A 461,373-nucleotide genomic window follows, 5' to 3' on the forward strand; every position below is an offset into this window, starting at 1 on the left:
AAAACCGCGCGATCATCGCTGAAAGCGCAATGGCCGGTGGTTTACTGGAATTGGTTTTCGCGGAACCCGCTATTTAAACCGGTTTTCCGTTGGCCGTCAATAGTTTAGCCCGCTTCTGACGCAGCCGACGTTTCCCGGGCGATGTGATCGGTCCCTGTGGATAACTCACTTTCGGCTCCGTTTTGGCGTTAGAATCTCGCCTTACTTCCCAAAAATGTTGCACGTCGCTCCGGCACGCTTGTCCCGCAGACCCTTGTGGCACAAGCGCCTGGGGCCGTTACGCCTGGCTGCTCAGGGCCTTGTTGCGCGCGCGCGACAGGGGCAGCGGCGACCGCCGTGCACACCATAACGATAGCAACTTGATGAACGAATTCTGGCAACACTGTTCCGCATTGCTGGAGCGTGAGCTTACGCCCCAGCAGTACGTGACGTGGATCAAACCCTTGGCCCCGGTCGCCTTCGACGCCGATGCGAACACGTTGAGCATTGCCGCGCCGAACCGCTTCAAGCTCGACTGGGTCAAGAGCCAGTTCTCCGGCCGCATCGCGGATATGGCCCGCGATTTCTGGCACGCGCCGGTGGACGTGCAATTCGTACTGGACCCGAAGGCCGGTATGCGCGGCCCGGCGGCCGCAGCGCCGGCTCCGTCGTCGGCGCGCCCGGCTTCGACCGCGCCGCAAGGCGGTAATGCCGGCGGCGTCGCAGCCGTGGATGCCGCTGTCGGCGCCGTGCAGGCCGCGCATGCCGCGCGCGCGAATCCTGCGGCCGCGGCAGCGGCGCTCGCCGCGCAAAGCGCGAATCCGCGCAGCGCCGCCGAAGACGCCGCCGACCTCGATCTGCCGAGCCTCGACGCAAACGAAGCTGCCGCTGGGCGCCGCACGTGGCGGCCCGGCCAGGGCGCGGGCGCGGCGGCAACCAGCGAAAGCGACTCGATGTACGAGCGCTCGAAGCTGAACCCCGTCCTGACCTTCGACAACTTCGTGACCGGTAAGGCGAATCAGCTCGCACGTGCCGCGGCGATCCAGGTCGCCGACAACCCCGGCATCTCGTATAACCCGCTGTTCCTGTACGGTGGCGTCGGCCTCGGCAAGACCCACCTGATCCACGCGATCGGCAACCAGTTGCTGATGGACAAACCCGGCGCGCGGATTCGCTACATTCACGCTGAACAGTACGTGTCCGATGTCGTGAAGGCGTACCAGCGCAAGGCGTTCGACGACTTCAAGCGCTACTACCACTCGCTCGACCTGCTGCTGATCGACGATATTCAGTTCTTTTCGGGCAAGTCGCGCACGCAAGAGGAATTCTTCTACGCGTTCGAGGCGCTGGTCGCAAACAAGGCGCAGGTGATCATCACGAGCGATACATATCCGAAGGAAATTTCGGGTATCGACGATCGCCTGATCTCGCGCTTCGACTCCGGCCTGACGGTGGCGATCGAGCCGCCCGAACTCGAAATGCGCGTCGCGATTCTGATGCGCAAGGCGCAATCGGAGTTCGTGAGCCTGAACGAGGACGTGGCGTTCTTCGTCGCGAAGCATCTGCGCTCGAACGTGCGCGAGCTCGAGGGCGCGCTTCGCAAGATCCTCGCGTATTCGAAGTTCCACGGCCGCGAAATTACGATCGAACTGACCAAGGAAGCGCTGAAAGATCTGCTGACGGTGCAGAACCGGCAGATTTCGGTGGAAAACATCCAGAAGACGGTCGCCGACTTTTACAGCATCAAGGTCGCGGACATGTATTCGAAGAAGCGTCCGGCGAACATCGCGCGGCCGCGGCAGATCGCGATGTACCTGGCGAAGGAACTGACGCAGAAGAGCCTGCCGGAAATCGGTGAGCTGTTCGGCGGGCGCGACCACACGACGGTACTGCACGCGGTGCGCAAGATCGCCGACGAGCGCAGCAAGGACGCGCAGTTGAACCACGAACTGCACGTGCTGGAACAGACGCTGAAGGGCTAAACGAGCTGGCCACACGCGACCGTGAAACGGACGTGGGCGGCAGGAATCGGTGCGAAGTAGAGAAACGGGCAGGGGACCAACAACCCGGCGGCGCAGCCGGGTCCTGGCGGGGAATGAAAAGGAACGCGACGGTAAACGAGCCACAGCGACGCAAAGGCGGCGAACCCGTGACGAATCTGCGACGCAACGGGCCCGAAGTGGCGGAAAAACGCGCCCGCGAACCGGTAGCACCGGGCAGCGGCGTGAGAGACCATCGGCAACCCGGACCACGCCCCGCAAAATCGACCTGTTTATTCCCGAACTCGCCCCCATTTTAGTGAGGCGGTCCCGTTTTCAGGCACAATACAGGTTTAACCGCCCGGCGGCGACGGGCGGATTTCACGCCGTGTCGGGCGCTTTTCATGGCGCCGGCGGGGAGCCGTGGCTGCACGCTGAAATGCTTGTCCCGTAAGGCGTGCAGGCCGTTATATCAACGAAGGAACCCTATGCAACTGGTCAAGACCGAACGCGACAACCTCCTCAGGCCGCTGCAAACCGTGAGCGGCATCGTCGAACGCCGCCATACGTTGCCGATCCTCGCCAATTTGCTGATCACCAAGAACGGTCCTGACGTATCGTTCCTGTCGACCGACCTCGAGTTGCAGATCACCACGCGCGCCGATTTCGGCGTCGGCGGCGATTCGGTCGCGACCACGGTGGCGGCGCGCAAGCTCCTCGACATTCTGCGCGCGATGCCCGACGGCCAGGTCACGCTGACGCTGAATGACAAGCGCCTGACCGTGCAATCCGGCAAGAGCCGCTTTGCGCTGCAAACGCTCGCGGCGGACGAATTCCCGACCGTTGCTCAGGCTAAAGACTACGGCGCGAGCCTCGTGGTTCCGCAAAAGACCTTCCGCCAGCTGCTCGGCATGGTCCATTTCTCGATGGCCCAGCAGGACATCCGCTACTACCTGAACGGCATGTTGCTGGTGGTGGACGGCGACCAGCTGATGGCGGTCGCAACGGACGGCCACCGTCTCGCGTTCTCGTCGATGAAGATCGAGGGCTCGTTCGCGCGCCAGGAAGTGATCATTCCGCGCAAGACGATTCTCGAGCTGCAGCGCCTGCTCGAAGACATCGACGACACGCTGAACATCGACATCGCGCAGACGCAGGTCAAGTTCACGTTCGGCCAGGTCGAACTCGTGTCGAAGCTCGTGGAAGGCAAGTTCCCCGACTTCCAGCGCGTGATTCCGAAGTCGCACAAGAACAAATTCCAGATCGGCCGTGAAGAACTGCAACGCTCGCTGCAACGCGCGGCGATTCTGACGTCGGATAAGTTCAAGGGCGTGCGCTGCATCGTCGAGCCGGGCCAGTTGAAGATCATGTCGACCAACGCCGATCAGGAAGAGGCACAGGAAGAACTGGAAATCGCATACGACGGCGACAGCGTCGATATCGGGTTCAACGTCACGTATCTGCTCGACGTGCTTGCGAACCTGAAGGTCGACATGTTGCAGGTGAGCCTGGGTGATGCCAGCTCCAGCGCGTTGATCACGATTCCCGAGAACGACGAATTCAAGTACGTGGTGATGCCGATGCGCATCTGACGCGTCCAACATCAAGAAGAACACCAAGGGGCGCAGCGCCCCTTTGGCGTTTTTATGGCGTTTTGAAAAGTCCAGAGCAGCAATCTCGCAGTAACGCAGAACCGGAAAAAATCCATGACTGACATGAACAATACGCAGCCCGATAACAGCTACGGCGCCTCGTCCATCCAGATCCTCGAAGGTCTGGAAGCCGTGCGCAAGCGGCCTGGAATGTACATCGGGGATACATCGGATGGCACCGGTCTGCATCACCTCGTGTTCGAAGTGCTCGACAACTCGATCGACGAAGCGCTCGCCGGGCATTGCAACGACATTCAGGTGATCATCCACGCGGACAACTCCGTGTCGATCACCGACAACGGCCGCGGCGTGCCGACCGGCCTGAAGATGGACGACAAGCACGATCCGAAGCGCAGCGCCGCCGAAATCGTGATGACCGAGCTGCACGCCGGCGGCAAGTTCGACCAGAACAGCTATAAGGTGTCGGGCGGCCTGCACGGCGTGGGCGTGTCGTGCGTGAACGCGCTGTCGGCGTGGCTGCGCCTGACGGTGCGCCGCGACGGCAAGAAGCACTTCATGGAATTCCATCGTGGCGTGCCGCAGAACCGCGTGCTCGAGGAAATCGACGGCGTGGTCACGTCGCCGATGCCGGTGATCGGCGACACCGAAAACCGCGGCACCGAAGTGCATTTCATGGCCGATGAGACGATCTTCGGCAACGTCGAATATCACTACGACATTCTCGCCAAGCGGATTCGCGAACTGTCGTTCCTCAATAACGGCGTGCGGATTCGATTGCTGGATCAGCGCTCGGGCAAAGAGGAAGATTTCGCGTTCGTCGGCGGCGTGAAGGGTTTTGTCGAGTACATCAACAAGAACAAGTCCGTACTGCACCCGAACATCTTCCACATCATGGGTGAAAAGGATGGTGTGGGCGTCGAAGTGGCGATGCAGTGGAACGACAGCTACAACGAAAACGTGCTGTGCTTCACGAACAACATTCCACAGCGCGACGGCGGCACGCACCTTACGGGGCTGCGTGCGGCGATGACGCGCGTGCTGAACAAGTACATCGCCGATCATGAGGTCGCGAAGAAGGCGAAGGTCGAAACCTCGGGCGACGACATGCGTGAAGGGCTGTCGTGCGTGTTGTCGGTGAAGGTGCCGGAGCCGAAGTTCAGCTCGCAGACGAAGGACAAGCTGGTGTCGTCGGAAGTGCGCGCGCCGGTGGAAGAAGTGGTCGCGAAGGCGCTCGAGGAATTCCTGCTCGAAACGCCGGGCGACGCGAAGATCATCTGCGGCAAGATCGTCGATGCGGCGCGTGCGCGCGACGCGGCGCGCAAGGCACGTGAGATGACGCGTCGTAAGGGCGTGCTCGATGGCGTTGGTTTGCCTGGGAAGCTCGCGGATTGCCAGGAGAAGGATCCGGCGAAGTCGGAGATTTATATCGTCGAGGGTGACTCGGCGGGTGGATCGGCGAAGCAGGGCCGGGATCGGAAGTTTCAGGCCATCTTGCCGCTGCGCGGTAAGGTGCTGAACGTCGAGAAGGCGCGTTATGACAAGCTGCTGTCTTCCGAGCAGATCGTTACGCTGATTACGGCGCTCGGGTGCGGGATCGGCAAGGAAGACTACAACCTCGACAAGCTGCGTTATCACCGCATTATCATCATGACCGATGCTGACGTGGACGGTGCGCACATTCGGACGCTGTTGCTGACGTTCTTCTATCGGCAGATGCCGGAGATGATCGAGCGCGGGTATATCTATATTGCGCAGCCGCCGCTGTACAAGATCAAGGCGGGGAAGGACGAGCGGTATCTGAAGGATGAGTCGGAAGTTAATGCTCATATTCTTCGGCTCGCGTTGCAAGGGTCGGAGCTGGTGGCCTCCGAAGGTGCGACACCGATTACTGGGGATGCACTCGGTGAGTTGGCTCGGTCTTATCTGTTGGCACAGGCGGTGGTCGATCGTTTGAGCCGGCTGTATGACGCTGGGGCACTCGAGGCGGTGATGGATGGCGTCGCTGTCGATCTCTCCAGCGAGCAGGCGGCCGAGGCTTCGGCTCGCGCGCTCGAAGCCAAGCTGCGAGATGATGCGCTGAAGCCTGATGTGACCGTGAGCACGATGTATGACCCTGTGCGGGAACTGCGGTCTCTGCGCGTCGCGCGGACGCATCATGGGAATCAGAAGATTTCCGTGATCGACGAAGAGTTTCAGTTGACTGCGGATTATCAGCAGCTTGTTAATACCGCTAATACGTTCAAAGGCTTGATCGGTGCGGGTGCTGTGATCAAGCGTGGGGAGCGGAGTATGGCTGTCACCGACTTCAAGAGTGCAATGAAGTGGTTGCTGGCTGATGCTGAGCGGAATATGTCCAAGCAGCGCTATAAGGGCCTCGGTGAGATGAATCCTGAGCAGCTTTGGGAGACGACCATGGATCCGCAAGTGCGGCGTCTTCTTCGGGTGCAGATTGAGGATGCGATTGCTGCTGATGGCATCTTTACTACTCTCATGGGTGATGATGTGGAGCCGCGTAGGGCTTTCATTGAGTCTAATGCGTTGAGGGCGGGGAATATTGATGTTTGAGGGTTGGTGTAGATAGCCACATAGCCCGTTTTCGTAAATAGATCGTCTCCGTATGAAGCGGAACTGACCTATACAACTGCCTCATGGCGACGGAGCCCGTTGCAGACGCAAAGGTCACAATTGCAACAACTTATTTTCCAGTAAGCATTGTGACCCCGACAATCGAGCGCAACTTATCCACACCCGGCTCTGGAAAACCTTTGTAAAAGCAGCCGAACACGCTGTGGGCGAAATCTTGATAAATGCGCAACGTTTACACGCCGACAAAAAATTGTCCCTCGCTCCGTTAACCTGTCCGCCCGCGCTCCCGAGGGTTATCAATTCCGCAGCGCGTTGATCCGTAAACGAACTTCCAAGTTATCCACAGCCGAATGCGCCGCTTGTTAACTATTACTACATATACATATACGAAGACTATAAAACCGGAGAAGCAAGCCAGAGCCCGCGCAACGTATACGCGCACAACAACAGCAACATCCCCACAAGCAGGAGCAGAGAACCCCCCATTCGCAAGAAATCCGCTCCGCGATGCAACCGTAAATGCCGCACGGTCGTCGTGACCGTCTCGCCACACATAGCCTGATAAATCCGGTGCCAGTGATACGGTGGCAAACGGACAATCTCTGCAAGCCATCCGATATCCAGCGGTTCGTCGAGGTGATCGTAGATATGGTCGAGCACGCGTGCGAACCGCGTTTCGTATCGAGCCCGATGATCTGATTCGCACATGACAGGCTAGACCGCAGAAAATTGGCGCGAGAGGATGCGAACAAAGTATCACGTCGGGGCGTGTCGGCCGTTTACCAAAACCTGTGGACTTAACGCGGTCCGCGACACGCGGATTAAGCGCCTGTTGACCGCGAAATGCGCACGCGCGTGAGCGCGAGTGCCAAACGCGCAGCACCGGTAAACACCGCAAACCCCGCAACGTGACGCTGCCCCAATTTGGCGCTATCGTGTAATACACACCACCAGCAGCAAGCAGCAAGCAACCCGCAGCATCTAACCGCCGTTCCAATTCCTCTTCACGTCCGCGCGAAGCAATGGAGCCGCAACCATGAGCTACACCGAGTCCATCGGCAGTCGCACATACCGCTTCGCCGATTTGAAGACCCTGCTCGCCAAATCGAGCCCACAACGCTCGGGCGACCAACTCGCAGGCATTGCAGCAGCGAGCGAAGAAGAGCGAGTCGCCGCCAAAATGGCGCTAGCCCAAGTGCCGCTACGTACGTTCCTGAACGACCCGCTGATCCCCTACGAATCCGACGAAGTCACCCGCCTGATCATCGACGACCACTCGCCCCAAGCCTTCGCCGAAATCTCCCATCTGACCGTAGGCGACTTCCGCAACTGGCTGCTCAGCACCGCAACCGACACCGACGCACTCACCCGCATCACCCAAGGCCTCACAGCAGAAATGGTCGCCGCGGTGTCGAAGCTGATGCGCAACCAGGACCTGATCGCCGCCTCCCGTAAACGCCCGGTCATCACCCGCTTTCGCAACACGGTCGGTTTACCGGGCCGCATGTCCGTACGCCTGCAACCGAACCACCCAACCGACGACGTCAAAGGCATCGCCGCCTCGATGCTCGACGGCCTGATGTACGGCTGCGGCGACGCCCTAATCGGCATCAATCCCGCCAGCGACAACCTCGCCGCGATCACAAAACTGCTGCTGATGATCGACGACTTCCGTCAGCGCTATCAGGTCCCGACGCAATCATGCGTGCTCACGCACGTAACGAGCACGATCGCCGCGATCGAAAAGGGTGCGCCTGTCGATCTGGTGTTCCAGTCGATCGCCGGCACCGAGAAAGCGAACGCGAGCTTCGGCATCTCGCTCGCTGTACTGCAGGAAGCGTACGACGCGGGGTTGTCGCTCAAACGCGGCACCGTCGGCAGCAATCTCATGTACTTCGAAACGGGGCAGGGCAGTGCGCTGTCGGCCGATGCGCATTTCGGCGTCGACCAGCAGACCTGCGAGGCGCGCGCCTACGCGGTCGCGCGCAAGTTCAAGCCGTTTCTGGTGAACACGGTGGTCGGATTCATCGGCCCCGAGTACCTGTATGACGGCAAGCAGATCACACGCGCGGGTCTCGAGGATCATTTCTGCGGCAAGCTGCTCGGCGTGCCGATGGGCTGCGACATCTGCTACACGAACCATGCCGAAGCGGATCAGGACGACATGGACAATCTGCTGACGCTGCTCGGCGTCGCGGGCATCAATTTCATCATGGGCGTGCCGGGTGCGGACGACGTGATGCTCAACTATCAGAGTACGTCCTTTCACGATGCGCTGTACGTGCGCGACGTGCTCGGTTTACGGCGCGCGCCTGAATTCGAGGAATGGCTGGAGTCCATGCAGATCATCGACGAACGCGGCGCGTTGATCGGCGCATCGGCGCGGCAACCGCTGCTCGAAGGCGCGCGCGACTGGATGGGGATCGCATGAGCGAGAACGACGCACTCGACAAGGACCCGTGGAACGCGCTGCGTCGGTTTACGCAGGCGCGCATCGCGTTGGGCCGCGCGGGCAACAGCCTGCCGACCGCGCCATTGCTCGCGTTCAATCTGGCGCACGCGCAGGCACGCGACGCTGTGCATCATCCGCTCGATGCGGACGCGCTGCACGCACAATTACAAGAACAAGGTTTCAACACACTCGACGTGCATAGCGCCGCGCCGGATCGCGAGCATTATTTGAGGCGGCCTGATTTGGGGCGGCGTCTGTCGGATGAGAGCCGTGCGACGCTTGCGCAACTGCCCACGCAATCGAGCGATGTGCTTTTCGTGATCGGTGATGGCCTATCGGCGTTCGCCGCATCGAAGCACGCTGTACCGTTGCTGCAGGCTATACATCCAAAGCTCGCGGATTGGACCATCGGTCCCGCAGTGATCGCGCGTCAGGCGCGCGTTGCACTCGGCGACGAGATCGGCGAATTGCTCGACGCGAAAATCGTCGTGATGCTGATCGGCGAGCGGCCGGGCTTGAGTTCGCCCGATAGCCTCGGCATCTACATGACCTACGCGCCGAAAGTGGGTTGCAGCGACGCGCAGCGCAACTGCATTTCGAACGTGCGCCCCGAAGGGCTCGGCTATCCGCAGGCCGCGCACAAGCTGCACTACCTGCTTACGCAGGCGAAAAAACTGACACTCACAGGAGTGGGTTTGAAAGACGACAGCGAGGAGCAACTGGCGAGCGTGCCGGCGCACCCAGCAGTGAGCGACGGTTCAACGTAGGACGCAGCGAGCGTCAACCTCGCACGCCCGCTCACTTTCGCAACAACCTCAACCCATTTCCCACCACCAGCAAGCTCGCACCGACATCGGCAAACACCGCCATCCACATGGTGCCGAAGCCCATCAACGTCAGCACGAGAAACACGCTCTTGATGCCCAGCGCGAGCGAGATGTTCTGCACCAGCACCGCATACGTCGCTTTCGACAGCCGGATGAACGCCGGAATCTTGCGGAGATCGTCGTCCATCAGCGCGACGTCGGCGGTTTCGATCGCGGTGTCGGTGCCCATCGCACCCATCGCGAAGCCTATGTCGGCGCGTGCGAGCGCGGGCGCATCGTTGATGCCGTCGCCGACCATGCCGACCGTCGCGCCATCACTGGACCATTGCGCGACCGCATCGAGCTTGTCCTCGGGTAACTGATCGCCGCGCGCTTCATCGACGCCGACCTGCCGCGCGATCGCCTCGGCGGTGTGACGGTTGTCGCCGGTCAGCATCGCGGTGCCGACGCCGAGCCGCCGCAATTCGGCGACGGCGGCGCGGCTCGTGTCCTTCACCGTGTCAGCCACCGCAAACAGCGCAAGCACGCGCTGCGCGTCGGCGAGAATCACGACGGTTTTGCCCTGCAGTTCGAGCGCATCGAGACGGGCTTCGAGTTGCGGCGAGCAGCGGCCCAGTTCTTCGATCAGGCGATGATTGCCGAGCCAGTACCCGATACCGTCGATGTCACCGCGCACGCCACGTCCAGCGATCGCTTCGAACGCATCGACGTGCAGGTGTTCGACGCGGTCGTCATTTGCGGCAGCAGCAATCGCCATCGAAACAGGATGATCGGAGCGGCCGGCGAGGCTGGCCGCGAGCATGCGATAGCGGAGCGCGTCGGCCTCATCGCCAACCACCGCAAATTCCGTCTGCACCGGCTTGCCATGCGTAATGGTCCCGGTTTTATCGAGGGCGAGCCGGGTCAGCTTGCGCCCCTGTTCGAGATAAACGCCGCCCTTGATCAAAATCCCCTTGCGCGCCGCTGCCGCGAGTCCGCTGACGATCGTCACCGGCGTCGAAATCACGAGCGCGCACGGACACGCGATCACGAGCAGCACCAGCGCCTTGTACACCCACGCGTGCCACGCCCCACCGAACACCAGCGGCGGGACCAGAGCGACGGCGAGCGCAATCGCGAACACGATCGGCGTATAAACGCGCGCGAATTCATCGACGAAGCGCTGCGTCGGCGCCTTCGTGCCCTGCGCCTCCTCGACTGCGTGGATGATGCGTGCGAGCGTCGTATTGCCGGCAGCCGCCGTCACGCGATACTCGAACGAGCCCGCCTGGTTGATCGTGCCGGCGAACACGGCGTCGCCAGTCGCTTTGTCGACAGGAAGGCTCTCGCCGGTGATCGGCGCCTGATCGACGCTCGAGCGGCCCGCGACGATTTCGCCATCGAGCGCGATCCGCTCGCCCGGTTTCACGCGCACGAGCGTCCCTGGCACGATCGCGTCGACGCGGACGAGCTGCCACGCGCCATCGGGTTGCTGCGCGCTGGCTTCTTCGGGTGCGAGCCGCATCAGTCCTTCGATCGCGTTGCGCGCGCGGTCGAGCGAGCGCGCCTCGATCAGCTCGGCAATCGTAAACAGCACCATCACCATCGCCGCTTCGGGCCACTGACCGAGCAGCGCCGCGCCGGTCACGGCGATGCTCATCAGCGCGTTGATGTTCATATTGCCGTTGCGCAGCGCGAGCCAGCCCTTGCGATACGTCGTGAGGCCGCACGAGACGATGGCGACGATCGCCATAGCCGCCACGACCCAGGTGGGCGCGCCGAGCCAGCCAGCGGCTTCTGCGGCCCCCGCGACGATGCCAGCGACGATCAGGGGCCACCATGGCTTGCGCGTGGCGTCCGTAATCGGTTGGGGTGCCGCGTTGGCGTTGGCACCGCTGCCGGCGTCGCTTGCCAGTTCGGGCGTGAAGTCGAGCGAACGCAGCGCGGCGAGAACCGATTCGAGCGCCTCCGGCGCATGGACTACGGTCAGCACGCGCTGCATCAGGTTGAAGTGCATGCTACGCACAGCGGGCATACGGCCGAGCTTCTTGCGGATCAGCGCTTCCTCGGTCGGGCAGTCCATCTGCAGGATGCGCATTGCGGTGCGCAGATCGCCGCCGACAGCTTCGGAAGGCGGCAGCCGCACCGACGCCGGCGCGAACCCGGTGGAGGAGCCGCAGCAAGCGCCAGCAGCGTGATCATGGGCATGGCCGTGCACATGATCATGACCGTCATGATGATCATGCCCTTCATGCCGATGACCGCCGACCGCGTCGCCGCCACAAGCATGTTCACCGCCATGCGCATGTCCACACCCGTCACCCGTGCCCCTGCCATCAGCATGGTCGTGCCGCGCCTCGACGTCGCCGCAACCCCCGTGCGTACAGGCTTCGTCGAGTTCCGAACGATCGGTGGCAATACGGTCGGTGTCAGGCATTGGTGGCTTCCTCGTGAGTTTTGTGGTCTAGTAAACACCTTGAAGCCACTACAAGGTCAAGGCCGCGTGGAGGAAGGGTTCATGAAAATCGGCGAACTGGCGAAAATCGCCCATTGCACGACGGAAACCATCCGTTTCTACGAGAAAGAGCGCCTGCTGCCCGAGGCGGAGCGCACCGAGGCCAATTACCGCAGTTACACGGCAAAGCATGTCGAGCGCCTGCGTTTCATCCGCAATTGCCGCGCGCTCGACATGACCCACGACGAAATCCGCGCCTTGCTGCGTCTGACCGACGCGCCGGCGAACGGCTGCGGCGGCATGCATGCGCTGATAGACGAGCACGTCGCGCACGTCGACACGCGTATCGAAGAACTGCAGCAGCTGAAGGCGCAACTGACAACGCTGCGTGACCAATGCCACGGCGAGCATCCGGTCGAAGACTGCGGCATCGTGCACGGCCTGACCGACATGGATGTGGCCGTGCCGCGTCCGCGGCATACGCATCTCGGCTGACGCCGTGCCGGCCTTCGAACGACGCTAGCGCGACAAGACGCAGCGCCGGCGCAACAACCTCATACACGGCAAGGCCGCGCGTGCGACCTTGCCGTTCGATCATCGAATCCAGTTGGAGAATCAACGTGTTCACCTGTAGAAACCAGTCCTGCAGCGCTCAGTGGGAGCAATCCGACGTCGTCATCAAGAACGAAGGTCAGGGGCTCCTGTTCCGCTGTCCGCTGTGCGGCGCGCGCAATTACGTCGAGCGTTTCGACGGCGATGACGGCGAGGTGCTGTACGAGCAGCTGCCGGGCCGCCCGGATCAAGGCCCGATGGCCGAGTAATCGCGATTCCTACAGACGACACTATGAACAGTCCCACCCACGCCGGCGCCGCATTCAGCGAACTGCCGCTACCGCCCGCGATGCTCGCGAATCTGACGCAGCTCGGCTACGTCGAAATGACGCCGATCCAGGCCGCCAGTCTGCCGATCGCGCTCGGCGGCCATGATCTGATCGCCCAGGCGAAGACCGGCAGCGGCAAGACCGCGGCGTTTTCGCTGGCGCTGCTCGCGCGTCTCGACGCGCGCAAATTCGACACGCAGGCAATGGTGCTGTGTCCGACGCGCGAACTTGCCGATCAGGTCACGCAGGAAATCCGCCGTCTCGCGCGCGCGGAAGAAAACATCAAGGTGCTGACCTTGTGCGGCGGAACGCCGATGCGTCCGCAGACGGCAAGCCTCGAACACGGCGCGCACGTCGTGGTCGGCACGCCGGGCCGCATCATGGATCACCTCGAACGCGGCACGCTCGTGCTGCAAGCGCTGAACACGCTGGTCCTCGACGAAGCCGACCGCATGCTCGACATGGGCTTCTTCGACGACATCGCGAAGGTCGCGCGGCAATGCCCGAAGGAGCGGCAAACGCTGCTGTTTTCGGCGACGTACCCGGAGGGCATCGCGAAGCTGAGCCAGCAATTCCTGCGCAACCCGAAGGAAGTCAAACTCGCTGAGCGGCACGACGACAGCAAGATCCGTCAGCGCTTCTACGAAGTGACCGAAGACGAGCGTCTGCACGCGGTCGGCCTGCTGTTGAATCACTATCGTCCGGTCAGCACGATCGCGTTCTGCAACACGAAGCAGCAGTGTCGCGATCTGCTCGACGTGCTGCGCGCGCAGGGCTTTCATGCGCTCGCGCTGCACGGCGAACTCGATCAGCGCGAGCGCGATCAGGTGCTGATCCAGTTCGCGAACCGCAGCTGCTCGGTGCTCGTCGCGACCGACGTCGCCGCGCGCGGCCTCGACATCGCGCAACTCGAAGCGGTGATCAATGTCGACGTGACGCCGGACCCGGAAGTGCACACGCACCGCATCGGCCGCACGGGCCGCGCCGACCAGGAAGGCTGGGCGCTCAGTCTCGCGAGCATGGACGAGATGGGGCGTGTCGGCGGGATCGAGCAGGTGCACAAGCGCGACGTGGAATGGCACAAGCTGGCCGAGCTGAAGGCGGCCAGCAACGACCCGCTGCTGCCGCCGATGGAAACGCTGCAGATCCTCGGCGGCCGCAAGGACAAGATCCGTCCCGGCGATGTGCTCGGCGCGCTGACCGGCGACGCCGGTTTCGCGGGCTCGCAGATCGGCAAGATCAACGTGACCGACATGTCGACCTATGTTGCGGTGGAGCGCAGCATCGCGCGCGAGGCGGTGCGCCGGCTCAGCGCGGGCAAGCTGAAGGGGCGCAAGGTCAAGGTTCGTTTGATGGACGAAGCCTGATTCACCCGAAGCGCCGGCTTTCCTTGAAAGTCCGATAACTCGAAAAAGAGCGGCCGCGTTAGCGGCCGTTTTCGCAACCGGGCCGCATAGCATCACATTCCTTCATACCTACGCAGTTACCCGCAGCCCCCGAAGTCTCCCCCGCGTTCCCGCAAACCGTGATCCCGCCTGCTTTGGCCCGCGTCGGGCGGCTTCGCGCGAGCCATGACGAAAATGCATGCCACGCATGACAAAGTTTCGATTGTGAGCATTCTTTGGCTGATGCCTAATCACCCCACTGGAAGGAACGCCCCGCCGCCGCCGTTTCGTGCGGCCGCCCGCGGCTGAAGAAAGGGAGAAAGTCTTATGCAGAGCGCCATGCAAGCCCGCTCGAAATTGCCGGACGTCGGCACCACCATCTTTACCGTGATCGGCCAACTGGCCGCGAAACACGATGCGTTGAACCTGTCGCAGGGCGCGCCGAACTTCGCGCCGGACCCGCAGCTCGTCGACGGCGTCGCGCAAGCGATGCGCGCCGGCCACAATCAGTACGCGCCGATGGCCGGCATCGGCGCGCTGCGCGAAGCGCTCGCCGACAAGGTCGAAACGCTGTACGGCGTGCGCTACGACCCGGCCAGCGAAGTGACCGTACTCGCGAGCGCGAGCGAAGGGCTCTATTCGACGATCAGCGCGCTCGTGCATCCGGGCGACGAAGTGATCTACTTCGAGCCGTCGTTCGACAGCTACGCCCCGATCGTGCGCCTGCAGGGCGCGAAGCCGGTCGCGATCAAGCTGTCGCTCGATCACTTCCGCGTGAACTGGGACGAAGTCGCCGCCGCGATCACGCCGAAGACGCGCATGATCATCGTCAACACGCCGCACAATCCGACCGCGACGATTTTTGGCGACGCCGATATCGAGCGGCTGAAGGCGCTCACGCGCAGCACCGACATCGTGATTCTGTCCGACGAGGTCTACGAGCACGTCGTGTTCGACGGCGCGAAGCATCAGAGCATGGCGCGCCATCGCGAACTCGCGGAGCGCAGCGTGATCGTGTCGTCGTTCGGCAAGTCGTATCACGTGACCGGCTGGCGCGTCGGCTATTGCCTCGCGCCCGCCGCGCTGATGGAGGAAATCCGCAAGGTCCATCAGTTCATGGTGTTCTCCGCCGATACGCCGATGCAACACGCGTTCGTCGACGCGCTCGCCAATCGCGACAGCTACCTCGGCCTGTCCGACTTCTATCAGAAGAAACGCGATCTGCTCACTCGCGCGCTGCGCGAATCGCGCTTCGAGCTGTTGCCGAGCGAAGGCAGTTTCTTTATGCTCGCCCGGTTCCGCGGCTTCTCCGATGAGAGCGACAGCGATTTCGTGCTGCGGCTGATCCGCGACGCGCGCGTCGCGACGATTCCGTTGTCGGCGTTCTACACCGATGGCACGGATTCGGGGCTGATTCGCCTGAGTTTCTCGAAGGACGACGCGACGCTGCTCGAAGGCGCGCGGCGCCTGTGTGAAATCTGAGCGCGCAAGAGCACACTCCAGGTATCGAAGTGATCAAGGTATTCGAAGCAAGAAGGGAGACATTATGAAATTACTCAAGTGCTTGTTGGCGCTGGCCTGTGCCGGCGCGTCGCTCGCCACATGGTCGGCCGCCAGTGCCGCCGATACCGCGACGCTGCGTTTCGGCCTCGAAGCGCAGTACCCGCCGTTCGAATCGAAAGGACCGAACGGCGAACTGCAAGGACTCGATATCGACGTGGGCAACGCGGTCTGCGCGGCCGCGCATATGACGTGCAAGTGGGTCGAGACCTCGTTCGACGGCCTGATTCCCGCGCTGCAGGGCCGCAAGTTCGACGCGATCAATTCGGCGATGAACGCGACCGAACAGCGCCGCCAGGCGATCGATTTCACGACCGTCGTCTATCGCGTGCCGTCGCAGCTGATCGCGCGCAGCGACAGCGGCCTGCAGCCGACGCCTGAGTCGCTGAAAGGCAAGCGCATCGGCGTGCTGCAAGGCTCGATTCAGGAGACCTTCGCGAAGGTGCATTGGGAACCGGCCGGCGTGACCGTGCTGCCGTATCAGGATCAGAACCAGGTCTATACCGATCTCACCGCGGGCCGTCTCGACGGCACGCTGGTGCTCGCGCCGGCCGGTCAAACGGGTTTTCTGTCGAAGCCCGAAGGTAAGGGTTACGGGTTCGTCGGTCACCCGGTGCGTGACGACAAGATTCTCGGCAGCGGCATCGCATACGGCATTCGCAAGGGCGATACCGCGCTGCGCGATCAGTTGAACGCCGCGATCGCGAAGGTGCAAGCCGATGGCACGGTGAAGACGCTCGCCGCGAAATACCTCGGCAATATCGACGTCAGCGCGAAGTAATCGCGTCGTGGTCGGCTGGCGGCGCCGTTCGTGAGCGGCGCCGCGCGCTCGCTTGTTGGCCATGCGTTTGACGGCTAGGATACGTAGGCGTCGCGAAGTCGCAGACAACGGCGAAGGCGGCGGATCAACCGGAGAGCGCGCATGAGCGAGAAGATCGAAGCGGCAGGCGCTGCGAACACCGCGCGCGCGAAAGGCGCAGAGACTCCACGCTTCTGGCGCAGCGACGCGCTACCGTTCATCGAAGCGCGCTCCATCGACGATGGCCGCAAGGTCTGCTACGCCAAACATTCGCACGAAACGTTTTCGATCGGCGCGGTGACGGGTGGCCGCAGCGTGTATCTGAACCGCCACGCGCGAGAATGGATCGGCGCGGGCGCCGTCGTGATGATGAACCCCGATGATGTGCACGCGTGCAATCCGGTTGCCGGCGAGCGCTGGTCGTATCGGATGCTGCACGTCGACGTTGCGTGGTTCACCAAACTGCAGCACGAGCTGGGCTTCAACGAGAACCATGCGTTCCGGGCGTTTTCGCAAATCATGACGCTCGACGCCGCGTTGTTCGACGGCCTGAACCGGCTGTGCGCGATTCTCACCAGCAACGACGACGACATCGACACGCTGCGCAAGGAAAGCGCAGCCATCACTTTCTTCTCCAACGTGCAGCAAACGCTCAATCCGGCGGGACTGCCCGAGCGCGCCGCGAGCGGCCAGCTCGCGCGCGCCGCGGAGTACATCGCCGAAAACTGCACGAGCGCGCTGAAACTCGACGACGTGTGCTCAGCCGCCGGGCTGTCCGCTTCACATCTGATCCGCGCGTTCAAGCTGCGCTATGGTATGACGCCGCACGCATATCTGATCAACCGACGCATTCAGTACAGTCGCGCGCAACTGCGGCGCGGGGCGCTGATCGCCGAGGTCGCGCTCGATGCCGGCTTCGCCGATCAGGCGCACTTGCAGCGCACCTTCAAGCGGCTGGTGGCGGCGACGCCGGGCCAATATCGCAGCTGAGCGTTTCGCGGCGCGGTGAAGCCGCATCGGCGAGCAGGCGCGACTCGGGTCATTCCACGAGCAGATACATCGCACTGAGCGCGAGCAGCGCCGCCATCACGCGATTGAACACGCGGACCCGCTTCGCCTCACGCAGATGTCTGCGCAAGAACGTGCCGGCATAGGCCCAGCTCGCTATCGATAGATAGCAAATCACGAAGTACAGCGCCGCGAATTGCCAGACGAGCCCGCCGTCGCCGCCTGCCGCATACGCGCCCATGCCGGCCAGCGACGCGAGCCACGCCTTCGGATTGAGCCATTGCATCGCCGCCCCGTGCGCGAACGACGGCCCGCGCGCCGGCTTGTCCGCGCCGAGCTGGCCGTTATCGATGGTGAGCTTGTAGGCCAAGTAAAGCAGAAAGCCCACGCCCGCCCATTTGACGATCGCGACCAGATCGGGAAAGCGCGCGAGCAATTCGTGCAGTCCGAGGCCGATCAACAGAAGCAGCAACGTGAAGCCGACCGTCGCGCCAGTGACGTGCCGCAGACTCGCGGCGAGTCCGTGCTGCGCGCCGGCGCTCAGCGCGACGACGTTGACCGGGCCGGGAGAAATAGAACTGGCGAGCGCGAACGCGGCCATCGAGAGTAATGCGGTCATTGGATGCCTCGAAACGTGAGTGTGCGAATGGATTGCGACGCTCAACGGTAACGAGAGGGCAAGGGCATGTATTGAAGGAAATTACCCAATCCGAAACCAAAACATAATGCGGCGACGCGGTGACTCGATAACAAACACGCGTTTGATTTTAGAAATAATTACGCGCAAACGTTACCGAAAAAATTAATTTTTGAATGATCCGGCAAATTGTACCTATCGATAGTTATGATATGTCCCTATGCGGCGCGCAAGTATTCGGCCCGATAAACAGGCCGAGATCTCGAAAAACCAGCGATACAGGGCTTAACGACTTACGCGCAAGAAGTTAATGCATCGAGCGCGTGGTGAATGCTTTGCATCAGTATCAATAGGCCGGTCCGTTTCTAATGGAACGACCAGTCGAATGGATAAAGGGAGTGCATGTGGGTCCCCATGTGAGCAGGCAGAAAATTGCGGACGAATTGAACGAGCTGTGTCTCGCGTTATTCGACGGCTGGTGCGAGCGCAGATGCGTGATTCCGCTCGCGTATCTGCTGCACGTCTGGCCGATCGTCGATGCGACGCAGCGCTCGTTCAAGCGACTGCGCGACAACCTGCGTGATCTCGAATGCTGGCATTTGAACGATCTGTCCGACGAAGATAGCGGGAGGATTCGCTATCTGCTGGGTGTTTTGTCCCAACAAACCGGAAGCGTAGTGAGCACCTCGACAAACTGACTCCCGCCGTCGGAAACGCAGAGCACATGATCCACAGAAGGAAGGGCCGGTTTCGCGTGCTGATCGCACGGGCGCACAGATGGCAGGTGCCGCGCGATGGCGTCATTGTCGCGGGATGCGGCGTGGTGCTGGCAATGCTCGCGCTGTGCGGCTACACGCTGTATCAGAGCCGCGAGGATGCGATTGAGCGTGCATTAGATTCGACGCGCGATGTCGCGACGATCATCCAGCGCGACATCGCGCGCAATTTCGAGTTGTACTCGCTGTCGCTGCAGGCCGTCGCCGACGGCCTCGGGCGTCCGGGCGTGCTCGATTCGCCACGGTTGTGGCGCGAGATCCTGTTCGATCGCGCGGCGACCGGGCAATACGTCGGCGCGATGGTGGTGCTCGACGGACTAGGCAATGTCGTGATCGATTCGGAAAACGACGTGCCCCGTAGGGGAAACCTGTCGGACCGCCAGTACTTCAGGATTCATCGCGAAGATCCGAATTTCGGACTCTATGTCAGCGCGCCGTATAACTCGAGACTCAGACCGGGTTCGCGCAGCATAGCGCTGAGCCGGCGACTGTCGCGGCCGGATGGATCGTTTGCGGGAATCGTCGCGCTCGGTATCGATCAGGAGTATTTCGCGAGCCTGTTCGCGGACCTGCGGATCGGGCAGCACGGCTCGGTGTCGATCATCAGAACGGACGGCACGATCATCGTGCGACGGCCCGACGATCGAAACCTGACGGGCAGCGATATCAGCAAGACGGAGTTCTTCCAGCGCCTGCTCGCGAAAGACGAGCGCAGTTTTATCGCGTCTTCGCCGCTCGATGGCGTCGAGCGCGTCTACTCGTTCAGACGGATTCCACAATTGCCGCTGATCGTCCTGGTCGCCAATTCGACTGCCGATATCTACGCCGGCTGGTGGAAGCGCGCGCTGACGATTGGTTCGCTGATGCTGATCCTGGGGGGCGGCGTGATCGTGTTGGCGGCGTGGCTCGGCGCCGAGTTGCGGCGTCGACAGCGGGTGGAGCACGAACTCGAACGGCTTGCCGGCACGGACGGCCTCACCGGCCTGCCCAATCGCCGCGCGCTGTGCGAAACGCTCGACCGCGAATGGCTGCGCGCGCGCCGTACGGGCAGCGTGTTGTCGCTGCTGTTCGTCGATATCGATCACTTCAAAGCCTACAACGATACGTATGGCCACCAGGCAGGCGACGTCGCGCTGACCGCGGTCGCGCGCTGCATCCGTAGGGTGAGCCAGCGGCCGGGTGATTGCGTCGGCCGATACGGCGGCGAGGAGTTCGTCGTGGTGCTGCCGGATACCGACGTGACCGGTGCCGAAGTGGTCGCCGAGAAAATCCGCGCGGCGATCGACGAGTTGGACATCGCGCACGTGGGCTGCGAGTTCGGTCGGGTGACGGTCAGCATCGGCGCGACCATGTCGCGGCCGGATCGGGCGATGGATGTCGGCGCCGTCGTTCGGGCTGCCGATGAGGCGTTGTATTCGGCAAAGGCCGGTGGCCGGAATATGGTCGCGCAGATGCGAGTTGGGTGACCGGGTGCTCGTGATTGAGCACCCAGAACGCAAAAAGCCCGGTCGCGGTGACCGGGCTTTTTGCTTGAATCTGGTGGTGGGGCGTGAGTGACTCGAACACTCGACCTACGGATTAAGAGTCCGCTGCTCTACCAACTGAGCTAACGCCCCAACAGAAACGAGATTATGCAGCATCTTTTCGAGATTGCCAAGCCCTATTCGCAGCTTTATTAAAAAGATCGCATCGCCCGAACTTTGAGCGTTCCCTCGACAAAGCCGCCATTCAGAAAACATCGTCGCGTCCAACGCGGCCGGTATCATGTCGCGGACACTTCGCCGCACGCAGCATCGCGGTATTCGACCGGGGATGCCCATGGATAACACAGAGATTACCCAGTTGCTCGACCGAGTTCTCGCGCCATGGGTCCGAGCGCTGACGCTGACGCCGATCAAGGTCGACGAGGAAAGCGCCACGCTGCGTCTGCCGTTCTCTGGCGAGTGGCGTCACTCGGGCGGCATGATCAGCGGCCAGGTGTTCATGGCGGCCGCGGATACGGCGATGGTCGTCGCCATCACCGCCGCCCTCGGCGGCTTCAAGCCGATGAGTACAGTGTCGCTGAACATCAGCTTCATGCGTGCGGTCCGCAAGGGCGATGTGCTGATCAAGGCGCGCGTGCTTCGCATGGGCCGCAATCTCGTGTTCGGCGAAGTCGAACTGTTCGACGAAGGCGGCAACATGGCCGTTCATGCCACCACGACTTACGCGTTGCTCGAGTGAATGCCGGCGGACCGGAGTCGGCCGGCAACACAATCCGCCCGTAGCAAAAGCAAAGGAAAGCAAGGAAAAGCAGCATGTTCGATCAGGTCGTTTTCGCCGGCGGCGGCAACCGCTGCTGGTGGCAGGCGGGTTTCTGGGACGTCGTGCAGCCGCGGCTCGACATCCGTCCGCGCGTGATCACCGGCATTTCGGCAGGCGCCGCAACCGCGTGCATGATTTACACGCGCGGCGATTCCGACTGGGTCATGCGCTATTACGAGGACGCGCTGCGCCATAACACGCGCAACGCCTACTGGGGCAACCTGCTGCGCGGCGAGTCGGTGTTCCCGCATTACCGGATCTACCGGCAGGCGCTGCTAGATATCTACGGCGACAAGTTTTCCAGGCTCGCGCAGGCGCCGGAAATCCGCATCGGCGTGTCGCATCTGCCGCGCTGGCTTGGCGCTCGCAGCGCGGTCGCGGCGGGGCTCGTCGCATACAACATCGAAAAATATGTACGCAAGACGCTGCATCCGACGCTCGGTCGGACGCTCGGCTTTCATCCTGAATTCGTGCGCGCGCAGGATTGTGTGAGCGTCGACGAGTTGGCGGACCTTATTCTGCAATCGTCGAGCACACCGCCGTTCACGCCGGTTCTGCGGCGCAACGGCCGGCCGGTGCTGGACGGCGGCATGGTCGATAACGTACCGGTCGGCGCGCTAGATGCCGATACTCCCGGCAACGTGCTCGTGATGGTCACGCGTCTTTATCCGCGGCCGCAGATGTTCGTCGTGCCGCACGGCGTGCAGCAACGGCTTTACGTGCAGCCGTCGCGCAAGGTGCCGATTTCGAGTTGGGATTACACGAGTCCGTCGCAAATGGTGCACGCCTATAACCTTGGCCGTGCCGATGGCGAGGTCTTTCTTGAACGCATCCCTGCGTTGATGGAGGCGGGAGCGCACGAAGCGCGGTGAGCGATGCGGCCGGGCGGGGTGGGGACACTCCCGACCCGCCGGCCGCATCACCCACGAATCACCGCCGACGCCCGCCCTGCAACGCCTCCGGATTCGCGACACTGGCGGTATCGCCGGCGTCGAACGCGAGAATGTTTTTGAACGCCGCCGAAAAATACAGCTCGTAGCTCTCGCGCTCCACATAGCCGATGTGCGGCGTGCAGATCACGTTTTCCATGCGCAGCAGGCTGTAGCCCTGCAGAATCGGCTCGCTTTCGTAGACGTCGATCGCGACCATCCCCGGACGATTGTGCGACAGCGCGTTCACCAGCGCATTCTCTTCGAGCAGCTCGGCGCGGCTCGTGTTCACGAGCAGCGCGGTCGGCTTCATGCGCATCAGATCGTCCTGCTTGACGATGCCACGCGTGTCGTCGTGCAGACGCAGATGCAGCGACAGCACATCGCTGGTCTCGAATAGTTCCTCACGGCTCGCCGCGACGCCGTAGCCGTCGGCGCTAGCGGCTTCGCGCGAATGCTCGCGGCCCCAGATCAGCACGTTCATACCGAACGCCTTGCCGTAGCCAGCGAGCAGCCGGCCGATCTTGCCGTAGCCCCAGATTCCCAGCGTCTGGCCGCGCAACACTTGCCCTAAACCGAAGTTCGGCGGCAGCGCCGACGTCTTCAGCCCCGACTGCTGCCAGGCACCCTGCTTAAGGTTTGCCACGTATTGCGGAATACGACGTTGGGCGGCCATGATGAGTGCCCACGTCAGTTCGGCCGGCGCGACCGGCGAACCGGTACCCTCGAGCACGGCAATGCCGCGCTCGGTACAGGCCGCCAGATCGATGTGGCTCGCCACTTTGCCGGTCTGACTGATCATGCGCAAACGCGGCAGCTTATCGAGCAGTTGCGACGTGATCCGGGTACGTTCGCGGATCAGGACGAGGGCGTCGACTTCCGCAAGACGGCTCGCAAGTTGTCCGAGACCGCGCACGGTATTGTTGAATACTTTGACTTCCTGGTCGGCCAGCAATTGAAAGCAGTCGAGCTTGCGAACGGCGTCCTGGTAATCGTCGAGGATGGCAATCTTCATGGTATGTAATTTGCGCCGCACCTCTGTGGTGCGAACCGAATGTTATGCTGACTGTCCCAGCATGTGACTTAGCTCACACGTTGGTCTGGCTAGATGCCCTACCGTAGAAGCTGCCGCACGAAAAAGAACGGCAGCGCTACGTGAAGGCGAATTGAGAACGTTTTTAGCAGTTTGTTGCGTGTTGAGGCAAGCCGCTTTACACAAGGTTGCAGAAGCCTTGTAGAAAGCGGGTCTCCGCCTGACAAGCTGTGTGGCCCAAGACGATCTGCGCAATCATGCGCTGACAGTCGGAAACTGACACGTCGGCGTGATGAATTCAATGCCTCTCGCATGCAGCGTCCCAGGGCTTGTACCGTTTTTCTTTGCTTCAAACGGAGACAAGTCGATGAATCTTCCCTCGTTCGAAGGGCCGCCCGCTATCGAGGCGCCCACATGGGTCAAACACCGCAAGCTGATCGACTGGGTCCAGCGCATCGCAGCGCTAACCAAGCCCGAAAAAGTGGTCTGGTGCGACGGCTCGCAGGAAGAATATGACCGCCTGTGCGAGCAGATGGTCGAAGCCGGAACACTGAAGAAGCTCAACCCCGCCAAGCGTCCCAATTCCTATCTCGCCTGGTCCGATCCGTCCGACGTCGCGCGCGTCGAAGATCGCACCTTCATCTGTTCGCAGCGCGCCGAGGACGCCGGCCCCACCAACAACTGGATCGCTCCGGCCGAAATGCGCTCGACGCTCGACGGCCTGTTCGACGGCGCGATGCGCGGCCGCACGATGTACGTGGTGCCGTTCTCGATGGGCCCGCTCGGCTCGCCGATCGCCCACATCGGCGTCGAGTTGAGCGACAGCCCGTACGTGGTGACCAATATGCGCATCATGACGCGCATGGGCCGCAAGGTGTACGACGTGCTCGGCGAGGACGGCCAGTTCGTGCCGTGCGTGCATTCGGTCGGCGCACCGCTCGCGGCTGGCGAGCAGGACGTGTCGTGGCCTTGCAACAAGACCAAGTACATCGTGCATTTCCCCGAATCGCGCGAAATCTGGAGCTTTGGCTCGGGCTATGGCGGCAACGCGCTGCTCGGCAAGAAGTGCTTCGCGCTTCGCATCGCATCGACGATGGGGCGCGACGAGGGCTGGCTTGCCGAACACATGCTGATTCTCGGCGTCACGTCGCCGGAAGGGCGCAAGCATCACGTGGCAGCGGCGTTCCCGTCGGCGTGCGGCAAAACCAACTTTGCGATGCTGATCCCGCCGGCCGGCCTGAACGGCTGGAAGATCTCGACGATCGGCGACGATATCGCCTGGATCAAGCCGGGCAAGGACGGCCGGCTGTACGCGATCAATCCGGAAGCCGGCTACTTCGGCGTGGCGCCGGGCACGAGCGAAAAGACCAACTTCAACGCGCTTGCCACGTTGAAGGAAAACGTGATCTTCACGAACGTTGCGCTGACCGATGACGGCGACGTCTGGTGGGAAGGTATGACCGACGAGCCGCCGGCACACCTGATCGACTGGCAGGGCAAGGACTGGACGCCGGCCGATGCAAAGGAAACCGGCCGCAAGGCGGCCCATCCGAACGCACGCTTCACGGCGCCGGCTTCGCAGTGCCCGTCGATCGATGCGGACTGGGAAAACCCGGCCGGTGTCGCAATCGACGCGTTCATCTTCGGCGGCCGTCGCTCGACCACCGTGCCGCTCGTCACCGAAGCGCGCAACTGGGTCGAGGGCGTCTACATGGCGGCGACAATGGGCTCCGAAACCACTGCCGCGGCGGCTGGCCAGCAGGGCGTGGTGCGCCGGGATCCGTTCGCGATGCTGCCGTTCTGCGGCTACAACATGAGCGACTATTTCAGCCATTGGCTGAAAACCGGCGAGCGTCTGCAGCAACTGGGCGCAAAGCTGCCGAAGATTTTCTGCGTGAACTGGTTCCGCAAGGGTCCGGACGGCAAGTTCGTGTGGCCCGGCTTCGGCGAGAACATGCGCGTGCTGAGCTGGATGGTCGGCCGCATCGAAGGCACCGCGCAGGGCGAAGAGCATGCGTTCGGCATTTCGCCGCACTATGAGGACATCGACTGGAGCGGCCTGAACTTCACTCGCGAGCAGTTCGACCAGGTAATTTCCGTCGACGCCGCCGCATGGCGCGACGAGCTCGTGTTGCATACGAAGTTGTTTGACACACTGCAACACGGTCTGCCACCGGCGCTAACGGAAGCGAAGCGTGGGCTTGAGGAAAAGCTCACAGCTTGACCATGTAAGCGCCCACTCACCCATGAAAGGCCGCCCTTGGGCGGCTTTTTCTTTTGACGGCGGGTCTATTTCTATCTTTTCGATTTCCGCAACGCCAGAGCGACCGTTGCGTCTGTTCGAACAAAAAAGACAGTGCAAGCTGCAGCGCAGCAGATTGTTTTCGATTTGGGAATAATCGCTGGTCAGGCCCCGGTTTTATCGACACAGTCGTACCAAAATTGACAATATTTCCTGTTTTGCGGGCAACTTCTGCACGATATTGCGAGTCGTAGGAGAATTCCAAGTTCGCTTCACTGGTTTTCACCAATTGTCAGGAAGCAGTAACAAGGCAGGGAGTTGTCCTATGGATCATTTGCAGTCGATGCGAGTTTTCGTCAAGGTGGCGGATCTCGGCAGTTTTGCCCGCGCCGCGAGCGCGATGGATATTTCCAACGCGGTTGCCACCCGTCACGTTGCCGACCTCGAAGGCCGTCTTGGTACGCGGCTGCTCAATCGCACGACCCGCAGCTTGTCGCTGACCGAATCCGGTCAGGTCTATCTCGAGCGCGCCCGTCAGATTCTCGACGAACTGGAAGACGTCGAACAGATGGTGGTCGCTCGCAATCACGAACCCGTCGGCACGCTGCGCATCGTCGCGCCCGTCGTGTTCGGGCTGCATAACCTCGCGCCCGTGCTGCAAACGTACGCGGAGCGCTATCCCAAAGTCATTCCCGACGTCACGCTGGTCGATCGTCAGGTCGATCTCGTCGAGGAAGGCTTCGACGTCGGCGTCGTGATCGCGCGGCAAATGCGCAGCGCGAGCATCGTCACACGGCGTCTGACCACGGGCTGCATGACCGTCTGTGCGACGCCGGCTTATCTGGAAAAGCATGGCATGCCGACGCGTCCCGAGCATCTGCTTGAGCACCCGTGCCTGAGCTTGCCGTCCGAATACTGGGGCGATGAACGCGTGTTCACGGGGCCGGAAGGTGAAGTGCGCGTGCGGCCGTCGAACGTGATCGTTGCGAATAACACTGAAATGCTGCGGCAGTTTGCGCTGCTGGGCATGGGCATCGCAATTCTGCCGAGCTATCTGATCGGTCGCGACATGACGCGTGGCCGGCTCGTGCGTCTGCTCGGCGATTACCGTTTGCCGCAGGTCGAGATCAACATTGCATACCCGAGCCGCCGTCACCTGCCGGCCAAGGTGCGCACGTTCATCGACCATCTGGTCGAGCACTTCAGCCAGACGCCGAACAGCGTGCTCGGCGAACAGTGGATCAAGGACGGTCTGGAGCGCCCGGCGACGTCGGCCGCGTTCGAGACTGCCGAGTCCCGCGCGCCGGAAGCCTTCGATGGCGCGGAGCCGCTGTCGCGGCTGCTCGATAGCGAGCTGTCGCCCGCGGTGCCGAAGCCGATGACGAAGTCGTCTAACCGCAGCCGCCCGACGGCGTTGTCGCCGCTGTAAATCGCTGAATGTCTAAGTCCGCAGCGATGCGGGCCGACAATAAAAAGGCGCAGTCACCTGAAGTGACTGCGCCTTTTCATATGGGCAGTTGCGGATGCGGAGCAAACCGCGGGCTATGCAAGGATCGCCGACCGCGGCGGCGGAATGTAGCTATTCCCCGCTACCCTCGCGAGCCGCCGAACCGAACTCGCCTTATTAGCCGATCTTTCGCGCCGCGGTTTTCTTCGCCGGTGCCTTCTTGGCCGCCGTGGTCTTGGCCGCGGGCGCCTTCTTCGCCGCCACCTTCTTTTCCGCCGGCTCGGCCTTCACGGCCACCGCGGTATCGCCTTCGTCCGCTTCCGGCATCGCCTTCGCCGCCGAACGAGCCCCCGAAGTCTTCGCCGCCGCGGTCTTCGCCGCCGCCGGTTCCTTTTTCTCGAATTCGAAGCCGATCTTGCCGTCGTTCTGCTTGACAAGGAACGCCTTGAAGTTTCGGCCGGTACGCGACGACTTGAAGTTCGTCAGCAGATCGGTGCGCCCCTCCTCGAGCAGCTTGGCCATCTGCTCGCGGGCGATTTCCTGCTGCAGGATCACCTTGCCGGAACGGAAGTCGCACGACTTCGGATTCGCCACCGAGTTTTCGCAGACGTAGCTCATGCCGTGCTCGAACACGCGGCCCTGACACTTCGGACACGCGCCGACCGGCTGCTGATCGGAGAAGTCGGGCGGTTCGCCGTCTTCGCCGGCCGCGTCCTGACCGAAGTCGAACTCGAGCTTGTAATTCTTGATCTCGTCGTCGAGTGACAGTTTCAGGATCGCCGAGAACGGCCGACCCATCTTGCTGCGGAAGCCAGACAGCGGTCCGATGGTCTTGTTCTGCAGCAGTTCTTCGACTTCGGCGATTTCGAACTGACGGCCGCCCGGAATCTTCGAGATCGAGAACTCGCACTTCGAGCACGCGAAACGCCGGTAATTTTCCTTCACCTGGCCACCGCAATTCGGGCAAGGTGTCTGCAACGTCGCGTAATCGCCCGGGATCGTGTCGGAATCGTATTCCTTCGCGCGTTTGACGATGGTTTGCGTCATGCGCGCGATTTCCTGCATGAACGCGTCGCGCGGCAGGTTGCCACGCTCCATCTGCGACAGCTTGTATTCCCATTCACCGGTCAGCTCCGGCGCCGTCAGTTCCTTCACGCCGAGGCCGCGCAGCAGCGTCATCAGCTGGAAGGCCTTGGCGGCCGGAATCAGATCGCGGCCTTCGCGGATCAGGTACTTTTCGGTCAGCAGACCCTCGATGATTGCCGCTCGCGTCGCTGGCGTGCCGAGACCCTTGGCCGCCATCGCCTCGCGCAATTCGTCGTCTTCGACCAGCTTGCCCGCGCCTTCCATCGCCGACAGCAGCGTTGCTTCGTTGTAGCGCGCCGGCGGCTTCGTGACCAGTTGCTGCGCGGCGATCTTGTCGGTCTTGACCTTTTCGTCCTTCTGCACCGGCACGAGGTTCGCATCGTCGCCGCTGGTTTCGCGGCCGTAGATCTGCAGCCAGCCGGGCTCGACCAGCACCTTGCCTTCAGTCTTGAAGTGATGGCCGACCACCTCGGTGATACGCGTCGTCACACGGTATTCGGCGGCCGGGAAGAACACCGAGAGGAAGCGCTTCACGACGAGGTCGTAGAGCTTCTGTTCCGGCTCGGACAGATTCTTCGGGGCCTGCAGCGTCGGGATGATGGCGAAGTGGTCGCTGATCTTCGAATTGTCGAAGATGCGCTTGTTCGGCTTCACCCAGCCCTTGTCGAGCACCTGTTTCGCGAACGGCAGGTAGTTGTTGCTCTCCTTGAGCATGCCGAGCGTCTGCTTGACCGTGTCCAGATAGTCTTCCGGCAGCGCGCGCGCGTCGGTTCGCGGATAGGTCAGCACCTTGTGCTTTTCGTACAGCGCCTGAGCGAGGCCCAGCGTATTCTTCGCCGAAAAGCCGAAGCGGCCGTTGGCTTCACGCTGCAGACTGGTCAGGTCGAAGAGGGCGGGCGACAGCTGGGTCGACGGTTTCGACTCCTCGGTCACCACGCCCATCTGGCCACGGCAGGCCGCGACGATCGTCTCTGCCGCAGGCAGCGACCAGAGGCGCGAATCGCGCTTTTCCGGGTCGAACTCGTCGCGCTTGAATTTCGGATCGAACCAGCGGCCTTCGTAGAAGCCGGCCGCGCAGACGAACTCCGCCTTCACTTCCCAGTAATCGCGCGGCACGAAGCGTCGAATCTTCTCTTCGCGTTCGACGACGATCGACAGCGTCGGCGTCTGCACGCGCCCGACAGTGGTCAGGAAAAAGCCGCCGCCCTTGCTGTTGAACGCGGTCATCGCGCGCGTGCCGTTGATGCCGACGAGCCAATCCGCCTCCGAGCGGCAGCGCGCCGCATCGGCGAGCGGCTGCATCTCTTCGTCGCTGCGCAGACGCGCGAAACCCTCGCGGATCGAGCCGGCCGTCATCGACTGCAGCCACAGCCGTTGCACCGGCTGCTTGGCTTTCGCGTGCTGCGCGATCAGGCGGAAAATCAGCTCGCCCTCGCGCCCCGCGTCACATGCGTTGATCAGGCGGTCGATATCCTTACGCTTCATCAGCTTGGTCAGCACCTTCAGGCGCGACTCGCTCTTCGCGATCGGATTCAGATCGAAATGCGGAGGAATGACGGGTAGATTGGCAAAGCTCCACTTGCCGCGTTTGACTTCGTATTCGTCGGGCGCGGCGATTTCCAGCAGGTGGCCCACTGCCGACGAGAGGACGTAGTCGTCGCTTTCGTAGTACTCGTCATGCTTGGTAAAGCCGCCCAAAGCGCGCGCGATATCGTTCGCGACAGAAGGCTTTTCGGCGATGATCAGTGCTTTGGACATGACTCGATGTGAGGTTGGTAGATCCGGGTTGGTGGCCTTGAGCGCCAACATGGCGCGTGACGCTCGCTTGAGACCTCTTTCGACCCAATAACGACCGCTTTATAGCACAAGGCGCGAACCCAACGGGTCAAGTGCCATAAAAGCGCGCCATCATAATTGCGCGTCCGGCGGTTGATCAACTGCGGCAAACGCCGCATGCGAACAGCGATGCCAGCGGCGATGCTGTCCCAGAAATGGCCGGCGACGGTCCGTGCCGCAACCCGCGCTTCGCGAAGCTTTCCGTTTGGCCGGGCGGCGCGCGAAGCCGCCTTCAGGCGACCGCCAGCGCCGGCCGCAGCTTCGGCGCACCTGTCACGCCGGGCAGTGCGGTCAGATCCGACAGCATCCGCTCGACGATCGACACCTGTGGCAAAACCGTACCGAAAAACCGTGTCGTCACCGAGTCTTCGATCAGGACGGTCGGGAAATTCTCGACGTCCAGATCGTCGAACCGATCCGCATGAGTTTCGATGTCGATCCATGCGAAACAGACTTCTGGGTGCCGCTCGGCCAACTGGTTGAAGGCGTCCCGGTACTCGCGACACGTTCCGCACCACTCCGCGCACAGGCATGCAACGAACAGTGTGTCGGGTTCGTTGACGCGCTCGGCGATCCGGTCCTGGTCGGTGTCGAGGTTCAGCGCGGGCATGAAATGATTTCCTTGTGTGCTTTGTCGGGTGCTTTGGCGCGAATGTAGCATGGCCGGTCGCGAAAAGTTGCCGATCTGCGTTGATGCCGGTCAGTCTCGGCTCAGTCATGATGGGCTCGCATGAAGCGGCCGCCCGGCAGCAGCGTGATCTTGCCAGCGAGTTCGAGCCGCAGCAGGGCGGCGTGCAGGGCCGCGTCCTCCATCTCGGTGCGGGCGGCGAGAATTTCAAGCGTGGTCGGTGAATGGCCGAGCGCGGCGAGCAGACGTTGGGCGTCGGGCGCAAGCGCTGGCTGTGGGGCCGAGCCGGACGGCGGTGCATCGGCGAAGGCGGCGGTTGCCGCTTGCAACGCGGTCCCACCCGACGAACCGTGCAAACCGGCCCGGTCCAGCGGACCGACCTGCTTCGCCGCGCGCCCCGTGTTGCTCGCCGGTCGCCGGACAAAACCCAGCTCTTCCAGCACCTCGTCGGGCGTTTCCACGAGCCGCGCCCCCTGCTTGATCATCCGATGACAGCCGCGCGATAACGGCGCGTAAATCGATCCAGGCAACGCGAACACGTCGCGCCCCATTTCGTTGGCGAGTCGCGCGGTAATCAGCGAACCGGAGCGCATAGCCGCCTCGACGATTACGACTCCGCTGACCAGCCCAGCGATCAGCCGGTTGCGCTGTGGAAAGTTGGCGGCGCGCGCCGGCGTGCCGAGCGGCCACTCCGACAGAATCGCGCCCTGCACCGCGATCTGCCGCGCGAGTGCCTGATGCGCGGCCGGATAGATGAGGTCCGCGCCAGTGCCGACCACCGCGACCGTTCCGCCGACACCTTCCAGCCCGCCCCGATGCGCGGCGCCGTCGATGCCGAGCGCGAGCCCCGAGACGACCGTCACGCCCGCCGCCGACAGCTCGCGCGCGAACCGTCGCGCATCCTCGATGCCCTGCGGCGTCGCGCTGCGGCTACCCACCAGCGCGACCGCGCGCGTATGCAGCAGATCGAGCCGGCCCTTTATATATAGAAGCGGCGGCGGATCGGGCATCGTCAGCAACGCGGGCGGATAGGCGGGATCGTCGAGCGTGACGATCTGGTTACCCGCCTGCTCGCGCCATGCGAGCACCGCATCGAGCTGGCCGTCGAACGCTGGCCCCGGCGGCGCCAGCACGGCGCGCGCCGCGGCATCACCGGCGACCTCGGCGAGCGCTTCCGGCGACTGCGCAAACAGCGCCTGCGGCAGCCCGAATGCGGCTAGCAACAGGCGCAACGCCGCGGGTTTGAGGCCCGGTGCAAGCGACAACCGCAGCCAGGCGGCCAGCTCGATACGGGTTGCGGGCAAAGTGTGCATGCGGGTCGCTCCTCTGGCGGGGCCTGCGGGCAGGCGGGCGCCATGCTAAAATTTTCATGATCCGAAATAAAACCGTGCAATTAAAACGGCAATGAGCCGCGAATAACCGCGGCGCCGCGCGTGAGAGCGCGGGTTCGTCGTCGGGCGCACGAGGCGCGTTGAATCGAACCGGTTCGACACCATCTATCCTCTGCGTATTACGACGGGCTCACAACCTGGCCAAATGGCCAACGCGAGCCTCCAATGGTGAGCGGCGTCTGAAATCACACTCGAAATCATGGCTTTACTGAACATCCTCAATTACCCCGACAAACGGCTGCACAAGGTGGCGAAGCCAGTCGAGGAGGTCAACGACCGTATCCGCCGTCTCGTCGCGGATATGGCCGAAACGATGTACGCGGCGCCCGGCGTCGGCCTCGCCGCCACCCAGGTGGACGTGCACGAACGCGTGATCGTGATCGACGTGTCGGAAACACACGACGAACTGCTCGCGTTCATCAATCCGGAAATCGTCTGGTCGAGCGATCAGAGGAAGTTGTCGGAAGAGGGCTGCCTGTCGGTGCCCGGGATCTACGACAACGTCGAGCGTGCCGAGAAAGTGCGCGTGCGTGCGCTCAACCAGAAGGGCGAAACGTTCGAGCTCGATTGCGAGGGGCTCCTCGCCGTGTGCATCCAGCACGAGATGGATCATCTGATGGGCCGCGTGTTCGTCGAATATCTGTCGCCGCTGAAGCAAACGCGCATCAAGAGCAAGATGAAGAAGCTCGCCCACGCGATGTAACGCGCTTTCAACTTGCCCGCCGCCCATTCATGACTCATTCGTTGCGCGTCATCTTTGCCGGTACGCCGGAATTTGCCGCGGCCGCGCTGGCCGCGATTCATCGCGCCGGGTTTGCCGTGCCGCTCGTCTTGACGCAGCCGGACCGGCCCGCGGGACGCGGCATGAAGCTGCAGGCGAGTCCGGTCAAGCGCTACGCACAGGAGCATGGGCTCGCGGTCGCGCAGCCCACGTCGCTGCGCCGCGCGGGCAAGTATCCCGAGGAAGCCGCCGCCGGCATCGAGCAACTCCGCGCGACGCCGCACGACGTGATGGTGGTCGCCGCCTACGGGCTGATCCTGCCGCAGGAAGTGCTCGACATTCCGCGCTTTGGCTGCATCAATATTCACGCGTCGCTGCTGCCGCGCTGGCGCGGCGCAGCGCCGATTCATCGTGCGATCGAGGCGGGCGACGCGCAAACCGGCATCACGCTGATGCAGATGGACGCCGGCCTCGACACCGGCGCGATGATTTCCGAAGTGCGCACGCCGATCTCCGCCGACGACACCACCGCCACGCTGCACGACCGCCTCGCCGAGGCAGGCGCACAACTGATCGTCCACGCGCTGATCGAGCTCGAGCGCAGCGGCAAGCTGGCCTCGACCCCGCAACCGGCCGACGGCGTGACCTACGCCGAGAAAATCGCCAAGCACGAAGCGGCGCTCGACTGGCGCCGCCCGGCCGAGGCGCTTGCGCGTCAGGTGCGCGCGTTCGACCCGTTCCCCGGCGGCGCCGGCACGCTAGACGACGGCAACACCGTCAAGATCTGGGCCGCCACCGCCGTGGCCTCGCCGGCGTCGGGCAGCAGCAAGACGCCAGGCACCATCACCGAGGTTTCTCCCGACGGCGTGCTAGTCGCGTGTGACGAAGGCGCACTGCGTCTGACGCAATTGCAAAAGCCCGGCGGCAAGCGCCTGCCGGTGCGGGAATTCCTTGCTGGTTCGCCGCTCGTCGCAGGCCAGCGCTTTCAGCTTCCCGAGGCGCAATAAGCGCGGCGCCACACGCCAGAGCATCGGCGATTCCGCCGGCGTTCCCGGCGCCCGCCGCGAGTGCGCCGCGCGTTAGAATCCTCCATGCAGCAGACCGGGTTTTCGAGGGTTCATCACATGTTCGGCATCGTCCATTTCGAGTTTTTCATCGTCGCGGTTTTTCTCCTGAACATCACGCCGGGGCCGGACACCGCTTATATCGTCGGGCGCAGCGTCGCCCAGGGCCGCGGCGCGGGGCTAATGTCGGCGCTCGGCATTTCGGCGGGCTGCTGCATACACTCGCTGGCCTGCGCGTTCGGGCTGACCGCGCTGCTGGCCGCGTCGGCCACGGCGTTTACCATCGTCAAGTTCGTCGGCGCGATTTATCTGATTTATCTGGGTGTGCGCCTGATCTTCGCGAAGCCGGCCGCGGATGCGCCAGCCGGCGACGCGCGCGCACCGTCCACGCCGAAGTCGCTGCGGCAGTTGTTCCTGCAAGGCTTCTGGACCAATGTGCTGAACCCGAAGGTCGTGCTGTTTTTCGTGTCGTTCTTCCCGCAATTCGTCGCGACGGGCAGCGAACACAAGACCTTTGCGTTTCTGACGCTCGGCGCGGTCTTCGTGCTGATGAGCATGGTATGGAACAGCTTCGTCGCGTGGATCGCGGGCAGCGTCACGCAGCGTTTCTCGGGCAAGCCGACGGTCAAGCGTTGGCTCGATCGCGGCGTCGGCAGTGCGTTCGTCGGCCTCGGCATCAAACTGGCGACCGCCTCGCGATGATTGAATTTTCCCGCATCGCCCATATCTAACATTTCGCTTACAATCTGGCGCCGCAATCGCGCGGCACGGAGATGAAGGCCACGCTCGGGCAAGGAGTTGCAGACATGTTCAATTGGGTGAAAACCGCGATGTTGATGGCCGCGATTACGGCCCTTTTCATCGTGATCGGCGGGATGATCGGCGGGTCGCGCGGCATGATGCTCGCGCTCGTGATCGCCCTTGGAATGAATTTCTTTTCGTACTGGTTCTCCGACAAGATGGTCCTGCGCATGTACAACGCGCAGGAAGTCGACGAAAACAGTGCGCCGCAGTTCTATCGGATGGTGCGCGATCTCGCCACGCGCGCGAACCTGCCGATGCCGCGCGTCTACCTGATCAACGAAGACGCGCCGAACGCATTCGCCACCGGCCGCAATCCGGAGCACGCGGCGGTCGCGGCGACCACCGGCATTCTGCGCGTGCTGTCCGAGCGCGAAATGCGCGGCGTGATGGCGCACGAGCTTTCGCACGTGAAGCACCGCGACATTCTGATCTCGACGATTTCGGCGACGATGGCCGGCGCGATTTCCGCGTTGGCGAACTTTGCGATGTTCTTCGGCGGCCGCGACGAAAACGGCCGTCCTGCGAACCCGATCGCGAGCATCGCGGTTGCGCTGCTCGCGCCGATCGCGGGCGCGTTGATCCAGATGGCGATTTCGCGTGCGCGCGAATTCGAAGCCGACCGTGGCGGCGCGCAGATTTCGGGCGACCCGCAGGCACTGGCGTCGGCGCTCGACAAGATCCATCGCTATGCAAGCGGCATTCCGTTCCCGACGGCCGAGGCGCATCCGGCCACCGCGCAGATGATGATCATGAATCCGCTGTCGGGCGGCGGTATCGCGAACCTGTTTTCGACGCACCCTGCGACCGAAGAACGCATCGCGCGTCTGATGGAAATGGCGCGCACCGGGCGTTTCGACTGAAAGCGCGCGTCGTCCGGTGTGTCGACCCTGAAGTACTGAAGAGCGGGCCCGCGAGGCCCGCTTTTTTTCGCACCCCTCGTCCCCACTGCGCAACAGCATTTGCCGCCGCCACCCCCGCACGGCGGCGCGCCACCGGCGCCACGCTACAATGTGCGCTGATTGCGCCGCGCGCACCGTGCGGCTTGCCATTGCTCCCTTCATGACTTCAAAGCCTTCTTCGCGTTCTGCTTCCTCGTCGGCGCGCTCGCGCGAATCCCGTTTGTCGGCGCTGCATCTGTCGCCCGAATCGCTCGGGTTCGCGCTCGACTGCGCCGCCCAGGCCGTCGGCGCCGTGCGTCTCGGCGCGGCCTTGCCCGCGGCGCTGCAAAGCGTCTTCGCGGCAATGCCCGAGGGCAACGCCGCAGCGGCGCGCGGCGCGGTGCAGGACCTCGCCTATCGCACGATGCGCCGTCTCGCGAGCGCCGAGTGGCTGATCGCGAAACTCGTGAAGAAAGCGCCGCCGCCGCACGTCGCGCATGTGCTCGCGTGCGCGCTCGCGCTGCTCGTCGACGACGAAACGAGCGCCGCCTACACGCCGTTTACGGTCGTCGACCAGGCGGTCAGCGCGATCGGGGCACGCCGCGAGTTCGCGTTCGCAAAGGGGCTCGTCAACGCGGTGCTGCGTAACTTCTTGCGCGAGCGCGACACGTTGCTCGCCGCCGTGCAAGCCGACGAAGTCGCGCACTGGAACTATCCGGCCTGGTGGATCGACGCGGTGAAGCGCACGTGGCCCGAGGCGTGGCAATCGGTGCTGGCCGCCGGCAATACGCAAGGTCCGCTGACGTTGCGCGTGAACGCGCGCCATTCGACGGTCGACGCCTATCTGCAAGAGCTGCAACGCCAGCAGATCACCGCACGCAAGGCTGGCGAACACGCGGTTACGCTCGCAACGCCGATGCCGGTCGAGCGCATTCCCGGCTTCAACGAAGGTGTCGTGTCCGTACAGGACGCAGGCGCGCAACTCGCCGCGCAATTGCTCGGCGTGCGCGACGGCATGCGCGTGCTCGACGCATGCGCGGCCCCTGGCGGCAAGACCGGCCATCTGCTCGAACTCGCCAACATTCAACTCGTTGCGCTCGAAAGCGATGCGTCGCGCGCGCGCCGCATCGGCGAAAACCTGCGGCGTCTGAAGCTCGAAGCGGAAGTGCGCATTGGCGACGCTGGCAACCCCGCGCAATGGCACGACGACCTTGACCAACCGTTCGACCGCATCCTCGCCGACGTGCCGTGCTCTGCGTCTGGCATCGTGCGGCGTCATCCGGACATCCGCTGGCTGCGTCGCCAGTCGGATATCGCCGCGCTCGTCTCCGAACAGCGCCGCATTCTCGACGCGCTGTGGCCGCTCGTGAAACCCGGCGGCGAATTGCTTTACGTTACCTGTTCGATCTTCCCCGAAGAGGGCGAGTTGCAAGCTCAGTGGTTTGGAAACCAGCATCAGGATGCGGTACGATTGGACGCGCCGGGGCAGCTTTTACCCTCAGTTGCCCGCGCGCCCGCCGACTCATCGGCCGGTTCTCATGCTGGACGACCCGCTGAATTCAGCACCGGCACGAACTCAGACCACGACGGATTTTTCTACGCGCGCTTTCAGAAACGGTGACCATAAAACGCTTCTTCCCGCTTCGGCTCGCTGCCGTGCTCTGGATCGCGCTGGCCGTCTGGCTTGCAGCGCCGGGCGCGGCGCATGCTGACTCGATCGCGGTGCAGCGGGCGTCGCTGCAGGCCGACAACGGCGGCTGGAGTCTCGATGCGCATTTCGAATTCGAGCTGAACAGCAATCTCGAAGACGCGGTCAACAAAGGCATTCCGCTTTATTTCACGACCGATTTCGAATTGAGCCGGCCGCGCTGGTACTGGTTCGACGAGCAGCCGGTCAGCGTGTCGCAAAGCTTGCGGCTGTCGTTCCAGCCGCTCACGCGCGAATATCGCGTGTCGAGCGTGCAGTCGGGCGGTTTGCAACTCGGCTTTTCCACACTGAAGGATGCGCTCGCGGTGATCAAGCACGTGACGTCGTGGCATGTGATCGACCGCAATCAGGTGCGTGTCGGCGAAACCTATAACGCGTCGGTGCGCATGCAACTCGATATCGGGCTGATGCCCAAGCCGTTCCAGATCGACGCGGTGAACAACCGCGACTGGAACCTCGCCTCCGATTGGAAGCGCTTCACTTTCACGGCGGCCGATCGTGCTAAATAAAGTGCGCTCATCTTCGACCAGTGTCAGCAGCATCGTCGTGCGCGTGCTGGTGTCGACGGTCGCGGTCACGGCCGTGCTGCTGCTCGTATTGCTGGCCGCTGCGAGTGCGAACACCGAATTCTTCGACCGCTATTACCAGTGGCTGTACGCGGCCAACGTCGCGGTCGCGATGATCTTTCTGCTGGTGGTGGCGACGCTGGTCGTCATCATCGTGGTGCGATTACGCACGGGCAAATTCGGCACACGGCTGCTCGCGAAGCTCGCGTTCTTCATGGCGCTGGTCGGCGTGGTGCCGGGCGGCATCATCTACATCGTGTCGTACCAGTTCGTGTCGCGCAGCATCGAGTCGTGGTTCGACGTGAACGTCGAAACGGCGCTCGCGTCCGGCCTCAATCTCGGGCGCGGCATGCTCGACGCGTCGCTGTCCGATCTGCAGACGAAGGCGCGTCTGATGTCCGAGCAGATCGCGAGCGCGGATGCGGCCGGCACCACGCTGACGCTCTTGCGTCTGCGCGACCAGTTCGGCGTGCAGGATGCCACGATCATCGAGCCGACCCGCAGCATGTCAGGCGCGACGCCGGACATGCACGTGGTCGCGCAGGCGTCCAGCAATTACGCGATGCTGCTGCCGAACGATCTGCCGACACCGCTGATGATCGAGCAGGCGCGCGGCCACGGCTATGCGGCGATCGAAGGCGAGGTGGACGGCGACGCGCATGCGCAGGGCGGCAAGGGCGCGCTGCGTCTGCGCGTGGTCCAGCGTATTCCCGATGCGAACGCATCGCTCTTGCAGCCCGCCGAACGCTTCCTGCAACTGACGCAGCCAGTTTCGACGACACTCGCGCGCAATGCCGACGCGGTGCAGCGCGCGTATCGCGAGTATCAGGAGAAGGCGCTCGGCCGCACGGGCCTGCGCAAGATGTACATCGGCACGCTGACGCTATCGCTGTTTCTCGCGACCTTCATCGCGATGATGCTCGCGCTCGCGCTCGGCAATCAGCTCGCGCGGCCGCTATTTCTGCTCGCGCAGGGCACGAAGGAAATCACCGAGGGCGACTACACGCCGAAGCGCGAGATCAAATCGCGCGACGAACTCGGCTTCCTCACTCAGTCGTTCAACGCGATGACGCGGCAGTTGGCGGAAGCGCGCGGGGCAGTCGAGAAAAATCGTATCGCGCTCGAGCATTCGAAGGCGTATCTGGAGAGCATCCTCGCGAACCTCACGGCGGGCGTGTTCGTGTTCGACCGGCAGTTCCGGCTGACCACCGCAAATCGCGGCGCCGAGCGGATTTTCCGTCAGCCGTTCCAGACGGTGCTCGGTTCGTCGCTCGATCAGATCGGCGTGCTCGGCGAATTCGGCGCGATGGTGCGCAAGGCATTCGCCGATCGCGAAGCGGCCAGCGAAGACGGCCATGACGACAACGGCCACTGGCAGCAGCAGTTCTCGGTGCCGGTGCCCGGCGAAACCGAGCCGCTCACGTTGCTCGTGCGCGGCGCGCGCCTCGTCGCGGCGAACGAGCGCGATGCCGAAGACATCCAGACCTCGGGCTACGTGGTCGTGTTCGACGACATCTCCGACGTGATCTCCGCACAGCGGTCGATTGCATGGGGCGAAGTCGCGCGGCGCCTCGCGCACGAGATCAAGAATCCGCTCACGCCGATTCAACTGTCGGCCGAGCGTTTGCAGATGAAGCTCGCCGACAAGCTCGCGCCGTCGGATGCGGACGTGCTGAAGCGCGGTGCGACGACAATCGTCAATCAGGTCGCCGCGATGAAGCAGATGGTCGACGATTTCCGCGACTACGCGCGCACACCGCCCGCGGTGCTCGCGCATCTGCAATTGAATGATCTGGTCAGCGAGGTGCTCACGCTGTACGGTATCGAGGAAGGCAAGGGCGCGATCCAGGTCGAGCTCGCGGCCTTGCCCGCGATACGCGGCGACGCGACTCAGTTGCGTCAGGTGATCCACAACCTGCTGCAGAACGCGCAAGACGCGGTCGCCGAAGTCGCGCATCCGCGTGTTTTGCTCGAGACGAGGACAGTAGAATACGGAGACCCCGACGCGCAAGGCAAGGCACGCGTCGCGGTACGTCTGACCGTGTCGGATAACGGACCAGGCTTTCCCGCGCGTATCCTCACGCGCGCGTTCGAGCCGTACGTGACGACCAAGGCCAAAGGTACGGGCCTAGGACTTGCGATGGTCAAGAAGATCGTCGACGAACATGGCGCGCGCATCGACATTCGCAATCGCATGAAGGCTGGCGACGTGATCGAAGGCGCGCAGATTTCGATTCTCTTCCTTCAATTGGCGGACGACCCCGCGCAGCCGGGTACACCTGGTTCGGGTGCGCATCCGGCGCACGGCGGCGCGTCGCAGGGAACGACAAAAGCAACAGTGCAGACAAGGGCAGCGTAAATGGCAACCATCCTGGTGGTAGATGATGAAATGGGCATCCGGGAACTGCTCTCGGAGATCCTCAGCGACGAGGGACACGTCGTGGAGGCCGCTGAAAACGCGCAGGAGGCGCGCGAGTTCCGGCTGCGTCAGGCGCCGGACCTCGTGCTGCTCGACATCTGGATGCCGGACACCGACGGCGTGACGCTGCTCAAGGAATGGGCCGCGCAAGGTCAATTGACGATGCCCGTCATCATGATGTCCGGTCACGCGACGATCGACACCGCGGTCGAGGCCACCAAGATCGGCGCGCTGAACTTCCTCGAAAAGCCGATCGCGTTGCAGAAGCTGTTGAAGGCGGTCGAGCAGGGACTCGCGCGCGGCAACTCGACGGCCGTGCCTGGCGGTGTGGCCGCGAAGCCGGCGTTGCCGGTCAGCGCATCGTCGGTCGCGTCGGCGGCCGCGTTGCCGATGCTGTCGGCAGATGGCGTCGGCGGCGGCGCGCTCGCCGCGCAAACGGCGTCGATCTCGTTCGACATTCCGCTGCGCGATGCGCGCGACGCGTTCGAGCGCGCGTACTTCGAATATCACCTCGCGCGCGAGAACGGCAGCATGACGCGCGTCGCGGAGAAGACGGGTCTCGAGCGCACGCATCTTTATCGCAAGCTGAAGCAACTCGGCGTCGATCTCGGCAAGAACAAGGGCGAGTGAGTGCCACGTGTTGCATGCGAACGCGGCCCGGCAATATTTTTTATGAAAGGGCTTGCTGAACTGCAGATCGCTTGATATAGTTTCGTTCTTCGTTGGCCCGGTAGCTCAGTTGGTAGAGCAGCGGATTGAAAATCCGCGTGTCGGTGGTTCGATTCCGCCCCAGGCCACCAGGATTCAGCCCCAGGAAATCGCAAGATTCCTGGGGCTTTTCCGTTTGGCGGACAAGTCGTCACATTGGCTCGCCATGCAGTTTGGGCCGCGCGCATTGGGCTGCAGGCGTCGGTGACATTCGGTATCGCGTGATAAAATCGCGCCAGTTCAAGAACTTGTATGCAGGCGTCGCACGCGGTCGTATACCGCGCGAATGCGGTGCCGAGCGTATCGCACCGAAGCACCCAATCCTTCGCCCGACGATCGGCGGTATAAGCGCCCAGCCACGTTCACGCGCAACGCGCGACCTATACTGCTTTGGGCCGGCACAATGCCGGCACACGTCGCGCCGTTGCTCGCATGGCGCACCTGGCGCAGCGCGACGTGGCACCCTCATTCACGGAGTATCACGGTGATCCGCAAAGACGCTAAGCGTAGCGCGCTCGTGCTGTTTTCCGGCGGCCAGGATTCCGCCACGTGTCTCGCGTGGGCGCTCGACCGTTACGACACGGTCGAAACGATCGGCTTCGATTATGGTCAGCGTCATCGCGTCGAACTCGAATGCCGCGAGGGGTTTCGCCAGGCCGTTGTGCGCGCGTTTCCGGCGTGGGCCGATCGTCTCGGCGACGATCACACGATCGACCTGTCGCTCCTCGGCGCGATCAGCGACACCGCGATGACGCGCGAGATCGAAATCGAGGCCACCGCCAATGGGTTGCCGAACACGTTCGTGCCGGGCCGCAATCTGATGTTCATGACGATTGCCGCGGCCATCGCATATCGGCGCGGCTTGCAGGTGCTGGTCGGCGGGATGTGCGAGACGGACTTCTCGGGCTACCCAGATTGCCGCGACGACACGATGAAGGCGCTGCAAGTCGCGCTGAATCTCGGCATGGACACGCGCTTCGCGCTGGAGACACCGCTGATGTGGCTCGACAAGGCCGACACGTGGCGTCTCGCGCACGAACTCGGCGGCGACGCACTGGTTGAACTGGTGCGGGTCGAGACCCACACTTGCTACCTCGGCGAACGCGCCGAACTGCATTCATGGGGCTTCGGCTGCGGCGAGTGCCCGGCATGCCGGTTGCGCAAACGTGGCTATGAGGCCTACCTCGCCGGTGAGAAAGTCACCGAGCCCGTGTGACGGTTCACGCAAGAGCGCGCATCATTGATTCAGGAACACAGGACAGAAAGCAGCATGACGTACGCGGTCAAGGAAATCTTCTACACGTTGCAGGGCGAGGGCGCGAATGCCGGCCGGCCGGCCGTGTTCTGCCGTTTTGCGGGCTGTAATCTATGGTCGGGCCGCGAAGAGGATCGCGCGGAAGCCGTCTGCCGGTTCTGCGACACCGATTTCGTCGGCACCGACGGCGAGAACGGCGGCAAGTACCGCACACCTGACGAACTCGTCGCGATGATCGCGTCGCAATGGCCGCAAGGCGAGGGCGAACGCTTCGTCGTTTGCACCGGCGGCGAGCCGATGCTGCAGATCGATCAGCCGCTCGTCGACGCGCTGCACGCGGCCGGCTTCGAGATCGCGATCGAGACCAACGGCTCGCTGCCGGTGCTCGACACGATCGACTGGATCTGCGTGAGCCCGAAGGCCGACGCGCCGCTCGTCGTGACCAAGGGTAACGAACTGAAGGTCGTGATTCCGCAGGATAACCAGCGCCTCGCCGACTACGCGAAGCTCGACTTCGAGTATTTCCTCGTGCAGCCGATGGACGGTCCGTCTCGCGACATCAACACGAAGCTCGCGATCGACTGGTGCAAGCGTCATCCGCAGTGGCGCCTGTCGATGCAGACTCACAAGTATCTGAACATTCCCTGATTTGCCGTGCTGACGATTACCCGAAAACTCGAATTCGACGCGGGCCACCGCATCCCCGATCACCGCAGCCAGTGCCGTAATCTGCACGGCCATCGCTATGTGCTCGAAATCACGCTGCAAGGCGATCTGGTCGACACCGAAGGCGCGCCTGACCGCGGCATGGTGATGGACTTCGCCGACGTGAAGTCGCTCGCAAGCGAGCACCTGGTCGACAAGTGGGACCACGCGTTTCTCGTCTACGAAGGCGACACGCAGGTGCGTGGCTTTCTCGACACCATGGCGGATCACAAGACGGTCGTGATCGATCGGATTCCGACGGTCGAAAACCTCGCCGCGATTGCGTTCGATATTCTCGCGAACGTCTACGACGCGCACTACGGCGTGAACCTGCGTCTGCATAGAGTGCGTTTGTACGAGACGCCGAACTGCTGGGCCGACGTGGTCCGCGACTAGCTTCCCGCCTGAATCCACATCCCGCCGCGCGAGCGAACTCTCGCGTTATTGTCACGGTATGATCGTTCCGACCAACACACGGAGCGAGACATGCCGGTCACCGCATCGCGTCGCAGCAGGCATCGAGGCCGTCAGCGCCCCGGTGCCTGCCTGATTCGCTATCTGGCCCCGCTTCGCATTGCAAACCTGCGCGAGGCCAGCCGATGAGCACCTTCACCAACTCCCTCAAACAACGTCTGAAGGACAACGCGCCGCTATTCGGGCTGTGGTTGTCGCTCGGCAGCGAAGCCGGCGCGGAAGCGCTCGCGCACGCCGGCTTCGACTGGCTGCTGATCGACATGGAGCACGCGCCGAACGATAGCGGCGGCGTCGAGTCGCAATTGCGCGCGATCGCCGCCGCCCATCTGCCGAGCGAGCCGGTGGTGCGCGTGCCCGCGAGCGAGCCGTGGCTCGTCAAGCGCGTGCTCGACGCCGGCGCGCGCACGCTAATGTTCCCGAACATCGAATCGGCGGAAGATGCGGCACGCGCCGTGCGGCTCACCCAATATCCGACCGCCGAGGCGCTCGACGGCCTGCGCGGCGTCGCGGGCGTCGTGCGCGCGGCCGGCTACGGCATGCGGCGCGACTACCTGCAGACGGCCAACGCACAGATCGCGACGATTGTGCAGATCGAATCGGCGCGCGGCTTGCGGGAGGTCGAGCAGATCGCGGCGACGCCGGGCGTCGACTGCGTGTTCGTCGGGCCGGCCGATCTGGCCGCGAGTCTTGGTCATCTCGGCGACGCGAAGCATGCGGACGTGCAGGCAGCGATGGCCCGCATCGTCAGCGCAGCGGACAAGGCCGGCATTGCCGCCGGCATCTTCGCGATGGACGTGGCCGGCGCGCGGCAGCATCGCGACGCGGGTTTTCGCTTCGTGGCGCTGGCCGCGGACGTGATCTGGATGTTGCGCGCGACGCGCCAGGCATTACAGGAGGTGAGGTCATGAACGGCAGAGTGCAGGGGGGCGCCGGGCCGAGGATTGCGCGTGTGACAGCGCAAGTGACCATTACAGCGGCGCTGCTCGCGAGTGCCGCGTGGAGCGCCGCGTACGCACAGGATCACGTCGCCAGGTCGAACGATCCGCAGACGCAATCCGCGGTGGCCGATTACAACGCCGGCAACCTCGCCGCTGCGCTGACCGAATTCCGCGAAGCCGCCGAGCGCGGCAGCCGGCTCGCCCAGTTCAACTACGCGATGATGCTGCTCAACGGCGAAGGAACGCCGGTCAACGTCGACGAAGGCAAGAAGTGGCTGCGCAAGGCAGCCGACGCAAACATGTCGCACGCGCAATACGTGTACGGCAAGATGTACGACGATGGCGAGTTCGTCGAGCGCGACCCGGCGGAGGCGCATCGCTGGTTCATGAAGGCGGCTGCGCAGGGTCATGTGCAGGCGGAACTCGCGCTCGCGAATCAGTTTCTCGACGGACGCGGCACTGAGCGCGACAACAAGCAGGCTTTCGTCTGGTACAAGAAGGCGGCGCAGGGCGGCGATATGACCGCGCAGTATGTGACTGGCTCGTTCTACGAGCGCGGCGGCGATGGTGTCGACCGGAATCTGAACGTGGCGCGCGCGTATTACGCGGCCGCGGCGGCGCAGGGCGATCCGGCTGCGCGCCTGAAGTATCAGCAGTTGAGCGCGCAGCTGCGTGATCAGAAGGAAGTGAAGCCGCAATAGCGAAGCCGGCATGACGCAAAAGGGCGCTCACAACGAGCGCCCTTTTTTTCATTTTCGCTTGCTGCGTGCCGCTGGCTACGCTTAGCTCTGCATCAACCGCTTCTGTCGCGCGACACTCATGATCAGCCCGGTCGCGACGCCCAATGTAGTCAGCGCGGTGCCACCGTAACTCATGAACGGCAACGGCACGCCGACCACCGGCAGAATCCCGCTCACCATGCCGATATTGACGAACGCGTACGTGAAGAACGCCATCGTCAGCGAACCGGCCAATAATCGCCCGAACAAGGTCGCGCCGTTGGCCGCGATGTAGAGCCCACGCGCAATCAATAGCATGTACAGCGTGAGCAGCACTATCCCGCCCGCCAAACCGAACTCTTCCGAAAACACCGCGAAGATGAAGTCGGTGTGCTTCTCGGGGATGAACTCCAGATGGGCTTGCGTGCCCTTCAGCCAGCCCTTGCCGAGCGGGCCGCCCGAACCGATCGCGATCACCGCCTGAATTGTGTGGAAGCCTTTGCCCAGCGGGTCCGAGGTCGGATCGAGCAGCGTGCAGATACGGTGCTTCTGATAGTCGTGCATCAGCGGCCACTGCACTTCCGGCTGACAGATCTTGTCCTGGAACGCCGCGATCGACACAACCGCAATCACCGCCGCGATCAGCACTGGCACGATCAGCTTGAAGCTCAGCCCCGCGAAGTAAATCACGAACAGGCCGGCGGCGAACACGAGCACGGCCGTACCAAGGTCGGGCTGTTTCGCGATCAGGCCGACCGGCACGATCAGGATCACGAAGCCGACCAGGTAGTCGTACCAACGCATCACGCCTTCGCGGCGCTGGAAGTACCAGGCGAGCATCAACGGTGTTGCGATCTTCAGGATTTCCGATGGCTGGATCACCACGCCGACGTTGATCCAGCGCTTCGCGCCCTTGCGCGTGAGGCCGAACATCGCGACCGCGACCAGTAACGCGATCCCGAACGTGTAAAGCGGGACCGCGAAGCGCATCAGCGTATTGGGCGGCACATTGGCGAGCCCCCACATCAGCACGAAGGTGAGCAGGATGTTGCGCAACTGGTCTTCGACGCGGCCCGGCATGTCGAGACTCGCGCTGTACAGCGTGACGATGCCGACGCACAGCAGCAGAAACACGATCAGTGCGAGCGGACGGTCGAAGCCCGCGAACATCCGCTTGATGCGGTCGAGCCAGGCGCGCTTGTCGAATTGCATGCCTTTTCCCTTATTCGTCGATACCGCCGGTGGCGGGCTGGCGCGGTGACGCGCCCTGGACGCTGTCATCGCGCGATGGGGCCGTGACGCTCGGCGCCGGCTCGCTCGCCGGACGGGGTTTGTGCGGGGCGCCGGACGTACGCGACGCGGATTTCTTTGCCGCGGCCGAAGCCGATGCCGGCTTGGCCGCCGACGCCGCCCGCGCCGCGCCGGCCGAAGCCGCTGCCGGTGCGCTGGCCGGCACCGTTGCCGTTGCGCCAGCCGATGCCGCCACCGGCGCGGACGCGCCATTCGCGCCCGAAGCCGCAACAGCCGCCGACGCACCCGAGGCCGCCGCGGCAGCCGCCGCTCCCGGCACCGGCAGTGCCTTGAAGCCCGCCGCAATCCTGAGCGGTTGAGCGCCCTCATGGTGCGCCGGCGTCTCACCGACCTGTGGCGCGGACGCTTCGGCCGTGTTCGATGCCGCAGCCGCGACGGCTGCTTCCACGACCCCGGGCTTGTTCTTGCCGACCAGGTAATAGTCGAGCACCCTGCGCGCGATGGGACCGGCCGACTCGGCGCCCCAGCCGCCGTTTTCGACGATTAGCGCGAGCGCGATCTTCGGTTGTTCGACCGGCGCGAACGCGATGAACAGCGCGTGATCGCGCAAATTCTCGGCGATCGCGTGACCCTTGTAGTTCGCGCCCTGCAGCGAGTACACCTGCGCGGTACCGGTCTTGCCTGCCGCCTGGTACGCCGCGCCCGCGAACACCTTGGCCGCCGTGCCGTTCGTGACCACGCCTTCCATCGCGTGTTTGATGAAGTCGATGTCCTGCTGCTTGACCGCGATCTTGTCGCTCGGGTCGCGCACCACCGGCCGCGTGTCCTTCGTGATCGGATTCTCGATGTCGCGCACGAGGTGCGGTTTCATCACGACGCCGTTGTTCGCGAGCGTTGCGGTGGCATGCGCGAGCTGCAGGATCGTGAACGAGTTGTAGCCCTGTCCGATGCCGAGGCTGACCGTCTCGCCTTCGTACCACTTTTGCTGCTCGGGTTTGCGGTACGCGTGGCGCTTCCAGTCGGTCGACGGCAGGATGCCCTTCGCTTCGCCGGCGATGTCGATGCCGGTGATCTGCCCGAAACCCCACGGCTTCATGAAGTTCGCGATGTTGTTGACGCCGAGATCGTGCGCGAGCATGTAGAAATACGTGTCGTTCGACACGACGATCGCGCGGTTCATGTCGACCCAACCCTGGCCCGAGCGCACGTCGTTGCGGAACGTGTGGCCGCCGAACGTGTAGTAGCCGGGGTCCTGGAAGCCCCAGCTCGGCGTGCGCTTGTGCAGCGACAGCGCGGCGAGCGCCATGAACGGCTTGTAGGTCGAGCCCGGCGGATAGGTGCCGTGCAGCGGCCGGTTCAGCAGCGGATGGTCGGGTGAATTGTTCAGCTCATCCCAGGTCTGCTGGTCGATGCCGTCGACGAACGAATTCGGATCGAAGCTCGGCGCCGACACGAACGCGAGCACGTCGCCGGTGGCCGGCTCGATCGCGACGAGCGCGCCGCGGCGTCCGGCGAACGCCTGCTCGGCGACCTGCTGAAGCCCGATGTCGAGCGATAGCACGAGGTTGTTGCCCGGCGTCGCCTGGGTGCGCGACAGCGTGCGCACCGGGCGGCCGCCCGCCGTCACCTCGACTTCCTCGAAGCCGGTCTGGCCGTGCAGCTCGGTTTCGTAGCTCTGCTCGACGCCGATCTTGCCGATGTAATCGGTGCCCTTGTAGTTGTTCGCGTCCAGACGCGGATCGTAGTGGTCCGGATCGCTGTCGTTCTGGTCGCTGGCGTCGTCGATGCGGTCCTGGTCGCGCTGCGAAATCCGTCCGATGTAGCCGATTACGTGCGCGGCGGTCGGCCCGAGCGGGTACTGGCGGAACAGCCGCGCGCGCACTTCGACGCCGGGGAAGCGGAAGCGCTGCGCGGTGAAGCGCGCGACTTCGTCGTCGGTCAGGCGCGTGCGGATCGGCAGACTCTCGAAGTTCTTCGAGTCTTCCTGCAGCTTCTTGAAGCGGCGGCGGTCGCGCGCGTCGATCGAGACTACCGTGGCGAGGTTGTCGACCACGTTTTCGAGCGTGTCGTTCAGCTTCGACGGTGTGATTTCGAGCGTGTAGGCCGAGTAGTTCTTCGCGAGCACGACGCCGTTGCGGTCGGTGATGATGCCGCGGTTCGGCACGATCGGCGCGACGGAGATGCGATTTTCATCGGCTTGCAGCGAGTACTTGCTGTAGTGCCAGACCTGCAGGAACAGGAAGCGGAAGCCGATCAGCCCGAAGCAGACGAACACGAACAGGCCCGCCGCCGCGACGCGCAGGCGGAATTTCGTGAGCTGCTGTTGAGTGTCCTTGAATTCGGTCATGCGATTCTGCAAAAGGCCGGCATGCGGCCATCAAGAGTGTGCGCCCAAACTGGCCGCGATCGATGGGCCCGATGCGGGATCAAATAGGGCGCGTATCGTCCGGGTCGGCTGGGCGGCGCTGCGGCATCAGCAGCAAGATGCTCGTGAGCGGCCACAGCGCGGCTTCGACGAAACCGTCGATCAGATAACTCCAGCCCGGAAACGCCGCACCGGTCAACAGACGGATCACGAACGGCACCAGTTGCGCGACGACGAGCAGCGGCATCACCGCGAACGTTTGCACGCCGAGCGACATCCACAGCACGCGGCGATGAATCGTGATCGCGCCGTACGACAGCAGCGTGTAGGCGAGCGCGTGTTCGCCGAGCAGGCTCGCGTTGTGCACGTCCATCAGCAGGCCGAGCAGAAACGCGATGCCCATGCCGACCTTGCGCGGTTGATGCACGTTCCAGAACAGCAACACGAGCGCGACGAAATCGGGCACGCCGGCGAGACGCCCCCACGGCATCAGGTTTAGCAGGAACGCGGAGGCGAGGCTGAACGCGATGAAGTACGGGTTGACCGGCTGCAGAATGTATTGCGGGCGATTCATGGCTGAGCCCCCGGCTCGGCTTGCGGCTTGGCGTTCTTCGCGGCGGCGGGCTTTTCGGCTTTCCTGTCGGCTGCGGGCTTATCGGACTTTTTGTCGACGGGGGCTTTGGCCGGCGCCTTTTCCGTGGATTTGGCTGCGGGTTTTTCGGCGGGGGCTTTGTCGGCGGCGTTCTTGTCGGCTGACCTGGCGGCGGATTTGTCCGCCGCGCCCTTGCCATCCGCGGCTTTGGCGCCCTTCTTCGCTTTCGCTTCTTTCGCTACGGTCGCCGCGTCGGGTTCGTCAGCCGGGCGCGGCGGCGCGGTGTTCTGGACGTGCAGCACGAGCACCTGACGCGCACCGCGCACCGCCGCGACCGGCAGACTGACCACGCGCGCAAACGCCGTGTCGGCCTGCTTGTCGACGCGCACGACTTTCGCGACCGGCAGCCCCGGCGGGTACACGCCGTCGAGACCGCTGGTGACGAGTTCGTCGCCGGTCTGCACGTCGGCGCTGATCGGCACGAAGCGCAGATCGAGCGTGTCGCCCTTCGGCGTGCCGTAGATCACGCTGCGCAAGCCGGTACGCAGAATTTCGACCGGCACGGCCTGGTCCTTGTCCGTCAGCAGCGTGACTTCGGCCTGCAGCGGGAACACCCGTGTGACCTGGCCAATCACGCCATCCTCGTCGACGACCGGCGAGCCGTTCTGGATGCCTTGCTGCGCGCCGCGTCCGATCACGACCTTCTGCGTGAACGGATCGCGCGTGTCGTACTGGATCTCGGCGGGAAGCGATTGCGTGGTCAGCTGCTGCGACAGTTGCATCAGCGCGCGCAGATGACTATTTTCAGCAGCGAGCGACGCGGCCGTGTTGGCCTGCTGCGACAGTTGCAGATCCTTCTCGCGTAGCTTCGCGTTTTCGTTGCGCAGCGTGGCGCTCGTCACGGCGAGGTCGGCGGCGCCCATGAAGATGTCGCGCGGCACGAGCGCCGCGCGCTGCAACGGATAAAGACCCGCGCCGAGCACGCCGCGGACGATTTCGAGCGTCTGGAAGCGGGCGTCGGAGATCAGCAGGGCGAGCGCCAGCACGACGAAGAACACCAGTCGCGCGAGAGCGGAGGGGCCTTGCTTGAACAGGGGCGGCGGACTGTATTCCATGGTCGGCGCCGGGGGCGTGAGCGGTTGGGTGAGACGGCGGCGCGCTAGGCAAGCGCGGTCAGCGCGCGGAGGCTGGTCGGACCAGCCAAAGACAAAGCGGCCCGCAAGGGGCCGTGTGCCAGATCCGCGCTACTGACATGGGAGGAAGGCTCGCTTACTCGTACGAGAAGATGCTGCCGAGCTTGTCCATGCGCTCGAGCGCCATGCCCGAGCCGCGCACGACGCAGGTCAGCGGATCTTCGGCGACGAGCACCGGCAGGCCGGTTTCTTCGGCGAGCAGGCGATCGAGATCGCGCAGTAGCGCGCCACCGCCGGTCAGCATCATGCCGCGCTCGGCGATGTCCGCGCCGAGTTCCGGCGGCGTTTGTTCCAGTGCGATCTTCACCGACGACACGATCTGGTTCAGCGGATCGGTCAGCGCCTCGAGGATTTCGTTGCTGGAAATCGTGAAGCTGCGCGGAATGCCTTCCGACAGATTGCGGCCCTTCACTTCCATTTCCTTGACTTCGGAGCCCGGGAACGCGGAGCCGATTTCCTTCTTGATGGCTTCGGCGGTTTGCTCGCCGATCAGCATGCCGTAGTTGCGGCGGATGTAATTGACGATCGCTTCGTCGAATTTGTCACCGCCGACGCGCACCGAGCCCTTGTACACGATGCCGCCGAGCGAGATCACGCCGACTTCGGTCGTGCCGCCGCCGATGTCGACGACCATCGAACCCGTTGCTTCCGACACCGGCAGGCCCGCGCCGATCGCGGCGGCCATCGGCTCTTCGATCAGGTACACCTGCGAGGCGCCCGCGCCATGCGCGGCTTCCTTGATCGCGCGACGCTCGACCTGGGTCGAACCGCACGGCACGCAGATGATGATGCGTGGCGACGGCGAGAACATGCGCGACTCGTGAGCAGTCTTGATGAACTGCTTGATCATCTGCTCGGTGACGGTGAAGTCGGCGATCACGCCGTCTTTCATCGGGCGGATCGCCTCGATGTTGCCCGGCACCTTGCCTAGCATCTGCTTGGCTTCCTTGCCGACTGCCTGAATGGTCTTCTTGCCGTTCGGGCCGCCTTCCTGGCGGATCGACACGACCGACGGTTCGTCGAGAACGATGCCCTTGCCGCGCATGTAGATAAGCGTGTTGGCGGTGCCGAGGTCAATCGCAAGATCGTTGGAGAAGTAGCTGCGCAAAAAACCGAACATTCAAAATCCTGTCTCGCTGGGGGCCGGGCCTCGCACCGTATGCGTAGGGCGGCAGCGGAATAAATAACAGCTTCAACCGGGCGGTAGCGACGCCACATGAACTTGAAGCCGCGGGGGAGTCTACCGGAGGCCGTTGCAAAGCCAGGGCGGAAAACGCCGGACGCTCTTTGAATTGTCCGTAAGGCCTTGGTAAGTCGGTCCGGGTTTGGGTCGAACGCGTAATGATACCTTATAATTTTGGATGTTTTGAAGGAAACGGAGCGTACATTTTGCCGTTGCCGCTCCTTTTTTTAGATTCTCCTATCTTGTCGTAACCCGCTGTTACAGCGCGACTTTTTTAACTGTTGTGACATTCCACCCTTTCCGGTGACTGCATGGCTCTGACCCTGACCGATGTAAAACGCATCGCGCATCTCGCGCGGCTCGAACTGGCCGATTCCGACGCCGAGCACACGCGTGCCCAGCTCAATGATTTTTTCGGCCTCGTCGAGCAGATGCAGGCGGTCGATACCACCGGCATCGCGCCGCTTGCTCACCCGATCGAGCAGATCGAAGACGTCGCGCTGCGTCTGCGTGACGACGCCGTCACCGAGACGGTCGAGCGCGAGGCTTTTCAGCGCCCCGCGCCGGCCGTTCAGGACGGCTTGTACCTCGTGCCGAAGGTGATCGAATAAGACCCGCCGGGCAGACTCCCGGGCTGGCGTCGGCGCGAGCCTTTCGTGCCGCAGTCGCGCGGCGTCGCCGCGAACCTTACCGGCCGGTCTGCCGACGGGCAACCGAACGCCTCCACGGCAGCGTGACCACGCTGCCGCGCTTTCCAGGATAAAACGCAATGCATGAAAAAAGTTTGACCGAACTGCGCGCCGCGCTCGCGGCCAAGGAATGCTCCGCAGTCGAACTGGCGCAGCTTTACCTGAAGCGGATCGACGCGGCCAACAGCCTGAACGCGTTCATTCAGGTCGATCCCGAACTGACGCTCGCGCAGGCGAAAGCCGCCGACGCGCTGCTGCACACCGGCCACGCCGGCCCGCTCGTCGGCCTGCCGATCGCGCACAAGGACGTGTTCGTCACGAAGGGCTGGCGCTCCACCGCCGGCTCGAAGATGCTCGCGAACTACGAAAGCCCGTTCGACGCGACCGTGGTCGCGCGTCTGCAGAATGCCGGCATGGTGTGCGTGGGCAAGACCAACATGGACGAGTTCGCGATGGGCTCGTCCAACGAGAATTCGTACTTTGGCGCCGTGCAGAATCCGTGGGACCGCAAGGCCGTGCCGGGCGGTTCGTCGGGCGGCTCGGCGGCCGCCGTGGCCGCGCGCCTCGCGCCCGCCGCGACCGGTACCGACACCGGCGGCTCGATCCGTCAGCCGGCGTCGTTCTCGGGCATCACCGGCATCAAGCCGACGTACGGCCGCGTGTCGCGCTACGGCATGATCGCGTTCGCATCCTCGCTCGATCAGGGCGGCCCAATGGCGCAAAGCGCCGCGGACTGCGCGACGCTGCTCAATGCGATGGCCGGCTTCGACGAGCGTGACTCGACGAGCCTCTCGCACGAGCCCGAGGACTACACGCGCTACCTCGGCAAGTCGTGGCGTGACGGCGGCGCAGAGAAACCGCTCGCCGGCCTGCGCATCGGCCTGCCGAAGGAGTACTTCGGCGCCGGTCTCGCCGACGAAGTGCGTGCGTCGATCGACGCCGCGTTGAAGCAGTACGAAGCGCTCGGCGCGACGCTCGTCGAGGTGTCGCTGCCGAAAACCGAACTGTCGATCCCGGTCTACTACGTGATCGCGCCGGCCGAAGCCTCGTCGAACCTGTCGCGTTTCGACGGCGTGCGCTTCGGCCACCGCGCGGCCGAGTACCGCGATCTGCTCGACATGTACAAGAAGTCGCGCGCCGAAGGTTTCGGCCCGGAAGTGAAGCGCCGCATTCTGGTCGGCACCTACGTGTTGTCGCACGGCTACTACGACGCGTACTACCTGCAGGCGCAGAAGATCCGCCGCATCATCGCGCAGGACTTCCAGGAAGCGTTCAAGCAGTGCGACGTGATCATGGGACCGGTCGCGCCGTCGGTGGCGTGGGACATCGGCGCCAAGGGCGACGATCCGGTGCAGATGTATCTGGCCGACATCTACACGCTGTCGGTGAGTCTTGCCGGCCTGCCGGGCATGAGCGTACCGTGCGGTTTCGGCGCGGGCGCGAATGCGCAGCGTCCGGTCGGTCTGCAGATCATCGGCAACTATTTCAATGAAGCCCGGATGCTGCAGGTGGCCGACGCCTTCCAGCGCGCGACCGACTGGCACCGTCAGGCACCGGCAGGAGTGTGAGCACCATGACCAAACAATGGGAAGTCGTGATCGGTCTGGAGACCCACACGCAGTTGTCGACGCATTCGAAAATCTTCTCGGGCACCGCGACGCAATTCGGCGCCGCACCGAACACGCAGGCAAGCCCCGTCGATCTGGCCTTGCCCGGCACGCTGCCGGTGATGAACCGCGGCGCGGTCGAACGCGCCATTCAATTCGGCCTCGCGATCGGTGCAACGGTTGCGCCGCGCAGCATCTTCGCGCGCAAGAATTACTTCTACCCCGATCTGCCGAAGGGCTATCAGATCAGCCAGTACGAAATCCCGGTCGTGCAGGGCGGTCAGGTGACGATCCAGGTGCCGGCCAATGAAAAGGCGGGCAAGGAAGCGTACGAGAAAACCATCAATCTGACGCGCGCTCACCTCGAGGAAGACGCCGGCAAGTCGCTGCACGAAGACTTCGCTGGCATGACCGGCATCGACCTGAATCGTGCCGGCACGCCGCTGCTCGAAATCGTCACCGAGCCGGAAATGCGCAGCGCGGCCGAGGCCGTTGCCTACGCGAAGTCGCTGCACACGCTCGTCGTGTGGCTCGGGATTTGCGACGGCAATATGCAGGAGGGCTCGTTCCGCTGCGATGCGAACGTGTCGGTGCGTCCGCTCGGCCAGAAAGAATTCGGCACGCGCGCCGAGATCAAGAACCTGAACTCGTTCCGCTTCCTCGAAGAAGCGATCCAGTACGAAGTGCGTCGTCAGATCGAGCTGATCGAAGACGGTGGCACGGTGGTGCAGGAAACGCGTCTGTACGATCCGGACAAGCGCGAAACGCGCTCGATGCGCAGCAAGGAAGACGCGCACGACTACCGCTATTTCCCCGACCCCGACCTGATGCCGCTCATGATCGACGCCGCGTGGGTCGAGCGCGTGAGGAGCGAGATGCCGGAGCTGCCGGAAGCGATCCAGCGGCGCTTCGTGTCGCAGTACGGCCTCACGCCGTACGACGCGAACGTGCTGACCTCGAGCAAGGCGACGGCCGCTTACTACGAAGCGGTGGTCGCGAAGGCCGGTGAGGCTAACGCGAAGGTCGCGGCGAACTGGGTGATGGGCGAAGTGTCGTCGCAGCTCAATCGCGAAGGCCTCGACATCGCCGCGTGCCCGGTCTCGGCCGCGCAGCTCGCACTGGTGCTGCAGCGCATTGCCGACGGCACGATCTCGAACAAGATCGCGAAGGAAATCTTCCTCGCGATCTGGGAAGAGAAGGCCACCGACGAAGCCGCCGCCGATCGGATCATCGAGGCGAAGGGCCTGAAGCAAATTTCGGACACCGGCGCGCTCGAAGCGATCATCGACGAAGTGCTCGCCGCGAACCAGAAGTCGGTCGACGAATATCGTGCCGGCAAGGAAAAGGCGTTCAACGCGCTGATCGGCCAGGCGATGAAGGCAACCAAGGGTAAGGCCAACCCTGCTCAGGTCAATGAATTGCTGAAGAAGAAGTTGTCCTGAGTTGAAGTGCCGCGGCCGGGCGTGATCACGCCCGTGTCACACGGGCCGTTGCCGGATCGAAGCAGGGCAACGGCCCGTTTTATTTTGCGGACTCCCACGGAGTGTGTGCATGACAAAGCATCCCGATCTCGACGATTTCCGCGTGCCGTACTTCGACGACGGCAAGAAAAGAAACCACTTCTCGCTCGACCATTTCGATCCGAAGGCGAAGCCGTTTTCGAGCGGTTCGAAAGACGCGGACCGCGCACGTTTGTCGGAAGTGGGCCTGCTGCTCGACAACCTGCAGGAGCGGCTGCACGCGCAGCGCAAGCGCCGCGTTCTGCTGGTGCTGCAAGGCATGGACACGAGCGGCAAGGACGGCACGATCCGCGCGGTGTTTCACGAAGTCGACCCGCTCGGTTTGCGCATCGTGCCGTTCAAGGCGCCGACGCCCGTCGAACTCGCGCACGACTTCCTGTGGCGCGTGCATTCGCAGGCACCCGCGGCCGGCGAGCTGACGATCTTCAATCGCAGTCACTACGAAGACCTGCTCGTGCCGACCGTGCAGGGCGAACTCGACGCCGACGCGTTCCAGCAGCGCTGCTGCCACATCCGTCAGTTCGAGCAGTTGCTCGCCTACAGCGGCGCGACGATCCTCAAGTGCATGCTGCACATTTCGAAGGACGAGCAGCGTGTGCGTTTGCAGGAGCGCATCGACGACCCGCTGAAGCACTGGAAATTCGAGGTGTCGGATCTGGAAGCGCGCAAGCAGTGGGACGCGTACCAGAACGCGTATCGCGACGCGCTGGCTGCGACGTCGACCGAATACGCGCCGTGGTACGTGATTCCGGCCGACTCGAAGACGCATCGCAACGTGATGGTCGCCGAACTGCTGCTGCGCACGCTCAATGAGCTGAAGCTCGAATATCCGCCAGCCAAGGAATCGCTGAAGGGCGTCAAGGTCGAGTGAACGCGGCCTCGCCCTTTGGCTTTAGAAACGAATCGAACAAAAGAGGAACGACATGTTGCGTGTGATTACCGCCAACCTCAATGGCATCCGCTCGGCGGCGAAGAAGGGCTTTTTCGAATGGTTCGGCGAACAGGGAGCCGACGTGCTGTGCGTGCAGGAAATCAAATGCTCGCAAGACGACATGACGCCGGAGTTCATGGCGCCGCACGATTTCACCGGCTATTTTCAGCATGCGGTGAAGAAGGGTTATAGCGGCGCGGGCGTCTATACGCGTCATGAGCCGGACGAAGTGGTGATCGGCTTCGGCAGCGAGGAGTTCGATCCGGAAGGGCGTTATGTCGAGCTGCGTTTCGGTAAGTTGTCGGTGGTTTCGGTGTACGTGCCGTCGGGGTCGAGCGGCGACGAGCGCCAGCAGGCCAAGTTCCGCTTCATGGACGAGTTCATGCCGCATCTCGCCGAGCTGGCGAAGGAACGCGAGGTGATCGTGTGCGGCGACGTGAACATCGTGCACAAGGAGATCGACATCAAGAACTGGAAGAGCAACCAGAAGAATTCGGGCTGCCTGCCCGAAGAGCGCGCGTGGCTCGACAAACTGTTCGACGAAGTCGGCTATGTGGATGTGTTCCGCACGCTCGACCAGCGGCCCGAGCAGTACACGTGGTGGAGCAATCGCGGTCAGGCGTATGCGAAGAACGTCGGGTGGCGGATCGATTACCAGATCGCGACGCCGGGCATCGCAAGCAAGGCGAAGCGCACCGACGTGTTCCGCGACATCAAGTTCAGCGACCATGCGCCGCTGACCGTCGACTACGACCACAAGGTCAAAAAGTAAGCCTACCGGCCGCGGCGCGTTGCAACGCCGTGGCCCGCTAGCGGTCGATAGAGGCGGGGCGTCAGTCGCGCGCCGTCTTGCGGGTCGGCCGGCCGATGCCCGCGTAATCGGGCAATTCGTCGACGCTCCTGCCGATTGCCTTCGCGTACAGCGACAGCATGTCCGGCAGCCGCTTGATGATGTCGTCGCGGCGCGCCGCTGTGAACGGGTGCACGTAGATGAAGCCCTGCTCGCGATTGCCGCGCGTCGCCTGCGCGAGCTTGTCCCACAGCGTGACCGCCGAGCGCGGATCGAAGCCGGCGCGCGACGCGATATCGCTGCCGATCACGTCGGCTTCGGTTTCGTCGGTGCTCTCATACTTCATTTCCAGCAGACGCGAACCGATGCCGAGCGGCGCCATGCCCAGATCGGCGAGGCCGAACAGTTGCGGGATCGTGCCGGACGAATCGAGCTGGCTCGCCTGCAACTGACCGAGCCGCATGCGCGCGTGCTCGCGCAACGCGTGCGCGATCTCGTGGCCAATCAGCATAGCGACCTCGTTGTCGTTCAGGCGCACGCGATCGAGTATGCCGCTGTAGACGACGATCTTGCCGCCCGGCAGGCAGTACATGCGGATGTCGTTCGAGCGCACCACCGCGACTTCCCACTTCCAGCCCTTGGCTCGCTCGTTCCATTTCAGCGAGTACGGAATCATCCGGTCGATGATCGAGCGCACGCGCGTCACGCGCGCGTCCGTGTCGCCGTACAGACGGTTCGCGTGGCTGGCACCGTAGACGATCTGGCTGAACTCCTCGGCGGCCTGCGCCTCGAGCATCGACGACGGGATCAGGTTGCGAAACACCATGTAGCCGCCGTAGCGCAGTTGCGGGCTCACGTAGTAGGGCGGCGGGACGGCCGCGGGGGCCGACGCGCCGGCGGGCGCTTTGGCGGCGGCGGGCGGCTGCGCGGACTGCGGCGTGGAGCCGGAGGCAGCGGCGCTCGGCGCGCTGCCGCTAGCGCTGGGCGAACTCAGAGCGTTGGCGCCGATGCTGTTATTCGCGCCGGGGTTGCCGCCGCCGGTGCCGCTGTTGCCGGCCGCGGCCGAAGTCGCGTTTTCCGCGCTGGCGCCGCTTGTCGCGGTCTTGGCCGCAGGCGTCGGGGCCGGGTTGGCTGTCGCACCGCTGGTGGTCGCGGCGGCGGCGGCCGGCGCGGGCGCTTGCGCGCCGCTCACCGGGCTCGCGCCGGTCGCCGGCGTGCCGGCCGCATGGGCGCCCATCGGCATCGCCAGCGCGACGCTCGCGCAGCCGAGCACGCCTACGGCGCTGAGTGCGGTGCGGCGCGCGCGGGTCGGAAACGGTACTTTCACGACCGGTCCCTCCACGGCGCGATACGCACCAGCAGCAGCATGCCTGGCACCGCGAGCGCGGTACAGAGGATGAAGTAGTCGAACCAGCCGATCCGCGCGACCACAAAGCCGCTCGCCGCCGACGCGAGCGTGCGCGGCACCGACGCGAGGCTCGTGAACAGCGCGAACTGCGTCGCGGTGTAGCGCGGATCGGTGGTGCTCGCGATATATGCGGTGAATGCGGCCATCGTCAGACCAGTGGCGAAGGTCTCGAAGCCGTACACGAGCGCGAGCGCGACCGAGCGCGGATCGAGCTGCACGCTCCAGTCGATGCCGACCAACGACAGCAGCTTCGTCGTCCCTTGGCTCAGGGCGACGGCGATGTTGTAAATCGCGGCGAGTCCGGGCGAATCCGGGCCGAGATGCGCGAGCCACGCGAAGCCGAGCGTCGACACCATCTGCAGCAAACCGAAGATCCACAAGCCGCGGCCGATGCCGATTCTCATCAGCCAGATGCCGCCGATGATGCCGCCCGCGAGACTCGCGCCGAATGCCGTGGTCTTCGCGATCACGCCGATCTGCGTGCGCGAAAAACCAATGTCGAGGAAGAACGACGTGGACAGCGTGGTCGCCATCGTATCGCCGAGCTTGTAGAGAAAGATGAAGCCGAGCACGAAGAGGGCACCGCGCCAGCCGTCGCGCTGAATGAATTCCCTGAACGGCTCGACGATCGCCTCGCGCAGATTCTTCGGCGGCTGGCCGTGCACCTCGGGTTCGCGCACGACCAGCGTCATCAGAACGCCCGGCAGCATGAACGCGGCCGTCACGATGAACACCGTGCTCCACGGCAGATGATCGGACAAAATCAGCGCGAGCGAACCGGGCACGAGCGCCGCGATCTTGTACGCGTTCACGTGCACCGCGTTGCCGAGGCCCTGCTGCGTGTCGCTGAGCAATTCACGCCGGTACGCGTCGATGACGATGTCGGAGCTCGCGCCGAAGAATGCGACCAGAGCGGTCAGCGCGGCGACACTCCAGATCGATTCGCGCGGTGACACGAAGCCGAGCGTCGCCATCGCGCCGGCCACGAGCAATTGCGTGACCAGCATCCAGCCGCGCCGTCGACCGGGCCGCCAACCGGGCACGCGCGGCACGTAGCGGTCCATCAGCGGTGCCCAGACGAATTTCCAGGTGTACGGAAACTGGATCAGCGCGAACAGGCCGATTTCCTTCAGATTGACGCCTTCCGAGCGCAGCCACGCCTGCACGAGGTAGACGAGCGTAAACAGCGGCAATCCCGACGTGAAGCCGAGAAAGACGCAAATCAGCATGCGCGTATTCAAAAACGCGCGCCAGCCGGGATGTTCTTCGTGAGCGGTAAGTGCGGGCGCCTCGTGCGGCGGGTTCGACATGTGGATAACTGAGGTTAGCTTTTCTTGACGCGATAGACCGCAAGACTACCACGCCAGTTCACGCCCCACCGCACCACCTGTCCGTCGTGCAGCACGACACGATCGAGAATTTCGATGCCGACTTCGGGCGCGAGCGCTTCGAAGTCCTTGATCGTCAGCACGCGCACGTTCGGCGTGTTGTGCCATTGATAAGGCAGCGACTTCGACACCGGCATGCGCCCCTGCAGCACCGACAGCCGATGCGCCCAGTAGCCGAAATTCGGAAACGACACGATGCATTGCTTGCCGACGCGCACCGTCTCGCGCAGGATCGCCGCGGTCTGATGAATGGTCTGCAGCGTCTGCGACAGCACCGCGAAATCGAAGCTGCCGTCTTCGAACAGGCGCAGGCCGTCTTCGAGATTCTGCTGGATCACGTTGACGCCGTTCTGCGTCGCGGCGAGCACGCCGGCGTCGTTGATCTCGATGCCGTAGCCCTGCACCTCCAGTTCCTCGTTCAGCAGCGACAGCAGCGAGCCGTCGCCGCAGCCGAGATCCAGCACGGTCGCGCGCGGTTCGACCCAGCGGGCGATCGCGCGGAAGTCCGGGCGCGATGCCAGGTAATCAAGTGCTCGCTGGTTCATGCGTTGACCTCGTTTGCAATGCGTTCGTAGTAGGCGCGCAGCAGGTTGTGATAGCGCGCGTCGTCGAGCAGGAAGGCGTCGTGGCCGTGCGGTGCGTCGATCTCCGCGTAGGTGACCGTGCGCTTGTGGTCGAGCAGCGCCTTCACCAGTTCGCGCGAGCGAGCCGGCGCGAAACGCCAGTCGGTCGAGAAGCTCGCGATCAGATACTTCGCGGTGGTGTGCTCGAGCGCGGCGGTCAGGTCGCCGTCGAAGGCCTTGGCCGGATCGAAGTAGTCGAGCGCGCGCGTGATCAGCAGGTAGGTGTTCGCGTCGAAGTAGTCGGCGAACTTGTCGCCCTGATAGCGCAGATACGATTCCACTTCGAATTCGACGTCGAAGCTGAAGTTGTAGTCATCGAGCGCGCCTTCCGCGCGACGCAGCGAGCGGCCGAATTTCTCGGCCATGTCGTCGTCCGACAGATACGTGATGTGGCCGATCATCCGCGCGACGCGCAGGCCGCGCTTCGGCTTCACGCCGTGCGCGTAGTAGTTGCCGCCGTGGAAGTCGGGGTCCGACAGGATCGCGGAGCGCGCGACCTCGTTGAACGCGATGTTCTGCGCGGACAGCTTCGGCGTCGATGCGATCACGATGCAATGCGCGATTCGCTCCGGATACATCATGCTCCATGCGAGCGCCTGCATGCCGCCGAGGCTGCCGCCCATCACCGCGGCGAAGCGCGTGATGCCGAACGCGTCGGCGACGCGCGCTTGCGCGTTGACCCAGTCTTCGACGGTGACGACCGGAAACGTCGCGCCATACGGCTTACCGGTGGCCGGGTCGATGCTCATCGGCCCGGTCGAGCCGAAGCAGGAGCCGAGGTTGTTCACGCCGATCACGAAAAATTTGTCGGTATCGAGCGGCTTGCCCGGGCCCACCATGTTGTCCCACCAGCCGATGTCCTTCGGATTGTCGGCATACACGCCCGCCACGTGATGCGATGCGTTCAGCGCGTGGCATACGAGCACCGCATTGCTGTGCGCGGCATTGAGCGTGCCGTAGGTCTCGACCATCAGGTCGTAGCCTGCGAGCGAGCTGCCGTTGCGCAATCGCAGCGGCTCGGTGAAATGCATTTTTTGGGGAGCGACGATGCCGATGGAGTCCATTCATTCCGCCATTGAGTCAACAGGGCGGCTAAACGGCGTCGGCGAAGCACGAGGAGAAGGGCGGTGTGCGCAGCTGACGACCTCTTTAGCCGCATTTATAGTGAACCGCGGGCCTAAGGCCCAAGGTTCGCGCGCCCGCAATCGAGTCAGCAAATCGGCGCGTGAAAGGGTGTGAAACCGGGGGCAACGTGTTCCGGATGCCTTGGCGCGGTCTGTTATGCATCGTAGGACCGCGGCGGTATCAGGCGCAAAGTATAGCGGAAAATCCCACGCGGCAGCGGCGCGGACGGTGCCGCGGGAAGCGTGCGAGTCCGCGGGGACTACTGAAGAATCAGCAGCAGTTGCTCGTCCGCGTGTTCGGCGGGCGACCGCGCGAAACCGCTGCGCACATAGCGATGCCAGCGGCCGATCACGTAGCTCACCAGCAGGCTCGCCCGAATCGCGGGATCGTAGCCGGCGGGCAGTGTGGTGGTTTGCGGCGCGGTCTGCGAATCGGGTGTGTCCGTAGGGTGGTTGTCTGCACGGGCAAGCGCTTCTGTCTGCGCGAGCCGCAAGCATTGCTTCAGCGATGCCTCGACCCGTTCGAGCATCTGGTTCACGCGCTCCGTCAGCCGTTCGTGCTCGCCGACCAGCGCCTCGCAGGTCAGCACGCGCGTCATGCCGGGATTTTTCGCGGGGAAGTTGAGCAGCATCAGCGCGATCGAGCGGGCTTGCAGCACGCCGTTGTTTTCGTGACCGGTAATCTGGTTGATGAGCCCGAACAGCGTCTGCTCGATGAACTCGATCAGCCCTTCGAACATCTGCGCCTTGCTGGCGAAATGGCGGTATAGCGCGGCTTCCGACACACCGAGCCGGGCGGCGAGCGCGGCCGTCGTGACCTTTTCGCTCTTCGGCGCCTCGAGCATGCTGGCGAGCGCCTGCAGGATGTGCACGCGACGCTCGCCCGGCTTCGGACGCGTTGCGCGTGTCGCGGCGGGTGCCGCGGGGGAGGCTGCGGCTGAGGCTTCGTCAGGCTTGTCGATCGGCTGCATGGCTGTCGTCCCCCGGCTGGTGTCGTTGGCGGCTTTCGTCCTTACGGTCCCGGCTTGCGTCCCTTCCATCGAACCGAGCGCGTGCCCAGTCGTAGCGATTTTAGCGAACGAATGCTGCGGTCGACATAATGCGGCCGGCCGGTGCCCGGCAGGCGCGTCGGCACGCCGTCCGCGTGCGGCTTGCGCGGCAGGTGCCCGGTGATCCACACGGTGCGGATGCCGAGCCGCCGATAGTTCTTCAGGTGCGAGCGCGTGTCCTCGACGAGGATCGCGTCTTTCAGCGACACCTGCGCGTCGCGCATCGCGCGGCGCAGCATTGCGTGATCGGGCTTCGCGCGCCATTGGCGGCGATCGCGCATGTGCTCGATCGCGATCACGCGCTCGAACAGCCGCTCGATACGCAACTCGGCGAGCACCGCGCGCGCGTAGGTTTCGGGCGCATTGGTCAGCACGATCTTGCGGCCCGGGAGCGCCGCGACCAGCCGCGCGACGCCGCGCTCGTGGCGGATCATCGAGCCGAGGTCGGGGAACGTGTGCACGACCTTCAGGAAGTCGTGCGCGTCGAGCGGATGATGGCGCGTGAGACCGAGCAGGGCTGCGCCGTAGCGCAGCGTGTAGCCGGTGCGCAGACGGTTGGCTTCGTCGGTGTCGACTTGCAGCGCGTCGATGATGTACTGGGTCATGCCGCGATTGATCGCGGGAAAAATGGCGTGCGACGCGTGATGCAGCGTGTTGTCGAGATCGAACAGCCAGACTGGCTTGCCGCTCGCGATGTCGGGACGGCGGCGCCGCGAAGTGGGGGTGCGCATGGTGGAGATCTTCAGCCGCTGACGGGCGTTTCATGCTGCGGATGCGGATGCGCAGAGTGTGCCGCATCGACGCTCGGCGGCGCGCATTGACTGCCGGCCGCGAGGTGCGGCACAGGCGTAGCGCCGTAGTGGCGCAACCCCTGTGCCGGGAATGCCGCAACGCTCAATGCGAGCGGATCATTGTGCCGAACGGCTGTTCGGTCAGAATTTCGAGCAGCACCGAATGCTCGATGCGACCGTCGATGATGTGCACCGAGCGCACGCCGCTCTTCGCCGCATCGAGCGCGGACGAGATTTTCGGCAGCATGCCGCCGGAGATCGTGCCGTCTTCGAACAGGCCGTCGATTTCGCGCGCCGACAGGTCGGTCAGCAGATTGCCTTCCTTGTCCATCACGCCGGGGATGTTGGTCATCATTACGAGCTTTTCGGCGTTCAGCACGACCGCCAGCTTGCCCGCGACGAGGTCTGCGTTGATGTTGTACGACAGGCCGTCTTCGCCGAAGCCGATCGGCGAGATCACCGGAATGAACGCGTCGTCCTGCAGTGCCTTCACGACCGCCGGGTTGATCGCTTCGACTTCGCCGACCTGGCCGATGTCGACGTACTGGCCCGGCTTTTCGCGATCCGGCATCAGCATCTTGCGCGCGTGGATCAGGCCGCCGTCCTTGCCGGTCAGGCCGACCGCGTGGCCGCCGAAGTGGTTGATCAGCATCACGATGTCCTGCTGCACCTCGCCGCCGAGCACCCATTCGACGACTTCCATCGTCTCTTCGTCGGTGACGCGCATGCCCTGGATGAACGTGCCCTGTTTGCCGATTTTCTTAAGCGCCTGGTCGATTTGCGGACCACCGCCGTGCACGATGACCGGGTTGATGCCGACCAGCTTCAGCAGAATCACGTCGCGCGCGAAGCCCTGCTTCAGACGCTCTTCGGTCATGGCGTTGCCGCCGTATTTGATGACCACGGTCTTGCCGTGATACTGGCGGATGTAGGGCAGCGCCTCGGCCAGAATTTCGGCTTTCAGGGTGGGCGCAATCTGCGAGAGGTCGGGAAGCTCGGACATGGCGGCAGGCTCGGGCACGGAACAGTTAAAACAGCGCGAATTGTACAGGACTGGCGCGCTGCAACAGGGTTTTCGGCAGCTGCGCAACGACGGGCGGTGCAGGCTTGGCGTACTGCACCATGACGGGTCACGGGGGCGGGACAAACAGCAAGCGTAACGCACTTGCGTAACGGCCGTGCATTGGCAGAACGGACGACTGCACCTAAGCGTGTCAGTCATGGCATCATGATCTGACCGATGTCCCCGGCCCTTCCCGCCCATCCGCAATGAAATCGTCTTCTACCCGTTCCGGGCGCAGCGCGCGCTGTCCGCGCTGCGGCAATGCCTTCGACTGCGGCATGCAGGGCGAGACATCATCTCCGTGCTGGTGCCGTGCCCTGCCGCCGCTGCCGGCGGAGCGGCTGAAGCCGGGCGGCCGGTGCTTGTGCCCGGAATGTCTCGCCGCGGAGATTGCCCAGGCGACACGCGAGGCGAGTGGCGTTGAACGGCCGTAATCGCTGCGTTTGCCAACGGCAGATCTGAACCCGCCTAGGCGCCGCGATGCTGCGCCGCCAGCACCCGCAGATCGCGCGCCACTGCTCCCAGCGCCGGCTCCCATTCGCCGAACCGCGGCTGCCGATACAACGTGGCGCTCGGATACCACGGGCTGTCGCCGCGCTCCAGCAACCAGACCCAATGCGGATTGACGTCGAGCAGCACCCACGTGCGCTGACCGAGCGCGCCGCTAAGATGTGCGACCGATGTGCATACGGTGATCACGAGGTCGAGCGCGCTGACAAAGGCGGCGGTGTCGTCGAAGGTTGCGAGGCTCGCAGTGTGATCGATCATCTGCAGGCCAGCCGCGTGGGCGGCGGCGACCTCGGCGGCCGCACCCGGCTGCAGCGAGTAGAACGTGACGTTGTCGATACCGGCGAAATGCGCGGCATAGCGCTGCCAGCCGACGCTGCGAAACGGGTTGCGCTGATGCCCGCGGCTACCTGTCCACGCGAGGCCCACCTTCAGGCGGCCTCCGCTAGCAAGACGCTTGCGCCACACTTCGCGCGCGGTCACATCGGCGAACAGGTAGGGCGCGGCTGGGATGGTCTCTTCGCGGGTCTCGAAGATCAGCGGCAAGCTCTGCAGCGGAATTTCATAGTCCATCGGCGGTAGCGATTCGACGCCGCCGCCGGACGAGAAACCGTCGACATGAGCGCCGAGGCTGCGCGCGAGCAGCGCGCCCATCTGCGGAAACGAATTCCACACGACGCGGCCGCCCTCGCGATGCACACGCTCTGCCAGCATCGGGATGTAGCGGCTGAACTGCCACGTCGCCCATTCCCTGTTCGCCCCATACGAGCAGCGTCTTGCCGGCAAGCGGCTCGCCGCGCCAGATCGGCGCCGGCATCACGGGACGGCTGCCGCCCAGTTCCTTCGAGCCGTCCCAGCGCGCCTCGTGCGACGCCCACCCTTCGGCGTATCGACCGCGCAAGAGTTGCAGCATGCCGAGGTTCGAGCGCATCGCCGGGTTCTGCGGAGCGAGCTCGCAGGCCGTCGTGGCGGCCTGTTCGGCGTCGTCCCAGCGTTGCGCTTCACGTAACGTCAGCGCATAGTTGTTGTAAGCGAGCGGACTGCCAGGCGCGCGCTGCAGGGCCTGCGCGCCGGCTTCGAGCGCGTGGGGCAGGTCCAGACTCTGGCGATACGCGTTGGCGAGGTTGATCCACGCGTTGCCGTCGTCGGGGGCATCGCGAATCGCGGCTTCGAGCAGCGCGAGCTGTTCGCTCAGATCGCCGTCGGTAAGCGTCAGCGCGCTCGCGAGATTGTTGCGTAGCTGCGGCAGCGCCGGATCGAGCGCCAGCGCGCGACGATACGGAGCGATCGCGTCGGCATGCCGGCCGGCCATTTGCAGCGCGTAGCCGGCGCGGAAGTGCGCGACGGCGCTCCCCGCATCGAGTTGGGCAATAATGGCGGCGAGTTCGATCGCCTCCGCTTGGCGCTGTTGCGCGAGCCATGCGGCCATCAGCGCGTCGAGCGAGGCGCCGTCGAGCGGATGCAGTTTGGCCGCAGCGTGGAGGTAACGGGCTTCGTCCGCCGTGGCGCCGCTGGCTCGGGCGGCGGCGGCATCGCGCAGTAAAGTCAGGTATGCGGACGAAGCGTCGGCTTCGCGAATCGCGGTGGGCGGCATGAAGGGATGGCGTGGAACTGTCGTCGATGCAGCCTGGCGGCGTGCGATGCTATTTCGAACACAGTCATGTTACCGGCACTCGGCCGCCTGGTCAGCCAGGCGGGTCCGAACGGATAGACCAGGGTCATGCAACGTATAACCAACACCGGCCGCGTCAATCTCGGTCACCTGTTCTGGCTGCGCAGCCTCGCGATCATCGGTCAGCTGTTGACGATCGCGTTCGTGCAGATCTTCATCGGCGCCAATCTGCCGTTGCCCGCGATGCTGCTCGTGATCGGGCTCGAAGTGCTGTTCAATGCGCTCACATGGTTTCGCGTGTCGCAGCAGCGTCCCGAGTCCAACATCGAGCTGTTCGGGCAGATCTGGGTCGATCTCGGCGCGTTGTCGGCGCTGCTGTTCCTGTCCGGCGGCACCACCAACCCGTTCGTGTCGCTTTACCTGCCATCGCTCGCGATCGCGGCGGCCGTGCTGCCGTGGTATCTGATGGCCTGGCTCGCGGCGTTCGCGGTCGCCTGCTACGCGATGCTCAGTTTCGATTCGGTGCCGCTCAATCTCGAGAATCCCGCCAACCTGTTCGACTACTATCGCTCGGGCATGTGGGTCAACTTCATGGTCAGCGTGGGGCTGATCGCGTGGTTCGTCGCGCGCATGTCGCGGGCACTGCGGCTACGTGACGCAGCGCTTGGAGAAGCGCAGCAGCGCTTGCTCCAGGACGAACGGGCGGTCGCGCTCGGTGTTCAGGCGGCCACCGTGGCACACGAAATCGGCACCCCTCTGTCTACAATCGCGATGTTGTCAGAGGAATTGCGCGACGCGGCGCGCACCGACGCGGGACTCGCGCCCTACCGCGCCGATCTCGAACTGCTCGAGCAGCAGATGACGCTGTGCACGTCGGCGCTCGCGCGCTTGCGCAGCCGCGCGACGACCACGACGAACCGTCAGCCGGTCGACGAATGGCTCGAATCGTTTGCCGAGCAATGGCGTCTGCGCCATCCGCACGTAAAGTTCGAGCGGCTCGGCACGCCGCCCGCCGATGTCAGTCTCAACGACACGGTGGCCGTCAGCCAGATACTGACGATCCTGCTCGACAACGCCGCGCGCGCGAGCCGCGATCACGTGACGCTGTCCTGCACGCTCGCACCACGCGGCGACCAGATAGAGTTCGAAGTATGCGACCACGGTCCCGGCATTCCGGTCGCGCTGCGCGGCTCGCTCGGCACGATGCCCGTGGAGAGCACGCAGGGCGGTCACGGCGTCGGCCTGTATCTGGCGTTTTCGGCGGCGGCGCGTCTGAAGGGATCGATCGAGCTGACCGACGCCAACGGCGGCCGGCCGCGGGGCACGCGTGCGGTGCTGCGACTGCCGCTCGGCGCGCGCAAGATTTCCGGAGCGAGCCCGCAAGGCGCCGCGCCATCCAACACGGAGAAACAGGCATGAGCGAAAAGAATTTTCTGGTGATCGACGACGACGAAGTGTTCTCCGGCATCCTGGCGCGCGGCTTGACGCGGCGCGGCTACACGGTGAGCGAAGCGCACAACGCGGACGAGGCGATCCGGCTCGCGAATCAGCAGAAGTTCAGCGAGATCACCGTGGACCTGCATCTGGGCAACGACTCTGGCCTGACGCTCGTCGCACCGTTACGCGATCTGCAGCCCGATGCGCGCATGCTGGTGCTGACCGGCTACGCGAGCATCGCCACCGCGGTGCAGGCGGTCAAAGACGGCGCCGACAACTATCTCGCGAAGCCCGCCAACGTCGAGACGATCCTGTCGGCGCTGCAAAGCGAGGCGAGCGCGTTGCAGGCCGAGGAGGCGATCGAACATCCGCAGCCGCTGTCGGTGGCGCGGCTCGAATGGGAGCATATCCAGCGTGTGCTGGCCGAACACAACGGCAATATCTCTGCGACCGCGCGCGCGTTGAACATGCATCGGCGCACGTTGCAGCGCAAGCTGGCGAAGCGGCCGGTGAGGCAGTAGCCCGCGATCGGGCGGCACGAAACAAAACGGGCTGCCTATGCGAAGGCAGCCCGTTTTTATGCATCAGCGCTTGGCGCCGTGACAGCGCATATCACAGCACGTAGCGTGACAAATCCTCGTCTTCCGCCACTTCGTTCAACGCGCGATCGACGTACGCCGCGTCGATCTGCACTGTACGGCCCGAATGATTGCCGGCCGAGAACGATACTTCCTCGAGCAGCTTTTCGATGACCGTATAAAGACGCCGCGCGCCGATATTCTCGGTCTTCTCGTTGACCGAGTACGCGATCTCGGCAAGACGGCGGATACCGTCGTCGGCGAATTCGAGGTGCACGTCTTCGGTTGCGAGCAGGGCCTGGTATTGCTTGACGAGGCTCGCATCCGTCGACACGAGGATCGATTCGAAGTCGTTGACCGACAGCGAATCGAGTTCGACGCGAATCGGGAAGCGCCCCTGCAGCTCGGGAATCAGATCGCTCGGCTTCGCGAGATGGAACGCGCCGCTCGCGATGAACAGGATGTGATCGGTCTTTACCATGCCGTACTTGGTGTTGATCGTCGTGCCCTCGACGAGCGGCAGCAGATCGCGCTGCACGCCCTGACGGGACACTTCGCCGCCGCCCGCTTCGTTGCGCGACGCGATCTTGTCGATTTCGTCGAGGAACACGATGCCGTTCTGCTCGACGTTCTGCACCGCCTTGGACTTCACCTCTTCGTCGTTCAGCATCTTGCCGGCTTCTTCGTCGGTGAGCACCTTGAGCGCTTCCTTGACCTTCATCTTGCGGCGCGTCTTCTTGCCGCCGCCGATGTTGGCGAACATCGAGCGGATCTGCTCGGTCATGTCTTCCATGCCCGGCGGCCCCATGATGTCCATGCCGACCTGCGGCTGCTCGACGTCGAGCTCGATTTCCTTGTCGTCGAGCTGACCTTCGCGCAGGCGCTTGCGGAACGTCTGACGCGTCGTGCTGCCTTCGTCGGCGGTATCGGTCGAGCTCGTGCTCGAACCGAAGCCGACCGGCCGTGCGGTCGGCAGCAGAATGTCGAGGATTCGGTCTTCGGCCAGATCGCCGGCCTTGGTCCGCACTTTGCGCATTTCGGTTTCGCGGGTCTGCTTGACCGAAATTTCGATCAGGTCGCGCACGATGCTGTCCACGTCGCGGCCCACGTAGCCGACTTCGGTGAACTTGGTCGCTTCGATCTTGATGAACGGCGCGTCCGCGAGCTTCGCGAGACGCCGCGCGATTTCGGTCTTGCCGACGCCGGTCGGTCCTATCATCAGGATGTTCTTCGGGGTGATTTCCTGGCGCAGCGGTTCGTCGACCTGCTGACGGCGCCAGCGGTTGCGCAGCGCGACGGCCACGGCTTTCTTCGCGCGGCCTTGGCCGATGATGTGCTTGTCGAGCTCGGAGACGATCTCGGCGGGGGTCATGGTGCTCATCGATGGTCCTTACTCGATCGTCTCAATGACGCGGTTATGGTTCGTGTAGATGCACATGTCGCCGGCGATTTCCAGCGATTTCTCCACGATGTCGCGCGGCGACAGCTCGGTGTTGTCGGCAAGCGCCTTCGCGGCCGCCTGCGCGTACGCACCGCCCGAGCCGATCGCGCAAATGCCGCCTTCGGGATCGAGCACGTCACCGTTGCCGGTGATGACGAGCGTGGTGGTCGCGTCCGCGGTGATCAGCATCGCTTCGAGACGACGCAGCATGCGGTCGGTGCGCCAGTCTTTCGCGAGCTCCACGGCCGCGCGCGTCAGATTGCCCTGATGCTTTTCGAGCTTCGCCTCGAAGCGGTCGAGCAGCGAGAAGGCATCCGCCGTGCCGCCGGCGAAGCCGACCAGCACCTTGCCGTTATAGATGCGCCGGACCTTCTTCGCGCCGCCTTTCATGACGATGTTGCCGAGCGTTACCTGGCCGTCGCCGCCGAGCGCCACCTTGTTGCCGCGGCGCACGGAAACGATGGTCGTGCCGTGAAATTGCTCCATATGCGTTCCTCTTTGCAAAACGGGTAGGACGCGGCAGCGCTGCGTGCTGCCGCATGAATCCAGTCAGCGGACGGCGCGCCGGCTGGCGCGCTCGTGAGCGCATGTCCGATCTATTTTAGGGCGGGCGCGGTCATATCAAGATCCGCTGGAAGGCATAGGGCGAAAAACGGGAAATCCGCTCAGGAAGCCTGAGAAACGAGGCGGGAAGGGGTGGCGGGACGCGAGGGATGGCGGAGCTTGCGCGGATGTCGCGCAAAAAGAAAAGGCGCACGGTTCACCGTGCGCCTCTCGACGAAGCAGCGTTTTCAGGGCGCCAAGCCGAAGCCGCGCCTCAGCTAATCAGTCGCCGAACAGCTTCTGGCGCAGTTCGCGGCGCTCTTGTGCTTCGAGCGACAGCGTAGCCGTGGGCCGTGCGAGCAGACGCGGAATGCCGATCGGCTCGCCGGTTTCTTCGCACCAGCCGTAGTCGCCCGCCTCGATGCGCGCGATCGATTGCTGCACTTTCTTCAGCAGCTTGCGTTCGCGGTCGCGCGTGCGCAGTTCGAGCGCATGCTCTTCCTCGATCGTGGCGCGATCGGCCGGGTCCGGCACGATGACCGTTTCACGCAGGTTCTCGGTCGTCTGGCCGGCATTGCGGAGAATGTCCGCCTGCAACTGTTCGAGCCTGTTCTTGAAGAAGGCGAGCTGATCCTCATTCATGTAATCCTTGTCGCTCATCTTCAGGATTTCGGCTTCGGTCAAGAGTCGTTTCGTCGTCATCTGGCTTACTTCTTCAATGTGAGGCAAAACTCATAGTGCCCGCACTTTCGTATTGCCCGCAAACGCGTCGCGCGGACGCGCGGCGCAGTGGGCCACGAACGTTGCACTGTCGTGACGCCGAAGCGCCTGGCGCCCACACACACCGGGCGTTGCTAGCTACGCCGCTGCGGGGCCGAACTCCTCTGGAAACCGATTCACACATGCTCCTGAGGCATCGCTCGCCGACAAGCGCGTGCCCTTTCAGGCCATGCCCGCCGACGTTTTCGGCGTGTCCCCGGACAAGATTTTCCGGCGCCGTTTCAGGCCCGTCGCGGGATACGCGCGACCGGGCAATTCGTTGTCATTCTCCAGTGGGCACGTATTGTAACTGAATCACAATCCGGCACCGCAACTGCTGAAAATCTGCCCGCGGCGCAGCGATATCTCGAAAATATAACGCGCACACAGCCAAAAAGCGATGGTCGTGCACGCTTTAATACAGCAGGGTTTTCACGCGTTTTTCATATGGCCGGCATTCGCACGATCTCGGCGCCGCGGCGTCGCAGTTTCTGCAGAGGATTCACACCCGCGCAGTCGGCCTCGGGCGTCTCGGCGCAACAGAAGTAGCACGACGCATGCCGCGCTGCGCGGCATGTCGTGGGCCTTCGAGGGGGTTTGGTTGTGTGATGGCGCTGCGCCCGCTCAGGCGAGGCAGGCGTCGAGACCGTCGGTGATCAGGTCGCGCGGCAGTTCGATGCCGATGAACACCATCTTGTTGGTCTTCTTCTCGGCCGGTTGCCATTTCGCGGCGAGGTCGCTGCCCATCATTTGATGCACGCCCTGGAACACGACCTTGCGATCGACACCCTTCATGTACAGCACGCCCTTATAGCGCAGCAGGTGCTCGCCGTAGATCTGCAGGATGCCGCCGAGGAAGTCCTCAAGCTTGTTCGGATCGAACGGACGATCGCTGCGGTACACGAACGACTTGATCTTGTCGTCGTGATGCGCATGGTGGTGATGTCCATGATCGTGGCCTTCGTGATCGCAATGGCCATGGTCGTGATCGCAGTTCGCGTGATCGTGATCATGGTCGCCGTGCGCGTGGCCGTGTTCGTCGTGCGCATGCGCGTGGCTGTGCGCGTGTTCGTCTTCGGCGAGGAAGTCAGGGTCGATTTCGAGCTTCGAGTTCAGGTTGAAGCCGCGCAGATCGAAAATTTCCTTGATGTCCGCTTCGCCGAAATTGACGACCCTGATCGCCGCCTTCGGGTTCATGTGCAGCAGACGGTGGCGCAGATCGCCCACGTGCCGCTCGTCGACGAGATCGGCCTTCGTGATGAACAGGCGGTCGGCGAAACCGACCTGGCGCTGCACCACTTCGTGCTCGTCGAGCTGACGGTCCGCATGCTTCGCGTCGACCAGCGTGATGATCGCGTCGAGCAGGAAGTCGCTGGCGATCTGATCGTCCATGAAGAAAGTTTGCGCGACCGGGCCCGGATTCGCGAGGCCGGTGGTTTCGATGACGACACGGTCGAAGTCCACTTCGCCCGCCTGCTTCTTCGCGGCCAGATCGTTGAGCACGCGCGACAGGTCGCCGCGAATCGTGCAGCAGATGCAGCCGTTGCTCATCTGGATGATCTGCTCGGTCGTGTCCTGCACGAGGATCTCGTTGTCGATGTTCTCTTCGCCGAACTCGTTCTCGATGACGGCGATCTTCATGCCGTGCTTTTCGTTCAGGATGCGCTTGAGCAGGGTGGTTTTACCGCTGCCGAGAAAGCCGGTCAGGATGGTGACTGGAATCATGTGGGTCGCCTGTAAGTCGTGAAACGGTGCGTGATCGAACGCTAGCGCAAGGCTAGCCAGAAGCGTGAGGCCGGCCGCCGCAGCCAGATGGCGCGGCCCTATCCAGCCGGTTATTGAAACATATTTGCCTGGCGAGCGCAGGGGCGGCCGCCTTGCGGCCTGCTGATGGCCGGCTGCGCGGAGGCTGGCCGGTGCCGCCGCCGGCACGCGCAATGACCTCCAAAATATGGGTGGTCAGGCGATTTGCAACAGCAGGCCCTTCAGATACTCCCCTTCGGGGAACGCCGTGAGCAGCGGATGATCGACGCCCGCGCCCAGCCGCTTCAGGATGCGTGCGTCGACGCGTGCGTCGGCGGCAGCGCCGGACACGATCTTCTGGAACAGCTCGGGATCGATCGCGCCGGAGCACGAGTACGTGAACAGCAAACCGCCCGGACGCAGCAGCTTCAGGCCCGTCAGATTGATGTCCTTGTACGCGCGCGACGCACGGTCCACATGCTCGCGCGATGGCGCGAATTTCGGCGGATCGAGCACGATCAGGTCGAAGCGCTCGCCTTCGTCGTAGAGGCGCCGCAGAGTCTTGAACGCGTCGGCGTCGAGCCAGCTCGCGCGATCGACATCGAAGCCGTTGGCCGCGACGTTCTGCTGCGCGAGCGCGAGCGCCTCACCCGACGAATCGACCGACACCACGCGTTTCGCACCACCCTTGAGCGCCGCGAGCGAAAAGCCGCCGGTGTAGCAGAAGCAGTTCAGCACGTCGCGATCTTTCGCGAACTGCTGCACGAGCAGGCGATTATCGCGCTGGTCGACATAGAAGCCGGTCTTATGGCCGTTGCGTACGTCGACGTGATAGCGCACGCCGTTTTCGCTCGCGATCAGCTTCTCCGAAGGCGGCTCGCCCGCGAGCACGCCGGTTACCTGTTCGAGCCCTTCCTTCTGACGGATCGACACGTCCGAGCGCTCGTAGACGTTCGGGCAGCCGGTCGCGCCGACCAGCGCCGCGACGATCGCGTCCTTCCACGCCTCGACGCCGGCCGCCATGAACTGACAGACGATCTGGCTGCGCTGCCCCGCGTCCTCGGCGACGTAGTAATCGACGATCAGGCCCGGCAGACCGTCCGCCTCGCCGAAGATCAGCCGCACGGCGCCGGTGTCGCGCACCATCGCCTGACGATGCGCGAACGCGCGCTGCACGCGGCGCTTGAAGAACGCGTGATCGATCGGCTCGGCTTCGTCGAAGCTCCACACGCGTGCGCGGATCTGTGAGTGCGGGCTGTAGGCGGCGCGCGCGAGAAAGCGGCCGTCGTGCGCGCGCACGAGCACGGTCGCGCCGGGCGCGGGGCGGCCGTCGACATGTTCGATCGCATTGGCGTAGACCCACGGATGGCGGCGCAGCAGCGATTTTTCTTTCGACGGTTTGAGCGTAACGGTATTCATCAGGTGTCGGTCAGGTACTAGCGAAGGCGGCGCGTCGTGGCGCGCGGCGGCAGTCGCGTGATCAATTGCGTTTCTTTGCGCGAGGATGCGCGCTGTCGTAGACGTGGGCGAGGTGCTGGAAATCGAGGCCCGTATACACCTGAGTCGCGGTGATGCTCGCATGGCCGAGCAGCTCCTGCACGGCGCGCAGATCGCCGCTCGACTGCAACACGTGCGTCGCGAACGAATGGCGCAGCACGTGCGGATGCACGTTGGCAGGAATGCCGGCAGCGAGCGCCGCGCGCTTCACCCGCTCGCGCACGACGTTCGGTGATAGCCGGTTGCCGCGGGCCGACAGGAAGAGCGGATGCGGATCGTGGCGGACCATCCGTTCGCGCACCGCGAGCCATGCGTTCAGCGCCGCGACCGCCTTGCTGCCCACCGGCACGACGCGGCGCCGGTTGCCTTTGCCGAGCACTTCGACTTCGCCGGAATCGAGCTTCAGCCAGCCGGCCGAGCGATAGCCGTCGACGTCGGCGAAACGCACGTCGAGGCCGACCAGTTCGGCGAGGCGCAGGCCCGATGAGTAGAACAGTTCGAGCATCGCGTGGTCGCGCAGGCCTTCGGGGGAGTCGGCGGGCGGGCTGTCCATCAGGCGCGCGGTGTCGTCGACGGAAAGCGCCTTCGGCAGCGTTTTCGCCTGCTTCGGCGCTCGTACTGCGGCGACCGGATTGGCCGGCAGCTCGACGTGGCCCGCGAGCCAGCGATAAAACGCGCGCCACGCCGACAGCCGATGGCCGATCGACCGCGCGGTGAGACCGCCCGCATGCGCGCGCGCGACGGCGCCACGAATGTCGACGGCAGTCAGACTTTCGAGCGGTCGGCCTTTGGCGAGCAGCTTCAGTTCCGCGAGCTCATGCGTATAGCCGCGCAGCGTATGCTCCGACAGCCGCCGCTCGTGCTCGAGATGCGACAGGTAGGCGGCGATCGGGTCGGCGGCGGTCACGGTGCGCGGTGATGTTGCGTGGCTCAGCGCGGCAGCAGCCGGCTCAGCGCGGCGCTCGCGAGCGCGCCAATCTGCGTGAGGAAATCGGTGGCCATGCCTTCGTGGAAGCGGCGCGGGTCGGATGAGCCCATCACGAGCAGGCCGAACGTCGGCGCGTCTTCGGCGCCTTCGGGGTCGCGCAGCGCGAGCAGCGCGATCGATTCCGTGGTCTGCGCCGTTTCGCTCGATGCGGCGCTGGGGTCGTCGGTCGCGCTCGTTGCCGGATTTGTCGCCGGGTTGCCCGCGCCGTTGGACGCGCCCGCCATTTGCGCGAGCCACTGTGCGGCCTCGAAGCCGGTGTTCGCGCCGCAATACGGCGTGCTCAGGCTGCCCGCGAAAATCCGCACCTCCTCGCTGACGTGGCGCGCGAAGTCGGCTTGCGCGTACGGCTCGGCGACGTCCCACACGCGCAGCGCCGCTTGCGGCACGTCGAAGACATCGCGCAGACCGCCGGCGATCGTGCGCGGCAGCGCGTACGGATCGCGCTCGGCCATCACTCGGATGGTCCAGCGGTTGAATTTCGACGCAATGCTGTCGTTCTCGTGACCGTAGCGCAGCAGTTCGGCAAGGCGCCGCTCGAGATGCTTGTTCTTGTCGCGCAGCATCTCCATCTGCCGCTCCTGCAGCGACACCGCGGCTTTGCCGTGCGGGTTCGCGAGTCGGATGGTCGCGAGCGTTTCCGCGTGTTCGACGAAGAATTCGGGATTGGCGAGCAGGTATTCGGCGACTTCGCGATCGTTCATGGTTTCGGCTAGAGGACTACGAGATGGCCGCCTCGCGGCGGCGCGTAGGTCAATGAGTTAGACGGAGGGCGCCACGGGGGCCGCGCGGGACGAATGGTGCTGCGACGAGTCCGGCGATGCGCCCGACGCCTCTTCAGCCAACTCGATCTCCCCTTCGAAGACGGTGGCTGCGGGGCCGGCCATCAGCAGCGGCGCGCCTGGTTGCGCGATGTCCCACGTGATCGTCAGGTCGCCGCCGTGCGTGTGCACGAGCACCGGCGAATCCAGCAGCCCGCGCCGGATGCCGGCCCCGACCGCCGCGCACGCGCCGGTGCCGCACGCGAGCGTTTCGCCCGCGCCGCGTTCGTAGACGCGCAGCCTGATCTCGTTGCGGTTGACGATCTGCATGAAGCCCGCGTTGACCCGCTGCGGGAAGCGCGTGTGCCGCTCGATGGCCGGACCTTCGACGAGCACCGGGAACGCCTCGGCATCGTCGACGACCTGCACCGCGTGCGGGTTGCCCATCGACACCACCGACATCCAGCGCGTCGTGCCGTTCACGTCGAGCGGCCAGAGCGTATCCGCGCCTTCGCGGCGGCCTTGCAGACCTTTGGTCGCGAACGGCACGAGTTCGGGATCGAACACGGGCGTGCCCATGTCGACGATCACTTCGCCGTTGTCCTGCATCGTTAGCGTGATCGTGCCTTTCTGGACTTGCACGCGCACGCTGCGCTGGTCGGTGAGGCCGCGCTCGCGCACGAACTTGACGAAGCAGCGCGCGCCGTTGCCGCAATGTTCGACCTCGCCGCCGTCGCAATTGAAGATGCGATATCTGAAATCGACACCTTCGACGGTCGGCTTTTCGACCAGCAGCAACTGGTCGGCACCGACGCCGAAATGGCGGTTCGCGAGCGCGCGCACCTGCGCCGTGGTCAGATCAAGCGGTTGGGTATAGCCGTCGAGCACGACGAAGTCGTTGCCCGCGCCGTGCATTTTGGTGAATTTGAGCTTCACGTTTTCCGTGTATCCGTTGCTGCGTAGGGCTTCGCGCGTGCGGGCGGAGCCGAAAATCGGGGCCTCGGCGGCTGTTGGGTGAATCACCCATTCGAGCCGTGCTGGGCCAATAGCAGATGATACACGTTGGCCCATCGGAAACGGTATGGCGGACAAGCGGCCGGGATGCCGCTTCATGTCCGCTAATCGACGGACTGGGTTTGCCGGGAGCCAGATCCCGGCGCCGTCTTCAATATACCCCCGGCACTCCCGGAGGCCGCGTCTTGAACCGCTTGTGCACCCAGTAATACTGCTCGGGCATCAGCGGAATCTGCTCTTCGAGAAATTCGTTCATGCGTCGCGCATCGGCGTCATCATCGCCGGTCGGATAGTTGGCCCAAGGCTTGAAGACTTTGAGCCGGTAGCCCTTGTAGTTCGGCAGCACTTCGCCGATGAACGGGACGACCTGCGCGTGACCGACCTTCGCGAGTCGGCCGACCGCGGTCAGCGTGCAGGTCGGCACGCCGAAGAACGGCACGAAGGTCGAATTGCGCGCGCCGTAGTCCATATCCGCGCCGAGCATCACCGGTTTGCGTTCGCGCAGCCAGCGCAGCACGACGCGCGCGCTGTCCGCGCGGCTTGCCATGTCGGCGCCGAAACGCGCGCGCGCCGCTTTCGCGATTTCCTCGAGTTCCTGATTCGACATCGGCTGATACAGCGAGCCGCATTGGCGCTTCAGTGAGTAATTCAGAAAAATCGAACCGGCCTCGATGCCGACGAAATGAAATCCGAGAAAGAGTGTCGGCGGCAGATTCGGATCGGTCAGGTCGATTGCGCTGTCGAGCTGGATCAGCTTCTCCAGCTTCTTCGCTGAGCCGAACCACTGCACGCTGCGCTCGAGATAGCTGCGGATCGCGTGACGGAAGTGCTTCTGCGCGACGTCCTCGCGGCGCTCGGCACTCCAGTCGGGGAAGCACAGCTTCAGATTCGTATGAACGATGCGCTTGCGACGGCTCGGGATTTGATAGAGCAGCCAGCCGAGCCCGTCGCCGAGACGGGCCACGAATCCATACGGCAATAAGGCAAAGAGTTTGAGCAGCCCGATCGCGAGCTTCGCGCCGTAACGGCTCAGCATGCAGCCTCCGGGCGCGCGGCGCTGCTGGGGGCGGGATTTGAGGGGGCGGAAAAATTGGCGTGATACCGCACTCGTGGACACTCTGTGACATTCAAGGGAAGTCGCTATAATAAGGGCTTCGCCGAGTTAATAGACAACTTGCGGGGCGAAGCCGGCGGGTGCGGTCCATGGGTTCCATGGGTTGCGTCCATCGGTAAGGTAATCCGCTAAAGCGTCGCCGCTTCAGACTCCCGAAGTCGGCTACGTGGAACGCAACCGTAACCACTAACAGGAGTCTGCAACGTGGCAAACGACTATCTCTTTACTTCCGAATCCGTTTCCGAAGGCCATCCCGACAAAGTCGCGGACCAGATCTCGGACGCGATCCTCGACGCCATCCTCGCTCAAGACAAGTACTCGCGTGTCGCGGCCGAAACGCTGTGCAACACGGGTCTCGTCGTGCTGGCCGGTGAAATCACCACCACCGCGAACGTCGACTACATCCAGATCGCGCGCAACACGATCAAGCGCATCGGCTACGACAACACCGACTACGGCATCGACTACCGCGGCTGCGCGGTGCTCGTCGCCTACGACAAGCAGTCGCCGGACATCGCTCAGGGCGTGGACCGCGCGCACGACAACAACCTCGATCAAGGCGCAGGCGACCAGGGCCTGATGTTCGGTTACGCGTGCGAAGAAACGCCGGAACTGATGCCGCTGCCGATCCACCTGTCTCACCGTCTCGTCGAGCGTCAGGCGAATCTGCGCCGCGACGGCCGTCTGCCCTGGCTGCGTCCGGACGCGAAGTCGCAGGTCACCGTGCGCTACGTCGACGGCAAGCCGCATTCGATCGACACGGTCGTGCTGTCCACGCAGCATGCGCCGGACATCTCGCTTGAAGCGCTGCGCGAAGCGGTGATCGAAGAAGTGATCAAGCCGACGCTTCCGGCCGAGCTGATCAAGGGTGACGTCAAGTACCTCGTGAACCCGACCGGTCGCTTCGTGATCGGCGGTCCGCAGGGCGATTGCGGTCTGACGGGCCGCAAGATCATCGTCGATACGTACGGCGGCGCTGCACCGCACGGCGGCGGCGCGTTCTCGGGCAAGGACCCGTCGAAGGTCGACCGCTCGGCAGCTTACGCCGGCCGTTACGTCGCGAAGAACATCGTGGCCGCGGGCCTCGCGTCGCGCTGCCTGATCCAGGTGTCGTACGCGATCGGCGTAGCTCAGCCGACCTCGGTGATGGTCAACACGTTCGGCACCGGCCGCGTGTCGGATGCGACGATCACGGAACTCGTGCGTCAGCATTTCGACCTGCGTCCGAAGGGCATCATCCAGATGCTCGACCTGCTGCGCCCGGTGTACGAGAAGAGCGCGGCGTATGGCCACTTCGGCCGCGAAGAGCCGGAATTCACGTGGGAAGCCACCGACAAGGCGCTCGCACTCGCCGAAGCGGCAGGCACCGAACCGGTTGCGGCAATCGCGTAACTAGCGCGTAACAAGCGCAAGTCGCTTGTTACCCGCTAGCAAAAGAAAAACCCCGCCGGCGTGAGCCGGGCGGGGTTTTTCTTCGTCCGTCGATCACGGAGCGATGCCGTCGCGCTCGAAGTCCTGCGCTGCTCGAAGACAGCGCAGCGGCGAACGCGCAGCCGGTCAGCAGATCAGCGGTCTAGCCACTCAACGCGCAACTGCAACTCACCGGCTCGCAAAAGCAAACGCAAACCACCCGCTGCTGCTCGTCGACAGCCGACGCGGTCGGCGGCTCGCAGGCGTGTGCGCCGCCGGCGCGCGTTTCGCGACCGCGAGGCGCAGCGGTGTCGGTTTGCGCAGCAGCGTACGCAGCGACAGACGGCGTGTGCCGCTCTGTTGGCGTAGCGCCGAGAAGAACGTGTGGAACCAGGTGCGAAAGCCGTCGACGGCTTTCGCGTCACGCCATTGCTCGCCGAGCGCGCGGGTGCGCGCGGCATGGTGACGCAGCGCCCGCATCATATGACGGCGCGCGGGACGCGCCGCTTTCAGCGCGGCGCGGGTAAGACGGGTGCTCAAAAGAGTATGCATGGCTTCACATTTAGGCAATGAACCGCACGTCGGCGCGTGCATCGGATGTGCACGGACAAACAGCACCATATGTGCCAATGACGGGGTTGCGATGAACGGCCTGAAAGCCGGAAATTCGGTGCGGGTCGTGTCGCGGGAAATCACGACGCGAAACACGGCGCGCAGCGCAGCGAAGGTACAACGCGGAGAAACCGACGGCACGAGCCTTGACGGCCTGCGCACAATTGAGAACTGCGTAAGCGGCGATCGACATGCGAGAAGGCTACACGGGAATCGTGACGTCAGAAAGTCGGGTTAGTACCCTGCGAGATCGAATTCCCTCTGGATTGAATCGTCGCCGACACCAATCTGATCTCACTTTTGACGGGCGATTTACGTGCATATTTGCCCAGCAAATGTGCGATGCGGGTGCGTCGCGCGCCTGAAACCGGTGCATTGGCGCGCCGCGAAACAACGCACCCCGATCGCGCCCGTTTTACAATCGAACATCAGTTAGTCGACAGTAACGGAACGCCATGTCACTCCATTCGAAGAAAGAGCAGATTCAAACGTTGCGGGAGCAGGGTTTTGTAGTCGTGCCAGGACTCGTGTCGCCCGAGCGTTGCGACGAGCTGAAGCGGATCGCACAGCGGCAGCTGCAGGAAGCGGCAGCGCCGATCGAATTCGAAGCGGATCTGAAGTATCCGGGCGCGCCGTCATCGAAGGATGCGCCGGGCGGACATACGGTGCGGCGCTTGCTCGATGCATACGGTCGTCACCCCGCATTCGCGCAATGGGCGACCGCGCCCGAAATCCGTGGCTGGATGGAACTGTATTTTGGCGAGGAGCCGCGACTGTCGCGCGCGCATCACAACTGCATGATGACGAAGCACCCCGCGTACGGCAGCCTGACCGGCTGGCATCGCGACGTTCGTTACTGGTCGTTCGAGCGCGACGATCTGGTGTCGGTGTGGCTCGCGGTCGGACCGGAGACCATCGATAACGGCGCGCTGTGGTTCGTGCCGCAATCGCATGGCGCGGCCTTCACGTCCGACCGTTTCGACGAAGCGAAATTTTTCCGCACGGATCTCGCCGAGAACGAGGCCGCGATCCGCACGGCGGTGTCGCCGGAGCTGAAGACCGGCGACGTGGTGTTCTTCCACTGCAACACGCTGCACTCGGCGGGCAAGAATCTCAGCGATCAGGTGAAGTTCTCGCTGGTGTTCACCTATCACGGCGTAAGCAACGTGCCGCTGCCCGGCACGCGCTCGGCTGCGAAGCCCGAGATCGCGTTCTAGTTATTCGGGCGGGCGGGCCTCGCGCGGACGCTCAGCGCTTGCGCCCCGACATCGCGATTCCCGTCAGCCCGGCGAGCGTCGCCACCACGCCCGCGACGATCAGCACGATCGCCTTGTTGCTCGGCGAACCGGTAAAGAAGCGCGACACGTCACTGCTCACCGAATTGAACGCCTGCCCGCCGAAATACAGCAGCACGATACTGCCGACAATCAGCGCGATCGAAATCGCTTTCGTCATCTGCACCTCCCATCAACTTGAACCGGCCAGAGTGTAGGTGAGCCGCGCGTGCTCGTCCATCCCGCATACTGGGTGCCTGCAAGCGCCGCGTCGATTGGCTAACATAGCGGTCTAGCCGCATCACGGCGACACGACAACAACAAATCCCCCGAGCAGCACGCCTCCCGCAACGCGCGAATCCTCACGCCCGCGATTCTCGGGCGATCTCATCGACAAGGACACTAGCAATGGCTTACGAAGCAGCTTCAGAACGCTATTCGGACATGCAATACCGCGTCTGCGGCAAGTCGGGTCTCAAATTGCCGGCGCTGTCGCTCGGCCTGTGGCACAACTTCGGCGACACCACGCCGATCTCGACGCAGCGTGACATCCTGCGCACGGCCTTCGACCTCGGCATCACGCACTTCGACCTGGCGAACAACTACGGCCCGCCGTACGGCAGCGCGGAAACCAATTTCGGGCGTCTGTTCAAGGACGATTTCAAACCGTATCGCGACGAGTTGCTGATTTCGTCGAAGGCCGGTTGGGATATGTGGCCGGGTCCGTACGGCCAGGGCGGCGGCTCGCGCAAGTACGTGCTCGCGAGTCTCGATCAGAGCCTGAAGCGCATGGGCCTCGAATACGTCGACATCTTCTATTCGCATCGCTTCGACGCGCACACGCCGCTCGAAGAAACCGCAGGCGCATTGGCGAGCGCGGTGCAGCAGGGCAAGGCGCTCTACATCGGCATCTCGTCGTACTCGTCGGCGAAGACGCGCGAAATGACGAAGCTGCTCGCCGAATACAAGGTGCCGCTGCTGATCCATCAGCCGTCGTACAACATGCTGAACCGCTGGATCGAACAGGACCTGCTCGATACGCTCGACGAAGTCGGCGCGGGCGCGATCGCGTTCACGCCGCTCGCGCAAGGGCTGTTGACCGGCAAGTACCTGAACGGTGTGCCGGCCGATGCGCGCGTCAACAAGCCGGGCGGCGGTTCGCTGAAAGACGAGCATCTGAGCCCGCAGAACATCGAGCACGTGAGGAAGCTCAACGATATCGCGCAGCGCCGTGGTCAGAGCCTCGCGCAGATGGCGCTCGCGTGGGCGTTGCGCGATCAGCGCGTGACCTCGGTGCTGATCGGCGCGAGCCGCGCGGAGCAGGTGCGCGAGAACGTCGGCGCGCTGAAGAACCTCGCGTTCTCAGCCGACGAGCTCGCCGAAATCGATCGCTATGCGACCGAAGGTGGGATCAATCTGTGGGAAAAGCCGTCGACGGATCAGGCGATCTGATCGCGTGACAAGCCGTCCGCGCAACAGGCGGACGGAACGAAGGGCAAAACGAAGCCGCACGCTCAGCATGCGGCTTTTTCGTTGGTACTTCGCCGCGGCGCTATACGAGCGCCGGCAGACCCTCGACCAGCGCCACCGCGCACATCACACCGATCAGCGCGCCCAGCACGCGCAGCGCGTTGTGACGCAACTCGGTTTTGCAGGGCAGCGCGCCGACGAATAGCGCACCCGCCAACGCCATCGGAATGACCAGGATGAAATCGCCGATCGTAAAGTACGTCATCTTCGTCTCCTCCCATGCGGGATGGTCGCTATGTCGTTCCGGCAGAGGCTGCGGCTTTGAAATCATGCAGTACCAGTGCACTAATCGAGTATAGGAGACTGATGGAGCGGCGCGACGGCGCAAGCGTGCGCGTCGGCGCTTATTCGCAAGCTGCTGAACCCCGGCGCAGCGGGCGTGCCACGATTGGCGCGGCGCAACAAAACCCGCCGGAAAGTACCAAGCGTTCGCTTACGCAAGCCTTTCGTTTTTCCGCCGATCCACGCGGAATGGGTGACTGCGTGCGGCTATTCGCGTCCGCGCAAGTGCCTCGCCGCGATCAAGCCGATAGCGAGCAGCGCACCGACCAGCCCGACGACCCCGTTCCAGCCGTGACTGGCCCACACGTGACCGCCATACGAGCCGACCAGGCTTGAGCCGATGTAGTACGCGAGCAGATATAGCGCCGCGGCCTGGCCTTTTGCATCTTTCGCCAGACGCCCGACCCAGCCGCTCGCGACCGAATGCCCGGCAAAGAACCCGAACGTCGCGCATGCGATGCCGGTTGCGATCGCCGGGAGCGGATGCAGCATCGTCAGCGCGAGGCCGAACACCATCAGCAGCAGGCTCCCGATCAGCACGCGCGCGCGGCCGAACGTATCGGCCATGCGCCCGGACCACGGCGACGCGACCACCCCGACTAGATAGACGATAAAGATCGCGCCGATCTCCGTCTGATTCAGCCGATATGGCGGCGCGAGCAGCCGGTAGCCGATGTAGTTGTACAGCGTGACGAAACTGCCCATCAGCACGAAGCCGAGCAGGAACAGCAGCGGCAGGCCTGGTCGCGTGAACTGCCGCAACAGCAAGGTGCGGTGATGCGCGAAGCCGAGGCCGCGGCGCGGCACGAAATGGCGCGACGGCGGCAGCAATGCGCGGAACGCGAGCATCGACAGCAGGCCGAGCACGCCGATCGTGCCGATTGCGACGCGCCATGAAAACAGATCCGCAACCACGCCGGTGATCACCCGTCCGGCCATGCCGCCGATCGCCGTGCCGCCGACGTACAAACCCATCGCGAGACCGAGGCCATCCGGATGCACTTCCTCCGCCAGATAAGCCATCGCGACGGCCGGCACGCCGCCGAGCGCGAGCCCTTCGAGCGTGCGCAGAATGAGCAACTGATGCCACTGCGGCGCGACCGATACGCCAATCGTCAGCACCGACGACACCGTCAGCGACAGCGTCATCAGCTTGTGCCGGCTCCAACCCTCGGAGACGAAACCGGCGACGAAAATCGCCAGTGCGAGCGCCGCGGTGGATAGCGACAGCGACAGACTGCTTTGCGCCGGTGTCACGTTGAACGCTTCGGAGAACGACGGCAGCAGCGGCTGCACGCAGTAAAGCAGCGAGAACGTCGCATAGCCGGCGAACAGCAGCGCGAGGCTGGCTCGCCAGTACGCGCGCGAACCGCGTTCCAGATAGGGGATGTCCGACACGCTGGTGGTGCGGGTGGAAGCTGCTGAAGCTGCTAGGGGGGAGGGAACGGCAGATGCAGTCCGCTGGGATTGCGGCGGCAGGGTCACAACTGAACTCCTTGGGTCACACGGAAACGCGCAAAAGATGTTAAGGATACGCTGAAAACGCGTTTCGAGCCGGTGGCGTGGGCAACGCGGCGCGCCGCGTCACCCGCAGCATGTCGCGCGCCCGTCTGCCGTCGCTAGCTGTGCGCCCCGGCGTCGCTGGCCGGCGCCGGCGCCTGCGTCGCCCCTGAAGTCGCTGTCGACGGATGTACAAGCGCATCGTCGCCCGGCAGTACCGACGTATCCCAGCCCCCGCCGAGCGCCTTCACGAGCGCGACGCTCGCGGCCATCCGGCGGCGTGCGATCGACACCGCGTTGCGCTCGTTGGTGAGCGTGGTCGTCTGCGCGACGACCACGTCGAGATAGGTAATCGCGCCGTTCCGGTAGCGGTCCGACACGACCGCGAGCGCGCGCTGCGCGGCCGCGACCGCGTCGTCCTGTGCGGCCGCTTCCTGTTCCAGCACGCGCAGCGCGGCCAGATTGTCCTCGACCTGGCCGAACGCGTTCAGCACCGTTTGCCGATATTGCGCGACGCTTTCGTCGTAATGCGCGCGCGCCTGCTCCTTGACGGCCGCGCGTCCGCCGAAGTCGAGCAGCGTGCCGGCGAGCGTCGGCCCGAGCGACCACAGCCGGCTCGGCGCGAGCAGCCACTGGCTGTAGTTGGTCGCTTCGAGTCCGCCCGTCACGGCGAGCACGAGGTTCGGGAAAAACGCCGCGGTGGCCACGCCGATCTGCGCGTTCATCGCGGCGACGTGCCGCTCGGCCGCAGCGATATCGGGACGCCGTTCGAGCAATCCGGACGGCACGCCGGCCGCGGCGATCACCGGCACCGCGACCAGTGGCGCGACCGGCAGCGTGAAGGTCGACGGCGGCTGGCCGATCAGGATCCCGACCGCATGTTCGAGCTGCGCGCGCTGAACGCCGAGGTCGAGCGCCTGCGCCTGGGTCGTCTTCAGCTGGGTTTGCGCCTGCGCGACATCGGCATCGGTCGCGATGCCGCCGGCGTAGCGATGCTGCGTCAGTTCGAGCGCCTCCTGGTAGGCCTTGATCGTGTCGTCGAGTAGTCGGCGCTCCTGATCGAGTCCGCGCAGCTCGAAGTAATCGGTGGCGAGCTCGGCCTGCATCGACAGCAGCGCGGCGTCGAGGTCGGCGGCGCTCGCTTGCGCGCCAGCTTTCGCGCCTTCGACGCTGCGCGACACACGGCCCCACAGGTCGGGTTCCCACGACGCGTCGACCTGCACCAGATAGTCGTTCAGCGCGAGACCGGCGGTCGATTTATGCAGCACATTCTCCGAGGACCGCGTGCGCGAATACTGGACGCCCGCGGTGACTACCGGGAAGAATTGCGAGCGATATTGCGCGACGCTCGCGCGCGCCGCGCGAAAGCGCGCCTCGGCGGCCTGCACGTCCTGGTTCGCGCTCGCGACCTGCGGTTCGAGTGCATCGAGCGATGCGTCGCCGTAGATGCGCCACCACGCGCCTCGCGTGAGCGTGTCGGCCGGTTGCGCGGGCTTCCAGCCGGTGCCTTCGAGTTCGCGCCAGGTCGCGGGTGTGACGGCGGCGGGCTTCACGTAGTCGGGGCCGACGGTGCAGGCGCCGAGCGCGCCGGCGAGAGTCAGCGCGACCGCCGAGGCGCGAATGGAATTGCTCGCCGACCCGCGCGCAAATTCAGCCGATGACGCCAGCGCGCGCCGCATAACCGACATCTTCATGATCACGTTCACGTCCTCGCGCCCGGCCGCGCGCCGCCTTGCGCCGCTGTCGCGCTGGCCGCCGCGCCGGTCGCACCGGCCGCTCCAGCCGCACCTTCCGAAGCCGCACCGTCTTCCGCCTTGCGCGGCACGATCCGCACCGGCGCGCCATCGACGATCGAATCCTGCGGATTCAGGATCACCTGCTCATTGCCCTGCAGACCCGCCACGATCGCGACGCGCGTGCCGAAGTCCGTGCCGAGTGACACCGGCAGCAGCTTCACCTTGTGCTGCGGATCGACGGTCGCGACCTTGACGCCGTCGGGGCGGAACAGCAGCGCGTTGCCCGGCAGCGTGAACGAGGCCGTGCCCGCGCCGAGCGCGAAATGCACCTGTGCGTACGCGCCCGGCAACAGCTCGCCGCTGCGATTGTCGACGTCGACTTCGACGAGCATCGTGCGCTGCTGCGGATCGACCGCGCCCGCGGTGCGCGCGACCGTACCCGGGTAGTGCCGCGACGGCGTCTCGGTCAGCGTCAGAAACGCGCTTTGCTGCGCGCGCACCTGCTGCGCGTACGCTTGCGGCACGTTCACATAGACGCGCAGCCGGTCCGCCTGCGCGACATGAAACAGTTCCTTCGCGGGGCCGCCCGAGCTGCCCGCGTCGATCAGCGCGCCGACGTCGACGTTGCGCGCGGTCACGGTACCGTCGAACGGCGCATAGACCTTCTGGAACGACTGGGTCTTTTCGAGCCGGGCGACGTTGAAACGCGCGGCGTCGAGCGTGGCCTTTTTCGCGAGCATGTCGCCGACTTTTTCGTCGGTCTCCTGCTTCGACACCGACTTGCTCCTGAACATGTCCGTCCAGCGGTCCGCGGTGCTCTTCGCCAGCGCGTAATTCGCTTCGGCGTTCGCGAGATCGGCGCGGGCGGCGCGCAACTGGTCGTCGATTTCGGGCGTGTCGATTTCCGCGAGCAACTGGCCGCTCTTCACGCGCGCGCCGATGTCGGCATACCACTTCTTCAGATAGCCGTTGGTGCGCGCGTAGATCGGCGTGTCGAGGAAGGCCTGCACGTTGCCGGGCAACGTCAGATCGAACCCGGTCGACGACTTTTGCGGCTGCACGACTTCGACGCTCATCTGGCTCGTGTGCTCGGCATCGCGTTCGAGCGCCGCATGCGCATCGTGGCGCGACCAGATGCCTTGCGCGGCGAGCGCGAGCACCGCGACGGCGGCGGCAATCATGATCAGGCGCGTGCGTCGCGCTTTCGCCTGATCATGCGCGGCGTGGCCGCCATCGCCAGAGCCTGAACCCGAGCCGCCGGGACCTTGTGCTTCCATCAAACTTCCCCTTCGAAATTGCATGGGCGGTCGATGCTGCCTCTTGTGTCGTGGCATCGCATGATGCGCGTGCCGGCTGGTACGGTCATCGCGTTCCGGATGTTCATGGCTTTTGCACCACATGTTCCGCGGCGCGCTGATGCCGCGCCGCGAGCCGTCGATAGATCATCGAGAACACGACCGGCACTAAGATCAGCGTGGCCAGCGTGCCGACCGCGAGCCCGCCGATCACCGCGCGCCCGAGCGGCGCATTCTGCTCGCCGCCTTCGCCGAGACCGATCGCCATCGGCACCATGCCGATCACCATCGCGAGCGCGGTCATCAGCACCGGGCGGAAACGCGTGAAGCCTGCTTCGATCGCCGCGCGGGTCGCGTCGCCGTGCAGCAGCAGTTGTTCGCGCGCGAAGCTGATCACCAGAATCGAGTTCGCGGTCGCGATGCCGATACACATGATCGCGCCGGTGAGGGCGGGGATCGACAGCGTGGTGTGGGTGAGGAACAGCATCCACACGATGCCCGCGAGCGCGCCCGGCAGCGCGGTGATGATGATGAACGGATCGAGCCACGACTGGAAATTGACGACGATCAGCAAATACACGAGCAGCACCGCGAACAGCAGACCAGCGAGCAGACCCGAGAACGACTCGTTCATCGTTTGCACCTGGCCGCGCAGTTCGATCGTCGAGCTCTTCGGCAGCTCGGCTTTCGATTCGTCGATGATCTTGCGGATGTCGTCGGACACGCCGCCGAGATCGCGGCCGTCGGCGGTGCCGTAGATGTCGATCGTGGTTTGCGCGTTGTAGTGCGTGAGCACCGCGTTGCTGGCTTCGCGGCGCATCGTCGCGAGCGAGCCGAGAATGTTGTTGTGCCCGTTGGCGTTCAACGGAATGTTCGCGAGCGATTGCAGCGAATCGATCGTGTATTGCGGCGCCTCCGTGATCACGTTGTAGCTGACGCCATTGCGCGGATTGAGCCAGAACGTCGGCGTGGTCTGCTGGCTGCCCGACAGCGTGATCAGCAGATTGCTCGCGATATCGCGCTGCGAAAAGCCCGCTTGCTGCGCGCGCGTGCGATCGACGTCGATGAAGATCCGCGGCAGATCGGCGGGCTGCTGGATGCGCGCATCGACGAGGCCCGGCACCGTGCGCAGACGGTTCAGCAGCTTCGCGGCGAACGCACGATTGGCGGCCACCTCACGGCCGACGATCTGGATATCGATCGCCGACGGCATGCCGAAGTTCAGCGTCTGACTGACTATGTCGGCGGGCAGAAACGCGAACTGCACGCCGGGGAATTCGTCGGTGAGCGTGCGCCGCAATGTGCGCACATAGCCGGCGCTCGGATGATGTTCGGGGTTCAGCGTGATCAGGATGTCCGAGTCAGAGGTGCCGATCGTGCCCGTGTTGCTGTACGACAGGTTGATACCCGACACCGGCAGGCCGATGTTGTCGATGATCGAATGCAGTTCACCGGCCGGAATCAGCTGACGGATGCGCGCATCGACGCGATCGGTCAGCACCGCCGTTTCCTCGACCCGCATGCCGGTTTTCGCGCGCATGTGCAGCGCGATCGTGCCGGCATCGACGGCAGGGAAAAAGTCGCGGCCGATAAACGGCAGCAACAGCAACGACGCGCCACAGCACATGAGAAACAGCGTGACGAACAGGCCCGGCCGCGCGACACGCGCTTCGAGAAACACGCGATAGCGCTCGCGCAAACGCGAGAAACCGCGCTCGAACGCATAGTGCACGCGCATGAACGGATTGCGTGTTTGCGCCGGCGCGTGATGCAGATCAGCGGGCTTGTGGTGATAGCGCAGCAGATATTTCGCGAGCGTCGGCACGAGCGTACGCGAGAAGAAATACGACGCGAGCATCGCGAACACCACCGCTTCGGCGAGCGGAATGAACAGATAGTGCGCGACACCGGTGAGCAGAAACATCGGCACGAACACGATACAGATCGACAACGTCGACACGAGCGTCGGAATCGCGATCTGATGCGCGCCGTCGAGAATCGCCTGTTCGAGCGTCTTGCCCTGTTCGAGCTGATGGCTGATGTTCTCGATCGCGACGGTCGCATCGTCGACGAGAATGCCGACCGCGAGCGCGAGCCCGCCGAGCGTCATGATGTTGATCGTCTGACCGAGCGCGGACAGCGCGATGATCGACGTGATCATCGACAACGGAATCGATACCGCGATGATCAGCGTCGCGCGCCAGTTGCCGAGGAACAGCAGAATCATCAGGCCCGTCAGGCACGCGGCGATCAGCGCCTCACGCAGCACGCCCTCCACCGATGCGCGCACGAACAGCGACTGGTCGGCGACAGGGTCGATATTCAGCGACGGCGGCACCAGATTGCGCAGCGTCGGCATCATCGTCTTGATGCGATCGACGATATCGAGCGTGGACGTATTGCCGCTTTTGTTGATCGTCAGCAGCGCGGCACGCTGGCCGTTCACGCGCACGATGTTGGTCTGCGGCTGGTAGCCGTCGCGCACGTGCGCGACGTCGCGGATATAGATGGTGCCGTTTGCGGTGGTGCGGATCGGAATGTTGTTCAGCCCGGCGAGCGAATCGGGGCTGCCGTTCATTACCACCGAGTATTCGGTCGAGCCGATTTTCGCGGTGCCCGAAGGCAGAATCAGGTTCTGCGCGGAAACCGCGCTGACCACGTCCATCGGCGACAGATTGCGCTCTTGCAGCTTGCGCGAATCGATATCGATCATGATCTGCCGTTGCTTGCCGCCATACGGCAGCGGCGCGGATGCACCCGGCACTGTGGCGAGCTGCGTCTTCAGGAAGTTATTGCCGAAGTCGAACAGTTCCTGCTCGGTCAGCGACGCGGACGACAACGCGAGCCGCAAAATCGGCACCGTCGACGCGTTGTAGCGCAGGATGAACGGCGGCGTGATGCCGGGCGGCAGCGAACGCACTTGCGACTGCGACAGCGCGGTGACCTGCGCGAGCGCTTCGTCGATATTCGCTCCCGGCTGGAAAAAGATCTTGATGACCGTGATGCCGTTCAGCGACGTCGATTCCGTGTGTTCGATGTCGTTGACCGCCACCGACAAGCCGCGCTCGTAGTTCAGCGCGATGCGCCGCTCCATTTCGTCGGCGGGCAGGCCGTTGTACGACCAGATCACCGACAGCACCGGAATATCGATGTTCGGAAAGATGTCGGTGGGCGTGCGCAGAATCGTCAACGGTCCGACGATCAGCAACAACAACGCCAGCACGACGAACGTATAGGGGCGCCGTAGCGCGAGACGAACGATCCACATGACTAGCGCAGACTAATGAAATCAGCGGCGGCCGCGCCGCGCGGATCGGAAACGGAGGCGCGCCCGTCGGCGCGAAGGCAGGTGCGAAGCTGCGCGTTACCCGCATCTTGCAGATCGTTCTGGCAATGCACGTTTTTGATGTCTCCCCCCGCAGGGTTTATGATGGTCTTCATTACGACGTCTGAAGACGAGATCATCGGCCGTGCGCAGCGTAATGGGAATAGGGCGAAACGACTGGTAAAAGCCTTCTATTCGCCTTCCCAAAGCCCCGCAAAGCGGGAACAATGACTCGAACCTCTCACGCGCCACGCGCGCGACAGATTAAGTGCGCACGCAACGTCCAATGCGAAGCGGCGTTTTTATCATCACCTCGACCGGCGTGAAATCATAAAGCCGGCTAAGGGAAGCGGGGAATTATCATGCAAGTCGGTTCCATTGTCCGATCGGTACATATCGCCGTGCCGCAAGGCGCGCGCGGAATCGTCATGCGCATTCTTGGCGACATGGCGATGGTGGCGTGGTACGCCGGCGAACCCGGCGCATCGCGGCAGCTCAATACCGAACCCTTTTTCCTCGAAGATCTGATCGATACCGGCGACCTGATACGTCCGGCCGGCGCGCAGACGCATTGAACGAGAGGCTTACCTGTTGCTCATTGCCGCTGTGTGACACGCAGGAACGGGTTGTAGTGATGTTGTAAGGTGAGATCGGCTCGCCAGCATCGCTGCGGGTCGATGCGCGCGTCGATCCACGGCGCGCCGCAATCAGCCCATATTTCTAGCGTTGTTACGCACGCATGGCGACTCGTCGCTCTCGTCTTTACCCGCGGCGCGGCGCACAATGCGGGGCATGAACGACACCATTCCCGATAATTCCCATCCCCAGGCCGGCGCCGATGGCGCCGTGCCGTTCGCGCGGCTCACGCCGGAAACCGTGCTGGACGCGATCGACGGCGTGCTCGCAACGTCCGGCGTGCGGACCGACGGCCGTCTGCTGCCGCTCAACAGCTATGAAAATCGCGTGTATCAGGTCGGCGTCGAAGACGGCCCGCCCGTGGTCGCGAAGTTCTATCGTCCCGAGCGTTGGAGCGACGCGGCGATTCTCGAAGAGCACGCGTTCGTCGCCGAACTCGCCGCGCGCGAGATTCCGGCCGTGCCTGCGCGCATGCTCGATGGCCACACACTGCATAGCTTCGACGGTTTCCGCTTCTCGGTCTTCGAGCGACGCGGAGGTCGCGCGCCGGATCTCGACCGGCGCGACACGCTCGAATGGCTCGGACGTTTCATCGGACGCATTCATGCGATCGGGCAGACCCAGGACTACGCGGAACGTCCCGCGCTGAACATCGACACGTTCGGCTATGAGCCGCGCGACTTCCTGCTCGCGCATCGTTTCGTGCCCGACGACCTGCGCACCGCGTGGGAAACCGTCGTGAATCTCGCGCTCGAAGGCGTCGCGCGTGCGTTCGAACGGGCTGGCGAGATTCGCACCTTGCGTCTGCACGGCGACTGTCACCCGAGCAACGTGCTGTGGACCGATGCGGGCCCGCATTTCGTCGATTTCGACGACAGCCGCATGGGTCCCGCGATTCAGGACCTGTGGCTGCTGTTGCCGGGTGAACGCGCGGAGGCGTCGCGCGCGCTCTCCGATCTGCTCGCCGGCTACGAGGATTTCTGCGAGTTCGAGCCGCGCGAACTGTATCTGATCGAAGCGCTGCGCACGTTGCGGCTGATTCACTATCAGGCGTGGCTCGCGCGCCGCTGGAACGATCCGGCGTTTCCGGCCGCGTTTCCGTGGTTCAACACACAGCGCTACTGGGAAGATCGCATCCTCGAGATGCGCGAGCAGATCGGCGCGATGCAGGAAGGCCCGTTGTGGCCTGTTTGACGCGTTGACGTGTTGACAGTCACGGCGCCTGCGACGCCACATTCGACGACTCCACCAACGTCGATCTGACGATCACCTGCGCGCGCACGTCCCGCCCGATCGCTTCGATCGCGGGACGCATGCGCGTGAAATCATCGGGCGTGCAGACGTCGCTGTCGAAATGGGTGGCGCCGTCGCGCGTCATCGTGACCACGTTGCTGAGCGGATCGAATGCGTACTCCGACGTGTAATCGACGAAGCGGTCCTGCGTGCGTTGCGCCTCCGGCATGTCGAGCACGCGAAAGTTGGCCGGCAGTTCGATGCGCGCGCGCTCGTGGATCGCGAGGTTGTGGCATACGAACGGCTGCGTGCGCTTGCGTTCGCCGAGCCAGTAGCGCGTATCGGCTTCGACGCCGCCACCGAGGCTCGTCAAGGCCGGGATCGATGCGGTCATGCCGGTTACCACGAGACTTTCGAGCGTGCCTTTCATCGTCAGCGTGAGCGGGCCGTCGGCCGCGCTGAGGTCGCTCGTCGTCAGCGTCGCGGTGCCGCGCAGATTCACATTGCGCAACTCGGCCTGAATCGATTCCTCGCGTTGCGCGGGCGACTGCGTGCGCAGCCGCGCGCGGGCCTGCTCGGCGTACGGTCCGGCATCCTGCAGCCGATACGTGAAGCTCGCCGAGCCATCCGGCTCGATCTTGATCGCGAGATCGGTGCTGCGCGACATCTGCGCGGTGGCCGGTGTTTGCGCGAGCACGCCGTCGTCGATCAATACGGTAGGACGGTCCATGTCGGATGAAGGCAGAAAACCGAATTCGACGTTCGACGCAGTCGAGTCTGCGTACATCTGCAAGTCGGGCAGCCACGTGATCGCGTGATTGATGACGCCATAGCCCGGCACGCTCGGCAGCGTGTAGATCGTGCCGCTGCTGATCAGCGCCGGCTCGTTGCGCACGCTGACCGCGTCGAGCAGCGCGCCGTAGAGCGCGACGTGGTCCTTGCAATCGCCATAGCGGTTCGCGAGGATCGCGCTCGCGCTGTGCGGCACGACGGAGCCGCGCCCGACGTAGATCGCGACATAGCGGATATTGCGGCGAACCCAGTCGTACAGCGTTTTGGCTTTGTCGTGCGCGGTGTGGTCGTGCGCGGTCAGTTGCTGCGCGAGCTGGGTGATCGCGCCGTCGTGCGTGCCCGGGTCGGCTGCGGAGCCGCGATAGGACGCGGCGAACGCGGCATAGCTCGGAAAGGTCGACACCATCAGCCGATCCCCGTACGACACGTACGCGACCGAGCCGCGTTCCAGCCGGTCGAAATGTGCCTTGTCGTAGCGGAATTCGTAGCGCGTGCGGCCGTCGCGCGTGATGGGCGTCACCGCGCTGAAGCCGCGCGCGTCCGCGTACAGCGGCTTGTCGGCGGGCAGGTCGTAGATCAGGCGGAAGTTGCGGGTCGGTGCGAGATCGGGCGGCGTGAAGTCGCTGAATTCCCCAGGCACGATCGGCTGACGCTGCGTCTTGCGGTACGTCAGGTGCACGCGCGCGCCGGGTTCGACCGCGGGGAACACGATCACCTTTTCCTGAATGTCCTGGAACATCGGCGCGTCGAACGAGCGGACTTCCTGCACGTCGCGGATCTGCTCGGGCGCTACGTCGTGACGCTTACCGTCGGTGGTGACCGTGTAGGCCTCGAGAATCTGCACGTCGGCCATGTTGCGGTTGAACCAGACGTATTGCTGCGCGACCCGCTCGACGCCGGCTTCGTTGTTCACGTGCAGCGTCATCGAATCGAGCTTCGCATACGAGCCGTCAGCGTTGATGGTGAAGGTCTGCGTCTCGCCTTCGTTGGTGTAGGGGTCGTCCAGTTTGACCGGCACGCTCGCGCTCGCGGCATGAATGCCGGCCAGCCAGCCGGCGGAGGCAAGGACCACGAGGCAGAGTCGCATGACGGCAGGTATCCGGACGACGACGTTGACGGCATCGCCAGCTAGCGTCGTTTCGCGCCGCGCGGATGTCAAGCGGCTGGCGCGCATCTGGAAGCGATTCGAAGATTGCCCGGCGGGTATGCGCCGCGCGCCCACAGCGTCCCGACATTGAGCAAAACACTTAACTGTGTAATGATAACGTTTCTCAATTGAAAGACATCGCAAGCTTTTCGTCACACTTCTCCTCCTCTGTGACTGCCAGCCTTTCACGCGGATCGCCCTGATCACAAGCTGGCCGATCCGCCTCTTCTCACTCGAATTCTTCCTACCGCTCTAGCCTGGAGTCCGTTTTGAACGCGCCTGAATCGATCGATTTGAAACCTACCGTCGCCGCGCCGGGCGTCGCTACGCCGGGCGCCGTCGCGCAACAGGCGCCGCGGCGGCAGCGTTCGCGCCGTGCGACCTTCATCAGGTGGCTGCGCAACGTGCATGGCTGGATCGGTTTGTGGGGCGCGGTGCTCGGGTTGATGTTCGGCGTGACCGGCTTCCTGCTCAATCATCGCGCCGGCCCGCTGAAAATTTCGACGGGCGCGCCGCAGGTCGAGGAAATGCAGATCGCGGTGCCTGAGAAACCGCTGCACTCGCCGGGCGAGATGGCGAAGTGGCTGCAACGCGAACTGAAGATCGACGGCAAGCCGGGACGCGCGAAGCGCGATCCCGCCCATCCGGTCGCGTGGGGCGATCACAGCACGATTCAGCCTGAGCAATGGCAGGTCGGCATCATGGGCCCGGGGCAGAGCGTGCAGGCCGAGTACTGGGTCGGCAATGGCTTCGTGACGGTGAAGCACACGCGCAACTCGTTCTTCGCGACGCTGAGCAATCTGCACAAGGGCGTGGGTCTCAGCGTCGGGTGGGTGCTGCTGATCGATACGATCGCGGGCAGCCTGATTCTGCTGTCGCTGACGGGCGTGCTGCTGTGGACCGAATTGAATAAACGCCGCGTGGTGGGCGTGGTGCTGGTGAGCGGCTCGGTGATCGCGGCGGTGGTTTGCGGCTTGATGTAAGCGTGGAAGGCACGCCGGGTGCCCTCCACCTCGTTGGTTGAACGCGGCAGGCTACACGCTGCAGGCGGCGCCGCCCGACGCCGCAATCTCCCGCGCAGCCTTCGCGCCTTCGACCTGCAATAGCGTCGGCAGCGACACGCCGTTCTTGGCCGCCGTCACCTCCGCCAGAATCGACACCGCGATCTCAGGCGGCGTCCTGCTGCCGATATAAATGCCGACGGGCCCATGCAAACGGGCCAGTTCGGCTTCGTTCAGATCGAACTCCTTCAAACGCTCGCGCCGCGCGTGATTGTTCCGGCGCGAGCCGAGCGCGCCGACGTAAAACGCCGGCGTCTTCAATGCTTCCATCAGCGCGAGATCGTCGAGCTTCGGATCGTGCGTGAGCGCGATTACCGCGCAGCGCTCGTCGAGCTTCATGTCTGTCACGGTATCGTCCGGCATCGTGCGGACGATCTTCGTGCCCGGCACGTCCCATTCCTCCGTGTATTCCTCGCGCGGATCGCAGACCGTCACCTGATAATCGAGACCCACCGCGATGTGGCACAGGTAGCGCGACAACTGCCCGGCGCCGATCACGAGCATCCGGTAGCGCGGGCCGTGGATCGTCAGCAGACGCTTATCGTCGAAATGCACACCGTCGGTCGCCTGCGCGTTGTCGAGCCGCACCACGCCCGTCGCCATGTCGAGTTCGCGCGCGACGAGCCGGCCATTTTCGACCGCGTGACACAGCTCGGCGATGCCGCTTTGCCGTGTTAACGGTTCGAGCACGAGCTGGATCGTGCCGCCGCACGGCAGCCCGAAGCGATGCGCTTCCTCGGCCGTGATGCCGTACTTCACCGCTTCCGGATTCGTCTGCTCGATTCCCCGTTGCCGCACGCGGTCGATCAGATCGTCCTCGATGCAGCCACCCGACACCGAGCCGACCACGAGGCCGTCGTCGCGCACCGCGAGCATCGCGCCCTCGGGACGCGGCGATGAGCCCCACGTCTTCACGACCGTCACGAGGAGCGCGCGATGTCCGTCCTCGAGCCAGCGCACGCTGGTCTTCAGAACTTCGAGATCCACGCTGTCCATGATTTCTTCCCTTTCTTTGCTTCGCCGCCGGACTCGCCGTCCGCGGCCTCGTTCGATTCCGTTTGCTCAGATGCAGACGCTGACACTGACCCGGCTTCGGCTTCGGCTTCGGTATCCACCGAGGCGTTGCCGTCCGCTGCTTCCTCAGCGCTATTCTCACCCGAGAGCTGCGCACTCAAGCGCTTGAAAAACTCCCCGGCAATCTTGCGCGCCGCACCGTCGACGAGCCGCGAGCCGATCTGCGCGAGTTTGCCGCCGACCTGCGCGTTGGCGGTGTAGGAGAGCTTCGTCGCGGCATCGCCGTCGGCTTCGAGCGTGACCTGCGTATTGCCCTTGGCAAAACCCGCGGCGCCGCCCTGGCCTTCGAACACGATCGTGTAGGCGTTCGGTGCGTCGATATCGGTCAGTTGCATACGCCCCTTGAAGCGCGCCTTGACCGGGCCGACCGCCGCGCTCAGCGTGACCAGGTACGCGTTTTCGCCGTCCGGGTCGATGCTTTCGCAACCGGGGATGCAAGCGCGCAGAATTTCGGTGTCGTTCAGCGCGTCCCACGTTTGCTGCTGCGCGACCGGCAGCGTATGAGTTTCGCTCAATTCCATGACGTTGCTCCTGCGAGTGTCGTCGCGGCGACGGCGTGGCGAGGCGCGCGCGTCAATTGCGCGAGATCGCGGCCGAACGCTGCGAGACTGTCTAGATTATGAACCGGACGATGCGCGTCGACATACGGCAGGATCGCCTGCACGCCGCGCGCCTTCGGAGTGAAGCCGCTGAACCGCAGCAGCGGATTGAGCCACACGATGCGATGCGCGAAACGTGCGAGGCGTGCCATTTCGGTATCGAGCACGTCGATCGCTTCGTGATCGAGACCGTCGGTGACGAGCAGCACCGTCGCACGACCTGTGAGCACGCGGCGCGCCCAGCGTCGGTTGAATTCGGCGAGCGCCGCGCCGATGCGCGTGCCGCCCGACCAGTCGACCACCTGATCGCTGAGCGTCGCGATCGCGACGTCGGGATCTCGTTCGCGCAATGCGCGCGTCGCGTTGGTGAGCCGCGTGCCGAACAGAAACACCTGCAGACGTTCGCGCGACTGCAACAACGCGTGGCAGAAGTACAGCACCGCGCGCGAGTAGTTGCTCATCGAGCCGGAAATATCGAGCAGCAGCACGAGCGGCGGCTTGCGCTCGACCCTCGCGCGATACTTCCACACGGTCCAGTCGCCACCGGCGCGCACCGCGTGCCGCGCGCTCGCGCGCAGGTCCGCATGCGTGCCGTGCGATGCCGCCTTCAGGCGCCGGGTCGGTTCGGTGGCGAGCGGCAGCCGCTGGCCGCGGATCAGATGACGCAGCGTGCGCCATTCGTCGGCGCTCAGCGTGTCGAAATCGCGATGACGCAGCCGCTCTTCCGCGCTGAACGTCAGCTGCGCATGCAGTTCGTGGTGCTCGGTTTCCTGCGGCGCATTCGGATGCGGCGACGGCGGCATGCGTACCGCGAGCGCATCGGCGAGACGGTTGTTGCGCTTCGGCGGCGGCAGCCCGTCGCGTACTTTCGGCAACAGCAGCGCGCGCAGCTTGCCTTCCCAATCGGGGTCGCGCCAGAACAGATCGAATGCGGCATTGAAGAGCTCGCGTTCGTCGGGCGCGGTGACGAGCAGCGCGGCAAGTGCGGCGCGCACGTCGTCGCGGCGGCCGAGGTCGATCCACTGCAACGCGGCGAGCGCATCGACGGCGTGTGCGGGCGACATCGGCAAACCGGCGCCGCGCAGCACGCGCACGAAATGAACCACGTTGCGCGCGAGCATGGGCGCGGACTGCTGGTTCGCGCCGTCGCGTCTGCCTATGCCGATGTCATTCGTCATGCCGGCGACCCTCACCCGGCCAGACACTGCGCGATCTGCTCGGCATCCACGCGCGCGAGATCGTCCTGATACTTGAGCAGCACGCCGAGCGTGTTCTGCACCGATTGCGGATCGAGTTCCGTCACCGACAGCGCTTCGAGCGCGCGGCACCAGTCGATCGTTTCGGCGATGCCCGGTGCCTTGAACAGATCCATGCCGCGCAGCCGATGCACGAAGTCGACCGCGCGCCGCTGCAGTTGCGCCGACGTTTGCGGCGCGCGCGCGGCGACGATCTCGAGCTCGCGCTCGCGATCCGGATAGCCTATCCATTGATACAGACAGCGGCGCTTCAACGCGTCGTGCACTTCGCGCGTGCGGTTCGACGTCATGATGACGAGCGGCGGCTGTGACGCGCGTACGGTGCCGTACTCGGGAATCGATACCTGGAAATCCGAAAGCAGTTCGAGCAGGAACGCTTCGAACGGTTCGTCGGCGCGGTCGATTTCGTCGATTAGCAGCACGCGTCGCGCGCCGGGATGGTTTTCGTCCGGCATCAGTGCCTGCAGAAGCGGACGCTTCAGCAGGAATTCGCCGCGATACAGCGTGTCGTTGTCGGGGCGCTCGCCGCTCGCTTCGGCGAGCCGCAACGCCATGATCTGACGCGGGTAGTCCCACTCATAAAGCGCGCTCGCGGTGTCGAGTCCTTCATAGCATTGCAAGCGCAGCAGCGTGGTGCCGAGCATGCCGGCCGCCGCTTTCGCGAGTTCGGTCTTGCCGACACCCGGCTCGCCTTCGACGAACAGCGGCCGCTCCATGCGCAGCGCGAGATACAGCGCGGTCGCGAGTTCGCGGCTCGCGAAATAGCATTGGGCGGCGAGTTGGGCGAGGGTGTCGTCGATCGAAGCCGGCTGCATGGTGATCCTGAATCTGCGCGACTGGCCATGACGAGGCGTGGCGCGAGTGAAGAACGCAATGGGCGCGAGCTAGGCGTCGAACTCTCGCGCCCGCTCGCGAAGTGAACGAAGCTGGCTTGCGCGCGCCGTGATGCGCACGCGCGGCAAGCCGGGCAGCCTGGCGAGTATCGCTAGGCAGTTGCCTTCGTGACCGCGCGCGCGGCGAGCAGCGGAATCAGATGCGCGCGATATGCGGCGCTCGCGTGCATGTCTTCGTTCAACTCGTCGGGCGACACGCTGACCGCGCGTGCCGCCTCGGGCGTGAAGTTCGCCGACAGCGCGCTTTCGAGCTCGGGCACGCGAAATACCGACGACGCCGCACCCGTCACCGCGACCCGCACGCCGCCTGCGGACTTCGCGACGAACACGCCGACTAGCGCGAAGTGCGAGGCCGGATTGCGGAATTTCTCGTACGCAGCCCGCTCGGGCACCGGAAACTCGACGGCGACGATCAGTTCGTCGGGGGCAAGGGCGGTCTCATACATGCCGACGAAGAAATCGCCCGAGGCGATGCGCCGCCGGTCCGTGACGATCGTCGCGTCGAGCCCCATCGCGGCGGCCGGGTAGCACGCGGCCGGATCGTTGTTCGCGAGCGAGCCGCCGATCGTGCCGAGCGCGCGCACCTGGCGATCACCGATGTTCGCGGCCAGCTCCGCGAGCGCGGGTAACACGCGCCGCACGTCCGCGTGTTCGGCTACGTCGGCATGGCAGACGGCCGCGCCGATCGTCACCTTGTTGGCGTCGACGCTGATCGTCTTGAGCGCGGGAATCCGCGTGACGTCGATCAGTTGCGACGGCTGCGCGAGACGCAGGCGCATCGTCGGCAGAAGGCTCTGGCCGCCGGCGAGGAACTTCGCGTCGCTGTCGGCGGTGAGGGCTGCGGCGGCCGCTTGCGGATCCGTCGCGCGTTGATACTCGAATGAATACATGTCGAATGCTCCGCTCAGGATCGTTGGGTCAGGCTTGCTTCGCCGCTTGAATCGCGGACCATACGCGATGCGGCGTGGCCGGCATCTGCAGATTGGTCACGCCAAGCGGCGCGAGCGCGTCGATGATCGCGTTGATCACGGCCGGCGGTGAGCCGATCGCGCCCGCTTCGCCGCAGCCTTTGACGCCAAGCGGGTTGTGCGTGCACGGCGTGCCCTTCGAGGTCTCGACCGTGAAGTCGGGCAGGTCTGACGCATGCGGCATCGCGTAGTCCATATACGAGCCGGACAGCAGCTGGCCGCTGTCGTTGTCGTACACGCAGCGCTCGAGCATCGCCTGGCCGATGCCTTGCCCGAGCCCGCCATGCACCTGGCCTTCGACGATCATCGGATTGATCACGTTGCCGAAATCGTCGACCGCGGTGAACTTCTGGATGCGGCTCTCGCCGGTGTCCGGATCGACTTCGATCTCGCAGATGTACGCGCCCGATGGATACGTGAAGTTGGTCGGATCGTAGAACGCGCTTTCTTCGAGGCCCGGTTCGAGCACGTCGAGCGGATAGTTGTGCGGCACGTAGGCGGCGAGCGAAATTTCCGCGAACGCCTTGGTGCGGTCGGTGCCGGCGACGCGGAACACGCCGTTCTTGAACTCGATGTCTTCCGCCGACGCTTCGAGCAGATGCGCGGCGATCTTCTTCGCCTTCGCTTCGATCTTGTCGAGCGCCTTCGAAATCGCCGAGCCGCCGACCGCGATCGAACGCGAGCCATACGTGCCCATGCCGAACGCGATGCGGCCGGTGTCGCCATGCACGATCTCGACGCTTTCGAGCGGGATGCCGAGGCGATCCGCGACCACCTGCGCGAAGGTCGTCTCATGGCCCTGGCCGTGACTGTGCGAGCCCGTGAACACCGTGACCGAACCGGTCGGGTGCACGCGAATCTGGCCGACTTCGAACAGGCCCGCGCGCGCGCCGAGCGCGCCCGCGATGTTCGACGGCGCGAGGCCGCATGCCTCGATGTAGCACGAGTAGCCGAGGCCGCGGCGCTTGCCGTTCTGTTCCGATTCCTGCCGGCGCGCTGCGAAGCCTTCGACGTCCGCGAGCGTCAGCGCGCGCGACAGAATCGCGTTGTAGTCGCCGGTGTCGTAGGTGAGGCCGACCGGGGTCGCGTACGGGAACTGCGTGATGAAGTTGCGGCGGCGGATTTCGGCCGGGTCGAGCTTCATCTCGCGCGCCGCGGCTTCGACCAGACGCTCGACGACGAACGTCGCTTCAGGCCGGCCCGCGCCGCGATACGCATCGACGGGAACGGTGTTGGTGAAGACCGCCTTCACTTCGGCGTAGATCGCGGGCGTAGCGTATTGGCCGGCGAGCAGCGTCGCGTAAAGGATCGTCGGCACGCTCGACGCGAACGTCGACAGATACGCGCCCATGTTGGCGATCGTATGCACGCGCATCGCGAGGAACTTGCCGTCCGCGTCCATTGCCAGCTCGGCCTTGGTGACGTGATCGCGGCCGTGTGCGTCGGAAACGAATGCCTCCGAGCGCTCGGCGGTCCATTTGACCGGCCGGCCGATCTTCTTCGATGCCCACGTGAGCGCGACGTCTTCCGCGTACAGGAAGATCTTCGAGCCGAAGCCGCCGCCGACGTCCGGCGCGATCACGCGCAGCTTCGATTCCGGCAACGACAGCACGAACGCGGCCATTAGCAGCCGCTCGACGTGCGGATTCTGATTCGCGACGTACAGCGTGTAGCTGTCGTCCTGCGCCGAATAGCTCGCGTTGACCGCGCGCGGTTCGATCGCGTTCGGCACGAGCCGGTTGTTGACGATGTCGAGCGTGGTTACGTGCGCGGCCTTGGCGAACGCTGCATCGGTCGCGGCCTTGTCGCCGTGGCCCCAGTTGTAGCAGACGTTGTCGGGCACTTCGTCGTGCACCGCCGCCTGACCCGGGTCGGCCGCATGCGCGGTATCGACGACGGCCGGCAGTTCTTCGTAATCGACGTCGATCAGTTCGGCCGCATCTTTGGCGGCCTTGATCGATTCGGCGATCACGAGCGCGATCTGGTCGCCCACGTGCCGCGCCTTCGTATGCGCGATCACCGGATGCGGCGGCTCGTTCATCGGCTTGCCGTCGGTGCTGTGGATCAGCCAGCCGCACGGCAGTCCGCCGACCTTCTCCGCCGCGAGGTCCGCGCCGGTGAAGATCGCGACGACGCCCGGCGACTGTTTGGCCGCGCTCGTGTCGATGCTGTTGATCTTGGCGTGCGCGTGCGGCGAGCGCAGGAACACCGCGTAGCTTTGCTGCGGCAGCACGATGTCGTCGGTGTACTGGCCTTTGCCGGTCAGGAAGCGATAGTCTTCCTTGCGTTCGACGGCGGCGCCGATCAGGCTCTGTGTATCGGGTGCGTTCATCGTCGGCTCCTCAGGCGGCGGTTGCGCCGGCGGCATTCGCGCCGGCAGTTGCGCTCGATGCTGCGGACGCCTTCATACCCGCAGCGCCTTCGAGCACGGCCTTGACGATGTTGTGATAGCCGGTACAGCGGCACAGATTGCCGTCGAGCTGCTCGCGCACTTCGTCGCCGGTCAGATCGGGTTGACGCTGGACCAGCGATACCGCGCTCATCACCATGCCCGGCGTGCAGAAGCCGCATTGCAGGCCGTGGCAGTGCTTGAACGCCGCCTGCATCGGATGCAGTGCGCCGTTGTGCGCGAGCCCTTCGATGGTCGTGACTTCGGCGCCATCGGCTTGCGCGGCGAGGATGTTGCAGGACTTGATCGCGCGGCCGTTCAGATGCACGGTGCAGGCGCCGCATTGCGCGGTATCGCAGCCGACGTGGGTGCCGGTCAGACGGAGTTGATCGCGCAGGAACTGGACAAGCAGGGTACCAGGGTCGACTGAGGCGCTCACGGGTGCGCCATTGACCGTCAGACTGATGCTGATCGCCATGAAGCTGTCTCCTTTATTGATCGGAGCGAGCGCTTCGGCGTATCGATCCCCGCCTCCACGCTGACCACGATCCCATGCAAGATAGTTGCTGTGGGTGAGACCGGACCTGTGATTGTTGTTGCCCCTGCTTTTGCTTCGACTGCGAGTGACTGCGGTTCGCGAGGTCCGATGAGGGTGCTGCGGGTTTTACAAGTCTGCCGAAAAGTAAAGCACAAATCGCGCGGACGCGCTATGAGGGGAAGTGTGTCGGCGCGCGCGAGCGCACGTAGAGAAGATGGGGGCCACGCAACGGGACGCCGCAAAGACAAGCGCCCCGTCTGCAGGGCATGACGGGGCGCTTCGATAGATCAGCGGAAAACGATGCCGCGCTCGCGAGCATTTAGCTCATTGGCGCGGCCTCGTCGAAAACGGCGCTTTACTTTGCCAGTTTCGAATGACGGCGCGAGTAGCCGAAATAGACGACCATGCCGATCGCAAGCCAGATCAAGAACGCGCCCCACGTGATGCCTTGCAGATTCAGCATCAGGAACAGGCACGATGCGACCGCGAGCACCGGCACGACCGGCACGCCCGGGCAACGGAACGCGCGCGGCAGCTCGGGGTGCGTCTTGCGCAGCACCAGCACCGCGATCGACACCATCGAGAATGCCGCGAGCGTGCCGATATTGATCAGTTCAGCCAGCACATTGAGCGGCACCAGCGCGCCGATCAGGCCGAAGAAGATGCCGACGAGCCACGTCGTGAAGAACGGCGTCGCGAAGCGCGGATGCACTTTCGACAGCTTCGCGGGCAGCAGGCCGTCGCGCGACATCGCGAAGATCACCCGCGTCTGACCGTAGGCCATCACGAGAATCACGGTCAGCATTCCGAGCACGGCGCCGAGATCGATGAAACCTGCGACCCAGTTCTGCCCGGCGAGCTGCAGCGCGTACGACACCGGGTGGGAAATGCCCATGAACTTCCCGGACGGCACGATGCCGGTGACGACGGCGGCCACGGCCACGTACAGCACCGCGCACACGCCGAGCGACGCGATGATCCCGATCGGCAGATCGCGCTTCGGATTCTTCACCTCTTCCGCCGCCGACGACACCGAGTCGAAGCCGATGAACGCGAAGAACATCACCGCGGCCGCGCCGAACACGCCGCTCCAGCCGTGCGGCATGAACGGGTGCCAGTTGGCCGGCGTGACGTGAAACACGCCGACGCCGATCACGAGCAGCACGACCACGACCTTGATCGCCACCATGATGTTGTTGATCCGCGCGGATTCGCGCACACCGACCGACAGCAGCGTGGTGATCGCCATCATCACGAGGAAGGCGGGCAGGTTGAACAGCGTTTCGTGTCCGGGGACGGCGCCGGGGGCCGCGGTCAGCGCCATCGGCAGCGACACGCCGAAGCCCGACAGCAGCGACTGCAGATAGCCGGACCAGCCGACCGACACCGCCGAGGTCGCGAGCCCGTATTCGAGCATCAGGTCCCAGCCGATGATCCACGCGGCCAGCTCGCCGAGCGTCGCGTACGAGTACGTGTAGATCGAACCGGCGACCGGAATCGTCGATGCGAATTCGGCATAGGCGAGCGCGGCGAAGCCGCAGGCGATCGCCGCGATCACGAATGAGATCATCAGCGCGGGCCCGGCCTGCAAGGCGCCCGTGCCGGTCAGCACGAAGATGCCGGTGCCGATGATCGCGCCGACGCCGAGGAAGGTCAGGTCGAGCGCGCCGAGCGCCTTTTTCAGGCCGGCGGTCTGAGCGCTTGCCGCAAGCATGTGCTCGACGCTCTTTTTTCGAAACAGGGACATTGGCGTGGGTCTCCAGTGGTGCACGCGTGTTGCGCGCCGAATGTCGGGGAAAACCCGCAATTCTAGCGGATGCGTGCCATCGGGCCGGTTCAAGGCGGCGCTTGGTGGGTCGGGCCGATGGGTGGAAGCTCCCGCCAGGAGGGACGACGGTGGTCTTGCGTTGCCGCACGCAGCGCGGCGGTCGAGCTTTTACCAAGTAGGCGATTGATGGGGACGGAATTTCTCCGTCTGCACCGGCGCACCGCTGGGTGGCTGCGGCACAACGCCGCAGGCACGGGGAGCGGCGCCTGCTGGCCTAGCCGGCCATCGCGGGATTCAGATCGACGAGGCGGTTGCTCATCACATAGAACGTCAGCTCGGCGTTGTTGCGCAGCTTCATCTTGTCGAGCAGCCGCGTGCGGTACACGCTGACCGTCTTCACCGACAGCGACAGCGTGGCCGCGATATCGGTGAGCCGTTTGCCCGACGCGAGCATGCACAGCGTCTGGTACTCGCGATCGGACAGCTTTTCGTGCGGCAACTGCTCGCCGTCGAACGACACATAGTCGGCGAGCGCCTCGGCCATCTCGGGGCTCACGTATTTGCGGCCCGCGGCGACCTGCTGGATCGCGCCGATCATCTGCGCGGCGTCGACCGTCTTCGACAGATAGCCGGACGCGCCGGCTTTGAGCGCGCGCACCGCGTACTGGTCCTCGCGGTACATCGAGAACATCAGCACCGCGACGCGCGGCGCTTTGCGCTTCAGGCGCTTGAGCACCTCGACGCCATTCATGTCGGGCAGCGAGATGTCGAGCAGCACGACGTCGAAGCCGTGATGGACGACCGAGTCGAGCGCTTCGGAGCCGCTTTGCGCCTCGGCGACCTCGCGCGCGACGCCGCGATCGAGCAGCAACTGGCGGACGCCCTGGCGGACCACCGCGTGATCTTCGACGATCAGGATGCGCAGGCTCATGGTCGCGGGCTCACGATTGCAGCGCGCGGCGGGCGGCGCGCGGGGCGGGGCTGGTTGCCAGCAGCGCGTGCCACGCGAAGCGGGCCTGGATCAAGGTGCCGCGCGAGGCGATGGCGCCGTTATTGCCCGTGCCGCCGTCCTCGCCGCGACCGACGCTCGCGCGCCTCGTGCCGACTCGCAGCGCGCCGTCGAATGCTGCGCAGCGCGCCTGCATGCCCGCGAGGCCGAAATGACCTCCGGGTTCTTTCTGGCCACCGCGTTCGCGCGCGCCGCGCCGCAAACCAATGCCGTCGTCGCTGATGAGGAGTTTCAGATGACGCGCACCGGTTTCGATGCGCACGTCGGCGCAGCTCGCCCGTGCGTGCTTCGCGACGTTGTTCAGCGCTTCCTGCGCGACGCGGAACACGGCGAGCGCGGCATCGGCCGGCAGGCGCGCGAGCCGCGCGTCGTCGGGGCAGGTGAAGGTGGCGCGCAAGCCGGTCCGCGTGGAGAAGTCGCGCACCCAGCACATCAGCGCGCCGGCGACGCCCGTTTCGAACGACGGTGCGTGCAGTTGCGCGATGGCCTCGCGGCTCGCTGCGTGCACGGCGTCGAGCGAACGGTTCGCGACCGCGAGCGCGGCCGCGCATTGCGGCGGAGCGTCGGTGGGCAGCCAGGTTTCGATGCCGGCGAGCGCGAAGCGCGTCGCGGTCAGCTCGGCGCCGACGCCGTCGTGCAGCTCGCGCGCGACGTGGCGGCGCACACTTTCCTGCGCCTCGACCAGTTCGGCCGACAGCTCGCGCACCCGCGCGCGCAGCCGCTCGATCTCGCGCGCGGCGTGCGATGGCATGTCGAAGCCATCACGCTGCGCGGCCGAGGCCAGCGCAGCGTTGAACGGGACGGCAGTCGACGTATCCATGAATTTCCCTCTCAGGAAGCGGAGTGGACAGCGAAGCGGGCGCGCGCAGACGGAATCAACGCCTGCGAATCACGAGGTTTCGCGTCGGACGAAACACGATGGCCCAACGTAACGAAATTTACATTCAGTAACAACTCGGGTTGACGATGTTCAATGCATGAATTCGTCTGATCTCGCGGCGCGATGATATCCCAAAAAGATTAAAAAAGCAGTCGCACCAAGGGTTAGCGCAAGGTTTACAGAAATTACTTGATGTTCCTCATACGCGCGCGTTGTCGGAGGAATTCTGACAGCGAAGGTGATGTAACGGCCGCCAATTTGTAACGAAGCAACAAAAAAGGAGCCCGCAGGCTCCTTTTTTGGAATTCGCGGCGCGGGGGCCGCCACAGGGAATGCCGGCTTAGCCGACGAAGGCCTTTTCGACCACGTAATGACCCGGCTCGTTGTTGCTGCCTTCCTTGAATCCCGCATCTTCGAGCAGCTTGCGCGTGTCGCGCAGCATGTGCGGGCTGCCGCACAGCATGACGCGGTCGTTTTCGAGCGAGAAACCCGGCACGCCGAGGTCGGCGAACAGTTTTTCGGTTTCGATCAGCTCGGTGATGCGGCCGCGGTTCTGAAACGCTTCGCGCGTGACGGTCGGGTAGTACAGCAGCTTTTCCTGCACGAGCTCGCCGAGGTGTTCATGCGCCGGCAGGTGCTCGGTGATGTATTCCTTGTACGCGAGTTCGTCGACGAAACGGCAGGTGTGCGTGAGGACCACGCGCTCGTAGCGGTCGTAAATCTCCGGATCCTTGATGATCGACATGAACGGCGCGAGGCCCGTGCCGGTGGACAGCAGCCACAGCGTCTTGCCCGGCAGCAGGTTATCGGCCACCAGCGTGCCGACCGGCTTCTTGCCGATCAGCACTTCGTCGCCGACCTTCAGATGCTGCAGACGCGACGTGAGCGGACCGTCCTGCACCTTGATGCTGAGGAATTCGAGGTGTTCTTCGTAGTTCGCACTCGCGAGGCTGTAAGCGCGCAGCAGCGGCTTGCCGTCGACCTGCAGGCCGACCATCGTGAACTGGCCGTTTTCGAAGCGGAACGACGGATCGCGCGTGCAGGTGAAGCTGAAAAGCGTATCGGTCCAGTGATGGACGCTCAGGACGGTTTGTGAATTCAGGTTGCTCATGGCTTCTTGGATAGTGCGAAAACAAAGGCGGCCAGTCGTCTGAGCCGGCCGGCACGGCAAGGGCGATGCTGCGCTGATCCGTGGTCGGGACTCCCGCGCAATCCAGCATTTTACCGTGCCCGCCGGGGCGGGGCCGCAGCGCGGCGCTCGAGCGTGGTAAAGCGGGTTGCCAAACCGGGAAGCGGCGGCGCCGGCTTGCTGGCGCCGCGAAGTACGTTGGCGTGAATGCGGCCGTGCTTCAGCGGGGTACGGCGATTCGGCGAACGCCGCGCAGGGCGGCTGCCATTGGCTGTCCGGCAGGCGCGAAAGCAACGCGCCGCGTGGGCAACAATTTCAAGATGATACCGAAACGCGGCGTGCGCTGCAGCATTGACCCTGCAGATATAACTGGCAAAAGGGGCGGAACTGTCCCGGCGCGATCGGGATCGCCTCGCGTTCGACTATCGGTTGCACGGCGCGATTTTTTGGGGGATACGCCTGACGTCACCTCGTTTACGCAGCACGCGAGTCGCGCGAAGCAGGGCAGTGCGGTGGCTGCGCGGCTCGTTCTGGCGGCTGCGACCGCCACTGCGAGTAGTAGGTGTCACGGATGGCAAGAACGTCGTCCCTCCAGGCTCGTTGCTCGTCATCAATCCGCAAGGCGGGCTCGTCACGGAACTGAAAGATCAGAGGCTGCTGGATGGCCATTGGGACCTCACCGTGATCGACGGGGGACGATTCGCCCGGGTCTTCGTCTCGGATGTGCTGAACGGAAAGGTCGCGCGGATCGATCTTTCGATCGGGGCGAACGGCGTTCAGATGCTGCCTGGCTCGACCATCATCGCGTCAGGCTATCTACACCGCACCGATCCGGCGGCACTGGTGGTCGGCCCGACCGGACTGGCATACGACCCAACGCATGACGTGCTGTACGTCGCCTCGACCGGTGACAACGCGGTGTTCGCCATCTACGGCGCCGCGAGCGCGAATCACGATGGCGGCGTCGGCCGGATGATTTACCACGACAACAAACATCTGCACGGTCCGCTTGTGCTGGCGCTCGCACCCAACGGGCATCTCGTTACCGCGAACGGCGACGCGGTCAACCCCGACCCGAATCAGCCCAGCGAAATCGTCGAGTTCACCGTCGACGGACAATTCGTCGCCCAATTGCAGGTCGATCCTGCGCCGCGCTCCGCGTTCGGCCTGGCCTTCGACCTCGATAGCAACCGCCACTTGCAGTTCACAGCGGTGGACGACGCCATCAACACCGCGACGGTCTGGACGTTGCGCACGAACAATCGATAAGGAAACCGAGGACGACGATCGGGGACGTCCTGACGTGTCGGGGACACGTCACGGTCACACGGTTTCACGGCGAGTCTATCGGTACACAGATATGGGTCGGGGGCGGCGATTGTAGCGGCAAGCCTCAGTCAAATAGGGAAAATCTGTCCGATGGTATTGATGACGCCAACTCGCGGGTGCCGCTTGCTCACGCCGCCGCCGCCCGCTTTTTTCCGCGCTGTTTCAACACCCGCGCCTGCAGCACGATCACGAGCAGCAGGAAGACAGCCCCATCAGCCGCGCGGCCTCTTCACTGCCGCCGATCGCGAGCGCGTGCCGCCCGAAGCGCGTGCTGCGCAGCGGGAGCCAGCCTGCGACCGCGGCGACGAGCGCGCCGAGTCCCGGGATCGGCAGTCCGAACAGGTCGCCCTGACCGAAGTTGCCGAAGTTCGAACCGGCCGCGATCGACCCACACGAATACGCCAACTAGCGCGAGCATCAGCAGCACCTGGAACGGCACGCCCGCGACCTGGCCGAGCGCAATCCACTGAAAGGCTGGGGTGTTGAACGCTTGCAGGCTGCCGTCGGTGACGACCTGCGCGATGCCGCGTCCGGCGATGAACAGCACGAGCGTCGCGACGATCGGCTGCACCGATAATCGTGTGACGAGCAGGCCGTTGAACACACCGCACAGGGCGGCCGCCAACACCGGCAGCACGAACGCGAGCGCGACGCCGAGCGGTCCCGCGACGTTGAGGAACAGCATCGGCGCGAGCGCGCCCGCAATTGCCATCGACGTGCCCACCGACAGATCGATGCCGCCCGTCGCCACGACCAGCGTCATGCCGATGCCGACGATCACGATCGTCACGACCTGCGTCATGTTCACGTTGAAGGTCTGCAACGACCAGAAGTGCGGGTGAAGATCAGGTTGAACAGAACCATCGCGAGCAGCACGATCACTTCGCCCTGCATCGCGAGATGGCGCCACTTGTGCACGGTGCTCGCGGAGCGTGCGGGGGGCGTATCGGTCGATTGCATCATGGTGGTGTCGCCGCCCGACGCAGCAGCGCCCGGCGCCTCGCCGCGCAGCGGATTGGAATGCAGCTTAAGCGCCATGACGATCGCCCTCCAGCGCGTCTTCGATGTGTGCCGGTCGCGCGGCTTGCGCGAGCGTCGATTGGCCCTCGCTGCGGTACGCGATCGCATCCATGATCGCGGTCTCGCTCATGTCGGCTCCGTTCAGTTCGGCGACCGTGCTGCCGACGCAGCTCGGCCCGCATCCGGCCGTCGACGCGTTGCGCGCGGGCATGTCGCCCGACGCGTTCGATCCGGACAACAGCTTTTCGAACTGGTCGCGCGTGGCGACGATCGCGTGGCCCGACGAGCGGCGCAATCTGACGATGCGTGCCGACGCGCCGTTTGATCACCTGGTCGTGTTCGCGCCGGCCGACGATCCGCAGCTATGCGTGGAGCCGGTCACGAATACGACCGACTGCTTTAACGGGGTTGGTACACAAAAGCATGTCCGCGGCTGCATGTTGCAGCCGGGCGAAGAGATCGAAGCGGCGTTGAGCTGTACGCCGCATCGCGAGCGAGGAGTTAGGCGCTTTCCGTTGACGAAAGCGCAACGAACAGAAGCGTTTACTCCAGCCGCAACTTCGCCATATACGGCAAATGGTCCGAAAGCCACGCAGTCTCCTGCGTCGGCTGGATCCATTCGACCGGCTGCATGCCGCGCACGAACATCTTGTCGAGCGACAGCGCCGGCGAGAACGCCGGGAACGTGCGCGCCGGTTCGCCGAGCAGCGTCGCGACTTCCTGCAAGCCGTGCTCGCGAAAGAGCGGTACCGAGTCGTTGCGCCAATCGTTGAAGTCGCCGGCCAGCACGAGCGGACCGTCCGGGGCTTCCTTCGCGATCCAGTGCGCAATCCAGTTCATCTGCCGCAAGCGCGCGGGTCGCGTCAGCGCGAGATGCGCGCACAATAGCGTGACGAGCCGGCCGCCGAACGTCGCACGCGCGACCAGCAGCCCGCGCTTTTCGAAGCGGTGCGCCGAAATGTCCCAGCGGCCGCCGAGATCCAGCGGATGCGGCGACAGGATCGCATTGCCGTGCCGCCACGACGGCTTGAACACGTTCGGGCCGAGCGCGACTTCGAGTTCGAGCGCGCGCGCGATTTCGGTTGCCTGACAGTGCCAGACGTCGGACAGCGGATCGCCCATCGGTGCGCCGAAACTGCTCGCCAATACCGGCGACGGCATGCGCCGCGCCATCGCTTCCTGCAGGAAGTACGCGTCCGCGTGAGTCGATTGAACCCAGCGCTGCATCGCCTGCCAGGCCTGAAAACCGAGCGGGGTGCGGCCCTTGTGCAGGTTCCAGCTCACAGCGACGAAATCGTTCGGCGCGAGGCTCTCGCGGATCAATTCTTCTGGGTTTCGCATGCCGCGTTATCCACGTGTTCTGTTTGAGCGCGCCGGTCAGGCGCGCGGTTCCTGTCAGTTTGGATTGTTGCCGCCAGTCGCGGCGCCATTGCCACTCATGCCGCCATTCGTAACGGTGCCGTTCGCCCCGTTGCTCACGACGCTCGCATGCACGCGGTACACGAGGTTCGGATTGCGATCGACGATCGTCCAGCTCGCCCATTGGTCCGGCGGCACCACCAGACCCGGGTGGCTCGCGCTCACCTGGCGCGGCTGCGGCGGCAGCTTGCAGCCGATGTCGGTGCGCCCCGCGTTGGTGTCCTCGAGCGTTTCCTGCGTGTCGATCGAAAACATCACGCCCTCGGGATCGACGCGCAGCGGCGACACCGTGATAGTGCGCGACAGATCGATGCTGCCGGCCGGCTGGTCCTTGCAGCCGACATTGTGTTGCACGACCTGATGATGCGTATCCGTGCGCGCCTGGCCGACGGTGGTGGTGCCGTCGAACGAATCGATCTGCTGGCCGTCTTTCACCACCTGCAACTGCCATTGCACGACCTGCTGCGCTGGCCGTTGTTGCGCGTGAGCGAGCAACGAAGCGCCAAGCAGCATGGCCACGATACCGGTTTTCCACATAAAAAGATCTCCGCTCACGCGTCGGTTGCGGGGTTGCCTTGCCTCTCGCCAGCAGGTTAGAGAGCAATCTTACCCCTGATGGCCGCAACGATTTCTGACACGGTCGACGAGGGCCGGTTCAGCAACAATCCATTCCAGATAAGGATCTGAACGCCAGCGATCGTTAGCAGCAGAGCCGCGCGACTGCTGGCTTGCACGCGATTGTGTCCTCGTTACACTGGACTGGAATCGGCGCTCACAAGGCGCCGCCGCTGCAGGATCAGCCAGACGGGGTGAGCGATGACAACAGCAATGGTCAAACAGGAAATCGCCGTGGCCTCGTTCAGCCGGGTGTATGACCTCGACGAGGTCGAAAGCGCGCTGAACGGTCTCGGCGAGGGCGCGAACGAGGCGCTGCGCGCAACCTACGAAAAGATGCTGAAGACGGGCAATCTGCGCTTCTGCGTGAAGCCGAACCGGATGCCGTCGATCGACGATCTGATCGACGCGCTGCCCAATTTTTCCGCGCCGCTCGACGACATCCGCAAGCAGGTCGCGCTGTGCCTCGAAACCGAGGACCGGCTCGAACTGATGCCGATCCTGCTGCTCGGCGAACCCGGCATCGGCAAGACGCATTTCGCGAAGCAGCTGGCGCGCCTGCTCGGCACCGCGTACCAATATGTCGCGATGAGTTCGCTGACGGCGGGCTGGATTCTGTCGGGCGCGTCGTCGCAATGGAAGAACGCGAAACCGGGCAAGGTGTTCGATGCGCTCGTGAACGGCAGCTACGCGAACCCGGTGATCGCCGTCGACGAGATCGACAAGGCGACCGGCGATTCGCAATACGACCCGCTCGGCGCGCTGTACGCGCTACTCGAACACGACACCGCCCAGAGCTTTGTCGACGAGTTCGCCGAGATAGCGATCAACGCGGGCAACGTGATCTGGATCGCGACCGCCAACGACGAACGCGCGATCCCCGAGCCGATCCTGAACCGCATGAATGTCTACGAGATCCCGCCGCCGGACCACGCGGGCGCGCGACGCATCGCGCAGTCGATCTACGACGAGATCCGCGGCGCGCACAACTGGGGCATGCGCTTTCCGGAGACGCTCGGCGACGCGACGCTCGATGCGCTCAAGCGCGCATCGCCGCGCGAAATGCGCCGCGCGATCCTGAACGGCTTCGGCGCGGCGCGCATCGCGGGACGCGACCAGGTCGAACCCGCCGATATCCGGCTCGATTACGGAAACCGGCGAAAACCGATCGGTTTTTAACGTTTTCCGCCGGTTTTTCGCACCAAATCTGCGCTTTTTTGCGATTTTGGTGGCTGTCGCGGCAATTCGTACGGTGTGTGTGGTGAATGCAACGGCAATTATTGCTGTTTTCGATGTGGATCGCGGGCCAAGCCGGTTTGCGCCGCCATCACAGGTCGATGCGCACGAGCGTTTGTCGCTTCTGTCTGTACCGAGTCGTACAATTTTCCGTGGGGGTGATAAAAAGACATAAGCAGACCCAGCGGACAGATACGTTCGACAATGAACGGAACGCGGCGGCGAGGTGCCGTTCCTGTCTTCCTTCCATCGGCTGAACGAGGCAGCGCGCGGCGCGATGCGCCGCGTCAACGGATATGGATCAAATCGAATGTGTAGTGATCGGTGCCGGCGTGATCGGCCTCGCGACGGCGCGCGCTCTCGCGGCGCGCGGGCGCGAAGTGATCGTGCTGGAGGCCGCCGACGCGATCGGCGTGGGCACGAGTTCACGCAACAGCGAAGTGATTCACGCGGGCATCTACTATTCGCGCGGATCGCTGAAGGCCACGCTGTGCGTGCGCGGCCGTGAAATGCTGTATGACTACTGCGCCGAGCGCAACGTGCCTCATTCGCGCTGCGGCAAGCTGCTCGTCGCGACGTCGCGCAACCAGATTCCGCAGCTCGAAAGCATCATGGCCAAAGGGCGCGACAACGGTGTGCTCGACCTGATGCGCATCACCGGCGATCAGGCGCAGGCGCTCGAACCGGCGCTCGAATGCGTGGAGGCGGTGTTTTCGCCGCAGACTGGCATCGTCGATAGTCATCAGTACATGCTCGCGCTGCAAGGCGATGCCGAGCGCGACGGCGCCATGTGCGCGTTCCATGCGCCGGTCGAGGCGATCGAGGCTCACAACGGCCGCTTCACGATCGCGGTCGGCGGTGCGGCGCCCACCACGATCAGCGCCGCCTGCGTGATCAACAGCGCGGGTCTGCATGCGAACGCGCTCGCGCGCAAGATTCGCGGTCTCGACCCGCGCCACGTGCCGCCGCTTTACTTCGCGCGCGGCAATTACTTCAGCATCTCGGGGCGCGCGCCGTTCAGCCGCCTGATCTATCCGATGCCGAACGAGGCCGGCCTCGGCGTGCATCTGACGCTCGATCTCGGCGGCCAGGCGCGTTTCGGTCCCGACGTCGAATGGGTCGATGCGATCAATTACGACGTCGATCCGCATCGCGCGGAGTCGTTTTATGCGGCGATTCGCGCCTACTGGCCGGCCTTGCCCGATGACGCGTTGCAGCCGGCTTACGCGGGCATTCGTCCGAAGCTTTCGGGTCCTGGCGAACCCGCCGCCGATTTCGTGATTCAGGGGCCGGCCGCGCATGGCGTGCGCGGCCTCGTCAATCTGTTCGGCATCGAGTCGCCGGGTCTGACTGCATCACTGGCGATCGCGCAGCGGGTGTGCGAGCTGGCGGGGCGCGCGTAAGGCCGCGGTTACACCGTACCGATCCGCTTATCTCCAGCATTTGGAATGTCACGGGAGACGGCTTCGTTGCTATGCTTTGCGAACGCTGTCATCAGAACGGCGTTGATTCCAATAGAAATGGAGTGAGTCCCCATGAGATCTTCCCGTCGTACGTTTTTGATCACCAGCATCGGTGTGGCATCGACACTCGCACTGTCGCGCCAGGCGTTCGCCGACGCGCCGAAGGTTTCCGAAACCGATCCGACCGCGCAGGCGCTCGGCTACAAGGCGGACGCGAGCAAGGTCGACAAGGCGAAATTCGCCAAATTCGAGCCTGGCCAGCAATGCAGCAACTGCAGCTTCTTCCAGGGCAAGGCGGGCGATGCCTACGGCGGCTGCCCGATGTTCGCGGGCAAACAGGTGGCGGCCACGGGATGGTGCAGCGCCTATAACAAGAAGGCCTGATCGAGCCTGCCTTTGATGTGTTAGCAGGCTTTGCGCGGGATGCGTGGCGACATCGCGGCGCATCCCGTGACTACACCCATCGTGGGTTTTGCGCCGACTGCGGCGCAAGCTGTGCAGCGCACAAGCCGGGCGGCATTTTCAAAGCTTCATTGAACCCGTCGCTGGATTTTTTCAGCGCCGCGCTTTCATCAATGGCGGGCGCCTGTCGAACCACGGCCGCGCCGCCTCGAGTTGCGCGGCGAGTCTGAACAGCGTCGCCTCACCGCCGACACGCGCGGCGAACTGCACGCCGATCGGCAGCCCGCGCGCGTTCCAGTACAAGGGCACCGACATCGCCGGCTGTCCGCTCAGGTTGAACAGTTCGGTGCAGCCGGCCCACGCGAATGCCTTGTTCGACGCTTCGAACAGCAGTTTCTTCATCAATCGTTCCAGCGGCATCGTGGTGACCGCGCGCATCTGCATACGCTCGACGGAGCTCGGCCGCATCTCGCCGATCTTGATCGGCGCGGACGCGAGCGTCGCGCATAGCAGCACGTCGTAGCGGTTCAGCAGATCGGTCAGGCGCGCGGTGATGCGGCGCTGTTCGTCGAGCGCGGCCGGCAAGCCCTGCTCGCCGATCTTGCGGCCGACATGCGCCATCGCCCACGTCGAAATTTCGAACTCGCCGCGCGTTGGCTTGTGGCCGGTGATGCGCTCCGCGTTCAGCACGAGGTCTTCGGCGGTCACCGACCACAGCGTCAGGAACGCATGACGGACCGCCGCGAAATCGACGCCGAGCGACACCGGCTCCAGACGATGGCCGAGTGAGCTCGCGAGTTGCGCGGCGTCGTCGAGCGCGGCGCGGGCATCGGCCGATAACGACGGTGCGAGCATCGGTTCGGTCACGTAGGCGATCGTCAGCGGCTTGCATGGCTCGCGCGTCGCGCCGAGAAAGGTGCCGGGCGCGCCGGCCGGCCGCTCGGCGTTGCCCGCCAGCAGGTCGAGCAGCAATGCGCTGTCGCGCACGCTGCGCGAGACGGCGTGATCGATGCCGAGTTCGCCGGCACTGACCTGCGCCGCGCGCGGCACGCGACCGCGCGACGGTTTCAGGCCGAACAGTCCGCAGCATGACGCCGGAATCCGGATCGAGCCGCCGCCGTCCGACGCATGCGCGAGCGGCACGACGCCGGCGGCGACCGCCGCCGCCGCGCCGCCGCTCGAACCGCCCGGCGTGTGATCGAGGTTCCACGGATTGCGGCACGCGCCAAATAGTTCGGGCTCCGTATAAGGCATCTGGCCGAGCTCGGAGGTGCTGGTCTTCGCGAAGATATTCAGACCCGCCGCTTTCGCGAGCGCGACGACCGGCGCGTCCTGCGTCGGAATGAAGTGGCGGTAGTGGCGGCTGCCCATGGCCATGCGCAGTCCCGCCACGGGCGCGCCGAGATCCTTGATCAGGAACGGCACGCCGGCGAGCGCGGCGTGGGCGGTCGAGTCGTCGATTCCGTTCACGCCTTCGACGCTATTCGCGCGATTCGCGTCGTCGCGCGACGCACGCTGGCGGGCCGCATCGTAGTCTTTCAGAACGACCGCGTTGATCGCGGGATTGACGGCCTCGGTGCGCGAAATCGCGACGTCGATCAGTTCGCGCGCGCTAACCTGGCGCGTGCGCACGAGTTCGGCGAGGCCGATGGCGTCATGAGCGAGATAGTCTGATAGCACGTCGGTTGAGCCCTCGCGGTCGGTTGGCATGCTGCGTCGAATTCGCGGCCGGCCATGCAAGCGCGACAGCGTCGTTTCGCTCGATTTCGCGTTGCTCCGCTCGGGCGTCGCGCATGTGAAAAGACGGCGTGTCGGCCGACACGCCGTCTTGCACAGAGTACCTGAGTTGAGCGCCGACGTGACTGATGTGAATTCGAATGCTCACTTCAAATGCGTGAGCTCCGCGAATTACATCCGCTCGCCGAGGAACGTCAGCGTGCGGCCATGCGCTAATGCCGACGCGTGCTGGTTGTACGACGCACGATCCGAGCAGTTGAAGCCGTGATCCGCGTTCGGGTAGATGTTGAATTGCACGTCGGCGCGACCCGCGAAGCGCTCCTGAATCTGGCCGATGTCCGACGGCAAAATATGCGCGTCGAGCTCGCCGTAGTGGAACTGCATCGGCACCTTGACGTTCGCGGCCTTGTCGAGATGGTTGTGGATGCCGCCGCCGTAGTAGGCGACGGCGGCGTCGACCGAACCGGCCGCCGCGGCCAGGTAGGCGAGACGGCCGCCGAAGCAGTAGCCGATCGCCGCGACCTTGCCGGTCACTTCCGGCAGCGCGCGCAAGGCAGCTGCGGCGGCGCCGATGTCGGCGACCGCGTCGTCGACCTTGGTCTTCTGCATCAGCTCGATGCCCTTTTCCCGATCCTTGCCCTCATACGTCAACTCGACGCGCGGCTGCACGCGCCAGAACACGTCCGGGGCGAGCGCGACATAGCCGTCTTGCGCGTACTGATCGGCGACCGAACGGATATGGCTGTTCACGCCGAAGATTTCCTGGATGATGATGACCGCCGGGCCCTTGCCGCCCTTCGGCAGCGCGAGGTAGCCGCCGAAAGTGTCGTTGCCGGCCGGGATGTCAATCCATCGGGAAGTCGTGCTCATGCTGTTCTCCATTGACTCGCGCGAACGCCGCGCGAGGTCGGTGTGTACGAAACGCTCAAGGCCACGCGGCCCTGCAACGGGCGGTTAGTTTGCCATCAAAAGAACCGGCTTGCAGCGAGGCGGGACGGGGCCTCGCGGCCGATGCGGCGCGCTTCGATTCTCGTAAGGCGATTGAAACGATCTCGATAATTCATTTCTCCGCGATGGCGCGTGTGGGTACAGTCAACGCGTAATGACTCGCGCGTGTCAGCGCATCTCGCGACAGGTTGGCGAGCGCATCGATCAGCACATCGACGGCTTTGCGTCGGAAAAGAAGCGACCATGAATGAAGGCGGTTTTGTGACGCCGTTTGCCGAGCGTTTCCGGATGCGAGTACCTGTCGTGCAGGCGCCGATGGCCGGCGGCGCGACGACGCCGGCGCTCGTCGCGGCGGTATCGAATGCCGGCGGACTTGGTTTTCTCGCGGGCGCGGCGCTCGCACCCGAGAAGATCGCGAGCGAAGTCGCGGCGATTCGCGCGCTGACCGATCGCCCGTTCGGCGTGAATTTGTTCGTGCTCGATCCCGCCTCACCCGATGAAGCGACCGTGCGCCGCGCGCTCGACGCGATCGATCCGTTGCGCGCCGAGCTCGGTTTGCCGCCGGGCCAACCGCTCGCACGCTATGCGCCGGACTTTCGCGCGCAACTGGAGGCGCTGATCGAATTGCGAGTGCCGGTCGCCGGCTTTACGTTCGGACTGCTCCCGGCGGCCGACGTTGAGCGTTTGCACGCGAGCGGCAGTTATGTAGTTGGGACTGCGACGCATGTTGCCGAGGGCATCGCGTGGCGCGATGCGGGCGCCGATGCGGTCGCCGCGCAAGGCGCGGAGGCGGGCGCGCATCGCGGCACGTTCATCGGCGCATTCGAAGATGCGCTGGTCGGCACGATAGCGCTCGTGCCGCAACTGATCGACGCGACCGGGCTGCCGGTGCTGGCGGCCGGCGGCATCATGGACGGTCGCGGCATCGTCGCGGCACTCGCGCTCGGCGCCCAAGCCGCGGTGATGGGCACCGCTTTCCTGACCACGCGCGAGAGCGCGATCCCCGAGGTATGGAAAACCCGCGTGCGCGGTGTGTCCGATACGTCGACCACGGTGACGCGCGCGATCACGGGCCGTCATGCGCGCGGCATCCGCAATCCGTTGATGCAACGTTTGCGCGAATCGGCGCAAAGCATTGCGCCGTATCCGGTGCAAAACGCGTTGACGCAGGAGTTGCGGCAAAACGCGGCGCGTGCGCAGAACGGCGACTATCTGTCGTTGTGGGCGGGGCAGGGTGCGCCGCTCGGGCGCACGCGCGCCGAAGGAATCGGCGCGGCCGAACCGATGGCGCAGCTCGAGCAGGAATGGCGGGCGACCTCCGTGCGAAACGCCGAGTTCATGCGTTGATTGCGTGGTCGATTTAAGGCTGATTTAAGTTTTTTACCGCAGTCACATTCCTGTGCGGCACGCCACATTTTTGAGTTGAAAAAACCTTCGAATCTTATGTGACGGAAGCCGGAAAAACGCTAAATCCACGCCCGCGGAGAAACTTCCCAATTATCGGAAACCCGCATGGGATGGGGCTTTGCGGCTCGCTCACCCAAGCCGCGAGCGGCTCGAGTAGGAACTGCGCTATTAGTGTTGTTCCCACTTTCTCAAAAAATTCCCCCAAATTAATTTGTTGGCCTACACTTGCGCGCAAGTACGGTTTGCCAACTGCCACAAACAGTCCGGTAAACGTACTGGCCAAGTGCATGAACGATGCAACCGGCGTGGTCGTCCACGGGACTGAGCGACACGTGTAGGGGAAGCGGGGCACAGGGCGATTACGTTGTTTTGACCGAAACTGGAGACTTACATGAGCATCAAAATTCAAAAGCTGTTGCCGATCAGCGCTGCCGCTCTGCTGTTCGCGACGTTGGCAACATCGGCCGCGGCCGACACGGTCGTCAAGATCGGTCACGTTGCGCCGTTGACTGGCGGTATCGCTCACCTGGGTAAGGACAACGAAAACGGCGCGCGTCTCGCCGTCGAGGAAATCAACGCGAAGGGTCTGACGATCGGCGGCCAGAAGGTCACGCTGCAACTGGACGCACAGGACGACGCGGCCGACCCCCGCACGGCTACGCAGGTTGCGCAGAAGCTCGTCGACGACAAGGTCGTCGCCGTGGTCGGCCACCTGAATTCGGGCACCTCGATCCCGGCATCGAAGATCTATAGCGATGCGGGCATCGTGCAGATCTCGCCGTCGGCGACCAACCCGGCCTACACGCAGCAAGGCTTCAAGACGACCTACCGCGTCGTCGCGACCGACGCTCAGCAAGGCCCGGCACTCGCGAACTACGCGGCGAAGGGCATGAAGGTGAAGAGCGTCGCGATCGTCGACGACTCGACTGCTTACGGCCAGGGTCTCGCGAACGAGTTCGAGAAGACGGCGAAGGCGCTCGGTTTGAACGTGGTGTCGCACGACGCGACGAACGACAAGGCCGTCGATTTCCGCGCGATTTTGACGAAGATCAAGGGTGAAAATCCCGACGCGATCATGTACGGCGGCATGGACGCAACCGGCGGCCCGTTCGCCAAGCAGGCGAAGCAGCTGGGCCTGCGCGCGAAGGTGCTGGCAGGTGACGGCGTGTGTACCGACAAGCTGTCGGACCTGGCCGGCGACGCAACCGACAACATCGTCTGCTCGGAAGCCGGCATGGCGCTCGAAAAGATGGCGGGCGGCAAGGCGTTCGAAACGAAGTACGAGAAGCGCTTCGGCCAGCCGATCCAGATTTACGCGCCGTTCACGTATGACGCGGTGTACATCATCGTCGACGCGATGAAGCGCGCTAACTCGACCGAACCGGCGAAGATCCTGGCAGCGATGCCGGCGACCGACTACAAGGGCGTGATCGGCGAAACGACATTCGACTCGAAGGGCGACCTGCAGCACGGCGTGATCTCGCTGTACAACTACAAGCAAGGCAAGAAGACGCTGCTCGACGTCGTGAAGATGTAAATTCGGTGTGATCGAAGGCGGCGTCGCGCCGCCATTCGATTCGCTGCTTCAGAGGCACGTGAGCCGTGAGGCTTGCGTGCCTTTTCTTTTGTTCACCGCTCCCGTCAGATCTTCAGACGCCGCAGCACCTTCGGCCCGGCGAAGGCGATCATTGCGGCGCAAACGGCGACGACCGACAGTCCGATCGTCAGATTGGTCACCTGCGCGACCGCGCCGATAATCACCGGTCCGAGCAGCAAGCCGAAATAAGCCAGCCCCGCGACGTGCGCGAGCCCCTCGGCCGCGTGGATGCCCTTCACGCTCGCCGCCGCCGCGAACAGCACCGGCATCATGTTCGCGAGGCCCAGGCCGATCAGCGCAAAGCCGGCGAGCGCGGCGACCGGATTCGGCAGCAGCAGCGCGTCGACCATTCCGGCGCAGGCGAGAGTCGCGCTGATCATCACGAGTTGCGGTGCGCCGAAGCGGGCGCGCACCGCGTCGCCGGCAAAACGCGCGGCCGCCATCCCGCCGGAAAACGCCGCGTAGGCGGCGCTCGCGAGCGCGGGCGTCGAGAGCACGACATCGCGCATATAGACTGTGGCCCAGTCGTACATCGCGCCTTCGGCGATCAGCGCGACCAGCGCCATCGTGCCGAGCGCCCACAGCGCCGGCGAGCGCCAGCGGCTTGCGCGCGGCGCAGCGGCATCGGGATGCTCGGCGTGCGGCACGTGCGGCAGCACCGACGGGCACGCCAGCACCAGCACGAGCGCGCTGACCGTCGCCGCGAGCGCGAGATGCAGGGCCGGCGCCATGCCGCGCGACAGCAGCGCACCGCCGACCGCCGCGCCGAACATCCCGCCAAGGCTGAACATGCCGTGCAGCGACGACATGATCGGCTTGCCGAGCGCTTTTTCGACAGCGCTCGCTTCGGCGTTCATCGCGACGTCGAGCGTGGCCATGCCGGCGCCGAAGACGGCCAGCACGACCAGCAGAATCCAGTACGCCGGCACGACCAGAACCAGCGCCGCGCAGGCGGCCATCGCGAGGCCGCCGGCCAGGCAGGCGCGGCGCGTGCCGACCCGCGCGATCCACGACGCATTGGTCACCATTGCGCCGATCGATCCGCCCGCCACCGCGAACAAGGCGAACGACAGCATCGCCGGATTCAGATGGAAGCGGTCGCGCACCGTCGGCACGTGCACGCCCCACGACGCGTACATCATGCCGGCGATGAAAAACAGCGCCATCGTGGCGATGCGTGCGCGTTGCCGTGCGGTGACGGACAGGTTGCGATGGGCGGCCGGCAGGACGGCGAATTCGGAGGCGTGGTGATCGGGCACGGAGGTCTCGAGGCGGAGGGCGCGAGAAAGCGCATTAAAAGCGGATCTCCGATTTTATCGAAGCGTGGTGGCTAACGCTTGGAGCCGTGGGATCGGGCGCATACGATTGATAGGCTGGGGATGCAACGAAGCGGGATTGCCGGATGTCATGCTTTGCCGCGCCGCAGTTGGCTGTTGCATCGCCACGCCCGGCGGCTTTTGTGCCGCTCACCGCTCTTCGTTCATTCCAAATTCACCCGAGGAACGCTCAGTTGAATATTCCCGCTCACGCCCCGCTGCATCTGCTGCACACGGCCTCGGTCGGCACGCTCGCCACGCACGCTCGTCAGCCCGAGGGCTTTCCGTATCCGTCGGTGCTGCCGTTCGCGCCGGACGCGCGGCATCGTCCGACGATCCTCGTGAGCCGGCTCGCGGAGCACACGCACAATTTGCACGCCGATCCGCGCGCGGGTTTTCTGGCCATCGACGCAGCCGACGGCGACGTGCTGAGCGGCCAGCGCGTCACCCTGCTCGGCCGCTTCGAGCCGGTCGACTCCAGCCCGGAACTGGTGCGGCGCTACCTGCGCTATCAGCCGGACGCGGAGCGCTATCTGGCGTTGGGCGATTTCACGTTCTGGATCATGGAGATCGAGCGGCTGCGCTACATCGGCGGCTTCGGCGCGATGGGCTGGCTAGACGGCGCCGAACTCGATCCGCTGCCGCCGCTCGCCGCCGGCGAGGAGGACGCGCTGATCACGGAATTCGGTCGCCGGCTGAGTGGCGCGGGCGACGTCGAATTGCTGGGCATCGATCGTTATGGCGCCGATCTGAAACGCAACGGCGTGCGCCGTCGTTTCGCATTCGATGACGCGCGGTCCGATTCCGGGACATTGCACGCGGCGCTCGAAGTCTGCATCGAGCGGCATGCGGATTAAGCATTTATCGTTTATCGGGAAACTTAGGGTGCAGCAGTCTCGGCGAAGGGGCACCCGTATAAATAGCGCGCTTATCCGAGCCAAAGCTTTCATGCGGTGAAATGTTTGATGTGCAATAGACGCCTCAAGTCTCATTTTCTGATAGATAAATCGGATCAATATGCAGATCGGCGGGATTTTTTCAGCGGGGTGCGAAATCAGCTATTTGAAAGGCCTAGTCCGACCGAGAAGCAGCGCAGGAAACTTTTTGAAACGAATTTAAATTAATTTTTTCCGGGCGCTTATCCAGTCTTTCTATTTTGTGTTAATCTCGCCATCAAATTCCGAGGCATGAAACCTTCAAAGGCGAGTCGGCGAAAGACCGGCGTCATTTATCCATACCACAAGGGAACCTATGTCTTCCTACAAGGAACTACTCGCGCAGCGCGAGAAGCTCGAAAAGCAGATTGAAGAAGCGAAGTCGCGCGAATACGCGGAAGTCTTGAATGAAATCAAGCAGAAAATGGCGGACTACGGCATTTCGCTGAGCGAACTCGGCGGCGGCCGCGCACCGAAGGGCGCTAAAGCGAGCCGGCCGCGCGCAGGCGTCGCGCCTAAATATCGCGATCCCGAAAGCGGCAGCACGTGGTCCGGTCGCGGCAAGCCGCCGCGCTGGATCGCGGGTCTTGATCGCGAGAAGTTTCTGATCCAGAAGTAATCGCGATCCGGCGGGCGGTGAAGGTTGCCTGCACGTAATGCGAATACCGGCAATCCATCGCGTTTATAGCCTGCTGCAGAATCTCAAAAAGCCGCGCACCGTTCAGGGCGCGGTTTTGTCGTTTGGGGCGCCCGATTGTTGTCGCATGTGCTTCAGGTAACTGGAACGCGAATGCTTTTCGTTTAGATAAGCGACTGATTTTAAAAAGGTTTTTCCGCGGCTCCCCTGCGCGAGCGATTCGAGGCGGGTACAATAACAACAATTGACCTTCCGCCTTTTCAGCATGCCGTCCGCCGCGATCCCCCAAACCGCCGAGAAACAACGCGTTGCGCGCAAAAGTACCTTTGCGAGTATTGCGGTCAATACCGTGTTGATGACGCTGCAAATCATCATCGGCACGATCGCGCACTCGCAGGCGCTAGTTGCCGACGGTGTCCATTCGCTCGCCGATCTCATTTCCGATTTTGTCGTGCTGATTGCCAATCGGCATAGCGGGGCAAAACCCGACGCGGATCACAATTACGGACATAGCCGTTATGAGACTGTGGCGTCGTTATTTCTCGGCGCACTGCTGATCTCGGTCGGTGTCGGCATGTTGTGGCGCGCCGGGACGCGGCTCGCCGATCTACAAAATATCCCCGCCGTGCATATGAGCGCGCTCGCAGTCGCGGTGCTCGTACTTGTCTGCAAGGAAGCGCTATTTCGCTACATGCTGCGCGAGGCGAAGCGCGTGCGTTCCGCGATGCTGATCGCGAACGCATGGCACGCGCGCTCGGACGCGGCGTCGTCGCTGGTGGTGGGGATAGGCGTGATCGGCAGTCTCGTTGGCTTGCGGTTGCTCGACCCGATTGCGGCGGCCATCGTCGGCTTCATGGTCGCGCGCATGGGGTGGACCTTCGGTTGGGACGCGCTGCAGGATTTGTCGGACCGTGCGCTCGACGAAACTGCCACCGCCGACATGCGCGCGTTGCTGATGTCCACCCCGGGTGTGCGTGACGTGCACGAAATGCGCACGCGCAAGATGGGCGATTTCGCGCTCGTCGACGCGCACATCCTCGTCGATCCGATGATTTCGGTGTCGGAAGGCCATTACATCGCGGAGTCGGCGCGTCTGCGTGTGCTGACCGACAAGCGCGTGCTCGACGCGCTGATCCACGTTGACCCGGAAAACGATGCGCTCGCGCATCCACCGGTCGATCTGCCTCCGCGCGAGCGCGTGACCGCCGAAGTCGACGCGGCGCTGGCTGCCGGTGGCTTGCGGGCCGCTGCGGTGAATCTGCACTACCTGAGCACCGGGCTCGACGTGGAGGTGGTGTTGCCTGCGGCGCTGTCCGGTGAAGGGCGTGCCGCAGAGAGCGCCGAGGCCGCTCGTCTGCTTGAAAGCGAGGCGCAGTCGCTCGGCCGCGTCGATCTGGCGGCGCTCAAGCGTCGCCTCGGTGCGCGCAAGCTCGACGTGCTGCTGCAACGGGATATCTCGGCCGCGCACGGCGGTTCGGCGGCCGATCTCAAGGCCGGCGTCGCTCCCGCCGGTCGGTCAAGCGCCACGGAGCCTCACAACGCCGCCTGAGTTTGGTGAGTTTCGGACGCTCGAAACCGCGAACTCCCATCTCGCCGGCGGCGGCATCCGTTACAACGGCAACTGCGTATCGAACTTGATTTCGCGCAGCACCACGCTCGTGCGCACCTGCGCGACGGCCGGAATCTTGAAAATGCGTTCGTGCAGGAAGCTGTCGTACGCCTTGATGTCCGGCGCGACGATCTTCAGGATGTAATCGGATTCACCGGTCGTGCTGTAACACTCGGTCACTTCGGGGCAGGTAGCGATTTCCCGTTCGAACTGCTCGACGCCGCCTTCGGTGTGACGCGTCAGATGGATATGCGCGAGCGCGCATACGTGTAGGCCGAGCTTTTCGCGATCGAGCAGCGCCGTGTAACGCTGGATCACGCCCGACTGTTCCATATCCTTGATGCGCCGCCAGCACGGCGTGCTCGACAACCCGACCTGGTCGGAGATTTCCTGCACGGAACGGCGTGCGTCGAGCTGCAGCAGGCGCAGGATCTTCTGTGAGAACGTATCGAGTGTCAACTGCGCCTCCGTTAGCGTCGCCGTATCAACGAATGGTAGAGGGCGCGAAAACGAAACGCAATGTAAAACGGCTCTCGCGAGCGAGATTGCCTAATTTACCGGGTCCGGAGCGGCGTTTTGCCCTGAGCCGTCCCCATCATCCTTGCCGTCTCCCGGCAGCTCGGGCTGACGCGCGCGCAAGTCCTTCAGCATGTTGCAAAAGAGGGCACCCTGCTCGATTGCGTCGTCGAGCGCGACGTGCGTGTGCGGGTGCTCGTCGAACCAGTGCTTCGGAAAGCGCGGCTTGATGTTCTTGCGGTACGGCAGGCCGGTCATCGCGAACGCGAGCGTCTTGATGTCGAGCGCCGACCACGAGAACGGGCAGCGGCCGACGAAGCGCATCATGTACCAGAACATATAGGTGAAGTCGAAGCCAGCCGGCATGGCGACGAACACCGGCTTGCCCGGCAGCGCCTCGACCCAATCGACATAGGCGCTCAGGGCGGCCTCGGGCTTCTGCAAGTCCTGGCGGCAGGCCGCCCATGCTTCCGGCTGGGTCTTCCACCACGCTTCCTGCACCGGATGCGGCGCCGCGCCTTCGAGTAGTTCGAGATTCGCCGAGAACGTCGCGATCAGCTGCTTGTCCTCGGTGTACGCGGCGGATGCAAAGCTCAGCATCGAGTGCGGACCGGGGATCGGACCATCCGCTTCGACGTCGGTACTGACATAGATTTCGCTGCTCATGCGCCCACTCCGTCTGCGACGTAGGGATTGGTGCGGCGCTCGGCGCCGAACGTCGAGGTCGGGCCGTGCCCCGGCACGAATGTGACGTCGTCGCCGAGCGGCCAGAGTTTGTCGCGGATCGAACGGATCAGGTCCGCGTGGTTGCCGCGCGGGAAATCCGTGCGGCCGATCGAGCCGGCGAACAGCACGTCGCCGACCAGCGCAAGCCGATGCGCGCGGCTGAAGAAGACGACGTGGCCCGGCGTGTGCCCGGGGCAGTGGTAGACCTCGAAGTTTTCGCCGCCGAATTGCACGGTGTCGCCGTCTTGTAGCCAGCGGTCCGGCTCGAAGGAGTCGGCGGCCGGGAAGCCGAAGCGGGTGCTTTGATCCGGCAGCTTGTCGAGCCAGAAGCGTTCGTCGGGATGTGGACCTTCGATCGGCACGCCGTAGTGGGTAGCGAGTGTCTTCGCGCCGGCGCAGTGATCAATGTGGCCATGGGTCAGCAAGACCTTCTCGACGGCCACGTTCTGCCGCGCGATCTCACGTTGGATCAGGTCGAGGTCGCCGCCCGGATCGACGACGGCCGCGCGCCCGGTGGTCTCGCAAACGAGCAGCGAGCAGTTCTGCTGGAACGGCGTGACGGGGATCAGGGTGACTTTCATGGCTGGACGACGCGCTGGAAAAACGTTGATTGTACCGGCCTCGCGACAGTCTCCGCCGCCGACGCGACGGGGCTTCCGCATGGCCTTGTCGCGCCTTTCGCATGCCCATTTTTGCGATAAATGTGAAGATTGATCAAGGATTCGGGGCGCTCGCCATCCCAAAATTTTTTTTTGGGTATAATGGACTCCATGCACAGGTGTTGTGCTGCCACAAGGCGATGCTTCCCCACAAAACGGGGATGCCGCTCGCTATTCAAGTAAGGGCTGTCGGAATGCCGACGGCCATCAAGTATCGATGCGTTCGATGCACACGTCTTGCCCAGCCAGGCGCCGCGCGCCTGCTACGGAATTAACCTCCGTGACGCTGGGTGGGGCCTACGCCGCCGTTCCTGCGCGCTGAGTTGCGCGCGCAAGAACGTGTCTTTGCCACGTTCGATTGGCGGCATGTGGGGTCTGGTCAGGCTGCCGGGGACAGGTTGCGCCAGACGTGAAAATTAACCGTGCGGTAGCGGCTCAGTGAGCCGTATCCGGGCTTTGACGTACTGCGCTTTTTCGCGCGGCGCGTTGTCGTCCCTACCGCCGGAGCCGCAAGCAACATGCCCAGCAGTTTCGCGGGTGACGCGGCTCGACAATGTGTTTGCACGTCTTATGAAAACTCGGCTATCCCGTGGTCTAGGGACTCTTTTTGCCTTTTTTGTACTGGCCGGCTGCGCCACGCCTCCGGGCGCGAGCGACACGTCCGCGGACGACATGCCGCAACGTACGAAGAACATGCACCTGAGTTCTTTCGGACCGCAATCGTTCGGTAGCGCGCCGGCCTCGAGCCCGAGCACGTCGAACGCGCCTGCGCCGTCGCTGGCTGACGCGAAGCCGCTCACCGACGACGGCGTCGACGTTCCGGACTTCCATCAGATCGGACGCGCGTCGTGGTACGGACGCTTCTTCCACGGCCGCCGCACGGCCAATGGCGAGCGTTACGACATGCACGCCATGACGGCCGCGCATCGTACGCTGCCGCTTGGCTCGTACGTGCGGGTGACCAATCCGGCCAATTCGCGCTCGGTGATCGTACGGATCAACGATCGCGGTCCGTACGCGCGTGGCCGCGTGATCGACCTGTCGATGGCGGCCGCTGGCATGCTCGACATGCGCCACAGCGGCACCGCGCGGGTCAAGATCGAGGGGCTCACGCAGCAGGAAGCGCGCGCCGAGCTGAACGAGACGCTCGCGTCGAACTCGGATTCGAACAAGTGATGTGACGTGACGCAGCGGTGATGCCGCGTCCACTGAACGAACCGTCTGTAGACACGCGAAGGGCCGCGACATGAACTGCACCCCAAAAGTTGGACACCCGTTCAACGATTTGGGGTGTTTTTTTATGAGCAGGCATACCGCGCGGTTCAAGCGCTCTGTTGTCAGGGATTATCTGTCAGGCAAAGGTGGCAGTAATCGGGAGGTTGCGCATCGGCATGGTATAGACCATGGCACGGTACGCAAATGGGCTGCCGCGTGGCAGGTACACGGCGAAGCGGCGTTCAGGAAGAAGTACGGGCGTTTCGATGCGCGCTTCCGGCTAAAGGTGCTGCAATTCATGCAGACGAAGGACTTGTCGTTGCGGGAAACGGCCGCAGTTTTCGATATCCGCAATCCGACTACGATCGGCATCTGGAAACGCCAGTATGATTCGGGAGGTATCCAGGCCCTGCAGCCTGGCCCCCGAGGACGACCCGTGAAGCAACCCAAGTCATCTGTGCCGTCCGATTCAACGAAGTCCGACGAGTCCCGCACGAAAGAAGAGCTCCTTGAAGAGCTGAACTATCTGCGCATGGAGAACGCGTACCTAAAAAAACTCGATGCCTTGATCCGCTCGGAAAGCCCCAAAGCGCCGCGCAAAAAGCGCAAATAGTGGCCGGGTTAAGGCATCAGTTTCCAGTAGACGGCCTGCTGAAGGTGGCGGGCCTGGCGCGCAGCACTTTCTACTATCAGTGCAAGGCATCGCTGGTGGCGGACAAACACGCGCAACTCAAGGCGCGTATCCGCTCGTTATTCGAGCAGCACAAGGGACGGTATGGCTATCGGCGCATCACCAGCGCGATCCGGCGCCTGGGTATCGTTGTCAATCACAAGACTGTCCAGCGACTGATGCAGCTCATGAAGCTGAAGTGCCTGGTGCGTCCGAAGAAGTACCGCGCCTTCCGGGGGACGGTGGGACGGATTGCGCCGAACGTGCTGCAAAGAGAGTTTGACGCCGATGCGCCAAACCGGAAGTGGGTCACCGATATCACCGAGTTCCGGGTGGGCGAGCACAAGCTCTATCTGTCGCCCGTTCTGGATCTGTATAACGGCGAGATTGTGGCTTACGAGACGGCCACACGTCCGGCGTTTGCAATGGTCGCAGGCATGATCAGGAAGGCCATGAGGAAGCTGAAGCCTGACGATCGGCCCGTGGTCCACTCCGATCAGGGCTGGCACTATCAGATGAGTGCTTACCAGACGTTGCTCGCCCGGCGCGGCCTGACACAGAGCATGTCGCGCAAGGGAAACTGCCACGATAACGCCACGATGGAGAGCTTCTTCGGCACGCTGAAGTCAGAGTTCTTCCACCTGAATCGCTTCGAGAGCATTGAAGCACTTCAGGCCGGCATCAAAGACTACATTCACTACTACAATCACCAACGCATCAAGCTGAAACTAAAAGGGCTGAGTCCTGTGATGTACAGAACCCAGCCCTCACGGCCCTAGCCGAAAACCGTCCAACTTTGCGGGGTCAGTTCAACATGCGGCCCTTTTCTTTTTCCTTCCACCTTTTACTCGCCCGGCTTCGCTCTCAGACGTCGGGCTTGTCTTCCTTCAGCGCGAGCGCGCGCGTGTACAGCGCGTTGCGCGATGCGCCCGTGAGCGACGCCGCGACCTTCGCCGCGCTGCTCACCGTCAATTCTTCCAGCAGGATGCCGAGCAGCGCGTCGTGATCGTGCTCGCCGGCCGCTTCGGGCGACGCGCCCTCGACCACCAGCACGAATTCGCCCCGCTGCCGGTTCGCATCGGCGGCGAGCCATGCTGGCCCTTCGGCCAGGGTGCCCTGGTGCAACGCTTCGTGTAACTTCGTCAGTTCCCGCGCGATCAGCAGACGGCGCGTGCCGCCGAACGCATCGGCGAGTGCCTGCACCGTCTCGACGATCCTGTGCGGCGCTTCGTAGAACACCATCGCGTGAGGATGTTGCGCGAGCGCCTGCAAGGCGGCGGCGCGCGCCTTCGGCTTCGGCGGCAGGAAGCCGAGGAACGAGAAGGTCGCGACCCAGTCGCCGGTGGCGCTGAGCGCGGTGGCGAGCGCACTCGCGCCGGGCAGCGGGACCACCGGGAAGCCAGCCTCGCGCACGGCATCGACGAGCTTGGCGCCCGGGTCCGAGATGCCCGGCGTGCCCGCGTCGGACACGTAGGCCACGCGCTCGCCGGCCTGCAGGTATTCGATCACGCGCTGCGCGGCTGCCCGCTCGTTGTGCTGATGCACGGCGACGAGCGGCTTCGAGATGCCGTAGCGCGCGAGCAGCTGACCGGTGTTGCGGGTGTCTTCGGCGGCGATGCGATCCGCGAGTCCGAGCACGTGCAGCGCGCGCAGCGTGATGTCGGCGATGTTGCCGATCGGCGTGGCCACCACATACAGCGCGGCGGCGGGGTACTGCTGCCCTTGCGCGAGTTCGGAGAGAGGAGTCATGACACGGAAGACACAAACAGACGGAACGAGGCCGACATTGTGCCATGTGGGCTTGCGCGAGCAGGTCGCGTCGAAGACTGCGCAAGAGACGCCCGTCAACACCGGTCCGAAAACCGTCCACAACTTTTCCTGCACGCACCAGTCCAAATCCGTCGGCGCCGCTTTCGAAGCACGCGCACGAGAATTTTTGCAGCGCCAGCGTCTGCGTTTCGTCGCGAGCAACGTGACGTGCCGGGGCGGCGAGATCGATCTCGTGATGAGTGATCGCGACGGCGCGCTGGTGTTCGTCGAAGTTCGCGCGCGTGCGCAGCGGCATTACGGCGGTGCTGCCGCGAGCATCGGTTGGCAGAAACGGCAGCGCATCGTGCGGGCAGCACGGCACTATCTCGCGACTCGCGCCGCGACGAACCGCGCCCCGCGCGATGAACCCGCGTGCCGTTTCGACGTCGTCGCATTCGAGAGCGGCAGACTCGTCTGGTTGCGCGATGCGTTTCGCGCCGACGAACTCTGACGGCCCGCGCGGACAACGCGCGTGAGTGCGATAAACTTGCGCTCGCGTGCCGCGCGAGCTCATCGGCGGCCACAGCCTGGCAGTATGACTTCACAACAGGGCCGCACAGTGCGGTCCATTCGCGGTAGAAGATAGAGACTCGATGTCAGTCGAACGCATCCAACAACACTTCCGCGACAGCGCGGCAGTCAAACTCGAAGCCCTCGAAACCCTGTCGATGCCGATCGCCGCCGCGATCGACACGATGTTCGCCGCGCTCGCCAATGGCAATCGCATCCTCGCGTGCGGCAACGGTGGTTCGGCCGCCGATGCGCAGCATTTCGCCGCCGAGCTGATCGGTCGCTTCGAGCGCGAGCGGCCAGGCCTGCCGGCCATTGCGCTCAGTACCGATACCTCCGTGCTCACCGCGATCGCTAACGACTATTCGTTCGAACAGATTTACGCGAAACAGGTGTGGGCGCTTGGTCAGCCCGGCGACGTGTTGCTCGCAATCTCCACATCCGGTAACTCCGCAAACGTGCTCGCCGCGATCGAGGCCGCGCATGAGCGCGAAATGATCGTCGTTGCGCTGACCGGCAAGGGCGGCGGACGCGCGCACGAAGTGCTGAGCGACACCGACATCCACGTATGCGTGCCGTCCGATCGCACCGCGCGCATCCAGGAAGTGCACCTGCTGACCATCCATTGCCTGTGCGACGGCATCGATGCCATGTTGCTCGGCGAAGACTGAGACTGATTTCGAAGGAGAGCTAGTTGATGAGCGTATTCCGCATCAAGAAGACACTGGTGAGAACCGTGCTTGTGGTCGGGTTCGCAGCGGGGCTGTCGGCCACGCTGCAAGGCTGCTTTCTCGCCGTCGGGGCCGCGGCGGGCGGTGGCGCGCTGATGGCGACCGACCGCCGCACGCTCGGCGCGCAGACCGAGGATCGCGAGATTCAGGTGAAGGCGCTGTCGCAGATCAGCCAGAATCTGCCGGACTCCGCGCACGTGAACGTCACGGTGTTCAACCGCCGCGTGCTGCTGACCGGCGAGGTCGCGGGCGAGGTGTCGAAGCAGCGCGCCGAGAGCATCGTGCGGAACATGAGCAATGTGAATACGATCGTCAATGAACTGGCGATCATGCCGGCGAGCTCGTTCTCGTCGCGCACCAACGACACCTACCTCGAAACGCGCGTGAAGACCGCGCTGATTGCCGAGAAGAACATTTCGGCGAACAACTTCAAGGTCGTGGCCGAGCGCGGCAACGTTTACCTGATGGGCCTCGTCACGATGGACGAAGGCAAAATCGGCGCCGACGTCACGAGCCGCGTGCCGGGTGTCGTGCAGGTCGTCAAAGTGTTCCAGTACATCCAGCCGCAGGAAGCGGAGGCTGCTGCGGCCGCTACGTCGACGGCGCCGGCGGCCGCCTCGCAGCCCGAGGTTAGCGAGCCTACCGTCGGCGCGATTCCCGATTCGGGGGTGAGCGCGCGGCCGCTCGATCAGCAGGCGCCTGCGCCGGTTAATTCGTCGACGGCGGTGCGGCCGGGCAATCCGAAGGCGGTGCCCTGATGCGCGGTATGACGTTTAGGGTTGTCGTGTTCGCATTGGTGGTCGGCGCGCTGGCGGGCACGATGACGTCGGGTGCTCGTGCGGCCGGGGGGCTGCACGGGCAGCAGGTCGCCGCCGTGAATGCCTGCATGGGGTGTCACGCGGTGGATCGCAAGCTGGTCGGTCCGTCGTTTCAGCAGATCGCCGCGAAGTACAAAGGCGACGCGCAGGCGCCGGCCAAACTCGCGCGCAAGGTGAGGGACGGTGGCTCCGGTGTATGGGGCATGATTCCGATGCCGGCCCATCAATCGATGAGCGATGCAGATATCCGCACGGTGGTCGACTGGGTGCTCGCGGGCGCGCCGTCCAGATGAGGTTTTTCCGAGGCTGGAGGCTTGGCAAAAGGGAAAATGGCTGTGCTAGAATTATTTTCGTTGGGGGGGTAGCTCAGCTGGGAGAGCGTCGCGTTCGCAATGCGAAGGTCGGGAGTTCGATCCTCCTCCTCTCCACCAACAGATTCCTATCCCGTTGATCGGGCAGTGAAAACCTGCCCGCATATCGCCGGTCATGGCTTGGGTGTCCCGAACAGGTGTCCCAACCGAGCCCCGGCCCATGTCCTTCCGACTCCCTGCCTATCTGCACCGTAACCGCTACGGCATGCTGTATTTCCGGCTGACCGTGCCGCCGGACCTGCGCCCTATTGTGGGACAGGCTGAAATCTATCGCAGTCTGGGGAGTTCCAGCGTGAGACAGGCCGCCGACCAGGCGCAGAGCCTGAGAATCACGCTTCAGCGGCTGTTTGAGGACTTGAGACGGGGCGGTGGGCACGCCATGAGCGGGCATGCATATACGGCGCTGCGGGCGCTGCTTGATCAAAGAAAGATCACGGCGCACCAGACGGAGAAGCGCGAGGAGCTGGAACAGCAGATTTCAGCGATGAAATCCGAACAGTTCAGGCTGTCGGCCGAGCATCAACGCACGGCGGTGGCCGTGGAGGCCGCCCAGGCTGCGGTCGTCGCCCAGATGGTGAAGATGGACGACGCGTCCGCGCCCGCTGCCGGTCGCAGCGTGAGTCAAGAGACCGCGGGTGTGCCCTTTTCGCAGCTGTTCGACGCCTTCTGCCGCTACAAGGAAGGCTCGGGCGAGTGGCGGGATCCCGAATCCGATCGTCTCTACCGTTACGGTCCCATCGTCAAGGAATTCATCGCCTGCTTAGGCGACGTCACGAACGTATCGCTGGATGCCGCCGCAGTCCGGCAGTTCAAGCAGGCCGTGATCGGGCGCGACGATTTCAGTCAGGCGAAGAAGACGAAGTATTTCGAGCATATCGGCGCGATCCTGCGGTGGGCGCGCATCGAACAATATGTCCGGGATGATCTCGCGGGTATTCTCAGGATGCCGGCGAAAAAGGCCACGGGCGGCTATGAACCGTTCTCGGAAGATGACCTCCGGCGCCTGTTTGAATCCGATGACTATCGGGATGGAACGTTCGCCAAGGCGTCGCAGTTCTGGATTCCGCTGATCGGCCTTTACACAGGTGCCCGGATTACAGAGATTGCGCAGCTGCACCTGAGCGACATCCGGGAGCAGGATGGCGTCTGGCTGATTGACATCAACGATGACGATCTGAAAAAGCATCTGAAGTCCGAAAGCGCGACACGCACGGTGCCGATCCATCCGGTGCTGATCGGAATCGGACTGCTGCGTTACCACGCGGAGGTGAAGGCAGAGGGATACGACCGGCTGTTTCCCGACCTTACGCGCACGAACAAGGCCAAAGACAGCTTCGGCGCCGACCCGTCAGAGTTCTTTACCGGCTACCGGCGCAGGCTGGGCGTGACCTCGATATCCGAGACGTTTGACGCGGGCAAGAACAGGTGGATGGGCCGGGGCACCAAGGTGTTTCATTCGCTGCGTGACACCGCTAACAGCAAGCTACGGCATGCCGGCGTGACACAGGAGCGGCGGGAACGACTGGTCGGTCATGCGTCGCGCGATGTCAATAACCGGCACTACCGGCCGGCCGACATCAACCAGATGTTCCCGCTGGCAACTCTGCTGGAAGATATCAGGAAGCTGGACTATGGCCTGACGCATGCGTCCTACGCAGGCACGTCGCGCCATCGACAGGAGCGAGTCAAGGGCGCCCAGCGGCAGGCGAGGATTGACGCTGAAGCCATGCCATGAGGTGTTATGGTTGCCTGACGCTTTTCCCCGACGACGCTCCCGGCGACTCCAACCGGTTTTAGGCTCCGGTCTGTCGCGATGAGCGTCTGGCGGCAGCGCTGGCGTTCTTCGAGGTTTCACCTGAGCTCGGTGGATCCAGGAGAGTGAAGATTCTCCCTGCAGCCCCGAGTTGTTCTCATGCCTCCAATCTCCCAAACCGGTCGCGCTGCCCGCGCTGATTCCGTCGCTCTAACCGGCTGAACTGAAACGGCTTTTTTTAACCCACTGGCGTCTGGCAAAATACGCCGCCGCGTTATGCGATAAGTGCGTGGGTTTTGACTGAGAAATGGGATTACCATGCCGCTTCCGGCACTGATGCATTCGTTGCAAACGGGGTAATGCGCCGAATAAGTGCGTAGTCGTTTGCAGGGTGGGATCGCAGTGCCATCGCTATCGCATCTCCGGGCCACGCCTGCCCCTTATTTTTGGGATAACAAATGAAACTTGAGTCCGTTACCAAAGGCGCCCTGATTGTCGGCATAGAACCGGGAAAGGTCGTGCGGATCGTCAGCGCGGATCCGCTTGGGGAGAACTCGGTCTCGATTGTCTATCGAACGGACGACGGGCGACTGGGAGAACGACAGCTCTTCCGCGCGGATGAAGCCAGCATTGCGATCGCCACTGCCGGCCGTCCGTGGAGCTTTGACGCTGACGGCGAAGGCTTCAAGCTCGCAGCCGAGGCGATCCGCATCAACCTGGCCCATCTATTCGACCCGATGATGGCGGTGCACACCTCCAACGTCGAGCCGCTCCCGCACCAGATCACCGCGGTCTACGAGTCGATGCTGCCCAAGCAGCCGCTGAGATTCGTCCTAGCTGATGATCCCGGCGCCGGCAAGACCATCATGGCCGGGCTCCTGATCCGTGAACTGTTGATGCGCGCGGACGCCGCCCGTATCCTCATCGTCGCCCCCGGCAGCCTCGTCGAACAATGGCAAGATGAGTTGCTCGAGAAGTTTGGCCTGCGCTTCACGCTCTTCTCGCGCGAGCTCGTCGACCATAGCGTCACGGGCAACCCGTTCGAGGACCACGACCTGCTCGTCGCCCGGCTCGACCAGCTCTCGCGCAGCGAGGAGCTGCAAGAGAAGTTGAAGCTCAGCCGCTTCGACCTGGTTGTGGTGGACGAGGCCCACAAGCTTTCCGCCACCTGGTTCGGAAGCAAGATCAACGAGACGAAGCGTTTCAAGCTCGGGCAGCTCCTGGGCTCGGTAGCGCGCCACTTCCTGCTGATGACGGCCACGCCGCACAACGGGAAGGAGGAGGACTTCCAGCTATTCCTGTCGCTGCTGGACTCCGATCGCTTCTACGGCAAGTTCCGTGACGGCGCCCACAAGGTTGACGTCTCCGACCTCATGCGCCGGATGGTCAAGGAAGACCTTTTGAAGTTCGACGGCACGCGGCTCTTCCCTGAGCGCGTGGCCTATACCGCCAACTACAAGCTCTCCGATGCTGAGGCCGAGCTCTACAACCTCGTGACGGCCTACGTGAAGGAGGAGATGAATCGGGCTGACGCCCTAGACGGCAAGCGGAAGGGCACGGTGGGATTCGCACTGACTGCCTTGCAGCGGCGCTTGGCGTCGAGCCCCGAGGCCATCTACCAGTCCTTGAAGCGGCGTCGCGACAAGCTCAAGCGCCGCATTGAAGAGGAGAAGATCAAGCAGCGTGGCGGCAAGATCGCCGCCTCCGAAATCTTTGCCGACCAGGCCCCGGAAAACATCTGGGACTCCGAGGACGACATGGCCCCGGAGGACTACGAGAACTTCGAGGAAGAGGTCGTCGACCAGGCGACCGCCGCCCAGACCATCGCCGAGCTCGAAGCTGAGGTCGTCACGCTTGAGCACTTGGAGAAGAAGGCCAAGGCTCTGCGCGACGGCGGCCAAGACCGCAAGTGGGAAGAGCTGCGCGAGATCCTGCAAAACACGCCCGAGATGCGCGGGCCCGATGGCCTGCAGCGCAAGCTCATCATCTTCACTGAGCACCGCGACACCCTCAACTACCTCGCCGACCGGATTCGCGGCCTGCTTGGCAAGCACGAGGCGGTGACGATGATCCACGGTGGCACGCACCGCGATGATCGCCGCAAAGTTCAGGAGCTCTTCCGCAACGACAAGGACACCCGGGTGCTGCTGGCCACCGACGCGGCCGGCGAAGGCGTGAACCTGCAAAACGCCAACCTGATGGTCAACTACGACCTGCCGTGGAACCCCAACCGCCTGGAGCAGCGCTTCGGCCGGATCCACCGCATCGGCCAGACCCAGGTTTGCCACCTTTGGAACATGGTGGCGGCCGAGACCCGGGAGGGCGACGTCTTCCAAAAGCTCCTCGAGAAGCTCGAGGTCGAACGTAAGGCACTCGGCGGCCGAGTCTTCGACATCTTGGGCGAAGTGTTCGACGGGGTGAGCCTGCGCGACCTGCTGATCGAGGCGATCCGCTTTGGAGAGGATCCCGCCCGCAAGAAGCACCTGCAGGAGGTCGTCCAGGACGCGCTCGACACCGAGAAGCTCCGCGAGATCATCAGCCGCAATGCCCTGGCCGAGGAGGTCATGGACGAACGCAGGCTCTTCGCCTTGAAGGAGGAGATGGAGAAGGCCGAAGCCCGCAAGCTCCAGCCCTACTTCATCCGTGCCTTCTTCTCCCAGGCGTTCGACCGCCTCGGCGGCGACTTGAAGCCGCGCGGCGCCGGGCGGTTCGAGATTACCCACGTCCCGGCCTTGATCCGGGAGCGTGACCGTCAGCTCCAAGGGCGCGACCGCCGGAACATGAGTCCGGTGGTGCCCAAATACGAGCGTGTGTGCTTCGAGAAGAGCCGGATCCGCGTCGAGGACAAACCGACCGAGGCCGCGGCGAGCCTTCTGCATCCGGCCCACCCGCTGATGCAGGCGGTGGTGGACCTCACCATCGAGCAGCACCGCAATAAGTTGAAGCAGGGCGCCGTCCTGCTCGATCCGAATGACGAGGGCATCGAGCCCAAGCTGATGCTCATGCTCGACCACTCCGTGAAGGAGGGCGGCGAGTCTGGGCTCGTGGTCTCCCGCAGGCTCCAGTTCGTCACGATCGACAAGTCCGGCCGCATTGAGAACGCCGGCTGGGCCCCGCACCTCGACCTGACGCCGCTCGACGACGTCCAGTCGAAGATGGTCGCCGACCAGCTCGACGCCCCTTGGATTAAGAAGGACTTGGAGCAAGTCGCCCTGGCCCACGCCTCGGAGCGGCTTGTGCCCGAGCACTTCGAGGAGATCCGCGCGCGTCGCGAGCGGCAGGTCGACAAGAACCTTGCAGCCATTCGCGAGCGGCTGGTCAAGGAGATCGACTACTGGTCGGATCGCCATGAGAAGTTGAAGACCGACTTGCAGGTCGGCAAGGATGTCCGCCTTCCCTTGGAGAACGTCCGTCGCACGATCGACGAGTTGACCGTCCGCTTGGAGACTCGCAGCAAGGAGCTTGAGGCCATGCGGCACGTCGTCTCGGCGATGCCGGTGGTGGTGGGCGGAGCTCTTGTGATCCCCGTGGGCCTCTTGGCTCAGCGCAATGGCGAGCCGCAAGGCCAAACCTGGACAGCCGACGCCGATGCTCGAGCCCGGGTGGAGCGTGTGGCGATGGAAGCGGTGCGCAAGGCCGAGGAAGCCATGGGCCACCGGGTGATCGACGTCTCCGCCGAGAAGTGCGGCTGGGACTTGACTGCGGTGGTGCCGGCGGTCGAGGGAAAGCTACCCCAAGCCCGCCACATCGAAGTCAAGGGACGAGCCAAGGGCCAGTCGACCATCACAGTCACCCGCAACGAGATCCTCTACGGGCTCAACCAGGCCGACAAATTCATCCTAGCCGTCGTGATCGTCGATGGCGACACCCATGAAGGCCCGCACTACATCCGTAATCCGTTCACGCAAGAGCCTGATTGGGCCGTAACCAGTATTAACTTGGACCTCGCGTCCTTGCTCGAGAGAGCGCAGAAATCATGATTATCAAAAGTCCAAAGAAGCTAATCGAGGTGGCTCTCCCCCTTGACGACATCAATGAAGCTTGTGCCTATGAAAAGATGCCGGGAATCGGTGCACACCCTCGCGGCATTCACCTCTGGTGGGCGAGACGACCTCTCGCTGCTGCACGGGCCGTCATTTTTGCTCAGATGGTCAACGATCCAGGTTATGAGCGAAATCTCGGTCGAGGGGTAAATAAAGAACGAGCGAAAGCGGAACGCGACCGTTTGTTTGAAATGATCCGCAAACTTGTTCGATGGGAGAACACAAACAACGAACAACTTCTTAGCGAGGCGCGCGAAGAAATCCGCAAGAGCTGGCGTGAGACGTGCGAGTTGAATAAGGGATCTGAGGGCTATGATCCGGACGTTCTTCCGGCGTTTCACGATCCGTTCTCTGGGGGCGGCGCTTTGCCTCTTGAAGCGCAACGTTTGGGCATTGAAAGCCACGCTTCCGATTTAAATCCTGTCGCGGTCCTCATCAACAAAGCGATGGTCGATATCCCACCACGATTCTCTGGCCGCAGTCCTGTCGGGCCACTGCAGAGATTCAGCACGGCGAGTCATATCGAAAATTACGGCGGGACGCTCGGCCTTGCGGAAGACGTGCGCAGATACGGTGCGCTACTGCACGCTGAAGTCTCTAGGAAGGTAGGGCATCTATATCCGCAGGTGAATTTGCCCGATTCGCACGGGGGCGGAAAGGCCAATGTCATCGCGTGGATTTGGGTCAGAACAGTCAGGAGTCCCAACCCCGCATTTTCCCATGTCCATGTTCCACTGGCCTCCAGCTTTGTCCTGTCGAACAAGGAAGGAAAGGAGGCGTATGTATGCCCGTCAGTCAACGGGGATAGTTACTCATTTGAGGTTAAGACAGAAAAACCGCCCGCTTCCGCAAAAAATGGAACCAAACTCTCAAAGGGTGCGAACTTTCGCTGCCTCGTCTCAGACACGCCCATCGAGCCTAAATACATTTATGCAGAGGCTAACGCCGGACGCCTAGGCGTTAGGTTAATGGCAGTGGTAGCGGAAGGAACTCGCAGGCGCATCTATTTGCCACCAACCCAAGAGACTGAAGACGCCGCGCAGGCCGTCAAGTCTGAATGGCGGCCAGAAATCGCAATGCCGGAGAACCCAAGATGGTTCTCGCCGCCACTGTATGGACTGAAGAACTACGCAGATATCTTTACAGATAGACAGTTGGTTGCTCTAACTGCATTTTCTGACTGCGTCGAGAACATCCGGGAGAAGGTAAAGGCAGACGCGATTGCTGCAGGTGTCGCCGACGACGGACGTCGTCTTGAATCTGGCGGTAGCGGCGCAACGGCATATGCTGATGCTATTGCGGTTTATCTTGCTTTCGCCATTGATCGATGCGCTGATTTTTCCAATACTTGCACTCGATGGGTTCCTGGAAATCAAAAGGTGATGAACCTGTTTGGTAAGCAAGCCGTGGGGATGACCTGGGACTTTCCCGAAGCAAATATGATGATTGAGACGGTCGGCGGTTTCATACCGGCGCTTAACTACATCGCTGATTGCCTGGAAAAACTGCCGGTCAGCCCTGCGGCGGGTTTTGCGTCACAGTCGAACGCCTCCGACAGTAATCTTTCTGAGGGTAAGGTGGTCTCTACCGATCCGCCTTACTACGACAATATTGGCTACGCGGATCTGTCCGATTTTTTCTATATCTGGCTTCGCCGAACGTTAAAGTCGGTATTCCCCTCATTGTTTCAGACAGTAACAGTGCCTAAAGCTGAAGAGCTTGTCGCCACGCCCTATCGGCACAGTGGCAAGGACGCGGCGGAACGTTTTTTCCTCGAAGGCATGACGCAAGCGATGCAACGTCTGGCAGAACATTCGCATCCAGCGTTTCCGACTACCATCTACTACGCATTCAAACAATCGGAAACTACAGACATTGGAACCGGGAATACTGGATGGGAAACATTTCTTGAGGCAGTAATTAGCGCTGGATTTGCGATTACTGGAACCTGGCCGATGCGCAGTGAACAGGAGTTCCGCATGGTTGGGATTGGCACGAATGCACTCGCATCAAGTATCGTGCTTGTCTGCCGAAAGCGAGATCTTGCCGCGCAATCCATATCCAGACGCGAGTTCCTTCGCGAGCTTAGAGAGGAACTTGCGGAAGCTGTTGACGTTATGATCGGTGGCGCAGATGGCATTTCACCGGTCGCACCAGTTGACCTTGCCCAAGCTGTAATCGGGCCCGGAATGGCGATCTTCTCAAAGTATGCGTCGGTTCTTGAAGCCGATGGTTCGCCGATGTCAGTCCACACCGCGCTGACTCTGATCAATCGAATGTTGACAGAAGGTGATGGGGAATTTGACGCCGACACACAGTTTTGCCTTGGATGGTTTGACGAGCAAGGATGGGCTAATGGTGAGTTCGGAAAAGCTGATGTCCTGGCACGAGCGAAAGGCACAAGTGTGCAACATGTGAGGGACGCAGGAGTTGTCGATTCTGGATCAGGAAGAGTTCGTCTCCTCAGGCCACTCGAATATCCGGCCGACTGGTCGCCCGAACGGGACAACAATACGCCTGTGTGGGAAGCACTGCATCAGATGATCCGGGCGCTCCGCGATCAAGGTGAGACCGCAGCAGGTGCGTTGCTCGCAGGCATGCCGCAGCGAGCAGAGCCAATTCGAAGTTTGGCTTACCGCCTCTATACCCTTTGCGAACGGAAGGGTTGGGCTGAGGACGCCCGAGCCTATAACGAATTGATTTCATCCTGGACCGGCATCGAAGCGGCCTCACATGAGAAGGGCCACTTTGGTTCTCAGGCGAGATTGGACATTTGAAGGAAAAGAACATGGCGCTCAAATCTTGGCGAGAAATCGCGATACCGCACGAAGATGTGCTTAAGGGCACGTTTCAGCAAGCGGAATTTGCCGCTGACATCTCTCGGGTGCATCAGGGCACAGCTACGCCTGAATACCAAGATGCCTCCCTATTCTTCCAGCGGACCTTTATCACCGAGGGCATGCGTCTGTTACTTGACTCGGTGGTAAAGCGCTTGGCCGGCCGCGGGGGGGATCCGGTTATTCAGCTTCAAACCGCTTTTGGTGGTGGCAAGACACACACCCTGCTTGCGGTCTACCATTTGGCCGAGGGAAAGACGCCTGTCAGCAAGCTCCAAGGTCTTCCTCCCATACTCGATCAAGCAGGCATCGCCGAATTGCCCAAAGCTAAGATAGCTGTGCTTGATGGCGTCGAACTCCTGGGACTGGCGTCCAAGCCAAGGACTCGTGGCAAGACAACCGTCAGAACCCTCTGGGGCGAGCTTGCCTATCAGCTGGGGGGAGCCGAGGCCTATGCCCAGGTGAAGGACGCCGACGAGAGCGGCACCGCTCCGGGCAAGGGCGAGCTCACTAATCTCCTCGCCTCCCATGCGCCGTGCATCGTGTTGATGGATGAGTTGGTGCGTTATGTCTCGCAGTTCGAGGAGGGGAAGACGCTTTCGGGGGGCACCTACGATACGCAGCTCTCCTTTATTCAGGCGCTTACAGAAGCTTTGAAAGCCGTGCCAACGGCAATTCTGCTGGCGTCCCTGCCCTTCTCCGATCGCGAAGCCGGGAGCCAGCAAGGTGTCAAAGCGCTCCGGGCCTTGGAGCACTATTTTGGCCGTGTGCAGGCGCTGTGGAAGCCAGTGGCGACCGAGGAAGCCTTTGAGATCGTGCGACGGCGCCTCTTTGCTAACGTCACTGATCGATTGGCTGCGGAGGAGGTCTGCAAGGCCTACGCAGATCTCTACGCCGACAACTCTGGCGATTTCCCTCCAGAGACTCAAGAAGCCAGGTATCTCGATCGGATGAAGCACGCCTACCCGATTCACCCGGAAGTGTTCGATCGGCTCTATGAAGACTGGTCGTCGCTGGACAACTTCCAACGGACGCGGGGCGTCTTGAAGCTCATGGCCAAAGTGATCCACAGGTTGTGGACTTCCGGCAACAACGATTTTCTCATTCAGCCGGGGTCGCTGCCACTCTTTGACGCCGATACTCGCAACGAGGCGATCTACTACCTGCCACAAGGTTGGGATCCGGTTCTGGAGCGCGACATCGATGGCGAGCGCGCAATGACGACCGAGCTCGACAATGCTAAGCCATTGTTTGGGTCCATTCACGCGTGCAGGCGCATTGCCCGAACCGTCTTTCTAGGATCTGCACCGGACGCCGGTGCTGTTGGCGGTGCCAAACATCACCGAGGCCTCGAACTGGAACGCCTGCTCCTCGGTTGTGCACAGCCTGGGCAGGTATTAGGCCACTATAAGGACGGCGTGCGAGCTCTTGTCGATCGGCTCCAATACATTAATAGCGCAAATAGTCGGTATTGGTTCGACACCCGTCCGAACCTTCGCCGCGAGATGGAGGATCGCAAACGCCGCTTCGATCTACGGCAGGATGTCTATCCATTTATCAAAGATAAGCTTCGCTTCGCGAGCGGCGTTTTCGGTGGAGTTCATGTCTTTACGCCTTCGGGTGATGTGCCCGACGATTGGTCCCTCCGACTCGTAGTGTTGCCTCCCGAGGCCACTTTCAGTCGATCTGCCCAAGCGCCGGCAACCGACGCCGCTCTGGCGACTTTGAAGAGCCGCGGCGAACACCCCCGTCAGAAGCAAAATCGGCTGATCTTTTTGGCCCCTGATGCCGACAGCGTCTCCCGACTGAAGGATCAGGTGACATCCGTGCTCGCATGGGCGTCAATCGTGGCTGATGTCAAGGACGGCCGACTCAACCTCGATCAACTTCAAAGCAAACAGGCATCTCACAGCCTCGATCAAGCAAACGAAGCTATGGGTCGAATGGTGCGCGAGACCTATAAGTGGCTGCTGGTCCCACTGCAAGAGCCCAAGCCTGGCAAGGGGATCGGAGAAATACAATGGGATCACTTTCAGATCAACCCCGCTGCAGTCAATCGCACTGACGAAATTGAGAAAGTGCTGAAAGAGCACGAGCTACTCATTACTCATTGGGCTCCGACACATCTGAACAAGATGCTGCAAGCTTGGTTTTGGAAGGAGAACGTTACGACTGTTTCCGCACTCGACATCTGGCAAAAGACCTGTTGCTATCTGTATCTGCCAAGGCTCCATGACGCGGACACGATGCGCGAGACGATCAGCGCAGGCGTGTCGTCCAGGGACTTCTTTGGAGTGGCCTATGGGCATGATGACGGACGCTTCCAGGGCTTTCATTTCGGCGAAAACACAACAGTCATTTTTGACGATTCCCTCCTCCTCATCGAGCCAAGGATCGCCAGCGAATTTGCAGCAAGGCTTGCTCAAGAGGCAGCAGAACGTGAAGCCGCAGCAATAAGCAGCACCTCAGGCAGCTCGGAGAGTGGCGCGATCAGCACAAGCAACGCTGGTTCGGAGGTTGGAGGTGGGACTTCCACTGGAGACCGAGGTGGTGCGTCTGCTCCCTTGAACGCGGTTGGCGCGGGAACTGGAGGAACGACTTCAACGTTAACCACTGCCACCAAAAAGACAACGTTTTTTGCCTCAGTCGAACTTGATCCAATCAAGGCAAAGCTTCAATTTTCAGATGTCGCCGAGGAGGTGCTAATGCTCTTTACACAGAAGCCCGGAGTAAAAGTGCGAGTTTCCCTAGAAATCGAGGCCGAAGCTCCGTCTGGCTTCGATGATGGAATTCAGCGTTCTGTGCGTGAGAACTGTAATCAGTTGAAGTTCAAGAATCACTCGTTTGAGGAGTAGGCGGCAAGGCGCTGCTAGAAGCCGCAAGCGGTTCTGGTGACCTCTGTCGTCGACCAATATAGAACTAGATTGTCGGTTTGGCCCACTCGTAGATCTCGCCCGCTAGGTCTTCGGCTGACGCCATACTGACTACACGGAATCCATCGCGCTCAAGCTTCCATTCGTGTTCCTCTATGGTTTCCTCGATTCGCTTGAAGTCCTTTGCATCGACTATGGATGGGTCCGGCAACAAGAGAAACAACCCAATGTTGTCCATCGCTCGGATTCGCGAATAGGTTGTGAGATCTCGACTCGACTTCAGGAGGTTGATTTCAACGCTCTGCGGCGATTTGTAGACGGCGGAAGTCACACTTCCACACGCACGACGAGTTAGCAGATTGAGATCGAGAAAGTGCTTAGCCCCTTTGTCATCGAGGAGGATCCCTTGATTGTCCGCGGTGACAATCCGCTCGTAGTCCATCTGAGCGATCTTCTTTAGCTCAGCGTTGACTAACCGCCGCGCGTGCGGCGTGTCGATCGACTGAAATTCATTGACCTTGCGCTTGGTCGACGGGGCCATAACAACCACTTCGTCAAAAAGTCGCTCGACGGTGGATTCCCGATTCTCGCCGGATGTGAATTGGGATGGCGCCAAAGCCAAGCAATGTGTATCAAAGACGACGTCGGCGATGGCCGTGCGCGACTGAACAGCCTGTCGCAGCGATTGCTCGGCATAGGCCAATAGTTCGCGCGCCGACTTTTGCGGAAATTGATCCTGGTAAAGGCACTCGAACTTCTTGAAGTCATCGATCAACTTGAAATGCAATCGATCACCAGGGGACTGAACGACAACGCCGACGGTGAAGCGTTGCGGAACAAAAATGTCGGGCTGAAGTTCGACAGTCGTCCAAGATCCGGAAAACGCCGGTTTGGGCGTCACCGATGCAAAACGGCTCAGATGCTCCGCGTCGCCAATCGCAAGTGTAAAGTCGGCGTGAATCATGCTATCACTCCCAGCTGATTAGCCAGCCAGCCGGACTGGGCACGCTGCGCCAGCGCCTGGAGGATGGCTTGAGTCGCTGCGGTCGCGTTGCCCGTGACAAGCTTGGCGACAATATCAACGATATCTGACTGAGCATTTTGAAGGGCATTTGCATGCCCCTTGGCTGAGTCAGCCATGTCAACTTGAAAACGCTGGAAACCAACGCCTGAAAGAGCTTTGCGAGCCTCCACCAAGAGACTACGTTCCTCATATTTCCTGCCAGCTGGAATCCAAAGCAGGTCGTGCAGGAGCGTTTCGTGGTCGATCGCGACATACCTTCCTTTCGTGGACTGTATGACATTGCCAAAATTTCGATCGCGTAGGTCGCTCCATAGATCGAAAGCTGCGATTTTGCGGGCGTCGTTGCTGCGTAGGCAACTATGACGAGCCAAGAAGAAGGCCCATTTGTGAAGTTGACGAACCGCTTTCCCCGCAACGACTTCGCTGCACCATGCTGGACAGAGTTTCACACCGTCGAAGCTCGACGGCAGGGGTTGGCACTTCCGCAGTTCTTCCACCGGCACCAGCACGATGGCACCGAACGCAGGGCAAGCGACATCACTTTCCCTGGCTATTAGCCATCCAATCGCCTCGCAAAGCAGAGCAGGTCCGTCGGGTAGCAACTTAACAAAGCAATCATGCAACTTGCCGGAAACATCCGCAACCTTCGCCAAGTGCGTTGTTTCGTTGATTCCCGAACTACCTGGCTTGCCGCGATATTCACGCCAAGCCGATGCGTCGAGGATGGGCACCTTCATTCTTTGGCTCCTAGCTGTCCTTGCGCAGTGCAAGCTTCATATTCTGCGACGAAGCAACAATATGTCCGCCGAGAATCCCGCATTAGAAATTCGGCTTTATATTTTTCGTCAGCCAAGTTTTGCTGGACGAATACATTTTCAATACTGCTGGATCCGACTCTATCGCAAGGCGGGAATCGATGAAATTCAGCGTCCTTTGTTTGTCTGTCGAAAATTGATAGGCAAGCCACATCGCCTGGGTCGCCTGATCCAACCGATTTTCTTTGGCAAGTGTGACTGCCAACGGTGCCCAGACATTCGTTCGCCGCGGATTGAGCGACAGCGCGGCAACAGCAGTGTCCTCGGACTTAGCCAGCTGACCGTTCATAGCGTATGCATATGAGAGGTTGCTTGCAATTTCCTCATCGCCGGGGTCGGCTTGATTTGCTTGCTCGAGCAGCTTCACCGCATCGTCTGGCCTCGACGCGTTCAGCGCGGAAAGTCCGTCTTGATTGAGCTTTCGAGCTGTTGCGCGATCGCCACGTTGTGGTTTCGGTAGCAAATCGATTGTCTTTGCGGCCTGCATCGCGCCCGCAAGATTTTCGGAGCCTGCAAACACCAACATTGCCTTTGCGCACGCGACAGTGGTTGTGCAATTTCCCGCAGGAGTTGCCGCTGATTGCGACGGGGCTGGTTCGCCGGGCTGTGCCGACCCACGCGGATTACTCACGATGCCCGTTAGCCACTGCCGCTGGGTTGCATACCACTGAGTGAGGCAATCGCGGTCGTGACAGTTACGCTCCCGGTAGTTCCATTGCACTCGGGCGTGCTCCTTGAAGGCATCCTGGTCGGTAGCTGTCGACTTTGCACTGGCAAAGAGACTTGCGAGTTCGATGTCGGCCGCGGCAAGTTCAGTGTCGTTGCAGATGAGACGCTCCGCATCCGAGCGCGCCTTTGCACAATCGAAGCTGGTTTTGATAGCCGGCGTATTTTGGACGGGCACCGATGCATTTGCGCTAGCGGCCATGGACAGCCCCTGCTGGGTCAGAGCCGCGCGATTCAACTCCACCTCCGCTCGGACGCTCTCAAGATCGCCGGTGCGGTAGCGGTAGCTTGAGCAGCGGGCGTTGTAGAAGTTCACCGACGCGTTGAACGCATCCACCAAGGTCTGCGGATTTGCATTCAGCTGTCCCTGCCACGCTTCCAGCCGGATTCTCTGCGACATGCAATAACGAATCTGGGACCGGTCCAACGTCAGCCCGGAGCCTATGGGTGGCACCAGTTCCTCGTCTGAGGCCGAAGCGGACTCCGTCGTCGGAGCCGGCGAATAGTCTTGAGACGGCGCCCGGAATGCGTTCTGAACGGCAGCGGGCGCGCTATTGCCGGGCTGGTTCGCGGCTGAAGGCGCATGCGACGCCAAGGTTGGCGCATTGTCTGTCCCCGAAGCGGGGGTCTCGTAGGTGGCCGCTGACTGCGAATTCGACGAGCTTCCAGACGTTGAGATAAAAGTTATCAGCACCAGAAAGATGGCGAAAACAGGGATGGCGATGACCCATCCCGCAGCGGCAGACCCAGACTTAGAAGGAGCTTGTGACGTCACCTCATGTGCTTCGGCTGGCTCGGACGCGACTGCAGTAGTAGCAGAAGTTGCTTCCCCCTGATCGCGTGCAACCGAAGGTTCGAGCGCGGGACCAACCTCGGAAACCATCGCGTCAAGCCCTGAGAAGCCCGTATTCTTTTTATCGTTCGCCATGGTCTGTCAGTCCTTCAGGTAGTCGCTCAGTTTCCGGATGCCCTTCTTGAAACCGCCGCGGACGAGGTGCTCGAGAACGTGCGTGTTCCACCCATTGATGTAGGAAGCTGACCCGTAGACCTTCTTGTCATCCTTTTTGCCGATTACAAAGTTCCCGTCGTGCGTCCAGACACGGACGTCATTCCAACCGAGACGGACTTGCTCGTTTGCCGCGAAGGTCCTATGTCGAGTAAGCGTTACCGCGTCGTCCTGGATCGTGATATCCCCAAAGGAGAAGGATTGTCCTTTCTCCAGAGCGGCAACCATCTCGAATAGCAACCGAATACACACGGCGCGCCATAGTGCTCCCGTGAAGCCCGTATAGATGGCCTCCTTGCGCAATCCTATGCTCTGCTGGGATCTGTTGTCGCCGAAGGCGATGGTGTAATCGGTTCCTGTCGGAACGCCGTTGATTGATCTACGCACGCCGCCCCACCGGACCCGCGTAATCGAGTCCAAGGGAACTGTTTGCCCCCTCCAACGGACGCCTTGCGGCGAAATCGCAAGCTCTTCCTTGAATACAAGTCCCACCTCGGCGCGGAAGGTAATCTCGCGCTCCCACTTCTCGTTATTACGAGCTCGCTCATCGGCTTGGCTCCGCAGGCCCTGAAGCGCATGTGCATCCTCACCAAGCTTTTCCGCCACGTCGGGGAGTTCCGCAAACAGCTCGCGCAGCAAACGGTTCAACCGATCGGCAAGATCGATCATCCCGTGATCGTTGTTCAGGGCAAGCGATAAGCCCCGGAGCTCATAAGCGGTGTCCCGACTCTGGCGGTTGGTAGTGCCGCGCGACTTGGCGCTTATGAGGATCGGTAGCGCGACCCTGTGCCAGTTGCGGGCCACCTTTTCGAGTCGGTCGAGGATTGGGTCGACCGTCTGGTCGCCTCTTGGTGCGGCCTCTCGGGCTTGTCCGATCAGTGTGGAGATGTTCTCCGCTTCCTTCTGCAGGAAGCCTTGGGTCTCTACCTCATAGCTGTCAACCAGGTCGTCGAGCAAGATGGGGGCATGTTTCTTCCCGTCGTCAGTGGCTTGCCGCACGACCTGAGCCATAGTCTCGATCAACCTTGCCGGCTCCATGGTGTCCAGCAGGTCTTTCAGAGCTGTCCGATATGACTTGCGCCGCTCAGACAGCACCTCTTCGATCACTTCCGTTCCCTGAACTTGCGGAAATCCAGAAACTCCGCGGTCTTCGTTTACATCCCGCAAGACATCCTCTGGATCTATAGACTCGACAATCTCAGCGAAGTCTTGAATGAACCCAGCTACAGACGAGACAGGCTCGCTGTCCGCGACCAGTTCGCAGGCCGCCGCCATGACGTTCGCTCGCGCCAAGGCGGGAAGCCCCTGCGCGGAGCGAGCAACGCGTGAATTTGCCGACAGGGTCCTAACCACGTTTTCGGCGATCTTTGGCGCGACTCCTGGCATCCAGGCCATTTCCGCTGCAAGCCTGGCTTTGGGGTTGGTCAGGTCGGAGCGAGCCTTCTGGCAAATGTCACTATCCAGCTGCAAGCTGCGTTCCTCGGCCATCTCGACGATCTTGCGTCGGTCATCACGCGTGGTGACACCGAGGACGCAGAACGGGCTAGAGTGCAGGGGCGTCTCGTATGTGTTCGTGCTCATCTTGGATTTGCTTTGTCGCCCCTTGGGACATATTGGTCTTCGTCGCAGCGCCCGACGCGCTTGATAGTTGTCGTTGCTGTCGTCTAATTAGTCATCGTCCATTCAAGCTCGGAGCCGAGCCCTTCGATCGCAGTCAGTCGGCGCGGTCACGTCGAACCGAGTGACATACTCCAGTGCGCTCTAACCGTAGCCTCTCCTTCTTCAAACGAATCCGACGCGCCGCTCCGAGCATCCTCCAGAACGGGAAGGAGCAGCTGCGAGTGCTGCGAGAAGAAACTCCTGGCCGAGCATGTCGCTGCCAGCGCGCGCAGACAGCCGGGCGCCTTCGCGAACCACGAACGCGACGTCCGAGAGCGGCCGACCGGCGAGCGCCTTTGCCAAAGGTGCTGGGTCCACTGTTTGGTCTTGTGGCAGGGCCGCCAGTAATTTTGCGAGCAAGGCCGCGACTTCTGCCTCGTCTGGATAGCCAACTGCAACAACGTGATCGAACCGGCCGCGACGCATGATCGCCGGGTCGATCATTTCCACCCGATTGGTCATCGCGACAATCAAGACCTCGTTTTTGGCAGCCTCGGGTATGCGCCGCAAGAATTCGGCGACTTCCTCCACTCGATGGTGGCTCGCCCCCCCGCCTGCTTCCCGATCGGCCAGAAACGCCTCCATCTCGTCAATCACCAGAACCGACGGCGCGTTCTGCATCGCCTTTTCGAACATCTCAGAAACCTTTCGGCTCGTCTCGTGGATGAAAGGGCTCGCGATGGTAGACGCGTCCAGTTGGTAACAGGGCCACCCCAGATAGCCGACGAGCTGCTCAACAGCGAACGTCTTGCCGCACCCAGGTGGGCCGTGCAAAACAGTCGCGGCGGGGAATTCGATGCCGAGCGCGCTGTAGCGTTCCTTGTTACGAACGATGTCGACAATGTGCTCGTTGAAGAACGCCTCGAGTTCCGAACGTCCACTTAGCTCGAATGTCTTCCCCAACTCCACACCGGCCATACGCTTTGCGTTTTGTTCGGAAGACTCAGGATTCTCTGGCGAACTCGTTTTTTGGTGCGCGGAAGGCGGGAGGTGGGCGACTTTGTTGGCCCCCACGGGGGCGCCTTCATCCACTAGTTCGATTCCTGCCGTTTTGATGACCTCCCGAAGTGCCGCAGATCCAATCCACGTTAGCATCTGACGCAAGGGCTGGAACGACTCGGCGGAGATCTGGGCTCCGCCGGTCAGCCAGTGGCCAAGCACGATGCCGTCGTCTGCAGGAGCGGCGGTCTCATAAGTGGGCAGAATCCGGCTGAGTTTTTCGACATAAACGGCGCCCTGCAGCGAGCTCTCAGAGTCGATCGCACGGGTATCGCGTAGGGCTGTAGCGAAGGCCATGGCCTCGCTCTTACTGTTGGGCGAACGGCAATCGGACAGATAGACAAGCAATTGGCTTGGACTGCAGGAAACCTCGTGATACGTTTCGGCCCCGAACTTGAAGCGGTGGACGTCGCCGAGCTCGACCAGTCCCGAGGCGGACCACCTCGCGAATAAGCTTTCCGTGGCGATCAATGCATTTCCACCACCGCGCGTCTCGACGATCTGCCAATTGCTGCCTGCGTGGAGTGGCCGCCCGCAGCGCGCGCCGTCGGGCAGTTCGTATCCGATTGGAAACCAGCTCTCGAGCGCCACAATTAGCCCACGAGGATGTTGGATCCAGCGAGCATATCGTCCTCGCTCGATGTAATGACCCGGATCCCATCGAGTTGACCGACGATCTGGCGCAAGGTGTCCATGTCGTTCGATTCCGCAGCTTGACGTCCCAACCTGCAAAGCTTCTCATGCTCGGCCGCGTCGGGAAACTCGAACGGACGATCTGACAGCCATTTGAGCCTGTCCATGACGAACCAGTCCTGACGCCACAGGATTAGGAAATTCCTCCTGCGCATCTCATCAAGGAGCGACTCGAAATCGCCGCTGTTGTGGTCGATCGCGCGTTGAGCCGTCTTCGCGAGGTTGTCAAACGCTCCGGCCTCTGCGGGACGTGCAAATTGCCGAATGGCCGAGTCGAAGAATTCGACAGCTTTGTTTAGCTCTATCCGACGGATGACCGGAAGGTGCTGCTTGCGCGCTTGCGCAAGAAGCTTCTTCGCCTCCTGAACATCGTCCATTGCTTGCTTAGCCGATTCTGCATCGCTTTCGCTACCCAAGCGAGACGCGCGATCCACCCTCTTGCGTGCCTGGTCGAGGCGAGAGTCGTCGACGTGCTGAGCGACCTCCTGGAGCCGCGCTCCGACTCGCTCAGATTCATCCTGTATGCGCTTGGCTGCCTTGGTATAGTCGATCTGCCCTTCCAGGCGCGAATAGAAGTTTCGGCCGCTGTGAAATAGGCCACCAATGGAAGGCACGCTCACCTCGAGAACGATGTTGCCCGAGTCGCGCACCTCATACTTGCATAGGAGGTCAGCACCCTTTGCGATCACGCCATCGGAAAAGTCAGAGCCCTTGATCTCGAACATGCCGACGAAACGGTTGTCCGAAACCGGATCCTCGATCGCGCCTTCCCATAGCTTGAACTTTATGGATCCGGCTGCGCCGGCGCGCAGGGACTCCTCGGCCTTGAAGGTCTTATTGCCACCCTTAGGAAGTTGGTCGCCTTCACGGACCAAGTAATCCAAAACGACGCGCCCTCCGATTTTCTCCCGGGCTTCCACGCCGATGGAATGGGAGGCCGGAATCGCGTCAATCTGCGCAGCGGTCCGCGAGATCGCGATCTTGTCTTCCGCCAGCCTCACCGACCCGCCGGCTGCGTCGAACACGAATACCTTGAACAAATTCTCCCCAGGTTTGGCGAGCGGAACTTCAATCGTCGCGCCATCCTTGAGCGCGACGCGGCCAGAGGACCATCCCGTATCGAGACTGTCTATCTGGAAGGCGGTGCCCTGTGCGGCACTGCCACCCAGCTTGGCAACCATTTTGGCCTTGAGGTCCGGCGTGCGCGCCTGATAGCTGAAGGACAGTTCAAGCCCCCCTCCAGCAGCCAGCGAGCCACGGCCACTTTTGCGGCCCCGGTTCTGGCTCGCCCAGTCGATGGATTCAGCGAATACAGCAGCGCCTTCGGCCACGGCTGTCATGAAGTTGACGTCCGTGGATGCCGCGATTCCTAGCTCGAAGGCCACTTTGTCGCGAAGCGGCTTGTATTGGGTCGGCCCTCCTACGAAGACCATGCGTCCAATGTCATGTGAACTCAGTCCGGCCTTGTCCATCGCCTCTCGCGCGGCGACGATGGATTCCTCGACCTTCTCGGAGATCAACTCGTCCAAGCGCTCACGGGTTAAGGCGATGTCAAGATAGATGTCCGTTCCGGATGCGTCGCGCACGCGCAATTCGCTGTCGTCCAGTGTGATTACCGCCTCATCGCTAGACGACAGCTCGATCTTTGCTTTCTCGGCTGCCCAAGTAGCTAGGTGGCGCAGCATCGCATAACGCTTGTCAGTGGAGAAGTCTTCCGGCAAGTCGAAGTTTGCGAGAAGCCATGGTTTAACAACATTGTCGAGCAAGAGGCGGTCGAAATCCCGTCCGCCACACATCGCAATGCCGCCGTGCGATAACAGACTGACTCGCCCGTTGATGCTCTGGGCGATGGCGATGTCAAGGGTTCCGCCACCGAGATCGTAGACCAAGAATGTTCCGTCGCTTTTGCGGTGGCGCATTACGCTCATGACGGCGGCAACGGGCTCCTGCATGAGGGCTACGTTTCCTAGCCCAGCCATTTCAGCAGCAGCCATCGTCGCGTCCTTCTGCATCTGATTGAAGGCCGCAGGGACGGTAATTACTGTCCCGGTATCCGGAGCATTGCGGATTTCCTCGGGAAGGTATCCGAATAGCACGCGCAGAATTTCGGAGGAGCATTCTTCGGGGGTCAGCGTCAGATCAATCCCTGGCAGGCGGACTGGCGTGCTAGTGCCCATTAGTCGCTTGAACAGGGTGGCGGCGTTTTCTGGGCTGCGAGCCGCGTTGTCGTATGCACGCTTGCCGACATACTTGTTGCTGCGCTTGTCGATGAATATTGCCGACGGGGTGACGTCGTTCTGGTCAGGGCTCTTGAATAACCGCAGGTTTTCACCGTCATAGGCGCAGATAGCGCTGTTTGTCGTTCCCAGGTCGATGCCGATGTAGTTCTTCATTCGCGCTCTGCCTTGGCAAGCATGACTGTGCCGCCGCGCACCAATCCCTCTGGGCCCATCACGACGGGTTGAATCATTTGGTCGACGACCAAAACGTCTTCGGGTCCGAAGTCCGCAATGTTCAAGGCAGAGACGGCCATACCTGGATCGTAAGGCTGGCCCTCAAGCGTGACGATGCGCATGCCGAACGCGCTGAGCCCGTCGTCGATTCGCTTATGGAAATAACGAGCTTGATTGGCATAGCGGGTCGCCTCACCCGCGTCGAGCTTTTCGAGCAACCGACCAAAGACCCTAGTGAAGCGCCAACCCTCTATCGAAATGTCGATTAAAGCCTTTCTCGCGGCATCTTCGTCCCCTTCGCAGCGCACCACATCCATGCTTTCCTCGGCACCGTTGTGTTGATTTTCAAAATTGTGGGGCTCCGCTTCGCCTCTTCTGCCAATGAGCGCATCTAGCGCCCCACTCGGTCCATTCCAACTATATGACAAAGTATTTCGGACGTCGACGGCAAATTCTCGCGCCAAACGTTTGCTCCTTGTCCTGTAAAACCTAGGAGGAACGACGCCCGGAAAATTGATAGCATCGGTCGTCGCATAGTCATCGACGGTTAAAAATAAGACTTCAACTCTGGGGGCGCATGATGCCTTGCACAAAATGCGAGATGGATACTTCACCTGGCAGCGCCGTATGCTACCGCTGCACACGCGAGAAGAAATTTGGCAGAGTCGCTTGCACAGTCGGACTTTTCGTTCCAGTGTCGACTTCAGGGATCGCGTATCTTCTCGACGCGTCTGCAGGAGCCATTGTCGGGGCAATCATCGGCGCCATCCTGAGCGGAATCATAGTTTCGTGGATCAACAGGCAGCAGCTGGCGCCTGGACAATCCGATTGGGAAGTTACGTCAAGCGCAAGTAGAGTTCGGACAATGCCAGAAGACCTATCCATACGCCTCCGGAAGCTTACGCAGCTTCGTAATGATGGCGCGATCGAAGACGCGCAGTATCAAAAAGAGCTCGAGATCATCTGCAATGAGCTTAGCAAATTGCCGTAATCGGCTGGGAGGTCTGCATCGATGCTGGTGATCCTCTAAACTGGAGCCGTTGCCGACAAAGGTTAAAATGATTAAAGAGAGTGCGAACTGTATGCAGGGATTTTTGCCCCCCATTTGCATGCTTCATCGCGTCTTCTGAAGCATGACCGACTCACTATCATTCGAAGCAGCCGCTATCTCACGAGGAAGTTGACCTTCGCGCGCGATAATAGTGAATTCAAGAATAGCAATCGATTCTGAAAGCATACGATCCACGCGAAGATCCTCACCAAGCAACGCGGAATGCGCGCGCCGCATGTCGCTGAGCCACTCATGCAACGATTTCTCATGATAGAGACGCCGATAGACGCCGCGCATGAAGCGCCAAGTTGACGGGTCGACGTGGGGCAGCGGATTTTCCATAGCGATATCCCATTCGTAAGCCTGCTGTTCGGCCACGGCGGCATCGATACCCAGCACTGCCGCATCCTCCTCGAGGAGACGATCGACCACGCGTCATTCGCGCTCCCGAAGCTGGACTCTTTCAGTTGCCCATGCTACGCGGTGAAAGAAGCTTGCTTGGTGCGTTATCTCGCCGACGGTTGGACGTGCGTGTCATGCGCCTGCTCGAGGTATCCGCCCATTCAAACTCGCCGTCAACGTCCATTGCCTTCTCCAAAACGGGAGCCGTCGCCGACACCTGTAATAAATTTTGTTGTCGGGACAAAGAGTCCTAGATGGTGGCGGAGGTTGCATGGCCCTGCATATTTTGACCCAGACATTCGCAACCCTTTCCTTATAGATCCGGGCTGGCTCGAATATCTTGTCCTTATAGCTCGGTTCTCTACGTCGGAGTATCCCGGGAACGCAACGAGAGGGATATGCATAGCTTGCACTTCGGCTGGAATACGGTCATGCCGTAGCAAAACTTCCCGATGGTGTGGCTCGACCGGCGAATCGGCCAGCGACATCAGTCTTGAGTCCGGGCTACAGCGGTGATACGCAAACACGGGTAGCTTCCCTGTCGACCTCACTGCTGGACCTAGCACACGTTCGGATTATCGCGACGTATCGTAGATAAACGGCTTATCTTTCTTGTCGAATCCGATGGAAATGGTGTCGCGCGGCTCGAAATCATGGCTGCACGTCGCGAGAAGGTCGAACAGGGTTATGCCGTTCGCCAGGCTGATTCGATTCGATGAACCTATTGATCCGCCGGATCCTGTGATGGTTCAGTTCGCACGGCCTGAGTGGGCAACGCAAGACCCCGCGCGGGTCACGGCTCCCGCTCCACCTGCCTCGCGGCTTGCACCGTGCGGAGTCTGGGCAAGACTTCCTGCTCCAGCTCGCGCCTCTTGATGCAAGCCCTATAAGGATCCTCCAAGAAGTCTCGACCATACGGCGTCAGCAGCAACGCCCTAGTTTTCAACAGTTCCTCAAAGATCATGAGCTTCGTGACTTTGGTCATTCTGCCTCCATTCCTATTTGCGACGCACAATCACGCACGTCGGCGGCATCGGCGGGACTTCCATGGGAACGCCTTGTCTCTCGGTTGCGACCAGTCCGATGAAAATCTCTATTCCGAAGACCATTCGCAACTGTAAGAGGATTCGAGCAAGGCATGCTCTCCGGCGTCTAAAAGGGAAGAATACCCCATCCAGCTTCAGCCGCAACTGAGCGTTTCCGATGGCACTCGTTTCGCTCGGGCACGACCTCCTTCGGTGTAAAAGCCCCAAGGGCGCTGGCGCACCGTATCGGCCTAACTGCCCCTCACGCACGAAGCACGTCGCCGGGCCATTGATCGCGCCGATTAGCTTATCGACGAACGAATGCCAGAACCGGGGCTTCTTCAGGTGGCGTCTGAACGACGCGCCGCCCGCATCCGCCGTGATGTCCACCACCAGATACGAGCCGTCGATTGCGCACTGCTGGTCAAAAGGCGGAACCGGAATCGGAAAGCAGACGACGAGTGATTGGAGGCTATACAATCTCTCGTCGCACGCGACGGCGGATGGCGGCGGACAATCCGACAGCCGACAAGACTATGATCTATATGCACGCTGTCATGTCCGAGTGGGAACGCGATCAGATCAGCAAGCGGACGAAAGACGCGCTGGCCGCCGCGAAGGCTCGCGGCGTGAAGCTCGGCACGACCGGCCCCGCGAATCTCAAACGGAACATCGTGCAGCGCCAAAAAGCCGCCGATGCCTTCGCGGCGAAGCTGGCCGGAATGATTGCCGGGTTCCGCGCTCGCGGCCTTTCACAGCGAGCGATGGTGAATGAGTTGAGCACGATAGGAATCCGCACGCCCAAAGGCGGCGAGTGGCGCCTGGGGCAGCTCTGCCGTCTGCTCAAACGGATAGCAGCACCAATGACGCGTGCCCCCGCCGGGACCGCCGCCCCTCCGCCTCGCGTGGCAAACCCAGGTGCAGCTCCGGGAAAGCGATCCCTACAGACGCGGCTTCCTGCTCCGTTGATCATCAAGTAGTTGCAGATACCTCTGCACGTAACGATCATCCTCCAGGGAGAGGTCGGTGTTGCCGACCTTGAGCGTCGCCTGACCCGAATCACATAAGGCCGGATTCGTTGCGTTTGCGCACCATTGCAAGGGATAGGAATTGACCGTCGGTGTGCCGTATTTCTGAATAGCTGCGGCCTTGAGCTGCTCAGCGTTCTCACGCGAGAAGGGCAACTTGTAGTTGATCTGATAAGCAGGCACTGGGTCGGCGGGATTAATGCTGACTGTCTCAAAAAGGACCTGTAAGCTTTCTCCGTTGGCCTCGTAGTTGATTGCCGTAATCGCGGGTTTGCCACCCAGCAATAATTGCGGCTGCGAATACGTGTGGACCTTGTTCTTGCTTATGCCGAAATGCTGAGCGATCTTCGTCTGCACTTCTGCCGGCGTCATGCCCAGCTTGATGCCCGCAACATCGAAGGATGAAGCGTCGGTTCCCGCGATCGCTGAACTTGCGCAAATTGTGCAGATAGCCGCGCATGCCGCAGCGTTGGAAAGGAGCTGGTAGATCTTCAAAACCAATCTCGTGCGTTGAAGTCGTTGTTAGGCGCGTTCCACGCCCCTCTCGGGGCGGAACGATAGACCGACGGCTCACTTCCGAACTGAAATGAACGATCTGATGCTGTCTTTAAGATCAAGTCCAGACCTTTATACTTACAGGTGCTTCGACACGAGCAACTGGAAGAAGAGAACTGGGTATCGGATCGGCCACAACAGCATCATGCCGAGCTTCGCCCTCGAAACATTGCCCAAGGTGTTATAGACAGGGTGCCACTCGATCAGCCCGCGCAGCACGATGCGGTTCAGCGCGAAACCCATAGCGAGATAGGCGAAAAAAACCAGGGCAGGCGACATCAACTTCCCGTGCGCGGAGACGTGGATGAGCACAACGAGGCAGACAATACACAGCGCATAGATACCCACGCCCTTGCCCGTGGTCATGCCGGGTTGACCAGCTTGGCTCTCGACATCTGACATCCTGATTCTCCTTTGTTTTGATATGTGGCAACAGTGCCCATCGATAGATATCGGCATCACTGCCTTTTTCTTTAGACAAATGCGACCGATATCGGGGGCGTCTCTGGTCGTTTGTCCCCGAGGCGCACGATATAGACTCTCTGATACAATCCGTTGCGAAGCGGTTTGTTACAAAGGGCGGGCTTGCCCGCTCATTGGTTTAGTTAAATCGAGCGCTTGCGGTTGGTCCGTTGCGAGCGTTTGTATCCCATCGCCCGCTCCTATCTACAGTGCAGGCCGGCTTCTAGCGGCTTCTGCCCTCATCTCGCCATATCTTCCCCTAGTCATGTAATCCTTGGACAGTCACTGGGGAGAGGGCATGGACGTCTTCATTAGCTGGTCGAGCAGCGTCACCAGGAAAATTGCAGGCGCGTTCTCTGAATTTCTCGAACTCGTTATCCATCGCTCAAAACCCTGGTATTCGGACGAGACTCCGGCGGGAGCACAGTGGTCGCCCCTCATTTCCGAGAGGCTTGGCAAGTCGAAGGTCGGCGTCACGTTCGTCACGCAGGCGAATAAAGAAAGCCCCTGGCTTATGTTCGAGGCGGGGGCGGTTGCGAAGGGAGTGCCTGACAATCGCGTTTGTGTGGTTCTTGTCGATCTCAAGAACGAGGACATCCAGCCGCCGCTCTCGCAGTTTCTGACCACTCCGCTGGACGAGGAGGGTATCTTCCGCGTGTTGCAGACGATCAACGAAGCCCTGGACGAGGACAAGTTCAATGACGAGATGCTCAGGCGCGTGATGAAGGCGCATTGGGCCGAATTCGACGCCAAGGTGAAGCAGATATGCGCGGACGAGCCGAGCACGCCCGATGAGCCACGGGCCGAGCGTGACATGATCGTCGAGATCCTGCAGACGGTGCGAGTGCTTGATCAGCAGATGAGGGCAGCGACAGAAGCGGTTACACCGCTGAGCGCTCTCGCCAAGCCTCTTCCTCCTGGAATTTTGGCGCAGGTTTTAAGTAGAAAGGGGCAATTCGCGTTGAGCGATGGGCTAGGGACATTATCGGGAAACTATATTTCGAACGACAGTATTGTTGGCTCGGCCGGCATCGACACAACCACGGTAGAATAGCGGGAGCCGCGTCTGTTGGCGCCCAGCCGCGCTGGGCCGGGGCCGTTCGTGAGGGTGGTCAGCTACTCAGGCTTTCCAGACAGGCCCTCCCGACGCTACGTGTCGCCAATCCGTTGCGGTAGCCGATGACCATGAACATCGCTGTGAACTCGTGGCCGCAGTTCTCGCGGATGTATTCCTGGAGCGGCGGATATGATGCCGATCGCGCGAGCGGTCGTCATCAGACTGCGCTTCTAACCAAATTCGGCATATGTGCCCTACCGCACCGGTGCACCGATGTGCGCCAGAGAAGCCTTGTCCGGATATTCATCCATCCAGCATGCCCGTCGACGTCCATTGCCTTCTCCAAAACGGGAGCCGTCGCCGCCACGTGTTAAGAAATTTGTTCATGTCGGTTGAACTACCAAGGGGACTGCCAAGCACATTGGTGATTACGTTAGCTAACGCGGACTAGGATCGTCAGCAACGCGAGATGCGGAACCCTAGAACCTCCCGGTATCGCTGAAGGCCCTACCTTCCTCGCCGGCACCCTCCCAAACCCTCTCCTTATAGAGCTAGGCCGGCCCCGGTCGTGGTTCCTTATACTTCGTAGCCGTCCTTCCTATACTTGGCAACATCGCACCCTCTTGGGAGAGTCGACATGGCTTTGTTCCGACGCAAGCATGGTCAGGTAATGATGCCTCGACGCAGGAGTGAGCGACCAGCCGAACCGAAGAAGGAGCCTCGCCGATTCAACTTTCATCTCGTCGTGGACAACGACACTGCTCGCTTCGATTGCCACCGTAGTCGCGCTGTTTTACCTGATTCACGATCGCCGCGATCAGGCCGACATAGCCGCTTGGACACTGCTGCAGGGCTACCTGCAACAGGAGCATCGCGCGCCCTATAACGTAGGACAGGACTTCGCGTTTGAAACATTGGCCCAGCATGGGGTGAGCATCAACAACCTTGATGCGCATGACGCTTACATTTCTTGGGCCAACTTGCACGATTTGGTTGGGCCCTTAGCAATCTTCACGCGCGCGCGGCTGGTGCAAATCGATCTGTCGAATGCCGATCTCAGGTCGGCTAATTTTGAAGGCGCCTGGGTGCTTGAATCTAAGTGCCGAGGTGCCGATTTTTCTTGGGCAAATTTCAGGGGCGCGAGGCTATGGTGTGACTTTCAAGACGCCAATTTTCATCGGGCAAATCTTAGGCGCGCATATCTGGATGGTGACATTCGAGGCGCCAATTTTTACCAGGCGGATATATCTGAACTTTCAATTCTGCCGCGACTTTCGAACGGAGACGTGTTCAAAGACTCCTGCTACCGGCCAGGACACCCGCCCTACATTCAACATGCGAAGATCGACCCGCCAGTCGATCCCCAAGGGAAGGACTGCATACGGCAGTGGGGCAAAGAGTGGGCGGCCTTAGAAGCGCAGTGAGTGATGCTTGTGCCGCACTTCACCACGCCAACCTGGGTCACTGGGTTCCGGGTAGATGGGTAGATGGTGTGGCGTTCCTTACACTTCCCCACATGGCCGCGCGATGGCTGTCTATAATCGCGACCAACAAGAACTGGAGGCATGAGGGGAAGGGCGTGAAGACCCGATATATCGCCGCGGCGCTCGCCGCGCTCGCTCTGACCGGCTTCGTGACTGCCCAGCAGGAAGCCGACAACGTCGCAGCTTACGAGCGCGCCGAGATCATGCTTAAACGCGGTCAGGAAGCCGCCACCCTCACGTGCGAGGGGAAAGACGCATGTGACCGCGCGTGGCAGCTCACGCAGGTCTCTGTGCAGCAGGAGAGTGGGATGACGGTGCGGCTTGCGACCGACACCACGATTGACATCTAACTGCAGTCGGATGTTGCGTTCCAGCGAAGAGCTTTACGTGACGCATTTCGGATTGTCCCAATGACGCCCGATCTCACCGTCGGGCCACGGACCGAATTTCTCACCTGACTCGACGCGGGTAAGATCCTGCCGGCATGTCGATGTGTATTTGGTGTTCTCTGAGTCGTCATAGGTCGCGCCGAGGCCGGTAGTGTTGACATGCCCCAGCCATTGCAAGACTAAGCTTCCGTCCTTCGCTAACGGCGGAACGCGAATAGGATTGACCCACTTAGCAGTCTTGAGCCGCTGCGCAACGATCACGTTCATTGCGGGACCATTGCCGATATTTCGAAGTATCCAGCCCTCCCGACCATCATACTCAAAGACAAGCACAGGCTTCCGGCTGAGCATCGCGGCATGAAGACTGCTGCGGAAGTTGAACCACAACGAGAACACCGAGAAAGCCAACGCCAATGCGGATAGCACCAATGCGGCGGGGTCCTTGGGAGCGATATCCATGTTCACCTCTTACGTATCGGGCCGCCGCAGATTTCGTTGGCTCGTCTCTCTAGCTACCATCGTAAGCCGGCTATCAAGCTGAGCGCGTCCGTCTCGCTTAGGTATCGCTAAAGGATAGACCGTGCCGGAGCATTTTCAACTTTCCAAGAAGCTTGCAGCCCCCAAAACTGTGACCGCATCAAGCAGCTGTCGCGCAACGTTGATAGTCCTCTCCGCTACAACCAATGGATGATTGCGACCCGACGCCCTAGGGCGCGTCAGAACGCACGCAATCGGTTGCGCTCCGTCAGCCTGCCTGAGCTGCCTGACATGCGCGGGACCGGCTCTATGAGGCTCATGCGACGTTGCTTGGGCATTGCCAACGAGATCTGTCACAGCAAAGACTAAGGAAGGCGCCCTTTGTTCATAGTGACCGCCACTCCTCCTTTGGGCGTTTGCAATTGCAACGCCGGGCTGAAAGCGGCAGCCGGCGTGTCCTACCACTCCAGTTCATCCGCAATGTTGCTGAGCGACGATCAACCCGACTTGCGGAAATTTGGGAGACGGGATTCCCCGCGAGCGTTGATCCTGCGAGCAACAGGCACCGGACTCTAATAACTATATATAAATGGCTTAACTACACACATGATCTCCTACACACCATCACCTCCATGGCAGTCACCATCCTGTGGTTTGTGGAGCAGCCCCACGTATCTGAGGACACAAGGACTCTCTTAAAATAAGGGATAGTCTTGTGCCTAACAGTAAGCCTAGTCATTACGTGGAACCCATCGAAATTCTGAGTGAGCCGGAGCGCCGTCGGCGGCGCACGGCGCAGGAAAAAATCGCCATCGTCCAGGAGACGCTGATATCTGGCGCATCGGTATCAGCCGTTGCCCGGCGGCATGGCGTGAACCCGAACCAAGTGTTCGGCTGGCGCAAGCAATACCAGGAAGGCAGTCTGGCGGCAGTGAAAGCGGGCGAGACCGTCGTGCCGGCATCAGAGCTCGCCGCAGCCATCAAGGAAATCAAGGAACTGCAACGACTACTCGGGAAGAAGACGATGGAAGTCGAAATCCTGAAGGAAGCCGTGGAATGGGGCCGCTCAAAAAACCTGATTGCGCGCTCGCCCTTGCTGCCGGGGGACGACCATTGAAAACGGTCTGTGAAGTTCTCGGCGTGGCGCGCTCTGGCGTAGCAGCGAAACTGGCTCGCTCGTCTGACTGGCAAGATGGTCGTAGCGCCAGACGGACCGACGACACGAAGCTGGTGGAGGAAATTCAGGCCCATGTCGCGCACCTACCGACCTACGGCTACCGACGCATCTGGGCACTGCTGCGCCGCAGTCGGGAACAGACCGGCGCGCAGTGCGTCAACCACAAGCGCGTGTATCGGGTTATGCGCGAGCACCAGTTGCTGCTGCGTCGTCCCGGCGTGCGGCGAGACAAGCGGCGGCATGACGGTCGCGTCGCCGTGGACCGCAGCGATACCCGCTGGTGCTCCGATGGCTTTGAGTTCCGGTGCGACGATGGCACGCCGCTGCGCGTAACGTTCGCGCTGGATTGCTGCGACCGGGAGGCGATTAGCTGGGCTGCGACCACTGGAGGCCATAGCGGCGACGTGGTGCGCGACGTGATGCTCGCTGCCGTCGAACAGCGCTTCGGCACTACGCAGGCCGCGCAGCCCATCGAATGGCTGACGGACAACGGCTCGGCCTACATCGACCATCGCACGCGCAGCTTTGCGCGCGAGCTGGGCCTGCAGCCGCTGACCACGCCCGTGCGCTCGCCGCAAAGCAATGGTATGGCTGAGTCGTTCGTGAAGACCATGAAGCACAATTACGTCGCCTATATGGATAAGCCTGACGCGCCAACGGCCCTCTCGCGTCTGGCCGTTGCCTTTGAACACTACAATGAGCGCCACCCGCACAAAGCATTGAAATATCGCTCGCCTCGCGAGTTCAGGCGTGCAGCGGAGTCATCAATCTAACGGTGTCCGCGTGTCCTCAGTTACAGGGGCAACTCCAGTTTGACTGGTCGCTATCATATGAGCGCGCGGCCCGCATGTATTCCCAGCCATTGATGCGCCGTCACAAACGATCGGCGTCGCGATGCAACGAACTTCCATCCGTGCAGCAGCTATGCTGACCTCATCACGGCGATCGGCTTGGCATCTAAAGTGGTCGCCGTCCGTTCCCCGCTCCACTCCGGGACTGGTCTTACAGGCAGCCCTCTCTTACCGCGACGATGGTTGCCCCGCGTGCCGATGCCACGCCGGTGCGTTGCCGGCCCCTGCCAAGGTTTAGTTACGACGTCGATCTCCTCGGTGCCCGAATGCGAACCGGCAATTTGGAGGTGAGTTGAGCGCGGCGCTCCTTGAATATCCTCGATCACCAGCTGCGGCTGCTGAAGGTCTAGTTGACGATGGCCGTGGCAATACGTATCGGGGCACTCCTGTCGTGGTCAGCACCGGTCAAGTCTCTTGGCTGCTATCGCTCGCCGGCACGATCCGCGACATCATCTTGTCGGACTTGACTTCAGATTACCTCGAACCTTTTCAGGGCCGATTTTGCTTTCGTGTTGATTGCCTACGCTGGCCGGCCGCCAGGATATCCGCAGACTGCTTGGCAGTCACAGGTCAGTATTGACTAGATAATGACTTGCATGCATACTAATGCTTTCAACCAAGTCGTTACAGAATGAGCGACCTCTATAACACCCAAGCGGCTGCAGAATTCCTGTCCCGTGCCCTCCCAGACGATGGCGATAGCGCCTACTGGTCCGGGTTTCTGATCAACAACCGTCGCACCGATCGAAGCCCTATCCATCGAATCCCGTTCTCTCGGGTGGGAAAAGCGGCGCTCTATTCTCCGGAAGACCTCGCACGGTATGTTGAATTCGAGAAGGCCCGCCGTCTTGGGACAGTCAAGCTCACTGGGCGCGCGGCAGAGGCGCTCCAGGCGTTCGGCATTGGCGAGAGTGGCGGTAGTTCCACCGGGCGTCGACTGGAAATCGCAGACGTCTCCCTACAGATCGACGAGGCAACGCGCGAACCCTTCGTTAGGCTCGTCATATCCGAACCGATGCTTGTCTATCGGCTCGAGCTCTCACAGGCGCAGTCGCTGTCAGAACGACTGCTCGAAGCCGCAAAGATAGGCAAGAGGCTGGCTAAATGACGGCTGATAGAGATTTCAGCTCTGACACGGAGACGGCATCGCCGATAGTTGAACAAGCCCCTCGGAAGAGCGCCGGAATATCGACTAACGCTTCTCGCCCTCACGATACAGTCAGTTTTGACTACGGTCGTGAAAATCCGCCTCAGGCATCCGCTACCAATCCAACCGAGTCGACCTGCGCGATCAACTATAACCATCTCCGATTTCGAGCCGAAGTTGACTGGATCGAAATCGAGATCAAAACCATCTCACGGACGAACTTTCCAACGGTCCAGCGCGCGCTAAATTCAGCGTTGCAATTGCCGGACAGCAGGAATGTCTTTGTCAAAGCTCTTGATGAGGGACCCGGCAAGGCCGCATCTGTCTTTCGTTTCCGGTTGCAAGACCCGAATTCGTGGAGCTTTGTCGCGTCTATGCTAAAGCAGTTGGAGCGAAGATTCCCATTTGCGAGCGAACCGAAAATAACGGCTATCGAGATTGCGTTCGACGCATACAGTCGGACGGAAAGCAAAATGGAACTGGCCGACCAAGCCGCACGCTTCTTCAAGTTCTGCACGCTGATAGTGAGCAAAAACTGTCGCATATATCGGGACTTTGGAGGCAGCCCCGATAGCATTCCGTTCCAGCGTGCCTCGCTGGTTCGCCACCTGTGGGACGGGTGGCAGATAGGTATTGGCAACAAGCATGACGACCGGCTTCAGCACATCTATGTAAAAACCACCGACGGAAACGGGGCACCGCTGCCGTCAGCAAAGCATCGTGCACGCATCGAAATTACCTTGCGCGGTGCGGCGCTTCCCTACCAAGGCATTTCCGAATGGGCCGGCGCGGACTTTGAGAAGGATCTCCGCATGTCGGCCAAGTTTCGCATGTTAAAACCGAAGTTGAATCGGTTTACGCGAGCGGCAATTGAGAAGACGACTTTCCAGGTCGGCGAGCGAAAAAGACGGTGGCGAGTCACCAAGGACCGCACCGCAGTGAGCGGTGAGCGCCTGCACAGTGCCACCACCATAGCCGACCGTCATTTGAACGAGAAAGCTCGTGATGCGTTCCGAGAGCTGTCGAGGCGCTGGCGTTGAACGAAATTCGGAGACCAGCCGCGTCGCCACAACTAAGCGCGACGGCAATCTGTAACGCCCACAAAACAAGGTTCTGGCAATCCTTGGGGAATCCCATCGTTGACGGCGTCGCGAATGGCGGCGCATCCGGAAATTCGCTGACAAGCCCGTGCAGTTGGTCGCGCCTAGCCCCGCCGAAGCCGCTCGCAGTCTCGACTAATGAATCTGAACGACTCAATTAACTTTTTCTCAGCACGGCTAAGTAATGTGCACCCGCTCAGACCTTCAATCTGAGCAAGCAAACCTGGGAAATATTCCTCGAGCGCGAGCTGCATCACGTAGGCTACGTCAAGACCCGCGATAACAGCAAATGTTGAAACTAAGTTGATCGGGACTTTTATTCTTCCGTCTCTGATCATCCTAACTGCGGAACTGCTGAGATCTGCTTTGCGTGCGATCTCATCATCGAAGATGCCTGCATCGGCAAATGCACGATTTAGTGTTTCAAGCAGAGAAGATTTGCACGTTTTTTCACTGGTCATTGCTGCTCTCTCATCGAAGATTGCGACGTCTTCAGTGTAGTAAACCATCAGCACTTTCTTTCAGGCGGCCGCGTTGAAGACCCGACCGTCTCAATGCAACGATTTCATAACCGGACGCCTAGCAGGCTGTTGAATTTGGGTCCCATGTAAACGGGGTTTGAGGGACGGACGTTATGGATATCGTGTTCATGATCTTTGGCGGCGGATGCGATGCGCGGAATGGATGAGATGCAGGAACCCCTGTTCACGACGGTCAAGCTCGAGGACTTCGTCCCGGCAGATCACCCGTTGCGACCGGTCCGGTTGCTGGTGAATGATGCGTTGAAACGGCTCAACGGGCTGTTCAGCGTCATCTACGCGGACACCGGCCGTGCCTCGATTGCGCCCGAGAAGCTGATGCGGGCGCTGCTGTTGCAGGTGTTCTACTCGGTGCGCAGCGAGCGCATGCTGATGGAGCAGATGCGCTACAACCTGCTGTTCCGCTGGTTTGTCGGGCTGGCGATTGAGGACGCCGTGTGGGACCACTCGGTGTTCTCGAAGAACCGCGACCGGCTTCTGGAGCATGAAGTCGTGGAAGCGTTCTTCACCGAAGTCATGAGCCTGGCGGAGAAGCGGGGCTTGCTGTCGAGAGAGCATTTCTCGGTGGACGGCACGCTGATTCAGGCGTGGGCCAGTCATAAGAGCTTCCGCCGCAAGGACGGCCCGGACGATGGTCCGCCAGCCGGCGGTGGCCGCAACGCCGAGACTGACTGGCAAGGCGAGCGACGTAGCAATGCCACGCACGAGTCGACTACTGATCCGGAGGCGCGATTGTTCAAGAAGCGCCACAAGAGCCCGGCCATCCTGTGCTACCACGGGCACATCCTGATGGAGAATCGCTCGGGGCTGGTGGTCGGCGCCGTGGTCAGTCACGCAGATGGTTTCGCCGAGCGGGCCAGCGCATTGCAATTGCTCGATTGCGTGCCAGGCGCTCATGCGAAAACAGTTGGTGCCGACAAGGCGTATGACACCCGCGACTTCGTGAACGATTGCCGCGCTCGCAGCGTGACACCGCATGTCGCGCGCAACGATGAGCGTTGCGGCGGCAGCGCAATCGACGGTCGCACTTCGCGGCACGTGGGCTACCGGATCAGCCAGATCATCCGCAAACGAATCGAAGAGCATTTCGGCTGGGGTAAAACGGTCGGTCGGATCCGGCAGACGGTCTATCGCGGTATCAGGCGCGTCGACCAGCACTTCAAGCTGACGATGGTTGCGAGGAATCTGACCCGCATGGCCCGAATGCCAGGGCTGGTGCCGCAAGGAGCGGCGCGATGAGCCGTCACGGCGTGAAGACTGCGCGCCAGCAGGGCTGCATGCGTGCGCATGCCCCGCGCGGATCGCGCGGCAAACCGGTAATTCAGCGGGAAATTGCACGCGCAAGTCTCCTGAACGTAGCTTCGGTCGTCATGACGGGGCGCTTTTCAACAGCCTGCTAGGTTCTGTCGCGCAATTCGATGGGCATGCGTTCGTTGGCGGCCTCAAAAATCGACGCTTCCTTATACTTTTGTAACGAATCGCGCAACGATTTCATGTGCGGCCAAGCCCCCCAGCATGCGCTGCTCGCGGTTTCGATTTGGAAGACTACCAAGATCTTTGATGCGAAGACGCGCCCGCTGCAGCAAGCGGAGCCGCGACTATATGACATGGGCAATCGAAGAACGACCGTTGAAATTCGAAGCATCAGCCGCTTCCGTTTCCGGAGCAGTGCGGTCAGTGAACGAACCGCAGGACAAGAACGCCGCCGACCAGCACCCGCAACATCGACAGGACCACATGACGCTTAAGCCTCGTAAGCGCGGCATCAAGATCGGCCTTGGTGGCGTGACGATCGCTCATGGCTCATCCCTGCCGACGTTCTTCTCGACTTCGCGCAGGCAGAACTCGATGTTGCCGATCATTCTGTGGAGATGCTCGCGCAGCGCTTCCACATCCTTGCGCATGGCGACGAGCTCAGCCTGCGAGCTTTTCAGGGTCTCGATCATCGTTTCCGCCGAGGTCGTCATGATCACCTCTCATGGTAGGCCCTCGACCCGCCCTCTTCCCTGCGGACCGGTCGCGGGTTAGAGAAACCGCCTTTTGCGTAGAACTGTCAGCGGGCGACGCCTGTGCGGCCCATCGCACCTCCCAGACCTTTTGATCTTAGCCTAGCCGTCGGTCAGCTGCTCAAGGAAGGCAGCTTACGGCGCTTGCCTGTTCTGGCCAGCGGAAAAAATCATCGCGTATAGGATGTGCGAAGTGATCGCAGCTACAACGACGGCCTCAGCTACGCACGCCCGGTGGAGTTGAACTGGCGACACGATCGGCAAGTGATAAGCGGAAAGCAGCGGACATGCGACATGCCTTTAGCAGCTGGCGGCGCCGTCCGGGAATTGCGCAACTAATCCCGATCTATATCCTAATTCAACGCTCGCGGACAGTTGCGCAAGTAGCACCAAGGTTCCGCAAGGAATGGGGAGCTCGTGGTCCTAACGGTGGCTGTGAAAGGGCTGTGGCGCTCCCTACCCGTTATCGTCGATGCCTATCCGGGAACAACGTCGCAATCAGCTCAATCTCACACATCCAATGACCCACGTGTTTGCGAGCCTGTGAGCAAGAGCCGAGCACCGACAGCCAGTGCTACCACGTCCATGCTCGAAATGATCCGTGTTCGCTTGCCAGACCCGAGCTCGCTCACTTCCTACTGTCGGTCCCGCCGTTTGGCAGATCCGGAAGCACAGGTAGCGGGCGCCTCCGGCCTCCACCGGTCGCCTTTCTCAGCAGAGGGGCCGGCGTCGGAATGTTATTCGCCCGAGCCTTCTCGAAACCCTTTTCAATGGCTTCATTATTCTGTCGCTCGACCATCTGGTGTCGCACCTGCACGCGCAGATACTCGACCACATCATCCTCAAGAAACACCCACGCCCGGCCAATGCGGGCCCCAGGAAGCTCGCCCTGCTGGGCGAGTTTGAGGGCGGTTTTGCGCTCGACCTTCAGAAAGTCGGCGCATTCGTCGATGTCAAAGGTGCGAGCCATGATTGAACCAAAAGTGAAAATTGGATTGCCTCGATCTTAGCTCACACTTCCCTACCGCGCCCGCACACTGCGGATGAGGATGCAACTGCATAACGGATACGCTCGGCGACACCCAAAGACCGTAGCGCCAATGAGCGGCGCAAAGCCTTGACAGCCTGAGGGTCTAGGCGCCCGGCGGCGTATCGCCGTTCAGAGTGCACGACAAGCACGGCGCAATCGAACATGTCGAAGGTAGCAAAGCGTTCGTCCGAGATCGTTCATCAGAAACACGTGGAAGGACGCAGAAGCGGCTCGACTTTTACCCGCCGAGCCCTGAGATGCGTGACGAACGCATGTGGACCGATTCATCAGGGCATAACTCGCCGACGCAAAAGAGCTACAGTGGTAACCTTGGCATCATCGATACGCGGTCGACACGCCTGTCAGATGCATCGTGCGACAGTGTATGAACGTCTGAAGGCCTATCCAGGCGGCTCTCAGCAGTCAGGTCCACGTAGTCGGCATTCGTTGATATCGCGCCCTTGCTCTTGGGCGGAATCGGGAAAACAGAAAATGGCTATTCAAACCCTCAAGCGTCGCGGAAACAGCCTAGAAGTCCGTATTCCGGCGAGTGTTGCGACAAAAGTGGGATTCACGGAAGGTCAGGAAGTCGACGTTCAGGTGCTCGACGGGCAGGTGGTGATTCGCCCACATGCAAGCATCGGGCGTTTCTCGCGCGAGCGCCTGATCCAGCAATACCGGGAAGGCAAGCTCCAGCCTCACGAGGAAATCGACTTTGGCGAACCGCAGGGCACGGAACTCGGCGGCCCGGATGACCCGACGCAATTCGACAAGAGGTAAGGCATCGTGCTGATCGGGATACCGGCGGCTGGCGACATTATCTGGCTCCGCAGTTGGCCGGGCATGGGAAACGAACAGGACGCACATTGTGCGGTTTTGGTGTTCACAGCCGTTGATACCAACAAACTGACTGGCTGCGTGACGGCCTACCCGCCACCTCCGCCGTGCGAGCGTGGGAGACCGAAATCCCGCTCTCCCCTCTCGCAAGGCCAAACGTTGCGCTCCTCGACCAGACCAGAACTCCTTCGTTCAAGGCAAACAAATAAGATGCCGCGGCGAGCAGGCCCCCGACGAGGAAATGAAAACGGCCAGATATGCGCCGAAATGTTCCTCCTGCGAGCCGAAGCGTGCTGAAACGCGCCGTTTCATTAAGTGTATAAATCAGGACGTCATCTGTCAGACACCGTCAGATGCAGCGAAGGCGGCTCAACTATGCAGGTGGCGAAAGGCGGCACCCGGCCCCGCAAGGGACATTCGCGCAAACCGAAAGCAGGCCGTCAGCAGACGGCGGGAACTTACCGTCCAAGGCTCATTAGAAATTCATCAACCTGTTCGAATAGAAATGTGTTTGGGTCGGAGCCTTGATCCTTGCCGATAAGAAGAGAACACAGTTCGCTGACTGTTAGAGACAAGATGAGTTTCCCATGTTCCCTCATAGCACCTTGACTCACCTTCAATGCTGAGGGCGCCGACCCTTGAGGTGAGATGATGATAGCGACGGTTCGAAGAGCTGCGGGATATAGGTATCGCTCGGTCGTAACGACCTCTTTCTGCGTAATTGGTTTGGTGTAGTTCTTAAATTCAAAAATCACATATCGGCTTTTCAAGTCATTAAGCATCAACGCCCAGACTTCCGAAGTCTCCCTAATCCGGCATACCAGATCCCGACGATGCAGTCCGTCTTCGGTTTCGAGTTGTTCGTGCCAACCAACAAGATCTGTATCGAAAATGTATTTTAGAGCCTCGATACATCTCTCTTCAAAAATGCTCGCCTGCTCCTTGCCGGGAACAACAGCTTGCAATGCCTTCGCTAACGCTTCCCCCTTGGGTTGGTTTGACTCTGGACCTTCCCCTTCGCCCAACGCCTCGGGGCCCGCCAAAAACTGCATTATGTTCGAGACAGGGACTTCCAGCAGGCTTTCTAGTCGCTTGCGGAGATCAGGGAAGGGCGAGGCTTTTTCGAGGAGTTGATCTGCGTCCCAGATCACCAGATTAGGGTTAGCAAATCGATCGGCGACATCTCTTAGTCGGGGAATTAGGGGGCATGACATTACGAGCATGGAGACCTTCGCCCCAGTTTCATGCTCTATGAGTGAGATCTGATGCAGAGCGCGCAGGAAAACGTCAGACGGTGGTGGCGATGCATATCGGTATTTTTTTACCTCAACCACCGCGAGTTCGCTTTTTTTTCGAAACGTGATGTCGACCTCAGCTCTTCTGGCTGGGTGCGCGATGTTGCGCTCAACTTTCTCGAATCCCAGCTTGACGAGTAGTTCAGCTACGATACTTTCGAACTGTTGCGCGCTACCTTCTGGCCTCATCTGAATTTTTCTTCCGTATGTAAAATTAGTATCTGCTTATGTGCCTTCGTTTCATCCGCTATATCGGCAAGGTTTGCTCAAACTTAAGGATCTTTTAAGATGCACGGGTTATCAACGATTCAGACATGCAATGTGGCCGAAGTGAGACCGACGACTGACACCGCCCTTCAAATCAAGTCTCGACGTCTACACATTAAGCAAGCCGCCACAAGGCTTAAGACTAACCGGCGCGCGACAGTCGCAAGCATGACATGGACCGCTCGTCCGAGCGGTCTACGGCTGTCTGTCTTTCCGCCCAATATCAAATGAAGCTAACCCGCTCGATGGGCGGAATGAGCTCGCGAACAGAAGCATCTAGCGCAAACATCTCGACTATGGGTTTCCGCTTCCTAGCGTCTTTCTTATTCCAGTAGACCTGACCGGTGACCAGTTTCGCCTCGTGGCCGACGATTGGCGCGATCTGATGCTCCGAGATTCCCCGCTCATCATCCAGCAAACAAGTGATGAAGCCGTGCCGGAACGAATGGAATACTGTCTCCTGCTTTGCCGTCACACCGGCGTGGCGACGAAACCTTCCGAACCACTTTGACGCTTCGTGACTCGACGTCGGCGTCAACGTCAGCTCGGGAAACAGGCGGACTTCGCCGCGCACTTTCAGGCAATCGACATAGCGAAGCAAGCCAAGGACGATGAGCTCGCTGTGAATTGGAACAAGGCGCCTCGCGTTGTCATTTTTGAGACTCTGCTCCGGTTGTTCGTCATTGATCGCGATGCAGTGAACGCCTTCGATCTCGACAAAATCGGCCAGACTGATCTGGCAGAGTTCGCCCAAGCGAGCGCCCGTGTAAATGGCGAGAGGCATGAGCCAGTATTCGTATGGGAACCGGAACCGACGCGCCGCAAACTCCGCCGAAGAGAACAGCAGCGCCAGTTCGTCGTTTGTGAATGGTCGACGCTCGTAGGTCGCTTGCTTCTTCCCGGCAGCGAACTCTTCTGCAGGGTTGAACGTAATCGGGAACTGTTCAACCTTGCAGCACCATCGGAACAGGCTACTGATGCGGGACATATGCTCGCCGGCCGTGCGTGGAGCCATCGGCGGAAGGTCAAGATCTGCTACTTCCTCGAGAGTCTTACCCTCCTTCACACGCAACTTGCTCAAGTTTGCCGGCAACTGCTTCAACAGATTGACGAACCGGACCATGTCGTCGCTACTGAATCGATCGATTGGACGATCGCCGAAGTGTTGCAATGTGAGCCTGAATGTGGCCCGGTTTGCCCGTTCCGTGTTCGGCGTCCAGGCGTCTTTAGCCTTCTTGGCGCGGATATATGCCTCGATTGCCTCGGACAGGCGCGGCGCGTCAGTTGGCGGGCTCTTGAAAGGCGGTCTGAAGCGCACGGATTGCTGAACACGGCTTCGAGATCCGATCGGCGAGCTTGCAAGCGTGAGGTCGGCGGGGGCAGCGATTTGCGACTCCGCCATGCCCACGCCCAGGCTCGCGTCCGGCCATCGTTGATTGCATCCGGAATCCGCGGTGCGACGCCCCGGTCACTACGGTCCTACACTTGATTGTTCGACGGGAATCTTGGGGAGCGCGTTATGAGTGGACGAAAACCGAGCCAGACAGAGCGCGAAGCTGCGCCTGCCGTAGCTCAGCGATACCGCAAGGAGTCCGTTGACGACAGGAGGGTGCAGGAACTGTTGTCTCCGGCAGCCATCAGCCACTGGCCCATGGCAGCGAGACAGTTGCGCGACGCGGGAGTGTTGAATGCCGTTGACGCTATTTCGCTGGCGGCCTATTGCGAGGCGTTTGCGCGGTGGTGCGCAGCGGGGGAGCAGGTCGCGAGAATGCTGATCGATTTTGGTGTCAGGTCGGGCCGGAAGGCGCAAGTGCAGACCGGCGCCTTAGAAAAGCCTATGCGATCGGCTTCGATCGAGGCAGGAGTGACGGAGCCGGTTCGACGAGCGCGAAACGCGATTATGCGTCGTGATGAGGTGGAGAGGGAAACGGGCCTGTCTCACTCGACCATCTATAAGCGCATCAAGGATGGCACCTTCCCCGCGCCATTAAAGATCGGCCCGGGTTCGACCGGATGGCGCGTCACCGACATCGAGGCCTTTTTGGCTTCCCCTGCGGACTACCGGGTGGAGTCCTGTGCTTCCCAGGGCCAAGAGGGCCTACCATGACCGCCGGCGCTTGCGGCCCTGGGGACGTCCAGGCGACGACGGTGCTGATATGCGCGCCGAGTGGTCCGTCCGAGGCTATGGTCCGCCAAAGGATTCAAGATGGCTCGGCGGGCGGGCCGAAGCGAAGTCCGATACCACGCACTCCACGCCGGATTGTTGATAGCATCAGGAGTGAATGGACGGTCGGCTGTCACGTTGAAGTGTCCCGTTTCGTTCGTTGAAGCAAGGTCCCTTGCCGGATCGTCGATCAAACGCACCGGGTAGCTCAGCTGGGAGAGCGTCGCGTTCGCAATGCGAAGGTCGGGAGTTCGATCCTCCTCCTCCCAAGAAAATCAAAGGATTACAGGTGATTTGCCTGTAACCCTTTTCTTTTTCCGCGGGTCGTGTAACCGGCATGTAACTGGATTTGGTCAACTTCGATCCATTTCGTTTCATGCGGTGAGTCGACACGTACCCCTGCTTTGCTCGCCTAGCCAAACTTCCTGCCGCAGCAGTTTAATGACGCATCAAGCGAGTCAGTTGGTCGTCAGCTCCACGCGGTGGGACGATTGGGCGCCGTCGAAACCGCTGCACTAGAGATTCACGATCTTGTAGCACGGTGGGCAATGCCGCGGCTAGTTCGAGCCAGTCCGTACAATCGCCAGGCCCTGGCATATCTCGCCTCGCAAGTGCGCTAGGATGCACCGCTTCAGGCGGGGCAGAGCAACCCAAAACGGCGACGGAACTATAGCGGACAACCAATTACCAGACGGCCAACCACCACGAGAACGCATTGCCGCCGCAAGGTGGCTGGTGCTCACGTGATAGCCATCGAGACCGTTTTCGTTTTGCAGCTTCCAGTTGCCGTCGAAGGTATAGGTCGACTTGCCGGGCAGCACTTCGAGTTCGCCGGTCGGCGACTGTGCGACCATCATGTCGAAGAAAATGCGCGCGTCGCCGAGATAGTCTTCGAGCGTGTCCGTGCCGTCGACGTCGAGGCTCACGAATACGAAGCCCTTGTAGCTCGCGATGCGCGCTTTCTTCAGGCCGCGCACCGACTTGTCCAAGTCGTCGCAGTATTCGCCCGGCGCCTTCACCTTCACGAGGCGGCCGTCGTTCTTGTAGCACCATGCGTGGAACGGGCACGTGAACGTGGACTGGTTGCCCTTGCTCATCCGCGTGAGCGTCGCGCCGCGGTGCTGGCACGCGTTGATCATCGCGTTCAGGTTGCCGGCGCCGTCGCGCGAGATGATCAGCGGCTGGCGGCCCGCGCGCATCGTCAGGAAATCGTTGTTGTTGGAGATCTCGCTTTCGTGACACGCATAGACCCACGTCTTCTCGAAGATGTGCTCCATCTCGAGCGAGAACAGTTCGGGCTCGGTGAACATTTCGCGGGCAATCCTGTAGACGCCTTCCGCCGGGCGGAAGTCCAGACAGCCGCTAACGAATTCGCGCCATTCGCCGGCGCTGCGCTTCTCGCTCATGTGTCTCTCTCCTTGGGTCCAATCGTTTGAACGTGACAGGCTCGATTGAATACCCGAGTGGAGAGGCCAACTATCCAGCCAATATGCATTCACTATCCGAATAATTGGACGACTCCTGGATCATCTGGCGATGGGGCGCAAACCCCCACCGGACGGGGCTTCCGGCGCGCCGTTCTGGCGCATAAGGGCAAGAATCCAGCTATGCAAACGTTTGCCGATGCGCCATGTCTGCTACGCTTACGTTTTCGTAGGCCGCGTAATTGGCCGTTATTGCCGGGACGTGGCCGCTTTTTCACGCGCGACCTTCAGCGCAAGTCAAAATCAAAAACGCATGGTGACGCGCCGACCGAACAACGTGATTGCGATCAGTGTCTTGCTAGCCGGCGCGATCCTCGCGATCGCCGTGTCGCTGCTCGCACAGATGCGCGAAGATGCGTTGCGGCGCGCGCAGGACTCCATCGCCAACATATCTCTGCTGGTCCAGCGCGACGTGTCGCGCAATCTCGAGATCTACGACCTGTCGCTGCGCGCGGTGATCGACGGACTCAGGCAGCCGGGCGTGCTCGATCTGCCGCCGGCGATCCGACAGATGGTGCTGTTCGACGGCTCGATCAGCGCTCAGGACATGGGCTCGGTGTTCGTGCTCGACGAGAACGGCAACGTGCGTTTCGATTCACGGGCGTGGCCGCCGCGCGCACACAGCCATGCCGACCGCGATTACTTCAAGGTACAGCGCGCTTCGCCCGACGTTGGCCTGTACATCAGCCATCCGTTCAGCCGGAGCGGCACCGACGAGGACCTGCGCATCGCGCTGAGCCGGCGCATCTCGAGGCCGGACGGCAGCTTCGGCGGCGTGGTGGTCGGCACGCTGCGCCTCACGTATTTTCATCGGCTGTTCGACGGCATGAAGCTCGGGCCGAGCGGCTCGATGGCATTGATGCTCAGCGACGGCACGATGTTGATGCGTCGTCCGTACGATCCGAAAACGATCGGCATCAACCTGACCGGCACGGCCAACTTCTCGCGCTTCGTCAAGCAGCCGAGCGGCGACTTCTTCGGCACCGCGGCGATCGACCGCGTCGAGCGCTGGTACGCGTTCCGCCATATCGACGGCTTTCCGCTGATCCTCGACGTCGCGCTGTCCACGCGCGACATCTACGTGCAATGGCGGCGGCGCGCATGGATCATCGGCACGCTGATCGTCGCGCTCGACGTGACGATCATCGCGCTGGCGATCCTGTTCTCACGCCAGTTGCGTCTGCGCCGCGCGGCCGAGGAAGAATTGCGTGAACTGGCGCGCACGGACGGGCTGACCGGCCTGAACAACCGTCGCACGTTTGAGGAACACGTGAACGACGAATGGCGACGCGCGCAGCGCAACGGCAGGCCGTTGTCGCTGCTGCTGATCGATGTCGACAACTTCAAGGGCTTCAACGACCTGTACGGTCATTCGGCCGGCGACGAAGCGCTGATCGGCGTCGCGCGTTGCATCGCGCAGAACGTGCGGCGTCCGGGCGACACGGCCGCGCGCTTCGGTGGCGAGGAGTTCGCGGTGCTGCTGCCGGACACGGATGCGACGGGCGCGCAGCGGATCGCCGAGCAGATCCGCGCGGCGGTGCAGGCGCTGCAATGCCGCCATGTGGCCAGCACGCATCACGTGCTGACGGTGAGCGCGGGAGCTGCAACGGCGCAGGACGCGGCATTCGCGACCAGCCGCGCGCTCGTCGACGCCGCCGATCAAGCGCTGTATCGCGCGAAGGATGGAGGCCGTAATCGGGTGATGGTGTTCGACACGCCGACCGACAACTCCTCGCGGGACGGCGCCGCGGTGACGCCAGACACCGACGCGCGCGGCGCGAATTGACGCGCTCCCGGGCCGAGCTTTTCTGCCCGCTTCATGGTCTGCTTGCCAGCCCTTGTTGCTCTCCGTAAACTCGCGCGTAACTTCGCCGGACCCACGCCGCAGCGCGTGATCGGCACACACCACGCCGACCCAGAGGAGAATCCCCGCGATGGCCGCATCCTATTTCCCCCGCTGGCGCCGCCAGCCTGCCGTCGCCGAGGGCGGCATCGTCGGCATCGACGAACGGCTCGACTGGCCGCAGATGTTCGCGATGGGCGTCCAGCACGTCGTCGCGATGTTCGGCTCGACCGTGCTCGCGCCGCTGCTGATGGGCTTCGATCCGAATCTGGCCATCTTCATGTCGGGCATCGGCACGCTGCTGTTCTTCGTGCTCGTCGGCGGGCGCGTGCCTAGCTATCTCGGTTCGAGCTTCGCGTTCATCGGCCTCGTGATCGCGGTGACCGGCTACGGCGGACACGGCGTGAACCCGAATATTCCGGTCGCGTTGGGCGGCATCATCGCGTGCGGCGTCGCGTACGGGGTGATCGGCCTGATCGTGGCGGCGGTCGGCACCGGCTGGATCGAAACGCTGATGCCGCCGGTCGTGACCGGCGCGATCGTCTGCGTGATCGGTCTGAACCTCGCGCCGATCGCCGTGCATGGCGTGAGCGGCAGCAATTTCGAGTCGTGGATGGCGCTCGTCACGGTGCTGTGCGTCGGCGCGGTCGCGGTATTCACGCGCGGCATGCTGCAGCGTCTCTTGATCCTGGTCGGCCTGCTGCTCGCCTACGTCATCTACGCGATCGTCACGAACGGCCTCGGCATGGGAAAGCCGATCGATTTCTCGATCGTCGCGAACGCCGCGTGGTTCGGCATGCCGCACTTCATGTCGCCGGTGTTCGACCCGCACGCGATGACGCTGCTCGCGCCGATCGCGGTGATCCTTGTCGCAGAAAACCTCGGCCACATCAAGGCCGTCAGCGCGATGACGGGCCAGAACCTCGACCGCTACATCGGCCGCGCGTTTCTCGGCGACGCGCTCGCGACGATCGTGTCGGGTTTCGCGGGCGGTACCGGTGTGACCACGTACGCGGAGAACATCGGCGTGATGGCGGTCACGAAGATCTATTCGACGCTGGTGTTCGTGATCGCCGCGTTGATCGCGCTCGTGCTCGGCTTCTCGCCGAAGTTCGGCGCGGTGATCCAGACGATTCCGGGACCGGTGCTTGGCGGCGTGTCGATCGTCGTGTTCGGGCTGATCGCGGTGACGGGCGCACGCATCTGGGTCGTCAACAAGGTCGACTTCTCCGATAACCGCAATCTGATCGTCGCGGCCGTCACGCTCGTGCTCGGCGCCGGCGACTTCTCGCTGAAGCTCGGCAGCTTCGGGCTCGGCGGCATCGGCACCGCGACGTTCGGCGCGATCATCCTGTACGCGCTGTTGAGAAGGAAGCCGACTCAAGGGCCGGTGGCCTGAGCGTCTTTATTCGGCACCGGCATTTCAAGCGCCGGTACCGACGTTGATCCAGCAGAGAACTCCTACCTTTTGCGCGCGGTTAGCGCCGTCTCCGATAAATCCACCTCACGCATCAGCTTGTTCATCGTCTCGTCGTTGATGCGCTCGGTGTCACGCAAATCGAGCAGCGTCTTGCGCTCGGCACGCATCGCCGCGAGCTTCATGCGGAATTCGAGCGCATCGGCACGGCGCGCGAGTTCGCGTGGCGCCTGTTCGTCGTCGAGTGATGCGAGGCGGCGGCGGTACAGGTCCATCACGCGCGCGGTCACATCGGTCGCATAGGCCTGAGCCGATTCATCGAGGTCCGCGCACTCGGTGTCGTGCAGATGATCGATCGCGCGAATCGCCGATTGCGCGGCGAGCGTGCGCGCGAGCGCTTCCTCGGCCGCGTGCGGGTCCTTGCCGCGCCGCCAGCCGCGCAGCAGCAGCGGCAACGCGGCCACCGCCACCAGCAACGACAGCAGGATCACCCCCGACGCGATGAAGATCGCCAGATCGCGTCCCGGCAGCGGCGTGCCGTTGGGCAGCACCTCCGGCAGCGACAGCACGCCCGCGAGCGTTACCGCGCCGCGCACGCCGGCCACCGTCGTCACCGACACCATGCGCAACCCCGGCACCGCGTTCGCGACACCATGTTTCGTCGCGCCGCGGCTAGAGAACCAGCGCAGCAGCCACACCCACGCGAAGCGCATCGCGTACAGCGCGAACGCCACCGCAACGATGTAGCCGATCAGCAGCGCGACCTGCGCGTCGTTGGTTTCGTGCGCGTCGAGCAGAGCGCGGCCGAGGATGTGCGGAAACTGCAGGCCGAGCATGATGAACACCATGCCGTTGAACACGAACTCGATCATCGTCCACGTGCTCGTGGCCCGCACGCGCGAGGCGACCTGCCACTTTTCCATGATGCTCGCGTAATTCATCATCATGCCGGCCGACACTGCGGCGAGAATGCCCGACAGTTCGAAGCGCTCGGCGGTCAGATAGGCGGCGAACGGAATCAGCAGCGTCATCACGACGCCCGGCGCGGGATCGCCTTCCTCGGTGAGATTGAGGAAGCGCGCGGACACGAAGCTGAACACCGCGCTCACCGCCGCGCCGACCGCGAGGCCGCCCACCGCGATGATCACGAAGCTCACCGACGCCGCACGCAGCGAGAACGCCCCGGTCAGCGCGGCGGCGATCGCGAACTTCAGCGCGACGAGGCCGGACGCGTCGTTCATCAGCGCCTCGCCTTCGAGGATATGCATCAGCTGCCCGGGAATCCTGCCCTTGCCGGCGATGCCGGACAGCGCGACAGCGTCGGTCGGCGATAGCACCGCGGCAAGCGCGAACGCGACCGGCAGCGAGATCTGCGGCACCAGCACGTGCACGAAGTGACCGACGACCAGCACCGTCATGAACACGAGCCCGAGCGCGAGCATCAGGATCGCTCGGCGCGCCATGAAGAACTCGCGCTTCGGAATGCGCCAGCCATCCGCGAACAGCAGCGGCGGAATGAACAGCAGCATGAAGATTTCCGGATCGAACGCGACGTGCAAATCGAGGCGCGGCCACGCGAGCATCGCGCCGATCGCGATCTGCACGAGCGGCAACGGCAGCTTGAACGGCAGCGCGCGGGCCAGCACGCCGGACGCGGCGACGGCAAGTAGCAGGATCAGAACGGTGAAGACTATTTCCATCGTGTATTCCGGGCGGATGAAGGGGCAATCTGCGCACCGCAACGGTGCGCGACACGCCCACGGGCGGCGCACGAACGCTGTCGCCGGTGCAATCTTTCGAGCGAATTACAGCACAGTGTGCGCCAGCGTGCGCATGGACCTTGCTTAACCGGTAACGATGACGCACATTTGAGAGACAGTGTCGGTCTCGTTGCCGTTCGCGTTCTGACCGGCGGCTTCTCGCGTGAGAGGATTGCATGACGATTGCGCAACAGGACAGGGCGGCGAGCGTGCCGCACGGCTTCGAGGTCGAGGTGACCTCGGGCCTTCGACGCTATTCGGTGCAGCACGGCGAACTGACGCTGACTAGCGTGTTCCAGCCGATTTTCAGTCTGTCGCACCTGCGCGCGGTCGGCTATGAGGGCTTGCTGCGCGCGCACGACGCGCTCGATCGTGCGGTGTCGCCGCTCGACGTATTCGGCGAGGCCGTGCGCCTGGGCGACGCGCTGCAGATCGACCGGCTCGCGCAGACGCTGCATCTGGAAAACTTCAAGGTGCTCGGCGCCGAGCGCGAATGGTTGTTCCTGAACGTGCATCCGGGCGTACTGACCGACCCGTATCTCGCGGCCGCTTTGCTCGCGAATCTGCGGCGGCTCGATCTGTCGCCGCGGCGCGTCGTGCTCGAAGTGCTCGAGCAGCGCGCCGAAGATCTCGATCGACTCGCCGACGCGGTGCGCGAGTTCCGCGAGCGCGGCTTCCTGATCGCGCTCGATGATTTCGGCGCGGGTCATTCGAACATCGAGCGGATCTGGCAACTGAATCCCGACATCGTGAAGCTCGACCGCATCATGCTGTCGCACGCCGCGCATCGTGCCGACATGGCGACCATCCTGCCGGGGCTCGTGTCGCTGCTGCATGAAGCGGGCAAGCTCGTGCTGATCGAGGGCGTCGAAACCGAGCACGAAGCGCAAATGGCGCTCGCCTGCAATGCGGACTTCGTGCAGGGGTTTTTCTTCGGCCGGCCGAGTCCGGGTATTGCCGATGCGATCCACACGGCGATTTGCATCGGTGAAGTCACCGAACGTTATCGCGAGCAGGCCGAGGCACGCGAGCGGCGCAGCGCGCGCCGGCTCGCGCCGTATCTGCGCGCGTTCGAGCGCGCCGCGGAGCGTCTGGCCGCCGGTGAGCCGCTCGACGAGGTGTGCTGGAATTTCCTCGCGCTCGATCACGCGGCGCGCTGTTTTCTGCTCGATGCGAAGGGCCGCCAGGCGGGCCGCAACGTCGTGCTGCGCGCCGACCGCGCGGCGCAGGAAACGCGCTTCCTGCCGCTCGCCGACGCGCAGGGCGCGAACTGGCTGCGTCGCCCGTACTTCAGTGTCGCGATCAATGCGCCGGAGCGCGTGCACGTGACGCGGCCGTATCTGTCGATCAACGAGGCGTTGCCGTGCGTGACGCTGTCGGTGGCAACGCGCGTCGGCGGCGAAACCTGCGTGCTGTGCGGCGATATCGACTGGGTCGAAGACGAACGCGACGCGCGCTTCTGACATGATGTCGTTTTCAACGACACCAGGTTGCGCTCATGTCCGTGCTGCTCGAAGTGATTGCCACGACCGTCGCCGATGCGCGCGCTGCCGCGCAAGCCGGTGCCGATCGTCTCGAACTCGTGACCGCGATGGGCGAGGGAGGTCTGACGCCGAGTATGGGTTTGATCGAGGCGGTGGTAGCCGCGGTCGCCATACCCGTGAACGTGATCGTGCGGCCGCATAGCCGGTCGTTCGTCTACGACGCCGACGACTACGCGGTGATCCTGCGCGACATCCGTGCGGTGAAGGCGGCCGGCGCGAACGGCATCGTGATCGGCATGCTCGATGCCGATCGGGCGATCGACCGTGAAGGTCTCGCGCGCGCGTGCGGAGCCGCCGATGGACTCGCGATCACGTTTCATCGTGCGTTCGACGAGGCGCGCGATCTGCGCGAAGCGCTCGAGGTATTGCTGGGTTTCGAGGCGGTGACCAATGTGCTGACGTCGGGCGGAAAGCCGTCGGTACTGCAGGCGCAAGCCGTGCTCAGCGAACTGGTGCGGCAAGCCACGGGCTCGCATTGCACGGTGCTCGCCGGTGCCGGCTTGACCGTCGATGCAGTCGCGGACTTCGTCAGCAAAACGCACGTCGAGGCCGTGCATTTCGGCTCCGGCGTGCGCGTGAACGGCAACGGACTCGCACCCGTCGATCCGGCGAAGGTGATGCAGGTGAGGGCGCTGCTCGACGCGACTTGAAACCGGGCAGCGCAACGAACACGTTACTTCGCGATCACCACCGGAATGCCGCGCAACTGCCCGGCGCCCTTCATTTCATCGAGCGACTTCTTCACCGCGATACCCGTCGCCGCCTCGATGCCGACGCGCGCGGCGAGGTCACGCTCGCCACGCTTGACGCCCGCCAGATTCGCCAGCTTCACGTGCCCATAACCGCGCACGCGCGCATGCAGTTCAGCGAGTTTCGCTACGTCGTCGAGATGACTCGCGTCGAGTTTCGCTAGCGCACGTTGCAGCGTGGTTTCGTAATCGCTCGCGAGCTCGCGCTCCATCTTGCGCTCGAGCGTGCGGCCGAACGGGTCGAGCGCCGTGCCGCGCAGAGCGCGCCATTTCGCGAGCAGGCCGAGCACGGGCCACATCCACTGACCATAGGTTTTCTTTGTGGGCACCGCACCGGGCTGCACGCGCGTCAGCGTCGGCGGCGCGAGGTTGAAGCGGATCGTGAAGTCCTTGCCGGCGGCGCCCTCGAACTGTGCTTCGAGCGCTTCGCGGAACGCGCCATCCGTATGCAGACGCGCGACTTCGTACTCGTCCTTCACCGCGAGCAGTCGATAGAACGTCGTCGCGACCGCGCGCGTCACGCGCTCGCTCGCCGCATCGACGGCGGTTTCCGCGCGCCGTGCCACATCGACTAGCGCGCGATAGCGCGTCACATAAGCCGCGCCGCCATACGCGAGCAGACGTGCCTCGCGATGCGCGATCAGCTCGTCGAGCGTATCGACGCGCACGCTCGGCTTCGGCGCATGGCGCGACTGCCACAGCGATTCGAGCGCGGCGGGATCGGCCGCAGCCATGCGCCCGATCGAGAACGCGAGTTGATTCATCTGGACAGCGACGTTGTTCAGTTCGATCGCGCGCATCATCGCGGCGAACGACACCGGCACCAGACCGAGCTGCCACGCGAAGCCGAGCATCAGAATGTTCGCGCCGATCGTATCGCCGAGAAAACGCGTCGCGAGCGCTTGCGCGTCGCAGGTGGACATACGCTCGGCGCCGGCCGCGTGACGCATCTTGTCGATCAGCGCGTCGGCATGCAGCGTCGCGTCCGGGTTCTGCACGAAGCTCGCGTTCGGAATCGCATGGGTGTTGACGACGATGCGCGTGCGGCCATGCCGCACCGTTTGCAGCGCATCGGCGCTCGCGCCGACCACCATGTCGCAGGCGAGCAGCACGTCGGCCTGCTGCGTGTCGATGCGGACCTGGTTCAGCCATTCGTCGCGCGCGGCAAAGCGCACGAACGACAGCACCGAGCCGCCCTTCTGCGCGAAGCCCATGAAGTCGAGCACCGACGCGCTCTTGCCTTCGAGGTGCGCGGCCATGCTGATCAATGCGCCGACCGTCACGACGCCAGTGCCGCCCACTCCGGTCACGAGGATGTCGTACGGCGCGGCATCGAGCGGCGTCGCGGGGATCGGCAACGCGTTGACGTGAGCAGTGAGCGCCTGCGGATCGAATGCGACGCCCGCGGCTTTTTTCAGCGTGCCGCCTTCGACGGTGACGAAGCTCGGGCAAAAGCCGTTCACGCACGAGTAGTCCTTGTTGCACGACGACTGATCGATGCGGCGCTTGCGGCCGAGCGCGGTTTCCACCGGTTCCACCGACAAACAGTTCGACTGCACGCCGCAATCGCCGCAGCCTTCGCAGACTTCTTCGTTGATGAAGAGCCGTTTGTTCGGATCGGGGAATTCGCCTTTCTTGCGACGGCGGCGTTTTTCGGCCGCGCAGGTCTGGTCGTAGATCAGTACGGTCACGCCGTCGGTATCGCGCAACTCGCGCTGCACCGCGTCCATCTCGCTGCGGTGGTGAAACGTCGTGCCCTGCGGAAACTGGCCGTGATGGCCGTCGTATTTCTCGGGCTCGTCGCTGACCACGACGAAGCGCGATACGCCCTCGGCTTCGACCTGTCGCGCGATCTGCGGCACCGAGATGCTGCCGTCGACGGGCTGGCCGCCCGTCATCGCGACCGCGTCGTTATAGAGGATCTTGTAGGTGATCGTCGCTTTCGCCGCGACCGCCTGGCGAATCGCGAGAATGCCCGAGTGAAAGTAGGTGCCGTCGCCGAGATTCTGGAACACGTGGCGGGTCTTCGTGAACATCGAATGCGCGGCCCAGTCGACGCCTTCGCCGCCCATCTGAATCAGCCCGGTCGTATCGCGCTCCATCCACGACGCCATGAAATGGCAGCCGATGCCGGCTTGCGCGATGGAGCCATCCGGCACTTTCGTCGACGTGTTGTGCGGACAGCCAGAGCAGAAATACGGCGTGCGCTTCACGCTGTCCGCCGCGTTCGACAGGATCTGCGGCGCGACCAGATCGACGACGCGTTCGCGGCGATCGAGCGCCGGCTTGTGCTTCGCGAGCCAGTTCGCGAAGACCGGCAGAATTCGCGACGGCCGCAATTCGCCGAGCGACGACAGCAGCATCGTGCCATCTTCGGCGTGCTTGCCGATCACCACCGGCCGCGTGCCTTGCGTGCGGTTGTACAGATAGTCCTTGATCTGTTGCTCGATGACGGGGCCCTTCTCTTCGATCACGAGCACTTCGGACAGGTCCGACACGAATGCGTCGATGCGCGTCATCTCCAGCGGAAACGACAGCCCGACCTTGTAGATGCGCACGCCGGCCGCGTCGAGATCGGCGAGCGTCAGATCGAGCCGGCGCAGCGCTTCCATCAGATCGAGATGTGCCTTGCCACACGTGACGATGCCGACGTTCGCATGCGGGCTCGGCGCGATCCATTTGTCGATGCTGTTGATGCGCGCAAACTGGCGCACCGCGTCGAGCTTCGCGTGCAGACGCGCTTCGATCGTCAGGCTCGGCAGATCGGGCCAGCGGTTGTGCAGACCGCCGGTTGGTGCTGCGAATTCCTGCGGAGGTGTCCATTCGGTTTGGAGCGCGTCGAGATCGACGGTAGAGCCCGATTCGACGGTTTCCGAAATGGCCTTGTAGCCAACCCACGCGCCCGAGAAGCGCGACAACGCCCAGCCGTACAGGCCGAACTCGAGCATGTCCGCGATGTTCGACGGATTTACGACCGGCATATGCCACGCCATCATCGCGAAGTCGCTCTGATGCGGCATCGACGACGACACGCAGCCGTGATCGTCACCCGCGACCACCAGCACGCCGCCGTGCGGCGACGAGCCGTAGGCATTGCCGTGCTTCAGCGCATCGCCGGCGCGGTCGACGCCCGGGCCTTTGCCGTACCACATCGCGAATACGCCATCGACGGTGCGCTCCGGATCGGCTTCGACGCGCTGCGTGCCGAGCACGGCAGTGCCGCCGAGTTCTTCGTTGATCGCGGGCAGAAAGCGGACGTCGCTCGCGGCGAGCAGTTTTTTCGCCTTCCACAACTGCTGATCGACCATGCCGAGCGGCGAGCCGCGATAGCCGCTGATGAAACCGGCGGTGTTCAGGCCGCGAGTTTTGTCGAGCGCGCGCTGCATCAGAGGGAGGCGCACGAGCGCCTGGGTGCCGGTCAGAAAGATCCGGCCGCGCGTCGCGGTGAGATTGTCGGAAAGCTTGTAGTCGGCGAGAGCGGGCGTGCCGTCGATGGGCAGGCGAGCGGTCATGGGGGAGTCTCCAATGTTCTGGCTCAGCGCGCGGGTGGCGGGTTACCGATGCCGCGCAGCGAAAGAGACTCTATTTTTTAGCGCTCGGGAGAGTGAATTATTTCTTCTTTAATCGGGCGTGCGCGAATGGGCGCGATGACTCGCGCGTTTCGGCCCGCTTTTGAGCCGGATTTGCCAGGCGGCGGCACGCTTCGGGTATGCCCTGGGTATCGTGGGGCGTCGAATGGGACTGTGGCGATTGCTACTGCGCGGTGTTCGCCGCGATGTCCGGTTGGAGCGGCGCCGCATCGAGCGGCACGATTTCGTCGAAGTGCGCGTAGTCTATGTGGCTCACGCCGTCTTGCTCGCTCATGATGTCGACGAACCGGTGCTGCCAGACGATCTGGTCGCAGGTCCACATGTGGCGCGCCTGCATGGTTTGCGACGTCGATTCGTCGATGCCTTCGAGCGTCAGCAGCAGCGACACGTCGCGGCCCTTCAACGATTTGGCGTTTTCGCCGAACAGCGGACTCGCTTCGTCGATGATGTGCATCAGCGTCCAGCCGAGCTTGAACACCGGGTGCTGGTCGCGCACCAGCGCGAGGTCGTAGAGCTTGCGCAGCGTAAAGCCTTCGATCGACGTCTCCAGGCGCATGATGCGCAGCCGCGCGCGTGCTTCGGCGATCACGTTTTGACGCGCGTTGGCCGAGCGCACCATCAACGTCATGCGGCCGTCGATGGGCCGGATCACCGCATAGCGCGCGAACATGATCTTCGCGTGCGGCCGTGAAAAGCGAGCGAAGATCAGCCCGGTCGCCAACGCGATGCTGGACATGCCGATGAAGATTTCGAGCGTGGCGATCCAGTGCGCGTAGACGGTTTGCGGATGCATGTCGCCGTAGCCGACCGTCGCGAGCGTTTCGACGCTAAAGAAGAACGCGCCGCCGAAGCCCTTTGGAAACAGATTCGCGATCGGAGCGTCGCCGAGCATATAGAGCACGGCGAACACGGTGTTGAGCAGCAGGAACAGCAGCGCGAGCGACACGAAGAACACCGGCCAACGCACGCCGAGCGCGCGGTGATACAGGTCTTGCCACAACGGCGTCGGCATGCCGTGCGCGATCACCACCCGATCGTCGAGACGCATTTCGCGGCTGCCGCGCGCGTGGCGCCTCGGCGCGCTCGTGTCGGTGTCGGAGTCGCCGAGCGTGGAAAAACGGTCTGACGGTTCGCTTGCCATCACGTGCTCGTGGGGATAAATACAGGCACAGCGTAGCACGGCGCGAGATGGGGTACAGAGAGAGGCGAAGCGGCGCTGTTACCTTGCAAATCTGCGAATGAAACTCAGCGTTCCGACGTTTTATGACAAGGCTCATGCAATTGACTGGAGCGTGCCGATCAGCTGATATACCTCGTCACTAGCATGGTAGTGACGAGGGTTATATTTTTATTCGAAAAAGCTATCTGTATTTAAATTGTTTTCGAGATAATCAAATATCTCGCTTTATCTTTTGATCTGCCGTGCCATTTCGACATAAAAATATTATCGAGACAATATAATATGTCATGGAGTAAGAACGCTGCTGTTAACTATCTGCAATTGAATGCAAGACCAGTGAGCCGTGGAGAATGCGCCCGGTCGAGACCCGCGTAAGAGATTTCTACGCATGGTTCATTCCGCGCCTGGCCGCAGACCGAGACTATCCGATCATGGACCAGGAGATATACAGGCACGTTGCAAAACCAACCGTCGATTTATTGCGAAAGCAATATCAGGCCAACAAATTGTCCGAAGATGCGGAGTACTTCACGAAAGTGCAAGACTTCGACGAGAAAGACTGGGCCAGGCATATAGCGGTGCATCCAGTCTTCATGCTCGACAGCGTGGTGCTCGTGGCTGTTACGTTCGGCTCCAAAGACAAACAGACCAATATCGTATTTTTGCGCCAGGAAAATGGCACCTGGAAGATCACTAAGGTCGTAGATACGCTCGACTATCGGTGACAGTTCGCGCGTTACCTTGCGTGGCGACGCGCCGCTCAAGGTCGCCACGGCGAATCTCGACGCGGCCTCAAAAAGCGCGTCGACAACCGCTTACGGAAACACCCGCGGCTTCGGAATTCCCGCGCCATGCTCGATATCGTCGACGGCCTGCCGATGCGCGCTTTCCACCGCTTCGGCTTGCTCGGCAAATCCCGCGTCGCCGCCGACCGTGGTCCACGGCTTGACGGCCTTCTCGCGATGACGGATTTCGTATTCCGCGTCCCAGCGCGCGCCGCTCAGTTCGAGCGGACGAACGTGAATCGAATACACGCCGTATTGGAACAGCTGTTCAGCCATGATCGCCTCCAGCCGGTCGACCCCGCAGCGGCACGCCGATGCGCGAGCACACTGCGCCTTGGTTCGGCCTACAGTTCGATTTCCCCGAGGATACGATGTGCGAGCGCTTTGGCTTCTTCGAGCGCTTCTCCCGGCGTCGGCGACGTCGAGTCGACTTCGTAGAGCGTGGTTTCCTGATCGTCGCTGGGTTCGCCTTCGTCGCGCGCGAGGGTGACGATACCTTGGAAGGCGTCCTGTGCGACTTCTCTTATCGACGCAGTGGCCGTGTAGATTCCTTTGGTGTAGGTGACGTCCTCCATGGCCTCGCTCCTTTTCGCAAAGGTTTCGATATTTCATCCTAGCACGGCATGGCGGGATCGGTTCCCGCCCGGGCGGCTTCGCGCCGCGTCACGTGCTCGACATCCGTCATGCTACGCGCGCCCGAAGGCAGCAGAATTACAGCGCCGCGGTTTACAGCAGCGCGACCACCTCGTCGAGCGTCGGCGCGTGCGCTCCGGCGTGGCCGCAAGCCGCCGCGCCGGCCGCGAGCGCGAACGCCAGATGCTCGGGCCACCCGCGTTGCGGCGCGCTCATCAGGCTGAACAGCAGACCGCCGATCGACGCATCGCCCGCGCCTACCGTGTCGACCACTTCGACGCGCGGCGGCTTCGCGTCGATCACGGCGGCGCCGTCGAGCAGCATCGCCGCGTCGGGCCCGCGCGTGACGAGCACGGTGGCGGCCGGATTCATCGCGCGCAATTGCGCGAGCGCGGCGGCTTCGTCGCTGGTCTTGAAGAACATGCGCAGATCTTCGTCCGATACCTTGATCAGATCCGCGAGCGCGGCCATCTGGCGCAATCTCGGCGCGTAGCCATGCTCCATCAGATTGCGATAGTTCGGATCGAAGCTGATCTTCACACCGTGCGAGCGCAACTCGGCGGCGAGCGCCGCGAGCGTATCGCCGAGCGGCTGACGCACGAGGCTGATGCCGCCGAAGTGCGCCCACTTCACCGCGTTCATCCAGCCGGCCGGTAGCCGGGCCGGATCGAACGCGAGATCGGCGCTGTTCTCGCCCATGAAGAAGTACGAGGGAGGATGCGTCTGATGCACGATCGCGAGCAGCGGCGGGTGCTCGACGCGCTGCAGGAAGCGCATGTCGAGACCGGCGGCGACACTCGCGTCCCACAGCTCGTCGGAGAAGTTATCAACGCCTAGCGAGCCCGCGCACGCGGTCGGCAGGCCGAGCCGCGCGACGCAGCGCGCGACGTTCCAGCCCGCGCCGCCCGGACGCGACAGCCAGTGCGATGCGCCGGTGCGCACGAGATCGGTGAGGATGTCACCGGCGGATACGAAAACGGGGAGTTCGGTCGTCGCGCTCATTGTGCTTTCTCCGCTGAAACCGCTGCGGCGGGGGCGGTCGATCCAGCCGACGCGTCTTCGCCGAGCGCATGGGCGAGCACTTCGTAGCACGCGCCCATCGTGTGATAGTCGGTCTTGCCGGCCGGGCTCTTTTCGTCGCTGTACTTGCGGTTGTCGCAAGTCAGGATGCGATACCACGCGCCGTACTTGTGGTCGACGAAGTGCGTCCAGCTATAGCGCCAGATCTCGTCGTACCAGTCCCAGAAGCGCTCGTTGCCGGTGCGCTTGCCGAGCAGCGCGGCGGCCGCGAACGTTTCGGCCTGCACCCAGAAATACTTGTCGTGATCGCACACGGTGCCGTCGGGGCCGAAGCCGTAGTAGAGGCCGCCGTGGTCTTCGTCCCATGCGTGCATCATCGCGGCGTCGAACAGTTCGATCGCGCGCGGCAGCAGCCACGGCAGCGGACGGAAGCGTTCGAGAATCAGCAGCAGCTTCGCCCATTCGGTCTGATGACCGGGCTGGAAGCCCCATGGGCGGAAGATGTTCGAGCTGTCTTCCTCGTTGTAATGCCAGTCGACCGACCAGTCCGCGTGAAAGTGCTCCCACACGAGCCCTTGCGACAGCTTCGCCTGGCGCAGCGTGATATTCGACGCCACGCGCTCGGCGCGATCGAGATACACCAGATGACCGGTCGCCTCGTGCGCGGCGAGCAGCGCCTCGGTGGTATGCATGTTCGCGTTCTGCCCGCGATACGTGCTGACGCGCCAGTCGGCCGACGCGTCGTCGGCATAGAGGCCGGCGGCGGCGTCCCAGAAGCGGTGCTCCATCAGCTCGAAGGTCGCGCCGATCATCGGCTTCGCTTCCTCGATGCCGGCCATCGCCGCGTGCGAGTACGCGAGCAGCACGAACGCGAGGCCGTAGCAGTGGCGCGTCGCGTCGAGCGTGCGCTTTCTGCCGTCGCGCCATTCGATTTCCCAGTCGTAGCCCTCGTGCTGCGAATCCCAGTGAGCATCGCGCAGAAAGCGCAGACCGTGGCGCGCGTATTCGAGGTGCTTCGGGTCGCCGAACTGCCGGTACGCCATCGCGTAGTTGAACACGTAGCGGCAACTGCTGACCAAATGGCGCGTGGTGCGGTTGTAGATCGAACCGTCGTCGCGGAAGAAGTGGTAGAAGCCGCCGCTCGGGTCGAGCACGTTCGGCGCGTAGAAGCGCAGCGTGTCCTCGATGTGCGCGAGTAGAAACTCGCGCTTGCGGAAGCTGGCGACCGGCGGCGCCTTCGCGGCGTCGGTGGAAGGGTGGTGCGGATCGGTTTTCGTCATGGCGTTTTCACCAAAGTACTGGCACGGGCAACGAGTTGAACGGGCAAGCGGACTTCGAGTTCGGCGGGCGAGTCTTCGAGCAGCAGTTCGACGCCGCGTCGGCCGAGCGCTTCCTTGTCGACGGCGATCGTCGATAGCGGCGGGGTCGCGTGGGCGGCGGCGGGAATGTCGTCGAAACCGATGATCGCGATGTCGTCGGGCACGCTGAGGCCGCGCGCGAGGCACACGCGCAGCGCGGCGAGCGCGGCGGCATCGTTGAAGGCGAATACGGCGTCGGGGCGCGGGCCCGGCGCGTCGAGCAGGCGCTGCATCGCGCGCGCGGCGCCGGTGTCGGGATCGAGCCCGGCGTCGATGGTCACTTCGAGCGACGGGTCGAACAGCAGCCCCGCTTCGAAGAACGCGCGCCGGTAGCCGAGCGCGCGCTCGGCGATGCTGAAGTGCGCGAGCGAGCCGCCGATGAACGCGACGCGCTTGCGCTGCTGCTCGAACAGATGGCGCATCGCGAGGGTGGCGCCGCCGGCGTTGTCGAGGTTGACCGAGCGCAGTCCCGGCGACCATAGATCGATCAGCACCAGCGGGCGTTGCATCGCGACCAGCGTGGCGAGCGTTTCGGGCTCGACGAAGCCGGCGATCGCGACGGCGTCGGGCGCGTGCAGGCGCATCTGGTGAATCACGTCCTCGGTCGGCCCGGCGGTCAGCACCGACGGCACGATGCCGCGCTCGCGGCACGCGTCTTCGACGCCGTGCAGCACGTGCGAGAAGAACGGGCTCGCGGCGAAGTTGTTGTGCTGACGATGCAGCAGGAAAGTCAGGCGGCGGATGCGCGGACGCAGTTGCGCCGAATCGTAGCCGAGTTGGCGCGCCGCTTCGACGACGCGCTCGCGCGTGGCCTCGGAAAGGCCCGGCTGATTCTTGAGCGCGCGCGACACGGTGCCGATCGAAACGCTGGCCGCGCGGGCGACGTCGCGGATGGTTGTGGCCATCGAATGAAGCTGCCGCGCGAGGCGAGGCAGCACGGGTTCAGGTCGGGCGATTGTATAGTAAAACGTTGCTAAAACAGCCCTAAAAACGCCCGCGCAACACCGGTAAATACCCGTATTTTATGGAGTTGTCAGAAGTTAAACTGTTTAGTAAAAAACACTAAACAATAGGCGAGTCGCCGTTTTCGACGCACATCCAGAATCGTCCTATGCCATCCGGCCGAGGCGACAGCGAGAGCGTTTGCGCGTGAAATAACGACAACGGCCAATCAAGAGCCAAAAGAAAAAGCCGCCCGAGGGCGGCTTGCTTCATACGATCGAAACGACGCTCAGGGAGGGCGCTTATGAATGTCCTGTTCGCATCGCAGGTGTTTTCAACGGCGCGCGACGGCGGCGGCGGGTCGCCGTGCCGCGGCCTCGCCCTCGCCGCTGAGGTCGCGGGCGCCCCAGCGCTGCGCGAGCGCGGCGCAGACCATCAGCTGGATCTGGTGGAACAGCATCAGCGGCAGCACCACGGCGCCGACCGCGTGCGACGCGAAGATCACCTTGGCCATCGGTACGCCCGCTGCGAGGCTCTTCTTCGAGCCACAGAAGATGATCGTGATCTGGTCCGCGCGGTTGAAGCCGAGCCGCTTGCTCGCGAAGATCGTCATGCCCAGCGCGAGCGCAAGCAGCACGCAGCTCACCACGACGAGGCCGCCGAGCGCCGAAAGCGGAATCGTGTGCCACAGGCCTTCGGTGACGGCCTCGCTGAACGCGCCGTACACGACGAGCAGGATCGAGCCCTGGTCGACGAACTTCAGCACGCCGCGGTTCTTCTCGATCCACTTGCCGATCAGCGGGCGCAGCAGCTGGCCGGCCACGAACGGCACGAGCAGTTGCAGCACGATGTTGCCGATCGTATGCCACGGCGACGCGCCGCCGCTCGCAGCCTGATTCGTCACGATGAGGCTGACGAGTGCTGGAGTGACGAAGATGCCGAGCAGGCTCGAGGCGGACGCGCTGCATACCGCGGCCGGCACGTTGCCCTTGGCAATGGACGTGAACGCAATCGACGACTGGACCGTCGATGGCAGCGTGCAGAGGAAGAGGACACCGGCGTAGAGCGACGGCGTGACCAGCGGCGAAAGGACCGGTTTAAGCGCGAGGCCGAGCAGCGGAAACAGCGCGAACGTGCTCAGCAGCACCACCAGGTGAAGGCGCCAGTGCGTCGCGCCGGCAATGATCGCCTCGCGTGACAGCTTCGCGCCGTGCAGGAAGAACAGCAGGCCGACCGCGATGTTCGTCACCCAGTTGAACCCCACGGCGGCCTGCCCATGCACGGGCAGAAAGCTGGCGAGGATCACGGTGCCGACGAGGCACAGGGTGAAGTTATCGGGCAGGAATTTCGGGCGGGCCATGTCGCAATCTCAACTCAATGATGCGGTGTCAGCACGGGACGGGCCTGTGAGGGCGCGGTCCGTATCAATGGAAAGCGGCTATTGTTGTCGAAATTCGATTGAAAACGCAAATTCATTTGCCGAATCGATTAATGAAGTTGTGCATTGACTAATGACACGCCCAATATTCAGTATTGGCGACGTACTCCCTCGCGACAAACCGTTTACCCATTGACGTGGCAGGCGGCGTTTATTTGCAACAAGGGCGTTGGGGCGGGGTAGGCGAAAACGCCCCCGGCAAGCCGCAAAGGCTCACCCGCACAACGGCTCCGCCGCGGAAAAACGCCGCAGTAACAGGGTGTTACATCCACCGACGAGACCTAACACTTTTTGGCTCGACACCCTCTCCCCACGCCCATAAATTACTCAGTCAAAGGCCGCAGGGATGCCCTGCGCCGCGGCAGCCACGCGGCGCTTTTCTCCTCCCGCAACAGGTCCATCGCAGCTCGAACGGTGGATTTCAGGCAAGTCTTCGGGCGTGAGAGTCACAAAGGTGGACGGGTTGTCGAGAACGAGGCACTGGGCGTGGGGCGCGGTCATCGCCGTGCTGTGCTCGTTCGCGTATGCGAAGGGGCCGGGTGCGCCGCATGGCGGCGGTGCTGATTCGCATCACGCTGGCGGGCACCCGCCGCGCATGGAGGTGCGCGGCGACGGCCATTACGCCGACGCGAATGGTGCGCATGGTCCGCGCGGCTTGCGCGATCCGATGGTTGCTCGTGACTCACGCGCGCAGCGCGGCAATCCGAATATCGCGGACGCCAACTTCGGCTATGGCTTCGGCAGCTACAAGTCCGGCATTCGCCGTGTTGGCGATCCGTCCAGCTACGCCGGCGCGATCACGCCGGTCAGCGCGGAGTCGCGTCCGGTGCCGCATCCCCCGTCGAATATGCCGATGCGCAACGGCTCGATCCGCGCCGACGTCGCCCGCTATAACGAAGAGCGCGGCGCCCCGCGTCCGATGCAACGCCCAGCCGACGATCCGCGGCAGCCGGGCGGTTCACCCTATCGCAATTAGCTGAGCGCGGTTTACCTGATCGTCCTGCGCCATGTGGGCCACGTTCGCCGCTACCTGAACGGGTGAGCTGTCGGCTTTACACGGGACGCGACCCATATCGCCTGTCGCAAAAACCTTCCTCCAGATCCCTTCCCGCGATCCCTCGCGCGCCTTCCTCTGCGCCCGACCGCCGAATCTGACGTTTCGACGCCACACTTTTTTGAAAACGCTCGGCATCGAAGTATTGGTCAGCGTCAAATCTTGGCATTCTGCCGCGTCGCGACATCGGCCCGTCCTTTAAGGCGTTCTCACACGCTGTGGCGCGCCGTTCGCCGCATGCCGCATTGCGTTCGCCGCGCGCGCCACCGTCCGCTCAAAGTGTCGTATCAAGCCGATAACCGACCAAACTAATCAGACCGATATACCCGCAATAAGCAGCGATATTTTTGTTTATAAAAATGGTCCGCAAAGATGGACGCGCCCAGATTGACTCGACGATCGAACGGATAACAACAACGTTTCGCGCGAGCGCCCCTTTCGCACAGCCACACCTTTTTGACAAAGATTGGAGAACCCATGAACACAAGCCTCAGCACCGTGCTGAAGACTACTCTGAAGGCCACCGCATGCGTCGCCGCGCTGGCGAGCGCATCGTCGGCGTTTGCGCAATCGAGCGTGCAGCTTTACGGCCAGGTCGACGAATGGGTCGGTGCGCAGAAGTTTCCGGGCGGCAAGACCGCGGTAGTCGTGTCGGGCGGTGGCATGTCGACGTCTTACTGGGGCTTCAAGGGGACCGAGGATCTGGGCAACGGCTACAAGGCGATCTTCACGATCGAAGGCTTCTTCCGCGCGCAAACCGGCGAGTACGGCCGCTTCACCGGCGACACGACGTTCTCGCGTAACGCGTACGTCGGTATCGAAGCGCCGTGGGGCACCGTGACCGCCGGCCGGCTGACGACGCCGCTGTTCGTATCGACGATCCTGTTCAATCCGTTCGTCGATTCGTACGTGTTCTCGCCGATGGTCACCCACGTGTACCTCGGCCTCGGCACGTTCCCGACCTACACGACCGACCAGGGCGTGACCGGCGACTCGGGCTGGAACAACGCAGTGTCGTATGCGACGCCGAATTTCAACGGCCTGTCGGCGACGGCGATGTACGCGCTCGGCAACACGACCCAGAACGGCGCGAAGAAGTGGAGCGGCCAGGTGCTGTACTTCCACGGCCCGTTCGCGGCAACCGCGGTGTATCAGTACGTGAATTTCAACAACGTGCCGGGTGACCTCGGCAGCTTCGAAACCTCGGGCGTGCCGGGTCTGCGCAGCCAGAGCGTCGCGCAGGCGGGCGTGTCGTACGACCTGAAGTTCGTCAAGCTGTACGGCCAGTACATGTACACGTACAACGACCAGCAGGTCACGAGCTGGCATGTGAACACGGGGCAGGGTGGCGTCACGGTGCCGTTCGGGCCGGGCTCGGTGATGGCGTCGTATGCGTATTCGCGTAACGGCGGCGGTTCGAACCAGACGCGCCAGACGGCGGCGGTCGGCTACGACTATCCGCTGTCCAAGCGCACCGACGTCTACGCCGCGTACATGTATGACCACATCACCGGCCAGTCGAGCGGCAACACCTACGGCGCGGGGTTGCGCGCGAAGTTCTGAGCTCGATTTTCCAGTCTCACCGCAAAAGCCCGCGTTCCGCCCGGAACGCGGGCTTTGTCGTTTTCGGCGCGGTCGAATACGAGCGTTTGCTGCCGTCCCTTTGATAAACCCGGCAAAATGGCGTCGATTGATTCCTGAAGCGAGTGACTCAGATGGACACCCTCGTCAGCATGAAAGTGTTTCGCCACGTGGTCGAAGCCGGTAGCTTCGTCGGCGCGGCAGAGAAGATGGAGATGTCCGCGGCGATGGCGAGCAAGCACGTGATGCATCTGGAGCAACAGCTCGGCGCGCGGCTCCTGAACCGCACCACGCGCCGCGTCGCGCCGACCGAGGCGGGGCGCGAGTACTACGAGCGGCTGAGCCAGGCGCTCACCGAGCTCGACGAGGCCGGCCAGGCGGTCGGCGCGGCGAGCGTCGTGCCGCACGGGCGGCTGCGGGTGTCGTCGTTATCGGCGTTCGGCCTGAATCACGTGATGGCTGCGGTCGCGGACTACGCGGAGCAGTATCCGCAGGTCACCGTCGACATGACGCTGTCCGACCGCGTCGTCGAGCTGATCGACGAGGGTTTCGACGTCGCGATCCGCGCCTCGCCGGGCGGGCTTAAGTCGTCGTCGCTGATCGCGCGGCAGATCGCGACTGCGCATCTGGTGCTGTGCGCGTCGCCCGCCTATCTGCGCAAGCATGGCACGCCGAAGAGCGTCGCCGATCTCGCGCGCCACAACTATCTGCAGTACGCGGGCGTGTCGGCGCTCGAAGTCGCGACCGGCGACGCGAGCTCGCGCGTGCGCCTGTCGGGCAACCTGATCGTCAACCAGCTCGAGGCGCAGCGCGTGGTCGTGCTGCTCGGCGCGGGCATCGCGATGCTGGGCACCGAGGTGATCGGCAGCGATCTCGCGGAAGGACGGCTCGTGCCGCTGCTCGTCGACGAAGTGCCGCCGCGCGAGTTGCCGATCCACGTCGTCTACACGAGCCGGCGGCATCTGTCGGCCAAGGTGCGCTCGTTCGTCGATTTTCTGGCGGCGCGGTTCGCGAACGAATCGCTGTGGCCGTCGCTTGACGAGATCAAGGCGTTGGCTGTGCGGTAGCGTTTCACGAAGCACCTCACGGACGCCGCCAATCGGCCGCCCGGCGCCCCGGCGCCGTCTTACCCCGTTTCTATATACTGACTGTCAACACCCATCAGTTAAATGAATTGGGGGAGACATGACCGATCTGTCCACGCCGCAGCGTGCCGGCAGCCACGAACTGCCCGCGGGCCGGCGCCTGCGCTTCGTCACCGCCGCCGCACTGTTCGACGGCCACGACGCGTCGATCAACATCATGCGGCGCATCCTGCAGGCGAGCGGCGTCGAGGTGATCCACCTGGGCCACAGCCGCTCCGTCGCCGAAGTCGCGACCGCCGCGCTCAACGAGGACGCCGACGGCGTCGCCGTGTCGAGCTACCAGGGCGGCCACAACGAATACTTCCGCTATCTCGTCGAGTTGCTGCGTGCGCGCGGCGGCGAGCGCATCAAGGTGTTCGGCGGCGGCGGAGGCGTGATCGTCCCCGAGGAGATCGCCGCGCTCGAACGCGACGGCGTCGAAAAGATCTACTCGCCGCACGACGGCCAGCGGCTCGGCCTGCAAGGCATGATCGACGACATGATCGCGCGCTGCGTCGAAGGCGCGCGCGCGGCCGATGCGGCGCGGCCGACGCCGGTGCGCGAATGGCTCGCCGAGCTGGCCGCGCGGCCGTTGCCGCTCTGCTTCGAGACCAATGCTCCGAACGGCGGCACTCCCCCAGGCTTGCACACCGCCGATCCCGCCGCGCCGATCTTCCGCCGCCTCGCGCAACTGATCAGTGCGTTCGAAACGAACAGCGTCGACGCCGCCGCACGCGACCAGCTTTCGACACTGGCACAAACCACGCGGGTTCCCGTGCTCGGCATCACCGGCACCGGCGGCGCGGGCAAGTCGTCGCTGACCGACGAGCTGATCCGCCGCTTCCGGCTCGACTACGACGACACGCTGAACATCGCCGTGCTCGCGATCGATCCGTCGCGCCGCAAATCCGGCGGCGCGCTGCTCGGCGACCGCATCCGCATGAACGCGATCGGCGATTGGGGCGGCGGCGACCGTCGCGGCGCCCGCGTCTACATGCGTTCGATGGCGACGCGCGAGGCATCGACCGAACTCTCCGATTCACTGCCCGCCGCGCTGATGCTGTGCAAGGTCGCGGGTTTCGATCTGATCGTCGTCGAGACCTCGGGGATCGGTCAGGGCGATGCGGCGATCGTGCCGTTCGTCGACGAATCGCTGTACGTGATGACGCCGGAGTTCGGCGCCGCGAGCCAGCTCGAGAAGATCGACATGCTCGACTTCGCGAGCTTCGTCGCGATCAACAAGTTCGATCGCAAAGGCGCGCAGGATGCGCTGCGCGACGTCGCAAAGCAGGTGCAGCGCAATCGCGCGGACTTCGCGACATCGCCCGACGCGATGCCGGTATTCGGCACGATCGCGTCGCGCTTCAACGACGACGGCGTGACCGCGCTGTACCTGCGCATCGCCGCTGCGCTGCGCACACACGGCCTGCGCGACGGCGGCGCACGGCTGGGCGCGCCGGAAGGCCTGCGCTTTTCGAGCAACCTGCACGCGATCGTGCCGCCCGCGCGCGTGCGCTATCTGGCCGACATCGCGCAGACGGTGCGCGGCTATCGCGAGCGGGCCGACGCGCAGGCGCAGATCGCGCGCGAGCGTTGGCAGCTCGTCGAGACGCGCCGCATGCTCGGCGAGGCGGGCAACGACGCCGCGTCGCTCGACGCGCTGATCAAGCAACGCGACGCCGCGCTCGGCGAGCGCGAACGCAAGCTGCTCGATGCGTGGCCGCAAACAGTGGCCGCCTATGCCGGCGACGAACACGTGGTGCGCATCCGCGATCGCGAAATCCACACCGCGCTGACGGTCACGACGCTGTCCGGCTCCGAAATCCGCAAAGTGTCGCTGCCGAAATTCGTGGATCACGGCGAGATCCTGCGCTGGCTGATGCTCGACAATCTGCCCGGCTATTTCCCGTTCACCGCCGGGGTATTTCCGTTTCGCCGCGAGAACGAGGACCCCACGCGCATGTTCGCGGGCGAGGGCGATCCGCAGCGCACCAATCGGCGCTTCAAGCTGCTGTCGGAAGGCATGCCGGCCAAACGGCTCTCCACCGCGTTCGACTCGGTGACGCTGTACGGCGAGGAGCCGCACGAGCGCCCGGACATCTATGGCAAGGTCGGCAATTCGGGCGTGTCGGTCGCGACGCTCGACGACATGAAGACGCTGTACGACGGCTTCGACTTGTGCTCGCCGGAAACCTCGGTGTCGATGACGATCAACGGCCCCGCGCCGACGATCCTCGCGATGTTCTTCAACGTCGCGATCGATCAGCAGATCGCTTTGAAAGAGCAACAGCAAGGCCGCCCGCTGAGCGAAGCCGAACTCGCCGCAGCGCGCCGCGCTGCGCTCGAAAACGTGCGTGGCACCGTGCAAGCCGACATCCTGAAGGAAGACCAGGGGCAGAACACCTGCATCTTCTCGACCGAATTCAGCCTGAAGGTGATGGGCGACATCCAGGCGTATTTCGTCGAACACGGCGTGCGCAATTTCTACTCGGTGTCGATTTCGGGCTATCACATCGCCGAGGCCGGCGCGAACCCGATCTCGCAGCTCGCCTACACGCTCGCCAACGGCTTCACATACGTCGAGGCCTATCTCGCGCGCGGCATGTCGATCGACGACTTCGCGCCGAATCTGTCGTACTTCTTCTCGAACGGCATGGACCCGGAGTACACGGTGCTCGGCCGCGTCGCTCGACGCATCTGGGCGATCGCGATGCGGGAGCGCTACGGCGCGAACGAGCGCAGCCAGAAGCTCAAATATCACGTGCAGACGTCAGGACGCAGCCTGCACGCGCAGGAAATCGATTTCAACGACATCCGCACGACGCTGCAGGCGCTGATCGCGATCTACGACAACTGCAACTCGCTGCACACCAATGCGTTCGACGAAGCGATCACGACGCCGACCGAGGAATCGGTGCGCCGCGCGGTCGCGATCCAGCTGATCATCAATCGCGAATGGGGGCTGGCGAAGAACCAGAATCCGAATCAGGGCAGCTTCGTGATCGATGAGCTGACCGATCTGGTCGAGGAAGCGGTGCTCGCCGAGTTCGAGCGGCTTACCGAGCGCGGCGGCGTGCTCGGCGCGATGGAAACCGGCTATCAACGCGGACGGATTCAGGACGAGTCGATGCTGTACGAGCATCGCAAGCACGACGGCTCGTATCCGATCGTCGGCGTGAACACGTTCCTGAGCGCGCATCCGCATGAAGCGCCGCGGCCTCTGGTGCTGGCGCGCTCCACCGACGCGGAAAAACAGAGTCAGCTGCGGCGGTTACGCGATTTCCAGACGCGCCATCGCGACGCCGCGCCTGAAGCGCTCGAATGCCTGAAGCGCGCGGTGATCGATGACGGCAACGTGTTCGCGGTGTTGATGGACGTGGTGCGCGTATGTTCGCTCGGGCAGATCACCCACGCGCTGTTCGAGGTGGGCGGGCAGTATCGGCGGAATATGTAGGCCGCGAGGGGCGGCCCGGCCCGCTCCCGTTGGACACGTCAGCGCGCGATGCCGAGCCGCGCCTTCGCGTCGTCGTATTCTTTCTTCAGACGCCGCACGAGTTCGGCGACGTCGGGCACGTCGTCCATCAGGCCGACGCCCTGGCCCGCGCCCCAGATGTCCTTCCACGCCTTGGCCTTTTCGCTGCCGAAGTTCATCTTGGTCTTGTCCGATTCGGGCAGCGCGTCGGGGTCGAGCCCCGCGTTCAGAATGCTCTCGCGGATGTAGTTGCCATGCACGCCGGTGAACAGGTTCGTGTAGATGATGTCCGACGCCTTCGCGTTGATGATCGCCTGCTTGTAGCTGTCGACCGCGTGCGCTTCTTTGGTCGCGATAAAGCGGGTGCCCATGTACGCGAGGTCCGCGCCCATCGCCTGCGCGGCGAGAATCGAGCCGCCGTTCGCAATCGAGCCCGACAGCACGATCGGGCCGTCGAAAATGCGCCGCACCTCGCCGACCAGCGCGAACGGCGAAGTGGTGCCCGCGTGGCCACCCGCGCCCGATGCAACCAGAATCAGCCCGTCGACGCCGGCGTCCAGCGCCTTCTGCGCATGACGCAGATTGATCACGTCGTGCAGCACGATGCCGCCATAGCTATGCACTGCATCGACGATCTCGCGCGCCGGCGCGCGCAGGCTGGTGATGAAGATCGGCACCTTGTGCTCGACGCAGATGCGCACGTCGTGTTCGAGCCGCGCATTCGACTGATGGACGATCTGATTGACCGCGATCGGGCCGATCACCGCATCCGGGTTCGCGGCCTCGTGCTCGGCGAGTTGCGCCTGGATCTGCGTGAGCCACTCGTCGAGCAGCTCGGCCGGGCGCGCGTTGAGGGCAGGGAACGAGCCTACGATACCGGCCTTGCACTGTGCCAGCACGAGTTCGGGATAGCTGACGATGAACATCGGTGAAGCGACGACGGGCAGCGCGAGGTTTTGCAGAACGGCGGGCAATGCCATGGTGCGAGTCTCCAGATTGGGCAAACCGGTGCGACGGGGCGTCCGGGGGCATGGATGAGTTTAGCGGCACAAGGCTTGCGGGATGTCGACCGGCGACTGCGTGTGGCAATCGCACCAAACCGGCATACCGAAATCGTGGTAATCATTTAAGAACGATCGTTCGATTATAGGCGAAGCGGACGCCCCCCGCTCGGCAGGCCGATTGAAACGGTTCGAAGGAGTATTCAGGTTCCATGTCTGCGTGGGTTATCCCACCTCGCACGGACCTGTCGGCCTTCTACAATGCACGGACCTCAAACGATCAACGAGACGTCATGGCCTTCGAAAATTTCACGCCTTTTCGTGTCGCCGTCGGCGATGTCGATATTTTCGGAGTGAAGGGCGGCGCCGGGCCGCCTCTGCTGCTGCTGCACGGCCATCCGCAATCGCATCTGATCTGGGAACGCTGCGCCGAGCCGCTCGCGCAGCACTTCACGGTGATCGCAACCGATCTGCGCGGCTATGGCGCATCGGGTAAACCGTCGAGCGATGCCGGGCACACGCCGTATTCGAAGCGCGCGATGGCCGCCGACCAGGTCGCGGTGATGCGCCACTTCGGTTTCGAGCGCTTCCTCGTCTGCGCGCACGATCGCGGCGCGCGCGTGGCGCACCGGATGGCGCTCGATCACGCCGATGCGGTCGAGCGTTTGATGCTGCTCGATATCGCGCCGACGCTCGCGATGTACGAAGCCACTGACCGCACGTTCGCGACGCATTACTTCCACTGGTTCTTCCTGATTCAGCCCGAGCCGCTGCCCGAAACGTTGATCGGCGCGAATCCGGCCGCCTATGTGGACGCGGTGATGGGCGGACGTCACGCGGGTCTCGCGCCGTTCGATCCCGCCGCGCTCGACGCCTATCGCGCAGCGCTCGCGCAACCGGGCGCGGTGCACGCGATGTGCGAGGACTATCGCGCGTCGGCGAGCATCGACCTTGAACATGATCGCGCGGATATCGAGCGCGGCAACAAGATCGGCTGTCCGCTGCGCGTGCTGTGGGGCGACAAGGGCGTGATCGAAAAATGCTTCGATGCGCTCGACGAATGGCGGCGTGTCGCGCGCGACGTGAGCGGTCGCGCGCTAGCGTGCGGGCACTATCTGCCCGAGGAAGCGCCGGACGAACTTGTCGCCGAGATGCTGTCGTTCTTCGAGGCGGTTGAACAATAAGCAACGGGCCGCTTCGATCGGCCCTCGTTCGACCTTTGTCAGCCGAGCGGCGGCAGCCGCCGCGTGACCGGCGTCGACTTGACGATCGCGGTGCTGGTCTCCGCGCGCTCGGTCACTTTCGACAGGATCTCATCGAGCTGCTCGATCGAATGCAGGTACAGGCGGCAGATGAAACAGTCGTCGCCGGTCACCTTGTCGCATTCGACGAACTCCGGAATGCGCCGGATCACTTCCTCCACCAGATGCAGCTCGCCAGGCAGCGGCTTCACGCGCACGATCGCCTGCAGCGTGAACCCGAGCGCGCGCGGATCGATCTGCACGGTGAAGCGCTCGATCACGCCCTGCGCTTCGAGCCGCCGCACGCGCTCGGCCGTGCTCGGCGGCGATAAGCCGACGACGCGCGCGAGTTCGCTGACCGGCTGGCGCGCGTCCTGCGCGAGCGCGGCGAGCAGTGCGCGGTCGGTGTCGTCGAGTGCTATCGGTGCGATCGAAGCAAGGCGTTTGCTCATGATGGCCTTCGTTTACGAGGTAGAAATGCAGTAACGCTTAAGTTTAGCCATATATTCGGGCGCGCGGATTATTTACACTGCAAGTCATGTAGTCATCAATCCGGGATCGAATCATGGCTTCAAACAAGGCTTCAGCGACGACCACGAGCAGTTCGTCCAGCGACATCCGCCGCGGCGCGGCCGAGATGAGCATCGCGATGCTGATGTCGGGCACGATCGGCTGGCTCGTCGTGTCGTCGCAGCAAAGCCCATTTAACGTGGTGTTTTTTCGCTGCATTTTCGGCGGCGCGACGCTCGCGCTCGTGTGCGCCGTGCTCGGCCTGTTCCGCCGCGAGCTGTTTTCGTGGAAGATGCTCGGCCTCGCACTACTCGGCGGCGCGGCGATCGTCGTGAACTGGGTGCTGCTGTTCGCCGCGTATTCACGCGCGTCGATTTCGATGGCGACGGCCGTCTACAACACGCAGCCGTTCATGCTTGTCGGGCTCGGCGCGCTGGTGTTCCGCGAGCGCATCAGCGCATCGACGATCGCGTGGCTCGTGGTCGCGTTCGTCGGGCTGGTGTTCGTCGTAAAGGTCGAGCCGGCCGTGCTCGCGGTGCCGGGGCAATATCTGGTCGGCGTCGCCTATGCGGTCGGTGCGGCGGCGATGTACGCGGTGTCGTCGATCATCACGAAGCGGCTGAAGGGCACGCCGCCCCATCTGCTCGCGTTGATCCAGGTGTCGCTCGGCGTGTTGTTGCTCGCGCCATTCGTGCGCTTCGACGCGTTGCCGGCAAGCGGCGTGCAGTGGCTCGAACTGGTCGTGCTCGGCGTCGTCCATACCGGTCTCATGTACGTGCTGCTGTATGGCGCGATCCAGAAGCTGCCGACGTCGATGACGGGCGCGTTGTCGTTCATCTATCCGGTGGTCGCGATCATCGTCGACCGGCTTGCGTTCGGACAGACGCTCGCATGGATTCAGGTGCTTGGCGCCGTGCTGATTCTGCTGGCGGCGGCGGGCGTCAATCTCGGGTGGCGGATCGTGCCGCAGAAAAAGCGCTTGTCATCCACGTAATGCCGATTCGGCGCTCGATCGGATATTGCCAGGGATTCCGGAATAAGGCGTGCATCGAACGCCTAACGCAGCTTGATGACAGAAGATGTATGCATTTGTAAAACGCGGTGTCAATTTTCTGTAGGGAAATCACCGATGCGTTGCGAATATTCGCGCGGGTATCATTGATGTCGACGCTGATCACGTCCACACAGATGTTCCGCCGCTCGCCTTGTCGAGCGGCTTTCTTTTTGTAGCAACGGTTTTGGGTTCCAGTGCGCTGTTCCACTGCACCGGCCGCATGTGCCGATCACACGTTCAACGCCGCGCGAGAATGCGTGTGCCGTCCACTTCGAGCGGTCCGCCGTTTGCCGCGAGTTCCCCGATCATTCCCTTCAGCAACGTTGGCCATTCGCTGCGTGGCTTCAGCATCGACGCGGCGGCGCGCATCACGGACGCGTCGTCGAGCATGCGCAAAAGCGTGTCCACGCTCATCTCGCGGACTTCGAGCAGCTTGAATACGATCAGCACTTTCAGCGCGTTCTTCGCGTTGCGCGCGGGGTCGGCACGCAACCTGGCGACGCGCGACATCGCGCGTTCGAGCGCTGGACCGACATGCGTGAACGGCGCGCCGTGGCCAGGGATCACGACCCGCACGTCGAGTGTCGCGATCATGTCGAGTACGGCCTGCTGCTCGGCGAATCCGCTTTCGCCTTCGAGTTCGGGAAAGATCACGCCGAAGCCGTTTTCCCATAGCGCGTCCGCGCTGATCAGCAAGCGTTCGTCCGCGCAATAAAGCATCAGCGAATGCGGATCGTGGCCCGGCGCGCCGAGCACCTGCCAGTCGAGCGCGCCGATCCGCAGGTGTGCGCCGGATGCGAGCGTGCCGGTGAAGCCGAAGCGCTCGCAGGTTTGACCGGTCGCGCGAAAGCTGAGGCGCGTTTCGTCCCAGTCGCGCACGGCATCGGCTTCGGATAATGGAATCAGCGTGCGGCACGGCCATGTGGCCTGCAACAGCGCGTTGCCGCCGCAGTGATCCGAATGCAGATGCGTGTTGATGATCAGATCGAGCGGCCGCGTGTGCAACGCGTTGCGCACCAGCGCGACCGTCTGCGAAGCGTGCGTCGCATAGCCGGTATCGACGAGCGCCGCGCAGGCGTCGTCGACGAGCAGCACATTGTTCGACGACAGCCAGCCGCGCTCGAACACCCGGATCGATGCGGGTAGTGCGATCATGGGGTGGCCGTTCTCGATTGCGCGTGCTCGACCGCGTCGGGCTTCGGCATCACGAGGATCGTCGACGTACCCGTCAACATCAGCTCGCCGCCCTGATTGACCACCGTGCCTTCGAGGTAGGTCAGATCGCCGTTCAGGCTCGGCTTCCAGTGAGCGTCGCGCACACGCCATGTGATTGTCAGCGTGTCGTGCGCCTGCACCGCCTTCTTCAGCTTGATATCGAATTCGAGGCCGAGCGGCTGCGCGTAAGTAGAGAAATGCGTGGCGAGCAACGCCATGAAATATGCGGTGGGTTGCGTGCCCGACGCGATCAGCCCGCCAAAGCGGCTTTGCGCGGCATACGCTTCATCGTGATGCAGCGGGTTCAGATCGACGACGAGCGTCGCGAACGATTTGATCGAATCCACTGACAACTCGAGCGTCGAACTGAACGTCTCACCGAGCGTGACGACGCGCGGCGCGGCTTTCATTGCTTCTCCTTCGTCGCCGATGTCGTGCGGCTAGCGATGAATTCCGCGTGGCGCGCTTCGATCGTATCCCAGACCGCGCGCTTTTCGTCGTCGTCGAACGTCGACCAGCCGGCGATTTCGTCGATCGTGCGCAGGCATCCTTCACACCAGCCCGTCGACGCATCCATCCTGCACACGTTGATGCACGGCGACGGCACGGAGCCGTCGCCGGCTTTTTGTTCGTAAGGCTTACTGCTCGCCATCGTGTTCAGGCCGTCTCGCGCAACGCGACATCGACGACCGGCGCGCCCGTCAGCGCGATCAGCTCCTGCGCGGTCAGGTTGAACACCGCGTGCGGATGACCGGCGGCCGCCCACAGGCTCTCCAGCTCGAGCAGATCGGCATCGATCAGCGTGACCGGCTCGGTCGCATGACCGACCGGACACACGCCGCCGATCGCATAGCCGGTCTTTTCACGCACGAACTTCGCATCCGCGCGGCCGATCTCGCCGACTTGCGCGGCCACTTTCTTTTCGTCGACGCGATTCGCGCCGCTCGCGATCACGAGCACCGGGGCGTCGTCTTCGCGGCGCCGGAACAGGATCGACTTCGCGATCTGCGCGACCGAGCAGCCGAGTCCAGCGGCCGCTTCGGCGGAAGTCTTGCCGGTTTCCGGCAGCATCACGATTCGTCCCGCGTGACCGCGTTCGCGCAGCAGCAGCGCGACGCGGCGTGCCGAGTCGGGCAGCGCGGCGAGATCGTCGGAGTCGAAGGACGCGAGGTCGTTCATCGTTGGAAATCCTGATTCAAGATGGATGGAGCGTTTATACGCAGGTATTCGCTTCGCTGCGCGCCTTCGCGAGCAGCGCTTTGCCGGCGCGCGACACGTTGGCCCGGCCGATCGCGTTCGAAATGAAGTCGCCGATTTCGACCACCTGGGCGAGGTCGATGCCGGTCTCGATGCCGAGGCCGTTCATCAGATACAGCACGTCTTCGGTCGCGACGTTGCCGGTCGCGCCCTTCGCGTACGGGCACCCGCCGAGCCCCGCGACCGACGCATGAAAAATCTCGATGCCTTCGAGCAACGCCGCGTAGATGTTCGCAAGCGCCTGGCCGTAGGTGTCGTGGAAATGTCCCGACAGATGCTCGCGCGGAAACACTTCGGTCACCGCCTCGAACACTTCGCGGGTGCGCTTCGGCGTGCCGACACCGATCGTGTCGGCGATATCGATCTCGTCGCAGCCGAGCGCCGCGAAGCGCTTGACGACGTCGACCACCGACGCGACCGGCACCTCGCCCTGATACGGGCAGCCGAGCGCGCACGACACGCTGCCGCGAATTCGCAGGCGATGCTCTTTCGCCGCTGCGGCAACCGGCGCAAAGCGCTCGATGCTCTCGGCGATGCTGCAGTTGATGTTCTTCTGCGAGAACGCCTCGCTCGCCGCGCCGAAGATCACGATCTCGTCGGCCCGCGCGGCGAGCGCGCCTTCGAAGCCGCGCAGGTTCGGCGTCAGCACCGAGTAGATCGTGCCGGCGCGGCGCTCGATGCCGGTCATCACATCGGCGCCGTCGGCCATCTGCGGCACCCATTTCGGCGACACGAACGACGCCGCTTCGACGTTGCGAAAACCCGCCGCCGACAGTCGGTTGATCAGTTCGATCTTGGTCGCGGTCGGGACGAATTCCTTCTCGTTCTGCAGTCCGTCGCGCGGACCCACTTCGACGATTTTCACTTGTTGCGGTAACGACATGATGTGTCTCCGATCCGATGCGGCTTTATCGCAGTCCCATACCGGATGGGTGCTGTCGCGTTGCCGAATTTCAATTCAGCCCGCGCCTTTGCGACTCGCGCGGGCGCGGGTTTCACTCAGTAGCCGCGTTCCAGCTGCACTGCGCCGCTTACCTGCTCACCACGCATCATCGCGCCGATCTTGTCCGCGACCTGCGCGACGCTGTCCTCGCGCAATGTCAGCGCCGACGTGTGCGGCGTGATCGTGATGCGCGGCTCGCACCAGAACGGATGATCGGCGGGCAGCGGTTCCTCGCGGAACACGTCGAGCGTCGCGGCGGCGAGCTGGCCGCTCGCGAGCGCGGCGAGCAGATCCGCTTCGACCAGATGCGCGCCGCGCGCGACGTTGATCAGATATGCGCCGCGCGCGAGCTTCGAGAAGACTCGCGCATTCAGCACGCTTTCCGTGTCCGGTGTATGCGGCAGCAGATTGACGAGCACCTTCGCGCCGTCGAGGAAGCTATCGAACTGCGCGTCGCCGGCGAACGTCGCGATACCGTCGATCTGCTTCGCGCTGCGGCTATAGCCGCGCACCGGCAGGCCGAACGAAGCGAGCGTTTGCGCGACCTGCGTGCCGAGCACGCCGAGCCCGAGCACGCCCACCGTGAACGTTGCGCGTGGATGCGGCTCGAGCACTTTCCAGCGGCGCTCGCCTTGCAGCATCTGATATTCGTCAAAGCGGCGCAGATAGCGCAGCACCGCATGCGTTACATACTCGGCCATCTGCGCGCCCATGCCGGTATCTTCGAGGCGAATCAACGGCACCTCGGGCGGCAACGTGCCGGGGTGCGCGCGTTCGAGCGCGAGAATCGCGTCGACGCCCGCGCCGAGATTGAAGATCGCGCGCAGCGTGGTGCGGCCGGCCAGCATCTCGCGCGGCGGACGCCAGACCACCGCGAAATCGGCTGGCGCGTTGTCGCCGGGCTGCCATTCGCGCAGCTCGGCCGCGGGCAAGGCGCGCGCGAAGTCGTGCAGCCAGGCGGCGGCTTCGGTGTGCGGTGCGTAGAAGAGTATTTTCATGCGGTACGGATTGCGGCGGCGTCGATCTGAGCATCAGCGGGGCGGACTGTCAGCGCGCCTCGGCGATCGGGCGACGCGAGCGGCCTCGGGTCTCCTCCCGTTGAAGTAGGCTTCATTCTACTTTTTCGACGCAAATCGCGCGCGTCTGCGCACGCGCGTGCGCTTCGGGATGCGTAGGTCGCGCGTCGAGTCGGCACGTAACGGCGCATTTCTTCGTTTGCCCCATAACCAAAGCACAAAATCTTGGTTCATCGACGCGCGACCGAGCGGGACAATGATCGCCCGCATTCCCTGCGCAGCGAGGCACGCACATGCTTTCATGCACCCGATCGAGCTGGCCGCCACGGCTCGTCACCGTTCCCGGCCTGCACGGCAGCGAAGGCACGCATTGGCAAACATGGCTGGAGCGGCAGTTCGCGCGCTCGTTGCGCGTCGAGCAGGCCAACTGGGACGCGCCCGATCTCGCGCTATGGGCGAAGTCGTTGCGGGATCTGCTCGCGCGCGAACGCGGTCCGTTCGTGCTGGCCGCGCACAGCTTCGGCTGCCTTGCGACTGCGCATGCGTTGCAGCAGGGCGCGCTCGCCAGCGACGTGGTCGGCGTGCTGTTCGTCGCGCCCGCGAGTCCGCGCAAGTTCGAATTCGCGGGACCGTTCGACGCACGGCGTGTGGGCGTGCCGTCGATCCTGATCGGCAGCGAAACCGATCCGTGGATGACGCTTGCCGATGCGCGCGATCTCGCGCAGCGTTTCGGCAGCGCGTTCGTCAATCTCGGCGATGCGGGGCATATCAACACGGCAGCGGGCTTCGGTCCGTGGCCGCGCGCGAAGTACTTCATCGATACGCTCGTGCATTGCGCGGCGCCGCTGCGCTTTCGCGAGGAGGCGATCGATAGCGCGCAGCATGCGCTCGTGTGAGCACCCGCTGCGACGCGCGCGAGGTAAGCAATCCGTTAGAATCCCGCGTCACGCCGCGTATGCGCGGCTACAGGTTTTATCATCGACAGACGGGGAAACAATGAAGGGCAACACGGGGACATCACGCCGGCTCAAAGCGGGCGTCACGGCTGGCATCACGGTAATTGCGCTCGCGTTCGGCGGCGTCTCGACGGCGCGTGCGGATACGTCGCTGCTGAACGTGTCGTACGACGTGACGCGCGAGCTGTACAAGGACATCAACGCGGGCTTCATCGCGGACTACAGGCAGAAGAGCGGCGAGACGGTGTCGGTGCGGCAGTCGCACGGCGCGTCGAGCGCGCAGGCGCTGTCGGTGCTGCAGGGTCTGCAGGCCGACGTGGTGACGATGAACCAGCCGAACGACATCGATCTGCTCGCCGAAAAGGGCCACCTGGTCCCGGCCGACTGGCGCGCGCGTTTGCCGGACGATAGCGCGCCCTACACGACGACGATGGTGTTCCTCGTGCGCAAGGGCAACCCGAAGCACATCAAGGACTGGGACGACCTCGCGAAGCCGGGCATCCAGGCGGTGATCGCTAATCCGAAGACGTCGGGCAACGGACGTTATACGTATCTGGCCGCGTGGGGTTATCGCAAGCAGCACGGCGGCACCGATGCGCAGGCGCTCGACTTCGTGAAGGGGATCTTCCGCAACGTGCCGGTGCTCGATACCGGCGGCCGAGGAGCTACGACGACGTTCACGCAGCGCGGTATCGGCGATGTGCTCGTCACGTTCGAGAACGAAGTGTCGTTGATCGATACGGGTGTCGGCGCGGGCAGCTATGAAGCGGTGTATCCGTCGGTGAGTTTGCTCGCGGCGCCGCCGGTGTCGATCGTCGATAAGGTCGTCGACAAGCGTGGCACGCGCAAGCAAGCGCAGGCGTATCTCGACTATCTGTGGTCGCCGGCCGCACAGGAGATTATCGCGCAGCATCATCTGCGTCCGCGCGACAAGAACGTGTTCGCGAAGCACGCGGCCGAGTTCAAGCCGATCAAGACGTTCACGGTCGAGCAGATGTTCGGCAGCTGGCAGAAGGCGCAGGACACGCACTTCTCCGATGGGGGGACGTTCGATCAGATTATTGTTGATCGGAAGTAAGCGCCGGGATTTGCGCAAAAAGAAAAGGCTGCCTCGCAAAACGAGGCAGCCTTTTTTATCCCTGCACGCTTAGCGCATGCGAGTTACCGATGCAGCCGTTCCGCGACTCAGTTCGCCGCGCCGTGATCCTCATGCCCATGCGCGCACCCGCGCTCACAATCACTCTTCTCGACCGGCATCTGCTGCGCAGCCTCAGCGCGAATGCCCAGACGCGCGAGCAGCTGGCGGTCCGCTTCTGCCTGCGGGTTGCTCGTGGTCAGCAACTGATCGCCGTAGAAAATCGAATTCGCGCCCGCGAGGAAGCACATTGCCTGCAAGGCCTCGTCCATCTGCTCGCGACCGGCGGATAGACGCACCATTGCGCGCGGCATCGTGATGCGCGCAATCGCGATCGTGCGCACGAATTCGAACGGGTCGATCGGTTCGGTGCCGGTCAGCGGCGTGCCTTGTACCTGCACCAGATTGTTGATCGGCACCGATTCCGGATACGGCTCCATGTTCGCGAGCTGCGCGATCAGCCCCGCGCGTTCGCGACGCGATTCGCCCATGCCGACGATGCCGCCGCAGCACACGTTGATGCCCGCGTCGCGCACGCGCTCCAGCGTGTCGAGGCGATCCTGGTAGGTGCGCGTCGAAATGATCTGGCCGTAGAACTCCGGCGACGTATCGAGGTTGTGGTTGTAGTAGTCGAGGCCCGCATCACGCAACGCTTGCGCCTGGTGCGTTTCGAGCATGCCGAGCGTCACGCAGGTCTCGAGGCCCATCGCCTTCACGCCGCGAATCATGTCCTTGATCGGCTCGAGGTGGCGGTCCTTCGGATTGCGCCACGCGGCGCCCATGCAGAAGCGCGTCGCGCCGTTGTCCTTTGCCAGTTTCGCTGCGGCGAGCACTTCGTCGACCGGCATCAGTTTGTCGGCCGCGAGACCGGTGTCGTGATGCACCGACTGCGGACAGTACGCGCAATCCTCTTCACAGCCGCCGGTCTTGATCGACAGCAGCGTCGACAGTTGCACTGCATTCGCGTCGAAATGCTCGCGATGCGTTTGCTGCGCGCGAAACAGCAGGTCGTTGAACGGCAGTTCGTACAACGCGACGATATCGGCGACGCGCCAGCGCGCGAGCGGCTTCGCTTCAGTGGCGGCGGCAGTCGGATTGCCGTTGGCGGCGCTCGTGTCGGCGCTGCCCGCTGCGATGTTTAGTTGTGTCATGTGATCGATCCTCGTGTACGGATGAAATGGGGTTCGGCGTTGCTGGGCAGCGCTATGCCGCGCGAAACTGGCGCAGCGTTTGCAGAAGCCGTCGAATGTCGAGTTGTTCGGCCGCAAGCTCCGGCGACAGCGGGCTGATATGCGGCACGATACCGAGCAGCGGGGCGTCGTACGTTTGCGCGAGATGCGCGCGAATCGACGCGATGTTTTCGTCGGGGAAGATCATATCCGGGTCGATGCGGTTCGCGACCCAGCCCGCGAGCGTGAGACCGCGCGCGGCGATCGCTTCTGCGGTCAGCAGCGCATGGCTGATGCAGCCGAGCCGCATGCCGACCACCAGCACCACCGGCAGCTTCAGCGCGACGGCGAGATCAGCGGTGTCCTGCGTCGCGGTCAACGGCACGCGAAAACCGCCGACTCCTTCGACGACGACGACCTCGGCGAGCTTCAGCGCGTCGCGATGGCACGCAACGATGTGGTCGAGATCGAACGAGACGTTTTCCAGCGCCGCAGCGATGTGCGGCGCGGCCGGTTCCTTCAGCAGATACGGCGTGCGGATAGCAGGCGGCAGCAGCACGCTCGATGCGGCATCGAGTTGATCCGCGTCTTCGTTGTGCAGCACGCCGTTTACTTCGAATGCGCCCGCCGCGATCGGCTTCATCGCGGCCGCTTGCAGACCTTCACGCACGAAGCCGCGCAATAGCGCCGACGACACGAAGGTCTTGCCGATTTCAGTATCGGTGCCAGTGACGAACAGCGACAGTGCGCCGCCATCGTTAGTCAGGTTGCTCATGCGGCGCGCGCTCCGACTTGTTGCAGCGCGGCTTCGAGCCGGTCGAGATCCGCATGCGAGTGCGCGGCCGACAGCGAGATGCGCAGGCGCGACGTGCCGGTCGGCACGGTCGGCGGACGGATTGCGGGCACCCACAGCCCCGCGCGATCGAGCGACGCGGCGATGTCGAGCGTCGCATCGTTCGCGCCGATGATCAGCGGTTGAACGGCCGTATGCGAATCGACGGGCAGCCACGGCGTTGCCTTCAGCATCGCGCGCGTGCGCTCGATAAATTGCTGCAGATGCGCGCGGCGCGCATCGCCTTCGTCGCCGCCGATGATGCGCAGGCTCGCCGACACCGCATGCGCGGCGGCCGGCACCGACGCGGTCGTGAAGATATACGGACGCGCGCGCTGCACGAGCCATTCGATCACGGTCGCATGCGCGACCACGAACGCGCCGGAAACGCCCGCCGCCTTGCCGAGCGTGCCGATCGAGATCAGATGCGGCGAGCGCAGCGCGGCTTGCGCGATCGCGCCGCGGCCTTGCGGACCGAGTACACCGAAGCCGTGCGCATCGTCGACGATCAGCCAGGCGCCGTGCCGCTCCGCGAGTTCGAGCAAACGCGGCAGCGGCGCGATGTCGCCGTCCATGCTGAACACCGTGTCGGAGACGATCACCTTGACGTCCGCTTCCGACGCTTCGAGCATCGCGCTCAACGCATCCATGTCGCAGTGCGGGTAGATCTGCACATCGGCGCGTGACAGCCGCGCACCGTCGATCAGCGACGCATGATTGAGCGCATCGGAGAACAGCGTCGTGCCGCGGCCCGCGAGCGAGGTCAGCGTCGCGAGGTTCGCCATATAGCCGGTGCTGAAATACAACGCGCGGGCATCGTCGACGAAGCCGCCGGCGAATGCCGCGAGATCGTCTTCGAGCTGCGCATGCGCGCGCGAATGACCGCCGAGCAGATGCGAGCCGCCGCTGCCCGCGCCATACAGCCGCGCGCCTTCGGCGATCGCCTCGATCAACTGCGGATGCGCGGCGAGGCCCAGATAGTCGTTGCTCGCGAAGCCGATGATTTCGCGGCCATCGACCGTCATGTGCGCGGCGCAGGGTGTGTCCGCGGTGCGGCGGCGGCGGCGCAGGCCGCGCGCGTCGATTTCCTTCAAGCCTTCGGCGAGTGTGTCGAGCAGATGCATCAGCGGGCCCCCGCGACCGTGGCGTCGAAGGTGTCGCGTGTGCGCGCGGCGAGCAGCGCGAGTTCTTCGTCGTCGAGGATGTACGGCGGCATCAGGTACACCGTGGTGCCGATCGGGCGCAACAGTAGCTCGCGTTCGAGAGCGTTTTCGAAGAAGCGGCGCGAGAATGTTTTGGCTCGCTGAGGCTCGTCGATCACCGCATCGAACGCGAAGATCGTGCCGCGCTGACGCAGATCGCGCACCTGCGCATGCTCGGCGAGCGGCGCGAGCGCGGCCTCGAGCGTCGCTGATTTGCGCGCGTTGGCGGCGAGCACGTCGTCGCTCGCGAACAGATCGAGCGTCGCGAGCGCGGCGCGGCACGCGAGCGGATTGCCGGTGTACGAGTGCGAATGCAGGAAGCCGCGCGCGGTATCGTCGTGATAGAAGGCCGCGAAGATCTCGTCGCGCGACAGCACGATCGACAGCGGCAGATAGCCGCCGCTGATGCCTTTCGACAGACACAGGAAATCGGGCCACACGCCTGCCTGTTCGCATGCGAAAAAGGTGCCGGTGCGGCCGCAGCCGACCGCGATTTCGTCGGCGATCAGATGCACGCCGTACTGGTCGCACAGCGCGCGCAATCCGGCGACGTACGACGCGTCGTGCATCGCCATGCCGGCCGCGCACTGCACGAGCGGCTCGACGATCAGCGCGGCGATGCGGTTCGCGCGCGCCTCGAACAGCGCGCGCACATTGTCGAGCGCGCGGCGCGCGACGTCGGCAGCGGTTTCGCCTGCTTGCGCGAGTCGTGCATCGGGCGATGCGACGACGTGAGCGTGACGAATCAGCGGATCGTACGCGTCCTTGAACAGCGCGACGTCGGTGACGCCGAGCGCGCCGATCGTCTCGCCGTGGTAGCTATTGGCAAGGCAGACGAATTCCTGCTTGTCGGCGTAGCCCCGGTTGCGCCAGCTGTGAAAGCTCATCTTCAGCGCGATCTCGACCGCCGACGCGCCATCCGACGCGAAGAAGGCGTGGCCGAGCGTGTTGCCGGTCAACGCGTGCAGACGTTCGGCGAGCTCGACGGCGGGTTCGTGCGTGCAGCCGGCGAGCATCGCGTGTTCGAGCGTATCGAGCTGATCTTTCAGCGCCGCATTGATGCGCGGGTTCGCGTGACCGAACAGATTGACCCACCACGAACTGATCGCGTCGAGATAGCGATGACCCGCGCGATCGTATAGCCATGCGCCTTGACCGCGCGCGATGGGAATCAGCGGCAGACGTTCGTGATGCTTCATCTGCGTGCACGGATGCCATACCGCGCGAAGGCTGCGGGCGACCCAATGTTCAGGGGCGACCGGGGGGGCTGCTGAATTTTCCAAAGAGGTACTCCGAGGTGCTTTTATGCCACGCACGCGAGGGCGATTTCAAGCCTTTTTGAAAGGCGTTTCGCGTTGTTCCGCCGACCTGTTCAAGTCGCGAGGAGTGAGCCTTGGCGAGTGCGCGGGGTCGAGATTAGCGGTTTATTCCGTCGCGCGCATCAGCTGCGAAACGCGCGTTTTTCGCCGTGGCGTCGAGGTTTGCCGCTGTTCGATGCAGCTCGTTCGATTTCGGGATGGAAGCTCGCTAATCGACGGAGATAGCGACGTCAAAGTAATGGGCTATTACTGGCGAGATTTGTGGTGAAGAGGTGTTTTTGCATGAGCGCGGCGTGAGCGCGCGCTGCTGTGATGGTGCAACAGCGGCCAGAATGCAAAAAGGCCTGCTGAATCAGCAGGCCTTCGACACGTCGGAACCGAACTCAAATCCAGATGCTATGTATACCTCATTCCCGGCTCGCAATTGCTTTCCGGCCATTCGCATCGGCATCACCCGCATCCGCCGTCTGCGAGTTCTGATTGCCCCACACGACCGAGTTATCGACCGCATACAGCCGGCACGGATCGGAGCTCTGCTTCTGGCAATTCGCCACCGCCACCGACATCGGATCGTCGCCGCCCTCGGCCCACGACCACGCGCCCGAATCCGACACCGCGAATGCGCGGCTCGGATACTGATGCAGGAAGTTGCGATAGCCATTGCGACCCTCGTTGTCGAGGAACGGCACCGCGTCGACGGCGTCGAGCGCGGCGAAGCCGGTTGCCTGCGGCGCGGCCGGATCGGCGACGTGATACTGCACGGCCGTCGGCATGCCGGCGCGCGCGAGGAACGCTTCGACGGCCGGCCACCATACGCGCACGCCGTCGCGGTCGCCGACCAGCCGATGCGCGTCGTTCTTGTACTTGCCGAAGTCGACCATCTTCACGCTCGCGCCGTGCGCGCCATACGCGGCGTACATGCCCGCGACGAGCGGCGCGTTCCACACCGAATCGTTATCGCCATAGAGCCACAGCGATGGCACCGTGGACTTCTCACCGTACGCGCCGAATGCGCGCGTCAGGTTGCCTTGCCAGTCCTCGCAGGTGTCCTGGCGCAGGCCGCCCGAGAAATTGATCAGCGCGCGCACGCCGGGCGCCGCTTCGGTGCCGTACGCAATCGTCGCGAGTCCGCCATGCGAGGTGCCGGCCACCGCGATGTGCGCCGCGTCGACGTAAGGTTGCTTCGACATGTAATTGATCGTGGCTGCGACGTCGCCAGCCTGGCCGAGGCCATTGCGCTCGACGTCGCAGCCGTCCTGCTCGTACACGCCGTCCGAGTGACCGAAGCCCTGGCGGTTCGGCGCGACGACCACGTAGCCTCGGCGCACGAATTCGCGCGCGAACGGCAGCGGGTCGCTGCGTTCCTGCGTGCGCGGATCGCCCGGAATCTTGCCGTGGTTGAAGACGATCATCGGGAACGGGCCGGCGCCGTCCGGCTTGTAGATCGTGGTTTCGAGCGTGACTGTGCCGGCGGCGTCGACCGGCACGCGGATGATCTTTTCGTTCAGGTGAGCGGTGGGCAGGTAGACGTCGTCGTCGAGCGCGAGGCGCGGTACGCGGGCGCGCGACAGCGGTCCCTGGGTGTCACTGGCCGGCGTCGCGTTGTGTGCCGAAAGCGACGAGTAGGCGAGCGGATCGGCGTGCGCGATCGTGACAGCACACGTGGCCGCGGCGCAGATCGCCGCACACTTCGTCAGAACCTTGCTCAACACCATTGACGCACCTGCTTGAAAGACCTGTCCTGAACTCCGTGCTGTCCGGTTGCCAAAAACGCTGCTGACGTTCAGCTTTCGTTCGCGTTTTCGACACAAACAGACTCACTCACGTGCGTTGTGCGCAAAGCGCACGCACGCAAATCGAGATCGCACGGGATGAACCCAACGGCCGACGCGACCCCACGCGCCGAGGATGAGCGTCACTCGATGCTGCCGGAGCCCGCGCGGCACGCTTTCGATCAGCGGCCGGTCAGGCTTCCTTTGCATGTTGCGGAACTGGTGTGACCCGCTCTCGCAATGTGACGTCATGAAACTACGGACTCATCCTGGCACGACAATTTTGTTTTGTGCAATCAAGGAGAACCCGCGACGAAAAAATTGCTGCATGTGCGAATGAGGCCTCAAAGCCTTGCCAGGCAAGGACTGGGGAAATGTGGCGGGAGGCGGCAACTAAAGGTCATGTAAGTGCTGTGGTGCGAGGCCAACGAAAGAGCCTGCGTGAGTCGAACGAAAAAAAGGCCCTGGACGAGGGCCTTTAATGAAGTTTGTCGAGAGCGAGTGAAAGACATCGAAAGCCTCTACGCGTAATGCAGCGATTACTTAATCGACATTCGCTCTCCATTCACTCATTGACGTCGCCATCGACATACCGCCAGCGGCCATCACCGCCACGCAGAAAGCGGCTCAATTCATGCAGCCGATGCGCACGTCCCCCCACTTTGTAGCGGGCGATGAATTCAACGGTCGCGTGGTCGGCATCACTTTCGGCGAACGCTTTGATCTGCAGTCCGAGCCACCGCGGCGCGTCGGGTGCGGCGGGATCGACGTCGAGATCGGCAGGGCAGGTGCGGGGGTCCCACGTCGCGCGCAGGTAGGCGGTTGCACCGAGCACGTACGCGCTATAGCGCGAGCGCATCAGTTCTAGCGCGCGCGGCGCCGCTTCGCCGCCGTCGATATAGCGTCCGCAGCATTGCGCAAAACGCGGAGCTTTAGTCGCGGAGCCTCCGCGTGCGGCGGGCGCGGCGCCGCCGCATGGACAGTCGACAGGTCTTTGCAGTGACAACAATGGCTTATTCATTGAAATTTCAGTTGAGCGCGCGAGCGATCAGGATCTTCTGGATATCGCTCGTGCCTTCGTAGATCTGGCACACGCGCACGTCACGGTAAATCCGCTCGACCGGGAAGTCGCTCAAATAACCATAGCCGCCATGAATCTGCAACGCGGCTGAGCAGATTCGCTCGGCCGCTTCGGACGCGAACAGTTTTGCCATCGCGGCTTCGGTCAGACACGGTTGGCCCGTGTCCTTCAGCGACGCCGCGTGCCAGATCAATTGACGCGCGGCTTCGAGTTGCGTGGCCATGTCGGCCAAACGGAACTGCACTGCCTGGTGCGAGAACAGCGGCGCGCCGAAGCTTTCGCGTTCTTTTGCGTAAGTCAGCGCCGCTTCGAACGCGGCGCGCGCCATGCCGACGCTTTGCGCGGCGATGCCGATGCGCCCGCCTTCGAGTCCCGATAGCGCGATACGGTAACCTTCGCCTTCCGCCCCGATCAGATTCGCGGCGGGCACACGGCACTCCTCGAACACGATCTGCGCGGTGTCCGACGAATGCTGTCCGAGCTTGTCCTCGACACGCGCGACCACGTAGCCCGGCGTGCTGGTGGGCACGATGAACGCGCTGATGCCGCGCTTGCCGGCGGTCTTGTCGGTGACGGCCATCACGATCGCGACGTCGCCGTTTTTGCCACTCGTGATGAACTGCTTGACGCCGTTCAGCACGTACGCGGCGCCATCGCGCGTCGCGGTGGTGCGCAGCGCCGACGCATCCGAGCCCGCTTGCGGCTCGGTCAGGCAGAACGCGCCGAGCATCTCTCCGCGCGCGAGCGGCGTAAGCCAGTCGCGCTTCTGCGCGTCGTTGCCATAGGTGAGCAGGATGCTGCACACCGGGCAGTTGTTCACCGAGATCGCGGTCGAAGTGCCGCCGTCGCCGGCCGCGATTTCTTCGAGGATCAGCGCGAGCGCGAGCGCGTCCATGCCGGCGCCGCCATACGCGTCGGGCACCAGCACGCCATAGGCGCCGAGCTCCGCGAGCTGCCGATGCACGTCGCGCGGAAAGGTGCGCTCGCGGTCCCATTGCGCCGCGTACGGCGTGATCGCTTCGCGCACGAAGGTGCGCAGCGCGTCGCGCACCATCAGGTGGTCCTGGTCAAGCACCATGAGTGTGTCTCCGATCCGATGCAACCCGGTTGTCTACCAGTCGAGCTGCGTACCGTCGTGCTGAAAGAAGCGGCCGTGGAACGCATCACGCGATGCCGCCGCCTGCGCCAGCACCTCGCGCATGCCCGCGACGCTGCGCGCCGGATCGAGCGCGGCCTGCGCGCCGCCCATGTCCGTGCGCACCCAGCCGGGATGCAGCGACACGCAGGTCGCGCGTTGCGCGTCGAGCGACGCGAGCTTCAGCACGGCGTTCAGCGCCGCCTTGCTCGCGCGATACAGCCAGCCCGTCGTGCCGCTCGCATCGGCGATGCTGCCCATGCGGCTCGAAATCACCGCGAGCACGCCGTCCGTTTCCTCGACGAGCGGCAGCAGGATCGGCAGCAACTGCATCGGGCCGCGCACGTTCGTATGCATCACGTGATCGAAGTCCTCCGCGGTGATCGTCTCGATGCCTTCGGTGCGCGGACCGTACACGCCCGACACCAGGATCGCCGCATCGAGCCGTTCGCCGTCTAGCTTCCAGCCTAGCGCCGCGATCTCTTCGGGCGCGGTGACGTCGAGCATGAAGGTTTCGGCACCGAGCTCGTTGAGCGCGTCGAGCGCGGCGCCGTCGCGAGCGGTCGCGAGCACGCGCCAGCCGCTCTTTTTGTACTGCCGCACGAATTCCTGGCCGATGCCACGCGACGCACCGACGATCAACACTGCTTTCATCGTATTCCTCGAAGTTTGGTCAACGCTTCAGATCAGTTCGATACCCATCGCGGTCGCCTCGCCGCCGCCGATACACAGCGACGCGACGCCGCGCTTCAGACCGCGATTCTTCAGCGCGCCGATGAGCGTAACCAGAATGCGCGCGCCCGAGGCGCCGATCGGATGGCCCAACGCGCATGCTCCGCCGTTCACGTTGACCTTGTCGTGCGGCAGATCGTGCTCTTTCATCGCGGCCATCGTGACGACCGCGAACGCTTCGTTGATCTCGTACAGATCGACGTCGCCGGCGCGCCAGCCGTTCTTCTCGAACAGCTTGCGGATCGCGCCGACCGGCGCGGTGGTGAACTTCGCGGGCTCCTGCGCGAACGTCGAATGACCGACGACGCGCGCGAGCGGCGCGACGCCAAGCCGCTTCGCGGTCGACTCGCGCATCATCACGAGCGCGGCCGCGCCGTCCGAGATCGACGACGAGTTCGCCGCCGTCACGGTACCGGTCTTGCTGAACGCGGGCTTCAGCGTGGGGATCTTGTCAAGGTTGGCCTTGAACGGCTGCTCGTCGCGCGCGATCGTGACGTCGCCCTTGCGGGCCGCCACCGTAACCGGCGCGATTTCCCAGTCGAACGAGCCGTCCTCGTTCGCGCGCTTTGCGCGGTTCAGCGACTCGACCGCGAATGCGTCTTGCGCCTCGCGCGTGAAGTCGAACGACGCCGCGCATTCCTCGGCAAACGTGCCCATCAGACGGCCTTTGTCGTATGCGTCTTCGAGGCCGTCGTAGAACATGTGGTCGATTACCTGGCCGTGGCCCATGCGCATGCCGCCGCGCGCCTTCGGCAACAGATACGGCGCGTTCGTCATGCTTTCCATGCCGCCCGCGACGATCACGTCGAGCGAGCCCGCGGCCAGCATATCGTGCGCGAACATCGCCGCGCGCATGCCGGAGCCGCACATCTTGTTGACCGTCGTGCAGCCGGTGGCGAGCGGCAGACCCGCGCCGAGCGCGGCCTGGCGCGCGGGCGCCTGGCCGAGGCCGGCGGGCAGCACGCAGCCCATCACCGCTTCGTCGATCTGTTCGGGCTTCAGGCCCGCGCGCTCGACGGCCGCCTTGATCGCGACCGCGCCGAGTTGTGGCGCGCTCAGCGACGCGAAGTCGCCCTGAAAGCCGGCCATCGGCGTGCGCGCCGCGCTGACGATGACGATCGGATCGGCGTGGATACCACTTTGAATTGCGTCACTCATGTTTGAGCTCCTTGGTCATAGCTTGGATGGCTACTGCCGCGCGTGGCCTGCTGAGACCCTCGTGAGATTCATCAAGCCACGCGCACATTCGGCTCGTTCGCCTCTGCATCGCTTGCGTCGACGAAGCGCTCCGGATAACGCACGCAGAAGCGCACGCTCTGGTCGTACGGGAAAAAATCGGGCAACTCGCCGTTCAACAGAAAATCCTTGTATCGCTGCCACAGCTCGGGCTCGAAGAAATCCGCGTGATGCCGCATGAACGAGCGGCGCACGCGCGGATCGCCGAGCAGGAACGTGCCGTACGTCTCCGGGAAAATATCGTGCGGACCGACCGCGTACCACGGCTCGTCCGACATTTCCTCTTCCTCGTTGCGCGGCGCCGGCACCGCGCGCACATTGCAGTCGGTCAGGTATTCGATCTCGTCGTAGTCGTAGAACACGACACGGCCATGGCGCGTCACGCCGAAGTTCTTGTACAGCATGTCGCCGGGGAAGATGTTCGCCTGGATCAGCTCCTTCACCGCGTTGCCGTATTCCTTGATGCCGTGCTCGATGTCGTCGTCGTTGCCGTTCTGCAGGAACAGATTGAGCGGAATCATGCGTCGCTCGATGTACATATGGCGAATCACGAGGTTGTCGCCGTCGTATTCGATCAGCGACGGCACCTCTTTCTCGAGTTCGCGCAACAGCGTTTCGTCGAGCCGCGCGAGCGGCAGCGCGACGCTCGAATATTCGAGCGTATCGGCCATGCGGCCGAGCCGGTCGTGACGTTTGACGAGCAGATACTTCTGCTGGATCTGCGCGCGCGTGGTTTCCTTCGGCGGCGGAAAGTTGTCCTTGATCAGCTTGAACACGTAGGGAAAAGACGGCAGCGTGAACACCAACATCACCAGCCCCTTGATGCCGGGCGCGACGATGAAGCGGTCGCTCGAATGCTTGAGGTGATGCAGCAGATCGCGATAAAACAGATTCTTGCCCTGTTTCTGCAAACCCACCGACGTATAAATTTCCGCCTTCGGCTTGGCCGGCATCACCGTGCGCAGAAACTCGACATACGCGGACGGCACTTCCATGTCGACCAGAAAATACGAGTGCGAGAAGCTGAAAATGATCAGCAACTGCTCGCGCTTTAGCAGCACAGTATCCAGTGCGAGCACGCCCGGTTTCACGTGACGCAGTGGCACCGCGAACGGCAGCAGCGCGTCGCCGTTGATGATGCGCCCGACGATGTACGCAGCCTTGTTGCGATAAAACAGCGATGACAGCACGTGAATCTGAAAATTCGGCGCTTCGTCGAACACGCCGAATGCTTCGCGAATCGACTGCACCACACAGGCGACGTCGCGCGTCAGATCCTCGAATGGCGGATCGAGCTGGAAGTTCGTGACCACCCGCTCCAGCGTTGCGGCAAGTCCGTCCGTGCCGGGGTAATACGCGCGATAGGTCGGCTTTGCGGCCGGTTCGTCGTTCTCGATGTATTCGGTCGAAATCGCCGGGCGCACGAAAATGAAATCGTTGTTGAAGTACGAGCGGTGCAGGATCTTGCAGGAAACCGAATTAAAGAAGGTTTCCGCGCACTCGGGCTGACGGTGCGTGGTCAGAAGGCCGATGTAGTGCAGCTTGATCTGCTGCCACACTTCGCTGTCGATGTTCTCCGCGTCGTATTCGTCTTCGAGCTGGTGCACGCATTCCTGCACGCGATCGTCGTACGACGCGATGCGGTCGCGCGCGAGCTTTTGTAGGCCGTGCCAGTCGCCGGCTTCGAACAGCGTCTTCGCATGGATCGCCGCATCGCGAAAGATCCGGTAGTGACGGTCGAACCCTTCGAGCATCGTCTGCGCGACGTCGAAACCGATTTGCGACGATAACAGTTTGGGGAAGTGATTCATCACGCGCGCTCCGCAAACGCCGGTCAGAGTCATGCAGCTTCAGACAGGTTTCGCGTCGTGCCTTGTGCCATCGAGCAACGCGCGCGCCTGCGCTTCGTACTGCGCGAGATCTTCGAGCGTCGCGTCGAGATCTTCGCGCTGACGTTCGAGCACTTCGCGATGCCGCGCGACCGTCGCGAGAAACGCGTGCAATTGCGGCACCGTGTCGGTCGGCGACTCGTAGACGTCAAGCAGGTCGCGAATCTCCGACAGCGTGAAGCCGAGGCGCTTGCCGCGCAGCGTGAGCTTCAGACGCGTGCGGTCGCGGCCGGAATAGACGCGCCGCAAGCCGCTCGAACCCTCGCGGCTCGGCGAGAGTAAACCCTGGTCTTCGTAGAAACGGATTGCGCGTGGCGTGACGTCGAATTCGCGCGCGAGTTCGGTGATCGTGTATTGCGTATTCATCGGGACATCTCGTGGCCGCTTGGCCGGCACAAAACCGGATTGGACGATAGAATCGACGTTTACGTTATCGTCAACCTGAGCGGAAAGCAACCACAACCAGGCCGACCGGCATCGCATACCTGGCCATGCCGGAGAGTCGTCGGAGGAAGACAGTCCCCATGAATGCACTCGAACACCAACTCCAATACCCGTTCAACGACGCGATGCCCGACTCGGGCCGCACGATGGAAGTTGCGCCCGGCGTGCTTTGGCTGCGCATGCCGCTACCGTTTGCGCTCGACCATATCAACCTGTGGCTGCTGCGCGATGAGATCGACGGCCAGCAAGGCTGGACCGTGGTCGACTGCGGCATCACGTCGGACACGATCAAGGCGAATTGGGAGAGCGTGTTCGACTCGGTACTCGACGGGCTGCCGGTGCTGCGCGTGATCGTCACGCATTGCCATCCTGATCACATCGGCCTCGCGCACTGGGTGTGCGGCGGCGGCGAGCAAAAGCGTTGGGACGCGCGGCTGTGGATGACGCTCGGCGAATACATGCAGGCGCGCGTAATGGCGACCGGCGACGGCTCGAACGCGGGCGGCGAGGCCGCGGCGCGGCACTTCGCGCGGCATGGTTTGAATGACGCCGACTCGCTCGACAAACTGCGCAATCGCAAGAGCTATTACTCGAGCCTCGTGCCGGCGATTCCGGGGCAATACCGCCGTTTGCGCGAAGCCGAGGACGTGAGAATCGGCGGCAGGACGTGGCGCGTGGTGACGGGCTTCGGCCACTCGCCGGAACACTGTGCGCTGCACTGCGCGGAAACCGGCACGCTGATTTCAGGCGACATGGTGCTGCCGCGCATTTCGACCAACGTCTCGGTGTTCGATATCGAACCCGAGGGTTCGCCGCTCGAACTGTATCTGGAGTCGCTTGGCCGCTATGAGGCGATGCCCGAAGACACGCTCGTGCTGCCGTCGCATGGCAAGCCATTTCGCGGCGTGCGAACGCGGATTCAGCAACTGCGCGAGCATCACGACGCGCGGCTCGCCGAAGTGCGCGAAGCGTGCGCGGAAAGGCCGCGTAGCGCCGCCGATATCGTGCCGCTGATGTTCAAGCGCCAACTCGATATCCATCAGATGACGTTCGCGATGGGTGAGGCGCTCGCGCACTTGCATCTGCTGTGGCGGGCGGGGGAGTTGAAGCGGACGCAGGATGCGGATGGGGTGATCCGGTTTGCGGCAGTGTGATCTCGGCCGTTTGCTGCGGGTGCGGAAGCGCGGACGAATAGTTCCGCGCTACGCGAAGGCACTGAGCGGCGCAACGATGCTGGGTGTCCTCTCATGCGAATTACTTCAACGGCAAGTCAGATGCAGCGTCGCGTAGTTGCTCGGCTCGCCGGTTGTTGAGTTCCGAAACGCAAGCTAAACGGCTGATTTCATGCGCATTGCCGGCTGCACCACCAGTCAGCGAAGCTGCGAAGTCGCATTGAGACTCACGGTACCGAACGAATTTTCTGTTTGATGCGGCGAGTTGTGCCCTGGCCTGGTTGACGTACTTCTCGTCTTCATCCCATCTGGCGAGGGTGCCAGCCATCTTCTCCTCGGCTCGTCTGAGGGTCTTCTTACTGGCCTCTGCTTTTTCTGCCAGACAGTCCCGCATCCCCGCTTGCGAGAACGCGCTGCATTCCTCGCGCAAGGCCCGCTCGCTTGCGACGGGAACGGCTGAGGCTGCAAGGACCATTGTTGGCAGGCAGGCGGCCAGGGCGAAACAGATCAGCTTCATTGTGCACATAGGGCCGCCTTTCCTTTCCGCACCGATGACAACGCGTAATCAAGTTTTCTGGCGTAGTTTGGGTCCCGACCTCCGTTATAGCGCAGTGCTATGAATGTCGTGACAATGGGGTGCCAGCCTGCAATTACTTTTTGAATCGAAGCTTTCCGGTACGTCAATACTTGTCCAGGGCGAAGAACAGCGGCCGTCGGGTTCAGCTTTCTCAACGTCTCGATCGTGGTGCCTTGGTCCTTCGCCATCTTGTCCAGACTATCGCCTGGCTTGACAGCGATTTCATAAATTTTCGGGTCAGCACCGGGTACGTTTCGGTACTCGAACTTTGCCATGCGCATAAGCAGGTAGCCAATCCCGGCGCGGATGTTATGCGCCGCTATCGTTCTGACTGAGGACATTGTCAGCCGTCCTTTCCAGCCTGGGAGCAGAATCAGATCGCCGCCTTCTTTGCCCGAAAGCAGGGACGCTAATCCGGGATCTCCTGAAACCCCAATTTGCATCGGCTTGGAATTCCACTGAGGATCGTGTGCACCTGTTTCGACCCACAATATCGCCTTGATAATCTGCCAATCCAAGGCCACGTACCCGGAGGTGCCGCGAAGATGGAGGTTGTACTCGTTGACTGCCATCTGGATTTCGCAATCCCAGGAATTCCATCTTGCATCGCTTACAGCCTTGCTAACACCGTCCTGCCACCGTTCGAAACCTGTCCTCGTTGGAGCTTGCATAGCCATAACCATTTCCTCTGCAAAAGTGTGGGCGGGTACTTTGCGAGCAATTATTGGCTTCTTGCATGAGAAAAATTGCATTAGGAGTCGGTATAACGGTCAAAGGCCCGAGATCACGTCGGCAAAAGGTTGCGGAGTGTCAGATGCACCCAGCGCGGACTACTATGGAAGATGGTATGACAAGACTTACCTGTTCAGGTGATTGGACCAAGTCGCTTGCAGTACTTTGTCTGGCAGGGTGGTTTGGCGGATGCAGCCTCGCGGCCGGACACTACGGACAAGATTCACAGATGACTCAACCGGACATGACACTGTGGCAGACCATCGACTCTTTGGTGCAGCAAATTCCGTTCACTAAGGAAAAGGTCGAAAGCGTGCTGGCGACTCACCTTGTTGGCAGAGATACCAGCGGAGACTCAATCGAAAATACCGCATTCCAGTTTTATGTCGGCGGTCCTGCGAAGATGGCAGATGGCGTCCTGGTCGGCAATGTGGATTTACGCGTCCGCCACACTGGAGGGCATCCTGGTTTTCTTGCGCTCGGGAAATTGAGCGGCGAATGCGTCACGCTCGCGGTGGTCCGTGCGCATTACAGCAACCTCAAGGTTACCGACTCTCCGCGTGGGCATTCACTGGATGAAACCACGGCATATTCAGCGTTTCTACCGTGGGGAACCTTGTCCTTCGCTTTCGCTGAACGTAATCGTGATTGTCTCGAAGGCGTATCGTTCGATCCAAAAATCGCCGCAGCAGACAACGCGGTGAAGTAACGGACGACCTCTATCGACTGGAAACGCTGGGCATAAAAAAGCCGACCCGTGAAGGTCGGCTTTATCCTTTCCTGGTTTCAACCGCAGCGCAAAATCACTGCACCACCACCGCCCCAAAATTCTGCCGTCCAAACGGACTCACGTGATACCCGCTCACGTTCGTGCGCGTGATCGCGGCAGCGGTCGGATAGCCGAGCGGAATCCACAGCGCTTCGTCGTGGATGATCTGCTGCGCGGCTTGATACGCTTTCGTGCGCTTGGCGATATCGGACGTCGCTCTGCCGTCGGCGATCAGCTTGTCGAGATCCTGATCGCAAAAGCGCGCGAAGTTGATGCCCGACTTGACCGCGTTGCAACTAAAGAGCGGCGACAGATAGTTGTCCGGATCGCCGTTGTCGCCCGCCCATCCCATGAACAGCGAGTCATGCTGGCCTTGCTTCGCCTGCTTGATCAACTCGCCCCATTCGATCACCTTGACGTCCGCCTTCACGCCGATCTTCGCGAAGTCGGCCTGCAGCAGTTCGGCACCGGCCTTCGGATTCGGATTCAGCACGCTGCCGTTCGGACGCACCCAGATAGTCGTTTGAAAGCCGTTCGGAAAACCCGCGTCGGTGAGCAACTGCTTTGCCTTCGCCGGGTCGTACGGCCAACCCTTGATCGAGTGGTTGTAGCTCCACGTATTCGGAGGGAACGGGTTCACGGCCGGCGTCGCGGTGTTGTCGAACACGGTCTTCAGATACGTCGCGCGGTCGAACGCCATGTTCAGCGCGGCGCGCACCTTCTGGTTGTCGAGTGGCTTCTGCTGCGTGTTCAGCGCGACGAAGGCCGTCATGAAAGCGGGTGTCTGCACGATCGCGAGCGACTTGTCCTTCTTCGCGTCGGCGAGATCCTGCGGCTTCGGCGACAGCGCGATCTGGCATTCGCCAGCCTTCACCTTCTGCGCTCGAACGGTCGCGTCCGGCGTGATCGCGTAGATCAGACGCTCGATCTTCGGCTTCGGTCCCCAGTACGTCGGGTTCGCGTCGTAACGGATCACCGCGTCTTTCGTATAGCTCTTTAGCACGAACGGGCCGGTGCCGATTGGCTTCGCGTTCAGGTCGACCTGCTTGCCGGCCTTCAGCAACTGGTCCGCGTACTCGGCCGAATAGATCGACGCGAAGCCCATCGTCAGGATCGACACGAAGGTCGCGTTCGGCTCGTTCAATTCGAACTTCACCGTGTTGTCGTCGACCTTGGTAATCGATTTGATCAGCTTCGGCAGCCCCATCGATTGCGCGTGCGGAAAGCCGCTCGCGCCCGCCACCTTGTGCCACGGATTGCTGTCGTTGAGCATGCGGTCGAACGTGAAGATCACATCATCGGCATTCAGCGCGCGGGTGGGCTTGAAGTAGTCGGTGGTCTGGAACTGCACGTTCGGACGCAGGTGGAACGTGTAGGTCAGACCGTCGGGGCTCACTTCCCACTTGTCGGCGAGCGCGGGCACGACCTTCTTCGCGGCTTCGTCGAACGACACCAGCGAGTTGAAGACCACGTCGGCCGATGCATTCGTCGTGACCAGCGAATTGAACTGCACGACGTCGAAGCCGTCGGGGCTCGATTCGGTACAGACGGTCAATGGTTTGGCGAGCGCGAGCGCGGGCGCCGTGAGCAGGATGGCGGCTGCGAGCAGTTTGAAGCGCATAGGATCTCCGGTAACAAGCGCAGTCAGGCAGTGCGTCTGGTTGTGTTTATGGCGGCGATGCGTGAGCGGGTAGGAGAGCGCTCCCGGCGCGCGCGTCGCTACGATTGTGATACGTTCCCGGCGCCGCCGTACAGGTCGGGCGATCCCGGCCTGAGGCACAGGGGCCTGGCTTCGAGGCCCGGCCGGCGGCGCGCCTTCGCGAAAGCTTATCGAAGGGCCATTATGGCGACAACAATTTAATCGACATATCCATATGGGGCGGCGCGGTCGTGTTGCCGCCTCAGGGCGCCGCGGCCTGGCGCAGCAGGTAGCCGATGCCATCGATTGCGCGCACGCCGTACCACGACGTCATTTCGCCATCGATCAGCTCGATGCGCTTGCCGGTGAAGCGCGGATCGCGCGCGAGCGCATCGCGATGCGCGGCCGTGAAGCGATACGGCTCGCTCGACAGCAGCACGCGGTCGACTTGCTCGAGCCATGGCGCGTCGTCGAAGTCGAGCGTGGGGTAGCGCGTGGCGCCGACGCTGCCGCCGTGCACGTCGGGCAGCGTGTGCCAGTTCACGAGACGCAGCATCGCGGCGATGTAAGTGTCGCGCGCGACGCTCATCCACGGTTCGCGCCAGATCAGGTACAGCACGTTCTGCGCGGCGAAGGTGTGAGCGGCGGCTTCGCGCAGACGCGCATCGAGCGCGCCACTCAGGCGCCGCGCCTCCTCTTCACGTCCGAAAATCGCGCCGAGCAGCGCGTACAGCGCGAGGTTGTCGCGCGGCGTCTGCGGATGAGTGACGACGATGTGCGGCACGAACGCGCGCAGCTGCTCGACAGTGTCGCGTTCGTTTTCGTCGATATTGACGATCAGGTGGGTGGGGCGCAGCGCACGGATCGCATCGAGCTTGACGGCTTTCGTGCCGCCGACCTTCGGCACCGCGCGGACCTTGTCGCGCGGATGCACGCAAAAGCCGGTGCGCCCGACGATCTGCCGTTCGAGGCCGAGCTCGAACAGGGTTTCGGTGAGGCTCGGCACCAGCGATACGATGCGCGCATCGGCGCCGGCGGATTCGTGCGCGACGCCGGCTGCATCGACCACACGGGGTTGCATGACTTACTCGGTGGCGGCGCGCGGCTTGCGCGGCGCGCGTTCGAACACGCGGTCGTAGAGCCAGCGCGGCAGCACGTGCAGCAACATGGCGGCCACGCGCATCTGCCACGGAAACACGGCGAACGACGTCTGCCGTTCGACCGCCCGCGCGACCTTCGCCGCGAAGCGGTCGGCGTTCATCAGGAACGGCATGTTGTATGGATTGTGCTCGGTCATCGGCGTGCGGATATAGCCGGGCGCGATCGTGACGACACCGACGCCGAAGGGCCGCATCTCGACGCGCAACGCTTCGAGATACTTTTGCGCCGCCGATTTCGACGCGCTGTACGCACCCGAGCCCGGCAAGCCGCGCACACCGGCGACGCTCGCAATGCCGACCAGCGTGCCGCGCTTTTCGTTCGCCATTGCGGCGGCGAACGGCTCGAACGTTGCGACCATGCCGAAGTAATTGATGTCCATCACCTCGCGGAAAGTGCGCAGATCGCCGTGACCGGTCAACGCGCCGCGGCTGATGCCGGCATTGGCGATCACGACGTCGGGCAGGCCGTGCTCGGCGATGAAGCGCGCAGCCGCATCGGCGAGCGCTTCCGCGTCGCGCACGTCGAGCGCATAGATCGAGACGGTGTTCTGGGGATGGGACTGCTGGAACGCGGCGAGCGCGTCGCCGCGGCGGGCGACGAGGCCGAGAATCGCGCCGCGTTGTGCATATTCGCCGGCGAGCGCGAGGCCGATGCCGCTCGAAGCGCCGGTAATGAAAACCTTCAGCGGAGAGGTCATACCGGCGCCTCGTGATTACATCTTTTTGGCGCGGACTTGCGAGACGAGGTAATCGAGCACCTGGATCGTGCCCGGCAGGGTGCCGGTCGCGGCTGGGCCGGTCAAATACTTGCCCTGCACGGCGAGCGTCGGCACGCCGTCGATCTTGAACCCTTCGAGCAGTTTCTTGTCCTTCTGCAGCGCGCTTTGCGTCGAGAACGAGTTGTACGCTTCCATGTACTTCTTCGGATCGACGCCGAACTTCGCGAGGAATTTGGTCTGGTCTTCCGGCGTCAGTAGATAGTTCTTGTTGACGTGGATTTCGTTGAAGACCTTCGGCGTCAGTTCGTTCGCGAGGCCGAGCGCGTCGAGCGCGTGGAACATCTTCGAGTGCGGAATGAAGTCGTCGCGGAAGGCGACCGGCACGCGGCGGAACACGACGTCCGGGGCCTGCTTCTTGACCCACGCTTCGAGGAACGGGTTGAATTCATTGCAGTGCGGGCAGCCGTACCAGAAGAATTCGATGACTTCGATCTTGCCGGCCGGCACGTCGGTAGGTTGCGGCGAGGCCAGCACGGTGTAGTCCTTGCCGGCGACCGGCGCGGTCGGCGACGCATGCGCGCTGGCCGCGATCAGGCCCAGCGAGAGGAACAGGATGCTCAGCAGTTTTTTCATGTCGTGTAGACCCGGATAAGGCGGTAGCGCGGCGACGCCATGCGAAAGGCCCGTCACCGCTGGTGGGATTCGGTGTGGTCGCCCGCCACAATACAGGTCGAAGCGGCCATCGTGCTTGTGACTCGCGCGCCGCGCCAATAGTTCGACGCGCCGCGCGGGCAGGCATTACCGTTTATTTATTGTTTGGTGAAGCGGATCACCGCGGTATCGACACCCGCGTCCGACAGACGCTGACGGCTCGAATTCATGTCCTCGAATTTCGAGAACGGCCCGATGCGCACGCGGTAGTACGTGACGCCGCCGGCATCGCGTTGCGTGACCTTCGATTCGAAGCCCTGGAACGCGAGGCGCGCGCGCTGCTGCTCGGCATCGGCGGCGGTCTTGTACGCGCCGACCTGCAGGAAGTAGCCGGTGTTCGCGTCGCCCGGTGCAGGCGCGGGCGCCGCAGCCGAGCCAGGCTTGACGTTGGCCAGGGTGGTCGCACTCGTGCTCTTCGGCGCGGAGCCTGCCGCAGTGGCGGCCGGCGCGCTCGTGGTCTGCGGCTTTTTCGCCGGCGCCGGCGCGACGATACCGCCGGCGCCGTTCTCTTGCGCGGGATTCGGCGCGACCGCCGTGCCGTTGTTATTCGCGTTGCCGCCCGACGGCGGCACTTCGACGATCTGCGGTTCTTCGAGCATGCCGGACTGGGTCTGCGCGTTGGTCTGGCCCGGCGCGGTGTTCGGTGGCGCGGGTTGCGCGGCCTGCGGCACCGGCTGGCCCGGCGTCTTGCCTTGCAGCGGACGGTTCGGATCGTATTGCGCCTGGCTCGCGCCGTTGTCGGTCGGCGCCGGCGGCGCGACCTTCGACACGAACGGCGTAGGCGCACGGGTGATATACAGCGCCACCACTACCGCGATCGCCAGGCCGACGATCAGGCCCAGCACGATGCCCAGAAAAGTGCCCCCGGTTTGCTTCGATTGCTTTGTTGTGCGGCGTGGTTTTGCCATCGTACGAATCACCTGCAAAAAGAATCCAGGAACGGCCGCCGATTATAGCGACGGCCGCGCGCATATTACGCTGGAGGAGTTACATCTTGACGGGAGCGGAGACGCCGATCGTCGCGAGACCGTTGGCCAGCACCTGGCGCGTGGCCGCGAGCAGCGCGACGCGAGCGTTGCGTTCGGCCGCATCGTCGACCAGCACGCGCTCGGCACGGTCATTGTAGAACGAGTGAAATTCGCCGGCGAGTTCGCGCAAGTAGAACGCGACCGCGTGCGGCGCGAGCTCGTCGGCGGCATGCTGCAGCATGTCCGGGAATTCGGCGAGCTTGTTGAGCAGCGCCATCGAGCGCTCGCTCGCGAGCGGCGCGAGATCGACGCTAGGGAGTACGCTCTCGTCGAGGCCGTAGCGCGCGTTGCACTCGGCGATCACCGAGCAGATGCGCGCGTGCGCATACTGCACGTAATGCACCGGATTCTCGTCGTTCTGCTTCAGTGCGAGGTCGATGTCGAACACGAACTCGGTGTCCGCCTTGCGCGAAATCAGGAAAAAGCGCACCGCATCGCGGCCCCGGCGAATGGTTTCCTCGTCGATCAGATCGACGGCCGCTTCCGAGCCCGGCGTCGCGCCGCCCGACCATTCGATCAGGTCGCGCACCGTCACGTAGCTGCCCGCGCGCTTCGAGATCTTCACCTCTTCGCCATTGCGCATGACCGTGACCATCTTGTGCAGGATGTAGTCGGGGTAGCCCTTCGGAATGCCGATGCCGAGACCTTGCAGGCCGGCGCGCACCCGCGCAATCGTGCCGTGGTGATCCGAGCCCTGCACGTTGATGACCTTCGTGAAGCCGCGCTCCCACTTCGCGACGTGATAGGCGACGTCCGGCACGAAGTACGTGTAGGTGCCGTCGGTCTTGCGCATCACGCGGTCCTTGTCGTCGCCGTCGTCGGTGGTGCGCAGCCACAGCGCGCCTTCCTGCTCGTAGGTCTTGCCCGCGGCGATCAGCGCGTCGACGGTTTTCTCGACGCGGCCTTCCGTGTACAGCGACGATTCCAGATAGTACTGGTCGAACTTAACGCCGAACGCCTGCAGGTCCATGTCCTGCTCGCGCCGCAGATACGTGACGGCGAAGCGGCGAATCGCCTCGAGGTCTTCGACGTCGCGCGCGCCGGTGACGGGCTCGCCGTCGCTCGCCTCGACCGTGATGCCGTTCAGATAGTCCTTCGCGATGTCGGCGATGTACTCGCCGTTATAGGCCGAAGCGGGCCAGCCTTCGTCGCCGGGGGCGAGGCCGCGTGCGCGTGCCTGGGTCGACAGCGCGAGCGTGTGGATCTGCACGCCGGCGTCGTTGTAGTAGAACTCGCGATGCACGTCCCAGCCTTGCGACTCGAGCACATGCGCGAGCGCATCGCCGAGCGCGGCCTGGCGGCCGTGGCCGACGTGCAGCGGGCCGGTCGGGTTGGCGGACACGAACTCGATCAGCACGTGCTTGCCGGCGTCGCGCCGCGAGCGGCCGTACGCTTCTTTCTCGGCGAACACGGCGGCGATCACACCTTGCTTGGCCGCGGCCGTCAGGCGCAGGTTGATGAAGCCGGGGCCCGCCACTTCGGCGGTATCGATCAGGCCCTTGGCCTGCGGATTGACGAGCAGCGCCTCGACGATCTGTTGCGCGAGCTGGCGCGGATTGGCGCGCAGCGGCTTGGCGAGCTGCATCGCGACGTTGCACGCGACGTCGCCGTGCGCGGCGACTTTCGGGCGCTCCAGCGCGATGGCGGGCGAGACGAAAGCGGCTTCGGTCGCGCCTTGCGTGGCGGTCGCGACCTGCTTCACCGTGTCGGCGAGCAGTGTTTCGAGTGTGTGTTTATGTGCGGGCAGCATGCTTGTTGCAAGTCCAGTGAGGCAATCCGGTAAGGCGGAAGAGGCGCCGGCCGCGGCCGGTGTCGCAAGCGTGGAGCCGTGGCCGCGCTTGGCGGCGCGGATCGCTGTGCCGCCGGCAGAGCGTCTCCGAGGCAATGCGACGACCCGCAACGCAAGCGGCGCAACGCGGTGGACTCCGCACGGCGGCTTGCCGTTGCACAGGCTCGCGCGGTATGCGGATTGCGGCCGATGATTCGACGCCCCCCGGTTGCACACGTGCGCGATGCTCGTCGAGCCTCGCCGTACGTGGCGCCGCGCGGCGCGCTTTTCCGTTCAGACGGATTTTAGCAGGTGCTAATATGTTCAATGAGTTGCCCGCGAGGGGTGTGGCCGCCGTGCCTTGCCGGCGCCACGTCAGGCGCGCGCAGTTGCCGCCCTTGGGACGCTCGTGCGCTCACCCGACATAACGAAAAAGGGAACAGTCATGCTGATTACTTTCAAGTGCCACGCCTGCCCGGACGTGATGATGCTGGAGAATCTGGCGCAGTATCTGGTCGGCATTGTCGGCAAACGCCTTGGGCAGCGGGGCGTCATCACTCACGACGAACTGGGCCCGGCCATCGAAAAGCTCGAAGCGGCGATCACGTCCGACAAGCAGGAGCGCGCCGAGCACGAGGGCCATTTCCACGAGGGCGAGGACGGCCGCGATCGTCACGAGATTCCGCCCGGTCTCGCGCAGCGTGCGTATCCGTTTCTCGACATGCTGCGCGCGGCACAGAAGGAAAACGCGGACATCGTCTGGGGGATTTGATTTCTCTGCTCGGTCCCGAGCGTCGCGGCCCGGACCGCCAAGGTTTTCGTAAGCGCTCTTTTGGCGCACGCAAGGAAAAGAGCCCGCTCGACGCGGGCTCTTTGCCATTCAGAAGGTTTTATCCGTCGAGCCGCTCATTGGCTCTCGGAGGCCGCCGACGCTGCCGCGCCTTTCTTCATCTTTTGTTTTTTCGCCTTTTTGACATGCGCCTCGGTGGGGGGCGAGTAGGAGCTGACCGAACTCGATCCGCCCGGCGCGGCGGGTTGCGCCAGCGCCAGGGAAGCGCCCGCGGCCAGTGAAACAGCGGTCAATAACAGTGTCAGCATCTTCATACGATTTTCTCCGTTGACGGTTGCAATCTCGATGAGCCGGCGCGTTGTGCTCGCGCCTGACGGGATGAAAGCCGACTCAGTCTACAAAGCCGAAATTGCCGTGGCGCCAAATCTTCGGTCTTTCGAACTCGATATAGTCGCGCAGGCATGGCCCAAGGCCGCACGGCCGGGCCATGCGTCGCTTCACGCTCAAAGCAACGGCGCCAACGCGCGCTCGGCGTCCGCTTTCGTGAGCGACATCCGTCGCGCGTAGTCGTCGAGCTGATCCGCGCCGATCTTGCCGACCGAGAAATAGGTGCTGTCCGGATGCGCGAGGTAGAAGCCCGACACGCTCGCCGCCGGAAGCATCGCCAGCGATTCGGTCACGCTCATGCCGATTTCATTCGCCTGCAGCACCTCGAACATGTCTCGCTTGACGAGGTGATCGGGGCAGGCCGGGTAGCCTGGCGCCGGGCGGATACCGCGGTATTTTTCGGCGATCAGTTCGTCGTTGGACAGGTTTTCGCTGTTCGCGTAGCCCCACAGGTCGCGCCGCACGCGCGCGTGCAACGCTTCGGCGAACGCTTCGGCGAGCCGGTCCGCGAGCGCCTTCAGCATGATCGCGCTGTAGTCATCGAGATCCTTCTCGAACTGCTTCTCCTTCACGTCGACGCCAAGGCCCGCTGTCACCGCGAACATGCCGATGTAGTCGGCGACGCCCGAGCCCTTCGGCGCGATGAAGTCGGCGAGCGAGCGGTTCGGCCGCATCACCCCGTCGACCACCGGCCGCACGCTCTGTTGACGCAGATTGCGCCACGTCAGCGCGACTTCGGTGCGCGATTCGTCCGTGTAGATTTCGATGTCGTCGTCGTTCACCGTGTTGGCCGGCAACAGCGTGATCACGCCGTTGGCCTGCAGCCAGCGGCCCTGAATCAGGCGCGCGAGCATCGACTTGCCGTCGGAGAACACGCGCCGCGCCGATTCGCCGACGATCTCGTCGTTGAGGATCGCCGGATACGGGCCGGCGAGATCCCACGTCTGGAAGAACGGACCCCAGTCGATATAGTTCGCGAGCTCGTTCAGATCGAAGTTCTTGAACACGCGCCGGCCGATGAACTTCGGCTTGACCGGCTGATAGCCCGCCCAGTCGATCTTCGTCTTGTTGGCGCGCGCTTCGGCGAGCGAGACCATCGGCTGCGCTTTTTTGTTCGCGTGCTGATCGCGGATGCGGTTGTAATCGGCGTTCAGTTCGTCGATGTACTTCGCGGCGCCCTCGTCGGACAGCAAGCTCGAGGCGACCGACACCGAGCGCGACGCGTCCGGCACGTAGACCACCGGACCCTCGTACTGCGGCGCGATCTTCACCGCGGTGTGCACACGCGAGGTCGTCGCGCCGCCGATCAGCAGCGGAATCTTCTTCACGCGGAAGTAGTCGTCGCGCTGCATTTCCGACGCGACGTAGGCCATCTCTTCGAGACTCGGTGTAATGAGGCCCGACAGCCCGACGATGTCCGCGCCCTCGACCTTCGCCTTCGCGAGGATCTCGTTGCACGGGACCATCACGCCCATGTTGACCACTTCGAAGTTATTGCACTGGAGCACGACCGACACGATGTTCTTGCCGATGTCGTGCACATCGCCCTTGACGGTCGCGATGATGATCTTGCCCTTCGCGCGCACATCGCCGCCGGCCGCCGCGAGCTGGCGCTTTTCTTCCTCGATGAAGGGAATCAGATGCGCGACCGCCTGCTTCATCACGCGCGCCGACTTCACGACCTGCGGCAGGAACATCTTGCCCTGGCCGAACAGGTCGCCGACGATGTTCATGCCGTCCATCAGCGGGCCTTCGATCACGTTGATCGGACGGCCGCCCTCGGCAGCGATCTTCGCGCGCACTTCCTCGGTGTCTTCGACGATGAAGGTCGTGATGCCGCTCACGAGCGCGTGCGCGAGACGCTTTTCGACCGGCTGGTTGCGCCACTCGAGGTTCTCTTCCTTCTTCGCGGCGCCGCTCTTGAACTTGTCGGCGATTTCGAGCAGACGGTCGGTGCCGTCTTCGCGGCGATTCAGCACGACGTCTTCGACGCGCTCGCGCAGTTCGGGATCGAGTTCGGCATACACGCCGAGCTGACCGGCGTTGACGATGCCCATGTCCATCCCCGCCTGGATCGCGTGATAGAGGAACACGGTGTGAATCGCCTCGCGCACCGGGTCGTTGCCGCGAAACGAGAACGATACGTTCGACACGCCGCCGCTCACCTTCGCGTACGGCAGGTTCTGCTTGATCCAGCGCGTCGCTTCGATGAAGTCGACGGCGTAGTTGTTGTGTTCCTCGATACCGGTCGCGATCGCGAAGATATTCGGATCGAAGATGATGTCTTCGGGCGGGAAGCCGACTTCGTTGACGAGGATCTCGTACGAGCGCCGGCAGATTTCCTTCTTGCGCGCGAACGTATCGGCCTGGCCCTGTTCGTCGAAGGCCATCACGACGCTGGCCGCGCCGTAGCGGCGAATCAGCTTCGCGTGGTGAATGAACTGCTCTTTGCCTTCCTTCAGCGAGATCGAGTTGACGATCGCCTTGCCCTGCACGCATTTGAGGCCCGCCTCGATCACGTCCCACTTCGACGAATCGATCATGATCGGCACGCGCGCGATGTCCGGCTCCGACGCGATCAGATTCATGAAGCGCACCATCGCCGCTTTCGAATCGAGCATCGCCTCGTCCATGTTGATGTCGATGACCTGCGCGCCGTTCTCGACCTGCTGGCGCGCGACGGCCAACGCCTCGTCGAACTGATTGTTCAGGATCATTCGCGCGAACGCTTTCGAGCCGGTCACGTTGGTGCGTTCGCCAACGTTGATGAAGAGCGTCCCGGACGTGACGTTGAACGGCTCGAGGCCGCTAAGGCGCATGGTGTGATCGGTCATGGCGTATGTGCGAGTCGGGGTCGTGCGTTAAGGGGCGTGCTGGGCGTCGGGGTGAAGTGCGTGAGGCCGGCTCAGGCCGCGTCGCGATACTGGCTCGGCCACTTGCGCGGCTTCAGCTCGGCGAGCGCCTTCGCGATCGCGGCGATGTGCTCGGGCGTCGTGCCGCAGCAGCCGCCAGCGATGTTCACGAGCCCCGCTTCGGCGAATTCCTTCAGCAGGCCCGAGGTATCCGCGGGCAATTCGTCGAAGCCGGTGTCGCTCATCGGATTCGGCAGACCAGCGTTCGGATAGCACGACACGTAGGTGTCGCACAGCTTCGCGAGCTCGGCGATGTACGGACGCATCAGCGCCGCGCCGAGCGCGCAGTTCAGGCCGAACGTGAGCGGCTTCGCGTGACGCAGCGAGTTCCAGAAGGCCTCGACGGTCTGGCCGGACAGAATGCGGCCCGACGCATCCGTGACGGTGCCCGAGATCATGATCGGCAGACGCTCGCCGGTGTTTTCGAACAGTTCGTCGAGCGCGAACAGCGCAGCTTTCGCGTTCAGTGTGTCGAAGATCGTTTCGACGAGGAACAGGTCCGCGCCGCCGTCGAGCAGCGCCTTCGCCTGCTCGTAGTACGCGGCGTGCAGTTCGTCGAACGTTACATTGCGCGCGCCGGGATCGTTGACGTCCGGCGAAATGCTGGCGGTTTTCGGCGTCGGGCCGATTGCGCCGGCGACGAAGCGCGGCTTGTCCGGCGTCGCGTATTTGTCGCACGCCGCGCGCGCGAGCTTCGCCGATTCGATGTTCATCTCGACGGCGAGCGACTCCATGCCGTAGTCGGCCTGCGCGACCGTGGTCGCACCGAACGTATTAGTCTCGATGATGTCCGCGCCCGCCGCCAGATACTGCTCGTGAATCTCGGAGATGATCTGCGGCTGGGTGATCGACAGCAGTTCGTTGTTGCCCTTGATGTCGCGCGGGTAGTCCTTGAAGCGCTCGCCGCGATAGCTGGCTTCGTCGAGCTTGTAGCGCTGGATCATCGTGCCCATCGCGCCGTCCAGGATCAAGATGCGCGAGTTCAGCAGCGCGGGCAGCGCTGCGCCGCGGGTATAGGCGGGCTCGGAACGGACTGGCGTGATGGATTGAGCAGGCTGGGTCATGGCGGACGAGGGCTTGCGCCGGCGTTGGCGGAAAGCCTGTCATTGTAGCCGCTGCCGCGCGGATGCGCCCGGCGAGCGGGAGGGGGTGAGGCGCGGCCGGCAAAATCGACCGATAGGAACGCGCCGCGTCAGCAATTCAGAACGCGCTAACAAACGAAGCAATAAAAAAAGCCCGGCAAGCCAAAGCCTGCCGGGCTGTTTCGTTGTCGCCGACCGCCAGATGAACCCGCGCGGCAGAGCCGTGCGGCGCGGTCGACCGATGTCGCCTGAGCGCCAGCTAAACCCCTCCGGTCAATGCAGAACCACTGGTTGGTGCATCAAGCTGTCGAATTGGCCGAGGAATTCGTCGACCTCGTCGAGCGTCGGCTCGCCTTCGATCAGCTTTTGCACATGCTCGCGAAAACGCGCCGCCATTGCACCGTCGATGTAGATTTCGCGCTGCATGTTCTTGTCAACAATCTCGTAGCCGCCCGACTTCATGGCCAGCTGACCTTCCTGCGGAGGAAACTCGACGACACAGTAGTTAGGGCTGTTATAGATCATTTGCATGGCGACACTCCTTATTTCCGTTGGGCTCCTGCCCTTTTCTGCAACATAGGTGGAGCATGGGGGATGGAATTCAAGGGGTGGGTCCGGACGACGCAAGTAAAAAAAACTCCGGACCTGACGGTTAGACTCGCCGCTCCAGAAACGATTCAAGCAACGCGGCAAAACGGTGAGATTGCTCGACGGGCGCGAGATGCGCGGCGTCCAGCAGCTCGAAGCGGGCGCCCTCGATCGCCTCCGCTATTGCCTGCGTAGCAGCAGGGGGCGTGCCCGTATCGTGACGTCCGGCCACCGTCAGCGTCGGCAAGCGGATCGCGCCGTGCTTGCCGCGCAGGTCGAAATCGCGTAGCGCCTCGCAGGCCATCGCGAAACCTTCCGGCGGGGTGCGCGCAAATGCCTCACGGATCGGCTCGACCGCTTCGGGATGCCCGACCTGAAAGTCGGGCGTGAGCCAACGCGCGATCGTCGACGGTAACAGCGCCTCCATGCCGTCGCTGCGAGCGGTGTGGGCGCGCTGATTCCACAACTCGCGGTTTTCGGGCGGAGTGCCGCCGGTGCTGTCGGCGATCGTCAGCGTGTCGAGACGCGACGGATGGTCGAGCGCAAATTGCTGCGCGATCATGCCGCCGAGCGACAGGCCGACCAGGTGCGTCGTCGGCGCGCCGAGCGCATCGAGCAGTTTGGCGAGATCGTCGGCCAGATCGCGCATGGTGAACGGCTCGCGCGCGACCGCGCTGTGGCCGTGGCCGCGCACGTCGTAGCGCAGCACCGTGTAATCGTCGCGGAAATAGCCGGCCATCTGATCCCAGACGGAAAGATCGCCGCCCAGCTGATGGATGAACGTGAGCCACGGGCCGCCGCCTTCGTTGCTCAGCACGTAGCGTGTTTCGATACCGTTGATGTTCACTTGCATGCAGACTCCTTTGAAGGAAACGCAGTGAAAAAGCGCGGTGGGTCGCCCCGTTCGTGCAAACGGAGGCTCCATTGACGTGCGAGTCAGCGTTGCAAAGTAAGTTTCGCCGATCTCGGGCGGTTCTGCTCGTGACACTGTGTCACGACAAGTGTCACGGTTTGATGATTGTTGGAGCGGTTGACTCGACCGGTGCGGCGGGGGCGGCTTCGGGCGATACTGGCGATGCGTCGGCGGGTGCCAGCGTTGCAGGGCTCGTGGCAGAAGGGACTGCGGGCGTGGCACCCTGTGGCGACGCCTCATCGACATTCAGCTTGCCGCGCCACACCAGCTCGAACTGGGTACCGTTCGGCTCCGTCTGCAGAATGCGCGCGGGCAGCCAGCCGAGCGATGGCGCGAGCCACACGTCGATGCGGCGCTGATCGCCATCGTGCCGCGGCAGACGTTTGAAATGACGCGTCTGCAGATAGCCCTGCGCCGCGCGGATCGATTCGTCGCCGATCGTCTCGATCGGCCAGTTCTCGCCGCTATCGGAATCGACGACGAAAAACTGTCGCGTCACGCCGGGCTTATAGGCGTCGGGATCGCCGCGCACGAGGCTGGCGAGCTGCATCACGACGCTGAAGCGGTCCTGCGCGCCGTCAGGTAACGGCAGCGAGGCGGGCGTGCGCGTAAAGGCAATCTTCCTGTCGCTGCGATTGAAGATCGCGATGTCTTCCGCACGACGGCCACGCTTTTCGCTGTACTGCGCCGGCGCGAGGCCAAAGCCATCGATGCCGCCGTGGCTCGAAAACACGAACGGACCGACGAACGGCAGCGGCACCGATACGACCATTTCGTAGCCTTGCCCATTGCTCGCCCAATGGATCGTGCCGGGCGCGTTGCGCACGCCGTTGTAGAACGTGTCGTAGCCGAGTTCGGCCGACGGCGGCACCGAGAACTTCACGCCCTGCGACGCTTGCGGCGCGCTGGCCGCGCCAGGGGCGCTCGCGGCGGCGCCGCTGGCATTGGCATTGACCGACGCATTCGCGCTCGCGGCCGCGGGTGGCGCGCTTGGCGCGACCTCCGATGCCGGCGTGGCCGCCGCCTCGTTCCGTTTAGCCGGCTGCAACGCGGTCAGCGCATGCTGCTCGCGCGGCGGATGCGCCGCGGGCTTGCGTACGGGCGCTGGCGGGTGCGCTGCCGGCGCGGCCGGCTGTGGCGCCGGTTGACGCTCGACTCTCTCGGGCGTCAGCAGCGCGACCTGCACCGGCACATGCTCGTGATTCGCCGGATTCAGATCCACGCGATTGCGCTCGAACCATTGCGCCGCGATCCAGTGCACGACCGCCACGCCCACCAGCACCGCGATCCAGCGCCCCGCGCGCGCCCCGCGTCCCGGCCCGCTGCCAAAAGCGGGAAGGCGATCACGACGGCGGTGGGCGGAAGCAAAATCCATCGGCGCTTGAATCGTTGAGAGCTTGAAAGGATTGGCGCGTATCAGCCGTTGTCGCTACGGGGCGCCGCGCTATAGCCGAGTTCGTACGACAGCTTGCGCGCGCATTCGCGCAATGCGGTATCGATCTCGCCGCCCCAGCGGATATCGAACGCGCCTTCATGACCGAGCGCGACGAGACCGAGCGCGAGTTCGCCGGTCGAATCGAACACCGGCATCGAGAACGCGTGGATCGTCGGCAGCAGCATGCCTTCGACGCGCGCGGCCTCGTGCTCGCGCACCTCGGCGAGCAGCTTGTCGACGTCTTCGCGGGTGCGCGGCGCGCCGCTATACGACGAGCGCCGCGAGTCGCCCAGCTCGCGCTCGACCATCGCGGCGGTCTTGCCGGACGGCAGGTAGGCGGCGAACAGCTGGCCGGTCGCGGAACTGAGCAAGGGCATCACGTCGCCGAGTTTCAACGATGCCTTGGCTGGATAGCTCGACTCCATCCAGTGCACCATCGTCGGCCCCTGATTGCCCCACACCGCAATGCCGACCGTCAGATCTAGCCGGTCGCGCAACTCGGCGAGCGCGATGCGCGCGAGCTTCACACCGTCGACTCGCGCAAGCCGCGCGAGCCCCAGCTGCAACGCGAAGCCGCCGAGTTCATAGCGGCCCGAAAGCGGGTCCTGCGCGACCACGCCGAGGCGCAGAAAACTGACCAGATACCGATGCGCCTTCGCCGGACTCATGCCCGCGCGTTGCGCGAGATCGCGCAGCATCATCGCGCGCGGCTCGTGAGTCAGCACGTCGAGCAGCCTGAAACCGACCTCGATCGACTGGATGCCCGAGCGCAGTTTCTCTTCGCCGGGTTCGCCGGCTTCGTCATCGGCGCTGGTTGCGTCGGTGGCATCGGCCTGGTCGAGTAGATCGTCGGCGGACGCGGAGTCGGTGCGGGTGCGGATCGTGCCGGAGCGGGCGTTGGCGGACATGTGCAAAAGGGCGCGGGCAGCGCGTTCGTTAATCGCAAAAGGCACGTAGTGGCGGTAGTTACAGTGACAACGACGAGGAACACGCACATATTGGGCCGCGCCGATTCACCATCGTAGAATAGATTCCTTCCATCGTCACTAATACACGGTTCACAGCTCTATGAAACTTGCCTCGCTGAAGGATGGCACGCGCGACGGTCAACTGATCGTCGTGTCCCGCGACCTGCACACGGCGGCCATCGCCGACGCGATCGCGCCCACGCTGCAGCGCGTGCTCGACGACTGGGCCTTCTACGCGCCGCAACTGCACGACCTCTACGATGCGCTGAACCAGGGCCGCGCGCGCAACAGCTTTTCGTTCGACGCGAAGGAATGCATGGCGCCGCTGCCGCGCGCGTTCCAGTGGGCCGACGGTTCATCCTACGTGAATCATGTCGAACTCGTGAGGCGCGCACGCGGTGCGGAAATGCCGCCCGAATTCTGGACCGACCCGCTGATGTATCAGGGCGGCAGCGACGACTTCATCGGCCCGCGCGACGATGTGGTGTGCGCATCGGAAGCGTACGGCATCGACTTCGAGGCTGAAGTCGCGGTCATCACCGGCGATGTGCCGATGGGCTCGACGCCCGAGCAGGCACTGCGCGGCGTGCGACTGGTGACGCTCGTCAACGACGTGTCATTGCGCCACCTGATCCCCGCCGAACTCGCGAAGGGCTTCGGCTTTTTCCAGAGCAAGCCGGCCACGTCGTTCGCGCCTGTCGCGGTGACGCCCGACGAGCTCGGCGAACACTGGCGCGAAGGCCGCGTGCATCGGCCGATGATCGTTCACTGGAACGGCAGGAAGGTCGGCCAGCCCGACGCGGGTACCGATATGGTGTTTCACTTCGGTCAGCTGATCGCGCATGCGGCGAAAACGCGCAATCTGCGTGCTGGTTCGATCGTCGGTTCGGGCACGGTGTCGAACAAGGACGCGAAGCGCGGCTACTGCTGTATCGCCGAGAAGCGCTGCCTCGAAACGATCGAGCACGGCGCGCCGCAAACGGAGTTCATGAAGTACGGCGACACCGTGAAGATCGAAATGTTCGACGACGCGGGCAAGTCGATTTTCGGTGCGATCGAGCAGGGCATCGCGCCGCTCGAATGAAGCGCGGCGGCCACGCGGCAGTGCTTCGACGCGGTGGCGCGCGCGAAAGGGTTTCGCCCGATGCCACCGCCCGCGCGCGCGGCTACACTGACTGGCGCGCCGGCTGGGACGGCGCGAATGTCGGATAGCGTGCAGCAACGCATCGGTAGCACATCGGCAATACATCACAACGAAAACCCCGACGTGAGGAGACAGCATGCCGCGATTGGACTTCCCCGCAGCTGGATATCGACGCGCTGGTGCGTCACTCGTTGAAGCGCGCACGACCGCGCGTGGCTCGTGTCAACGCGGCCGGCGCTTCGCGCGGCGCGCCGCGACGCTGTGCGCCGCGCTCGTCTGCGCGTTGCCGCTGACATCGTTCGCGCAGGTGAAGATCGGTCTCGTGCTGTCGCTGACCGGGCCGGCCGCATCGCTCGGCATTCCCGCGCGCGACACGGTCGCGCTGCTGCCGAAACAGATCGGCGGGCAAAACGTCGAGTACATCGTGCTCGACGATGCCTCGGACACGACCCAGGCCGTGCAGGACACCAAGAAGCTGATCAGCGAGAATCACGTCGACGCGATCATCGGCTCGTCGATCACGCCGAATTCGCTCGCGATGATCGATGTGGTCGCCGAGGGTGAAACGCCGATGATCTCGCTCGCGTCGTCCGCGAAAATCATCGAACCGGTCGATGCGAAACGTCGCTGGGTCTTCAAGACGCCGCAGACCGACGCGATGATGGCCTCGGCAATCGCCGAGCATGCGAGCGGACACGGCGTGAAGACGATCGCGTTCATCGGCCAGGCCGACGCGCTCGGCGAGACCTTCTACGCCGAGGTCGCGAAGTTCGCGCAGCTGCATCACATCGACGTGGTCGCGAGCGAGCGCTTCAATCGCACCGATCCGAGCGTGACCGGCCAGGTGCTGAAGATTCTCGCGACTCACCCCGACGCGGTGGTGGTCGGCGCGGCCGGCACACCTGCCGCGCTGCCGCCGAAAACGCTGCGCGAGCGCGGCTACAAAGGCGTCATCTATCACAACCACGGCGTCGGCAATAACGACTTCCTGCGTGTGTGCGGCGCCGATTGCAACGGCACTTACCTGCCCGCGAGCCCGGTGCTGGTCGCCGCGCAATTGCCGGCCGATCATCCGGCCAGGCGCCTCGCGCTCGAATACATCGCGCGCTTCGAGGCGCAGCACGGCGCGGGCAGCGTGTCGGCGTTCGGTTCGTACACCTCGGACGCGGACGCGTTGCTCGAGCACGCAATTCCGCTTGCGTTGAAGAGCGGTGCGCCAGGCACGCCGGCGTTTCGCCGCGCGCTGCGCGATGCGCTCGAAGGAACCCGCGGTCTCGCGGATACCAACGGCGTCGTCAACATGAGCGCGGCCGATCATCTCGGGCTCGATCAGCGCGCGCGCGTGATGGTCGAAATCACTAATGGCAGGTGGCTTTATCAGCCGCATTGAACGGGTCGCGACGTTGCGCGCGCGACTGAACGAATCACCTACGGACTGCTCACCATGACTCAGTCATCGCAACCGAACGACGTGTACTACGCGCACTACCAGTCGCTGCGTTTGCAGCGTCATCCGCACGGCGTGCTCGAAGTCGTGATGAGCGGCGAGGGCGCGAATAAAAGCGGCCTCGCGACCGCGGACGCACGCATGCATTACGAGCTCGCGGAAATCTGGCGCGACATCGATCGCGACCCCGACACGCGCGTCGCGATCATTCGCGGCGAGGGCAAGGGCTTTTCGGCCGGCGGCGATCTGCAGCTCGTCGAGGACATGGCGAACGACTTCGAGGTGCGCACGCGGGTATGGCGCGAAGCGCGCGACCTCGTCTACAACGTGATCAACTGCGGCAAGCCGATCGTGTCGGCGATGCACGGGCCGGCGGTCGGCGCAGGGCTGGTCGCGGGGTTGCTCGCCGATATCTCGATCGCGGCGAAGACGGCGCGCATCATCGACGGACATACGCGTCTCGGTGTCGCCGCGGGCGATCATGCGGCGATCGTCTGGCCGCTCTTGTGCGGCATGGCGAAGGCAAAGTATTACCTGCTGCTGTGCGAGCCGGTGAGCGGCGAGGAGGCGGAGCGCATCGGACTCGTTTCGCTCGCTGTCGACGAAAGCGCGCTGCTGCCGAAAGCGTTCGAAGTCGCGCGCAAGCTCGCCGACGGGTCGCAGACCGCCATCCGCTGGACCAAGTACGCGCTGAACAACTGGCTGCGCACGGCGGGGCCGGCGTTCGATACGTCGCTCGCACTGGAGTTCATGGGCTTCGCGGGGCCCGATGTGCGCGAGGGCTTGAGTTCATTGCGCGAGCGGCGCGCGCCGGATTTTGGCGCGGGCCGTCCGCGTCACGACGAACCATCGTGATGTCATACCCCAAACGGTATGATCGAATCAACGCGCGCGGCATCGCGCGCTCTACCTGTCATCCAGTACCGAGGCGACAACCATGACCGACACCCCTGGCTCCGCGCCGCCCTTTCCCGGCTTTCCCGGTTTCCCGCCCGCTGAAATGCTCGATCGGATGTGGAGCATGATTCGGCTGTCGCCGTTCGGCGCCGCCATGACGGGCGCGCAGCCGGGTGGCGGCACGAGTCCGTCGCTGTCGATGATGTCCGACATGATGGCGCCGCTCACGAGCGTCGAGGAGCTCGACAAGCGCATCACCGACATGCGCGCGGTCGAGCAATGGCTGAAACTGAATCTGAGCATGCTGCAGTCGGCGATCCAGGCGCTCGAAGTGCAACGCGCAACGCTCGCGACGCTGCGTGCGTTCGGCGCGTTCGCGCAAACGTCGATGTCGCAGGCGGCGGCTGCCGCGTCGGGTGCCGCCGCGAGTGACGCACCGAACCCCGCCCCGAGCCCTGCGCCGGCGCCGAGCTGGACGAAACCCGCCAAGCCCGCGCCCGAAAGCGCCACTCAAGCCGACAGCGACGAACGGCAAGCGCCCGCCGCACCCGCTTTCGATGCATCAGCGTGGTGGAATCTTCTGCAATCGCAGTTCAACCAGATCGCGCAGTTTGCAATGACGCAGCCGTCCGTCGCGGTCGCCGCGGCTGGCGGGGGCACGCAGGGTAAGCCGGAGTCGTCGAAGGCTGGGGATCCGTCGGGCGGCGATCCGTCGGGCGGCGATCCGTCGGGCGGCGATCCGTCGGGCGGCGATCCGTCAGGCGGTGCGTCGGACGCCGCCGCGCAAAGCGCGAAGCCCGCCGCCAAACGGCCGGCCGCGAAACGCGCCGCGACATCGACATCGGCCAAACGCGCGTCCGGCGAGGGCACGAGCGCGGCAACGTCGAAAAAATCCACCTGAGCGGGCGGTGCGGGCAACTCGCTAGCGCCCGGTGTGACAGCGACAGCAACGAAAAAAGGAGGGCGGTGAAGCCCGCGCTTGCTCCACCTGTCGCCCCGCGAATGAGTGCCCGATGACGAGCACAACCCATCGCCTACGTTTTCGCCGGATTTCAGCGCCGGCGACTTCCTCGCGTGTGAATTGCCGATTTTGTTGAGAGAAGTCAATGCCATATCGCGCTCGCACCGCTTCTGTCACGGGTTTGGCGGGAGGCGCGTGCTATCATCGTGTAAGCTTGATCTGGCTTTGGGGCGTGTGCCGAAAACTACCAATCCCGCCGCCCTTGCGTCATTCGCCGCCGGCGCTACCGGTGCAGGGCTGGACGGTGTGGTTGTCGACCCAGACTGGCTCGACCTCAGGCAAAGGGTATTGCTCACCCACGGTTGGCCGCGGCGCCTGATTCACGCTTCAGGCGCCAATACAACAGCCCGGACTTCTTTGCTGCCCGATGCTTCTGGGCGGCCGGTTAACGCGTAAAATTGAATGCTTGGCCGATAAACGGCACGTCCGTTCGTCGCAGGTAAAAACGGCTACACGTAGCAGCAACAGACACACACAGTATGTGCAGAACAGGGGTGGGACTATGAACACCATGCTTTATCCGGAACTTTATAAATCGCTCGAATCCGTTCGATGGGACATGGAGAAGGACATTCCCTGGGACAAATTCGATGCATCGCTGTTGACCGACGAGCAGGCCGCGACGATCAAGATGAACGCGATCACCGAATGGTCGGCGTTGCCCGCCACGGAAATGTTTCTCCGTGACAACCATCACGACAGCGATTTCTCCGCATTCATGAGCGTGTGGTTCTTCGAAGAGCAGAAGCATTCGCTGGTGCTGATGGAATACCTGCGTCGCTTCAAGCCGGAACTGGTCCCGACCGAGGAAGAACTGCACGCGGTGCGCTTCGAGTTCGATCCCGCGCCGCCGCTCGAAACGCTGATGCTGCACTTCTGCGGCGAAATCCGCCTGAATCACTGGTATCGCCGCGCCGCCGAATGGCACACCGAACCGGTCATCAAGCACATCTACGAAACCATCTCGCGCGACGAAGCGCGCCACGGCGGCGCGTATCTGCGCTACATGAAGAAAGCGATGGCGCAAACCGGCGACATCGCACGTGCCGCGTTCGCGAAGATCGGCGTGCTGATGGCGTCGGCGCGTCGCACCGAAAAGCCGCTGCACCCCACCAACCTGCACGTGAACCAGGCGCTGTTCCCGCGCGACACGATCCAGTCGCGTCTGCCGGACCCGGAATGGCTCGAGCGCTGGCTCGACGAGCAGATCCGTTTCGACGACGGCTGGGAAAAGAAGGTCGTCGAGCGCATTCTGCACAACCTGTCGCTGCTGTTCGAACGCACGTTCACCACCGCGCAGGAACTGAACCGTTATCGCAAGGAAGTGGTCGCGCGTCTGCAAGCCGCCGAACAAAGCCCGGCGCAGCAGCAACCGGCGTAACGGCTCGGGCGGTTTCAGCACCGTTTCAAATGGCGGTCCGACAAGCGTGAGCTTGCCGGACCGTTTTGCTTCGAGCCGCCCAGCGTGTATCGTGGCGGCACTCGGCCTTCCTCTTCCCGCAACTCCGTAACTCCCCAACTCTGTGACCGTGCGATGACCGCCATCTTTGAACGCAAGATTCTGACGCGCGATGCCTTGGTGAAGCTGCGTCCTTCGCTGCGCGCGCCCGTCGTATTTACGAACGGCGTGTTCGATATTCTGCATCGTGGTCACGTGACCTATCTGGCCGACGCGAAGGCGTTGGGCGCGTGCCTGATCGTCGGTGTGAATAGCGACGCATCGGTGCGGATGCTCGGCAAAGGCGACGACCGGCCGATCAACAACGAGGCCGACCGCATGGCCTTGCTCGCGGCGCTGGAAAGCGTCGACTACGTGGTGGGCTTCGGCGAGAAGACGCCGGTCGAGTTGATCTCCGCGCTGCGCCCGGACGTGCTCGTGAAAGGCGGCGACTACGACATGGACGCGCTGCCCGAATCGGCGCTCGTGCGCGGTTGGGGCGGCAAGGCGCTCGCGATTGCGTTCGAGCACGATCGCTCGACCACCGCGTTGTTGAAGAAGGTGCGCACGCCGGGTTGATGCCGCGCGTTGCCGCGAGAACGTGCGGCGCAATGTTTAAGCTCTAACCGACCGCGTCGCTCACCTGATTACTGCGGCAACTCCGATGTAGAAATCGGCGCCTGCGGCGCGGGTCCGCCGACCACGGCCTGGTCGGCCGCATCGGCGGCGCTGACCGGGCGCACCTTCAGCCAGTTCGGATGAATCTGGCGGTGCAGATGATTCGGCTCGCGTCCGCTGGCGGTGGGTATCGGGCCGAACGCGCCACGCAGCGCTACATAAGCCAGCACGTTGACAACAATCAGAATGGCGATCGGCCAGCGAAGCATTGTGGGTGTTTCCAATCCAGAGAGAAGTTGAGCCTGGGGTCCGAGAGCGAAACTCGGGCGCACGCGCCCGGCAGGCAATCAACCGCTTCGGCGCGCCGTATCCTCGGCGGCGATCAGCGCGAGCCCCGACAGCACCAGCGAATCGTGGCGAGTATGCGGCACTTTCAGCGCGCTCGCCACTTCGTCGGCGGCGCCGCCGCTGACCACGAGACGCACCGGCACCCGCCACTCATCCTGCAGATCCCGCCACATTCGCTCGATCAATCCGGCCTGCGCCAGCGTGCAGCCCGCCGACAGCGAGCGCGGCGTATCCGTTGCGAAGAACGGACCGCGTCGGGCAGCGTCGGCCGTATCGGCTCCATCGAGCAGACCACGCGCGTGCGCGACGTCGAGCGTCGGCAGTTGCGCGGTGTGCTCACCGAGCGAGCGCATCATCAGCGTCCAGCCCGGCGCAATCAATCCGCCGATAAACGCGCCGTCCGCGCGCAACGCCTCGAGCGTCGTCGCGGTGCCGAAGGTCGCGAGCAGCAGATGTTCGCCGGGAAAGGCCGCGTGCGCGCCGATCATGCCGCACCAGCGGTCGCTACCGAGCGACTGCGGTGTCGTATAGCAATTGGCCACGCCGCATTGATGAGCGCTCGCGCGGATCGTGGCGAGAGGCAGTTGCGGCCAGTGCGCATCGACGAACGCGGCGATGTGCGCCGCGATCTCCGCGCCCGCGACGTTGGAGAGCCATGCGCCGCATGGCGCCGGCAAGTCAGCCCACCCGGTTTGCGAACCTGACTGCGCGCGTGGCCCGGCAACGTCGTGATGCGCGAGCGCACCGCTCGCCAACTGCGTCCCGTCCGGCTGCACCAGCGCCCACTTGATCCGGCTATTGCCCGCGTCGATCAGCAGAAAAGGCGCGCGCTGCGTCATGCGGCACCGTCGGCGAGGCGCAGCGACACGTCGCCGGTCGCGATGCTCTGACGGCCTTCGGCCGTATCGAGCAGCAACTGGCCGCGTTCGTCGACGCCCGCCGCCACGCCGCGCGCGAGTTCTTGACCTTGCTCGAGCAGCACCACATCGCGGCCCGCGTACGCATGCACCGCGTTCCAACGCGGCTGGAACGGCGCAAAGCCTTCGGCGCCGAAGCGCTGCAGCATCGGTTCGAGCGCACTCAATTCGGCGGCCAGCGTGTCGGTCAGATTCGCGTTAGGCAGCGCGCGCTGCAAAGCGGTCGGCACGGTGCCGCGCGCCTGCGGCGTTACCTCGGCGTTCAGCGCGCCGACTTTCGCCGCGAGTTCGTCGGCGCCCTTCACGTTGGTGCCAATGCCGATCACTACCGCGCTCGCGTCGTCGGTGCTCCACGCGGTCTCGATCAGGATGCCGGCGAGCTTGTCGCCTTCGAGCAATACGTCGTTCGGCCACTTCAGCGCGATCTGTCCGGGACCCGCGACCGGTAGCGAGCGCAGCCCGTCGACGAGCGCGACACCCACCGCGAGGCTCAAGCCCGCGAGCCCTTCGAGCGGACGCGGCAGCACGCACGCGACCGAAAACAGCAGCGCGTTGCCGGGCTCCGCGTACCAGGGCCGCCCGCGACGGCCGCGCCCGGCGGTCTGCAGATAAGCGACGCGCACGATCGGCCGCGGCAGCGCGTTCGCGTGTCGCGGTAGTGCTTTCATGTGGGCCATCAGATCGGCGTTGGTCGAACCGGTTTCTTCGACGATTTCGATCGGCCAGTCATGCGCGTGCGCGCCGAACAGTTTGACCGCGCGTTCGCGATCGATGCGCCAGTCGGCCGAAGCCGACGACGAGGCCGCGGCCGCGCTTGCCGCAGCGGACCGAGAGGCGGGAGTTTTGGAGGCATTCATGCCTCGTATTGTAGCCACAGCAAACCCGCCCGGGACTCGAATGCGGACCGGCGAGGAGGCGACGCGGATCGATGCACATCCTGGCGGACCGGCGGCCGAGCCTTCGTTACAATGGCCGCTAATCCGATAACCAGATTCACGCGATCCTTGAACTACGACATTCCGCCCGGCCTTGAAGTCGCGGTCGGCAGCCAAGGCAAGATCGTCCGTCTCTCGGGCCAGTGGACGGCGCTCGCGCTCGCGCGCGATCGCGACACCGGGCACGTGATTCCGCAACTGCGTTCGCTGACCGGTGCGCAAGGCATCGGCGGGTGGGACCTGTCGCGCGTCGACAGCATGGACCACGTCGGCGGGCAGGCGCTGTGGCGCGTGTGGGGCCGCAAATTGCCGCCGGGTACCGCGCTCACGGACACGCAGCGTGACATCTTCGAGCGCATCGCGCTGCTCGACACGGTGCGCGAGAGCGCCGAGCCGGTCACGCGCTTCGATCCCTTCACGCGTCTCGGCCTTGGCATCTTCTCGTTCGTCGAGCACATGCAGGGCGGCGTCGCGATGCTCGGGCGCGTCGTGCTCGATCTGCTGGCGATCCTGCGCAAGCCGAAACTCACGCCTTGGACCGAGATTTCCGCGAACATCTACAACGCCGGCGCCCGCGCGCTGCCGATCACCGCGCTCGTCGCGTTCCTGATCGGCATCGTATTGAGCTATCTGTCGGCACAGCAATTGCGCATCTTTGGCGCGAACCAGTTCATCGTCAATATTCTCGGCCTCGCGGTGATTCGCGAACTCGGGCCGGTGCTGTCGGCGATTCTGGTGGCGGGCCGCTCGGGCTCGGCGATCACCGCGCAAATCGGCGTGATGCGCGTGACCGAGGAGCTCGACGCAATGCGCGTGATGGGCATCCCGCACGGCCTGCGGCTGATCCTGCCGCGCGTGATCGCCCTGGCCGTCGCGATGCCGCTGCTCGTGATGTGGACCAACGTGATCTCGTTGACGGGCGGTGCGCTTGCCGCGAAGCTCGTGCTCGGCATCGACATGAGCTTCTTCGCGCGGCAACTGCCCGTCGTCGTGCCGATCGCGAACCTGTGGATCGGCCTTGGCAAGGGCGCGGTGTTCGGCATGCTGATCGCGATCGCCGGCTGTCATTTCGGTTTCCGTATCAAGGCCAATTCGCAGAGTCTCGGCGAAGGCACGACGACTTCGGTGGTCACGTCGATCACGATCGTGATTCTCGCGGACGCAGTGTTCGCAATCCTCTTTCAGAATGTGGGGCTCGGATGATCGCGCCACTAACCGAAGCCGTACGCGGCCAGCCCGTACCGTCGATCGCCGAGCCGGTGATCGAGGTGATCGACATCACCAAGCGCTACGGCCGCAACATCGTGCATCAGCATCTGAACCTCGACGTGCGGCGCGGCGAGATCGTGTCGATCGTCGGCGGCTCGGGCTCGGGCAAAACCACGCTGGTGCGGCAGATTCTCGGCCTCGAGCGGCCGTCGCGGGGCACGATCAAGCTGTTCGGCGAAGACCTCGCCACGATCTCGCCCGAGACCGCGCTGCTGATGCGCAGCCGCTCCGGCATGCTGTTCCAGCGCGGCGCGCTGTTCTCGTCGCTGTCGGTGTTCGACAACGTCGCGCAACCGGTGCGCGAGCTCGGCAAGGTGCCCGAAGACCTGCTGCGCGACATCGTGATGCTGAAGCTCGAAATGGTCGGGCTGCCGTGCAAGCACGCGTCGAAGATGCCGTCGGCGCTGTCGGGCGGCATGATCAAGCGGGTTGGCATCGCGCGCGCGATCGCGCTCGAACCCGAACTGCTGTTCCTCGACGAACCGACCGCCGGCCTCGATCCGCAGGCGTCCGACGAATTCGTCGAGCTGATCTCGGGGCTGCATCGCGCGCTCGGTCTGACGGTCGTGATGGTCACGCACGACCTCGACACGATGGTCGCGCTGTCGACGCGGGTGGCCGTGATTGCCGATCGCAAGGTGCTCGTCAACGCGCCGGTCGAGGAGGCCGCGGGCGTCGACCATCCGTTCATCCGCGAATATTTCCTCGGCCTGCGCGGGCGCCGCGCGCTGCAGGCGCTGCCGCCCGAGCGCCGCGCGAGGCTGCCGCAGGCGGCGCTCGAGCCGGCGTCGTCCGAGTTGTCGCTGTGAGGCCGGTCGCCGCGAAGCGGGCCGCTATGAACCAGGAAAACTGACAATGGAAAACAAAGCACATGCGTTCTGGGCCGGTCTCTTCACGGTCGTGCTGACAGCGGCGATCGCGTTGGCCGCATATCTGTTCAATGTCGACCGTACCGTGCGGGTGCCGTACGACCTGATCGCGCGCACCAACGTGACTGGCCTCTTCGCGGACGCGGCGGTGCGCTTTCGCGGGCTCGACGTCGGCCGCGTACAGTCGATCAAGTTCGATCCGGCACATCCGGGGCAGATCCTGATCCGCATCATGGTCGACGAGCACGCGCCGATCACGCATTCGACGTTCGGCAGCCTCGGCTTGCAGGGCGTGACCGGCATCGCGTTCATCCAGCTCGACGATACCGGGCGCGACCTGACTCCGCTGCATTCGTCGGTGCACCAGGTCGCGCAATTGCCGATGCGCCCCGGTTTGCTCGACCAGTTGCAGCAACGGGGCGACGTGCTGCTGCGCAAGCTCGAAAAAGTCACCGACAACGTGAACGATATGCTGTCGCCGGAAATGGTCGAACAGCTGCACGAGACGGCGGCGAGCATCGCGCAGGCGGCTTCGGGCGTCGCGACGCTGACTCGTGAGATGGCGCCGGTCGCCAGCAAGCTGCCCGGCACGATCGATCAGCTGAACCATACACTCGCGTCGACCAACCAGATGATCACGGGCCTGAACCGTCCGGACGGGCCCCTCCAGCGTAATCTGAACAAGGTCGGCACGGCCGCGCAGCAGGCGGGCGAGGCGCTCACGCAGATGAACACGACGATGCAGGACCTGTCCGCGCGGGTCGGCTTCGAGACGCTGCCGCGCGTCAACTCGCTGACCGAGGACGTGCGCTCGGCGGCGCAATCGATCGATCGGGCCGCCGACACCTTCAATACCAATCCGCGCAGCGTGCTGTTCGGCGCGCCGCGCGCGGCGCCGGGTCCGGGCGAGGCCGGCTTCGCGTGGCCCGCCGCCGCCGCGCCCACAGCCCCCGCAGCCCATTAAATTCGCAGGCTAGAACAGAGGAAGATGCCCATGTCACGCTCGATTCACCGACTGTTGTCCTCGCGTGCCGCGTTCGCGGCGCTGCTCGCGTTCGGCGTGCTGGCGGCGGGCTGCGCGGGCACGTCCGCGGTCGTGTCGGACGTCCGCTACGACTTCGGACCGCCGCCGCAGGCCGCCACCGCGAGCCGGCTGCCTGCCGTCAAGGTGCTCGAGGTCAGCGCGCCGTCCGTGCTCGAATCCGATCGGCTGACGTATCGGCTGAGCTACGCCGATGCGCAGCAGACGGCCGCGTACGCCAACAGTCACTGGACGATGATGCCGTCGCAACTGCTGACGCAGCGCCTGCGCAACGCGCTGAGCGAGCGCGGCACCGTGCTGACGGGCGCGGACGGCGTGAGCGCGCCAGTGCTGCGGGTCGATCTGACCGAGTTCGAGCAGGTGTTCGCCAGCCCGACGGACAGCCACGGCGCAATCACCGCGCGCGCTACGCTGATGCAGGGCGGCAAGGTGGTTGGCCAGCACACTTTCGTCGCGCACGCGTCAGCGCATTCGGCGGATGCGGCTGGCGGCGCGCGCGCGCTCGCCGTGGCCAGCGACGACCTGGTCGCGCAGATCGCCACGTGGCTCGGCTCGCAGGCGCTGGTCGCCGCGCAATGACGGGCGGGCAGCGCACGCAACGGAGCGCTGCATGAGCGAACGCCCCTGGCTACGGCGCCCGTCGACGCTGGCCCGTCGAGCGCTGCTGCTGTACGCGGCGCTGATCATGTACGGATCGTGGTATCCGTTCTCGGGCTGGCGCTCGCTCGGCATCGCGCCGTTCGCCTATCTGTTCGATCCGATGCCGCAGTACCTGACGGCGTTCGACGTCGTCACCAACGTGCTCGGCTATATGCCGTTCGGCGCGCTGGTGGTGCTCGCGGTGTATCCGCGCTGGCGAGGCACGCTGGCGGTCGCGCTCGCATTCGTGTTGGGCGGGCTGCTGTCGGGCACGATGGAAGCCGTGCAGACCTATTTGCCGGCCCGCGTCGCGTCCAATCTCGACCTTGCCGCAAACACGCTCGGCGCGCTCGTCGGCGCGGCGATGATGTCGCCATTGACCGGCGCGCTGCTCGATCGCGGCCTGCTCAGGCGGCTGCGGCTGCTGTGGTTCGAGCGCGGCCATGCGACGCTCGCGTGCGTCGTCGCCGCGTGGCCGTTCGCGACGATGTTTCCGGCGCCGCGTCTGTTCGGTCTCGGCAACTGGCCGCGCGCGCTGTGGCTGAGCGTCGATCCGGCCACTCAGGACGCGCTGCTCGCGTGGACGCCGTCCGCGTGGCACGTCGGCGTATGGCCGGCGGCGGCCGCCGCGTGGCTGGACGACGACACGTGGGAAGCGCTGATCACGACGCTGAACCTGTTCGCGGCGCTCGCGCTTGCGTCGCTGCCGATGCGCCGTCATGCGCCGCGCGTGCGCCTGCTGTTCGTGTTCATCGTCGCGACCTTGTGCGTGAAGGCCGGCGCGACGTTCCTGCAATCGCAATCCGGCCTCGCGTTCGACTGGGCGACGCCCGGCGCGTTGCTCGGACTCGGGTGCGGCACGGTCGCGGCGCTCGTCGCGCTGCCGCTGCGGCGGCGCGTGCGCGCGACGCTCGCGGGCGTCGCACTCGTGATCGCACTCGTGTTCGTCAATCTGCTGCCGGTGAACCCGTATTTCGACGCGGTGCTCGCCGACTGGCGGCAGGGGCGCTACCTGCATTTCAACGGGCTCGCGCGCTGGCTCGCGTGGATGTGGCCCTATGCGGCGCTGGTGTGGCTCGCGTTCGCGGTCGAGCGGGCATGGCTGAAGCGGCGCGCGAAGCCGGCCTGACGGGCTCGCGTGCCGGACGCCAGGCTCCGGCGCCTGCACAGCCCGGTCGCTATAATCGTCCGCACGACGGGCGCTGCGGCATACCGCATGTTGACGGCGCCATTGCACTTCCTTTCAGGCTCGCCTCCCGAACATTATGGATTCCTTCTACAAGCACCACGTCTTCTTCTGTCTGAATCAACGCGACCCCGGCGCCGAGCGTCCGAGCTGCGCGAACTGTAACGCGCAGGCGATGCAGGAGTACGCGAAAAAACGCGTGAAGCAACTGGGCCTCGCCGGTCCCGGCCAGGTGCGCATCAACAAGGCCGGCTGCCTCGATCGCTGCGAACTCGGCCCGGCGCTCGTCGTGTATCCCGAGGCGGTCTGGTACACCTACGTCGACGAGAGCGACATCGACGAGATCGTCGAATCGCATCTCGTGAACGGCAAAATCGTCGAGCGTCTGAAGATCGATCAATAAAGCGAACCACGAAACGATCCACAGGCATCCCGATGAACGTCAACACGAAGAAGTATCTGATCGACGGCCCGGTCGGCAAGATCGAGGTCGCGCTGGACCTGCCCGACGACGTGCGCGATAAAAGCGCCGCGCCGCGCGGCATTGCGCTCGTCGCGCATCCGCATCCGCTGTTTGGCGGCACGATGGACAACAAGGTCGCGCAGACGCTCGCGCGCACGCTCGTGCAACTGAACTACGTCACCTACCGGTCGAATTTCCGCGGCGTCGGCCAGACCCAGGGCGAGCACGACGCGGGCGTCGGCGAGCGCGACGATCTGCGCGCGGTGCTCGAGCACATGCGCGCCGATCCGGACTACGGCGATCTGCCGCTCGTGCTCGCGGGCTTTTCGTTCGGCACCGTGGTGCTGTCGCACGTCGCGGCGAAGCTGCGCGACGAGGGCCGGGAAATCGAGCGCATCGTGTTCGTCGGTACCGCGGCGAGCCGCTGGGACGTCGCGCCGGTGCCCGAAGGCACACTCGTGATTCACGGCGAAGTCGACGAGACCGTTCCGATCCAATCCGTGTTCGACTGGGCGCGGCCGCAGGAACTGCCGGTCGTCGTGATTCCGGGCGCCGAGCACTTTCTGCATCGCAAGCTTCACATCCTGAAGCGCATCATCGTCGACGCCTGGCGCTGAAAACGCGCGACGCCCGTTTTGCGGGGGACAGGTGCGCGCAAACGTGTGCAAATCGACGACAAACGCGCGAAGTTGACCAGGTAGCGCGCGTATAATGAGCGCTCTTTTTTTGGGCACAGCGCCGCCCAGCCGGCAAAATCGCGCGCCGCGGAATCATTTCGCGGGAGGGCGCGGCCGGGTGCGCAGCGCTGTGCTCGCGAACCGATTGCGTCGCCATCAGTCCAACGGGCGCCCGCCGTTTTACGGCCACACGCCCCACCGACCGGCTCCCCCAACTCCGCGCGCTGTCGCGCAACGTATCTTTCTGCACGAATCGACCCTATGCGTTTCTCCTCCTCTGGCCGCACGTCCTTCCCGTCAGTCGCTTCTTTCATTCCCACTTCGCTCAATCGTGCCATCGCCGTTGGCCTCGTGCTGCCGGCCACCCTGGTCGCGAGCACCGCGTTCGCGCAGGTGCCGCCGCCGGGCGTCAACGCGCGCTCGTGGGTGCTCGTCGACGCGACCAGCAACCAGGTGCTCGCGTCCGCCAATGCCGACGAACGCGTCGAGCCGGCATCGCTGACCAAGCTGATGACCGCGTATCTGGTGTTCGAGGCGCTCGACACGAAGAAGATCACGATGGATCAGAGCATCGAGCCGAGCGAAGCCGTGCGGCGCGTGCGCAACGACGAATCGCGCATGTTCATCGAGGCGCTCAAGCCGGTGACCGTGCACGACCTCGTGTACGGCATGATCGTGCAGTCGGGCAACGACGCGGCGATCGCGCTCGCCGAACTGGTGGGCGGGAGCGAGGCGCAGTTCGTCGACATGATGAACAAGGAAGCGCAGAAGCTCGGCATGAAGAACACGCATTTCGCCGACGTGAACGGCATGCCCGACCCGCAGCACTACACGACCGCGGGCGATCTCGCGATCCTGTCGGCGCGCCTGATCCGCGACTATCCGGATTACTACAACATCTTCTCGGTCAAGGAATTCACGTACAACAAGATCAAGCAGCCGAACCGCAACCGTCTGCTGTGGATCGATCCGACCGTCGACGGTCTGAAGACCGGCCACACGCAAGCGGCCGGCTACTGCCTGATCGCGAGCGCGAAGCGTCCGCTGCCGGGCACGACCGACGCGTCGCGCCGTCTCGTCTCGGTGATGATGGGCGAGACCAAGGAGCACGATCGCGTGCAGGACAGCCTGAAGATGCTGAACTACGGCTACACCGCGTACGACACGACGCGCCTCTACAAGGCGAACCAGGTCGTGGCCACGCCGCGCGTCTACAAGGGTTCGCAGGACAGCGTGCAGGTCGGCGTGAAGAGCGACCAGTACATCACGCTGCCGAAGGGTGCCGGCGACAAGGCGAAGCCGCAGATCGAACTGAACGATCCGCTGATCGCGCCGATCGCGAACGGCCAGCAGATCGGTACCGCCAAGCTCGTCGCCGACGGCAAGGTGCTCGCGCAGTTCCCGGTCGTCGCGCTGCAGCCGGTGCCGCAAGCCGGTGTAGTCGGCCGCGTGTGGGATTCGCTGATGCTGATGTTCAACAAGAAGAAGTAAGGGCTACGCCGCAATGACCGCTGTCTCCGGGGTTTCGCCGGACCCGATCGTTTATCTGAACGGCGAACTGGTGCCGTTGTCCGAAGCACGCGTGCCGGTGCTCGACCGCGGTTTCATTTTCGGCGACGGCATTTACGAAGTGGCGCCGTTGTACGCGCACGCGAGCGGCCGCCGCACCGCGTTTCGTCTGAAGCAGCATCTGGCGCGTCTCGCGCGCTCGGTCGGCAAGATCGGCATCGCCAATCCGTTCGACGACGCCGGCTGGCGCGAGCTGATCGGACGGGTGGCCGAGGCCAACGAAGCGGACGGCGGTTTGCGTGCCGATCAGGACGCGATCGCGTACATCCAGGTCACGCGCGGCGTGGCGAAGCGCGGTCACGCGTTTCCGGCCGGCGTGAAGCCGACCGTGTTCGTGATGGTCACCCCGCTGAGCCTACCCGGCGCCGCGCACCGCGCGAGCGGTGTCGCATGCGTCAGCGCCGAGGATCGTCGCTGGCTCAATTGCGACATCAAGTCGGTGTCGTTGCTCGGCAACGTGCTGATGGCGCAATACGCGGCCGAAAACGACGCCTTCGAGACGCTGCAGTTCCGCGATGGTTTGCTGACCGAAGGGTCGTCGTCGAACGTGTGGATCGCGAAGGACGGCGTGCTGGCCGCGCCGCCGCGCAGCAACAAGATTCTCGAAGGGATCCGCTACGGGCTCATCGAGGAATTGACGGCCGAATGCGGCATCCGCTTCGAGGCGCGCGACATCACCGAGGCCGAAGTGCGCGCGGCCGATGAAATCATCGTCAGCTCGGCGACCAAGGAAGTGCTGCCGGTCACGCGGCTCGACGGCGCGCCGGTCGGCGCGGGCCAGCCGGGCGCGGTGTTTGCGGCGCTGTATGCGGCGTATCAGCGAGCCAAGGCGGCCGAAGCCGCCGCGGCGCAAGAAGGAGTAGAGAATGAATCCCGAGAACGACTCACTGTTTGAATTCCCCTGCGATTTCCCGATCAAGATCATGGGCAAATCGCATCCTGAGTTTGCCGCGACGATCGTCGAAGTGGTGCGCGAGTTCGATAGCGAGGTCGATGCGTCGCGCGTCGAGACGCGACCGTCGAGCAGCGGCACCTACACGGGGCTGACCGTGCACGTGCGCGCGACGAGCCGCGCGCATCTCGACGACATCTATCGCGCGCTGACCGGCCATCCGATGGTCAAGGTCGTGCTGTAACTAACACGCCTCACGCGATTTTTCGCATCACGGCGCGACGCGCAACGCGTCCGCCGGCGCTTGCTCCACTACCAGGCGCGCACACGCCTCGGGCCCCGCCGCGCAGGCGAGATCGAACAGCTGCCTGAAGCGCGCCACCTCGTCGAACACCCAGTCGCGAAACGCCTTGACCCGCGCGGTCTCCAGCGTCTGCGGCAGGCAGACCAAATAGTATTGCCACGGGCTGGGCCCATCCACGTCGAAGAGCCGCACGAGCCGGCCTGCTGCGATTTCGTGCATCGCGAGCGAGCGGCGCGTGAGTGCGACTCCCTGGCCGTCGACGGCCGCCTGCAGCAGATTCGACGAATCCTGATACAACACGCCGCGTTTCGGCTCCGGCCAGTCGGTGAGGCCGGCGGCGTCGAACCAGGGGCGCCATAGCTCGTCGTCGGAGCGCAGCAGCGGGACTTTAGCGAGATCGGCCGGGGTTTGCGGCAGCTTGCCGCCGTTGAAGTTGGGCGAGCAAGCCGGGAAGAAAATCTCGTCGAGCAGCAGCTCCGCGTGCAGCCCCGGATATTTGCCGAAGCCGAAACGGATCGCGACGTCGACGTCGTCGCGCGCGAAGTCCGTCAGCGCATTGGTGGTCAGCAGCTCGAGATCCCACTGCGGATGCGCCTCGATAAAGCTGCCGATGCGCGGCGTCACCCAGCGCGCCGCGAACGACGACAGCATCGATATGACGAGGCGCCGCTCGCGGTCGCCGGCGCGAATCGCGCGGGTCGCATCGGCGAGCTCCATCAGCGCGGCGCGCACCTGGGTGGCGTAGCGGCGACCGGTTTCGGTGAGGCGCACGCGCTTGCCGTCACGCGCGAACAGCGACACGCCGAGCTCGGCCTCGAGCGCGCGGATCTGGTGGCTGACCGCGCCGTGCGTGACGAAGAGCTCGTCGGCGGCGCGCGAAAAGCTCTCGTGGCGGGCGGCGGCTTCGAACGCCTTGATCGCATTCAGGGCGGGGAGTTGACGCAGGTCCATCGCAATATTTCTCACATAGACGTGAAAATTGATCGTTTTGCCCAAGTCCTTGGTGCACCTAGGATTCTAGTCAGGAAACGATTTTTGGCGAGGGCCTCATGCGAGAAATTTCCTCTAGCATTGCATATGAAATCCGCACTGGTGACACGCTGCCGCTGAAGGTCGCGCGCAGCACGAAGCTGACTGTGCGAGGCGGCGCAGTGTGGGTCACGCGCAGCGATGACACGAAAGACTATTGGCTGCAGCCCGGCCAGACGCTGCATCTGCGGCGCGGCGAGCGGCTCTGGCTCAGCGCCGAGGGCGCCACGTTCGCGAAGGTCACGTTCTCGGTGCCGACGCGGTGCGACAAGCGCGCGCTGAACTGGTTCGCGCGCATCGGCGAGCGCTGGATGATGCGCGTGCGCGGCGGCTGGCGCACGGTTTGAGCGTGAGCGCGGCGGCTGCGCCGCGTCTTGCGATGGGGCTGGCGGCGCGCCAGCCCGCTGTGTCGAGTTCCCCGTCTTCTCGGACGCGGTTTCCCAGATTTCGGTAAACTCCCGGGATCATGTGCGCCACCCCGTTTTCTCCGTCTCTTCTTGCTGCCATCGAGCCGCCCACGCTGCGCTGGCTCGGCCGCGAACCCTACGAAGCCAGTTTCGACGCGATGCGCGCGTTCACCGACGCCCGCACCGCCGACACCCCCGACGAAATCTGGCTCGTCGAACATCCACCCGTCTTCACGCTCGGCCAGGCCGGCGATCCGGCTCACCTGCTCGCCGCCGACAGCAGCATTCCGCTCGTCAAGGTCGACCGAGGCGGTCAGATCACGTATCACGGGCCCGGCCAGGTGGTCGCGTATCTGCTGCTCGACCTGCGCCGGCGCAAGCTGATGGTGCGCGAGCTGGTTACGCGGATCGAGCAGGCCGTGATCGATACCCTGGCGGCGTATAATCTCGCCGGAGAACGCAAGGCGGGCGCCCCCGGTATCTACGTGGCGCCCGGGCCCGAGGCCGGGCCGCATGCCGGCGCCAAGATCGCGGCGCTTGGCCTGAAAATCCGCAACGGCTGCAGCTATCACGGCGTGAGTCTGAACGTGAACATGGACCTGCGGCCGTTTCTCGCGATCAATCCATGCGGCTACGCGGGGCTCGAAACAGTCGACATGGCGACGCTCGGCGTCGCCGCCGGCTGGGACGACGTGGCCCGTACCCTCGCAGCAAGTCTCACCGCAAACCTCGACGGCAAACCCGCGGCCGTCGCCCAACCGCAGACCGGTGCGCTCACCGCCTGACTGGATCGAACGAATGACTGACGTAACCGCGAACTCCGCAGCAGCCACCTCCGCGCCCGAAGGCGTGCCGGCCCCCGCCGCCTACGACGCTACCGCGAAGCAGAAAGCGCAAGCCAAGACCGCGCGCATCCCGATCAAGGTCGTCCCGATCGAAAAGCTGAAGAAACCGGACTGGATCCGCGTGAAGGCGGCCACCGGCAATTCGCGCTTCTACGAGATCAAGCAGATCCTGCGCGAGCACAACCTTCACACGGTGTGTGAAGAGGCGAGCTGCCCGAACATCGGCGAATGCTTCGGCAAGGGCACCGCGACCTTCATGATCATGGGCGACAAGTGTACGCGCCGCTGCCCGTTCTGCGACGTCGGCCACGGCCGTCCCGATCCGCTCGACGCCGACGAACCGGCCAACCTCGCGCGCACCATCGCCGCGCTGAAGCTGAAATACGTGGTGATCACCAGTGTCGACCGTGACGATCTGCGCGACGGCGGTGCGGCGCACTTCGTCGAATGTATTCGTCAGACGCGCGAGCTGTCGCCGCAAACGCGCATCGAAATCCTGACGCCGGATTTCCGCGGCCGCCTCGACCGCGCGCTCGGCATTCTGAACGCGGCGCCGCCCGACGTGATGAACCACAACCTCGAAACGGTGCCGCGTCTGTACAAGGAAGCGCGCCCGGGTTCGGATTACGCGCATTCGCTGAAGCTGCTGAAGGACTTCAAGGCGCTGCATCCGCACGTCGCGACCAAGTCCGGCCTGATGGTCGGCCTCGGCGAAACCGAAGAGGAAATCCTGCAGGTGATGCGCGATCTGCGTGATCACGATGTCGACATGCTGACGATCGGCCAGTATCTGCAGCCGTCGGAGCACCATCTGCCGGTGCGCGCTTACGTGCATCCGGACACCTTCAAGATGTACGAGGAAGAGGCGTACAAGATGGGCTTCACGCACGCCGCGGTGGGCGCGATGGTTCGTTCGAGCTATCACGCCGACGTGCAGGCGCATGGAGCCGGCGTAGTCTGACGCGCTGGCGCCTCGCGGCTGTTGCTTCGCTTCACGCCCGCAAAATCGAAAAAGCCCGCCGGTGTGAACTGACCCCGCAAAGTTGGACGGTTTTCGGCTAGGGCCGTGAGGGCTGGGTTCTGTACATCACAGGACTCAGCCCTTTTAGTTTCAGCTTGATGCGTTGGTGATTGTAGTAGTGAATGTAGTCTTTGATGCCGGCCTGAAGTGCTTCAATGCTCTGGAAGCGATTCAGGTGGAAGAACTCTGACTTCAGCGTGCCGAAGAAGCTCTCCATCGTGGCGTTATCGTGGCAGTTTCCCTTGCGCGACATGCTCTGTGTCAGGCCGCGCCGGGCGAGCAACGTCTGGTAAGCACTCATCTGATAGTGCCAGCCCTGATCGGAGTGGACCACGGGCCGATCGTCAGGCTTCAGCTTCCTCATGGCCTTCCTGATCATGCCTGCGACCATTGCAAACGCCGGACGTGTGGCCGTCTCGTAAGCCACAATCTCGCCGTTATACAGATCCAGAACGGGCGACAGATAGAGCTTGTGCTCGCCCACCCGGAACTCGGTGATATCGGTGACCCACTTCCGGTTTGGCGCATCGGCGTCAAACTCTCTTTGCAGCACGTTCGGCGCAATCCGTCCCACCGTCCCCCGGAAGGCGCGGTACTTCTTCGGACGCACCAGGCACTTCAGCTTCATGAGCTGCATCAGTCGCTGGACAGTCTTGTGATTGACAACGATACCCAGGCGCCGGATCGCGCTGGTGATGCGCCGATAGCCATACCGTCCCTTGTGCTGCTCGAATAACGAGCGGATACGCGCCTTGAGTTGCGCGTGTTTGTCCGCCACCAGCGATGCCTTGCACTGATAGTAGAAAGTGCTGCGCGCCAGGCCCGCCACCTTCAGCAGGCCGTCTACTGGAAACTGATGCCTTAACCCGGCCACTATTTGCGCTTTTTGCGCGGCGCTTTGGGGCTTTCCGAGCGGATCAAGGCATCGAGTTTTTTTAGGTACGCGTTCTCCATGCGCAGATAGTTCAGCTCTTCAAGGAGCTCTTCTTTCGTGCGGGACTCGTCGGACTTCGTTGAATCGGACGGCACAGATGACTTGGGTTGCTTCACGGGTCGTCCTCGGGGGCCAGGCTGCAGGGCCTGGATACCTCCCGAATCATACTGGCGTTTCCAGATGCCGATCGTAGTCGGATTGCGGATATCGAAAACTGCGGCCGTTTCCCGCAACGACAAGTCCTTCGTCTGCATGAATTGCAGCACCTTTAGCCGGAAGCGCGCATCGAAACGCCCGTACTTCTTCCTGAACGCCGCTTCGCCGTGTACCTGCCACGCGGCAGCCCATTTGCGTACCGTGCCATGGTCTATACCATGCCGATGCGCAACCTCCCGATTACTGCCACCTTTGCCTGACAGATAATCCCTGACAACAGAGCGCTTGAACCGCGCGGTATGCCTGCTCATAAAAAAACACCCCAAATCGTTGAACGGGTGTCCAACTTTTGGGGTGCAGTTCAGTGTGCGGGCTTTTTTTTGAACCGTTCATCTATCAGTAAGGAAACGACACGTGGCAACTGGGATCGATCGCAGGACCTCCGCACAATGGCCTTATCCGCGGCTGATCGCGCACCGCTGCGGCGGCACGCTCGCGCCGGAAAACACGCTGGCCGGTTTCGACGCCTGCGTGCGCTACGGTTATCGCATGGTCGAATTCGACGCGAAGCTGTCCGCCGACAACGCGCTGTTCCTGCTGCACGACGACACGCTCGATCGCACGACCAACGGCCACGGGCCTGCTGCCACGCACACGTGGCAGCAACTCGCCGCTCTGGATGCCGGCGCGTGGCGCGGCGCTGAGTTCGCCGGCACGCGGTTGCCGACGCTCGCCGACGCGGCCGAGCGTTGTGCTCGCGACGGCATCGCCGCGAACATCGAGATCAAGCCGTGTCCGGGCCGCGAAGTCATCACCGGCACGCTGGTCGCGCAAGGCGCGCTCGAGCTTTGGGAAGGGCAGACGCCGCCGCTGCTGTCGTCGTTTTCGTTCGACGCGCTCGCCGCTGCGCGCGCGGCCGCGCCGTCGCTGCCGCGCGGCATGCTGTTCGAGCAGGTGCCGGCGGACTGGTTGAGCATCGTGCGCGAGCTCGACTGCGTTTCGCTGCATGCGAGTCACCGTTATCTGAGCGAGCCCCTGGTCGCCCAAATCCGCGCGGCCGGGCTGCGCGTGCTCGCCTACACGGTGAACGATCCGGCGCGCGCGCGGGTGCTCGAAGAATGGGGCGTGGACATGATTTGCACGGATCGGATCGATCTGTTGACCTGAAGTCGCGCTCGCAAGCTTCGCCCCAACCCCTGCGGGTTTTCCCGCAACCGCGCGCGCACCGGATTCCGGATTCCCCGACAGCATTTGTCCGGATTTCCGGAATCCCGGACGGCGCGCGCCGCGCCTTGCCGGAAAATCCATAAAAATCAAGGCTCTCAGTCTGAAATCAAACTGGCATCGACCTTGCGAATTAAAACGCGTGGCCGCCACGGCCCGACAAAAAAGCAAGGAGACACCGATGTCCGATTTCCCTTCCCGGTATTTCTGAATTCGTCGTCTTTGCAGCGGCCCGCTATCGTGCGCGCACGTGACGACCTTTCGTTTGCGTGTCGCGCGTCGCGGCAAGTCATTCGCTCATATCCCTCGCAGGAACCATCGTGAAGAAACCTATCCATAAAGTGCTGTACGTCCAGGTGATCGTGGCGATCATCATCGGCATCGTTCTCGGGCATTTCTACCCGAACCTCGCCATCGACATGAAGCCGCTCGGCGACGGCTTCATCAAACTGATCAAGATGGTGATCGGGCCGATCATCTTCTGCACGGTCGTGACGGGCATCGCCGGCATGGAAGACATGAAGAAGGTCGGACGCGTCGGCGGCAAGGCGCTGCTGTACTTCGAAATCGTCTCGACGTTCGCTCTGGTGCTCGGCCTCGCCGCCACGCACCTGTTGCGGCCCGGTGCCGGTTTCAACGTCGACCCAGCCTCGCTCGACGGCCGCGCGGTCGCGTCGTATGCGGCGAAGGCGCACGGCCAGTCGACCGTCGACTTCTTCATGCACCTGATTCCGGACACGCTGTCGTCGGCGTTCGCGCAGGGTGAGATCCTGCAGATCCTGCTGATCGCGTTGCTGTTCGGCGCCGTGCTCGCGACGGCCGGTGAGAAAGGCAAGCCCGTCACGAACTTCATCGAAGGGCTGTCGCACATCCTGTTCGGGATGGTGCGCATCATCACGAAGCTGGCGCCGATCGGCGCGTTCGGCGCGATGGCCTTCACGATCGGCAAGTACGGCATCGGCTCGCTGCTGCCGATGCTCAAGCTGATCGGCACGTTCTACCTGACCTCGATCGTGTTCGTGGTGGTCGTGCTCGGCGCGATCGCACGGATGGTGGGCTTCAACATCCTGCGTTTCATCGCGTACATCAAGGAAGAGATGCTGATCGTGCTCGGCACGAGCTCGTCCGAAGCCGCGCTGCCGCAACTGATGCAGAAGCTCGAAAATCTCGGCTGCTCGCGCTCGGTGGTGGGCCTCGTGGTGCCGACCGGCTACTCGTTCAACCTCGATGGCACCAACATCTACATGACGATGGCGGTGCTGTTCATCGCCCAGGCGACCAACACCGACCTCTCTTGGGGCCAGCAGCTGACGCTGCTCGCGGTGACGATGCTGACCTCGAAGGGTGCGAGCGGCGTGACCGGCGCGGGCTTCATCACGCTCGCGGCGACGCTGGCCGTGGTGCCGACGATTCCGCTGTCGGGCATGGTGCTGATCCTCGGCATCGACCGCTTCATGAGCGAGTGCCGCGCGCTGACGAACATCGTCGGCAACGGTGTCGCGACGGTCGTCGTGTCGGCCTGGGAAAAGGAGCTCGATCGCAGCAGGCTGAACAAAGTGCTGCGCGGCGAGGTGGCGGTCAAAGAGCCGGCTGGCGTTTGAGCCTCGCCTCGCCAACCCTGTCGTGACCAGCGCGGACGCTTAAGCATGAAACCGGCGTCCGCGCGTTCTTCCGGGGCGTCTCCGGCCTCCCCGGAGCTTTCCGCGCCTACCTCCGGCGAGACCGCCAGCCAAACCCGCGGCTACGCCCGCGACCCGTTCGACGGCGATCCCTTGCCGCCCTATGCCACAATGTCCGATGCCCATCGATCGGACTTTGCCAACGTGACCCGCCGCCTGCTGATTCTCTTCGCGCTCGCAGCCGGGCTCGTGGCGGCATGCTGGGTCACCTACAGCCTTGCGTGGAAAAGCGGTGTCGACACGCTGAGGCGCAACGCCGCCGTGCGCGCCGAGCGCACCGCGAGCGCGCTCAAGAGCACGCTCGAGCGTTATGAATCGCTGCCTTACCTGCTCGCCGAGCATCCGATCGTGCACGACGTGCTGATCGATCCGTCTCCCGCCAACGTCAAGCGCGCGAATCTCTATCTCGAAGACCTGAATCGCCACGCGCGCGCGACGGTCACCTACATCATTTCGCTCGACGGCTACTGCGTCGCCGCCAGCAATTGGCGCGGCCCGGGCAGCTTCGTCGGCGCCGGCTATCAGTTCCGGCCGTATTTCGTCGATGCGATGAATGGCGGCGTCGGCCGCTTCTTCGGCATCGGCACCATTTCGCAGGCGCCCGGCTACTACATCTCGCAGCCGGTGCGGCGCGACGGCAAGATCGTCGGCGTAGCAGTCGTCAAGCTCGATCTCGAATGGTTTCAGGGCGTCGACGCGTCCGAGCCGCTTGTCGTCACCGACGATCATGGCGTGATCTTTCTGTCGTCGGTGCCGGCATGGAAGTACCACACGATCCGGCCGCTGCCCGGCCGGATCGCCGATTCGATCTACCAGGCGCGCCAGTACGCGCAGCAGCCGATCGAGCCGCTGCCGGTGACGGTCGAGCGCATGCTCGAAGGCAACGCACAGATTCTGCGCATCGGCGGCGGGCGCTTAGCGCCGCGCTACCTCGCGTCGCGGCACGCGATGGGCGAGCCGGACTGGCATCTGATCACGATGTCGCCGGTCGATCCCGTCGATGCCGACGCACGCAAGGCGACCATCGTCACCGGTTTCGGCTATGTGTCGCTGGTGCTGCTCGCGTTCTACTGGCGCATGCGGCGCGCGCGCGTGCGCGAGGTGATGCGCAGTCGCGCGCTGCTGCAGAAGGCGTATGCCGAGCTGAACCAGCGCGTCGCCGAGCGCACCGCGGATCTGTCCGAGGCGAACGAGCAGTTGCACAAGGAAGTCGCCGAGCGCACCCGCGCCGAGCAGGAGCTGCGCGCCGCCCACGACGAACTGATCCAGGCGAGCAAGCTCGCCGCGCTCGGCCAGATGGCGGCCGGCATCACGCACGAGTTGAACCAGCCGCTCGCGGCGCTGCGCAGTTTCTCCGACAACACGCGCGTGCTGCTCGAACGCGGCGATCAGGCATCGGCGCGCGAGAATCTCGAAGCGATCGCGGCGCTCACCGAGCGCATGGGCAAGATCACCAACCAGCTGAAGCTGTTCGTCGGCCGCGCGCGGCCGCGTAGCGCACGCGCGTCGATCGTGCGGGCGCTGCGCAACGTCGTTGCATTGCTGCAAAAGCGTCTGCAGGGCGTCGAGCTCGAATTCGTGCTGATCGATGCGCAGGCGGACATCGACGCCGGGGCCGCCGCTGCGCCGGGCGGCGCGCGCATGCCGCTGAATCTCGCCGACGATCATCCGGAGCTGGTCGCGAATTGCGACGATCTTAGGCTCGAACAGGTGCTGATCAACCTGCTCGGCAACGCGCTCGACGCCACCGCCGGCATGAACCCGCCGCGTATCACGGTCGAAGTCGAGGCCGGCGCCGCGAACCTGTCGATCGCGGTCGGCGACAACGGCCCCGGCATTCCCGACGACGTGTTGCCCCACCTGTTCGAACCGTTCTTCACGACGAAGGAAATGGGCCAGGGGCTCGGCCTCGGCCTCGCGATTTCGTCGTCGATTGCGCGTGATTGCGGCGGCTCGCTGGTCGCGCGCAACGCGCCGCAAGGCGGTGCATCATTCGTGTTGACGCTGCGTCGCGCGCGCGTGCAGACCAGCCCCTCGCACGATCCGCTGACCGCTGGCTCCTGATTTCACCCCGAAGCATCACCCGGAACACGCAATGAACGACGGCCTGCAAGTGCTGTATATCGAAGACGACGAACTGGTGCGGCGCGCGAGCGTGCAGAGCCTGCAACTTGCTGGCTTCGACGTGATCGGCCATGCATCGGTCGAGGCGGCGGCGAAGCTGATCAGCGCGGACTTTTCTGGCGTGATCGTCAGCGATATCCGGCTTCCCGGCGCGAGCGGCCTCGATCTGCTCGCGCAGTGCCACGAGCGCGCGCCCGACGTGCCAGTGATTCTGGTCACCGGCCACGGCGATATCTCGATGGCCGTGCAGGCGATGCGCGACGGCGCCTACGACTTCATCGAAAAGCCGTTCGCGTCCGAGCGACTGATCGAAACCGTGCGGCGCGCGTTGGAGCGCCGCAAGCTCGTGCTCGAAAACCTCGCGTTGCGCCGTGAGCTGGCTGGGCAGAACGCGGTCGCGCCGCGCATCATCGGCCGCAGTCCGGCGATCGAGCAGGTGCGGCGGCTGATCGCCAACGTCGCGCCGACCGATGCGTCCGTGCTGATCAACGGCGATACCGGTGCGGGCAAGGAGCTGATCGCGCGCAGCCTGCACGAGCTGTCGCCGCGGCGCGACAAGCCGTTCATCGCGGTGAACTGCGGCGCGCTGCCCGAGCCGATGTTCGAATCGGAGATGTTCGGCTACGAACCGGGTGCGTTCACCGGCGCGGCGAAACGGCGGATCGGCAAGCTCGAACACGCGTCGGGCGGCACGCTGTTTCTTGACGAGATCGAAAGCATGCCGCTCGCGCTGCAGGTCAAGCTGCTGCGCGTGCTGCAGGACGGCGTGCTCGAGCGGCTCGGCTCGAATCAGCCGATTCGCGTCGATTGCCGCGTGGTCGCGGCGGCGAAAGGCGATATGGCCGAGCACGTCGCGGACGGCTCGTTCCGGCGCGATTTGCTGTACCGGCTCAACGTCGTGACGATCGCGCTGCCGCCGTTGAGCGAGCGTCGTGAGGACATCGTGCCGCTGTTCGAGCATTTCCTGCTCGATGCGGCGGTCCGCTATCAGCGGCCAGCGCCGATGCTCACCGATCGCCAGCGTGCGAGCCTGATGCAGCGCGATTGGCCGGGCAACGTGCGCGAGCTGCGCAATGCCGCCGACCGCTTCGTGCTCGGCATCGCCGACGAACCGGTGCTGTCGTTCGGCGAAGACGACGGGACGACCCATCCACTGAAGGAGCGGGTCGAGCAGTTCGAGCGCGCGATGATCGCCGAGGCGTTGGAGCAGGCGGGCGGCGTGGTCGCGGTCGCGGCGGACCGGCTGCAGCTCGGCAAGGCGACGCTCTACGAGAAGATCAAGCGATATGGCCTTGCGGCCAAAGGAGAAGGGGAGCGGTGATGAGAGCGGCGCCGGCGGCGGGAGATTGCGCCGGCGCGCGTTGAGGATCTGCTTGAACCGGCTTAAGCCGCGCCAGCCTTCAGCGCCTTCGCGAGCAACTGGTCGAGTTCCGCGAACTGCGGCTCGCCGACATAGCGCTTCAGGATCTTGCCGTCTTTATCGATGACGAAGGTGGTTGGCGTGAGCTGCACATTGCCGAACTGCTTGGCGGCCGAGCCGTCGTCCATGGCGACCTTGAACGGCAGCTGACGCGTTTGCGTGTAATTGGTGACGTACATCGGCGCGTCGTAATTCATCGCCACCGCGACGAATTCGAGGCCCTGGCCCTTGAAGCGGTTATAGGTCTCGACCATCTGCGGCATTTCCTTCATGCAGGTGTCGCAGCTCGTTGCCCAGAAATTGACCAGATAAACCTTGCCTTTCAGGTCGGCGGTCGTGAGCTTCTGTCCGGATAGCAGCGTGAAGGTTGCATCGGGCACGCGCTGCTGGCCGGCAAACGCGAAGTAACCGGCGACGGCGAGCGCAATGGCCACGGCCACCGCAATCAGATAGCGAAGCGGGCTCGTACGCCGGGCGGCGGTCGGTGAAGTTGAACTCATGGACGGGACCTCGTGAGTCGCGCGCGGCGCGGAACAATGGGGCGGTGCAATGGACTCTGGCCTGTGCTGAATAGCTTTTCTATTGTAGCTGCAGCGGGGCGGCTGCGCCGAAATGGCGCGAGCGCGCGGCTCGGCGCGACGGGCCGGCAGCGGATCAGCGGATAATGGCGCTTTATGCTCCGCAAGCCCGATCTTCCGCCCCATGCTCCGAACCGTTCGTCGTATCTGCCGTTTAGTTGCCCGCGTTTCGTGCCATTTTCCGTTGATCAATCGATTGCCCGCCCGCGGCGCGGGCGTCGTCATGCGACCGGGGCGCGCTCGTACAGTACTTGGCGCGGCGACGGCCGCGTTGGCGCTCGGCGTCGCGCTCAGCGCCTGCTCGCCGACCTTCGACTGGCGCACCGTGATGAACAACGAAAAGGGCTACACGGTCGACTTCCCGGCCAAGCCGGGCAACGACCAGCGCGCGGTGCAGATCGACGGCACACCCATGCAGATGGCGATGCAGACCGCCGAAGCGGGCAATGCGGTCTTCGCGGTCGGCACCGTGATGCTGCCCGACGATAGCGACGCGACGCAGCGCGCCGCGCTCGATTTCCTGCGCGCGGGACTGGCGCGCAACGTCGGCGCGACGCCCGATGCTCACGCGGTGCAGATCCCGCTGGCGGCGGGCGGCAAGACATCCGGGCTGGAAATGACGGTGAGCGGCGCGGCGGGCGCCAAACACGAGCCGCGCACCGTGTATGCTCGGCTCGTCGCGCGCGGCCGACATGTCTATCAGGCGGCGATCATCGCCGATCAACCGCTGCCGCAAGAGCAGGTCGACCAGTTTTTTTCGTCGTTCCAGCTGTACTGAACGCGGTATTTTTGGCCGAGCGGACGCGCCTCAGAACGCCGAACGCAGTGAAAGTTCCTTCGCAGCTTTGCGCGCTAATTGTTGGTTTACGTTGAGCTTTTTGAGTTACGCGCACAACCTGTGGATAACTCTGTTGAGAAGTCGGCTTCAATGGCCGCAAAAGCCCATCAGGCGGGCCTTTCGTCAAAATTCACGAGCGTACGGTATTTTAAAAAGCTCAATGAAATCAATGCCTTCATGAGATGCCTGTCAGCGCGCTTTCGAGTTGTATCAAAATCTAACAGGAGCGTGGCTGTGTGAATAAGTCAAGTCTTGACAGTAGATTTTTCTCCTCATAACGAGCCAAAAGCGCGGCGGTACTGGATTGCCTCGGCGACCTGCGCGGCGCTCGGCATCGCCGCGCCAGCCAGATCCGCGACCGTGCGCGCGACCTTCAACACCCGGTAGTACGCCCGCGCCGACCAGCCAAAGCGCTCGCCGGCTTCGCGCAGCAGTGCCTCGCCGGCCCCGTCCGGGCGGCACACATCGTCGACTTCGCGTCCGTCCAGCTCGCGGTTGGTCTTGCCTTGCCGGACCAGTTGCCGCTCGCGTGCAGCGCTCACGCGGTATGCGATCGCCGCGCTTGCTTCGCCGGCCGTGGCGGCGCGGGCCGCGAGTTCGGTGGCGGTCAGTGCTGGAATTTCGAGCTGGATGTCGATGCGGTCGAGCAGCGGTCCAGACAATTTACGCATATAGCGCGCGGCAACTTCCGGCGTGCAGCGGCAGCGCCCGCCCGGATCTCCGCGCCAGCCGCATGGGCACGGGTTCATCGCGGCGATCAGTTGGCAGGCGGCGGGGAAATCCGCTTGCCACGCGGCGCGCGAGATCGTGATGCGCCCGGCTTCGAGCGGCTCGCGCAGCGTTTCGAGCACCACACGATCGAATTCGGGAAGCTCGTCGAGAAACAGCACGCCCAGATGCGCGAGCGTGATCTCGCCGGGCTGCGGCGGATTGCGACCGCCGACCAGCGCCGCGGCGCTCGACGAATGGTGCGGCGCGCGAAACGGCCGCTGCCGCCACTGCGACGGCTTGAAGCCGATGCGGCTCGCGGACAGCAGCGCGGCTGAAGCGAGCGCTTCGTCGTCGGTCATGGGCGGTAGCAGGCCGGGCAGGCGAGCCGCTAGCATAGACTTGCCGGCGCCGGGCGGCCCGATCAGCAGCACGTGATGGCCACCGGCCGCCGCGACTTCGAGTGCGCGCCGAGCCGCGCGCTGGCCGATCACGTCGGCCATGTCCGGTGCCGGCGCGGCGGCGTGCTCGTCGGGCTCGGGCGCGGCGACCGGCCTAAGACGCGCGTCCGGCGCGCCTGCGAGATGCGCGCATAGCGACGGCAGATCGGCAGCGCCGAACACGTCGACGCCGGGCACGAGCGCCGCTTCCGCCGCGCTGGCGGCCGGCAGATAAAGCTGTGGGGTGTGGAACGCCTGTGCAGTTACCTGATCGACGAGTGCTGGCAACGCAGAACGCGTTTCAGATGATGCGTCGGCGTCTGCGCCAGCGGCTTCCGCGCTCGCCAGAGCGCCCCGCGCGGTGCCGCATGCCATCGCGAACGCGCCGCGCATCGGCCGCAGCGCGCCGGTCAGCGACAGCTCGCCGGCAAACTCGCGATGGAGTAGCGATTCGGCCGGAATTTGCCCGCTCGCGGCCAGGATGCCGAGTGCGATAGGCAGATCGAAACGACCGGATTCTTTGGGTAGATCGGCGGGCGCGAGGTTGACGGTGATGCGGCGTACCGGGAAATCGAAACCGCAGTTCTGCAGCGCCGCGCGCACGCGCTCACGGCTCTCGCGCACTTCCAGGTCGGGCAGGCCGACGATCGCAAAGGACGGCAGTCCATTGGCGAGGTGAACCTCGACGGTCACTTCGGGCGCACGGCCGGCGGCCGGCGCGCGGCTGCGCACCACGGCAAGCGACATATTCCCCTCCCGTCGGACGGCGCGCTCATTTCGCGCGCATATCCCCCAAAAACGCTGATGACGTCACGGCCCGCTTGCCGGTGATGTGCGGCACTGCGCAGCGCGAAGGCTGCAACCAGTGCTTACGGCGTCTGCGTGAGCGGCAGTTTCTGTTCGAGCTCGGCGACGCGGCGCTCGAGTTCTTCGAGTCGCGCGCGCGTACGCACGAGCACCTGGGTCTGCGTATCGAATTCCTCGCGCGTGACCAGATCGAGCTTCGAGAAGCCCTGCGACAGCATTGCCTTGACGTTGCGTTCGACATCCTTGGCCGGCGAATTCTTGAACAGATCGCTGACGCGAGCCTGGAAGTCGTTAAAAACGTCGTTCGGTTGTTTCATCGTGTTCCCCTTGGTGCACAAAAAATGTGCATGTTTCATTGCACCCGTTCTCCGTGGCAGCGAATGGGCGATCCTGGTGCGCGCGGCTCCTTCGCTGCCGCGGCCGCGTGAGCGCGTTTGGTGCGCGCCTCGCGTTCAGAACGTTCGAACACTCTAGCAACGATCCCCCCGCCGCGCCACCGCCGACAGCGCCGCTGGCCGTTCGGACAAGGCCGTCCGGGCGCGCTGCGCCACGCGCGCGACGCGCAGTCTGACACAACATGGCATAGGAGTTGCTGTTACTGCCGCGCGCGCACTGCCAGGGCACTTTTACCGGGAGCGCAGGAGACCGCGGTTAGAGGTACGCAACGTGGCAGCAACGGTTCAGCAACAACTAGCGAGGATTTCATGAAACTCATCACCGCAATCATCAAGCCGTTCAAGCTGGATGAAGCGCGCGAAGCCCTGTCGGCAATCGGCGTGTCGGGTATCACGGTCACGGAAGTCAAAGGCTTCGGGCGGCAGAAGGGCCACACCGAGCTGTATCGGGGCGCCGAATACGTCGTCGACTTTCTGCCGAAGGTGAAGATCGAAGCAGCCGTATCGGACGACATCGTGGACCAGGCGATCGAGGCGCTCGAGCGCGCCGCGCGTACCGGCAAGATCGGCGACGGCAAGATCTTCGTCACGCCGATCGAGCAGGTGGTTCGGATCCGCACCGGCGAGACCGGCGCGGACGCTCTGTAAAGATCAGAGCATAGCGACACGGATAGCGACAAGAGGAAAACCAAGATGCGCAAACTAATGATGTCCCTGCTGATGGCCGGCTCGCTGCTAGCGGCCGGTGTCGGCACCGCCCTGGCTGACGACGCGTCCGCTCCCGCGGCCGCCTCCGCCCCCGATACGACGGCGAGCGCGCCTGCTCCCGACGCCTCCGCCGCAGCCGCTGCCCCGGCTGCCTCGGCTCCCGCCGCCGATGCGTCCGCCGCGCCGGCCGCAAGCGCGCCGGCCGCCACCGACGCATCGGCCACCGCTGCCGCCGCCCCGGCCGCGCCGACCGCCCCGTTCTCGGTCGATTCATCGAAGATCAACTCCGGCGACACCGCGTGGATGCTGACCTCGACCGCGCTGGTGCTGTTCATGACGATCCCCGGTCTCGCGCTGTTCTACGGCGGCATGGTCCGCAAGAAGAACGTGCTCGCGACGCTGATGCAAAGCTTCGCGATCACCTGTCTGGTGACGATCGTCTGGACCGTGGTCGGCTACAGCATCGCGTTCACGCCGGGCAACTCGTTCATCGGCGGCTTCTCGCGGGTGTTCATGACGGGCATGAACTACATCAAGGGCGACAAGGCCACGACGCTGACCGTCAGCCATCTCGCGCCGACGATCCCCGAGACGGTCTACTTCGTCTATCAGATGACCTTCGCGATCATCACGCCGGCGCTGATCACCGGTGCGTTCGCGGACCGCATGAAGTTCTCGGCGATGCTGGTGTTCATGACGCTGTGGTCGATCCTCGTCTACTCGCCGATCGCGCACATGGTGTGGGAGCCGAGCGGCTGGCTGGCTACCGCGGGCATCCTCGACTTCGCGGGTGGCACGGTGGTGCACATCAACGCGGGTATCGCGGGTCTGGTCTGCTGTCTGGTGCTCGGCAAGCGCGTCGGCTACGGCAAGGAAGCGATGGCGCCGCATAACCTGACGCTGACGCTGATCGGTGGCGCGATGCTGTGGGTCGGCTGGTTCGGCTTCAATGCGGGTTCGGCGGTGGCGGCGGACGGCCGTGCCGGCTTCGCGATGTTCGCCACGCAGGTGGCGACCGCCGCGGCGGCGCTCGCGTGGATGTTCGCCGAATGGGCGGCCAAGGGTAAGCCGTCGGTGCTCGGTATCGTGTCGGGCGCGGTCGCGGGTCTGGTGGCGGTGACGCCGGCATCGGGCTTCGTCGGCACGCTGGGCGCGCTGGTGATCGGCATTGTCGCCGGTGTGCTCTGCTTCTGGTCGGCCACGTGGCTCAAGCACAAGCTCGGCTACGACGATTCGCTCGACGCGTTCGGCGTGCACTGCGTGGGTGGGATCATCGGTGCGCTCTTAACCGGCGTGTTCGCGGTCAAGGACATTAGCGGCTTCGACGGCAGCCTGATCCTGCAGGCGAAGGGCGTGCTGACGACGCTGATCTACAGCGGCGTGGTGAGCTTCGTGCTGCTGAAGATCATCGACATGGTGATCGGCATCCGCGTGACCGAAGAGCAGGAGCGCGAAGGCCTCGACGTGAGCCTGCACGGCGAGAAAGTCGAATAACCGGAGAACCTGTCCCGCTTGGGGCCCGCGCTTCCGGGCCCGCCAGTCAGGAAAAGTTAAGCGCAGCAAGTTCGCCCGCCTTCATGGCGGGCTTTTTTCTTGCTGATCGGGTTGCGAACGGTAATTTTCCGCGCCTATCATCGAGATAGGGAGAATGCATTCGAGTCTGCTTGCGAATGGAGAAACCGTCCCCAAATGGACAAAGCATTTGCTCTACAATCTTTTTTCTCCAGTCTGCGAGTGATCAATGGTTCCGCACCTAGTTACGGCGTTAAACGGCCCGCTGCTCGACCTCGAGCGGAAGATCCTCGACGCCACGCCCGCTATCGAACGCTGGTTCCGGCTTGAATGGCAGGAGCACACGCCGCCGTTCTATTGTTCCGTCGATCTGCGTAATGCGGGCTTCAAGCTCGCGCCGGTCGACACCAACCTGTTTCCCGGCGCCTTCAACAATCTGCCGCAGGAAGTGCTGCCGCTCGCGGTGCAGGCCGCGATGGCCTCGATCGAAAAGATCTGCCCGGACGCGAAGAATCTGCTCGTGATTCCGGAGCGCCACACACGCAACGCGTTCTACCTCGAAAACGTCGCCCGGCTCGCGTCGATCATGCGCCAGGCGGGCCTGAACGTACGCTTCGGCACGCTCGACGAAACCATCAACGGCCCGGTCACGATCGCGCTGTCGGACGGCCAGAAGCTGGTGCTCGAACCGCTCGAGCGCTCGCAGCGGCGCCTCGGGCTGAAGAACTTCGACCCGTGCTCGATTCTGCTGAACAACGACCTGTCCGGCGGTATTCCGCCCGTGCTCGAGAATCTGCACGAGCAGTACCTGCTGCCGCCGCTTCACGCGGGCTGGGCGGTGCGCCGCAAGTCGACGCATTTCTCGTGCTATGACGACGTCGCGAAGAAATTCACGAAGATGGTCGAGATCGATCCGTGGATGATCAATCCGTACTTCGCGCACGTCGAGGGCGTCGACTTCCAGCAGCGCACCGGCGAGGAAGCGCTTGCCGATGCGATCGACGGCGTGCTGAAGAAGATCGCGCGCAAGTATCGCGAGTACGGCATCTCCGAAAAACCGTATGTCGTGATCAAGTCGGATGCGGGCACTTACGGCATGGGCGTGATGACCGTGCACGACGCGTCGGAAGTCGCCGCGCTGACGAAGCGCGAACGCACGCGCATGGCCGCGACCAAAGACGGCCTCGAAGTGCACGACGTGATCGTGCAGGAAGGCGTGTACACGTTCGAGCGCATCGGCGAGGAAGTCGCCGAGCCGGTCGTCTACATGATCGACCGCTATGTGGTGGGCGGCTTCTATCGCGTGCACGGCAGCCGCGAGCGCGACCAGAACCTGAACGCGCCGGGCATGCACTTCGTGCCGCTCGGCTTCGAACATACGGCGCTGCCCGATGCGCACGCGAAGCCCGGCGCGGCGCCGCCGAACCGCTTCTATATGTATGGCGTCGTGGCGCGGCTGGGGTTGCTGGCCGCCTCGGTCGAACTCGAAAAGACCGATCCCGAAGCGATCCAGGTCTAAGCCACCTCGCGCGACAGGATGGCGGCACACGTGCCGCCATCGCCGTCTTCAAAGACTATATTGACGAACAATGTCACGCCCGTCAGGGCGCACCGGGACTTTCATGGACATTCTTTTCATCGCCGATCCGCTCGCCCATTTCAAGATTTACAAAGACTCGACCTACGCGATGATGGCCGAAGCGGCGCGCCGCGGTCACACGGTGTACACCTGCGAGCCGAAGCATCTGGCGTGGACGGGCGGCGATGTCGAAGCGAACGTGCAGCGCATCGCGATCACCGGCGATACCACCGATCTGCATCGTGACGTCTGGTTCGCCGCCGATGCCGCCGCGCCGCGCGCGCTGGCGAGCTTCGGCGCGGTCGTGATGCGCAAAGACCCGCCGTTCGACATGGAATACGTGACGTCGACGTGGCTGCTCGAGCTGGCCGAGCGTGGCGGCGCGCGCGTCTTCAACAAGCCGCAGGCGATTCGCGATCATTCAGAGAAGCTCGCGATCGGCGAGTTCGCGCAGTTCGTCGCGCCGACGCTGGTCACGCGCGATCCGGCGCGGCTGCGCGCGTTCCACGAACAGCATGGCGACGTGATCCTGAAGCCGCTCGACGGCATGGGCGGCATGGGCGTGTTCCGCGTGAAGGCGGACGGCATGAACCTCGGCTCGATCGTCGAAATGCTGAGCCACGACGGCGCGCGCTCGGTGATGGCGCAGAAATTCATCCCCGAGATCAAGGAGGGTGACAAGCGCATCCTGTTGATCGGCGGCGAAGCGGTGCCGTACTCGCTCGCGCGCATTCCTCAGGGTAATGAGGTGCGCGGCAATCTGGCGGCCGGCGGACTGGGTGTCGCGCGGCCGCTCAGCGAGCAGGATCGCAAGATCGCCGATACCCTCGCGCCGGTGCTGGCCGCGCGCGGCTTGCTGCTGGTGGGCCTCGATGCGATCGGCGACTGGCTCACCGAAGTCAACGTCACGAGCCCGACGTGTTTCCGCGAGATCATGGATCAGACCGGCTTCGACGTCGCCGCGATGTTCGTCGACGCGCTGGAGCGCGCGGTCGGCTGACGCACGGTGCTGGCTGGGCACATGCCTCGCGCGGCGACTTGGGCGGCGACTCGAGCGGCCTTGATTGCCCGGCCGCACCCCCAATCTGGGTAGTAAATCCGTATCAGGCGCGCCGTCGGGATTGGCGCGAAAATGAGGCTGCTACAATGCCCGCTCGCCCGACGATGCATTTGCGCCCTCGCGACCCACGGCCGGTCCGGGGCGATGGCGAACCGGGCTCTAGTCCCGGTCCACGGTTTGGGGCCGTTCTTTTGCAGTAAGGCTGACATGGCAGGCATTCTGATCATTGCGCACGCTCCATTCGCCACCGCGTTGCGCGATTGCATTTCCCACATATATGGCGGTTTGCCGGCGCGTATCGGCGTGATCGATGTGTCGCCGGATTGCGATCCCGCGCAGGTCGTCGCGTTCGCGAATTCGGAAGTCGCGCGGTTGAAGGAAGAGAACGGCGCGCTCGTGTTGACCGACATGTTCGGCGCGACGCCGGCCAACATCGCGGGCCGGCTCGCCGCCGTGCGGGACGTGCGCGTGCTGTGCGGCGTCAATCTGCCGATGCTGGTGCGTGCGGTCTGCTATCGCGCGACGCCGCTCGACACGCTCGTCGACAAGGCGCTCGCCGGCGCGACCAAGGGTGTGCACGCGATCGGACCGGCGACGCCGGAGCCGGTCACGGCGCCAGCGTGCCCGGCCGATTGCCTGCCGGCGCTGCCGCCCGACGCGGCGCCCGCCGACTGTGTTCCCGCGTTGCCGGCCGATGCCGATCTGACGCAGAAGCCGGACGCGCCCGGCTTGTAACTCGGGCTGGTTCGGAGGCGAGCTTCGACGGATTCAAGCGCTATCGCTACGGCATCAGGCACATTGCAGCCGCTTTGCAGTTTCACCTTTCACCATTTCATTCACCCGCGCTTCGGACCATCACATGCTGCAACAGGAAACGACAATTGTGAACAAGCTGGGGCTGCACGCGCGCGCGTCGGCCAAGTTGACGCAACTCGCGGGCAACTACCAGGCGGAAATCTGGATGAGCCGCAATGGCCGTCGTATCAACGCGAAGAGCATCATGGGCGTGATGATGCTGGCCGCGGGCATCGGCAGTACCGTGCTGATCGAAACGGAAGGTACCGACGAACAGGAAGCGATGGACGCGCTGTTGAAACTGATTGCCGATAAATTTGGCGAAGGTCAATAACGCGGCGCGCTTTGCGTTCGACAATTCCGAAAATGCCGCGGCTCAGTCCGCGGCTTTTTTTTGCCGCCGACATTTGAATATCAGAAGAGGCCCGCGGTTAATCGACATTAAAGGGATGTACAAGCGGCGCGAAAGCCGCAGAGAAGAGTGCGTAAGGCCACACGCGCGTATGGCGACATGCGCGTAAGGTGACACGCGTTTTCAATGTTTAAACCATATGTTCTGCGCGACGCGTATAGAGCGAAGCTTCGTCTGTACGAGGACACCTGATGGCGATAACCCGTGCTGCGCTGCACACACCGCCGGCATACTTCAAAAAGGCGCGGAATTTATAATGCCAAGTACAGTCTGAGAGCATTGCAGCGGTTTGCCGCGGCATTACACAACTAGAGGAGGTGCGCGTGTCATTCACGCTGCATGGAATTCCCGTGTCACGCGGTATCGCCATCGGGCGGGCCTATCTGATCGCCCCGGCAGCACTCGACGTAGACCACTATCTGATCGAACCCGCGCAGATCGAAGGGGAGGTCGGGCGCTTTCGCGCGGCTCAGCAACGCGTGCATGAAGAACTCAACGTATTGCGCGCCGATCTCGCCGCGGATGCTCCTACTGAAATGGGCGCGTTCATCGACGTACACATGATGATCCTGAACGACGTGATGCTCGTTCAGGAAACCATCGACTTGATCCGCACGCGCCGCTACAACGTCGAGTGGGCGCTGACCGAACAGCTCGAAAGACTCTCGCGCCATTTCGACGACATCGAAGACGAATACCTGCGCGAACGCAAAGCCGACATCGAACAGGTCGTCGAGCGCGTGCTGAAGGCGCTCGCGGGCGCGCCGGGCATCGTCGACAACGTGCATGGCGCGTGCGATGAAATGATCGTCGTCGCGCACGACATCGCGCCCGCCGACATGATGCAGTTCAAGACGCAGACGTTCCAGGGCTTCGTCACCGATCTCGGCGGGCGCACGTCGCATACCGCTATCGTCGCGCGCAGCCTGGGCATTCCGGCCGCGGTCGGCGTGCAGCATGCGAGCGCGCTGATCCGCCAGGACGATCTGATCATTGTCGATGGCGACCACGGCATCGTGATCGTCGACCCCGCGCCGATCGTGCTCGAGGAATACTCGTATCGGCAAAGCGAGAAGGAGCTCGAGCAGCGCAAACTGCAACGGCTCAAGTTCTCGCCGACGCAAACGCTGTGCGGCACGCGCATCGAACTGTGCGCGAACATCGAGTTGCCGGACGACGCGCGCGCGGCGATCGAATCGGGCGCGACCGGCGTGGGTCTGTTTCGCACCGAGTTCCTGTTCATGAATCACAAGGACCGGATGGCCGAAGAGGAGGAGCAGTTCAGCGCGTATCGTCGCGCGGTCGAGCTGATGAACGGCTTGCCGGTCACGATCCGCACGATCGACGTCGGCGCTGACAAACCGCTCGATTCGATGGGCGGCGGCGACGGCTACGAGACCGCCGTGAATCCGGCGCTCGGTTTGCGCGCGATTCGCTGGAGCCTGTCCGAGCCGCAGATGTTCCTCACGCAGCTGCGCGCGATCCTGCGCGCGTCGGCGTTCGGCAAGGTGAAGATCCTGATCCCGATGCTTGCGCACGCGCAGGAAATCGACCAGACACTCGATCTGATCCGCGAAGCCAAGCGTCAACTCGACGACGCGGGTATCGCTTACGATCCGAACGTGCAGGTCGGCGCGATGATCGAGATTCCGGCCGCGGCGATCGCGTTGCCGCTGTTCCTGAAGCGACTCGATTTCCTGTCGATCGGCACCAACGATCTGATCCAGTACACGCTCGCGATCGATCGCGCGGACAATGCGGTCGCGCATCTGTACGACCCGCTGCATCCGGCCGTGCTGCATCTGATCGCGTTCACGCTGCGCGAGGCGAAGCGGGCGGGTGTGCCCGTCTCCGTGTGCGGAGAGATGGCGGGCGATCCGGCGTTGACGCGTCTGTTGCTCGGCATGGGCTTGACCGAGTTTTCGATGCATCCGAGCCAACTGCTCGAGGTCAAGCAGGAGGTGCTGCGCTCGCATCTGAAGACGCTCGAAAAACCCGTGGCCGACGTGCTGGCTTCGTTCGAGCCGGAAGAGGTGCAGGCGGCGCTCAAGCGGGTCGCACTGGTTTGAATCCGACGCGCTTCGTCGCGCCTCGCTGAACGAAAAACGCCGCAAATTGAGGCGTTTTTCTATTTCGTGACCGGGGGGCAGCGTAGATCGGGTTCAAGACCCGTGCGCGCGGCCGCACACCGGGCAATCCGGCTGACGTCCGATGCGCATGGTGTTCCATTCCATCCGCAGCGAATCGAGCATCGTCAGGCGGCCCACGAGCGGCGTGCCGATTGCGCCGACGACCTTCAGCGCTTCGGCAGCCTGCATCGAACCGACGATGCCGACCGTCGGCGCGAACACGCCCATCGTCGAGCAGGCGACTTCCTCGAACGGCTGATCTTCGGGAAACACGCACGCGTAGCATGGCGACGCTTCGTCGCGGAAATCGAAGGTGCTGATCTGGCCGTCGAAGCGCAGCGCCGCGCCCGACACGAGCGGCACGCGATGCTTGACGCACGCGCGGTTGATCGCGTGACGCGTCGCGAAGTTGTCGGTGCAATCGAGCACGACATCCGCGTGGGGCACTTCGCGATCGAGCCACGCATCGTCGACGCGCTCAGCCACCGCGTTGACGACGACCTCTGGATTGATCTGCGCGAGCATGTCGCGCCCGGATTCGACCTTGCTGCGTCCAACCGACGCGCTGACGTGCAGGATCTGGCGCTGCAGATTGGTCAGGTCGACGGTATCGGCATCGACGAGCGTCAGACGGCCGACGCCCGCCGCCGCGAGATACATCGCGGCCGGCGAACCGAGCCCGCCCGCGCCGACGATGATCGCGTGGGCCTCGATAAAACGCTGCTGTGCCTCGATGCCGATTTCGTCGACAAGGATGTGGCGGGAGTAGCGAAGGAGTTGATCGTCGTTCATGGCGGGGCGCGTGGGGTGTGTCGCTATGTCGCGGTGTCGCGCAAGGAGAGGCGGGCCGAGGGGCCGCGGCGCGCATTCGTGGCTGTTATTTTAATCGCGCCGGGAGGGTGGATGTTGCGGTTTGCCGTGAGGCGCCGCCGGTTGAGCGGCGGCTTTTGCTGAAACTGCTGCGGCGTGTCTTCGCAGACTATTGTGCTGCGAAGACACGCGCGGGTTCGCTGCTTATTTGCCAGCGGGAGCCAGAGCCGGAGCCGAAGCCGGCGCCGGTCCCGATGCGCCCGGCACCGGTTGCGTCGGCTTCACCGCCACCGGCGCGGAGGCCGACGTGCCCGGCTTGTTCTGCGCGAGCCGGCGTTCCATCAGCGACTTCGATTCCTGAACCGGCTTGCCTTCGAGCTTGCCGACGGCCTGTTGCAGCATGAAGTCGTCGTTCGAACCGAACTCGACCGGCTTGCGTTCGCGTTCCTTCTGGCGCTGTTCCGGCGTCTTCTTGTCGTTCTGCTCTTCGAGCTGACGCAGCTGCTCCATGCGCTCCGACTCGCGTTTCTCCGCTTCCTTCTTCTCGTTCGGGTCCTGGGTGTTCGCAAGGTGATTCGAGTAGTCGACTTCGCGGGTAACGAGCGCGTCGTCCGGATCGCCGTCCGCGTATTGATCGACCGGAAGATCGGGGCGGATGCCCTTGTTCTGGATCGAACGGCCGCTCGGCGTGTAGTAATACGCGGTGGTCAGTCGCAGTGCGGTGTCCGCCGTCATGGGGCGTACGGTTTGCACCGAGCCCTTGCCGAACGTGGTCTTGCCGAGAAGCAGCGCGCGGTGCTGATCCTGCAGCGCGCCCGCGACGATTTCCGAGGCCGACGCCGAGTACGCGTTGGTCAGCACGATCATCGGCACGGTCTTGAAGATGGCCGGTACGTCCTTCAGCGGATCGCTGTCGAACGATTGCAGACGGTAGTTATCGTAGGTGTCGCGATAGATCTGCTTCGAATCCGGAATCTGGCCGTTGGTCGACACCACCACCGAATTCGGCGGCAGGAACGCGCCCGCGACGCCGACCGCACTTTGCAGCAGACCGCCGCCATTGTTGCGCAGGTCGAGGATGAGGCCCTTCAGGTTCGGCTCCTGGCGCGCAAGATCCTGCAGCTTGGCCGCGAGGTCAGGCGTGGTGCGCTCCTGGAAGCTCGTAATGCGCACGTACGCGAAGCCCGGCGCAACGATCTTGCCCTTCACCGACTGCACCTTGATGATTGCGCGCGTGACGGTGAGCGGGAACGTGCGGTCGTCGGTCTTGCGGAAGATGGTCAGCGTGACCTTGGTGCCCGGCTCGCCGCGCATCTGCTTGACCGCCTGGTCGAGCGTCATGCCGCGCACGGGCTTGTCGTTGATGCGCGTGATCAGGTCGCCCGGACGGATGCCGGCGCGGAACGCGGGCGTGTCTTCGATTGGCGAAATCACCTTGATCAGGCCGTCTTCCGACGAAATTTCGATGCCGAGGCCCGCGAAGCGGCCCTTGGTCTGCTCCTGCAGCTCTTCGTAGTCGGTCTTGTCGAGGTACGACGAGTGCGGGTCGAGGCTCGACACCATGCCCTTGATCGCGGCGGTGAGGAGCTTCTTGTCGTCGACCGGTTCGACGTATTCGTGCTTGATCTGCCCGAACACTTCGGCGAAGAGCCTGAGCTGGTCTAGCGGCAGCGGAGCGATCGCGGCGCTAGCGGGTTGCTGGGCCGAGGCGGAGAATTGCAAGGTGGCAAAGACACCGGTAGCAAGGCCCGCGGCAATCAGGCCGAAATTTTTCAGGTTCTTTCGCATAGAGTCTGTTGCGGTCGGAAGCGCGTGGCAGCGTCGATAAAGATTGGACGGACAAGTATAACTGCACACCCGCCTGCTCAGGGCGCGGTGCAGGCAATCGTGCTTCGACAGTACGGGAAGGTCCTGGTTCTTGCGAACCGGCCCGCGGATGGCGAGCGGTGCGATATGTCACCCGACGGTGCGGAACCGACACTTGCCGCAGAAGGCCAGCGGATGCGGTCGCCGCTACGGTGATCTCTGCGGCGGACCGCTAAATCTGACCGCCGGGCGCAATACAGTATTTCTTGCCGGGCCGGTTGTCTCCGTGCGGCCCCGCGCGCTTTCGTCGCGAGGGGCCCGCGGCCGGAAACGCTTGGTCAGCCCGCCTTGCCCTGGCTCGCGACCGCGGCTTGTGCCTTCGCGATCGCGTCCTGGTCGCCGAGATAGTAGTGCTTGATCGGCTTCAGATCTTCGTCGAGTTCATAGACGAGCGGCACGCCGTTCGGAATGTTCAGGCCGACGATGTCGCTGTCCGAGATGTTGTCGAGGTACTTGACCAGCGCGCGGATCGAGTTGCCGTGCGCGGCGATCAGGATGCTGCGGCCCGACTTGATGGCCGGCGCAATCGACTCGTTCCACAGCGGCAGCACGCGCGCGACCGTGTCTTTCAGGCACTCGGTCAGCGGCAGTTGCTCGCGCGGCACCTTGGCGTAGCGCGGGTCGGTGTACGGCGCGCGCTCGTCGGTCGGCTCGAGCGCGGGCGGCGGCGTGTCGTAGCTGCGGCGCCAGACCAGCACCTGTTTGTCGCCGAATTTGGCGGCCGTTTCGGCCTTGTTCAGACCCGACAGCGCGCCGTAGTGGCGCTCGTTCAGGCGCCACGAATGCACGACGGGCAGGTACATCAGGTCCATCTTGTCCTGCACGTGCCACAGCGTGCGGATCGCGCGCTTGAGCACCGACGTATAGGCGATGTCGAACGTGTATCCGGATTCCTTGAGCAGCACGCCCGCCTGCTGCGCCTCGAGGTTGCCCTGCTCGGTGAGGTCGACGTCGACCCAGCCGGTAAAGCGGTTTTCCTTGTTCCACGTCGATTCGCCGTGGCGGATGAGAACGAGTTTGTACATGTGAGTTGCCGGTCGGTAGTGAGGAAGCGGTCTTGCGCTGTGCGGTGCCTCTGGCGGCGCATCGCCATCGCGTCAAACGGTTATTTTATAATGCTCGGGTTGACCTTTTCGATTTCTCTCTTTCCGGCGGATCTTCCGTGAAGTTTTTCACCGAATACACAAACCTTGTCCTGATCGCAATCGTCCTTATCTCTGGTGGGTTGCTGCTGTGGCCGACCATCAGTCGGCGTGGACGTGGCGGCCTGTCGGCCGCTGAAGCCACCCAACTGATCAACCGGCGCAACGCGGCGGTCATCGATCTGCGGCCGTCCGCCGATTACGCCAAGGGGCACCTGCCCTCGGCACGGCATTTCGAATTCGCGGAGTTGCAGGCGAAAGTCACGCAACTCGCGAAGAACAAGAGCAACCCGGTGCTGCTGGTATGCCAGACCGGCCAGCAGTCGAACAAGGCAGCGCGTATCGTGCAGGAAGCGGGATACGCGGAAGTCCATGTTCTCGAGGGCGGCGTCGACGCCTGGCAGAAAGCCGGTATGCCGGTTGTGAAACAAGGAGCAGCCAAGTGAACAAAGTGATCATGTACAGCACCCAGGTGTGCCCGTATTGCCAGATGGCCGAACGTCTTTTAAAGTCGCGCGGCGTCGAGCACGTTGAGAAAGTACTGATCGATAAAGACCCGGCCCGTCGTGAGGAGATGATGACCCGGACCGGTCGTCGCACGGTGCCGCAGGTGTTCATCGGCGAGACGCATGTCGGCGGCTATGATGACCTTTCCGCGCTCGATCGCGCGGGCGGTCTGACGCCGCTGCTCGAAGCAGCCTGAGTTCGCGCGTTTCGCGCCGCGCGAGCGGGCGGACCACCACTCGATAAGCCGGCGCGTGCGCTCCTCGCGGAGCCGAGCCGGCGCAATAATCTGGCGGCCCATGCGTGCATCGGCCGCCGCCACGCATACCTATCAGGAATCACCATCATGTCCGACGAGAATAACCAGCCGTTCTTCAACATCCAGCGCATTTATCTGAAGGACATGTCGCTCGAGCAGCCGAATTCGCCGGCGATCTTCCTCGAGCAGGAAATGCCGTCGGTCGAAGTCGAAGTCGACGTGAAGGCTGAGCGCCTCGCGGAATCCGTGTTCGAAATCCTCGTGACGGGCACGGTTACGGCCAAGGTGTCGGACAAGGTCGCGTTCCTGATCGAAGCGAAACAGGCCGGCATTTTTGACATTCGCAACATTCCTGCCGAGCAGATCGATCCGCTCGTCGGCATCGCGTGCCCGACCATTCTGTTCCCGTACTTGCGCTCGAACATCGCCGACGCGATCACCCGCGCCGGCTTCCCGCCGATCCACCTCGCCGAGATCAACTTCCAGGCGCTGTACGAGCAGCGTCTCGCGCAAATGAGCGCGGCCCAGCAGGGCGGCGCGGCGCAAAACGGCGTCACGCATTAAGGCGCCGCAGGTAGTGCCGGCTATGAAGGTCGCCGTTCTCGGCGCTGGCGCCTGGGGCACCGCCCTCGCTGGCCATCTGGCCGTAAGGCACGACACGGTGTTGTGGGCGCGCGAGTCCGCGCTCATCACCGAGCTTTCCACTTCGCACGAAAACGCCCGCTATCTGCCGGGCGTCGCGTTGCCGCCCGCGCTTCGCTACGAAGCGGATCTCAATGCGGCGCTCGATTACGCGCTCGCCGACGCTGCGCTGTGCGTGGTCGCGACTCCCGTGGCTGGCCTGCGCGGTCTGTTGCGTGCGATGCGCGATGCGGGCAAGGTGCCCGCGCATATCGTGTGGCTGTGCAAGGGTTTCGAAGCGGATTCACAGTTGTTGCCGCATCAGGCGGTGGCGGCGGAGTTGCCCGCGCATGCGAGCAACGGCGTATTGTCCGGACCGAGCTTCGCGCGCGAAGTCGGGCAGGGGCTGCCGGTAGCGTTGACGATCGCGAGTTCGTCGTCGGTGTGCCGCGAACGCACGGTCGCGGCGTTTCATCACGGCGCGATGCGCATCTATACCGGCGATGACGTCGTCGGCGTCGAAGTGGGCGGCGCGGTGAAAAACGTGCTCGCCATCGCGACGGGCATCGCCGATGGCCTCGGCCTCGGCCTCAACGCACGCGCGGCGCTGATCACCCGCGGCCTCGCCGAAATGTCGCGTCTTGGCGTGACGCTAGGTGGGCGAGCGGAAACCTTTACCGGGCTGACCGGCCTGGGCGATCTGATTTTGACCGCGACCGGCGATCTGTCGCGCAACCGCACCGTGGGCCTGCAACTCGCCACGGGCCGCACGCTCGACGACATTCTCGGCGGCCTCGGTCACGTTGCCGAAGGCGTGCGCTGCGCGAAGGCGGTCCTGTCGATCGCACGCGCCCATGCAATCGAAATGCCGATCACCCAAGCGGTCTGCGCGGTGCTGTTCGACGGCGTGGCGCCGCGCGATGCGGTCAGCGCGCTGCTGCGGCGCGATTCGAAGGCCGAATAAAGTCTGTTCTTTCAGCCGTTTAGCGCAAATTCACGTTGAACGGCTGCCTCACCCGGCTGTCCACTTCTTGAGCGAGACTCGGGTCAGCGAGGTTCCCATGCCCACCTTCAATCTCAGTCACGGCACATGCACGCTCGAAGCGCGCGTGGTCGATATCACGAGGCTCGCCGTCGATGCGATCGTCAATGCCGCGAATACGTCGCTGCTCGGCGGCGGCGGTGTGGATGGCGCGATTCATCGCGCGGCCGGCAAGGAGTTGCTGCGCGAATGCGAAACGCTCGGCGGCTGCGCGACCGGCGACGCCAAAATCACCGCCGGTTATCGGCTGCCCGCGAAGCATGTGATCCATGCGGTCGGTCCGGTGTGGCGCGGCGGCGCGCATGGCGAAGCCGACCTGCTCGCATCGTGCTATCAGCGCTCGCTCGAAATCGCGCGCGAGACGCATTGCACGAGCATTGCGTTTCCCGCGATCAGTTGCGGCATCTACCGTTTCCCCGCCGACGATGCGGTCAGCATCGCGGTCGGGACCGTGCTCGACACGTTGCCGCGCACACCCCACATGAAGCACGTGACGTTCGCGTGTTTCGACGACGCGATGTTCGCGCGCTACGAGGCCGAGCTCGAACGCCGTCAGGCGCCGCCCTCGAAGCCGGCCTGACGCCACGCTTCGAACACCACGACCGCCACCGTATTCGACAGATTCAGACTGCGATTGCCAGGACGCATCGGCAGACGCACGCGCTGTTCGTTCGTAAAGCGCTCGAGCACCGTGTCGGGCAGGCCGCGCGTTTCGGCGCCGAACACGAACCAGTCGCCCGGTTGAAACGCGTGGTCGTGAAAGCGCCCCGAGCCGCGTGTGGTGAACGCGAACATGCGCGACGGATCGGGCGTTTCTTTCGCGATGAACGCGTCCCAATCGGTGTGCACGTTCATTTCCGCGTACTCGTGATAGTCGAGGCCGGCGCGCCGCATCTTGGTGTCGTCGAGAGGGAAGCCGAGCGGCTCGATCAGGTGCAGTCGGGCGCCGGTATTCGCGCACAGGCGAATCACGTTGCCGGTGTTGGGCGGAATTTCTGGTTCCACGAGAACGACGTTGAACATAAGGGGACCACGTAAAAGCTAGTTTTTCGGAGTGCGCAGCGCGACGAAGTTCGTGACCCGCCGCGCGCCTGCGGCCTTCAGTGTATGCGCGAGCGCTTCGAGCGTCGCGCCGCTCGTCATCACGTCGTCGACGATGCCGACGTGCAAGCCGCGCACCGGGCGCGCAATGCGAAACGCGCGCCCGACGTTGTGCCGGCGCGCATCGAGATCGAGGCGCGATTGCGGCGCGGTGTCGAGCGTTCGTACGAGCAGCGTCGCGTCGCTGCGCACGGCGAGCGCCCGGGCGAGCGGCCGCGCGATCTGCCAGGCCTGGTTATAGCCGCGCTCGACCAGACGGCGACTGGCGAGCGGCACTGGCGCGATCAGGTCGGGCCGCTCGCCCGCGTCGTGCCAGTTGTCCCGAGCGAGCCGCGCGAGACGTTGCGCGAAGTCGCGCGCGAGCATCAGCCGGGCGCGGAACTTCAGGCCGACAGCGAGCGTATCGAGCGGCGCCCGATAGTCGGCGAGCGCGAAGCTCGCGTCGAACGGCGGCGGCTCGGCCACACAATCCGCGCAGCGATACCCCGCCTGTGCGACCCAGCGTGACGCCGGCAAGGGCACCGCACAAACGCTGCAGCGCAGGCGGCTCTCGTTCCAGTAGGCCGCATCGCAACCGTCGCATAGCGTCTTATGCGACATATTGCCGCATAACGCGCACAGGTTCGGCAGCGCGACGTTCAAGGCGCGTGGCCATGCCGAATACAGACCGCGCGCAACACGCGCCGCCTGATTTCGACACGATGAAGAAAATGACTGGAATCGCACGAGTGAGTGCCGCCGAAAGCCGTTCACGCTGAATGGAGGGGAACGAACGAGTATACTTCGAGCTCACGCCAGCACGACACACATGTCCCCAACATCCGCTCAATCTGGCCGTCCGGCCTACGATTCACGGCGCCTCATGCGTATTTTCGACCGTCGCGCCGCCACCTTCGACGAGGTTGCGTTCCTGCCGCGCGAGATTGCACAGCGCATGCGCGAGCGTCTCGATTACATCAAGGTCGCGCCCTCGAGCGTGCTCGACGCCGGCTGCGGCGCGGGCGAAGACATCCCGGCATTGCGCGAACGCTTCCCCGAGGCGCCCGTGTTCGGCGCCGATCTGTCGCGCGGCATGCTCCGCCGCGCGCTGCGTCACGACGCCGGTGACACCAGTTGGCGGCGCTTTCTTCCCCCTTCGCTCGGCAAGGCGCTCGGCGCGCGTGGCCCGCGCTTCGCGCAAGCTGATTTCTCCGCGCTGCCGTTCGCGGCCGGCGCATTCGAATTCATCTGGTCCAACCTTGCGCTGCACTGGCACTCGCGGCCGGATCTGGTCTTTCCCGAATGGCAGCGCGTGTTGAAGGTCAACGGCCTGCTGATGTTCAGTACGCTCGGCCCCGACACGCTGAAGGAATTGCGCGGCGCCTACGCGGAGATCGAGGCCGCGCACGGCGTCGCGTCGCGCAAGCATGTGATCGACTTCGTCGACATGCATGATCTCGGCGACATGCTCGTCGAGGCCGGCTTCGAGATTCCGGTGATGGACCAGGAGACGCTGACGATCACCTACAAGTCGCCCGAGTCGCTGCTCGCGGACGTGCGCCGCTGGGGCGCATACCCGTTCGAGCGCGATGCGCATGACGGTGCGCTCGCGCGTCGGTTGCACAAAGCCCTGCTCGCCGCGCTCGAAGCGCGCCGGCGCGCCGACGGTACGATCGCGCTGACCTTCGAGGTGATCTACGGACATGCATGGAAAGCGGTGCCGCGCACCACGGCCGAAGGACATGGCATCGTGCGGCTCGAGGACATCGGACGAGGTCCGGGCAAACGTGGGTAGCAGATTGCGGCGCGGTCATCAACTGCTTGCCGACGGTGCGGTTGACCTGTTGCAAAAGCGGTAAAGAGGACATCCGTTATGCCTGGGATTTGCCCTCCGAAAGAGCCGCAAAATGCCGGGCAAAATGGCGCGAAGGCTTGTCGCGCCGGGCTTGTGGGCCGATCGGGGCTTGCTTGTCGATGCTATGGATCGCGCCTATAATGCGTCAGTTTGTCACCCGACGTTCCCACATTTGCGGTGGCAAGCCCGAGGCGCAGGGCTGCAAAATGAAGTGATGCGGTAGGGGTTGGCGCGGTCGCGATTGATGCTGTAAACAGTGACATGAGCGGCGGCCGCGAGATGCATCCGGAAGTAAAAGAAGGCAGGCCGGACGCGACGAATCGCAGGAGGCAGCGATGGGCGCATCAGATCATCTGCTGGCGGATTCAGAGCCGGTCCTCAAGGACTGGACCATGAAGCGCAACTGTTCGATGTCGCCGCGGCAGTTCGTCTGTCTGTACGTGTCGCTTGCGTTGTTTTCGTTGGCAATTGCATTCATGCTGGTTCTGGTCGGCGGCTGGCTGGTGTTGCCGTTCACCGGAATCGAATTGCTGGCGGTAGGTATCGCGTTTGCAATATATGCGCGTCATGCTGTCGATTACGAGCGCATCCGGTTGTTTCCGAACCGGCTCGTGATCGAGCAGGTCAGCGCCGAGCAAATTACGCAGTTCGAATTCAATCCGCGCTGGGTGCGGATAGAGCCGGGCGCAACGCCGCGCGATCAGATCAAGCTGGTCTCGCGCGGGCAGACGATCATGATCGGGCAACATCTCGCGCAGAATCGGCGCACGCAGTTCGCAGGCGAACTGCGTATGTGGCTGGCACGTTGTTAGATGGTGCCGGACGCGCGGCGTTCAAGGGGGCGCGACACGCTGCCAGCGGGGTCGAGGGGTTTGAATGGAAAATTTGGGTAAGGAAGCTATGAAAACAATCAAGCGAGCGCTCATGAGCGTGCTGGCGACGAGCGGACTGCTTTTCGCCGGTGCTGCCCTGGCAGTGGGCGATGCTCCGGGCGGCCCCGCCGTCAATGCGATCAATCTCCAGCCGCCTGCAACGAAAATCGCTGAGGAGCTGTTTAGCCTCCACATGTTCATGCTGGGCCTTTGCACCGTCATTTTCATCGGTGTATTCGGCGTGATGTTCTATTCGGTTTTCGCGCACCGCAAATCGAAAGGCCACAAGGCCGCCAATTTCCACGAAAGCACCACCGTCGAAATCATCTGGACGATCGTGCCGTTCATCATCGTCGTGCTGATGGCGCTGCCCGCCACCAAGACCGTCGTCGCGATGAAGGACACCTCTAACGCCGATCTCACGATCAAGGTCACCGGCTACCAGTGGAAGTGGGGCTACGACTACGTGAAGGGTCCGGGCGAGGGCATCGGCTTCCTGTCCACGCTCGCCACGCCCCGCGCGCAAACCGAAGGCCGCGAGCCGATCTCCACGCTGTATCTGCAGGAGGTCGACAACCCACTCGTGGTGCCGGTCGACAAGAAAATCCGCATCATCACCACCGCGAACGACGTGGTCCACTCCTGGTACGTGCCGGCCTTCGGCGTGAAGCAGGACGCGATCCCCGGCTTCGTGCGCGACACGTGGTTCAAGGCTACCCGCACCGGCACGTTCCGCGGCTTCTGTACCGAGCTGTGCGGCAAGGAACACGCGTTCATGCCGGTCGTCGTCGAAGTGCTGTCGGCCGACGACTACGCGAAGTGGGTCGACCAGGAAAAGAAGAAAATGGCCGCCGGCCAGGACGATCCGAACAAGACCTACACGATGGCCGAGCTGATGGAGCGCGGCGGCAAGGTCTATGCGGCGAACTGCGCGGTCTGCCATCAGCCGACCGGCAAGGGCGCGGGCGCATTCCCGGCGCTCGACGGCAGCAAGATCGCCAACGGTCCGATCGGTCAGCACGTGAGCCTCGTGCTGAAGGGCAAGAACGCAATGCCTTCGTGGGCGCCGACGTTGAACGACGTCGAAATCGCCTCGGTGGTCACGTACGAACGTAACTCGTGGGGCAACCACACGGGCGACATCCTGCAGCCCAAGCAAGTCACCGACGCGCGTAACGGCAAGCTGCCGGAAGGCGGCGACCATCTGGCCGCCGCGGGTGCCGCGGCAAGCGGCCCGGAAGCGGCTTCGGCACCGGCTGCATCGGGCACTGACGCTGGCGCGGCCGCTGCGAATGGCGCAGAGGCCACGCTGCCGGCGAGCGTCTACTTGGAGACCGGCAAGAGCACGCTGCCGGCCGACGCGAAAGCGGCGGTCGACGCGGCCGCGGCCTACGCAAAGGCGCATCCGGACGCGAAATTCACGCTGTCTGGCTTCACCGACGCAACCGGCTCCGCCGACGTCAACGCGAAGCTCGCGAAGAGTCGTGCCGAGGCCGTTCGCGACGCACTGAAAGCAGCCGGCATTGCCGAAGACCATATTATTTTGAAGAAGCCGGAAACGATCACCGGCGGCACCGACGCGAAGGAAGCCCGGCGCGTTCAGATCAGCCCGGCAGCCTGACGTGATCATGGTCAGCACCGCAGAATTCGCTTTAGGAGATTGTCATGTCTAGCATCGGACACGATGTAGTCGCGGGCCACGAGCACGTGCACGGCGACCATGCCCACGAAACGCCGCACGGCTGGCGCCGTTGGCTGTTCGCCACCAATCACAAGGACATCGGTACGCTGTACCTGATCTTCTCGTTCACCATGTTCCTGTCCGGGGGCGTGATGGCGCTGATGATCCGTGCCGAACTGTTCGAGCCGGGCCTGCAGATCATGCGTCCCGAGTTCTTCAACCAGTTGACCACCATGCACGGGCTGATCATGGTGTTCGGCGCGATCATGCCGGCGTTCGTCGGCTTCGCGAACTGGATGGTGCCGCTGCAGATCGGTGCATCGGACATGGCTTTCGCGCGGATGAACAACTTCAGCTTCTGGCTGCTGCCAGTCGCGGCTGTTCTGCTGGTCGGCTCGTTCTTCTCTCCGGGCGGCGCGACCGCCGCGGGCTGGACGCTGTACGCACCGCTGTCCACGCAGATGGGCCCGGGCATGGACTTCGCGATTTTCGCGGTTCACCTGATGGGTGCGTCGTCGATCATGGGCGGGATCAACATCGTCGTGACGATCCTGAACATGCGCGCACCCGGCCTCACGCTGATGAAGATGCCGATGTTCGTCTGGACGTGGCTGATCACCGCGTATCTGCTGATCGCCGTGATGCCGGTTCTGGCGGGCGCGATCACGATGGTGCTGTTCGACCGCCACTTCGGCACGTCGTTCTTCAATGCGGCAGGCGGCGGCGACCCGGTCATGTACCAGCACATTTTCTGGTTCTTCGGACACCCCGAGGTGTACATCATGATCTTGCCGGCGTTCGGGATCGTCTCGCAGGTGATTCCGGCGTTCTCGCGCAAGCCGCTGTTCGGCTATAGCTCGATGGTGTACGCAACGGCGTCGATCGCGATCCTGTCGTTCATGGTCTGGGCGCACCACATGTTCGTGACCGGCATGCCGGTGACCGGCCAGCTGTTCTTCATGTACGCGACGATGCTGATCGCGGTGCCGACCGGCGTGAAGGTGTTCAACTGGGTCGCGACGATGTGGCGCGGTGCGCTGTCGTTCGAAACGCCGATGCTGTTCGCGGTGGGCTTCCTGATCGTGTTCACGTTCGGTGGCCTGTCGGGTCTGATGCTCGCGATGGCGCCGCTCGACATCCAGTATCACGGCACCTATTTCGTGGTCGCGCACTTTCACTACGTGCTGGTGGCGGGGTCACTGTTCGCGCTGTTCTCCGGGTGGTACTACTGGGCGCCGAAGTGGACCGGCTGGATGTACAACGAAACGCGCGGCAAGATCCACTTCTGGGCGTCGATGTTCTTCTTCAATCTCGCGTTCCTGCCGATGCACTTCGTCGGTCTCGCGGGCATGCCGCGTCGCTATGCGGACTACCCCGCACAGTTCACCGACTGGAACCAGGTGATCTCGATCGGCGCTTTCGGCTTCGGTCTGTCGCAGGTCTACTTCCTGTTCGCGGTGGCGCTGCCGGCTTACCGTGGCGGCGGTGAGCTCGTCGAGGCGGGCGACAAGCCGTGGGACGGCGCAACGGGCCTCGAGTGGTCCGTGCCGAGCCCGGCTCCGTTCCACACGTTCGAGCATCCGCCTACCGTCGAGTAAGCATCTCACGGCGAGGTGCCCGGTTCCGGCGGCGCGAGATGCCGCCACCGGAACCGGGTGCTTCGCGAGGCGGCTGCGGTCGGGCGGTCTCACCAGTCAAGAACTGTATTCAGAAAGTCGAGCATGACGCGCAATCCACGGGAAAGACGTACGCCGGAGAAGATTCGCGCGGGCAACAGGCGGATAGGGTTGGTGATGTTCGCGATCGCCGCGGTGTTTTTCGCGAGCATCATTGTGAAGCAGTGCTGGTTCAGCTAACGCCGCAGTCGCAGTCCGTATGCAGGTTTGTTGAGGATTCAGATGTCGACGCAACCGCCCGCCGAGGCCGACCGCTCTTTCAACCGTTCGATGCTGATCAAGCTGTTCGTCGTCGCTTTGATGATGTTCGGTTTCGGCTTCGCGCTGGTGCCAATGTATCGCGCGATCTGCCAGATCACCGGCGTGAACAACCTCGTGCAGCGCGACGTTTCGGCGCGCGAGGCGAAGAATACGCAGGTCGATATGAGCCGCACGATTTCGATCGAATTCGATGCGAACGCGCGCGGCCTGTTGGGTTTCAAGCCGGAGCAGCGCAGTCTTGATGTGCATCCCGGCGAAGTGACGACGGTGATGTACGACGTCAGCAACGAGCAGTCGCGCACGATCCGTGCGCAGGCCATTCCGAGCTATGCGCCGAAGCAGGCGACCGAGTACTTCAGGAAGATCGAGTGTTTCTGTTTCACGCAGCAGACGTTGAACGCGAACGAGACGAAGCGGATGCCGGTGGTGTTCGTGGTCGATCCGAAGTTGCCGAAGGACGTGAAGACGATCACGCTGTCGTACACGTTTTTCGAGTTGAACACGCCGGCGGCGGGGAACGCGGACGATGCGGTGCCGAAGACGAATGCAGTGAACGCGGTAGCCACTCCCGCGAAGCCGGCCTGAAGCAGCTTTGACGGTGCGAGCCGCGGACGAACGAAGGAAGACGAAGCGAGATGAACGATAACGGCGGCAGTCCGCGCAAGAGCAGTTTCGGTCAGTCGATGCGCGCGGTGTTCTGGTCGTTTTTCGGCGTGCGCAAGCGCCGCGATCTCGAGGCGGACGCGACGCAGCTGAACCCGCTGCATGTGATCGTGGCGGCGCTGATCGGCGCGGCAATCCTGATCGGGGTGCTGATTCTGGTCGTGCGCCTCGTGGTCGGTTGAGGCAGTAGCAGGGCACAGCAGCACAGAAGAGCCCACGAATTAGAGAGAAGCGGTGCGGTATCGACGCGCCGCCGAAGATACAGCCGGTGATTCCGGAACAACTGGACTGAAGTGGAGAATCAAGAATGAGCGGTCAAAACGAGAGCCCGTACTATTTCGTACCGCATCCGTCGCGGCATCCGATCAGCGCCGCTACCGGGTTGCTGGTCATGCTCGGATCGCTTGCGGCCTGGATCAACGACCACACGTGGGCCCCGCTCGGTGTGCTCATCGGTCTGCTGTGGCTACTCTTTACGCTGTGGCACTGGTTCGGCGACGCGATCGCCGAGTCGGAAGGCGGCATGTACGGCAAGAACGTCGACCGCTCGTACCGCTGGAGCATGAGCTGGTTCATCTTCTCCGAAGTGATGTTCTTCGGCGCATTCTTCGGCGCGCTGTTCTATGCGCGCGAAATTGCGATGCATCAGCTGGGCAGCCTCGACTTCAAGCTGATCTGGCCGGATTTCACGGCGGTGTGGCCGAACAACGGCCCGGCCGAGCTCGTGGGCACCTACAAGTCGATGCAGCCGTGGCCGGTGCCGACCATCAACACGGCGCTGCTGCTGTCGTCGGGTGCGACGCTGACGGTGTCGCACCACGCGCTGCGCGACAACCATCGCAAGAAGGCGATCGCATGGCTCGCGGCGACGCTCGTGCTGGGCGTGTGCTTCCTGTTCCTGCAGGGCTTCGAATACTTCCATGCCTACAACGAGCTGAACCTGACGCTGGCTTCGGGCATCTACGGTTCGACGTTCTTTCTGCTGACCGGCTTCCACGGCTTTCACGTATTCCTCGGCGGCACGATGCTCGCCGTCGTGCTGGTGCGCCTGATTCGTGGCCATTTCACAGCGGAACATCACTTCGCGTTCGAAGGCGCGGCCTGGTACTGGCACTTCGTCGACGTCGTGTGGCTCGGTCTGTACGTTGTCGTGTACTGGCTGTAATGCAGTCAGACCCGCGCGCGTCGCTCGTCGGCGCAGACGCGGGACGTGCGCGCAACCGCTGTCAGGCGGCGCGCACGAACAGTATGCAAGGATGAATGCAACGCCGCCCTCGACCTGTCAGGGCGGCGTTTTGTTTGATGGCGGGGAAATTTTGCCGCGGACGGTTTGCGCCGACGACCTATCCGCGAGCGTCAGCGCCCGTACGGAATCCCGGTCGACTGAATCCAGCCCATCCAGTGTGCGAACAGGATGAACAGGAACAGCGAGATCGACAGGCCTACCCGCGTGGCGAGCGACCAGACCATCCGCTTGGTCTTGCCTTTGTCGTGCATCATGAAATACAGCGCCGACACCATGCTGGCGATGATCAGAGCAAAGGCGATGGGAACGATAATGTGCATGGAACCAACTGAAACCGGAAAGCGCAGTGGCAAGACAGTCATTATCGCACCGCGCGCGGGCGTCTGCCGCAGGTTCCCGGCGGCCCTCAACGTGATGACGGAGTACCTGCAATGAAGTTTCGCCTGATTCCCGTGCTGCTGATCCTGCTGGTCGTCGTCGTGGCGGGGCGGCTCGGCTTCTGGCAGCGCGATCGCGCGCATCAGAAGGAAGCGCTCGAGGCGCGCATCACGCAGTTCGAGAACGCGCCCGCGCTGCCGGTCAGCGCGGCGCCGCTCGCGCTGAAGGACGTCGAGTTCCATCGCGTGAAAGCGCGCGGCAGCTTCGTCGCGGACAAGGTCGTGTACCTCGATAATCGTCCGTATAACGATCAACCGGGCTTTTATGTCGTGATGCCTTTTAGACTCGCTGACGGCGGCTATGTGCTCGTCAATCGCGGCTGGCTGCCGCGCAACCTCAGCAATCGAGAGACCATCGCGCCGTACGCGACGCCGTCGGGCGAGGTCGAGATCGAAGGGATTGCGCGTGCCGACGCATCACGCGCGTTCGAACTCGGCGAGGGCGGATCGGCCGCGCATCACCTGATCCGGCAGAATCTCGATGTCGCCGCGTACGCGGCGGAGACCGGATTGCCGCTGCAATCGTTCGTGATCCAGCAGATCGGCGACGTCCGCGACGGTCTGGTGCGCGACTGGCCCGCGCCGACCACCGGCGTCGAGCGCAACTACGGCTACATGCTGCAGTGGTGGGGCATGGCCGCCGCGGCGCTCGCGTTCGGTCTGTATGCAGCGCGCCGCGCGGGCAAAAAAGAACACGCGCCGGGCGCGTGAGGAACGCACGGCACGGCTCGCCGCCGTCCAAACATTGAAAGAGGTTCTGTAGTGTCGACTCAAACTCCCCGTTCGCCGGAAGTTGGCAAATCCACCGGCAAACCCGCCGCGGCCAGGCCGATGCCCGGCCAACCGAACGGCCCGGGCTCGTGGCGGCGCGGCCGCTGGGTGCTGCTGCTGCTCGCGGTGATCTGCGCGGCGCCGATCGCGATCTCGTACTTCATGTACTACGTCGTCAAGCCAACCGGCGGCAGCACGAACTACGGCGCACTGATCGACCCGCAACGGCCGATCCCCGAGTCGCTCGTCGTCACCGGCGAGGACGGTAAGCCGCTGAAGCTCGCGTCGCTGCACGGCCGCTGGCTGATGATCTCGGTCGACAACAGCGCGTGCGACAAAGCCTGCGTGACGAAGCTGTACTTCATGCGACAAATCCGCGCAGCTCAGGGCCCGGAACGCGAGCGCGTCGTGGAGGTGTGGCTGCGCACCGATGCGGACAAGGTCGCCGATGTGATACAAACCGCCTACCCCAACACCGACATGCTGATCGCTGATCCGGCGCAGGTTGCCGCGTGGCTGCCCGCCGACACCGGCACACAGATTACCGACCACATCTACCTGGTCGATCCGAACGGCAATCTGATGATGCGTTTTCCGAAGAATGCGAACCCGAGCAAGATCAAAGGCGACCTGACCAAGCTGCTCAAATGGTCGACCATCGGCTGACGCCGCAACCTGGGTAAATGAGATGTTTGTATTGCAACTGGGCCTGATCGGCTTGTGTATCGCGTTGTTGCCGCTGTCCTACGTATGGGTCAAGGCCGACGACAACAAATTCCGCAAGCTGGTCTGGCTCACCACCTTCCTGACGCTCGATCTCGTGATGTTCGGCGGTTTCACGCGCCTCACCGATTCGGGCCTCGGGTGCCCGGACTGGCCCGGTTGCTATGGCACGTCGTCGCCGTTCATCGCGCACGCGGCGATCTCCGCCGCCTATCAGGCGATGCCGAGCGGCCCCGTCAGCATGACGAAGGCGTGGATCGAAATGATCCACCGCTACTTCGCGATGGCGATCGGCGTGCTGATCATCGCGCAGACGATCATTGCGTGGACTGCGCGCATCAAGCGACGTCCGCTGCATGTGTCACCGTGGTGGCCAACTTCGCTGCTGCTCTTGATCGTCGTGCAGGGTGCGTTCGGCGCGTGGACCGTGACGATGAAGCTGCAGCCGATCATCGTGACCACGCATCTGCTGCTCGGCCTCGCGCTGCTCGGCACGCTCGGCTGGCTCGCGACGCGCTTGACGCCGCTGCCCGCCTACGAGCCGGAGGCCGCGCGCTGGCGCGCGGCGGCGCTAGCGGGTCTCGCGCTGCTGGTGCTGCAGATCGCGCTCGGCGGCTGGGTCAGCACGAACTACGCGGTGCTCGCATGCACCGACTTCCCGACCTGCAACGGCCAATGGATTCCGCCGATGGACTTCGCGCACGGCTTTCACCTGTGGCGCGCGCTCGGCATGACCGGCGACGGCGACGTGATCACGCAGGAGGCGCTGGTGGCGATTCACTGGACGCATCGCACGTTCGCGTTCGCCGTGATCGCCTATCTGGTGTGGTTCGCGGTGAAGATGCGACGTTTCGAGTCGCTGCGGCGACCCGCCAACGGCGTGCTGCTGGTGGTGCTGATCCAGTTCGTCACCGGCTTGTCGAACATCGTGCTGCAATGGCCGTTGCCGATCGCGGTCGCCCATAACGGCGGGGCCGCGATCCTGCTGCTATTGCTCGTTATGTTAAACTTTCGAATCGCTTATAGCCGTCCCGGCCGCGCTGCGATCCCTGCGCGCGAAGCCGCGCCAGCGTGACTCACATGGACAGCACAACACTCTCCCAATCGCCCGGCAGCCGGGTCTCCCAATATCTCGCTCTCACCAAGCCGCGTGTCACGCAGCTCGCGGTGTTCTGCGCGGTCATCGGCATGTTCCTGTCGACGCCGGGCATGGTGCCGTGGACCGTCCTGATCGGCGGCACCGTCGGCATCTGGCTGTTGGCCGGCGCTGCGTTCGCGATCAATTGCCTCGTCGAGCAGCAGATCGACGCGAAAATGCGCCGCACGTCGTGGCGTCCGTCGGCGCGCGGTGAAATCACCACCCCGCAGATTTTGCTGTTCTCGGCCGTGCTCGGCGGCCTCGGCATGTGGACGCTGTACACGTTTGCCAATCCGCTGACCATGTGGCTGACGCTCGCCACGTTCGTCGGCTATGCGGTCATCTATACGCTGCTGCTGAAGCCGGCCACGCCGCAGAACATCGTGATCGGCGGCGCGTCGGGCGCGATGCCGCCGGCGCTCGGCTGGGCAGCGGTCACCGGCCACGTGCCCGGCGATGCATGGATTCTGGTGCTGATCATTTTCGTATGGACCCCGCCGCATTTCTGGGCGCTCGCTCTGTATCGCCGCAAGGACTACGAAAACGCCGGCCTGCCGATGCTGCCGAACACGCACGGCGAAAAGTACACGCGCCTGCATATCCTGCTCTACACGGTCATTCTGTTCGCGGTCACGCTGATGCCGTTCATCTCCGGCATGAGTGGCGTCGTGTATCTCGCGTCGGCGGTGCTACTGGGCGCCGTGTTTCTCGCGTATGCGTGGAAGATCTACCGGGAGTATTCGGACGAGCTCGCGCGCAAGACCTTCCGTTATTCGATCGTCTATCTGTCGCTGCTGTTTGCCGCGCTGCTGATCGACCACTATGCGCGCGTCGTGATCGGCGCATAACACCATGCTCAACAACCGCTTTGCGCGCGTCGCGCGCGCCGCTGTGATCGCTTGCGCGCTCGGCGCGGCGCTGGGCGGCACACTGCTGATGACCGGTTGCGGCAAGCAGCCGCCGGCTTTTACGAATCTCGACATCACCGGCAATACGCAATTCGCCAGCGATTTCTCGTTGCCCGACACCTCCGGCAAGATTCGCACGCTTGCCGACTACAAAGGCAAGGTCGTCGTGCTGTTCTTCGGCTATACGCATTGTCCGGATGTCTGCCCGACGACGATGGCCGAGCTGTCACAGGCGTTGCAGCAACTCGGCCCGGAAGACGCGAAGCGGGTGCAGGTGCTGTTCGTCACGCTCGATCCCGAGCGCGACACCCCGCAGTTGCTCGCGCAATACGTGCCGGCGTTCAATCCGAGTTTCGTGGGCTTGCGTCCTGCCAGCGAAGAGCAGCTCGCGAAGCTCGCGAAAGACTTCCGCGTCTACTACGCGAAGGTGCCGGGCAAGACGCCCGACAGCTACACGATGGACCACACGGCCGCGAGCTATGTGTTCGACACGGACGGCAAGCTGCGTCTGTTCGCGCGCGATGGTCAAGGCGCGACACCGTGGGTGCACGACTTCAAGCTTCTGCTCGATTGACGCGCGTCGCACGCGGCTTTTTATAGCGACGCCGCTCGCGCGTCCCCGCATCGATCTGCTCTTCGCAACTCGCGCTCAAACCGGCGTCGGCAAATTCAGCCCCGGCGCGATACGCGTTGCCTTGAACTCCGTCACCTCGTAGCGCGCGAGCTGTTGCTCGGCGAACGGATCGCTCGCGAGAATGCGATCCAGCCTGTCGCGCTCGATACGCACCGCGAGGATGATGCCGCCGTCGCGCGGCACTTTCGGACCGGCCGCGACGAAGATTCCCGCATCGAACTGCTTTGCGAGAAACGCGCGATGCGCGTCGAGCGCGTCGTCGATACGATCGAGCGGGGCGGTGTAGGTCAGGTTGATCACATACATGGTCGTTCTCAGTGGCGGTTGAGTGGGCCGTGCGAGGCCACGGCTCCGGATTATCGGTTAGCTGCGGTTTTGCGTCGCGCTAGCCAGCGCGCTCGCGCTCTGCATATCCATATGCGCTAAGGGTATTTCCCCAACTTGCCGCCCGTATGAAACAATTTAGGGCTTGGCCGACGGCGCGCCGGCACGAACTGGAGCGCCGCCCATTTTCATCCGACTCCGGCATCCATCGGAGCCATCGACTCAAAAAGTCGAACCGCAACAGCGAGAAACACATGCAGCGCAGAAATATCCTCAAAGCTCTCACCGCAGTCGTCGCCGGTACGGCGATCCTGACCAGCTTCGCCGCGCACGCCGACGACAAGGTCATCAAGGTCGGCACGATCGGCGGCCCGGACGCGCAGATCTGGGAAGTCGTCACCAAGGTTGCGAAGCGCGAAGGCCTGAACGTGAAGGTTGTGGAGTTCAACGACTACATCCAGCCGAACGCCGCGCTCGACGCCGGCGACCTCGACGCCAACAGCTTCCAGCACCAGCCGTATCTCGATAGCCAGATCAAGCAGCGCGGCTACAAACTCGTCAATGCAGGCCTCACGTACATCTCGCCGCTCGGCGCGTACTCGAAGAAACTGAAGTCGCTGAAGGACCTGCCGCAAGGCGCGAAGGTCGCGGTGCCGAACGATCCGTCGAACGAAAATCGGGCGCTGCTGTTGCTGCAGGCGCAAGGCCTGATCAAGCTGAAGGACGGCGCGGCCACGGGCGGCAACAACGCGACGCCGCTCGACGTCGTCGACAATCCGAAGAAGATCAAGTTCGTCGAGCTCGACGCCGCGCAACTGCCGCGTTCGCTCGCCGACGTCGATGCTGCCGTCATCAACACGAACTTCGCGCTGGCCGCCGGCCTGCAGCCGACCAAGGATGCGATCGCGCTCGAAGACATCCACAGCCCGTACGCGAACCTGATCGCGGTGCGCGCGAAGGACAAGGATCAGCCTTGGGTGAAGAAGCTGGCCGCGGCGTATCAGTCGGAAGACGTGCGCCAGTTCATCAAGACGCAGTTCAAGGGATCGATGGTGCCGTCGTTCTAAGCGACGCGTTCAGCGCGCTCACCCGCGCAGTTGCATAGCATCGAGAAAAGCACGCGCCGTACAGGCGCGTGTTTTTTTATAGCTCCAACTCCCATCTTTCGATCATCAGATCGTGGCCGAAGCGGCGCTGCGTCGTGCTATCGGCCAGCTTGAACCCAGCGCGCTCGCAAAGCCGGCGCGGCTCCGTCAATGCGCTCGCGGTGGTCAGCGTCAGCTTCGTGTAGCCCGCGCGCCGCGCGAAGCGCACGCATTCGCTGATCAACTGCGTGCCGATGCCTAGCCGCCGCACGTCCGGTTCGACCCACAGCAGCCGTATGCCCGCGACTGTCGTCGAGACCCCGACGAGGCAAACCGAGCCGACCACCAGACCTTCCTGTTCGGCGATCCAGCACTTCTCGCGCAGTGGGTCGTTGCGCTGAGCGTACTCGGCGACGACGCGCGCAAGCAAACCCTCGAACGTGTGATCCCAACCGTACTGCGCGGCGAACCACTGCGCCTGACGATACACCAGCCAGCCGCATTCGCCGGCGCGCGGCTGACGCAGCACCACGAGTTTATGCTTCGGCTTGTCGCCGAGCAGCCGCTCGATCAGCTTCATCGCGGCGATCAACTGCTCCTGCGATAACGCGCTGAGTTTGTCGAGCAAGCCGAGTGCTTCGTGGATGGCAGCGGCGTCGAGCGGCGCGTAGGTCGCGTGGCCGTGCTCAGTGAGCTCGATCAGCGACTGGCGCGCGTCGGTGTCGGACGGGCGGCGCGAGATCAGGTCGCGTCGCTCGAAACTGGTCAGCAGGCGGCTCAGATAGCCACTATCGAGCCCGAGCGCGCGCCCGAGCATCGATGCGGTTTGCGCACGGGCGCGCGATAGCTCGTGCAGCACGCGCACTTCCGTCAGCGAGAACTCGCTTCGCGCGAGATGCTCGTGCAGGGCACCAATGGACTGGGTATAGAAGCGATTGAAATGGCGGACGGCCTGAGCACGCCGCAGCGCCTCGGAATCAGTCAAGGACAGCTCCCCCGAAACTTTGATGGTCGGTACAGCGCACTATATCGGCACGACCCTTATTTACAAAGCCAGTCCATCGCGGCCGGACGCCAACTGGTATTAAACAGGTATTGAGCATAGACAGAGTTTTGATACCACTAAATGCCGATAACCGCTCGCTGGTATCGTCTAGTGGCGTGATTCGGGAAAGTCCTGGTCTGCGAATCCCCATGTCGGCAGCCCTCAAAATTGCCTGTGAGCCTTATCTGGCAAGGCTTTTCGTCGGACAGGACCAAGCCGGAGCCAGTCCGTTGACTGGTATTATGTTGGTTATATAATGGGCTCTCATTTTTCGAGGCCGTGCTGCTCGCGGCGTCCTTGGAGCCCTATGGAAACTCGCTGGTCCGCATTGATGCCTGACGTGCGTAACGTCACGCCGCTCTACCTGCAGCTCGCGCGCAACCTGGCGACGGCGATCCATTGCGGCGTCTGGTCGGCCGGCGAGGCTCTGCCCTCCGAGCGCACACTGTCCGACGCGATCGGCGTATCGCGCATCACTGCCCGCAAGGCGATCGAGCTGCTGGTCGAACAAGGGCTGATCCGGCGCTCGCGCGGTGCCGGCAGCTTCATCACGCCGCGCGTCGAAGACCCGCTGTCGCGTCTCACCGGCTTCACGAAGAAGATGCAGCAGCGCGGATTTCGCCCGGATTCGGTTTGGCTCGAACGTGACGTGCGCGCCGCCAATCGCGACGAACTGCTGCACCTCGGCCTGTCGCCGGGGGCGGCCGTCGCGAGCCTGCGGCGGCTGCGGCGTGCGGACGGCATCGTGATGGCGGTCGAGCATTCGGCGCTGCCGGTCGCGATCGTGCCCGATCCGCTCGTGATCGGCGACTCGCTGTACAGCTATCTCGAGCAACGCGGCGCTGCTGTGGTGCGCGCGTTGCAGCACTTCCGCGCGGTCAACGCGTCGAGCGAAATCGCCGCGCTGATGGACATCGAACCGCGCACCGCACTGCTGGTCATTACCCGTATCGGTTACAGCGCGGATCAGCGCGCGATCGAGTTGACCGACACCTATTGCCGCGACGACTACTACGACTTCGTCGCTGAACTGCGCACCTAAACTGCGCGGGCCGCATAGGCCGCAAGTCCGGCGAACGCACTTTTGCCGCCTACGTATCACGCACCAGAGAGACTCATGCTGACCGGAAACATACTCACCACCGAAGGGTGGATCCACGGCACGCTCGAATACGAAAACGGCCGCATCACGGCGCTGTCAGGCGAGCGCGTCGATCCGTCGACGAACGACGCACCGTACATCCTGCCCGGCTTCATCGATCTGCACGTGCATGGCGGCGGCGGCGCCGACGTGATGGAAGGCGGCGACGCGATCGAAACGATCACGCGCACGCATGCGCGCTACGGCACCACGAGCCTGCTCGCGACGACGATGACCGCGCCGCGCCACGAACTGATGAACGTCGTCGCCGGGCTCGGCAACGTCACGCGGCTGCGCACGCCGGGCTGCGCGCGCGTGCTCGGCGTGCATCTGGAAGGGCCCTACATCAACCCCGGCAAGCTCGGCGCGCAGCCCGACGCGGCGGTATCGGCGGTGTTGGACGAGGTGCTCAAGTATCTGTCGATCGCGCCGATCCGCGTCGTCACGCTGGCGCCCGAGATCGCCGGCCACATGGAGATCATCTCCGAGATGGCGGCGCGCGGCGTGCGCGTGCAACTCGGCCATTCGCTCGGCACCTACGACGACGCGGTCGCCGCGCTCAAGCACGGCGCGTGCGGCTTCACGCATCTGTTCAACGCGATGTCGCCGCTGCATCACCGCAATCCAGGCCTCGTCGGCGCGGCGCTCGCGCACGCCGAATACGCGGAAATCATTCCCGACCTGCTGCACGTGCATCCGGGCGCGATCCGCACCGCGCTGCGCGCGATTCCGCGCCTGTACGTGGTGACGGACAGCACTTCGGCCACCGGTATGCCCGACGGCGAGTACCGCCTCGGCAGCCAGCACGTGACCAAGTGTCTGGGCGGCGTACGTCTGGCCGACGGCACGCTCGCGGGCAGCACGCTGACGATGGATCAGGCGCTGCGCAATCTTGTCTCGATCGGCCTGCCGATCGCCGATGTATCCCACCGTTTGTCGCGCTACGCCGCCGACTATCTCGGCATCGAGGACCGCGGCCGCATCGCGCGTGGCGCGTGGGCCGACGTGGTCGTCTTCGACCGCGAGCTGGCGCTTAGCGCAACCTACGTCGAAGGAGAAGCCATTGTCGAATATGCTTAAAGAAGCGCTTGCGTCGGCCGCAACGGTCGCCGGGCAGCTCAAGGACACCTCGCGCGTCGCGGCGCTCGCCGCGAAGCTCGCGCAACAGCCGCGCCATGTCGCGCTGACCGTCGCGCGCGGCAGCTCGGACCACGCCGCCAGTTACTTTGCATCGCTGACGATGAGCCGCCTCGGCGTGCCGGTCGCGTCGCTGCCGATGTCGGTCGCGACGCTGCAGCAGGCGCCGCTGCAGGTGCGCGATCAGCTTGCGCTCGCGTTTTCGCAATCGGGCAAGAGCCCCGACCTCGTCGGCACGATGAACGCGTTGCGTGCAGCCGGCGCGCTGACGGTTGCCGCCGTGAACGCACCGAACTCGCCGCTCGCCGACGCGTGCGAGTGGCATCTGCCGCTCGTCGCCGGTCCCGAGCTGAGTGTCGCGGCGACCAAGAGCTACATCGCGATGCTGTCGATCTCCGCGCAGCTGGTCGCGCATTGGCAGAACGACGCCGAGTTGCTTGCTGGGCTCAGTACGTTGCCCGACGCGCTGGAACGCGCGGGCCGGCTCGACTGGTCGATGGCCGTCAACGAGTTGCGCGGCATCGAGCGGATGATCGTGATCGGCCGCGGCCTTGGCCTCGCGATCGCGCAGGAAGCCGCGCTGAAGCTGAAGGAAACTTCCGGCATCCAGGCCGAAGCGTTCTCGAGCGCGGAAGTGCGTCATGGTCCGATGGAGCTGATCGACCGCGACTATCCGCTGCTCGTGTTCGCACCGCGCGGGCCGGAGCAGGCGGGTCTGCTGCAACTCGCGCACGACATGCGCGCGCGCGGCGCGCGCGTTTTGCTCGCGGCACCCGATGACGTCGCGGACGCTTCGCTGCCGCTCGTCGCCACCGCACACCCGGCGCTCGATCCGATCGCCGCCATCCTGTCCTTTTACGTGATGGCCGCGGATCTTGCCGCCGCGCGCGGGCGCAATCCCGACGCGCCACGCCATCTGAACAAAGTCACCGAAACTCACTGACGAGAACGACGATGCGACGTGTCGAGAAGTCCAACCTGATGAGCCATTCCGAAGATCACATTGTTTTGCTTGCACCGCTGACCGGTCCGGTCGTACCGCTCGCGAAGGTGCCGGACCCGGTGTTTGCGGGCGGCATGTTCGGCGACGGCATCGGCGTCGATCCGCTCGAGGGGCGGCTCGTCGCGCCGTGCGACGGCGTCGTCACGCATCTCGCGCGCACCGGCCACGCGGTGACGCTCGAGAGCGCCGAAGGCGCGCAGATTCTGCTGCATATCGGTATCGAAACGGTCGGGCTGAACGGCAAGGGTTTTGCGCCGATGGTCGCGCAGGGCACGCAGGTCCGCGCTGGTGACGTGCTGATCGAGTTCGATCAGGATCAGGTCGCGCTGAATGCGCCGAGCCTCGTGTCGGTGGTCGCGATTGCGAATTCGGAAGCGTTCGAGGTCATCGAGCGGGCGCCAAACGGGCACGCCAAGGCCGGCGAAACGCCGCTGCTGGTGCTGCGTGCGCGCGACGGCGTCAGTCATGACGCAGTGCGTGAGGCGTGCGCCGCTCAGATGATGGACGAAGCGCGCCGGCAGATCACGCTGACGCACGCGGGCGGTCTGCATGCGCGGCCCGCGGCGCGAGCGCGCGAAGCGGCGCGCGGCTTCGACGCGCGCGTCGAGGTGCGCTACGACGGCCGCAAGGCGCCGATCGAAAGCGTCGTGGGTCTGCTGGGACTCGGTGCCGGCGAAGGCGCGAGCGTCGAGCTGCTCGGCGTCGGTCCGCAGGCGCAGGCGGCGGTCGATGCGATCGCTCACGAATTGACTCGCGAAGCGCACGGCGAAGTCGAGCAGAAGCGCGAACAGAAGCCGGCGGCAGCACCGACGACCGTGGTTGCGGTGCCCGCCACGGGCGAGCCGCTCATGCCGAATACGCTCGCGGGCGTGTGCGCGGCGCCGGGCGTCGCGGTCGGCAAGCTGGTGCGCTGGGACGACGCGGATGTCGATCCGCCGGAGCAAGCGAGCGGCACGTCGGCGGCGGAGAGCCGTTTGCTCGACAACGCGATCGCGACGGTCGACGCCGATCTCGACACGATCGTGCGCGATGCGTCGCAACGCGGCTCGGTCGGCGAGGCGGGAATTTTCGCGGTGCATCGCGTGCTGCTCGAAGATCCGACGCTGCTCGACGCCGCGCGCGATCTGATCAGCCTCGGCAAGAGCGCGGGTTTTGCGTGGCGCGAGGCGATCCGCGCGCAAATAGACATCCTGAGCAATGTGGAGGACGCACTGCTCGCCGAGCGGGCCGCCGATCTGCGCGACATCGAAAAGCGCGTGCAGCGCGCGCTCGGCTACACGAGCAGCGCGCACCGCACACTGCCGGACGAAGCGGTGCTCGCGGCCGACGAATTTACGCCGTCGGATCTGTCGTCGCTCGACCGCACGCGGGTGACCGCGCTCGTGATGGCGCGCGGCGGCGCGACCTCGCACGCGGCGATTCTCGCGCGGCAGGCGGGCATCCCTGCGCTGGTCGCGGTCGGCGACGCGTTGCATGCGATTCCCGAGGGCACTCAGGTGGTGGTGAACGCGAGCACCGGGCGGCTCGAATTCGCGCCGACCGAACTCGACGTCGAACGCGCCCGGCGCGAACGCAGCCGCCTCGCCGACGTGCGCGAAGCGAATCGCCGCACGTCGCAGCAGGCAGCGGCGACCGCCGACGGCCGCGCGATCGAAGTGGCCGCGAACATCGCCACACTCGACGACGCGAACGCCGCGGTCGATAACGGCGCCGACTCGGTCGGTCTGCTGCGCACCGAGCTGCTGTTCATCCACCGCCCGGCCGCGCCGAGCGCGGACGAGCATCGCCACAGCTATCAGGCGATCGTCGATGCGTTGCGCGGTCGCACCGCGATCATCCGCACGCTCGACGTCGGCGCGGACAAGGAAGTCGATTATCTGACGCTGCCGCCTGAGCCGAATCCCGCGCTCGGCCTGCGCGGCGTGCGCCTCGCGCAGGTGCGCCCCGATCTGCTCGACGACCAGCTACGCGGCCTGCTCGCGGTGCGTCCGATCGGCGCCGTGCGCATCCTGCTGCCGATGGTCACCGACGCGGGCGAACTGATCCGCATCCGCAAGCGTATCGACGAGCTTGCACGCGAAGCGGGCAGCACCGAGCCGGTCGAAGTAGGTGTGATGATCGAAGTGCCGTCGGCTGCATTGCTCGCCGATCAGCTCGCACAGCACGCCGATTTCCTGTCGATCGGCACCAACGACCTGACTCAATACACGCTCGCGATGGACCGCTGCCAGCCCGATCTCGCAGCGCAAGCGGACGGCCTGCATCCGGCGGTGCTGCGGCTGATCGCAGCGACCGTCGAAGGTGCCGCGAGGCACGGCAAGTGGGTCGGCGTGTGCGGCGCGCTCGCTGGCGACCCGCTCGCGATGCCGCTGCTGGTGGGCCTGGGTGTGACCGAGCTATCGGTCGATCCGGTCTCGGTGCCCGGCATCAAGGCACGCGTGCGCACGCTCGACTATCAGTTGTGCCGCCAGCGCGCCCGCGATGCGCTCGCGCTCGACTCGGCGCAGGCGGTTCGAGCCGCAAGTCGCGCGACGTGGCCGCTCGATTGAAAGATTAATCAATTGGAGAACCCGCACGCCGTGCGTCCGGCAGTACGGCTGCCTTCACGCGCGGCGCGGTTCTCCGCATCGCTGCACTACTCACCGAAGACGTACCCCCCGAGACAAAATTGGAGATACCGATGGATGCAAATCCGTTTCTGAAGATACAGCGCCTGGGACGCGCGCTGATGCTGCCGATCGCGGTGCTACCGGTCGCCGGACTGCTGCTGCGGCTCGGCCAGCCCGACGTGTTCAACATCAAGATGATCGCCGATGCGGGCGGCGCGATCTTCGACAACCTGCCGCTGCTGTTCGCGATCGGCGTGGCGGTCGGCTTCGCCAAAGACAATAACGGCGTCGCGGGTCTGGCTGGTGCAATCGGCTATCTGGTGCAGATCGCGGTGATGAAGGACATCAACGACAAGCTCAACATGGGCGTGCTGTCGGGGATCATCGCGGGGATCGTCGCGGGGCTGCTTTACAACCGCTACAAGGACATCAAGCTGCCCGACTACCTGGCATTTTTCGGCGGCAAACGCTTCGTGCCGATCGTGACAGGCGTTGTCTGCGTGGTGCTAGGCATCATATTCGGCCACGTGTGGGCGCCGGTGCAGAGCGCGATCGACCTGGCCGGCCACTGGCTCACGACGGCCGGCGCACTCGGCGCCTTCGTGTTCGGCGTGCTGAACCGCTTGCTGCTCGTCACGGGTCTGCATCACATCCTGAACTCGCTGACGTGGTTCGTGTTCGGCAGCTTCACGCCGGCCGGCGGCGCGCCGGTCACGGGCGACCTGCACCGCTTCTTCGCTGGCGACCCGACCGCAGGCACCTTCATGACCGGCTTCTTCCCGGTGATGATGTTCGGCCTGCCGGCCGCGTGTCTCGCGATGTTCCACGAGGTGCCGAAGGAGCGTCGCGCGGTGGCCGGCGGCCTGCTGTTCTCGATGGCGCTCACGTCGTTCCTGACCGGTGTGACCGAGCCGATCGAGTTCAGTTTCATGTTCCTCGCGCCGGTGCTGTATGCGATCCACGCACTGCTGACGGGGCTGTCGCTCGCGATCTGCTCGGCGCTCGGCATTCACCTCGGCTTTACGTTCTCGGCGGGCTTCATCGATTACGTGCTGAACTTCGGTCTGTCGACGAAGGGCTGGTGGGCGATTCCGCTCGGTATCGTGTACTCGGTCGTGTACTACGGTCTGTTCCGCTTCTTCATCCGCAAGTTCAACATGGCGACGCCGGGCCGTGAGCCCGCCGCCGCGGAAGAGCAGGTCGAGTCGTTCGCGGCGGGCGGTTTCGTCGCGCCGGCGGCCGGTGCGGCCGTGCCGCGCGCGCAGCGTTATATCGCGGCGCTCGGCGGCGCGGCGAACCTGTCGGTCGTGGATGCATGCACGACGCGGCTGCGTCTGTCGGTCGTCGATGCGGACAAGGTCTCCGAAAGCGAACTGAAGTCGATCGGCGCGCGTGGCGTGCTCAAGCGCGGCGCGAACAACGTGCAGGTGATCATCGGACCGGAAGCGGACATCATCGCCGATGAGATGCGTACGGCGATCGCGCAGGGTCAGGGCGACGCAGTGAAGGTGGCTTCTGCTGCATCGGCGCCTGCTGCTGCCGCGCCGGCTACCGCTGCGGCGCCGGTCGCGCGAAACGCTGGACACACCGATGACGCGCAAGGCGGTCCGCTCGACCCCGATCCGCTGCGCTGGCTCGCCGTGTTCGGCGGCGCGGGCAACGTGGTGTCGCTCGATGCGGTCGCGGCGACCCGTCTGCGCATGGTTGTGCGCGATCCGTCGGCGGTCGATCGTCAGCGCCTCGCGACGCTCGATACCGCGTGGGTGTCGACCGACACGTTCCATGTCGTCGTCGGCGAGGCCGCGCAGCGCTATGCGCAGAAGCTGGCCGAGCGCCTGTCGTCGCAAGGCGGTGGCGCGGGCGCGACGCCGGTGCCGGCATGATCGGTTGACGGCTGTCGGGCGCTGTTGAGTTAAAAAAAGCGGCACCTTGTCCCAAGGTGCCGCTTTCGCTTTTACGAACCGAGCGTGGCGCCTAGCGAGGCCCCCGCCTTGCCGAGCGCGCCAATTCGCGCGATTCGAGCCACATCACATTGACGACGCCGAACGCCAGCGCGACGCCAATGCCGAGAATCCAGCTGAAATACCACATCACGAACTCCTGTTTCCGGTTTGCGGTTGACGCATGGTGCCGCTCAATACATCGAATGATGGTTTTCCTTGATCGCCGCGGCGGTCACCTTGCCGCGCATCACGCGATACACCCAGCCCGTATAGAGCAGGATGATCGGCAGGAACAGGATCACCGCGAACAGCATGATCTCGAGCGTCATCTGGCTCGACGTCGCATCCCACATGGTCAGGCTGCTGCGGCCGTCGAGTGACGAAGGCATGATGAACGGAAACATCGAGAAGCCCGCGGTCAGGATCACGCCGACGACCATCAGGGAGGTCGACAGGAACGCCGTCGCCTCGAAGCGCGAGCGCGCGAGCAGCATCGCGAGCACCCCGCCGACAAAACCCGCGAGCGGCGCGACCGCCATCCACGGATAGAGCGCGTAGTTGTTCAGCCACAAACCCGGCGCGCCGATCACGGTCTTCATCAACGGATTGGACACGGCGTCGAGCGGCGGCATGTCGACGATCTGATAGCCGCCGATCATCGTCGCGACGAACGCACCCGCGATGAGAAACAACACCACCGCGCACAGCGCCGCGAGCCGCAGCGCCTTCGACGCGCGCTCGTGGACCACGCCATCGGTCTTCCACTTGACGAACGAGGCGCCGTGCGCGGCCAGCATCGACACGCTGACGAGACCCGTCAGCAGCGCGAACGGATTGAGCAGGCCGAAGAAGCTGCCGTGATAGGTGACGCGCAGATCGGTATCGAACGAGAACGGCACGCCTTGCAGCAGATTGCCGAACGCGATGCCGAACACCAGCGCCGGCACGAAGCCGCCGATGAAGAGACCCCAGTCCCACGCGTTGCGCCAGCGCGGATCTTCGCGCTTGCCGCGATAGTCGAAGCCGACCGGGCGGAAGAACAGCGCGAACAGCACCAGCAGCATCGCGAAGTAGAAGCCCGAGAACGATGCCGCATAGGCGAGCGGCCACGCCGCGAACATCGCGCCGCCTGCGGTCACGAACCAGACCTGGTTGCCTTCCCACGTCGCGCCGACCGTGTTCACGACGATGCGGCGCTCGGAGTCCGTTTTGGCTATGAACGGCAGCAGGATCGCCGCGCCCATGTCGAAGCCGTCGGTGAGCGCGAAGCCGATCAGCAGTACACCGATCAATACCCACCAGATCAGTTTGAGGGCTGCGTAGTCCATATGGCTTATTCCTCTGAAGCGATTGGCGGCGCGTCACACGGCCGTGTTCGACAGCGGCTGCGTCACCTGCTGTTCGATCTCGTGGTGATAGCGGCCCGTATGCAGCGACGAAGGGCCGAGCCGCGCGTACTTGAACATCAGCATGATCTCGATGACGAATAGCCCCGTGTAGAACAGCACGAAGCCGCCGATGCTCAGATACAGATCTCGCGGCGTCAATGTCGATGCGGCCAGGTTGGTCGGCAGAATGCCCGCGATGCTCCAAGGCTGGCGCCCCATTTCGGCGACGATCCAGCCGAGCTCGGCGGCGAGCCATGGCAGCGGAATCGCGATGACCGCCCAGCGCAGGAACCAGCGGCGCTTTTCGAGCAGCAGCGTGCGCTGCGCGCAGAACCAGAACGCGAGCACGAAGGTCGCGAGGAACAGCAGGCCAAGGCCGACCATCATACGGAACGAGAAGAACAGCGGCAGCACAGGCGGAATCGTGCGTTTTGCCGCAGCCGCGATCTGGTCGGGCGTCGCGTCGGTGACGTTCGGCGTGAACTGCTTGAGCAGCAGGCCGTAGCCGAGATCGTCCTTGTACTTGTCGAACGCGGCGTGGGCTTCGTCGCTCGAGTCGCCGCCTTTCAACTTCTGCAGCGCCGAGAAGGCGAGCATGCCGTTCCTGATGCGCCCTTCGTTTTCGGCGATCAGGTCGCGCAGGCCGACCACGGGTTCGCTTAGCGAGCGCGTCGCGATGATACCGAGCGCGTACGGCACGCGGATCGCGTAGTCGGTGCGCTGCTCTTTCTGATTGGGGATGCCAAATATCGTGAACGGTGCCGGCGCGGGCGCGGTCTCCCATTCGGACTCGATCGCGGCGAGCTTGACCTGCTGGACTTCGCCGGTGCGATAGCCGGATTCGTCGCCGAGCACGATCACGCACAGCGCCGACGCGAGGCCGAAACCGGCGGCGATCGCGAACGAGCGCAGCGCGAACTCGGTGTCGCGGCGCTTCAACAGGTACCACGACGACACGCCGAGCACGAACATCGCCGCGGTCACGTAACCTGCCGACACCGTGTGCACGAACTTCACCTGTGCGACCGGGTTGAAGATCACCGAGCCGATGCTGTCGAGCTCCATGCGCATCGTCTGGTAGTTGAACCTCGCGCCGACCGGATTGTTCATCCAGCCATTGGCGACCAGGATCCACAGCGCCGACAGGTTCGAACCGAGCGCGACGCAGAACGTGACGATCAAATGCTGCACTTTTGACAATCTGTTCCAGCCGAAGAAGAACAGACCGACGAACGTCGATTCGAGGAAGAACGCCATCAGCCCTTCGACGGCGAGCGGCACGCCGAAGATATCGCCGACGTAATGCGAGTAATAAGCCCAGTTGGTGCCGAACTGAAACTCGAGCGTGAGGCCGGTCGCGACGCCCATGGCAAAGTTGATGCCGAACAGCTTGCCCCAGAACTGCGTCATGTCCTTATAGATCTGCTTGCCGGTCATCACGTAGACCGACTCCATGATGACGAGCAACCAGGCGAGGCCGAGCGTGAGCGGCACGAACAGAAAGTGATAAAGCGCCGTGATGGCGAACTGGAGCCGCGACAGTTCTACGACTTCGCTAACGGGCATGTTGATCACCTTGGGACGGATGCGGGGCGGGCACCGACAGCAGCGCCTGCGCGACCTGCTGAGGCGGCAGCATCATGTGCTCCGCCGGTGGATGATTGAAGAATGTGAACTTGAGCGCCATCAGCAGAGCGAACTTGATGGCGAGGATGATGGCGATATCGCGCGCCAGCGTTGGACCGCGCATCCACCTGGTGAACCGGCCGCGCACGCGTGACCGGACAGTGCTGCTGCGATTGAGGGCTATGGTCATGATCGGTCGAAGACGACTTCACGCCGGTGAATCCGGCTGGATCCAGACCGCCCTGGCCGTCAGGCAGTCTGGCGAATGCATGCCGATTGTAGGAGGGGGAACCTCGCGCGCTCAGGGTTAGCCATGCGGCATCACGTCGCGAAACTTGCCGCGTCTGTCCAGTATTGCTACCGGACTTGCGATACGTCAAGAAAGGCTTACCGGCCTCGACAGGCAGGCTTGGGAATTGGCCTCCGCGGATGCACGCCGGCCGGGGGACGCACGAATGGACGACAGGAATGAAAAAGCCCCGCCGTCATGCGAGGGCGGGGCTTGAGCGCGGTGGTCGCTAAATGGTACGCGACCAGCTACCGTGTGTCGCTTTTACCCATGTCGTGGGCGGCACACAATTGACGCGCGCATGGCTTCGATGCTTTTACGCGTATTCGGTCAGTGCGCCGCGCATTTTCTTCATCGCGCTGGCTTCGATTTGACGGATACGTTCGGCCGACACACCGAACTCGTCGGCCAGCTCATGCAACGTGGAGCCGCCCGAGCCGTCGTCGGCCACCTTCAGCCAGCGCGCTTCGATGATGCGGCGGCTGCGCGGATCGAGCGCGTCGAGCGCGCTTGCGATGCCGTCGCTTTGCAGCCGGTCACGCTGACGCGAAGCCAGCACGGCGGTCGGCTCGCTATGTGAGTCGGCCAGATAGGCGATCGGCGCGTACGACTCTTCACCGTCTTCGACCTGACCTTCGAGCGCGATATCGCCGCCCGACAGCCGTGTTTCCATCTCCGCGACCTCTTCGCGCTTCACGTTCAGTTCCTTCGCGAGACCCTCGATCTCGTCAGGCGTGAACGCGCCGAGGCCTTGCTTGTGGCTGCGCAGGTTGAAGAACAGCTTGCGCTGCGCCTTCGTGGTGGCGACCTTGACCATGCGCCAGTTGCGCAGGATGTATTCGTGGATCTCGGCCTTGATCCAGTGCATCGCGTACGACACGAGGCGCACGTTTTGCTCGGGATCGAAGCGCTTGACCGCTTTCATCAGGCCGATGTTGCCTTCCTGGATCAGGTCGGCGTGCGGCAACCCGTAACCGAGGTAATTACGCGCGATCGACACGACGAGTCGCAGGTGCGACAGCACGAGGCGGCGCGCGGCCTCCAGATTGTCGTGTTCGCGCAATTCGGTGGCGAACTTGCGTTCTTCCGCCGGCGTCAGCATCGGAATCCGGTTGACCGCCTGAATGTAGGCGTCGATGTTGCCCAGTTGACCGGGCAGCAGCGAGGAATGCGAGAGCGCCAGTGCACCTGCCGGAGCGGCCTTAGCCGACGACGGGCTCAAACTACTCGGAAGGGTCATTGCATGGCTCACGTGTGAAGCTCCTTTGGAATCAGACAATAGCGTACTCAGTAAACGACTCCAGCGATGGATGTTAGCACTCAGATCTGCCGAGTGCTAATACTTAGAGGTCGCAGGGGTATCCAAGTTCCTCAAAATCCTATTGAGTCTCGATTTCTAATAGCCATCATACGCTCTATTTGGCTCGTGCGTTGAGCCTGTACAAACTACCGTTCGGGGCGGTTTCAGACTCACGATTGACTGACAACGGGCTGTTTGAAAGAGAATAATTGCTGTTCGGGCGCGTTATGGGGAAGATACTTGCTCCGGAATTCATGCTTAGAATAAAGGGGGCGCTCGCCTAATAACCGCCAGTATGGGGGCCGGATGAACAACAAGAATCTTGTGGTCCGTGGACTTACTCTAAAAAGCGCGTTGGCCGTTCTCCTATTGGGTGCGGCGGGCGCGTCCCAGGCTGACCAGTTCGGCGTGCAGGTGGCTGCCGGCGTCGGCGATCATCACGTCAAGAGGCTCGATCTCGGCGTGGTCTGGGACCCGAACCTCACCTGGTGGCAGATCGGCGACTGGCACTTCGCGTTGATCGGCGAGGCGCACGTCGCGTGGTGGCACACCAATGAAGGAAACGTTCACGACGACATCGGTGAGATCGGCGTGACGCCGGTGATTCGCTTCATCAAGTCGTCGGGCTTAGTGCGGCCTTTCGTCGAGGTGGGTGCCGGCGTCGGGCTGCTGACCAGCCCGCGCATTTCTTCCGACTTCACGTTGGGCACCGGGTTCCAGTTCGCCGAGACGGCGGGCGTCGGTCTGCAGTTCGGCGCTCATCAGCAGTATGTCGCCGGCTACCGCTTCCAGCATGTTTCCAACGGCGGTATCAAAGAGCCGAATCCTGGTATAAATTTCAGCCAGCTATATTTGCAATATCACTTCTGACCGTGGCCCCTTGCGGCTCGCGGTGTTCGAGGGGCTCTGCAATGGCGGCAAAGATGATCGAAGCGATTCGCGGGCTCGAGCGAGAGCGATTTCGCGCGATGGTCGACGGCGATGGGCAGTCGCTCGACACGCTGCTCGCGGACAACGTGAGCTACGTCCATACGAACGGCAAGCGCGAAACGAAGCGACAGTTCATCGACGGGATCACCGCGGGGCGCCGTCGTTATCGGCAGATCGAGGTGCAGTCGCAGGAAGTCTTGCCAGCCGGGCGCGAAACCTATGTGGTTACGGGCCGCGCGCTGATCGAGATGGAAGCGAACAACGGCGCGCTGCTGTTCCCGATTGCGTATACCGCGATTCACACGCACGAAGACGGGCAGTGGCGGCTGATCGCATGGCAGGCGACGCGTTGCGCGCTGGAGTGAGATTTCATCGCGCGGACGCGCCTCGTGAGCGCGTCCGTGGCGGCAGCGAAATGCGGGGTGCGCACTCCATTGCAGCAGGGTCGAGGCTCAAGCCAGATTCACGCGGTCACGCAATCTTCAGCTCTATCGCGGCTGCTCGCGCCGCATTGATCCCCGTCGGCATCCGCGTCGCGCGCCGTGCGCGTGCCACGCATCGCCACTTCTCCCGCATACGGATGCCGCGCGGCCACCGGAAGCCGAGTGCAGCGCTCCGCCACGCGCCGGATCGCCGCGAGATCCGGGAAATCCAGACCGCTGTCGATACCCATCGCATCGAGATTCATCGCGAGCGTGACGAGATCGACGTTGCCGGTACGTTCGCCATTGCCGAACAGACAGCCTTCGATGCGATCCGCCCCCGCCATCAGCGCGAGCTGCGCCGCAGCGACGGCGGTGCCGCGATCGTTGTGCGGATGCACCGACAGCACGATGCTGTCGCGGTAGCCGAGGTTGCGGTGCATCCATTCGATCTGGTCGGCGAACACGTTCGGCGTGGCCGCTTCGACGCTCGCCGGCAGATTGACGATCATCTTGTTATTGCGCGTCGGCCGCCACGTTTGCGCGACCGCGTCGCACACCTCGCGTGCGAATGGCAACTCGGTCGTGTTGAAGGTCTCGGGCGAGTACTGGAAGGTCCAACGCGTACCCGGCCGCGCCTGCGCGTATTCCTTGATGATGCGCGTACCTTCGACGGCGAGCGCCTTGATCTCGTCCTTCGACTGCTGAAACACGATGCGCCGGAACGACGGACAGATCGCGTTATACAGATGCACGATCGCGCGCGGCGCGCCTTCGAGCGCGTCGAACGTGCGTGCGATCAGCTCCGCGCGCGAAGGCACGAAGACTTCGATCGTGACGTCGTCGGGAATGCGCCGCTCGTCGATCAGCTTGCGCACGAAATCGAAATCGGTCTGCGACGCCGACGGAAAGCCCACTTCGATTTCCTTGAATCCGATTGCGACCAGCATCTCGAAGTATTCGAGCTTCTGCGCGGCGTTCATCGGTTCGATCAGCGCCTGGTTGCCGTCGCGCAGGTCGGTGCTCATCCAGACGGGCGCGGCGTCGATCGTGCGACTCGGCCATTTGCGTCCGGTCAGGCGCACGGCGCGAAAGGGGCGGTACTTTTCAGCGGGATTGCGCAACATGGTGAGGTGCCTCATTCGTGTGTCGTCGGCGAAGGGTGCTGACGTCGAGCGGTTGGCCGACTGTCACGCATGCACGATGCGGATGCCCCAGGCAACGTGCATTTGATCCTCTCGCTTCGTCCGCGCGGTAAACGGACGAAGACAAACGACGACGGGTTGTGGAGAACTACGACGGGGGTGAAGCGAAACTGCGGGAACTACCGGGAGGACCGCCGACGGCAACCGGAGCTGCCAGCGCGCGGCGCTACGCGTGACTTACGCCAGGCGTAGCGATAGGGGCCGCGCTAGGCGGCCGGAGATAATTCGGAGGGTGTTGGGGAAGGAACGCATGAGGCCAAATGTATGACGGCGTGCGCCGGCCTGTCAACCCGCGACCGTCAGGCCGCCGTCTTCGCGATGTCGACGATCAGCTCGACTTGCCGCTCGATCGCGCCCGGCACCGGCGCTTCGCCGCGCAGCACGGCGTCGATCCAGGCGGCCGTGGTCGCCGCGTCGCGCGCTTCCGGTAGTTCGACTTCGGGCGCATCGGCCGACGAGCGCTCGTGCGGCAGCCGCGTCTCGCAGATGCCGTCATGCAGCCAGTCGACCTGCACCTGGCGGCGGGTATCCGCGACCGCCTCGCCTTCGGTGCCGCGCGCGAGCAGCGCACCGCCGACGGCCGCATCGGGATGCGAGATGAACAGCTGCGTGAGACTGTCGCGATACGGCGGATGCGTGTAATTCACGAGCCGCAGCCCGGCGGGCGCGAATGGCTGCAGCAGCTTCACGAGCGTATGCGTCGAGTTGCGCACGCCCATGCGCCGGCGCAGCGCGAGCAGGCGAGCGAGCTTGGGCGCGAGTACGTCGATCGACGCGAACGCGACGCGACGCTCGGCGAGACCCGCTTCGATCTGCGCGTGCGACCGCGCCTGGGCGATGCGCAGATGCGTGAAGATTTCCGCGCTCGTCACGCGGCCCGGATCTTCGGTGACGCCATGCACGAGCACCGGCACGCCTTCGCGTGCGAGCAGCAGCGCGAGCAGCGGCACGAGGTTCGGCTGCTTGCGCGCGCCGTTGTACGACGGAATCGATACCGGCCGAAACGCGCCGTGCGGCAGCCGCACCGGCTCGAACGACGTATGCGCGGCAGCCAGCATCGCGGCGAGTTCGTCGGCGGTTTCGCCTTTCACGCGATACGCGAGCAGCACCGCGCCGAGTTCGAGATCGTCGACGCGGCCGTCGAGCATCGCGGTGTAGAGTGCGCGGGTGTCGTCGGCGGTCAGCGCGCGGGCGCCGTTCGGGCCGCGGCCGATTTCCTTGATGAAGCGGGCGCAGGGGAAAGGAGAAGTGGTATTGGTCGAGTCGGTCATCATGCGCAAGAGGCGGGTGGCGCGCCGCGCTTGGGCGTCGGCCACGGCATTCGGGGAGCTATTCGGTGTGAGTATCGCATCTATGGCGAGCGGGCGAACAGCGGCGAAGCAGGCACGTGGTGACGCGCGACGGCCCGCCGGACATGCACCCGCGCCGTGCCGCGCGTTACACTCGATGTTTCTCGCCGCCTCGGCGGCGCCCATCGAAAAACGGAGAACGGGATGAGTTACGTGTTTGCACCGGCACCGCAGGTCGCGGTGCCGGTCGTGGGGTCGAGCGAGCAGTTCGCGGTGCGCCGCATCTACTGCGTGGGGCGCAACTACGAAGCGCATGCGCGTGAAATGGGCCACGACCCGGACCGCGAACCGCCGTTCTTCTTCTCGAAGCCGGCCGATGCGGTCGTCTACGTCGCACCGGGCACCACCGGCGAATTTCCGTATCCGTCGCAGACGAAGAACGTCCATTTCGAAATGGAAATGGTCGCGGCGATCGGCGAGGGCGGCAAAGACATCCCCGTCGAGCGCGCGCTCGACCACGTCTACGGCTACGCGCTTGGTCTCGACATGACGCGTCGCGACCTGCAAGGCGAAGCGAAGAAAATGGGGCGTCCGTGGGACACCGCCAAGGGCTTCGATCACTCGGCGCCGCTCGGCCCGATCCATCCGGCTTCAGTAGTTGGTCACATCGGCGAGGGCGCGATCTGGCTGTCGGTGAACGGCGAGGACAAGCAGCGCGCGGACGTGTCGCAGCTGATCTGGTCGGTCGCGGAGACGATCGCGTATCTGTCGACGCTGTTCGAACTGCGCCCCGGCGACCTGATTTTCACCGGCACGCCGGAAGGCGTCGGCGCGGTCGTGAAGGGTGACCTGATGAAGGGCGGCGTGGACGGACTCGGCGAGTTCAGCGTACGCGTCGTCTGAGACGGCTTGCGAGCAGGTGGAGGAGGCAGACAACATGAAGCTCTACAGCTATTTCCGTAGCTCGGCGTCGTATCGCGTGCGCATTGCGCTGAACGTGAAGAACCTGTCGTACGACTATGTGCCCGTGCACCTCGTGCGCGAAGGCGGCGAGCAGCTGAAGCCCGAGTACCGCAAGATCAACCCGGACGGTATCGTGCCGACGCTCGCCGACGGCAGTCATTTGCTGCCTCAGTCGCTCGCGATCATCGAGTATCTCGAAGAGACGCATCCGGAGCCGCCGCTGCTGCCGAAGGCGCCGCTCGATCGCGCTTATGTGCGCTCGTTGGCGTTGCAGGTCGCGTGCGAGATTCATCCGCTGAACAATCTGCGCGTGCTGCGCTATCTGAAGCACACGCTGCGAGTCGACGACGACGCGAAGGACGCGTGGTACCGGCACTGGATCGACGCGGGTTTCACGACGCTGGAGACGCATCTCGCCGGCGACGCGCGCACCGGCAAACTGTGTTTCGGCGACACGCCTACGCTCGCCGATGCGTGCCTGATTCCGCAGGTTTTCAACGCACAGCGCTTCAAGGTCGACACCGCAAAGTTTCCGACGATCCAGCGCATCTGCGACTACGCGATGCAACTCGATGCGTTCGCGCGCGCGGCGCCGGGCGCGCAGCCGGACGCGGAGTGAGCACAGGCTCGCTTGAAGTGTTGACGACGGCTTAAACGAAAAAGGGCACTCCGCGGAGTGCCCTTTCCTTTTGCGCGCCTCAAGCGGCGAGCGCCGCAGCGATCACGCGATTAGCCGCCCAGCAGCGCGTCCGAAAACTCCTCTGCGCTGAACGGCTGCAGATCGTCGACCTTTTCGCCGACGCCGATGAAATACACCGGAATCGGGCGCTGCCGCGCGATCGCCGCGAGAATGCCGCCCTTCGCCGTGCCGTCGAGCTTGGTGACGATCAGACCGGTGAGGCCGAGCGCGTCGTCGAACGCCTTGACCTGCGTAAGCGCGTTCTGTCCCGTGTTGGCATCGATCACGAGCAGCACTTCGTGCGGCGCGCCGTCCTGCGCCTTGCCGATCACGCGCTTCACTTTGCGCAGCTCTTCCATCAGATGCAGCTGCGTGGGCAGGCGGCCGGCCGTGTCGGCCATCATCACGTCGATGTTGCGCGCGCGTGCGGCGCCGACCGCGTCGAAGATCACCGCGGCCGGATCGCCGCTTTCCTGCGCGACCACGGTCACGTTGTTGCGCTGGCCCCAGACGGCGAGCTGCTCGCGCGCGGCGGCGCGGAACGTGTCGCCGGCGGCGAGCAGCACCGACTGGTGAAAGCTCTGCAGATGCTTCGCGAGCTTGCCGATGCTGGTGGTTTTGCCCGCGCCGTTGACGCCGGCGATCATCATCACGAGCGGCTGCGCGCGGCCGAGCATCAACGATTTTTCGAGCGGCTTCAGCAACTCGACGAGCAGCGTGCGCAGCGCGGTCTTCACCTGCTGGGGGTCCGTCAGGCGTTCGCTGCGCACTTTCTCGCGCAGCGATTCGAGCAGGAATTCGGTCGCCTCGACGCCGGCGTCCGACATCAGCAGCGCGGTTTCGAGTTCCTCGTACAGGTCCTCGTCGATCTTCGTGCCGACGAAAATGCCGGTCAGGTTCGAACTGGTTTTCGCCAGGCCGCTCTTCAGGCGTGTGAGCCACGAGCGCTTCGCGCCGGCGTCCTGCACGGGCGGCGGAACGATTTCGACGCTGTCGAGCGCGGTGTCTTGCGGCTCGGGCTGCGGCTCGATGATGGTCGTGGCCACAGGGGGAACGGAGGGCGCGGCAGGCGCGACGGGTTCGGCGGGCGCAACCGGCTCGACGGCCTCGGCCTCGGGCGTCGCGCCGTCTTGCGCCGCCAGCGATTCGTCTGCGGCGGTATCGGACTCTTTCGAACCCTTGAATCGTTTGAAAAAGCTGAACATGATCTGAGGTATGGGAGAGCGCGCCGATGCGCGCAGCCGGCACGGGACCGGCGAAGCGGTGGGCAGCGCCGGGATGCGAAAAGGCGGGGCGCTGGCAGCCGCACATTTTATCAGGCGTGCCGCGGTGCGTCGTAGTGGCCGCCCGGGCAGGCTGGACGCGCGCTGCCCCTGTGGTAACGTGGGCGCTCCGGCCCCGCGCGCATCGGCGTCGCGGGCGTATTCACCACCTAGCTGAAACTGCACGATACTGCATGCCTCGTTTAGCACCCTCACGCGCCGCTGGCGCTTCGTCCAAAGGCGGTAAGCCGCATGCCATTCGCATCATCGGCGGCGACTGGAAACGCACGCCGCTGCCCGTGCTCGATCTGGACGGCTTGCGCCCGACGCCCGACCGCGTCCGCGAAACGCTGTTCAACTGGCTCGGCCAGCGCCTGGACGGCCAGCACTGCCTCGATCTGTTCGCCGGTAGCGGCGCGCTCGGCTTCGAGGCGGCGTCGCGCGGCGCGGCGCGCGTGCTGATGGTGGAGCGTCATGCGCGCGCTGCCGGCCAGTTGCGTACAAACCAGCAGCGGCTCGATGCACGCATGATCGAAATCGCCGAGGCAGACGGCCTGCGTCTTGCTGCGAGCCTCGCGCCAGGCTCGTTCGACGTCGTGTTCCTGGATCCGCCGTTCGATGCCGATCTGCTCGGCAAGGCGCTCGCGGTGGCCGTGCCGCTCGTGCGCGCCGACGGTTATCTTTATGTCGAGGCCGGCGAAGCGCTCGAACCGACCGCACATGAGCCGCTCGCGGGCTGGGAGGTCGTGCGGCAGGGCAAGGCGGGCGCGGTGCACTTTCATTTGCTGCAGCGCGAAAATAAGGAATAATGCGCGTTCCAAAAAAGGGCCGGGCGGTTTATCGTCATCCGCGCCGGTGCGAAATACGTCGCTTGGACGTGCCCTTTTGTCTGAAAAGAGGAGAAGTCTCATGGTAGTCGCCGTGTACCCGGGCACGTTCGACCCGCTGACGCGCGGTCACGAAGACCTCGTTCGGCGCGCGTCGAGCATCTTCGATACGCTGGTGGTGGGTGTTGCCGACAGCCGTGCCAAGAAGCCGTTTTTCACTCTGCAGGAGCGCCTCGCAATTGCGCATGAGGTGCTCGGCCACTACCCAAATGTCCAGGTGATGAGCTTCAAGGGGCTGCTGAAGGACTTCGTGCGGACCAACAACGCGCGAGTGATCGTCAGGGGTCTGCGCGCGGTGTCGGACTTCGAGTACGAGTTCCAGATGGCGGGCATGAACCGCTATCTGCTGCCCGACGTCGAGACAATGTTCATGACGCCATCCGATCAATATCAGTTCATCTCGGGCACGATCGTGCGCGAGATCGCGCAGTTGGGCGGCGACGTCAGCAAGTTCGTGTTCCCGTCGGTCGAAAAATGGCTGAAGGAGAAGGTCGCTTCGCTGGACCCGCAGGGCGGCGCGCAGGGGACGTGAGCCTGAGTCGCGCGAACGGCCGGTTTTGGCGGATCACTTAACCGACGCAGAGCAATGTCAGCTACCCTTCGCGGCCTTGGTGAACGCCTCGGCCAGTTTGTCGAAGTGTCGGAGCGCCGCGGGTGTGAGCTCGACCTGTTTGCGGCGAGCATCTTCGGTGTCGTTGAGCAGGAGCCAGCCCTTTTCGCGCATTGACGTGATGCGGGCATGCAAGGTGGCCGGAGACCCGAGCGCACTTTGGGCCATCATCTCTCGAACCGACAGGCGTTCGTTTTTTTGCCTCATGCGAGCAACGAACTCCAGGATCTTTTCTTCGAGCGGATCGAGCGCGGGAAGTGAGGGAAGACCTCGCAGTGCTTCGGTCAATTGAAGAAATCGAAGATAGATATCAGCAGGGCGCGTCATGACCATCGCTCCAATGAAAACGCCGCTCACCCGAGCGCGGAAAGCGAACCTTGATGCTGCCCAGCGGCAAACGGGCTTCCTTATTTTATCTCCATGTCTAGCTTTGGCGGGCGTTAAGGGATCTGCAGGGAGGCGATGGAACTACGCTCGAATCGCAGCTCTACGGAGTCCGTATAACACGATGGTCGTCGATCAGGTGACGAAGGCCGTACGGCGCTACGTGCTCGTAGAGGATCGGCCAATCGACCGCGAGTAGCGGAATCGTTGGGTCCTTCCGGCACCAGTACGCAACAAACCGCGCCCAGCCGCCGAGGAATATTCCTTCGCCAGAACTCAGCAGACACGGAGGGCGAGCGACGGGCGGAACCAGTATCCGCGGCGTTCCCGCCGCCAGGATTTCAAGGGCGTCCGACGATTCGCGTGACGCCGGCAGACTGTCCTCGGTGTCGGACAAGTATCGACGCACTTCTTCCGCTACGCGTGTGCTGCGAAGCTCCAGGTAAGAGGCACGGATTTCATCGAGTGCTGAACTGGGTACACGCGAATAGTTGGAGTCCCCCAGTCTTTCCAACACAGCGCGGCTGACGAAGTCAGGAAGCGCCCCCAACGTCGTTTCGCTTCCGAGCAACGCATCTTGAAAGACGGAATAGCACGCGAGCCATGGAGCAGGCGCGCAGCTCACTGGTCGGCGTGCCGATGCCCATCGGTTCGGCCGGTTAGCGCGTTCCGTTCCCGCCTGTTCTCTCAGGTTCATTGCTATAAAAAACATATCAATATGGGCGTGGCTCTATATTCTCGTCGAGCCCGGCATAAAGCTATAGATGGGTTTTCGGTCGCGTTGCGCCGAACTTGAGGGTCCCACGAAATTTTTCCGGGAGCGTCACGATGGCTCGGACCGAAAGCCTGCTGCTTGTCCTCGCGGAACGCCATCCATGCACGCTATGATGCATTCCGCAAAGGCAACCGAGGATGGCTCACCGTAATGTCTAGCTTACGTTTGCATTTTTGGTCGATCGCTGGGACCGTGGTCGCGTTTCTGGTGTCGCTGTGGATCAATCAGGAGGTGTTTGCGCACACGTCTTTCGTGCGAGGAGTCAACTGGATTTTCCTGCCTTCTGGTGTTCGGCTACTGAGCACGTTGCTGCTTGGATTCGATGGTGCAATCGGCCTGCTGCTTGCCGGACTGGTTACCGACTTTCTGTACTGGTTTCCGCATGACCCGGTGCGTGCGACAGCCGGCGCTTTGCTTGGGTCTTTGGCACCGTATCTGGTGTACCGATTTGCGCTCGAGTATTACGATCTGCGCGCATCGTTGATGAACCTGACGCCGAAGCGGCTTCTTGTTCTGGCTGTCGCCTATTCGGTGGCAAATCCGCTGTTTCACCACCTGTGGTTCGCGCTGACCGGTACGACGAAGAACTGGTTCGAGAGCTTCTTCACGATGTTCGTGGGCGATCTGACCGGCGCGCTGATCATGCTGTATGTGATGAAGGGGTTGCTGGCCTTGTTGCCGAAACAGCCTGGCAATTCACGCATGTCGAATGGCATGTTCAGCATTCAGTTGGCGTTGAACAGCGCATACGCCAATCAGTTAGCAACGAAGCCGACCTGACCGAGAAGCGCGGCAGTCCTTGTTCCTCGCGCGGGATTGCACGACCGTGCGGGGGCGGAAAAGCTATAATGTATTGTTTTTTCTAGCAAAGTTGGTGGCAGCATGGCCCTGATGATTACCGACGAGTGCATCAATTGCGACGTCTGCGAGCCCGAGTGCCCGAACGACGCGATTTCGATGGGTCCGGAAATCTATGTGATCGATCCGAAGAAGTGCACCGAGTGCGTCGGTCATTTCGACGAGCCGCAGTGCATTCAGGTGTGCCCGGTCGAGTGCATTCCGCGTGACCCGAACCACCCGGAAACGCGCGAAGGTTTGATGGCGAAATACCACGCGTTGCAGGCCGCCAAAGGCACCTGACGTTCGCGGGCGACGCGCAAAAAAAAACGGCGAAGGCCAGCGGGCCTTCGCCGTTTTTTTGCGGTGGCGTTTCCGTTATCCGACGTAAGCGCTGAAAATACCGCGCAACGCGTCGAGCAGGACGTCGCATTCGGTGTCGGTGCCGACCGAGATCCGCAGATGCTGGTCAATCCGCGGTGCGTTGAAATGCCGCACGAAAATTTCCTTTTCCCGCAGCCGCGACGCGAGCGTCGCCGCGTCGTACCCTTGATGCCGCGCGAACAGCAGATTCGCGGCCGACGGCACCACCTCGAAGCCGAGCGCGGTCAATTCCGCCGCGAGCCGTTCACGGCTCGCGATCACCTTCGCGCAGCATTCGCGAAACCAGGCGTCGTCTTCATATGCGGCGGTGGCCGCGGCTTGCGCGAGACGGTCGAGCGGGTACGAATTGAAGCTGTCCTTCACACGATTGAGCGCATCGATCAGCGCCGCATCGCCGAACGCAAAGCCGACGCGCATGCCGGCGAGCGAACGTGACTTCGACACGGTCTGCACGACGAGCAGATTCGGATAGCGGTCGATCAGCGCAATCGCCGACTCGGCGCCGAAGTCGACATAGGCTTCGTCGATCACGACGACCGAATCAGGATGACTCGCGAGGAGGCGTTCGATTTCCGCCAGCGGCAACGGCCGGCCGGTCGGCGCGTTCGGATTCGGAAACAGGATGGCGCCATTGGGCACCGTGTAGTCGTCGACGTTGATTGCGAAGCTCTCGTCGAGCGGGACGGTACGGTAGTCGACCTCGAACAGCTTCGCGTAGGTCGGATAGAAGCTGTAAGTGATGTCGGGAAACAGCAGCGGCTTGTCGTGCTTCAGCAAGGCCTGGAATGTTAGCGCGAGCACTTCGTCCGAGCCGTTGCCCGCGAATACCTGGTCGGCGCGGATGCCGTGATACGCGGCGACCGTTTCGCGGAGCTTGCGTGCGCTCGGATCGGGATAGCGGCGCAGTGCGTCGGCCGTGTCGCCAAGCTCGCGGCGGATCGCGTCGAGCACGCGCGGCGACGGCGGATACGGATTCTCATTGGTGTTCAGCTTCACCGGATGCGCGAGCGCGGGCTGCTCGCCCGGCACGTAAGGCGTCAGACGGTGAACGATGTCGCTCCAGTAGCGGCTCAAGCGATTCTCCTCGCGGGGTCGATTGCGGGTTTCGATGGATGTGGCGCGCGTCAGCTGTTGTTGCGATGCAGTTGCATCATTGCGCGTTCGAGCTCGCCCTTGATGATCTGCGGCATCACCGCGAGCGCGCGCTCGATCGACGCGTCGATGACCTCTTGCTCTTCTCGCCGTGGCGGCTTCAGCACATAGTTCGCGACGTCCGGTTTCGCGCCGGCGCGCGCGCTTTCGGGGATCAGATCGCGCGGATGGCCGATGCCGATCCGCAGCCGCCAGTATTGCTGCGACGACAGATGCGCGCTGATGTCCTTCAGGCCATTATGCCCGCCGCTGCCGCCGCCGAGCTTCAGCTTGACGCTGCCGGGCGGCATGTCGAGCTCGTCGTGCGCGACGAGGATCTCGTCGGGAAGAATCTTGAAGAATTGCGCGAGCGCGACGACCGATTGACCGGAGCGGTTCATATAGGTCTGCGGCTGGAGCAGATGAACTTCCTCGCCATGCAGCCGCGCCTTCGCGTAAAAGCCGTGAAAGCGCCGCTCGTCGCGCAGCGTCGTGCCTGCCTCGCGCGCGAGTTGATCGACCAGCCAACAGCCGGCGTTGTGACGCGTCGCGGTGTATTCGGCGCCCGGATTGCCGAGCCCGACGATCAGCTTGATCATGATTGCGTGAGTCCACCAGGTCCGGAAGTGAAACGCACCGGACTATGCCGAAAAAAAACCCGCCAGGGCGAACCTCGGCGGGTCACATCGACCGTTTCATCCGAAACGGATCGAGAGGATTGCTTGCTTCGAACCGAAAGGCTCTTAAGCAGCCGGCGTTTCGCCGCCTTCAGCAGCAGCAGCGTCTTCAGCGATTGCGCCAGCCGGGATCGTTGCAGCAGCGACCACCGGGTTTTCCGCGTCGACGTGGGCGACGAGCGCCACACCTGCCGGCAGCGGGATGTCCTTCGCGTGAACCGATTGACCTGCTTCGATCTTCGCGAGGTCAACTTCGATGAATTCCGGCAGTGCCGACGGAAGGCACTCGATTTCGATTTCGTTGATGACGTGCGAGATCACCGCGCTCGACAGCTTCACTGCCGGGTTGGTTTCCTGGTTCAGGAAGTGCAGCGGCACCTTGGTGTGCAGCTTCTTCGACGCGTCGACGCGCTGGAAGTCCACGTGCAGCACGAGCTGACGGAACGGGTGGTATTGCACGTCGCGCAGCAGAACCTGTTGCGACTTGCCTGCCACTTCCAGGTCGAGGATCGACGAGTGGAAAACTTCTTTCTTCAGCGCGTGCCACAGGGCGTTGTGATCGAGTTCGATCAGTTGCGTGTCAGCACCAGCGCCATAAACGATACCCGGAGTCTTGCCCGAGTTACGCAGGCGGCGGCTCGCACCCGTACCTTGCTGGGAACGCTCGAAAGCGACTACTTTCATGTTGAATCTCCAATGCACTGCCCGCGACCAGGCAGTAAAAACAGGGCCTCGAAGCCGTATTGGCTGAGGCCCAGGAAAGCGGCAAGAACCTTCGTTCGTTCATGCCGATTGTGCAAAAACGCCGCGTGTCGCATGAAGCGGTACGCGGCGTCTTCGCAAATGCTTAACTTTCAGCGAACAGCGACATCACCGAATCGCCGCGGCGGATGCGCGAGAACGTTTCGGCCAGCAAACCGGCGCTCGTCAGCGAACGGATCTTCGCGCACGAACGGGCTTCTTCGCCGAGCGGGATCGTGTCCGTGACTACGAGTTCGTCGAGTGCGGAGGCGGCGATACGTTCGCCCGCGCCGCCCGACAGAACCGGGTGGGTGGCGTACGCGAACACCTGCTTCGCGCCGCGTTCCTTCAGTACCTGCGCGGCCTTGCACAGCGTGCCTGCGGTGTCGACCATGTCGTCCATGATCACGCAGGTGCGGCCTTCGACTTCCCCGATGATGTTCATCACTTCGGCGACGTTCGCCTTCGGACGACGCTTGTCGATAATCGCTAGATCGCAATTGAGTTGTTTCGCCAACGCACGGGCGCGGACCACACCGCCGACGTCCGGCGAAACGACCATCAGATTGTCGTAGTTCTGCTTGCGCAGATCGCCGAGCAGCACGGGCGTTGCGTAGATGTTGTCGACCGGGATGTCGAAGAAGCCCTGAATCTGGTCGGCGTGCAGATCCATCGTGATGATCCGCTCGACGCCGGCGATTTCCAGCATGTTCGCCACGACCTTCGCCGAGATGGCGACGCGCGCCGAGCGCGGGCGACGATCCTGACGGGCATAACCGAAGTAGGGGATGGCTGCGGTGATCCGGCCTGCGGATGCACGCTTGAGCGCATCGACCATGATCATCAGTTCCATCAGATTGTCGTTAGTCGGCGCGCACGTGGATTGCAGGACGAAGACATCCTTGCCGCGCACGTTTTCCTGAATCTCGACCTGGATTTCACCGTCCGAGAAACGGCTAACCATTGCTTTGCCGAGGGGAATACCGAGATTTTTGACGACTTCCTGTGCAAGCGCGGGATTTGCGTTGCCAGTAAAAACCATCAGGCCGTCATGGCTGCTCATCATGCACCTACTTCAGGCTGGGGCGGGAGAATGTGAATTACTGCGGCGAACTACAGCGAACTACGAGAATTTTTGGCAGGGGAGAAAGGATTCGAACCTTTGCATGCCGGAATCAAAATCCGGTGCCTTAACCAGCTTGGCGACTCCCCTACACTAACTTTGAGCTCCGCCGAACGTGGAGTTGCGTTCGACGATGCAAAACTTATGACGCGAAAGCAAAGAGTGGATGCTGATCCAAGCCCGCTGCTACTGCGCTATTCCATTCGCCGGGCAGTTTGGCTTGCGCCGCTTCTGCTTCAGCTTTGCTACGGAACGCTGCAAAAACACTGGCACCCGATCCGGACATCCGCGCTGGTGCGACGTTCTCAAACCACCGCAACACTTGCGCTACTTCCGCGTACTTTCCTATCACAACCTGCTGCATGTCATTCCGGCCGAAGCTTTCTGGCCACTCAGTGTTGCAGCTGCGTTCTGCAGGAAAGTCCGTGATTATGAGAGGCTTTGTATCTCTTGTCAACGCTTTTTCGGAAAAAATCGCTGCAGTTGGAACCTGCACCCTCGGCGTCACTACCAGAAAGTGACGCGGCGGCAATTGTACAACGTCTAATGATTCTCCGACACCCTCTGCGAACGCATTTTTTCCAAATACAAAGAAAGGCACGTCCGCGCCGAGCTTCAACGCAAGTTCCTGCAACTCCTGACGCGGCAGATCGAGCTTCCACAGGCGATTGAGCGCGAGCAGTGTCGTCGCCGCGTCGGAACTGCCGCCGCCGAGGCCTGCGCCCATCGGCAGGCGCTTGTCGATTTCGATATCGACGCCTTCGCGAGAGCCCGTATGCGACTTCAGCAATGTCGCGGCACGTACGGTCAGGTCATGCTCGGGTGGCACGGAGGCGATTTCGGTGCGGCGCGTGATGAGACCGTCGTCGCGTCGCGTGAAGTGCAGCGTGTCGCCCCAGTCGAGCAACTGGAAGACCGTCTGCAGCGTGTGATAACCATCCGGCCGACGGCCGGTGATGTGCAGGAAGAGATTGAGTTTCGCTGGCGCGAGACAGTCGCGCAGCGAGTCGGTTGTTTCGATCATGAGTGAAGGCTACATGCGCCATGGTGGCGCTAAACGGGTAGCAAGGTTACGTGAGCGGATGCCGGGACAAACGCCCCAGCAACAACGACTCACTGATCCAGCACGAGCTTGATGTCGAGCGGCGGCTCCGAGCGGCTCAGATTGACGCGCTTCACGCCGGTGGCTGGCGCGTCGGCATAGGCGACATAGTCGATCGTCCAGCCGTCCTGGGTGATCTGCTTCAGGCGTGACGGCTGCTCGGGATCCTTCTCGGTCTGCGCGCGCGATGTCGGCGCCGGCGACGGCTGCAACCAGTAGCGCAACCCTTCGACCGGCAGCGTGAAGCCGAGCGCGTTCTGCATCAGCGTCGACACGTTATCGGCGGTGAGCGGCAGGCGGTTCGGCAACTCGAGGGTCGCAGACGCCGGCGACGAGGTCACGATAGCCAGAGTCTGGCCGAGCGGATTGCGCAATTGCAGCGTTACGGTGTCGCCCGTTTCCTGCCACGAGAAATTGCCGTAGGCGTTGCGCTGCTGGCCGTTCTGGTCGTTGTACTGAACCGCGAAGCGGCCCTGATACGAGCGACTCGTCTGCGCGGTGACTTCGGTCGCGGCATTCGACGTGGACGGCCCCTGCGGCTTTACCGACGCGCAGCCCGCCAACGCGACAACCGCTGCCGCCGCGCAACTAAGCGCGATGCCGCGCGGCGCCATGGAAAAAGAAATCAAACGGGAAAGACGCATCAAAGATCGTTTACCTGAAGACGTTGCAACGTTTTGACGAGAGTCTCGTTGTTGGGTTCGAGCTTGCGCGCCTCGCGGAACGCGGCGCGCGCCTGTTCCTGCTCGCCGGACTTCCACAGCACTTCGCCAAGGTGCGCGCCGATCTCGGCGTTCGGCTGGAGGCTGTATGCCTTGCGCAGCAGCTTGATCGCATCGGCCGTGTTACCCATCCGGTACTTGACCCAGCCGACGCTGTCCATGATGAACGCATCGTTCGGTGCAAGGGCCGAGGCCTTCTCGACCAGCTTGTCCGCCTCCGGCAGGCGCTGGTTGCGATCGGCGAGCGAATAGCCGAGCGCGTTATACGCCTGCGGGTTGTCCGGCTGCGTCTGGATCAGCTTGCGCAACTGCGCTTCCATGACGTCGTAATGGCCGGTTTTCTCGGCGGCCATCGCATAGTCGTAGGTGAGGTCGGGGTCGTCGGGAAAGTTCGCCGTGGCTTGCTGCAGACGCGCTTCGGCCTCCGGGTAGCGCTTCGCGTCGAACAGGATCGCTGCATCGGTGCGCGCGATCAGCGCCACGTCACGCGGATCGGCGGTCTGCAAGTTGGCGAGCAACTGGCGCGCCTCGTCGGTCTTGCCCTGCTTGGCGAGCAGTTGCGCGCGCGTGATCTGCGCGGCCAGGTATTGCTGACTCGCAGGCGATATCTTGTTCAGCCAGTCACCCGCGGCCCCCTCATTCTTCTGTTCTAGCGCTAGCTGCGCGAGATAGATGTAGGCCTGGCCCGCATCGGCGCCCGGCGTCTTCTCAGCCTGCTGCGCGTATTGAATCAGATAGGTCTGCGCTTCGGGGAGATTCTTCTGCTGGATCTTGATCAGCGCGAGCGCCATCAACGGCGTCAAGTCGTTGGCGTTTGCCTTGCGCATGATCTCGAACTGCTTCTGCGCGTCGTCGAGACGGTCGCTCGCGAGATACATCTGCGCGAGCGCGAGCCGCGCGTCATGCGATTTCGGATTCTGCTGCACGTACTTTTCGAGCGACGCGATGCCTTCCTTGCGCTCCTCCGGGCCCATTTGCGACAGCACCAACGCCGCGGGCAGATAGTCGGGCTTGATCGTGAGCGCCTGCTCGAGCGACTTGCGCGCACCCGGCGCGTCGTCGGCCAGCAACTGCTGGCGTGCGACGGCCAGTTGCGCTTCCGGCCGGTTCATATCGTTCTTCAGCAGCTCCTGCAACACGTGCAGGCCACCGACGCGGTTCGGCCCGCGCGACAACAGCAATTGCAGCGCGAGGATCGCGCTGCCGCGATTTTCCTCCGGTACCTTCGCGAGTTCCTGCGACAGGATCGGCGCAGCATCGTCGGGCTTGCCGGACAGCACGAGCAGCGACGCGTCGAGCTGTGCGGCGCGTTCCGAACCGGGTGCGTACTGTTGCCACAGTTGCGCGGCGGCGAGCGCGTCTGACGGGCTCTGCGCGGCCAGCGCAATTTCGGTGGCGCGTTGCGCCATGCGCGGGTCGTGCGTGTCGCGCGCGAGCGCGAGGTAGGTCTGATAGGCCGGTGCCGGCTGGTCGCGCTGCAACGCGATCTCGGCGGCCAGCACCTGGAAGACGATCTGGCTCGACAGCGGCACCCCGGGCAGCGACTTTTCGTCTTCAGGGCTTGACGGACCCAGCGGGTCCGGCATCGTGACCGACGTGTCGTCGGAATCTGGCGACGGGTCCTGCGCATGCGCGGGCACGGCGGCCAGCGCCCACAATGCGAGCGCAGCTGCGCCAAGCATCCGGCGAGCGGACACGGCGAGCGGCACGTTGGACACGCGCGCGCGGCGCTTTGAAAGCAGCTTCACGAAGGACACGTTCATGGAAATCCGTTCAATGTTTCAGTCGATTGTAACGCGCTCGCTACAATACGCGCACAACCACTCACGCAAGTAGCAGACCAATCAGCCATGCCAGAGTTGCCAGAAGTCGAGGTTACCCGACGAGGGATCGAACCGTATGTGTCCGGGCGCAAGGTTGAGCGCGTCGACGTGCGGACGGCCACGTTGCGCTGGCCAATTCCGGCCGACCTTGCGAAAACCTTGCGTGGCCATGTGGTGCGCAAAGTCGAGCGACGCGGCAAGTATCTGCTGTTCGAAATCGACGCAGGGTGGTTCATCGTGCACCTCGGCATGACGGGCACGTTGCGCGTTCTGCGTCATGTGCCGCATCCGCCGGCCGCGGCGAAGCACGATCATGTCGACTGGATCTTCGACGACTTCATCTTGCGCTATCGTGATCCGCGCCGCTTCGGCGCGGTGCTGTGGCATCCCCGTGAAGAAGGCGACATCCTCGAACATCCGCTGCTCGCGAGCCTTGGCGTCGAGCCTTTCTCGCCGGCGTTTTCGGGCGCGCAGATGCATCGGTTGACGCGCGGGCGCAAGGTGTCGGTGAAGCAGGCTTTGCTGGCGGGCGACATCGTGGTCGGCGTGGGCAATATCTACGCGTCGGAGAGTCTCTTTCGCGCGGGCATCCGGCCCACCACCGCGGCGGGCCGGGTGTCGCTCGTGCGTTATGAGCTGCTCGCCGATGCCGTGCGTGTGACGCTCGCCGCCGCGATCGACAAAGGCGGCAGCACGCTGCGCGATTTCGTCGGCAGCAACGGCGAAAGCGGCTATTTCCAGCTCGACTACTTCGTCTATGATCGGGCGGGCCTGCCATGCCGCGTGTGTGGAACGCCAATCAAACAGATCGTGCAGGGACAACGCTCCACGTACTTCTGTCCCACTTGCCAGCGCTAGATTCTCGATGCCTTCCCGCCTGACTCCAACGACCGCCGTGCGCTCCAGCACGTCCGACGCCACGCCCGCATTCACGCCGATGCCCGATTTTTCCGCGCGCCTGATCGCGTGGCAGCGCCAGCATGGCCGCCACGATCTGCCGTGGCAGAGCACGCGTGACCCGTATCGGATCTGGCTGTCCGAAATCATGCTGCAGCAGACCCAGGTCTCGACGGTAATTCCCTACTACGCGAAATTTCTCGGGCGATTCCCGGATGTTGCCGCGCTCGCCGCGGCGCCGTCCGATGACGTGATGGCGCTGTGGGCCGGCCTCGGCTACTACACGCGCGCGCGCAATCTGCATCGCTGCGCCCAGGTCGTCGTCGAGCGGCATGGCGGCGCGTTTCCGGTCTCAGTCGATGAACTCGCCGAACTGCCCGGCATTGGCCGCTCGACGGCCGCGGCGATCGCGTCGTTCGCGTTCGGCGCGCGCGCGACGATTCTCGATGGCAACGTCAAGCGCGTGCTCGCGCGCGTGTTCGGCGTAGAAGGTTTTCCGGGGGAGAAGAAGGTCGAGAACTCGATGTGGACGCTCGCGGAATCACTATTGCCGTCGAATGCGTCGAACGCGGAGGTCAGCGCCTACACGCAGGGCTTGATGGATCTTGGCGCGACGTTGTGCGTGCGCGGCAAACCCGATTGCACTCGCTGTCCGTTCGCGCCCGACTGCGTCGCCAACGTCACCGGACGTCAGCGCGAATTGCCGACCGCTCGCCCGAAGAAAGCGGTGCCGACGCGCCGTACGTGGATGCTGGTGCTGCGCGACGGCAACGCGGTGATGCTCGAGCGGCGTCCGCCGTCGGGCATCTGGGGCGGTCTGTGGAGTCTGCCCGAAGCGGCCGACGAAGCGACGCTGGCCGAGCGGGCGCGCGCGTTCGGCAGCGATGGCGAGGTGTCAGCGCTGGCGTCGTTCTCGCACGTGTTCACGCATTTCAAGCTCGATATCGAACCGCGGCTTGCCGAGCTCGATCGCGATGTCGGCGCTCTGGCCGCGCTCAACGATGCGGACACCGCCTGGGTTGCGCTCAGCGATCTCGATTCGTTCGGCGTGCCGGCGCCGGTGCGCAAGCTGCTCGCCAGCCTGCATGGTTCGTTGATCTAGCGGAAGGACGACTTCAGGATTTCACAGCAACTGATGCTGCTGCATGTAGTGATGCACGACGTCGATGCGCGCGCCGGCGTCGGTCAGTTCCATCAGCTTTTGACGCGCGCGCAACGCAATTGGCAGCACCTCGGCGAGACGGTTGGACACCCACGACGGATCATCGAGCCGGAACGGCTCCGCGAACGGCAGGCTGTCCGGATCGCGTTCGCGGATCGTCGCGATGATCCGCTCGAGCACTTCCGCGCACGCGCCGAATTTAGCCAACAGCTCATTGCCTTCTAGCGGGAGATCATCGGCGAGCGGTTCGGCCATGCCGACCAGCAGACCACTCGCTTCGACGCGATGCGACAACAGACGAAAGCGCTTCGTGCCGCGTGCGCGAATTAGCAACATGCCGAATGCCTCGACGTCGCACTCGTCGATTTCGGCGAGGCAGCCGATCGTTTCGGGCACCGAAGGTTCTTCCTCACGCGCGACTTCGGCGCCGCTTTTCAGCATGCACACGCCGAACGGTGTTTTTTCGCGCAGGCAGTCACGCGCCATGTCGAGGTAGCGCGCTTCGAAGATCTTTAGCGGCAGCAAGCCATCGGGAAATAGCACCGTATGCAGCGGAAACAGCGGCAAATCGGCGTACACAGTAGGCGTAGAGGACATGGCGCAACGCTTCGGGTTAAGGCCGCGCGATGCGGCCGGTTAAGCCACCAGCTTCGATGATTCGCCGACGTCGACCGGCGCATCGCGGTGCCGCACAATCACATTCGCCGACGTTGCGAGACGCGCGGCAAGCGTCTCCGCGATGAATACCGAGCGGTGCTGGCCGCCCGTGCAACCGATTGCCACGGTCAGATAGCTGCGATTGTCGTCGCGGAAATGCGGCAGCCACTTGGACAGATACTTTTCGATGTCGTCGATCATCTCGTGGACGACCGGCTGTGCATCGAGAAAATCCATCACCGGCTTGTCGAGGCCGGTGAGCGGCCTCAATTCATGATCGTAGTATGGGTTCGGCAGCGTGCGTACGTCGAATACGAAATCCGCGTCGAGCGGTACGCCGCGCTTGAAGCCGAACGACTCGAACATCAGCACGAGACCTGCGTCCTCTTGCTCGATGAAGCGCTTGACCCAAGCGCGCAGCACGTTCGCGCGCAGATTGCTCGTGTCGATCTGATGGCCGAATTCGGCAAGTCCCGCGACCAGTTCGCGCTCGCGTTCGATCGCTTCGGCGAGCGACGTGAGCAGGCCAACGTCCGCGTCGTGCGCGGGCGAGCCGGACAACGGATGGCGGCGACGTGTTTCGGAAAAGCGTTGAATCAGCGACTGCGTGCTCGCGCTCAGGAACAGCACGCGCACGTCGTGCGAGCGCTTGAGGTCGCGAATCATCGCGGGCATTTCGTCGAGCGATGAACCGGAGCGCGCGTCGATCGCGACCGCGAGACGGTCCTGGCCGTCCGCGGCGAGGTAGGTGGCGAGTTGCTGCAGAAAACGCGGCGGCAGATTGTCGACGCAGTAATAACCCGCGTCTTCGAGCGCGTTCAGGGCAACCGATTTGCCGGAGCCGGAGATACCGGTGATCAGGATTATGCGCATGGAGTCGTCGAAAGCGTAGATTTCATCATAGCATCTGGCCTCCATGCGCGTGCCCGCGTCCTGCCTTCTGCGGGCGCTTCATGGCGCTGTGGCCGGCTTCAGATCAGCTTGCCGGGAAACTGGCTATCGGGATCCTGCATGGCAAGACGTTGCCGATCCATGAAATCGCGCAGCGTGTCGATCCCGCGCAACTGCAGGATCGTATTGCGCACGGCCGCTTCGACCAGCACCGCCAGGTTGCGGCCCGCGGCCACCTGGATCGTCACCTTGCTGATCGGCAAGCCGAGCACGTCGACGGTCTGGCTTTCCAGCGGCAGTCGCTGGAATTCGCCGTCAGGGCGGCGCACCAGCTGCACGATCAGCTTCAGTTTCATTTTGCGGCGCACGGCCGTTTCGCCGAAGATCGTCTTGATGTCGAGCAGACCGAGGCCGCGCACTTCGAGCAGGTTCTGCAACAGCGGCGGACAGCGTCCTTCGACGAAGTCCGGGCCGAGGCGCACGAAGTCGACCGCGTCGTCGGCGACGAGACCATGGCCGCGGCTGATCAGTTCGAGGCCGAGCTCGCTCTTGCCGAGACCCGAGTCGCCGGTCAGCAGCACGCCCATGCCGAGGATGTCGAGAAACACGCCGTGCAGCGTCGCGCGCGGCGCGAGAATGCGCGACATATAGAGACGCAGACTATCGATCACCGCGGCCGCCGAGGTCGGCGTCGTGAACAGCGGCGTCGACGAACGCGTGCAGCGCAGCACAAGCTCGGGCGGCGCCGCGACACCGCCCGCGACGACGAGAAACGGTGGCTCCAGCGCGATCAACTCGGCCATATGGCGCGAGCGGTCTTCATCGGTCTGACGTTTGTAGTAGTCGATTTCTGCATCGCCGAGCACCTGGATCCGGTTAGGGTGGATCAGGTTCAGGTGGCCGACGAGGTCGGCGCTCGACGTGGCATTGGCGACCGATTCCGAAGAAAAGCCGCGCTCCCAGCCCTCATGCCCCGTGAGCCAGCTGAGCTTCAGCATGGCGGCGTTGTCGTCGAAAATGCTCTGGGCGTTGATGCTGGACGTATCCATGAGTCAGTGACTCCAGTGTTAGCCGCTTGCCGGGCCTTACCTGCGTGTGTGCGCGCGTATGAACTACCGCCGCCGTTGCATCAAGGTTGCCACTGAGTGAGCAGGCGATGCAACGATTCGCGGTCTTCTTCAGTGTGCAGCCGCTCGCGGGCGTCGCGATCGGACAGCAATTGCGCGATTTCGGAAAGAATTTCGAGGTGCTGTTGAGTGGCCTGTTCGGGGACGAGCAGGAAGATCAGCAGCGAGACCGGCTGGCCGTCCGGCGCTTCGAACGGGATGGGTTCCGCGAGTCTGACGAATGCGGCGAGCGGTTGCTTGAGGCCCTTGATCCGCCCATGCGGAATCGCGACGCCTTCGCCGAGCCCGGTCGAGCCGAGTCGTTCTCGCGCAAAAAGATTGTCTGTGACGGTACTTCGGGCGATGCCGTTCTGGTTCTCGAAGATCAGGCCCGCTTGCTCGAACACGCGTTTCTTGCTGGTGACCGATAGTCCGATGACGACGTTCTCGAGGGGAAGAAATTTGGCTAAACGATTCATGTTGACAGGCGAAAACGTGGCCTGAGTTCTCCCCAACGGGGCGGTTGAGTGACGTTCCATTCGTTCGATGCTGGCGAAGACGGACAGTGAGAGTCGATCGCGAAAGCGTGAGATTCCGACCGGCCGTACTTCATCAGAACTGGCTTGACCCCGATGGTAACCGGAACATTATAGAACAGGGTGACAGCCGATGGTGCGGCGCGCCATCTATGCATATCAGGTTTTTCACCGCTTGCGGCGCGGGACATGTCGCGCTGCGCAAGCGTCTGCGGGAATGGTCGAGCCTGGCCTCGGCGAGGGCGCGCCGGCGTTGAGCGCGAGCCGGGCACTGAAACGAAAAACCGCCCGGTTGCGGGCGGCTTGACGGGTTTCAGGGAAATCAGGAATTTCCTCTAATTTCTGCTATTGCGGCGGCACGTCTAGTTGCGGCGCCGGCTGATACTTGATCGCTTCGTGCTGATGGCCTTGCAGGCGGTCCTTGTGGCGTATCACCTGTCTGTCGAGCTTGTCGATCATTAGATCGATCGCAGCGTACAAATCACTGTCACAACTCTCGACGAAAATATCCTTGCCCTTCAGGTGGAGGTTGATTTCCACCTTTTGACGCTTCTCCTTTTCCTTATGGTTGTCGACCGAGAGGACCACACTGCCGTCGATGACCTGGTCGAAATGTCTTAGCACCCTGTCCAGTTTGGTGATCACGTATTCGCGCAACGCAGGCGTTACTTCGAGGTGGTGTCCACTGATCTTGAGATTCATAGTGCTTCTCCAAGCTAATGGCCGCTTGGTCCGCACAATGACAAAGGTCCGGTCGATCTGACGGCTTGCCTGTGTCGCCCCCCGGTGACGGACATCTGGCAGGTCGCAGCGGCCGGCCTGTCCGCCAGGTGCGGAGCGGCCGGTAAATGCCCGCTGCAAAACGCGGCGGGCTACAGAGACTTGCGCAGGTTGACTGCCGGGATTTTGAGCGCCTCACGGTATTTCGCAACGGTACGTCGTGCGACCACGAAGCCCTGTTCCGCCAGCAGTTCGGCTATGCGACTGTCTGAAAGTGGCGATTTCGGGTTTTCCGCTCCTATCAGTTGTTTGATCAGCGCGCGAATGGCCGTGGAGGAGGCCGCGCCGCCGGTGTCCGTCGAAACATGTGAGCCGAAAAAGTACTTGAATTCCAGCGTCCCGAAAGGGGTCAGCATGTATTTACCGGTTGTCACACGCGAGACAGTCGACTCGTGTAGGCCCAGCGTATCAGCTATTTCCCGCAAAACCAAGGGGCGCATGGCGATTTCGCCATGCACAAAAAAGCTCTTTTGACGCTCGACAATTGCCTGCGCAACTCGCAGGATCGTCTCGAAACGCTGCTGGATATTTTTGATCAGCCACCGAGCTTCCTGCAGTTGCTGCCGCAACGAACCACTGCCCGGATCGCCGCGGTTGTTGCGCAGAATATTCGCGTACAGATGGTTAATCCGCAGCTTCGGAACTACCTCGGGATTCAGCTCCGCCTGCCAGCCCTGTGCCGTTTTGCGCACCATGATGTCGGGCACAACGTAGTCCGCTTCGGCCTTGCCGTAGGCGGCGCCCGGAAATGGTTCGAGCGAGCGGATCAGCGCATGCGCGTCGCGCAGATCGTCGTCGCTGGCTTTCAGGTGCTTGCGCAGCCGCGTGAAATCGCGCGCGGCGAGCAACTCCAGGTAACGGCCGACAATGTCTAGCGCAAGCGTGCGCGTGGGCGACGGCTCGAGCCGCAGCAACTGCAGCTTCAGACATTCGGACGCGGAGCGCGCGCCGACACCGGGCGGGTCGAAGCTATGCAGCAGCGCAAGCGCGGCGTTCAGTTCGTCGACATCGACTTCGAGTTCTTCGGGCAAGTCGGCCAGCACTTCTTCGAGCGTGGCGGCGAGATAGCCGTCGTCGTCCAGAGATTCGATCAGGAATGTGATGAGCGCGCGGTCGCGCTGGCTCGCCTGGGTGACACGTAGTTGCGCCATCAGGTGGTCGCGAAGAGACGTGCTCGATTCGTGGATTTGCAGCGGGGGCAGGTCGTCGTCGTCCGACGCGTTGCCGGAGCGGCCGTAGTCGTCGAGGTTCCACTGCGACGTGTCGCCGCCGCCGTCGCCCGAAAGGCCGTTGTATTCATCGACACCCTGCGGTTCGCCGCTTTCGGCGCGCTCGCCGTTGCCTTCGGACGACGTCGAACCGTTGCCGGCCATCGGATCGGCCGGCGCCGAGGAGCCCGGCGTCTGGGCGATCACGGAACCGTCGGCCGCAACCCGCAATGGGCTCGCGATCCACTCGTCTTCGTTTTCGAGGAGTGGATTCTGCGAGATCGCCATGGCGACTTCCTGCTGCAATTCGAGCGTCGACAACTGAAGCAGCCGGATGGACTGCTGCAGTTGCGGCGTCAGCGCAAGATGCTGCGATAGGCGGAGTTGGAGGCTGGCTTTCATGGCAAGTTGAGATTCATTGTAGAGAGTTTGCCACGACCGCGATACCTTGCGGCACACGCAATTTTTGGGTACGCCGAATTGGCGCGCCGCGCGGCGCCAGCCAGCGCCGCCTGACAACGAATGTGCGGGTGCCGCAAATTTTGGCGCCGCGGCCGGCCGCGCGCGCATGGCCGGGGACGCCGTGAGTGCTTACATGCGGAAGTGCTCGCCCAGATAGACGCGCCGCACGCTTTCGTTTTCGATGATGTCGCTAGGCGCGCCGGCGGCTAGCACGCTGCCGTCGCTGATGATGTACGCGTGATCGCAGATGCCGAGCGTTTCGCGCACGTTGTGGTCGGTAATCAGGACGCCGATATTGCGCTGCTTCAAGAACTTGACGATTTTCTGGATTTCCAGCACCGCGATCGGGTCGACGCCGGCGAACGGTTCGTCGAGCAGAATGAAGCTCGGATTGGTTGCCAGCGCGCGCGCAATTTCAACCCGACGACGCTCGCCGCCAGACAGCGACAGCGCCGGATTTTCACGCAGATGCGCGATCTGAAGCTCGTCGAGCAGCGCTTCGGTGCGTGACGTGATCACGTCTTTGCCGAGGCGCTTGCCGTTTTCGTCGTGCTGCAATTCCAGCACCGCGCGAATATTCTGCTCGACGGTCAACTTGCGGAATACCGACGCTTCCTGCGGCAGATACGACAGGCCGAGCGAGGCGCGCTTGTGAATGGGCAACAGGCTGATCGACTTGCCGTCCAGATCGATTTCGCCGGCGTCGAGCGGCACGAGGCCGACGATCATGTAGAAAGACGTGGTCTTGCCGGCGCCGTTCGGGCCGAGCAGGCCGACCACTTCGCCGCTCTTCACGTCGAGCGACACGTCCTTGACGACCGTGCGCGAGCCATAGCGCTTTTTCAGATTACGCACGACCAGCGAACTGCTGGTGCCGGCCGGCTTGCGATGGGGGAGCGGCGTGATGGTGCTGCTGACGGTGCTCACTGGTTCGGCGCTCCCTGAATCGAGTTGGACGGCGTGAGCGTGGCCGATGCGCCGGTCAGCGGCGCGGCGCCGGCGTTGCGCGGCGCCAGCATTGCGCGCACGCGGCCGGTTGGGTTGCCCGGACCTGCGACGTCCTTGCCCGCCTTGGCGGTGTAGAAGTCGTTCTGGCCGTCATAGGTGATCACGCTGCCGTGCACCTGGTCGAGCAGCGTCGTCATGCTCTGCAGGCGGCGCACCGTCGCGTTGGTGGTCAGCGTGGTCAGATCCTGCTTGCCGTCGTAGTCGATACGGATGGCCGTACCCTCGATGTATTCGTCGAGCCCTTCGCGCTTCTGGCGGAAATACGACAGATTGTTGCCGCTCGAGGTGCCGGTCGCGAACTGGTAGCCCTGCGGGTCTTGCGACACTTCGACGCGATCGGCCTTGATCAGGATCGTCCCTTTGGTCGCCACTACGTGGCCGGTAAAGATGCTGACCTGCCGCAGGTCGTCGTAGGTCATGTTGTCAGCTTCGATGTTCAGCGGCTTGTCCTTGTCGGCGCGGTCCGCGTGCGCGAGCGGCGCGAAGCCGACGAGCGGCAGCGCAACGACGAGCGCAGCGAGTGCGGCGCGGCACGCGGACAGCGCGCGCGAACGGCCGATATCAAAACGGGGGTGCGATTCGTTCATGCAGTCACGCCTGGAATGGATTACCCGGTATGCGTTGGCTTAGTGGCCGGAATCGGACGCGGCGATTGCGCCTCTTACATTGCCGAACAGCTGCATAAACCGGGTGACATTGTTGTATTTCATGCCGCTGGCAGTCATCACCGACATGCCGCGCTGAAGTTTAACTGGCTTTTCAGTCTCGATCACATCGTCGTTGACGAGGACCCTGAAATGCTCGGAATCGGCCTGCATCTGCGGATCGCCGCCGCCGGGCGCGCGCAGGATGCGGGCGTTCTGGTACAGGTTGACGATCGACGCATCCGCGTTGACCGTGCCGGTATCGCCGGTCGCGGTGACGATCGGCTTGCCGGGCTGGAACGCGCGCATGGCCGGCTTGACGAGGTCGCTCATTTCGTCGTCCTCGTAATGGATCAGCGACTGCGCGGTCAGCCGGTACTGCGTCGCGCCCGACTGGTCGAGCTCGGACACCGAGAAGTTGTCCGCGAAGTAGTCCGGCGTGTGCTCTTTCGAGCGCACCTCGTTGTCGGTCTTGCGCGGCAACGTGGCTTGTAGCAGCCACCACGTGATGCCGGCGAGCGCCGCCATCGCAATGAGCGGGATCAGCGAAGTCAGGCGAAACTGGTTCATCCCACGAGGCCCCGTTGCTCGCCGCTGCACGCCGCCGCAAGCAGTGCTTCATATTTGTGCTGCGCGCGCAGCAGCGTGTCGACAACTTCGCGTGCCGCGCCGTGGCCGCCGCGCGCCTCGCTGACCCAATGCGCGCGCGCGATCACTTCGGGATGCGAATTGGCCGGCGCGGCCGCGAAGCCGACCCGCAGCATCACCGCGAGATCGACCCAGTCGTCGCCCATGTAGCCGCAGTCCTCGGCGGCGAGGCAGGTTTTCTGTAGCAGGTCGGCGAACGCCGCAGGCTTGTCCTGCACGCCCTGATAGACGTGCGTGATGTTCAATTCTTTCACCCGTGCCGCCACGATGCCGGACTGGCGCCCGGTGATGATGGCCGTGTCGATGCCGGCCTGGCGCAGCAGCTTCATGCCGTGGCCGTCCATCGAGTTGAAGCCTTTCATCGTGTCGCCTTCCGCCGTGAACAGCAGTCCGCCGTCGGTCAGTACGCCGTCGACGTCGAAAATCATCAGCTTCACGCGGCTTGCGCGTTCGGTAGCGGTAGGGGGAGCAACGGCCATCAGATCACCTTCTTCGAAAACAGGTCGTGCATGTTGAGCGCGCCGATTAGCTTGCCCGATTCGTCGACGACCAGCATCTGATTGATACGATAGCGCTCCATCAGTTCCACGGCTTCGACCGCGAGTTGATCCGGCCCGATCGTGCGCGGGCCCGCGGTCATCACCGAACCGATCGGCAACTGGCGAAAATCGCCGTCGCGTTCGAGCACTCGGCGCAGGTCGCCATCCGTGAAGATGCCCGTCACACGGCCTTCGTGGTCGACGACCGAGGTCATGCCCATCCGTTTTGCGGTCAGCTGGAAGAGGGCATCGCTGACGGTCGCCTCGGGTGTGACCTGCGGCAACTGGTCGCCGGTGCGCATCACGTCGCGCACGTAGGTGAGCAGGCGTCGGCCGAGCGCGCCGCCCGGATGCGAGCGCGCGAAGTCGTCGCGACCGAAGCCACGCGCGTCGAGCACCGCGACCGCCAGCGCGTCACCGAGCGCGAGCGCGGCGGTGGTGCTGGCGGTGGGCGCGAGATTCATCGGACAGGCTTCCTTCGCGACGCCGGAATTCAGATGCACGTCCGCGAGTTGCGCGAGGCTGGAGCCCGGCCGGCCCGTCATCGCGATCAGCTTCGCGCCGATCCGCTTGATGAGCGGCAGGATCGCCATCAACTCTTCGGTTTCGCCCGAATTGGACAGCGCGAGGAAGACGTCGTCGGCGGTGACCATGCCGAGGTCGCCATGGCTCGCTTCCGCCGGATGCACGAAGAACGCGGGAGTGCCGGTGCTTGCCAGCGTGGCCGCAAGCTTGCGGGCTATGTGGCCTGATTTGCCGATGCCGGAGACGACCACGCGTCCACGGCAACCCAGGATGAAATCGACCGCGCCGACAAAACTGCCGTCGAGCTGGTCGCGAAGCGCGCGCACGGCGTCCGCTTCGATGTCGAGTACGTCGCGAGCAAGCGTGAGTGCCCTGTCGCCATTGATTTTCGCTATCATGCGCGGAGTATAGCAAAGGCGCCTGTTCGCCGCGCCGGGCCTGCTGTGCCGGGCTGCTGTCTTCGTCGGCCTGTCGATAGTCTCATTTGCAGCTGCTTTGCCGTTCTTTGGCAGCTTTTTGCCGGCCCCATCCATCATGTCGCACGGGGTTCTCGTGCGCGGTTCCGCTGACGAACGAGGACGCTTCACCCATGCGTTTTTGCCGATGATTTCCCCGCTGGAAATGACGCTGTTTCTGCTGCTGGCATCGGTGGCGGGCGTGGTGATCTTTCGCTTCCTGAATCTGCCGCCGATGCTCGGCTATCTGACGGTCGGCATCGTCGTCGGGCCGCATGCGTTCGGGCTGATTCCCGATTCTGCGGGGGCGCAGAACCTCGCGGAATTCGGCGTCGTATTCCTGATGTTCTCGATCGGGCTGGAGTTTTCGCTGGCCAAGTTGCGCACGATGCGCCGGCTCGTGTTCGGACTCGGCTTGCTGCAGGTGATCGGCACGGTCGCGGTGGCGGTGTCGCTCGGCTTCGTGCTGGAGCGCTGGGTGCATATCACGTGGCAGGCGTGCGTCGCGCTGGGCGGCGCGCTCGCGATGTCGTCGACCGCGATCGTCAGCAAGATGCTCGCGGAACGGCTCGAGATCGAAACCGAGCACGGCCGCAACATCTTTGGCGTGCTGCTGTTCCAGGATCTGGCGGTGGTGCCGTTGCTGATCATCATTTCGGCGCTCGGCGGCCGCTCGGAGAATCTGGTCAGCGCGCTCGGCATCGCGGCGATCAAGATCGTCGTGGCCCTCGCGCTGCTGCTGATCGTCGGGCAGCGCTTCATGACGCGCTGGTTCAACGTGGTCGCGCGGCGCCGCTCGCAGGAGCTGTTCATCCTCAATCTGCTGCTGGTGACGCTCGGCGCCGCGTTCATCACCGATAAATTCGGGCTGTCGCTCGCGCTCGGCGCGTTCATCGCCGGCATGCTGATCGCGGAGACGCCGTACCGGCATCAGGTGGAAGAGGACATCAAGCCGTTTCGCGACGTGCTGCTCGGGCTCTTCTTCGTGACCACCGGCATGCTGCTCAATCCGCGCGTGATCTGGGAGCATCCGCTCGTCGTGCTGGCCTTTTTCATCGGCCCGGTACTGCTGAAGGCGGTCATGATTACCGGCCTCGCGCGGCTTTTCGGCGCGACGCCGGGCGTCTCGATGCGCACCGGCATCGGTCTCGCGCAGGCGGGCGAGTTCGGCTTCGTGCTGCTGAACCTGATCCTCGACCGGCATCTGGTCGACGCGACGCTGTTGCAGGCGATTCTCGCCGCGATGCTGCTGTCGATGCTCGCCGCGCCGTTCATGATCCAGAACGCGGACCGCGTCGTGCTGCGGCTGTCGTCGACCGAATGGATGATGCAGTCGTTGCAGATGACGCGCATCGCGACGCAAAGCCTGAAGCAGAGCGGCCACGTGATCATCTGCGGCTATGGCCGCGCCGGGCAGAACCTCGCGCGGATGCTCGAGCATGAAGGGCTCTCTTATGTGGCGCTCGACCTCGATCCCGACCGTGTCGCGGCGGCCGCGGCGGCCGGTGAATCGGTCGTGTTCGGCGACGCGGGGCGGCGCGAGTCGCTGCTGGCGGCGGGCCTGCATCGCGCGGCCGCGATCGCGATCACCTACGCGAACACGCCGTCGGCACTGCGCGTGCTGCACAACATTCACGAGATGGAGCCGACGCTGCCGGTCATCGTCCGTACCGTCGACGACGCCGATCTGGAGAAGCTGCTCGCCGCCGGCGCGACGGAGGTGATCCCGGAGATCGTCGAGGGCAGCCTGATGCTCGCGTCGCATACGCTGGTCGTGATGGGTGTCCCGATGCGGCGCGTGGTGCGGCGCGTCGAGGAGATGCGCGACGAACGCTACTCGCTGTTGCGCGGCTATTTCCACGGCGCCGACGACATCGACGACGACGACGGCCACGAGCAGGTGCGGCTACAATCGGTGCCGGTCGACGAGAGCGCCGACGCGGTGGGCCGGACGCTCGCCGAGGTGGGCCTGTACGAACTCGGTGTCGAAGTGACCGCGATCCGCCGGCACGGCATCCGCGGTGTCGAACCGGACCCGTCGACGAAATTGCGCGCGAGCGACATCGTCGTGCTGCGCGGTCTGCCCGAGCAACTGGCGCAAGCCGAGGAGCGGCTGTCGAAGCATCGCCGCGCCGCGGCGGCCTGAACCCGTGAACCTGGCACGTTCTGGCGGGCGACCCTGATTCAAGCTTTTCACCGGACCTGTCGTGGTCCATCCGGAGACATCATGTCCAACGCGCTCGCGAGCGCGCCGCTCGATGCGGCCGACTACATCAGAAGTCACATTCGCACGGTGCCCGACTGGCCGCAGCCGGGCGTGCAGTTCCGCGACATCACGCCGCTGTTGCGCGAGCCGAAGTCGCTGCGCGTGCTGATCGACCTGTTCGTGCAGCGCTATATCGACGCGAAGCTCGACTACATTGCCGGGCTCGATGCGCGCGGCTTCATCATCGGGCCGATCGTTGCGCACGAGCTGAGCATCGGCTTCATCCCAGTTCGCAAGGCGGGCAAGCTGCCGTACAAGCGGATCTCGCAATCGTATGAACTGGAGTACGGCACCGCGACCGTAGAGATTCACGAGGATGCGTGCGAACCGGGCGACCGCGTCGTGATCATCGACGACCTGATCGCGACCGGCGGCACGATGATGGCCGGCAAGCTGCTGATCGAGCGGCTGGGCGCGGTCGTCGTGGAAGGCGCGGCGATCGTCGATCTGCCGGATCTGGGCGGCTCGAAGCTGTTGTGCGAGGGCGGCCTTGCGCTTTATACCGTGACGAGTTTCGGCGGTCACTGAGCCGGGAAGCCGTCGCGGCGCGCGCCGTGACGCGGGGTTAGTTTCTCGCCGTACTAGCAAGCAGTTAAGGCCGCACAAGCCTCGTTGGCCGCGCAAGGGCAACCGGGCTCAACGACACGGCTCCCACCAGGGCTCACCAACCGCCCAACCAGAAGGCCACCACGATGCCCAACTTCCTGCTGTTTCTCGCCACCTCGATCGCGATCACCGTGGCGCCCGGCCCGGACAATCTTCAGGTGCTCGCGCGCGGCATCTCGCAGGGCCGCGCGGCCGGCCTCGTCGCCGCGCTCGGCTTTGCCGCCGGCATCACGTTTCATACGACACTCGCGGCGCTCGGCGTCGCCGCGCTGCTGCGGTCATCGCCGCTCGCGTTCGAAGCGATCAAGCTCGCCGGCGCCGCGTATCTGGTGTGGATCGGCATCAAGGCGCTGCGCAGCCAGGGGCTCGCGACCGCGCACGAGCGTGCGCCGCAGCCGCTTTCGGCGGTGTTTCGCCAGAGCGTGCTTGGCAATCTGATGAATCCGAAGGTCACGCTGTTCTTCGTCGTGTTTCTGCCGCAGTTCGTGCAGCCGGGCGGCGCGCAGAGCGTGACTGTGCAGATGCTGGAGCTCGGCGCGTTGTTCATGCTGCAGACCGTCGTGGTGTTTTCGCTGTTCGGCGTGTGCGCCGGGATCATCGGCGGCTGGCTCAGACGGCGGCCGCGGGTGGGCCTGTGGCTCGATCGCGTGGCCGGCGCGACGTTCATCGCGATCGGCATTCGCGTCGCGCTGCGCGATTGACGCGCGTCACACAGCCCGTCCGCTTCGCTTTGCCCCGGTTCGCCACGACGGCGGACAGTTTGGAGTTTTCGATGACTTTGCCTTGCATCACCGCCGCGCGCCGCTTCGACGCGAACGCGCATCGGCCGTTTCTGATCGGCGCCGAACAGGTCGGCTGGATTCGCGAGCGCGACATGCAGCTGCTCGCGCACTGGCCCGACGTGTTCGAAATCACGAACGACGGCGTGACGCTCTCCGCCATCTTCGACACCGTCGATCTGCGCAGCGCGGCGCTCGCTTCCGTGATCGGCGCGCTCGCCGCCGACGGCCGCATCCCCGGCTGGCGCAACGAAACCTACGCGATCCGCAATGCGTTCGACGCGCCGCCGCTCGCGTATATCGAGCGCGCGGCGTCGCGTTTCTTCGGCACGATGACGTACGCGGTGCATCTGAACGGCGTCGTAGAATATGCGGAAGGTGGGGCGCCCCGCGGCGCGCCGCAATTGTGGATCGCGCGCCGCAGCGACACGAAGGCCACCGATCCCGGCATGCTCGATAACGTCGTCGCGGGCGGGATCGGCTGGGGCTTCGGCATCGCCGAAACGATCGTCAAGGAGTGCTGGGAAGAAGCGGGCATTCCAGCGGAGATCGCGGCGGTCGCGGTCGCGGGCCGCACCGCGCACGTGCTGCAATCGCTGCCGGAAGGCACGCAGGCCGAGCAGATCTTCATCTACGACCTCGCGCTGCCCGCCGACTTCGCGCCGCGCAACCAGGACGGCGAAGTGGGCGAACACCGGCTCGCGCGCATCGACGAAGTCGCGCGCTGGATCGAGGAAGGCGCACTGACCGTCGACGCCAGCCTCGCGACGCTCGATTGCCTGCTGCGCCGCCGCTGGATCGACGAGGACGCGTGCGAGGGCATCGGCGCGCTGTTCGCGCCGCCGGCGCTGGGCTAACTGACGCTCATCGGTCAGGCTCGCCCCGCGCAGCCAGTACCCACTGAAACAAATCACGCATTGAAGAAGGGAGTCACCGAGGTCATGTCGACCGATCACAGCTTTATCCTCAAACTGTCGTGCGCCGACCGGCCCGGCATCGTTCACGCCGTGTCGGGCTTTCTGTTCGAGCGGGGCAGCAATATTCTCGACTCCGCGCAGTTCGGCGACAGCCGCACCGGCGAGTTCTTCATGCGCGTGCATTTTCAGCAGGTGGGCGGCGATCCTGGACTCGACGCGCTGCGCGCGTCGTTCGTGGCGCTCGCCGAGCAGTTCGGCATGAGCTGGGAATTGCACGACGCGAACGTGAAGCCGCGCGTCGTGATCATGGTGTCGAAGATCGGCCACTGCCTGAACGATCTGCTGTTCCGCTACCGCACCGGTCAGCTGAACATCGACATTCCGGCGATCATTTCGAACCACAAGGAGTTCTACCAGCTCGCCGCGAGCTACGACATCCCGTTTCATCACTTCCCGCTGCTAGGCGGCACGCCCGAAGCGAAAACCGCGCAGGAAGCGCGCGTGCTCGAAGTGATCAACGAGCATCAGGCTGATCTCGTGGTGCTCGCGCGCTACATGCAGATTCTGTCGCCGAACCTGTGCAAGTCGCTCGCCGGCCGCGCGATCAACATCCACCACTCGTTCCTGCCGAGCTTCAAGGGCGCGAAGCCGTACTACCAGGCGTTCGACCGCGGCGTGAAGCTGATCGGCGCGACGGCTCACTATGTGACAACCGATCTCGACGAAGGTCCGATCATCGAGCAGGAAGTCGAGCGCGTGGACCACAGCATGACGCCGGAACAACTGACGGCGATCGGCCGCGACGTCGAGTGCGTGACGCTCGCGCGCGCGGTGAAGTGGCACGTCGAGCATCGCGTCGTGCTGAACGGCAGCAAGACCGTGGTGTTCCGCTAGGAATTGCGCCGGTAACACCGCGCCGGTCGAGGTCGGCGCGGTCCTTTCCCGGCTTACGTTACGAACGCGCTGCCGCGCCGCCCGTGCTTTTTCCGAGATTCGCGTTTTGCGCGGAACGGCGGCGCGCGCTCAGCTTCTTCAGCCAGATCAGCAGGCCCGTGACGCTCAGCACGGCCACCGCTACCCCCACCGCGCTGATCAGAATCCGCCCGCCGAGTCCGAGAATGCGCCCCGAGTGCAGCGGATACTGCACCTGCAGGAAGATGTCGCCGGCCGTGCCCTGGCCGGGAATCCGCGTGGCGAGCCGCTTGCCGGTGGCGGCGTCCCAATACATCCACGGGTTACCGAGGCCGGCGTCGCCGTGGTCGTTGCCTGGCGTGTAGAAGCCGACGCCATACGTATGCACGAACTCGGCGTAGTAGAGCCCGCCCGGCGGCGCGGCGACATGCATTTCCGTGCCGGCCCGCTCGGCGAGTTCGACGATGCGCTCGCGGCTCAGCACCTGATCGCCCGGTTGCGGCGCGCGCAGGATTTCGGGGTTGCTGAACGGATCGGGCGTCAGCGTCGACAGTCGTGACACGATCGGCTGCACCACCTGTGACGACAGATTCATCGAAATCGACGTCAGCGCGACGATCGCCAGCAGGCCCCAGATCCATACGCCGCCGGAGCGGTGCAGATCGAACGTCAACGCATAGCCGCCGCGTTTCAGGCGGAACGCGAACGACTTGCGCCACGCCTTCAGGCTCGGGAACGACAGGCACAGCGCAATCACGCTATCAAATAGCCACACGATGCCGACAATTCCCATCAGCCACGTGCCGATGTCGACACGACCGGTGAACGGCAACTGCAGCGTGTAGTGCAGCTTGTAGATGAACGGAATCAGGTTGAGCCGCGCGAGCGACACGGCGCCCCATTCGCGGCGCCCCTGGATCTCGCCGGTGGCGGGATCGACGGCGATCTGGTTGAAGGCGAGCGGGTAGGGCCGCTTCGTCGCCGGGTCGGTGCGCGGCAGCACCATCATCTGCAACGTGTGGCCGGGTTCGACCGCGAGCGGCAGATAGGTCACACGAAGACGCGGATCGGCGGCTTCGACGCGATTCGCCAGTTCGAGGCCGGACAGCGTCGGCCCGGTCGTGCGAGCCTGGTAGAACGACGGGTTCAGCGCGGCATCGAGCTCGTGGTCCCACGCGATGATCGCACCAGTGAGTCCCGCGACGAACAGAAACAGTGCGGTTGCGACGCCGAACCAGCGGTGCAGGCGGACAAGCTGGCGTCTCATGCGCGAGCTGGCAGCGCGTGGCAGGGACTCGCGCGGAAACGCGGACGGGGGATCAGGTGAAACATCACGATGCGGCCTGGTGTAAATAGGAATTGTTCGCATCTTAGGGGGTGGCGCCATCGGCTGCAAGTTTTCTGTCAGCAATTGGCGTCATTGCCGTCTGGCGAGAAGCAAAAAAAGCGGCATCGAAGTGCCGCTTTCGCTTTCGTGCCTGCGGACCGCCGGGTTTAAGTGCCGGTGGGCGCTAGTGAGTGCTGACTTGGAGGCTCGCTAATCCCGCTCACACCAACCGCAAATAAATCAGCTCCCGCTTGATGTACGCATAAAAAATCGGCGCCGCGATGACCCCGGCGATACCGAACGCCGCTTCCATCACCAGCATCGCGATCAGCAACTCCCACGCGCGCGCCTCGATTTGGCCGCCGACGATCCGCGCGTTCAGGAAGTACTCGAGCTTGTGAATCAGGATCAGGAACACGAGCGACATGATCGCCGCCGGAAAACTCACCGACAGCGCGACGGCGACAATGATCGTGTTCGAGATCAGATTGCCGATCACCGGCAGCAGGCCCACGATGAACGTGACGAGCACCAGCGTCTTCGACAGCGGCAGCCGGTCGTGGAAGGTCGGCAGGACCACGAGCAGGAAGATCGCCGTGAATACCGCGTTGAGCGCGGAAATCTTCACCTGCGCGAACACGATGCGGCGAAACGCGTCGGCAAAACGCGTGACGCGCGTGACGAACGCGGTGGACAGCGGTAGCCGCTGGATATGCTTCTGCGCGCCGACCGCGATGATCGCGCCGATGATCATGCCGAGCAGCACGTGCGTGAACGCGCGTGCCACGGTCGTGCCGCTTTGCTGCAGCATGTTCGCGTGCGTGTGCATCAGTTCCGTCGCCTTCGTCTTCATCTGCTCGGTGTCGACCGGCAGATAGTTCGCGACGAATTGCGGAATCCTGCCGCGCGCCTGGTCGATCAGTTGCATGGCCTGATCGAGCAGTGCCTGCACGCTGGGCACGTCGTTCTCGAAATGCGAGATGATGCCGAGCGTGAGCCCCGTCAGCGCGCCGACGATCACCGTCGACAGGAGCACCACCGCGAGCCAGCGCGCCCGCCTGCTCGACATGTGACGCTCGATGCGCGGCGCGATCATTTGCACGAGCTGAAACACCAGCAGTCCGGCGAGCAGCGCGCCGAGCAGCTTCAGTTCGATGACCGCCCACATGCCGAACAGCATCACGACGTAGCTGCCGATCTCGACCGCCGACAGCTTCGGCAGACTCATGTCGCTGGTCAGCCTGACCGGGCGCGGGCGCAGGTCCTGCACCCGATCTTCTTCGCGCGCCTGATTACGCTTGGTCATGGCTTATTCCGTCTCCAACCTCGATAGTGCAGCGTTATTTTGCACTGGCGGCGCGCTTGAGCAGCGGCGCCAGATATTTTCCGGTAAAACTGGCCTTCGACTTCGCGATCTGCTCGGGCGTGCCCTGGGCGATGATCTGCCCGCCGCCGGCGCCGCCTTCGGGGCCAAGATCGATGACCCAGTCCGCGGTTTTGATTACATCGAGATTATGTTCGATGATCACGACGGTATTACCCTGGTCACGTAACCGGTGTATGACCTCCAGCAACAGCGCGATATCGTGAAAGTGCAGGCCGGTGGTCGGTTCGTCAAGAATGTATAGCGTGCGACCGGTATCGCGCTTGCTCAGTTCCAGCGATAGTTTCACACGCTGCGCCTCGCCGCCCGATAGCGTGGTCGCCGACTGACCCAGGCGGATATAGCCTAGACCCACGTCCAGCAAGGTTTTCAGCTTGCGCGCGACGACCGGCACGGCCTTGAAGAACTCATACGCGTGCTCGACCGTCATGTCGAGCACTTCGCTGATGTTGCTGCCTTTGTACTGGATGTCGAGTGTTTCGCGGTTGTAGCGCTTGCCGTGGCACACGTCGCACGGCACGTACACATCGGGCAGGAAGTGCATTTCGACCTTCAGCACACCGTCGCCCTGGCACGATTCGCAACGCCCGCCCTTCACGTTGAACGAGAAGCGGCCAGGATCGTAGCCGCGCTCCTTGGCGGCCGGCACGCCCGCGAACAGCTCGCGGATCGGCGTGAAAAGGCCCGTGTAGGTTGCCGGATTCGAGCGCGGCGTGCGGCCGATCGGCGACTGGTCGACGTTGATCACCTTGTCGAAGTGCTCGAGGCCCTCGATCGACTCGTACGGCGCCGGCTCCGTGGCCGAACCGTACAGATGATGCGCGACCGCGTGATACAGCGTGTCGTTGATCAGCGTCGACTTGCCCGAGCCGGACACGCCGGTCACGCAGGTCAAAAGACCCACGGGCAGATCGAGCGTCACGTTATGCAGATTGTTGCCGTGCGCCTCGACGATGCGCAGGTGCCGCTCGTCGGGTTCCTTGCGCTCGTCCGGGTATTCGATCGTGCGCGCGCCTGACATGTACTGGCCCGTCAGGGACGCCGCGTTCTTCTGTATCTCTTTGGGCGTGCCCTCGGCGATCACCATGCCGCCGTGCTCGCCGGCGCCCGGGCCCATGTCGACTACGTAGTCGGCCATGCGGATCATGTCCTCGTCGTGCTCGACGACGATCACCGAATTGCCGAGATCGCGCAGATGCTTGAGCGTCGAGATCAGCCGGTCGTTGTCGCGCTGATGCAGGCCGATCGACGGTTCATCGAGCACGTACATCACGCCGGTCAGCCCCGAGCCGATCTGCGAGGCGAGGCGAATGCGCTGCGCTTCGCCGCCCGACAGCGTTTCCGCGCTGCGTTCCAGCGACAGGTAATCGAGCCCGACGTTGTTCAGGAACATCAGTCGCGCGACGATCTCCTTGACGACCTTGTCGGCGATCTCGCGCTTCGAGCCTTCGAGGCGCAGCGTCTGAAAGTAGCCGAGCGCATCGCGCAACGGCCAGCCGCTGATCTCGAAGATGCCGCGCGCGTCGCTGTCGGCGCCGATGCGCACGAAGCGCGCCTCGCGACGCAGTCGCGTGCCCGCGCACGCCGGGCAAGGCTGGTTGTTCTGATACTTGGCGAGCTCTTCGCGCACTGCGGACGAATCGGTTTCGCGGTAGCGCCGCTCCAGATTCGGGATGATCCCTTCGAACACGTGCTCGCGCACCGACGTGCGGCCGCGCTCGTTGATGTACGAGAACGGAATCTCCTGCTTGCCCGAACCGTACAGCAGGATCTTGCGGACCTTCTCCGGCAAATCTTCGAACGCGGTGTCGATGTCGAAGTCGTAGAACGCCGCGAGGCTCTGCAGCATCTGGAAGTAGAACTGGTTGCGCCGGTCCCAGCCCTTCACCGCGCCCGCCGCGAGCGACAGCGACGGATGCGCGACCACCCGCTTCGGATCGAAGAACGTGATCTGGCCGAGGCCGTCGCACTCGGGGCACGCGCCCATCGGATTGTTGAACGAGAACAGCCGCGGCTCGAGCTCCTGCAGCGAATACGAACAGATCGGGCAGGCGAACTTCGAGCTGAACAGATGCTCCTTGTCCGTATCCATTTCGAGCGCGATCGCGCGGCCGTCGGCGAGACGCAGCGCCGTTTCGAACGATTCGGCGAGACGCTGCTTCATGTCGGGACGCACGCGCAGACGGTCGATCACGACGTCGATCGTGTGCTTGTCGTTCTTCTTCAGCTTCGGCAGCGAGTCGACTTCGTAGATTTTCGCGGTGCCTTCGTTGGCGGTGCCGCCGCCCGAGCGCACGCGAAAGCGCACGAAGCCTTGCGCCTGCATGTCCTCGAACAGATCCGTGTGCTCGCCCTTGCGATCGCTGACGACGGGCGCGAGGATCATCACGCGCGTTTCTTCAGGCAGTGCGAGCGCCGCGTCGACCATCTGCGACACGCTTTGCGCTTCGAGCGGAATCTCGTGATCGGGGCAGTAGGGCGTGCCGACGCGCGCGAACAGCAGACGCAGATAGTCGTGGATTTCGGTGACGGTGCCGACCGTCGACCGCGGATTGTGCGAGGTCGCCTTCTGTTCGATCGAGATGGCCGGCGACAACCCTTCGATCAGGTCGACGTCCGGCTTTTCCATCAGTTGCAGGAACTGCCGCGCGTAGGCCGACAGACTTTCGACGTAGCGCCGCTGTCCTTCCGCATACAGCGTATCGAACGCCAGCGACGATTTGCCGGAGCCCGAAAGCCCCGTGATAACGACGAGCTTGTGACGCGGTAGGTCGAGATTGACGTTCTTCAGGTTGTGGGTGCGAGCCCCACGAATACGGATTTGTTCCACGGATCTATTCCATGAACTGCGGAAAGGGAAAGAGGCCAAACCTGCTACTATAACGACTTTTCCAGACCGCCGTTACGGCGTGCTTACAGCGGGAAAGAGGCGTAGCTGGGGCCGTTTTCCGTGAGTACAAGATGCCGCGAGGGGCGAGCGTCGGCGGGGGGCGGTAGGGCACGGGCTTTGCGCGTCTCGTCGGCGCGGACCTGCCGATATGCCGGGGCTGGCCGCCCACCTGTACGTCCTGCTCCACTGCGCCGACGCTAAAGGCTGTCCCCACGGGCTCACCGCCCGGTTCATTCAAACAACGCTTCGATGTCCAATCCGTCCGCCATCTCCACACGCATGAGCGCGCCCGAATTGCGCGCGACCGTGTCGCTTGCCGCCATCTTCGCGCTGCGCATGCTGGGTCTCTTCATGATCATGCCGGTGTTCTCGATCTACGCGAAGACCATCCCGGGCGGCGAGAACGTGCTGCTCGTCGGCATCGCGCTTGGCGCGTACGGCGTCACGCAGTCGATGCTCTACATCTTCTACGGCTGGATCTCCGACAAGGTCGGCCGCAAGCCGGTGATTGCGACGGGCCTGCTGATCTTCGCGATCGGCAGCTTCGTCGCGGCGGCCGCGCACGACATGACGTGGATCATCGTCGGACGGGTGATTCAGGGGATGGGCGCGGTGTCGTCGGCGGTGATCGCGTTCATCGCCGATTTGACCGCGGAGGAGCACCGCACGAAGGCGATGGCGATGGTCGGCGGCAGCATCGGCGTGTCGTTCGCGGTCGCGATCGTCGGTGCGCCGATCGTGTTCCACTGGCTCGGCATGAGCGGGCTCTTCACGCTGGTCGGCGTGTTCGCGATCCTCGCGGTCGGTGTCGTGCTGTGGGTCGTACCCGATGCGCCGAAGCCGGTGCACGTGCGCGCACCGTTCGCCGAAGTGCTGCACAACGTCGAGCTGCTGCGCTTGAATTTCGGCGTGCTGGTGCTGCACGCGACGCAAACCGCGCTGTTCCTCGTCGTGCCGCGTATTCTCGAAGCGGGCGGCCTGCCGGTCGCGTCGCACTGGAAGGTGTATCTGCCGGTAATGGGGCTGTCGTTCGTGATGATGGTGCCGGCGATCATTGCCGCCGAGAAGCGCGGCAAGATGAAGATCGTGCTGCTGTCGGCGATCGCTCTTATCCTGATCGGCCAGTTGTTATTGGGCGTTGCTCCGCATACGATTCTGAGTGTGGCGGCGATCCTGTTCGTGTACTTTCTCGGCTTCAATATTCTCGAGGCCTCGCAGCCTTCGCTGGTGTCGAAGCTCGCGCCCGGTACCCGCAAGGGAGCAGCGGCCGGCGTATACAACACCACGCAGTCGATCGGTCTCGCGCTGGGCGGGATGGTCGGCGGCTGGCTGCTGAAGGTGAACGGCCAGAGCGCGGTTTTCTTCGCCTGCTCCGGGCTGGTATTTTGCTGGCTTATAATCGCCGCAAAGATGAAACAGCCGCCGCGCAAGGCATAACACAGCGTACTCGGGGCACTTCCCGAATCATCCAGAACTCACCCGGCGGCGGGCAGAGGCGCTCTTCTGGTCTCGGGCCTGCCGGCCATGGGACGCGAACCGCGTAGTGCCGCGCCGCCTGCAACAGGAATCAACAGGAGAAATTCATGGCATCCGTGAACAAGGTCATTCTGGTCGGCAACCTCGGCGCCGATCCGGAAGTCCGCTATCTTCCGAGCGGTGACGCAGTGGCGAACATCCGCCTTGCGACGACGGACCGCTACAAGGACAAGGCGTCGGGCGAGATGAAGGAAGCCACCGAGTGGCACCGCGTCGCGTTTTTCGGCCGCCTCGCGGAAATCGTGGCGGAATATCTGAAGAAGGGCTCGTCGGTGTACCTGGAAGGGCGCATCCGCACGCGCAAGTGGCAAGCGCAGGACGGCACCGATCGTTACTCGACCGAAATCGTCGCGGAACAAATGCAGATGCTCGGCGGCCGTGGCGGCGCGTCGATGGGTGGCGGCGATGAAGGCGGTTACAGCCGTGGCGAACCGTCGGAGCGTAGCGGCGGCGGTGGTGGTCGCGGCATGTCGTCGGGCGGCGGCTCGCGTGGCGGCAGCGGCGGCGGTGGCGGCGCGAGCCGTCCGAGCGCGCCGGCTGGCGGCGGCTTCGACGAGATGGACGACGATATCCCGTTCTGACCGTTCCGGCTCCATGCCAACCCGGCCAGCGTCCCGCTGATCGACACAACGAGAAAGGCCCGCTTTCTGCCAGCAGAGCGGGCCTTTCTGTTTGCCGGCATCTTTTCCGCCGCACGCGCGCACAGAGCCTTCCCTCCAAAGCTCACCGGCTCAAATGCTCCAACGTATCCCGCAACGGCAGACTCGAAATCACGATCGGCCCAGTGAACGGCGAGTCCAGATCGACGATCACATAAACCGCCGAAGCAATCGACACCGCCCCCAGCGTTATCGTCACCAGTGCCAACGCATTACGCGGCGCGATCAACCCGAAGCTCAGAAAGATCACGCCTAGCCAGAACGTCAGCGTCTTGAAGAACGGCTGCGAAATCGAGCTGTGCGCTTCCTCGATGATTTTCCAACGCGCGTCGATGACGCGCCGGTACTGTATCAGCGCGTCATCGAGCGCCCGTTGCTGCAACGCGTCCTGCGTGCGCAGTTGTCGCAATTGCCGCCCCACCGTGGACAGCATGTCGCCCAGACGCACGTTTTCGAGTTGCTGCGAATTGTCGGGCGGGCCGAGATCGCGTGGATAGTCTCCGCTCGGCGCGGGCTCGCGCGGCCACGTCGACGCGATCGCCGCCGCCGTGTACTGGCGCAACAGGCGCCGCGACTCGTCGGCTGCGCTGCCGAGCTCGCGCAGCGTCGTGTCGAACTCGATCAGCTCGGCCGCATAGGTGCGCATATCGTTCGATGCGGTGTCGAAGCTCGATTTCGCCGATGCCGTCATCAAACCCAGCACCAGCGCGGCGAACGTCACCAGCATGCCGATCACGAGTTGCACGAGCTGTACGGTCTCATGCGCCTTGTGCTCCTCAGGCAGCAGCGGCCGCACCCCGACGCCGAGACCGGTGGCGATCAGCAGCAGCGCGAATACGAGTACGGCCGAACCGATTTCCGACATGGGCGCGCTCCGGGCTGGAAGGGGCTTCGACAGACGAGCTGCAGCAAACGGGCTTCGAAACTCTATTGATGTAACGCAAGCCGGGCGAGCGATCAACCATAAAGTTTTCGACCGATACGCCGTTGTCCTCAATGTGCTGTTTGCTTAATTTTCAGACAAGTTGCGGACCGGGCCGAACGGCGTGGGCGCAGCCTGCGTGGCCATGCAGCTATCGTTAGCGATACGGAACCATCGGCCGGGCAGCCCAAGGAGAGCAGTCCGATGTTGAAAAAGCTGTCGATTCGCACCAGCCTCACCCTGATGATCGTGTTCTTCGGCATCACGCTGCTGCTCGGCGCGGCCGCGGGATTGTTGTCGCTGCGCTCGTCGAACGCGTCGCTGCAACAGATGTACACGGTCGACACGCCCGCCGTCGCGGACCTCGAAGGCAGCTCCGGCCAGTTGCTGCGCCTGCGTCTGGCGCTCGCGACCTATGCGTCGCTCGTGGCGCTGAACGATCAGGACGGCGCGAGCGCCGTGCTCAAGCGCTTCGACCAGTACCGCAAAGCTTCTGACGAGCGGCTTGCCCACTATTTGAGCCATGCGGGCACGGATGCCGATGAGCAGCATCTGATCACCGACATGCAGCAAAAGCGCGATGCGTTTCTGCGCGATGGCGTCGATCCGACGCTCGCCGCGCTGAAGTCGAGCGACACCAACGCCTTCCAGCAATTGCAGGCGCATAAGCTGCCGTCGCTGTACAGCGCGTACGAGAAGGCGATGCTCGCGCTCGAGCAGTTGCAGCTCGACCATGGCGCGCAGCGCTATAAGGATGCGCAGGACCTGTTCTATGCGATCAGCACCGCGGTGGCGATCGGTATTGGGCTGTCGCTGGTCGGCGGCTTGCTCGCCCGCTTCGTGCTCGTACGCGCGATCGTCACGCCGGTCGATGCGACGATCGCTCAGTTCCAGCGTATCGCCAACGGCGACCTCAGCGGCCACGTCGAAGTGCTCGGCGGCAACGAAATGGGGCGTCTCGCGGCTGCGCTGCGCAAGATGCAGGAGTCGCTGATCGCGACCGTCAACGCGGTTCGTCAAGGCACCGAATCGATTGATACCGGCGTCAGCGAGATCGCGGCGGGCAACGCCGATCTATCGCAACGCACCGAGGAGCAGGCCGCGGCGCTCGAGGAAACGGCCGCGAGCATCGAAGAGCTGACCTCGACGGTCAAGCAGACGGCCGACAACGCGAAGCAGGCGAGCACGCTCGCACAGGGCGCCTCGACGCTGGCCGCGCAGGGCGGCGAGCTGACCGAGCAAGTGGTCGGCACGATGCACGGCATCGTCGACGATTCGCGGCGGATTGCCGATATCGTCGGTGTGATCGAGGGGATCGCGTTCCAGACCAACATCCTCGCGCTGAACGCCGCAGTCGAGGCGGCGCGCGCCGGGGAGCAGGGACGCGGCTTCGCGGTCGTCGCGAGCGAAGTGCGCTCGCTCGCACAGCGCAGCGCGGCGGCGGCCAAGGAGATCAAGGGCTTGATCGATGCGTCGACCGCGCGCGTGGAGCAGGGCTCGCAGCTCGTCGAACGCTCGGGCACGACGATGAACGACATCGTAGGCGCGATTGCGCGCGTCAGTTCGATCATGAACGAGATTGCGGCGGCAGCGCTCGAACAGAGCACCGGCATCGATCAGGTCAATCGCGCGGTCGGTCAGATGGACGAGGTCACGCAACAGAATGCGGCGCTCGTCGAGCAGGCGGCCGCAGCGGCGAGTTCGCTGGAAGATCAGGCTCGGCGCCTGTCGGCGGCGGTGGCGGTGTTCCGGACTGGCAGCGAGTCGCGCGGCGGTGTTTCGGCGCCAGGCGCGAAGCTGGCCGGGGTTGCTCGCGCGCGGAGCCTGGAGAGCGAGTTCGTCGCGGCGTGATGCGAGCCGTTGCGCGGGATCACCGCGCAACTTATCACAGTCTCTCTACTGGATGGCTACGTAACACCTCACCACGGCGTCGACTTACCAGGACGCCATCAGCCGCGCGAGGTTGCGCATCTGCTAGTCGATGTTGTTGCGCCGCGCCCGCAGCGAACGCCTGCAACTGCGCGGCCAGATAAGCCGTTGATTGTCGCCCAGCCACGGCGCCCGGATCTTGCGATCGGGTTGGCCGTGACGCGCGGCGCAAGGTCCGATATTGCGTCGCGGGTGGCCCAGCATCACGAGCCCGGTCGCAATAGCGAATAGGTCACGGCGTGACGCGAGCCGTTGCGCTGCGTCACCGCGCACCTTCCCACTACTGCATGGCCGCGTAATACCTCGACACGGCGTCCATTTCCTCGGGCGTCATCTGCCGCGCGACATGGCGCATCTGCTCGTTGATGTCGTTGTGCCGAGCGCCCGAAGCGAACGCCTGCAGCTGCGCGGTCAGATAGGCCGCCGACAGTCCGCCGAGCCACGGTGCCGCGCCTTTGCGGTCTAGCTGTCCATGACACGCCGCGCACGGCGCGATATTGCGTTGCGGATCGCCCTGCATCACTAGCCTGACTGCAATCGGATCGGGTGCTTCGCCGGCCCGGGTTTTCTCGGCCGCAGGAGCGCGCGGGAGCGACGCGTAGTAGGCCGCAAGATCGTTCAGATCCTGATCGCTGCGTCCCGCGATGATCGCCTGCATGACCGCGCTTGGCCGCTGGCCGCTCTGAAAATCGCGCATTTCCTTGTAGATCACGTCGGCGTACTGTCCGGCTAGCGGAGGCGCGGTAACCTGCACGGTAGCGAGCACGCCGTGGCACATCGAGCAGTGCTGATTCGCAAGCGTCGCGCCGCGGCCGATCGAATCCGCCAACGGGTGATTCGCGCCTGAAGGCGGTAAGACGACGACGTCACTCGGCACCTGGCTCTTCTCATTGCCGCTGTACCAACTCGACGGCACGCCGGCGGCGCCGCAAATCCTCGCCCACAGACTGAGGTCTCCGAACGCGCTACTCGCGGACGGCAGCCATACGAAGCCGATCAGAATCCCGACGATCGCAACCCCGAGCGTGCCGCCGACGCTCCACACGAACCAGGGGTTGCGCAGGGTGAACAGGCGTTCTTCGTTCATCGCGACGCTCCGACGACGACTGCCGGCACCGAAGTCTGCGGCAGTCCGAGCAACTGGAAGATCGGGAAGCTGTAATTGACGACCGTGAGCCCGATCATCAGCGCGACCCACAGGCCGAAGCCGTTGAGCGCGACCGGCACGCGCTCGACCGGGTGCGCCGCGACCGCGAAGCGGAACGCCGGCGGTTCTTCCACGGGGCCGAACTGCGACTTCGCGAGGATATAGACGAACAGCAGGCCGGACACCAGCAGGATCAGGCCGCCCACCGCCGACATGATGACCCACACGCCTTGTCCCTGCACGCCGGCCATCGCGTAGTCGTAATAGGCCATGCGGCGCGGCGCGCCGAGCAGGCCGACCCAATGCCACGGTATCGTGACCACCATCATGCCGATGAACCACAGCCACAATTGCGTGCGCATCAGTTTCGCGGACCCGATCGCGCGGCCGGTCAGTTGCGGCCACAGTTCGTATGCGATCACGAAGTACATGATGACGATCGCGCCGCCGAAAATCAGGTGGAAGTGGCCGGTCACCCACTGCGTGTTATGTACGGTCGAGTTCAGCTGATAGCTCATGTTGATGAGGCCGCCCGCGCCGCCGAAGCCGAGCATCACGAACGAGAACGCGACCGCCAGCATGATCGGGTTGCTCCACGGCAACGCGGTCAGCCAGCCGAGCGCGCCCTTGCCGCCGCGCAGCCGGCCGGCGATTTCCACCGACGCGCAGATCGTGAACACGGTCAGCAGCGTCGGCACCGACACCATGCCGGTGAATACCGCATGCAGGAACTTGAAGCCAGCGCCGACCTGCGGGTCGACGAACAGGTGATGGATACCGATCGGCATCGCGAACACGAGGAACAGGATGAACGACACGCGCGCCATCGAGTCGCTGTAGAGCCGTCCGCCGATCGAGCGCGGCACCAGCGTGTAGAACGCGATGTAAGCCGGAAACAGCCAGAAGTAGACGATCGCGTGCAGCGTCCACGAAAACAGCACGCGCGCGAGGCCGGCGTCGATCGTATGGGCGAAACCGAGTGCGACGGGCAGGATCTGGAACAGAATCTCGAGCGCCGCGCCGACCGCGGTCCAGGCCCACAGGTACGCTCCCGCGACGTTCGCGAACATCGCGAGCGGCACGGGCTTGCCCGGGTTCGCACGCTTCCAGATCCGCAGGTTCACATGCATCAGCGCGACCCAGATCCACGAGCCGACCACCACGAGCACGACACCGAGGTAGTAGAACGGGCTGCCGATCATCGGCGGATAGAACGTGTAGAGCACCGACGCCTTGCCGAGCGCGACCGGCACCATCGCCATCACGGCGCCGACCCCCAGCATGATGAAGGCGGCCCACGCCCATTTGAGGCCGACGAGGCGCTGCCCAAGCGAAAGTTCGACGATTGCGTAGCCGAAGGCCATCGCGATCAGCGTCGGCATCACGTAGGCCATCACGGTGCCGTGCGCGGTCACCGAACGGTAGTACAGCTCTGGATCGCCGATCCACGGCAACAGGGGACTGCGCACCAGCATCTGCCATGCGCCGAGGCATAGCGCGATGGCGAACGTGATGAAGGCGAGCCAGAAATGCGCGAGTACGAGTCGCTTAGCGTGGAACACAGCTCAGTCTCCGTGATTGTCGTGCCTGCTCGAAGAAGGCGGCTTTGTCGATCACCTTCACATGCGCCCACATCGTCTGATGGCCGAAGCCGCAGAATTCGTGGCACGGCATCGCGTGATCGGCGGGATGGTCGAACTGCGTGTTCAGCGTTGCGACGTAGCCGGGCACGACCATTGTGTTGATGTTGGTGTCGGTGACGAGCAGGCCGTGCACGACGTCGGCGCTGGTGGTGCGGATCGTGATCGGCGTATCGGCGGGCACCAGCAGACATTGCGGCGTGAACGAGTACTGCTGCGCGACGAAGCGCACGATCACCGAGCCGTCCGGCTGCACCGCGCTGCCGAGATTGTCCTCGGCGAATTCGCCGGATAGCTGCAGGCGCGACGGATCGACCGTCTCGACGCGCGACGGCGGCATCATCGACCAATGCACGCCCACGAACACGACAACGGCGAGCATCAGCACGATCAGCGCGACCGCGAAGATGGCCCAGCGCCGCTCGGCGCGCAACGCGACCGCGTGGCCGCTACCCGGTTGATGAGAAGAGTCGGTCGACATGGTCAGTGGATGATGCCGCGCGGCAGAAACGCGAAAAAGTAGAAGGCGAACCAGATCAGCATCACGATGACGGTGGCGACGCCGGCCAGCGCGATCGCGCCGCGCGGACCGGCCGCGACGACGTGTTCGACTTCGTCGTCGGTCGGCGGGGCGGCGCTGGGCGGGTCGTTCGCTTTCATGTCGATGGTTCTCCTATGCTGCGCTTTCGTATAGCGCTGTCCGGACGGCAACTCAATGCAGCGGCGCCTTGCGCAGCTCGTTGACCTCGCGGGCCGACACCGGCAGCCCGTGATTGCCCCACGCGGTGCGGATGAACGTGACGACGGCGGCCGCTTCGGCGTCGTTCAGCTCCTGGCCAAACGGCGGCATGCCGAACGGCTGCGGATTGCGTTTCGTGCCCGGCGGGAAGCCGCCGTTCAGCACGATGCGGATCGGATTGACGGCCGAGTCCATTTCGATCGACTGGTTGCCCGCGAGGGGCGGGTACTGTGGCAGCTGTCCTTCGCCATTGTCGCCGTGGCAAATCGCGCACTTGTCCGCATAGATCTGCTTGCCGAGCGCGAACACCTTCGGGTTCGGCGTCGCGCTCGGGCCGGTCTTGCGGCCGCCCTGGTCAGGCAGCGACTTCAGATAGACGGCCATCGCGCGGATGTCTTCCTCGCTCAGATGCTGCAGGCTGTGATAGGTGACCTCGGCCATCGGGCCGTAGACGGCGCCGCGGTTGGAGATGCCTGCCTGCAACAGATCGACGATGTCCTGGATGCTCCAGTCGCCGAGGCCGCCGTCCTTGTCCGAAGTCAGCGACGGCGCGTACCAGTTCTGCACCGGAATCAGCCCGCCCGCGAACTGCTCGCGCGGCGACGAACCGCCCAGCATGTTGATGCGCGTGTGGCACATCGTGCAGTGCCCGAGCCCCTCGACCAGATACGCGCCGCGATTCCATTCGACCGATTTGGTCGGGTCGGACTTGAACTCACCCTCGTGGAAATACAGCGTGCGCCAGCCGTACAGCAGATCGCGCTGATTGAACGGGAAGCGCAGCGTGTGCGGGTGATTCGGTTGACGCACGGGCTCGACGGTCTTCAGGAACGCGAAGATCGCGTCCGAGTCCTCGCGCGTGACCTTCGTGTACTGGGCGACCGGCATCGCCGGATAGATCGGCGCGCCGTCCGGCTTGCGGCCGGTGCGCATCATCTTGAAAAACGCTTCCTCGCTCCACGTGCCGATGCCGTACTGCGGGTCAGGCGTGATGTTCGGCGAGTACAGCGTGCCGAACGGCGTTTCCATTGCGAGGCCGCCGGCGAACAGCCGGCCGCGCGGCGCGGTGTGACACGCAATGCAGTCGCCCGCGCGCGCGAGGTATTCGCCGCGTCGGACGATCTCAGGGCGGGTGTCGGGACTGGTTCCAGCCGTGGTAGTCGATTCCGCGCCTTGGGGCGCGGCGGTCGCGGCATGGGCCGTCGTCGCGAGTGGTCCATCGAGCAGCAACGCGAGCGCGAGGCTGCCGATCGCAAGGACGCTAGCCATGCTTGCCGGGCGCAGCCAACCGGACGGGCGAAGTGTCGGCTTCATTGCGGTTGGCTCCCGCAAGCGAGGGGCAGCCGCTCGGCGGATGCCGGTGCGGGCCGGGGGTCGGCGGGACGCGGCTGGCGCGCGAGCCAGTTCGATACCGCGGCGATGTCGTTGTCGTTCAGCTTGAGCGCGATCGTGCGCATGCAGTCCGGCGCGAGCGCGTGGCGAGTACCCGAGCGCCACGTGCCCATCTGCCCGGCTATATAGCTCGCGTGCAAGCCGAGCAGGCCCGGAATGCCCGGCTGCGTGCCGGTCATGCGCGCGCCGTGACAGGCGATGCACGCCGGTATGCCGCGCGCCGGGTCGCCGTGCGTCACGAGTTTTTCACCGGCAGCAAGCAGCTTCGGCGACAGCGTAGCGCGGTCGGATTCGGGATAGGGCGGCTGCAGGGCTGCGAAATACTCGCTGATCTGACGCAGATAGTCGTCGGGCAGGAACGCCAGCAGATAGCCCATCGGCGGATAGGTGCGGCCGCCGTCGCGAAACGCGATCAACTGATTGAACAGGTACTCGGCCGGCTTGCCGGCGATGCGCGGGAAGTAGTCGTTTTTGCGGCCCTGGCCCTGCTCGCCGTGACACGAGGTGCAGGCGCGTATGCGCTGGTCCATCGACGGGGGCATCGCGCTGGACGCGTCGGTGACCGCTAGCGCCGCGCAGCTCCATAGCGCGTGAAGCGCGCAGAGCACGAACAGGACCGCAGAGCCGATAGTTTTGCGATACACACCGGGCCTCGTTGGAGAACGTTCTTATCGCTCGATTTATATACCCGGCGCGTGTGGGCGGATTCACTTATGAAATCCGGAAACGACGCATCTCGGGACTAGCTGCTTTTAATTGACTTGCTCTTAACCGCTATTCGGAACGGGCTTGTTCGGGACCGCGAACTGCAGAAGCGCAATGATGATGCAATTGTCCGGCAAAAACTTTGATCTGTGACAAATGATCCGCGCTGGGTGCGCTTGGGACGGCGGCTTTCTGGCCGCAATGAGCGACGCATGAGGCGCTGAAAATGCGCGATAGCCGTTCGCAGCGTGCAACAATTTATCGGACGCGTCAATCGAGAACACAAAGGAAATCAGGTGTTCCGATAATCGCGCGTCGGCACCGATGCAGGCCTCGGCGCGGCCGATTTTGTTGCGCCGCGGCTTATCGATGTCAATGCATCAGGTGAATGTGATTAGCTGATGTCGATCGATAACTTTTGCTGTGAATTTTTATTTGTGCCCGGATCTGCATCTCATTCGCGTGCTTTCACCTTTTGCGCAAACGCCGGTGGGCGCGTCATGCGAAGAGCCGCACGAGCGCATCACGTGCATTGCTGACCAGTTCGCTTTCGCCCGGGCGCCGCGGGAGCAGATGAAACTCGATGGCGGGCAGCGGTGGCAAGCCGACGTTCGCGGCGCACGCCACCACGCCGCCGCCGAGCGACGACTCGTTCAGACATGAAATCCCGAGCCCCGCCTTCAACGCGAGCTGCAGGCCCGCGACGCCCGACGCCGAATGCGACACCACGTACGCTACCTTGTGTTCGTCGAGCAGCTTGACGACGAAGCGCTGCAACTGACAGGTCGTCGGCAGCAGCACCAGTTGGTACGGCGCGGCGGGGCGGGTGGGAGCATCGGCGCAACTGGCCCATAGCAGCTTTTCGCGCCGCACGACGATGCTGGCGGTACCGGAGCCGGCACCCGCGCTGCGTGCGCGCGGCTGGCCTATGACGAGCCGTGCCGACAAACCGATGTCGAACGACGCGTGATCGTCCGCGCCGCTGTCGATCACCGCGCTCGGCAGCACCGTCACGTGCAGCTTCAGCCGCGGATGCTGTTCCGAAAACGTCTTGAGGATGCGCGCGATATCGTGTGGCCGATAGTAGTCGGTGATCGCGATGCGGAGCTCGCCGTCGAGCGAGCGGCCTTGCAGGTCGTCGAAGGCCGCTTCGCTCATCGCGATGATGCGGCGCGCGTGCTCGAGCAGACGCTCGCCCGCGGGCGTTGGGTTCACACCCTGGCGGCCGCGCACCAGGAGCGGCTGGCCGGCGCGCTCCTCGAGCTTCTTCAACTGCTCGCTGACCGACGACTGGGACAGGAACACGCGTTCGGCGCCCGCCGACACCCCGCCCGATTCGGCGACGGCGACGAAGGTCCGCAACTGTGCAAGGTCGAAACCACGCTGGCTCATGATTCGGTTTTTCCGATGTCAGTGATCTGAATTTCCGGCTTTTCCGATGGAAAACCCAGCCGTAGCATACCCCCGAATGACACGGAGGGTGTGATGGAAAACGGATCTATGACAGCGTCGCGCGGCACTGGCGAGCGCGGCGCGCGGCATCGCTGGAAGGTGCTGGGCGTGGGCTTTGCCGCGAATGCGAGCTTTTCGGCGGCATTTTCGGGAATTCCGACGACGGCAGTGTTCCTGCGCTCGGACTACCACCTCGGCAACCACGGGCTCGGCCTCGTGCTCGGCATGCTCGGGCTCGGCATTGCGGTCAGCGAGTTGCCCTGGGGGCTGTTGACCGACCGCTGGGGCGATCGTCGCGTGCTGCTGCTCGGCTTGCTGTCGACCGCGGCCGCGCTCGCCGGTCTCGCGCTGTTCGTGTCGCCGGGCGCCGCGCGGGTGCCCGGCATTGTCCCGCTCGCGCTCGGGCTGCTGCTGGTCGGACTGCTGGGCGGCAGTGTCAACGGATCGAGCGGCCGAGCGGTGATGGCGTGGTTTCGCGAAGGCGAGCGCGGTCTCGCGATGAGCATCCGCCAAACCGCCGTGCCGGCGGGCGGTGGGCTCGGCGCCTTGGTGTTGCCGGTGCTCGCCTCGCACTTCGGTTTTGCGAGCGCCTATGCGGTGCTGGCGTTGGCGTGCGCGATCACCGCATGGTTCGCGTGGCGCTGGCTGCACGAGCCCGCGCATGCGGACGATACGTCGGCAGTCAAAGGAGCGCGCGCGACTGCGGCAGCCAGCGGGCGCAGCGTGGACGTTTCGAACGTCATCGCGCCGCCGCCGATGCGTTCGCCATTGCGCGACATCGCGATCTGGCGCGTCGCGCTCGGCGCGGGCGCGCTGTGCGTGCCGCAGATTGCCGTGATCACGTTCGGCACGGTGTTCCTGCACGACTTCGGGCGTGCCGGCGTGTTCGCGATCAGCGCGACGATGGCCGCGGTGCAGACCGGCGCCGCGATCGCGCGGGTCTGGAGCGGCGCGTGGACCGACCGGCGCGGCAACCGTCGCGCGTATATGCGGGCATGCAGTCTGTTGACCGCCGTGCTGTTCGTGCTGCTCGCGCTCGCGACCGGGATCGTCGGCATGCATCGCGCCGGGGCGGTCGCGCTGTTCGCGCTGATGATCGTGCTCGGCGGCGTTAGCGCGTCGGCGTGGCACGGCGTCGCGTTTACCGAACTCGCGTCGCTCGCCGGCACGCGCCGCGCGGGCACCGCGCTCGCGATGGGCAACACTTGCGTGTTTCTCACGCTGTTCGTGACGCCGCTCGCGATTCCGCCGCTGCTGTCCATCGGAGCATGGCCGCTGGTCTGGACGGTGGCGAGCGCCTGTGCGTTGCTCGCGTTGCCGGTGTTTCCGCGCGCCGCGTCGACCCGTGCGATGCGCGCGACGCGTGCTTGTGATGCGGCGTGAGACATGGGGCAAGCAGCGCCCCCCCTGCGTTTCCGAATTGATTTTGTTTTGATTCGAACAGCGGTGCGCATATTGCTCGATAGGACTAGAAATTATCCCGATCATTAAACCGGATTAGGAACGCTCCGATTGTCGTGAATTTGCGAGGGTGATCAGATGGCTTTTCCAGCACGTCGCTTGACTGACGCGACGAAGTTCGACCCCTGCCGCCTGCATAGCCATCCCTGCAAGCATTCCGACCATTCCTATAACGAGCGAGACTAATCGTGACAAATCTTCGAATCATTCTGGCGGACGATCATCCGTTCATCCTGCTTGGCCTGAAATCGACGCTGGAGGTGCACGAAGGTCTGACTGTCGTCGGTCAGGCGCAGGCGCCCACTGCGTTGATCGCATTGCTGCAACAAACACCGTGCGACGTGCTCGTCGTCGATCTTTCCATGCCGGAACCCGCCGGCGAGATTGGCGACGGACCCGGCCTGATCCGGCGCATTCGTGGCGAGTGGCCGTCATTGCGCGTCGTCGTCGTGACCGGGCAGACGAATGCCGCGATGTTGCGCGTCGTCGCCGCCGATGCCGCAATCAGCGTGGTCGGCAAAGCCGATTCTCTCGAGGAACTGCCGCAAGCCGTCTGCGACAGTGCGCGCGGCGCGCGCTACCTGGGCCGCTCGGTGGTCGAAACGCTCGAGCGTTCGCAGCCGGACAACGGTCAGTTCGTGTCGGCGCTGCTGCTATCGAAGCGGCAGACCAACATCGTGCGCAGGCTCGTCAGCGGCGAGTCCATCGTGCAGATCGCGGCGGCGCTCGGCTGCCATCGCCGCACGGTGAGTCGGCAAAAGCGCGAAGCGATGGCGCGACTGGGCGTCAGCGACGACCCCGCGCTTTTTTCCTGTGTGCGCGCCTGCGGCGCGCTCCTCCTCGAATCGGAAAACTAAGTATCGGGCATGCCGTTGCCCGGTCCATTTCAGAGCGCTCTGATGTTTGTCGCAAAAGAAATGATCGACCATTGCGTGAGCGCCGGTCACACATGACAAGGTGTCGGGAAATGAAAGTATCGAGGAGCGCCAGAAGATGAATCTCATGGCTGCATCAGGCCCGCCTGTTCGAACGATCATTGCGGACGATCATCCGCTGGTTCTGCTGGCTATAGAAAATCTGATTGGCAATTACCCCAACCTGAAGGTGGTTGGCCGTGCGTCGGATGTCGCCGAACTATTGATTGAAGTCGATCGAAGTCCTTGCGATCTCGTTCTGATGGACCTTTACATGCCAGGAGGGCACAACGAAAACCGGTTCGACTTCGTCAGGCAGTTGAAGGCGCGCTATCCCAACGTGGCGCTCGTGATCCTGACAATGGAAACCGAAGCAGCGACGCTGCGCGAGGTGATGTCGCTCGGCGTGGATGGACTGCTGAGCAAACGTGATCGGATCGATCTGATCCATGTGGCACTGGTCATGGCGCTCGCGCGCGAGTGTTATGTCGGTCCGGCGGTGCGCGCCATGCTGGCCGACGTAACGTTGACGCAACGTCTCGACTTCGTGCGCGCCACCTTGTCTCGTCGCGAGCTCGAGGTATTTACGCAGTACGCGTCAGGACTGGGCGTCACGGAAATCGCCACGCGGCTGGGACGTAGTGTGAAGACGATCAGTGCGCAGAAGTGCATGGCCATGCGCAAGCTGTCGCTGAATAGCGACGCCGAACTGTTTCGCTTCGCAGTCGAGCATGGAGTAGTGCCAGAACGGCTTGGTCAGGTCCGCTAACCGGACGGCAACCCGCTGCGCATGGGTGCGGCGAATAGATCGGCATAACCGGGGAGACACATCTGGTGCGGTATGCCGATCGACACCATAAAAAAGTCACGGAACAGAATGACAAACAAGATTCACGTCGTCGTGGCGGACGACCACGACTCCATTCGCGCGGGCGTCCGATCGCTGCTGCGCGACAAGCCGAATATCGAAATTGTCGGCGAAGCTGCCGACACGCACGGTCTCGCGAAGCTGCTCGATGTCTGCGCATGCGACGTCGTCGTGTCGGACATCGGTATGCCGGGACTCGACGGAGACACCAGCGCCGTGCCGCTATTGCGTCGGCTACTTCGGCGCACGCCGCATCCCCACGTGGTCGTGCTGACCATGATTGGGCGCGCGCATGTGTTGGCCGGCTTGCGCAATATCGGTGTGACTGGAATCGTCGACAAGCGCGACGCCGTGGACGCATTGATCGACGCGATCGAAGCGGTCGCCGCCGGGGGCACCCATCTATCGGAACAGGTTCGTGCCGCACTCACGGCCGCGGAGCCTGCGCCGCCCCGGCGCGGCGGTGCGATGAGCGCACGCGAGTGGGAGGTGTTTCAACTCTATGTGCGAGGCCTCGCGGTGCACGAGATCGCCACGCGTCTGCGACGTAGCGACAAAACCATCAGCACGCAAAAACGCAGCGCGATGCGCAAGCTCGGACTGGAAACAGAAGCCGACCTGATCAACTACGCCACTCAGATTGGGCTGATATGAGGCGCCGCAACGGTCACAAACTATTGCTTTCGACGGTTTTGACGTAGCTCTTATCAGACTTATCTGATTGGCGAGGCTTGGGAGGCATCCAATAATCCTGGCCGCCGCCGGTCATTGCGCGCCTTGCGCCGCAACTGCCGTTGTGGCTAGTTCGTGATCCGGCTAGCAATGGATCAGGGGAATCCGGTGCAGACCTCTTCGCGCGATCGTTCGGTGTCTGTACCTCGTACTTGACGGATGGGGTAGAGATGGTTGCGCTAGGCAAGCGATTGTGGAGCGAGGGCGTGGGTACGGCATGGCTCGTGTTCGTCGGCTGCGGCAGTACGGTGTTGGACACCACACGCATACTGCAGGCTAGTGGCGCGTTGCAGATGTCGTTGGCGTTCGGGCTTGCGCTCGCTATTGGCGGCTATGCATTCGGCAAGATCTCCGGCGCTCATTTCAATCCTGCCGTTACCATCGGCCTGACGGTCGCGCAGCGCTTTCCGGTGCGCGATCTGTTGCCCTATATCGCCGCGCAAATCGGCGGAGCAATAGTCGCCGCGGCGCTTCTCGCCTACCTTGCCAGCGGCCGGCCAGGTTTCGAACTCGCCGCGAGCGAATTCGCGGCGAACGGTTTCGGCGCTCATTCGCCCGCAGACTATCCATTGCATTCGGCGCTCGTCGTGGAAGTCCTGCTGTCGTTCGTGTTTGTCGGGACCTGCCTGCTGGTCGTCGTTCGGAAAGAGTTGGCAAGGGTTGCGCCGTTCATCACCGGCGCATGTCTGATGCTCGTCTACCTGGTGTCTATTCCGATCACCAATGGAGCGGTCAATCCCGCCCGCTCGACAGCGCAGGCAGTGTTCGTCGGCAATTGGGCGCTGGACCAGTTGTGGCTGTTTTGGGCCGCGCCGTTGGCCGGCGCGATCGCGGCTGGCGTGCTGTTTTCGTTTCTGGACGGTCGAGCCGATTCGTCCGCGGTGTCGTTGGCGGACGGACATGGTGACGTTTCGTGAGCGAGGGACGGTACTCACCACTTCCGGTCGACGCCGATTCTCACGGCAAGGCGGCGCTGACGTTGGGGCTGCGGCGTTTGTTGCGGTGTCTGAGGCCGCGCTCGCCGCGCCACTCAATGATGTGTCGGCTTGCGTTGTGGCTGCTGGCGGCTACCCACGCGGTCTGTATGGCCGCGCCTACTGGCGCTGCGTCTGAGTCGCCCGTCATCTCCTCGGTGCGAGCAGGTTCTTCCGCTGCGTCATCCATTGCATTTCCTGCCAAACTGACCGTCGGCATGCTCGAAGGTGGCTGGCCGCCGTTCGATATCCCGAGGGGCGGCCAGCTCGCCGGCGTCAGTGGCGACCTGTTGCGCGCGCTCGTGGGGCCGAACGTCGTTATCGAGACGAAGAGCTTTCCCGACATGGCCAAGCTGGTCGCCGCGGCTTGCGCCGGCGAGGTCGACCTGCTGACGAGCATCGCGCGCACGCCGGAGCGCGAGCGCTGCCTCGGCTTTACGGCACCCTACTTCCACTCGTTCGCCTCGGCCGTCGTGCGTCGCGACGACGCCCGGTATGAGAAACCCACCGACCTCGCCGGCGCGCGTATCGCGATCGAGCGCGGTTTTGCGCGTGAGCGTCTGCTGCGCGCCGGTTTTCCTCGCGCGAAGATCGTCTCGTTCGCGAGCACGCACGCAGCGCTGAACGCGGTACTGAATGGCGATGCCGACGTCTACTTCGGCTTCACGCCGGTGGTGCAATATGAACTGGCGACTGACGCGTATCGCAATCTTCGCGTAGCGTTCGAGCAAGGCGGCAAAGCGCTCGATCTGCGCTTTGCGGTATCGCCTCGCCAGCTTGCCTTGCGCGATCAACTGAACCGCGCGCTCGTGTCGATGAATCCCGCCGAGGCCGCCGCGATACGCGCGCGCTGGCTGTCCGGCAACTTCAACGCGGCGCCCGTGCCGGGTGCATCACGGTTCACGCTGACGCCGGAAGAAAAGAACTGGCTGCGTGCGCTGCCGCCGTTGCAGATCGGCTTCGACGACGACTGGGCACCGTTCAGCTACGTTGACGCCGCCGGTCGCCCCGTCGGTCTGACCGCCGATTACCTCGCGTACCTGAGCAGCACGCTCGGTGTCGTGTTCAGCCGGGCGCGCACGGCCGACTGGGCCGCCACCGTCGACGCGTTCCAGCGCGGCGACCTCGCGATGCTGTCCTCCACATCGAGTCGTGGTGCGCTTCTGGTGGGCGCCGACCATAGCCGCGTGTACGAGAGCGATCCGCTGGTGGTCGCTGGGCGCAGCGGCGTGCCGACTCCATGCTGGTTCGACGACATCACGTCGTGCCGCGTCGTGATGTCGCCGCACGTAGCCGGTTCGGTGCCGCTCGCATTGGAAGCGGTGCCGGTCGATCACATCGTCGTCGCGGGGAGCCTGGGTGAGGCGATGCGCATGGTCGCGAGCGGCGAGGCCGACGTGCTGGTCGGCAATGCTGCCGCTATCAACGTGCAACTGCGGCAGCACTACGCCGGCGCACTCAGGGTGCTCGACTCGCTCGGTGAATCCGACTCGTTGTATTTTGCGGTCCGCGAGGACCTGAGCCCGCTCGTCAAGCTGATCGATCGCGCGTTGCAGGCGATGCCGGCAGCCGAAAAGCAGCGCATCCGGCGCAAGTGGGTGAGCCCGGCAGCGCCGGACAACGCGGTATGGAGCGTGACCGCGGTGCGGCTGCTGCCGGTGCTGATCGGCATCGGTGTCGTGCTGCTGGTCACGTTGCGCGCGTATGTGCTGCTGCAACGCGAAGTCCGGCTGCGCAAGCAGACCGAGCGCGAACTGGCGCTGCAATTGAACTTCCAGGAAACGATGATGAAGACGGTGCCGTATCCGCTCATCGCGAAAGGCCTGGACGGGCGGTACATCGCGATCAACGAGGCTTATGAGAGGGCGTGCGGCCTGGAGCGGAAGGACGTGCTCGGGCGTACGACGGCCGAGGTCGGCACATGGGGCGACACCAATAGCCGCGTGCTCGACGACATGACGCGCGAGCTGCTGCGCGGCGGCGGCATCGCTAAAGTCGAACTCCAGTTCGAGGATCGTGCAGGGGAGTCGCGGCATGGGATTTTCTGGACGAGTGTCTGTGAAGGCGGCGATGGGCAGCCGGCGTACGTGCTCGGCACGATGGTCGACATCACCGACATCCGGCGCGCCGAAATGCGCGCGCGCGAAACCGAACGACGTCTGTTCGACGTCACGCGCTCGTTGCCGGCCGTCGTGTTCCAGATGCGGCGCTCGCCGTCCGGTGCGTATTCCTTCCCGTACATCGGCGGCGACGCGCGACATCTGTTCGGCGAGAGTGATTCGCCGGATGGGGCGCGAGTCGATTTCGAGCGCGTGTCGGAGCTGGATCGGCCGCTCGTTCTTGCCGAGCTCGAGCGGTCCGCGAGTTGTGCGACCCCGGTGCATATGCAGTTCCGCCTCGAAAGCGCCGGTCAACTCAAGTGGGTGCGAGCCGAGCTGGTGCCGCGGCGCGAAGCCGACGGCAGCGTGGTTTGGAGCGGCTATTGGGTCGATGCGAGTGTCGAGCGCGCGCGTTCGGAGGAACTCGCGCGAGCACGCGATGCGGCCGAGGCGGCCTCGCGCGCGAAGGACAACTTCTTCGCGATGATGAGCCACGAAATCCGCACCCCGATGAACGGCGTGCTAGGTCTCGTCGAAGTGCTCGAGCGCACGCCGCTCAGTACCGATCAGAGCGAAATGCTCGGCATGATTCACGAGTCGGCGGGCGCGCTGCTGCAGATTCTCGATGATTTGCTCGATTATTCGAAGATCGAGGCGGGGCGGCTCACGCTCGAAGCCGAGCCGATCGATCTACGCGAGCTCGTCGATAACGCGGTCGGCCTGCTCGCGGGGCGCGCTCACGAAAAGGGGCTGAAAGTGCGCGTGGACATCGGGAGCAACGCCGCTGCGACGCTCCGTGGCGACAGCGTGCGTCTGCGCCAGATTCTGTTCAACCTGCTCGGCAATGCGATCAAGTTCACGCCGAAGGGCGAGGTGGGTGTGAGCGTAGCGGTCGTCGAAGACCGCTCGGCTTCGCAGACGTTGGAGCTGACCGTTCGGGACACCGGCATCGGCATCGCGCCGAATGTGCAGGCGGGTTTGTTCGAGCCGTTCGTGCAGGCTGAGTCGTCCACCACGCGGCGCTTCGGCGGCACGGGCCTTGGGCTGACGATCTGCCGCAAGCTGATCGACCTGATGAGCGGCACGCTCACATTGCACAGCGAACCTGGTCGCGGCACGAGCATGATCGTGCGGCTGACGATGCCGATCGTCGAGCAGCGCTATTCGATCAATGGTCTGCGCGGCAAACTCGGCGTGGTGATCACGCGAGATCCACGCGTTGGCCGGGCCCTCGCACAATTCGGCGAGGCGCTCGGGCTCGAACTGCGCAGCCTGTCGGCCGATGCGGCGACGCTGGGCAGAAGCTCCGTACTAAGCCGCGCGGATCTGCTGTTCGTCGGCGAGGATGTCACGTTGCCGGCACATATCGGCACAAAAGCGCGCATCGTCACGCTGACCGAAAAACCGAAGCCGACGGGTTACCGCATCCTCGACGACAAGGTGCGCGTCAGCATCAATCCGATTTCGTGGCGCGGCCTGGGCGCCGCGTGTGCGGCCGCGATGACGGGGTTGTCGTCGGAGGCCCCGATGGCATCGCGCGCGGTAGGCGTGCCGTGCACGACCGATGGGATCGCGCCGCCGCCCGATCGTGAACACGCGCTCGCGAACGGGCGGCTGATCCTTGTCGCGGAAGACCATCCAGTCAATCAGGAGTTGATCCGACATCAGCTCGCGCTGCTGGGGTTCGCGTGCGACGTCACCAACGACGGCGCCGAAGCGCTCGCCGCGCTGGAGCGCACGAACTATGGCTGTTTGATCACCGACTGCCACATGCCGAACCTGTCGGGTTACGAGCTGACCCGTCGTATCCGCGAGGCGGAGGCGATGCGGGGCGGCGCGCAGCGTCTGCCGATCCTCGGCATCACGGCCAATACCGCGCCCGACGACCTGAGTCTGTGCCGCGAAGCCGGCATGGACGACAGTTTGATCAAGCCCACCCGGCTCGCCACGCTGCGCGACTACCTGAGCCGCTGGTTTGGCCCTGATGGCGAGCGGCAGGGCACGCAGCGCGTCGGTGCTGAACCGATCGTGCCCGTCGACCTGACACGCATGACGCAGATATGGGGAAGCGAGTCGACGGTCAAGGCATTGCTGGATTCATTCGTCTCGTCGATGCGCGACGACCTCAACGCGCTGGCGATGTTACTCGAACGTGCGGACAGGGGGAGTGTGCAAGAGTGGCTGCATCGGGTGATGGGGGCGGCGAGCGTGCTGCAGTATCCGCCGCTCGTACAGGTGCTCGAAGCTTATCGCCGCGTCATTGCCGAGAGGTCGCCGGAGCAGTTGCGTAACGCGGGGTATGCGCTAATCCGACAATGCGAGGCGATGCTCGATGGCATCGAACAGCAGGCCGCATTGCTCGCATAGCGAGCGGTGCGCCCTAACATCGCGCAAATACATGGGCGATTCAATCGGCCGCAAACAAAATCGGGACGAAAAAAAACGCGGCCGAAGCCGCGTTAAAGATTTGGAGACGTCCTTCGATGAAGGAGTCACTTCTCGCAAGTCGAAGCATACCAGGAACGACGTGATTTATTCATTACAAATCGCGCAATTAACTTTTTGATTAAATCGATTAAAACGATTGAGCGCTACCTTTCCGCTCAAAGCAGTTCCCGCGCAAGCCCACCATCTCCGCCTCACCGGCTCCAAATGATTTGCACTAGTATGTGGAAGCCCCGCACGGCTGACATGATGCCGCGGCGGCGCGTCAATGTCCGGAGAAGAACATGATTTCGCAGCGAAAATTGAATCTGGCCGTGGTGTTGTGGGCGCTTGCATCGAGCGCTGCATTTGCGGATACGGTTGCGCTGAAGGCGAATCTCCAGCCGTCGAGCGAAGTGCCGCCGCGTGTGAGTCACGGGCATGGCATGCTGAATGCGACGTTCGATACGTCCACCCAATCGCTGCAGTGGACTATCACTTACGAGGGCTTGAGCGGTCCGGTCACCGCCGCGCATTTCCACGGTCCCGCGCCGGTCGGCCAGAACGCGAAAGTTCAGGTGCCAATCGAGAAGAATGGGCTCGCGAGTCCGATCAAAGGCACGGTGAAGCTGACTGAGCAGCAGGTCATGGATCTGATGGCGGGGCAGTGGTACTTCAATATTCATACCGCGCAGAATCCTACGGGTGAAATTCGCGGGCAGGTGTTGCCGGCGAACTAGGCGTGGGCCTCGCGTTGGCCGGGCCCGCGTGCCGCGGCCACAATCACCGTCACGCGATTGGAACTCGCCAAACCAACGGCACCCCCGCCAACCCACGTACCATGACGGGACTCCAACGAAGGAGCATGTCCCGATGAGCTGGCAAAGCGCGCTCGCGTGCTGGTATTTGCGCAGGCAGTTCCGGCCCGAAACCCTCAAACCGTTTATCAACGTCGAACGGGCGCGCGCGCTGACGTCGAAGCGCGTGTGGTCGCCACGCGTGCCGCCCGGCTGGCATCTGCGCGAAACGTATGGCGCGGGCGACGCGCCGCTCGTCGGCGAGTGGCTGGAGCGCGTGCACGGCGGCACGGCCGGCGGCGCGGAGGCTACGGTGCTGTATTGCCATGGCGGCGGTTACTACTTCTGCTCGCCGCGCACGCATCGGTCGCTGACGTTCGCTCTCGCGACCCGCGCCGACGCGCGGCTTTTCTCCCTCGACTACCGCCTCGCGCCCGAGCATCGTTTTCCGGCCGCGCTCGACGACGCCACCGCCGCCTATCGACAGCTGCTCGCGATGGGCATCGCACCCAGCTCGATCGTGATCGCCGGCGACTCGGCCGGCGGCGGTCTCGCGCTCGCCACGCTGGTCGCGCTGCGCGACGCCGGCGCGCCGATGCCCGCGGGCGGCCTGCTGTTCTCGCCGTGGACCGATCTGGCGACGACCGGCGCGAGCCTGCGCACCAACGACAGCGTCGATCCGATGTTCTGCGGCGCCTCGATCGAGCGTGCGGCCAAGGTCTATCTGGGCGACGCGCCGCCCACCCATCCGTACGCGTCGCCGGTCTACGCGGACCTGCGCGGTCTGCCGCCGCTGTTCCTGCAGGCGGGCAGCACCGAGGTGCTGCTCGACGACGCGCGCCGCGTCGCCGACAACGCGCACGCGGCAGGAGTCGATTGCGAATGCGAAGTGTGGAAAAACCTGCCGCACGTATGGCCGATGTTCGCGCCGTTCATGCCGGAGGCGAACCGCGCGCTCGATCGCGCAGCCGCCTTCGTGCGACGCACGACGAGCCGCGCCGCGAACCGGGCTCAGGCGTCGAGCGTCATGTCGAGCGTCCGATAGACGGCTTCGATCGTTTGCTGGCCGTATTGCCGCTCGAGCCGCCGCACGGTGAAGTGCCCGTGCGCGACCTGCTGGAAATGATCGATAAACACGGTATTGACCATCGCGCCGAGCACCGCGCCGATCGCCGGAATCGATTTGGCCGCGATCTGCTCGCTGACCTGCACCGAAAAGCGCGCGGCGATCGCGTTGATGAGCCGCAGCAGCGCCGCCGAGCCGTGGGCCGTGAAGCCCTTGCTCGCCACCTCGGACGACGCCTTCGACACCGCCTGCGCGAGCGCGCCGCGCATGAAGAAGTAGCCGAGGTCGGCGTCGTCGTCTTCGCTCGAGGTGCCGCCCATGCCGAGCACGGTCAGGCATTGCAACTGCGTGTCGACCGAGGTCAGGTCCTCGCCCTCGCTGCGCGCGATGTCGCAGATCGAGCGGAACATCAGCGTGGTTGTGACGGGCAACTCGACCGGCAACGCGAGCAATCCAAACGCGCCGCCAGCCGCGCCGGTCGTCGCGACCGCGAACTTGTGCAGCAGGTTGTTCGGCTTGTCGGGCGCGAGCAGCCTGGCGTCGTCGCGCCGGCCGAGCGTGCGCAGCGCGATCGACAGACATTTGCGCAACGCGGCCTGCGTCGCATCGGACACTTTTTCGTTGGCGAACGCCGGAATGCGCGACAGCAGCTTTTCGATCGGCGCGCCGACGACGCTTGCGAGCTTCATCGCGAGCGCCGGGCTTTCGAGCTGGTGTTTGGCGCGCCGCAGCGCGGCGAGGTCCTGCTCCGATAACGATGATGCTGCGAGCGAACTGGGCTGCATGAGCCTCCCTGGCATGTCATGGCAGTGGGTACTGCAAGTGAGTCTACCGCGTTGCAAGAAGTGTTCCGTCGCGCGTGGAGCGTTGCTCCGTGATATGATTTCCGATCTTTTGACACGTCAACTTTTGCTGCATCAAAAATGGCTGTCCATACCGCCGCCCACCATTCGAGTGGGCAAGTCTTACCCTTCCGCGAATCCCTGCTGGCCATGCTCGGCATCTCGTTCGTCACGATGCTGGTCGCGCTCGACCAGACTGTGGTCGGCACCGCGTTGCCCACCATCGTGTCCGAACTCCGCGGCTTCGAGCTATACGCGTGGGTCGCCACCTCGTATCTGCTGAGTTCGGTGATCACCGTGCCGATCTTCGGCCGGCTCGGCGATTACTACGGGCGCAAGCCGTTCGTGATCGCGTCGATCGTCGTGTTTACCGGCGCCTCGGTGCTGTGCGGCGCGGCCAACGACATGCTGTTTCTCGTGCTCGCCCGCGGCTTGCAGGGCATTGGCGGCGGCATGCTGGTCGGCACCGCGTTCGCGTGCATTCCCGATCTGTTCCCCGATTCCGTCGTGCGGTTGCGCTGGCAGGTGCTGATGAGTTCGGCGTTCGGCATCGCCAATGCGGTCGGGCCGTCGCTCGGCGGTTTTCTGACGCAGTACTACGGCTGGCGTTCGGTGTTCTACGTGAATCTGCCGGTAGGACTACTGTCGCTGTTTTTCGTCTGGCGTTTCCTGCCGCATCTGCGGCACGTCGAGCATGAAGGCAAGATGCGGCTCGATTGGCCGGGCGCGCTGTTGATCGCGATCGCGCTCGGCTCGCTGCAACTGTTCGTCGAGTTGCTGCCGAAGCACGGCATCACGCTGAGCGTGTTCGCGCTGCTCGGGCTGAGCGTCGCGTCGGCCATCGCGCTGTGGAATTGGGAAAAGCGCTGCCCGACCGCCATCCTGCCAGTCGACATGTTCCACAACCGTAGCCTCGCCGCGCTGTTCACGCTGGCCGTGCTCGGCGGCTTCACGATGTTCTCGCTGTTGTTCTACGCACCGCTGCTGTTCCAGGGCGGCTTCGGCATGTCGCCGAAAGAGGCGGGCCTCGTGATCACGCCGCTCGTCGTGTTCATCACGATCGGCAGCATCGCGAACGGGCGCGTCGTGTCGCGGATCAAGAATCCGAACCTGATGCTGTACATCGGCTTTGCGATGCTCGCGCTGTCATGTCTCGGCATCGTCGTCGCGACCCGTTCGATGCAGCAATGGGTGCTGATGTCGTTCATGGTCGTCGGCGGCCTCGGGCTCGGTTTCGTGATGCCGAACCTGACGATCTTCGCGCAGCAGACCGCGGGCCGCGAACACCTCGGCATCGCGACCGCGCTGCTGCAGTCGCTGCGGATGATCGGCGGCATGATCGGCACGGCGCTGACCGGCACGCTCGTGACCCACATGTACAAGAGTGGCGTGCGCCGTGCGCTGGAAGGCGCGGGCGCGTCGCACTGGTTCGGCGATCTGGGCGATCCGCAGATCCTGATCAACCGCGATGCGCAGACCACGCTCGTCGATCAGTTGACGCACGCGGGCCACAACGGCGCGATGCTGCTCGAGAGCGCGCGCGAGTCGCTAGTGGGCGCGATTCATCTGGGTCTCGCGATGGCCGCGCTGATCGCCGTCGTGTCGGTGTGGCAAAGCCGCCGCGTGCCGCCGGTCAAGCTGCAGCGCAAGCTCGAGCCGGTGATTCACGCAGACTGATCTTTGGACTTGGTGTTGGACAGGCAGATTATGGAAGAACAGGACCGCGTCGCCGTCATGCAGCAATTTGGACGCACGTATCGGGCATTCATGTCGGCATTCGAGACCCAGGTGGGTCATCCGTTGCCACGCTGGCGCATTCTGCTCGCGCTGCACGAGCAGGCCGGCGAGTCGTCGCAGAAGCGGCTCGTCGAGCGGCTGCGCGTCGATCCGGGCGCGCTGACGCGGCAGTTGAAGGCACTGGAAAGCCTGGGCTGGATCGCGCGCAGCATGGATACGCGCGATAACCGCGTGACCAACGTGCGCCTGACCGAAGCGGGTCGCGACGCGACCGAAGCGAGCCTGCCGCGTCGCCAGGCGTTCTTGCACGACACGATGGCCGGGTTGCCGGATGAGGCGCTCGCGGCGTTGTCGAGCGCGCTGAAAATGCTGGAGACGCGCATCGGCGAAGTGGCGGCCAATGCGAGCGCAGCGGCCGGCGCCGCTGCGGCGGCCCCGGAAACCGCCGGGGACGAGGCGGCCCAACGCGTGTGATTTTTTCTCCGCGCCTGACAACAAAAAAGGCTGTGAGCCCAAGGGCGCACAGCCTTTTTGTTCTATGGTTGAAAAGCCCGCGCTACGGCGCAGCGCAATCCACTGAACTCCAAATCAGAAAAACGTCTCGATCACTTCCTTCACGCGATACTGCGGGTCGAGGACCAGCACCTGCTTCCACTTGTCGAACGTCAGGCACGGGTGCGAGATGTCGAACGCGATCATGTCGCCTACCTTCAGATCGGCGCCAGGGGGAATCCGCAGGTACGCGTGCTGATCCATCAGACCGAAGATTTCCCAGCCCTCGCTCGCGGCGATGTCGCGCGGCGCTTGCTGGCCCGGACGATAGTGGCGCGCCGGCTCCGGCATGCCCGCGTCGAACGCGGAGTCGCGTTTGCCGAGCCCGATGATCGCGCGATCCGGCTCGGGAATCGACTGCACGTACGCCCACAATTGCAGCGCCGGCAGCAAGCCTTCGCCCATTTTCTTCGCGACCGGATTGCGCTTGAAGATGTCGGTCTGCGCCTTGCGATAGATGCCGACGTCATGCGTCAGGTAGCAGCCGGGCCGCAGCACGACCTCGACCTTGCCGGTTTGCGTCGCCTGCGCGAACTCTTCGGCGACCACGTCGTACCACGCCGATCCCGCGCCCGATAGCACCGCCGGCGAGCGCGCGAAGCGCCCTTGCTCGACGAGCTCGCGTGTGACCGCAACCGCGCCTTGCAGGAACGCGCGCACCTCGGGTTCTTCCTTCAGCACGCCTTCATACAGTTCGACACCGGCAAGCTTCAGCACGTCCGGATAGCGCGCGATCGCGTCCAGCACCGCATTGCGCTGCGCTTCATCGCGCACGCCGGTGCGCCCGCCCGGCACGCCGAGTTCGAGCAGCACCTGCAGCGGCTTCTTCACCGACGTGAAGAATTCGCCGAGTTGCTCGACACCGTCGGCCGAATCGACGAGGCAGAAGAATTCAAAATCCGGATCGCTGAGCAATTCGGCGATCATCATCATGTTGTGGCGGCCGACCAGCTGATTCGCCATCAGGACGCGCGATACGCCGCCGTGATAAGCCGCGCGCACCTGATGGGCGGTGGCGAGCGTGATGCCCCACGCGCCGGTTTCGAGCTGACGGCGAAACAGTTGCGGCGCCATCGTGGTCTTACCGTGCGGCGCGAGCTTGACGCCATATTCGGCGACGAACGCCTGCATCCACTTCAGGTTGTGCTCGACGCGGTCCTCGTACAGCACGGCGGCCGGCAGACTGACGTCCTCGGCGAGCAGGTTCCACTCGAGGCGCGCGGCGTCCTTCAGCTGGACGCTCGTGCCCGGAACCATGCCCAAGCCCTTGCTATAAGGATCAATCGTCGCGCCCTGATAGTTTGTAACTTTCATGTCTCCGTGCTCCATCGTCCGGTTAAATTGAATCAGATTTGACTTTACCATGTTACCGAAAGTACGATGACCGGAGAAATGTTATTTAGTACCACGGTTTCGAAGGCTGCCGGAAAGGGCCGCGAAAGCCGTGCCGCGATTCCACCGTCCGTCATGAACAGTAGCGCCGAACCGCTCGCTTTCGACATCGTCGCGCGCATCGCCGAATGCGCGCCGGAGTTGCGCTCGGCCGAACGCAAGGTCGCCGCGCTGATCCTCGACGATCTGACCGGCGCGTCGCGCGCGAGCATCGGCGCGCTCGCGCAGCAGGCCGAGGTCAGCATCGCGACCGTCACGCGCTTCGCGAAGGCGGTCGGCTGCCGCGACGTGCGCGAACTGAAGCTGCGGCTCGCGCAGGCGGCCGCGGTCGGTCAGCGTTTTCTCGAGCGCGACGCAGCAAGCGACGCACCCGAGCCGATCGCCACGCGCGTCTTCGACGAGTTGCAAACCGCGCTCGCGCACAATCATCAACTGCTGCGCCAGGCGCCGCTCGCCGAAGCGGCGGCCGCGCTGCGCAATGCGCGCATGATCTACGTGTTCGGCATGGGCGGCGGCTCCACCGCGCTCGCCGACGAAATGCGTTTCAGGCTCGTGCGCCTCGGCCGCCCGGTCGCGACCTATCAGGACGGACTGTTGCAGCGCATGGTGGCGAGCACGGTGTCGCGCGACTGCGTGGTGGTCGCGCTGTCCACCACGGGACGCGTGCCCGAGATGGTCGAGAACTGCAAGATCGCGCGCAGCTACGGCGCGACGGTGGTCGCGGTGACCGCACCCGCGTCGCCACTGGCCAGGCTCGCCGACTGGCTGATCCCGATCGTCGCGTTCGAAACCGATTTCATTTACAAGCCGTCGTCGTCCCGTTACGCGATGATGATGGCGCTCGATGTACTCGTCACCGAACTTGCCGTCAGCCAGGGCGACGAGAGCCGCGAATTGCTGCGCCGCATGAAGCACGCGCTCGACGCGCACCGCGGCGGCGGCGATCGACAACCGTTAGGAGATTGATCCATGCATTCGCATCCTGAAGCCGCCGACACGCTGATTGTCGGCGCGCAACTGTATGACGGCACGGGCGCACCGCCCGTCGAGCGCGATGTGGCGATCCGCGACGGGCGCATCGCCGCAATCGGCAATCTGTCGAACTGGCTCGCCGAAGAGGTGATCGAGGCCGAGGGGCGCGCGCTCGCGCCGGGCTTCATCGACGTGCACACGCACGACGACACGCACGTGATCCGCTCGCCGCAGATGCTGCCGAAGATCACCCAGGGCGTGACGACGGTGATCGTCGGCAATTGCGGCATCAGCGCATCGCCGGTGTCGCTGAAGGGCGATCCGCCCGATCCGATGAACCTGCTCGGCGAGCGCGACGCGTTCCAGTACCCGACCTTCGCCGACTACGTGAGCGCGGTGAACGCCGCGCGGCCGGCGGTGAACGTCGGCGCGCTGATCGGCCACACGGCGTTGCGCAATAACCAGATGGACCGACTCGATCGCGCGGCGACCGCCGAGGAAATCGAGCGCATGTGCGCGCAGCTCGAGGAAGCGCTCGCGCACGGCGCGCTGGGTCTCAGCTCGGGGCTCGCATACGGTTCGGCGTTCGCCGCGCCGACCGAGGAAGTGATGGCGCTCGCCGAGCCGCTCGCGGCCGCAGGCGCGCTGTACACGACCCACATGCGCACCGAGTTCGATGCGATTCTCGACGCGATGGACGAGGCGTACCGCGTCGGCCGTCATGCGCGCGTGCCGGTCGTGATCTCGCATCTGAAGTGCGCGGGGCCGTCGAACTGGGGGCGCAGCGTCGAGGTGCTGAAGTCGCTCGAAGGCGCGCGCGGCGGGCAGCCCGTCGGTTGCGACTGCTATCCGTACAACCGCAGCTCGTCGACGCTCGATCTGAAGCAGGTCACGGGCGACATCGACATCACGATCACGTGGTCCGAGCCGCATCCCGAGATGGCGGGCAAGCTGATCAAGGAAGTCGCCGCCGAATGGGGTGTGTCGCAGCAGGAAGCGGGCAAGCGCCTGCAACCGGCGGGCGCGGTCTATCACAACATGTCCGAAGAGGACGTGCGGCGCATCCTGTCGCATCCGGCGACGATGGTCGGCTCGGACGGCTTGCCGAACGATCCGCTGCCGCATCCGCGGCTGTGGGGCGCATTTCCGCGCGTGCTCGGTCACTATGCGCGCGATGCCGCGCTGCTGCCGCTCGAGGAAGCGGTGCGCAAGATGACGAGCCTGTCCGCGCGCCGCTTCGGTCTCGCGCAACGCGGCGAAGTGCATATCGGCTATCACGCCGACCTCGTGCTGTTCGATCCGGCGAAAGTGCACGACGTGGCGACGTTCGACAAGCCGCAGCAGCCCGCTGCCGGCATCGACGCGGTGTGGGTCAACGGCGTGCTTTCGTATCGCGACGGCGCGGTGACGGGCGAGCGGGCTGGCCGGTTCCTCACGCGCGGCGCGCCGTCGAAGGGCGATGCGCAGGGCGCGTTCTGATTTTTATCGATTGATGGCGGCACGCGCGGCGAGGGCGCCGCGCACGTGCCCGACTTTTTAAGGAGTGTGACGATGAAGCGATATGGCGTGGAAGGCGGAAAGGGAACGGGCGGTCAGGTGATGCCGTTCGCGCGTGCGGTCGAAGCGGACGGCTGGCTGTTCGTGTCGGGCCAGACACCGATGGAAAACGGCGAAGTGATCAACGGCGGCATCGTCGAGCAATCGCACAAGGCGATCCAGAACGTGTTCGCGATCCTGAAGGAAGCGGGCTACGGCGCCGAGCACGTCGTGCGTTGCGGTGTTTGGCTGGACGATCCGCGCGACTTCGCGTCGTTCAACAAGGTGTTTCGCGAGTATTTTGGCGAGAATCCGCCGGCGCGCGCGTGCGTGGTGTCGTCGATGGTGATCGACTGCAAGGTGGAGGTGGATTGCGTCGCTTATAAGAAGCCGGCGGCCTGAGCGCTTTGACGGCTTTGATGTGACGAGGGCGCCGCTGGCTGTGATGGCCTGCGGCGCCCTCGTCGCGTTTACCGCTGCGCTTGCTCGCGGGTTGCTGTTACTGCCGCGCGAGTCGCATGTTGTCCGGCATCGGCAGGTTGTAGTTGGTGCGGAACGGGTTGATGTCGAGCCCGCCGCGGCGCGTGTAGCGCGCATACACCGCGAGCTTCAGCGGTTTGCACCTCTTCATGATGTCGACGAAGATCCGCTCGACGCATTGCTCGTGAAAGCCCGTGTGATTGCGGTACGAGATGATGTAGCGCAACAGGCCCGCGTGGTCGATCTGCGGGCCGGCATAGTGGATCTGCACGCTGCCCCAGTCCGGCTGACCGGTCACCGGGCAGTTCGACTTCAGCAGGTTCGAAAACAGCGTTTCCTCGACCGGCGCTTCGTCGTGCGCCGCGCTCAACAGCGACGCGTCCGGCTGATAGACGCTCGCCTCGAGTTCGAGCCGGTCGAGCGACAGGCCGTCGAATTCTTCCATTTTCAGCTTGCCGAATTCGTGTGGCGTGTACAGATGCACCGACACCGTCGCGCCGCACGACGCGGACACGTCCCGCTTGATCGTGTCGCGCACGCTCTCGGTCGATTCGAAGGCGGTCTGCGCGAACGAGCCCAGGTACAGCTTGAACGATTTCGATTCGACGATGTTCGGCGAATCGGCCGGCACGAAGAACGTCGCGACCGCGATTTGCGGTTTGCCGCGCGCGTTCAGCCATGACAGCTCGTAGGCGTTCCAGATATCGGTGCCGAAAAACGGCAGTCGCGCGGTAATGCCGATCGCCTCGCGCGCATGGCTGCGCGCAATCGGAAACAGCAGCGTCGGATCGTATTGTTCGGTGTAAGTCGAGGACTTACCGAGCGGGGATTGTTCGGGTGTCATGATGCATTCACGATGCCACTCAGCACGTGCCCGGTCGCCGTTACGACGCGGGCCGATTCGCAGTGGCCGATCTGGTCGTCGAAGAAAAAGTCCGGCTCGAACTCGCGCAAAAATGCGCTCTTGTCGAGGCCGCCGAGGAACATCGCTTCGTCGATTTCGATGTTCCACGCCATCAGGGTGCGGATCGCGCGCTCATGCGCGGGGGCCGAGCGCGCGGTCACCAGCGCCGTGCGAATGCGCATCGGCGCAGCCGCGTCCGCGAGTTTTTGCAGCCGGTGCAGCGCTTCGAGCAGCGGCTTCAGCGGACCGTCCGCAAGCGGCAGATGCTTGTTGTCGATCTCGTGACCGACGAACGCGCGCAGGCCGTCTTTCTGGAAGATGCGTTCCGCTTCGTCGGAAAACAAGACCGCGTCGCCGTCGAACGCAATGCGGATTTCGTCCGGGTACTTGCTCGCCATTTTCGCCGATTCCGGCAACACGCGTGCGGCCGGGAAGCCAGCGGCGAGCGCATCGCGCACGTCCTGCTGATTCGCCGACAGAAACAGCGACGCGTTCAACGGCTTCAGATAAGCGAACGGTGCGCGGCCGCGCGTGAACACCCCGCGCTCGATCGCGAGTCCGTGTTCGCGGCACGAATGAAACGCGCGCAAGCCACTGATCGGATCGCTGCGCGACAGGATCACCACTTCGACGCGATGACCGCCGGCGGCGTTCAGCGCGAGCAATTTGCGGATCAGCGGAAACGCGACGCCCGGTTTCGCGGGCACGTTCAGGCGCTCGCGCTGCAACGCCTCGTAGGCCTTCAGGTCGCCGGCCTCGTAGACGCGGTTCTCTTCCTCGAAGTCGAACAGCGCGCGCGACGAGATTGCGACCACCAGTTTGTCGACAAGCGAAAGCGCCATCAGTGAGTTCCGGTCCGAAGAGATCAGGCGAGGAAGAGGCGGTAGACCGGGTTTTTCGTTTCTTCCCAGCACGGGTAGCCGAGCGTTTCGATGAAGCGCTCGAACGCTGCATGGTCGCTCTCGGGCACCTGAATGCCGACCAGAATCGAACTGTAGTCCGCGCCCTGGTTGCGATAGTGGAACAGGCTGATGTTCCAGTTCGGCGCCATCGACGACAGGAATTTCATCAGCGCGCCCGGACGCTCGGGAAACTCGAAACGGAACAGACGCTCGTCGCGCGCGAGCGGCGAGCGGCCGCCGACCATGTAGCGGATGTGCTGCTTCGACAGTTCGTCGAAGGTCAGATCGACGGTCGCGAAGCCGTGCGCTTCGAATGCGTCGGCGATCTGCGCCGGTTCGCTGCGGTTGCGGATCTGCACCCCGACGAAGATGTGCGCCGAGTTCGCGTCGGCGATCCGGTAGTTGAATTCGGTGACGCTGCGCGTGCCGACCAGTTCGCAGAAGCGCTTGAAGCTGCCGCGCTCTTCGGGGATCGTCACCGCGAATACCGCTTCGCGTGCTTCGCCCACTTCGGCGCGTTCGGCGACGAAGCGCATACGGTCGAAGTTCATGTTCGCGCCCGACGTGATCGCGATCAGCGTCTGGTTCTCGATGCCTTCCCGTTCGGCGTACTGCTTGGCGCCCGCCACCGCGAGCGAGCCCGCGGGTTCGAGCACGCTGCGGGTATCCTGGAACACGTCCTTGATCGCCGCGCACAGCGCATCGGTGTTCACGAGCAGCACTTCGTCGAGATATTCGCTGCACAGGCGGAAGGTTTCCTCGCCGACGAGCTTCACCGCGGTGCCGTCCGAGAACAGGCCCACTTCGTTCAGCGTCACGCGCTCGCCCGCTTTCAGCGACGCAGCCATCGCGCACGAATCATCGGTCTGCACGCCGATCACCTTGATCTCCGGGCGCACCGATTTCACGTATGCAGCGACACCGGCCGCGAGACCGCCGCCGCCGATCGGCACGAAGATCGCGTGAATCGGCCCCTGGTGCTGGCTCAGGATTTCCATCGCGACGGTGCCCTGGCCGGCGATCACGTATGGATCATCGAACGGATGCACGAAGGTCAGGCCGCGCTCTTCCTGCAGCTTGACCGCGTGACCATAGGCATCGCTATACGATTCGCCGAACTGCACGACCTCGACGGTCGGCCCGCCGTGCGTGCGGATCGCGTCGACCTTGACCTGCGGCGTCGTCACCGGCACGACGATGATCGCCTTCACGCCCATGCGTGCGGCCGACAACGCCACGCCCTGCGCATGATTGCCCGCCGACGCGGTGATCACGCCGCGACCGAGCGCTTCGGCCGGGATATGCGCCATCTTGTTGTACGCGCCGCGCAGCTTGAACGAGAACACCGGCTGGTTGTCCTCGCGCTTCAGATAGACCGGATTGCGCAGCCGTGCCGACAGGTTCGGCGCGCGTTCGAGTTCGGTCTCGCGCGCCACGTCGTAGACGCGCGCGGTCAGGGTCTTTTTCAGGTAGTCGTGGGAAGCCATGCGGGTCGCGCGGTGCGCTGTGTGAGACGGGAAAACGTCAATGATAGCGCCAACGGTGCCCGCGCTGGCCGTTCCGCGCGCGGCGGGGAAGGGTGCACGCCCCTGGCCGGCCCGTTTCGGCACCGCGGATCGACGTTTGCCGAACAGTCCGGCCGGTCAATGGGGCAGCATGCGAAACGCCGCGGGATTCGCCGCCAAATCCCCCAAACCGCCGTCACCGCCCCGATTCCCGCCGCCAACGCGTGGCGGGATGATGCGGTAGAATTCCATTTTGGAATAAGGATCGGAAGATGCACTGGCAGCCTCGGATCGCCCATTTAATGCCCGTTCCCCGCGAATCGTGCCCCGCGGCGGAGCGGCATGTCCGCCGCGCGCGATCGTGTAGCTGTCTCTGAGTGCCGCGAAGCGACCGCCGTGAGTTTGCCGCCGGTCGTGTTCGCTCTCCTGGAAGCCCTAGAAGATTTCAAGCATTGCGCTCCACGCGCATTGTCGGCCGACGCCTCGTGACGAGCGCGCCAGGCCGACCTACCGAGTCGTCCAAACATGAACGCACCTCAAGTTTTCGATCCGCACGGCGCAGCCGCTGCGGTGGCCGCCGATCCCGAAGCGCGTCTGCGCGAAATTCCCTATAACTACACGTCGTTTTCCGACCGCGAAATCGTCATCCGTCTGCTCGGCAACGACGCCTGGGACGCGCTCGCCGAACTGCGCGCCGAACGCCGCACCGGCCGCTCGGCGCGCATGCTGTACGAAGTGCTCGGCGATATCTGGGTCGTGCGCCGCAATCCGTATCTGCAGGATGACCTGCTCGACAACCCGAAGCGCCGCGCGCTGCTGATCGAGGCGCTCAACCACCGTCTCGCCGAAATCGAGAAGCGCCGCCGCGCCGATCTGAGCGAACACGGCGACGAAGCCGGCGTCGATCGCGCCGCGCGCGTCGAAAAGCTGGTGCAGGCCGCGCGCCGCGCGATCGACCAATTCGCCAGCGAATTCCAGCAGACCTACGACCTGCGCCGCCGCACCACCCGCGTGCTCGGCAAGGTCACGCAGAAGGACAACATCAAGTTCGACGGTCTGTCGCGCGTCTCGCACGTGACCGACGCGACCGACTGGCGCGTCGAATACCCGTTCGTCGTGCTGACGCCGGACTCCGAGGCCGAAATCGCCGGCATGATCAAGGCCTGCTTCGAACTCGGCCTGACCGTGATTCCGCGCGGCGGCGGCACCGGCTACACGGGCGGCGCGGTGCCGCTCACGCCGTTCTCGGCCGTCATCAACACCGAAAAGCTCGAACAGCTCGGCCCGGTCGAAATGACCCAGCTGCCGGGCGTCGATCGCAAGGTCGCGACGATTTTCTCGGGCGCGGGCGTCGTCACGCGCCGCGTGACCGAGGCGGCCGAGCAGGCCGGCTTCGTGTTCGCGGTCGACCCGACCTCGCTCGACGCGTCCTGCGTCGGCGGCAATGTCGCGATGAACGCGGGCGGCAAGAAGGCGGTGCTATGGGGCACGGCGCTCGATAACCTCGCGTGGTGGCGCATGGTCGACCCGGAAGGAAACTGGCTCGAAGTCACGCGTCTCGAGCACAACATGGGCAAGATCCACGACATCGAAGTCGCGCGTTTCGAGCTCAAGTGGTTCGACGGCAACTACGCGCCGGGCGAGAAGCTGCTGCGCACCGAATCGCTCGACATCAAGGGCCGCGTGTTCCGCAAGGAAGGCCTCGGCAAGGACGTCACCGACAAATTCCTCGCCGGTCTGCCGGGCGTGCAGAAGGAAGGCTGCGACGGGCTCATCACGTCGGCGCGCTGGGTGCTGCACAAGATGCCCGCGCATACGCGCACCGTCTGTCTCGAGTTCTTCGGCCAGGCGCGCGAGGCGATTCCAAGCATCGTCGAAATCAAGGACTACCTGTTCGAGACGTCGCGCCAGGGCGGCGCGATTCTCGCGGGTCTGGAGCATCTGGACGAGCGCTATCTGCGCGCGGTCGGCTATGCGACCAAGAGCAAGCGCAACGCGTTTCCGAAGATGGTGCTGATCGGCGACATCGTTGGTGACGATGCGGACGCGGTCGCGCAGGCCACCTCGGAAGTCGTACGCATGGCCAACGGCAAGAGCGGCGAAGGTTTCGTCGCGGTCAGCGCCGAGGCCCGCAAGCGCTTCTGGCTCGACCGCAGCCGCACTGCCGCGATCGCGAAGCACACCAACGCGTTCAAGATCAACGAAGACGTCGTGATTCCGCTCGATCGCATGGACGAGTACACGGACGGCATCGAGCGCATCAACATCGAGCTGTCGCTGAAGAACAAGCTGCAGCTGGTCGACGCGCTCGAAGCGTTCTTCAAGGGCGGCAAGCTGCCGCTCGGCAAGAGCGACGACGCGAACGAAATCCCGAGTGCCGAACTGCTCGAAGACCGCGTGCAGCAGGCTCTCGATCTGCTCGCGCGGGTGCGCACGCGCTGGGAATTCGTGCGCGACAAGCTCGACTTGTCGCTGCGTGAGGCGCAGCACTATCTGGTCGGCCTCGGCTACGAATCGCTCGCCGAGAAGTTCGCCGATCGCGTCGACGCGCAACCGGACGCAACCGTATTCCACCTCGCCCAAGACCGCACGATCCGCGTGTCGTGGAAGCAGGAAATCCGCGCCGAATTGCGGCAGATTTTTAACGGCGGCGAGTTCAAGCCGATCCTCGACGAAGCCCAGGCGATCCACAAGCAGGTGCTGCGCGGCCGCGTGTTCGTTGCGCTGCACATGCACGCGGGCGACGGCAACGTGCACACGAACCTGCCGGTCAACTCCGACAACTACGAGATGCTGCAGGACGCACACGCCGCGGTCGCGCGCATCATGAAGCTCGCGCGTTCGCTCGACGGCGTGATCTCGGGTGAGCACGGCATCGGCATCACGAAGCTCGAATTCCTGACCGACGACGAGATCGGCGAATTCCGCAAGTACAAGCAGCGCGTCGATCCGCATGGCCGCTTCAACGCGGGCAAGCTGCTCGAAGGTGCGGACCTGCGCAACGCGTACACGCCGAGCTTCGGCCTGATGGGCTACGAATCGCTGATCATGCAGCAGTCCGATATCGGCGCGATTTCCGAGTCGATCAAAGACTGTCTGCGCTGCGGCAAGTGCAAGCCGGTCTGTGCGACGCACGTGCCGCGCGCGAACCTGCTGTACAGCCCGCGCAACAAGATTCTCGCCACGTCCCTGCTGGTGGAGGCTTTCCTGTACGAAGAGCAGACGCGGCGTGGCGTGTCGATCAAGCACTGGGACGAGTTCAACGACGTCGCCGATCACTGCACCGTGTGCCACAAGTGCGTGACGCCGTGCCCGGTGAAGATCGACTTCGGCGACGTGTCGATGAACATGCGCAATCTGTTGCGCAAGATGGGCAAGAAGAAATTCAACCCGGGCAACGCCGCGGGCATGTTCTTCCTGAACGCGACGAATCCTCAGACCATCAACCTCGCGCGCACCGCGATGATGGGCGTCGGCTACAAGGCGCAACGCCTCGGCAACGAGGTGCTGAAGAAGTTCACGAAGAAGCAGACTGCGCATCCGCCCGCCACGGTCGGCAAGCCGGCGATCACGCAGCAGGTGATCCACTTCATGAACAAGAAGATGCCGGGCAACCTGCCGAAGAAGACCGCGCGCGCGTTGCTCGATATCGAGGACAACAAGATCGTCCCGATCATCCGCAACCCGAAGACGACCACCGCCGACACCGAAGCGGTGTTCTACTTCCCGGGCTGCGGCTCCGAGCGGCTGTTCTCGCAGGTTGGTCTCGCGACCCAGGCAATGCTGTGGGAGGCGGGCGTGCAGACCGTGCTGCCGCCGGGCTACCTGTGCTGCGGTTATCCGCAGCGGGGCTCGGGCCAGTACGACAAGGCCGAGCAGATCGTCACCGACAACCGCGTGCTGTTCCACCGCGTCGCCAATACGCTGAACTACCTCGACATCAAGACGGTGGTGGTGTCGTGCGGCACGTGCTACGACCAGCTCGCCGGGTACGAATTCGAAAAGATCTTCCCGGGCTGCCGGATCATCGACATCCACGAGTACCTGCTGGAAAAAGGCATCAAGCTCGATGGCGTGAACGGCGTGCGCTACATGTACCACGACCCGTGCCACTCGCCGATCAAGACGATGGACCCGGTCAAGCTCGTCAATCAGCTGATGGGTTCGGAGCAGGACGGCTACAAGATCGAGAAGAACGACCGCTGCTGCGGCGAATCGGGCACGCTCGCGGTCACGCGTCCCGACATCTCGACCCAGGTGCGTTTCCGCAAGGAAGAGGAAATTCGCAAGGGCGCGGCGAAGCTGCGCGGCATTCCACTCGTCGCCGAAGCAGGCGCGAACGCGATCAATCCGGCCAATGCATCGGCCGGATCCGCCGGTGCGCCGAACGGTTCGGTGCTGAAGGCCGGCGACGGTCCGCAGCCGGGTAACGGCAACGCGGGTTCGACCGACGTCAAGATCCTCACGAGCTGCCCGTCGTGCCTGCAAGGGCTGTCGCGCTACAACGAAGACGCGGGTACCGAGGCGGATTACATCGTGGTCGAGATGGCACGTCACGTGCTCGGCGAAAACTGGATGGCGGACTACGTACAACGGGCGAACAATGGCGGAATCGAGCGCGTGCTGGTTTAATGGCACGACCGACGATATTTGCCGAGGACGACGATGGACTGCGTTTTTTGCCGTGAAGACGGCGGCGATGTGCTATGGCAGGACGACGCGTTGCGAGTCGTCCTCGCCGACGAACACGACTACCCGGGCTTTTGCCGGGTCATCTGGAACGCTCACGTAGCCGAGTTTTCGGATCTTTCCGCCGACGAGCGCGATCACGTGATGAAGGCCGTGTACGCGGTCGAGCGTGCGCAGCGGCGCGTGATGCAGCCGGCGAAGGTCAATCTCGCGAGCCTCGGCAACCAGGTGCCGCACGTGCACTGGCACGTGATTCCGCGTTTCTCGAACGACGCGCATTTCCCCCTGCCGATCTGGGCGCCGCGCCAGCGCACGGTGTCCGAAGCGATGCTGTCGTCACGTCGTGCGCATGCCACGCTGCTGCGCGAAGCGGTGCGGCAGGAAATCGAACAGGCGCTGGGCTGAGCGTCGCCGAATCCGCCGCCGTGCACCGCCGGGCTCCCGTCGGTGCGCTGGGCGGCCGATCCGTCGTTATCACCCGCCGTTATCTGATGAGGCCAACATGAGCGGATTGACTCCCGAGACGCCGGTGCCGACCGGCGTGGTCGTGCATTCGAAGTCGCGTGTGCTGGAACTGCAGTACGCGAACGGCGAAGCGTATCGGCTGCCGTTCGAACTGCTGCGCGTGTATTCGCCGTCGGCGGAAGTGCAGGGCCACGGGCCCGGCCAGGAAACGCTGCAAACCGGTAAGCGCGACGTGACGATCACGATGATCGAAGGCGTCGGCAATTACGCGCTGCAGCCGACTTTCTCCGATGGACACTCCACCGGTATCTATTCGTGGGACCTGCTGTACGACATGGCCGTGCGTCAGGATGAACTCTGGCGCGCGTATCTCGCCAAACTGGCAGCGGCCGGCATCGACCGCGACACCCCGATGGTGCCCGCCGCTGCTGCGCACGGGCACTGTCACTGATACGATTCGCCCCCGAACGCCGCTCGAGCGGCGCAACATTCAAGAACACGCGAAAGGACGAGCGCGATGAGCAAAACCCACTTCGGCTTTCAATCGGTCGACGAACAGGACAAGGCGCAGAAAGTGGCGGGGGTGTTCCACTCGGTGGCCGCCAACTACGACCTGATGAACGACCTGATGTCGGGCGGATTGCACCGGGCGTGGAAGGTGTTCACGATCGCCCAGGCCAACGTGCGGCCGGGCTACAAGGTGCTCGACATCGCGGGCGGCACGGGCGATCTGTCGAAAGCGTTCGCCAAACAGGCGGGCGAGACGGGCGAGGTCTGGCATACCGACATCAATGAATCGATGCTGCGCGTCGGCCGCGACCGGCTGCTCGACAAAGGCATCATCACGCCGACGCTGCTTTGCGATGCCGAAAAAATCCCGTTCCCGGATAACTATTTCGACGTCGTGACAGTCGCTTTCGGCTTGCGCAACATGACGCATAAAGACATCGCGCTCGCCGAGATGCGTCGTGTGCTGAAACCGGCCGGGCGGCTGCTCGTGCTCGAGTTCTCGAAGGTATGGAACCCGCTGAAGAAGGTCTACGATCTGTATTCGTTCAAGGTGTTGCCGTGGCTCGGCGAGCGCTTCGCCAAGGACGCGGAAAGCTACCAGTACCTGGCGGAATCGATCCGCATGCATCCTGACCAGGAAACTTTGAAAACTATGATGGAACAAGCTGGTCTCGACGGCGTCAAATATTACAATTTGTCAGCTGGCGTGGTAGCGTTGCATGTGGGGACCAAATACTAGGGTCCTCTAACCCATCGATTTTTAAAGGAAAGTGCGAAATGTCCGATTCGAATTTGTTATCTACTCGTAAGGTTAAGGGGTCGCTGGCGAGAAGAATCGGACTGATCGCGATGGTCGGTCTGCTCACGGCCGGCACCCTTGCCTCTCTCGACGCCGAAGCACGCCGCATGGGCGGAGGCCGCAGCTTCGGCCGTCAATCGAACAGTCTGCAGCAGCAGCGCCAGACGCCGCCGCCTTCCCAGCCGGCGCAGAACAATCAGGCCACGCAGCAGAGCGCGCAGCCGGCGGCTCCTGCAACCAAGCCCACGCCGCCCGCCGCGCCGAACCGCAATCGCTGGCTTGGGCCGATCGCCGGTCTCGCGGCCGGTCTCGGCATCGCCGCGTTGTTGTCGCATTTCGGGCTCGGCGAGGCGTTCGCCGGCATGTTCGCCAACGTGATCGTCATTGCGTTGATCGCGATGGTCGTGATCTGGCTGATCCGCCGCTTCACCGGCCGTAAGCGCGATGCGGCGCAACCGGCTTACGCGGGCACGGCGCCGTCGCTGAACACCAGAGGCACCGACTATATTCAGGAGCCGCGTTACACGGCGCCGCCGACCGGCTCGTATCTCGAACCGCAAGGCAACCCGTTGACCACGCCATCGCTCGGCGCGACGCCGTCGGTGCCGGCGGGCTTCGATTCGGAAGCGTTTCTGCGTAACGCGAAGGTGTACTTCGTGCGCCTGCAGGCAGCGTGGGACGTCGGCAACATCGATGACATCCGCGAATTCACTACGCCGGAAATGTTCGCCGAAGTGCGCGTCGATCTCACAGCGCGCGGCACGCAGCAGAACCAGACCGACGTCGTGCAGTTGAACGCCGAGCTGCTCGGCGTCGAAGAGCGCGCGACCGAATACTTCGCGAGCGTGCGCTTCTCCGGTTTGATCCGCGAGGCTCCGGGCGCGGCGGCCGAGCCGTTCGTCGAAGTCTGGAATCTGACGAAGGCGAACCGCGCCGGCGAAGGCTGGCTGCTTGCCGGCATCCAGCAGGTCGAGCAACACTGACATGCCGAGGCATCGAGTTGCATTTGCCTCGAAAAAAGCCGGCCACGGCACAGCGGTTCCTGGCTTCGCGCATCGCTTAGGCCGTTTGGTATAGCAGGCCGCGAAGCGAACGGACGTTACAATGGGAGCCCGCGCAAGCACCTCGCTCGCGCGGGTTTTTTCTTGCCACCTTCGATGACCCTCGCCGCCAAGCCCTTCGCTGCTGCTGTCAATCATCTGCTCGCCCGCGAATCGTGGGCCCGCGAGCGCCTCGCCCCGTACGCGGGCAAGACCGCACGCCTGTCGTGTCCACCGGTTGTGCTCGCACTGCTCGTGCAGCCCGACGGCTATCTCGGCACGCTCGACGAAGCCGATGCGCATCAGTTCGACGTGACGATTTCGGTGCCGTCCGACGCACTGCCTGCCTTCCTGCAAGGTGGCCAGGCCGCGGTGATGAAGCACGTGAAGATCGAGGGCGACGCGGAGTTCGCGACCGTGATCGCGAAGCTCGCCGAGCATCTGCGCTGGGAACCGGAGGAAGATCTCGCGAAGCTGATCGGTGATGGGCCCGCGTGGCGCATCACGGCGCTCGTGCGTTCGGTCGGCGAGCATGTGCAACGCACCGGCCGCAACCTGCTCGACACCGCAGCCGAGTATCTGCTCGACGAGAATCCGCAGTTGGTGCGCCGCACCGCGCTCGCGGACTTCAACGTCGAGCTGGCGCGCGCGCGTGATTCGCTCGCGCGAGTCGAAAAGCGCATCGAGCGTCTCGAACAGAAGGTCGAAGCCCGCGGCCCGCAAGCGTCGGGCGGCGCCGCCACGTCGCGCGGCACGCGCTAGTCACCGGGCCCAGCCATGCGTTTTCTGCGTTTTCTCAAGATATTTTTCACGGTCATCCGCTTCGGCCTCGACGAAATGATGTTGAGCCGCATCAACGATCGGCGCGTGCGTCTGCTGCTGCGTATCACGACGCTCGGCCGCAAGTTCGATGCGCCGCCCGGCGTGCGTCTGCGGCTCGCGCTCGAAAGCCTCGGGCCGATCTTCGTCAAGTTCGGCCAGGTGCTGTCGACCCGTCGCGATCTGCTCCCGGTCGACATCGCCAACGAACTGGCGAAGCTGCAGGACCAGGTGCCGCCGTTCGATTCGGCGGTCGCGATCGCGCTCGTCGAGAAGTCGCTCGGCGCGCCGGTCGACGTGTTGTTCGACGACTTCGAGCGGGTGCCGGTCGCGAGCGCGTCGATCGCGCAAGTCCACTTCGCGACGGTGAAGGCCGGCCAGCACGCGGGCAAGGCGGTCGCGGTGAAGGTGCTGCGCCCCAACATGCTGCCGGTGATCGACTCCGACCTCGCGCTGTTGCGCGACATCGCCGTGTGGGCCGAGCGTCTGTGGGCCGACGGCAAACGCCTGAAGCCGCGCGAGGTGGTCGCCGAATTCGACAAGTACCTGCACGACGAACTCGACCTGATGCGCGAGGCCGCCAACGGTAGTCAGTTGCGGCGCAACTTCCAGGGGCTCGACCTGCTGCTCGTGCCCGAGATGTACTGGGAATTCTGCACGCCCACGGTGCTCGTGATGGAGCGCATGGTCGGCGTGCCGATCAGCCAGGTCGATACGTTGCGCGCGGCGGGCGTCGACATCCCCAAGCTCGCGCGCGAGGGCGTCGAAATTTTCTTCACGCAGGTGTTCCGCGACGGTTTTTTCCACGCCGACATGCACCCCGGCAACATCCAGGTGAGCCTCGATCCCGCGCACTTCGGCCGCTATATCGCGCTCGACTTCGGCATCATCGGCGCGCTGTCGGACTTCGATAAAAACTACCTCGCGCAGAACTTCCTCGCGTTCTTCAAGCGCGACTACCATCGCGTCGCGACGCTGCATCTGGAGTCGGGCTGGGTGCCGCCGACCACGCGTGTCGAGGAGCTCGAAAGCGCGATCCGCGCGGTCTGCGAACCGTACTTCGATCGCGCGCTGAAGGACATTTCGCTTGGCCAGGTGCTGATGCGCCTGTTCTCGACGTCTCGGCGCTTTAACGTTGAGATCCAGCCGCAGCTAGTGTTGCTGCAAAAGACGATGCTGAACGTGGAAGGCCTCGGCCGGTCGCTCGACCCCGAACTGGATCTCTGGAAGACCGCGAAGCCTTACCTCGAGCGCTGGATGAACGAGCAGATCGGCGTGCGCGGCTGGTACGAGCGTCTGAAGATCGAGGCGCCGCAGTGGAGCAAGACGCTGCCGCAGTTGCCGCGCCTCGTCCATAACATGCTGGCCGAGCGCCATCATCCGGTTGGCGGCGCGAACGACGACGTGATCCGCCAGATCCTGCTCGAGCAGAAGCGCACCAACCGTCTGCTGCAAGGCTTGCTGCTGTTCGGCGTGGCGGTCGGTGTAGGCGCGATGCTGGCGCGGGCGTTCCTGACTCTCGCTTACGGCGGCTGAGTGCGGGTGATGGCCCATTGGCCGCGCTGTTTCAGCGCCAGTGTCAGCCGCTGCTTGCGGTGACGACCGGGCGCAATCCTGAACGAGGCATCCGATGAGCGATCCGACCCAACCCCCCATGCCCGATTTCGAGAACCGCGATCCCAACTCGCCCGAGTTCTGGGACGAACGGTTCGAGCGCCGTTTCACGCCTTGGGACCAGGCGGGCGTGCCGTCCGCGTTTCGCGCGTTTGCCGACCGGCACCGCGACGTCGCCGTGCTGATTCCAGGCTGCGGCAGCGCGTGGGAAGCGAAATGGCTCGCGCGTCAGGGCAACCCGGTGCGCGCGATCGACTTCTCGGCCGCCGCCGTCGCGGCGGCGCGCGAGCAACTGGGCGCGCAGCGCGCATCGCTGGTCGAACAGGCGGACTTTTTCAGCTATGCGCCGCCGTTTACGCCGGCATGGATCTATGAGCGGGCGTTTTTCTGCGCGCTGCCGCCGACGCGCCGCGCCGACTACGCGCAACGTATGGCCGAACTGCTGCCGTCCGGCGGGTTGCTCGCGGGCTTCTTTTTTATCGGCGCGACGCCGAAGGGACCGCCGTTCGGCGTCGAACGCGACGAGCTCGACGCGCTGTTCACGCCACGCTTCGAGCTGATCGAAGACGAAGCGGTCGACGACTCGATCGGGGTATTCGCAGGACACGAGCGCTGGCTAACCTGGCGGCGTCGCGGCTAACGCCACCGCGCGCCGCTCTTGAGAGGTCAGCGGGACGCCCCCATCTGGCGCGGTGGCGGGCGCGTCACGCGTCCGCTTCCCGAAATCCGGGGAACGGGCATCGTTTGCGGCTATAATTCAAGGCTTTGCAAGCGTTTACAAGATTTCAGTAGGGATTTGGAGTAGGAAAGGATCATGCCGATCTACGCTTATCGTTGCGGGTCATGCGGCTTTGGGAAGGACGTGCTCCAGAAGATGAGCGACCCCCAGTTGACGCAGTGCCCCGAGTGCGGAAAAGACACCTTTAGCAAGCAACTCACCGCCGCCGGCTTCCAGTTGAAGGGCTCCGGCTGGTACGTGACCGATTTCCGCGGTGGCAGCGGCGGCACGAGCGCGCCGGCCGCGTCGGAAGCGAAGTCCGAGCCGTCCGCGGCCGCTGCCTCGGCTGAACAGGCTGCCCCGGCCGCGCCCGCGGCCCCCGCCGCAGCGGCCGCCGCCGCGAGCCCGAGCGGTTCCGGCAGCGCCTAGTGGGACCGCCGCCCCGCGCGGGCGGCGTATCTACCGCGCATGGGCCTCGGCCCGCGCAGCTTTCTGGCGGTATACATGACGACGAAGAAATTCACGCTCAAATCGGTGTTTCTGACCGGCCTTCTGGTGCTGGTGCCCCTGGCCATCACACTGTGGGTGCTCGGTCTGATCATCGGCACGATGGACCAGACGCTGTTGCTGCTGCCTACCTCCTGGCAGCCGGAACGTGCGATCGGCTATCGCTTGCCGGGCCTCGGCGCGGTGCTCACGCTCGCGTTCATCTTCGTCGTCGGGCTGTTGACGCAGAACTTCATTGGGCAGAAGCTCGTGAAGTGGTGGGAACTGCTGGTCGCGCACATTCCGGTGGTGGGCCCGCTGTACACCAGCGTCAAGCAGGTGTCCGACACGCTACTGTCGAGCAGCGGCAATGCGTTCCGCAAGGCGCTGCTGATCGAGTACCCGCGCCGCGGTTCCTATACGATCGCCTTTCTGACCGGCATTCCGGGCGGCGACGTGGCCAACCATCTGAAGGAAGATTACGTCAGCGTGTACGTGCCGACCACGCCGAACCCGACGTCCGGCTTCTTCCTGATGGTGCCGAAAAGCGAAGTGATCGAGCTCGACATGACGGTCGACGCTGCGCTCAAGTACATCGTCTCGATGGGCGTCGTGGCGCCGTCCGCGCCACCGCCGGCGCCGGTGCGCCGCACCACCGTCGAGCCTCCGCTGTAATGCCGGCGCGCAACGCTTCATGCAGGATCATCTGCGGCGCGCCGTTCAACCAATGCAAAACGAAAGACAAACATCATGTCGATGAGATCTGAATACTGCGGTCTGGTGACCGAAGAACTGCTGGGCCAATCCGTCTCGCTGTGCGGCTGGGTAAGCCGCCGCCGCGACCATGGCGGCGTCATCTTCATCGACCTGCGCGATCGCGAAGGGCTCGTTCAGGTCGTCTGCGATCCGGATCGCGCGGACATGTTCAAGATTGCCGAAGGCGTGCGCAACGAGTTCTGCGTGCAGGTCAAGGGCGTCGTGCGCGGCCGTCCGGAGGGCACGACCAACGCGTCGCTGAAGAGCGGCAAGATCGAAGTGCTGTGCCACGAGCTGATCGTGCTGAACGCGTCGGTCACGCCGCCGTTCCAGCTCGACGACGACAACCTGTCGGAAACCACGCGTCTCACGCACCGCGTGCTCGACCTGCGCCGTCCGCAGATGCAGCACAACCTGCGTCTGCGCTATCGCGTCGCAATCGAAGTGCGCAAGTACCTCGACGAGCAGGGCTTCATCGACATCGAAACGCCGATGCTGACGAAGAGCACGCCGGAAGGCGCGCGCGACTACCTCGTGCCGTCGCGCACGAACCCGGGCCAGTTCTTCGCGCTGCCGCAGTCGCCGCAACTGTTCAAGCAGCTGCTGATGGTCGCGAACTTCGACCGTTACTACCAGATCACCAAGTGCTTCCGCGACGAAGACCTGCGCGCCGACCGTCAGCCGGAATTCACGCAGATCGACTGCGAAACCTCGTTCCTGTCGGAACAGGAAATCCGCGATCTGTTCGAGGCAATGATCCGTCACGTGTTCAAGACGACGATCGGCGTCCAGCTCGACGAGAAATTCCCGGTCATGGAATACGCGGAAGCGATGCGCCGCTTCGGTTCGGATAAGCCGGACTTGCGCGTGAAGCTCGAATTCACCGAGCTGACCGACGCGATGCGCGACGTCGACTTCAAGGTGTTCAGCACCCCGGCCAACACGAAGGACGGCCGCGTCGCGGCGCTGCGCGTGCCGAAGGGCGGCGAGCTGTCGCGTGGCGACATCGACAGCTACACGGAATTCGTGCGCATCTACGGCGCGAAGGGCCTCGCGTGGATCAAGGTCAACGAAGCGGCTAAGGGCCGTGACGGTCTGCAAAGCCCGATCGTGAAGAACCTGCACGATGACGCGCTGAAGGCGATCATCGAGCGCACCGGCGCACAAGATGGCGACATCATCTTCTTCGCGGCGGATCGCGCGAAGGTCGTCAACGACAGTCTCGGCGCATTGCGTCTGAAGATCGGTCATTCGGAATTCGGCAAGGCCAACGGCCTCGTGGAATCCGGCTGGAAGCCGCTCTGGGTCGTCGACTTCCCGATGTTCGAATACGACGAGGAAGACAACCGCTACGTCGCTGCGCATCACCCGTTCACGAGCCCGAAGGACGAGCACCTCGAGTACCTCGAAACGGACCCGGCGCGCTGCCTCGCGAAGGCCTACGACATGGTGCTGAACGGCTGGGAAATCGGCGGCGGCTCGGTGCGTATCTACCGTGAGGAAGTGCAGAGCAAGGTGTTCCGCGCGCTGAAGATCAACGCGGAAGAAGCGCAGGCCAAGTTCGGCTTCCTGCTCGACGCGCTGCAATACGGCGCGCCGCCGCACGGCGGTATCGCGTTCGGTCTGGACCGCATCGTCACGATGATGGCCGGCGCCGACTCGATCCGCGACGTGATCGCGTTCCCGAAGACGCAACGCGCGCAGGACCTGCTCACGCAGGCGCCGAGCGAAGTCGACGAACGTCAGCTGCGCGAGCTGCACATCCGTCTGCGTTCGCCGGAACCGAAGGCGTAAAACCGTGGCCGCTTGTCGCGGCCGCAAAAAAGCCACACGAGCGAAACGAAAAGGCGCTGAGGTGTTCTCCACCTCAGCGTCTTTTTCATTTTTTGCGTTACAGTGAGGCCACCGCTTTCCCGACCCTTTCGACCGTCATCCGACATGTACCGCGCGTCTGGTCGCGCCCAGTTTTGAGCCATGCCGAAACCGCCGAAAATTCCGCAGTCCGTCCTCGTCATCATTCATACGCCCGCGCTCGACGTGCTGCTGCTCGAACGCGCCGACCATGCCGCGTTCTGGCAATCGGTCACCGGTTCGAAAGACCGGCTCGACGAACCGCTCGCCGACACGGCGGTGCGGGAAGTCGGCGAGGAAACCGGCATCATGGTCGGCGGAGCGCTGGTGCCCCGCAGCGCGTTGTTCGACTGGCAGTACTCGATCGACTACGAGATCTACCCGGAATTTCGTTACCGCTACGAAGCGGGCGTGCTGTACAACACCGAGCACTGGTTCAGCCTGCAGGTGCCCGAGCGTATCGACGTGTCGCTCGCGCCGCGCGAACACACCGCGTATATGTGGCTGCCGTATGAAGAGGCCGCATCGCGCTGCTTTTCGTCGTCGAATGCCGATGCGATCCTGCAGTTGCCGCGCCGCCTTGCCACGCGCACGATCGACCCCCAATCCGGCCCGCTGGCCGGGGAGCGTGGCCAGTGAGCGCAGGCGGCTCGGGCCGCCTCGCGCGTCTGCGGCACACGTTGCTCGGCCGTCGTTACTGGCAGCGCTACCGCTTCACCAGTAACAATGAGGTGGAGCTTCTGCGCTCCGGCGACGATTTCTTCGACGCGCTGATCGAGCGCATCGACGCCGCCGAGCACAGCGTCGCGCTCGAAACCTACATCTTCTGCGACGACGAAGCTGGCCAGGCGGTCAGCGAGGCATTGCTGCGCGCTGCCGCACGCGGTGTCAGAGTGCGCGTGATTACCGACGGCATCGGCACCGCACGCCTGAAAATGTTCGAGCAATGGCCGTCTGGCGGCATCGAGCATCGCATCTACAACCCGCATCTGTTCGGCCGCTTCGGCTTTTCGCGCACGCACCGCAAGCTCGCGGTGATCGACGATCGGATCGCGTATTGCGGCGGCATCAATATCGTCGACGATTACGAGAACAACGGCGAGAAGCTGCCGTACCACCGCTGGGACTTCGCGGTCGAACTGCGCGGGCCGGTGGTCGGTGACGTGCGCGACGCGATCGAGGTGCAGTGGCGGCGGATTCGCCTCGGCCATCGACCGCTCGATTCGATCAGGCCAGACCCGTCGTCGCAGGACGCCAACTCGCTGGGCAGTCTGCGCCGGCGCCGGCGGCGCCGCAACGAAGAACTGTGGGCCCGCGGCGAGCCGTGCGTCGCGTTCGTCGCGCGCGATAACCTGATCAACCGCCGCGCGATCGAAAAGGCCTATCTGGCCGCGATCGGCCAGGCACGCCATGAAATTCTGCTGGCGAATCCGTACTTCATGCCGGGTCGCAAGCTGCGTCGCGCACTGGTGTTCGCGGCGCGGCGCGGTGTGGTCGTGAAGCTGATCATCGGGCGCAAGGAGTTCAAGGCGCTCGATTACGCGGTGCCGTTCCTGTACCACGCGCTGCTGCGCGCGGGCGTGCAGATCGCTGAATACGAGAAGACGCTGCTGCACGGCAAGGTCGCGGTGGTCGATTCGAACTGGGGCACGGTCGGTTCGTCGAATCTCGATGCGCTCAGCTTGATGCTCAACAACGAAGCGAACGTCGTGCTCGTCAACGATCCGTCGATCGCGAAACTTCGCGACGCGATTCTCGACGCGTTCGCGGACGCGCGCCGGATCGATGAAGCGCACTACGAATCGCGGCCAGCGCGCGTGCGCGCGCTGAGTTGGATCGCGTACACGAGCTACCGCGTCGCGATGAAACTGCTGACGGTGGGCGGCTACGATTGACATCAACAGAACGCGCGCGCTCGTCGGCAACCATCGATCAAGGCAAACGCCTCTAAAAATCTGATTGATCTGATGGTCGAAAGCCGCAAAATTAGAGGCCGGTTAGAAACGGGTTTCTAATAAAGTCCTTGTTTCGCGGACGGCAAGCACTCAATAATAGTACGGCCGTTCGATTTTCAATTCGGTCACATTAGAACGGTAGAACAGCTATGCGAAAAGGCGAACAAACCCGAGCCGCGATTCTCGACGCAGCACTCGATCTGGCAGGCCGCGACGGACTGGAAGGTCTGACGATTGGCCTGCTGGCCGAGCGCATGCAGATGAGCAAGAGCGGCGTGTTCGCGCATTTCGGGTCGCGTGAGGATCTGCAGGTGGAGGTCGTGCGCGAATATCACCGCCGTTTCGAAGACGAGGTGTTTTTCCCGAGCCTGCGTGAGCCGCGTGGTCTGCCGCGCTTGCGCGCGATGATTTCCCGCTGGTTCGAGAAGCGCATTCAGGAAGTCACGACCGGATGCATCTACATCAGCGGCGCCGTCGAATACGACGATCGCGCGGACAGCCAGGTGCGCGAGCAATTGGTGTCGAGCGTGACGACGTGGCGTGCGGCGCTCACGCGCGCGATTTCGCAAGCGATGGAAGAAGGGCATCTGCGCGCCGATACCGACCCGGAGCTGATGCTGTTCGAACTGTATAGCGTTACGCTCGGCCTGCATCACGACGCGCGATTCCTGCATTTGCCGGATGCGGTGCGTCTCACGTGGGCCGCGCTCGAAAAACTGATTAATTCATATCAGAGCGAAAGCCGTTAGCGGCGTCGCCGGAACTTACCGGAAACGCGCGGCGCACAAGGTCCGTACACGGACCCGGCCAACGGCCTGGCTTTTTGTCAATCTAGGGAGAGGAAGTCATGGGACAGTACGCCGCGCCGCTGCGCGACATGCAATTCGTGTTACACGAACTGCTCAACGTCGAAGGCGAACTTCGGCACATGCCGAAGCACGCCGATCTCGACGCCGACACGATCAACGCGGTGCTCGAGGAAGCCGGCAAGTTCTGCTCCGAAGTGCTGTTCCCGCTCAACCACAGCGGCGATAAGGAAGGCTGCACGTATGTCGGCGACGGCGTCGTGACCACGCCGAAGGGCTTCAAGGAAGCCTATCAACAATACGTCGAAGCCGGCTGGCCGGCGCTTGGCTGCGACCCGGAATACGGCGGTCAGGGGCTGCCCGCGTTCGTCAACAACGCGCTCTACGAAATGCTGAACTCAGCGAATCAAGCGTGGACGATGTATCCGGGCCTGTCGCACGGCGCGTACGAATGCCTGCACGCGCACGGCACGCCGGAGCTGCAGCAGCGCTATCTGCCGAAGCTCGTCGCGGGCGTCTGGACCGGCACGATGTGTCTGACCGAGCCGCATTGCGGCACCGACCTCGGCATTCTGCGCACCAAGGCCGAGCCGAATGGCGACGGCTCGTACTCGATCAGCGGCACTAAGATCTTCATCTCGAGCGGTGAACACGATCTGGCGGAGAACATCGTTCACCTCGTGCTCGCGCGTCTGCCGGATGCGCCGAAGGGCACCAAGGGAATTTCGCTGTTCATCGTGCCGAAGTTCGTGCCGAACGAAGCGGGCGAGCCCGGCGAGCGCAATGGCGTGAAGTGCGGCTCGATCGAGCACAAGATGGGCATTCACGGCAACGCGACCTGCGTGATCAACCTCGACAACGCGAAGGGCTGGATGGTCGGCGAGCCGAACAAAGGCCTGAACGCGATGTTCGTGATGATGAACGCCGCGCGTCTCGGCGTCGGCATGCAGAGCCTCGGCCTGACCGAAGTCGCGTATCAGAATTCGCTCACGTATGCGAAAGAGCGTCTGCAGATGCGTTCGCTGACCGGACCGAAGGCGCCGGAGAAGGCCGCCGATCCGATCATCGTGCATCCGGACGTGCGCCGCATGCTGCTGACGCAGAAGGCCTACGCCGAAGCCGGCCGCGCGTTCTCGTACTGGTCGGCGCTGCAGATCGACAAGGAGCTGTCGCACGCCGACGAAGCCGAGCGCAAGGAAGCCGCCGACCTGGTCGCGCTGCTCACGCCGATCCTGAAGGCGTTCCTGTCGGACAACGCGTTCGAAGGCACCAATCACGCGATGCAAATCTACGGCGGCCACGGCTTCATCGCCGAATGGGGCATGGAGCAGTACGTGCGCGACGCGCGCATCAACATGATCTACGAAGGCACCAACGGCATCCAGTCGCTCGACCTGCTCGGCCGCAAGGTGCTGGGTGACATGGGCGCGAAGCTGAAGAAGTTCGGCAAGCTCGTCGCCGAGTTCGTCGAAGCCGAAGGCATCAAGCCGGAAATGCAGGAGTTCGTGAACCCGCTCGCCGACATCGGTGAAAAGGTGCAGAAGCTGACGATGGAAATCGGCATGAAGGCGATGCAGAATCCGGACGAAGTCGGCGCCGCGGCCGTGCCGTATCTGCGCACGGTCGGCCATCTGGTGTTCTCGTACTTCTGGGCGCGCATGGCGCGTATCGCGCTGGACAAAGAGGCATCGGGCGATCCGTTCTACAAGGCGAAGCTCGCGACCGCGCGGTTCTACTTCGCGAAGCTGCTGCCCGAAACGGCGATGACGATCCGCCAGGCGCGGGCCGGTTCGAAGCCGATGATGGACGTCGAAGAAGCGTTGTTCTAACGCTCACAGATAGAGCGAGGCGCCCGCGCGGAGCGAACCCGCGTTGCCTCGCTCCAGACCACACACCTCGCGCGAAGCATGGCTGATGCTTCGCGCCACCGCACAACTCTCCGGAGAAACGACGTGAGCAATCTGATCATTCGCAAGGTAGCCGTGCTCGGCGCCGGCGTGATGGGCGCGCAGATCGCCGCGCACCTGATCAACGCCAAGGTGCCCGTGCTGCTGTTCGATCTGCCCGCCAAGGAAGGCCCCAAAAACGGCATCGCGCTGAAGGCGATCGAGAATCTGAAGAAGCTGTCGCCGGCGCCGTTCGGCGTGAAGGACGACGCGCAATACATCCAGCCCGCGAACTACGACGACGACATCGAGAAGCTCGCCGAGTGCGACGTCGTGATCGAAGCGATCGCCGAACGGATGGACTGGAAACACGACCTGTACAAGAAGGTCGCGCCGCACATCGGTCCGAGCGCGATCTTCGCGACCAATACGTCGGGGCTGTCGATCACCGCGTTGTCCGAAGGTTTCTCGGACGAACTGAAGGCGCGCTTCTGCGGCGTCCACTTCTTCAATCCGCCGCGCTACATGCATCTGGTCGAACTGATCCCGACCGCGACGACGCGTCCGGAAATTCTCGATCAGCTCGAAACCTTCCTGACCAGCGTGGTCGGCAAAGGCGTCGTGCGCGCGAAGGACACGCCGAACTTCATCGCGAACCGCGTCGGCGTTTTCTCGATCCTCGCGGTTATCGCCGAAGCCGGGAAGTTCGGCCTGCGTTTCGACGAAGTGGACGACCTGACCGGCGCGCGCCTCGGCCGCGCGAAGTCGGCGACGTTCCGCACCGCCGACGTGGTCGGTCTCGACACGATGGCGCACGTGATCAAGACGATGCAGGACACGCTGCCGGACGATCCGTTCTTGCCGGTCTACGAAACGCCGGCTGTGCTCGCTGAACTGGTGAAGAAGGGCGCGCTCGGTCAGAAGTCCGGCGCCGGCTTCTACCGCAAGGAAGGCAAGGCGATCAAGGTGCTCGACCCGAAGACCGGCGAGTACGTCGACGGCGGCGGCAAGGCGGACGAAATCGTCGGCCGCATCCTGAAGCGTCCGGCTGGCGAGCGCCTGAAGCTGTTGCGTGAAACGCAGCATCCGCAGGCGCAGTTCCTGTGGTCGATCTTCCGCGACGTCTTTCACTACATCGCCTTGCATCTGGAGTCGATCGCCGGCAACGCGCGCGACGTCGACCTCGCGATCCGCTGGGGCTTCGGCTGGAACGAAGGTCCGTTCGAGGGCTGGCAGACGGCCGGCTGGAAGCAGGTCGCCGAGTGGGTGCAGCAAGACATCGCGGCGGGCAAGTCGCTCGCCAACGTACCGCTGCCGTCGTGGGTGCTCGAAGGTGCGGTCGCCGACAAGGGCGGCGTGCACACGGCCGAAGGTTCGTGGTCGCCGGCCACGCAGACGTTCGTGCCGCGCTCGTCGCTCGACGTGTACAAGAAGCAGGTGTTCCGCGCGCCGCTCATCGGCGAAACCGGCGCCGATCCGAAGACTTACGGCAAGACGCTGTTCGAGACCGATGCGGTGCGCGCATGGGTCGACGATCGCGCGGGCGAGGACGACGTGCTGATCGTGTCGTTCAAGAGCAAGATGAACACGATCGGACCGGCGGTGATCGAAGGTCTGACGCAGGCGATCGAACTGGCCGAGAAGGAGTACAAGGGCCTCGTCGTGTGGCAACCGACTTCGCTGAAGCTCGGCACGCCGGGCGGTCCGTTCTCGGCGGGCGCGAACCTCGAAGAAGCGATGCCCGCGTTCATGATGGGCGGCGCGAAGGGCATCGAGCCGTTCGTGAAGAGTTTCCAGCAAGGCATGCTGCGCGTGAAATATGCGAACGTGCCGGTGGTTGCGGCGATCTCGGGCATCGCGCTCGGCGGTGGCTGCGAGCTCGCGTTGCATAGCGCGAAGCGTGTCGCGCACATCGAGAGCTATCTGGGTCTCGTCGAAGTCGGCGTGGGGCTGGTGCCGGCGGGCGGTGGCCTGAAAGAAGCGGCGCTGCGCGCGGCCGAAGCGGCAAGCCAGGTCGGGGCGACCAACGATCTGCTGAAGTTCCTGCAAAAGTCGTTCGAGAACGCGGCGATGGCGAAGGTGTCGTCCTCCGCGCTCGATGCACGCGCGATGGGCTACCTGAAGCCGTCCGACACGATCGTCTTCAACGTGTTCGAACTGCTCGACGTCGCGAAGAAGGAAGCGCGCGCGCTCGCCGCGGCGGGCTACCGTGCGCCGCTGCGCGCGACCCAGGTGCCGGTCGCGGGCCGCTCGGCGATCTCGACGATCAAGGCGTCGCTCGTCAACATGCGCGACGGCCGCTTCATCAGCGATCACGACTTCCTGATCGCGAGCCGCATCGCGGAAGCGGTGTGCGGCGGCGACGTCGAAGCGGGCAGCCTCGTCGACGAAGAATGGCTGCTGCAACTCGAGCGTCGTGCGTTCGTCGAGCTGCTCGGCACGCAAAAGACGCAGGAACGGATCATGGGCATGCTGCAGACCGGCAAGCCGGTGCGCAACTAAGCGGGCGACTGAAGAGGAACTCGAAATGACCAAGCAATTGCAAGACGCATATATCGTCGCCGCGAGCCGCACGCCGATCGGCAAGGCGCCGCGCGGCATGTTCAGGAACACACGCCCGGATGAGCTGCTGGTTCACGCGATCAAGTCGGCCGTCGCCCAGGTGCCCGGCCTCGACACCGGCGTGCTCGAAGACGCGATCGTCGGTTGCGCGATTCCGGAAGCGGAGCAGGGCCTGAACGTCGCGCGGATCGGCGCGCTACTCGCCGGTCTGCCGAACACGGTCGGCGGTGTCACGGTGAACCGCTTCTGCGCGTCGGGTTTGACAGCGCTCGCGATGGCCGCGGATCGTATCCGCGTCGGCGAAGCTCACGCGCTGATCGCGGGCGGCTGCGAATCGATGAGCATGGTGCCGATGATGGGCAACAAGCCGTCGCTGTCGCCGCATATCTTCGATCGCAACGAAGACGTCGGCATCGCATACGGCATGGGCCTGACCGCGGAAAAAGTCGCCGAGCGCTGGAAGATCAGCCGCGAAGCGCAGGACGCGTTCTCGGTGGAATCGCACCGCCGCGCGATCGCCGCGCAGCAAGCCGGCGAATTCAACGACGAAATCGCCGCGTACACGATCACCGACCGCGTGCCCGATCTCGCGACCGGTGAAATCAACGTGAAAACGCGCGAGGTGAAGCTCGACGAAGGCCCGCGCGCGGACACGTCGATGGAAGGCCTGGCGAAGCTGCGCGCGGTGTTCGCGAACAAGGGCTCGGTCACGGCGGGCAACAGTTCGCAGACCTCAGACGGCGCGGGCGCGTTGATCGTCGTGTCGGAAAAGATCCTCAAGCAGTTCAACCTGACGCCGCTCGCGCGCTTCGTCAGCTTCGCGGTGCGCGGCGTGCCGCCGGAAATCATGGGCATCGGCCCGAAGGAAGCGATTCCGGCCGCGCTGAAGGCTGCGGGGCTGAAGCAGGACGACCTCGACTGGATCGAGCTGAACGAGGCGTTCGCCGCGCAGTCGCTCGCGGTGATTCAGGACCTCGGCCTCGATGCATCGAAGCTCAACCCGCTCGGCGGCGCGATCGCACTGGGCCATCCGCTCGGCGCGACGGGCGCGATTCGTGCGGCGACCGTGGTGCATGGCCTGCGCCGCCGCAACTACAAGTACGGCATGGTGACGATGTGCGTCGGTACCGGCATGGGCGCGGCGGGCATCATCGAGCGTTTGTGAGCCGCTGATCGAACGGGGGCTCCTTCGGTGATCCATTAAGGACCGCGCAACGGTTCGCAGGCCGCCCGGCTTGCGAACCGTTTTTACATTCAGCAGGAGACAGGGAGATGAGCGGGATGATGACGGATATTCTGGTCGAGCGCGCCGATGCGGTGCTGACCATCAGCTTCAACCGGCCCGGCAGGAAAAACGCGATCACGGCCGCGATGTATCAGACGATGGCCGACACGCTCGTGGAAGCGCAGGGCGACGCGTCGGTGCGCGCGATCCTGATTCGCGGCAGCGCGGGCATTTTCAGCGCGGGCAACGATCTCGAAGACTTCATGAAGACGCCGCAGGTCGGCGGCAACCCGCCGGTGATCCAGTTCCTGCGCGCGATCAGCGCGGCGGAGAAGCCGCTCGTGGCGGCGGTCGCGGGGCCGGCGGTTGGCGTCGGCACGACGTTGCTGCTGCATTGCGATCTGGTCTACGCGGCCGACACCGCGAGTTTTTCGCTGCCGTTCACACAGCTCGGGCTGTGCCCGGAGGCGGCGTCGAGCCTGCTGCTGCAACGCGTGGCCGGCTACCAGGCGGCGGCGGAAAAATTGCTGCTCGGCGAGGCATTCGACGCGGCGGAAGCGCTCCGTATGGGCTTGGTGAATCGCGTGCTGCCGGCGGGCGAAGTCGACGCGTTCGCGGCGTCGCAGGCTGCGAAGCTGGCGGCGCTGCCGGCGTCATCGTTGCGTGTGACGAAGAGCCTGATGAAACGCGCGAGCCAACAGGAAGTGCAAACGCAGATGACCGAGGAATTCGTGCACTTCGGCAAGATGCTGCTCGCGCCCGAGGCGCGCGAGGCGTTCAAGGCGTTCTTCGAGAAGCGCAAGCCGGATTTCCGGCAGTTCGACTGAGCGACCTGCGGCGCAGCCGTGCTTCGCGTCGAGTTACCCGTGAGTCGCCGCTGCGCCGCTTCAATCGCTCAAACCTGCGGCTGCCACGTGTCGTAATCGACGTAACTGCCTTCGCGGCAGAAGCTCACGAGCCGCACGCGCGCCTCGCGTGCGATCGCAATCGCGAGCGACGACGGCGCCGAGATCGTCGCGACCATCGGCACGTCGACGCGCGCAGCCTTGCGCACCAGTTCGTAGCTCGCGCGGCTCGACAGAAACACGAAACCGTCGCGCGTGTCGGCGCGATCGAGCACGAGCTGGCCGATCAGCTTGTCGAGCGCGTTGTGGCGGCCGACGTCCTCGAACGCATAGCGGATCACGCCTTGCGCATCACACCACGCGGCCGCGTGCAGGCCGCCCGTCAAACGCGTGAGCGCCTGGTGCTCGGGCAGCGCGCGCGCGGCGCGCGCGATCGCATCGGGCGCGAGCCGCTGCAGAAAACCGGTGTCGGGTACCCGCTGCGGTTTCAGATCGAGCAGATCGATGCTTTCGATGCCGCACACGCCGCAGCCGGTGCGCCCGGCCAGCGCGCGGCGCTTTTCCTTCAAACCGGCGAAAGCCTGCTGCACGACCTGCAACTGCACCTCAGCATGCGGCAGTTCGCCATGCCCGTGCAGTTCGACCTCGATGTCCTGAATGTCGCTGCCACGCTCGACGATCCCCTCCGAAATCGCGAAGCCGACCGCGAACGCTTCGAGATCGCGCGGCGTGCACATCATCACCGCGTGCGATATGCCGTTGAACACCAGCGCGACCGGCCACTCCTGGCCGACGTGATCGGTGGCGGTTTCGATCGCCGTGCCCCGATGGCGGTGCACTTCGAGTTGCACCGCGCCGGCTTGTTCGTCGCTGTCGAGGTCGTGGGGCTGGCCGTTTGGCGCCTCGGTTGCGCGTCCGTTTTCCTGTCCGTTCAAGCTGCTTCGCTCCTGTGCCATGCCGCGCATTCAAGTGTCCGTCGGGCTCGCCGGATGCTTCGCGGCCGCCGTCGCACGGGCCGCCGTCGCGCGAATAAGGTTCTAAAATACCTCAAGCGACGCCCGCACGCTGTCCGCCACCGACAAGGAGCACTGACATGGGACTCAACGAAGCACCGCTTCTGTTCGACTTCGAAGTCGCGTCTTCGGAGAATTTCACTTATATCCCGATGTCGGTGCGCTTCAATCTCGACCGTTTCGGGCTGCGCATCACGCTCGCGCAATGGCAGCAACTGCCGCTCGAAGACCGCAAGCTGCTCGCGCGTTTCCCGGTCGAAGAAGACACGCAGATCGAACCGAATTTCGATCACGCGCTGTTCGAGATGCTGCGCACGCACGCGAACATCGAACCGGAGTGGTTCACGCCGGAGGAGTCGCCAGCCTGGCGTCAAACCGACAGTGTGCCCGACGGCGTCGCACACCAGGCGGGGCTGGCCGGACTCGCCGCGCCGAGCGTCGCGCGCTGGGCCGAGCTCGATCCATTCAAGCGCTACGTGCTCGCGAAGCTGTCCCGCAAGCCCGAGGCGAACCACGATTTCGTCCCGGCGATGAAGGAATTTGGAGCGGCCGGCTAGGTGCGGCCGGCTAGGCACTGCCGGCCACGGACCGGCCCGCCCGATACCCCCACCATGGCGCCCCCCGCCAGGCGCCCCCACCATCTCGCAACCTTCCCCCAATCCTCAGATTTTTTTCACGCCGACCCTCAACCCGCCTCCGATCGCTGCCGATATCCAAAGGTTGGCGCGTAAAAGATTTGCATCGATGCGGCCCAACGCACCGGTAGCGAGCGCGCTCTCCCGCCCTCGGAACGATTGACGTTCGGAACCCATGAATCCTTTTTTGTCGAAGCGACTGCTGATCAATATTGCGGTCGTGGTCGTCGCGGTCGGTGCAAACGCGTTCGTCGCGTACACGCAGATTCGCGGGCAGCGCGATGCCGATGCGCGCCTCGCGCGCTCGACCAGTGTGCGCCAGAACCTCGATGCGTATCACGCCGCGCTAGGTAAAGCGCTTGCCGTGGTGCACCGCCGGAAGGAATCGGGCGATCCGGTGCCGCCGGACGCGGCCGCTTCGATGATGAATACACTCGCGAGCCGCGAGGACGCACTGCGCGACGAGCTCGCGAGCGAGCCGTCCATGTCGGGGGCGCTCGCCAGCCTGAGCGCGGCGCGGCACGCGCTGCAGCACGATCTCGAGGACACGCTGCGCGGTACCGCGAGCGACTTACCCGGCGCGGCCAGCGCGACGTCGGGCGCGGCACCGACCGGAGCACCGATCTCGGCCCCCCTCGACGCATCCGTCGACTCCGCGCCGTCCAACCCGCAGCTTGCCTCCTCGCTAGAGCGTGTCGAAGCCGCGCTCGCCACGTTGCGCAGCGAGGAAACCCGCTCGTTGCAAGCCGCGCTCGCGGCATCGGCGAGCGACAGCCAGCGCGCGATGTTCGTGCTGCTCGTGACGATGCTCTCCGGCAGCGTGCTGCTGATGCTCACGTTCGGCGTGCGCGAGAACAGCGTGCGTGAAAAGCTGCGCAGCGCCCGCGCGCTGGCGCGCAACGACGAGCGTTTTCGCAGCCTGTTCGACGATCACACGGTGCCGATGTACATCTTCGATCGCGACACACTGCGCTTTCTCGCCGTCAACACGGCCGCGATCGAGCAATACGGCTACACGGAAAGCGAGTTTCTGGGCATGACGATCCGCGCGATTCGCCCGACCTCCGAAGTCGCGCGCCTCGAGAGGCATTTGGCGCGCAGCGCGGACCTGCGCCAGAGCCACACGATGGCAGGCATCTGGCGGCATCGGCGCAAGGACGGCTCGATCATCAGCGTCAACGTGTCGTATCACGCGCTCAACTTCATGGGCCGCGACGCGTCGTTCGTGCTGGCGGACGACGTCACCGATCAGATCAACGCCGAAGCCGAAGCGCTGCGCTCGAATCAAATGCTCGAAGCGGTGATCGACAACATTCCGCAGCGTATTTTCTGGAAGGATCTGAACTCGCGCTATCTGGGCTGCAACATGGCGTTCGCGCGCGATGCGGGGCTCGCGTATCCCGAGCAGGTGGTCGGCAAGAGCGACACCGATTTGCCGTGGCGCGCGTTCGCCGACCTGCTGAACGAGCACGATCGCGAAGTCGCGAGCACCGGCGTGCCGAAGATGAACTTCGAGGTCGACTTCGTGATCGACGGCGTGCATCGGACGAGGGTCACGAGCAAGCTGCCGTTCACCGACGGCGACGGCCAGGTGATCGGCGTGCTTGGCTCTTACACCGACATCACCGAGCAAAAGCGCGCCGACCTCGCGCTGCGTCTGCAAAGCCGTGCGCTCGACGCGAGTGTCAACGCGATCCTGATCACCGCGCCGTCGCCGTCGGGCAATCTGATCGAATACGTGAATCCGGCGTTCATGCGCATCACCGGCTACGATCTCGATGAGGTGATCGGTCACGACTGCCGCGTGCTGCAGCGCGACGACCGTGACCAGGAGGGCGTCGCGCTGATCCGCGAGGCGCTCGCGGCGAATCGCGAGGTCAGCGCGGTGGTGCGCAACTATCGCAAGGACGGTGCGCTGTTCTGGAATCAGCTGTTCATCGCGCCGGTGCCGAACGCGGAAGGCGTGATCACCCATCATATCGGCGTCATCAACGACGTGACCGAACTGATCCGCTATCAGGAACAGCTCGAATACCAGGCCAACTACGACGGCCTGACGCGGCTGCCGAACCGCAACCTGCTGCGCGACAGGCTCGAACATGCGCTCGTCGTCGCGCAGCGGCATCACACGGGCGTGGCGGTCGTGTTCCTCGATCTCGACGGTTTCAAGAACGTCAACGACAGCCTCGGCCATAGCGTCGGCGACCGGCTGCTCGGCGTGGTCGCCGAACGGCTCGCGCGCTGCTCGCGCACCAGCGACACGGTGGCGCGCCACGGCGGCGACGAGTTCGTGATCGTGATGACCGACACCGTCGACGAGCAATCGCTGATCACGTGGATGGAGCGCGTGCGCGCGTCGATCGCGGAGCCGGTGTGGCTCGACGGCACCGAGCTGTACGTCGGCTGCAGCATGGGCGCGAGCCTGTTCCCGCAGGACGGCGACGATGCAGAAACGCTGATGAAGAAGGCCGACGTCGCGATGTACCGCGCGAAGGACATGGGCCGCAACACGTTCCAGTTCTATCAGCCGGAGATGAACGCGAGCGCGGGCGCGCGCCTGAATCTCGAACGACGCCTGCGCCGCGCGCTGCGCGACAACGAGTTCCTGCTGCACTATCAGCCGCAGGTCGATATCGTCAGCGGCCAGATCGTCGGCATCGAGGCGCTGGTGCGCTGGCACGATCCCGAGGCCGGGCTCGTGCCCCCGTCGTCGTTCATTCCGCTTGCCGAGGAAAGCGGGCTGATCGGGCCGCTATCGGAGTGGGTGCTGCGCGAGGCGTGCCGCCAGAACAAGGCGTGGCAGGATCAGGGCTTGCCGCCGGCGCGCGTGTCGGTGAATCTGTCGGCGCGGGTGTTCCAGCAGCGCAACATCGCGAAGCTCGTGATGCAGGTGCTCGCCGAGACCGGGCTCGAACCGAGGTACCTCGAACTGGAGCTGACCGAAAGCACGATCATGCGCAACGCGGAAGAAGCGGTGTTGATGCTCAACGAGCTGCACGCGCTCGGCATCGGTCTCGCGATCGACGATTTCGGCACTGGCTATTCGAGCCTCAGCTATCTGAAGCGCTTTCCGGTAGACCGCTTGAAGATCGACCGCTCGTTCGTGTCGGATATCGGCGTGTCGGGCGACGACGAGACGATCACATCGGCGATCATCGCGCTCGCGCATTCGCTGAAGCTGCAAGTGATCGCCGAGGGCGTGGAGACGTCCGCGCAACTCGACTTCCTGAAGGAACGCGCGTGCGACGAAATGCAGGGCTTCTATTTCGCCAAGCCGCTATCGACGGAAGGTATTTCCGAGCTGCTGCACGGCGGGTTGGTGCCGGAGCTGGAGCCGGCGTGAGGGGGGCGAGACGCGCGGCGCCCAAGGTCGCCGCGGGTCGCCGCGTGTCGCCGCGTGTCGCGTCAAACGCCGATCACTGCGCCGGCGTGTCGTTGAATACCGGCAGGCTTTCCGCGAACGCGGAAAATTGTTCGAGCCGCGGATGATCGGTCTTGCTGACCTCATCCGGCAGCATCATGTGCGTGAACTGCCACGCGACGGCGACGGCTACGTCCGCCGCGCTGAACTGCTGCTGCGTGTCGGGCAGCGGCCCTTCGCGCAACTCGCGTTCGAGCTCGGCATAGGCGGCGAGCAGTTGCGTTCGCACGCGCTCCACCCACGGTTCATGCTGCTTCTCCTGAGGCCGCAGATTGCGCTCGTAGACGATTTGCACGCTCTTTTCGCACGCGGCGAGCGCGAGACCCGTCAGACGCGCGGCGCGCAACGCCGCGTCGGCTTGCGTCGGGAACAGTGGGGTGGGACCGGCGAGCGTCGCCAGATACTGCAGGATCACCGCCGAATCCATCACGACCGCGCCGTTGTCGGCGACGAGCGTCGGCGCCTTGACGACCGGGTTGATCTTCGCGAACTGGTCGTAGGTGCGGAATACCGAAATCGACTCGTGTTCGAAGTCGAGCGCGAGCAGCTTCATGCAGATGGCGACGCGCCGCACGTACGGCGAGTCGAGCATTCCGATCAGTTTCATCACGTTTCCATTGGAAGAACGACTATCGGGCGCCCGGGCCTCATGCGCTGATCGGCTGAAACGGCTAGCGGGTGGCGCGGCGCGTGGCGCGTGGAACCGCTAGCTTAAGCATCCTTGCCGGCTCAGTCCAGCACAGGCAGCGCGCGCGGACGGCGGTCGCTGTCGGTGGCGACGTAGGTGAGGATCGCTTCCGTGACCTTGACGACTTCCTGCGACAGGCTCATCCGCTGCGCGTAGACCTCGACCGATACCGTCACCGACGTATTGCCGGTCTTCACGATATCCGCGTAAAAGCTCAGCAGGTCGCCGACGAACACCGGCTGCTTGAACAGGAACGAATTGACCGCGATCGTCGCGACCCGTCCATTCGCGCGACGGCTTGCCGGAATCGAGCCGGCGATGTCGACCTGCGCCATGATCCAGCCGCCGAACACGTCGCCGTGAATGTTCGCGTCCGACGGCTGTGGCATCACGCGCAGCGCGCAAGGCTTGGAAGGAAGTTGAAGAAGATCGGTCATCGGGACATCCTTGGGGAACGTGTTCGAGTGTATTGACGCGCACGGACGGAATGGCTGGGCCAGCCCGACCGTAGGCGGCGGAAAGCGCCGCCAGCTGGCTTCTGCGACAATACGGGGGATCAGGAATTGTACGGGAAAGCGCCCAGCCAGGCGCGCGAGCCGCGCCGCTGCGAACTCCGGCAGTTCCACACTCTCCCCACGATTTATGCGCCGCGCTCCTTCGTCAGAACCCTCGCCGATTTCCACCGGACCCCGCAACGACTGGCAAACGATCCTGTCGCTGCTGCCGTACCTTGCAACCTACAAATGGCGAGTCGGCATTGCGCTCGGCTGCCTGATCGGCGCGAAGGTCGCGAACCTCGGCGTGCCGATCGTGATGAAGCACATCGTCGACAGTCTCGCGTCGATCCGCCATCTGACCGCGCTCGGGCGCGCGCAGGACGCGCCCGGCATCGTGCTGCTCGGCGGCGTCGGCTTGCTGGTGGTCGCGTATGCGGTGGTGCGGCTGTCCACGTCGTTCTTCACCGAACTGCGCGAGATGCTGTTTTCGAAAGTGACCGAAAGCGCAGTGCGCCAGCTGGCGCTGAAAGTGTTTCGTCATCTGCACGGGCTGTCGCTGCGCTTTCATCTGGAGCGGCAGACGGGCGGCATGTCGCGCGATATCGAACGCGGCACGCGCGGCATCACGCAGCTGATTTCCTATTCGCTGTACAGCATCCTGCCGACGCTCGTCGAAGTCGGTCTCGTGCTCGGCTTTTTCGTCGTCAAATACGAGGCCTATTACGCGATCGTCACGTTCATCGCGCTCGCGGCGTACATCGCGTTCACGGTGAAGGTCACCGAGTGGCGCACGCACTTTCGCCGCACGATGAACGAGCTCGATTCGAAGGCGAATTCGCGCGCGATCGACTCGCTGCTCAACTACGAAACCGTCAAGTACTTCGGCAACGAGGAGTGGGAAGCGAGCCGCTACGACGAAAACCTGAAGCGCTATCGCGCGGCGGCGATCAAGTCGCAGCGTTCGCTGTCGGCGCTGAACTTCGGGCAGCAGGCGATCATCGGCACGGGGCTCGTATTCATCCTGTGGCGCGCGACCCAGGGCGTGATGGCCGGGCGCCTGACGCTCGGCGACCTCGTGCTGATCAACACGTTCATGCTGCAGCTGTACATCCCGCTGAATTTCCTCGGCGTGGTCTATCGTGAGCTGAAGCAGAGCCTGACCGACATGGACCGCATGTTCACGCTGCTCGGCGCGCCGCAGGAAGTGCCCGATGCGCCCAATGCAGTGGCCTTGCAGGTCCGCGGCGCGCAAGTGCGTTTCGACAACGTGAGCTTCGCGTACGAGTCTTCGCGACCGATTCTGCACGACGTGAGCTTCACGATCGCGGCCGGCACGACGACCGCGGTGGTCGGCCATAGCGGCTCGGGCAAGTCGACGCTCGCGCGGCTGCTGTTCCGCTTCTACGACCTCGACCGCGCGACGGGCGGCGCGATCCGGATCGACGGGCAGGATATTCGCGACGTCACGCAGGACTCCTTGCGTGCGTCGATCGGCATCGTGCCGCAGGACACGGTGCTGTTCAACGACTCCATCTACTACAACATCGCGTACGGGCGGCCGTCGGCGACGCGCGACGAAGTGATCGCGGCGGCGCGTGCCGCGCATATCCACGAGTTCATCGAGAGTCTGCCGAAGGGCTACGACACACCGGTCGGCGAGCGCGGGCTCAAGCTCTCGGGCGGCGAAAAGCAGCGCGTCGCGATCGCGCGGACCATCCTGAAGAATCCGCCGATCCTGCTGTTCGACGAAGCGACGTCCGCGCTCGACTCGCGCTCCGAGCGCGCGATTCAGCATGAGCTCGACCTGATCGCGCGCGAACGCACGACGCTGATCATCGCGCACCGGCTGTCGACGGTCGTGCACGCGCAGCAGATCATCGTGATGGACAAGGGGCGCATCGTCGAGCGCGGCACGCACGCCGAGCTATTGCGCGCGAACGGCCTGTTCGCGCAGATGTGGGCGCTGCAGCAGCGCGCCGCGCAGACCACGGACGCGGTGGAAAGGGCGGAAGCGGTCGGGGCCGGCGACAGCGCGGCGAAGTAAAGCTCAGCGCGCGCGCAGCAGCCGATCGAGCGCTTCCAGCTGCGCCTGCGTGCCGACGTTTTCCCACACGCCTTCGTACAGCTCGCCGCTCGCGAGCCCACGCGCGATCGTCGCGCGATAATACGGGCTCAGCGCGCGCCGAGTGCCGCGCGGCAGATCGCGGAACATGCGCGTGTCGTACAGCCCGAAACTGCCGAACGTGAGGCGCGGCTGCGTGTCGAGCGACAGCACGCCGTCGACGAGGCCAAAGTCGCCGTTCGGATGAAACGCCGGATTCGGCACCATCACCAGATGCATGCCGGGCTCGGGCAGCGCCTTCAGCGCGCCGGCGTGCGCGTGCAGCGCGGCATAGTCGTAGTCGGTGTAGACGTCGCCGGCTGCCGCGACGAACACGTGATCCGCACCGTCGTCGGTCAGCAGCGGCAGCGCCTGCGCGATGCCGCCCGCGGTCTCCAGCGCCTCGTGCTCGGGCGAGTAGTGCAGCTCGACCTGCCAGCGCGAACCGTCGCCGAGCGCTGCTTCGAGCTGCGCGCCGAGCCACGCATGGTTGATCACGATGCTACGGATGCCGGCCCGCGCGAGCCGTTCGATCTGCCACACGATCAGCGGCTTGCCGCCCACTTCGAGCAAGGGCTTCGGACACGTGTCGGTCAACGGACGCATGCGCTCGCCGCGGCCAGCGGCGAAAATCATCGCTTTCTTCACGGACATCGTCATCGGTCAGAAGGTGTAGCCGATTTCCTGCGCGCGGCCTTCGAGGTCGTCGAGCAGTTTCGCGAACCCGCGCAGCGGCGCGTAACGCTCGGCCACCTTGCGCGCATAGCCGATGAAGCGCGGCAGGTCTTTCATGTAATGCGCCTTGCCGTCGCGGTAGTTGATGCGGCAGAACAGGCCCAGCACCTTGATGTGCCGCTGCAGCCCCATCCATTCGAGCTGGCGGTAGAACTCGCCGAAATCGGCATCGACCGGCAGGCCGGCTTTTTTCGCGCGCTCCCAGTAGTACACGAAGCAGTCGAGCTCGAACTCCTCGTCCCAGCTGAGGAACGCATCGCGCAGCAGCGACACGACGTCGTACGAGATCGGGCCGTACACCGCGTCCTGGAAGTCGATCACGCCGGGGTTCGGCTCGGCGATCATCAGATTGCGCGGCATGAAATCGCGCAGCATAAAGCTTTGCGGCTGCGCGCGCGCGCTCGCGATCAGCAGCGCGAACGTGCGATCGAGCTGCGCGCGCGTTGCGGCATCGACCTCGCGGCCGAGGTGCCGGCCGATGAACCACTCGGGCATCAGCTCCATTTCGCGATGAAGGAACGCTTCGTCGAACGGCGGCAGCACGTCTTCGCGCGAGCAGAGCTGCCAGCGGATCAGCGCGTCGAGCGCGTCGCGCATCAGCTTACGGGCCGCGCGGGTGTCCCCTGCGGCCTGCGCGTCGGTCAGCGCGCCGAGGTATGGCGCGGTGCCGAGATCGGTGACGAGCATGAAGCCCGCGTCGAAGTCGACCTCGAGCACGCGCGGCACGTGCACGCCGGCGGCGTCGAGCAATTGCGCGATCTGCGCGAATTCGCGGCATTTTTCGGGCGGCGGCGCGTCGACGGCGATCAGCGTGGCCGCGCCGTTGCCTTGCGGCGGCTTACCGGCGAGCCGGAAATAACGGCGGAAACTGGCGTCGGACGAGGCCGGAACGATCGTGTCGAGCTCCAGCGCATGGCGCGCCGCGTGGCCTTGCAGCCAGGCCTTGAGCAGGGAGAGACGGGGGTCGGTGAAGTCTTGGGTGGAAGGCAGCGTCATGAAAAGCGGCGGCAAATTCTTGGGGACAACGTCTTGCCATATAATACCCCACGACTTTTTTGACGCGACTCACACGCCAGCTTTCGCGTGCTCCGTTTTACCGCCCGCCTCATCACTCGGCAAATTGGGAATCCAGACGTGCAGCCGACTCTCACGGTCGCGGTGTGCAGGCGGTGGATCGTGACGACGGAAGCTTGCACACGGGTCGACTCGCCAAACGATACATGCCGCCCAGACAGCTTTCCGATACCACTCCTTCCTGTGCAGTAGCGCCGCGCAAAAGGCGGCTCGTCGCGGCGCTTGTCGCCGTTCCGGGCCTGATGCCCGCGCTTGCGCACGCCCAGCTGGTGGGGGAAGCTGCGCAACCGCAACCGGTCTACCCGCCATGGGGCATGCAGCTCGCGCCGCAGCTCGAGGATCATCCGTTGCAAACGGGCCAGCGGCCGGCCACCTTCGTGCTCGGCGACCACGCGAGCGGCACGGTCGACCAGGATCTGGCCGCCAAGGGCTCGGCCGAAGTGCGCCACAACACGTCCGTGATCAAGGCCGACGGCCTGCACTACGATCAGGACACGGACATGGCCGATGCGTACGGCAATGTCCACGTGATCAATACCGGCAATACCTTCATCGGGCCCGAAGCGCATCTGCGCGTCGATTCGACCGAAGGTTTCATGACCGCGCCGAAGTATCGCTTCACGTTGACGGGCGGCTCGGGCAGCGCACAGCGCGTCGACCTGCTCGACGCCGAGCGTTCGGTGTTCACGAAGGCCACCTACACGGCATGCGCGTGCACGGACGATCCGGCCTGGTACATCAAGGGCAGCGAGTTCGATTTCGACACCGGCGCGGACGAAGGCGTCGCCTACAACAGCGTGCTGTTCTTCCAGGGCGTGCCGGTGTTCGCGTCGCCGTGGCTGTCGTTCCCGCTGTCGGGCGAGCGGCGCAGCGGCCTGTTGCCGCCCACGTTCTCGCTCAGCTCGTCGAACGGCTTCGAGCTGTCGGTGCCGTATTACTTCAACATCGCGCCGAATCGCGATCTGACGGTCACGCCGCGTCTGATCTCGAAGCGCGGTGTGCAGCTGCAGAGCACGTTCCGCTATCTGTCGCCGACGTATTCCGGTTCGATCACCGGTGAATTTCTGCCTGACGATCGCCTGACGAAGACCAACCGCTACGCGCTGTACATCCAGCACAACCAGAATTTCGGTAACGGCTTCGGCGGCTACATCTACTACAACAAGGTTTCGGATAACACCTATCCGCAAGACCTGTCGTCGTCGGTCAACCAGTTCATGAACGGCCTCCAGCTCCTGTACCAGCAGGAAGCCGGGGTGACCTACAACAACGGGCCGTGGTCCGTGCTCGCGCGCGAGCAGCACTGGCAGACGCTGCAGGAGTCGGTCGCGCCGTACGGCCGCGAGCCGCAGCTGAACGTGAAGTACGCGAAGTACAACGTCGGCGGCTTCGACTTCGGCGCCGAGGCCGACTACACGAACTTCCGCATCACCACCGCGGATCTGACCGAAGGCCAGCGGGTGCTGTTCAACCCGTACGTGTCGTATTCGGTGGTGGGACCGGGCTACTTCGTCACGCCGAAGGTGCAGTGGCACTTCGCGTCGTACAACCTGAACAACATCGGCACCGATCTGAACGGGGTGCCGAACCCGCAGAAGAATTTCACCGAGTCGATCCCGACCTTCACGTTCGACACGGGGCTGACCTTCGAGCGCTCGGTGCGCCTGTTCGGCCAGGATTTCATCCAGACGCTGGAGCCGAGGCTGTACTACGTCTACACGCCGTACCGCAACCAGAACAACGCGCCGCTGTTCGATACCGCCGAGTCCGACTTCGGCCTCGCGGAAATCTTCACGCCGAACACGTTCGTCGGTAACGACCGGATCGCCGACGCGAACCGCCTGACCGCGGGTCTCACCACGCGCTTCATCAACCCGGCCACCGGCGACGAACGCGCGCGTTTCGTGATCGCGCAGCAGTACTATTTCCGGGATCAGCGCGTCACGTTGCAGCCTTCGCAGACGAGCGCGCAGGCCACGCACTCGGACCTGATCGCGGGTGCGGCGATCAAGCTGGGTGCCGGTTTCGCTTCGGAAACGGCGTTCCAATATAATGCGGACAATAACCAGCTCACGAAGACGAGCGTCGGCTTCGGGTTCAGTCCGGAGACCGGCAAGGTCCTCAACGTGGCGTACCGCTACACCCGCGCCAACACCACGCTCGACAACCAGCCGATCAACCAGGTGCTGATTTCGGGCCAATGGCCGCTGTCGCACCGGATGTACGGTGTCGGCCGGTTCAACTACGACCTCGGTGGCCACCGTATCGTCGACGGCCTGGTCGGCCTGCAATACGACGCGGATTGCTGGACGCTCGGCGCCGGCATCCAGCGCTATGCGAACGGCCTGAACTCGTCGGGACAGACTCAGTCGAGCACGCGGTTTCTCGCGCAGTTGACGTTCAAGGGGTTGTCGAGCGTCGACAACGGGCTGATGACCGCGTTCCGCAGCAGTGTGGCCGGCTATACGCCGTTGCCGCCGCCGCCACCGCCGGAGTCGCGGTTCACCAACTACGAATGACGGTCGCCCGGTCATTCATGGCATGCGAAAAGACGGGCGAAGCGCCCGACATCATTGGAGTATCTGTGGCAATCATGAAACAGCTTCGCTTGGCAATACTCGCGGCGGGTCTCGTCGCCGCGGCGTCCTTCGTTCCAGTCGCGTCGGTACAGGCGCAGGCATTGGGCGGCAATAGCGGCCAGACGGTCGACACCATCGCCGCGGTGGTCAACAACGGTGTCATCACGCAGCGCGAGCTCGACGAGCGGGTCGGTCTGATCGCGCACCGGCTGAACCAGCAGAACGCTCCGGTACCGCCGACCGACCAGTTGCGCCAGCAGGTGCTCACGCAGATGGTGCTCGAGCGCATCCAGTTGCAGAAGGCCAAGGAAGACGGCATCAACATCGACGACGCAGCCGTGCAGCGCACGCTCGAGCGTCTCGCGCAGGCGAACAACATGCCGCTCGCAATGTACCGCGCGCGCATCGAGGCGCAAGGCGTGCCCTGGGCCACGTTCTCGAACGACGCGCGCACGGAGCTGACGCTGTCGCGTCTGCGCGAGAAAGAAGTGGACAGCAAGATCACGGTGACGGACGCCGAGGTCGCGAACTACATCGCCAGCCAGCGCGGCCCGGGCGCCGGCCAGACGAGCGACCTGCACATGCAGCACATTTTCGTGAGTGCGCCGCTGAACGCGCCGGAGACCGACATCGAGGCGGCACAGAAGAAGGCTCAGGGGCTGCTCGCCGAAGCAAAGGGCGGCGCGGATTTCGGAAAGCTCGCGAAGGCCAATTCGCAAGCGCCGGACGCGTCGAAGAATGGCGGCGATCTCGGTTTCCTTGCACCGTCGAAGCTGCCGCCCGAGTTCGTGAAGGCCGCGTCGACACTGCGTCCGGGTGAGATCAGTCCGGATCTGATCCGCACCAACGACGGTTTCGAAATCGTGCGTCTGGTCGAGCGCCGTGCCGGCCAGGGCACCAGCGCGGATGCGCCGAAGCTCGTGCAGACGCACGTGCGCCACATTCTGCTGCGCGTCGGCGACGGTCAGTCCGAGCCGCAGGCACGCCAGAAGCTGATCGACATCCGCAACCAGATCGCCGCCGGCGGCGACTTCGCGAAGTTCGCGCACACCTACTCGCAGGACGGCTCGTCGTCGCAAGGCGGTGACCTCGGCTGGATCAGCCCCGGCGAGACGGTGCCCGAGTTCGAGCGCGCGATGAACGCGCTGCAGGACGGTCAGATCAGCGAACCGGTGCGCAGCGAATACGGCTACCACCTGATTCAGGTGCTCGGCCGCCGCGACGCGGAAGGCTCGATTGCACAGCAGATGGATCTCGCACGTCAGGCCATCGGTCAGCGCAAGGCGGAACAGGCGTACGCCGACTGGCTGCGTGAGCTGCGCGATACCGCGTACGTCGAAGTGAAGCCGACCACGGCGAACGTGCAGTAACGGAGCCCATGCCATGACGAGCGCTGCTCAGCCCACCCACCGTCCGCTGCAGATCGCGATCACGACCGGCGAGCCCGCCGGCGTCGGTCCCGAACTGACCGTGCAGGCGCTGGCGGGGGCGGCGGCGCACTGGCCTCACGCACAGTTCACCGTGCTCGGCGATGCGCAATTGCTCGCTGAGCGGGCGCGCGCGGTCGGTGTCGATTGGACCGCGCTGCTCGTGCAGGGCCCGCGCGTGCGTCTCGAACCTCACCCGCTCGGCGCACCCGCGCAGGCAGGCAAGCTCGACGCCGCGAACGGCCGCTATGTGCTCGATCTGCTCGATGCGGCGATCGACGGCGCGGTAGCCGGCAAGTTCGACGCGATCGTCACTGCGCCGCTGCAAAAAAGCACGATCAACGACGCCGGTGTGCCGTTCACCGGCCACACCGAATATCTGGCCGAGCGCACCCATACGCCGCGCGTCGTGATGATGCTCGCGGGCACCGGCAAGCGGCCGCTGCGCGTCGCGCTCGCGACCACGCATCTGCCGTTGAAGGACGTGTCGGCGGCCTTGACGATCGAAAGCCTCGTCGCGACGCTGCGCATCATCGATCACGACCTGCGTCATCACTTCGGCTTGCCCGCGCCGCGCATTCTCGTGACGGGGCTCAATCCGCACGCGGGCGAAAACGGCTACCTGGGTCGCGAGGAAATCGACGTGATCACGCCGGCGTTGCAGCAGGTGAACGGCGAGGGCATCGACGCGCGCGGTCCGTATCCGGCCGACACGCTGTTCCAGCCGCGTTATCTCGAAGAAGCCGACTGCGTGCTCGCGATGTTCCACGACCAGGGCTTGCCGGTGCTGAAGTTCGCGACGTTCGGCGAAGGGATCAACGTGACGCTCGGCCTGCCGATCATCCGCACGTCGGTCGATCATGGCACCGCGCTCGATCTGGCCGGCACCGGCCGTGCCGACGCGGGCAGCCTGATGGCCGCGATCGACACGGCTGTTTCGATGGCGCAGCATCGTCGCGCGGGCTGACGCGCGGGTGACGTGAGCGGTTGCGGCGCGCGTGACGCGCCGCGCGGCGTCGTATTTCCACCGTGACGTCCTTCATTCTCAAGCAGTTTTCTTTCTAGCGTTTCTCCGATGTCCACCAGCAGACAGCAAGGCCGGCACCAGGGCCATCTCGCGCGCAAGCGTTTCGGTCAGAACTTTCTGGTCGACATGGGCGTGATCGATTCGATCGTCGACGTGATCCGGCCGAAGCGCGGCGAGCGCATGGTCGAGATCGGTCCGGGCCTCGGCGCGCTGACCGAGCCGCTGATCGAGCGGCTCGCGACGCCCGAGTCGCCGCTGCACGCGGTCGAACTCGACCGCGATCTGATCGGCCGTCTGAAGACGAAGTTCGGCGAGCTGCTCGAACTGCACTCGGGCGACGCGCTCGAATTCGACTTCGGCTCGCTCGCGGCACCGGGCGACAAGGCGTCGCTGCGCATCGTCGGTAATCTGCCGTACAACATTTCCAGCCCGCTGCTATTTCATCTGGCGACGTTTGCAGACCGCGTGATCGATCAGCACTTCATGCTGCAGAACGAGGTGGTCGAGCGGATGGTCGCGGAACCGGGCACGAAGGCGTTCAGTCGCCTGTCGGTGATGCTGCAATATCGCTACGTGATCGACAAGCAGCTCGACGTGCCACCCGAGTCATTCCAACCGCCGCCGAAGGTCGATTCGGCGATCGTGCGGATGATCCCGTACGAGCGGCACGAACTGCCGATGGTCGATGAAAACGTGCTCGGCGAGGTGGTGACGGCGGCGTTTTCGCAGCGTCGCAAGATGCTGCGCAACACGCTCGCCGCGCTGCGCGACACGGTCGATTTCGACGCGCTCGGCTTCGATCTGCAACGCCGCGCGGAGGACGTGCCGGTCGCCGAATACGTGAGTGTGGCGCAGGCGGTGGCGGCGCGCTCGGCCGCCGCCCCGGAGTAGTCTCGACGTTTGACGACGGCGCCGCGGCCACCGCCGTCGAGCCGCTTAGCGTTTCGCAGGCGCGTTGACGAGCGCGATGCCGGTCAGCACCAGCAGCGCGGCGATCAGAAAGCGCGCGCCGAACGACTCGCCGAGCAGCAGCACGCCGAAGGTCACGCCGAACATCGGCGTCAGAAAAGAAAACACCGACAGCCGCGACGCGATGTAACGCGTCAACATCCAGAACCACAACAGATAGCTGACGAACGCGACGATCACGGCCTGATACGCGAGGCTCGCGAACGCGAGCGGCGTCACGCTTTCCACGCGCACTTCGCCGAGCGTGAGCGCCAGCGCGAGCAGCACCACCGCCGACACCGTCAACTGATAGAACAGCGTCTTGCTCGCGCTCGTCTGCGCCAGCCGCGAGCCGCGTACGACCACCGTGGTCGCGGCCCATGCGATGCCGGCGAGCACGCCTAGCGCATCGCCGGCCGCGCCTGCGAGCGTCGAGCCGTGGGCTGCGCTTGCAGTCGCGCCGGCGTCCGGGTGCAGGAAGCCATCGGCGAATGCGAGCGCTATCCCCGCGAACGCGACGACGATGCCGAGCCATTGGATGCGCCGCATGCGTTCGCCATCGACGAACCAGTGCAGGCCGAGTGCCGTGAAACACGGTGCCGTGTACAGAAAGACCGCCATGCGCGACGCGCTAGTCAGCGTCAGGCCGAAAAAGATGCAAACGAACTCGGCCGCGAACAGCACGCCCGCGACCAGGCCCGCGCCGAGCGTGCCGTCGTCACGAAAGAGCGGCGTGCCGCGCGAGCGTGCCCATGCCCACACGAGCAGCGCCGCGATCGTCGAGCGCAGCCCCGCTTGAAAGACCGGCGGCACCGCCGCATTGGTGGTCTTGATCGCGACTTGCTGTAGGCCCCAGATTGCGCACAGGCCGATCATCAACAGGATCGCGAAGCTATCCGGGGCGCGGCGCGCGGGCAGGGCGGTGGTCGTGCTCATCGTGAATAGTCGGCTTTATTTTTGATAGTGCCGGCGCAAGACAGGATTACCGGGCGAATACGCCCGGCAGCAAATCCCCCAGGTATAACGTGAAGCCGGGCTTTAGGTTGGTTCTGGCGCCTCGCCCGAATCTGTCGAGAAGCGTCCAGCGCGAACGGTTGAACTCGGGTCAGTCGACTCGTCCCTTCTTCTGTATCAGCTCGATCTTGTAGCCGTCCGGATCGGCGACGAAGGCGATGACAGTCGTGCCGTGTTTCATGGGTCCCGCTTCGCGCGTCACGACGCCGCCACGTTTCTTCACTTGTTCGCACGCCGCATAGGCGTCGTCGACTTCAAGGGCGATGTGACCGTACCCGGTTCCGAGGTCGTACTTGCTCGTGTCCCAGTTGTAAGTCAGTTCGATTGCCGCGCCTTCGGATTCGTCCTCGTAACCGACGAAGGCGAGGGTGAATTTCCCCTCCGGGTAGTCGTTCTTCCGGAGCAGGCGCATCCCGAGAACTTCGGTGTAGAAACGGATCGAGGCGTCCAGATCACCGACTCGAAGCATGGTATGCAGGATTCGCATGAGTCCTCCTTTGACAGTTTGTCGATAAATGCATTGACCTGCGGGAATTGTAAATGATTGCCTGGTAGCTCGAAGCCGCGCGGGTCAGCCCGGACTCGATGCGCTTGGTGGAATTCGCGCGCAATTATTCCAACAAAAAAGTGTAGGCAATAAGGGTTTGTGTCCGGTTGCCGCTTTGATATTAGTGTCCAACACTCGGTATCAATCCGATTCGTCAGATAGCAGTCTGATATATCGGACAATCGATGCGTGACCCGGCGAATTTTCAGGCATGCCGAAAGGTGTGCAGCCGATGCGTCTGCTCCGGAACCCTCTTCTCCGCTTAGGACCCTGCCCATGAAGCTCGCCAATCGAGGCGCCAAAGCCGCCTTTCTGTTCGCTGTTGCTGGATTGCTCGCCATCACTGGCTGCACCAAGGTGGCCACGCCGGAGCAGGGCGCGGCGGCATCTCCGTCGACGCTTCAGGGCGTGTTGCAGCGAGGCACGCTGCGCGTCGGGGACTGCCTGACGTTCGCGCCGTTCGGGTTCTATAACAAAGACGGCCAACCGGACGGCTATGACGTGGACCTCGCGAAGGAACTCGCGAAGCAGATGGGTGTGAAGCTCGAGGTCGTGAATACAACGAGCGCGAACCGGATTCCGAATCTGCAGACCAGCAAGGTGGACGTCGTGTTCTGCAACTTCACGCGTAATCTGGAGCGCGCGAAAGTAATCGAATTCACGGCCCCTTACGTGGTTGCCAGCGAAGCGCTGCTGGTCAGAAAAAACAGCGGTATTCAGTCGATCAAGGACATGAGCGGTCGCACGATCGCGACGGTCAAGGGCTCGACCAATGGCGATGAAGTGCGCTCGCTGAATATCCCGGTGAAGATCCAGGAATACGACAGCTCGCAGGCCGCGATACTTGCCGTCAAGCAGGGGCAGGCCGACGCGATGATCGAGGACAACAACTTCCTCGCTTATCAGGCCAAGCTCGATCCTGAACTTGCCGTCACGAACGAAGCGCTGGTCCCGCTCGAATACAACGCGTTCGGCGTCAAGGCCGGTGATCAGGAATGGCTGAACTATCTGAATCTGTTCCTCTTCAACGTCAATGCGTCGAAGCTCAACGCGCAGCTCTACAACAAGTGGTTTGGCACCGATCCGCGCTATCCGCTCAATCCGCAGTTTTAAGACGCGGCAGACGCCGATATCTAGTGAAGCCCGCACGATGGGGAGCATGAGATGAGTTACCAGTGGCTGACTTTGTGGGGCTACGTGCCGGAGTTTTTGAGCGCGAGCTGGCTGACGTTGCAGGTGACCGTGCTGGCCTTCGTACTGGCGTTAGTCCTCGGCTTGTTGACCGCGCTCGCCGGCGCTTCTCCGCTCGCTGTGCTTCGATGGATCGCCCGGGGCTATGTTGAAATCATCCGCAATACGCCTGTCCTGTTGCAGATTTTCATCGTGTTCTTCGGTCTTCCGTCAGCGGGTGTTTCGCTCGACGCGTACTGGGCGGGCGTCATCGCGCTCGGCCTCAACGTCGGTGCTTACCTGTCGGAAGTGTTCCGCGCCGGCATACAGTCGGTGCCGCGCGGCCAAATCGAGGCTGCTGGCATTCTCGGCCTCGAACGCGCGCAGATCTTCGTCGAGGTCGTGCTGCCGCAGGCGACGCGCGCCGTCTATCCGGCCATCGTCAACTACCTGATCCAGTTGCTGCTCGGCACGTCGCTGCTGTCCGCCATTGCATTGCCGGAGTTGACCGGTACGGCGACCGTGATCAACTCGCGCACGCTTCTCTACCTTCAGACGTTCAGCGTGACGCTCGTCGCGTATCTCGTGCTCAGCAACGTACTGTCATGGCTTGCGGCTCAGCTCGGCGCGCGGCTCTTTCATCCTCCCCTCGCCATGCCGGCGCGCACCGGTTTCGGGACAGGCTTTATGCGCCGGACGAAGCGGGCCTGATTCCCGGATTGGAGTTGGATCATGTCAGTCGAATTGCTGAAAACCAGTCTATCGATCCTGCTGCAGGGTCTGGTGACCACGCTGTTGCTGTCGATCGCGTCCATCGTGGGCAGCACGCTGATCGGCCTGTTCGCCGCGGTCTTGCGGTCGTTCGGACCGTGGGGCACAGACCGCATCGCCAGACTCTATACGGAGCTGTTTCGCGGCACGCCGGTGCTCATCACGCTGATGTTCATCTATTTCGGCGTGTCGTACTTCGGTTATGCGATCGACGTGTTCGCAGCCGGCGTGATTGGCTTGAGCGTCTATCAGGGCGCCTATATCGCCGAAATTTTCCGCTCGGGGATCGAGGCGGTACCCAAAGGTCAATGGGAGGTTTCGCAGATCCTCGGCCTCACGCGGGCTCAGGCGTTCTCGTTCGTCGTGCTGCCTCAGACCGGAAAGATCGTGTTGCCGCCCCTCGTCGGTCAGTATCTGTCGCTCATCAAGGACACCTCGATCGTCAGCATGATCGGAATGTCCGAGCTGATGCACGGTGGCCAGGCCATCGTCGACCGGATCGGCAAGCCGGTGGAGATCTATGGACTCGTCGCACTCATTTACTTCGCCGTGTGCTTCCCGCTTTCGCAATGGGTGCGCCACCATGACCGCAGGAGATTGTCGTGAGTAACCAAAGCCAAACCAGGCCGATCATTTCACTGACGGGCGTCAGCAAAGCATTCGGTTCGACGAGGGTGCTGAACGAAATCAATCTCGAGGTCCGCTCGGGTGAAGTGCTGGTGCTGATCGGCGCGTCCGGCTCAGGCAAGAGCACGGTCCTGCGAATCATGGCGGGATTGGAGACCACCGATTCCGGTGAGGTCTGGGTCAACGAGGTGCCCTTGCATGATCCGCGTCGGGCACGGGAGATTCGTGGCCACGTCGGCATGGTCTTCCAGCAGTTCAATCTGTTTCCTCACAATACCGCGCTCGGCAATGTCACGCTCGCGCTGATCAAGGCGCGCCGCATGAGTCCGGCCGACGCGCGCAAGCGCGCGATGGAGACACTCGATCGGGTCGGGCTCGCGGACCGCGCGGAACACTACCCCAGCCAGCTCTCGGGCGGTCAGCAGCAACGCGTGGCGATTGCGCGAGCGCTCGCGGTCGAGCCCGGCATCATGTTCTTCGACGAGGCGACGTCCGCGCTCGACCCGGAGCTGGTCGGCGAGGTCACCGAGGTGATGCGCGGGCTCGCGCGCGACGGCATGACGATGGTCGTCGTCACGCATGAAATGGGCTTTGCTCGCAAGACTGCTGACCGCGTCGTCTTCATGGACAAGGGCGTCATCGCCGAGCAGGGCGATCCGGAGCAGATCTTCGTCAATCCCTCGAACGAACGCACCCGGCAGTTTCTGCATCGAGTTCTCGACCATTGACCAGGCTTGCCTGAAAGTCGCTATCGCGGGTCTGTCGTGCGATACACTCGCGGCGCTTGAATGACAACCGGTCGGATCAACGCTTTACGGAGTGAACGCATGGCTGTTACAGAATCGTCTCGGGCGAGAGGCGTGGACCGCGTCATCGCGATCTTCCGGCAATTGCATATTGCCCAACGCCCGCTGACGATGCGCGAACTGATCGAGGCAACCGGTGCGCCGCGTTCGAGCATTTACGAGCTGGTCGCGATTCTCACGGAAGTGGGCTGGCTCGAGACGGCCGCGGATGGCAGCGTGTTCTTTGGGCGCGAGATGCACTACTACGGGTCCGACTATGCAACGCACAACGATCTGATTAGCCGTGCGCATCAATCCATACTGGGACTGGTGAGGAAGTACGACGAGACCACGCAGCTGTGCATGCTGGAAGGCAACAAGTACACGGTCGTGTTGTCCGAGCACAGTGCGCGGCCATTCAACATCAGTTCGGACATCGGCGTGAGAGTGCCGATTCCCTGGACCGCCACGGGACGTCTGCTGCTAGGTCACCTGGGCGCCGACGAGATTCGCGCGCTGATTCCGGCCGAAGATTTCATCCTCGACAACGGGGCGAGCATCGAATTCGACGAATTCCTGAAGGACGTGCAGGCTGCAAAAGAACGAGGCTACTGCTGCACCGAAGGACTTTCGAATGCGTTCAGGCTCTGTATGGCAGCGCCGATTCGCGATCGTGCGGGACTGCCGATTGCAGCGCTGTGTTTCATGACTGGCCGCGACACGAGCCTGGACAGGCGCGGCGCGATGCTCGACGATCTGTTGCAGTCCGCGAAAGCGCTGTCGCAGAGATAGCGCCCGGCCTCAAAGCGTCGGCAACAGCTCCGGCGGATGCGATTTCAGTGTCTGCCGCGCCTCGCGGAATTCCGGAAAAATCGATTCGACCGTTTGCCAGAAGCGCGGACTGTGATTCATCTCGCGCAGATGCGCCAACTCGTGCGCGACGACGTAATCAATGATCGACAGCGGAAAATGAATCAGTCGCCAGTTCAGGCGGATCTTGCCGTCGCTCGAACAACTGCCCCAGCGCGTCGCCGCCGAAGACAACGCATACGCGCGATAGTTGACGCCAAGCTTTTCCGCGTAAATCTCCAGCCGCTCGCCGAACAGCCGCTTCGCTTCGCCTTGCAGCCAACCCTGCACGCGATCCTTGATCTGCTGCGGGTCGGCTTGCAACGGCAGCGGCAATTGCAGCGCGCATTGCTCGGCGCTGAACGCGAGCATGCCTTGCGGCGCGCCGAGCGTCACGCGCACCGGCTGACCGAGGTAGGGCACTTCGGCGCCATCTTTCCAATCGATCTTCGGCAGCGCGCGCTGCTCGACGCGCGTTTGCCATTCGATCAGCTTCGTAAAAATCCAGCGCTGTTTTTCGGTGATAGCGGTTTCGATATCGCCGAGCGTGACCCAACGCGGCGCGGTGATCGTGAGGCCGGTGCTGTCTATCGCAAAGCCGATCGAGCGGCGCGCGGAACGCTTGAGCGCGTAATGCAGCGTGCGTGAACCGATGGTGAGGCTGCGCAGCTTGCTGCCATCCGGCGCGAGCGGCGCGACGGGCGGCCGGGCCGGCGCGGTGCCGGATGAACCCGGCGTGGAAGGTGAAGGAGTCGACGACGTCGACCCCGGCTCGGCGAAGAGCGGGAGATCGAGCTGCCGGTTTTCGAGCGCCGCGGCGGGCTGCGGCGTGGGAGACTTCTGCATCGGCTTCGCTTCGCGCAAGACGCCTTCGGGCTTCGAAGGCGTGGCGCGTCAGATGGGAGCGGCGGCGGAGTCGTTGGCCGCCGCGCTGTAGGCAGTCGGATCGATGCGGCGCATCTCGGCTTCGATCCACTGTTCGACGCGCGTGTTCACTTCGTCGGGCGTGAGCCCCGTCGTTTCGATCGGCTTGCCGATCGACACCGTGACTATACCCGGATATTTCGTAAACGAGTTGCGCGGCCACACGCGACCCGCGTTGTGCGCGATCGGCACGACAGGCGCGCCGGTTGCGATCGCGAAGCGTGCGCCGCCGGTCTTGTACTTGCCCTGCTTGCCGGTCGGCGTGCGCGTGCCTTCGGGAAACATGATGACCCATGCGCCTTCGGCCATGCGGGCCTTGCCCTGGTTCGTGACCGATTCGAACGCGTACTTGCCTTCCTTGCGGTTGATGTGGACCATCTTCAGCATGCCGAGCGCCCAGCCGAAGAACGGCACATACAACAGCTCGCGCTTGAACACGTAGCACAGCGGGCGCGGCATGAGCGCCGGAAACGCGATCGTTTCCCACGCCGACTGATGCTTCGACAGCAGCACGGCCGGGCCGTTGGGCAGGTTCTCGAAACCTTCGATGCGATAGCGGATGCCGTTCAGGTAGCGCACCGTCCACAGCGTCAGACGACACCAGCCGGCCGCCATCCAGTAGCGCTTTTCCGCGCGCAGGAACGGAAACGCGATGAAGCACGCGGTCGCGTACGGCACCGTGGCCACAACGAAGTAAATCAGCAGCAGCAGAGAACGGATAAAGCGCATCGGCGTGGTCGGTGAGGGTTGGGAGCGCGCGCTGCGCGTTTATTCCTGCGCGTTGGCAAGAAAGTCGAGCGCGAACGCGCGCAGGTCGTCGTGCACGATCGTGCCTTCGGGCAGGCCGCCCGCGGCGAGGGTCTTGCGGCCCTTGCCGGTCAGCACGAGATGGATCGGGTGACCGAGCGCCGCGCCCGCTTGCAGATCGCGAAGCGAATCGCCGACGGTCGGCGTATGCGCCGGATCGACCTCGAAACGCTCGGCGATCATCTTCAGCATGCCGGGCTTCGGCTTGCGGCATTCGCAGTGATCTTCCGCCGTATGCGGGCAGAAGAACACCGCTTCGATGCGCGCGCCGACCGCTGCGGCCATCCGGTGCATCTTCAGATGCATCGCGTTCAACGCGTCCATGTCGAACAGACCGCGGCCGATGCCCGACTGGTTCGTCGCGATCGCGACGCGATAGCCCGCCTGGTTCAGGCGCGCGATCGCCTCCAGCGCGCCGGGCAGTGCAACCCATTCGTCCGGCGACTTGATGAACGCGTCGGAGTCGACGTTGATCACACCGTCGCGGTCGAGGATCACCACTTTCTTGATCGGCATGGCGCGGTGCTCAGGCGGCGAGTCGGGAAATATCGGCGACGCAGTTCATCTGCTGATGCAGCGCGCCGAGCAGAGCCAGACGGTTCGCGCGCAACGCCGGGTCTTCCGAGTTGACCATCACGTCGTTGAAGAACGTGTCGACCGGCTCACGCAGCGCGGCCAGTGCCGTCAGCGCGCCGGTGTAGTCGCGCACGGCCAGTTGCGATTGCACGCGCGGCGTCACCTGTTCGAGCTGCGCGTTGAGCGCCTTCTCCGCTGCTTCGGTGAGCAAGCCGGGCTGCACGCCACCGTTCGTCACGCCTTCCGACTTCTTCAGGATGTTCGAGATCCGCTTGTTGGCCGCCGCCAGCGACGCCGCTTCGGCGAGCGACGCGAATTCGCGCACCGCGTCGAGGCGCGCGACGATGTCGTCGAGCCGCGTCGGGTTCAGCGCGAGCACCGCGTCGATTTCGCCGGCCGCGTAGCCGCGTTCGCGCAGCAGGCCGCGCAGGCGGTCCATGCTGAACTCGTAGATCGCGTCGGTCGCATCGGCGACGTTCGGCATGCCGGCGAATTGCGCATAAGCGATGCGCAGCAGATCGACGAAGTCGACGTTCAACTGCTTTTCGATCAGGATGCGCAGCACGCCGAGCGCATGACGGCGCAGCGCGAACGGGTCTTTTTCGCCGGTGGGCTGCAGGCCGATGCCCCAGATGCCGACCAGCGTTTCGAGCTTGTCGGCGAGCGCGACGACGGTGCCGGTCTCGGTGGTGGGCAGGGCGTCGCCCGAGAAGCGCGGCTGGTAGTGTTCCGAGCACGCGAGCGCGACTTCTTCCTGCTCGCCGTCGTGGCGCGCGTAGTACGTGCCCATCGTGCCCTGCAGCTCGGGGAATTCGCCGACCATGTCGGTGATCAGGTCGGCCTTCGCGAGACGCGCGGCGCGCGTCGCGCGCGCGACGTCGGCGCCGGTCATTGCGGCGATCGCGCCGGCCAGCCCTTCGAGCCGCTCCACGCGTTGCAGCGCCGAGCCGAGCTTGTTGTGATAAACGACGTTCGCGAGCAGCGGCACGCGATCCGCGAGCGGCTTCTTCTTGTCCTGCGTGAAGAAGAACTTCGCGTCGGCGAGACGCGGACGAACGACGCGCTCATTGCCTTCGACGATCTCGACCGGCGTCGCGGTCTCGATGTTCGACACGATCAGGAAGCGCGAGCGCAGTTTGCCGTTCGCATCGGTCAGCGCGAAGTACTTCTGGTTGGTTTGCATCGTCAGGATCAGGCATTCCTGCGGCACCTGCAGGAATTCGTCCTCGAAGCGGCACTCATAGACGACCGGCCATTCGACCAGCGACGTCACTTCGTCGAGCAGCGCCTCGGGCATCACGACCTTGTCTTCAGCGGCATGCGCGAGCAGTTGCGAGCGGATCGCTTCCTTGCGCCTGGCGAAGCTCGCGATCACGCGGCCCCGGTGTTCGAGCGTTTCGGCATACGACTGCGCGTGCTGAATCTGCACGAAACCTTCGGACAGGAAGCGGTGGCCGAGCGTGGTGTCGTCGGCGTCGATGCCGAGCGCGCTCACCGGCACGATTTCTTCGCCGTGCAGCGCGGTCAGACGATGCACCGGGCGCACGAACTGCACGCTCGAACCGTCGGGGCGCTGATACGTCATCACTTTCGGAATCGGCAGCTTCCCGAGCGTTTCGTCGAGCGCGGCCTGCAGGCCGTCGGCGAGCGTCGCGCCCGGCGCCGCGTAGCGCAGGAAGAACGCTTCGGCTTTACCGTCCTGGGCGCGTTCGAGGTCGTTCACCGTGAAGTCGGGGAAGCCGAGCGCGGCGAGCTTCTTCGCGAGCGGCGCGGTGGGCTGGCCGTCTTTATCGAGCGCGACGGAAACCGGCAGCACTTTTTCGCGCACGTGTTTTTCCGGCGCGACCGCGCGCACGTTGTGAATCGTCACCGCGAGACGGCGCGGCGTGGCAAAGCGTTCGAACGACGGTTCGCCTTCGATCAGGTCGCGCGCCGCGAGGCGCTGCGCAATGCCTTCGGCGAAGGCGTCGCCGAGACGCGCGAGCGCCTTCGGCGGCAGTTCTTCGGTCAGCAGCTCGACGAGCAGGGTAGCGTGTTGAGATTGAGTCATTGGTTGAAGTTCTCGTCAGTCCTGGTCGATCTTGCGTTCGACTTTGAGCGGCGGCGCCCACGCGGGCATCGCGGCGTCCTGCTCGTCGGTGGTGAGGCCGGGCACGCCGTGCACCGGATTGCCGAGCATCGGGAAGCCGAGCTTTTCGCGCGAGTCGTAGTAGGCCTGCGCGACCAGACGCGACAGCGCGCGAATCCTGCCGATGTACGCCGCGCGTTCCGTGACCGAAATCGCGCCGCGCGCGTCGAGCAGGTTGAACGTGTGGCCGGCCTTCAGCACGAGTTCATAGGCGGGCAGCGCGATCTGCGCATCGATCATGCGCTTCGCTTCCGCTTCGTAGCTGTTGAAGAACGTGAACAGCAGATCGACGTTCGCGTGCTCGAAGTTGTAGGTGGACTGCTCGACTTCGTTCTGGTGGTACACGTCGCCGTAGGTCAGGCGGCGCAGCTCGGGGCCGTTCGGGCCTTGCTCTTCCCACTCGGTCCAGACGAGGTCGTAGACGTTCTCGACCTTCTGCAGATACATCGCGAGGCGTTCGAGACCGTAGGTGATTTCGCCGAGCACCGGCTTGCAGTCGAGCCCGCCGACCTGCTGGAAGTACGTGAACTGCGTCACTTCCATGCCGTTCAGCCACACTTCCCAGCCGAGACCCCACGCGCCGAGCGTCGGGTTTTCCCAGTCGTCCTCGACGAAGCGCACGTCGTTCTGCTTCAGGTCGAAGCCGAGCGCTTCGAGCGAACCGAGGTACAGGTCGAGAATGTTTTCCGGCGCGGGCTTGAGCACCACCTGGTACTGGTAGTAGTGCTGCAGACGGTTCGGGTTCTCGCCGTAGCGGCCGTCTTTCGGGCGGCGCGACGGTTGCACGTAGGCGGCGCGCCACGGCTCGGGGCCGATCGCGCGCAGAAACGTATGAACGTGGGACGTGCCCGCGCCGACTTCCATGTCGATCGGCTGGAGCAACGCGCAGCCCTGCTTGTCCCAGTAGGACTGCAAGGTCAGGATGATTTGCTGAAACGTGAGCATGAAGTGCCTTTCGGGCATGGAGGGCCGTGCCGCGTGCGCCTAAGCGCGCGAGCGGGCCGTGGAGCGAAGTGCTAAACCCGAGATTTTAACGGAAAGGAAGGGGGGCGGCCCGTTTTGCGGGGTCGGACGGGCCGCGATGCGGCTTTTGGGCGACAGGCGGCGCGGCAAGGGTCCGCGCGCACTCAGCACGCCGCCAGCTCCGCCTTCGGCGAGAACGAATCGCTTTGCGCGATCGGCCAGTACGTCTCGAACAGTCTATAGCGATAGTTGCCGTTCAGCAGGTCGTTCGGTTCGAGATACTTGAGCAGCTCCGACATCAGCCGCACCTCATGCGACGACACGCGCCGCACGATGTGATGCGCGCGCAGCTCCGCCGGATGCCGCAGCCCAGCGGCCTGGATGATTTCCTGCAACGCATGCAGCGTGTTGTGGTGGAAGTTGAATACGCGATCGGCCTTGTCCGGCACCACCAGCGCGCGCTGGCGCACCGGGTCCTGGGTCGCGACGCCAGTCGGACAGCGGCCGGTATGGCAGGTCTGCGCCTGAATGCAGCCCAAGGATATGACCCCCAAAAAACAACTATTGCGCTCGATGTGAGTGAGTATGGGGTTTCGTAATAGTTGACTACTATTACCGCGCTCGTTCGGCGGTACTCGCACCACAGGGTTCGGCCGAGCGCAAGAGGAACGAGGCTTGCGGCGTACTGGTCCGCACAACACGATGATTCGGTTGGTAGTGGAACTCCCCCGCTCACCGGGCTGGGCGTAAGCGGACCGAAACCGCGGGCCTGCGATTTTCATGGGCTGGTTGCAGCAAGGGCAGCCTTCACCGATAGTCCGCATGTCTCGCTAATAGAAATTCTGCAATCGCGCCCATGGTCTCAATTGCATACCGCGCCTCTTGGTCAGTAACCGATGTCTCTCAAGGGTGACCGTGCCCAGTGCCCTTCTTGTTGCGCAGGCGATTGAGCTCAATCGCCACTTCAAACATGGACCTTTCGACCTGTCGTTGAACGGGTTCGCTCACTGAGGGCTTTTGGTCAGGTACAGGCAGTTGCCAAAGCGGCATCGCTCGCACCGGTCTTGGCCCTCCGAACGTAGGCGTTCAAGGCAAGCTCAAGGCATCGGCCAGTTGCGTTCCAGAGAGTCCGTCGAGAAGCAAAGGTGGTAGCAGGCCGCCCGGCACTAACAGACATCCATCGGCTCCGAAGGCATGTGCGAGATGTGGATGGCATCGGGTCCGCAGAAGTTCGGAGATTCCAGTCGGAAGCCTAAACCCTCGCACTTGCAAAACGATGGCGGCGACAAGCCGCTCGCCGGCCTCTTTGTCTCCTCTATCGCTGCTGCGATGCTGTCGTTGAGTGGCGCACGCGCAACAGACTTGGCTGTTCGGGACGCTGAAGAAACTCCCGAAATTGGGTCTCGTGGAGGCATTTAAAGCAATTGCTCTAAACGCTCCATGACCTCGTTCGATGCAAATCAAAGCCCCACGTATCTTGATGCTCAAGAACTGGCCGAAATGCTTAATCTGTCAATTCACACGGTAGTTCTGCGAGCAAGACATCGCCCTTGGCTGCTGCCACCACGCGCCGAAATCTACGACCGCAACCTACTTCGCTGGCGGCGGGATGTCGTCCATCGTTGGCTGAGCAGTAGATAAACCCCTGTCTCCACTGGCCTAAAGCAACTCGACTGGATGGATTCCGAACGCTTCTGCGAGTTTCTCAAGCGTCGCAAGCTCAAGGGGCGTGCCGCGGCCGTGTGGTGCTTCAACCCTTGAGATGAAATTTCGGTCAACCCCCGCGAGTTCTCCCAGCTGTTTCTGGGTAAGGCCCATTTTTTCCCGCAATGTTGCGACCTTGGCGCCAACAGCGGCGCTCGAGACATCCCCGGTCGGCGGGCGTCGCTCGATTTCGCCCTTGCCAGAGAAAGTCATCAAAACACGAACATCGATGTCCAGCGCGCTTGCGAGCGCCTCTGCGCGCTCCAATGTCGGGTTGCCGAATGTTCGTTCCAGACGGCTGATGGCGGTACGGTCGGCGCCAATGTAACTGCCAAGCTCCTCCTGCGACATCCCCAGTTCGATGCGATAGGCCCTGAGGTTTCTTGCGAAACGCTCTCGCAGGGTCGCGGGCTCACTAGATTTCTTCATGTCGCCATTTTGGTGACGACAACGTAAATGTCTACAGCACATAAATGTTCGACATTTACGTTGTAGACATTTACATGTACCACGTAAACGCCTACACTTCGGTCTATCAGTTTTAGGCGGGCTGCAAGGGCTCGCACATCGCGTCCAATCGAGGTGGCTTTTGACTTTAGATAATCCCGCGAGCAGCACGTGGAAGTTGTTTCGCGACCGGCCCTTTCCGCGAGTTCAGTTGCTCGGTGGCGGAAATCCAGCAGAGCGCGTCCGCGCTTTAGAGTGCGTCGGCAAGTGCGATGTGCTTGTGGTGCCGGGCGGACTGTCAGATATCGTCGAGGCTGTAAGCGCACTTTCCACGCTCGGTATGCCGGTGCTCTACGTAGCCGGTCTGGACGAATGCCGCGGCCGTGACTGGTCGCAGGTGGTGGCGTCTGGCAAGCAGGCGGCCTCCGGCACAGCGGTCCACATCCTCGACCGGGATAGGGTCGTTTTAGATGGCGTCCGTTATCTGGGTTGTACATTCTGGTCGTCGCCCGAATGCGCCGGGCTCAGCGCAAGAGATTGGGCCCGTGAGGTTGACTTGGTCCTTTCTGAAGTCGATACGGCGGCCTGGCTGAGCGACTCTATGAACGCGCCGCAGGCTAGTGCGATTGCATTTGCGCATCAATGGGAGCCTGTCACTGCTGGCTCAAAGGCGTCGGCAGATTCGGCGCGTCGTGCGTTCGCTCTCATAGAGAATCGTCGGACCATCGCCTGGCTTGCCAACGAACTGCGACAACGGTTTGAGGGACCAACCGTCGTCGTGACACATTTTGCGCCTGAGTTGCGTCCGCGAATCGCGGGCGCGGGTGGGGCCACGCAAAGTGGCGTCCGCGCATTGCTTCGCCAGTATCCAGGTGCGGTTGACCTTTGGCTGCACGGGCAGACCAACACAACGACAGATGTGGCTATCGAAGGGACGCGCGTCTTCGGCGGCTTCGCAGAGGAAAATGCGGCCCTAGGCGTCAGCGAACTGCTCGATAAGGCGCTGAGCGCAGCGGCAACGGGAAAAGGGCGTCGAAAGCGGGTGCCGAGCGAACCCAAGCAAATCATGAGCCGGGTAATCAGCTTCGAAGACGGGCTGCGTGCGCCGCTTTCTAGCGAAGTGGCATTCATCGTTGAAGAGATGAGGCAAACGCACAAAAATGTGGATGCCATTGTTCCGCACACAATGACGCGAAGCTCAACTTTGCGAATGTGCGTGCGCCGAACGATTCATGATGAGATGCAGGCGTTCACGAAAGCGGTCAGCGCGGCAGCCGAATTAGAGCGTCAAATCTACCAGCCGGCAAACCACCTGCAGTCGTTGCTCCTCACAACACGCACAGACTACGCAGTACCACCTGGCTATCCCGCCAAAGATTCTCAAGGTTCCTCTTTCGACTACTACGAGCTACTCAACAGGATGGAGGCGCACATCGATTCGGTGCGTGGACTAGCTGGACAGGCAACCTTGACGCTCAGCAAATGGGCCAAGCGTGCTGGTGCTATCTTGCGGGAACTGGAGGCACTTGGAATCGATGCGCGTGCAGTGGCTCCGCCGGTGCAGTCGCTTCGGATGCCGAAAGTCTGCGAGTATCTCGAAATCTATGCCCGCTGCAAAGAAGTGGAAGTTGACCGGCTTCGGGAGCGTCTTGGAAAGATGTTCAAACGCGACGAGGAATGGCCGTTTATCACGCGCTTGACCCGCGTCGCACAATTTTCGAAGGATGGTCCGAGACTTCTCGATTTGCATACTGTGCTTGACTCGCTCGACTATGCCGGCCGTCTCGCCGTTACATCGTAGGCCATGGGCGAGGCGTAGGTCATGGACGATATGGTCATGAGCACGACATGCCAATCGGACGATGGAGTCGAAACCAAGTTGCGATGGTCTTCGCTTAGGACTGGGGAGGATGGCGTGCTCGCCGCACGGAAGTCACGACTTGAGGACAGAGTCATGCGCTCAATACGCGCCCGAGTAGGTGTCGTGATTCTCCGTTCCGAGCTATCGCATCTCGGTGCACCCTCGCAACTGACGCGCGTTCTGGCACGGCTGGTCGCGACTGGACAACTGATACGAGTAGGCCATGGCATATACGCCAAAACCCGCATAAATCGATTTACAGGTCGTCACGCGCCAGCAGCCCCATTTGAGGCCATTGCTGCCGAGGCTTTCAGAAAGCTCGGAATTGATATCGGTCCAGGAGTGCTTACCCGCGACTACAACGCTGGTCGCTCCACGCAGTTGCCGATGGTGGCGGTGGTGACAACCGGCCGACGACGTATTACGCGGCGGATTCAGGTGGGTACCAAAAGTGTCGCGTATGAGCGCGTTGGGAAGGACACGCCGTGAGTCAAATTTACAGACCGGAGTGCAGGCTATGAGCGAAGCTCTCGACTTGTCGCCAGGCGCGCCCTTGCTGCGAACAGATGTCGCCGTGTACCTGGGCGACTGCACTGGCGACACTTTGCCCGTAGTTTGCGATGGCAGCTCAATCGAATCGCGCGGGTCAACGTGGCATCGCGCGTCACTGGCTCTTGCCTGCCCAACGCCACGTGGCCCATATCCCGTCGCCGCGCGCTTCACTGTTTTCGTTCACGAGACTTGCGACCACGCACACACCGGCCGTAGCGCGGCGGTTACCTTTCGGATTGACGTGCGATGCGAGGGCAGGTTGGCATACGCCACCGTGCGAAGTGCTCGGTCTAGTGCCGACCTTCCGCCAATGCCGTATCTGATTGGCGACGATGTCGTCACTACCGCCCGACGCCTGTTCCAGACTACATCATGGCCTTGATGTTGTTTGAACGACAACTCCCCAGCGTATCGAAATCGCACTTCATCACCGAAGTCCAACGCCTCGAAGAAATAATGCTGACAGGAATCCCCGGGCCCACCTTCTCCGTACCGTCTCCACGATACATGGGCGGGCACGTGCTCATGCTTGATTTCGATGGCGTTTTACACCCGGAGTCCGTGTATCTGCTCCATAGACACGGCCCCACCCTGATGAACGCACCAGGTCACAAGCTTTTCGAAAACTGCCCACTGCTCGAAGAAGTGCTTGGCCCGTACCCAGACTTGCGCATAGTCCTGTCGACAAGTTGGGTGCGGCGCTACAGAGGAAGCATCCAGCGTGTGGCGCGCAGACTGTCTCCTGGATTGCAGGCAAGGGTTGTAGGGGCGACCTATCACAGCGCGATGGACCCGGCCGAGTTCGCACAGGCACCGAGGGGCATGCAAGTCTGGAGCGACGTGCTGCGTCGTAACCCCGAGGCATGGCTTGCGCTAGATGACGACTATCTGCACTGGCCTGCATGGTGTCGCGAGCAGCTAGTGCGGACCGACCCTATGCTAGGCATAAGCGAGCCGAGCGTGCTCGCGGACCTGCAAACAAGACTGTCGGCGATGTACAACCGCAGCGGCTGAAGGGGAGCGATGTGAGATACGAGGACCTTATCCGCGTCGCGCGCAATAAATCGCTGAAGCAATCAACTCGTGTACATGCTGCGCTTGATGCCATCTACGCGTCCTGCACACCCGCTGGGTGGCGAGGTGCCGCGCTCGATTGAGAACACGCGGCTGTGTGCTGGTTACGACGTAAAGGAGCGATGCCATGCGAGTGCGACACCTACTACGCCACCTGCAGGAAGCCGACCCTGACGCTGTCGTTCTTTACCTGCCGCAATATGGCGAAATGACGGACGCTGAAGAAGTATTGAATGTAGCGGTTATCGCGGAGCCGTGGGCATGCGAGCGACACTACGCGGCTGAGGGCAAGACAACGGACGTCCATCATCCGGCGGAGCATGGGCTGTCCATTGGATGGCAAGCGGCGACCGACAGACAGTGGCGCGAGCGAGTCGTCATCCTGTCTGCAGACAGCGGTGCCGGTACCAGCGAGGCCGGGGGATAAGCTGGTCGCTGCTCACGTCGTATATCCGGACATTCAAATGAACACCAAGCCGACATTGCGCGACCGTCTCCTCCAAGAGGCGCTTGAGCACAGGCGAAAATTGGTCACACGCGGAGAACTGCTGCCAGAAGCTGAGTTCAGAAAGCGCCTCTGCGTTGGCGAAAAGCGGCTTGCCCGCTTGGTAAAAGAAGGCAGTGTGTTTGGCGTCGACGTCGACGGTACCACCTATTTCCCGGCTCTCCTGGCGGACCCACGACTGGACCGCAAGCGACTGCGAGCAATTTGCGACATCATCGTCCCCGCACCCCCGGCGAGTCGCTTGGATTTTCTTTCGTCACGCCACGGCGGTCTAGGTGACAGGAGCCCGCTTGAGATGCTCCGCGACGACGCCGACTACTTGCTGCTGCGAAAGGTCGCGAAGGCGTGGGCTACCGAATATTCGCGGACTACTGTCAGGCTTTACGATGGACAGCACGAGACGGAGCCGGAAGTTGTTGAGCCGCTCTATACGGCGATAACGGAAATTGACCCGAGGAGGCCACTGTGGGAGCGCGCTTCCGAAGCGCTTCACGCGCACGGTTACGAATGGCCTCTAGGCCCATTCCCCGAGGTCGGCATCGTCACGATGTTCGTTGAGCAGCAGGCGGCCGGATACGGCGAGCCCATCGCAGAGGCTTGCGTGCAAATAACCGCAAATGGTGGCCTTCTCCGCGTCCGCATCATCCTTAAGGCGGGTGCCGGCTGGCAATCGCGAACCGTGTCGGCAGGCAAGCATAAATCGGTCGTTGATGTCGCCAAGAGCGTTATCGCACATCTTCGGAAGGGCTGAAACGGCAACCACTGCTGAATAACTCAGTCCAATTGTCCCTGCCCGGCGAGTTCAACCAAGGTGTCGACCACATGGCGCACCTTGGGTCGCAAGTGAGCTACCTTCGGCCACACCGCGTGTACGTCTATAAGCTCATTTGAAATGCCGTCGAGGACTGACACCAATGCGCCGGACTCGAGATGCGGCCTTAGCAGGGACATCGGCATCTGGCATACCCCCATGCCCGCGACTGCAGCTTCGACAATTGAGTCTCCATCGCTAATTTGATGAGTCCCAGGCGGCGAAATGCGTTGCGTTTGCCCGTCAATATGCACACGCCATGAAAGTGGTTGACCGCGCCGATACCCAGAGTACTCCTGAAGCCGCCGCGATTTGCGCAGTGAACAGCCGTTCAATGCGAATTGCATAGGCGGTTTTGGACGACAGCTTTTGCTGTGCCGTCGTGCGCTGCAGCAAAGGCCCCGCCCGGCGACCTTGCGCCTAAAGAGGAGGAACAGCCTGCCGTCATACAGTGGTCGGGCCCGTACGGGCCGACGAACAAAAGAACGAGTTTAGAGACCACATCAATGTCTGCAATCAACGGCTACATTCCTCAGGTAACACCCCTGTTGTTCGAAACCGAAGAAGGTCAACGCAAAGCGAGCGCCCTCGTCGAATTCGGCGGTTGGAACGCAAAGGAGAAGACGCTGTCGCCCATTCATGTCTCGGCGCTCTCGCACATGCCTCACGCGCCCATCCTGGAATGGGTGATGGACAGCATGGCGGCAGCTGCAGAAGCCGGGCGACTTCATGGTTCCAACTATCTCGAGCAGCTCTTTGCGAGCAGGGAGGACATCCGAGTCTTCCGTACGCAGCTCCGCGAGGAAGGCCCGAACCTCTGGGTGAACGACCGCCACCACAACGCGATGTGCAAGCTTGGAAGCACTCAGGCAGACAGCAGCACGTATCAACGCATCACGGCATTTTTTGACCCGCCGGAAACGGAGCGGTCCAGTTAGTCGGGGCATTACTCGTCAGTCAATGCCCGCGTATCGCAGTATCGACCGGTCCAGCGGCTATCAGGGAGGTGTTGGAGACGAGCATCAGGCCCAACTCGCGGCTCGCGCTGTGGGGACTGATATCTGATAGCAGAAACTGCTTTGCATCGGTATGAGCCGCAACGTCGAAAAGCGCTCTGTCGACCCAGCAAGCGGGCTGCCTGTCAGGCCGCTTCGTCGCGCTGTCATGCGGCGCTAGTCGGACTTCTGTGCTGACGCGCTCGCGGTGGATGACTTAAGTGCATTTACCTCATTCTGCAATTTTGCGACTTCGCGTTGTAGGATTGTCATTTCTCTGCGAAGCACCCGTGCCGAAAGCTCTTCGTCTACGATGGCTTCGACTCGGGTAACCACACGAGCGCTACTGGGTCCGCCGGAATACGAAGCCGACGACAGCCGGGAGTCCGCAGTGGTGGCAGCGAGGACGCGGTGGGGCCGGAGTAGGGGCTCTGCACCCGCCTGCACGTGCACGGCGCACGCCTGCACCTTCACGATGTCCTGTCGTGAAATATATTGGAGTTTTCCCATTGCTTACCTCGACAACAAAAAGCCTTGTGGAAATTCGTCCGCAATGAAGACGTCTGCCCAGACAGCAAGAGGCTTGTCCCAGTCCACGACCAACCGGAATTGTATGTCGTTGGCACGCGGGCAGACGTTTTCGACCCACATTGCAGCGGAACCAAGAAATCGTTCTGGAGCCTGGGTGTTGTCCGCATTGTCGCCCTCGCTCACTGAAACCAGGACCACGCGTTGGTCCAAGTTACTAATCCTCACGGGCAATGTGCAATCCAGGACGCCATTGAACCGGCCAATGAACCATCGTACGACTGTCGCCATGATGTCTCCCTTTGCTTCCGCACTGAGTGGTGAACGTCTTCGCCAAAATACGTTTCATCAATGGAGTGAATTTGAGGGTTGCGCTATCAACGTCAACACGCCGGTATACTTGTTTTCCTGGAAAACAAAGGTTTTATTCGACAAACATGTCGGTATGGGCGTTGTGACGCCACCGCCCGGCCACGTAATGGACATATCGCCGCTTCGCGATATTGACAACTTTGCGTTTTGGGCCGTTTTGGCACTGAAAGGCTGCACCTTGCCTGTGCATGTGGTGGCGGCAGGTTCATTTAGGCAAAAGGAGTCTTGCGAGGAGTATTCAGCTAGACCACCTGAAATATTCCCAGTAGGATTAAACGAATCACCTGCAATATCGCCTAGAAGATACGTCGCAGCCTGAGACTGCGAATCGTTCGTGACAATAACCGCGTGTACAGTTGCCCCCGATGTCGCCGCCGAGAGAAGCTTCCGTTTGCATAAAACGTCAGGTGAAACACCCGGAACGGTCGGCGGCCTAACCTGTGCCAAGACCAATCCAGACATTGAAATAGCAGAAGTAACCAAGAGGTATGTAAACTCTTTGTGTAAACGCATGGCATCAAACTCCAATGTTCAGGATAACTTCCGATTTTAAGAACCAACGGTGTGTTGCGAAAATAGCGCACATTGCACTGTCAACATCGCCTTGCTGTCAAGATTTGCATAGTGCAGAGAGCCATTCATCTTGCATGACGCGACGCTAACTGTCCGTTGCTGGAGAATCTCACCTCAGTTATCCAAAATAAATCTTCTCTACCGAGAAAATCTAGGCGCCAAGCGGGACGTTTGCAAGGCGATTTTCGGCATTGGCGGGAGTTATATTGACTGGTTGGCTGCGCTCAATGAACGATTAGCCGATTCCGGCTACTCTCGAACTCTCAGTGGCCAAGAATGCGTCGAACAAGTGGTGAAAATCTGGCGACGTGACTGGTCAGCTGCTTGGCACAGAAAGACGAAGAGCACGTCCGTCAGGAACTGGTCGAGTGCAAAAATCTATTCGACAGCGTAGCGAACAAGCCGATTGCAGAGGAATAGGGAACGTGCGGTCATATACGTCGATGACCGTGTGTTGGTGGTCGTCTCGGCCGGGTGTGGGAAAAGTCGCTTTCCCGAGGTTGGTGCCAAGATGCATCTGGGCGCCTGCCACTTCTACGAAAGCAAAGCAGGTCTCACGTTCCCACCAACCTCGACGCTGCAGAGGCATTTCGGGGCGTGGGCCGCACCACGCCTTGGGTATTTCAAGCCCCCATTTTGAGGAAAGATTTAAGTACTCGCGCCGACCTTTTGCGCATCTTCTACGAGCGCAGCGTACGTACTAGCAGCAGCCTCGGCTTGTGCAATGGCGTTCTCCAAAGTGTGCGCCAAGAAGGCCCATTCGGCAACAGTCGTGTATCCGGGCTGGTGAATGATGCGAATCAACGTTTCCGCTTTGTGTTCTTCATCAACACGCTTAATAACGCCGTGGAACGCCTCGATTCTCCTTGCGAGGGCGGCGAGGTCGTGGGGTTGAGCTGACATGGAACCTCCTGTGAAGGACGCGGGTTTGATGGGCCGGATTAACGGTTTCCGGATAAAGCGACGCATGCTTCTTTTTTTTGTACTGCCGTTTTGTTGACAACTAAGGAAAGGAATGGCGGAGCATAAGAAGAGGCGTGGCCGTTCAGTTTCCAATCGCACTCCGAGCCGAACGCTGTGCGCGAACTGAGCCTGAGGCTCCGTGACGCGTTGCACGCCCTTCCCTATCCGTTTGGCTTCACGGTCTCTCAGTGATGGGGCCGCGCGTCATGTCCGTAGATTGCCGTGCTAACAGTGTTAAGTCATCGAAGTGCCGCGCTCTTCTTGCCGGTTTCAACAAAAGTCGAACTGTCGGTCTCTGTTGTGCCGGCTGGACCCATGGGGTCAACGCCATATTCAGCAGACGTTGCGACCGAGATGATGTTGCAAGCGTATGCAGCGCTTTCTTTGCTGAAGCGACGAAACCTCGACTTTTCCGGCCACGATATCGTCGTGCTGGATTGGAAGGGAAGTGTCTTAGATTATTGTTGCCAGACAACAATATTGTGTGAACATGAGGTTCATGACTATCAAAAAAGAAAGATAGTAAATGATTGCGCTTTCAACACGGTTTGCCAGCAAACGATGCACTTTTCGAAGCCCGCAACTTCGCGCAGAAACCGATGTGATGCCGCGAGCCATTCGACCCAAGCGTTTTCGTTGCGGACATACACATTAGGTTTGCTAACAAAAACAGTCTGACTGTTGTTGGATTGGGTTCAGGGATTGAGCCGGTTTTTGCGTCAAAGCTTCCAGTGGTATATAACGACAACATGTTTCGCTGTTACTCGCCGACACAAAAATCGAATACACCCGTTCCGGACGGGGTCGCGCTGGTCAGGGGAGGTTCGCCCGATTTGATTTCAGTCACGGTAATAATCCAGGAACCTCCGACCGAGGTCGCCGCCGCCGGTCATGACCGACGCATCATTCCAATCAAGCCCGAACACATTGACGCCCGCCTTAACCCTGATGCGTCGGACTTGGCGACAATGTACGCGATTCTTGATGACAGGGACCGGCCGTATTACGAGCATCGTCTCGCTGCATGACCGCGCGGCCATTTTCGACCAACGCCGAACGGACCTTTGTATTCAGCCATGCGCGCAGTGCGCTGACCTTATGGCAAGTCGGGCAGTTTGCCGCCGCATCGTGAGCATGTTCTCAAAGGCGTGGTGTCGGACGAGGACAACTTCGTCCTCGTGATATTCAGACGATGCACTAAGACGTTGTCGCCCTCAAGCTAGACGTCCGCTAGGTCTCCGTCAACGCCATCTGCCACGCATGTGCAATTGCGACCTTGCCGCTTGGCCGCATAAAGTGCCCGGTCTGCTGCCGCGACAAGCAGCGTTGGGTCGCGATGCTCGTTCGTGCAGAAGGCGGCGACACCGAGGCTAATGGTAACAATCCCGGACTCGCTGCCAGCGTGGGGAAGATGCAGGCTTTCCACTGACCGCCGAATTCGTTCTGCCACCGCTAGCGCACCTTCCTGGTCTGTATCGCACAATATCAATGCAAATTCTTCGCCCCCGTATCGCGCCACGGTGTCAGTAAAACGCGCTGCCGATGATGCAATGGCGCCGGCAATGATGCGCAGGCACTCATCGCCGCTCTGATGGCCGTAAAAGTCGTTGTATTTTTTGTAGGCATCTACGTCCGTCATGATGACAGCCATATATCCGCTTTTATCCGCACGCGCCCCCTGCTGCCAGCGACGTCCTAGCTCTCGGTCAAAGTGACGCCGATTGAACAGTCCAGTCAGCCCGTCCCGGAATGCGAGGCTGTGCAACTCCGCTCGTTCGTCAGCGGCGCGCTCCTCGTTAAGTCTTTGTTCGGTAACGTCTCGGACCGTAGCCGTTAAGGAATCGGGCTTTCCGGAGAACGGGTCGACTACACAGCGCAAGTGCGTTTCCATCCAAAGAGCCTTAACACCTTTGCGCAGGAAGCGACTGGTTTCGGAAGCTTCGACTTCGCCCGAAGCCACTTTCCCGATGGCCATTGCGAGCGCATTGCGGTCATCGGATACTGCGAGGTCCGCCAGGTGCAGACCGATGAGGTGGTCGGGCGAGAGCCCCAGCAATGCCGTAACCCGTGGCGATACATATGTCAGTCTGCCGTCCAGTCCGAGGCTCATGACGATGTCCGTCGCGTTTTCTGCAAGCACCCGATATCGACGTTCGCCATCGCGCAGCATGGTAAAGAGCCGGTTTCGCTGGGCTTGCGTGGCTGTAATGGGGAGCGCGATACCGAGTGCTGCTACGAGGAAAAGCTGCAAGCCGAAAATTCGCCCTTGCATCGATTCATACGGAAACACCCACAGCGGACCGGTGCCGCGTATTGTGAACGATACGGCGATTGCGAGACATAAAAGCAGGCCGACCATGACACCAGCGAGGTCAGCCTGAAATGCCAGCAGGACAATAGGCGGGAGCGCCCAATACAGAAGCGGAAACTTGCTCTGGCCGAACACGCCTGCCGTGACGATGCAAACCACCACCAACAGGAACGCTGTCTTTCGGCGACGGTCCGCACGCAGCAATTGCGCCACTTCACCGGTCCAGAACACCAGGGCAGCCGGTGTGAAAATGGCCAGGCTCAAGGCATCCGAGATGAACCAGTTGGCGAGGTTGGGGAACATGTTACCGCTCAACTGTCCGCGTAGCAGTATTGTCGCAAGCAGGCCTGACACAACGGGAGCAAGGAGGACCCCACCCGCCACAAATCGCATGAGCACCTTCGGCCGCACAAGTTCCGAGACAGAGGATACGAGCGGAGCAAAGGCGAACGCAATCAACACCTCGACGATGTCGGCGGACGAATAGGAAACCGATACGCCGAGGCTTTCGCCTACATACAGGTTGGCCGCGAGATTCCCGAGCACGCCGCCCGCTAGCACCCAGTACCGTCGTCGTCTCGATACGACCATGAGTTGCGAGAGCAGCACGGCGTTGGTGAACCATATCGGAGCGATTTCGCCGGCCATTGTTTTGAGCGCACCGCTGGCCAGACAGGTGAGCGTGGTCGCCGTCACCGTGAGCAACAAACACCAGACATCGCCGAGCCGTTTAGCAAGACGAGACGTCTGCGTGACTGCCCGCAGGCTTGGCGAGCGGCGAGCAGCCGGATTCCCCATCTTTTTCTCTCAGAATTTGTTTTTTGTGTCTGCCTACTTCCGAAGCGTCCCATCAGCGCAATCCTCGCAGGACCGCGGAACAAGGCACAATGACATCCCAACGGGCCTTCTTATCGGCTCGGGACGTAAAAACTTTAGGGTGCAGCGAAATAATTTCGCTCAACGGTTCCAGTGCCAGAGCTTGAGGACTGCAAGCAAAGGGCGTGGGCTCATGCTGGCATGGCCGCGACGCGATTGCCAGCCCGCACCTGGACACACAGCACGCAACGTCGCCTATTCCAATCACCTTTCCGTCGTCGTCATCGCATGCCTACGTTACCCGCAGACCAACTGGCACGAACCCGCCTTGACCAAGCCCGCCGCCTGCTGGCAATCGCGCAGACTGGGCTGCACTACACTACCGGCTCCTTCGACAGGGAACGCTATGAGGAGATTGCGAGTATCGCTCACAACCAGATTGCCGAACTAGCGTCGATGAATACGGGCAAAGTCGCTCAGTTGTTCTCATTGGAGTCAGGCTACGCGAATCCTAAGCTTGACGTCAGATGTGCAGTCTTTGATGAAGCCGGTCGAATTCTGCTTGTCCGCGAGGCTGCAGACGGACTGTGGTCAATCCCGGGTGGTTGGGCCGACGTGGGTTTGTCGCCTGCCGAGAATGCAGCGAAGGAGGCCCGCGAAGAAAGCGGATACACGGTGCGTATCAAACGTCTGCTGGCGGTGTGGGATATGAACAAGCATGCCCATCCGCCGTCCGCATTTCATATCTGGAAGGTGGTGTTCCTTGGCGCAACCGAGAAAGCCGGAGCGATAGTCGGCTCTGAGACGAATAGCGTTGATTTTTTCAGTCTGGAAGACCTTCCTTCGCTATCGCTTGGTCGCATACTGCCCGAGCAGATTCGACGGTTAGCCGAACTGTATCGCGCCGGGAATGTGGACTTTGACTAGCGCGGCTATCATCCTCACGGCTCACCGTGTCCGTGCACGCGGAGGCGCAATATGCTTCGACTATTTTTTACTTCAGTCTAGGTCTCAGCGCCGTCACTATTGAGTTTGCTGTTGCAACAAGCCAAGACAACTGCGAACTGTCCTGACTATTGCTATCGCTTGATGGCACGTAATCAACCAGCATCTGCCCGACGACATCGGCACTCTCCTCGCCGGGCTCGCCGATATCAAATCGAACTGATTGCCCCAGTTCCTGTTCAAGGGCCGGCTGGTCATCGAGCAACGAGCGCAATACGTCTCGGCCATCCGCCCCAAGGAATTTGACCATAAAGCCCGCCTCCCCGGCCGCGGTCCGGTATGCAACGAGCCCCTTGATGGGTCCGGGCAACTCAATGCGCACCCAATTATTGCCTCCATGGCGCGGGGTCGTTTGGTCGGGGTGGTCAAATTTGACGAGACTAATGAATTTGTCCCAGAACGCCCGGTTCTGGAGTCGCGCGTCGTTTGAAGTGGCTGCGCGCTCGAGAGTCCCCAAGACAGGCTGGTCACGCGGCACTGCCGGCCCGGTTTTCTCGAGAGATTCCCCGTCAGCTCTCACCAACACCTCGCGCTTAACAATCTCAGTCTGCACTGGGACGTTGGGGACAAGTAACGCGCGTCCACTGGCGTCCTTGAACACCTTGATTTCAAGAAGCGCTAGTTTCGACAGCAGGCCGCCTTGACTTGCCATCAGTCGGCGCAACGCATGTAAGTCGCTCCGAATGCCGTCGCCCGCGATGGCAAGCAGGAAGTCCCCGCGCGACAGCGAAGCATTCACCGCATCGACAAAGCGCGCTTCATCACAATTGGGGTCCACAGCGCGAACGGCCTGGAATATCGGATTCTCGCCGGTGAGCCCGCGAGCCTGTTTCAGGCGCGCTTCGAGGTCCGAGTATGTCCAGTCGGCGAGAAGTGCCGCATATTCGAATATTTGCGCCACGACTTCGCGGCGCGCCTCAGGGTTGCGCCAGAGCTTGCATTCCACCAGCACCAGTCGACCCGTCGGCGAAACGCCGAGCAGGTCAAGAAATACATTCGAGGAGCCATGACGAAGAGGTAGCTCCCGGCAAAGCGGTATGAACGCTTCACCGTGCCCGAACATCTCTACCATCGGTATCAGGTTTGGATGCTTGAACAGG

The 461,373-nt window shown here is 63.5% G+C and carries 407 protein-coding genes, 5 tRNA genes and 9 pseudogenes (1 of these 421 only partly in view); 217 read left to right on the plus strand and 204 right to left on the minus strand.

Annotated features, from left to right (window positions below; all coding sequences use genetic code 11):
* The first annotated feature begins 362 nt into the window (after positions 1-362).
* The 5 genes from dnaA (at position 363) to eutC (ending at position 9,376) form a co-directional block, all read left to right on the plus strand.
* Positions 363-1,961, plus strand: a complete 1,599-nt coding sequence (gene dnaA, locus BC1002_RS00005; RefSeq protein WP_013088023.1) for a chromosomal replication initiator protein DnaA — start codon at positions 363-365, stop codon at positions 1,959-1,961.
* 485 nt (positions 1,962-2,446) lie between these two features.
* Complete coding sequence (gene dnaN / locus BC1002_RS00015; protein WP_013088024.1) at positions 2,447-3,550, plus strand: DNA polymerase III subunit beta; 1,104 nt, start codon at positions 2,447-2,449, stop codon at positions 3,548-3,550.
* A 114-nt stretch (positions 3,551-3,664) separates the two neighbouring features.
* A complete protein-coding gene (gyrB, locus tag BC1002_RS00020) occupies positions 3,665-6,136 on the plus strand; it encodes a DNA topoisomerase (ATP-hydrolyzing) subunit B (RefSeq protein WP_013088025.1) in 2,472 nt (823 codons plus the stop codon).
* 1,057 nt (positions 6,137-7,193) lie between these two features.
* A complete protein-coding gene (locus tag BC1002_RS00030; protein WP_013088026.1) occupies positions 7,194-8,588 on the plus strand; it encodes an ethanolamine ammonia-lyase subunit EutB in 1,395 nt (464 codons plus the stop codon).
* Positions 8,585-9,376, plus strand: a complete 792-nt coding sequence (gene eutC, locus BC1002_RS00035; protein WP_013088027.1) for an ethanolamine ammonia-lyase subunit EutC — start codon at positions 8,585-8,587, stop codon at positions 9,374-9,376. Before BC1002_RS00030 ends, eutC begins: the two co-directional genes overlap by 4 nt.
* Positions 9,377-9,407: 31 nt before the next feature.
* Here eutC and BC1002_RS00040 read toward each other — a convergent pair whose 3' ends face one another.
* Positions 9,408-11,852 carry a heavy metal translocating P-type ATPase gene (locus BC1002_RS00040; protein ID WP_013088028.1) on the minus strand — a complete coding sequence of 815 codons (2,445 nt, stop codon included), beginning with the start codon at positions 11,850-11,852 and terminating at the stop codon, positions 9,408-9,410.
* A gap of 81 nt (positions 11,853-11,933) precedes the next feature.
* Between BC1002_RS00040 and cadR the strand changes: the two genes are divergently transcribed.
* From cadR to BC1002_RS00070, 6 genes are all read left to right on the plus strand, one after another.
* On the plus strand, positions 11,934-12,365 hold the full coding sequence (cadR, locus tag BC1002_RS00045) for a Cd(II)/Pb(II)-responsive transcriptional regulator (protein ID WP_013088029.1): 432 nt from the start codon (positions 11,934-11,936) through the stop codon (positions 12,363-12,365).
* Positions 12,366-12,490: 125 nt separating this feature from the next.
* Positions 12,491-12,691, plus strand: a complete 201-nt coding sequence (locus BC1002_RS00050; RefSeq protein WP_013088030.1) for a hypothetical protein — start codon at positions 12,491-12,493, stop codon at positions 12,689-12,691.
* Positions 12,692-12,714: 23 nt separating this feature from the next.
* The gene (dbpA, locus tag BC1002_RS00055) at positions 12,715-14,118 is read left to right on the plus strand and encodes an ATP-dependent RNA helicase DbpA (RefSeq protein WP_013088031.1); all 1,404 of its coding nucleotides are present in this window, start codon (positions 12,715-12,717) and stop codon (positions 14,116-14,118) included.
* A gap of 345 nt (positions 14,119-14,463) precedes the next feature.
* The gene (locus BC1002_RS00060) at positions 14,464-15,618 is read left to right on the plus strand and encodes a pyridoxal phosphate-dependent aminotransferase (RefSeq protein ID WP_013088032.1); all 1,155 of its coding nucleotides are present in this window, start codon (positions 14,464-14,466) and stop codon (positions 15,616-15,618) included.
* A gap of 64 nt (positions 15,619-15,682) precedes the next feature.
* Positions 15,683-16,477 carry an ABC transporter substrate-binding protein gene (locus tag BC1002_RS00065; RefSeq protein WP_013088033.1) on the plus strand — a complete coding sequence of 265 codons (795 nt, stop codon included), beginning with the start codon at positions 15,683-15,685 and terminating at the stop codon, positions 16,475-16,477.
* Between the two features lie 141 nt (positions 16,478-16,618).
* Positions 16,619-17,485, plus strand: a complete 867-nt coding sequence (locus BC1002_RS00070; RefSeq protein ID WP_013088034.1) for an AraC family transcriptional regulator — start codon at positions 16,619-16,621, stop codon at positions 17,483-17,485.
* 49 nt (positions 17,486-17,534) lie between these two features.
* Here the strand turns inward: BC1002_RS00070 and BC1002_RS00075 are convergent, their stop codons facing one another.
* Positions 17,535-18,122, minus strand: coding sequence for a LysE family translocator (locus BC1002_RS00075; RefSeq protein ID WP_013088035.1), 588 nt, complete (start codon positions 18,120-18,122; stop codon positions 17,535-17,537).
* Between the two features lie 434 nt (positions 18,123-18,556).
* Here BC1002_RS00075 and BC1002_RS00080 point away from each other — a divergent pair, with 434 nt between their 5' ends.
* Both BC1002_RS00080 and BC1002_RS00085 read left to right on the plus strand, forming a co-directional pair.
* Complete coding sequence (locus tag BC1002_RS00080; protein WP_041734235.1) at positions 18,557-18,838, plus strand: hypothetical protein; 282 nt, start codon at positions 18,557-18,559, stop codon at positions 18,836-18,838.
* Positions 18,839-18,864: 26 nt separating this feature from the next.
* Positions 18,865-20,382: a sensor domain-containing diguanylate cyclase gene (locus tag BC1002_RS00085; protein ID WP_013088037.1), complete on the plus strand. Its 1,518-nt coding sequence runs from the start codon at positions 18,865-18,867 to the stop codon at positions 20,380-20,382.
* Between the two features lie 74 nt (positions 20,383-20,456).
* On the opposite strand, the gene BC1002_RS00090 is transcribed toward BC1002_RS00085, so the two are convergent.
* Positions 20,457-20,532: transfer RNA gene (locus tag BC1002_RS00090), tRNA-Lys, on the minus strand.
* A gap of 202 nt (positions 20,533-20,734) precedes the next feature.
* Between BC1002_RS00090 and BC1002_RS00095 the strand changes: the two genes are divergently transcribed.
* Together BC1002_RS00095 and BC1002_RS00100 are read left to right on the plus strand one after the other, a co-directional pair.
* Positions 20,735-21,139, plus strand: a complete 405-nt coding sequence (locus BC1002_RS00095) for a PaaI family thioesterase (protein WP_013088038.1) — start codon at positions 20,735-20,737, stop codon at positions 21,137-21,139.
* 74 nt (positions 21,140-21,213) lie between these two features.
* Entirely contained in the window at positions 21,214-22,092 is an 879-nt protein-coding gene (locus BC1002_RS00100; RefSeq protein ID WP_013088039.1) for a patatin-like phospholipase family protein, read from the plus strand.
* A gap of 58 nt (positions 22,093-22,150) precedes the next feature.
* Here BC1002_RS00100 and BC1002_RS00105 read toward each other — a convergent pair whose 3' ends face one another.
* Positions 22,151-23,164: a D-2-hydroxyacid dehydrogenase family protein gene (locus BC1002_RS00105; protein ID WP_013088040.1), complete on the minus strand. Its 1,014-nt coding sequence runs from the start codon at positions 23,162-23,164 to the stop codon at positions 22,151-22,153.
* Between the two features lie 385 nt (positions 23,165-23,549).
* On the opposite strand from BC1002_RS00105, the gene BC1002_RS00110 reads away from it, so the two are divergent.
* A complete protein-coding gene (locus BC1002_RS00110) occupies positions 23,550-25,406 on the plus strand; it encodes a phosphoenolpyruvate carboxykinase (GTP) (protein ID WP_013088041.1) in 1,857 nt (618 codons plus the stop codon).
* Positions 25,407-25,422: 16 nt separating this feature from the next.
* On the opposite strand, the gene BC1002_RS37540 is transcribed toward BC1002_RS00110, so the two are convergent.
* Positions 25,423-25,710 carry a hypothetical protein gene (locus BC1002_RS37540; RefSeq protein ID WP_157874627.1) on the minus strand — a complete coding sequence of 96 codons (288 nt, stop codon included), beginning with the start codon at positions 25,708-25,710 and terminating at the stop codon, positions 25,423-25,425.
* A gap of 39 nt (positions 25,711-25,749) precedes the next feature.
* On the opposite strand from BC1002_RS37540, the gene BC1002_RS00115 reads away from it, so the two are divergent.
* Positions 25,750-26,853 carry a LysR family transcriptional regulator gene (locus tag BC1002_RS00115; protein ID WP_013088042.1) on the plus strand — a complete coding sequence of 368 codons (1,104 nt, stop codon included), beginning with the start codon at positions 25,750-25,752 and terminating at the stop codon, positions 26,851-26,853.
* Between the two features lie 195 nt (positions 26,854-27,048).
* Here the strand turns inward: BC1002_RS00115 and BC1002_RS00120 are convergent, their stop codons facing one another.
* The 3 genes from BC1002_RS00120 to dprA form a co-directional block, all read right to left on the minus strand.
* Positions 27,049-29,715: a DNA topoisomerase III gene (locus BC1002_RS00120; protein WP_041734236.1), complete on the minus strand. Its 2,667-nt coding sequence runs from the start codon at positions 29,713-29,715 to the stop codon at positions 27,049-27,051.
* A gap of 310 nt (positions 29,716-30,025) precedes the next feature.
* Positions 30,026-30,403 carry a thioredoxin family protein gene (locus BC1002_RS00125; protein WP_013088044.1) on the minus strand — a complete coding sequence of 126 codons (378 nt, stop codon included), beginning with the start codon at positions 30,401-30,403 and terminating at the stop codon, positions 30,026-30,028.
* 101 nt (positions 30,404-30,504) lie between these two features.
* The gene (gene dprA / locus BC1002_RS00130; protein WP_013088045.1) at positions 30,505-31,734 is read right to left on the minus strand and encodes a DNA-processing protein DprA; all 1,230 of its coding nucleotides are present in this window, start codon (positions 31,732-31,734) and stop codon (positions 30,505-30,507) included.
* Between the two features lie 277 nt (positions 31,735-32,011).
* Here dprA and def point away from each other — a divergent pair, with 277 nt between their 5' ends.
* From def to BC1002_RS00200, 14 genes are all read left to right on the plus strand, one after another.
* Positions 32,012-32,515 (plus strand): peptide deformylase, encoded by a 504-nt coding sequence (gene def / locus BC1002_RS00135; RefSeq protein ID WP_013088046.1) that lies wholly within the window; start codon positions 32,012-32,014, stop codon positions 32,513-32,515.
* Positions 32,516-32,544: 29 nt separating this feature from the next.
* A complete protein-coding gene (fmt, locus tag BC1002_RS00140; RefSeq protein WP_013088047.1) occupies positions 32,545-33,540 on the plus strand; it encodes a methionyl-tRNA formyltransferase in 996 nt (331 codons plus the stop codon).
* A 117-nt stretch (positions 33,541-33,657) separates the two neighbouring features.
* The gene (locus BC1002_RS00145) at positions 33,658-34,299 is read left to right on the plus strand and encodes a LysE family translocator (RefSeq protein WP_013088048.1); all 642 of its coding nucleotides are present in this window, start codon (positions 33,658-33,660) and stop codon (positions 34,297-34,299) included.
* A gap of 104 nt (positions 34,300-34,403) precedes the next feature.
* Positions 34,404-35,261: a zinc metalloprotease HtpX gene (gene htpX, locus BC1002_RS00150; RefSeq protein WP_013088049.1), complete on the plus strand. Its 858-nt coding sequence runs from the start codon at positions 34,404-34,406 to the stop codon at positions 35,259-35,261.
* Positions 35,262-35,460: 199 nt separating this feature from the next.
* Positions 35,461-36,900 carry a 16S rRNA (cytosine(967)-C(5))-methyltransferase RsmB gene (rsmB, locus tag BC1002_RS00155; protein ID WP_013088050.1) on the plus strand — a complete coding sequence of 480 codons (1,440 nt, stop codon included), beginning with the start codon at positions 35,461-35,463 and terminating at the stop codon, positions 36,898-36,900.
* On the plus strand, positions 36,897-37,496 hold the full coding sequence (locus tag BC1002_RS00160; protein WP_013088051.1) for a DUF4390 domain-containing protein: 600 nt from the start codon (positions 36,897-36,899) through the stop codon (positions 37,494-37,496). Before rsmB ends, BC1002_RS00160 begins: the two co-directional genes overlap by 4 nt.
* Complete coding sequence (locus BC1002_RS00165; protein ID WP_013088052.1) at positions 37,486-39,912, plus strand: sensor histidine kinase; 2,427 nt, start codon at positions 37,486-37,488, stop codon at positions 39,910-39,912. Before BC1002_RS00160 ends, BC1002_RS00165 begins: the two co-directional genes overlap by 11 nt.
* Complete coding sequence (gene esaR, locus BC1002_RS00170) at positions 39,913-40,602, plus strand: response regulator transcription factor EsaR (RefSeq protein WP_013088053.1); 690 nt, start codon at positions 39,913-39,915, stop codon at positions 40,600-40,602.
* A gap of 94 nt (positions 40,603-40,696) precedes the next feature.
* A tRNA-Phe gene (locus tag BC1002_RS00175) sits at positions 40,697-40,772 on the plus strand.
* Between the two features lie 392 nt (positions 40,773-41,164).
* Positions 41,165-41,896, plus strand: a complete 732-nt coding sequence (gene queC / locus BC1002_RS00180; protein WP_026228978.1) for a 7-cyano-7-deazaguanine synthase QueC — start codon at positions 41,165-41,167, stop codon at positions 41,894-41,896.
* Positions 41,897-41,950: 54 nt separating this feature from the next.
* Positions 41,951-42,583 carry a 7-carboxy-7-deazaguanine synthase gene (gene queE, locus BC1002_RS00185; protein ID WP_013088055.1) on the plus strand — a complete coding sequence of 211 codons (633 nt, stop codon included), beginning with the start codon at positions 41,951-41,953 and terminating at the stop codon, positions 42,581-42,583.
* A gap of 9 nt (positions 42,584-42,592) precedes the next feature.
* Positions 42,593-43,036 (plus strand): 6-carboxytetrahydropterin synthase QueD, encoded by a 444-nt coding sequence (queD, locus tag BC1002_RS00190; RefSeq protein ID WP_085954272.1) that lies wholly within the window; start codon positions 42,593-42,595, stop codon positions 43,034-43,036.
* Positions 43,037-43,239: 203 nt separating this feature from the next.
* On the plus strand, positions 43,240-44,022 hold the full coding sequence (locus BC1002_RS00195) for an HpcH/HpaI aldolase family protein (protein WP_013088057.1): 783 nt from the start codon (positions 43,240-43,242) through the stop codon (positions 44,020-44,022).
* Positions 44,019-44,753 carry a tetratricopeptide repeat protein gene (locus tag BC1002_RS00200; protein WP_013088058.1) on the plus strand — a complete coding sequence of 245 codons (735 nt, stop codon included), beginning with the start codon at positions 44,019-44,021 and terminating at the stop codon, positions 44,751-44,753. The genes BC1002_RS00195 and BC1002_RS00200 overlap by 4 nt, the downstream gene beginning before the upstream one ends.
* An 81-nt stretch (positions 44,754-44,834) precedes the next feature.
* Here the strand turns inward: BC1002_RS00200 and rodA are convergent, their stop codons facing one another.
* The 5 genes from rodA to BC1002_RS00225 all read right to left on the minus strand — a co-directional run bounded on the left by rodA (position 44,835) and on the right by BC1002_RS00225 (position 51,292).
* Positions 44,835-45,983, minus strand: a complete 1,149-nt coding sequence (gene rodA / locus BC1002_RS00205; protein ID WP_013088059.1) for a rod shape-determining protein RodA — start codon at positions 45,981-45,983, stop codon at positions 44,835-44,837.
* Between the two features lie 10 nt (positions 45,984-45,993).
* A complete protein-coding gene (gene mrdA / locus BC1002_RS00210; RefSeq protein WP_013088060.1) occupies positions 45,994-48,369 on the minus strand; it encodes a penicillin-binding protein 2 in 2,376 nt (791 codons plus the stop codon).
* Positions 48,370-48,448: 79 nt separating this feature from the next.
* Positions 48,449-48,961, minus strand: a complete 513-nt coding sequence (gene mreD / locus BC1002_RS00215; RefSeq protein WP_013088061.1) for a rod shape-determining protein MreD — start codon at positions 48,959-48,961, stop codon at positions 48,449-48,451.
* Positions 48,958-50,094, minus strand: a complete 1,137-nt coding sequence (mreC, locus tag BC1002_RS00220; RefSeq protein ID WP_013088062.1) for a rod shape-determining protein MreC — start codon at positions 50,092-50,094, stop codon at positions 48,958-48,960. The genes mreD and mreC overlap by 4 nt, the downstream gene beginning before the upstream one ends.
* A 154-nt stretch (positions 50,095-50,248) precedes the next feature.
* On the minus strand, positions 50,249-51,292 hold the full coding sequence (locus BC1002_RS00225; protein WP_004189550.1) for a rod shape-determining protein: 1,044 nt from the start codon (positions 51,290-51,292) through the stop codon (positions 50,249-50,251).
* 374 nt (positions 51,293-51,666) lie between these two features.
* Here BC1002_RS00225 and gatC point away from each other — a divergent pair, with 374 nt between their 5' ends.
* The 5 genes from gatC to BC1002_RS00250 all read left to right on the plus strand — a co-directional run bounded on the left by gatC (position 51,667) and on the right by BC1002_RS00250 (position 56,874).
* A complete protein-coding gene (gatC, locus tag BC1002_RS00230; protein ID WP_013088063.1) occupies positions 51,667-51,966 on the plus strand; it encodes an Asp-tRNA(Asn)/Glu-tRNA(Gln) amidotransferase subunit GatC in 300 nt (99 codons plus the stop codon).
* Positions 51,967-52,124: 158 nt separating this feature from the next.
* Positions 52,125-53,612, plus strand: coding sequence for an Asp-tRNA(Asn)/Glu-tRNA(Gln) amidotransferase subunit GatA (gene gatA, locus BC1002_RS00235; RefSeq protein ID WP_013088064.1), 1,488 nt, complete (start codon positions 52,125-52,127; stop codon positions 53,610-53,612).
* 5 nt (positions 53,613-53,617) lie between these two features.
* Positions 53,618-55,093, plus strand: coding sequence for an Asp-tRNA(Asn)/Glu-tRNA(Gln) amidotransferase subunit GatB (gatB, locus tag BC1002_RS00240; RefSeq protein WP_013088065.1), 1,476 nt, complete (start codon positions 53,618-53,620; stop codon positions 55,091-55,093).
* A 109-nt stretch (positions 55,094-55,202) separates the two neighbouring features.
* A complete protein-coding gene (locus BC1002_RS00245; protein ID WP_013088066.1) occupies positions 55,203-56,042 on the plus strand; it encodes a PPK2 family polyphosphate kinase in 840 nt (279 codons plus the stop codon).
* A 52-nt stretch (positions 56,043-56,094) separates the two neighbouring features.
* On the plus strand, positions 56,095-56,874 hold the full coding sequence (locus BC1002_RS00250) for an exodeoxyribonuclease III (RefSeq protein WP_013088067.1): 780 nt from the start codon (positions 56,095-56,097) through the stop codon (positions 56,872-56,874).
* 61 nt (positions 56,875-56,935) lie between these two features.
* Here the strand turns inward: BC1002_RS00250 and BC1002_RS35935 are convergent, their stop codons facing one another.
* The 7 genes from BC1002_RS35935 to argB all read right to left on the minus strand — a co-directional run bounded on the left by BC1002_RS35935 (position 56,936) and on the right by argB (position 64,278).
* Positions 56,936-58,234, minus strand: a complete 1,299-nt coding sequence (locus BC1002_RS35935) for a M48 family metallopeptidase (protein ID WP_083788660.1) — start codon at positions 58,232-58,234, stop codon at positions 56,936-56,938.
* On the minus strand, positions 58,216-59,610 hold the full coding sequence (locus BC1002_RS00260) for an AmpG family muropeptide MFS transporter (RefSeq protein ID WP_013088069.1): 1,395 nt from the start codon (positions 59,608-59,610) through the stop codon (positions 58,216-58,218). Before BC1002_RS00260 ends, BC1002_RS35935 begins: the two co-directional genes overlap by 19 nt.
* Positions 59,611-59,624: 14 nt before the next feature.
* The gene (metW, locus tag BC1002_RS00265) at positions 59,625-60,233 is read right to left on the minus strand and encodes a methionine biosynthesis protein MetW (RefSeq protein WP_013088070.1); all 609 of its coding nucleotides are present in this window, start codon (positions 60,231-60,233) and stop codon (positions 59,625-59,627) included.
* Complete coding sequence (gene metX, locus BC1002_RS00270) at positions 60,230-61,375, minus strand: homoserine O-succinyltransferase MetX (RefSeq protein WP_013088071.1); 1,146 nt, start codon at positions 61,373-61,375, stop codon at positions 60,230-60,232. The genes metW and metX overlap by 4 nt, the downstream gene beginning before the upstream one ends.
* A gap of 320 nt (positions 61,376-61,695) precedes the next feature.
* Positions 61,696-62,406 (minus strand): nucleoid occlusion factor SlmA, encoded by a 711-nt coding sequence (slmA, locus tag BC1002_RS00275; RefSeq protein ID WP_013088072.1) that lies wholly within the window; start codon positions 62,404-62,406, stop codon positions 61,696-61,698.
* A gap of 41 nt (positions 62,407-62,447) precedes the next feature.
* Positions 62,448-63,215, minus strand: a complete 768-nt coding sequence (locus BC1002_RS00280; protein WP_013088073.1) for a pyrimidine 5'-nucleotidase — start codon at positions 63,213-63,215, stop codon at positions 62,448-62,450.
* Between the two features lie 163 nt (positions 63,216-63,378).
* Positions 63,379-64,278: an acetylglutamate kinase gene (gene argB / locus BC1002_RS00285; RefSeq protein ID WP_013088074.1), complete on the minus strand. Its 900-nt coding sequence runs from the start codon at positions 64,276-64,278 to the stop codon at positions 63,379-63,381.
* A 266-nt stretch (positions 64,279-64,544) separates the two neighbouring features.
* Between argB and BC1002_RS35940 the strand changes: the two genes are divergently transcribed.
* Positions 64,545-64,772, plus strand: a complete 228-nt coding sequence (locus tag BC1002_RS35940; protein WP_083788661.1) for a cysteine-rich CWC family protein — start codon at positions 64,545-64,547, stop codon at positions 64,770-64,772.
* Between the two features lie 34 nt (positions 64,773-64,806).
* On the opposite strand, the pseudogene BC1002_RS00290 reads toward BC1002_RS35940, so the two are convergent.
* Positions 64,807-66,439: pseudogene (locus BC1002_RS00290) on the minus strand (tetratricopeptide repeat protein).
* 126 nt (positions 66,440-66,565) lie between these two features.
* On the opposite strand from BC1002_RS00290, the gene BC1002_RS00295 reads away from it, so the two are divergent.
* A complete protein-coding gene (locus tag BC1002_RS00295; protein WP_013088075.1) occupies positions 66,566-67,876 on the plus strand; it encodes an ATP-binding protein in 1,311 nt (436 codons plus the stop codon).
* A complete protein-coding gene (locus tag BC1002_RS00300; protein ID WP_013088076.1) occupies positions 67,873-68,415 on the plus strand; it encodes a response regulator transcription factor in 543 nt (180 codons plus the stop codon). Before BC1002_RS00295 ends, BC1002_RS00300 begins: the two co-directional genes overlap by 4 nt.
* A 91-nt stretch (positions 68,416-68,506) precedes the next feature.
* Here BC1002_RS00300 and hslU read toward each other — a convergent pair whose 3' ends face one another.
* The 9 genes from hslU to BC1002_RS00345 all read right to left on the minus strand — a co-directional run bounded on the left by hslU (position 68,507) and on the right by BC1002_RS00345 (position 78,251).
* Positions 68,507-69,853: an ATP-dependent protease ATPase subunit HslU gene (hslU, locus tag BC1002_RS00305; RefSeq protein ID WP_013088077.1), complete on the minus strand. Its 1,347-nt coding sequence runs from the start codon at positions 69,851-69,853 to the stop codon at positions 68,507-68,509.
* Positions 69,854-69,862: 9 nt separating this feature from the next.
* A complete protein-coding gene (gene hslV, locus BC1002_RS00310; RefSeq protein WP_013088078.1) occupies positions 69,863-70,399 on the minus strand; it encodes an ATP-dependent protease subunit HslV in 537 nt (178 codons plus the stop codon).
* 339 nt (positions 70,400-70,738) lie between these two features.
* Positions 70,739-71,158, minus strand: a complete 420-nt coding sequence (gene dksA, locus BC1002_RS00315; RefSeq protein WP_008923580.1) for an RNA polymerase-binding protein DksA — start codon at positions 71,156-71,158, stop codon at positions 70,739-70,741.
* A gap of 681 nt (positions 71,159-71,839) precedes the next feature.
* Positions 71,840-72,940, minus strand: coding sequence for a CobW family GTP-binding protein (locus tag BC1002_RS00320; protein ID WP_041734239.1), 1,101 nt, complete (start codon positions 72,938-72,940; stop codon positions 71,840-71,842).
* 234 nt (positions 72,941-73,174) lie between these two features.
* Complete coding sequence (locus tag BC1002_RS00325; protein WP_013088080.1) at positions 73,175-74,377, minus strand: class I SAM-dependent rRNA methyltransferase; 1,203 nt, start codon at positions 74,375-74,377, stop codon at positions 73,175-73,177.
* A 61-nt stretch (positions 74,378-74,438) separates the two neighbouring features.
* On the minus strand, positions 74,439-75,362 hold the full coding sequence (gene xerC / locus BC1002_RS00330; RefSeq protein ID WP_013088081.1) for a tyrosine recombinase XerC: 924 nt from the start codon (positions 75,360-75,362) through the stop codon (positions 74,439-74,441).
* A gap of 23 nt (positions 75,363-75,385) precedes the next feature.
* On the minus strand, positions 75,386-76,144 hold the full coding sequence (locus tag BC1002_RS00335; protein ID WP_013088082.1) for a DUF484 family protein: 759 nt from the start codon (positions 76,142-76,144) through the stop codon (positions 75,386-75,388).
* A gap of 57 nt (positions 76,145-76,201) precedes the next feature.
* Positions 76,202-77,137: a diaminopimelate epimerase gene (gene dapF, locus BC1002_RS00340; RefSeq protein WP_041734482.1), complete on the minus strand. Its 936-nt coding sequence runs from the start codon at positions 77,135-77,137 to the stop codon at positions 76,202-76,204.
* 229 nt (positions 77,138-77,366) lie between these two features.
* Positions 77,367-78,251, minus strand: coding sequence for a lipid A biosynthesis lauroyl acyltransferase (locus BC1002_RS00345; protein ID WP_013088084.1), 885 nt, complete (start codon positions 78,249-78,251; stop codon positions 77,367-77,369).
* Between the two features lie 282 nt (positions 78,252-78,533).
* On the opposite strand from BC1002_RS00345, the gene metK reads away from it, so the two are divergent.
* The gene (gene metK / locus BC1002_RS00350; RefSeq protein WP_013088085.1) at positions 78,534-79,721 is read left to right on the plus strand and encodes a methionine adenosyltransferase; all 1,188 of its coding nucleotides are present in this window, start codon (positions 78,534-78,536) and stop codon (positions 79,719-79,721) included.
* Positions 79,722-79,928: 207 nt separating this feature from the next.
* On the opposite strand, the gene BC1002_RS00355 is transcribed toward metK, so the two are convergent.
* Positions 79,929-80,291, minus strand: coding sequence for a hypothetical protein (locus tag BC1002_RS00355; RefSeq protein ID WP_013088086.1), 363 nt, complete (start codon positions 80,289-80,291; stop codon positions 79,929-79,931).
* Between the two features lie 515 nt (positions 80,292-80,806).
* On the opposite strand from BC1002_RS00355, the gene BC1002_RS00360 reads away from it, so the two are divergent.
* Entirely contained in the window at positions 80,807-81,568 is a 762-nt protein-coding gene (locus tag BC1002_RS00360) for a phytanoyl-CoA dioxygenase family protein (RefSeq protein WP_013088087.1), read from the plus strand.
* Between the two features lie 31 nt (positions 81,569-81,599).
* Here BC1002_RS00360 and BC1002_RS00365 read toward each other — a convergent pair whose 3' ends face one another.
* A complete protein-coding gene (locus tag BC1002_RS00365) occupies positions 81,600-81,806 on the minus strand; it encodes a DUF3185 family protein (protein ID WP_013088088.1) in 207 nt (68 codons plus the stop codon).
* Between the two features lie 227 nt (positions 81,807-82,033).
* Between BC1002_RS00365 and mgrA the strand changes: the two genes are divergently transcribed.
* Positions 82,034-83,077 carry an L-glyceraldehyde 3-phosphate reductase gene (gene mgrA, locus BC1002_RS00370; RefSeq protein WP_013088089.1) on the plus strand — a complete coding sequence of 348 codons (1,044 nt, stop codon included), beginning with the start codon at positions 82,034-82,036 and terminating at the stop codon, positions 83,075-83,077.
* 100 nt (positions 83,078-83,177) lie between these two features.
* Here mgrA and BC1002_RS00375 read toward each other — a convergent pair whose 3' ends face one another.
* The 6 genes from BC1002_RS00375 to BC1002_RS00400 form a co-directional block, all read right to left on the minus strand.
* Positions 83,178-83,360 carry a hypothetical protein gene (locus BC1002_RS00375; protein WP_008923386.1) on the minus strand — a complete coding sequence of 61 codons (183 nt, stop codon included), beginning with the start codon at positions 83,358-83,360 and terminating at the stop codon, positions 83,178-83,180.
* A 284-nt stretch (positions 83,361-83,644) separates the two neighbouring features.
* The gene (locus tag BC1002_RS00380) at positions 83,645-84,922 is read right to left on the minus strand and encodes an MFS transporter (protein ID WP_013088091.1); all 1,278 of its coding nucleotides are present in this window, start codon (positions 84,920-84,922) and stop codon (positions 83,645-83,647) included.
* 134 nt (positions 84,923-85,056) lie between these two features.
* Entirely contained in the window at positions 85,057-86,631 is a 1,575-nt protein-coding gene (locus BC1002_RS00385) for an efflux transporter outer membrane subunit (protein WP_420798739.1), read from the minus strand.
* A gap of 8 nt (positions 86,632-86,639) precedes the next feature.
* Positions 86,640-87,950, minus strand: a complete 1,311-nt coding sequence (locus tag BC1002_RS00390) for an efflux RND transporter periplasmic adaptor subunit (RefSeq protein ID WP_013088093.1) — start codon at positions 87,948-87,950, stop codon at positions 86,640-86,642.
* A gap of 103 nt (positions 87,951-88,053) precedes the next feature.
* Complete coding sequence (locus tag BC1002_RS00395; protein WP_013088094.1) at positions 88,054-91,236, minus strand: efflux RND transporter permease subunit; 3,183 nt, start codon at positions 91,234-91,236, stop codon at positions 88,054-88,056.
* A gap of 2 nt (positions 91,237-91,238) precedes the next feature.
* On the minus strand, positions 91,239-91,409 hold the full coding sequence (locus BC1002_RS00400; protein ID WP_157874628.1) for a hypothetical protein: 171 nt from the start codon (positions 91,407-91,409) through the stop codon (positions 91,239-91,241).
* Positions 91,410-91,655: 246 nt separating this feature from the next.
* Here BC1002_RS00400 and BC1002_RS00405 point away from each other — a divergent pair, with 246 nt between their 5' ends.
* Positions 91,656-91,868, plus strand: coding sequence for a hypothetical protein (locus tag BC1002_RS00405; protein WP_013088095.1), 213 nt, complete (start codon positions 91,656-91,658; stop codon positions 91,866-91,868).
* 217 nt (positions 91,869-92,085) lie between these two features.
* Positions 92,086-93,123 carry a serine/threonine protein kinase gene (locus BC1002_RS00410; RefSeq protein ID WP_041734241.1) on the plus strand — a complete coding sequence of 346 codons (1,038 nt, stop codon included), beginning with the start codon at positions 92,086-92,088 and terminating at the stop codon, positions 93,121-93,123.
* Between the two features lie 19 nt (positions 93,124-93,142).
* On the opposite strand, the gene BC1002_RS00415 is transcribed toward BC1002_RS00410, so the two are convergent.
* Positions 93,143-95,041: a DUF3857 domain-containing transglutaminase family protein gene (locus BC1002_RS00415; protein WP_013088097.1), complete on the minus strand. Its 1,899-nt coding sequence runs from the start codon at positions 95,039-95,041 to the stop codon at positions 93,143-93,145.
* Between the two features lie 329 nt (positions 95,042-95,370).
* Here BC1002_RS00415 and BC1002_RS00420 point away from each other — a divergent pair, with 329 nt between their 5' ends.
* Positions 95,371-96,084 carry a PepSY-associated TM helix domain-containing protein gene (locus BC1002_RS00420; protein WP_013088098.1) on the plus strand — a complete coding sequence of 238 codons (714 nt, stop codon included), beginning with the start codon at positions 95,371-95,373 and terminating at the stop codon, positions 96,082-96,084.
* A gap of 51 nt (positions 96,085-96,135) precedes the next feature.
* Here the strand turns inward: BC1002_RS00420 and BC1002_RS00425 are convergent, their stop codons facing one another.
* The 11 genes from BC1002_RS00425 to BC1002_RS00475 form a co-directional block, all read right to left on the minus strand.
* On the minus strand, positions 96,136-97,158 hold the full coding sequence (locus tag BC1002_RS00425) for an XdhC family protein (protein WP_013088099.1): 1,023 nt from the start codon (positions 97,156-97,158) through the stop codon (positions 96,136-96,138).
* Positions 97,131-97,757: an SRPBCC family protein gene (locus tag BC1002_RS00430; RefSeq protein WP_013088100.1), complete on the minus strand. Its 627-nt coding sequence runs from the start codon at positions 97,755-97,757 to the stop codon at positions 97,131-97,133. The genes BC1002_RS00425 and BC1002_RS00430 overlap by 28 nt, the downstream gene beginning before the upstream one ends.
* The gene (locus BC1002_RS00435) at positions 97,748-99,013 is read right to left on the minus strand and encodes a vWA domain-containing protein (protein ID WP_013088101.1); all 1,266 of its coding nucleotides are present in this window, start codon (positions 99,011-99,013) and stop codon (positions 97,748-97,750) included. The genes BC1002_RS00430 and BC1002_RS00435 overlap by 10 nt, the downstream gene beginning before the upstream one ends.
* An 11-nt stretch (positions 99,014-99,024) precedes the next feature.
* Positions 99,025-99,906, minus strand: coding sequence for an AAA family ATPase (locus tag BC1002_RS00440; protein ID WP_013088102.1), 882 nt, complete (start codon positions 99,904-99,906; stop codon positions 99,025-99,027).
* A 170-nt stretch (positions 99,907-100,076) separates the two neighbouring features.
* A complete protein-coding gene (locus tag BC1002_RS00445) occupies positions 100,077-100,874 on the minus strand; it encodes an FAD binding domain-containing protein (RefSeq protein ID WP_013088103.1) in 798 nt (265 codons plus the stop codon).
* A 28-nt stretch (positions 100,875-100,902) separates the two neighbouring features.
* Complete coding sequence (locus BC1002_RS00450; RefSeq protein WP_013088104.1) at positions 100,903-103,284, minus strand: xanthine dehydrogenase family protein molybdopterin-binding subunit; 2,382 nt, start codon at positions 103,282-103,284, stop codon at positions 100,903-100,905.
* A 10-nt stretch (positions 103,285-103,294) separates the two neighbouring features.
* Positions 103,295-103,819 carry a (2Fe-2S)-binding protein gene (locus BC1002_RS00455; protein ID WP_013088105.1) on the minus strand — a complete coding sequence of 175 codons (525 nt, stop codon included), beginning with the start codon at positions 103,817-103,819 and terminating at the stop codon, positions 103,295-103,297.
* 415 nt (positions 103,820-104,234) lie between these two features.
* Positions 104,235-105,626 (minus strand): branched-chain amino acid transporter BcaP, encoded by a 1,392-nt coding sequence (locus BC1002_RS00460; protein WP_013088106.1) that lies wholly within the window; start codon positions 105,624-105,626, stop codon positions 104,235-104,237.
* A 295-nt stretch (positions 105,627-105,921) separates the two neighbouring features.
* Positions 105,922-106,578 (minus strand): response regulator transcription factor RqpR, encoded by a 657-nt coding sequence (gene rqpR / locus BC1002_RS00465; RefSeq protein WP_013088107.1) that lies wholly within the window; start codon positions 106,576-106,578, stop codon positions 105,922-105,924.
* A 10-nt stretch (positions 106,579-106,588) separates the two neighbouring features.
* The gene (locus BC1002_RS00470) at positions 106,589-107,476 is read right to left on the minus strand and encodes a sensor histidine kinase (RefSeq protein ID WP_013088108.1); all 888 of its coding nucleotides are present in this window, start codon (positions 107,474-107,476) and stop codon (positions 106,589-106,591) included.
* A 400-nt stretch (positions 107,477-107,876) separates the two neighbouring features.
* Positions 107,877-108,647, minus strand: coding sequence for a ferredoxin--NADP reductase (locus BC1002_RS00475; protein WP_013088109.1), 771 nt, complete (start codon positions 108,645-108,647; stop codon positions 107,877-107,879).
* A 585-nt stretch (positions 108,648-109,232) separates the two neighbouring features.
* On the opposite strand from BC1002_RS00475, the pseudogene BC1002_RS00480 reads away from it, so the two are divergent.
* Positions 109,233-109,934 (plus strand): annotated as a pseudogene (locus BC1002_RS00480) (SMP-30/gluconolactonase/LRE family protein); the annotation flags it as partial.
* A gap of 261 nt (positions 109,935-110,195) precedes the next feature.
* Here the strand turns inward: BC1002_RS00480 and BC1002_RS37440 are convergent.
* The 5 genes and pseudogenes from BC1002_RS37440 to BC1002_RS00500 form a co-directional block, all read right to left on the minus strand.
* Positions 110,196-110,381 (minus strand): annotated as a pseudogene (locus BC1002_RS37440) (ABC transporter permease subunit); the annotation flags it as partial.
* Positions 110,374-110,957: pseudogene (locus BC1002_RS39525) on the minus strand (ABC transporter permease); the annotation flags it as partial. The pseudogenes BC1002_RS37440 and BC1002_RS39525, both read right to left, overlap by 8 nt.
* A gap of 64 nt (positions 110,958-111,021) precedes the next feature.
* A complete protein-coding gene (locus BC1002_RS39530; protein ID WP_041734243.1) occupies positions 111,022-111,309 on the minus strand; it encodes a hypothetical protein in 288 nt (95 codons plus the stop codon).
* A 248-nt stretch (positions 111,310-111,557) separates the two neighbouring features.
* Positions 111,558-112,355: an endonuclease/exonuclease/phosphatase family protein gene (locus BC1002_RS00495; protein WP_013088111.1), complete on the minus strand. Its 798-nt coding sequence runs from the start codon at positions 112,353-112,355 to the stop codon at positions 111,558-111,560.
* Positions 112,356-112,409: 54 nt separating this feature from the next.
* The gene (locus BC1002_RS00500) at positions 112,410-112,970 is read right to left on the minus strand and encodes a hypothetical protein (protein WP_013088112.1); all 561 of its coding nucleotides are present in this window, start codon (positions 112,968-112,970) and stop codon (positions 112,410-112,412) included.
* Positions 112,971-113,249: 279 nt separating this feature from the next.
* Between BC1002_RS00500 and BC1002_RS00505 the strand changes: the two genes are divergently transcribed.
* The 3 genes from BC1002_RS00505 to BC1002_RS00515 all read left to right on the plus strand — a co-directional run bounded on the left by BC1002_RS00505 (position 113,250) and on the right by BC1002_RS00515 (position 116,131).
* Complete coding sequence (locus BC1002_RS00505) at positions 113,250-114,227, plus strand: AAA family ATPase (protein WP_041734244.1); 978 nt, start codon at positions 113,250-113,252, stop codon at positions 114,225-114,227.
* 353 nt (positions 114,228-114,580) lie between these two features.
* Complete coding sequence (locus tag BC1002_RS00510; protein WP_013088114.1) at positions 114,581-115,687, plus strand: NAD(P)/FAD-dependent oxidoreductase; 1,107 nt, start codon at positions 114,581-114,583, stop codon at positions 115,685-115,687.
* A gap of 132 nt (positions 115,688-115,819) precedes the next feature.
* Positions 115,820-116,131: a high-potential iron-sulfur protein gene (locus BC1002_RS00515; protein WP_013088115.1), complete on the plus strand. Its 312-nt coding sequence runs from the start codon at positions 115,820-115,822 to the stop codon at positions 116,129-116,131.
* A 171-nt stretch (positions 116,132-116,302) separates the two neighbouring features.
* On the opposite strand, the gene BC1002_RS00520 is transcribed toward BC1002_RS00515, so the two are convergent.
* Both BC1002_RS00520 and BC1002_RS00525 read right to left on the minus strand, forming a co-directional pair.
* A complete protein-coding gene (locus BC1002_RS00520; protein ID WP_013088116.1) occupies positions 116,303-117,859 on the minus strand; it encodes an amidase in 1,557 nt (518 codons plus the stop codon).
* Between the two features lie 198 nt (positions 117,860-118,057).
* On the minus strand, positions 118,058-118,756 hold the full coding sequence (locus BC1002_RS00525; RefSeq protein WP_013088117.1) for a dienelactone hydrolase family protein: 699 nt from the start codon (positions 118,754-118,756) through the stop codon (positions 118,058-118,060).
* Between the two features lie 321 nt (positions 118,757-119,077).
* Here BC1002_RS00525 and BC1002_RS00530 point away from each other — a divergent pair, with 321 nt between their 5' ends.
* Together BC1002_RS00530 and BC1002_RS00535 are read left to right on the plus strand one after the other, a co-directional pair.
* The gene (locus BC1002_RS00530) at positions 119,078-120,181 is read left to right on the plus strand and encodes an NAD(P)H-dependent flavin oxidoreductase (RefSeq protein ID WP_013088118.1); all 1,104 of its coding nucleotides are present in this window, start codon (positions 119,078-119,080) and stop codon (positions 120,179-120,181) included.
* Between the two features lie 451 nt (positions 120,182-120,632).
* Positions 120,633-121,778 (plus strand): branched-chain amino acid ABC transporter substrate-binding protein, encoded by a 1,146-nt coding sequence (locus BC1002_RS00535; RefSeq protein ID WP_013088119.1) that lies wholly within the window; start codon positions 120,633-120,635, stop codon positions 121,776-121,778.
* Between the two features lie 104 nt (positions 121,779-121,882).
* Here the strand turns inward: BC1002_RS00535 and BC1002_RS00540 are convergent, their stop codons facing one another.
* Positions 121,883-123,097, minus strand: a complete 1,215-nt coding sequence (locus BC1002_RS00540; RefSeq protein WP_013088120.1) for an MFS transporter — start codon at positions 123,095-123,097, stop codon at positions 121,883-121,885.
* 251 nt (positions 123,098-123,348) lie between these two features.
* On the opposite strand from BC1002_RS00540, the gene BC1002_RS00545 reads away from it, so the two are divergent.
* From BC1002_RS00545 to BC1002_RS00555, 3 genes are all read left to right on the plus strand, one after another.
* Positions 123,349-124,011: a HugZ family pyridoxamine 5'-phosphate oxidase gene (locus BC1002_RS00545; protein WP_013088121.1), complete on the plus strand. Its 663-nt coding sequence runs from the start codon at positions 123,349-123,351 to the stop codon at positions 124,009-124,011.
* 394 nt (positions 124,012-124,405) lie between these two features.
* A complete protein-coding gene (locus BC1002_RS00550) occupies positions 124,406-124,708 on the plus strand; it encodes an H-NS histone family protein (protein WP_008921239.1) in 303 nt (100 codons plus the stop codon).
* Between the two features lie 283 nt (positions 124,709-124,991).
* On the plus strand, positions 124,992-126,275 hold the full coding sequence (locus BC1002_RS00555; RefSeq protein ID WP_013088122.1) for a cation diffusion facilitator family transporter: 1,284 nt from the start codon (positions 124,992-124,994) through the stop codon (positions 126,273-126,275).
* A 60-nt stretch (positions 126,276-126,335) separates the two neighbouring features.
* Here BC1002_RS00555 and BC1002_RS00560 read toward each other — a convergent pair whose 3' ends face one another.
* From BC1002_RS00560 to BC1002_RS00570, 3 genes are all read right to left on the minus strand, one after another.
* Positions 126,336-126,794 carry an Lrp/AsnC family transcriptional regulator gene (locus BC1002_RS00560; RefSeq protein WP_012431468.1) on the minus strand — a complete coding sequence of 153 codons (459 nt, stop codon included), beginning with the start codon at positions 126,792-126,794 and terminating at the stop codon, positions 126,336-126,338.
* A 90-nt stretch (positions 126,795-126,884) separates the two neighbouring features.
* A complete protein-coding gene (locus tag BC1002_RS00565) occupies positions 126,885-127,517 on the minus strand; it encodes a 3'-5' exonuclease family protein (RefSeq protein ID WP_013088123.1) in 633 nt (210 codons plus the stop codon).
* Positions 127,514-128,158, minus strand: coding sequence for an MBL fold metallo-hydrolase (locus BC1002_RS00570; protein WP_013088124.1), 645 nt, complete (start codon positions 128,156-128,158; stop codon positions 127,514-127,516). The genes BC1002_RS00565 and BC1002_RS00570 overlap by 4 nt, the downstream gene beginning before the upstream one ends.
* Before the next feature lie 648 nt (positions 128,159-128,806).
* On the opposite strand from BC1002_RS00570, the gene BC1002_RS00575 reads away from it, so the two are divergent.
* Both BC1002_RS00575 and BC1002_RS37445 read left to right on the plus strand, forming a co-directional pair.
* Positions 128,807-129,412 carry a septal ring lytic transglycosylase RlpA family protein gene (locus BC1002_RS00575; RefSeq protein WP_013088125.1) on the plus strand — a complete coding sequence of 202 codons (606 nt, stop codon included), beginning with the start codon at positions 128,807-128,809 and terminating at the stop codon, positions 129,410-129,412.
* Positions 129,413-129,536: 124 nt separating this feature from the next.
* Positions 129,537-130,900, plus strand: a protein-coding gene (locus tag BC1002_RS37445) for an IS3 family transposase (RefSeq protein WP_085954257.1) whose coding sequence is annotated in 2 segments (ribosomal slippage) — positions 129,537-130,034 and positions 130,037-130,900 — 1,362 coding nt in all. Because the reading frame shifts where the segments join, the coding sequence is not laid out codon by codon here.
* Positions 130,901-130,985: 85 nt separating this feature from the next.
* Here BC1002_RS37445 and rsmI read toward each other — a convergent pair.
* On the minus strand, positions 130,986-131,870 hold the full coding sequence (gene rsmI, locus BC1002_RS00590; protein ID WP_013088128.1) for a 16S rRNA (cytidine(1402)-2'-O)-methyltransferase: 885 nt from the start codon (positions 131,868-131,870) through the stop codon (positions 130,986-130,988).
* On the opposite strand from rsmI, the gene BC1002_RS00595 reads away from it, so the two are divergent.
* The 9 genes from BC1002_RS00595 (at position 131,869) to BC1002_RS00635 (ending at position 145,848) form a co-directional block, all read left to right on the plus strand.
* A complete protein-coding gene (locus BC1002_RS00595; protein ID WP_049870185.1) occupies positions 131,869-132,381 on the plus strand; it encodes a YraN family protein in 513 nt (170 codons plus the stop codon). The two genes, rsmI and BC1002_RS00595, sit on opposite strands and share 2 nt — an antisense overlap.
* 142 nt (positions 132,382-132,523) lie before the next feature.
* A complete protein-coding gene (locus tag BC1002_RS00600) occupies positions 132,524-133,111 on the plus strand; it encodes a phosphoheptose isomerase (protein WP_013088130.1) in 588 nt (195 codons plus the stop codon).
* A 26-nt stretch (positions 133,112-133,137) separates the two neighbouring features.
* Positions 133,138-133,929, plus strand: a complete 792-nt coding sequence (locus BC1002_RS00605) for a BON domain-containing protein (RefSeq protein WP_013088131.1) — start codon at positions 133,138-133,140, stop codon at positions 133,927-133,929.
* On the plus strand, positions 133,929-134,282 hold the full coding sequence (locus tag BC1002_RS00610) for a c-type cytochrome (protein WP_013088132.1): 354 nt from the start codon (positions 133,929-133,931) through the stop codon (positions 134,280-134,282). Before BC1002_RS00605 ends, BC1002_RS00610 begins: the two co-directional genes overlap by 1 nt.
* 62 nt (positions 134,283-134,344) lie before the next feature.
* Positions 134,345-134,420 (plus strand) — tRNA-Ala (locus tag BC1002_RS00615).
* A gap of 100 nt (positions 134,421-134,520) precedes the next feature.
* The gene (locus tag BC1002_RS00620) at positions 134,521-136,095 is read left to right on the plus strand and encodes a site-specific integrase (protein WP_013088133.1); all 1,575 of its coding nucleotides are present in this window, start codon (positions 134,521-134,523) and stop codon (positions 136,093-136,095) included.
* Positions 136,096-136,571: 476 nt separating this feature from the next.
* A complete protein-coding gene (locus tag BC1002_RS00625) occupies positions 136,572-140,093 on the plus strand; it encodes a helicase-related protein (protein ID WP_013088134.1) in 3,522 nt (1,173 codons plus the stop codon).
* Positions 140,090-142,933: a DUF1156 domain-containing protein gene (locus BC1002_RS00630; protein WP_013088135.1), complete on the plus strand. Its 2,844-nt coding sequence runs from the start codon at positions 140,090-140,092 to the stop codon at positions 142,931-142,933. Before BC1002_RS00625 ends, BC1002_RS00630 begins: the two co-directional genes overlap by 4 nt.
* Before the next feature lie 11 nt (positions 142,934-142,944).
* Positions 142,945-145,848: an ATP-binding protein gene (locus BC1002_RS00635; protein WP_013088136.1), complete on the plus strand. Its 2,904-nt coding sequence runs from the start codon at positions 142,945-142,947 to the stop codon at positions 145,846-145,848.
* A gap of 64 nt (positions 145,849-145,912) precedes the next feature.
* On the opposite strand, the gene BC1002_RS00640 is transcribed toward BC1002_RS00635, so the two are convergent.
* From BC1002_RS00640 to BC1002_RS00685, 9 genes are all read right to left on the minus strand, one after another.
* A complete protein-coding gene (locus BC1002_RS00640; protein WP_013088137.1) occupies positions 145,913-146,830 on the minus strand; it encodes a hypothetical protein in 918 nt (305 codons plus the stop codon).
* Positions 146,827-147,627, minus strand: coding sequence for a hypothetical protein (locus BC1002_RS00645; RefSeq protein ID WP_013088138.1), 801 nt, complete (start codon positions 147,625-147,627; stop codon positions 146,827-146,829). The genes BC1002_RS00640 and BC1002_RS00645 overlap by 4 nt, the downstream gene beginning before the upstream one ends.
* An 82-nt stretch (positions 147,628-147,709) precedes the next feature.
* Positions 147,710-149,359: a tetratricopeptide repeat protein gene (locus BC1002_RS35550; protein ID WP_013088139.1), complete on the minus strand. Its 1,650-nt coding sequence runs from the start codon at positions 149,357-149,359 to the stop codon at positions 147,710-147,712.
* Positions 149,360-149,365: 6 nt separating this feature from the next.
* Positions 149,366-151,018 carry a hypothetical protein gene (locus BC1002_RS00655; RefSeq protein WP_013088140.1) on the minus strand — a complete coding sequence of 551 codons (1,653 nt, stop codon included), beginning with the start codon at positions 151,016-151,018 and terminating at the stop codon, positions 149,366-149,368.
* 201 nt (positions 151,019-151,219) lie between these two features.
* A complete protein-coding gene (locus tag BC1002_RS00660) occupies positions 151,220-152,566 on the minus strand; it encodes an ATP-binding protein (protein ID WP_238537901.1) in 1,347 nt (448 codons plus the stop codon).
* Between the two features lie 122 nt (positions 152,567-152,688).
* Complete coding sequence (locus BC1002_RS00665) at positions 152,689-155,181, minus strand: Hsp70 family protein (RefSeq protein WP_013088142.1); 2,493 nt, start codon at positions 155,179-155,181, stop codon at positions 152,689-152,691.
* Complete coding sequence (locus BC1002_RS38705) at positions 155,178-155,855, minus strand: hypothetical protein (protein ID WP_238537902.1); 678 nt, start codon at positions 155,853-155,855, stop codon at positions 155,178-155,180. The genes BC1002_RS00665 and BC1002_RS38705 overlap by 4 nt, the downstream gene beginning before the upstream one ends.
* 500 nt (positions 155,856-156,355) lie before the next feature.
* Entirely contained in the window at positions 156,356-156,724 is a 369-nt protein-coding gene (locus BC1002_RS00680; protein WP_041734250.1) for a hypothetical protein, read from the minus strand.
* 763 nt (positions 156,725-157,487) lie between these two features.
* Positions 157,488-157,679 (minus strand): hypothetical protein, encoded by a 192-nt coding sequence (locus BC1002_RS00685; RefSeq protein WP_013088146.1) that lies wholly within the window; start codon positions 157,677-157,679, stop codon positions 157,488-157,490.
* Between the two features lie 543 nt (positions 157,680-158,222).
* Here BC1002_RS00685 and BC1002_RS00695 point away from each other — a divergent pair.
* The gene (locus tag BC1002_RS00695) at positions 158,223-158,699 is read left to right on the plus strand and encodes a recombinase family protein (RefSeq protein ID WP_083788663.1); all 477 of its coding nucleotides are present in this window, start codon (positions 158,223-158,225) and stop codon (positions 158,697-158,699) included.
* Here BC1002_RS00695 and BC1002_RS00700 read toward each other — a convergent pair.
* Both BC1002_RS00700 and BC1002_RS00705 read right to left on the minus strand, forming a co-directional pair.
* The gene (locus tag BC1002_RS00700) at positions 158,661-159,242 is read right to left on the minus strand and encodes a hypothetical protein (protein ID WP_238537903.1); all 582 of its coding nucleotides are present in this window, start codon (positions 159,240-159,242) and stop codon (positions 158,661-158,663) included. The two genes, BC1002_RS00695 and BC1002_RS00700, sit on opposite strands and share 39 nt — an antisense overlap.
* Positions 159,243-159,380: 138 nt before the next feature.
* Entirely contained in the window at positions 159,381-159,704 is a 324-nt protein-coding gene (locus BC1002_RS00705; protein ID WP_013088149.1) for a hypothetical protein, read from the minus strand.
* A gap of 358 nt (positions 159,705-160,062) precedes the next feature.
* On the opposite strand from BC1002_RS00705, the gene BC1002_RS00710 reads away from it, so the two are divergent.
* From BC1002_RS00710 to BC1002_RS00720, 3 genes are all read left to right on the plus strand, one after another.
* Complete coding sequence (locus tag BC1002_RS00710) at positions 160,063-160,818, plus strand: TIR domain-containing protein (RefSeq protein ID WP_013088150.1); 756 nt, start codon at positions 160,063-160,065, stop codon at positions 160,816-160,818.
* A gap of 692 nt (positions 160,819-161,510) precedes the next feature.
* Positions 161,511-162,245 (plus strand): pentapeptide repeat-containing protein, encoded by a 735-nt coding sequence (locus BC1002_RS35555; protein WP_013088151.1) that lies wholly within the window; start codon positions 161,511-161,513, stop codon positions 162,243-162,245.
* 155 nt (positions 162,246-162,400) lie between these two features.
* Positions 162,401-162,655 carry a hypothetical protein gene (locus BC1002_RS00720; protein ID WP_157874629.1) on the plus strand — a complete coding sequence of 85 codons (255 nt, stop codon included), beginning with the start codon at positions 162,401-162,403 and terminating at the stop codon, positions 162,653-162,655.
* 33 nt (positions 162,656-162,688) lie between these two features.
* Here BC1002_RS00720 and BC1002_RS35560 read toward each other — a convergent pair whose 3' ends face one another.
* Positions 162,689-163,153, minus strand: a complete 465-nt coding sequence (locus BC1002_RS35560; RefSeq protein WP_013088153.1) for a hypothetical protein — start codon at positions 163,151-163,153, stop codon at positions 162,689-162,691.
* A 769-nt stretch (positions 163,154-163,922) separates the two neighbouring features.
* On the opposite strand from BC1002_RS35560, the gene BC1002_RS00735 reads away from it, so the two are divergent.
* The 3 genes from BC1002_RS00735 to BC1002_RS37550 all read left to right on the plus strand — a co-directional run bounded on the left by BC1002_RS00735 (position 163,923) and on the right by BC1002_RS37550 (position 167,386).
* Positions 163,923-165,121 (plus strand): IS3 family transposase gene (locus BC1002_RS00735; protein ID WP_193373031.1). Its coding sequence is split into 2 segments (ribosomal slippage): positions 163,923-164,238 and positions 164,238-165,121, totalling 1,200 coding nucleotides; the frame shifts between segments, so codons are not numbered across the junction.
* A 709-nt stretch (positions 165,122-165,830) separates the two neighbouring features.
* A complete protein-coding gene (locus tag BC1002_RS00740; protein ID WP_013088156.1) occupies positions 165,831-166,307 on the plus strand; it encodes a hypothetical protein in 477 nt (158 codons plus the stop codon).
* Positions 166,304-167,386 (plus strand): hypothetical protein, encoded by a 1,083-nt coding sequence (locus BC1002_RS37550; RefSeq protein ID WP_013088157.1) that lies wholly within the window; start codon positions 166,304-166,306, stop codon positions 167,384-167,386. The genes BC1002_RS00740 and BC1002_RS37550 overlap by 4 nt, the downstream gene beginning before the upstream one ends.
* A 164-nt stretch (positions 167,387-167,550) precedes the next feature.
* On the opposite strand, the gene BC1002_RS00750 is transcribed toward BC1002_RS37550, so the two are convergent.
* The gene (locus BC1002_RS00750) at positions 167,551-167,955 is read right to left on the minus strand and encodes a hypothetical protein (protein ID WP_041734254.1); all 405 of its coding nucleotides are present in this window, start codon (positions 167,953-167,955) and stop codon (positions 167,551-167,553) included.
* Positions 167,956-168,117: 162 nt separating this feature from the next.
* Between BC1002_RS00750 and BC1002_RS00755 the strand changes: the two genes are divergently transcribed.
* Entirely contained in the window at positions 168,118-169,224 is a 1,107-nt protein-coding gene (locus tag BC1002_RS00755; protein ID WP_013088158.1) for an IS5 family transposase, read from the plus strand.
* Positions 169,225-169,659: 435 nt separating this feature from the next.
* On the opposite strand, the gene BC1002_RS39345 is transcribed toward BC1002_RS00755, so the two are convergent.
* The 3 genes from BC1002_RS39345 to BC1002_RS00760 all read right to left on the minus strand — a co-directional run bounded on the left by BC1002_RS39345 (position 169,660) and on the right by BC1002_RS00760 (position 170,961).
* A complete protein-coding gene (locus tag BC1002_RS39345) occupies positions 169,660-169,785 on the minus strand; it encodes a hypothetical protein (protein WP_013088160.1) in 126 nt (41 codons plus the stop codon).
* Positions 169,782-169,952, minus strand: coding sequence for a hypothetical protein (locus tag BC1002_RS37555; protein ID WP_013088161.1), 171 nt, complete (start codon positions 169,950-169,952; stop codon positions 169,782-169,784). The genes BC1002_RS39345 and BC1002_RS37555 overlap by 4 nt, the downstream gene beginning before the upstream one ends.
* A 667-nt stretch (positions 169,953-170,619) precedes the next feature.
* Positions 170,620-170,961 carry a helix-turn-helix domain-containing protein gene (locus BC1002_RS00760; RefSeq protein WP_013088162.1) on the minus strand — a complete coding sequence of 114 codons (342 nt, stop codon included), beginning with the start codon at positions 170,959-170,961 and terminating at the stop codon, positions 170,620-170,622.
* A gap of 552 nt (positions 170,962-171,513) precedes the next feature.
* Between BC1002_RS00760 and BC1002_RS00765 the strand changes: the two genes are divergently transcribed.
* On the plus strand, positions 171,514-171,801 hold the full coding sequence (locus BC1002_RS00765) for an AbrB/MazE/SpoVT family DNA-binding domain-containing protein (RefSeq protein ID WP_013088163.1): 288 nt from the start codon (positions 171,514-171,516) through the stop codon (positions 171,799-171,801).
* Between the two features lie 515 nt (positions 171,802-172,316).
* On the opposite strand, the gene BC1002_RS00770 is transcribed toward BC1002_RS00765, so the two are convergent.
* Both BC1002_RS00770 and BC1002_RS35565 read right to left on the minus strand, forming a co-directional pair.
* Positions 172,317-173,342, minus strand: coding sequence for a restriction endonuclease (locus tag BC1002_RS00770; protein WP_013088164.1), 1,026 nt, complete (start codon positions 173,340-173,342; stop codon positions 172,317-172,319).
* A 301-nt stretch (positions 173,343-173,643) separates the two neighbouring features.
* A complete protein-coding gene (locus BC1002_RS35565) occupies positions 173,644-174,822 on the minus strand; it encodes a site-specific integrase (protein WP_049870187.1) in 1,179 nt (392 codons plus the stop codon).
* A 207-nt stretch (positions 174,823-175,029) separates the two neighbouring features.
* Between BC1002_RS35565 and BC1002_RS39535 the strand changes: the two genes are divergently transcribed.
* Together BC1002_RS39535 and BC1002_RS00785 are read left to right on the plus strand one after the other, a co-directional pair.
* On the plus strand, positions 175,030-175,527 hold the full coding sequence (locus BC1002_RS39535) for an AlpA family phage regulatory protein (protein ID WP_157874630.1): 498 nt from the start codon (positions 175,030-175,032) through the stop codon (positions 175,525-175,527).
* A gap of 257 nt (positions 175,528-175,784) precedes the next feature.
* Positions 175,785-175,854: transfer RNA gene (locus BC1002_RS00785), tRNA-Ala, on the plus strand.
* A gap of 458 nt (positions 175,855-176,312) precedes the next feature.
* Here BC1002_RS00785 and BC1002_RS00790 read toward each other — a convergent pair.
* Positions 176,313-176,990, minus strand: a pseudogene (locus tag BC1002_RS00790) (Rieske 2Fe-2S domain-containing protein); the annotation flags it as partial.
* A gap of 331 nt (positions 176,991-177,321) precedes the next feature.
* Here BC1002_RS00790 and BC1002_RS00795 point away from each other — a divergent pair.
* Both BC1002_RS00795 and BC1002_RS00800 read left to right on the plus strand, forming a co-directional pair.
* On the plus strand, positions 177,322-178,854 hold the full coding sequence (locus BC1002_RS00795) for a sensor domain-containing diguanylate cyclase (protein WP_041734255.1): 1,533 nt from the start codon (positions 177,322-177,324) through the stop codon (positions 178,852-178,854).
* A gap of 148 nt (positions 178,855-179,002) precedes the next feature.
* Positions 179,003-180,310: a solute carrier family 23 protein gene (locus BC1002_RS00800; protein ID WP_013088169.1), complete on the plus strand. Its 1,308-nt coding sequence runs from the start codon at positions 179,003-179,005 to the stop codon at positions 180,308-180,310.
* A 62-nt stretch (positions 180,311-180,372) separates the two neighbouring features.
* Here the strand turns inward: BC1002_RS00800 and BC1002_RS00805 are convergent, their stop codons facing one another.
* The gene (locus BC1002_RS00805; protein ID WP_013088170.1) at positions 180,373-182,028 is read right to left on the minus strand and encodes a Na+/H+ antiporter; all 1,656 of its coding nucleotides are present in this window, start codon (positions 182,026-182,028) and stop codon (positions 180,373-180,375) included.
* 236 nt (positions 182,029-182,264) lie between these two features.
* Between BC1002_RS00805 and BC1002_RS00810 the strand changes: the two genes are divergently transcribed.
* Together BC1002_RS00810 and BC1002_RS00815 are read left to right on the plus strand one after the other, a co-directional pair.
* On the plus strand, positions 182,265-183,551 hold the full coding sequence (locus BC1002_RS00810) for an EAL domain-containing protein (protein WP_013088171.1): 1,287 nt from the start codon (positions 182,265-182,267) through the stop codon (positions 183,549-183,551).
* Positions 183,552-183,586: 35 nt separating this feature from the next.
* Positions 183,587-184,282: a copper homeostasis protein CutC gene (locus BC1002_RS00815; protein ID WP_013088172.1), complete on the plus strand. Its 696-nt coding sequence runs from the start codon at positions 183,587-183,589 to the stop codon at positions 184,280-184,282.
* 23 nt (positions 184,283-184,305) lie between these two features.
* Here BC1002_RS00815 and BC1002_RS00820 read toward each other — a convergent pair whose 3' ends face one another.
* Both BC1002_RS00820 and BC1002_RS00825 read right to left on the minus strand, forming a co-directional pair.
* A complete protein-coding gene (locus BC1002_RS00820; protein WP_013088173.1) occupies positions 184,306-187,893 on the minus strand; it encodes an indolepyruvate ferredoxin oxidoreductase family protein in 3,588 nt (1,195 codons plus the stop codon).
* A gap of 241 nt (positions 187,894-188,134) precedes the next feature.
* Positions 188,135-189,112, minus strand: coding sequence for an ion channel (locus BC1002_RS00825; RefSeq protein ID WP_013088174.1), 978 nt, complete (start codon positions 189,110-189,112; stop codon positions 188,135-188,137).
* Between the two features lie 389 nt (positions 189,113-189,501).
* Here BC1002_RS00825 and BC1002_RS00830 point away from each other — a divergent pair, with 389 nt between their 5' ends.
* A complete protein-coding gene (locus tag BC1002_RS00830; RefSeq protein WP_013088175.1) occupies positions 189,502-189,876 on the plus strand; it encodes a DUF3828 domain-containing protein in 375 nt (124 codons plus the stop codon).
* Positions 189,877-189,966: 90 nt separating this feature from the next.
* On the opposite strand, the gene BC1002_RS00835 is transcribed toward BC1002_RS00830, so the two are convergent.
* The 6 genes from BC1002_RS00835 to BC1002_RS00860 form a co-directional block, all read right to left on the minus strand.
* Complete coding sequence (locus BC1002_RS00835; RefSeq protein WP_013088176.1) at positions 189,967-190,212, minus strand: hypothetical protein; 246 nt, start codon at positions 190,210-190,212, stop codon at positions 189,967-189,969.
* 68 nt (positions 190,213-190,280) lie between these two features.
* Entirely contained in the window at positions 190,281-190,511 is a 231-nt protein-coding gene (locus BC1002_RS00840; protein WP_013088177.1) for a hypothetical protein, read from the minus strand.
* 151 nt (positions 190,512-190,662) lie between these two features.
* Positions 190,663-191,571 carry a carbohydrate kinase family protein gene (locus tag BC1002_RS00845; protein WP_013088178.1) on the minus strand — a complete coding sequence of 303 codons (909 nt, stop codon included), beginning with the start codon at positions 191,569-191,571 and terminating at the stop codon, positions 190,663-190,665.
* Positions 191,568-192,869, minus strand: a complete 1,302-nt coding sequence (locus tag BC1002_RS00850; RefSeq protein WP_013088179.1) for an AGE family epimerase/isomerase — start codon at positions 192,867-192,869, stop codon at positions 191,568-191,570. The genes BC1002_RS00845 and BC1002_RS00850 overlap by 4 nt, the downstream gene beginning before the upstream one ends.
* Positions 192,866-193,852 carry a LacI family DNA-binding transcriptional regulator gene (locus BC1002_RS00855; protein ID WP_013088180.1) on the minus strand — a complete coding sequence of 329 codons (987 nt, stop codon included), beginning with the start codon at positions 193,850-193,852 and terminating at the stop codon, positions 192,866-192,868. The genes BC1002_RS00850 and BC1002_RS00855 overlap by 4 nt, the downstream gene beginning before the upstream one ends.
* Before the next feature lie 371 nt (positions 193,853-194,223).
* Positions 194,224-195,249: a bile acid:sodium symporter family protein gene (locus tag BC1002_RS00860; RefSeq protein ID WP_013088181.1), complete on the minus strand. Its 1,026-nt coding sequence runs from the start codon at positions 195,247-195,249 to the stop codon at positions 194,224-194,226.
* A gap of 532 nt (positions 195,250-195,781) precedes the next feature.
* On the opposite strand from BC1002_RS00860, the gene BC1002_RS00865 reads away from it, so the two are divergent.
* The 4 genes from BC1002_RS00865 (at position 195,782) to icmF (ending at position 202,540) form a co-directional block, all read left to right on the plus strand.
* On the plus strand, positions 195,782-196,303 hold the full coding sequence (locus tag BC1002_RS00865) for a hypothetical protein (protein WP_041734256.1): 522 nt from the start codon (positions 195,782-195,784) through the stop codon (positions 196,301-196,303).
* A gap of 555 nt (positions 196,304-196,858) precedes the next feature.
* On the plus strand, positions 196,859-197,944 hold the full coding sequence (locus tag BC1002_RS00875) for a porin (RefSeq protein WP_013088183.1): 1,086 nt from the start codon (positions 196,859-196,861) through the stop codon (positions 197,942-197,944).
* A gap of 152 nt (positions 197,945-198,096) precedes the next feature.
* Positions 198,097-199,029: a LysR family transcriptional regulator gene (locus tag BC1002_RS00880; RefSeq protein ID WP_013088184.1), complete on the plus strand. Its 933-nt coding sequence runs from the start codon at positions 198,097-198,099 to the stop codon at positions 199,027-199,029.
* A 118-nt stretch (positions 199,030-199,147) separates the two neighbouring features.
* Positions 199,148-202,540, plus strand: a complete 3,393-nt coding sequence (gene icmF / locus BC1002_RS00885) for a fused isobutyryl-CoA mutase/GTPase IcmF (protein ID WP_013088185.1) — start codon at positions 199,148-199,150, stop codon at positions 202,538-202,540.
* 38 nt (positions 202,541-202,578) lie between these two features.
* Here icmF and BC1002_RS00890 read toward each other — a convergent pair whose 3' ends face one another.
* Entirely contained in the window at positions 202,579-203,538 is a 960-nt protein-coding gene (locus tag BC1002_RS00890; RefSeq protein WP_013088186.1) for an NAD(P)H-dependent flavin oxidoreductase, read from the minus strand.
* Positions 203,539-203,852: 314 nt separating this feature from the next.
* Between BC1002_RS00890 and BC1002_RS00895 the strand changes: the two genes are divergently transcribed.
* Positions 203,853-204,743: an alpha/beta fold hydrolase gene (locus tag BC1002_RS00895; protein WP_013088187.1), complete on the plus strand. Its 891-nt coding sequence runs from the start codon at positions 203,853-203,855 to the stop codon at positions 204,741-204,743.
* Between the two features lie 38 nt (positions 204,744-204,781).
* On the opposite strand, the gene BC1002_RS00900 is transcribed toward BC1002_RS00895, so the two are convergent.
* A complete protein-coding gene (locus tag BC1002_RS00900; RefSeq protein ID WP_013088188.1) occupies positions 204,782-205,252 on the minus strand; it encodes an Lrp/AsnC family transcriptional regulator in 471 nt (156 codons plus the stop codon).
* 113 nt (positions 205,253-205,365) lie between these two features.
* Between BC1002_RS00900 and BC1002_RS00905 the strand changes: the two genes are divergently transcribed.
* Positions 205,366-206,304: a DMT family transporter gene (locus BC1002_RS00905; protein WP_013088189.1), complete on the plus strand. Its 939-nt coding sequence runs from the start codon at positions 205,366-205,368 to the stop codon at positions 206,302-206,304.
* Positions 206,305-206,601: 297 nt separating this feature from the next.
* On the opposite strand, the gene BC1002_RS00910 is transcribed toward BC1002_RS00905, so the two are convergent.
* The 6 genes from BC1002_RS00910 to BC1002_RS00935 form a co-directional block, all read right to left on the minus strand.
* Positions 206,602-207,519 (minus strand): MBL fold metallo-hydrolase, encoded by a 918-nt coding sequence (locus BC1002_RS00910; RefSeq protein WP_013088190.1) that lies wholly within the window; start codon positions 207,517-207,519, stop codon positions 206,602-206,604.
* Positions 207,516-207,989, minus strand: a complete 474-nt coding sequence (locus BC1002_RS00915; RefSeq protein ID WP_013088191.1) for a MaoC family dehydratase — start codon at positions 207,987-207,989, stop codon at positions 207,516-207,518. The genes BC1002_RS00910 and BC1002_RS00915 overlap by 4 nt, the downstream gene beginning before the upstream one ends.
* The gene (locus BC1002_RS00920; protein ID WP_013088192.1) at positions 207,986-208,231 is read right to left on the minus strand and encodes a DUF1289 domain-containing protein; all 246 of its coding nucleotides are present in this window, start codon (positions 208,229-208,231) and stop codon (positions 207,986-207,988) included. The genes BC1002_RS00915 and BC1002_RS00920 overlap by 4 nt, the downstream gene beginning before the upstream one ends.
* A gap of 5 nt (positions 208,232-208,236) precedes the next feature.
* Positions 208,237-208,758, minus strand: coding sequence for a YbaK/EbsC family protein (locus tag BC1002_RS00925; protein WP_013088193.1), 522 nt, complete (start codon positions 208,756-208,758; stop codon positions 208,237-208,239).
* Positions 208,759-208,792: 34 nt separating this feature from the next.
* Positions 208,793-209,719 (minus strand): hydroxymethylglutaryl-CoA lyase, encoded by a 927-nt coding sequence (locus tag BC1002_RS00930; protein WP_013088194.1) that lies wholly within the window; start codon positions 209,717-209,719, stop codon positions 208,793-208,795.
* Between the two features lie 116 nt (positions 209,720-209,835).
* A complete protein-coding gene (locus BC1002_RS00935; protein WP_013088195.1) occupies positions 209,836-210,777 on the minus strand; it encodes a 2-hydroxyacid dehydrogenase in 942 nt (313 codons plus the stop codon).
* A gap of 311 nt (positions 210,778-211,088) precedes the next feature.
* On the opposite strand from BC1002_RS00935, the gene BC1002_RS00940 reads away from it, so the two are divergent.
* Together BC1002_RS00940 and BC1002_RS00945 are read left to right on the plus strand one after the other, a co-directional pair.
* Positions 211,089-211,691 carry an RBBP9/YdeN family alpha/beta hydrolase gene (locus BC1002_RS00940; RefSeq protein WP_013088196.1) on the plus strand — a complete coding sequence of 201 codons (603 nt, stop codon included), beginning with the start codon at positions 211,089-211,091 and terminating at the stop codon, positions 211,689-211,691.
* Positions 211,692-211,791: 100 nt separating this feature from the next.
* Positions 211,792-212,829: a sulfate ABC transporter substrate-binding protein gene (locus BC1002_RS00945; protein WP_013088197.1), complete on the plus strand. Its 1,038-nt coding sequence runs from the start codon at positions 211,792-211,794 to the stop codon at positions 212,827-212,829.
* Between the two features lie 107 nt (positions 212,830-212,936).
* Here BC1002_RS00945 and bioB read toward each other — a convergent pair whose 3' ends face one another.
* From bioB to BC1002_RS01000, 11 genes are all read right to left on the minus strand, one after another.
* Positions 212,937-214,037: a biotin synthase BioB gene (bioB, locus tag BC1002_RS00950; protein WP_013088198.1), complete on the minus strand. Its 1,101-nt coding sequence runs from the start codon at positions 214,035-214,037 to the stop codon at positions 212,937-212,939.
* 52 nt (positions 214,038-214,089) lie between these two features.
* On the minus strand, positions 214,090-214,830 hold the full coding sequence (gene bioD, locus BC1002_RS00955) for a dethiobiotin synthase (protein ID WP_013088199.1): 741 nt from the start codon (positions 214,828-214,830) through the stop codon (positions 214,090-214,092).
* Positions 214,827-216,011: an 8-amino-7-oxononanoate synthase gene (bioF, locus tag BC1002_RS00960; RefSeq protein WP_013088200.1), complete on the minus strand. Its 1,185-nt coding sequence runs from the start codon at positions 216,009-216,011 to the stop codon at positions 214,827-214,829. Before bioF ends, bioD begins: the two co-directional genes overlap by 4 nt.
* On the minus strand, positions 216,011-217,372 hold the full coding sequence (bioA, locus tag BC1002_RS00965; protein ID WP_013088201.1) for an adenosylmethionine--8-amino-7-oxononanoate transaminase: 1,362 nt from the start codon (positions 217,370-217,372) through the stop codon (positions 216,011-216,013). Before bioA ends, bioF begins: the two co-directional genes overlap by 1 nt.
* A 443-nt stretch (positions 217,373-217,815) precedes the next feature.
* Entirely contained in the window at positions 217,816-219,123 is a 1,308-nt protein-coding gene (locus BC1002_RS00970; RefSeq protein WP_013088202.1) for a dienelactone hydrolase family protein, read from the minus strand.
* A gap of 622 nt (positions 219,124-219,745) precedes the next feature.
* A complete protein-coding gene (locus BC1002_RS00975) occupies positions 219,746-220,201 on the minus strand; it encodes a YchJ family protein (protein ID WP_013088203.1) in 456 nt (151 codons plus the stop codon).
* 7 nt (positions 220,202-220,208) lie between these two features.
* Positions 220,209-221,339 (minus strand): acyl-CoA dehydrogenase family protein, encoded by a 1,131-nt coding sequence (locus BC1002_RS00980; RefSeq protein WP_013088204.1) that lies wholly within the window; start codon positions 221,337-221,339, stop codon positions 220,209-220,211.
* Positions 221,340-221,372: 33 nt separating this feature from the next.
* On the minus strand, positions 221,373-222,050 hold the full coding sequence (locus BC1002_RS00985; protein WP_013088205.1) for an SDR family oxidoreductase: 678 nt from the start codon (positions 222,048-222,050) through the stop codon (positions 221,373-221,375).
* A gap of 27 nt (positions 222,051-222,077) precedes the next feature.
* On the minus strand, positions 222,078-223,286 hold the full coding sequence (locus tag BC1002_RS00990; protein ID WP_013088206.1) for an acetyl-CoA C-acetyltransferase: 1,209 nt from the start codon (positions 223,284-223,286) through the stop codon (positions 222,078-222,080).
* A 71-nt stretch (positions 223,287-223,357) separates the two neighbouring features.
* A complete protein-coding gene (gene aceK, locus BC1002_RS00995; RefSeq protein ID WP_013088207.1) occupies positions 223,358-225,175 on the minus strand; it encodes a bifunctional isocitrate dehydrogenase kinase/phosphatase in 1,818 nt (605 codons plus the stop codon).
* Positions 225,176-225,214: 39 nt separating this feature from the next.
* A complete protein-coding gene (locus BC1002_RS01000; RefSeq protein WP_013088208.1) occupies positions 225,215-225,619 on the minus strand; it encodes a MerR family transcriptional regulator in 405 nt (134 codons plus the stop codon).
* 158 nt (positions 225,620-225,777) lie between these two features.
* Between BC1002_RS01000 and BC1002_RS01005 the strand changes: the two genes are divergently transcribed.
* The gene (locus BC1002_RS01005) at positions 225,778-226,851 is read left to right on the plus strand and encodes an MBL fold metallo-hydrolase (RefSeq protein WP_013088209.1); all 1,074 of its coding nucleotides are present in this window, start codon (positions 225,778-225,780) and stop codon (positions 226,849-226,851) included.
* Positions 226,852-226,951: 100 nt separating this feature from the next.
* Here BC1002_RS01005 and BC1002_RS01010 read toward each other — a convergent pair whose 3' ends face one another.
* Together BC1002_RS01010 and BC1002_RS01015 are read right to left on the minus strand one after the other, a co-directional pair.
* Positions 226,952-227,395 (minus strand): lysozyme inhibitor LprI family protein, encoded by a 444-nt coding sequence (locus tag BC1002_RS01010; RefSeq protein ID WP_013088210.1) that lies wholly within the window; start codon positions 227,393-227,395, stop codon positions 226,952-226,954.
* Entirely contained in the window at positions 227,383-228,123 is a 741-nt protein-coding gene (locus tag BC1002_RS01015) for a LysM peptidoglycan-binding domain-containing protein (protein ID WP_013088211.1), read from the minus strand. Before BC1002_RS01015 ends, BC1002_RS01010 begins: the two co-directional genes overlap by 13 nt.
* A gap of 170 nt (positions 228,124-228,293) precedes the next feature.
* Here BC1002_RS01015 and BC1002_RS01020 point away from each other — a divergent pair, with 170 nt between their 5' ends.
* Complete coding sequence (locus tag BC1002_RS01020) at positions 228,294-228,887, plus strand: hypothetical protein (protein WP_337999451.1); 594 nt, start codon at positions 228,294-228,296, stop codon at positions 228,885-228,887.
* Between the two features lie 94 nt (positions 228,888-228,981).
* Here BC1002_RS01020 and BC1002_RS01025 read toward each other — a convergent pair whose 3' ends face one another.
* The 6 genes from BC1002_RS01025 to argS form a co-directional block, all read right to left on the minus strand.
* Positions 228,982-230,568 (minus strand): ABC transporter substrate-binding protein, encoded by a 1,587-nt coding sequence (locus tag BC1002_RS01025; protein WP_013088213.1) that lies wholly within the window; start codon positions 230,566-230,568, stop codon positions 228,982-228,984.
* 280 nt (positions 230,569-230,848) lie between these two features.
* Positions 230,849-231,667: a helical backbone metal receptor gene (locus tag BC1002_RS01030; RefSeq protein WP_013088214.1), complete on the minus strand. Its 819-nt coding sequence runs from the start codon at positions 231,665-231,667 to the stop codon at positions 230,849-230,851.
* A gap of 3 nt (positions 231,668-231,670) precedes the next feature.
* On the minus strand, positions 231,671-232,444 hold the full coding sequence (locus BC1002_RS01035; protein WP_013088215.1) for an SDR family oxidoreductase: 774 nt from the start codon (positions 232,442-232,444) through the stop codon (positions 231,671-231,673).
* Between the two features lie 15 nt (positions 232,445-232,459).
* Positions 232,460-233,098 carry a thiol:disulfide interchange protein DsbA/DsbL gene (locus BC1002_RS01040; protein ID WP_013088216.1) on the minus strand — a complete coding sequence of 213 codons (639 nt, stop codon included), beginning with the start codon at positions 233,096-233,098 and terminating at the stop codon, positions 232,460-232,462.
* A 176-nt stretch (positions 233,099-233,274) separates the two neighbouring features.
* Positions 233,275-234,102 carry an SPOR domain-containing protein gene (locus tag BC1002_RS01045; RefSeq protein WP_083788665.1) on the minus strand — a complete coding sequence of 276 codons (828 nt, stop codon included), beginning with the start codon at positions 234,100-234,102 and terminating at the stop codon, positions 233,275-233,277.
* A 61-nt stretch (positions 234,103-234,163) separates the two neighbouring features.
* Entirely contained in the window at positions 234,164-235,954 is a 1,791-nt protein-coding gene (gene argS / locus BC1002_RS01050; protein WP_013088218.1) for an arginine--tRNA ligase, read from the minus strand.
* Between the two features lie 463 nt (positions 235,955-236,417).
* Between argS and BC1002_RS01055 the strand changes: the two genes are divergently transcribed.
* Entirely contained in the window at positions 236,418-236,744 is a 327-nt protein-coding gene (locus BC1002_RS01055; protein WP_013088219.1) for a DUF1840 domain-containing protein, read from the plus strand.
* 134 nt (positions 236,745-236,878) lie between these two features.
* On the opposite strand, the gene BC1002_RS01060 is transcribed toward BC1002_RS01055, so the two are convergent.
* From BC1002_RS01060 to BC1002_RS01090, 7 genes and pseudogenes are all read right to left on the minus strand, one after another.
* Positions 236,879-237,076 (minus strand): hypothetical protein, encoded by a 198-nt coding sequence (locus tag BC1002_RS01060; RefSeq protein WP_013088220.1) that lies wholly within the window; start codon positions 237,074-237,076, stop codon positions 236,879-236,881.
* 189 nt (positions 237,077-237,265) lie between these two features.
* Positions 237,266-239,989, minus strand: a pseudogene (gene metH / locus BC1002_RS01065) (methionine synthase); the annotation flags it as partial.
* Between the two features lie 65 nt (positions 239,990-240,054).
* Entirely contained in the window at positions 240,055-241,125 is a 1,071-nt protein-coding gene (locus BC1002_RS01070; RefSeq protein WP_013088222.1) for a homocysteine S-methyltransferase family protein, read from the minus strand.
* A 291-nt stretch (positions 241,126-241,416) separates the two neighbouring features.
* On the minus strand, positions 241,417-241,674 hold the full coding sequence (locus BC1002_RS01075) for a BTH_I0359 family protein (RefSeq protein WP_013088223.1): 258 nt from the start codon (positions 241,672-241,674) through the stop codon (positions 241,417-241,419).
* 121 nt (positions 241,675-241,795) lie between these two features.
* Positions 241,796-242,584, minus strand: a complete 789-nt coding sequence (locus BC1002_RS01080; RefSeq protein ID WP_013088224.1) for an alpha/beta fold hydrolase — start codon at positions 242,582-242,584, stop codon at positions 241,796-241,798.
* Positions 242,585-242,735: 151 nt separating this feature from the next.
* Positions 242,736-244,019, minus strand: coding sequence for a DUF3108 domain-containing protein (locus tag BC1002_RS01085; RefSeq protein ID WP_013088225.1), 1,284 nt, complete (start codon positions 244,017-244,019; stop codon positions 242,736-242,738).
* Positions 244,020-244,060: 41 nt separating this feature from the next.
* The gene (locus BC1002_RS01090; RefSeq protein WP_013088226.1) at positions 244,061-244,987 is read right to left on the minus strand and encodes an IclR family transcriptional regulator; all 927 of its coding nucleotides are present in this window, start codon (positions 244,985-244,987) and stop codon (positions 244,061-244,063) included.
* Positions 244,988-245,147: 160 nt separating this feature from the next.
* On the opposite strand from BC1002_RS01090, the gene BC1002_RS01095 reads away from it, so the two are divergent.
* The 6 genes from BC1002_RS01095 (at position 245,148) to rfaE2 (ending at position 251,573) form a co-directional block, all read left to right on the plus strand.
* On the plus strand, positions 245,148-246,131 hold the full coding sequence (locus BC1002_RS01095) for a fumarylacetoacetate hydrolase family protein (protein ID WP_013088227.1): 984 nt from the start codon (positions 245,148-245,150) through the stop codon (positions 246,129-246,131).
* A 196-nt stretch (positions 246,132-246,327) separates the two neighbouring features.
* Positions 246,328-247,581, plus strand: a complete 1,254-nt coding sequence (locus BC1002_RS01100; protein ID WP_013088229.1) for an ABC transporter substrate-binding protein — start codon at positions 246,328-246,330, stop codon at positions 247,579-247,581.
* A gap of 54 nt (positions 247,582-247,635) precedes the next feature.
* Positions 247,636-248,493, plus strand: a complete 858-nt coding sequence (locus BC1002_RS01105; protein ID WP_013088230.1) for an enoyl-CoA hydratase/isomerase family protein — start codon at positions 247,636-247,638, stop codon at positions 248,491-248,493.
* 82 nt (positions 248,494-248,575) lie between these two features.
* Positions 248,576-249,436 (plus strand): PhaM family polyhydroxyalkanoate granule multifunctional regulatory protein, encoded by an 861-nt coding sequence (locus BC1002_RS01110; RefSeq protein ID WP_013088231.1) that lies wholly within the window; start codon positions 248,576-248,578, stop codon positions 249,434-249,436.
* A gap of 622 nt (positions 249,437-250,058) precedes the next feature.
* Entirely contained in the window at positions 250,059-250,937 is an 879-nt protein-coding gene (locus BC1002_RS01115) for a ferritin family protein (RefSeq protein ID WP_013088232.1), read from the plus strand.
* Between the two features lie 153 nt (positions 250,938-251,090).
* Positions 251,091-251,573, plus strand: coding sequence for a D-glycero-beta-D-manno-heptose 1-phosphate adenylyltransferase (rfaE2, locus tag BC1002_RS01120; RefSeq protein WP_013088233.1), 483 nt, complete (start codon positions 251,091-251,093; stop codon positions 251,571-251,573).
* A gap of 68 nt (positions 251,574-251,641) precedes the next feature.
* Here the strand turns inward: rfaE2 and BC1002_RS01125 are convergent, their stop codons facing one another.
* The 3 genes from BC1002_RS01125 to BC1002_RS01135 all read right to left on the minus strand — a co-directional run bounded on the left by BC1002_RS01125 (position 251,642) and on the right by BC1002_RS01135 (position 253,734).
* Positions 251,642-251,881, minus strand: coding sequence for a hypothetical protein (locus BC1002_RS01125; RefSeq protein ID WP_013088234.1), 240 nt, complete (start codon positions 251,879-251,881; stop codon positions 251,642-251,644).
* A 78-nt stretch (positions 251,882-251,959) separates the two neighbouring features.
* Positions 251,960-252,799 (minus strand): type III pantothenate kinase, encoded by an 840-nt coding sequence (locus BC1002_RS01130; protein WP_013088235.1) that lies wholly within the window; start codon positions 252,797-252,799, stop codon positions 251,960-251,962.
* The gene (locus BC1002_RS01135) at positions 252,796-253,734 is read right to left on the minus strand and encodes a biotin--[acetyl-CoA-carboxylase] ligase (RefSeq protein ID WP_013088236.1); all 939 of its coding nucleotides are present in this window, start codon (positions 253,732-253,734) and stop codon (positions 252,796-252,798) included. Before BC1002_RS01135 ends, BC1002_RS01130 begins: the two co-directional genes overlap by 4 nt.
* A 147-nt stretch (positions 253,735-253,881) precedes the next feature.
* Between BC1002_RS01135 and BC1002_RS01140 the strand changes: the two genes are divergently transcribed.
* The 10 genes from BC1002_RS01140 to BC1002_RS01185 all read left to right on the plus strand — a co-directional run bounded on the left by BC1002_RS01140 (position 253,882) and on the right by BC1002_RS01185 (position 262,662).
* The gene (locus tag BC1002_RS01140) at positions 253,882-255,015 is read left to right on the plus strand and encodes an MlaE family ABC transporter permease (protein ID WP_041734260.1); all 1,134 of its coding nucleotides are present in this window, start codon (positions 253,882-253,884) and stop codon (positions 255,013-255,015) included.
* On the plus strand, positions 255,012-255,890 hold the full coding sequence (locus tag BC1002_RS01145) for an ABC transporter ATP-binding protein (protein ID WP_013088238.1): 879 nt from the start codon (positions 255,012-255,014) through the stop codon (positions 255,888-255,890). Before BC1002_RS01140 ends, BC1002_RS01145 begins: the two co-directional genes overlap by 4 nt.
* Before the next feature lie 46 nt (positions 255,891-255,936).
* On the plus strand, positions 255,937-256,914 hold the full coding sequence (locus BC1002_RS01150) for an MlaD family protein (RefSeq protein WP_013088239.1): 978 nt from the start codon (positions 255,937-255,939) through the stop codon (positions 256,912-256,914).
* Positions 256,915-256,944: 30 nt separating this feature from the next.
* Positions 256,945-257,571 (plus strand): ABC-type transport auxiliary lipoprotein family protein, encoded by a 627-nt coding sequence (locus tag BC1002_RS01155; protein ID WP_013088240.1) that lies wholly within the window; start codon positions 256,945-256,947, stop codon positions 257,569-257,571.
* 31 nt (positions 257,572-257,602) lie between these two features.
* Positions 257,603-258,760: a VanZ family protein gene (locus BC1002_RS01160; protein WP_013088241.1), complete on the plus strand. Its 1,158-nt coding sequence runs from the start codon at positions 257,603-257,605 to the stop codon at positions 258,758-258,760.
* A 136-nt stretch (positions 258,761-258,896) separates the two neighbouring features.
* A complete protein-coding gene (locus BC1002_RS01165; protein ID WP_013088242.1) occupies positions 258,897-259,220 on the plus strand; it encodes a (2Fe-2S) ferredoxin domain-containing protein in 324 nt (107 codons plus the stop codon).
* A gap of 32 nt (positions 259,221-259,252) precedes the next feature.
* Positions 259,253-259,897 (plus strand): alpha/beta hydrolase, encoded by a 645-nt coding sequence (locus BC1002_RS01170; protein ID WP_013088243.1) that lies wholly within the window; start codon positions 259,253-259,255, stop codon positions 259,895-259,897.
* A 321-nt stretch (positions 259,898-260,218) separates the two neighbouring features.
* Positions 260,219-261,448: a D-alanyl-D-alanine carboxypeptidase family protein gene (locus BC1002_RS01175; RefSeq protein ID WP_013088244.1), complete on the plus strand. Its 1,230-nt coding sequence runs from the start codon at positions 260,219-260,221 to the stop codon at positions 261,446-261,448.
* Positions 261,449-261,461: 13 nt separating this feature from the next.
* A complete protein-coding gene (locus tag BC1002_RS01180; RefSeq protein WP_013088245.1) occupies positions 261,462-262,421 on the plus strand; it encodes a D-amino acid aminotransferase in 960 nt (319 codons plus the stop codon).
* Positions 262,393-262,662, plus strand: a complete 270-nt coding sequence (locus tag BC1002_RS01185) for a DUF493 family protein (RefSeq protein ID WP_013088246.1) — start codon at positions 262,393-262,395, stop codon at positions 262,660-262,662. Before BC1002_RS01180 ends, BC1002_RS01185 begins: the two co-directional genes overlap by 29 nt.
* A 27-nt stretch (positions 262,663-262,689) precedes the next feature.
* Here the strand turns inward: BC1002_RS01185 and BC1002_RS01190 are convergent, their stop codons facing one another.
* Positions 262,690-263,673, minus strand: a complete 984-nt coding sequence (locus tag BC1002_RS01190; protein WP_013088247.1) for a transcriptional regulator GcvA — start codon at positions 263,671-263,673, stop codon at positions 262,690-262,692.
* A gap of 98 nt (positions 263,674-263,771) precedes the next feature.
* Between BC1002_RS01190 and BC1002_RS01195 the strand changes: the two genes are divergently transcribed.
* From BC1002_RS01195 to lipA, 3 genes are all read left to right on the plus strand, one after another.
* Complete coding sequence (locus BC1002_RS01195; protein WP_013088248.1) at positions 263,772-264,098, plus strand: DUF2917 domain-containing protein; 327 nt, start codon at positions 263,772-263,774, stop codon at positions 264,096-264,098.
* A 119-nt stretch (positions 264,099-264,217) separates the two neighbouring features.
* Complete coding sequence (gene lipB / locus BC1002_RS01200; protein WP_013088249.1) at positions 264,218-264,943, plus strand: lipoyl(octanoyl) transferase LipB; 726 nt, start codon at positions 264,218-264,220, stop codon at positions 264,941-264,943.
* 13 nt (positions 264,944-264,956) lie between these two features.
* The gene (gene lipA / locus BC1002_RS01205; protein WP_013088250.1) at positions 264,957-265,964 is read left to right on the plus strand and encodes a lipoyl synthase; all 1,008 of its coding nucleotides are present in this window, start codon (positions 264,957-264,959) and stop codon (positions 265,962-265,964) included.
* 97 nt (positions 265,965-266,061) lie between these two features.
* Here lipA and BC1002_RS37450 read toward each other — a convergent pair.
* Positions 266,062-267,425 (minus strand): IS3 family transposase gene (locus BC1002_RS37450; protein ID WP_085954260.1). Its coding sequence is split into 2 segments (ribosomal slippage): positions 266,062-266,925 and positions 266,928-267,425, totalling 1,362 coding nucleotides; the frame shifts between segments, so codons are not numbered across the junction.
* Positions 267,426-267,528: 103 nt separating this feature from the next.
* On the opposite strand from BC1002_RS37450, the gene ugpQ reads away from it, so the two are divergent.
* From ugpQ to BC1002_RS01235, 4 genes are all read left to right on the plus strand, one after another.
* On the plus strand, positions 267,529-268,281 hold the full coding sequence (ugpQ, locus tag BC1002_RS01220; RefSeq protein ID WP_013088253.1) for a glycerophosphodiester phosphodiesterase: 753 nt from the start codon (positions 267,529-267,531) through the stop codon (positions 268,279-268,281).
* A 377-nt stretch (positions 268,282-268,658) separates the two neighbouring features.
* Positions 268,659-269,939 carry a dicarboxylate/amino acid:cation symporter gene (locus BC1002_RS01225; RefSeq protein WP_013088254.1) on the plus strand — a complete coding sequence of 427 codons (1,281 nt, stop codon included), beginning with the start codon at positions 268,659-268,661 and terminating at the stop codon, positions 269,937-269,939.
* A 45-nt stretch (positions 269,940-269,984) separates the two neighbouring features.
* A complete protein-coding gene (locus BC1002_RS01230; protein WP_013088255.1) occupies positions 269,985-272,081 on the plus strand; it encodes a sensor histidine kinase in 2,097 nt (698 codons plus the stop codon).
* A 31-nt stretch (positions 272,082-272,112) separates the two neighbouring features.
* Positions 272,113-273,462: a sigma-54-dependent transcriptional regulator gene (locus BC1002_RS01235; RefSeq protein ID WP_013088256.1), complete on the plus strand. Its 1,350-nt coding sequence runs from the start codon at positions 272,113-272,115 to the stop codon at positions 273,460-273,462.
* 62 nt (positions 273,463-273,524) lie between these two features.
* Here the strand turns inward: BC1002_RS01235 and BC1002_RS01240 are convergent, their stop codons facing one another.
* Positions 273,525-274,061, minus strand: a complete 537-nt coding sequence (locus tag BC1002_RS01240) for a TlpA disulfide reductase family protein (RefSeq protein ID WP_013088257.1) — start codon at positions 274,059-274,061, stop codon at positions 273,525-273,527.
* Between the two features lie 301 nt (positions 274,062-274,362).
* Here BC1002_RS01240 and BC1002_RS01245 point away from each other — a divergent pair, with 301 nt between their 5' ends.
* Entirely contained in the window at positions 274,363-274,917 is a 555-nt protein-coding gene (locus tag BC1002_RS01245) for a hypothetical protein (RefSeq protein WP_013088258.1), read from the plus strand.
* Between the two features lie 332 nt (positions 274,918-275,249).
* Here the strand turns inward: BC1002_RS01245 and BC1002_RS01250 are convergent, their stop codons facing one another.
* Positions 275,250-276,872 carry a YifB family Mg chelatase-like AAA ATPase gene (locus BC1002_RS01250; protein WP_013088259.1) on the minus strand — a complete coding sequence of 541 codons (1,623 nt, stop codon included), beginning with the start codon at positions 276,870-276,872 and terminating at the stop codon, positions 275,250-275,252.
* Positions 276,873-276,994: 122 nt separating this feature from the next.
* Entirely contained in the window at positions 276,995-277,249 is a 255-nt protein-coding gene (locus BC1002_RS01255) for an accessory factor UbiK family protein (protein WP_026228952.1), read from the minus strand.
* 387 nt (positions 277,250-277,636) lie between these two features.
* Here BC1002_RS01255 and BC1002_RS01260 point away from each other — a divergent pair, with 387 nt between their 5' ends.
* The 7 genes from BC1002_RS01260 to ptsP (BC1002_RS01290) all read left to right on the plus strand — a co-directional run bounded on the left by BC1002_RS01260 (position 277,637) and on the right by ptsP (BC1002_RS01290) (position 285,462).
* Positions 277,637-277,975: a P-II family nitrogen regulator gene (locus tag BC1002_RS01260; protein WP_013088261.1), complete on the plus strand. Its 339-nt coding sequence runs from the start codon at positions 277,637-277,639 to the stop codon at positions 277,973-277,975.
* Between the two features lie 45 nt (positions 277,976-278,020).
* On the plus strand, positions 278,021-279,529 hold the full coding sequence (locus BC1002_RS01265; RefSeq protein ID WP_013088262.1) for an ammonium transporter: 1,509 nt from the start codon (positions 278,021-278,023) through the stop codon (positions 279,527-279,529).
* Positions 279,530-279,776: 247 nt separating this feature from the next.
* The gene (gene gshA / locus BC1002_RS01270; RefSeq protein WP_013088263.1) at positions 279,777-281,066 is read left to right on the plus strand and encodes a glutamate--cysteine ligase; all 1,290 of its coding nucleotides are present in this window, start codon (positions 279,777-279,779) and stop codon (positions 281,064-281,066) included.
* Between the two features lie 103 nt (positions 281,067-281,169).
* Positions 281,170-282,126: a glutathione synthase gene (gene gshB / locus BC1002_RS01275; RefSeq protein ID WP_013088264.1), complete on the plus strand. Its 957-nt coding sequence runs from the start codon at positions 281,170-281,172 to the stop codon at positions 282,124-282,126.
* Positions 282,127-282,393: 267 nt separating this feature from the next.
* The gene (locus BC1002_RS01280) at positions 282,394-282,921 is read left to right on the plus strand and encodes a PTS sugar transporter subunit IIA (RefSeq protein WP_013088265.1); all 528 of its coding nucleotides are present in this window, start codon (positions 282,394-282,396) and stop codon (positions 282,919-282,921) included.
* Between the two features lie 124 nt (positions 282,922-283,045).
* Positions 283,046-283,315, plus strand: coding sequence for an HPr family phosphocarrier protein (locus BC1002_RS01285; protein ID WP_013088266.1), 270 nt, complete (start codon positions 283,046-283,048; stop codon positions 283,313-283,315).
* 401 nt (positions 283,316-283,716) lie between these two features.
* Complete coding sequence (ptsP, locus tag BC1002_RS01290; RefSeq protein ID WP_013088267.1) at positions 283,717-285,462, plus strand: phosphoenolpyruvate--protein phosphotransferase; 1,746 nt, start codon at positions 283,717-283,719, stop codon at positions 285,460-285,462.
* Between the two features lie 93 nt (positions 285,463-285,555).
* On the opposite strand, the gene BC1002_RS01295 is transcribed toward ptsP (BC1002_RS01290), so the two are convergent.
* The 3 genes from BC1002_RS01295 to gpmA all read right to left on the minus strand — a co-directional run bounded on the left by BC1002_RS01295 (position 285,556) and on the right by gpmA (position 289,223).
* Positions 285,556-286,314 carry a HesA/MoeB/ThiF family protein gene (locus BC1002_RS01295; RefSeq protein ID WP_013088268.1) on the minus strand — a complete coding sequence of 253 codons (759 nt, stop codon included), beginning with the start codon at positions 286,312-286,314 and terminating at the stop codon, positions 285,556-285,558.
* A 222-nt stretch (positions 286,315-286,536) separates the two neighbouring features.
* Complete coding sequence (locus tag BC1002_RS01300) at positions 286,537-288,120, minus strand: S41 family peptidase (RefSeq protein ID WP_013088269.1); 1,584 nt, start codon at positions 288,118-288,120, stop codon at positions 286,537-286,539.
* A 356-nt stretch (positions 288,121-288,476) separates the two neighbouring features.
* Positions 288,477-289,223, minus strand: a complete 747-nt coding sequence (gpmA, locus tag BC1002_RS01305; protein WP_013088270.1) for a 2,3-diphosphoglycerate-dependent phosphoglycerate mutase — start codon at positions 289,221-289,223, stop codon at positions 288,477-288,479.
* 137 nt (positions 289,224-289,360) lie between these two features.
* On the opposite strand from gpmA, the gene BC1002_RS01310 reads away from it, so the two are divergent.
* The 5 genes from BC1002_RS01310 (at position 289,361) to BC1002_RS01330 (ending at position 292,346) form a co-directional block, all read left to right on the plus strand.
* Entirely contained in the window at positions 289,361-289,786 is a 426-nt protein-coding gene (locus BC1002_RS01310) for a rhodanese-like domain-containing protein (RefSeq protein ID WP_013088271.1), read from the plus strand.
* The gene (gene grxC, locus BC1002_RS35960; protein ID WP_013088272.1) at positions 289,783-290,043 is read left to right on the plus strand and encodes a glutaredoxin 3; all 261 of its coding nucleotides are present in this window, start codon (positions 289,783-289,785) and stop codon (positions 290,041-290,043) included. Before BC1002_RS01310 ends, grxC begins: the two co-directional genes overlap by 4 nt.
* A 147-nt stretch (positions 290,044-290,190) precedes the next feature.
* Entirely contained in the window at positions 290,191-290,667 is a 477-nt protein-coding gene (gene secB / locus BC1002_RS01320) for a protein-export chaperone SecB (RefSeq protein WP_013088273.1), read from the plus strand.
* A 22-nt stretch (positions 290,668-290,689) separates the two neighbouring features.
* Positions 290,690-291,688, plus strand: coding sequence for an NAD(P)H-dependent glycerol-3-phosphate dehydrogenase (locus BC1002_RS01325; RefSeq protein ID WP_013088274.1), 999 nt, complete (start codon positions 290,690-290,692; stop codon positions 291,686-291,688).
* Between the two features lie 97 nt (positions 291,689-291,785).
* Positions 291,786-292,346, plus strand: a complete 561-nt coding sequence (locus tag BC1002_RS01330) for an O-acetyl-ADP-ribose deacetylase (protein WP_013088275.1) — start codon at positions 291,786-291,788, stop codon at positions 292,344-292,346.
* Here BC1002_RS01330 and trmL read toward each other — a convergent pair.
* Together trmL and BC1002_RS01340 are read right to left on the minus strand one after the other, a co-directional pair.
* Positions 292,319-292,789 (minus strand): tRNA (uridine(34)/cytosine(34)/5-carboxymethylaminomethyluridine(34)-2'-O)-methyltransferase TrmL, encoded by a 471-nt coding sequence (gene trmL, locus BC1002_RS01335; protein WP_013088276.1) that lies wholly within the window; start codon positions 292,787-292,789, stop codon positions 292,319-292,321. The two genes, BC1002_RS01330 and trmL, sit on opposite strands and share 28 nt — an antisense overlap.
* An 18-nt stretch (positions 292,790-292,807) precedes the next feature.
* Positions 292,808-293,593: a ComF family protein gene (locus BC1002_RS01340; protein ID WP_013088277.1), complete on the minus strand. Its 786-nt coding sequence runs from the start codon at positions 293,591-293,593 to the stop codon at positions 292,808-292,810.
* 82 nt (positions 293,594-293,675) lie between these two features.
* On the opposite strand from BC1002_RS01340, the gene BC1002_RS01345 reads away from it, so the two are divergent.
* From BC1002_RS01345 to BC1002_RS01380, 8 genes are all read left to right on the plus strand, one after another.
* A complete protein-coding gene (locus tag BC1002_RS01345) occupies positions 293,676-294,641 on the plus strand; it encodes a methyltransferase domain-containing protein (protein WP_013088278.1) in 966 nt (321 codons plus the stop codon).
* Between the two features lie 395 nt (positions 294,642-295,036).
* A complete protein-coding gene (locus BC1002_RS01350; RefSeq protein WP_013088279.1) occupies positions 295,037-295,513 on the plus strand; it encodes a DUF2244 domain-containing protein in 477 nt (158 codons plus the stop codon).
* Positions 295,514-295,577: 64 nt separating this feature from the next.
* A complete protein-coding gene (coxB, locus tag BC1002_RS01355; RefSeq protein WP_013088280.1) occupies positions 295,578-297,194 on the plus strand; it encodes a cytochrome c oxidase subunit II in 1,617 nt (538 codons plus the stop codon).
* Between the two features lie 44 nt (positions 297,195-297,238).
* Positions 297,239-298,852 carry a cytochrome c oxidase subunit I gene (gene ctaD, locus BC1002_RS01360; protein WP_013088281.1) on the plus strand — a complete coding sequence of 538 codons (1,614 nt, stop codon included), beginning with the start codon at positions 297,239-297,241 and terminating at the stop codon, positions 298,850-298,852.
* A 123-nt stretch (positions 298,853-298,975) separates the two neighbouring features.
* Positions 298,976-299,110, plus strand: a complete 135-nt coding sequence (locus BC1002_RS38710; protein ID WP_041734263.1) for a cytochrome oxidase small assembly protein — start codon at positions 298,976-298,978, stop codon at positions 299,108-299,110.
* Between the two features lie 42 nt (positions 299,111-299,152).
* Positions 299,153-299,776, plus strand: coding sequence for a cytochrome c oxidase assembly protein (locus BC1002_RS01370; protein ID WP_013088282.1), 624 nt, complete (start codon positions 299,153-299,155; stop codon positions 299,774-299,776).
* Between the two features lie 50 nt (positions 299,777-299,826).
* Positions 299,827-300,036: a DUF2970 domain-containing protein gene (locus tag BC1002_RS01375; protein WP_013088283.1), complete on the plus strand. Its 210-nt coding sequence runs from the start codon at positions 299,827-299,829 to the stop codon at positions 300,034-300,036.
* 125 nt (positions 300,037-300,161) lie between these two features.
* The gene (locus BC1002_RS01380; RefSeq protein WP_013088284.1) at positions 300,162-301,019 is read left to right on the plus strand and encodes a cytochrome c oxidase subunit 3; all 858 of its coding nucleotides are present in this window, start codon (positions 300,162-300,164) and stop codon (positions 301,017-301,019) included.
* 191 nt (positions 301,020-301,210) lie between these two features.
* Here the strand turns inward: BC1002_RS01380 and BC1002_RS01385 are convergent, their stop codons facing one another.
* Positions 301,211-301,420, minus strand: coding sequence for a twin transmembrane helix small protein (locus BC1002_RS01385; RefSeq protein WP_008921867.1), 210 nt, complete (start codon positions 301,418-301,420; stop codon positions 301,211-301,213).
* A gap of 111 nt (positions 301,421-301,531) precedes the next feature.
* Here BC1002_RS01385 and BC1002_RS01390 point away from each other — a divergent pair, with 111 nt between their 5' ends.
* Genes BC1002_RS01390 through BC1002_RS01410 form a run of 5 tightly spaced genes read left to right on the plus strand, consistent with a single transcriptional unit; the run spans position 301,532 to position 305,651 of the window.
* Positions 301,532-302,248 carry an SURF1 family protein gene (locus BC1002_RS01390; RefSeq protein ID WP_013088285.1) on the plus strand — a complete coding sequence of 239 codons (717 nt, stop codon included), beginning with the start codon at positions 301,532-301,534 and terminating at the stop codon, positions 302,246-302,248.
* Positions 302,249-302,299: 51 nt separating this feature from the next.
* The gene (locus tag BC1002_RS01395; protein WP_013088286.1) at positions 302,300-302,974 is read left to right on the plus strand and encodes an SCO family protein; all 675 of its coding nucleotides are present in this window, start codon (positions 302,300-302,302) and stop codon (positions 302,972-302,974) included.
* 22 nt (positions 302,975-302,996) lie between these two features.
* The gene (locus BC1002_RS01400; protein ID WP_013088287.1) at positions 302,997-304,106 is read left to right on the plus strand and encodes a COX15/CtaA family protein; all 1,110 of its coding nucleotides are present in this window, start codon (positions 302,997-302,999) and stop codon (positions 304,104-304,106) included.
* A gap of 5 nt (positions 304,107-304,111) precedes the next feature.
* Positions 304,112-305,017, plus strand: coding sequence for a heme o synthase (gene cyoE / locus BC1002_RS01405; RefSeq protein ID WP_013088288.1), 906 nt, complete (start codon positions 304,112-304,114; stop codon positions 305,015-305,017).
* Positions 305,018-305,021: 4 nt separating this feature from the next.
* Positions 305,022-305,651: an SCO family protein gene (locus BC1002_RS01410; protein WP_013088289.1), complete on the plus strand. Its 630-nt coding sequence runs from the start codon at positions 305,022-305,024 to the stop codon at positions 305,649-305,651.
* 75 nt (positions 305,652-305,726) lie between these two features.
* Here BC1002_RS01410 and BC1002_RS01415 read toward each other — a convergent pair whose 3' ends face one another.
* Positions 305,727-306,017, minus strand: a complete 291-nt coding sequence (locus tag BC1002_RS01415) for a YciI family protein (protein WP_013088290.1) — start codon at positions 306,015-306,017, stop codon at positions 305,727-305,729.
* Positions 306,018-306,289: 272 nt separating this feature from the next.
* On the opposite strand from BC1002_RS01415, the gene BC1002_RS01420 reads away from it, so the two are divergent.
* Positions 306,290-307,102, plus strand: a complete 813-nt coding sequence (locus tag BC1002_RS01420) for a MetQ/NlpA family ABC transporter substrate-binding protein (protein ID WP_013088291.1) — start codon at positions 306,290-306,292, stop codon at positions 307,100-307,102.
* Between the two features lie 76 nt (positions 307,103-307,178).
* Here BC1002_RS01420 and BC1002_RS01425 read toward each other — a convergent pair whose 3' ends face one another.
* Positions 307,179-308,105 carry a bifunctional helix-turn-helix transcriptional regulator/GNAT family N-acetyltransferase gene (locus BC1002_RS01425; protein WP_013088292.1) on the minus strand — a complete coding sequence of 309 codons (927 nt, stop codon included), beginning with the start codon at positions 308,103-308,105 and terminating at the stop codon, positions 307,179-307,181.
* 367 nt (positions 308,106-308,472) lie between these two features.
* Here BC1002_RS01425 and BC1002_RS01430 point away from each other — a divergent pair, with 367 nt between their 5' ends.
* The 5 genes from BC1002_RS01430 (at position 308,473) to nagE (ending at position 315,938) form a co-directional block, all read left to right on the plus strand.
* Positions 308,473-309,207 (plus strand): GntR family transcriptional regulator, encoded by a 735-nt coding sequence (locus tag BC1002_RS01430; RefSeq protein WP_013088293.1) that lies wholly within the window; start codon positions 308,473-308,475, stop codon positions 309,205-309,207.
* Positions 309,208-309,282: 75 nt separating this feature from the next.
* The gene (gene nagA, locus BC1002_RS01435) at positions 309,283-310,386 is read left to right on the plus strand and encodes an N-acetylglucosamine-6-phosphate deacetylase (protein WP_013088294.1); all 1,104 of its coding nucleotides are present in this window, start codon (positions 309,283-309,285) and stop codon (positions 310,384-310,386) included.
* A complete protein-coding gene (locus tag BC1002_RS01440) occupies positions 310,370-311,386 on the plus strand; it encodes an SIS domain-containing protein (protein WP_013088295.1) in 1,017 nt (338 codons plus the stop codon). Before nagA ends, BC1002_RS01440 begins: the two co-directional genes overlap by 17 nt.
* Positions 311,387-311,424: 38 nt before the next feature.
* Complete coding sequence (gene ptsP / locus BC1002_RS01445) at positions 311,425-313,995, plus strand: phosphoenolpyruvate--protein phosphotransferase (protein WP_041734520.1); 2,571 nt, start codon at positions 311,425-311,427, stop codon at positions 313,993-313,995.
* A 131-nt stretch (positions 313,996-314,126) separates the two neighbouring features.
* Positions 314,127-315,938, plus strand: coding sequence for an N-acetylglucosamine-specific PTS transporter subunit IIBC (gene nagE / locus BC1002_RS01450; protein WP_013088297.1), 1,812 nt, complete (start codon positions 314,127-314,129; stop codon positions 315,936-315,938).
* Between the two features lie 91 nt (positions 315,939-316,029).
* Here the strand turns inward: nagE and cydX are convergent, their stop codons facing one another.
* The 5 genes from cydX to rpoH all read right to left on the minus strand — a co-directional run bounded on the left by cydX (position 316,030) and on the right by rpoH (position 320,553).
* Positions 316,030-316,146, minus strand: a complete 117-nt coding sequence (gene cydX / locus BC1002_RS01455; RefSeq protein ID WP_013088298.1) for a cytochrome bd-I oxidase subunit CydX — start codon at positions 316,144-316,146, stop codon at positions 316,030-316,032.
* 43 nt (positions 316,147-316,189) lie between these two features.
* Positions 316,190-317,326, minus strand: a complete 1,137-nt coding sequence (gene cydB / locus BC1002_RS01460) for a cytochrome d ubiquinol oxidase subunit II (RefSeq protein ID WP_013088299.1) — start codon at positions 317,324-317,326, stop codon at positions 316,190-316,192.
* A gap of 33 nt (positions 317,327-317,359) precedes the next feature.
* Positions 317,360-318,952 (minus strand): cytochrome ubiquinol oxidase subunit I, encoded by a 1,593-nt coding sequence (locus tag BC1002_RS01465; RefSeq protein ID WP_013088300.1) that lies wholly within the window; start codon positions 318,950-318,952, stop codon positions 317,360-317,362.
* Positions 318,942-319,202 (minus strand): cytochrome oxidase putative small subunit CydP, encoded by a 261-nt coding sequence (cydP, locus tag BC1002_RS01470; protein WP_013088301.1) that lies wholly within the window; start codon positions 319,200-319,202, stop codon positions 318,942-318,944. Before cydP ends, BC1002_RS01465 begins: the two co-directional genes overlap by 11 nt.
* A 415-nt stretch (positions 319,203-319,617) precedes the next feature.
* On the minus strand, positions 319,618-320,553 hold the full coding sequence (rpoH, locus tag BC1002_RS01475; protein ID WP_013088302.1) for an RNA polymerase sigma factor RpoH: 936 nt from the start codon (positions 320,551-320,553) through the stop codon (positions 319,618-319,620).
* 354 nt (positions 320,554-320,907) lie between these two features.
* On the opposite strand from rpoH, the gene BC1002_RS01480 reads away from it, so the two are divergent.
* Both BC1002_RS01480 and BC1002_RS01485 read left to right on the plus strand, forming a co-directional pair.
* Positions 320,908-321,471 carry an acyloxyacyl hydrolase gene (locus tag BC1002_RS01480; protein ID WP_013088303.1) on the plus strand — a complete coding sequence of 188 codons (564 nt, stop codon included), beginning with the start codon at positions 320,908-320,910 and terminating at the stop codon, positions 321,469-321,471.
* A 41-nt stretch (positions 321,472-321,512) separates the two neighbouring features.
* On the plus strand, positions 321,513-321,896 hold the full coding sequence (locus BC1002_RS01485) for a nuclear transport factor 2 family protein (RefSeq protein WP_013088304.1): 384 nt from the start codon (positions 321,513-321,515) through the stop codon (positions 321,894-321,896).
* A gap of 197 nt (positions 321,897-322,093) precedes the next feature.
* On the opposite strand, the pseudogene BC1002_RS01490 reads toward BC1002_RS01485, so the two are convergent.
* Positions 322,094-323,080 (minus strand): annotated as a pseudogene (locus BC1002_RS01490) (2-isopropylmalate synthase); the annotation flags it as partial.
* 377 nt (positions 323,081-323,457) lie between these two features.
* The gene (gene ybiB / locus BC1002_RS01495) at positions 323,458-324,429 is read right to left on the minus strand and encodes a DNA-binding protein YbiB (protein WP_193373032.1); all 972 of its coding nucleotides are present in this window, start codon (positions 324,427-324,429) and stop codon (positions 323,458-323,460) included.
* 222 nt (positions 324,430-324,651) lie between these two features.
* Here ybiB and BC1002_RS01500 point away from each other — a divergent pair, with 222 nt between their 5' ends.
* Together BC1002_RS01500 and maiA are read left to right on the plus strand one after the other, a co-directional pair.
* On the plus strand, positions 324,652-325,350 hold the full coding sequence (locus BC1002_RS01500; protein ID WP_013088307.1) for a fumarylacetoacetate hydrolase family protein: 699 nt from the start codon (positions 324,652-324,654) through the stop codon (positions 325,348-325,350).
* A gap of 34 nt (positions 325,351-325,384) precedes the next feature.
* Positions 325,385-326,029: a maleylacetoacetate isomerase gene (gene maiA / locus BC1002_RS01505; RefSeq protein ID WP_013088308.1), complete on the plus strand. Its 645-nt coding sequence runs from the start codon at positions 325,385-325,387 to the stop codon at positions 326,027-326,029.
* 110 nt (positions 326,030-326,139) lie between these two features.
* Here maiA and ftsY read toward each other — a convergent pair whose 3' ends face one another.
* Positions 326,140-327,294: a signal recognition particle-docking protein FtsY gene (gene ftsY, locus BC1002_RS01510; RefSeq protein WP_013088309.1), complete on the minus strand. Its 1,155-nt coding sequence runs from the start codon at positions 327,292-327,294 to the stop codon at positions 326,140-326,142.
* Between the two features lie 251 nt (positions 327,295-327,545).
* Here ftsY and rsmD point away from each other — a divergent pair, with 251 nt between their 5' ends.
* Positions 327,546-328,160: a 16S rRNA (guanine(966)-N(2))-methyltransferase RsmD gene (gene rsmD, locus BC1002_RS01515; protein ID WP_013088310.1), complete on the plus strand. Its 615-nt coding sequence runs from the start codon at positions 327,546-327,548 to the stop codon at positions 328,158-328,160.
* Between the two features lie 100 nt (positions 328,161-328,260).
* The gene (coaD, locus tag BC1002_RS01520) at positions 328,261-328,770 is read left to right on the plus strand and encodes a pantetheine-phosphate adenylyltransferase (protein WP_013088311.1); all 510 of its coding nucleotides are present in this window, start codon (positions 328,261-328,263) and stop codon (positions 328,768-328,770) included.
* Between the two features lie 57 nt (positions 328,771-328,827).
* On the opposite strand, the gene BC1002_RS01525 is transcribed toward coaD, so the two are convergent.
* Positions 328,828-329,175 (minus strand): transcriptional regulator, encoded by a 348-nt coding sequence (locus tag BC1002_RS01525; protein ID WP_013088312.1) that lies wholly within the window; start codon positions 329,173-329,175, stop codon positions 328,828-328,830.
* Positions 329,176-330,157: 982 nt separating this feature from the next.
* Between BC1002_RS01525 and BC1002_RS01530 the strand changes: the two genes are divergently transcribed.
* The gene (locus BC1002_RS01530) at positions 330,158-330,787 is read left to right on the plus strand and encodes a hypothetical protein (protein ID WP_013088314.1); all 630 of its coding nucleotides are present in this window, start codon (positions 330,158-330,160) and stop codon (positions 330,785-330,787) included.
* Positions 330,788-330,889: 102 nt separating this feature from the next.
* On the plus strand, positions 330,890-331,147 hold the full coding sequence (locus BC1002_RS01535) for a YfhL family 4Fe-4S dicluster ferredoxin (RefSeq protein WP_013088315.1): 258 nt from the start codon (positions 330,890-330,892) through the stop codon (positions 331,145-331,147).
* A gap of 75 nt (positions 331,148-331,222) precedes the next feature.
* Here the strand turns inward: BC1002_RS01535 and hisC are convergent, their stop codons facing one another.
* From hisC to BC1002_RS01575, 8 genes are all read right to left on the minus strand, one after another.
* Positions 331,223-332,302, minus strand: coding sequence for a histidinol-phosphate transaminase (hisC, locus tag BC1002_RS01540; protein WP_013088316.1), 1,080 nt, complete (start codon positions 332,300-332,302; stop codon positions 331,223-331,225).
* A 50-nt stretch (positions 332,303-332,352) separates the two neighbouring features.
* The gene (gene pth / locus BC1002_RS01545; protein ID WP_013088317.1) at positions 332,353-332,958 is read right to left on the minus strand and encodes an aminoacyl-tRNA hydrolase; all 606 of its coding nucleotides are present in this window, start codon (positions 332,956-332,958) and stop codon (positions 332,353-332,355) included.
* Between the two features lie 144 nt (positions 332,959-333,102).
* Positions 333,103-333,720, minus strand: coding sequence for a 50S ribosomal protein L25/general stress protein Ctc (locus BC1002_RS01550; protein WP_013088318.1), 618 nt, complete (start codon positions 333,718-333,720; stop codon positions 333,103-333,105).
* 163 nt (positions 333,721-333,883) lie between these two features.
* A complete protein-coding gene (locus BC1002_RS01555) occupies positions 333,884-334,840 on the minus strand; it encodes a ribose-phosphate pyrophosphokinase (protein WP_008921698.1) in 957 nt (318 codons plus the stop codon).
* 73 nt (positions 334,841-334,913) lie between these two features.
* Positions 334,914-334,990 (minus strand) — tRNA-Gln (locus BC1002_RS01560).
* 52 nt (positions 334,991-335,042) lie between these two features.
* On the minus strand, positions 335,043-335,924 hold the full coding sequence (ispE, locus tag BC1002_RS01565; protein ID WP_013088319.1) for a 4-(cytidine 5'-diphospho)-2-C-methyl-D-erythritol kinase: 882 nt from the start codon (positions 335,922-335,924) through the stop codon (positions 335,043-335,045).
* A gap of 89 nt (positions 335,925-336,013) precedes the next feature.
* Complete coding sequence (gene lolB / locus BC1002_RS01570; RefSeq protein WP_013088320.1) at positions 336,014-336,646, minus strand: lipoprotein insertase outer membrane protein LolB; 633 nt, start codon at positions 336,644-336,646, stop codon at positions 336,014-336,016.
* Positions 336,646-338,487: a tetratricopeptide repeat protein gene (locus tag BC1002_RS01575; RefSeq protein WP_013088321.1), complete on the minus strand. Its 1,842-nt coding sequence runs from the start codon at positions 338,485-338,487 to the stop codon at positions 336,646-336,648. The genes lolB and BC1002_RS01575 overlap by 1 nt, the downstream gene beginning before the upstream one ends.
* 87 nt (positions 338,488-338,574) lie before the next feature.
* Between BC1002_RS01575 and mutM the strand changes: the two genes are divergently transcribed.
* Positions 338,575-339,405 carry a bifunctional DNA-formamidopyrimidine glycosylase/DNA-(apurinic or apyrimidinic site) lyase gene (gene mutM / locus BC1002_RS01580; RefSeq protein ID WP_013088322.1) on the plus strand — a complete coding sequence of 277 codons (831 nt, stop codon included), beginning with the start codon at positions 338,575-338,577 and terminating at the stop codon, positions 339,403-339,405.
* Between the two features lie 7 nt (positions 339,406-339,412).
* On the plus strand, positions 339,413-340,546 hold the full coding sequence (mutY, locus tag BC1002_RS01585; RefSeq protein ID WP_013088323.1) for an A/G-specific adenine glycosylase: 1,134 nt from the start codon (positions 339,413-339,415) through the stop codon (positions 340,544-340,546).
* Between the two features lie 21 nt (positions 340,547-340,567).
* Here the strand turns inward: mutY and BC1002_RS01590 are convergent, their stop codons facing one another.
* The 11 genes from BC1002_RS01590 to kdsD all read right to left on the minus strand — a co-directional run bounded on the left by BC1002_RS01590 (position 340,568) and on the right by kdsD (position 350,008).
* A complete protein-coding gene (locus tag BC1002_RS01590; RefSeq protein WP_013088324.1) occupies positions 340,568-341,203 on the minus strand; it encodes an LON peptidase substrate-binding domain-containing protein in 636 nt (211 codons plus the stop codon).
* Between the two features lie 39 nt (positions 341,204-341,242).
* On the minus strand, positions 341,243-342,136 hold the full coding sequence (gene rapZ / locus BC1002_RS01595) for an RNase adapter RapZ (protein ID WP_041734268.1): 894 nt from the start codon (positions 342,134-342,136) through the stop codon (positions 341,243-341,245).
* Positions 342,137-342,234: 98 nt separating this feature from the next.
* Positions 342,235-343,203: an HPr(Ser) kinase/phosphatase gene (hprK, locus tag BC1002_RS01600; RefSeq protein ID WP_008921706.1), complete on the minus strand. Its 969-nt coding sequence runs from the start codon at positions 343,201-343,203 to the stop codon at positions 342,235-342,237.
* Between the two features lie 80 nt (positions 343,204-343,283).
* Entirely contained in the window at positions 343,284-343,799 is a 516-nt protein-coding gene (locus BC1002_RS01605) for a PTS sugar transporter subunit IIA (protein WP_013088326.1), read from the minus strand.
* A 342-nt stretch (positions 343,800-344,141) separates the two neighbouring features.
* Entirely contained in the window at positions 344,142-344,498 is a 357-nt protein-coding gene (gene hpf / locus BC1002_RS01610) for a ribosome hibernation-promoting factor, HPF/YfiA family (protein ID WP_008921708.1), read from the minus strand.
* 170 nt (positions 344,499-344,668) lie between these two features.
* A complete protein-coding gene (locus BC1002_RS01615) occupies positions 344,669-346,186 on the minus strand; it encodes an RNA polymerase factor sigma-54 (protein ID WP_013088327.1) in 1,518 nt (505 codons plus the stop codon).
* 189 nt (positions 346,187-346,375) lie between these two features.
* Entirely contained in the window at positions 346,376-347,152 is a 777-nt protein-coding gene (lptB, locus tag BC1002_RS01620) for an LPS export ABC transporter ATP-binding protein (RefSeq protein ID WP_085951680.1), read from the minus strand.
* 17 nt (positions 347,153-347,169) lie between these two features.
* Positions 347,170-347,841 (minus strand): lipopolysaccharide transport periplasmic protein LptA, encoded by a 672-nt coding sequence (gene lptA, locus BC1002_RS01625; protein ID WP_013088329.1) that lies wholly within the window; start codon positions 347,839-347,841, stop codon positions 347,170-347,172.
* Between the two features lie 39 nt (positions 347,842-347,880).
* Positions 347,881-348,468, minus strand: coding sequence for an LPS export ABC transporter periplasmic protein LptC (lptC, locus tag BC1002_RS01630; RefSeq protein ID WP_013088330.1), 588 nt, complete (start codon positions 348,466-348,468; stop codon positions 347,881-347,883).
* Complete coding sequence (locus BC1002_RS01635) at positions 348,465-349,025, minus strand: KdsC family phosphatase (protein WP_013088331.1); 561 nt, start codon at positions 349,023-349,025, stop codon at positions 348,465-348,467. The genes lptC and BC1002_RS01635 overlap by 4 nt, the downstream gene beginning before the upstream one ends.
* Complete coding sequence (kdsD, locus tag BC1002_RS01640; protein ID WP_013088332.1) at positions 349,025-350,008, minus strand: arabinose 5-phosphate isomerase KdsD; 984 nt, start codon at positions 350,006-350,008, stop codon at positions 349,025-349,027. The genes BC1002_RS01635 and kdsD overlap by 1 nt, the downstream gene beginning before the upstream one ends.
* A gap of 205 nt (positions 350,009-350,213) precedes the next feature.
* Here kdsD and BC1002_RS01645 point away from each other — a divergent pair, with 205 nt between their 5' ends.
* The 5 genes from BC1002_RS01645 to purU all read left to right on the plus strand — a co-directional run bounded on the left by BC1002_RS01645 (position 350,214) and on the right by purU (position 355,527).
* Positions 350,214-352,211 carry a monovalent cation:proton antiporter family protein gene (locus BC1002_RS01645; RefSeq protein ID WP_041734524.1) on the plus strand — a complete coding sequence of 666 codons (1,998 nt, stop codon included), beginning with the start codon at positions 350,214-350,216 and terminating at the stop codon, positions 352,209-352,211.
* Between the two features lie 81 nt (positions 352,212-352,292).
* Positions 352,293-352,859 (plus strand): adenine phosphoribosyltransferase, encoded by a 567-nt coding sequence (locus BC1002_RS01650; protein WP_013088334.1) that lies wholly within the window; start codon positions 352,293-352,295, stop codon positions 352,857-352,859.
* A 164-nt stretch (positions 352,860-353,023) separates the two neighbouring features.
* The gene (locus tag BC1002_RS01655) at positions 353,024-353,638 is read left to right on the plus strand and encodes a LysE family translocator (RefSeq protein ID WP_013088335.1); all 615 of its coding nucleotides are present in this window, start codon (positions 353,024-353,026) and stop codon (positions 353,636-353,638) included.
* Between the two features lie 71 nt (positions 353,639-353,709).
* Positions 353,710-354,573 (plus strand): NUDIX hydrolase, encoded by an 864-nt coding sequence (locus BC1002_RS01660; RefSeq protein ID WP_013088336.1) that lies wholly within the window; start codon positions 353,710-353,712, stop codon positions 354,571-354,573.
* Between the two features lie 84 nt (positions 354,574-354,657).
* On the plus strand, positions 354,658-355,527 hold the full coding sequence (gene purU / locus BC1002_RS01665; protein WP_013088337.1) for a formyltetrahydrofolate deformylase: 870 nt from the start codon (positions 354,658-354,660) through the stop codon (positions 355,525-355,527).
* Positions 355,528-355,585: 58 nt separating this feature from the next.
* Here purU and BC1002_RS01670 read toward each other — a convergent pair whose 3' ends face one another.
* The 3 genes from BC1002_RS01670 to uvrA all read right to left on the minus strand — a co-directional run bounded on the left by BC1002_RS01670 (position 355,586) and on the right by uvrA (position 361,086).
* On the minus strand, positions 355,586-356,812 hold the full coding sequence (locus tag BC1002_RS01670; RefSeq protein WP_013088338.1) for a PepSY-associated TM helix domain-containing protein: 1,227 nt from the start codon (positions 356,810-356,812) through the stop codon (positions 355,586-355,588).
* Positions 356,813-357,092: 280 nt separating this feature from the next.
* Positions 357,093-358,178: an AI-2E family transporter gene (locus BC1002_RS01675; protein WP_013088339.1), complete on the minus strand. Its 1,086-nt coding sequence runs from the start codon at positions 358,176-358,178 to the stop codon at positions 357,093-357,095.
* 34 nt (positions 358,179-358,212) lie between these two features.
* Entirely contained in the window at positions 358,213-361,086 is a 2,874-nt protein-coding gene (gene uvrA / locus BC1002_RS01680; protein WP_013088340.1) for an excinuclease ABC subunit UvrA, read from the minus strand.
* Between the two features lie 309 nt (positions 361,087-361,395).
* Between uvrA and BC1002_RS01685 the strand changes: the two genes are divergently transcribed.
* Together BC1002_RS01685 and BC1002_RS01690 are read left to right on the plus strand one after the other, a co-directional pair.
* Entirely contained in the window at positions 361,396-362,583 is a 1,188-nt protein-coding gene (locus BC1002_RS01685) for an MFS transporter (RefSeq protein WP_013088341.1), read from the plus strand.
* A gap of 146 nt (positions 362,584-362,729) precedes the next feature.
* Positions 362,730-363,263, plus strand: a complete 534-nt coding sequence (locus BC1002_RS01690) for a single-stranded DNA-binding protein (RefSeq protein WP_013088342.1) — start codon at positions 362,730-362,732, stop codon at positions 363,261-363,263.
* A gap of 142 nt (positions 363,264-363,405) precedes the next feature.
* Here BC1002_RS01690 and BC1002_RS01695 read toward each other — a convergent pair whose 3' ends face one another.
* Positions 363,406-364,206 (minus strand): bestrophin-like domain, encoded by an 801-nt coding sequence (locus BC1002_RS01695; RefSeq protein ID WP_013088343.1) that lies wholly within the window; start codon positions 364,204-364,206, stop codon positions 363,406-363,408.
* Between the two features lie 261 nt (positions 364,207-364,467).
* On the opposite strand from BC1002_RS01695, the gene BC1002_RS01700 reads away from it, so the two are divergent.
* On the plus strand, positions 364,468-366,114 hold the full coding sequence (locus BC1002_RS01700; RefSeq protein WP_013088344.1) for a methyl-accepting chemotaxis protein: 1,647 nt from the start codon (positions 364,468-364,470) through the stop codon (positions 366,112-366,114).
* 358 nt (positions 366,115-366,472) lie between these two features.
* On the opposite strand, the gene BC1002_RS01710 is transcribed toward BC1002_RS01700, so the two are convergent.
* The 7 genes from BC1002_RS01710 to BC1002_RS01735 all read right to left on the minus strand — a co-directional run bounded on the left by BC1002_RS01710 (position 366,473) and on the right by BC1002_RS01735 (position 373,207).
* Positions 366,473-367,279, minus strand: a complete 807-nt coding sequence (locus BC1002_RS01710) for a c-type cytochrome (RefSeq protein ID WP_013088345.1) — start codon at positions 367,277-367,279, stop codon at positions 366,473-366,475.
* Positions 367,276-368,901, minus strand: coding sequence for a b(o/a)3-type cytochrome-c oxidase subunit 1 (locus BC1002_RS01715; RefSeq protein WP_013088346.1), 1,626 nt, complete (start codon positions 368,899-368,901; stop codon positions 367,276-367,278). The genes BC1002_RS01710 and BC1002_RS01715 overlap by 4 nt, the downstream gene beginning before the upstream one ends.
* On the minus strand, positions 368,888-369,460 hold the full coding sequence (locus BC1002_RS01720; protein WP_013088347.1) for a cupredoxin domain-containing protein: 573 nt from the start codon (positions 369,458-369,460) through the stop codon (positions 368,888-368,890). Before BC1002_RS01720 ends, BC1002_RS01715 begins: the two co-directional genes overlap by 14 nt.
* Positions 369,461-369,462: 2 nt before the next feature.
* Positions 369,463-369,639 carry a hypothetical protein gene (locus tag BC1002_RS38355; RefSeq protein WP_013088348.1) on the minus strand — a complete coding sequence of 59 codons (177 nt, stop codon included), beginning with the start codon at positions 369,637-369,639 and terminating at the stop codon, positions 369,463-369,465.
* Between the two features lie 52 nt (positions 369,640-369,691).
* Positions 369,692-371,032 carry a c-type cytochrome gene (locus BC1002_RS01725; protein WP_013088349.1) on the minus strand — a complete coding sequence of 447 codons (1,341 nt, stop codon included), beginning with the start codon at positions 371,030-371,032 and terminating at the stop codon, positions 369,692-369,694.
* Positions 371,029-371,754 carry a c-type cytochrome gene (locus tag BC1002_RS01730; RefSeq protein WP_013088350.1) on the minus strand — a complete coding sequence of 242 codons (726 nt, stop codon included), beginning with the start codon at positions 371,752-371,754 and terminating at the stop codon, positions 371,029-371,031. The genes BC1002_RS01725 and BC1002_RS01730 overlap by 4 nt, the downstream gene beginning before the upstream one ends.
* A 559-nt stretch (positions 371,755-372,313) precedes the next feature.
* A complete protein-coding gene (locus BC1002_RS01735) occupies positions 372,314-373,207 on the minus strand; it encodes a LysR family transcriptional regulator (protein WP_013088351.1) in 894 nt (297 codons plus the stop codon).
* A 93-nt stretch (positions 373,208-373,300) separates the two neighbouring features.
* Here BC1002_RS01735 and BC1002_RS01740 point away from each other — a divergent pair, with 93 nt between their 5' ends.
* The 8 genes from BC1002_RS01740 (at position 373,301) to BC1002_RS01780 (ending at position 384,581) form a co-directional block, all read left to right on the plus strand.
* A complete protein-coding gene (locus BC1002_RS01740; RefSeq protein WP_013088352.1) occupies positions 373,301-374,650 on the plus strand; it encodes an MFS transporter in 1,350 nt (449 codons plus the stop codon).
* A 266-nt stretch (positions 374,651-374,916) separates the two neighbouring features.
* Positions 374,917-375,585 carry a response regulator gene (locus BC1002_RS01745; protein WP_013088353.1) on the plus strand — a complete coding sequence of 223 codons (669 nt, stop codon included), beginning with the start codon at positions 374,917-374,919 and terminating at the stop codon, positions 375,583-375,585.
* 136 nt (positions 375,586-375,721) lie between these two features.
* Positions 375,722-376,411 carry a response regulator gene (locus BC1002_RS01750; protein ID WP_013088354.1) on the plus strand — a complete coding sequence of 230 codons (690 nt, stop codon included), beginning with the start codon at positions 375,722-375,724 and terminating at the stop codon, positions 376,409-376,411.
* Positions 376,412-376,519: 108 nt separating this feature from the next.
* Positions 376,520-377,164, plus strand: coding sequence for a response regulator (locus tag BC1002_RS01755; protein ID WP_013088355.1), 645 nt, complete (start codon positions 376,520-376,522; stop codon positions 377,162-377,164).
* 248 nt (positions 377,165-377,412) lie between these two features.
* Complete coding sequence (gene aqpZ / locus BC1002_RS01760) at positions 377,413-378,159, plus strand: aquaporin Z (protein ID WP_013088356.1); 747 nt, start codon at positions 377,413-377,415, stop codon at positions 378,157-378,159.
* Between the two features lie 116 nt (positions 378,160-378,275).
* Positions 378,276-382,682: an ATP-binding protein gene (locus tag BC1002_RS01770; RefSeq protein WP_202945586.1), complete on the plus strand. Its 4,407-nt coding sequence runs from the start codon at positions 378,276-378,278 to the stop codon at positions 382,680-382,682.
* Positions 382,683-383,044: 362 nt separating this feature from the next.
* The gene (locus tag BC1002_RS01775; protein ID WP_013088359.1) at positions 383,045-383,479 is read left to right on the plus strand and encodes a CHRD domain-containing protein; all 435 of its coding nucleotides are present in this window, start codon (positions 383,045-383,047) and stop codon (positions 383,477-383,479) included.
* A gap of 133 nt (positions 383,480-383,612) precedes the next feature.
* Complete coding sequence (locus tag BC1002_RS01780) at positions 383,613-384,581, plus strand: alpha/beta hydrolase (protein WP_013088360.1); 969 nt, start codon at positions 383,613-383,615, stop codon at positions 384,579-384,581.
* Here the strand turns inward: BC1002_RS01780 and BC1002_RS01785 are convergent.
* Complete coding sequence (locus BC1002_RS01785) at positions 384,548-385,387, minus strand: EcsC family protein (protein ID WP_013088361.1); 840 nt, start codon at positions 385,385-385,387, stop codon at positions 384,548-384,550. The genes BC1002_RS01780 and BC1002_RS01785 overlap by 34 nt on opposite strands.
* Positions 385,388-385,525: 138 nt before the next feature.
* Between BC1002_RS01785 and BC1002_RS01790 the strand changes: the two genes are divergently transcribed.
* Positions 385,526-387,121, plus strand: coding sequence for an MDR family MFS transporter (locus tag BC1002_RS01790; protein WP_013088362.1), 1,596 nt, complete (start codon positions 385,526-385,528; stop codon positions 387,119-387,121).
* A gap of 30 nt (positions 387,122-387,151) precedes the next feature.
* Positions 387,152-387,655: a MarR family winged helix-turn-helix transcriptional regulator gene (locus BC1002_RS01795; protein WP_013088363.1), complete on the plus strand. Its 504-nt coding sequence runs from the start codon at positions 387,152-387,154 to the stop codon at positions 387,653-387,655.
* A 114-nt stretch (positions 387,656-387,769) separates the two neighbouring features.
* Here BC1002_RS01795 and BC1002_RS01800 read toward each other — a convergent pair whose 3' ends face one another.
* On the minus strand, positions 387,770-389,047 hold the full coding sequence (locus BC1002_RS01800) for an amino acid deaminase (protein WP_013088364.1): 1,278 nt from the start codon (positions 389,045-389,047) through the stop codon (positions 387,770-387,772).
* Between the two features lie 153 nt (positions 389,048-389,200).
* On the opposite strand from BC1002_RS01800, the gene BC1002_RS01805 reads away from it, so the two are divergent.
* The 3 genes from BC1002_RS01805 to BC1002_RS01815 all read left to right on the plus strand — a co-directional run bounded on the left by BC1002_RS01805 (position 389,201) and on the right by BC1002_RS01815 (position 392,035).
* Positions 389,201-390,091 carry a MurR/RpiR family transcriptional regulator gene (locus BC1002_RS01805; RefSeq protein WP_041734526.1) on the plus strand — a complete coding sequence of 297 codons (891 nt, stop codon included), beginning with the start codon at positions 389,201-389,203 and terminating at the stop codon, positions 390,089-390,091.
* 3 nt (positions 390,092-390,094) lie between these two features.
* Positions 390,095-391,576: an N-acyl-D-amino-acid deacylase family protein gene (locus tag BC1002_RS01810; protein ID WP_013088366.1), complete on the plus strand. Its 1,482-nt coding sequence runs from the start codon at positions 390,095-390,097 to the stop codon at positions 391,574-391,576.
* A gap of 72 nt (positions 391,577-391,648) precedes the next feature.
* Positions 391,649-392,035 (plus strand): RidA family protein, encoded by a 387-nt coding sequence (locus BC1002_RS01815; RefSeq protein WP_008923846.1) that lies wholly within the window; start codon positions 391,649-391,651, stop codon positions 392,033-392,035.
* Positions 392,036-392,132: 97 nt separating this feature from the next.
* Here BC1002_RS01815 and queF read toward each other — a convergent pair whose 3' ends face one another.
* From queF to ilvA, 3 genes are read right to left on the minus strand one after another with little or no spacing between them, the layout of a single operon-like run.
* Positions 392,133-392,957: an NADPH-dependent 7-cyano-7-deazaguanine reductase QueF gene (gene queF, locus BC1002_RS01820; protein ID WP_013088367.1), complete on the minus strand. Its 825-nt coding sequence runs from the start codon at positions 392,955-392,957 to the stop codon at positions 392,133-392,135.
* The gene (locus BC1002_RS01825) at positions 392,954-393,859 is read right to left on the minus strand and encodes a 5'-nucleotidase (RefSeq protein ID WP_013088368.1); all 906 of its coding nucleotides are present in this window, start codon (positions 393,857-393,859) and stop codon (positions 392,954-392,956) included. The genes queF and BC1002_RS01825 overlap by 4 nt, the downstream gene beginning before the upstream one ends.
* A 23-nt stretch (positions 393,860-393,882) precedes the next feature.
* A complete protein-coding gene (gene ilvA, locus BC1002_RS01830) occupies positions 393,883-395,448 on the minus strand; it encodes a threonine ammonia-lyase, biosynthetic (protein ID WP_274380042.1) in 1,566 nt (521 codons plus the stop codon).
* A gap of 501 nt (positions 395,449-395,949) precedes the next feature.
* On the opposite strand from ilvA, the gene BC1002_RS01835 reads away from it, so the two are divergent.
* The 18 genes from BC1002_RS01835 to BC1002_RS01920 all read left to right on the plus strand — a co-directional run bounded on the left by BC1002_RS01835 (position 395,950) and on the right by BC1002_RS01920 (position 418,432).
* The gene (locus BC1002_RS01835; RefSeq protein ID WP_013088370.1) at positions 395,950-400,056 is read left to right on the plus strand and encodes a DUF3683 domain-containing protein; all 4,107 of its coding nucleotides are present in this window, start codon (positions 395,950-395,952) and stop codon (positions 400,054-400,056) included.
* Between the two features lie 33 nt (positions 400,057-400,089).
* Positions 400,090-400,518: an HIT family protein gene (locus BC1002_RS01840; protein WP_013088371.1), complete on the plus strand. Its 429-nt coding sequence runs from the start codon at positions 400,090-400,092 to the stop codon at positions 400,516-400,518.
* Positions 400,519-400,615: 97 nt separating this feature from the next.
* On the plus strand, positions 400,616-401,029 hold the full coding sequence (locus BC1002_RS01845; protein WP_013088372.1) for a gamma-butyrobetaine hydroxylase family protein: 414 nt from the start codon (positions 400,616-400,618) through the stop codon (positions 401,027-401,029).
* Between the two features lie 66 nt (positions 401,030-401,095).
* Positions 401,096-401,827 (plus strand): bifunctional demethylmenaquinone methyltransferase/2-methoxy-6-polyprenyl-1,4-benzoquinol methylase UbiE, encoded by a 732-nt coding sequence (ubiE, locus tag BC1002_RS01850; protein WP_013088373.1) that lies wholly within the window; start codon positions 401,096-401,098, stop codon positions 401,825-401,827.
* 38 nt (positions 401,828-401,865) lie between these two features.
* Complete coding sequence (locus BC1002_RS01855; protein ID WP_013088374.1) at positions 401,866-402,870, plus strand: Tim44 domain-containing protein; 1,005 nt, start codon at positions 401,866-401,868, stop codon at positions 402,868-402,870.
* A gap of 174 nt (positions 402,871-403,044) precedes the next feature.
* On the plus strand, positions 403,045-403,689 hold the full coding sequence (locus BC1002_RS01860; RefSeq protein WP_013088375.1) for a ubiquinone biosynthesis accessory factor UbiJ: 645 nt from the start codon (positions 403,045-403,047) through the stop codon (positions 403,687-403,689).
* 15 nt (positions 403,690-403,704) lie between these two features.
* A complete protein-coding gene (gene ubiB, locus BC1002_RS01865; RefSeq protein ID WP_013088376.1) occupies positions 403,705-405,282 on the plus strand; it encodes a ubiquinone biosynthesis regulatory protein kinase UbiB in 1,578 nt (525 codons plus the stop codon).
* Between the two features lie 94 nt (positions 405,283-405,376).
* On the plus strand, positions 405,377-406,000 hold the full coding sequence (locus BC1002_RS01870; protein WP_013088377.1) for a methyltransferase domain-containing protein: 624 nt from the start codon (positions 405,377-405,379) through the stop codon (positions 405,998-406,000).
* A 174-nt stretch (positions 406,001-406,174) separates the two neighbouring features.
* Entirely contained in the window at positions 406,175-406,507 is a 333-nt protein-coding gene (locus tag BC1002_RS01875; protein WP_013088378.1) for an FmdB family zinc ribbon protein, read from the plus strand.
* Between the two features lie 75 nt (positions 406,508-406,582).
* Positions 406,583-407,239 carry a DUF502 domain-containing protein gene (locus BC1002_RS01880; protein ID WP_026228003.1) on the plus strand — a complete coding sequence of 219 codons (657 nt, stop codon included), beginning with the start codon at positions 406,583-406,585 and terminating at the stop codon, positions 407,237-407,239.
* 75 nt (positions 407,240-407,314) lie between these two features.
* Positions 407,315-409,114: an aspartate--tRNA ligase gene (gene aspS / locus BC1002_RS01885; RefSeq protein ID WP_013088380.1), complete on the plus strand. Its 1,800-nt coding sequence runs from the start codon at positions 407,315-407,317 to the stop codon at positions 409,112-409,114.
* 180 nt (positions 409,115-409,294) lie between these two features.
* Positions 409,295-409,810, plus strand: a complete 516-nt coding sequence (gene nudB / locus BC1002_RS01890; protein WP_013088381.1) for a dihydroneopterin triphosphate diphosphatase — start codon at positions 409,295-409,297, stop codon at positions 409,808-409,810.
* The gene (gene clsB / locus BC1002_RS01895; protein WP_013088382.1) at positions 409,807-411,066 is read left to right on the plus strand and encodes a cardiolipin synthase ClsB; all 1,260 of its coding nucleotides are present in this window, start codon (positions 409,807-409,809) and stop codon (positions 411,064-411,066) included. The genes nudB and clsB overlap by 4 nt, the downstream gene beginning before the upstream one ends.
* 209 nt (positions 411,067-411,275) lie before the next feature.
* A complete protein-coding gene (locus BC1002_RS01900; RefSeq protein WP_013088383.1) occupies positions 411,276-411,875 on the plus strand; it encodes a TetR/AcrR family transcriptional regulator in 600 nt (199 codons plus the stop codon).
* 98 nt (positions 411,876-411,973) lie between these two features.
* Positions 411,974-413,761 carry an acyl-CoA dehydrogenase C-terminal domain-containing protein gene (locus tag BC1002_RS01905; protein ID WP_013088384.1) on the plus strand — a complete coding sequence of 596 codons (1,788 nt, stop codon included), beginning with the start codon at positions 411,974-411,976 and terminating at the stop codon, positions 413,759-413,761.
* 123 nt (positions 413,762-413,884) lie between these two features.
* Positions 413,885-416,320 carry a 3-hydroxyacyl-CoA dehydrogenase/enoyl-CoA hydratase family protein gene (locus BC1002_RS01910; protein WP_013088385.1) on the plus strand — a complete coding sequence of 812 codons (2,436 nt, stop codon included), beginning with the start codon at positions 413,885-413,887 and terminating at the stop codon, positions 416,318-416,320.
* Between the two features lie 25 nt (positions 416,321-416,345).
* Positions 416,346-417,545 carry an acetyl-CoA C-acyltransferase gene (locus tag BC1002_RS01915; protein ID WP_013088386.1) on the plus strand — a complete coding sequence of 400 codons (1,200 nt, stop codon included), beginning with the start codon at positions 416,346-416,348 and terminating at the stop codon, positions 417,543-417,545.
* Positions 417,546-417,661: 116 nt separating this feature from the next.
* Positions 417,662-418,432 carry an enoyl-CoA hydratase gene (locus tag BC1002_RS01920; RefSeq protein ID WP_041734270.1) on the plus strand — a complete coding sequence of 257 codons (771 nt, stop codon included), beginning with the start codon at positions 417,662-417,664 and terminating at the stop codon, positions 418,430-418,432.
* Positions 418,433-418,500: 68 nt separating this feature from the next.
* Here BC1002_RS01920 and fdhD read toward each other — a convergent pair whose 3' ends face one another.
* Complete coding sequence (fdhD, locus tag BC1002_RS01925) at positions 418,501-419,385, minus strand: formate dehydrogenase accessory sulfurtransferase FdhD (RefSeq protein ID WP_013088388.1); 885 nt, start codon at positions 419,383-419,385, stop codon at positions 418,501-418,503.
* 158 nt (positions 419,386-419,543) lie between these two features.
* Here fdhD and BC1002_RS01930 point away from each other — a divergent pair, with 158 nt between their 5' ends.
* Both BC1002_RS01930 and BC1002_RS01935 read left to right on the plus strand, forming a co-directional pair.
* Positions 419,544-420,020 carry a nitrate reductase associated protein gene (locus tag BC1002_RS01930; protein WP_013088389.1) on the plus strand — a complete coding sequence of 159 codons (477 nt, stop codon included), beginning with the start codon at positions 419,544-419,546 and terminating at the stop codon, positions 420,018-420,020.
* Positions 420,021-420,273: 253 nt separating this feature from the next.
* Positions 420,274-423,441 carry a sensor domain-containing protein gene (locus BC1002_RS01935; protein ID WP_013088390.1) on the plus strand — a complete coding sequence of 1,056 codons (3,168 nt, stop codon included), beginning with the start codon at positions 420,274-420,276 and terminating at the stop codon, positions 423,439-423,441.
* Positions 423,442-423,514: 73 nt separating this feature from the next.
* Here the strand turns inward: BC1002_RS01935 and BC1002_RS01940 are convergent, their stop codons facing one another.
* On the minus strand, positions 423,515-424,126 hold the full coding sequence (locus BC1002_RS01940) for a glutathione S-transferase family protein (protein WP_013088391.1): 612 nt from the start codon (positions 424,124-424,126) through the stop codon (positions 423,515-423,517).
* A gap of 122 nt (positions 424,127-424,248) precedes the next feature.
* Entirely contained in the window at positions 424,249-424,644 is a 396-nt protein-coding gene (locus tag BC1002_RS01945; protein WP_013088392.1) for an acyl-CoA thioesterase, read from the minus strand.
* A 205-nt stretch (positions 424,645-424,849) separates the two neighbouring features.
* Here BC1002_RS01945 and BC1002_RS01950 point away from each other — a divergent pair, with 205 nt between their 5' ends.
* Positions 424,850-426,748, plus strand: a complete 1,899-nt coding sequence (locus BC1002_RS01950; RefSeq protein ID WP_013088393.1) for an ABCB family ABC transporter ATP-binding protein/permease — start codon at positions 424,850-424,852, stop codon at positions 426,746-426,748.
* 3 nt (positions 426,749-426,751) lie between these two features.
* On the opposite strand, the gene murU is transcribed toward BC1002_RS01950, so the two are convergent.
* Both murU and BC1002_RS01960 read right to left on the minus strand, forming a co-directional pair.
* Positions 426,752-427,465, minus strand: coding sequence for an N-acetylmuramate alpha-1-phosphate uridylyltransferase MurU (gene murU, locus BC1002_RS01955; protein WP_013088394.1), 714 nt, complete (start codon positions 427,463-427,465; stop codon positions 426,752-426,754).
* Between the two features lie 3 nt (positions 427,466-427,468).
* Complete coding sequence (locus BC1002_RS01960) at positions 427,469-428,536, minus strand: aminoglycoside phosphotransferase family protein (protein WP_013088395.1); 1,068 nt, start codon at positions 428,534-428,536, stop codon at positions 427,469-427,471.
* A 224-nt stretch (positions 428,537-428,760) separates the two neighbouring features.
* Here BC1002_RS01960 and BC1002_RS01965 point away from each other — a divergent pair, with 224 nt between their 5' ends.
* The 4 genes from BC1002_RS01965 to rsmA all read left to right on the plus strand — a co-directional run bounded on the left by BC1002_RS01965 (position 428,761) and on the right by rsmA (position 434,538).
* Complete coding sequence (locus BC1002_RS01965; RefSeq protein WP_013088396.1) at positions 428,761-431,133, plus strand: LPS-assembly protein LptD; 2,373 nt, start codon at positions 428,761-428,763, stop codon at positions 431,131-431,133.
* Positions 431,134-431,198: 65 nt separating this feature from the next.
* Complete coding sequence (locus BC1002_RS01970) at positions 431,199-432,563, plus strand: peptidylprolyl isomerase (protein WP_026228000.1); 1,365 nt, start codon at positions 431,199-431,201, stop codon at positions 432,561-432,563.
* 13 nt (positions 432,564-432,576) lie between these two features.
* Complete coding sequence (gene pdxA / locus BC1002_RS01975) at positions 432,577-433,587, plus strand: 4-hydroxythreonine-4-phosphate dehydrogenase PdxA (RefSeq protein WP_013088398.1); 1,011 nt, start codon at positions 432,577-432,579, stop codon at positions 433,585-433,587.
* A gap of 108 nt (positions 433,588-433,695) precedes the next feature.
* Positions 433,696-434,538: a 16S rRNA (adenine(1518)-N(6)/adenine(1519)-N(6))-dimethyltransferase RsmA gene (rsmA, locus tag BC1002_RS01980; RefSeq protein ID WP_013088399.1), complete on the plus strand. Its 843-nt coding sequence runs from the start codon at positions 433,696-433,698 to the stop codon at positions 434,536-434,538.
* Positions 434,539-434,583: 45 nt separating this feature from the next.
* Here rsmA and BC1002_RS01985 read toward each other — a convergent pair whose 3' ends face one another.
* Positions 434,584-435,531 (minus strand): DMT family transporter, encoded by a 948-nt coding sequence (locus BC1002_RS01985; protein ID WP_013088400.1) that lies wholly within the window; start codon positions 435,529-435,531, stop codon positions 434,584-434,586.
* Between the two features lie 169 nt (positions 435,532-435,700).
* Positions 435,701-436,096: a lactoylglutathione lyase gene (gene gloA / locus BC1002_RS01990; RefSeq protein WP_013088401.1), complete on the minus strand. Its 396-nt coding sequence runs from the start codon at positions 436,094-436,096 to the stop codon at positions 435,701-435,703.
* 336 nt (positions 436,097-436,432) lie between these two features.
* Between gloA and BC1002_RS01995 the strand changes: the two genes are divergently transcribed.
* The 5 genes from BC1002_RS01995 to BC1002_RS02015 all read left to right on the plus strand — a co-directional run bounded on the left by BC1002_RS01995 (position 436,433) and on the right by BC1002_RS02015 (position 440,301).
* Complete coding sequence (locus BC1002_RS01995; RefSeq protein WP_013088402.1) at positions 436,433-437,269, plus strand: ABC transporter substrate-binding protein; 837 nt, start codon at positions 436,433-436,435, stop codon at positions 437,267-437,269.
* Between the two features lie 51 nt (positions 437,270-437,320).
* Entirely contained in the window at positions 437,321-438,037 is a 717-nt protein-coding gene (locus BC1002_RS02000) for an amino acid ABC transporter permease (protein WP_013088403.1), read from the plus strand.
* A 21-nt stretch (positions 438,038-438,058) separates the two neighbouring features.
* A complete protein-coding gene (locus BC1002_RS02005; protein ID WP_013088404.1) occupies positions 438,059-438,703 on the plus strand; it encodes an amino acid ABC transporter permease in 645 nt (214 codons plus the stop codon).
* On the plus strand, positions 438,700-439,452 hold the full coding sequence (locus BC1002_RS02010) for an amino acid ABC transporter ATP-binding protein (protein WP_013088405.1): 753 nt from the start codon (positions 438,700-438,702) through the stop codon (positions 439,450-439,452). The genes BC1002_RS02005 and BC1002_RS02010 overlap by 4 nt, the downstream gene beginning before the upstream one ends.
* 99 nt (positions 439,453-439,551) lie before the next feature.
* Entirely contained in the window at positions 439,552-440,301 is a 750-nt protein-coding gene (locus BC1002_RS02015; protein ID WP_013088406.1) for an IclR family transcriptional regulator, read from the plus strand.
* Between the two features lie 9 nt (positions 440,302-440,310).
* Here BC1002_RS02015 and BC1002_RS02020 read toward each other — a convergent pair whose 3' ends face one another.
* From BC1002_RS02020 to BC1002_RS38610, 8 genes and pseudogenes are all read right to left on the minus strand, one after another.
* Complete coding sequence (locus BC1002_RS02020) at positions 440,311-441,204, minus strand: M48 family metallopeptidase (RefSeq protein ID WP_013088407.1); 894 nt, start codon at positions 441,202-441,204, stop codon at positions 440,311-440,313.
* A 48-nt stretch (positions 441,205-441,252) separates the two neighbouring features.
* Positions 441,253-442,011 carry a lysophospholipid acyltransferase family protein gene (locus BC1002_RS02025; protein ID WP_013088408.1) on the minus strand — a complete coding sequence of 253 codons (759 nt, stop codon included), beginning with the start codon at positions 442,009-442,011 and terminating at the stop codon, positions 441,253-441,255.
* Positions 442,012-442,050: 39 nt separating this feature from the next.
* A complete protein-coding gene (gene gmhB, locus BC1002_RS02030) occupies positions 442,051-442,605 on the minus strand; it encodes a D-glycero-beta-D-manno-heptose 1,7-bisphosphate 7-phosphatase (protein ID WP_013088409.1) in 555 nt (184 codons plus the stop codon).
* Between the two features lie 10 nt (positions 442,606-442,615).
* A complete protein-coding gene (gene glyS, locus BC1002_RS02035) occupies positions 442,616-444,715 on the minus strand; it encodes a glycine--tRNA ligase subunit beta (protein WP_013088410.1) in 2,100 nt (699 codons plus the stop codon).
* 15 nt (positions 444,716-444,730) lie between these two features.
* Positions 444,731-445,738 (minus strand): glycine--tRNA ligase subunit alpha, encoded by a 1,008-nt coding sequence (gene glyQ, locus BC1002_RS02040; RefSeq protein ID WP_013088411.1) that lies wholly within the window; start codon positions 445,736-445,738, stop codon positions 444,731-444,733.
* Between the two features lie 182 nt (positions 445,739-445,920).
* Positions 445,921-446,304, minus strand: a pseudogene (locus tag BC1002_RS02045) (glutamate synthase-related protein); the annotation flags it as partial.
* Positions 446,305-446,659: 355 nt separating this feature from the next.
* Positions 446,660-446,806 (minus strand): abortive infection family protein, encoded by a 147-nt coding sequence (locus BC1002_RS39685; RefSeq protein WP_420798740.1) that lies wholly within the window; start codon positions 446,804-446,806, stop codon positions 446,660-446,662.
* 609 nt (positions 446,807-447,415) lie between these two features.
* Positions 447,416-447,889, minus strand: a complete 474-nt coding sequence (locus tag BC1002_RS38610; RefSeq protein WP_013088412.1) for a helix-turn-helix domain-containing protein — start codon at positions 447,887-447,889, stop codon at positions 447,416-447,418.
* A 160-nt stretch (positions 447,890-448,049) separates the two neighbouring features.
* On the opposite strand from BC1002_RS38610, the gene BC1002_RS02060 reads away from it, so the two are divergent.
* The 5 genes from BC1002_RS02060 (at position 448,050) to BC1002_RS02070 (ending at position 452,650) form a co-directional block, all read left to right on the plus strand.
* Positions 448,050-449,708, plus strand: a complete 1,659-nt coding sequence (locus tag BC1002_RS02060; RefSeq protein ID WP_013088413.1) for a metallophosphoesterase family protein — start codon at positions 448,050-448,052, stop codon at positions 449,706-449,708.
* A gap of 153 nt (positions 449,709-449,861) precedes the next feature.
* The gene (locus BC1002_RS38715) at positions 449,862-450,257 is read left to right on the plus strand and encodes a DUF6088 family protein (protein WP_238537906.1); all 396 of its coding nucleotides are present in this window, start codon (positions 449,862-449,864) and stop codon (positions 450,255-450,257) included.
* A gap of 435 nt (positions 450,258-450,692) precedes the next feature.
* The gene (locus BC1002_RS02065) at positions 450,693-451,334 is read left to right on the plus strand and encodes an HAD domain-containing protein (RefSeq protein WP_013088415.1); all 642 of its coding nucleotides are present in this window, start codon (positions 450,693-450,695) and stop codon (positions 451,332-451,334) included.
* Positions 451,335-451,521: 187 nt separating this feature from the next.
* Positions 451,522-451,821, plus strand: coding sequence for an exonuclease/endonuclease/phosphatase family protein (locus BC1002_RS35980; protein WP_013088416.1), 300 nt, complete (start codon positions 451,522-451,524; stop codon positions 451,819-451,821).
* 37 nt (positions 451,822-451,858) lie between these two features.
* A complete protein-coding gene (locus BC1002_RS02070) occupies positions 451,859-452,650 on the plus strand; it encodes a hypothetical protein (protein WP_049870190.1) in 792 nt (263 codons plus the stop codon).
* 23 nt (positions 452,651-452,673) lie between these two features.
* Here BC1002_RS02070 and BC1002_RS02075 read toward each other — a convergent pair whose 3' ends face one another.
* Complete coding sequence (locus BC1002_RS02075; protein ID WP_238537907.1) at positions 452,674-453,057, minus strand: LysR substrate-binding domain-containing protein; 384 nt, start codon at positions 453,055-453,057, stop codon at positions 452,674-452,676.
* Between the two features lie 159 nt (positions 453,058-453,216).
* On the opposite strand from BC1002_RS02075, the gene BC1002_RS02080 reads away from it, so the two are divergent.
* Positions 453,217-453,648 carry a hypothetical protein gene (locus BC1002_RS02080; RefSeq protein WP_013088417.1) on the plus strand — a complete coding sequence of 144 codons (432 nt, stop codon included), beginning with the start codon at positions 453,217-453,219 and terminating at the stop codon, positions 453,646-453,648.
* Between the two features lie 570 nt (positions 453,649-454,218).
* On the opposite strand, the gene BC1002_RS02090 is transcribed toward BC1002_RS02080, so the two are convergent.
* Entirely contained in the window at positions 454,219-454,446 is a 228-nt protein-coding gene (locus tag BC1002_RS02090) for a hypothetical protein (RefSeq protein WP_157874632.1), read from the minus strand.
* Positions 454,447-454,498: 52 nt separating this feature from the next.
* Here BC1002_RS02090 and BC1002_RS37580 point away from each other — a divergent pair, with 52 nt between their 5' ends.
* Entirely contained in the window at positions 454,499-454,924 is a 426-nt protein-coding gene (locus BC1002_RS37580; protein ID WP_157874633.1) for a hypothetical protein, read from the plus strand.
* 902 nt (positions 454,925-455,826) lie between these two features.
* Here the strand turns inward: BC1002_RS37580 and BC1002_RS02095 are convergent.
* Entirely contained in the window at positions 455,827-456,081 is a 255-nt protein-coding gene (locus BC1002_RS02095) for a hypothetical protein (RefSeq protein WP_013088420.1), read from the minus strand.
* Positions 456,082-456,962: 881 nt separating this feature from the next.
* On the opposite strand from BC1002_RS02095, the pseudogene BC1002_RS38720 reads away from it, so the two are divergent.
* Positions 456,963-457,169: pseudogene (locus BC1002_RS38720) on the plus strand (SOS response-associated peptidase family protein); the annotation flags it as partial.
* A 191-nt stretch (positions 457,170-457,360) separates the two neighbouring features.
* Here the strand turns inward: BC1002_RS38720 and BC1002_RS35575 are convergent.
* Entirely contained in the window at positions 457,361-459,250 is a 1,890-nt protein-coding gene (locus BC1002_RS35575; protein WP_013088421.1) for a sensor domain-containing diguanylate cyclase, read from the minus strand.
* Between the two features lie 306 nt (positions 459,251-459,556).
* Here BC1002_RS35575 and BC1002_RS02110 point away from each other — a divergent pair, with 306 nt between their 5' ends.
* Complete coding sequence (locus BC1002_RS02110; protein ID WP_013088422.1) at positions 459,557-460,195, plus strand: NUDIX hydrolase; 639 nt, start codon at positions 459,557-459,559, stop codon at positions 460,193-460,195.
* A gap of 67 nt (positions 460,196-460,262) precedes the next feature.
* Here BC1002_RS02110 and BC1002_RS02115 read toward each other — a convergent pair whose 3' ends face one another.
* Positions 460,263-461,373 carry the 3' portion of a PDDEXK family nuclease gene (locus tag BC1002_RS02115; protein WP_013088423.1) on the minus strand. The gene runs 104 nt beyond the window's last position, so only the last 1,111 of its 1,215 coding nucleotides appear in the window; the start codon falls outside the window, past its right edge; it ends in the stop codon at positions 460,263-460,265.

The organism is Paraburkholderia atlantica (assembly GCF_000092885.1).
Taxonomy (GTDB): domain Bacteria; phylum Pseudomonadota; class Gammaproteobacteria; order Burkholderiales; family Burkholderiaceae; genus Paraburkholderia; species Paraburkholderia atlantica.

Coding starts and splice junctions, on each gene's coding strand:
- BC1002_RS00385 (WP_420798739.1), bottom strand. CDS start 86,631: ATGAAGATGTCGGTTATGCGGCGCGCGCTGGCGTCATCGGCTGAATTT.
- BC1002_RS01400 (WP_013088287.1), top strand. CDS start 302,997: ATGTTTGTATTGCAACTGGGCCTGATCGGCTTGTGTATCGCGTTGTTG.
- BC1002_RS01165 (WP_013088242.1), top strand. CDS start 258,897: ATGGATTCCTTCTACAAGCACCACGTCTTCTTCTGTCTGAATCAACGC.
- mutY (WP_013088323.1), top strand. CDS start 339,413: ATGCCTTCCCGCCTGACTCCAACGACCGCCGTGCGCTCCAGCACGTCC.
- lipA (WP_013088250.1), top strand. CDS start 264,957: ATGACTGACGTAACCGCGAACTCCGCAGCAGCCACCTCCGCGCCCGAA.
- BC1002_RS01375 (WP_013088283.1), top strand. CDS start 299,827: ATGAACGATAACGGCGGCAGTCCGCGCAAGAGCAGTTTCGGTCAGTCG.
- BC1002_RS00460 (WP_013088106.1), bottom strand. CDS start 105,626: ATGTCCCTGTTTCGAAAAAAGAGCGTCGAGCACATGCTTGCGGCAAGC.
- BC1002_RS00475 (WP_013088109.1), bottom strand. CDS start 108,647: ATGAGCAACCTGAATTCACAAACCGTCCTGAGCGTCCATCACTGGACC.
- BC1002_RS00820 (WP_013088173.1), bottom strand. CDS start 187,893: ATGACCGCTCGCCTGCCCATCGACGGCACGCCCGCTCTCGCCGACTAC.
- BC1002_RS00990 (WP_013088206.1), bottom strand. CDS start 223,286: ATGAGTGACGCAATTCAAAGTGGTATCCACGCCGATCCGATCGTCATC.
- BC1002_RS01535 (WP_013088315.1), top strand. CDS start 330,890: ATGGCCCTGATGATTACCGACGAGTGCATCAATTGCGACGTCTGCGAG.
- BC1002_RS01800 (WP_013088364.1), bottom strand. CDS start 389,047: ATGAAAGTTACAAACTATCAGGGCGCGACGATTGATCCTTATAGCAAG.
- BC1002_RS01635 (WP_013088331.1), bottom strand. CDS start 349,025: ATGGCCGTTGCTCCCCCTACCGCTACCGAACGCGCAAGCCGCGTGAAG.
- lolB (WP_013088320.1), bottom strand. CDS start 336,646: ATGCGTCTTTCCCGTTTGATTTCTTTTTCCATGGCGCCGCGCGGCATC.
- BC1002_RS01740 (WP_013088352.1), top strand. CDS start 373,301: ATGGAAAACGGATCTATGACAGCGTCGCGCGGCACTGGCGAGCGCGGC.
- BC1002_RS00760 (WP_013088162.1), bottom strand. CDS start 170,961: ATGGCTCGCACCTTTGACATCGACGAATGCGCCGACTTTCTGAAGGTC.
- BC1002_RS00805 (WP_013088170.1), bottom strand. CDS start 182,028: ATGGAAATAGTCTTCACCGTTCTGATCCTGCTACTTGCCGTCGCCGCG.
- BC1002_RS01775 (WP_013088359.1), top strand. CDS start 383,045: ATGATTTCGCAGCGAAAATTGAATCTGGCCGTGGTGTTGTGGGCGCTT.
- BC1002_RS00900 (WP_013088188.1), bottom strand. CDS start 205,252: ATGAGCAAACGCCTTGCTTCGATCGCACCGATAGCACTCGACGACACC.
- BC1002_RS00705 (WP_013088149.1), bottom strand. CDS start 159,704: ATGTCAGATGTCGAGAGCCAAGCTGGTCAACCCGGCATGACCACGGGC.
- BC1002_RS01185 (WP_013088246.1), top strand. CDS start 262,393: ATGAATCCCGAGAACGACTCACTGTTTGAATTCCCCTGCGATTTCCCG.
- hpf (WP_008921708.1), bottom strand. CDS start 344,498: ATGAATCTCAAGATCAGTGGACACCACCTCGAAGTAACGCCTGCGTTG.
- BC1002_RS00260 (WP_013088069.1), bottom strand. CDS start 59,610: ATGTCGAACCCGCCGCACGAGGCGCCCGCACTTACCGCTCACGAAGAA.
- BC1002_RS00200 (WP_013088058.1), top strand. CDS start 44,019: ATGAACGGCAGAGTGCAGGGGGGCGCCGGGCCGAGGATTGCGCGTGTG.
- BC1002_RS01965 (WP_013088396.1), top strand. CDS start 428,761: ATGCCGCCCAGACAGCTTTCCGATACCACTCCTTCCTGTGCAGTAGCG.
- mreC (WP_013088062.1), bottom strand. CDS start 50,094: ATGGAATACAGTCCGCCGCCCCTGTTCAAGCAAGGCCCCTCCGCTCTC.
- BC1002_RS00765 (WP_013088163.1), top strand. CDS start 171,514: ATGGCTATTCAAACCCTCAAGCGTCGCGGAAACAGCCTAGAAGTCCGT.
- BC1002_RS00860 (WP_013088181.1), bottom strand. CDS start 195,249: ATGGCCCGCCCGAAATTCCTGCCCGATAACTTCACCCTGTGCCTCGTC.
- BC1002_RS01070 (WP_013088222.1), bottom strand. CDS start 241,125: ATGACCCAGCCTGCTCAATCCATCACGCCAGTCCGTTCCGAGCCCGCC.
- BC1002_RS00555 (WP_013088122.1), top strand. CDS start 124,992: ATGCCGTCCGCCGCGATCCCCCAAACCGCCGAGAAACAACGCGTTGCG.
- BC1002_RS01385 (WP_008921867.1), bottom strand. CDS start 301,420: ATGCACATTATCGTTCCCATCGCCTTTGCTCTGATCATCGCCAGCATG.
- bioB (WP_013088198.1), bottom strand. CDS start 214,037: ATGACACAACTAAACATCGCAGCGGGCAGCGCCGACACGAGCGCCGCC.
- BC1002_RS01660 (WP_013088336.1), top strand. CDS start 353,710: ATGACTTTGCCTTGCATCACCGCCGCGCGCCGCTTCGACGCGAACGCG.
- BC1002_RS01085 (WP_013088225.1), bottom strand. CDS start 244,019: ATGGATTTTGCTTCCGCCCACCGCCGTCGTGATCGCCTTCCCGCTTTT.
- esaR (WP_013088053.1), top strand. CDS start 39,913: ATGGCAACCATCCTGGTGGTAGATGATGAAATGGGCATCCGGGAACTG.
- gatA (WP_013088064.1), top strand. CDS start 52,125: ATGCATGAAAAAAGTTTGACCGAACTGCGCGCCGCGCTCGCGGCCAAG.
- gyrB (WP_013088025.1), top strand. CDS start 3,665: ATGACTGACATGAACAATACGCAGCCCGATAACAGCTACGGCGCCTCG.
- rsmI (WP_013088128.1), bottom strand. CDS start 131,870: ATGACTCCTCTCTCCGAACTCGCGCAAGGGCAGCAGTACCCCGCCGCC.
- BC1002_RS39685 (WP_420798740.1), bottom strand. CDS start 446,806: ATGCCGCTTTGGCAACTGCCTGTACCTGACCAAAAGCCCTCAGTGAGC.
- metW (WP_013088070.1), bottom strand. CDS start 60,233: ATGAACCAGCGAGCACTTGATTACCTGGCATCGCGCCCGGACTTCCGC.
- rqpR (WP_013088107.1), bottom strand. CDS start 106,578: ATGAGCCTGCGCATCCTGATCGTCGAAGATCACGCGGTGGTCCGCCAG.
- BC1002_RS00935 (WP_013088195.1), bottom strand. CDS start 210,777: ATGAAAATACTCTTCTACGCACCGCACACCGAAGCCGCCGCCTGGCTG.
- BC1002_RS00530 (WP_013088118.1), top strand. CDS start 119,078: ATGAATGAAGGCGGTTTTGTGACGCCGTTTGCCGAGCGTTTCCGGATG.
- BC1002_RS00855 (WP_013088180.1), bottom strand. CDS start 193,852: ATGGCCACAACCATCCGCGACGTCGCCCGCGCGGCCAGCGTTTCGATC.
- BC1002_RS00145 (WP_013088048.1), top strand. CDS start 33,658: ATGTTCGGCATCGTCCATTTCGAGTTTTTCATCGTCGCGGTTTTTCTC.
- BC1002_RS01605 (WP_013088326.1), bottom strand. CDS start 343,799: ATGGAACGTCACTCAACCGCCCCGTTGGGGAGAACTCAGGCCACGTTT.
- metX (WP_013088071.1), bottom strand. CDS start 61,375: ATGGACTCCATCGGCATCGTCGCTCCCCAAAAAATGCATTTCACCGAG.
- BC1002_RS38715 (WP_238537906.1), top strand. CDS start 449,862: ATGCGCTCAATACGCGCCCGAGTAGGTGTCGTGATTCTCCGTTCCGAG.
- eutC (WP_013088027.1), top strand. CDS start 8,585: ATGAGCGAGAACGACGCACTCGACAAGGACCCGTGGAACGCGCTGCGT.
- BC1002_RS00095 (WP_013088038.1), top strand. CDS start 20,735: ATGGATAACACAGAGATTACCCAGTTGCTCGACCGAGTTCTCGCGCCA.
- BC1002_RS00815 (WP_013088172.1), top strand. CDS start 183,587: ATGTCCGTGCTGCTCGAAGTGATTGCCACGACCGTCGCCGATGCGCGC.
- BC1002_RS01810 (WP_013088366.1), top strand. CDS start 390,095: ATGCATTCGCATCCTGAAGCCGCCGACACGCTGATTGTCGGCGCGCAA.
- BC1002_RS00875 (WP_013088183.1), top strand. CDS start 196,859: ATGAACACAAGCCTCAGCACCGTGCTGAAGACTACTCTGAAGGCCACC.
- BC1002_RS01780 (WP_013088360.1), top strand. CDS start 383,613: ATGAGCTGGCAAAGCGCGCTCGCGTGCTGGTATTTGCGCAGGCAGTTC.
- hprK (WP_008921706.1), bottom strand. CDS start 343,203: ATGGATACGTCCAGCATCAACGCCCAGAGCATTTTCGACGACAACGCC.
- BC1002_RS01030 (WP_013088214.1), bottom strand. CDS start 231,667: ATGCAACCCCGTGTGGTCGATGCAGCCGGCGTCGCGCACGAATCCGCC.
- BC1002_RS00125 (WP_013088044.1), bottom strand. CDS start 30,403: ATGCCCGCGCTGAACCTCGACACCGACCAGGACCGGATCGCCGAGCGC.
- BC1002_RS01795 (WP_013088363.1), top strand. CDS start 387,152: ATGGAAGAACAGGACCGCGTCGCCGTCATGCAGCAATTTGGACGCACG.
- BC1002_RS00645 (WP_013088138.1), bottom strand. CDS start 147,627: ATGAAGGTGCCCATCCTCGACGCATCGGCTTGGCGTGAATATCGCGGC.
- icmF (WP_013088185.1), top strand. CDS start 199,148: ATGACCGATCTGTCCACGCCGCAGCGTGCCGGCAGCCACGAACTGCCC.
- BC1002_RS00065 (WP_013088033.1), top strand. CDS start 15,683: ATGAAATTACTCAAGTGCTTGTTGGCGCTGGCCTGTGCCGGCGCGTCG.
- BC1002_RS01920 (WP_041734270.1), top strand. CDS start 417,662: ATGATGACGGATATTCTGGTCGAGCGCGCCGATGCGGTGCTGACCATC.
- BC1002_RS00840 (WP_013088177.1), bottom strand. CDS start 190,511: ATGGAGGACGTCACCTACACCAAAGGAATCTACACGGCCACTGCGTCG.
- BC1002_RS35575 (WP_013088421.1), bottom strand. CDS start 459,250: ATGGGGAATCCGGCTGCTCGCCGCTCGCCAAGCCTGCGGGCAGTCACG.
- BC1002_RS01575 (WP_013088321.1), bottom strand. CDS start 338,487: ATGAACGTGTCCTTCGTGAAGCTGCTTTCAAAGCGCCGCGCGCGCGTG.
- BC1002_RS01090 (WP_013088226.1), bottom strand. CDS start 244,987: ATGTCCGCCAACGCCCGCTCCGGCACGATCCGCACCCGCACCGACTCC.
- BC1002_RS35980 (WP_013088416.1), top strand. CDS start 451,522: ATGCGAGTGCGACACCTACTACGCCACCTGCAGGAAGCCGACCCTGAC.
- bioD (WP_013088199.1), bottom strand. CDS start 214,830: ATGAGCAACCTGACTAACGATGGCGGCGCACTGTCGCTGTTCGTCACT.
- cydB (WP_013088299.1), bottom strand. CDS start 317,326: ATGGACTACGCAGCCCTCAAACTGATCTGGTGGGTATTGATCGGTGTA.
- BC1002_RS01260 (WP_013088261.1), top strand. CDS start 277,637: ATGAAACTCATCACCGCAATCATCAAGCCGTTCAAGCTGGATGAAGCG.
- BC1002_RS01530 (WP_013088314.1), top strand. CDS start 330,158: ATGTCTAGCTTACGTTTGCATTTTTGGTCGATCGCTGGGACCGTGGTC.
- BC1002_RS01985 (WP_013088400.1), bottom strand. CDS start 435,531: ATGAGCACGACCACCGCCCTGCCCGCGCGCCGCGCCCCGGATAGCTTC.
- BC1002_RS38710 (WP_041734263.1), top strand. CDS start 298,976: ATGACGCGCAATCCACGGGAAAGACGTACGCCGGAGAAGATTCGCGCG.
- BC1002_RS01670 (WP_013088338.1), bottom strand. CDS start 356,812: ATGAGACGCCAGCTTGTCCGCCTGCACCGCTGGTTCGGCGTCGCAACC.
- BC1002_RS01325 (WP_013088274.1), top strand. CDS start 290,690: ATGAAGGTCGCCGTTCTCGGCGCTGGCGCCTGGGGCACCGCCCTCGCT.
- BC1002_RS38610 (WP_013088412.1), bottom strand. CDS start 447,889: ATGAAGAAATCTAGTGAGCCCGCGACCCTGCGAGAGCGTTTCGCAAGA.
- BC1002_RS02080 (WP_013088417.1), top strand. CDS start 453,217: ATGTCTGCAATCAACGGCTACATTCCTCAGGTAACACCCCTGTTGTTC.
- aceK (WP_013088207.1), bottom strand. CDS start 225,175: ATGAATCACTTCCCCAAACTGTTATCGTCGCAAATCGGTTTCGACGTC.
- trmL (WP_013088276.1), bottom strand. CDS start 292,789: ATGTTCAACGTCGTTCTCGTGGAACCAGAAATTCCGCCCAACACCGGC.
- BC1002_RS01005 (WP_013088209.1), top strand. CDS start 225,778: ATGAATGCACTCGAACACCAACTCCAATACCCGTTCAACGACGCGATG.
- BC1002_RS00355 (WP_013088086.1), bottom strand. CDS start 80,291: ATGCATACTCTTTTGAGCACCCGTCTTACCCGCGCCGCGCTGAAAGCG.
- BC1002_RS00365 (WP_013088088.1), bottom strand. CDS start 81,806: ATGACGAAAGCGATTTCGATCGCGCTGATTGTCGGCAGTATCGTGCTG.
- BC1002_RS02000 (WP_013088403.1), top strand. CDS start 437,321: ATGAGTTACCAGTGGCTGACTTTGTGGGGCTACGTGCCGGAGTTTTTG.
- BC1002_RS01025 (WP_013088213.1), bottom strand. CDS start 230,568: ATGCGCTTCAAACTGCTCGCAGCCGCCATCCTGCTCACGGCGCCCGCG.
- BC1002_RS01410 (WP_013088289.1), top strand. CDS start 305,022: ATGCTCAACAACCGCTTTGCGCGCGTCGCGCGCGCCGCTGTGATCGCT.
- BC1002_RS01060 (WP_013088220.1), bottom strand. CDS start 237,076: ATGAAGATGCTGACACTGTTATTGACCGCTGTTTCACTGGCCGCGGGC.
- BC1002_RS01855 (WP_013088374.1), top strand. CDS start 401,866: ATGTCCGATTCGAATTTGTTATCTACTCGTAAGGTTAAGGGGTCGCTG.
- BC1002_RS00710 (WP_013088150.1), top strand. CDS start 160,063: ATGGACGTCTTCATTAGCTGGTCGAGCAGCGTCACCAGGAAAATTGCA.
- ispE (WP_013088319.1), bottom strand. CDS start 335,924: ATGATCGAAACAACCGACTCGCTGCGCGACTGTCTCGCGCCAGCGAAA.
- BC1002_RS01480 (WP_013088303.1), top strand. CDS start 320,908: ATGAACAACAAGAATCTTGTGGTCCGTGGACTTACTCTAAAAAGCGCG.
- BC1002_RS00390 (WP_013088093.1), bottom strand. CDS start 87,950: ATGGAAGCACAAGGTCCCGGCGGCTCGGGTTCAGGCTCTGGCGATGGC.
- BC1002_RS00060 (WP_013088032.1), top strand. CDS start 14,464: ATGCAGAGCGCCATGCAAGCCCGCTCGAAATTGCCGGACGTCGGCACC.
- kdsD (WP_013088332.1), bottom strand. CDS start 350,008: ATGATAGCGAAAATCAATGGCGACAGGGCACTCACGCTTGCTCGCGAC.
- BC1002_RS00300 (WP_013088076.1), top strand. CDS start 67,873: ATGAGCGAAAAGAATTTTCTGGTGATCGACGACGACGAAGTGTTCTCC.
- mreD (WP_013088061.1), bottom strand. CDS start 48,961: ATGAATCGCCCGCAATACATTCTGCAGCCGGTCAACCCGTACTTCATC.
- BC1002_RS01055 (WP_013088219.1), top strand. CDS start 236,418: ATGCTGATTACTTTCAAGTGCCACGCCTGCCCGGACGTGATGATGCTG.
- BC1002_RS01330 (WP_013088275.1), top strand. CDS start 291,786: ATGCCCACCTTCAATCTCAGTCACGGCACATGCACGCTCGAAGCGCGC.
- BC1002_RS01300 (WP_013088269.1), bottom strand. CDS start 288,120: ATGCGAAAGAACCTGAAAAATTTCGGCCTGATTGCCGCGGGCCTTGCT.
- BC1002_RS01555 (WP_008921698.1), bottom strand. CDS start 334,840: ATGAGCAGCCATGACGGCCTGATGGTTTTTACTGGCAACGCAAATCCC.
- BC1002_RS01235 (WP_013088256.1), top strand. CDS start 272,113: ATGAACGACGGCCTGCAAGTGCTGTATATCGAAGACGACGAACTGGTG.
- BC1002_RS00325 (WP_013088080.1), bottom strand. CDS start 74,377: ATGAATACCGTTACGCTCAAACCGTCGAAAGAAAAATCGCTGCTGCGC.
- BC1002_RS00395 (WP_013088094.1), bottom strand. CDS start 91,236: ATGTGGATCGTTCGTCTCGCGCTACGGCGCCCCTATACGTTCGTCGTG.
- BC1002_RS00450 (WP_013088104.1), bottom strand. CDS start 103,284: ATGAACGCACCCGATACACAGAGCCTGATCGGCGCCGCCGTCGAACGC.
- cydP (WP_013088301.1), bottom strand. CDS start 319,202: ATGACCATAGCCCTCAATCGCAGCAGCACTGTCCGGTCACGCGTGCGC.
- BC1002_RS00610 (WP_013088132.1), top strand. CDS start 133,929: ATGCGCGGTATGACGTTTAGGGTTGTCGTGTTCGCATTGGTGGTCGGC.
- BC1002_RS00400 (WP_157874628.1), bottom strand. CDS start 91,409: ATGAAGACCATCATAAACCCTGCGGGGGGAGACATCAAAAACGTGCAT.
- BC1002_RS00595 (WP_049870185.1), top strand. CDS start 131,869: ATGACACGGAAGACACAAACAGACGGAACGAGGCCGACATTGTGCCAT.
- BC1002_RS00345 (WP_013088084.1), bottom strand. CDS start 78,251: ATGCTGAGCCGTTACGGCGCGAAGCTCGCGATCGGGCTGCTCAAACTC.
- dprA (WP_013088045.1), bottom strand. CDS start 31,734: ATGCACACTTTGCCCGCAACCCGTATCGAGCTGGCCGCCTGGCTGCGG.
- BC1002_RS00115 (WP_013088042.1), top strand. CDS start 25,750: ATGGATCATTTGCAGTCGATGCGAGTTTTCGTCAAGGTGGCGGATCTC.
- BC1002_RS01935 (WP_013088390.1), top strand. CDS start 420,274: ATGAATCCTTTTTTGTCGAAGCGACTGCTGATCAATATTGCGGTCGTG.
- hslU (WP_013088077.1), bottom strand. CDS start 69,853: ATGAGCACCATGACCCCCGCCGAGATCGTCTCCGAGCTCGACAAGCAC.
- BC1002_RS01700 (WP_013088344.1), top strand. CDS start 364,468: ATGTTGAAAAAGCTGTCGATTCGCACCAGCCTCACCCTGATGATCGTG.
- BC1002_RS00600 (WP_013088130.1), top strand. CDS start 132,524: ATGTCAGTCGAACGCATCCAACAACACTTCCGCGACAGCGCGGCAGTC.
- BC1002_RS01295 (WP_013088268.1), bottom strand. CDS start 286,314: ATGAACGACGATCAACTCCTTCGCTACTCCCGCCACATCCTTGTCGAC.
- BC1002_RS00800 (WP_013088169.1), top strand. CDS start 179,003: ATGGCCGCATCCTATTTCCCCCGCTGGCGCCGCCAGCCTGCCGTCGCC.
- gatB (WP_013088065.1), top strand. CDS start 53,618: ATGACCAAACAATGGGAAGTCGTGATCGGTCTGGAGACCCACACGCAG.
- BC1002_RS01525 (WP_013088312.1), bottom strand. CDS start 329,175: ATGACGCGCCCTGCTGATATCTATCTTCGATTTCTTCAATTGACCGAA.
- glyQ (WP_013088411.1), bottom strand. CDS start 445,738: ATGCTCACGTTTCAGCAAATCATCCTGACCTTGCAGTCCTACTGGGAC.
- mrdA (WP_013088060.1), bottom strand. CDS start 48,369: ATGACCGAATTCAAGGACACTCAACAGCAGCTCACGAAATTCCGCCTG.
- BC1002_RS00980 (WP_013088204.1), bottom strand. CDS start 221,339: ATGGTGCTTGACCAGGACCACCTGATGGTGCGCGACGCGCTGCGCACC.
- rapZ (WP_041734268.1), bottom strand. CDS start 342,136: ATGCGCATAATCCTGATCACCGGTATCTCCGGCTCCGGCAAATCGGTT.
- BC1002_RS00695 (WP_083788663.1), top strand. CDS start 158,223: ATGGCGGCGGACAATCCGACAGCCGACAAGACTATGATCTATATGCAC.
- BC1002_RS00425 (WP_013088099.1), bottom strand. CDS start 97,158: ATGGACAGCGTGGATCTCGAAGTTCTGAAGACCAGCGTGCGCTGGCTC.
- purU (WP_013088337.1), top strand. CDS start 354,658: ATGTCGACCGATCACAGCTTTATCCTCAAACTGTCGTGCGCCGACCGG.
- gshB (WP_013088264.1), top strand. CDS start 281,170: ATGGACATTCTTTTCATCGCCGATCCGCTCGCCCATTTCAAGATTTAC.
- BC1002_RS00975 (WP_013088203.1), bottom strand. CDS start 220,201: ATGAATAAGCCATTGTTGTCACTGCAAAGACCTGTCGACTGTCCATGC.
- fmt (WP_013088047.1), top strand. CDS start 32,545: ATGACTCATTCGTTGCGCGTCATCTTTGCCGGTACGCCGGAATTTGCC.
- BC1002_RS00925 (WP_013088193.1), bottom strand. CDS start 208,758: ATGAACGACCTCGCGTCCTTCGACTCCGACGATCTCGCCGCGCTGCCC.
- BC1002_RS01860 (WP_013088375.1), top strand. CDS start 403,045: ATGACCCTCGCCGCCAAGCCCTTCGCTGCTGCTGTCAATCATCTGCTC.
- nagE (WP_013088297.1), top strand. CDS start 314,127: ATGGATGCAAATCCGTTTCTGAAGATACAGCGCCTGGGACGCGCGCTG.
- dbpA (WP_013088031.1), top strand. CDS start 12,715: ATGAACAGTCCCACCCACGCCGGCGCCGCATTCAGCGAACTGCCGCTA.
- mutM (WP_013088322.1), top strand. CDS start 338,575: ATGCCAGAGTTGCCAGAAGTCGAGGTTACCCGACGAGGGATCGAACCG.
- BC1002_RS01485 (WP_013088304.1), top strand. CDS start 321,513: ATGGCGGCAAAGATGATCGAAGCGATTCGCGGGCTCGAGCGAGAGCGA.
- bioF (WP_013088200.1), bottom strand. CDS start 216,011: ATGCATCTGCTCGACACACTCGCCGAAGGCTTGAAGGAAATCGACGCG.
- secB (WP_013088273.1), top strand. CDS start 290,191: ATGTCCGACGAGAATAACCAGCCGTTCTTCAACATCCAGCGCATTTAT.
- BC1002_RS00890 (WP_013088186.1), bottom strand. CDS start 203,538: ATGGCATTGCCCGCCGTTCTGCAAAACCTCGCGCTGCCCGTCGTCGCT.
- BC1002_RS00280 (WP_013088073.1), bottom strand. CDS start 63,215: ATGCGCACCCCCACTTCGCGGCGCCGCCGTCCCGACATCGCGAGCGGC.
- BC1002_RS01110 (WP_013088231.1), top strand. CDS start 248,576: ATGACCGACACCCCTGGCTCCGCGCCGCCCTTTCCCGGCTTTCCCGGT.
- BC1002_RS01390 (WP_013088285.1), top strand. CDS start 301,532: ATGAAGTTTCGCCTGATTCCCGTGCTGCTGATCCTGCTGGTCGTCGTC.
- BC1002_RS01755 (WP_013088355.1), top strand. CDS start 376,520: ATGACAAACAAGATTCACGTCGTCGTGGCGGACGACCACGACTCCATT.
- BC1002_RS01245 (WP_013088258.1), top strand. CDS start 274,363: ATGCGACCGGGGCGCGCTCGTACAGTACTTGGCGCGGCGACGGCCGCG.
- argB (WP_013088074.1), bottom strand. CDS start 64,278: ATGTCCGAGCTTCCCGACCTCTCGCAGATTGCGCCCACCCTGAAAGCC.
- BC1002_RS01960 (WP_013088395.1), bottom strand. CDS start 428,536: ATGACGCTGCCTTCCACCCAAGACTTCACCGACCCCCGTCTCTCCCTG.
- dnaN (WP_013088024.1), top strand. CDS start 2,447: ATGCAACTGGTCAAGACCGAACGCGACAACCTCCTCAGGCCGCTGCAA.
- BC1002_RS35550 (WP_013088139.1), bottom strand. CDS start 149,359: ATGGCGAACGATAAAAAGAATACGGGCTTCTCAGGGCTTGACGCGATG.
- BC1002_RS00835 (WP_013088176.1), bottom strand. CDS start 190,212: ATGGCTGAACAGCTGTTCCAATACGGCGTGTATTCGATTCACGTTCGT.
- BC1002_RS01995 (WP_013088402.1), top strand. CDS start 436,433: ATGAAGCTCGCCAATCGAGGCGCCAAAGCCGCCTTTCTGTTCGCTGTT.
- BC1002_RS00445 (WP_013088103.1), bottom strand. CDS start 100,874: ATGTATTCATTCGAGTATCAACGCGCGACGGATCCGCAAGCGGCCGCC.
- BC1002_RS00945 (WP_013088197.1), top strand. CDS start 211,792: ATGAAGGGCAACACGGGGACATCACGCCGGCTCAAAGCGGGCGTCACG.
- BC1002_RS01370 (WP_013088282.1), top strand. CDS start 299,153: ATGTCGACGCAACCGCCCGCCGAGGCCGACCGCTCTTTCAACCGTTCG.
- gmhB (WP_013088409.1), bottom strand. CDS start 442,605: ATGCCGATCAAGAAAGTGGTGATCCTCGACCGCGACGGTGTGATCAAC.
- BC1002_RS00565 (WP_013088123.1), bottom strand. CDS start 127,517: ATGAGCAGCGAAATCTATGTCAGTACCGACGTCGAAGCGGATGGTCCG.
- gpmA (WP_013088270.1), bottom strand. CDS start 289,223: ATGTACAAACTCGTTCTCATCCGCCACGGCGAATCGACGTGGAACAAG.
- BC1002_RS01000 (WP_013088208.1), bottom strand. CDS start 225,619: ATGAATACGCAATACACGATCACCGAACTCGCGCGCGAATTCGACGTC.
- cadR (WP_013088029.1), top strand. CDS start 11,934: ATGAAAATCGGCGAACTGGCGAAAATCGCCCATTGCACGACGGAAACC.
- BC1002_RS01900 (WP_013088383.1), top strand. CDS start 411,276: ATGCGAAAAGGCGAACAAACCCGAGCCGCGATTCTCGACGCAGCACTC.
- BC1002_RS01825 (WP_013088368.1), bottom strand. CDS start 393,859: ATGGCGCTTTCGCTTGTCGACAAACTGGTGGTCGCAATCTCGTCGCGC.
- def (WP_013088046.1), top strand. CDS start 32,012: ATGGCTTTACTGAACATCCTCAATTACCCCGACAAACGGCTGCACAAG.
- BC1002_RS00505 (WP_041734244.1), top strand. CDS start 113,250: ATGACAACAGCAATGGTCAAACAGGAAATCGCCGTGGCCTCGTTCAGC.
- BC1002_RS01790 (WP_013088362.1), top strand. CDS start 385,526: ATGGCTGTCCATACCGCCGCCCACCATTCGAGTGGGCAAGTCTTACCC.
- BC1002_RS00575 (WP_013088125.1), top strand. CDS start 128,807: ATGAAAACTCGGCTATCCCGTGGTCTAGGGACTCTTTTTGCCTTTTTT.
- BC1002_RS01675 (WP_013088339.1), bottom strand. CDS start 358,178: ATGACCAAGCGTAATCAGGCGCGCGAAGAAGATCGGGTGCAGGACCTG.
- rsmA (WP_013088399.1), top strand. CDS start 433,696: ATGTCCACCAGCAGACAGCAAGGCCGGCACCAGGGCCATCTCGCGCGC.
- BC1002_RS01590 (WP_013088324.1), bottom strand. CDS start 341,203: ATGTCCTCTACGCCTACTGTGTACGCCGATTTGCCGCTGTTTCCGCTG.
- BC1002_RS01075 (WP_013088223.1), bottom strand. CDS start 241,674: ATGCAAATGATCTATAACAGCCCTAACTACTGTGTCGTCGAGTTTCCT.
- slmA (WP_013088072.1), bottom strand. CDS start 62,406: ATGCAGCCGATCGACAAGCCTGACGAAGCCTCAGCCGCAGCCTCCCCC.
- BC1002_RS00320 (WP_041734239.1), bottom strand. CDS start 72,940: ATGATTCCAGTCACCATCCTGACCGGCTTTCTCGGCAGCGGTAAAACC.
- BC1002_RS02015 (WP_013088406.1), top strand. CDS start 439,552: ATGGCTGTTACAGAATCGTCTCGGGCGAGAGGCGTGGACCGCGTCATC.
- ctaD (WP_013088281.1), top strand. CDS start 297,239: ATGTCTAGCATCGGACACGATGTAGTCGCGGGCCACGAGCACGTGCAC.
- BC1002_RS01230 (WP_013088255.1), top strand. CDS start 269,985: ATGAAACCGGCGTCCGCGCGTTCTTCCGGGGCGTCTCCGGCCTCCCCG.
- BC1002_RS00970 (WP_013088202.1), bottom strand. CDS start 219,123: ATGGTGTTGAGCAAGGTTCTGACGAAGTGTGCGGCGATCTGCGCCGCG.
- BC1002_RS01500 (WP_013088307.1), top strand. CDS start 324,652: ATGAGTTACGTGTTTGCACCGGCACCGCAGGTCGCGGTGCCGGTCGTG.
- rfaE2 (WP_013088233.1), top strand. CDS start 251,091: ATGACCGCCATCTTTGAACGCAAGATTCTGACGCGCGATGCCTTGGTG.
- coxB (WP_013088280.1), top strand. CDS start 295,578: ATGGAAAATTTGGGTAAGGAAGCTATGAAAACAATCAAGCGAGCGCTC.
- gatC (WP_013088063.1), top strand. CDS start 51,667: ATGGCTCTGACCCTGACCGATGTAAAACGCATCGCGCATCTCGCGCGG.
- BC1002_RS02025 (WP_013088408.1), bottom strand. CDS start 442,011: ATGCGCTTTATCCGTTCTCTGCTGCTGCTGATTTACTTCGTTGTGGCC.
- BC1002_RS01870 (WP_013088377.1), top strand. CDS start 405,377: ATGAGCGATCCGACCCAACCCCCCATGCCCGATTTCGAGAACCGCGAT.
- BC1002_RS00795 (WP_041734255.1), top strand. CDS start 177,322: ATGGTGACGCGCCGACCGAACAACGTGATTGCGATCAGTGTCTTGCTA.
- aqpZ (WP_013088356.1), top strand. CDS start 377,413: ATGGTTGCGCTAGGCAAGCGATTGTGGAGCGAGGGCGTGGGTACGGCA.
- BC1002_RS00625 (WP_013088134.1), top strand. CDS start 136,572: ATGAAACTTGAGTCCGTTACCAAAGGCGCCCTGATTGTCGGCATAGAA.
- lptC (WP_013088330.1), bottom strand. CDS start 348,468: ATGAACCAGTTTCGCCTGACTTCGCTGATCCCGCTCATTGCGATGGCG.
- BC1002_RS01130 (WP_013088235.1), bottom strand. CDS start 252,799: ATGACGCAGCGCGCGCCTTTTCTGCTGATCGACGCGGGCAATAGCCGG.
- BC1002_RS01550 (WP_013088318.1), bottom strand. CDS start 333,720: ATGAAAGTAGTCGCTTTCGAGCGTTCCCAGCAAGGTACGGGTGCGAGC.
- BC1002_RS01785 (WP_013088361.1), bottom strand. CDS start 385,387: ATGCAGCCCAGTTCGCTCGCAGCATCATCGTTATCGGAGCAGGACCTC.
- BC1002_RS00985 (WP_013088205.1), bottom strand. CDS start 222,050: ATGAAAGCAGTGTTGATCGTCGGTGCGTCGCGTGGCATCGGCCAGGAA.
- BC1002_RS00430 (WP_013088100.1), bottom strand. CDS start 97,757: ATGGAATTGAGCGAAACTCATACGCTGCCGGTCGCGCAGCAGCAAACG.
- BC1002_RS01915 (WP_013088386.1), top strand. CDS start 416,346: ATGACCAAGCAATTGCAAGACGCATATATCGTCGCCGCGAGCCGCACG.
- BC1002_RS01105 (WP_013088230.1), top strand. CDS start 247,636: ATGACTCAGTCATCGCAACCGAACGACGTGTACTACGCGCACTACCAG.
- htpX (WP_013088049.1), top strand. CDS start 34,404: ATGTTCAATTGGGTGAAAACCGCGATGTTGATGGCCGCGATTACGGCC.
- BC1002_RS38355 (WP_013088348.1), bottom strand. CDS start 369,639: ATGAAAGCGAACGACCCGCCCAGCGCCGCCCCGCCGACCGACGACGAA.
- BC1002_RS01250 (WP_013088259.1), bottom strand. CDS start 276,872: ATGTCGCTTGCCGTGGTGCGCAGCCGCGCGCCGGCCGCCGGCCGTGCG.
- BC1002_RS01655 (WP_013088335.1), top strand. CDS start 353,024: ATGCCCAACTTCCTGCTGTTTCTCGCCACCTCGATCGCGATCACCGTG.
- BC1002_RS00435 (WP_013088101.1), bottom strand. CDS start 99,013: ATGACGAATGACATCGGCATAGGCAGACGCGACGGCGCGAACCAGCAG.
- aspS (WP_013088380.1), top strand. CDS start 407,315: ATGTCGATGAGATCTGAATACTGCGGTCTGGTGACCGAAGAACTGCTG.
- BC1002_RS00410 (WP_041734241.1), top strand. CDS start 92,086: ATGAACGACACCATTCCCGATAATTCCCATCCCCAGGCCGGCGCCGAT.
- BC1002_RS01125 (WP_013088234.1), bottom strand. CDS start 251,881: ATGCTTCGCTGGCCGATCGCCATTCTGATTGTTGTCAACGTGCTGGCT.
- BC1002_RS01415 (WP_013088290.1), bottom strand. CDS start 306,017: ATGTATGTGATCAACCTGACCTACACCGCCCCGCTCGATCGTATCGAC.
- BC1002_RS00910 (WP_013088190.1), bottom strand. CDS start 207,519: ATGATCGCACTACCCGCATCGATCCGGGTGTTCGAGCGCGGCTGGCTG.
- pdxA (WP_013088398.1), top strand. CDS start 432,577: ATGACGAGCGCTGCTCAGCCCACCCACCGTCCGCTGCAGATCGCGATC.
- BC1002_RS00195 (WP_013088057.1), top strand. CDS start 43,240: ATGAGCACCTTCACCAACTCCCTCAAACAACGTCTGAAGGACAACGCG.
- ybiB (WP_193373032.1), bottom strand. CDS start 324,429: ATGACCGACTCGACCAATACCACTTCTCCTTTCCCCTGCGCCCGCTTC.
- BC1002_RS01175 (WP_013088244.1), top strand. CDS start 260,219: ATGCGTTTCTCCTCCTCTGGCCGCACGTCCTTCCCGTCAGTCGCTTCT.
- nudB (WP_013088381.1), top strand. CDS start 409,295: ATGCCGAAACCGCCGAAAATTCCGCAGTCCGTCCTCGTCATCATTCAT.
- rsmB (WP_013088050.1), top strand. CDS start 35,461: ATGACTTCAAAGCCTTCTTCGCGTTCTGCTTCCTCGTCGGCGCGCTCG.
- BC1002_RS35940 (WP_083788661.1), top strand. CDS start 64,545: ATGAAATCGTCTTCTACCCGTTCCGGGCGCAGCGCGCGCTGTCCGCGC.
- BC1002_RS02095 (WP_013088420.1), bottom strand. CDS start 456,081: ATGTCAGCTCAACCCCACGACCTCGCCGCCCTCGCAAGGAGAATCGAG.
- BC1002_RS00225 (WP_004189550.1), bottom strand. CDS start 51,292: ATGTTCGGTTTTTTGCGCAGCTACTTCTCCAACGATCTTGCGATTGAC.
- BC1002_RS01945 (WP_013088392.1), bottom strand. CDS start 424,644: ATGACCGATCTTCTTCAACTTCCTTCCAAGCCTTGCGCGCTGCGCGTG.
- BC1002_RS00375 (WP_008923386.1), bottom strand. CDS start 83,360: ATGACGTACTTTACGATCGGCGATTTCATCCTGGTCATTCCGATGGCG.
- BC1002_RS01095 (WP_013088227.1), top strand. CDS start 245,148: ATGAAACTTGCCTCGCTGAAGGATGGCACGCGCGACGGTCAACTGATC.
- BC1002_RS00120 (WP_041734236.1), bottom strand. CDS start 29,715: ATGTCCAAAGCACTGATCATCGCCGAAAAGCCTTCTGTCGCGAACGAT.
- BC1002_RS01685 (WP_013088341.1), top strand. CDS start 361,396: ATGTCCAATCCGTCCGCCATCTCCACACGCATGAGCGCGCCCGAATTG.
- BC1002_RS00770 (WP_013088164.1), bottom strand. CDS start 173,342: ATGAGGCCAGAAGGTAGCGCGCAACAGTTCGAAAGTATCGTAGCTGAA.
- BC1002_RS01905 (WP_013088384.1), top strand. CDS start 411,974: ATGGGACAGTACGCCGCGCCGCTGCGCGACATGCAATTCGTGTTACAC.
- BC1002_RS00740 (WP_013088156.1), top strand. CDS start 165,831: ATGAGCGACCTCTATAACACCCAAGCGGCTGCAGAATTCCTGTCCCGT.
- BC1002_RS02070 (WP_049870190.1), top strand. CDS start 451,859: ATGAACACCAAGCCGACATTGCGCGACCGTCTCCTCCAAGAGGCGCTT.
- BC1002_RS01940 (WP_013088391.1), bottom strand. CDS start 424,126: ATGAAACTGATCGGAATGCTCGACTCGCCGTACGTGCGGCGCGTCGCC.
- ftsY (WP_013088309.1), bottom strand. CDS start 327,294: ATGTTCAGCTTTTTCAAACGATTCAAGGGTTCGAAAGAGTCCGATACC.
- BC1002_RS00440 (WP_013088102.1), bottom strand. CDS start 99,906: ATGCAGCCGGCTTCGATCGACGACACCCTCGCCCAACTCGCCGCCCAA.
- BC1002_RS01255 (WP_026228952.1), bottom strand. CDS start 277,249: ATGAAACAACCGAACGACGTTTTTAACGACTTCCAGGCTCGCGTCAGC.
- BC1002_RS00075 (WP_013088035.1), bottom strand. CDS start 18,122: ATGACCGCATTACTCTCGATGGCCGCGTTCGCGCTCGCCAGTTCTATT.
- BC1002_RS01100 (WP_013088229.1), top strand. CDS start 246,328: ATGCCGCGATTGGACTTCCCCGCAGCTGGATATCGACGCGCTGGTGCG.
- BC1002_RS00825 (WP_013088174.1), bottom strand. CDS start 189,112: ATGGCAAGCGAACCGTCAGACCGTTTTTCCACGCTCGGCGACTCCGAC.
- BC1002_RS00850 (WP_013088179.1), bottom strand. CDS start 192,869: ATGACGAAAACCGATCCGCACCACCCTTCCACCGACGCCGCGAAGGCG.
- BC1002_RS00630 (WP_013088135.1), top strand. CDS start 140,090: ATGATTATCAAAAGTCCAAAGAAGCTAATCGAGGTGGCTCTCCCCCTT.
- BC1002_RS01725 (WP_013088349.1), bottom strand. CDS start 371,032: ATGAAGCCGACACTTCGCCCGTCCGGTTGGCTGCGCCCGGCAAGCATG.
- BC1002_RS01720 (WP_013088347.1), bottom strand. CDS start 369,460: ATGTCGACCGACTCTTCTCATCAACCGGGTAGCGGCCACGCGGTCGCG.
- BC1002_RS00360 (WP_013088087.1), top strand. CDS start 80,807: ATGTCACTCCATTCGAAGAAAGAGCAGATTCAAACGTTGCGGGAGCAG.
- BC1002_RS01035 (WP_013088215.1), bottom strand. CDS start 232,444: ATGACCTCTCCGCTGAAGGTTTTCATTACCGGCGCTTCGAGCGGCATC.
- BC1002_RS00655 (WP_013088140.1), bottom strand. CDS start 151,018: ATGAGCACGAACACATACGAGACGCCCCTGCACTCTAGCCCGTTCTGC.
- lipB (WP_013088249.1), top strand. CDS start 264,218: ATGTGCGCCACCCCGTTTTCTCCGTCTCTTCTTGCTGCCATCGAGCCG.
- queF (WP_013088367.1), bottom strand. CDS start 392,957: ATGACACCCGAACAATCCCCGCTCGGTAAGTCCTCGACTTACACCGAA.
- BC1002_RS00570 (WP_013088124.1), bottom strand. CDS start 128,158: ATGAAAGTCACCCTGATCCCCGTCACGCCGTTCCAGCAGAACTGCTCG.
- BC1002_RS01380 (WP_013088284.1), top strand. CDS start 300,162: ATGAGCGGTCAAAACGAGAGCCCGTACTATTTCGTACCGCATCCGTCG.
- BC1002_RS02110 (WP_013088422.1), top strand. CDS start 459,557: ATGCCTACGTTACCCGCAGACCAACTGGCACGAACCCGCCTTGACCAA.
- BC1002_RS00250 (WP_013088067.1), top strand. CDS start 56,095: ATGTTGCGTGTGATTACCGCCAACCTCAATGGCATCCGCTCGGCGGCG.
- murU (WP_013088394.1), bottom strand. CDS start 427,465: ATGACGATGTCCGTGAAGAAAGCGATGATTTTCGCCGCTGGCCGCGGC.
- BC1002_RS01875 (WP_013088378.1), top strand. CDS start 406,175: ATGCCGATCTACGCTTATCGTTGCGGGTCATGCGGCTTTGGGAAGGAC.
- BC1002_RS01080 (WP_013088224.1), bottom strand. CDS start 242,584: ATGCAAGTGAACATCAACGGTATCGAAACACGCTACGTGCTGAGCAAC.
- mgrA (WP_013088089.1), top strand. CDS start 82,034: ATGGCTTACGAAGCAGCTTCAGAACGCTATTCGGACATGCAATACCGC.
- pth (WP_013088317.1), bottom strand. CDS start 332,958: ATGATCAAGCTGATCGTCGGGCTCGGCAATCCGGGCGCCGAATACACC.
- BC1002_RS35565 (WP_049870187.1), bottom strand. CDS start 174,822: ATGGCGGAGTCGCAAATCGCTGCCCCCGCCGACCTCACGCTTGCAAGC.
- BC1002_RS01190 (WP_013088247.1), bottom strand. CDS start 263,673: ATGGACCTGCGTCAACTCCCCGCCCTGAATGCGATCAAGGCGTTCGAA.
- BC1002_RS01015 (WP_013088211.1), bottom strand. CDS start 228,123: ATGGCTATGCAAGCTCCAACGAGGACAGGTTTCGAACGGTGGCAGGAC.
- BC1002_RS01840 (WP_013088371.1), top strand. CDS start 400,090: ATGGACTGCGTTTTTTGCCGTGAAGACGGCGGCGATGTGCTATGGCAG.
- BC1002_RS00245 (WP_013088066.1), top strand. CDS start 55,203: ATGACAAAGCATCCCGATCTCGACGATTTCCGCGTGCCGTACTTCGAC.
- BC1002_RS00500 (WP_013088112.1), bottom strand. CDS start 112,970: ATGTGGAAAACCGGTATCGTGGCCATGCTGCTTGGCGCTTCGTTGCTC.
- BC1002_RS39345 (WP_013088160.1), bottom strand. CDS start 169,785: ATGAGCGATCGTCACGCCACCAAGGCCGATCTTGATGCCGCGCTTACG.
- maiA (WP_013088308.1), top strand. CDS start 325,385: ATGAAGCTCTACAGCTATTTCCGTAGCTCGGCGTCGTATCGCGTGCGC.
- BC1002_RS00605 (WP_013088131.1), top strand. CDS start 133,138: ATGAGCGTATTCCGCATCAAGAAGACACTGGTGAGAACCGTGCTTGTG.
- BC1002_RS01170 (WP_013088243.1), top strand. CDS start 259,253: ATGAACGTCAACACGAAGAAGTATCTGATCGACGGCCCGGTCGGCAAG.
- BC1002_RS01180 (WP_013088245.1), top strand. CDS start 261,462: ATGACCGCTGTCTCCGGGGTTTCGCCGGACCCGATCGTTTATCTGAAC.
- BC1002_RS01950 (WP_013088393.1), top strand. CDS start 424,850: ATGCGCCGCGCTCCTTCGTCAGAACCCTCGCCGATTTCCACCGGACCC.
- BC1002_RS00915 (WP_013088191.1), bottom strand. CDS start 207,989: ATGAAAGCCGCGCCGCGCGTCGTCACGCTCGGTGAGACGTTCAGTTCG.
- BC1002_RS01645 (WP_041734524.1), top strand. CDS start 350,214: ATGATTTCCCCGCTGGAAATGACGCTGTTTCTGCTGCTGGCATCGGTG.
- BC1002_RS00940 (WP_013088196.1), top strand. CDS start 211,089: ATGCTTTCATGCACCCGATCGAGCTGGCCGCCACGGCTCGTCACCGTT.
- BC1002_RS00635 (WP_013088136.1), top strand. CDS start 142,945: ATGGCGCTCAAATCTTGGCGAGAAATCGCGATACCGCACGAAGATGTG.
- cydX (WP_013088298.1), bottom strand. CDS start 316,146: ATGTGGTATTTCAGCTGGATTCTCGGCATTGGCGTCGCGCTGGCGTTC.
- BC1002_RS00930 (WP_013088194.1), bottom strand. CDS start 209,719: ATGTCGTTACCGCAACAAGTGAAAATCGTCGAAGTGGGTCCGCGCGAC.
- BC1002_RS01650 (WP_013088334.1), top strand. CDS start 352,293: ATGTCCAACGCGCTCGCGAGCGCGCCGCTCGATGCGGCCGACTACATC.
- BC1002_RS00295 (WP_013088075.1), top strand. CDS start 66,566: ATGCAACGTATAACCAACACCGGCCGCGTCAATCTCGGTCACCTGTTC.
- BC1002_RS00905 (WP_013088189.1), top strand. CDS start 205,366: ATGGCTTCAAACAAGGCTTCAGCGACGACCACGAGCAGTTCGTCCAGC.
- BC1002_RS01010 (WP_013088210.1), bottom strand. CDS start 227,395: ATGTGCACAATGAAGCTGATCTGTTTCGCCCTGGCCGCCTGCCTGCCA.
- BC1002_RS01690 (WP_013088342.1), top strand. CDS start 362,730: ATGGCATCCGTGAACAAGGTCATTCTGGTCGGCAACCTCGGCGCCGAT.
- ubiE (WP_013088373.1), top strand. CDS start 401,096: ATGAGCAAAACCCACTTCGGCTTTCAATCGGTCGACGAACAGGACAAG.
- BC1002_RS01835 (WP_013088370.1), top strand. CDS start 395,950: ATGAACGCACCTCAAGTTTTCGATCCGCACGGCGCAGCCGCTGCGGTG.
- glyS (WP_013088410.1), bottom strand. CDS start 444,715: ATGACTCAATCTCAACACGCTACCCTGCTCGTCGAGCTGCTGACCGAA.
- BC1002_RS01240 (WP_013088257.1), bottom strand. CDS start 274,061: ATGAGTTCAACTTCACCGACCGCCGCCCGGCGTACGAGCCCGCTTCGC.
- BC1002_RS00640 (WP_013088137.1), bottom strand. CDS start 146,830: ATGATTCACGCCGACTTTACACTTGCGATTGGCGACGCGGAGCATCTG.
- BC1002_RS00495 (WP_013088111.1), bottom strand. CDS start 112,355: ATGCGAAACCCAGAAGAATTGATCCGCGAGAGCCTCGCGCCGAACGAT.
- BC1002_RS00525 (WP_013088117.1), bottom strand. CDS start 118,756: ATGAGCACGACTTCCCGATGGATTGACATCCCGGCCGGCAACGACACT.
- BC1002_RS01150 (WP_013088239.1), top strand. CDS start 255,937: ATGGAAAACAAAGCACATGCGTTCTGGGCCGGTCTCTTCACGGTCGTG.
- BC1002_RS02075 (WP_238537907.1), bottom strand. CDS start 453,057: ATGCAATTCGCATTGAACGGCTGTTCACTGCGCAAATCGCGGCGGCTT.
- BC1002_RS01135 (WP_013088236.1), bottom strand. CDS start 253,734: ATGAATGCCTCCAAAACTCCCGCCTCTCGGTCCGCTGCGGCAAGCGCG.
- BC1002_RS00470 (WP_013088108.1), bottom strand. CDS start 107,476: ATGGATACGTCGACTGCCGTCCCGTTCAACGCTGCGCTGGCCTCGGCC.
- dnaA (WP_013088023.1), top strand. CDS start 363: ATGAACGAATTCTGGCAACACTGTTCCGCATTGCTGGAGCGTGAGCTT.
- BC1002_RS37580 (WP_157874633.1), top strand. CDS start 454,499: ATGAACCATCGTACGACTGTCGCCATGATGTCTCCCTTTGCTTCCGCA.
- BC1002_RS01420 (WP_013088291.1), top strand. CDS start 306,290: ATGCAGCGCAGAAATATCCTCAAAGCTCTCACCGCAGTCGTCGCCGGT.
- BC1002_RS00455 (WP_013088105.1), bottom strand. CDS start 103,819: ATGGCGATCAGCATCAGTCTGACGGTCAATGGCGCACCCGTGAGCGCC.
- BC1002_RS00880 (WP_013088184.1), top strand. CDS start 198,097: ATGGACACCCTCGTCAGCATGAAAGTGTTTCGCCACGTGGTCGAAGCC.
- BC1002_RS01280 (WP_013088265.1), top strand. CDS start 282,394: ATGGCAGGCATTCTGATCATTGCGCACGCTCCATTCGCCACCGCGTTG.
- BC1002_RS01345 (WP_013088278.1), top strand. CDS start 293,676: ATGTCCCCAACATCCGCTCAATCTGGCCGTCCGGCCTACGATTCACGG.
- BC1002_RS00620 (WP_013088133.1), top strand. CDS start 134,521: ATGTCCTTCCGACTCCCTGCCTATCTGCACCGTAACCGCTACGGCATG.
- BC1002_RS01615 (WP_013088327.1), bottom strand. CDS start 346,186: ATGAAAGCCAGCCTCCAACTCCGCCTATCGCAGCATCTTGCGCTGACG.
- BC1002_RS00520 (WP_013088116.1), bottom strand. CDS start 117,859: ATGCCAACCGACCGCGAGGGCTCAACCGACGTGCTATCAGACTATCTC.
- ubiB (WP_013088376.1), top strand. CDS start 403,705: ATGCGTTTTCTGCGTTTTCTCAAGATATTTTTCACGGTCATCCGCTTC.
- BC1002_RS00100 (WP_013088039.1), top strand. CDS start 21,214: ATGTTCGATCAGGTCGTTTTCGCCGGCGGCGGCAACCGCTGCTGGTGG.
- BC1002_RS00895 (WP_013088187.1), top strand. CDS start 203,853: ATGGCCTTCGAAAATTTCACGCCTTTTCGTGTCGCCGTCGGCGATGTC.
- hslV (WP_013088078.1), bottom strand. CDS start 70,399: ATGGAGCAATTTCACGGCACGACCATCGTTTCCGTGCGCCGCGGCAAC.
- BC1002_RS00845 (WP_013088178.1), bottom strand. CDS start 191,571: ATGAGCGCGACGACCGAACTCCCCGTTTTCGTATCCGCCGGTGACATC.
- BC1002_RS01805 (WP_041734526.1), top strand. CDS start 389,201: ATGAACAGTAGCGCCGAACCGCTCGCTTTCGACATCGTCGCGCGCATC.
- BC1002_RS01465 (WP_013088300.1), bottom strand. CDS start 318,952: ATGCCCGTTAGCGAAGTCGTAGAACTGTCGCGGCTCCAGTTCGCCATC.
- BC1002_RS01750 (WP_013088354.1), top strand. CDS start 375,722: ATGAATCTCATGGCTGCATCAGGCCCGCCTGTTCGAACGATCATTGCG.
- BC1002_RS01695 (WP_013088343.1), bottom strand. CDS start 364,206: ATGTCGGAAATCGGTTCGGCCGTACTCGTATTCGCGCTGCTGCTGATC.
- BC1002_RS01845 (WP_013088372.1), top strand. CDS start 400,616: ATGAGCGGATTGACTCCCGAGACGCCGGTGCCGACCGGCGTGGTCGTG.
- BC1002_RS00665 (WP_013088142.1), bottom strand. CDS start 155,181: ATGAAGAACTACATCGGCATCGACCTGGGAACGACAAACAGCGCTATC.
- BC1002_RS00685 (WP_013088146.1), bottom strand. CDS start 157,679: ATGACCAAAGTCACGAAGCTCATGATCTTTGAGGAACTGTTGAAAACT.
- BC1002_RS01735 (WP_013088351.1), bottom strand. CDS start 373,207: ATGAGCCAGCGTGGTTTCGACCTTGCACAGTTGCGGACCTTCGTCGCC.
- BC1002_RS01880 (WP_026228003.1), top strand. CDS start 406,583: ATGACGACGAAGAAATTCACGCTCAAATCGGTGTTTCTGACCGGCCTT.
- BC1002_RS37550 (WP_013088157.1), top strand. CDS start 166,304: ATGACGGCTGATAGAGATTTCAGCTCTGACACGGAGACGGCATCGCCG.
- BC1002_RS00070 (WP_013088034.1), top strand. CDS start 16,619: ATGAGCGAGAAGATCGAAGCGGCAGGCGCTGCGAACACCGCGCGCGCG.
- BC1002_RS01285 (WP_013088266.1), top strand. CDS start 283,046: ATGCTGCAACAGGAAACGACAATTGTGAACAAGCTGGGGCTGCACGCG.
- BC1002_RS00535 (WP_013088119.1), top strand. CDS start 120,633: ATGAGCATCAAAATTCAAAAGCTGTTGCCGATCAGCGCTGCCGCTCTG.
- queE (WP_013088055.1), top strand. CDS start 41,951: ATGACGTACGCGGTCAAGGAAATCTTCTACACGTTGCAGGGCGAGGGC.
- nagA (WP_013088294.1), top strand. CDS start 309,283: ATGCTGACCGGAAACATACTCACCACCGAAGGGTGGATCCACGGCACG.
- BC1002_RS00830 (WP_013088175.1), top strand. CDS start 189,502: ATGCGCCCGGTCGAGACCCGCGTAAGAGATTTCTACGCATGGTTCATT.
- BC1002_RS02005 (WP_013088404.1), top strand. CDS start 438,059: ATGTCAGTCGAATTGCTGAAAACCAGTCTATCGATCCTGCTGCAGGGT.
- BC1002_RS35560 (WP_013088153.1), bottom strand. CDS start 163,153: ATGGATATCGCTCCCAAGGACCCCGCCGCATTGGTGCTATCCGCATTG.
- BC1002_RS01195 (WP_013088248.1), top strand. CDS start 263,772: ATGCGAGAAATTTCCTCTAGCATTGCATATGAAATCCGCACTGGTGAC.
- BC1002_RS00335 (WP_013088082.1), bottom strand. CDS start 76,144: ATGAACGATCGCGAAGTCGCCGAATACCTGCTCGCCAATCCCGAATTC.
- BC1002_RS01155 (WP_013088240.1), top strand. CDS start 256,945: ATGTCACGCTCGATTCACCGACTGTTGTCCTCGCGTGCCGCGTTCGCG.
- BC1002_RS00755 (WP_013088158.1), top strand. CDS start 168,118: ATGCGCGGAATGGATGAGATGCAGGAACCCCTGTTCACGACGGTCAAG.
- BC1002_RS00750 (WP_041734254.1), bottom strand. CDS start 167,955: ATGGTTTACTACACTGAAGACGTCGCAATCTTCGATGAGAGAGCAGCA.
- gloA (WP_013088401.1), bottom strand. CDS start 436,096: ATGCGAATCCTGCATACCATGCTTCGAGTCGGTGATCTGGACGCCTCG.
- argS (WP_013088218.1), bottom strand. CDS start 235,954: ATGCTGCCCGCACATAAACACACACTCGAAACACTGCTCGCCGACACG.
- BC1002_RS00515 (WP_013088115.1), top strand. CDS start 115,820: ATGAGATCTTCCCGTCGTACGTTTTTGATCACCAGCATCGGTGTGGCA.
- dksA (WP_008923580.1), bottom strand. CDS start 71,158: ATGACGACGAAACGACTCTTGACCGAAGCCGAAATCCTGAAGATGAGC.
- BC1002_RS00085 (WP_013088037.1), top strand. CDS start 18,865: ATGATCCACAGAAGGAAGGGCCGGTTTCGCGTGCTGATCGCACGGGCG.
- ptsP (WP_041734520.1), top strand. CDS start 311,425: ATGAGCCATTCCGAAGATCACATTGTTTTGCTTGCACCGCTGACCGGT.
- BC1002_RS01020 (WP_337999451.1), top strand. CDS start 228,294: ATGACAAGACTTACCTGTTCAGGTGATTGGACCAAGTCGCTTGCAGTA.
- rsmD (WP_013088310.1), top strand. CDS start 327,546: ATGCCTCGTTTAGCACCCTCACGCGCCGCTGGCGCTTCGTCCAAAGGC.
- BC1002_RS01040 (WP_013088216.1), bottom strand. CDS start 233,098: ATGAAAAAACTGCTGAGCATCCTGTTCCTCTCGCTGGGCCTGATCGCG.
- BC1002_RS00510 (WP_013088114.1), top strand. CDS start 114,581: ATGGATCAAATCGAATGTGTAGTGATCGGTGCCGGCGTGATCGGCCTC.
- BC1002_RS00105 (WP_013088040.1), bottom strand. CDS start 23,164: ATGAAGATTGCCATCCTCGACGATTACCAGGACGCCGTTCGCAAGCTC.
- BC1002_RS01145 (WP_013088238.1), top strand. CDS start 255,012: ATGATCGCGCCACTAACCGAAGCCGTACGCGGCCAGCCCGTACCGTCG.
- BC1002_RS01350 (WP_013088279.1), top strand. CDS start 295,037: ATGGGCGCATCAGATCATCTGCTGGCGGATTCAGAGCCGGTCCTCAAG.
- BC1002_RS01115 (WP_013088232.1), top strand. CDS start 250,059: ATGAACACCATGCTTTATCCGGAACTTTATAAATCGCTCGAATCCGTT.
- lptA (WP_013088329.1), bottom strand. CDS start 347,841: ATGAACGAATCGCACCCCCGTTTTGATATCGGCCGTTCGCGCGCGCTG.
- BC1002_RS01815 (WP_008923846.1), top strand. CDS start 391,649: ATGAAGCGATATGGCGTGGAAGGCGGAAAGGGAACGGGCGGTCAGGTG.
- BC1002_RS00405 (WP_013088095.1), top strand. CDS start 91,656: ATGCAAGTCGGTTCCATTGTCCGATCGGTACATATCGCCGTGCCGCAA.
- BC1002_RS01710 (WP_013088345.1), bottom strand. CDS start 367,279: ATGAACGAAGAACGCCTGTTCACCCTGCGCAACCCCTGGTTCGTGTGG.
- rodA (WP_013088059.1), bottom strand. CDS start 45,983: ATGCAATTCGACAAGCGCGCCTGGCTCGACCGCATCAAGCGGATGTTC.
- BC1002_RS00810 (WP_013088171.1), top strand. CDS start 182,265: ATGACGATTGCGCAACAGGACAGGGCGGCGAGCGTGCCGCACGGCTTC.
- BC1002_RS00920 (WP_013088192.1), bottom strand. CDS start 208,231: ATGGCGAGCAGTAAGCCTTACGAACAAAAAGCCGGCGACGGCTCCGTG.
- coaD (WP_013088311.1), top strand. CDS start 328,261: ATGGTAGTCGCCGTGTACCCGGGCACGTTCGACCCGCTGACGCGCGGT.
- BC1002_RS00030 (WP_013088026.1), top strand. CDS start 7,194: ATGAGCTACACCGAGTCCATCGGCAGTCGCACATACCGCTTCGCCGAT.
- BC1002_RS01930 (WP_013088389.1), top strand. CDS start 419,544: ATGGGACTCAACGAAGCACCGCTTCTGTTCGACTTCGAAGTCGCGTCT.
- BC1002_RS00040 (WP_013088028.1), bottom strand. CDS start 11,852: ATGCCTGACACCGACCGTATTGCCACCGATCGTTCGGAACTCGACGAA.
- BC1002_RS37555 (WP_013088161.1), bottom strand. CDS start 169,952: ATGACGACCTCGGCGGAAACGATGATCGAGACCCTGAAAAGCTCGCAG.
- BC1002_RS00110 (WP_013088041.1), top strand. CDS start 23,550: ATGAATCTTCCCTCGTTCGAAGGGCCGCCCGCTATCGAGGCGCCCACA.
- BC1002_RS02065 (WP_013088415.1), top strand. CDS start 450,693: ATGGCCTTGATGTTGTTTGAACGACAACTCCCCAGCGTATCGAAATCG.
- BC1002_RS00415 (WP_013088097.1), bottom strand. CDS start 95,041: ATGCGACTCTGCCTCGTGGTCCTTGCCTCCGCCGGCTGGCTGGCCGGC.
- cyoE (WP_013088288.1), top strand. CDS start 304,112: ATGGACAGCACAACACTCTCCCAATCGCCCGGCAGCCGGGTCTCCCAA.
- gshA (WP_013088263.1), top strand. CDS start 279,777: ATGGTTCCGCACCTAGTTACGGCGTTAAACGGCCCGCTGCTCGACCTC.
- BC1002_RS01430 (WP_013088293.1), top strand. CDS start 308,473: ATGGAAACTCGCTGGTCCGCATTGATGCCTGACGTGCGTAACGTCACG.
- BC1002_RS01160 (WP_013088241.1), top strand. CDS start 257,603: ATGAGCGAACGCCCCTGGCTACGGCGCCCGTCGACGCTGGCCCGTCGA.
- BC1002_RS01770 (WP_202945586.1), top strand. CDS start 378,276: ATGATGTGTCGGCTTGCGTTGTGGCTGCTGGCGGCTACCCACGCGGTC.
- BC1002_RS02020 (WP_013088407.1), bottom strand. CDS start 441,204: ATGCAGAAGTCTCCCACGCCGCAGCCCGCCGCGGCGCTCGAAAACCGG.
- BC1002_RS00550 (WP_008921239.1), top strand. CDS start 124,406: ATGTCTTCCTACAAGGAACTACTCGCGCAGCGCGAGAAGCTCGAAAAG.
- BC1002_RS01265 (WP_013088262.1), top strand. CDS start 278,021: ATGCGCAAACTAATGATGTCCCTGCTGATGGCCGGCTCGCTGCTAGCG.